This window comes from Delftia sp. Lp-1 (assembly GCF_020523835.1).
Classification (GTDB): Bacteria; Pseudomonadota; Gammaproteobacteria; order Burkholderiales; family Burkholderiaceae_C; genus Comamonas; species Comamonas acidovorans.
In genome coordinates, this window is the sequence record NZ_JAJALJ010000003.1 from 55715 (window position 1) to 499427 (window position 443713).

Genomic DNA, 443713 nt, shown 5'->3' on the forward strand with positions numbered 1-443713 from the left:
GCGCGGCGGCCAGCGTGCCGGGTGGCAAGGTGGTGTGGCCCAGCAGGGCTTCCAGCGCCAGGCGGGCATCGCCCAGGCTGCCGCTGACCCAGATGTCGTCGCCCGCGTGCGCGCCGCTGCGCAGCAGGGCCTGGCCGGGCGGCACCTCGCCGAAGACGGTGATGCAGATGTTCAAGGGCCCCTGGGTGGTGTCGCCGCCGACCAGCTCGCAGCCGTGGGCGTCGGCCAGGGCCAGCAGGCCGGCTGCAAACGCCTCGGTCCAGGCCGCATCGGCACGCGGCAGGGACAGGGCCAGGGTGAAGGCCAGCGGGCGCGCGCCGCAGGCCGCCAGGTCGGACAGGTTCACGGCCAGGGATTTGTGGCCCAGCAGGCGCGGGTCCACGTCGGCGAAGAAATGCCGGCCCTCGACCAGCATGTCGCTGGAGACGGCCAGCTGCATGCCCGGCGCCGGGGCGAGCAGGGCGCAGTCATCGCCCACGCCCAGGGCGGCGCGGCGCACGGGGCGCTGGAAGAAGCGGCGGATCAGGTCGAATTCACCCACGGTGGCGGCTTTCGGATGCGTTTGGCGATCGGGCTATTGTGCTGCGAGGTTCGTGCTGCCCCGCATCAGGTGGTCTCGCCCGCACCGGGCCGATGCTCCAGCGCCAGCGCGTGGAAGGCCTGGGCGGCAGGCGACAGGCTGCGCTGGCGCCTGCGCACCAGGTACAGGTCGCGCCGGCGATCGGCATCGGCCAGCGGGCGCGTCACCAGGCCAGGCTGCACGAAGTGGAACAGCGCCAGGGCCGGCACCACGCTGATGCCCAGGCCCGCGCGCACCATGCCCATCACGGTGGCCAGGTGCTCCACTTCCAGCAAGGTGTTGAGGGGCGGGGCCTGCTCCTGCGATTCCAGGTACTGGCGCACGCTGCTGTGGCGGGCGAGCTGGATGAAGGGTTGGTCCCGCAGGTCGGCCATTGTTGGCGCGGGCAGGGCCGCCAGCGCATGGTCGGCGCGGCAGACCAGGTGCAGCCGGTCGGCGCAGAACCATTCGGCCTGCAGCTCCTCGGTGTCGGCGCGGATGGCGGCCAGCGCCAGGTCGGCCTGACCCGAGGCCACCTGGGCGATGCAGGACTCGGACAGCAGGTCCGACACCTGCAGCTGTATGCCCGGATGGCGCGCATGGAACAGCGCCAGCACGGGCGGCAGCCAGGCCGCCGCCAGCGAAGGCAGCAGGGCGATGGACACGCGCCCGCGCTGCAGCGCTGCCGCCTCGCGCAGGCCGTGCACGGCATCGCCCAGGTCGGCGCGTATGCGCTGCGCGGCATCGAGGAACTGCGCCCCCTCCTGCGTCAGCGCCACATGGCGCGTGCTGCGGTCGAACAGCCGCACGCCCACGCCGTCTTCCAGGCCCTTGATCAGGGCGCTGAAGGCCGGCTGCGACAGATGGCAGCGCTGCGCGGCCAGGGTGAAGCTGCTGAGCTGGGCCAGGGCGATGAAGGCATCGAGCTGGCGGGAGGAGATATTCATCGGGTTTTTGGATGAGTTGATCCGAATAATCGATTTCACAGATTAGCAGCCCTTGCCTACATTGGCCTGCATGGACCACCTGGAAACCTTCTTTGCCCCGGACAAGCCCCCGCTGTGGGTGGGCTGCGCAGCCGGCTTCTCGGGCGACCGCACCGATGCCGCCGCGCCCGTGGTGCGCGCCCTGGCGGCCAGCGGCCAGAGCGCCTGCCTGATCTTCGAGACCCTGGCCGAGCGCACGCTGGCGCTGGCCCAGCTCGCGCGCCGCGAGCAGCCCGACGCGGGCTACGAACCCCTGCTGGAGGACCTGCTGGAGCCCGTGCTGGCCGACTGCCTGGCGCATGGCATACGCATCGTCAGCAACTTCGGTGCCGCCAACCCCAAAGGCGCGGCGCGCTGCATCCAGCGGCTGGCGCAGCGCCTGGGCCTGCGCGCGCCGCGCATCGCCGTGGTGCATGGCGACGATGTCAGCGGCCCGGCGTACCGCGGGGCGCTGCGGGCCGCGCTGGGCGCGGAGTTTCCCGAGGATTCGCTGGTCAGTGCCAACGCCTACATCGGCGCGCGCGCGATTGCCGAGGCCCTGCAGGCCGGCGCCGAGATCGTGGTGGCCGGCCGCGTGTCCGACCCCTCGCTGACTCTGGGGCCGGCCATGGCGCATTTCGGCTGGGCCTGGGACGACTGGGACCGCCTGGCGCGCGCCACCATGGCAGGCCACCTGCTGGAATGCGGCGCCCAGGTCACGGGCGGCTACTTCGCCGACCCGGGCTTCAAGGACGTGCAGGGCCTGGCGCGGCTGGGCTATCCCATTGCCATCATCGAGCCCTCGGGCGACTGCACCATCACCAAGCCCGAAGGCACGGGCGGCCTGGTCAGCGAACGCACGGTCAAGGAACAACTGCTGTACGAGGTGCACGACCCGGCCGCCTACCTGACGCCCGACGTGGTGGCCGACCTGTCCGAGGCCGAGGTGCACCAGGTGGGGCCTGACGTCGTGCGCCTGAGCGGCGTGCGCGGCCATCCGCACAACGGCCACTACAAGGTCAATGTCTGCCATGCCTCGGGCTGGCTGGCCGAGGGCGAGATCTCCTATGCCGGCCCGCGCGCCCTGGAGCGCGCCCGGCTGGCCGGCGAGGTGCTGCGCGAGCGCCTGGGCGGCGAGGCCGCAGGCGACCTGCGCCTGGACTGGATCGGCGTGGCCAGCGTGCTGGGCGACGACGCCGGCCGCTGGCGCGACGCACAGCCGGCCAGCGCAGCCGCCCCCCAGGACGTGCGCCTGCGCGCCGCCTGGCTGCGCCCCACGCAGGCCCAGGCGCGGCGCCTGCCGCGCGAGGTCAATGCGCTGTACACCTGCGGGCCGGCCGGCGGCGGCGGCGTGCGCACGGCGCTGCGCGCGCGGCTGGGCACGGTGTCCTGCCTGCTGGCGCAGCAGAGCATCGCCACCGGATGGAAGTGGGCCGAGGGAGTCGATAAAGGGGTCGAGAAAGAGGCCGGGAAAGAAGCCGGGGAGCACGCCGCATGAACACACTGTCAACCACGATGCCCGTCACCGTGCCGCTGTACCGCCTGGCGCACGGGCGCACGGGGGACAAGGGCAACCGCTCCAACATCAGCCTCATCGCCTGGAATGCCGCCTGCTGGCCCGTGCTGGTGGAGCAGATCACCGAAGTGCGCGTGGCCGCGCACTTCGCCGCCCGGCGCCCTGCGCGCGTGCAGCGCTTCGTGCTGCAGCGCCTGCAGGCCATGAACTGGGTGCTGGACGCGGTGCTGGACGGCGGCGTCAACGACGCGCTCAACCTCGACAGCCACGGCAAGGCGCTGTCGTACTGGCTGCTGCAGATGCAGGTCCACATACCGGCTTCGCTGCTGCCCCACCTGGCGCCGGAGTAGCAGGCAGCACCCGCCCGTCACACATTCATCACAACAAAGGAGACAGACATGCACCTTTCGCACAACTTCCCCCGCCGCCATGTGCTCGCGCTGGCCGCCTGCGCGCTGGCAGCCGCCGCAGCACCGGCGCTGGCACAGGACTATCCGTCCAAGCCCATCACCTTCGTCGTGCCGTTTGCGGCCGGCAGCGCCACCGACCAGCTGGCACGGGCGCTGGGCCAGGCCGTGGCCACGGCGACCAAGCAGGCCGTGGTGGTCGAGAACAAGGGCGGCGCCAGCGGCATGATCGCGGCCCAGCAGGTGGCGCGCTCGGCGGCCGATGGCTACACGGTGCTGATCACCACCAACACCACGCATGCGGCCAACCAGCATCTGTACAAGAAGCTGCCCTATGACGCGGTCAAGGACTTCGCGCCCGTGGCCGGGCTGGGCAAGGGCGGCCAGGTGCTGGTGGTGCGCGCCGATGCTCCGTACAGGAACGTGGGCGACCTGCTGGCGGCGGCGAAGAAGCAGCCGGGCAAGCTGTCGTTCGGCAGCGGCAGCTCCTCCAGCCGCGTGGCCGGTGAAATGCTCAAGCAGCTGGCCGGCGTGGACCTGATGCACGTGCCCTACAAGAGCAATCCGCTGGCCATCACCGACCTGCTGGGCGGCCAGATCGATCTGATGATCACCGACACCTCCACCGGCGTGCCCCAGGTCAAGTCGGGCAAGCTGCGCGCCCTGGGCTACTCCACCACCAAACGCAGCCCGCAGCTGCCCGAGGTGCCCACGCTGGAGGAAGCCGGCGTCAAGGGCTATGACATGGGCTACTGGTTCGCGGCCTACGCGCCCGCTGGCACGCCCGAGGCCGTGGTGGCCCGTCTGAACCGCCTGCTGTCCGACGCCGTGCACAGCGCGGGCGCCAAGTCCTTCTTCGAGATGTCCGGCTCCGAGGGCTGGACCGCCACGCCCCAGGAGCTGGCCGCCTTCCAGGCGGGCGAGACCCAGAAGTGGGGACAGGTGATCAAGGCCGCCGGCATCCAGCCCGAGTAGGCCGCTCCCCGCTCTCCCGTTCCCTTTTTTTCCGAACCGTCCTAGGCCGCCGCAATGCACGGCGGCCAGGGCGGAGCCTTGCCTGTGCCATGACCCCAAGGAGACAACATGCACATCAGATCCACCCATCCACTGGCCCTTGCCCTGGCCGCATCCGGTCTGCTGACCGCCTGCGGCGGCAGTGACTCGCCCGCCGGTTCGCAGGCGCCTCGCATGCAGCTGAGCATCAGCGCCACCGAGGACTTTGCCGGCAGCTACGGCAGTGTCGGCGCCTACGAAAAAGTGACCGGCGTGCTGCGCGGCGAGCTGGACCCGGCCGACCCGAAGAACGCCGTGATCCAGGACCTGGCGCTGGCGCCCGTCAATGCGCGCGGCATGGTCGAGTACAGCACCGACTTCGTCATGCTCAAGCCCAAGGACATGTCCAAGGCCAGCGGCGTGCTGCGCTATGACGCGCCCAATCGCGGCAACATCCTGACCATGCCCAACCCCACGGCCACGCCCGGCGATGCGGTCTACCTGGAGCGCGGCTATGTGCTGCTGTACTCGGCCTGGCAGGGCGATGTGCCCAAGTCCACGCCCGCGCGCCTGACGGTCACCGTGCCCGTGGCCCGCAACAAGGACGGCAGCAGCATCACGGGCAGCTACCGCACCGAGCTGGTCCCGGCCGCCGCCGTGCCCTCCATGACCCTGCCCGGCGGCGTGTTCAACGGGACCATGATCCCCTACGAGCCCGCCAGCCTGGACAACACGCAGGCCGGCTACTCGCTCACGCGCCGCATCAACGAAACCGATGCGCGCCAGACCGTGCCTGCGGGCGACTGGAAGTTCGCCAGCTGCGATGCCGCTGCCAATCCCTTCCCCGGCACGCCTGCGGCCACCAGCGTCTGCCTGAAGGGCGGGTTCGATCCGCAGTACCTCTACGAGCTGGTCTACGTGGCCAAGGACCCCAAGGTCATGGGCGTGGGCCTGGCGGCGCTGCGCGACACGGTGAGCTTCTTCCGCGCCAAGGCGGCCGACGCCGACGGCAAGGCCAACCCGCTGGCCGGGCGCATCACGCACACCATCGGCCAAGGCACCTCGCAGTCGGGCAATGCCATGAAGACCTTCCTGCACCTGGGCTTCAACCAGGCGCTCGATGGAGGCAAGGTCTTCGACGGCATGTATGCCCACGTGGCCGCGCGCCAGACCAACATCAACACACGCTTTGCCGTGCCCGGCGGCGGGGGCGGCCTGCGCAACGACCACACGGCCTTCGGCCAGACCGCGCCGCGCGGCCTGGACAAGGACTACAGCGACGAGGTCAGCGGCCGCCAGGGCGGCGTGATGAAGCGCTGCGAAGCCAGCAACACCTGCCCCAAGTTCTTCCTGGGCCTGTCGGGCACGGAGTTCTGGCAGTTGCAGGGCTCGCCCGTGCTGACCGATGCCAACGGCCTGCGCGACATCGCCCAGCCCGCCAATGCGCGCGTCTACTACTACGCCAGCACCCAGCACGGCGGCGCAGGCGGCACGGCCAGCATCGGCTATGCGCCCACGCGCAATGTCTATCCGGCCGGCACCGTGGTGCACTTCAACGACACGTTCCGCGCGCTGTTCATCGCGCTGGAGGACTGGGTGGTGCGCGGCACCGAGCCGCCAGCCAGCCAGGTGCCCAAGCTGGCCGACGGCACCCTGGTGCGGCCCGACAAGCTGGTCTTTCCCGCCATGAAGGGCCTGAGCTGGAGCGTGGGCGGCGTGCAGACCGCCATCCCCGAGTTCCGCTACCTGGCGCGCCACAACGGCTTTGCGCTGCTCGACTTCGGCCCGCAGTACGTGCCGCAGGACGAAAGCGGCATCGCCACGCTGCAGCCGCCGCGCGCCACGGGCAAGGACTACGCCATCCTCGTGCCCCAGGTCGATGCGGCCACCGGCCTCACGCGCGCAGGCATCCGCAGCGTGGAGGCGCGGGCACCGCTGGGCACCAGCATGGAGTTCAACTACGTGGCCACGCCGGGCATCGTGGACCTGTCCAACCTCACGGGCAGCTTCATCCCCTTCCACAAGACGCGCGCGGCGCGGCTGGCGGCCGGTGACGGGCGGCCCTCACTGGAGGAGCTGTATGTCGACCAGGCCGGCTACGTGAGCGCCGTCACGGCGGCGGCCCAGGACCTGGTGCGCCAGCGCCTGCTTTTGCAGCGCGACGCCGACGCGCAGATCACCGCCGCGCGTGCGGCGGCGGTGCTGCCTTGAGCCTGCGCTGAACGCAGGCCTCAGACGGCCTGGCCGCGAAAGCGCATGGCCGCCTGGCGCGAGACCTCGGCCAGCAGCTGCTCGCTGCGCTGGCGCTCGCGCAGCCAGCGGGCATCGTTGCTGCCGGCGGCCACGTCGCTGCGCAGCAGATGCAGGGCGGGCGCCGCGCCATGGCGGGCCGCGTAGTCGGCCACGGCATCCATGGTCTTGAGGATGTGGTCGGCCAGCGGCATGTGCTCGCCCGTGGCCGGGTCCACGTAGACGGCTTCCAGGCCGAAGCGGCAGGCCTGGAAGCGGTTGTAGGTGTAGACCAGGTAGTCGTCCTCCACGGGCGTGAAGGGCTGGGTGTCCATGAACCAGGCGGCCAGCGCCTGCACATAGCCGGACAGGGCGGCTGCCCGCTCGATCGTCAGCGGCGTGTCGAACACGCGGATCTCGATGGTGCCGAACTCGGGCTTGGGCCGGATGTCCCAGTAGAAGTCCTTCATGCTCTTGACCACGCCCGTGCGCGTCATCTTGTCGAAGTACTGCTCGAACTCGCTCCAGTGCAGCACGCAGGGCGCGCGGCCCGACAGCGGAAAGGCGAACACCGAGTTCAGCCGCGCCGAGTCGAAGGCCGTGTCATGGCCCTGCACATAGGGGCTGGAGGCCGACAGCGCAATGAAGTGCGGGATGTAGCGCGACATGCGGTGCAGCATGAGCAGGGCCGCGTCGGCGTCGGGGCAGCCGATGTGAACGTGCTGGCCGAAGATGGTGAACTGCTTGGACAGGTAGCCGTACAGCTGCGACAGCTCCTGGAAGCGCGGCTTGTCGTAGATACGCCGCTCATGCCACTGCTGGAAGGGGTGGGTGCCGCCGCCCACCACGGCGATGTTGAGCTTGTCGGCGCTTTTGACCAGCGCATCGCGGATCTGGCTGAGCTGGCCCAGCACCTCGGAGGCCGAATGGCAGACGCTGGTGGAGATCTCGATCATGCTGTTCGTCATCTCGGGCACCACGCTGCCGGGCAGCGGGTTCTTGAGCATGAGGCGCAGCATGTCCTCGGCGTAGGGGGCCAGGTCGTAGTCGTGGGTGTTGACCAGCTGCAGTTCCAGCTCCACGCCCAGGGTCAGCGGTTCGGACGAGTTGAAGGCTTCAAGACTCACGTTCATCTCCTGCAGTATTCGTGCGGCTCAGCGGCTTCCAGGGACGGGAGCTTTCGCCGGAGCGGTAGATGGCCACGGTGGCCAGGGCGGCGCCCAGCACCTCCATCACCAAAATGGTGGGCAGGGCCACGCCTGCGATCTGCGCGCCCAGCTCGGGCGCGGCGGCCACGAACTGCGAGGCGATCAAAAGCGCCACCGACGACATGGGCGCCATGGCGCAGCCCACCCAGAAGGCCTGACGCCAGTTGGCGCCCGTGCCCACATTGCCCACGGCCACGCCCATGGTCTTGGCGACCAGGCGTGCCAGGATCACGGCGCCCACCACGCCGGCCACCGGCGCGCTCCAGTCGGCCTGTGCGGCCACGGTGGAGACCAGCACGAACATCAGCATGGTCAGCAGCGAGGCCGCCGTGCCCAGCTGGCGGGGCCAGGCCCAGGGGCGCGGGTTGAACTGCTTGAGCAGGATGCCGCCCAGCAGCGCCGCCAGCGGCGCCGAGCCGCCCAGGTACGAGGCCACGGGCACGCTGGCCGAGATCAGGGTGAGAAAGAGGATGGAGGTGTTCTCGCTGGCCGGGCTCATGAAGCGCAGCGCCAGGCGCATCAGCACGGCCAGCACCAGGGCCACGGCCACCGAGACGCCCAGCACCACCAGCACCGGCATGATCGAGGCCACGAAGCCCGCCTTGGGCTGCGTCAGCATGCCCGCCTTGGCGCTGCCCAGGGCCAGCGCATACAGCGTGGACAGGGTGGCCAGCACCAGGCCGCGATCGGTCACGGCGCCTGCGGCACGCATGTCGGCCACCACGCGCGTCAGCACCAGGGGCGAGGCCGCCATGGCCACCAGGGCCAGCGGCCCGGCCACTTCGGGGGCCACGCCCAGCCAGCGCAGCACCAGGGAGACCAGCACATAGGTCAACGCGGATTCGGCCACGCTTTGCACCAGCACCATGGGGTTGTGGCGGAACCAGCGCAGCGTGATGCGCCCGCCGCATTCGAACAGCACGATGGCCACGCCCAGCTCCAGCAGGAACAATCCTGTGCCCTGCAGCGGCCAGGCGGTGTTGGCGCCAAAGCCGATCAGCCCGGCAATGCCGCCCACCAGCGAATAGCCGACCACCTTGGGCAGGGCCGCATGGCGCTGGCAGGCGTAACCCACCATGGTGGCCACGGCCAGCAGCAGGGACCATTGCACCGTGGCCAACCCGGCCGATGGCCGCAGCCACGGTTCCCAGAAGCTCAGCATGTCATTCATAAGCGAGGTCCTTTGCGCGAGCCAGTGGCCCGCAAGCGAAGCTCCGCAGGGCCTTCCCTGCGGCGCGGGCAAGCCCGCGTCCCGTGCGCTTGGCACGGGGACACTTCGTTGGCGATCCACTGGCGTGACTGCCGGGCTGCAAGGCCGGGCGGGCACGCCAGCACGTGGGTTCCGCGTGGTTCCCGAGGTCCCGCAGGCTCAGGGGCGGAAGAAACTCAGCGGCGCTGTGCGCAGACGGCGGCGGATGGCCGAATAGATGCGCGAGCGGTCGACTCCGCTGACATTGTGTGCCCTCATCGCAACGCGGAATGCCAGATAAAAGCTGACAGTGACATTCAACGCGCCATTGATCGGCAGTAGGGCAACCGCCCACCAGAACATGTCGGAGTGCAGCACCTGCCAGCCCAGGGCCGCCATGGCGGCACCGATCTGGCCTGCCGACAGCGTGACGTGGCGCACCTCCAGCCCCAGGCCGAAGAAGGCAGCGAATGCGGGCACCAGGCCCAGCATCATGCCCAGCGAGACGTTGGCGGCAAAGCCCGAAATGTTCTTGCGCCAGAAATGCGCCCAGCGGTCGGCGCGCTTGGCGCCCAGCCAGCGCGTGATGCCGGGGTTGTAGCGGATCACCGAGTCCAGCCGGCGCAGCACGAACCAGTTCTCCGCCCAGCCCGCGATCAGGCTGCTGGCGAACAGCAGCACGCCCGTGAAGGCCGCGAACAGCGGCGACAGGCCCAGCAGGCTCAACGAGTCGAGCACGGCAATCGCATGCGGCCCGTCGATGGGCGTGTGGCCGAACAGCTGGGCATAGCCCAGCGACAGCAGCAGCACCATGGGCAGCACCACCAGCACGTTGCCCAGCACGGCCGCCACCTGCGAGCGCACCAGGTGGGCGACCTCGTCCACGAACTCCTCGATGGCCTCGCTGGCGCGCAGGTCCTTGAGCTTGGCGGCCATGGCCGGTGCCGTCATGGCCGGCTGCTTGGTCGCCACCGTGAAGTGCAGCAGCTGGATCAGCACAAAGCTGATGGAGTAGTTGATGCCCGCCGCCAGCCCGCCCCAGAACGCCGACAGCCCCAGCGCGTAGAGCGCGAACTTCAGCAGCGTGGTGAAGGCCATCACAAAGCCGCCGCCAGCGGCCTTGGTCGCCATGGACAGGTATTCGCGGCCGGTGCGCGTGATGTAGTGCTCGCCCGTCTCGGCGCTGCGCTCGGCCACCTTGGCCGCCAGCAGCGAGGTGTTGGTGGACAGCAGCGCGCGCAGGCTGCGCCGCTCAATGCCCACGGACACCAGGTTGGCCAGCAGGTCGGCCGTCTCGGTGGCGCGGTTGTCGGCCACAAGGCAGTCCAGCAGGCGGCGCACGCGCAAAATGCGCGCGCGCAGCTGGCGCAGGCGGAACACCAGGCCCACCGAAATCCCTTCGGACTCGAAATGTGTGTAGACCGATGTCACGGCCGCGCGGCAGGCATCCAGGCGCTCGCGCAGCCGGGCCTCGGCCGCATCGCGCCGGTCATTGGTGCGCAGCGCGTGCATCACCTCCACGCGCAGGCTTTCGGCGTCGTGGATCAGGGCGTGGAAGGGCTGGTCGTCGCGCGCCTGCTCGTCCATGCGCAGGCGCAGTTCGGGCGAGAAGCCCGTGGACAGGATCTGCCCCGTGCAATAGGTGATGGAGCCCAGCAGGCTGTTCTGCCAGAAGCTGCTGCCCTGGCCCTCGCTGCCATCGGTCAGCAGCAGTGCGATGCGTTCGAGCAGCGGCGCCTCCAGCGCGTGCAGCCAGCGCGCGTCGAATTCGTCGGGCATGGCCAGCATGAACAGCTCGGAGGCATCCACCGTCTCGGGCGTGCTGGGCAGCAGCTTGTAGCGTGCGCGCTCGGACAGCTCGCTGAACATGTTGGTGCGCGGCGCAAAGCCGAAATCGGCCAGCAGCGCCGTGATGTCCACGGTGTCGATAAAGCGCAGCCACCAGGCATGCAGGCGCTGGCGCACGGCCGGGTCGGCCTCCACGGCCTCCACCAGCAACTGCACACGCTGCACGGCGCCGTCCACCGACGGCTTGGGCGCGCGCACCCACTCCAGCAGGTGGATCAGCCAGATATGGCGGTGCGCGAGGTCGGCCTCGGGGTCGAGTGCGGCCAGAAGGCCGGGCAGGTCTTGGGTGATTCGCTTCATGTAGGGGTCTTGCGGCAGGGCGGAAGACTAGCGCCTCCCCCGAGGAACGCGCTCAGTGCAGCACGCGGTTGTCAGGGTCTGGAAAGCTGTCGCCGCCGGCACCGGATATCAGCTGGAATCGCGGAATGCTGCACTCGAAGACCTCGCCCTCGTGGCTGATGCACAGATAGCTGCCCTGCATGCTGCCGTTGGGCGTGCGCAGCTGGCAGCCGCTGGTGTACTCGAAGGTCTCGCCAGGCTGCAGCAGCGGCTGGCGGCCGATCACCCCCAGGCCCTTGACCTCTTCGACATGGCCCAGTTCGTTGGTGATGATCCAGTGGCGCGCGATCAACTGGCCCGGCACCTGGCCGGTATTGGTCACGGTGATCGTGTAGGAGAAGGCGTATACGCCCGCCGCTGGAGCGGATTGCTCTGGCAAAAAGGCGGGGCGGACCTGGACCTGGAACTCGTTCATGGGCATGGCGGCAATGGTAACTGCCCGCAATGTACCGGCTTGCGAACGTCCCCACGCGCCGCCGCCCATGGCTTTGTGCCGTCGCTGGTGCCGGCATGGGCTAGCTGCGACAATCGCAGGCCATGAGCCCCACCTACCGCATCGCCCCCTCCATCCTGTCTGCCGACTTCGCCCGTCTGGGTGACGAGGTCAAGAATGTGATCGCCTCCGGCGCCGACTGGATCCACTTCGACGTGATGGACAACCACTACGTGCCCAACCTCACGTTCGGTCCCATGATCTGCGAGGCCCTGAAGCCCCATGCGAAGACGCCCGACGGCCAGCCCGTGCCCATCGACGTGCACCTGATGGTCTCGCCCGTGGACGAACTGGCCACGGCCTTCGCCAAGGCCGGCGCCGACTACATCAGCTTCCACCCCGATGCCACGGCCCACGTGCACCGCAGCATCCAGAACATCCGCGCCCAGGGCGCCAAGCCCGGCCTGGTGTTCAACCCCGCCGCCCCGCTGGACGTGCTGGACTGGGTCATCGACGACATCGACCTCATCTTGCTGATGAGCGTGAACCCCGGCTTCGGCGGCCAGAGCTTCATCGACAGCACGCTGCGCAAGATCGAGGCCGCGCGCAAGCGCATCGAGGCCAGCGGCCGCGACATCCGCCTGGAAGTGGACGGCGGCATCAAGGAAACCAACATCCGCCGCGTGGCCGATGCCGGTGCCGACACCTTCGTGGCGGGCAGCGCCATCTTCGGCAAGCCTGACTACAAGGCCGTGATCGACGCCATGCGCGGCGCCCTGGCGGCCTGAGCTTCGGCCTGCCTCCAGCAAAAAAATGGCCCGCGAATTGCGGGCCCTTTTTGTTGCCAACGGCGCTTTCAGCCGCCCAGCTCATGCTCTCCGGGCATGACGAAGATGCTCTTGCCCTGCGTGTCGAAACCGGGCGGCGCAAAGCGCGCCACCGGGACATGGTTGTGCTGGATGGAGCTGACCTTCCACGCGAATGTGCGGCCCTGGCTGGTGAAATTCACGGTTTCGCCGCAGGCGATATTGATGGGCGCTTTCTGCGATAGATCGACAGTACGGTAGACGCCCGCAGGCGCGGGCGATCCGTAATAGGATTTGCCGTTTGCAAAGCGTTCCGCATGGGCCGGCAATGCAGCCATGACGATTGCTGCGGTGCCCAATATGAATATGGATTTCATTGAATATGCCTCCGAAATAGGGCGGATACATGGGCGGATTCATGAAATCCGCCATGAACTGTATTCAGTCCATGGCGGAGACTGTAGAGTCATCGGCTTCTATATATCCGGGCAGCCGGATGACATCTCAGCCATATTGCCGCAAATGCGTGGCAATCTTCAGAAACTATGGCGCATGCCGAGTTCAGCGCCTGTGGAGCTGCCGCCCGCAGCCAATCCGGTGGTGCCGCCATTGAGGCTGAAATTGGCCCCGCCCTTGTTGGTCACGCGTGCAAGGGTTCCGTACAGCGCCGTGCGCCGCGACAGGTTGTGCACATAGCCGATCGCATACCTGTTGGCATCGCTGCCATTGAAGGCCAGCGGCCCACGGCGCGAATCGGTGCGCACATAGGAGGCGCGGATGTAGTTCGCCCCCACGGGCACGGTAAGGCCGACCTGCCAGCGGTCCTCGGAGCCCGCGATGCGGGTTCCATAGGTGCCATAGGGCAGGTCCTCGCGCTGGAAATACCCCATCAGCTTGGCAAAGCCGAAATCGTAGGAGGCGCCTGCGCCGTATTGCTTGAGCTTGGTGCCCGCAGCGTTCACATCGGTCGAGCCATAGGTGAGCGCCAGGTTCAGAGGGCCGTTGTCGTAGGTCAGGCGGCTGCCGAAATGGCGGCCGGCGCTGCTCACGGGGTCTTCGTCCAGGGCATACATCACTTCTGCCTGGAAGCCGCTCCATTTGGGAGTGAAGTACTGGATGGCGTTGTCGCTGCGGTAGTAGTTCGAGAAGGTGCCGGGCAGGCGGCTGATGATGTTGGAGTTTGCCAGGCCGATCACGTTGAACGGGTCGAACTTGGTGGGATTTTGCGCAGCCGGCGTGAAATCGCGGCCCAGGCGCAGCTCGCCGAAGCCGCCCGCCAAGCTCACCGTGGAGCGGCGCTGGAAGAACTTGCCATTGGCGTTTGTCGTGCCGGTGTCGGCATAGAGGTCTGACTCCAGCCAGAACTCGGCCCTCAATCCGCCGCCCAGATCCTCGGTGCCGCGAAAGCCAAACCGGCCCGATGACAGCCCGCTGTTGTTCATGGTCATGTTGCTGGGCAGATCGCTGTTCTTCACGTAGCGCCCATTGACGTCAACGATGCCGAACAGGGTGATGGATGACTGCGCGCTGGCCGCCAGCGAAATGACGGGCAGTGCGGCCGCCAATATACGATTGAATTTCATGCCTGGTCCTTGTATTGAATGTGGATTCCATGCGCATCCATTTCCAAACGGATGCTGTTGTAAATACTAGAATTCACAGGCCGGCACCAGGAGCCTTGAAAAGGAATTGACGGGGGGTGGCAAGCCAATCACAGGTTTTTTGGGCTCAACATGTTCCGTCCGGCCAACACCAATGGATTGCAATTCCATTCATGGCAGTTATCTTTCTTCAATATGTCTTGAATGTCACTTTTCTGTTGGGTAGATGGATTCTGGAGATTGATAGCATCCCGTGGGTTGAATCCGGTAAAGAAGAAAAAATCAATTCGTATCGGGTTGTTGATACGGCTGTGAGCGGGTATCGCAAGATAGGAGGGGATAGAAAAATGCGGCGCGAGGATGTCAAGCTGAGGATGCTGGCCAGGCGAGGGGACACGGGCGCCAGGCTTCAGCTCGGGGAGGCGTATCTGACCGGGGGCCCCGGCGTTTCCAGGAGCATCCCGGTGGGGTTGGAGTATCTGCAGGCCGCACTGCCTCAGGCCAGGCGCCAGGCCTCGGTCTGCATAGCCTTGCATCTGCCGCTCAGGGAGTTGCTGGAGCACGGGCTGCTGGAGACCCTGAGGATCGCGGCGGAGTATGAGGATGTCGGGCGCCAGAAGCTTGCCGCATGGCATCTCATCCGGGGGGAGCTCGATCTGGCTCTGGAGTGCCTTGGCAAGTGCAGCGCCGCCCTGCCAAGCCATCTGGCAAGCAGCGTGTCTGCGCATACATCCGGCGAGCTGCTGCAGGCGTTGCAGATCCTGCGCGCCATACAGCCGCTGGACATTGCCGAAGTCATGGCCTGCGAGGCCCGGCAGGCCATGGCCAAGGGCCAGTCGCACCGCGCCGTGCGGATGCTGGAGCTCCTGCGCGACCTGCCTCATGCCGCTCATGGCCCGGTCATGCAGCAGCTGATTGCCGACCTGGTCCACCAGGCGGAGGTGGCGGGCCATGGCCTGGGACGGCTGACCGTGGGCTGGATCGAAGCCAGCCTGGACCGGTGCGCCGCCAATGGAGACGTCCGCGCCTGCCACGTGCTTGGACGGGCGCTCTCGGGGCTGCCCTGTGCACACCTGGCTCCCGAAAACCTCGTGAATGCGCAGAACCTGCGCAAGGCCGCAGCCCTGCTGCTGCGCGCTGCCGATGGCGGCATCGTCACCGCCTGGCTGCACCTGTTCCGCATCTGCTCCGACTACCGCAGCTCGGTGGCCAATCCCACCCTGGCACGCTTTTGCCTGGAGAAGGCGGCACGTCACGGGCTGCCCGAGGCCGAGCGCCGCCTGGGTGCGCTGGTGCTGCGTGATGCCACGCACATCGAACCCATGGAACAGGGCGTGGCCCTGCTCCATGCTGCAGCGGCCAAGGGGGACGTGCTGGCCGGGCTGCTGCTGCGTTCCTTGCTGCTGCCTGTGGGCGGTGACAACGAGGAGGAGGCCCTCGCGGCCATCGAGGCCGTACAGCCAGATGCACCGCTGCTGGCCATGCGCCTGCGCCTGGCGCGCGTGTTCGGGCTCACCAAGCTGGAGGCGCTGTCGGTCAATCCCTCGACCGCCATGCGTCCCTGGGGGCTGGTGGTGGGCCACAACCCCCTGGTGGCGAAGGCCCGGCTGTGCGAGCCCCGTGCCGTGCCCGCGACCACGCCCGATGCCCAGCGCTGCCTGGAGCAGGCCGCTTCCATGTTCTCGGCACAGCAGGGGGAATCCCTGGCGCCGGAAGGCTCGCTGAGGGCCCGATCCCTGCAGATGCGGCGGCTGTTTCACCGCCTGCAGATCAGTGAAACGGTCTTCTTCGCTTCTGCCTCCTCACAGCAGCGCGATGCCATTCGCATTGGCACGAAATGGGCCAGGCGGCAGCAGCAGATCCTCCGCCAGGTGCTGGCCTGAGCCTCGCCTGTGCCCGCGTGCGAAGGAAAAGACATGAAGATCCTGATCGTGGATGCCCACCCGCCGTCGGCGCAGTACCTGTGCCAGGGCCTGTGCCAGGACGGATTCAACGTCGATGTCGTGCATGACGGTCTGCAGGGCCGCAACCTGGCACTGAGCCGCGCCTACAGCCTGCTCGTGCTGGATCTGGACCTGCCTGGCCAGAGCGGGCGTGCGGTCCTGCAGGACCTGCTCCAGGCGGGCGGCACGCCCACCATCGTGGTCACCGCAAACGACAGTCTGGAGGACCAGGTGTTCTGCCTGCAGAACGGGGCCGATGACTACCTGGTCAAACCCGTCAGGTTGCCGGTGTTCCTGGCCCGTGCACGGCTGCGGATGCGAGGCTCTGCCGGCCAGGAGGGTCTGCGCCTGACATTGGCGGACCTGGTGCTGGACCTGTCGAAAAAGCGGGTCGAGCGTGCCGGCCGGCGACTGGACCTCACTCGCCAGGAATTCGCCGTGCTGTGGCTGCTGCTGCAGCGCCAGGGCGATGTGGTCACGCGCGCCGAACTGGTGCAGCAGGTCTGGAGCCTGCCCGTCGATGCCCTCAACAACGTGGTGGATGTGGCGGTGTGCAGGCTGCGCAGCAAGCTCGATGATCCCTATGCGGTCAAGCTGCTGCACACGGTGCGCGGCATGGGCTACCTGCTGGCGTTGCGCGATGGGGATCCCGCCAAGTAGCCCTCATCTGCACTGCCCTGCTCTGCTCTGGAGCGCCCGCTGCCACAACGCCGGGCGTTCAGTCCAGCCACTGCCGGATGCGCCCCGCCAGCGCCTGGGCACTGATGCCGTAGCGCTCATGCAGCGTGGGCAGGGCGCCCGCGTCGAGGAAGGCGTCCGGCAGGCCCGCCAGCCGAAAGCGCGCGGGCCGCACATCGCGCTCCAGCAGGGCGCCGGCCACGGCCTCGCCCAGGCCGCCCACCACCGAATGGTTCTCCGCCACCACCACCAGGCGCGGCCCGCTGGCCACGGCTTGCACGATGGCCTGCACATCCAGCGGCTTGATGGTGGCGCAATGCAGCACGGCGGTGCCCACGTTGTCGGCGGCCAGCAACTGTGCGGCCTCCAGCGCGCGCATGGTCATGAAGCCGCTGGAGATGATGAGCACCTCGCGGCCCTCGCGCAGCATCTTCGCCTTGCCCAGCTCGAAACGGTAGTCGTACTCGTCCAGCACCAGCGGCACGTTGCCGCGCAGCAGCCGCATGTAGACGGGGCCGCGGTGCGCCGCGATCTGGGGCACGGCCTGGGTGATGTCCAGCGCATCGCAGGGATCGACGATGGTCAGCCCCGGCACGGCCCGCATCATGGCCAGATCGTCCGTGGCCTGGTGGCTGGGGCCGTAGCCCGTGGTCAGGCCGGGCAGGGCGCAGCAGATCTTGACGTCCAGGTTTTCCTCGGCAATCACCTGGTGGATGAAGTCATAGGCCCGGCGCGTGCCGAAGACGGCATAGGTGGTGGCAAAGGGCGTCAGCCCCTCCTTGGCCATGCCGCCGGCGGCGGCCATCAGCAGCTGCTCGGCCATGCCCATCTGGAAGAAGCGCTCGGGGTGGGCCTGGGCGAACAGGTGCAGGTCGGTGTACTTGGCCAGGTCGGCCGTCATGCCCACCACATCGGGCCGGCTGGCGGCCAGCTCCACCAGGGCCTTGCCGAAAGGCGCGGCCTGCACGCGCTGGCCCTCGGCCGCGATGGAGGCGATCATGGCCGAGGTGGTCGGCCGGGGCTTGGGGGTGGCAAGAGGCATGTTCATGGCAGGGCGGGCTCCAGGGGTTGCGATGCGTCCAGGATGGCGATGGCCTGCTGCCACTCGGGCGGATCGACGCGGATGAAATGGTTCTTCTCGCGCTGCTCCAGGAAGGGCACGCCCTTGCCCATCAGCGTGTCGCAGAGGATGACGCGGGGCCGGTCCTCGGCCAGCGCCCGCGCCGTGTCGAAGGCCTGGACCACCTGGACCAGATCGTTGCCGTCCACGCGCTGCACATGCCAGCCGAAGGCGGCCCATTTGTCGGCCAGCGGCTCGAAGCCCAGCATGCGCGTGGAGGGGCCATCGGCCTGCTGGTTGTTCACGTCCACCAGGCAGATCAGCCGGCCCAGCCCGTGGTGGGCGGCGGACAGCGCGGCTTCCCAGGTCGAGCCCTCGTCCAGCTCGCCGTCGGACATGGAGTTGTAGACAAAGGCATCGCTGCCCTTGTGGCGCAGTGCCAGCGCCATGCCCACGGCGATCGGCAGGCCCTGGCCCAGCGAGCCGCCCGAAATCTCCATGCCCGGCGTATAGCTGGCCATGCCCGACATGGGCAGGCGGCTGTCATCGCTGCCATAGGTCTGGAGCTCCTCGTCGGACAGGATGCCCGCCTCGGCCAGGGCCGCGTAGAAGGCGATGGCGTAGTGGCCGTGCGAGAGCAGAAAGCGGTCGCGGCCCTCCCACCCGGGCTCATCGGGCCGCAGCCGCAGCGCGTCGCCATAGGCCACGGCCAGCACATCGGCCCAGCCCAGGGCCTGGCCTATGTAGCCCTGGCCCTGCACCTCGCCCATTTGCAGGGCGCGGCGGCGTATGCGCCAGGCACAGGCCGCGAGCCGGTCCAGGCGCTGTTGCAGTGGTTCTTGGTTCATGCATCGTCTCCTCGGGATGGAAGGGCACGCGGCTCAGCGCAGGATGCTGGCCGGCACATAGGACACCAGCGCCAGCACCGCCAGCGCCACCAGGTAGAAGGGAATCAGCTCGCGCACGGTCTGGCCCACCTTGACCCGGGCCAGCGAGCTCGTGATGAACAGCGTCGTGCCCACGGGCGGCGTGTACAGACCCAGGGCCAGGTTCACGACCATCATGATTCCCAGCTGGGTCATGTCCATGCCGATGCTCTGGGCCAGCGGCACGAACACCGGCGTGAGCAGCAGCACGGCGGCCGGCAGGTCGATGAACATGCCGATGAAGAGCATCAGCAGGTTCATCAGCACGATCACCAGCCAGGCCGAATGCACATGCGACTGCACCCACTGCACGATGCCGTCGGGCATGCGGTCGAAGGTCAGCAGCCAGCCGATGGCCGACGAGGCCATGATCACCAGCAGCACCACGCCCGTGGCCAGGCCCGCATGCACCACCGCATCGTTGAGCCGGCGCCAGCCCAGGTCGCGGTAGATGGCGGCCGACACCAGGCCCGCATACAGCGTGGACAGCACGGCCACCTCGGTGGGCGTGGCGATGCCGAAGCGCAGGAACACGATGATCAGCACCGGCAGCAGCAGGGCCGGGCTGGCGTACAGCAGGTGGCGCCGGAAGGCGGGCCAGGCAAAGGGCGTGGTGTCGCGCGGAAAGCCGCGCCTGCGGCCCACCCACCAGCACACGCCCATGAAGCCCGCACACATCAGCAGCCCCGGCACGATGCCCGCCACGAACAGCGCCGCAATCGAGGCATTGGCGCTGAGCGCGAACAGGATCATGGGGATCGACGGCGGGATCAGGATGTCGATAGTGGCCGCCGCCGCCAGCGTGGCCGCCGAGAACGCGGGCGGATAGCCCAGCCGCCTGTGCCACGGGATCATCAGCGAGCCGATGGCCGAGGCATCGGCCACGGCCGAGCCCGACACCCCGCCGAACAGCGTGGACGACATCACCCCCACCTGGGCCGGCCCGCCGTGAAAGCGCCCTATCAGCGCCGACAGCACGCCCACCAGGGCCTCGCCCAGGCGCCCGCCCATCATCAGCGAGCCGGTGAGCATGAAGAACGGAATGGCGATCAGCGGAAAGCTCTGCACCTGGGCCACCATCTGCTGCACCAGCAGGTCCAGCGGCACGCGGTCCGAGGTGGCGGCCGCCGCCATGGCGCCCATGAGCAGCGCGTGGGCAATGGGCATGGCGATCACGGCGCCCGCCATGAAGACGAAAAGCATGATGAAGGACATGGACCTGCCCCCTTCACCAGTGCACGGCGGCCACGGGCCGCGCGGGTTCGGCATCGGCACTTGGGGCATCGGCCGCATCTGCAGCCCCTGCGGATGCCCGGTCCCCGCCCGCCACGCAGGCGCGCCAGGCCGACTGCAGGGCCAGCAAGGCCAGCAGCGCCATGCCCACCATCACGCAGCCATAGGTCAGCGAGCCGGGAATGCCCAGGATCTGGCTGCGCTCGTCATGCACGATCTCCAGCATGTTCAGCGTGGACCAAGCCAGCGTGGCGTACAGGGCGGCCACGGCCAGCCAGCCCATCACGGCCGTGGCGCGCTGCACGCGGGCCGGCAGCGCCTCGACCAGAAAGCTGGTGGTGATGTGGGCACCATGGGCGGCGGCCAGCACCACGCCCGACATCACCAGCCAGGGAAACAGCAGCTCGGGCACCTCGTTGGCCCATTGCAGGCTGGCGCCGCTGGCATAGCGCAGCGCGGTGTTGCACACCAGGATCACGAAGATCACCAGGGTGCTGGTCCACAGCACGGCGCGGCACAGGCCCGTGACCAGGCGTTCGATGAGGTTCATGGATGGCTCCCTGCGCTTCACTGCGCGCCTGCGGCCTTGACGACCTTGGCGATATAGGGGCCCGCAGGGCTGGCCAGCCACTTGTCCTGCACCTTGGCCGTGGCCTGGGCGAAGGCCCGCGCGTCGATGGTGCTGACCTCCACGCCCTTGGCGCGGATGTCGTCCAGCAGCTTGTCGTCGGCCTCGCGCGCCAGCTGGCGCTGGTAGGCCGTGGCCTCCTGCGCGGCCTCGGTCAGCAGCGTGCGGTCGGCGGCCGGCAGCCGGTCCCAGCTGCGCTTGCCCATGATCAGCGGCGTCATCTGGAACATGTGGCCCGTCAGCGTCAGGTGCTTTTGCACCTCGTACAGCTTGCTGGCGTGGAAGTTGGCCAGCGGGTTCTCCTGGCCGTCGACCACGCCCTGCTGAAGGGCCACGTACAGCTCGGCGAACTTGATCTGCTGGGCCTCGGCGCCCAGGGCCTGGACGATGTCCACCAGCACCGCGTCGGGCGGCGTGCGCATCTTCAGGCCCTTGAGATCGTCCACGCTGCGCAGGGGCCGCTTGCTGTTGGTCATGTGGCGTATGCCGTTGTCCCAGTAGCCCAGCACCACCATGCCCTTGGCGGCCGATTTGTCGGCCAGCTCCCGGCCCAGCGGCCCGTCCAGCACCTGGAAGGCACGGGCCGGCGTGGCGAACAGAAACGGCATGCCATAGGCCGCGTACTCGGGCACGGCCGCTGCCACCGCGCCCTGGGAATTGGCCGACAGGTCCAGCGCGCCCGTGCGCAGGGCCGTGACCATGGCCGCGTCGTCGCCCAACTGGGCCGAGGGGGCGACCTGCACCTCGATACGGCCCGCGCTGCGTGCCTTCACTAGTTCGGCGAACTTCAGCGAGGCCAGGTGGCGCGGATTGTCGGGCGCCGCGCCGTGGCCCAGCGTGAGCTTCACGGCCTGGGCGCCGGCCAGTGCCGGCAGCAGCAGGGCGCAGGCTGCCAAGGCCCTTGCGGCCAGGGCAGCGCGTTGGAAATGCTTGTTCTGCATGGTCTTGTCTCCTTTGCTTTTTGGGGGGCCATGCGCGCCATGGCCAGGCCGGTGGGGTGCGGGTGATGCAGTCAGTGGATGAGCATCCCGCCGTTCACATCGAGCGTGATGCCCGTGCAATAGCCAGCCAGGTCGCTGGCCAGGAACACGCAGGCGCCGGCCACATCGTCGGCGCGGCCCAGGCGTGCCAGCGGAATCGTGGCGGAGATCTCGCGCTTGCGTTCGGGGCCGAGCTTGCCCTGGGTGATATCGGTCTCGATCAGGCCCGGCGTGACGCAGTTGATGCGTATGCCATCGCCGCCGAACTCGCGCGCCATGGCGCGGGCCAGGCCCAGCACGCCGGCCTTGGCGGCCGAATAGTGCGGCCCGCCGAAGATGCCGCCGCCGCGCTGCGCCGAGACGGAGGAGATGCAGACGATGGCGCCCGCTTGCTGCCTGCGCATGGCCGGCAGCACGGCCTGGGACATGTACAGCGTGCCGCGCAGGCTCACGTCGAGCACGCGGTCGTAGTCGGCCCCGCCGATCTCCAGCGTGCCCACGGCCTGCGTGATGCCCGCGTTGTTGACCAGCGCGTCGATGCGGCCAAAGGCGCGCAGCACGGCGGCGGCCGCCGCCTCGCACGAGGGCTTGTCCGTCACGTCGGCCACCAGCCCCAGGTGCCCGTCGCCCAGCCGCGCGGCCGCGCCGGCCGGATCGGCCCGCTCCAGGTCGAGGATGGCCACGCGGGCCCCCTGGGCGGCCATCTGGCGCGCCGTGGCAAAACCGAGTCCGTTGATCCCTGCGCCGCCGGTGATGATGGCGACCCTGTCCTTGAGCAGCATGTGCCTGTCTCCGCTGTAGTGGTGGTGGATGCAGCCATCTTGGGCTGTCATGAGCATGAAGACAAACGATGTTTCATCAGCCTAAGATGACGGTTCTTCAGCTCACGTACGGGGTCTCCCGGGGTCTTCCGGGTGTCCCCCGGTGTCTGCCCGTGAGCTGCCCGCGTCTTCGAGGAACTTGCCATGGCATCCATTCCCAGCAGTGCCCACCTGCAGGCCTTCGAGGCCGTGGCGCGCCGGCGCAGCTTCGCGCTGGCCGCTTCCGAGCTGCACCTGACGGCCTCGGCCGTCAGCCACCAGGTGGCCAAGCTGGAGGCGCAGCTGGGCGTGCGCCTGTTCGAGCGCAGCGCGCATGGCGTGCGCCTGAGCCGCCCGGGGCAGGCCTACCTGGAGCGCGTCGGCGGCGCGCTGGCGGCCATCGTCTCGGCGACCGAGGACCTGCGCCACAGCATGAGCAACAGCCTGTACGTGCACTGCGCGCCCAGCATCGCCAGCCTCTGGCTCATGCCCCGGCTGCGGGACTTTGCGCGGGCCTGCCCGCACATTGCGCTGAACCTGTCGGCTGCGCATTCGCACAGCGACTTCGCGCTGGGCCAGGCCGATATCGACATCCGCTACGGCATTGCGCAGTGGCCGGAGCTGGAGGTGGAGCCCCTGTTCGAGGAGCACATCCTGCCGCTGGCCAGCCCCGCCTTCGTGGCCGAGCATGGGCTGCAGCGCGTGCAGCAGTTGCTGCATGTGCCGCTGATCCAGAGCAACGTCAGCATCGTCCAGTGGTCGGACTGGTTCCAGTCGTTCTCGCAGCTGCGCGCGCCAGAGCGCTTTGCCGTGCGTTTCGACCGCGCCCAGATGTCGCTGGACGCGGCCACGCAGGGCCTGGGTGTGGCGCTGGAAAGCGCCATGAATGCGGGCGGCCACATTGCCGACGGCCGGTTGGTGGCCCCCTTCGGCGTGGACCGGGCCCTGCGCGTCAAGGCCCACTTTGCCGTCTACCCCGCGCGCAACGCCCGGCGGCCCGCCGTGGCGGCCTTCCTGGCCTGGCTGCATGCCGAGGCTGCCCGCACCGAGCAGCAGCCCTGCCGCCAAAGCCCGGACTGAGTTGGCCGCCAGCCCTGAAAAAGGGCAGGACGGATATTCCTGCATCCATTGCGAAAAACCTGCGATGCAATTTCTCTATGAATGAGCCAGTGTGCGGTAAATGGTTTTATTGCCCCTGTTTTCGGTGAATGACGACGTGATTGCCAGCAGGGATTGGCAATAATTCGGGACAGCCATACACACAGGGAGTGCCACGCTGAAATGGCCAAATCAGCAAGACGCCGATTTATCGGACTGATCACGGTGAGCTACGGATTGTTCGCATTCGGCTGGATCCTTCTGTCCGACAAGCTGTTGTTCGCATTGGCAGGGAGTGCGGATATCGGCTGGCTTTCCGTCGTCAAAGGGCTGTTCTTTGTGCTGGCCACGGACTTCCTGCTGTTCTTCGCGCTGTGCTCGGTGCCGGCCGGGCAGAACATTGGCGCCTCCGCCATCGCACAGGAAATGGGGCCACGCCGTTTTCCGGTCTGGGCCTCCTATCTGTTTGCCCTGGCCATGAGCCTGGCCGTGCTGGCCGCCAGCAGCACGCTGGCCAGCCATTTCGGTGAACGCTCGCTGCTGCTGCTGTTCATGCTGCCCGTGCTGGTCAGTGCGCTGATCGGCGGCCTGGGGCCGGGCCTGCTGGCCACGGCCTTTGCGGCCTACAGCCTGGACCAGACCGACGGCGTCGCCGTGCGCGACTGGGCGCAGTGGGGCGTGGTGGCCGTCAACGGCCTGGCCGTGAGCGTGCTGGCCGAGACGCTGCAGCGCTCGCTGCGCAAGGCCAACATGCAGCGGCAATTGCTGGACTCGGTGATCTCGGGCACCTCGGACGCCGTCTTCGTGAAGGATCTGCGCGGGCGCTACCTGCTGGTCAACCGGGCCGCCGCCAGCCTGGTGGGCCGGCAGGCCGAGGACATCGTGGGCAAGGACGACTTCGCGCTCTTTCCCTTCGGCATCGCCAGCGCCATCCGCAGGAAGGACCGGGATGTGCTGCGCCAGGAGGTGGCCACGCATGAGGAGCAACTGACGGTGGAGCCGGGCAGGACGCTGGACCTCCTGGTCACCAAGGGCCCGGTGCGCAACACCGCAGGCCACATCGCGGGCCTGTTCGGCATCTCCCGGGACATTACCGAGCGCAAGCGCTTCGAGCGCGAGCTGGCCCAGGCCGCCGTGGTGTTCGACAGCAGCCACCAGGGCATCATGGTGGTCGATCCGGGGCGGCTCATCACGCGCGTCAACCCCGCCTTCACCCGCATCACCGGCTATGCGCCCGAGGACGTGATCGGCAAGACACCGCGCGTGCTGTCCTCGGGCCTGCACGGGCCGGAGTTCTACCGGCAGATCTGGGCCTGCATCGAGCGCGACGGCTTCTGGCACGGCGAGATCTGGAACCGCCGCAAGACGGGCGAGATCTTCGCCGAGATGCTGTCCATCTCCGCCGCGCAGGGCGCCGGTGGCGAGATCGAGCACTACATCGGCGTCTTCACCGACATCAGCCACATCAAGGCGCACGAGGCCGAGCTCGAGCGCGTCACCCACTACGACCTGCTCACCGGCCTGCCCAACCGCCGCCTGCTGATCGACCGGCTCAACCAGGCCATGCTGCGCACGGCGCGCGAGGGCCGCTCCCTGGCCGTGTGCTTCCTGGACCTGGACGGCTTCAAGGAAATCAACGACCTGCACGGCGCGGCCGCGGGCGATGCGCTGCTGGTGGGCGTGGCCGCCCACCTCAAGAGCGTGCTGCGCTCCGAGGACACGCTGGCCCGGCTCGGCGGCGACGAGTTCGTGCTGCTGCTGTCGCACATCGGCTCGGCCGAGCACTGCTCCACCATCCTCGACCGGGTGCTGGAGGCGGCCAGCCGTCCCGTGCCCGTGCAGGACCGGGTGCTGTCCGTGACCGCCAGCGTGGGTGTCAGCCTCTACCCCGACGACCAGGCCGACCCCGACCTGCTGCTGCGCCATGCCGACCAGGCCATGTGCGTGGCCAAGCAGGCCGGGCGCAACCGCTACCAGCTGTTCGATCCGGAAAACGACCGCAAGGCCCATGCGCGCCGCCTGCAGCTGGGCTGGCTGCGCCAGGCGCTGGAGAAGGGCGAATTCCTGCTGCACTACCAGCCCAAGGTGGAGCTGGGCGGCGGCAAGCTGGTGGGCGCCGAGGCCCTGCTGCGCTGGCACGACCCGCGCCAGGGCCTGCGCGCGCCGGGCGAGTTCCTGCCCTTCGTGGCGGGCAGCGACCTGGAGCGGCCGCTGGGCGACTGGGTCATCGGCGATGCCGTGGCCCAGGCGGCGCGCTGGTTCGGCCAGGGCCTGGACCTGTGCGTGAGCATCAACGTCAGCGCCAACCAGCTGCTGGACGGCGGTTTCCACGCCAAGATGGCCCAGGTGCTGGCCCGCCACCCGGACCTGCCGCCGCACCTGATCGAACTGGAAATCCTGGAAAGCGCCGCCATTGCCGACATGGAGCAGGCCATCCAGGTGATGAGCCAGTGCCGGCAGCTGGGCATACGCTTTGCGCTGGACGACTTCGGCACCGGCTACTCCTCGCTTACCTACCTGCGCAAGCTGCCCGTGCAGTCGCTCAAGATCGACCAGAGCTTTGTGCGCGACATGCTCGCCGACCCGGACGACCTGGGCATCGTCGAAGGCGTCATCCAGCTGGCCAGCACCTTCCAGCTCGAATCGGTGGCCGAAGGCGTGGAAACGCCCAAGCATGCGCGCCGCCTGCGCGACATGGGCTGCCACGTGGCCCAGGGCTATGGCATCGCCCGGCCCATGCCCGCCGACCAGCTGCCCGCCTGGGCCGCGCGCTGGCAGGCCGGGGACAACTGGCTGGCGCATGGGCGGCATATGCCGTCCGAGGCCTGAGCTTCGCGTCCCGGCGCCGGTGCCAGTGCCAGTGCCGGCTATGTCAACTCGGCTGGACGGGTTTCCATGGCATTGCGGGTGGGCAAGGTGATGCAGAACAGGGCCCCTCCCGCGGGGCCGTTGCTGGCGACGACGGTGCCGTCCATGGTGTCGATGATCTTGCGGCAGATGGCCAGGCCCAGGCCCGTGCCGCCCGAGCCGTCCTTGGTCTTGCTGGACTGCACGAAGGGCTGGAAGATCTTGTCCAGTTCCTGCGGCGGAATGCCCGGTCCCTGGTCGGAGACGGCAATGCAGATGTCGCCCTGTCCGTCGATGCGGCCCTGCACATCGATGCGCCCGCCGATGGGCGAGAACTTGATGGCATTGGCCAGCACATTGCGCACCACCTGCTGAAAGCGCACGGGGTCGGCCTTGGCGATCAGCGGCGTGTCGTCGAGCTCCAGCCGCAGGTCGATGAGCTTGTGCTGCTGCTGCGGCTCCAGCTCGCGGACCACGGGCCGGATCAGGCTTCTGAGGTCGGTGCGTTCCAGGTGGATGGTTCCCACGGCGCTTTCCAGCTTGGCGACATCCAGCAGGTCGTTGACCAGGGCCAGCATGCGCTGGCCGGCTGCATGGATGTCGTTGAACATGTCTGCCATCGCGGCATTGCCGAGAGAGCGCAGGCCGCCCAGCTCGGCAAAGCCCATGATGGACTGCAGCGGGGTGCGCAGCTCGTGACTCATGTTGGCCACGAATTCCGATTTCACGCGGAAGGCCTCTTCGGCCGCGTCGCGGGCTTCGTGGATGGCATGCTCGGCCGCGCGGAATTCGCTCACGTCCACAAAAATGCTGAGCACGCCGGTGATCTGGCCCTGGGCATCCTTGACTGCCGCCTTGGAGATCTGCACGTCGCGGTAGCTGCCGTCCACATGGGGCAGCCGGGCCTCCAGCACCATGGGCTGGCCTGAACGCATCACATCCTCATTGCCGTGCATCTGCAGCAGGTCATGGTCGCCAGAGTGCAGGCCCTCGACCTCATGGCCAAGCACGGCGTAGCGGCACCTACCAAAGAAGTCTTCCCAGGCCTTGTTCACCAGGGCCACGCGCTGGCCCGCGTTCGTGACCAGCATGGGCAGGGGCGTGGTCTCGAACAGCAGGTGCTGGAAGGCCAGCTGGGTCTGCAGCTCCTGCTGGGCCTTCCAGCGGGCGGTCACGTCCACGGCGCTGCCGGCAAAGCCCACCAGCCGGCCCTCGCGCAGCAGGGGAACCACGGCGATGTCGCAGAGTATTTCCCTTTCGTCGGGAAGGCGAAAGCGCGCCTGGCAGTTGCGCAGGGCCAGCTTGGCCTGGGGGTCGAGCAGTGCCTGGATCTGGGGCCTGCAGGCTTCATGCACGATGCCCTCCAGCGGCTGCCCTACCGCCTCGACGCTGGGCTGCCCGGTCCACTGCTCCCAGCGGGCGTTCACGAAGGTCAGCCGGCCGTGGCTGTCGGTCCGGAAGATCAGCTCCTGCACGCTGCGCATGAGCACGGCCATCTCATGCTCGCTGCGGGCTATGCGCGCCTGGGCCTTTTCCATGGCCTGCTGTGCCGACTTCTGCACCCTGCGGGTCTTGAGCACCGACGCGCTCAGGCCGAGCACCAGGGCAAGAAGTGCAAGTCCGGCAACGAAGAAGGCGAAGGCATCGTCACGCCAGCGCGCGATCACCGCCGCGTAGGGCTCCTCCACCACCAGCAGCAAGGGCCAGTTGCGGACCGTGCGAAAGGACACGATCTCATGGGGGCCGAGCAGGCCGGCGCCAATGTAGGAGCCGAATTCGCTGCCTGGCAGCCATTTCTGGAAGATGGGGGTCTTGCGTGCAGAGGCCGTTTGTACGCCCCCGCCTGCGTTCGTGCTGGCCAGCGGTTGGCCGTCGTAGCTCAGCAGCACCGCCTCGTAGCTGAGGGTTTCCAGCGTGGCCTGGTAGAAGTTGGCCACGGCATCGGGATTGATCAGGCCCACCAGCACGGCGGGTGCGCCGCTGTCGTTTTCGAAGGCCAGGATCTGGGGCAGGTAGTGGACGCCCCGCGGTATTGCATGTGGGGCCAATGTCAGGGAAGAGAGGCTGCGGCCGCTGACAAGGCGTCCCAGTTGCACCTTGCCCAGGACCGGAGCCGATGCATTGTCCGGCAGCAACTGCTGCACCTCGATCTGCAGGCCGGCTTCGCCCGCCTGCGTGCTCGCCAGGATGTGGCCCTGGCCATCGAGCAGCGCCATGCTACGCAGAACCGGCAGTTGGGCGACCACTTGCGCCATGGCCGCCTCGCGCGCGGCGCGCGGGCTGTCGGCGGACAGGATGACCGGATTGTGGGCCAGGCTCGCCAGGGCGACATCGCCGGTCTCGAAGGTCTTGCCGGTCTGATCTTCCAGTACACGGCTGAGCAATGCGGCCTGGGATCTGCTTTGCTCGGCCTGGGTGTGCAGTTGGCCCCAGATGAAGAGCACAAGCCCCGCCAGCACGCACAGCGCAAAGCTCAGGATCAAGGCTTTGATGTGGGCGCTGCGCCTGGCCCCCAGGAAGCGATGCATGGCGGCTCTGTGCGGCATGGTGATGGACTCCTGCGCAAGGAGGGTCAGGGGGCAACGATCGCGGTCAGGCCGTTGTTGCGGGCCGCCCGGGCCAGGCGGCCGTCGCGCCGGATGTCGGAGACGAACTGGTCCAGGCGAGCGAGCCACCGGGTGTCGGCCGGACTGGTCGCGTAGCCGTAGGGAAGCACATGGAACGGCTTGGGCGGCGCGATCAGCCGGGCCCAGTCGGAGCTGTCGAGCAGCCTGCGGCTGTAGGGGTAGTCGGTCATGAACACGTCCACGCGCCCCGCCATGAGTTCTTTTTCCCGGCTCTGGGGTGGCTCGATGGGCACGAGGCGCGCATGCCTGAGCGTCTCGCGCATCACGGGCTCCATGAAGGTGCCGCGCTGCACGGCGACCTGCACGCCAGGCTGGTCGATGTCCGCCCAGGATTGCACGGTCTGATTGCTCTTGGTGGTCACACCGTAGATGTCGCTGCTCAGATACGGCTGCGTGAAGCGCAGCTGCTTTTGGCGCTGGGCAAGAATGCCCACGGCGAACATGGCGACATCGCAGCGCGACTCCAGCAGGTCAGGTATCAGCCTGGGAAAGGAGGAGTCCACATACTGCAACCTCACACCCAGGTCCTTGGCCAGCTCCACCGAGAGCTCCGCATCGATGCCCGTCAGCCTGCCTGTGCGCGCGTCACGGAACGTGATGCCGTAGTAGTCTGGCCATATGCACACGCGCAGGGCATCCGTGGCGGCAATCCGGTCCAGCACCTCGCCTGCCTCGGCGCAACCGGACCATTGCACAAGACACAGCAGCAATCCGGCTGCGGCTGCCAGACGGGCCAGCACGCGCCGCTGAGGCGGTGCGCCGAAACAGGTCGATGATGGACGCATGGCGGGCTTTCAGGGTGTGTCGATCAGTTCGGTGAAGGACGGAGCCTGCCGGGTCAGCGCCAGGCGCAGCGCATCGAGCTCTTCGATGTTGTCCATGAAAGCGTCGACGATTCCGGGATCCAGGGCCTTGCCCCGTTCCGCCGCGATCATCTCCAGGGCCTGCTCCAGCCCGAACGCCGGCCGGTACACCCGGTCCATGGTGAGCGCGTCGAAGATATCGACGATGGACGTGATACGAGCCGACAGCGGGATTTCTTCGCCTGCCAATCCCTGCGGGTAGCCCTTGCCGTCGAAGCGTTCGTGGTGGCTTGCGGCGATCTCGGCGGCCATCTGGAACACGGGGATGCGTGACTGGCCCAGCAGGCGTGCGCCGATCTCGGCATGCCGGTTCATGACGAGGCGCTCCTCCGGTCCCAGCGGGCCCTCCTTCTTGAGGATGGTGTCCGGAATGCCGACCTTGCCTATGTCATGCATCGGGGCCGCCTTGCGCAGCAGGCTGGCGAATTCGATGCGGCAGCCCAGGCGCAGGGCCAGGGCCTCCGACAGGTAGCCGATGCGGACGATGTGCGAGCCGGTATCGTCATCCTTGAGCTCTGCGGCCATGGCCAGGCGCAGCAGGGTCTCGTGGTGGGCACGTGTCACTTCCTTGAGAAGATCGTTGCGCTCGCGGTACATGCGGCCGAAGTCCTGGATGAGCAGCTCCATCTGCTCCACGGCTGCAGGATCGAAACGTCGCGATGGCTCCCTCGGGGTGCCGGACTGGTACTGGGCCATCAGTCGATCCTCTGCAGGCTTTCGATCGTCTCCAGCAGCTTCAAGGTGCTGAAGGGCTTGACCAGGTATTCGTCGGCTCCGGCGAGGATGCCCGCCTTGCGGTCTTCGGCGCTGCCCCGGGCCGTCAGCAGGATGACCAGCGTATGCAGCAGCTCGTAGGAGCTCTTGATGCGGCTGCAAACCTCCAGGCCATTGATGGTGCCCGGCATCATGATGTCGAGCAGGACGATGTCGGGCCTGAGCCTCTGGGCCATCGTCCAGGCTTCATCGCCGTCACAAGCCTCTACGACTTCGAAGTCACGGAGTTCCAGCGTCATGCGCAGCAGCTTGCGGATGTCTGCATGGTCTTCGACGATGAGTATTTTTTGCATGGGGAGATCTTTCATGCCGAAACGGAAATTTGATCCGACATGTGAATCATAAATATCAATTTCATCAAATTTTATTGAAATTTTCTATCAGATCCACGCCGGGCAAGGTGCTCCGGTGGGCGCGACCCATGCACGATCGCGACAAGTCGCAGGCAGGCAAAACGCTTGGGGGGGCAGAAGGCGCAACTGAGCCGCCAGCCGGGCAGGTGGCAGCCCTGAGGCAGGTTCGTCCCAGACCTGCCGCTGCGCCTGTGCGCAGGGCCCGTTCCTAGGCCTCGTCCTTCCACAGTGCATCGAGATCGGTGAAGCCCCATTTCGCAGGGTCTTCCCGGCTGACGATCTTCTCCGTGCACCCAGGCCGGGCCAGGTCAACGGTCTCCGGTGCCATCCGCATGCCGCTGGCCGTGGAATAGAACACCTTGACCTGCGGACAGGTCAGGGACTGGCGGCCCGGGTCGATGACCACACCCAGCCTGCCCGTGGTCAGCCGCACCAGGGAGCCCACCGGATAGATGCCTATGCTTTTGACGAAGGCCTGGAAAACGGTCTTGTCGAAGTGGCCGGCACTCCATTCGGCCATCTTGTGCACCGCCTCCGCAGGATCCCAGCCGCGCTTGTAGGGGCGGTCCGAGGTGATGGCGTCGTAGACATCGCAGACCGCGCCCATCTTCGCGAACAGGCTGATGTCCTCGCCGCGCAGCCTGTGGGGGTAGCCCGTGCCATCCACCTTCTCGTGGTGGTGAAGGCAGACGTCCAGCACGACCGGGTCATCGACGCCACCGGCCTTGAGCAACTCCAGGCCTCGCGCCGGATGCTCACGCATCTCGATGAACTCCTGGTCCGTCAGGCGCCCCGGCTTGTTCAGGATGGAGGTGGCGACAGCCATCTTTCCGATATCGTGCAGCAGGCCCGCATAGCCCGCCTCGCGCACCTGCTGCGGTGGCAGGTCGAGTTGGCGTGCCAGCACGATCATCAGGGCGCAGACCGCCACCGAGTGCATGTAGGTGTAGTCGTCGCTGGTCTTGAGCCTGGCGATGCTGACCATGGCGCTCGGATTGCGGATGATCGAATCGGACACCTCGGCGACCACGTAGCGGGCCTCGTCCTGGTTGATCTCCCTGCCCATGCGCACCTCGCGGAACATGGCGGTGATCGCCTGCCTGGACTGGTGGCAGATGCGGGCGGCCCGCTTCACCTCCTCGTCGAAGGCAACGGGCCGCAGCTCGCACTCCAGCTCGGCCAGCTGCGAGATCTCGGACAGTTGGGCGTCGATCACGGTGTCCACCTGCTCGCGGGTGAAAGACGGCCCGCCTTGCGCAACATCCAGGCCCTTGGCGGTATCGATCCACACTTCCTGGATGGGGGACTGCAGGATCCTCGCCAGGTCGGCAGGGTCTTCCAGCTTGAAGCGGCTGCGCCAGAACGGGTGTTCCATCCAGCTGCCGCAGAGGCTTTCCAGAAACATGCCCAGCCGCAACTGGCGCACGCTGATGCGCTTGATCATGAACTCGGACCCCACAACGGCTCACATGTATGCACCATCTTGCCGCCTTTTGCCTGCTTCGGTACGAATCCAGGTCAGAAGGCTGCCCATTCCTCATCCTTGACCTGCGGCTGCGCACGGGCAGGCGACAGGCGTGGCGGCCTGGAGGGCTGCACTTGCCTGGGGGCCGTGGCCTGGGCCGTCGCGGCGCGCAGCCCGCCAGGCTGGCTTGCGCCATGCTCGGGATGCATCTTGAAGGTGGAGACGATCTGCGCCAAAGCTGCGGCCTGCTGCTCCAGGCTGCCTGCAGCGGCCGAGCTTTGCTCGACCAGCGCCGCATTCTGCTGCGTCATCTGGTCGAGCTGGCTCACCGCCTCGCCGACCTGACGGATGCCCACCGCCTGCTCGGCCGATGCGCTGGAGATCTCGCTGATCATGGTGTCCACGCTGCGTACCTGCTCCACGATGCGGCCCATCTGCTCGCCGGCCCGCGTGGCCACCTCGGTGCCCTGCTCGACCTTTTGCAGGTTGGCGCCGATCAGCTCCTTGATCTCTTTGGCCGCCGTGCCCGAGCGCTGGGCCAGCGCGCGCACCTCGCTGGCGACCACGGCGAAGCCCCGGCCCTGCTCGCCGGCCCGCGCGGCCTCCACGGCTGCGTTGAGCGCCAGGATATTGGTCTGGAAGGCAATGGAGTCGATGACGTTCGTGATCTCGGCAATCTTGCGTGAGGCCTCCGAGATGTCCTGCATGGTATGCACCACCAGGGCCACGGACTTGCCCCCTTCGACAGCGGAGGCCGAGGCGGCCGAGGCCACCTTGTTGGCCTGCTGGGCCGTGTCTGCATTCGTGCGCACCGTGGCCGTGAGTTCCTCCATCGAGGCAGCCGTTTCCTCAAGGTTGCTGGCCTGCTGCTCGGTGCGCTGGCTCAGGTCCAGGCTGCCAGAGGCGATCTCGCTCGATCCCGTGGCAATGGAGTCGCTGCTCTGGCGTACACGGCCCATGATTTCACGCAGCTTGTCGTTCATGCTGCTCATGGCGGAGAGCAACTGGGCTGGCTCGTCCCTGCCCTGTACCACGATGGTGGCCGTGAGGTCGCCGTGCGCCACGGTGTCCACCACCGAGACCGCCATGCGCAGGGGCTCGGTGATCGAGCGCGTGATCGCCCAGGCCAGCACGGCGCCCAAGACCACTGCCAGGGCGGCCAGGCCGCCGAGCAGGTACAGCGCCAGGTGGTAGTCCTTCTCGGCCTGCTCGGTGGCCTTGCGCCCGCCTTCCTGGTTCAGCGCAATGTCCTGGCCGATGACGTCCATGAGCTGGGCGAATGCCTGAGCGGTCGCTCCCGTGGCCAGGGCGCGCGCCTGGGCCGCCTGCTCGGGCCCCCCACTGGACAGCTCCACCATCTTGCGGTCAGCGGCGCGGGCCGCGTTCCACAGCACCAGCATCCTTTCATACAGCTGCCGCTCCTCGGGCGAGGACACCAGCTTTTCATAGACGGCCAGCTCCGACTCCAGGGTTTTTTGGGCCTGCAGCAGCAGGTCCTCCTGGGCGCGCTTCCTTTGCGCGTCCTCCTCGATCACGTGGCGAAGACCTGCGCGGCGGGCTTCGTTGGCCTTAGCCCGGATCGAGGCAAGCACATTGGTGGAGGGCAGCCAGTTGGTGCCCAGGTCGCTGGCATTGAACTGGACCCGGGCGATCTGCAGGGAGCCGATGGCCGCCACCGTGCTCAACAAGAGCAAAAGCAGGGTAAAGGCAACGATGAGCCGTGTGCGGATGGACAGAAGGCGGAGGAACATGGTGGGGGGGCTCCTGAGATGTGGTTGGTAATTTTGATCAATATGATTTATTTGATAATTTACCAAGCTTGCGCTCATCTTGAGTGATTGAATTTATCAATTTATTTTCACTGGGCCATTGCTCCGGGATGCGCTGCGCCCGAGCCACCCCGCAGTCCTCTACCTCTCTGGATGAGCCTTCGCCACAGTGCCGCAGCGCTTGGTGACGCGTTCCGGCTGGCTCGCGCGGCGAGGCATCAAACCCACCAAAAATGTAACAACCGGTTGTGCTGTTCTTTGCTCTCTGTTAAATTTTTATCAAATTCATCAAATAAATTTGATTGGAGTGATAAAGATGCCGCATGCACTGAAGACCGACACCACCAAGCAATGGCTCTCCTTCCGCGTGGACGATGAGGAGTTCGGCATCGACCTGCTGCAAGTGCAGGAGATCCGGTCCTACGAGTCGCCCATGCGCATTGCCAACGGCCCTGCCTACTTCAACGGCGTGCTGGAACTGCGCGGAGAGGTCATTCCCGTCATCGATCTGCGGCTCAGGCTGGGGCTTGCGCCCAAGCCGTACGACGCCTGCACCGTGACCATCATGCTGCGCCTGCCTGGCGGAGTGACGGGCATGGTGGTGGAGGGGGTCACCGACGTGGTGACGCTCATGCCGCAGGACCTGCGTGCCGTGCCCGCCATGGGCGGGGGTCTGGTCAATGACTGCCTGCTGGCCATGGGCGTGCTCGAGAAGCGTTCGCTGCTGCTCATCGATGCCGACAAGCTCCTGGCGACGGCCACGGCAGCCCTGCCGGACTGCGCTGCGAGCTGAGCAATGTGCTCCGACACGCCCCCTTTCCCCGCCCGTACACCGCAATTTGCCCATCCCACTGGAGACGCGTCATGAATCCTCGCTTCTGGACTGTCAAGACCAAACTTTCCGCGGCCTTCACTTGCCTGGCGCTTCTCACCATGGTGGTGTCCCTGCTGGCCCTTCAGGCGTTGAGCGAGGCAAATCTGAATCTTGTCCGCTTTGTCGAAGGCATCAACGCCCGTGCACACCTGGCAGAGAGGGTTCGCACAGCCGTGGACCGCCGGGCGATCGCGGCGCGCAACTTGGTGCTGGTGACCTCGCCTGCAGACCTGGCGGCGGAGAAGGATGCCGTGACCTCCGCGCACACCGACGTCAACACCTCGCTGGCCGAACTCCAGGCCAAAATGGCTTCAAAGGATGTTGCGGCCGATGCACGCGATCTGGTTGCCAAAATTGCGGGCGTGGAGCAACGGTATGGACCGGTCGCTACCGACATCGTGGCGCTGGCTCTGCAAAACCAGAAGGAGGCAGCGATCCGCAAGATGAACGAAGAGTGCCGGCCCTTGTTGGCGCAGCTGATCGAGGCCACCCGCCAGTACAGTGAACTGACCCGCCTGCGTTCACAGCAGATGATCGAGGAGGCCGCGCAGGCCTACGCGCACCGCAGAAACATACTGATCGCCGCCAGCGTCATGGCCTTTGTCCTGGCCGTGCTGATGGGGCAACTGATAGCACGCGGCCTGACGCGCGCCCTGGGTGCGGAGCCGGCACAACTGGGCGACGTTGCGCAACAGATTGCCCAGGGCAATCTCAGCCCTGAATTGCTTCGCCACCAAGCCCCTGAAGGCAGCGTCCAGGCATCGCTCAATGCCATGCTCAAGAGTCTGGTCTCTGTCGTCCATGAAGTTCGCAACAATGCCGACGGGGTCGCTGGAGGCAGCACGGAAATCGCCAATGGCAATGCCGACTTGAGCCAGCGCACCGAACAGCAGGCCAGTGCCTTGCAGGAGACCGCAGCGTCGATGGAGCAGCTGTCGACCACCGTCAAGCAAAACGCGGACAACGCCAGGCAGGTCAATCAACTCGCCTTGGGAGCAAGCCAGGTGGCCACCAAGGGCGGCGGCTCCGTGCAGGAGTTCGTCAATGCGATGCAGGACATCAGCGAAAGCTCGCGCCAGATCGGCGAAATCGTGGGCGTGATCGACGGCATCGCGTTCCAGACCAACATCCTGGCGCTCAACGCCGCGGTCGAGGCGGCCCGCGCAGGCGAGCAGGGCAAAGGCTTTGCCGTGGTGGCCGGTGAGGTGCGCAACCTGGCGCAGCGCAGCGCGCAGGCAGCCCGGGAAATCAAGCAGCTCATCGCCACCAGTGCCACACGCGTCAAACAGGGTACCGAGTTGGCTGACCAAGCCGGAGCCACCATGGCGGAAGTGCTGCATTCCATCCAGCGCGTGACAGATCTCATGGGTGAGATCAGCAGTGCCAGTGATGAGCAAAGCGCGGGGGTAGCGCAGGTCGGCAAGGCCGTCAGCCAGATGGACCAGGTAACGCAGCAAAATGCGGCGCTGGTGGAGGAAAGTGCGGCGGCAGCGGCCAGCCTCAGAACGCAGGCACAGCAGCTGGTGCAGGCCGTGTCGATCTTCCAGCTGGGAGGCCATGCGGCCCAGCTTTCCTCAACCCCGCCGCTCCCGCAACCGACGGTGCGGGCGCGCAAGCCGGCACCCGCGACAGCGGCACTCCCCGCACGCCAGGCTGCCCGCGCCGTGCAGCCCGTGCAGACCGTGCACAAGCAAGCGCAGGAGCAGGACGACTGGGTGTCGTTCTGATCAACCTCCCCCTTGCGTGCGGCCCTGGCACTCGTCAGACCGCATCGCGGCACACCGGGATACGGGGCCACGGCCATGCAGGGGCTGCCAGGAGACGCAAGGCCCAAGCCCCAGGGCCCGCGCAAGTTCTGATATTTTCAACGCTGTTCCTGCGCAGGCAGCCCCCGGCTTTCGACACCCCCATTTCATGATTTCAAACCTCATTCCGTTGAACCCACAGCAACTGGACGCCGCCATCGTTGATCTCGACGGCACCATGGTCAACACCCTGGGCGACTTCGCCGAAGCCCTCAACCGCATGCTGGCGGACCTGCAACTGCCGGCCATCGCCCCGCAGGCCATAGAGAACATGGTGGGCAAGGGCTCGGAGCACCTGATCCGATCGGTGCTGGCCCATGTGGGCGCGGCCGACGTGGACGCCGCCTATGACCAGGCCTGGACACGCTACGAACACCACTACCTGCAGCTCAACGGCCAGTTCGCCGAGGTCTATCCGGGCGTGCTCGAAGGCCTGCAGGCCCTGCGCGCGCGCGGCCTGCGGCTGGCCTGCCTGACCAACAAGCCGCTGTCCTTCGCCCGGCCGCTGCTCGAGCAAAAAGGCCTGGCACCGCTGTTCGAGCAGGTCTTCGGCGGCGATTCCTTCGAGCGCAAGAAGCCCGACCCGCTGCCCCTGCTCAAGACCTGCGAGGCCCTGGGCACATCCCCGGCACGCACACTGATGCTGGGCGACTCCAGCAACGACGCCCAGGCCGCGCGCGCCGCGGGCTGCCCCGTGGTGCTGGTCAGCTACGGCTACAACCATGGCCAGCCCGTGCGCCAGGTCGATGCCGACGGCTTTGTCGATGCGCTGACCGAACTGGCCTGATTCGCACAGTTCCAGGTTTTTTGGAAAAAGAATGGGATTTGGCGATGGTTAACGCACTTTGACGGTGCGATTTATGTTTTTGCTAGAGTCGTCTGCTTTGCCATCCTGGCCGCGATCCGGCCACAGACAAGGAGGAAGCACACCACATGCACGGACTGCACCTGACCGCTGATCTCTACCAATGCCAGGGCGACGCGCGCCACATGCTCGACGCCGACGCCATCGCCGCCCTGTGCCGCGCACAGACCGCGCAGGCCGGCCTGACCCTGGTGGAGGACCGCTGGGTCAAGTTCCCGGACTACCAGGGCCAGCCCGGCGGCGTCACCGGCACCGTGCTGCTGGCCGAATCGCATCTGGCCATACACACCTGGCCCGAGACCGGCTGCGTCACCGTCGATGTCTACGTCTGCAATTTCTCCGCCGACAACTCGGGCAAGGCCCGTGCGCTGATGGAGGGCGTGATCGCCGCCTACGCGCCGGGCCGCGTCGTGCGCCAGCACCTGATGCGCGGCGACATCGGCCTGGGCGCCCAGGCCACGGCGGCGGCCGATGAAGGCGATTGGGCGCTGGAGGCGCTCACGCCCCATGCGCGCTTTGGCTGGCGCGCCACGCGGCGCGAAACCGTGCAGACGCCCCATCAGGAACTGGAGCTGCTGCACACGCCGCAGTTCGGCAAGGTGCTGCGCCTGGACGGCCGCTTCATGACCTCCGAACGCGAGGAATTCTTCTACCACGAGGCCCTGGTCCACCCCGCGGCCCTGGCCCACCCGGCGCCGCGCAAGGCGCTGATCCTGGGCGGCGGCGATGGCGGCGCGGCCGAGGAGCTGCTCAAGCACCCGTCCATGGAGCAGGTGGTGGTGGCCGAGCTGGACGAGGCCGTGGTCCAGGCCGCACGCACGCACCTGCAGCAGGTGCACCGGGGCGTGTTCGATGACCCGCGCCTGCAGCTGCGCATAGGCGACGGCATGGCCATGGTGGAGCACACCGAGGAGCGCTTCGACCTCGCGCTCATGGACCTCACCGACCCCGACACGCCTGCCAGCGCGCTGTACTCCGACCAGGCCCTGGCGCGCATGAAGCGCGTGCTGGCGCCGGGCGGCGCACTGGTGCTGCACCTGGGCAGCCCCGTCTTCCATGGCGAGCAGGTGGCGCGGCTGGTGGCCAGCCTGCGCGAGCGCTTTGCCATCGTGCGCTGCTACGGCCTCTACATCCCCCTGTACGGCGCCTACTGGGGCCTGGCCGTGGCCTCCGACACGCTGGACGCGGCGGCGCTGCCCCCCGCCCAGCTGCGCCAGCGCCTGGCCGAGCGCCGCCTGCCCGACCTGCGCTACTACAACGCCGAAGTGCACCCCGCACTGTTCGCGCTGCCCAACTATTACCGCGACCTGGTGCAGCCCGCGCCCCTGGCGGCGCTGCCCCCGCGCGCGGTCCGCGTCGCCTGAGCCCGGCCCGTTCTGGCAACGGGCCGAGCCCGGCCCGCTGCGGGGGCAACTGCGCGCCCGGCAGGGCAAATTTGACACAGTGCTGCAATCTGGTGGCAAGTCTGCTGTAATGAAAAACGGCGGGAAGGCCCGTGCGCCCGCCATTTTTCCGGCTTCCTGGTAAGTATTCCGGGATATTGCGTGCTTGCAAAAACCATATCAACAGATAAAGCGCCAGACGCCCTGTATCAAAATGACTGCTTCCCTTTCAAAAACAAGAATATCCGCGTCCAAATACCACGATGATTCCTTGCTGCGGCTTTGGAATTGGGCTTTGTTGGCGGGGCTGGTATTGAGCTTTCCCTTGAGCTTCGTATTGCCGCAAAGCCTGAGCTGGGAAAATGGATTCCTGGAGAATATCCAGGCCGTGACCCTGCTGCTGGGCATGGTGGCGGCCCTGGTTGCGGCGCGGCGGCAAAAGGGCTCCTTTGCAGCGCCACTGTGGTGGATCGCCTCCCTGTTCTGGCTGGCCTTTCTGGGGCGTGAACTGGCCTGGGGCGCGGCTTTCCTGCCCAGCCTGGAGGCTGGCAAGTGGGGGCCGGTGATCAGCTCCCAGGTGCTGTGGTACCGGCCCGCCGTCAAATGGGTGGTGGGTGCCATGCTGCTGCTGTGCTGCTATTGGTTTGTGCGCCACGGTGTCTGGAACAAGGTCATCAAGCGCCTGGTGCGCGAGAAGGCGCTGCCGATATTCAGCCTGGCGATATTTGTCGCGGCCATGGTGATATCCACCAATGCGGAAGGTCATGGCTTCATTGTCCTGCAGCAATGGTTTGATTATCAGGTGATCGTGCTGGAGGAGCTGGTGGAGACCTTTGGCTATATGGCGCTGTGGCTGGCACAGTGGGCGCTGGTCAGGTATGTTGCTGGCTGGCAGGAAGATATTTGAGTCAATATTGATCAAACCGGCCGCCTGCATATTCCCGGTGTAATGGGGCAGATTCAGGGGCCGGTAAGTCGCCAGTAAGACGCAATCGGGGAGCATGGCCGTTTTCCCCGCAGGTTTGCCGCTCTCGCGGCGGACCGACGGAGCCTGAAACGACAGAACGTGCCATCGCAATGCAAGCCTCCATCTACCAGGACGTGATAGGTATCCAGGCGGCGGGCCAGGCGTATTCCCTGGGTTCGCGCTTCCAAGAATGCAGCCAGCACCGTGCAGTGCGGCTGGAGACGATCTTCGAGCTGGTCATCCTCAAGTTCCGCGAGGACCTGCTGCAGGCGCTGGCCGAGGAGCCGCCAGGCCCTGCGCGCCACCTGCGCGCCTACGTGCGCTGCGTCTGCGAGCATGCCCTGTCCCGCCAGCGCGGCCAGAAGACGGCCGCACAGTTGCTGACCCGCGCAAGATTCCAGAACATATGGTTTGATTTCGTGGACGCGGCCTGCGCCGACGATCTGGTGTCCGAGGACATTGCCCTGCAATGCCGCGCCATGGTCGAGGACCTGTGGGTCATCCATGTGCTGGTCGAGCCCATGGCGCCGCAGCGCATCACCGGGATCAGGGAGCATTTGCTGTCCCTGTGCGGCAACGACGGAAACCATGAATCGCATCGCATTAATTGAGGACCATGCCAGGCTGGCCACGCTGGTCAGCCGCTCGCTGGCCAACTCCGGCATAGAGACTGACGTCTTCCACCAGATCTCCACGGCCTGGCTGGCCCTGCAGGACATCGACTACGGCGTGATCGTCATCGACCGCGGCCTGCCCGATGGCGACGGCCTGCAACTGGTGCAGCGCCTGCGCGCCGCAGGCCGCTCCACGCCCTGCCTGATGCTCACGGCCCGTGACGCGCTCAGCGACCGCGTGGGCGGCCTGGAAGCCGGGGCCGACGACTACCTGACCAAGCCCTTTCCCATGGAAGAACTGATTGCCCGCGTGCGCGCCCTGCTGCGCCGCCCGGCCCTGGTGCAGGAGCTGGCGCCGCAGCTGGGCGACATCAGCATCAGCCCGCAGCAGGCCTGCATGCACTGCGCGGGCTCGGCCATCGCGCTGCCGCCGGCGGAGCTGCAGATCATGCTCAGCCTGGTGCGCAAGGCCGGCGCCACGGTGCGCCGCTCCACGCTGGAGGCGGCGGCCTGGGGCATGAGCAGCGTGGTCACGCCCAACGCCCTCGATGTGGCCCTGCACCGGCTGCGCCGCAAGCTGGCCGCGGCCGGCTCGTGCATGGAAATCGTCAACATCCGGGGTCAGGGCTATGCGCTTCGCGAACCTTTGCTGGCCCGGTAGCCTGCGCTCGCGGCTGCTGGCCGTCTATGGGTTGAGCATGGTGTTCAGCGCGCTGCTGGTCGGCGCGCTGGTGATCCTCGTCGCCAAGCCCTTCGACAGCTACGCGCTGCAGCGCGGCATGGGGCATGCGGCCGAGAAGCTGGCCGAGTGGGTGAGCTTCGATGCCAAGGGCGTGCCCCAGGGGTTCAGCGAGCGTGAACTCAAGGCCTGGATGCTGACCAGCCTGGGCGAGGAAATGCAGCTGCGCATCACCGACGCCCGTGGCCGCGTGGTCTTCGCCCCCAATGGCGAAATGCAGCCGCTGACGCAGACCGGCCAGGGCTTCGACCCCGAGCTCAAGGCCTTTGCCTACGAGCGCGGCGGCGTGGTCATGCGCGCGGGTACGGCCACGCTGGTCCACGACGGCACGACGTGGCACGTGCAGATAGCCGTCAGCGACCGCATGGTGGACTGGCTGCGCGAATCGGTGGGTCTGCCCGCGCTGTGGCGGGGCATGGTGGCCATCGGCGTGGTTTTCCTGGTGGTGTTCCTGTTCTCCACGCACCGCACGCTGCAGCGCATGCTCAGGCCGCTGGGCGTGGCCGCGCAGGATGCCCAGCGCATCACCCCGCAGACGCTGGGCACGCGCCTGCAGCCCAAGGATCTGCCGCGCGAGTTCGCGCCTCTGGTCGAGGCCTTCAACCACGTGCTGGACCGGCTGCAGGCCGGCTTCAGGAACCAGCAGGAATTCCTGTCCATGGCCGCGCATGAGCTCAAGACGCCGCTGGCCCTGATGCGCGTGCAAATCGAACTGGAGCCCGAGGACCGGCGCAGCCCCGAGCTGCTCAAGGACGTGGACCACATGGCGCGCCAGGTCCAGCAGCTGCTGCACCTGGCCGAGGTCTGCGAACACCAGCGCTACCGCATGGAAGACATTGCGCCGGCCGACATCATTGGCGAGGTCTGCGACTTCATGGCCCGCGCCTCCGAAAAATGCGGCGTGCACATCCACTGCGAGGTCAAGGACGGCTCGCCTGCCTGGCGTGCCGACCGGGGCGCGCTCTTCGTGCTGCTCAAGAACCTGATCGAGAACGCCGTGCAGCACAGCCCGCAGGGCGCCACCGTCACCGTGAAGGCCTGCGGGCTGGGCTTTTCGGTGCTGGACCAGGGCCGTGGCGTGCCGCCCGAGGACCTGCCGCGCATCTTCGAGCGCTTTTGGCGCAGCAGCGAGCGGCGCGACCTGGGCGCAGGCCTGGGCCTGCCCATCTGCCTGGAGATTGCGCGCGCCCATGGCTGGACGCTCACGGCCCTGCCCGGTGCCACGGGGCTGGAGATCCAGGCGCGCTTTGCCGGGCCCGTGCAGGAGCCCGCGCAGCCGTTCAACCGCCCAGCAATGCCTTCTTGAGCTGATCGTCGGCCGGGTGCGGGCCCAGCCAGATGCCCAGCAGCGCCTGGAAGAACTCGGGCTCCTGGAAGGGCGCGCCCTGGGCCTGGCCCTTGACGAAGACCTGGGCACCCTGGCCCGGCACCCAGTCCACCGAGAAGTTCTCGCCCGGCAGCAGCTTCTTGTGCTGCGTGAAGATGTCACTCATGCGCAGCACGCCGGGCACCAGGCGCGAGAAGCGCGCGCGCTCCATGTTGTCCTCGATGCCGCGCGCGAACAGCTTGCCCAGCTCGGCCGAATCGATCTCGCGCAGCATGGTCACGCTCACGCGCTTGGGGCCGGGCAGGGCCGCGATCTCCTGCAGGCTGGCGGCCGGCTTTTCCAGGTACAACCCCGCCGTGTAGACCTTGAAGATGGCCTTGTAGCGAATGCCCGCGCCATTGAGCTGCAGCGTCTGGCCACCCACCCCCGCCTGGGCGGGATAGGCCACGCCCGCTACGTTGCGCGGCGGCTCCTGGGCAGTGGCGGCCAGCGGCATCGCCAGCGCCATGGCCAGGGCGGCTGTCTTCATCCAGCGGGGCAAGGCGGTCATGGTGTCTCCTGCGGGGGGCGGGCTGTGGCCCGGTTGCGGTTTGTTACGTCCGGGCGAGATGTTGTGGGGATTGGAGAGGGGTGGCAACAGGGTTTTCGCGGGCCGGTGGATGGCGCTGCTTTGGCGGCGTTTCCGCGCTGGTTCTCTTTTGCAAGCCCCTGTCGGGGCGTTTCTTTTCGAGGCCGGGTTTCGGCCCGGCGGCCGACCTCCTTTTCTTTGATTCGTCAAAGAAAAGGAGGCAAAAGAAAGACGACCCGAATGTCCGCGACCCCTTCGCTTCGCTGCGGGGCAACCTGCGCCGTGGCGGTTGCGGGGTTCGCCGTGAAACTCACTTCGCGCTGCGCGCTACGTTCAAACAATCACGGCGAGTCAGATGACGAAGCAGTCCTGTCCTTCGGCAGGACTGCAACCCCGCAACCACCACGGCGCAGGCGCTGACATACGGGGAGTTGGCCCGGGCCTTCGCTGTGCTCGGCCTGGGGCTTCGGGGCATTTGCCGTCTTGAAAGCCTCTATCATTGCGGCGGCCCCCTGTTCAGGGGCTGGTGCGTAAGAACACCTGCGTGTAAAGCGGTGCGGCCTCCCCGTGAGCGAGGCCTTGTCACGTCTGAATTGTCGGATCGTGGGTGCATGCCCACGTCCCTGCGGTTACGGGCGGGATGGGGCTACCCGCAAGGGCGTCCGCACGGCTTTGCACGTGTTCTTAACATCCCGTCCACCTGTCTGTGCGTAAGAACACGGGCCGGTGGTTTTGTTCTCTCGCAAAGGAGTACGAAATCATGTACGGCATTTCCATTTCTGCCTTCCCCTCCTCCCATCAAGCGCCTCACTCTGGCGCGTCTGCCGTGGGAGGGGTTGCGCCATGAGTACCTCTTCCACAACCCTGACCCAGCCCACGCCGCAACAGTTGAGCCATGCCGTGACCGAGATCGGCCGGCTGACGCTGCAGGGCAGCAGCGAGGTGTACTCGCTGGGCCAGCTGGCGCTGGCCTGGCTGGAGCGGCCCGAGGGCCATCGCAATCTGGAGGTGGTGGCCAATGCGCTGCAGGCCATTTGCGGGGCCGCGCAGCGGATGGAGGAGCTGGTGGAGGACGAGGTGAGCTACGTGCATTGCCTGCAGGAGGATCCGGCGTATCTGCGGCGGATGGCTGCGGCTTCGGCGGCGTTTGAGCGCTGATTCTCTTTGCAAGCCCTGTCGGGCCTTCGCTTCGCCTGGCGTTTCAGCCCAGGACGTTCTTCAGCAGCGTCTTTTCCTGGTCCGTGAGGGCGGCGATGCATTCGTCGCCCAGGGCCTGCAGCAGCCGGGTGCTGTCGGCGTTGGCGATGTCCAGGCCCAGGCGCTTTTGCTGGGCTGGGGGCTGCGTGAAGTTCAGGCGCAGGTAGCTGCTGGTGCCCAGTTCCTGGCGGGCCGCCTTGACGGCCTGGACCTCCTGGGCGGCCATGACCAGGTCCAGCAGGGGCTTGACCAGGGTCAGCCCGCGCCGGGGCATGGCCACGGGGTCCTGGCCCTGCTGGGGGTTGGCGGTGCCTATGCTGATCATCACGATGTCGGCGGCCGGCCCCCAGAGCTGGCGGGCGGCTTGCAGGGCCAGCAGGTCGGGCGCGTTGGCGGCGAGTCCGCCGTCCACGAAGACATGGCCTGCTGCGGCGTGCGCGGGAAAGTAGGTGGGGGCGGCCGATGAGGCCAGCATGGCGTCCATCAGCGTCAGGCCAAGCCGGTCCCTGTCGGGCAGGGCGCCGCTGGCCAGCACGTGCAGCTGCGATGAATTCCAGTTCACGGCGGGCAGCAGCAGCGGCACCTGCAGTTGCCCCAGGGCGGACTGCTCCGCTTGCGGCATGGCCTCCTTGATCGCTGCGCGCAGCGGGGCGCTGTCATAGAGCGCCTTGCCCATGGCCTGGCGCAGGCCGGGCAGCCATTTGGAGGGAAAGATGGCGGGGCCGTGGTCCAGCAGCAGTTGCTTGATGCGCGCGGGCTGGCAGCCGCTGGCCAGGGCGGTGGCGATGATTGCGCCGATGGAGGTGCCGGCGAACAGGTCCACTTTCTCCAGCAGGTCGCCGTTGCCGAATTCGCGGTGGATGCGCTCCAGCACATGGGCGCTGAACAGGCCGCGATAGCCGCCGCCCGACAGGCTCAGGACGACCCGGCGCCTGCGCAGGCCCTGGCGCACCGCGCTGGACAGGGGCGGTACGTCGAAGTCCATCACAGCGCGTGCACGGCAACGCCCCGGGCGGCAGCCTGCGTCAGGTAGAGGTTGGCGGGTTCGGTGTAGCAGACCTTGAGCAGGTCGGCCGTGGCGATGAGCAGCCGCAGGTCCTGCGCCAGCGGCGCCGTGCCCTGCGGGCCCTGGCTGTCCAGCGGCGCGAAGTTGCGCCATTCGATGAAGCGCTCCAGCACCTTGTTGTCCACGCTGGTCAGCATGGAGGCGCCTTCGGCCCGCAGGTTGGCATACAGCGCGTCGAGCAGTGAGAACCATTCGTTGCGGTCACGCAGGTCATGGAATGCCTCGGCCACGGCCGCCTTGGCGATGGCCATGGACAGGTCGCTGACGATGCAGTCCAGCGGCCGGATGGTGGAGAACCATTGCAGGGTTGCGGGCTCCTGGTTCGCCATCCACAGCAGGCAGCGGGGGCCCAGCAGGTAGCGGCTCATGGCGCGCGCCGGGCGGGTACGTCGATATCGCCGCGCGCCCCGGACATCTGCGCAGCGGACAGATCCACGGCCTGGCGCGGCAGCGGCAGGGACCGGCAGATGTCGGCCACCGTGCGGGGGGCGCGCTCGTTGGCGGACAGGGCCACCATGTGCTCCTCGCTGACGATCACGTAGCGCTTGCGGCCCTGGGAGATGAGGGCCACCCCGTCGTGATCGGCCTGTTTGAGCACCGCGCCGTACTGCGCCTTGAAGACCGAGATCGGCATGGGCGTGGTGTTGCGCGGCATGGCCGATCCGACCTGGTGGCTCAGGTCCCGCAGGGCGCGGTTCAGCGGGTCGCGTTCGCCCTCGGGCAAGGCAGCGTCGGTGCGGGCGGAGAAATGGGACGGCATGATCGACCTTTCTGGTCAGGTTGTGCTGCCATTGTTGGTCAGGCTGACCAGGGTGTCAATTGTGGCCATGGCAGGCCCCTGCGGCGCCCCCGCAAGGCGCCGGCCCGCACTTGTACCCAGCCGCGTCTGCGCTACACTTGCCCGCTATGTTCATTCATCGCATGTTCATTGCAGGTTGTGGAGACCGGGGAGCCTGGCCCTGGCGCAAGCCTGTCCAACTGAACAGCTGAAGCACCCGGGGCGCGACCCGGCGTGCACCCGAGGCCCTACGGGCCAATCGAATGAATCGGCGCAATCCATACGCAGCCCGCACCCACACCAGGTCTGCCAGCGCCACGCAATCCGGAGCCTTCCCCCGTGATCACCGAACTCGAATTCAAGAGCCTTGCTGCGCAGGGCTACAACCGCATCCCTCTGATGGTCGAGGCGTTTGCGGACCTCGAAACCCCCCTGTCCCTCTACCTCAAGCTGGCCCATGCGGGCGGTGACGGCAAGCACAGCTTTTTGCTGGAGTCCGTGGTGGGCGGCGAGCGCTTCGGGCGCTACAGCTTCATCGGCCTGCCTGCACGCACGCTGCTGCGCGCCAGCGGCTTCGGCGAGGCGGCATGCACCGAGGTGGTGACCGATGGCCAGGTGGTGGAGACGGCCAAGGGCAATCCGCTGGATTTCATCGCTGCCTACCAAAAGCGCTTCAAGGTGGCGTTGCGCCCGGGGCTGCCGCGTTTTTGCGGCGGGCTGGCCGGCTATTTCGGCTACGACGCCGTGCGCTATATCGAGAAGAAGCTGGAAAATTCCTGCCCGCCCGATACGCTCAACTGCCCCGACATCCTGCTGCTGCAGTGCGAGGAGGTGGCGGTGATCGACAACCTGTCGGGCAAGCTGTACCTGATCGTCTATGCCAACCCCGGCGAGAGCGAGGCCTATACGCGCGCCAAGAAGCGGCTGCGGCAGTTGAAGGATTTGCTGCGCTACTCGGTCAGCGCGCCACAGATCAAGGCCGGCGAGAGCCACCCGGCCCAGCGCAGCTTTGCCAAGGAAGACTACCTGGCGGCCGTGGAGAAGGCCAAGGAGCTGATCGCCGCGGGCGACTTCATGCAGGTGCAGGTGGGCCAGCGCATCCACAAGCGCTTCACGGCCAGCCCCTTGAGCCTGTACCGCGCGCTGCGTTCGCTCAATCCCAGCCCCTACATGTACTACTACCACCTGGGCGATTTCCATGTGGTGGGCGCCAGCCCCGAGATCCTGGTGCGCCAGGAGAACACGGACGAGGGCCAGAAGGTCACCATCCGCCCGCTGGCCGGCACGCGTCCGCGCGGCGCCACACCCGAGGCCGACAAGGCCACCGAAAAGGAGCTGGTGGCCGACCCCAAGGAACGCGCCGAGCACGTGATGCTGATCGACCTGGCGCGCAACGACATCGGCCGCATCGCCAAGACGGGCAGCGTGAAGGTGACCGAGGCCTTTGCCGTGGAGCGCTACAGCCACGTGATGCACATCGTCAGCAACGTGGAGGGCATTCTGCGCGACGGCATGGACAACATGGACGTGTTCAAGGCCACCTTCCCGGCCGGCACGCTGACGGGCGCGCCCAAGGTGCATGCCATGGAGGTCATCGACCAGCTGGAGCCCACCAAGCGCGGCATCTACGGCGGCGCCTGCGGCTACCTGAGCTTTGCGGGCGACATGGACCTGGCCATTGCCATCCGCACGGGCGTGATCAAGGATGGCACGCTCTACGTGCAGGCGGCCGCCGGCGTGGTGGCCGATTCCGTGCCCGAGATGGAATGGAAAGAGACCGAGCACAAGGCGCGCGCACTGATGCGGGCGGCCGAGCTGGTGGAGGAAGGACTGGAATGAGCACGGACCGCGCCAAGCAGGCCATCGACCTGGTGCAGCACTGCACCGACATGCTGGATGTGCGCCGCAATGTGGATGCGCTGGACGATGTGCTGGTGCCGCTGCTGGTCACGCGCATGGGCTACATGCAGCAGGCCGCGCGCATCAAGGCCGATGCGGCCCAGGTGCGCGACGAGGGCCGCATCGAGGCCATCGTGCGCCGCGTGCGCGAGCGCACGGCCGCCGAGGGCGGCCAGCCCGACATGATGGAGGCGGTGTACCGCCACCTCATGGAGGAATGCATTGCCTACGAGCACCGCGAGTTCGCGCGGCTGCGCGAGGGCGGTGCGCAGGACGATCGTTCCTAGGGCCTGTTCACACTCATGCGGGGATCGCGTTGCCCGGCAGCCAGCGCAGCGCATGGCGCGCTGCCACCCATTCCTCGTTCGTGGGCTCCACGCCCACGGTGACGGCGCTGCCGGTGGCCGAGATCACGGTCGCATCGCGCGCATTGGCCTCGGCGTCCAGCCGCAGGCCCAGAAAACCCAGGCCCTCGCACACGCGCCGCCGTATCTCGGCGCTGTGCTCGCCCACGCCTGCGGTGAACACCAGCAGGTCCAGGCCGCCCAGCACGGCGACCAGGGCGCCGATCTCGCGCACGATGCGCCGCACGTACAGGGCCAGCGCATCGCGCGCACGCTCGGCCTGGGCATCGCCGCCTGACTCCAGCGGCAGCAGCACGCGCGGCTCGGACGAGGTGCCCGAGACGCCCAGCAGGCCGGACTCGTGGTACAGGATGCGGCCCACTTCCTGCAGGCTGAGCTTTTCGATTTCCATCAGGTAGATCACGGCGCCGGGGTCCAGCGCGCCGGTGCGCGTGCCCATCATCAGGCCGTCCAGCGCAGAGAAGCCCATGGTCGTGGCCACGCTTTGCAGGCCCTGCATGGCGCACAGGCTGGCGCCGCTGCCCAGGTGGGCCACCAGGGTGCGCCCGCGTGCCAGGTCGCCATGGCGCTCGGGCAGGGCGGTGGCCATGTATTCGTAGGACAGGCCGTGGAAGCCGTAGCGGCGCAGCCCGCGTTCCCAGGCCGCATGCGGCAGGGGCAGCAGTTGCTCGACCTTGGGCAGCGTGTGGTGGAAGGCGGTGTCGAAGCAGGCCACCTGCACCAGTTCGGGCCGCTCGCGCAGCAGGATGTCCATGGCCTCCAGCGCAAAGGGCTGGTGCAACGGCGCCAGCGGGATGAAGGCCTTGAGGTCGGCCAGCACGCCGGCATCGACGCGCACGGGCTCGAAGTAGCGGCTGCCGCCGTGCACCACGCGGTGGGCGACGGCGGCCACGCGGGCGCCGTCCAGCTGCGCCAGGCGCGCGGTGATGCGCTCGCGGATCAGCTGCAGCGCGGCGCGGTAGGGGTGGGCGGCATCCAGGGCAATGGCAAAGGGCGGCACGCCGCTCTCGCCGAAGTCGGGCGCGGGCCCGCCGATGCCCTGGACCTTGCCGTTCCACAGCGGCTTGCGCGGCAGCGGGCGCTGGGCACCGTCGAAGACGGCGAACTTGATGCTGGATGAGCCGCAGTTGAGCACCACGACCAGTTCGCGGGCGGGGGAGGATGCGGTGTGGGCAGGGATCATGGCGGCGAGTTCCGGTAGCGGTGGGCCAGCAGCAGGGCGATGGCGCAGGAGGCAATGCGCGAGGCGCGGCTGTCGGCGCGGCTGGTCAGGATCACGGGCACCTTGGCGCCCATGACGATGCCGGCGCTGGCCGCCTCGCCCATGTACATGAGCTGCTTGGCCAGCATGTTGCCGCTTTCCAGGTCGGGCACGACCAGGATGTCGGCCTGGCCCGCCACGGGCGAATCGATGCCCTTGGTGCGCGCGGCGGCCATGGACACGGCGTTGTCGAAGGCCAGCGGCCCGTCGAGCACGCCGCCTTCGATCTGGCCCCGGTCGGCCATCTTGCACAGCGCGGCGGCGTCCACCGTGGCCGGCATGTGCGGGCTCACGGTCTCCACGGCGGCCAGGATGGCGACCTTGGGCTCGGGCACGCCGATGGCATGGGCCAGGGCGATGGCGTTGCGCACGATGTCGGCCTTTTGCTGCAGGTCGGGCGCGAGGTTGATGGCCGCATCGGTGACGATGAAGGGGCGCGGGTAGTGCGGCGTCTGCAGCACGAAGCAGTGGCTGACGCGGCGCTTGGTGCGCAGGCCGGCGGCGGCGGCCACCACCTCGGCCATGAGTTCGTCCGTGTGCAGGCTGCCTTTCATGATGGCCTCGACCTCGCCGCAGGCGGCCAGCTCGGCGCCGCGCGTGGCGGCGGCGTGGCTGTGCGGCACGTCCTCGATGCGTAGGCCGCCCAGGTCCAGCCCATGCTCGGCCGCCACGGCCTCCAGCCGCGCGCGCGGGGCCACCAGAACGGGGTCGATCAGGCCTTCGCGGCGCGCGTCCAGCGCGGCCGAGAGGCTGGGCTCGTCGCAGGGATGGACCACGGCCACGCGGATGGGCGGCAGGCCGGCCACATGGGCCAGCAGGCGCTGCAGGCCGTCGCGTCCACCGGCTTCCAGCCGGATCTCGGGCAGGCTGGTGCGCTGGCGCTCGATGTGGCGCGCAGGCGCATGCACGGTGGCCTGGCCCTCGATCACGGCGGCGCCATGCTGGTTGGTGCAGGCCACGGCCAGCGTGACCTGGCGCTGCTCGGCCTGCTTGGCCAGCACCTCCACGCGCACGGTCAGCCGGTCGCCTGCGGCCAGCGGCGCCAGAAAGCGCAGCGTCTGGCCGACCAGGGTGGTGCCGGGGCCGGGCAGGCGCGTGCCCAGCACCGAGGCCAGCAGCATGCCGCCCCACATGCCGTGGGCGATCAGGGCGGTGTCGTCATCGTCGGCGCCGGCAACCGTGCCAGCACCGGCACCGGCACCAGTGCCGTCGGCCACGGCCGCGCCCGACAGGGCGGCGAACAGGCGCAGGTCCTGGGTGCTCAGCGTGCGTTCCAGGCTGGCGCTGTCGCCCACGTCCAGTTCGTCAAAGCTGTGGTTGCGCAGCAGGGCCAGGTCTTCGGGCGGCAGGGCCGCATAGGAATCGGGGGAGAGGTTCATCGCTTTTTCCGGGGGCTGGGGTGTGCGCGGCTGGCCTGGGCGCGTGCGGGGCGCTTGGCGGCAGGCGCGGAGTCGGGAACAGGTGCGGGCTCGGGTGCCGGTTCAGGAGCTGCAGCAGGAGCGGTCAGAGGCGCTACCGAAGGTGCCGTCAAAGGTGCGGGTTCAGGCTCGGCCACCGAGGCTGGCGCGATGGCCGGGTGCCGCTCGGCCTGCTCTTTCGCCTGCCTGGACTCGGCGGCCTCCAGCGCCTGCACGAAATGCCCCATGGCCTGCAGCAGGCGCTGGTGCTCGGCATCGCTGAGGTTGCCGCCCTGGTTGGCCAGTTCGTCCACCGTGGTCATGCCCCAGCGGATGTCGGCGGCGGGCGAGGCGGCCAGCAACCGGGGGATGGCGGCCATGGCGGCGTCGGGCTCGCGCTGCATCAGCAGGGCCTGGCGGCGCACGATGCGGCGGAACTGCGCCATGTCGGGCGGCACGCCGCCCAGGTGGTCCTGCAGCAGCCGCCAGGCGTGGCGGAAGTGGCGCTCATCGGCCTCGCCGCGTGCGCGCAGCACGTGGAACAGGGCGCGGATGACGGCCTCATACAGCCCGCCCTGGGCCACGCTTTCGTGCAGCCGCGCCAGCTCCTGGCGCATGTACTGGCAGTGCTCGGGCGATTCGCCGGGGTGCGGGCGCGGCGGGCCGTCGTCCTGCCGGCTCTGGCCGGCCAGGGCCTGGACCAGGGGCGAGCCATAGATGGCGTGGAACAGCCGCGCCTGCATGGCATCGCGCTGGTCCCGGTAGGTGTCGAGCAGATGCACCACGGCCTGCGACATGGCCTGCTGCGCCTTCAGGAAGGGGTTGTCGGGCTCGACGGGGTGGCGGTCCTCGCGCGCATGCTCGGCGGCCTGGGCCACGACGGGCGCCAGCGGGTGCGAGTCCGACCAGCACTCATAGCCCACGCGCAGCGGGTGCATGGCCTGCAGCCAGCGCGCAGACAGCGGCGTGGACAGCGCCTGCACCCAGGGCTGCACGGTGTTGCGGTACAGGGCCAGGTTGATTTCGGAGACGCGCGCGGCAGCGGCGAAATGGCGCTCGCTTTCGGGGTCTGGCCGGACGATGGCGCGCACCTCGGCCAGGTCGCTGCGGCGGATCTTCATCAGGTAGGCGTCGTCGGTCAGATCCTGTGCCGGCACACCGGCCGGGCGGTCGGCGATCTCGGCGCGGTAGATGCCGGCGGGCAGCAGGTCGATGATGTCGATGTGCGCCGCGAACTCGCGGTGCTCCTTGCGGCCCACGGCGCCCGAGACAAAGATGCCCAGGTGGCCGATGCTGTCATGCGTGGCGAAGACGATGGTCTGGTCGTGGGCGGCGATGTCCTCGTCGTCGCGGTACAGGTCGGTGATCCAGCCCAGGGCCTGGCCCGGTGGCGTGATGTTGTCGCCATGCGAGCAGAACACCACGATGGGCGAGCGGATGTTGCGCAGGTCGATGCGCACGCCGTCCGAGGTCGTCAGCTCGGCCGTGGCCAGCCGGTTGCCGATGAACAGGTTGTCCACGATGTACTGCATCTCGCGGCCTTCCAGGAAGACATAGCCGCCCCAGTACTTCTCGAAGCCCAGATAGCGCGGCCCCTCGGTGTCCACGTCGGCATAGACCTGGTACTGCTTTTCCCACAGCGTGTTGGCGGGGTTGAGGTTCTCGAAGTTCTGCACCAGCCATGCGCCGTCGAAGCGGCCCGCGCCCAGGTCGCTGGTCAGCGCCGTCATCCAGCTGCCGCCCATGAGGCCGCCGCCGTAGCGCATGGGGTTGTCGCCGGCCCAGTACGACAGCGGCGCGCCGGCCACGATGATGGGGCCGAACAGCTCGGGCCAGACGGCGGCCGTCATGAGGATCTGCCAGCCGGCCTGGCAGTTGCCGATGACGGCGGGCTTGCCCCGGCTCTCGGGGTGCAGCTCGGCGACCTTGCGCACGAATTGGGCCTCGGCGCGCATCACGTCCTCGACGGTCTGGCCGGGCACGGGGTCGGGCAGGAAGCCAACGAAGTAGCAGGGATGGCCGGCCTTGAGCGCGGCGCCGATCTCGCTGTCGGGCTTGAAGCCGCCGATGCCGGGGCCGTGGCCCGCGCGCGGATCGACGACGATGAAGGGGCGCTTGGCCGGGTCGATGACCGTGCCCTCCATGGGCGCGATGCGTGCCAGGCCGTAGTTGACGGGGCGCGGCAGGTCCAGGCCCGACATCACGATCTCTGCCCGGAAGCTCAGCACATTGGGCACTTCCTCGGCCAGATGCTCGCGGTACTGGTTGCCACGCTGGCGCCGGATGTCGGCATACAGCAGCGAGCGCTGCCAGGCATCGGTGGCGTATTGCGCGGCTGCCTGCGACAGCTTCATCGGATCGCCCCACATCCCTCCCACGTCCACGGTGCCGTGGCTCTGCAGGTTCTCGTTCATCTGGCCCACTCCTTTACCGGCATGTCATGCCCTGCTCGTAGATTGCGTGTGATTGCTTGTGGCTGGGTGCGGATGGCCGCCCCGCGCCCATGCGGCCCCGAACCTGCGGGACCGCGTGGCGGCTTCCTTGGGGCCCGTCAGCCCTGGGCTGTGGTGTCGCGGGCCGTTTCGGCGGCGGCTGCCGCAATGGGCTGCTGCGCCGCATGGGCGGGCTGGGCCACGGACTGCACGGCCGAGGTCCAGCGGGCGAGCAGGTCGCTCCACGGCACGGCGGTGTCGGCTGCGCCCTGGGTGCTGTTGCCCAGCGTGGCTGCTACCTGTTGCTGCCAGTCGTGCACGGCCTGCTGCACGCCCTGGGCCAGGGTCATCTGGCTGGCCATGGCGGTCTGGGCCAGGGCCTGGGCATGGCCCATGCGCAGGTGGGCGTGGCGCCAGAAGGCCTGGGCGGGCAGGGTGGCCAGCTCCTGCCAGCTGCTGGTCTGCTGCACGCCCTCGATCTCGCTGCCGGTCTCGGCGATGCGCTCGGGGCCGTTGCGTGCGGCATGCTCCAGCCACTGTTGGCCGCTTTCCTGCAGCAGCCGGCTCAGGTGCAGCTGCAGTTCAAGCTGTGCCTTGAGCAGATGGAGGGGAATGGTCTGTGCGCTCATATGAAACTCCTTGCTGGTTGAGATGGAAAGATGCCTTGGCGGCGGGAACGAAATCAGGCCATCTGGCTGATGGTCTTGCGAAAACGGGTGAGCGTGAGGGCGAACAGCACGGAGCCGATCGCGGCCAGCGCGAGGAAGGGCTTCCAGACCACGTCCAGCCCCGCTCCGCGGTAGAGGATGGCCTGCGACAGCTCGACAAAGTGGGTGGTCGGCGCGGCCAGCATGATGTTCTGCACCAGCTCGGGCATGCTTTCGCGCGGCGTCATGGCGCCCGACAGCAGCTGCAGCGGCAGCAGCACGAGCACCAGCAGCATGCCGAACTGTGGCATGTTGCGCGCCAGCGTGGCAAGGAAGATCCCCAGCGACGTTGTGGCGAACAGGCACAGCGCGGCCCCCGCCAGGAACAGCGGCAGCGAGCCTTCGATGGGAACGCCCAGGGCGCCGCGCACCACGAGGTTGAGCGAGGCAAAGGCGGTGACCAGCACGACCAGTCCCATGGACCATATCTTGGCCAGCATGATCTCGGTCGGTGTCACCGGCATGACCAGCAGGTGCTCCACCGTGCCGTGCTCGCGCTCGCGGATCAGGGCCGCGCCCGTGAGGATGATGGACAGCATGGTCACGTTGTTGATGATCTGCATCAGCCCGCCGAACCAGACCTTGTCCAGCGCCGGATTGAAGCGCGCGCGCACCACCAGGTCCACGGGCAGGGCAGTGGCGCCCCGAAAGCGCCACACGAACTCGCTGACCTCGGCCGTGACGATCTGCTGCACATAGCTGTTGCCCGTGAAGGCCTGGCTCATGCGCGTGGCGTCCACGTTCAGCTGCAGCTCGGGGGCGCGGCCCGCCAGCACGTCGCGCTGGAAGTTGGGCGGGATGTTGAGCACGAAGGTGTAGGTGCCCGAGTCCATGCCCGGGTCCATCTGCGTGCGGTCGATCATGGCCGGCGGCGCGAACTGCGGCGGATAGAAGGCGCCCGCGATGCGCTGCGACAGCGGCGAGCCGTCCTCGTCCACGATGGCGATGGGCGCGTTGTGCAGGCTCTCGGGCATGGCCGTGGCCGCCGTGTAGATGGAGACCGTGAACACATAGGCGATGAGCACCAGCAGCACGGGGTCGCGCCACAGGCTCCACAGCTCCTTGACGCCCAGCCGGTAGATGTTGGAGAAAAGGCGGGTGCGCATGTCAGCTCTCCTGCTTTCTGGTCAGTGCAATGGCCAGGCCCAGGATCACCGGCACGGACAGCAGCAGCGGCCCGAACGAGCCGGCCAGCTCCCGAAATCCCAGCGCCTTGCTGAACACGCCGCGGCTGATGGCGATCATGTGGCTGGCCGGATAGACCTCGCCGATGATGCGGCCCGCCCCCTCCAGCGAGGACACGGGATCGACCAGGCCCGCGAACTGCGTGGTGGGGATCAGCGTGCCGATCAGCACCAGGAACATCGAGGCGATCTGGCTGCGCGTCAGCGTGGAGGCCAGCAGGCCGAAGCCCGTGGAGGCGCCACTGAAGATCAGCGCCGCCAGGGCCAGCGTGGCAAAGCTGCCCGTCACGGGTACGCCGAACAGGGTGACGGCCATCAGGCACATCAGCAGGAAGTTCAGCATGGCCAGCACCACATAGGGCAGTTGCTTGCCCAGCAGGAATTCGGTGCGCGTGACCGGCGTGACGTAGAGGTTGGTGATGGAGCCGCTTTCCTTCTCGCGCACCACGGCCAGCGCCGTCAGCATGGCCGGCAAAAGCAGCAGCAGCAGGGGCATGACGGCCGGCACCATGGCCGGCAGGCTGCGCACGTCGGGGTTGTAGCGAAAGCGCGTCTGGATGTCGATCAGGCCGGCCGGCGCCATACCCAGGCGCTCGCGCGCCTGCTCGGTCAGCCAGTGCTGGTGGATGCCCTGCAGGTAGCCGCGCACGGTCTCGGCGCGCGTGGGCATGGCGCCGTCGAACCAGGCGCCCACCTGCACGGAGCCGCCGCGCAGCACATCGCGCGCAAAGCCCGGGGGGATCTCGATGGCCAGGGTCAGCTCGCCGCTGCGCATGCGGCGGTCCAGTGCGTCGTAGTCGGTCAGCGGCGGCTGCTCGATGAAGTAGCGCGAGCCCGACAGGCTCATCGCATAGCTGCGGCTGATGGTGGTCTGGTCGCGGTCCAGCACGGCAAAGCGCAGGTCCTCCACGTCCAGGCTGATGCCGTAGCCCATCACGAACATCAGGATCAGCGAGCCCACCAGGGCCAGCGTGGCGCGCACCGGGTCACGCTGCAGCTCCAGCGCTTCGCGCCAGACATAGCTGAGCATGCGCTGGGCGCTGAAATGGCGGCGGCGCGCAGCGTGCGTTTCCACGGCAGCGGGGGCGGCAGGCGCGGCCGGTTCCTCGGCGGCCGGCGCCTCGCCGCCACCGGCCTCGACCAGGTAGCCGATGAAGGCTTCCTCCAGCGTGGCCGCGCCGCGCTTGGCCACCAGGCGCGCGGGCGTGTCGCTGTCCAGCACCTTGCCCGCATGCATCATGGACATGCGGTCGCAGCGCTCGGCCTCGTTCATGAAGTGGGTGGAGATGAAGATGGTCACGCGGTCGCGCCGCGACAGCTCCACCAGCAGGCGCCAGAAGCCGTCGCGCGCCACGGGGTCCACGCCCGAGGTGGGCTCGTCCAGGATGAGCAGCTCGGGCTTGTGCACCATGGCCACGGCCAGCGACAGGCGCTGGCGCATGCCCAGCGGCAGGGCGGCCGGCAGGCTGTGCTGCGCGGCCTGCAGGTCAAAGCGCTGCAGCATCTCGGCCACGCGCGCGGGAATGTCCGCCTCGGGCACGCCGAACAGGCGCGCGTGCAGCACCAGGTTCTGGTGCACGGTCAGCTCGCCGTACAGCGAGAACGCCTGGGTCATGTAGCCCACGCGGCGGCGCGTGTCGATGTCGCGCGGGTCCACGGGCTGGCCGAACAGCCAGGCCTGGCCCTCGCTGGCCGGCAGCAGGCCGGTCAGCATCTTCATGGTGGTGCTCTTGCCGCAGCCATTGGAGCCCAGGAAGCCGAAGATCTCGCCGCGGCGGATGCGGAAGGACACATGGTCCACGGCGACGAAGTCGCCAAATCGCATGGTCAGGTCCCTGGCCTCGATGGCGATGTCGTCCTCGCCGCCCTCGGGCAGGGGGGCGATGGTGACGGGCGCATGGCCGCGCTTTTTCTCTTCGGGCAGCAGGGCGATGAAGGCCTCTTCCAGCGAGCGGCTGTCCGTGCGCTGCAGCAGCTCGGCCGGCGTGCCCGTGGCCAGCACGCGGCCCTCGTCCATGGCCACCAGCCAGTCGAAGCGCTGGGCCTCGTCCATGTAGGCCGTGGCCACCAGCACGCTCATGCCGGGGCGCTGGCGGCGGATGCGCGCGATCAGGTCCCAGAACTGGGCGCGCGCCAGCGGGTCCACGCCCGTGGTGGGCTCGTCCAGGATCAGCAGGTCGGGGTCGTGGATCAGCGCGCAGCACAGGCCCAGCTTCTGCTTCATGCCGCCCGACAGCTTGCCGGCCGGGCGCTCCAGGAATTTGCGCAGGCCCGTGGCCTGGGTGAGGTCGTCGATGCGCCGGCGCCGCTCGGCCGCGTCATGGCCGAACAGGCGCGCGAAGAACTGCAGGTTCTCCTCCACCGACAGCGTGGGATAGAGGTTGCGCCCCAGGCCCTGCGGCATGTAGGCCACGCGCGGGCAGACGGCCTCGCGGTGCCGGCGCTGGGCCATGTCGCCGCCCAGCACCTCGACACTGCCTTCCTGGATCTTGCGCGCCCCGGAGATCAGCGCCATGAGGCTGGACTTGCCCACGCCGTCCGGCCCGATCAGGCCGACCATGCGGCCTTCGGGAATGTCCAGGTCGATGCCCGCCAGGGCCTCGACCTGGCCATAGCGCTGGTGCACGCCCTTCAGGCGCACGACCCAGCCGCTGGCATGGGGCGTCGTGCTCTCGCTCATTGCGCGGGCTGGGCTGGCAGCTTGATGGCCAGGTTGGCGGGCCACTCATGGCTGGCATCGGTGCGCAGCCAGGCCATGCCGGGCACGCCGGTCTTGACTTGTTCCAGATGGCGGCGCAGCAGCTCCGGCGGGATCTGGGCGCGCACGCGGAACATCAGCTTCTGGCGCTCGCTGGCGGTCTCCACGGTCTTGGGCGTGAACTGGGCCTGGCTGGCGACGAAGGAGACGCGGGCCGGGATCACGTACTCGGGCGCGGCGTCCAGCACCAGGCGCACCTCGCTGCCCAGGGCAATGCGGCCGGCGGCGGTCTCGGGCACGAAGAAGGTCATGTAGACATCGGACAGGTCCAGCAGGTTGAGCACGCGCCCGCCTGCGCCCAGCACTTCGCCGGGCTGGGCCACGCGCAGCTGCACGCGGCCGTCGCGCGGGGCCTTGAGCACGCCGTCGTCGATGTCGGCCTGCACGCGCGCCACCGTGGCCGTGGCCGCCTGCACCTGGGAGCGCACGCCGACCACCTGGGCCTCGGCCGCCTTCACGGCGGCCTGGGCGGCGGCGGCCTGTGCGCGCGTGGCGGCCAGCGCCGCCTCGCTGCCGCGCACGCGGGCGCGGTCGTCATCGAGTTCCTGCACCGAAGAGGCGCCCTCGCGCGCCAGCGTTTCCGAGCGCTTGAAGCGGCGCTGCGCGGCGTCCACCTCGGTCTCGCGCTGCACGATCAGGGCCTGGGCGGCGGCCAGGTCGCTGCGGCGCAGGGTGACCTGGGCCTCGGCGGCGGCCACGCTGTGCTCGGCCTGCTGGCGCATGGCGTCGGCTTCCTGGCGCTGGGCGCGCAGGGTGTCGATCTGCATGCGCGCCACGGGCTGGCCGGCCTGCACGAAGTCGCCCTCGCGCACCAGGATTTCCTCCACGCGGCCGGGCAGCTTGGTGGAGATGTCGATCTCGGTGGCCTCGACACGGCCGTTGCTGCCGACGAAGCCCTCGCCCGGGCCCTTGGGCGTGAAGGTCTTCCAGGCCCACCAGGCCACGAGGGCCAGGACCGCCACGGCGGCGATCGGCACGATCTTGTTCTTCAGAGAGGTGTTCTTGTCCATGGGCGGGTCCGGAGGCTTCAGGAATTCGGGGGATCGGCAGGCGTGGCCGGCAGGGTGGCGGGCAGCGCGGCAGGTTCCGCGCCGCTGCCGCCGCCCAGGGCGGCATACAGGCCCACCTGGCTGGACAGCAGGGCGCGCCGCGCCTGCACCAGTTGCTGGCGTGCGGCCAGCAGGTCGCGCTGGGCGTCCAGCACCTCCAGGTAGGCGGCCGAGCCGTTGTCGTAGCGCAGCTGCGCCAGCCGCGCGCGCTCGGCCTGGGCCTGCACGGCGGTGCGCTGCACGGTGATCTGCTCGGACAGCCAGCGGCGTGCAGCCAGGCCATCGGCCACCTCGCGGAAGGCGGTCTGGATGGCTTTCTCGTACTGGGCCACGGCCATGTCGCTGCGGATTTCGCCCAGCTCCAGGTTGGCGCGGCGCCGGCCGCCGTCGAAGATGGGCAGGGACACCGTGGGCACGAAGGCCCAGGCGCGGCTGCCGCCGTCGAACAGGCCGTCGAGTTCGGCGCTGGCCGTGCCCCAGCGGGCCGTGAGCGCAATGCGCGGGAAGAAGGCGGCGCGCGCCGCGCCGATCTGTGCCCGGGCCGCGCGCAGCTGGTGCTCGGCGGCGGCAATGTCGGGCCGCGCCGTGAGCAGTTCCGAGGGCAGGCCCGGCCGCAGCTCGGCCAGCACCAGGGCGTCGTCAAAGGGGGCGGCGGCGGGCAGCGGGCCCGGGTGGGCGCCGACCAGCTGCGCCAGTGCGTGCAGCTGCTGCGCGCGTGCCAGCTCCAGCTGGGCCAGCAGGGCCTGGGCCTGGGTCAGCAGGGTCTGGACCTGGGCCAGCTGCAGGCGCGAGCTGGCGCCCACGGCCTCGCGGTGCGTGAAGATGCGAAAGGATTCCTGGCGCGTGGCCAGCGTCTCGCGCGCAATGGCCACGCGCTCGTCCAGCTCGCGCAGGCCCAGGTAGCCATCGGCCACCTGGGCGATCAGCGCGGTCTGCACGGCGTGGCGGCCCGCATCGCTGGCCAGCCAGGTCTGCAGGGCCGCGTCCTTGAGGCTGCGCACGCGGCCCCACAGGTCCAGCTCCCAGCTGCTGAAGCCGACCTCGGCGCGGTACTCGCCGCTGACCACGGAGCGGCCCGAGAGGTTGAGGTCGCCAGGCACGCGCGCCCGCGCGGCCTGGCCGCCCACGCCAATGGCCGGGAACAGCTCGGAGCGCTGGATCTGGAAGGCCGCGCGCGCCTCTTCGGCGCGCAGCGCAGCCACGCGCAGGTCGCGGTTGTGCTCCAGCGCGGTGGCGATCAGCTGGCGCAGCACGGGGTCGGTGAAGTAGTCGCGCCAGGGCAGGCCGGCGGCGGCGACACCCTGGGCGCCCGCCTGCAGATGGGCAGGCCAGGCCTCGGGCGTGGGCAGGGGCGGCGGCTCGTGCGGCGGCGCCAGGGAGGCACATCCCGCCAGTGCGGCGGCCAGTGCGGCGGCCAGCGCGGCGGCGGCGGTTCGGGGGAATGGGAGGGTCATCTGCAGTGCTGCGGGGTGCCGGTGCGGCAGCCGCTAGTTGAGGATGTGGTGGCCGCCATCGACATACAGCGTGCAGCCCGTGATGGCGCGCGCCCCGTCCGAGGCCAGGAAGGCGCACAGCGGCCCCACGTCGTCGGGCCGCAGCTCGCCGGCAATGGGCGAGCGGCGCACGCTGTCGGCCACGAGTTCATCGAAAGCGGCAATGCCCGAGGCCGCGCGCGTGGCGATGGGCCCGGGCGAGACGGCATTGACGCGGATGCGCGAGGGGCCGAGCTCGGCCGCCAGGTAGCGCGTGGTGGACTCCAGCGCGGCCTTGACCGGGCCCATGATTCCGTAGTGCGGCATGACCTCGCTGGCGCCCAGGTAGCTCAGCGTCATGAGGCTGCCGCCGCTGGCGGCCATCAGCGGCTCGGCCAGGTGCGCCATGCGGATGAAGGAGTGGCAGGAGATGTCCATGGCCAGCGCAAAGCCCTCGCGGGAGCTGTCCACCACACGGCCCTGCAGGTCCTTGCGCGGGGCGTAGGCCACGGCGTGCAGCACGAAGTCCAGCCGGCCCCAGCGCACGGCGGCGGCATCGAACAGTGCGCGCATCTGCTCGTCGTCGCCCACGTCCAGCGGCATGCGCAGCTCGGCACCGATCTCGTCGAGCAGGGGCTCCACATGCACACGGGCCTTGTCGTTCTGCCAGGTCGCGCCGATCTCGGCGCCCGCCGCATGCATGGCCCGGGCACAGGCCCAGGCAATGCTGTCGCGGTTGGCGATGCCGACGATCAGGCCTTTTTTGCCAGCCAATAGCGTCATCTCGAATGCTCCAGATCAGAAGGTCTGCCGGGAAACAGGCCGCCTTGGGGCGGCTTCGTCAGGAATCACGGGGCATGGCGCGGCATTGCCGACATATGCGCCACGGCGAATGTTTGTATTTCCTGTGACTACGAAGCTTTTGATAGCTTGTTTTGATGCATGCAAATCAAAGGTTTGCATGCCAATATCGTCTCCTGGTCTTTTTCATTCTATCTATGTTGCACTGCAGCGACCGATTTTGGCGATGCCGTTTCGTTATATCGATGCAGTTCACTCCATAGGCTTGACTCAGGTCAAAGAGGGCGGCCTCACTGAGAGGATGTCGCTTGCCGCCGGTCGCTGCGTCCAGTAGACCAATGGCGTCTTTTTTGCGCCAACAGCCGAACATTCCCTGTATTGGCCGGATTTCAATGAATACAAGGTTTTCACACCATATTGGTGCACGGGGGGTAAAGAAAATCGGAAATCTGCCGATGGTCCATGAACAGAGAAAATCCCCTGCCTGCAAAGGCCTGGGCCGCCACATTCAGTCAGGTCAAGACCGAAGGAAGACGATCAATCCATGACCAGCATTTCATCCACCGGCGCCAGCTTTGCCGCCAGCGCAGCGGGCATGCGGCCCACGGTGTCCGTGAGGTCGTCAGCGACCACGGCAGCTGCTGCACCCGCCGACCCGGGCACGCAGGTCACGCTGGGCCAGTCCGCAGGGTCCAGCGTCATCTATGCCAAACCGCAGCCCGTGGAACTGGGCCAGTTCAGGCTGACCCGGGCCTGGGCCTCGCAAGACAGGGACGACATCAGCACCCTGATGGCGCGCAACCTGGGCCTGGGCCCGTCGGCCAGCCTGGCCGACCGCTGGCGCGGCCTGGGCGGCGCCCTGCTGTCGCGCTTTGCGGCCACGCCGTCGGACTACCAGCAGACGGTGGCGGAGTACCAGGCGCCCACGGCGGCCGACTCCGTCGCAGGCAGCGCGGATGCGCAGGCCCTGGACAAGTCCGCACTGAGCGATGTGTCCGTGGGCGCTGCCACCGTGAGCCTGAAGATCCGCACGCAATCGGGCCAGACCGTGGAGCTGCGGATTGCCACGAACGACGGCAGCGAAGCGGGCAGCAGCAGCGGGCTGCGGGTCGAGGTCAAGAGTTCCGGCACCTTGAGCAAGGCCGAGAGCGCGGCCATTGCCCAGCTGGCCGACGGGCTGGACGAAGCGCTGGAAGGCCTGGGAAAGCCGGGCAAGCCCCAGCTGGAACTGGGCAAGCTGATGGACTTCGACCGCAGCGTGCTGTCCGGCCTGGACCTGGACATCAAGAACCCCAAGCCTTCGCAGCCCCTGTCCTCGTTCAGCCTGCATGTGGGCGCCGATGGCCGATCGGTGGCGATGAAGGGCGCGGCGGGCGAGCTGGCCGTCAACCTGGAGTCCGATGCCCCCGTGGGCGCCAGCGCTTCGCAGCGCCAGGCGGCGCTGGACCAGCATCTGAAGCGCTTTGATGCCGCCGCGCAGCGCGGCCGTGCGGATGCGGCGCTGGTGGACATGTTCAAGAGTGCCTTCAGTCAGTTGCACAACGCGCAGGCGCCGGCCGCGCCGGGCGCCATCGTCGCGCTCTCCGGGCTGGAGCGTTCCGTGCAGTCCCTGCAAAGCGGCCTGGCCGATTTCCAGGCCAGCTTCAGCGGTGATTTCGAGAACACCAATGAATTCGGCGCCGTGACCGAAATCGGCCACGCCGAATACCAGGTGGGCCAGAAGACCACCCGGCAGTCCCGCGGCAGGGAGGGCGAGTCGATCGCCCAGGTGGTGACCGAGTCCCTGAACGCCGAATCCAAAAAGGCGCGCAACCGCAGCATGCTGGATTTGCAGTCGGGCAACTATGACCTGACCAAGGTGCAGGACAGCCGCACCATCACCACGCTGATCGAGACAGCCGGCAAGCAGGTCACCGGCGCGCTGCGCAAGACGCAAGAGCGCCAGATGCAGACGTGGGACCAGCTGGTGGAGCACCGCACCCAGCAGCACCGCGAAACGCCCGGTGGGCGCAGCTTCACTGAGCAACTCGCGCTGAGGTAGTCGCGCTGAGATAGTCGCGTTGAGGTAGTCGCGGCGCGGGCCGGGCCGCGTGTCGTCGTTGTGTCACAAAACTTCCGTATAAGAAGTTTTTTTGAACAAAACATGACAACGGCCCGCGCGTTCATGACCGAATTTCATCTTGCCGTCATCCAGGGCGGAGCCTCTCAATGAACGCGCGCCGTGCTTTGGCGGCGGGGCTGGCGGCGCTGCTGCTGGCGGCCGTGGGCGGCGGCGTCTGGTACTCGCGCACGGCCCTGGTGCAGGACCGCCAGGCGCAGCTGACGCAGCAGCAGTCCGTGACGGCACGCGGCCTGATCGGCTCCGAGAAGGAAGCCTTCTTCCAGGACGAGCGCGTGCGCGACGTGCTGGCGCGCCACGGCGTGACGGTGACGGTGCAAAAGGCCGGCTCGCGCAGCATTGCCAACAGCTACGACCCCAAGCAGTACGACTTCGGCTTTCCCTCGGGGGCGCCGGCTGCGGCCCAGCTCAAGGCGGCGGCCAGGGCCGGCACGGTCTACACGCCGTTCTACACGCCCATCGTGTTCGCCAGCTGGCGGCCCATTGCCGAGATCCTGATCGCCAACGGCGTTGCGCAAAAGCAGGGTGACTTCTTTTACGTGACCGATCTTCCCTCCCTGCTGGCCATGGCCGGCAAGGGCACGCGCTGGCGTGACCTGAAGGCCTCCGGCGCCTTTGCCACTGGCAAGGCCGTGCTGCCCGCCAGCACCGATGTGCGCAGCTCCAACAGCGCGGCCATGTACCTGGCGCTGGCCAGCTATGTGCTCAACGGCCAGCAGGTGGTGCAAAGCCCGGCCGACCTGGAGCGCGTGATGCCCCAGGTGGCGCCGCTGTTTTTGCGCCAGGGCTTCCAGGAAAGCTCGTCGGCCGGGCCGTTCGAGGACTACCTGGCCCTGGGCATGGGCAAGGCGCCGCTGCTGGTGGCCTATGAATCGCAGCTGGTGGAGTTCCTGCTGCGCCACCCGCAGCGCAGGAGCGGCGAGATGGTGATGCTCTACCCGCAGCCCACGCTGTATTCCAAGCATGTGCTCGTGCCCTACACGCCTGCGGGCGACCGCGTGGGCCAGCTGCTCGAATCCGATCCGCAACTGCGCGCATTGGCGCAGGAATACGGCTTTCGCACCGGCGGCGACACGCACGGGCCCGAGCGCTGGGCCGGGCAGGGCGTGCAGGCGCCCGCGCAGCTGGTGGAGGTGATCGATCCGCCCAGCCAGGAGTGGCTGGAGCGAATGATCGTGGACATGGAGCAGCGCTTCAAATGACCGAACGTTCCAGGAGCAACCGATGAGCAACACCCCCCAGACCACCACTGCCAGCGCCGCCGTGGCCGTGCCTGCACAGGAGCAGGATTTCGTGCTGGAGCCGCCTGCGCCCGCCCTGCCCGTGCCCATCGAGTCGGCCAGCGGCAAGGTCCGCCTCAAGGCCGAGGAAGTGCAGCAGCTGGACGCACAGGTGGCGCAGTTCATCGACGACATCACCGCCAACGACAGCCAGTCGCCCGCCTTCAAGGGCGCGGTCGAGCGCATCCACGGCATGGGCAACAAGGAGGTGCAGGCCGCTGCCGCCGTCTCCAACCGCATGCTGGAGCGCCCCGTCAAGACGCTGAACAACGGCCTGTTCGACCAGGGCAGCCAGATCGGCCAGGGCCTGATCGACCTGCGCCGCCAGGTGGAGGCGCTGGACCCCTCGCGCCAGGACGACCTGTTCAAGCCGCGCAAGCTGCTGGGCCTGATCCCCATGGGCAACAGGCTGGTGGACTACTTCGACAAGTTCCAGTCCAGCCAGAGCCACCTGAACGCCATCATCGACAGCCTCAAGCGCGGCAAGGACGAGCTGCTGCGCGACAACGCCGCCATCGAGCAGGAAAAGGCCAACCTGTGGGGCCTGATGGAGCGGCTGGAGAAATACATCCACATCGGCAAGAAGCTGGACGCGGCGCTGGAGGCCAAGGCGGCGCAGCTGGACGCCAGCGACCCGGAAAAGGCGCGCGTGGTGCGCGAGGACATGCTGTTCTACGCACGCCAGAAGGTCACCGACCTGCTCACCCAGATGGCGGTGAACGTGCAGGGCTACCTGGCGCTGGACCTGGTGCGCAAGAACAACCTCGAACTGGCTAAGGGCGTGGACCGCGCGACCACCACCACGGTTTCTGCCCTGCGCACGGCCGTCATCGTGGCGCAGGCGCTGGCCAACCAGAAGCTGGTGCTGGACCAGATCACGGCGCTGAACACCACCACGGGCAACCTGATCGCCGGCACCAGCGAGCTGCTGCGCGAGCAAAGCGGCAAGATCCACGAGCAGGCGGCCGGCAGCACCATCGACATCGCCAGGCTGCAGCAGGCCTTCGGCAACATCTACCAGACCATGGACGCCATGGCCGACTTCAAGGTCAAGGCCCTGGCCTCCATGCAGACCACGGTGGACACGCTGTCGCAGGAGGTGGACAAGTCCCGCGCCTATCTGGAAAAGAGCCGCCGCGAGGACGTGCGCGAGGCGCTGCAGGCGCCTGCCGGCGAGGTGGTGCTGTGAGCATGTTCCGGCGCCTGGCGGCCTGGTGGCTGCTGGGCCTGGCGCTGGCCCTGGCCGGCTGCGGCAAGTCGCCCGAGCCCGCGCCGCAGGCCGCCGCCAAGTCCGATCCGCCCGCCGGTCCCCAGGGTGCATTCACCGTGCTGGCCGGCTCCGAACTCAAGGACGTGGCGCCCGCGCTGGAGCAGGCCGCCACGGCGGCGGGCGTGCTGCTCAAGCTCAGCTATGCGGGCACGCTGGAGATGGTCGAGCGCATCAATGCGGGCGAGCAGTACGACGCCATCCTGCCGCCCAATGGCGCCTATCCCGCGCTGGCGCTGGCGAACAAGCCGCTGGCGCGTGAAAAGCTTTTCTACTCGCGCGTGGCCCTGGGCGTGAAGGCCCCCGTGCTGCAAAAGCTGGGCTGGGACAAGGCCCCGCCCACCTGGGCCGACATCGCACGCGCTGCCGCCCAGGGCCGGCTGCGCTACGGCATGACCAATCCGGCCAGCTCCAACACCGGCATGAGCGCGCTGTTCGCTGTGGCCTCGGCCGTGGCCGGCAAGACCGAGGACCTGGACGCCAGGGAGGTCAATGCCAAGGTGCTCAAGGACTTCCTGTCGGGCCACAAGCTCACCGCCGGCAGCTCCGGCTGGCTGGCCGAGGCCTTCGAGCGCGAGCCCGGCGCCGTCGATGCGCTGGTCAACTACGAGGCCGTGATCCTGCGCCTGAACGAGAAGCTGCCCGCCGCCGACCGGCTCACCCTGGTCTACCCGCGCGACGGCGTGATCTCGGCCGACTATCCGCTGATGCTGCTCAACGCCGGCCGCCGCGCCGACTATGACAAGCTGGTCGCCCAGTTCAAGGCCCCCGCCTTCCAGGGCCAGCCGCTGCGCCAGGCCCAGCTGCGCCCCGCCAGCCCCGAGGCACAGGCCAGCCCGGCCCTGCCCACGGCGCCCGTGGTGGAGCTGAGCTTTCCGAACCGGCTGGAGGTGATCGATGCCGTGCTCTCGGCTTACCAGAGCGATCTGCGCCGCCCGGCCACCAGCATCTTCGTGCTGGACGTGAGCGGCTCCATGAAGGGTGCGCGGCTGGCGCAGATGAAGGAGGCGCTGAAGCTGCTGTCCGGCGCCGAGGCATCGGCCGCCAGCCAGCGCTATGCCGCCTTCCAGGCGCGCGAACGCGTGCTGCTGATTCCGTTCTCGGGCCTGGTCGGCCAGCCCGCGCGCGTGCAGTTCGCGGCGGGCGACCTGCAGGCCGCAAGCGCCCAGGTGCTGGCCTATGCCGACAGCCTGGTGGCCGACGGCGGCACGGCCATCTACGACGCGCTCACGCTGGCCCAGCAGCAGGCACGCCAGGAACTGCGGGCCGATCCCGAGCGCTTCGTCAGCATCGTGCTGCTGACCGATGGCGCCAACACGGCCGGCCGCGACTGGCCCGCGTTCGAGCGCGAGCAGCGCATGGCGCGCGACGGCGGCGCGCCGCTGGTGCGCGTCTTTCCCATCATCTTTGGCGAGGCGCAGTCCGGCGAAATGCAGGCCCTGGCCGCGCTGACGGGCGGGCGCGCCTTCGATGCGCGCAACACCGGCAAGAGCGGACTGCCGCTGGTGTTCAAGGAAATCCGGGGCTACCAGTGACAGCGCCGCCAGCGATCGGACCCGCCTGATGCGCCGCCTGCAGCTTTTCTTCTACGGCAATGGCAACCTCGCCGGCTTGGCGCTGGCCCTGCTGGGGCCGGTGCTGCTGTTTGCCGGCGTGATCGGCGCCGGCTGGGGCTGGATCACCCTGGGCCTGTACGTCGCGGGCCTGCTGCTGGGCTGGGCCCTGCAGCCCGCGGGCGCCAGCTTCGAGCGGGCGCTGCAGCAGCACTGGAGCGCCGAGGACATCCGCGAACGCATCGACGAGCTGGTGCAAAAGGCCCGCCCGATGCTCACGCCCGAGATGCAAAAGCACCTGGACAGCGTGCGCGGCTCGGTGCACGAGGTGCTGCCCTCGCTGGCCGAGGCCGGCCCGGTCTTCAACGACGGCCTGTTCACCGTGCGCGAGACGGTGCTGCAGTACCTGCCCGCCACGCTGTCGCACTATGCGGCGCTGCCGCCGCTGTTCCGTGTCACTCAGCCCGTGCAGGACGGCAAGACGCCCAGGCAATTGCTGACCGAGCAGCTGGCGCTGCTGGCCGGGCAGATGCAGCAGGTGGTGGCGCATGTGGCGGCGAGCGATGCGCAGGCGCTGCTGGCCAACGGGCGCTTTTTGAAGCAGAAGTTCGACCAGCCGGATTTCTTGAAATAGAGCACCCCCTGAGCGGCTGCGCCGCTTCCCCCTCTCGAGGGGGACGACACCTTCGGTGCGGGGCGGCGCGGCCGGCACAGGCCCTTCCTCGGTGTCCCTGAGTTGGGCAGCGCGTGTTCATGGATTGGGGCTGTGTTAGCATGCTTCGCCATGCAGCCTGCTGCATTCCCGTCTTCCAGACACTTGAACTCTCGATCCAAGACAGCCATGAACGGTACGCCCGTTTCTATCATCGTTGCACAGTGGTGGCGCTTCCAATAAGGAAGCGGCACGTCGTTGCGGTTGCGTACCGCGCCTTGCCGCCGTGACGGCAGCAAGGCTCACCCAGCAGATGGCTCCCCGGCACGGCGGCTCCCAGAACCCAGGAGATTGCCCAGATGCCCTCAGATTCCCCCTTCCAGACCCAGGCAGCATTGCGCGCATGCCCGCGCCAGCCTTCGCTGCGGCATGCCCGCGCCACCCGTTTTTCCCTTTGAGACCCAGGAGCCGGTATGACCAGACTGCTGATGATCGACAACTACGACAGCTTCACCTACAACATCGTCCAGTACTTCGGCGAGCTGGGTGCCGATGTCACCGTGGTGCGCAATGACGAGGCCACGCTGGACGAGGTGATCGCCCTGGTCGAGCGCGAGAAGATCGACCGCCTGGTGATCTCGCCCGGCCCCTGCTCGCCGGCCGAGGCCGGCATTTCCGTGGCGGCCATCCAGCACTTTGCAGGCCGCCTGCCCATCCTGGGCGTGTGCCTGGGCCACCAGAGCATTGGCGCGGCCTTCGGCGGCGACATCGTGCGCGCGGGCCAGCAGATGCATGGCAAGACCAGCGTCATCACCACCGACCGCAAGGGCGTGTTCGCCGACCTGCCCGAGCAGTTCACGGTCAACCGCTACCACTCGCTGGCCATTGCGCGCTCCAGCCTGCCCGAATGCCTGGAGATCACGGCCACCAGCGAGGACGGCGAGATCCAGGGCGTGCGCCACACCAGCCTGGCCATCGAGGGCGTGCAATTCCACCCCGAGAGCATCCTCACCGAGCATGGCCACGCCATGCTCAAGAATTTCCTGGAACAGAAGGCCTGAGCAGGCCGGCACCCAACCGAGACACCGCAATGACCCAGATCACCCCCCAGGAAGCGCTGCAGCGCACCATCGAGCACCGCGAAATCTTCCACGACGAGATGCTGCACCTGATGCGCCTGATCATGCGCGGCGAGCTGTCGCCCGTGATGACGGCGGCCATCGTCACCGGCCTGCGCGTGAAGAAGGAGACCATCGGCGAGATCACGGCTGCGGCCGAGGTCATGCGCGAGTTCTCCAACAAGGTCCATGTGGAGGACAAGCGCCACCTGGTGGACATCGTGGGCACAGGCGGCGACGGTGCCAACACCTTCAACATCTCCACCTGCTCCATCTTCGTGATCGCGGCGGCGGGCGGCAAGGTCAGCAAGCACGGCGGGCGCAGCGTCAGCAGCAAGAGCGGCAGCGCCGACGCCATGGAGGCGCTGGGCGTCAACATCCAGCTCAGCCCCGAGCAGATCGCGCGCAGCATCGCCGACGTGGGCATCGGCTTCATGTTCGCGCCCAACCACCACCCGGCCATGAAGAACGTGGCGCCCGTGCGCAAGGAGCTGGGCGTGCGCACCATCTTCAACATCCTGGGCCCGCTGACCAATCCGGCCAGCGCGCCCAACATCCTCATGGGCGTGTTCCACGAGGACCTGGTCGGCATCCAGGTGCGCGCGCTGCAGCGCCTGGGCGCCGAGCACGCCATCGTGGTCTATGGCCGCGACGGCCTGGACGAGATCAGCCTGGGCGCGGGCACCCTGGTGGGCGAGCTCAAGGACGGCGTGGTGCGCGAGTACGAGATCCATCCCGAGGACTTCGGCCTGCGCATGGTGGGCACGCGCGCCTTCAAGGTGGACAATCCCGAGGAATCCAAGGCCATGCTGCTGGGCGTGCTCCATGGCGAAAAGAGTGCCGCGCGCGACATCGTCTGCCTGAACGCGGGTGCCGCCCTGTATGCGGCCAACGTGGCCTCCAGCATCGAGGACGGCATGGCCCGCGCCCAGGCGGCGCTGGACAGCGGCGCTGCCCTGGCCAAGCTCAACGAACTCGTGGCCTACACGGCCCGGCTGACGGCCTGAGCCGCGCAGCCCCCATCGACCACCGAATACAAGAAACCAAGGAAAGCAACGTGTCCGACATCCTCAAGCAAATCTGCGACGTGAAAGTGCAGGAAGTGGCCGCCGCCCAAAAGCGCATGCCCTTCGCGGACATGCGCCGCGACGCCGAAAGCCGCGTGCTCACGCGCGACTTCGTGGGCGCGCTGCGCGCCAAGATCGCCGCCGGCCAGGCCGGCGTGATCGCCGAGATCAAGAAGGCCAGCCCCAGCAAGGGCGTGATCCGCGAGGACTTCATCCCCGCCGACATCGCGCAAAGCTATGCCGATGGCGACGGCAAGGGCGTCAGCGCCGCCTGCCTCTCGGTGCTGACCGACAAGCAGTTCTTCCAGGGCAGCGTGGACTATCTCAAGCAGGCGCGCGCCAGCTGCCACCTGCCCGTGCTGCGCAAGGACTTCATGGTCGATCCCTACCAGATCTACGAATCGCGGGCCATGGGTGCCGACTGCGTGCTGCTGATCGCCGCCTGCCTGGACGACGCGCAGATGGCCGAGATGGAACAGATCGCCCACAGCCTGGACATGGCCGTGCTGGTCGAGGTCCATGACGGCGCCGAGCTGGATCGCGCCCTGCGGCTCAAGACGCCGCTGGTGGGCATCAACAACCGAAACCTGCGCAGCTTCGAGGTCAGCATCCAGACCACGCTGGACCTGCAAAAGAACGTGCCGGCCGACCGCCTGCTGGTCACCGAGTCGGGCATCGGCAGCCGCGAGGACGTCAAGGCCATGCGCGATGCCGGCATCCACAGCTTCCTGGTGGGCGAGGCCTTCATGCGCGCCAAGGAGCCGGGAGAGGCGCTGGCCAAGCTGTTTGCCTGAAGCCGAGACCGGATCGGTCCCTCGGTGGTGCGCCACCGAAGCAGCCCGCCGCAGCCATGCGTGCGGGCTTTTTTTTGTGCAAATAGTGTTTCTAAAAGTTTTTCGTTTGCATGATAATTATTGACAATGCGCATGAAATGCCGCTCCGGCAACATGGCCGCAGCCCATCGCCTACGGAGATTCCGATGTCGTTCATGCCCCGTGCCCCTTTCCTGTCCAGCCGCGGCTGGGCTGCCCTCATCGTTTGCGCATCTGCCGCGCTGGCATCGTCCGGCGCCTGGGCACAGGCCACGCGCACCTGGGTCTCGGGCGTGGGCGATGACGCCAACCCCTGCAGCCGCACGGCTCCCTGCAAGACCTTTGCGGGGGCCATCGCCAAGACGGCCGCCAATGGCGAGATCAACGTGCTGGATCCTGCGGGCGTCGGTGGACTCACCATCACCAAGTCCATGCAGGTGGACGGCACAGGCGTGCTTGCCGGCGTGCTGGTCTCCGGTACCGCGGGCATCACCATCAACGCGGGTGTTTCTGACACCGTGGTGCTGCGGGATCTGGACATCGTCGGCAACGGCACAGGAACGTTCGGCGTCAGAATCGTCCAGGCAGGCAAAGTGGTGCTGGACAACGTCAGGATCCAGGGCTTCACGCAGGCGGCGGTGAAGGTCGATACGGGCGCTACTTCTGTGTCTGTTCTGGTGCAACGCTCGCAATTGCTGGGCAATGTAGTGCCAGCACAGGGCGAGCCGGAACGCGCCGCCATCAGTGTCCAGAGCACGGCCGCCCAGGTCTACCTGTCCAACACCACGGTGTTCGGCAATGACAAGGCGTTCAACGCTGTGGCTGGCGGGAGGATCACCTCGTTCAACAACAACCGGGTCATGGGCAACACCCAGGACAGCGCGCCCACCGACACCGTCTACGAACGCTGATCGGCGCAAGGCAGCATCATGCACAGCGTAAAAGGCGTTGCCCGCAATTCCTGTCTGGGGCTTGCGGTGTTTGCGGCCCTGGGCCCGGCGCAAGCCGCCGAACTGCTGGCCAACGGCAGTTTCGAGCAGAACTCCGGTCCGGGTTCCCTGGTTTTCACGGGCTGGCAATCCGTGTCCCAGGCCGGCTCCAAGGGCGGCTTCGCTGCCCAGCAAGGCACCAGGGGCGCCATCACACCCGTGGCCGTGCCTGCACCTCCCGACGGGGCCTTTGCCCTCATGAGCGACCAGCCGGGCCCCGGCAGCCATGTGCTCTACCAGGACGTCGCCATTCCGGCGGGCAACCCGGCCACGCTGAGCGCCCGCGTCCATGTCCAGAATGCGGCCAAGGTCGCTGCGGCGCCGGCCACGCTTGACTACACGGTGGCTGCACCCAACCAGCAGGTGCGCATCGACGTCATGAACCCTGCCGCCGCGCCCGGCAGCCTGGGCGCCGGTGTGCTGGCCAATGTCTTCCAGTGGCCGCCGGCCACGGCGCCCGGTCCTTCGGCCAGCGGCAGCGGCTACCAGTCGCTGCAGTTCGACCTGTCGGCCTACGCGGGCCAGACCGTGCGGCTGCGCATTGCCGAGGTGGACAACCGGCAAAGCCTGTTCTTCGGCGTGGATGCGATGAGCGTCTGGTCCGGCCCTGTGCCGCCCGCACTGGGCGCGCCCGCCGATGCCGGGTACTTTGCGCAGGGCGGCAGCGTGCAGCTCACCTTCACTCCCGTGTCGTCGATTCCGGGCAAGACGGTCACGGGCTATGAGGCGCAATGCGTGCCGCAAGGCGGTGGTGCGGTGTTGATGGCCACCTCCAGCAACCCGACCGTGACGGTCACGGGATTGACGCCCGGCGTGGCCTACAACTGCAGCGTGGCGGCACAGACCAGCAGCGGCCAAGGCCCCAGCTCGCAACCCACGGCCGTGACGGCGCCGGTTTCGGGCGCCACGATATCGACCCTGCAAGGCGGCATGGCCACGCTGAGCGTGGCTGACCCGGCCAGCGGCTGCAGCCTGCAATCGGCATCGCTGGTGCGTGCGCAAAGCCTGCCCACGGCGCCGCCCCAGGGTGCGGCGGCCTATCCGCTGGGTGTGCTGGACCTGCGCTCGTCGGGCTGCAACTCAGGCGCGACGCTGAAGCTCAGCGTCACCATGCCGCAGGCCCTGCCCGCGGGTGCCCAGTACTGGAAATACGGTCCCACGGCGGCCAACCCGGCACCGCACTGGTATGCCTTCAACGACGGCTTCAAGGTGATCTCGGCCAATACCTACACCCTGGAAGTCCAGGACGGTGGCCTGGGCGACGATGACCTGCAGGCCAATGGCGTGGTGGTCGATCCGGGCGGTCTGATGGTGATGGCGGCGACCTCTGCTGCAGCCATTCCCGTGTGGAACCTCGCGGGTCTGGCGGCCACATCGGCCTCGGTGCTGCTGGCCATGGCGGCAATGCGCCGGCGCCGCCGGACGCGCTGATGCGCTGACGTGCATGTCGCACACGCCGGGCGGCTGTGCGACTGCGGGTATCCTCAGGACATCAATGCACCGGCCACGCGCCGGTGCATTCCCGCTTCTTTCGCACCTTTGAGAAGACGCCATCGCGCGCCATGCGCGTGCTGGCGCCCCATCCGCCATGGCCCTTCAAGACGACGCAATCGCCCCGGCGCAAGCCGACCAACTCCAATCCGCCGATCCCGCCGACTGGCCCGTTGCGCCCGACTGGCAGCCCCTGGTCGAGGACTTCTTCGCGGGTGCCACGGGCCAGCAGCTGCTGACCTTTCTGCACCAGCGCCTGGAAGCCGGCGCGGTGATCTTTCCGCCCCAGCCGCTGCGCGCGCTGGAGCTGACCCCGCCCGAGGAGGTGCGCGTGGTCATCCTGGGGCAGGACCCCTACCACGGCCGGGGGCAGGCCGAAGGCCTGTCGTTCTCGGTGGCGCCGGGCGTGCGCATGCCGCCCTCGCTGCAGAACATCTTCAAGGAGATGCAGCGTGACCTGGGCGTGCCCTTTCCGCCGTTCCCCAACCCGGGCGGCAGCCTGGTCAAGTGGGCCAGGAACGGCGTGCTGCTGCTCAACACCTGTCTCACGGTGGAGGAAGGCCAGGCGGCCAGCCACTCGGGCAAGGGCTGGGAGCTGCTGACCGATGCGGTGATCCGGCACATCGCCCAGGGCGCGCGCCCCGTGGTCTTCATGCTGTGGGGCAGCCATGCGCAGTCCAAGCGCGCCTTCATTCCGTCCGACCGGGGCCATCTGGTGCTGACCAGCAACCATCCCTCGCCGCTGTCGGCGCTGCGCCCGCCCGTGCCCTTCATCGGCAACGGGCACTTCGGCAAGGCGCGCGACTTCCGCGCACAGCACGGTTACTGAGCGGCCCGCTCGGGGCGTGGCTCCACGATGGGGAACACGCTGTCGAAGCGGTCCAGCATGGACATGAGCGCCGTCACCTTGGAGGCGTCGCCCTCGATGCGCAGCTGGCCGCTCTTGATGGCCTCGGCCATCGTGGTCTCCTGGCCTGCAATGGCGTCCAGCGTGGCGCGCGTCAGGCGCAGGCTGGCATGGGCGGCGGGCGCAAGGCCCGGGCTCTGGGTGAGGGCGCTGTTCTCCAGGTTCAGGCTGCGCTGCTCGCCGGTGTCGGTGAAGGTCCAGTTGAGCACGATGCGCTGGCCTGCGGCCTTGCCGGCGTCCAGCCGCACGCCCAGGTAGTCGAAGAACATCTCCAGCGGCAGGCTGCGCACCAGGTCGCGCGCGGTGCTGCCGGGCCTGGGCAGCTGGGGCACGCCCTGGCGCAGTTCCGCCGCGCCCTGCAGGAAGGCGTTGCGGGCCGTGGCCGATTCCATCTGGTAGCCCAGCTGTTCATAGGCATTGGCGGCCAGGCGGCGCGCGGCCTGGTTGGCCGGGTCGGCGAAGACCAGCTGCGAGGCGATCTGCGCCACCCAGCGGTATTCGCCGCGCTCGTAGTCGGCCTGCGCACGGCGCAGCACGGCGTCGGCGCCACCCATGTATTCCACGGTCTTGCGTGCGGCGGGCACGGGTGGCAGCGCTTCCAGCTGGGCCGGGTTGCCTTCGTAGTAGCCCAGGTAGTGCTGGTAGATGGCGCGGATGTTGTGGCGCAGGTGGCCGTAGAAGGCATGTGTGGCGCCGTCGCGGGCCAGGGATTCGGGCATCTTCAGCATCTCGGCGATCTCCGAGCCCACGTAGCCGTGGTTCATGAGGCGCACGGTCTGGTCGTGCAGGTATTTGTAGGTGTCGCGCTGGCCGGCCAGCAGGTGCTGCAGCCGGGGCTGGCCCCAGACCGGCCAGTGGTGCTGGGCGATCAGGATCTCGGCCTGGCCGCCATAGGTGTGCAGGGCGTCGTTCAGGTGGCGCGACCAGCCCAGCGCGTCACGCACCTGGGCGCCGCGCAGCGGCAGCAGGTTGTGCTGGGTGTGCACGGCGATCTCGGCCATGTTCAGCACCTTGAGCTGGGGGTAGTACATGATCATCTCGGCCGGCGCCTCGGCGCCGGGCGTGAGCGCGAACTCGATGTCCACGCCGTCGATGCGCAGCGTCTCGCGCGGCTTGTCGATCACGCGCGTGGGGGCGATCAGCCCCATGGTGCCGGGCGCACCCGCCTTGCCCAGCCCTGCGTCCACCTGTCCCCTGGCATCGCGCGGCAGAAGCATGCCGAACTGGTAGAGCGCGCGCCGGCCCATGGCGTGGCCGGCGATCACGTTCTCGCCCACGGCCTCGGCCATGAAGCCCGCCGGGGCGATGACCTGCACGCGGCCCGCATCCACCTCTTCCTGGCGCACCACGCCGCGCACGCCGCCGAAATGGTCCACATGGCTGTGCGAGTAGATGACGGCCACCACGGGCTTGCGCGGGCGGTGCTGGAAGTACAGGTCCATGGCGGCCTGGGCGGTCTCGGTGTACATCAGCGGATCGACCACGATCAGGCCGGCCTCGCCCTCGATGATGCTCATGTTCGACAGGTCCAGGCCGCGCACCTGGTAGAGCCTGTCCGTCACCTGGAACAGGCCGCTGACGCGGTTGCGCTGGGCCTGGCGCCACAGCGCGGGGTGCACGGTGTCGGGCGCCTGGTCCTGCTCCAGGAAGGCATAGGCCTGCATGCTCCAGATGGGACGGCCCTGGGCATTGCGCACGACCAGGGTGTCCGCCGGTGCGATCAGGCCGCGCCGGGCGTCCTCCATGGCCTGCGCATCGTCCAGCGGCTGCTGTGCCAAGGCCGCCTGCTGGGCCGCGCGCGTGGCGGCGCTGGCCGGCTGGGGCCTGGCCATGTCGGAGACGGGCAGGGTGCTTTGGGCGCAGGCGCTCAGCAAAGCGGCTGTGGCCAGGCTGGCCAGCAGGCGGGAAGGGCGCGCCAGCGCGCGGGGCAGGGGGTGTGAGGCTTGCATGGGAAGGTCTCCTGGCATGTTCGATGTCAGCGGCGAAAATACGCAGGCCCGCCGGCTGTGTCTGTCAGCCACCCGACATCCCTTTCCATGCAAGCTTCCCTCGCCTCTTCCTACCTGCCCACGCTGCGCGCCGGCCGCTGGTTCAGCGCATTGGCGCCGCAGTTTGCCGATTTGCTGCTGGCGCTGGCCCAGCCGCGCAGCCTGGAGACGGGCGAGGCCCTGTTCCTGCGCGGCGATGCGCTGGAGGGTGGGCTGTTCGCCGTGGTCCGGGGCAGCATCGGTTTCTCCGGTGTGGGTGGCCAGAGCGAGCAGGCGCGCGAGGCCCTGCTCACTCGCATGGGACCGGCCACCTGGTTTGGCGAGATCGCGCTGTTCGACGGTTCGCCGCGCACCCACGATGCCCACGCCATGGAGCCCAGCGTGGTGCTGCAGGTGCCACGCCAGCCGCTGCTGGACTGGCTGCAGCAGCACCCCGCGCACTGGCATGACCTGGGCGTGCTGATGTCGGGGCGCATGCGGGCGGCCTTTGCGGCGCTGGAGGACCTGGCCCTGCTGCCCGCGCCCCAGCGCCTGGCGCGCCGCCTGGTGGCCATGGCGCGTGGCTACGGCGAGCGGCTGGACGATGTGCCGGCCCGGCCGCGCCTGGATATCACGCAGGAGCAGCTGGCGCGCATGCTGTCGATCTCACGCCAGACCACCAACGTGCTGCTGCAGGGCCTGCAGGCGCGCGGCCTCATCCGGGTGCAGCGCGGCGAGATCGAGATCCTGCAGTGGCAGGCGCTGTGTGCCGAGCGGTTCTGAGCGGCGCAGCCAGTCAAGGGCTGTTGTTCAGACCACCAGCGCATTCTCCACGTCCTGCACCTTGCGGCGCGCCAGCGCGAGATTGGCCTTGGTCTTGTCGAGCACCAAGTACAGGAACAGGCCCTCGTGGTGGGTGGAGGGGCGCAGGATGTGGTACTGCTTGCTCAGCGTGATGAGGATGTCCTCGATGGTGTCTTCCAGGCCCAGCGAGCGCATGGTTTTGAGTTTGGCGCGCACCAGTTCGGTGTTGCCGGCGGCAGCCAGCTCCAGGTCCACGCCCGATCCGTCCTGCCCCAGGATCATGCCGCTGTTGTAGTCCACCAGTGCAGCGCACATGGCGCCGTCACAGCGCATCAGTTCATCCATGGTTTGCTTGATATTGGCCATTGTTTTCCTAACTCCCTTGTGTTGCGAAAATGTTCTGCACCTTCGCGGTGCCTTCTTGCCGGATGCATATGAGCAGCCCTTGCCTGCCTTGCCATCACGCTTGTTCCAGCGTCCGCACGGCCTCGCGCGAGACATAGAGAACCTGGCCCAGAACGGCCTCGCGCGAGGCCACCACGCTGATGACCAGCGTCAGGCCCGGGCGCTGTGCCTGCAGCATGACGATGAAGCCCTCGGCCGCCTCGACCACCACGTTGGCGCAATGCCCGAGCTGGTTCTCCTCGCCGGCGATCATGCCCAGCGCCGCCATCGAGCTGGCCATTGCCGACAGCCGCGCCGTGCTGCCCTGGCCTTGCGCACGGGCGGCCACCTCGAAGCCGTCCTCGGTGCTGACCACGCAGCCACGCACGCCGTGCAACCTGCTCATCAGCGACTGCACCGCCGCCTGGGCTGCAGCCTTCAAGGCAGCGTCATTCTTCATGGGACTTCTCCTGGGCAAGGGCTTCAATCTGCAGCAGCAACAGCTCGATCAGGGCCACCACCTGCTGGGGGTTGCGCACATCGGCCGGCACCACGGGGCACAGCAGGCCGCGCGATTGCAGGTGCACGGCAAAGCTGTCCAGATCAGGCGCTGTGTACTCCTGCATGCGGCATACCGCCACCACGCATGCCGTGCTGCGCAAGACATCGGACAGGCCCTGGACATAGATATCCAGGTCGGCCAGCGGATCGGAGCGGCTGTTGTCGATCAGCAAGATCACGCCCAGCGCGCCGCGCGAGAGGATGCGCCACATGAAGTCAAAGCGCTCCTGCCCGGGCGTGCCGTAGAGGTACAGCTTCTCGCCGTTGTCCAGGGTCAGCTCGCCATAGTCCATGCCGGCCGTCGTCAGCGCCTTGTCCAGGGTGTCATCGGTGTTGCGCACGTCGGTGCTCACGGGGGCGATCTCGCTGACGCAGCGGATGGCCGTGGTCTTGCCTGCGCCTGGAGGGCCGGAAATCAGGATCTTGAGTTCGCTCATGGGCGCGCTCCTGCAAACCGGGCCAGGCGAAGGCGTATGCGTTCGAGCACGCCCCTGTCCGGCGCAGGGTTGCCGGGGGGCGGTGCGGCGGGCGGGCGGGCCGAGGCCCAGCGCAGCAGGCCGGCGGCGTCCAGCTCGTTCAGAAAACCGGCACAGATCTCGGGCGGCAGGCCCGAGCGCTGGCACAGGGTCTGCATCGTCGTGGGCTGGCCTGTCAGCAAGGTGGCCAGGCGGATATGGTGGGATCTCGTCAGCAGTTGCGGCGACGGCCAGCGCCGCAGCTGCAGCAGCATCAGCTGATGCTGCGTGTGCAGGCCGCTGGCGTGTGCCTTGGCGCTGGCCGGTTTGCCGTGCACCGACAGGATGCGTGCGCCCATGGTGTTGAGGCATTCCTCCAGCGCATCGGCGCGCAGGGGCATGCTCAGATGGCCGCCCGCAGGAAAGGCCCCCTTGGGCTGCCCGCCCACGCGCAGCGTCAACGCGGGCGGGGCGGCAGGCGCTTCGGCCAGTTCGCCATGCGCCACCGTCATGTCCGCCTGGGATTCGCGCCACGTCCAGCGGTGCCGTGTGCGGTGATTCACCATCAGCACATAGGAGCGGAACAGCTTGGCGTCGCGTTCCGACAGGCCATGCAGCATGAAGGTAAGTTCGGTTCGCTCATCCATGCTGTCCCTCCCGCTGCAATTGCCGCTTGCGCCCTCCGGTCTGGTTCGTGTACATGCCTTGCCTCTTGTTTGCAGGTCCGGCGATGGCCGGGTTGTCCGTGTATTCATTCAGGAGCGGGAGTCAAGGGGTTTCGTAAAGGAAGCCCGGCGACAGAGATGCGAATGATAGGAACGGCGCCGGCGGCTGGCTGTCCGGTCGCGCAGGAGAATCCGAATCGGCTGAGTCAGAATCAGAGTAGTCCTATCCGATTCATGCCCGATCCGCTCCCGTCTTCGGTGGACCGATCAGGGCGATGGATGAATCACGGGTCTGCAGGGCAGTAAAAACCGGAGATTTCCGAGTTTTGCCCCTCCGCCCATGTTCGGACTGTGGTCTCTTTTCTGGTCGGCCCTGTTTCCGTGGTGTCTGGCGGGCGCTGCCCGCGATGCCCTCCGGTTACCAGGGACCGGGCAACCGCAGCTGCAGCATTTCCAGGAAGGACTGCGCCGCATGCGGCAGCGTGCGGCCGGCCAGGGTCTGCACCTCGATGTCGCGCAGGTCCATGCCCCGGTCGCTGAGCGCCACGGCCACCAGTTCGCCTGTGGCCACCATGTGGCGCGCGGCGATCTCGCTGGCCACGGCCACGGCGGCGCCCTGGGCTGCAAAGTTCAGCAGGGTCTTGCCGTGGTTGCTCTCCATCACCGGCATCAGCATCAGGCCCTGGCGGCTGCAGGCCGCGTCCAGCAACTGGCGCACGGCAGTATCGGCCGGTGTGAGTGCCAGGGGGTGGCGTACCAATTGGGCCAGCGACAGGCGGCGCGCCTGGGCCAAGGCATGGCCGGGTGCGACCAGGGCGACCAGAGGCGCCGCCACGCGGCAGGCCACGGCAATGCCTTTTTCAGGCGCGCGGCTGAAGCACAGGCCGATGTCGGCCGTGCCGCTGCGCACGGCCTCTGGCACGGCAGGCGTGGGCAGCACCATCACCTCGAAGACGATGCCGGCATGCGCGCGCTGGAACGCTGCGCACAGGCGCGGCAGGAACTCGTTGGCAAAGGCGTCGGAGCTTGCGATGCGCACGCGGCCGCTGCGCAGCCCCTGCAGGGCCTCGATCTCGCCCAGCGCGCGCTCGGCATCCAGGCCGGCGCGGCGCACATGGTCGGCCAGGATCTCCCCGGCCGCATTGAGCACCATGCCGCGCGGGTGGCGTTCGAACAGCGGCGTGCCCAGCAGCCCCTCCAGCGCCGCGATCTGGCGGCTGATGGCCGAGGCCGCCACATGCAGCCGCGCCGAGGCCTCGGTCAGCGATCCGCATTGCGCCACTTCGTGGAAGTAGCGCAGCGCGGTGTCCTGCAAAAGAAGGTGGCGGGCGTCGGGCATGTCGCCCCGATTGTCATCAATTTGCCGCAGAGGCAACGCAGGTTTGCAAATTTGCTGATGGCGGCAAAGGGGAGAGGGTTCTACGATGGCCTGTTGCGGCGTTGCTGGGGAGCAGCGGCTGCAGCCGTCCAACCCCTGTCCAGGAGTGTGCCCATGAAGGCATTGCCCAGCGTTTTACTTCCACGCCGCGCCATCGTGGCTGCAGCCTGTGCCCTGGCTGGCGCCATCGCCCTGCCCGCCGTGGCACAGGGCCAGGCGTCCTGGCCCTCGCACCCGGTGCGCCTGGTCGTGCCCTTTCCGGCCAGCGGCGCCACCGACCTCGTGGCGCGCGTGGTGGCGCAGCGCATGTCCCAGGACCTGGGCCAGCAGCTGGTCATCGACAACCGCCCCGGCGCGGGCGGCACCATCGGCACGGGCGAGGCCGCCAAGGCCTCGCCGGACGGCTACACGCTGCTGTTCACCACCAGCAGCACGCATGCCATCTCGCCGCACCTGATGACCCGTCTGGCCTACAAGGCCGACAAGGATTTCACGCCCATTGCCGAGATCGGCGGCGCGGCCAGCATCCTGCTGGTCACGCCCTCGCTGCCCGTGCGCAACGTGCAGGAGCTGATCGCCTATGCCAAGGCCCATCCGGGCGCCCTCAACTACGCCAGCAGCGGCAACGGCACCATCGTCCACCTGAACGCGGCGGCCTTCGCGGCGCGCGCGGGCCTGCAGCTGACCCATGTGCCCTACAAGGGCACGGCCCAGTCCATCACCGACCTGGCCGCTGGCCAGGTGCACCTGCTGTTCGACTCCATTCCCACCGGCATGCCCCATGTGGCCAGCGGCCGCCTGCGCGCACTGGCCGTGACCGGCGACAAGCGCAGCGCGCTGGCGCCCGACCTGCCCACGGTGGCCGAGTCCGGCCTGCCTGGCTATTCTTCGGTCACCTGGTTCGGCGTCTATGGTCCGGCCGGCATGAAGCCCGAGCTGGTGGCGCGGATCAATCAGGCCTTCAACAAGGCCATCCAGAATCCCGAGGTGGTGGCCAGCCTGGCCAAGCAGGGCGTGGAGGCCGCATCGCCCCGCACGCCCGCGCAGTTCGCTGCCATGGTGCAGGCCGACAGCGTCCGCTGGGCGCAGGTCATCAAAGAAAACAAAATCACCCTTGACTAACCTTTTCCCCATCGAGACATGACAAGCACCATCAAGGACTGGACACTTCCCTACGCCTCGCACCGCTCTTCGGTGCTGGGTCGCAACATGGTCTCCACCTCGCAGCCGCTGGCCGCGCAGGCCGGCCTGTCCATGCTGCTGGCCGGCGGCAATGCCGTGGATGCGGCCATTGCCACGGCCATGGCGCTGACCGTGGTCGAGCCCACGGGCTGCGGCCTGGGCAGCGATGCCTTCTGCATCCTGTGGGATGGCAAGGAGCTGCACGGCCTCAATGCCTCGGGCCGCTCGCCCCAGGCCTGGACGCCCGAGTACTTCGCCGCGCTGGGCGGCATCCCCGAGAAGGGCTGGAACGCCGTCACCGTGCCCGGCGCCGTCTCGGCCTGGGTGGAGCTGTCGCGCCGCTTCGGCAAGCTGCCGTTCGAGCAACTGGCCCAGCCCGCCATCCGCTATGCGCGCGACGGCTTTGCGGTCTCGCCCACCATCGCCACGCTGTGGGCGCTGGGCGGTGCCAAGCTCGGCGACCAGCCCGGTTTTGCCGAATGCTTCCTGCCCGATGGCAAGGCCCCCAAGGCGGGCGAGGTGTTCCGCAGCGAAGCCCATGCGCGCACGCTGGAGGAGATCGCCGCCACCAAGGGCGAATCCTTCTACCGTGGCGCACTGGCGCGCTCGATGGCCGAGCACGCCAAGGCCTGCGGCGGCGCCATGACCGAGGCCGACCTGGCCGCCCACCAGGCCGAATGGGTCGGCACGGTGTCGCAGACCTTTGGCGACTCGGTGATCCACGAGATCCCGCCCAACGGCCAGGGCATTGCCGCGCTGATGGCGCTGGGCATGCTGGACGCACTGGGCGTGGGCGCCGAGCCGCTGGACGGCGTGGAGTCCGTGCACCTGCAGGTCGAGGCCATGAAGCTGGCCCTGGCCGACCTGCACGAATACAACGCCGACGGCGACCACATGCGCGTCGAATCCGCCCATCTGCTGGACGCCGGCTACCTGCGCGAACGCGCGGCGCTCATTGACCGCGAGCGCGCCAGCGCGCCCACCTACGGCGCACCGCGCCCCGGCGGCACGGTCTACCTGGCGGCGGCCGATGCCAGCGGCATGATGGTCTCGTTCATCCAGTCCAACTACATGGGCTTCGGTTCGGGCGTGGTCGTGCCGGGCACCGGCATCAGCCTGCAAAACCGCGGCCACGGCTTCACCACGCAAGCCGGCCATGCCAACGAGGTCGCGCCGCGCAAGCGCCCCTCGCACACCATCATCCCGGCCTTTGCGATGAACGCCGACGGCACGCCCCAGATGGCCTTCGGCGTCATGGGCGGCCCCATGCAGAGCCAGGGCCACCTGCAGATGGCCCTGCGTGTGCTGCGCTACGGCCAGAACCCCCAGGCCGCCGCCGACGCACCGCGCTGGCGCGTGACGGGCGGCAAGGGCGTGGCCGTGGAGCCCGCCTTCGACGCCGAGGTCGTCGCCGCCCTGCGCGCACGTGGCCATGAGGTCACGGTGGAGGAAGGCCATGGCGTCTTCGCCTTCGGCGGCGCACAACTGGTGCTGCGCGACGGCGACCACTACATCGGCGGATCGGACCCGCGCAAGGATGGGGGCGTGGTGGCGTTCTGAGCGGGGGCTGTGTTCGGCAGCCTCACCCCCAGCGCAACACCCAATCCGCCCGCCCCCGCGTTGCCGCAATGCGGCGCGCATTGGGCTCGTCCACCTGCGCCACCCAGTCGCGTGCGGCCTGGGGGCTGCGGCCGTGGAGTTCGTGGCGGCGGGTCAGGCGTTCGATGCGAAGGCGGTCGTCCATGTCCACGTACCAGACCTCGTCCAGCAGCGCGTGCACGGCATGCCAGTGCGTGCCTGGCGCATCCTGTTCATCCATCAGCAGGTAATTGCCTTCGGTGATGACCAGGGGCACGCCGGGCGCGATGGCGATGGCGCCTGCAATGGGCTCCTCGATGGCGCGCCGGAATTCGGGGGCGTAGACCGTTTCACCGGCCACGGGCGCGCGCAGGCGGCGCAGCAGGGCCACGTAGCCGGCCGAGTCGAAGGTGTCTGGCGCGCCCTTGCGCTGCGCGCGGCCCAGGCGCTCCAGCGCGGACTGCGCCAGGTGGAAGCCGTCTATGGGCACGGCCGCCGCCAGCGGACCCAGCGCCTGCAGCAGGGCGGCGCAGGCCGTGCTCTTGCCTGCGCCGGGTGGGCCAGCCAGGCCCAGCAGGCGGCGGGGGCCGGAGCGTGCCAGCGCAAACGCACGCGCCAGGGCTTCGGGCGGCAGGATGGCCGTCATGCGCGTGCCTGCTGCGCGCTGGCCAGCCCGTCTGCCATGAAGCCGCGTGCGTGCAGGGCCAGGTCCATGCCGTCTTCCCACATCGGGCGCCAGATGGCCAGCGCGTTCGACAGCTGCTCGTTGACGATGACCGACGAGAAACTCTCGAAGGTGACGGTGCCCTGGTAGCCGATCTGCGCGAGCGCACCGAAGAACTGCGCGAAGTCGATGTGGCCCGCGCCCAGGTAGCCGCGGTGGTTCTCGCCGATGTGCACATAGCCCAGCCGCTGTCCGCAGGCCAGCACGGGCGCGGCGAGGTCTGCCTCCTCGATGTTCATGTGGTAGGTGTCCAGGTGCACGCAGACATGGGGCTGGCCGACTTCGTCGATGAACTCCAGCGCTTGCGTGGCCGTGTTCAGCAGGTTGCTTTCGTAGCGGTTGACCACCTCCAGGCCCAGCGTGACGCCGCGCTCGCCCGCGAAGTCGGCAATGCGCCGCACGGCCTCGATCGCGTTGCGCCGGCCCTGTGGTGTGCACGGGTGGCCGTATTTCGCCATGGCGCCGTAGAGGATGCCGCCGAAATAGCGCCCGCCCAGGCGCGCCGTGATGTCCACGCCCTCTTGCAGCAGCGCCAGGCCGCGCGCGACCACGGTGGGGTCTTCGCTGGAGACATCGGCCTCGAAGGTCAGGCCCCGCGAGCAGCCCACGCCCAGGCCATGCTCCTGGAGCAGATCACGCGTGAGCGCCAGGTCCATGAGCCGGGGGCCGTGCAGGGACAGCTCGACCAAGTCGTAGCCGGCCTGGCGCGTCCGCTCGATCACATGGCGGGTGGAGGCCGGCGACAGGTCGCCGGCCCAGACAAGAGCGTGGATGCCGAGGGGGTTCATAGGGGCTCCGGGTGGACTATGCGAGAGCGTGAAGGGGAGGGTTCGGCGGGTGCCCGGGCACGGCCCCGCCAGCGCGCTAGCAAGTGGCGCGCCGCCACGGCGGCGATCATGGTGGCGCCCCACAGGGCCTGCGTGAGCTGGGCATTGGCGCCCAGCAGGTTCACCCCGCTGGACAGCACCTGCAGGATGAGCAGTGCGATGAACAGCCCCGACACCCGGCCGAAGCCGCCCATGGGATCGGTGCCGCCCAGGATGGCCGCAAGCACCGTGACCAGCAGGTAGGACTGGGCATAGCCCGCGCTGGCCGAGTTGAAGCGCGCCATCATCAGCACGGCCGCGATCCAGCACAGCAGCGTGGACAGGGTGTAGACGCCGATCAGCACGCGGCGCGTGTCGATGCCCGCATGGCGCGTGGCCTCGGCATTGGAGCCGACCATGCAGATGGCCAGCCCGTGGCGTGTGCTGCCCAGGTACAGGCCCACCAGCAGGCACACGGCCGCGAAGATCCAGAACGGCAGCGGCAGGCCCAGCCACTGGGCGGAGCCCAGGGCCTGGAAGGCCTCGGGAAAGCCTGCAATGGGCTTGCCGCGCGTGAGCCAGACGCACAGGCCGTTGATCAGCGACATGGTGCCCAGCGTGACGAGGATGGGATGGGCGTTGACGCGCGCCACCAGCCAGCCGCTGGCCAGTCCCACCAGCAGGCTGGCGAGGGCGCCCACGGTCAGTGCTGCGGCGATGAGCAGGCCCTCATGGCCCGACAGGTCCAGGCCCAGCGCCGACAGGCCTCCCACCAGCACCCAGGCCATGGCCAGGCCCGCCATGTTGGCGCTGGCGACCACGGCCAGGTTGATGCCGCCACTGACCAGCGGCAGCATCTGCGCCAGTGCCAGCAGGCCCAGCTCGGGGATTTGCAGCAGCACCGATTGCAGCGTGCCCAGGGTGGCGAAGCTGCCGGGCAGCAGCAGCGTGAACACGGCGCACAGCAGCGCCAGCAGCGCGATCAGGCCCAGCGGCGCGCCAGTGCTGCGGTTCATGGCGCAGCCCCCGCCAAAGGCGCTGCAGGAGTGGCGTCAGCGCTGCGCTGCCGGGTTCTTCGCTGCGTGCGCCGCAGTCCCGTTGCGGCGGCGCAGGCCAGCACCACGGCGCCCAGCAGCACCTGGAAGAAATACGGCGACACGCCCAGCAGGTTCAGTCCGTTGCGCAGCACGGCCAGCAGCAGCACGCCCATCAGCACGCCGCCCACGCTGCCCGTGCCGCCGAACAGGCTGGCGCCGCCCAGCACGGCGGCCGCGAGCACGAACAGCTCCGTGCCGACCAGGGCGTTGGGCACCGACTCGCCCACGCGGTGCGCCTGCACCAGGCCTGCGATGGCCGCCATCATGCCGAGCCAGCCATAGGCCACGCCCTGGATGGCGCCCAGCCCGATGCCCATGCGGTGCGCGGCCTCGGGGTTGCCGCCGAAGGCGTACAGGCGCCGCCCCAGCGCGCTGCGGCCCAGCAGCAGCGCGGTCAGCAGGGCGGCCGCAGCGGCCACGGCGATGGGCAGGGTCAGGCGCACGGGGTCTGCGCTGTCGGTGCCCGCGAAGCGGGCCAGCACCACGGAATCGCTCCACCACGACGGCAGGTCGTAGATGGACCGGCCGCCCGTGCCATGCATCAGCAGCGCGAAGTACAGGTTCAGCGTGGAGATGGTGATGATGATGGAGGTGGCGCGCAGGCGGTGGATGAGCAGGGCGTTGAATGCGCCCAGCGCCAGTCCCGTGGCCAGGCCCAGCGCGATGCTGGCCGCCGGTGCCCAGCCCAGGCGTGTGGCCGCGAGGGCCGCAAGGTACTGCGCCACCGTGGCCGTGGCGGCAAACGAGATGTCGATGCCGCCCGCGACCAGCACCACCAGCAGGCCCACGGCCATGATGGCGGTGACCGATGCGCCCTCGGCCACGTCCATCCAGTTGCCCAGCGTCCAGAAGCCCGGCGCCAGGGCGCCGAACAGCAGGGCCATGGCGGCAATGGCCAGGCCGAGCCGGGCCACGGGGTGGTGCAGCAGCGCGTGTGCGTGTGCGTGTGCGTGTTCAGGCATGGACGGCCTCCTCGATCTGGCTTTCGGAATGCACCCCCGGCACGAACTCGCCGGCCATGCGCCCGCCGCGCATGTGCAGCACGCGGTCGCAGTGGGCATGGACCTCGGCCACCTCGTCCGAGATGACGATCACCGCCATGCCCTGTGCGGCGAGCCCGTGCACGATCTCGAAGATGCCCTGGCGGTTGCCGATGTCCACGCCCACGGTGGGCGAGTCGAGGATCAGCAGGCGCGGCGTGGTCGCCAGCCAGCGGGCCAGCACCACGCGCTGGGCATTGCCGCCCGACAGCTGGTGCACGGGCGCGTCCAGCGCGGGCAGGCGCATGTGCAGGCGGTCGCGCCACTGGGCTGCGGTGGCGGCGCGGCGGCTGACGGGCAGCCAGCCCAGCGGGCCGGACAGGCGCGGCAGCATGGCCAGCACCAGGTTGTCCTGCACGGACTGGCGCAGGTTCAGGCCGATGGACTGGCGGTCCTCGGGCACATAGGCAATGCCCGCGGCCATGGCGTCGCGGTTGCTGCGCAGCGCCAGCGTGCGGCCGCCCAGGCGGATGCCGCCGCGTTCGGGCCGGCGCATGCCGAACAGGCCCAGGGCCAGCTCGGTGCGGCCCGCGCCCAGCAGCCCGGTCAGGCCCAGGATCTCGCCCTCGCGCACATCGAAGCTCACGTCCTCGTAGTCGCCGTCGCGGCCCAGGCCGCGCACTTCCAGCAGCGCGGGCGCGGCGGACATGTCGCGCGCATGCAGGCTTTCCTTCAGTTCCTGCCCGGTCATCAGCGCGGCCAGTTGCCGACCCGACAACTGTTCGGCGGGCCAGGTGCCGAGCTTGCGCCCGTCGCGCAGCACGGTGACGCGGTCGGCGATCTCCATGACCTCGTCCAGCTTGTGGCTCACGAAGACGATGGCCATGCCATCGGCCTGGAGCCGGCGCACCACGGCCAGCAGCGCATCGACCTCGGCGCGCGTGAGCGAGGCCGTGGGCTCATCCATGAACAGCAGCCTGGCCCGGGCCGCCATGCCCCGGCAGATGGCCACGAGCTGGCGGCCCGCAATGGGCAGGTCGCCCACCCGCGCATCCAGCGGCAGCGCAATGCCCAGGCGCCGCATCACGGCCTGGGCCGCCTCGCGCTGGCGCCTGCGGCGCACGGGCGCCCACCAGCGGCTCATGGCCTGGTCGAAGGCAATGTTCTCGGCCACGCTCAGATTGGGAAACAGCGACAGGTCCTGGTAGATCACCTGGATGCCCAGGGACTTGGCCAGCGCCGGGTCCAGCCGCTGCACCGTCTGTCCGCCGATGTCGATGCGCGCGCCCGGCTGCGGCGCGTGCACGCCGCTGAGCACCTTGATCGCCGTGCTCTTGCCGCTGCCGTTGCTGCCCATCAGGCAGTGCACCTCGCCGGGCATCACGTCCCAGTCCAGCGCATGCAGCGCGGTGGCGTCGCCAAAGCGCACGGTGATCGCCTGCATGCGGACCAGCGCCGTTGTGGTGGCATCCATGGCAGCGCGCGGCTCACAGGCCCAGGCTGACCAGCCGGTCTATGGTCTGCCGGTTGATCGGCTCCAGCTTCTGGCCCTGGATGTTGCGGCGCTCGCGGTCCACCTGGACCGTGCCCAGGCCCGGTATCTCCATGCCGTCCGTGGGCTCGCGGCCGTCGATCAGCATCTTGCCCACATGCACGATCACCTCGCCGGCCAGCGCGGGGTTCCAGATGAAGCCCTCGCGGATCACGCCGTCGCGCACCAGCTTCGCCCCCTGGCCCGGCGAGAACGAGCCCACCACGGCAATGCGCTCGGCTTTGCGCGCATCGGCCACCGCACGGCCCGCGCCAATGGGGCCCTGGCTGCCGAAGGCCAGAAAGCCCTTGAGATCGGGGTGGGCGCGCATCAGGTCCTGGGCGCTGCGGTAGGAGTCGTCCAGGCTCTCGGCCACGCCGAAGCGCTCGGACACCAGCTGCATCTTCGGCCACTGCTTTTTCTGGTGGGCGATGGCCGCATCGGCCCAGGCGTTGTGCAGCGGCACGGTCAGCGAGCCCACGAAGACCACGTACTTGCCTTCGCCACCCATGGCCTTGGCCAGGCTGTCCATGTGGCGCTCGCCAAAGCCCGCGACGCTGCTCAGCTCGATGTTCCAGTCGGCGCCCTTCTGGTCGGGCGACTCGTGCGTGAGCACCTTGATGCCCGCGCTGCGCGCACGCCGGAACACGGGCTCCAGCGCCCTGGCGTCATTGGGCACCACGGCGATGACCTTGCTGCGGCGTGCGATCAGGTCCTCGACCGCGCGCACCTGCTGGGCCGCATCGGCCTCGGTGGGGCCGACCATGCCGCTGGAGATGCCCAGCTCGCGGCCTGCCTTGCGGATGCCGGTCTCCATGGCGTTGAACCACGGAATGCCCCCGACCTTGGCCACCACCGACACATCCTCGGCGCTGGCCGCGCCTGCCAGCACCGCCAGGGTGCAGGCCAACAGTGCCCTCGAGAACCGGCTGAATCCATGGAACATGGCGCTCCTCCCTTTGTTTTGCACAATCGATTGCGCAAACTATAGACAGATGGACTTCCATTGCCGATGCGGGATTTCCCGGGCCGCTGCTGCGTGCCGGTGCCGGTCCGCCCGAATCGCCGCCGCAGCGGCTACGATGGCCGCCGAGCGCTCCCGTCCCAACCCCTGCAGAGCACCGTGAACCGCCCCCGAACCTCCACCATCTACGACCTGGCCGAACTGGCCGGCACCTCGGCCTCGACGGTCAGCGCCATCCTCAACGGCAGCTGGCAGTCGCGGCGCATCAGCGAGGAGACCGCGCGCCGCGTGCAGCAGCTCGCCCAGGAACACAGCTTTGCCGTGAACCGCCAGGCCAGCGGCCTGCGCCGCCAGCGCTCGGGGCTGATCGGCATGGTGATTCCCACGCATGAGGACCGCTTCTTCGGCGCACTGTCCCAGGCCTTCGAGCGCATGGCCCACGCGCGCGGCCTGTGCCCGCTGGTGGTCAGCACGCTGCGCGATGGCGCGCTGGAGGTGGAGACCGTGCGCTCGCTGATCGCCTTTCGCGTGGAGCACCTCATCGTCACGGGCGCCACCCGGCCCGACGCCGTCAGCGCCGAATGCCGCAAGGCCGGCGTGCGCCATGTCAACGTGGATCTGCCCGGGAAAAAGGCGCCCTCCGTCACCAGCGACAACCGCTGGGGTGCGGCCGAACTCACGCGCCTGCTGCTGGCGCGCTCCAGACCCCCGGCAGGTGCACCGCAGGACGCCATCTGCTTTCTGGGCGGCGTCCGCAAGGAGTACGCCACCGAGCAGCGCCTGGCCGGCTTTCGCGAAGCCCTGGCGCCCCACACGCCGGTGGCGGACGAGCACATCCTCTGCTGCGGCTACGACCCCGAAGCGGCCCGCCTTGCCATGGCAGCGCTCTACCAGCGCCTGGGCGGCCTGCCGCGCGCCCTGCTGTTCTCTTCGGGCATCACGCTGCAAGGCGCCATCCGCTTCCTGCGCGCACTGCCCGATGCGGAACTGGCGCAATGCAGCTTTGGCAGCTACGACTGGGACCCCTATGCCGAATGCCTGCGCTTTCCAGTGCACATGGTGCGCCAGAACGTCGAAGGGCTGATGGCCGAGGCCTTCCGCGCCATCGATGGCGAAGGCCTGCGCGCGGGGCAGGTGGTGCAGGTGCGGCCGCAGTTGGTGGAGTGGGGGGAGGGCGTGCATCCCACGCCATAGGCGCGAAACCTCGGCTGGCTCAGTGCGCGCCAGCAGTGTCTTGCTGCGCAATGTGGCTGACGTGGATCACGCCGCTGCTTTGCCTGTTGCGCTCACGGGTTGCCGCTGCGGGCTGGCCGCAGCAATTCCCATGGCTCCACTTCCAGGGCCCTTGCCAGCATTTCCACTTCGGTGAGCTTGGCGGAGCCGGCCTTGCCATCCTTGCCCGGCTTGCGCCGATCCGGGCTCAGATACAGGCTGATCGTTGTCTGGCCCACTCCGCATTTTTTGGCCAGCGCCATTTGCTTCAAGCCCTTTTTCTCCATGTGGAGGGCCAGGTTGTCGGCAAGGATCTGGTTGAGGGAGCTTTCAGGCATGGGGCGAGTGTGCAGAACTTTGCCCACAAAGTGTTGTTTGAAATTGCGGAGAACCGGTCGCGTCGATTCTTGATCCCAGGTCATACCGCAGGCATGCGGATAGTCCGCTGCCTTGCCTTCATCGCCCTGCACCCACCAACCCCGGCATCACCGTGAAATCCACCTGCGCCTGCGCCAGTTGCTGCATGGCCGGGATCAGGGCGCGGGCGTCGCCGCGCCGCCATTGGAAGGCGTAGTGCAGGGGCGCGAGAGCGGCCTTGGGATGGGCGCCCCCGACGGCGCGCAGGCCCAGGGCGGCGATCCAGCCGGTGGGCAGGAAGCCTACGCCCAGGCCGGCGCGCAGCATGCCGGCCACGGCGCCCCAGCTGTTGCACAGGATGCGCTCGCGCACGCTGGCGCCCTGGGCGAGCAGCCAGTCGTCCAGCAGGCGCGTGGTGCCGGCCTGCGGGGGCAGGGTGACCAGCGCATGGCGCTGCAGCAGGGCCGTGGCGCCCAGGCGGCCCGCGCCTGCCAGGCCGGGGGCCACGGCCCAGGCAAAGCGTGCGGCGCCCACGGGGCGGGACAGCAGGCTGCTGCGCGAGGAGCGGCCCGCGATGACGGCAAAGTCCAGCTCGCCGTCATCCAGGCGCTGCTCCAGCACGCCGCCCACGTCCACATGGGGCTCCAGCACCAGCTGCGGATGGGCCTGGCGCGCGGCGGCCACGAAGGCCGGCAGCCAGGTCAGCGCCGACAGGTCGCCCACGCCGAAGCGGCAATGCCCGGCCAGCGCCTCGCGCGTGTCCAGGGCTTGGCCCAGCGCGGCCATGGCGTTGAGCACCTCCAGCGCGGCGGGCAGCAGGCGCTGGCCGGCATCGGTGAGCACGGCGCGGTGGCCGCTGCGGTCGAACAGCGGCTGGCCCAGCGCGGATTCCAGTTCCGTGATGCGCTTGGACAGCGAGGACACGGACAGGTGCACGCGCTGCGCTGCCGTGGCGAAGTTGCTGCAGGTGGCGGCCCACCAGAAGGCTTCGAGCTGCTTGACCGAGGGTGTGGACATGGGTCTTTTATTGGAAAAAAGCGAACAAGTGCATTCTAAATAATCCACTTTCATTCAATGGATGCGCAGCCTACAGTGGCGCCGGTTCCTGAACATTCCGAGGTCCGCACCATGGCCGCCATCGCTTCCTCCTCTGCCTCCACGCCTTCGGCATCCGCGCTGCCTGCGCCGCGCGCCCCGGCCGTGCTGCGCCGCATGCTGTCGCTGCATGATTTCGAGGAGGCCGCGCGCCGCAGGCTGCCCCGGCCCATCTTCGGCTACATCGCCGGGGCGGCAGAGGACAACGCCTCGCTGCGCGACAACCGCGAGGTGTTCGGCGAATGGGGCCTGACCACGCGCGTGCTGGCCGATGTGTCGCAGCGCTCGCAGGCCGTGGAGCTGTTCGGCGAGCGCTATGCCAGCCCCTTCGGCATTGCGCCCATGGGCATCAATGCGCTGTCCACCTACCGGGGTGACCTGGTGCTGGCGCGCGCGGCCCAGCGCGCTGGCATTGTGTCGGTGATGAGCGGCACCTCGCTGATCCCCATGGAGGAGGTGGCGCGCGAGAGCCCGGCCACCTGGTTCCAGGCCTATATCCCTGGTGACCAGGCCCGCATCGACGCGCTGATCGACCGCGTGGAGCGCGCAGGCTTTCGCACCCTGGTGGTGACGGTGGACATACCGATCTCCGCCAACCGCGAGAACAACATCCGCACCGGCTTTTCCACGCCGCTCAAGCCCAGCCTGCGCCTGGCCTGGGACGGCATGGTGCGCCCGGGCTGGGTGGCCGGCACCTTCCTGCGCACGCTGCTGCGCCACGGCATGCCGCATTTCGAGAACTCGTTTGCCACGCGCGGCGCGCCCATCATGTCGTCCAGCGTGATGCGCGACTTTTCGGCACGCGACCACCTGAGCTGGCGCCACATCGAGGCCATCCGCCGCCGCTGGAAGGGGCCGCTGGTCATCAAGGGCGTGCTCAGCGTGGAGGACGCGCTGCAGGCCCGGCGCGTGGGGGCCGACGGCATCGTGCTGTCCAACCATGGCGGGCGGCAGCTCGACGGCGCGGTGTCGGCCATGCGCATTCTTGAGGACGTGGTGGCGGCCCTGGGACCGGACTATCCCGTGCTCATCGACGGGGGCTTTCGGCGCGGCTCCGATGTGCTCAAGGCCGTGGCGCTGGGCGCGCGCATGGTGCTGGTGGGCCGGCCCTTCAACTATGCCGCCGCCGTGGGCGGCGAGGCCGGCGTGCTGCACGCCATCGGCCTGCTGCGCGACGAGGTGGACCGCAACCTGGCCATGCTGGGCGCCTCCTCCTGCGGCGCGCTGGACCGCTCGCATATCGTGCGCCGCGCATCGGCCTGACAGAAACCTCCACCGTCCGTTCAAAACACAGCCATTCCCAGGAGACATTCCATGAACCACTTCACTTCACGCCGCAGCCTGTGCGCCCTGCTGCTGGCCGCTGGTGTCGCACCGGCCGCCATGGCGGCCGATGCCGGCGCCTATCCCACGCGCCCGGTGCGCCTGATTGTGCCGTTTGCGGCCGGCGGCACCACCGACATCGTGGCGCGAGCGATCGCGCCGCGCATGGCAGAGGCCCTGGGCCAGCCGCTGGTGGTGGACAACAAGGGCGGCGGCGGAGGCGCCATCGGCGCGCACGAGGCCGCACGCGCCCAGCCCGACGGCTACACGCTGGGCGTGGCCACCGTGTCCACCACGGCCACCAACCCGGCCATCAACCCGCGCCTGCCCTACAACCCGCTCACCGATTTCACGCCCATCACCAACATTGCGGCCACGCCCAATGTGCTGGCCGTGCATCCGGGCTTCAAGGCGCAGAGCTTTGCGGCCTTCGTGGACGAGGTGAAGAAGAACCCCGGCAAGCATGCCTACGGCACGGCGGGCACGGGCTCCATAGGCCACATGCTGATGGAGCTGATGTCCAGCCGCTCGGGGCTGTCGCTCACGCATGTGCCCTACCGGGGATCGGGCCCCGCGCTCAACGATGCGGTGGCGGGCCAGGTGCCCATCGTCTTCGACAACCTGCCCTCGGCACTGCCCTTCATCAAGGCGGGCCGGCTCACCGCGCTGGCGGTGGCCGCGCCAGAGCGCCTGGCCCAGCTGCCCCAGGTGCCCACCTTCAAGGAGCTGGGGCTGGAGCCTGTCAACCGCAGCGCCTTCTATGGCATCTACGGCCCCAAGGGGCTGTCGCCCGAGATCGTGGCGCGCCTGCATGCGGCCGCCCAGCGCGCGCTGGCCAGCCCCGAGGTGCGCCGCCAGATCGAGGACACGGGCTCGCGCGTGATCGGCAACCGCCCCGAGGAGTTCGCGCGCGAGATCGCGGCCGAGAACGCCCTGTACCGCAAGATCGCCACGGAGCGGCGCATCGTGGCGGACTGAGCGCCAGCCAGGGCGGGAATGGGGGAGGGGGCCGGGGCTGCGAAAAAATTTTCGCCAACGCTGTCACAACGCGCACGCCCCGCGCGTCTTGAAGGTATGGGCCAGCCATTCCGGCCGGCTGCTACATCCCTCAAGGAGTGTTTTCCATGACCGCTTCGTCTTCCGCTGCCACCGGCGCCCGTCCTCTTGCCGCCCCCACGCCGCGCCTGAACTTCCAGGCCGTCGCCCCCGAGCTGTACAAGGCCCAGGCCGGCATCAACGCGCTGCTCAACCAGTCCAGCCTGGGCATCCAGCTGCTGGAGCTGGTGTTCCTGCGCGTCTCGCAGATCAACGGCTGCGCCTTCTGCGTGGACATGCACACGCGCGAACTGCTGTCCCGGGGCGAGGACCTGCAGCGCATCAACAGCATCGTCACCTGGCCCGAGGTGGATTTCTACGACGGGCGCGAGCGCGCCGCCCTGAACTGGGCCGAGCGCTGCACGCGCCTGAGCCAGGCCCATCCCGAGCAGCAGGACTTCGAGGCGCTGCGCCCGCATTTCAGCGAGCGCGAGATGGTGGAGCTGACCTATGCCATCGGCAGCATCAATGTCTGGAACCGCCTGTGCGCGGGCTTTGCAGCGCCCGTGGCACGCAAGCCGATCAAGCTCTGAACGCCTGCAAGCAGCTCACTCCGCCGAGAGCTTTCGCTCCTTCACCAGCCTGCCCCACTGCTCGTACTCCTTCTTCATGAAGGCCGCGAACTCGGCGCGCGTGGTGGGCTGGGGGGTGAGGCCGTGCTTGTTCAGCGCCTCCTTGACGCCGGGGTCATTGAGTACCTTGACGATCTCGGTGTTCCAGCGGTCCAGCATCGGCTTGGGCGTCTTGCCCGGTGCCACGAAGGCATACCAGTTCAGTGCCTCGAAGCCGGGATAGCCGGCTTCGGCCACCGTGGGGGTGTCGGGCATGTACGCCGGGCGCGTGAGGCCCGTGGTGGCCAGCGGGATCAGCTTGCCGGCCTCGATGTGGGGCAGGGCCGTGGGCGGCGCGGCGAAGTAGCTGGTCACGCGCTCGCCCAGCAAGTCCTGCAGCGCGGGCGCGCCGCCCTTGTAGGGCACGTGCACCATGTCGATGCCCGCGCGCTGGTTGAACAGCTCGCCTGCCAGGTGGGAGGCCGAGCCCGCGCCCGTCGAGGCGTAGTCCACCGTGCCCGGGTTCTTCCTGGCCTTGGCCACGAACTCGGCCAGGGTCTTCACGCCCGCGCCCTTGTGCACCACCAGCACGTTGGGAAAGTTCACGCCGCCCGAGATGGGCGCCAGGTCCTTGAAGGGGTCGTAGGGCAGCTTCATCAGGTGCGGCGCAATGGTCAGCGGCCCCACCGAGCCGAACAGCAGCACCGAGCCGTCGGCCGCCGCGTTGGCCACCTGCTGGTGGGCGATGTTGCCGCCCGCGCCGCCCTTGTTCTCCACCACCACGCTCTGGCCGATGTTCTCGCCCAGCTTCTTGGCGATCAGGCGCGCGGCCGCATCGGCGGCGCCGCCAGCGGCGAAGCCCACGACCAGGGACACGGGCTTTTTGGGAGGAAAGTCCTGGGCCTGCGCGCTGGCGGCCAGTGCGAGCAGGGAGGCGGCCAGGGCGGTGGCGTGCAGGAAGTTGCGCTTGTTCATCATGGGGTTGTCTCCGTCATTGGCTGGGAATCGGGGCGGATGCGGCTAGTCGGCGCCCAGCCCGATGGGGCTGGGCTGGCGCTTTTCGGTGTTGTGGCGCAGCAGGGATGCCGTGCGGAACACGCCGTGCGCGAACTTGCCGTAGGGCAGGGTGGCGAACAGGGCGATCACCGCGCCCAGGTGCAGGCACAGCAGCAGGGCCAGCGCCGGCGTTCCGCGGCCCAGCCACAGCGCCATGCCGCTGGCGGCGACCAGGAACAGCAGGGCGATGAAGCCCAGGTCCATGGGTTTCTGGCGCGCGTCGCCATGCAGCGGGTGGCGCCTGCGGTTCAGGCGCCACAGGCCTGCGGTGCCCAGCATGAGGCTGGTGCCGCCCACCGCGCCCAGCAGCTTGGGCAGGCTGGGGAATTCGTAGGGCGCCGCCCAGCCGAACACGTAGTGGTAGACCGTGGCCAGCGCCGTGGCCGCAAAGCACAGCATGAATCCGTAGAAGGTCAGGTGGTGAAAGCGCCTGCGGCTCAGGGTGTAGGCATCGTCCTCGTTGTGGCAGCCCTCGCCGTGGCCGCCGTCCAGGTATTTGAGGCGCAGCACGTCGTGCGCGGCCTCGGCCGCCGCCGGCGTGCCCACGTCCACGCCGCCGGTGGCGGGCTTGACGTCCTTCCAGAAGCGGCGCACGCCCATGGCCAACGCCAGCACCACGAACAGGAACACGGGCGCGAAGATGCCCACCAGCAGGTTGTGCGGGAACAGGTTGTAGAAGTTGGCGCCCAGGTCGGCGCCCCACAGCCGGCCCAGGCCGCCCTGCAGGGCCACGGCCAGCACCAGGAACAGCGACAGGCCTGCGGCCAGGGCCAGCGACAGCGTGAGTCCGTTCCTCTGGTACAGGCGCCCCAGGGCGGGCGGCCAGGCGTAGTCGGCATAGGTCTGGCCGCGCACCTCGGCCATGGCCTTGGGGATGTTGATGGCGAATTCATGCGGCGGCGCGTACTGGCAGGCATGCAGGCAGGCGCCGCAGTTGTGGCACAGGTTGGCCAGGTAGTGCACATCGGCCTTGCCGAACTCCAGGCGCCGCGTCATGGCCGGGAAGACCGCGCAAAAGCCTTCGCAGTAGCGGCAGGCGTTGCAGATCTGCAGGGCGCGCGCCACCTCGCCTTCGGCGGCCGTTTCGGTGGAAACCGGCAGGATGGGAATGACCCGGCCGGCGGCCAGGTCCTGGGCTTCTTGGGCCAGGGCGTTCAGGGTCTGCATCTCGGTCAAGCCTTCTCTGTCACTGCGCCGCGCACGGCGGGGTGGCCCGTGGCGGCCAGGGCCGCGTTGCGGCCCGCGATGCGGCCGAAGGCCGTGCCGATCGACATGCCCACGCCGGCCGTATAGCCCTTGCCCAGCACGTTGCCGGCCATCATTTCGCCGGCCACGAACAGGCTGGTGCTGGGCCGGCCGGCAAAGCGCACGGCCGCCGTGTCGTCGGTCTCCAGGCCCAGGTAGGTGAAGGTCACGCCGGGGCGCAGCTGGTAGCCGTAGAAGGGCGCCGTGTCGATGGGGCGGGCCCAGTGGGTCTTGGCGGGCGCCAGGCCCTCGGTATGGCAGTCGTCCAGCGCCGTGTGGTCGAAGTGGCCGACGCGGCAGGCGCCGTTGTAGGCATCCAGGGTCTGCATGAAGCGTTCCTCGTCCAGGCCCAGCTTGCGTGCCAGCTCGGGCAGGGAGTCGGCGCGCACGCCCGGGAAGACCGGCGGCATGAAGCGGCCAATGGCCTTGGCGTCGATGACGGACCAGGCGGTCTGGCCCGGCTGCTGGGCCACCAGGCGGCCCCAGATGGCATAGCGCTTGGGCCAGAAGTCCTCGCCCTCGTCGTAGAAGCGCTCGGCCTCGCGGTTGACCACCACGCCCAGCGAGACGCAGTCGATGCGCGTGCAGATGCCGCCGTCGTACAGCGGCGCGCGCGCATCGATGGCCACCATGTGGGCCTGGGTGGGGTCGCCGATGCGGTCGGCGCCATGGTCTTCGAGCAGGTGGCGCAGCAGCACGCCGCGGTTGAAGGCCGTGCCGCGGATCAGGAAGTTGTCGGACGGCCACTCGCCGCGCGCGTTCTGCCCCCAGGCCTCGCGCAGCCACTCGCGGTTGGACTCGAAGCCGCCCGCCGCCAGCACGCAGGTCTTTGCGGTGATGCGCTGCTCGCCCACCCAGGCGGCCTTGAACTCGCCGCCCTCGATCTCCAGCCGGTCCACGGGCGACGCGTAGCGCACCTGCACGCCCAGCCGTTCGGCGCTGCGGTAGTAGGCATTGACCAGGGCCTTGCCGCCGCCCATGAAGAAGGCATTGGTGCGCGCCACGTGCAGGGCGCCCGACAGCGGCGGCTGGAAATGCACGCCGTGGCGGCGCATCCAGTCGCGGCAGGTGGAGGAGGCGCGGATCACCATGCGCGCCAGGTGCTCGTTGGTGATGCCGCCCGTGACCTTGAGCAGGTCCTGCCAGAACTCCTCTTCGGGGTAGGCCTCGACCAGCACGTCCTGGGGCGCGTCGTGCATGCAGCGCAGATTGCGCGTGTGGCCGGAATTGCCGCCGCGCCAGTCGCGCGGCGCCGCCTCCAGCAGCAGCACGCTGCGGCCTGCCTCGCGCGCCATCAGGGCCGCGCACAGGGCGGCATTGCCGCCGCCTATGACCAGGACATCGGGGTCCATGGAGTTCTCCTTGCATTCGCCATCGTGGGGATTGCGAATGTAGGGAGAACGCCGCGCGGCGGGCAGGGGCCCGCCGGCATGGGGGTATCAGTCTTCGTGATGGATGAGGGCCGTGCCAGCCCAGGCGCCGCCGCGCAGCAGCTGGCGCACGCAGTCGATCAGCACCACGCGCGCGGCCAGGGCGGCGGGCGACAGCTCATCCTCGGACAGGCTGCACAGCAGGTTGGTGCGCAGGGCATCTTTGTCCGTGATACGCGACCACTCGAAGCGCTGCGCGGCATCGGCATAGCGGCCCATGGAGGCCCAGGGCTGCACCGTGCTGCCCAGGCCTGCATCCACGGCCGCCATGACCATGGACAGCGAGTCCACCTCCAGCACCAGATGCGGCGTGAAGCGCGCCTGCGAGAAGGCCGTGTCCAGCGTGCTGCGCAGGCCGTGCAGGCCCGTGGGCAGGATCAGCGATTCGCCGGCCAGGTCGGCCAGCGCCATCTGCGGCGGCAGCGGCTCGGGGTGGTGGCCGCGCGCGCGGATCAGGAACAGCTCTTCCTCGATCAGCGGATGCACCTGCCAGCGCCGCCCGCCTGCGCGGGCCTGCCCGCCGTGCAGGCGGGCGTCGAACAGCACGGCCATGTCCAGCGCGCGCGCATTGAGCATGTCGGTCAGGTGGCCTGACATGCCCTCCACCATGTGCAGGCGCACATCGGGGTAGCGCGCGCGCATGGCCTGCATCATGGGCAGGCCCAGCATGGCCGAGGTGGTGGGCGCCAGGCCCACGCTGACCGAGCCCGACAGCCGCGCCTGCTGCGCGCTGCGCACGGCCTGCTCGGCATGGCGCAGCGTGAGCTGGGCCTCGCGGAAGAAGGCCACGCCCGCCTCGGTGGGCACCACGCCGCGCGGCGTGCGCTGCAGCAGCCGGGTGGACAGCTCGCTTTCCAGGCGGCTGACCTGCTGGCTCAGCGCGGACTGGACCATGTCCAGGTCCAGGGCGGCGCGGCTCATGGAGCCCAGTTCGACGATGCGGACGAAGTAGCGGAGTTGTCTCAGTTCCATGGGGGCGGCGCTCGTGGTGTGCAGCGCCGATTGTCGGTGCAGACCGGGGCTTGGCCTCAGATGCCGCGCGGCAGCAGGGTCGCCAGGGCCTCGCCTATCGAGCGCGCAATCAGCTTCTGGCGCTCGCCGGGCATGCGCTCCAGCGTGGAGGCCACGCTGACGGCGGCCACGGGCTCGCCTTCGGCATTGCGCACCGCCATGCCCACGGCCAGCACGCCGCGCGTGGCGTGGTTGCCGATGACGGACCAGCCGCGCTGGCGCGTGGCCTTCACCAGCAGGGCCATGCGCTCGGGCGTCATGCCGCCGTACTGCTCCAGCACGGGCGCGTTGGCCGCCATCGCGGCCTGCACCTCGGCATCGGGCAGGGCGGCCAGCAGGGCCAGTCCCGCCGCTCCCACGCCCAGCGGCTGGCGCGTGCCCACCTGGATCACCAGGATCTGCACCGGATGCGTGCCCACATGGCGGGCGATGCAGTGCGATGCCGCGCCTTCGCGCACGATGGCAAAGGCCGCGTCCGCGCAGCCCGCGCTCACGCGCTCCAGCACGGGCTGCAGCCGCACGGCCATGTTGGGCCGGCCTGCGCTGGCGGCCGTGGCCGCCAGCCGGTGGCCGGCCGCATAGCCGAAGCGCCCCCTGTGCGCCACATAGCCGCTGTCCACCAGGGTGGACAGCAGGCGGTACACCGTGGCGCGCTCCAGCCCCGTGGCGCGGCACAGGTCGGCGACGCGCAGGCCTTCGCGGCCAGCGGCCAGCACGGCGTCCAGCACCTGCAGGCCACGGCGCAGCGTGCGGCTGCCGGCATCGTCGGCGGAGACTGGAATGTCCGCTGGCCGGACGTTTGGATTGGTGCTGCGCGAAGGCATGGAAAAGAATTTCCCGGTGATTGCAGGCAGGGCAGAAAAGGGCCTGCGTGCAGCGCGCAGTGTGCCGCAGGCCGTCGAAAGCCCACACAGGCAGACATAAGCAGACATCAGAACGATCACCTGGAGACAAGACATGACCACCCCTGCCCGTTTCAATCCGTGGGCGCGCCGGCGCCTGCTGGCCTGCTCCTTCACCTGCGCACTGGCCGGCATGGCCGCCGCGACCGTGGCGTTGGCGCCCGCGCCCGTGCTGGCGCAGCCGGCGGCCTGGCCGGCCCGGCCCGTGCGGCTGGTGGTGGGCTATGCGGCCGGCGGCGCCACCGATGTGATCGCACGCCTGGTGGCCGCCAGGATGGGCGAGCAGCTGGGCCAGAGCGTGGTGGTGGACAACCGCACGGGCGCCAACAGCAATGTGGGGGCCGAGGCTGTGGCGCGGGCGCCTGCGGACGGCTACACGCTGTATGTCTACACCATTGCCAACACCATCAATGCCTCGCTCTACCCCCGGCTCGGCTATGACCCGGTCAAGGACTTCGAACCCATCGGCCTGATCGCCAAGATTCCCAACATCCTCGTGGTCAACCCGCGCCTGCCCATACAGAACGTGGCCGACTATGTGCGCCATGCCCGGCAGAGTGCGCAGGGCATCAGCTTCGCCTCGTCGGGCAGCGGCTCGTCGATCCACCTGTCGGGCGAGATGTTCCGTCAGCTGTCGGGCCTGCGCATGCTGCACGTGCCCTACCGGGGCAGCGCACCGGCCATCACCGACCTGCTGGGCGGGCAGGTGGATTCCATGTTCGACAACGCGCCCTCGGCCCTGCCCCATGTGCAGGCCGGCAAGCTGCGCGCGATCGCCATCACCAGCGGCCGGCGCTCGGCGCTGCTGCCCGATGTGCCCACGCTGGCGGAGTCGGGCTATGCGAGCCAGGCGGGCTTCGACGTGCAGTCGTGGTTCGGCCTGGCCGCCCCTGCGGGCACGCCGCCCGCCGTGATCGAGCGCCTGAACCATGCCCTGAATACCGCCCTGGCCGCACCCGAGCTGCGCCAGCGCCTGGGCGAGATGGCCGCCACGCCCGAGCCCGGCACCCCGGCGCAGATGCGCAGCTTTGCGGCGTCGGAGATCAGGCGCTGGCGCGAGGTGGTCAAGGCCTCAGGCGCCACCGCCCAGTAGTTCGACACACGTTCGGCAAAAGCTCGACACAACCGCCCCACAAGGAGACGACCCCCATGCAACCCATTGATTTTTTCTGGCGCGCGGCCGAACGCTGGCCGCAGCGCATCGCCATCGACGCACCGGGCGGCTGCATCCGCTATGACGCGCTGGCCCGCAAGGTGGCCGCGCTGGCGGCCGGCCTGCAGGCGCTGGAGCCCGCCGTGCAAAGCCGCGTGGGCATCTGCGCGGGCAACAGCGCAGACCATATCGCCGCCCTGCTGGCGGTGATGGCCAGCGGCAAGGTCTGGGTGCCGCTCAATCCCAAGAGCACGCAGTCCGAGGTGCGCCGCATCATCGATGCCACCGAGCCTTCCATCGTGCTGTGCGATGCCGGCGGCGCTGCACTGGTGCAGGGGGCGCCGGGCATCCACCTGGTGCTGGGCGAGGGCACGGCGGCGCTGGAGCAGGCGCACAGTGGCGCCGTTCCCGTGGTGCCCGACCTGCCCGCCGATGCCATCCAGGCCATCAAGTTCACGGGCGGCACCACGGGCCTGCCCAAGGGCGTGATGCAGCCCTGCCGCGCCTGGATGGCCGGCATTGCCAACCAGATCCAGGCCTGGGGGTTCGATGAGCATGACCGCTACGTCATGGCCGCGCCCATCACGCATGGCACGTCCACCTATCTGCTGCCCATCCTGGCGCAGGGCGGCTGCCATGTGCTGCTGGACGGCGTGGGTGCCGGGGCCGTGCGCAGCGCCTTTGCCCTGCGCGGCGGCACCGTGTGCTTCATGCCGCCCACCCTGATCTACATGCTGATGGCGCTGCCGGACGCCAGCCGTGCGGACTTCCCCGGCCTGCGCCGCCTCATCTACGGCGGCGCCGCCATGCCGCCCGAGAAAATCCGCCAGGTGCGCGCCTTCTTCGGCCCCGTGCTGGCCACCACCTATGGCCAGACCGAGGCACCGCAGATCCTCACGGCCATGCGGCCCGAGGACTTCGAGGACGAAGGCCTGTGGACCTCCGTGGGCCGGGCCACCTGGTTCAGCGACCTGGCCATCATGTCGCCCGACGGCCGCCTGCTGCCCCGGGGCGAGGTGGGCGAGGTCGTGGCGCGCGGCGATCTGCTGATGAGCGGCTACTGGCGCCTGCCCGGCAAGACGGCCGAGACCCTGGTGGACGGCTGGCTGCACACGGGGGACCGGGGCCTGATCGATGCGCAGGGCTACCTGCACCTCAAGGACCGCCTGAAGGACCTGGTCATCACGGGCGGCTTCAACGTCTATCCCGTGGATGTGGAAAACGCCCTGGGCCAGCACCCGGCCGTGCACGAGTGCGTGGTCTTCGGCATCCCCGATGACTATTGGGGCGAGGCCGTGCAGGCCGCCGTGCAATTGCGCGCCGAACTGCGCCCCGACCAGCGGCCGGACGAGGCCGAGCTGATCGCCTTCGTGCGCCAGCGCCTGGGTCCCGTGCAGACACCCAAGCGCATCCACTTTCACGCCAGCCTGCCGCGCTCGCCCGTGGGCAAGCTGCTCAAGACGGCCGTGCGCGAGCTTGCGCTGGCGCCCCGTTGATCCCGCACACCATCACAAGGAAACCCTGGCCATGGCAACCTCCCAACCTCCCGTCACCCGCCTGTGCACCCACACCCTCACCAGCCTGCATTACCGCGATGCCGACCTGGTCGAGGACCTGATGGGCAAGAAGACCTTCACCGAGGTGATGCTGATGCAGATCCTGGGCCGCACGCCGCGCCCCGTGGACCTGCGCATCGCCGATGTGGTGCTCATCGTGCTCATGGAGCATGGCCTCACGCCCAGCGCCATCGCCACGCGCCTCATCTACATGAGCGCGCCCGAAAACCTGCAGGGCGCCGTCTCGGCCGGCCTGCTGGCCGTGGGCAGCTCCTTCGTGGGCACCATGGAGAACTGCGCCGCGCTGCTCGACCGCATCGCCGCCGCCGCCGACCCCGAGGCCGAGGCCCGCGCCATCGCCCGGCACCACAAGGCGTTGAAAAGCCCCGTCCCCGGCTTTGGCCACCACCTGCACAAGCCCGTGGACCCGCGCGCCTACAAGCTGCTGGACATGGGCCGCGCCGAACCCGAACTGGCGGGCAGCAGAATCCGCGCGCTCGAAATCCTCTCTGCCGCCGTGGACGCCGCAGCGGGCCGGCCCATCACCATCAATGCCACGGGGGCCGTGGCCGCCCTGCTGGGCGAGATCGGCGTGCCCACAGCCGTGATGCGCGGCTTTGCCGTGATCTCGCGGGCGGCCGGGCTGGTGGCGCATGTGGTGGAGGAGCAGCAAAGCCCGTCGGGCCGGTTCATCTGGGAAACGGTGGAGGAGGCCATCCCCTACGCGGGGCATGCAGTTTCCGCGAACGCTGCGTGAAGCAATGACCGATGGACCACCGCGCGCCATGCCGCGAGCATGGAGTCCATGCAACAAACCCATGGATTGTCCGGCGCCCTCGACGGCCTGCGCGTGGTGGACCTGTCCCGCATCCTGGCGGGACCCTGGTGCACCCAGAACCTTGCCGACCTGGGCGCATCGGTACTCAAGATCGAGCGTCCCGGCACGGGCGACGACACGCGCGCCTGGGGCCCACCCTTCGTGCAGGCGCCCGGTGGCGAGGCCGTGTCGGCCTACTTCCTGTCCTGCAACCGCGGCAAGCAGTCGGTGGCGCTGGACTTCACCGAGCCGGCCTCGCATGCCTGGCTGCTGCGCCAGATCCGCGATGCCGACGTGCTGGTGGAAAACTACAAGGCCGGCGCGCTGGCGCGCCACGGCCTGGACTATGCGGCGCTGGCCGCCATCAACCCCGGGCTGATCTACCTGTCGATCACGGGCTTCGGCCAGAGCGGCCCGTTTGCGCACAAGCCCGGCTACGACTATGTGTTCCAGGGGCTGGGCGGCCTCATGGGCTACACGGGCGTGGCCGATGGCGAGGAGGGCGCGGGCCCGCTGCGCACGGGCGTGGCCGTGGTGGACCTGATGACGGGCATGTATGCCACCAGCGCCGTGCTGGCGGCCGTGGTGCAGCGCCAGCGCACGGGGCGCGGCCAGCACATCGACCTGGCGCTGCTGGACGTGGCCGTGGCCATGAATGCCAACCAGGCGGCCAACTACCTGGTCAGCGGCGAGAACCCGCGCCGCACGGGCAACGCCCATCCCAATTGCGCGCCCTACGAGGTGTTTGCCTGCGAAGACGGGCATTTCATCCTGGCCATCGGCAATGACGGGCAGTTCGCCGCCCTGTGCTCCGTGCTGGGCACGGACTGGCACCTGGACGCGCGCTTTGCCACCAATGCCGCGCGCCTGACCGGCATGCCGCAGCTGCGCCCGCTGCTGCGCGCGGCGCTGGGCCGCTGGCCGCTGCAGGCCCTGACCGATGTGCTGGACGCCGCCCAGGTGCCCTGGGGCTGCATCAACACCATGGAGCAGGTCTTCGCCCATCCGCAGGTCCGGCACCGCCAGATGCTGCAGACGGTGGAGCACCCGCAGCTGGGCACGCTGAAGCTGGTGCGCAACCCCATGGTGCCGGCCGGCAGCGGCGCCCAGGTGCCGCCGCCCGTGCTCGGTGCGGCGCCGCAGGACCTCTGAATCCATAGACATCGACAAGCCAAGAAGGAGACAAGGATGACGAAACGCATGAAAGCACTGAAGGCCGCCGTGGCAGCCGCCGCGCTGGCGGCGCTGCCGCTGGCATATGCAGCAGGGGCAGCAGGGTCAGGAAGCTATCCCGAGCGGCCCGTACGCCTGGTCGTGCCCTATGCGGTGGGCGGCGCCACCGATGTGATCGCGCGCGTGGCGGCCCGCTACCTGGGCGAGACGCTGGGCCAGCCCGTGGTGGTGGAAAACCGCCCCGGCGCGGGCGGCAGCACGGGCTCGGCCTATGCGGCCAAGCAGCCGGCCGACGGCTACACCCTGGTGATGATGGTGGAGAGCTCGCATGCCGTGAATCCCAACGTCTACGCCAAGCCCGCGTATGACCCGGTGAAGGACTTCACCCCCATCACCAACATCGCCAATGTGCCGGGCGTGATGGTGGTCAGCGCAGGCTCGGCCTACAAGAGCGCCAGGGATGTGAGCGACGCGGCGCGCGCCGCGCCGGGCCGGCTCAACTACGGCTCCTCGGGCAATGGCGGGCTCAGCCACCTGAGCGGTGCGCTGTTCGGCAGCACCACGGGCACCACCCTCACCCATGTGCCCTACAAGGGCCTGGGGCCGGCGCTCAACGACCTGATGGCGGGGCAGCTCGATGTGGTGTTCGACAACATGCCGTCCTCGGGCGCGCTGATCGCAGGCGGCCAGCTGCGTGCCCTGGCCGTGTCCAGCCCCGTGCGCCTGCCGGCCCTGCCCGGCGTGCCCACCTATGCCGAGGCCGGGCTCAAGCCCATGAACGACATGTCCTGGTACGGCCTGGGCGCGCCTGCCAGGCTCGATCCCGCCATTCTTGCCAGGCTCAGCGAAGCCATGCGCAAGACCTTGCAAAAGCCCGAGCTGATCAAGACCATCGAGCAGCAGGGCGCCGTCGTGGACTTCCAGGAGCCTGCGCAGTTCAGGCAGACGGTGGAGCGCTCCAACCGCGCCTGGTCCCAGCTGATCCGCGACATCGGATTCGAGAAACTTTGAGGAGATCTGCCGTGCATGCACAAGTGACCTTTCCCACCCCGCAGACCGCCGTGCTCACCATCACCGGCGGCGGGCCGCTGAACATCCTCGGCACGCCCGTGATCCGCGCGCTGACCGCGCAATTGGCCGAGCTGGCCGAGCGCCCCGATCTGCACTGCCTGGTGCTGCGCGGATCGGGCACGCGCGCCTTCGTGGCGGGGGCCGACATCCGCGAGATGGCGTCGCTCAACGCCGCCTCGGCACGCGCCTTCATCAGCGGGCTGCGCGACCTGTGCAACGCGGTGCGGCATTTCCCCGTGCCCGTGATCGCCAGGCTGCAGGGCCATACGCTGGGCGGCGGGCTGGAGCTGGCCATGGCGGCCGACCTGCGCATCGCGGCCGATGATGCCGTGGTGGGCATGCCCGAGGTCAAGGTCGGCATTCCCTCGGTGATCCACGCGGCCATGATGCCCGCGCAGATCGGCGGCACGCGCGCCAGCTGGCTGCTGCTCACGGGCGAGAACATCGGCGCCCTGCAGGCCGAGCGCTGGGGCCTGCTCAACGAATGCGTGCCCGGCGACCAGCTCGATGCGCGCATCGCGCAGATTGCCGAGGGGCTGGGCGAGATCGGCATCGAGGCGCTGCGCCAGCAAAAGCGCCTGCTGCGCCGCTGGGAGGGCATGGGCGTGGACTCGGCCATCACCGACAGCGTGGCCGAGTTCGGCGCGGCCTTCAACACGGGCGAGCCGCAGCATCACATGAATGCCTTCCTGGAGCGCAAGCAGGCCAAGGCCCAGGCCCAGCACTGAACCCAGGCCGGGCCGGGCTAGGCCTTGTCGGCCAGCCCTTTCAGAAAGCTGCGCAGCCGCTGCGCGGTGGGCGTCAGCGGCCGTTCGCTGGAGCGCACCAACTGCAGCGGGCGCCGTGCCCAGGTTTCCTCCAGCGACAGGCAGGCCACCGCATGCGCAGTGCCGAGCCTGCGGTAGATGCTGTGCGGAATGATGGCCAGGCCCACGCCCTGCGAGACCAGCCGCACGATGGAGGTGAAATCATCCACGTGGATGCGGCAGCGCAGCGGCCGGCCATGGCGCTTGGCCAGCTCGCGCAGAAAGGCATAGTTGCTGCTGGTCAGTGCCATGCCCACGAAGGCATGGGACAGGGTGTCGAAGAAGCGGCAGGAAGGGCCTTCGCCGTCGTCTGGCCTCTCGCCCGGCTGGGGCACCAGCGGATGGCCGGGCGGGGCGATCACCACCAGGCGGTCCAGCGCAAAGGTTTCGCAGGCCACGGCGCCCGCCATGGGCTCGCCCGCGTAGACGCCCAGGTCGGCCTCGCCCTCGGCCACGCTGGCGGCAATCGTCTCGCTGGTCTGCTCCACCAGGGTGAGGTTCACCTCGGGAAAGGCGGTCAGGAACTCGCCGATGTGCGGGCCGATGAAGCCGTGCAGCGAGGAGCTGTTGGCCGCCAGCGTTGCCTTGCCCTGCAGGCTGCTGCCCAGCAGGGCGGCCTCGGCCTCCATGCCGTCGATGGCAGCGAACACGCCGCGCGCATGCTCGAGCATGGCGTGGCCTTCCTCGGTCAGCCGCATGCCCTTGTGCTCGCGCGTGAACAGCTGGCAGCCCAGGGCCTGCTCCAGATTGCGCAGCCGCTGGCTGGCGGCCGAGGGCGTCAGGTGCCGCGCCTGGCTGGCACGCGAGAGATTGCCGGCCTGGGCGATGGCCATGAACAGCTTCAGATCGGTCAGGTCGTAGCGCATGCGGGCGTTTCCTAGGGGGCAAGAGGGCCATTATTCCTGCTGGCGCAGGGCTGCAAAGCCCGTGGCGCGCAGCCTTTGAAGGGCGCTGGGATAATCGCTGCCATGACTAAACACCGCGTCGTGGTGGGCCTGTCGGGCGGTGTGGACTCCGCTGTCACGGCCCATCTCCTCAAGCAACAGGGCCATGAAGTGGTCGGCATCTTCATGAAGAACTGGGAAGATGACGACGACAGCGAATACTGCTCGTCCAATGTCGATTTCGTCGATGCCGCCGCCGTGGCCGACGTGGTCGGCATCGAGATCGAGCATGTGAACTTCGCCTCCGAGTACAAGGGCCGCGTCTTCGCCGAGTTCCTGCGCGAGTACCAGGCCGGCCGCACGCCCAACCCCGACGTGCTGTGCAATGCCGAGATCAAGTTCAAGGCCTTCCTGGACCACGCCATGCGCCTGGGCGCCGAGAAGATCGCCACGGGCCACTACGCCCGCGTGCGCCAGAACCCCGACACGCAGCTGTTCGAGCTGCTCAAGGGGCTGGACCCGGCCAAGGACCAGAGCTACTTCCTGCACCGCCTCAACCAGGCACAGCTGTCCAAGTCCATGTTCCCCGTGGGCGAGCTGAAGAAGACCGAGGTGCGCCGCATTGCCGAGGAGATCGGCCTGCCCAACGCGAAGAAGAAGGACTCCACGGGCATCTGCTTCATCGGAGAGCGGCCGTTCCGCGACTTCCTGAACCGCTACATCAGCAAGGAGCCCGGCAACATCCTCGACGACCGCAACCGCAAGCTGGGCAAGCATGTGGGCCTGTCGTTCTACACGCTGGGCCAGCGCTCGGGCCTGGGCATCGGCGGCGTCAAGGAAAAGGGCGCGCCGCGCGGCGGCGGCGACCATGAGCCCTGGTTCGTGGCGCGCAAGGAGCTCGACACCAACACGCTGCGCGTGGTGCAGGGCCATGACCACCCCTGGCTGCTGTCGCAGTCGCTGCTGGCCGACCAGGTCAGCTGGGTGGCCGGCCACGCGCCCGCCGAGGGCAAGGCCTACGGCTCCAAGACGCGCTACCGCCAGCCCGACTCGCCGGCCCTGATCTCGGGCGCCACGCCCGAGGGCTTCCGGCTGGATTTCCCCGAGCCGCAATGGGCCGTCACGCCCGGCCAGTCGGCCGTGCTCTACGACGGCGACGTGTGCCTGGGCGGCGGCATCATCGCGGCGGTGGATCCGCACTGATGCAGCACTGACGCGGCACTGATGCGGATTGACGCCGGGCAGGATTCGGCCCGGCGCGTTTTGCTATCGTCACGGGGGGCGGCACAACCGCCCCTTTTTCTTTTTCCTTTTGTTCTTCACGACAGCACCACAGGAGACCCTATGGCTTCATCGATTCTTGCGCGCCGGCATTTTCTGGGAGCGGCCCTGGGCGCCGTGGCCACGGCCGGATGCAACGGCGAGGTGTCCTGGGGTGATCCCATCGATCCGCCCGTGACGGACCGCGTCAAGCGTGCGCTCGATCAACTCGACGGCCAGGTGCGCGCGCAGATGCGGCGCACGGGCGTGCCCGGCGTGGCCGTGGCCGTGGTGCATGAAGGCCGCCTGGTCTATGCCCAGGGCATGGGCGTGCGCCGTCTGGGCTCGTCGCTGGCCGTGGATGCGGACACGGTGTTCCAGCTCGCCTCGGTCTCCAAGTCCGTGGGCGCCACCGTGGTGGCGCAGCAGGTGGGCCAGCGCCGCGTGTCCTGGGACACGCGCGTGCAGCAGGGCCTGCCCTGGTGGACGCTGGAGGACGCCGACGCCGCCCAGCGCATCACCGTGGGCGACATGTATGCCCACCGCTCGGGCCTGCCCGGCCAGGCCGGCGATGCGCTGGAGGAGCTGGGCTACAGCCAGCGCCAGATTCTGGAGCGCCTGCGCTACCTGCCGCTGCGGCCCGTGGGCACCCAGTACGCCTACAGCAACTTCGGCCTGACCACGGGCGCCGAGGCGGTGGCCGCCATCGCGGGCCAGTCCTGGGCGGCGCTGTCGCAGCAGGCCGTCTACGGCCCGCTGGGCATGACGCAGACCAGTTCGCTGTTTGCCGATTTCGAGGCGCGCGCCAACCGCGCGGCCGGCCACCTGCGCGTCAACGGCGTGTGGCAGGCAGGGCCGGTGCGCCGGCCCGATGCGCAGTCGGCCGCCGGCGGCGTCAGCTCCACGGTGCGCGACATGGCGCGCTGGATGACCATGCTGTTGGACGAGGGCCGCTTCGAGGGCCGCCAGGTGGTCGATGCGCAGGCGCTGCGCACGGCGCTGTCGCCGCAGATGCTGCAGTCGCCGGCCGGCAGCGGCGAGCCCGCCCGCTACTACGGCTTCGGCTTCAACGTGGGCGTGTCCGAGGCGGGGCGCACCACCTACAGCCACTCGGGCGCCTTCGGCACGGGCAGCGCGACCAGCTTCACCGTCATGCCCGAGCTCAAGCTGGGCATCGTGGTGCTGACCAACGGCATGCCCATCGGCGTGCCCGAGATCGTGGTCTCGCAGTTCCTGGAGCAGGTCGAATGGGGCCGCCAGCGCCAGGACTGGGAGAGCATCTGGACCAAGCGGCTGGCACCCATCATGCAGCCGCATGGCGAATTGGTGGGCAAGACCCGGCCCAGCTTTCCCCGCCCGCCCCGGCCGCTGGGCGCCTATGTGGGCAGCTACGCCAACCGCTTCTACGGACCGGCCCAGGTCAGCCTGCAGACGGGTGGCGGGGGGCTGCAGGTCAGCCTGGGTTCGCAGCGCATGCTGCTCAGCCACTGGGATGGCGAAGTCTTCAGCTTCGTGCCCGAGGGCGATTCGCCGGGCAGCCTGTCCAAGGCCACGTTCGACGGCAACCAGCTCACGCTGGAGTATTTCGACGATGTGCTGACGCCGGCCGGCGTCAGTGCGGGGATAGGGCGCTTTTCCCGCTGAGGGTGGCCTGCTCCGCGCCGTTGTGCAGGTGATCGCCGGGCACGGGCAGCCAGGCGGCCAGCACGGTGGCGCCGGGTTCTGAATCCATGTCCAGATGGCCGCCCAGGCGCTGCAGCCGCGCCTGCATGCTGCGCAGGCCCACGCCCATGCCGGCCTGCTGCACGGCGGCCACGGCAAAGCCTGCGCCGTCGTCGGTGATGCGCAGCATCAGCCAATGCGGCTCGGGCCACTGCAGCTGCACCTGCACGCACTGGGCGCGGCTGTGCTTGATCACATTGGCCAGCGCTTCCTCCAGCACGCGCGTCAGCGCCAGGCACTGCAGCGCACCGGGCGGCTGCGGCCAGGCGGCCGGCACCTGCCAGTCGGACTGCATGTCCAGCGCGTCGAACAGGCTGGCAAAGCGGTGGCGCAGCGGCGCGATCCAGGCCTGGGGCGTGTCCGGCACGGTGACGGAGACGCTGGTGCCGCTGTCGATCATCTGGCGCAGGTCGTCGCGCAGCAGCTTGAGCACGGACAGGAACTGGCGGTTGTGCATGGGGGTGCCGGCCTGCTCCACCATGGCGATGGAGCGCACCAGGGAGCCGCCCAGGCTGTCGTGCAGGTCGTGCGCCAGCTGCATCCGTTCCTGCAGCCGCGAGTGGCTGAGCGCCAGCGCATGCTCGCGCGCCAGCGTGCCGCCGAGCTCGTCGCAGGCACGCGCCACGCTGTCGGTCAGCTCCTGGTTGAACTGTTCGATGCGGCGCATGCTGAGCACGAACTGGCGGCCCAGCACCATGGACAGGGCCAGCATGGTCAGCGGCGCGGTATAGGGCATCCAGGGCGTGGCGGGGCCAATCACCTTCTTGAGCGCCAGCATGTCGTGCAGGCCCGCGCACAGGAAGACCAGCAGGCAGGCCGCGTAGACCAGGTGGCCCGGCTCGCGCGTGCGCCAGGCGTGCAGCGGAAAGTGCAGCGACACGGCCACGCAGATGCCGAAGTACACCAGGCCGATGTGCAGCACGCCGTCCACCAGCCACCAGGGCGCGAAGATGGCGGCGGCCATGCCGGCCAGCGTCAGCGCCCACAGCAGCTTTTCCAGCCGGGGCAGGTGCAGCCTGCCGAAGCGCCAGGTGAACAGGCAAAAGCTCTGGCCGAACAGCAAAAAGACCAGCAGGTTGCCGCGTGCCACGGCCAGGGTGTCGGGGAAGGGCCAGGCCTCGGTGGCCAGGATATTGGCCAGGAACAGCGCCCAGCAGAAGGCATTGAGCGCGTACCAGCCAAAGGCCTTGCTGGCGCGCCGCTGCAGCCAGGCAAAGGCGAACAGCACGCCCAGCACCAGCGAGACCACGATGTTCATGGCAAACAGCGTGCGCTGGTCCCACCAGGTCTGCTCGTGCCACTGGCGCAGCGCCTCGGGCTCGCCCAGGCGCACCTCGCCCAGGCCCGGCGTCTGCTCGGCCAGGCCGTGCACGCGTATCCACACGCTGTTGGTGCCCGCATGCAGGGCGGATTCGGGCAGCAGCCAAAAGCGCGGCATGTTCCAGCTGCGCGACAGGGGCTCGGCCAGGTGCCGGTCGCGCCACAGCAGGTCGCCGTTCACGAAGACCTCGCCGGCCATGACCATGGAGTGCAGGGCCAGCGCCACGGAATCGGCGGCGGGAGCGGTGGCAGAAGCGGCAGCGGGGTGAGCGCAGCCGCGCTGCCAGTCGATGCGGTACCAGACGGCGCCGCTGTAGCCGGGCCAGCGGTCCAGCCAGTGGTCGGGCAGGGTCACGCTGTGCCAGTCGCGTACCGCGCTGGCGATGGGCGGCGGCCCCAGGCCTGCCGCCTTGGCGGACTGGATGGACAGGATCTGCGGCAGGCAGGCCTGGGCCAAGGCGCAGGTACTGCACAGGAGGACCGCCAGGCCCAGGGCCTGGCCCAGAGCGAAGTGCCGCACCGGGCCGAACCACCGGCGCCACCCGCCCACGGCCGTCAGCCCAGCAATCCGCGCACGCGTGCCGTGTTGACGGCGCGCGTGCGCGAGGACACGGCCAGCTTGCGGTAGATGTGCTTGATGTGGCATTCCACCGTGTAGCGCGACAGGTGCAGCTGCTCGGCGATCTCGCGGTTGGTCAGGCCATCGGCCACCAGGCGCAGGATCTGGCTTTCGCGCGCGCTCAGCGTGGACTCGGTGCCGCTGCTCTCCGGCGTGGCGGGTGCCGCGCCCTGCAGCTCGGCGATCACGCGGCGCGCGATGAAGGGGTCGATGGGGGCGCCGCCGCGCAGCACGCTGCGGATGGACAGCGACACTTCCAGGTCGTCGCGCTCCTTGAGCACATAGCCGGTGGCGCCTGCGCGCAGCGCCGCGAGGATGGCATCCTCCGTGCTCCAGGCCGAGATCACCAGGATGCCCACGGCCGGGTCTGCGCTGCGCATCTCGGCGATCAGGTCGATGCCGCTGCCGTCGGGCAGGCCCAGGTCCACCAGGGCCAGGGCCACGGGCTCGGCCAGGCAGGCGCGGGCCTGGGCCAGGGAGCCGGCGAACAGCAGGGCATCGGGCGTGTAGCCCAGCTGGCCCAGCACGGACTGCAGCCGCTGGCGGATCAGCGGCTCGTCCTCCACCACCAGCACCGGGGCCGGAAGCGTGGACTCTGGGACAAGCAGGTGGGCGGGCATGGAAAAGGCGTGCGCAGCGGCGGGCGTAAAAAGGGGCAGGATGGCCGCCCGACTGTGGGCGAAGCCCGCATCTTTGCATATCCCTGAAAACTGGTAATCGCGGGGGCGCGCGCCGCTGCGCCGTCCATAATTCCGGCCCGGGCCGCACGGGCGGACCCTGGCAACGACACCTACCGAAAGGACGCCGCCGCATGGCACGCGTACGTGACCCTGCTGGCTACGATGGCCAGCGTGAAATGATCCTCTCCCACGCCGCCCAGCTGTTCGCGCAGCGCGGCTATGCGGGCACCTCCATGAACGAGGTGGCTGCGGCCTGCGGCGTCTCCAAGGCCACGCTCTACCACTATGTGCTCGACAAGCACGACCTGGCCGTGCGCATTGCCGAAGAGCATGTGCTGCGTCTCGAAGCCCTGGTCAACGACACCCTGCAGGCCCATGCCGATCCCGAGCAGCGCCTGCATGCGCTGATCCGCGGCTTCGGCCAGGAGTACGCCCAGGCCCAGAATGCCCACCGCGTGCTGACCGAGGACGTGCGCTTTCTGCGCGAGGAAGACCAGCAGCGCATCCTGGACGTGGAGCGCCGCGTGGTCGCGGCCTTTGCGCAGACCATTGCCCAGGTGCGCGGCGAGCCCGCCGACAGCGCCCTGGGCAAGCCCCTGGCCATGCTGCTGTTCGGCATGATCAACTGGACCTTCACCTGGCTCAAGCCGGGTGGAACGCTGGACCATGACGCCATTGGCACCATGGTGTCCCAGCTGTTCTTCGGCGGCGTGCGCGCGGTCAGCGTGCCGGATGGCAAGAAGCCGCGCAAGGCCCGCCAGGCCTAGGCTCGGCCCGGTTCCTTACCACCTGCGCTGCACGACCACGAAGCGGTCTGCCACGAAGGCCAGCGTGGTGTAGCTGGCATTGGCCGCGGGGTTGCCGCCCGTGGCGTGGAAGTCCGAGAAGCCTGCCGACTGGTTGACCATCACGCCCTGCGTGAGGTTGATGGACAGGGCCACGCGCGAGCGCAGCGCCGAGGCCGCCACGGCATCGACGAAGGCCGCATCCGTGGAGTACAGGCCCAGCGTCATCGCGCCATGCGCGCGCACGCTGCGCTCGGCCAGCTCGCGCGCGGCCTGGGCCGAGGGCACGGCCACCAGGTAGGAGACGGGGCCGAAGCATTCGCGCTCGTAGATGGCAGCGTCCGCCACGTCCAGCGCGCGCAGCGCGGGCGTGCGCACCTCGGCCTGCGGGTACTCGGGATGGGTGAGCTTTTGCGAGGCGCGCACGGCGCGGCCCACGGTGGCGGCCTGTTCCACGCGCTCCACGGTCTGCGCAGAGCCTATGGCGCCCAGCACGGTGAAGGCCACCTTGGGATCGGCCAGCAACTGGTCTATGGCGGCGGCCAGATCGGCGCCGAACTGCTCGAAGCTCTTGTGGCCCTGGTCAGTCTCTATGCCGCCGGCCGGAATCAGCAGGTTCTGCGTGGTGGTGCACATCTGGCCGCTGTACAGCGACAGTGACAGGGCCAGATTGCGCAGCATGCCTGCGTAGGCATCGGTGGACTCGATCACCACCAGGTTCACGCCGGCCATCTCGGCATACAGGCGTGCCTGCGGCGCATGCGCCTGCAGCCACTGGCCGAAGGCATTGCCGCCCGTGAAGTCGATGGAGGCCACGGCCGCATGCGTGGCCAGGGCCTGGGTCAATTCGGGCTTGTCGCTCACGGCCAGGGTCACGAGGTTGGGGTCCAGGCCCTGCTCGGTCAGCACATCGCGCAGCACGCTCACGGTGAGCGCGGCCGGCAGCACGGCGTTGGGGTGGGGCTTGACGATCACGGGGTTGCCCGTGGCCAGCGCGGCGAACAGGCCCGGGTAGGTGTTCCAGGTCGGGAAGGTGGCGCAGCCGATGACCAGGGCCACGCCACGCCCCACGATCTCGAAGCGCTTGTGCAGCACGGCGGGCGCATGCTTGCCCTGGGGCTTTTCCCAGACGGCCTCGGCAGGCACGTCGGCCATGGCCTTCCAGGCCACGGCAATGGCTTCCAGGGCGCGGTCCTGGGCATGCGGGCTGCCGGCCTGGAAGGCCATCATCGCGCCCTGGCCCGTGGTCAGCATCACGGCATGCGCGATCTCGAAGCTGCGCTGGTGGATGCGCGTCAGCGCCTCCAGCAGCACGCCGGTGCGGCCCTGGGGTCCCAGCGCCTGCCACGCAGGCTCGGCCGCCTGGGCGGCATCCACCAGCGCCTGGGCATCGCACTCGGGGTAGCGGATGTCCAGGGCCACGCCATAGGGCGACTGCTCGGTGGCCACGCGGGCGCATTCACCGGGCTGGCGCAGCGGATAGTCCTGGCCGAACAGCGCCTGCACGGCGGCGTGGCCCTGGGCCTGGGCGGTTTCGCCATAGACCTTGGGCGAGGGCGCCTCGGGGAAGGGCGACCAGTGGCCCCGGCGGGACAGGGCCTGCAGCGCGTCGTCGAGCAGGGGGCGGTGGCGTTCGTAGAGGGCGTGGGCGGGCATGGGATGTCTCCTGGGTTGGAATGTGGCGTCGCTATCAGGGTTAGTACCGGACAACAAGCCTTGTTGCTCAAGAAAGCTGCATCTTATAATCCTACCGTCCGGTCGGTCAATTATTCTGAACCCCTTGCCTCACGACGCCAGAACCCCGATGAACAAAGACCTGCGCCCCGCCCCCGGCGAACTCGACCCCATCGAAACCGCCAGCCGCGACGAGATCGCCTCGCTGCAGCTGCAGCGCCTGCGCTGGTCGCTGCAGCACGCCTACGACAACGTGCCGCACTACCGCCGCGCCTTCGATGAAAAGGGCGTGCATCCGTCCGACCTGCGCACGCTGTCCGACCTGGCCCGCTTTCCCTTCACCACCAAGAAGGACCTGCGCGAGAACTACCCGTTCGGCATGTTCGCCGTGCCGCGCCAGAAGGTCGCGCGCGTACATGCCTCCTCGGGGACCACGGGCAAGCCCACGGTCGTGGGCTACACGTTGAATGACATCGACAACTGGGCGAACCTGGTGGCGCGCTCCATCCGCGCGGCGGGCGGGCGGCCCGGCGACATGGTGCATGTGGCCTACGGCTACGGCCTGTTCACGGGCGGCCTGGGTGCGCACTACGGTGCCGAGCGCGCGGGCTGCACCGTGGTGCCCATGTCGGGCGGGCAGACCGAAAAGCAGGTGCAGCTGATCCAGGACTTCCGGCCCGACATCATCATGGTCACGCCCAGCTACATGCAGGTGATCGTGGAGGAGATGCAGCGCCAGGGCCTGGACCCGCGCGAGAGCTCGCTCAAGATCGGCATCTTCGGCGCCGAGCCCTGGACCGAGGCCATGCGCCGCGAGATCGAGGGGAAGGCGGGGCTGGATGCCGTGGACATCTACGGCCTGTCCGAAGTCATGGGCCCGGGCGTGGCCAGCGAATGCGTGGAGAGCAAGGACGGGCCGGTGATCTGGGAAGACCATTTCTATCCCGAGATCATCGACCCCGACACGGGCGAGGTGCTGCCCGACGGAAGCGAGGGCGAGCTGGTCTTCACGTCGCTGTCCAAGGAAGCCATGCCCATCATTCGTTACCGCACGCGGGACCTGACGCGGCTGCTGGCGCCGACTTCGCGCAGCTTCCGGCGCATGGGCAAGATCGTTGGGCGCAGCGACGACATGATGATCATCCGCGGCGTCAACGTCTTTCCGACCCAGATCGAGGAAATCGTGCTGGCCAATGCCAGCCTCACGGGCCTGTACCAGATGCACATCAGCCGTGAAGGCCTGCTGGACACCGTCGAGGTGCACTGCGAGCTGCAGCCGCAGCGGCGCGGCCTGGGCGATGCCGAGCGCGGCGAGATCGCGCAGTGGGTGCAGCAGCGCATCAAGACCCTGGTGGGCATTTCCACGGCGGTGCGCGTCTTCGATCCCGACACCATCGAGCGCACGCAGACCGGCAAGGCCCGGCGCGTGTACGACAAGCGGCCGCGCTGAGGCACCGCCGGCCGTCGTCAACCATTTCATTCAAGGAGATCGCACATGTATACCCAGGCCATGGACACCATGGGCAAGGAAGCGGGCGATGGCGGCAAGGCCGTGCGCTCGGCCGACGAAATGCGCCTGCAGCAGCGCTTTGACGAGCGCATCGATGCCGGCGAATTCATCGAGGCCAAGGACTGGATGCCCGACAACTACCGCAAGACGCTGCTGCGCCAGATCAGCCAGCACGCGCACAGCGAGATCGTCGGCATGCTGCCCGAGGGCAACTGGATCAGCCGCGCGCCCACGCTCAAGCGCAAGGCCATCCTGCTGGCCAAGGTGCAGGACGAGGGCGGCCATGGCCTGTACCTCTACGCCGCCGCCGAGACGCTGGGCAGCAGCCGCGACCAGATGCTGCACGCGCTGCACACGGGCAAGGCCAAGTACAGCTCCATCTTCAACTACCCCACGCTGACCTGGGCCGACATGGGCACCATCGGCTGGCTGGTGGACGGCGCGGCCATCATGAACCAGGTGCCCATCTGCCGCTGCTCCTATGCGCCCTATGCGCGCGCCATGGTGCGCATCTGCCGCGAGGAGAGCTTTCACCAGCGCCAGGGCTACGAGGCGCTGCTGACCATGATGCAGCAGGGCACCGAGGCGCAGAAGGCCATGGTGCAGGACGCCGTCAACCGCTGGTGGTGGCCGTCCATCATGATGTTCGGCCCACCCGACGATCAGTCGCCCAACAGCGCGCAGTCCATGCGCTGGGGCATCAAGCGCATCTCCAACGACGCGCTGCGCCAGAAGTTCATCGACGCCACGGTGGACCAGGCCAAGGTGCTGGGCGTGACCCTGCCCGACCCCGACCTGAAATGGAACGAGGCGCGCCAGGCCCATGACCATGGCCCCATCGACTGGGACGAGTTCTGGCGCGTGATCGCCGGAGACGGCCCCTGCAACCGCGAGCGCCTGGGCGCCCGCGTCAAGGCCTGGGACGAAGGCGCCTGGGTGCGCGAGGCCGCCCTGGCCCATGCCCGCAAGCAGACACAGAGAAACCAGACCCGCAAGGAGGCCGCATGACCGCCGTCGAACAGAACATCACCAACGAATGGCCGCTGTGGGAAGTTTTCGTCCGCAGCAAGGCCGGCCTGGACCACAAGCACTGCGGCAGCCTGCATGCGGCCGACCCGCAGATGGCGCTGCAGATGGCGCGCGATGTCTACACGCGGCGCCAGGAGGGCGTGAGCGTCTGGGTGGTGCGCTCGGACCAGATCGTGGCCAGCGACCCCGGCGACAAGGACATGTTCTTCGACCCGGCCCAGGACAAGGTCTACCGCCATCCGACCTTCTACCAGTTGCCGCCCTCGGTGGACCACATGTGAGCGGGGAGCTGCCATGAACGCCTCCGCCTCCTCCATCGCCATCGACGCCCGGCCCGAGGTGCAGTACCTGCTGCGCCTGGGCGATACCTGCCTGATCCTGGCCCAGCGCCTGGGCCAGTGGTGCGGCCACGCGCCCATCCTCGAAGAGGACATCGCCATGACCAACATGGCGCTGGACCTCGTCGGCCAGGCGCGTGCGCTGCTCACGCGCGCCGGCCAGCTCGAAGGCCGCGCGCACGACGAGGACCAGCTCGCCTTTCTGCGCGACGAACGCGACTACTTCAACGCCACGCTGGCCGAGCTGCCGCGCGGCGACTTCGCCTTCACCGTGCTGCGCAACGCCATGGCCGCCACCTGGCTGCGCCTGATGTGGGAGCGCCTGGTGCACTCCAGCGATGCCGAGCTGGCCGCCATTGCCGGCAAGGCGCTCAAGGAGGCGCGCTACCACGAGCAGCACGCGGGCGACTGGGTGGTGCGCCTGGGCGACGGCACCGAGGAATCGCGCCAGCGCATGGAGGCGGCGCTGGCCCAGCTGTGGCGCTATGCGGCCGAGCTGTTCACCGACGACGCCACGGACGCTGCCGCGCGCGCCAGCGGCCTGGGCCCGGCCTGGTCCGAGCTGCGCGAGCCCTGGCAGGCCGAGATGGCCGCCCTGCTGCAGGAGGCCACGCTGGGCATGCCGGCCGAATCCGCCTTTCGCAGCACGGGCCGCAACGGCGTGCACAGCGAGCACATGGGCTTCATCCTGGCCGAGATGCAGCATCTGCAGCGCGCCTATCCGGGCGGGGTGTGGTGATGGCTGCCGCACGGCTTGTGGCCGTCACATCTGCCTTGGCCGAGCGCGAGCGCCTGGCCTGGGCCGCGCTGCAGGACGTGCCCGACCCCGAGGTGCCCGTGATCTCGGTCTGCGAACTGGGCATCGTGCGCGAGGTCCATGCCCTGCCCGAAGGCCAGGGCATGGAGATCGTGCTCACGCCCACCTACTCGGGCTGCCCCGCCACCGAGGTCATCGAGCGCAGCGTGCTCGAGGCCATCGAGGCCGCGGGCCTGGGCCCCGCGCGCGCCGTGCTGCGCCGCGCCCCCGCCTGGACCACGGACTGGATCAGCGACGACGGCCGGCGCAAGCTGCGCGAGTACGGCATCGCGCCGCCCGGGCGCTGCGGCGACGCCGGCCTGCCGGAAGGCACCTCGCCCATCCGCCTGGTGCGCCGCCGCCAGGGCATTGCCGTGCCCGAGCCCGTTGCCTGCCCGCACTGCGGCAGCGTGCACACCGAGCGGCTTTCGGCCTTTGGCGCCACGGCCTGCAAGGCCCTGCACCGCTGCCTGGACTGCCGCGAACCCTTCGAACACTTCAAGCCGATATGACCACGACCACGATGTTCCACCCGCTGCGCGTGCGCAGCATTGCGCCCGACACGGCCGAGGCCGTGGTCGTCTCCTTCGACGTGCCGCCCGCGCTGCGCGAGGTCTTCGGCTTCACCCAGGGCCAGTACCTGACCCTGCGCCACCAGATCGACGGCCAGGACCTGCGCCGCAGCTACTCCATCTGCGCAGGCGTGGATGACGGCGAGCTGCGCGTGGGCGTGCGCAAGGTGCGCGGCGGCCAGTTCTCCAACTGGATCAACGAGCATCTGCGCCCCGGCGACACGCTGCAGGTCATGGCGCCCCAGGGCCGCTTCTTCGTGCCCATCGAGCCCGGGGCCGCGCGCCACCATGTGGGCGTCGCCGGCGGCAGCGGCATCACGCCCATCCTGTCCATCATGAAGACCGTGCTGGCGCGCGAGCCCGCCAGCCGCTTCACGCTGATCTACGGCAACCGCCAGCTGCAGTCCACCATGTTCAAGGAGGAGATCGAGGACCTCAAGAACCGCTACATGTCGCGGCTGTCGCTGCAGCATGTGTTCTCGGACGAGCACACCGACCTGCCGCTGAACATGGGCGTGATGGACCGCAGCAAGATCGCCGAATTCCTGCAGGGCGTGGTGCCGGCCGCGCACATCGACCATGTCTACATCTGCGGACCCTTCCAGATGAACGACGAGGCCGAGGCCGCCCTGCTGGCCGCCGGCGTGCCCGAGGAGCGCATCCACATCGAGCGCTTCGGCGTGGCCCTGCCGGCCGCAGGCCAGGGCACGGTGGGCGCCGTGGTGCACGAGGCCCAGCCCGGCGACGCCGCCACCGCCCGCATCACCCTGGTGCGCGACGGCCTCTCGCGCGAGATCCCCTTCACGCGCGGCCAGGCCAGCATCCTGGACGCGGCCTCCTCGGCCGGGCTGGAAGTGCCCTATTCCTGCACCTCGGGCGTCTGCGGCACCTGCCGCGCCAAGGTGGTCGAGGGCGAAGTGCGCATGGAGCGCAACTTCGCCCTCGACAAGAACGAGGTCGCCTGCGGCTTCGTGCTGACCTGCCAGGCGCATCCGCTGACCGAGCGCGTGGTGCTGTCGTTCGATGAGCGGTGAGGGCGCCTGCGTTCTGGCGCAGGGCAGGAAGACTCAGGGAAACAGTGTCGAAAGCATGTGCTTTGGCACTGGCAGCCCATCAGATGCTTCGATGAAGTGCAGACCCTTGGATGCGGGCTGTATGGACTGAAACGCGGAAGGAAAGCGCGGCAGCTGCACATGGTGCTTGCTCTTGCATTCCTCGCAGGCGTGGAACTGCGGCTGGAAGACTTTGTTTTTATGGCTTCCCACGGGACCGTTGGCATCCCAGACGGCCAGCGATGCCTCGGTGGAAACCGGCTTGCACAGGTTCTTCCAGTCCAGTGCCCCGTGCACGACCATGTAGAAGCCAATCAGGTTGGAAACGAGGTCTTCCTGGCTGAATCCACTGTCTGTGAGGAGCGACATGGATGCCTGCAGGCTCTCGAAGCCCATGGAAACCTCCATGAATATGGCCAGGGCCACGGAGCGCTTCGCTGAAAGAGACAGGCCTTTCTTGACGAGATAGAACTTGGCAAATTCCTGGGTCAGGCCAAAGCGCCCCATGGATTGCTTGTATTGAATCAGATGGCTGTCGGAGTGACCGGGAATCCCGATGCCGCGCTCATGCAGTATGTCTTTCCAGAGATAGGCCGCACTGGCGTAGCGATTGCGATGGCTCTCGACCGATTGGAGGTGGCCCAGGTCAATCCATCCGCAGTTGCAGGTATAGATGAGTCTTCGGGGTATGTGGGATCTGCTGGACATGTTCAGTCGTAATGGGTGAGCGTGACCTTGCACAGGCCTGTTGCCATTGCCTGGGTGACCGCCAGTACGGCAACTTCGCCGGCCGATGACGCGTATTGCGCGTATTGGACAAGGCGATCTCCCTCGGGGACAAACGATGCGGCGGCATTTTCGGCATCGATGGATCTCTGGTGGAAATCCTTCTGGCGCAGGTAGCTGGTGATGGCCGCAGTGGCCTCGGTGATGTCCTTGGCGCTGGTCTCGAAGGTCATCTCGGACTGCGGGGGCTTGTTGCCATCACCGACGGAGCCGAAGTAGGCGGGCTGCGCCATCGTCCCTGTCGCTGGCGCATTGCGTATCAGGGAAGAGATGCCTACGTAATATCTGAGCGATCCCCGCTCAGGCGAGTAGTCCTCCTGGGAGATGAGAAACCCATACACGGCCAACCAGGATGCGGATGCGGCAAAGACCAGGAGGACAAGGCCCAAGATAACGGATCTGAGTCGCATGGAAGAGGTGGGACGGGTTTGGGGAGGTGACAGCGGTCCAGATCCTAAATGAGCGGGCTGAAATCTTTATTTCAAAAGAGTAACTTTTTGAAATAGAGAAATTTCTGAATGACCCATTCGATATTTGACGGATTTCTCTTTGCGAAAGAGCAGGCCGCGTCTGCCCCAGGAAAGCAAGCGGTCTGCCAGCGCTGGAAAACCATGCCCGGGGCAGGTTTCCTACTCGATGCCGATATCCAGCCGCGACACCAGTGCCCGGCCGTGTTCGTTCAGGCCCGTCACCTCGACCGTGCTGCCGTGCTTGCGCAGGCGCTGGCAGACCTTGTCCAGCGCATTGACGGCCGTGATGTCCCAGAAATGGGCGTTGTCGAGCGCGATGCGCACCGGCTGGCCTTCGATGTCCCGCACGTCGAAGGCATCGACCAGCAGGTCGGCTGAGGCGAAGAAGACCTGGCCCGAGACGCGGTAGGTCAGGCCTGCGCCGTCCTCCTTCTTCTCGACGGACAGCAGCCTTGAGACCTTGAAGGTGAAGAACACCCCGCTGAGCAGCACGCCGACGCCCACGCCGGCGGCCAGGTTGTCCGTGGCGACGGTGACCACCACGGTGGCCAGCATGACGGCGCTGGACAGCTTGGGATGCCTGAGCAGGGCGCGGGCCGATCCCCAGTCCAGCGTGGAGGCCGACACCATCACCATGATGGCCACCAGCGCCGCCACCGGCACCTGCGACACCCAGGGCTTGAGCAGCACCATCAGGATGAGCAGGAAGGCGCCCGCGAACAGCGTGGACAGCCGGCCCCGGCCGCCGTAGCGCACATTGCCCACGGTCTGGCCGATCATGGCGCAGCCGGCAATGCCGCCGAACAGGCTGGCCGCGATGTTGGCCACGCCGATGCCGCTGCACTCGCGGTTCTTGGAGCTGGGCGTGTCCGTGAGTTCATCGACCACGCTGGCCGTCATCATGGACTCCAGCAATCCCACCATGGCGATCGCCAGCGCGGGCAGGGCGATCAGGCGCAGCGTCTCCAGCGACCACGGCACCTGCGGCAGCCCGAAGCTGGGCAGGCCGTCCGGCAGCAGGCCCAGGTCGGCGACCGTCTTCAGGGGAAGGTCGAGCCATTGCGCCGCCACCGTCAGCACCACGATGCAGACCAGGGGCGAGGGCACGGCCGTGGTCAGCCGGGGCAGGCCGTAGATGATCAGCAGGCCGGCGCCCACCATGGCCCAGGTGGCGGCATTGGCGCCGATCAGGTGCGGCATCTGGGCCGAGAAGATCAGGATGGCCAGCGCATTGACGAAGCCCGTGCGCACCGAGCCCGACACATAGCGCATCAGCACGCCCAGGCGCAGCAGGCCGAACAGGATCTGCACGGCCCCCGCAAGAATGCCGGCCGCAAAAAGGTATTGCACGCCATGTGCATGCACCAGCGGAGCGGCCACCAGGGCGACCGAGCCCGCAGCCGCCGACACCATGGCCGGGCGCGCGCCCGTGAAGGCGATGACGATGCTGATGATGAAGGAGGCGAACAGCCCGACGGCGGGATCGACCCCGGCCACGAAGGAGAAGGCGATGACCTCGGGGATCAGCGCAAAGGTGGCCACCGCGCCGGCCATGAGCTCGCGCGGAATGCTGGGCGCCCACTCGGCGCGAAAGGGATGGGGGTGTTTCGACATGGAAATGGCCAGCCCCGCCGCGCTGGGTGTGGCAGGGCGGGGCAGGATTTTGTAGACGGGAATGAACATGCCGGGCGTCGGGCGATGCCCGAAACCTGGCGGCTTGTACGGTTCGGCCGTGCTACGGCGGCGCCAGGCGGGTGCAGCCCGAGCGCCGGCTCTGCGAGCCGCGCGCGATGCGGGCCAGCGTGAAGCTGTGAAGGCGTGCGGCATCGCGGCTGCGCGCTTGGCGAGCCCCTGGTTGACGGTGCCGTTGGACTGAAATCACGGGCGCGATTGTACGAGGGGGTGCTGCCTGCCGTGGGATGGACCCCTGGCCGCAATCAGTCGTAGTGCGCCATGGTGGCGCGGTAGCGCACAGGGCCTTGCTCGGCCGATGAGGCCTGCACCACTTCCACGTAGACGACTTGGTCCGAAGCCGCCGTGTACCTGGCATGGCGAACGCGCCGCCCCATGCCGTAGGAGGGGCCGGGCGTTTCGTCGTCCGCAGTTCGGGAATAGCCTTTGCCGAGCAGGTAGGCATCGAAGGCGTGCGTGGCGGGGCCAATGCTTGCGAACTCCACGTCATAGGACACCAGGCCGTGTGGCGGCTTGTTGCCGTCGCCTACGGTGCCGAAGTACTCCGCCTTGCCCAGCGCACCCACCAGCGGCGCATGGCGCACCAGTGACGAGATGCCGATGTAGTAGGTGAAGCTGCCGGGCTCGGGCATGTAGTCCTCCTGCGAGATCAGGCAGAGGGCTGCAGCCAGCCAGCCGAACACGGCCAGCGGCAGGCACAGGACAAGACTCCACAACAGGGTTCTGGCACGCGGCAGGGGCATGGGATTTGTCGTCGGGCGCCTGGAAAAACAAAAACCCGCTTTCCGGGGAAAGCGGGTCTGGATGCTCAAGAACCTTGATGGTCCGGATCAGAACGGAATGTCGTCATCCATATCGTCAAAGCCCGAGGCTGCGCGCTGCGGCGGGGGTGCCATGGGTGCGGGAGCGGGGCGCTGGGGAGGGGCCTGGCGCGGTGCGGGCGCTGCCATGGGGGCAGGGGCCGGGCGGCGCTGTTGTTGCTGCTGGGGAGGAGCGTCGTAGCCGCTGTCGCCGTAGCCTTCATCGCCGTAGCCGCCGCCTTGCTGGCCACCGCCGCCGCCCTGGCGGCTGCCCAGCATCTGCATGCTGTCGGCACGGATTTCGGTGGCGTAGCGTTCCTGGCCGGAGGCCTGGTCGGTCCACTTGCGGGTGCGCAGGCTGCCTTCGACATAGACCTGGCTGCCCTTGCGCAGGTACTGGCCCACGATTTCGGCCAAACGGCCGTTGAAGACCACGCGGTGCCACTCGGTGGCTTCCTTGTTCTCGCCGGTGTTCTTGTCGCGCCAGCGGTCGGTGGTGGCGATGGTCACGTTGGCCACCTGATCGCCACTCGGGAAGGTGCGCATTTCGGGGTCGCGTCCGAGGTTGCCGACGATGATGACTTTGTTGACGGATGCCATGAGTGAAATACCTTTACATAGGGAAGTGGCCCGGGCATAGAGGGATGGATCCCGGGCCAGACGCGCCATTGTGCCGCAAGCCGTCCGCCGATGGCAGGGGGCGGATATCCCGTGGCAACCGTCTGTGGCGGCGGCTTGTAACCGTCTGAAAATCCGCCGTTCAGCCGTGGCGGCCCACGGGGCGCAGCGGCCAGGTGACGACCAGCCACAGCACGGCCAGGACGCTCGTCAGGGTGAACAGGCCCGGCATGCCAGCCCATTTGGCGACGGCGCCGCCCAACGCGCCGCCTGCGAACAGGCCCAGCGATTGCAGGGTGTTGTAGGCGCCCAGCGCCGCGCCGCGCAGCGGGGCCGGGGCCATGCGCGATACCAGGCTGGGCTGGGTGGCCTCCAGCGCGTTGAAGCCGCAGAAGAACACGAACATCAGCACGGCCATGGCCCACAGTGGCGGCTGCGCGCCGCCGGCCGCCAGCAGGCCCAGGCCGATCTGCACGAGGGTGATCAGGGCGATGGCGCCCAGCAGGGCCGCGCGCAGGCGCCCGCGCCGCTCCATGGCGAACAGGCCGCCCATGGCGGCGAAGGACAGCACCACGGCCGGCAGGTAGACATGCCAGTGCGCCTGCTTGTCCAGGCCTGCCTGCACCAGCATGGCGGGCACGGCCACCCACATGGACATCTGTACGGTGTGCAGCACGAACACGCCCAGGTTCAGCCGCACCAGGTCGCCGTGGCGCCACAGATCGGCCATGCGGCCGCGCGGCTGGTCGGCGTGGCGCGCGGGCTCGGGCGGGACGACCCAGAGCACGACGGCAATGCCCGCCAGCGCCAGGGCGCAGGTCAGGCCGAAGATGCCGGGCAGCCCGCCCCAGGCCGCCAGCAGGGGACTGAGCACCAGGGCCAGCGCGAACATGAGGCCGATGCTGCCGCCCACCATGGCCATGGCCTTGGTGCGCACGCTGTCGCGCGTGAGGTCGGCCAGCAGCGCGGTCACGGCGGCCGAGACGGCGCCTGCGCCCTGCAGGCCCCGGCCCCACATCAGGCCCAGCAGCGAGTCGGCCGTGGCCGCCAGCAGGCTGCCCGCCGCAAAGACCAGCAGCCCGGCGACGATGACGCGCTTGCGCCCGAAACGGTCCGAAGCCAGGCCCAGGGGCAGCTGGAACACGGCCTGGGTGAGCCCGTACAGGCCCATGGCCAGGCCGATCATGGCCGGATCGTCACCGCCCGGGTACTTGCGGGCCTCCAGCGCGAACACCGGCAGCACCAGGAACAGGCCCAGCATGCGCAGCGCAAAGATCAGCGCCAGGCTGGCGCTGGATCGGCGTTCCTGCGAGGTCATGCGGCCCGATGCGGCCGAAGAGGGGGCTGGCGCCTGGGCGCCGTGGACGGGTGTGGGGGAATCGAGCACGGGGTGCACTGTTGTGGGGGCAAGCAATCCGCCATTCTCGCCCATAGGCCGGCGCTGCGGGGTGGCTGGGTTATGCAAGGCAGTGCAAGACAGTTTTGTGAATGGGCGTCGCAGAAGGCCCTGCCGCCCCGCAGACCGAGCCGCCATGCGGTGGCACGGGTTCTGACCTATCATGGCGGGTTCGCCTTCGCAGGGGTTTTCCCGATGCCTGGTTCCCACACGATTTCCGAAGACGGCGGCCTGGACCGGGCCGCCGACTCCCGCTCCCAGCCCGACGGCCGCTACCTTGGCCTGGCGCTGGCGCAGTCACGCATCGCCATCCGCGGTGCGCGCACGCACAACCTCAAGAACATCGACCTGGACATTCCGCGCAACCGGCTGGTGGTGATCACCGGGCTGTCGGGCTCGGGCAAGTCCAGCCTGGCTTTCGACACGTTGTATGCCGAGGGCCAGCGCCGCTATGTGGAGAGCCTGTCGGCCTATGCGCGCCAGTTCCTGGGGCGGCTGGACAAGCCCGATGTGGACCTGATCGAGGGCCTGTCGCCCGCCATCAGCATCGAGCAGAAGGCCACCAGCCACAACCCGCGCTCCACCGTGGGCACGGTGACCGAGATCAACGACTACCTGCGCCTGCTGTTCGCACGCGCCGGCACGCCCTACTGCCCCGACCACAACCTGCCGCTGCAGTCCCAGACCATCAGCCAGATGGTGGATGCGGCCCTGGCCCTGCCCGAGGACACGCGCCTCATGGTGCTGGGGCCGCTGGCGCGCAACAAGAAGGGCGAGTTCGCCGAGCTGTTCGCGCAGATGCAGGCCCAGGGCTATGTGCGCTTTCGCATCGACGGCAAGATCCACGAGTCCCATTCCCTGCCCGCGCTGGAGAAGAACGAGCGCCACGACATCGACGTGGTGATCGACCGCCTCAAGGTGCGCGCCGACGCCCAGCAGCGCCTGGCCGAGAGCTTCGAGGCCGCCCTGCGCGCGGGTGGCGCCGACGCCGGCAGCCGCGTGATCGCCCTGGAGATGGACAGCGGCAAGGAACACCTCTTCAGCGCCAAGTTCGCCTGCCCGCTGTGCAGCTATTCGCTGCCCGAGCTGGAGCCGCGCCTGTTCTCGTTCAACTCGCCCATGGGCGCCTGCCCGGGCTGCGACGGCCTGGGCTGCACGGAGTCCTTCGACCCCGAGCGCGTGGTCGCCTTCCCCACGCTGAGCCTGGCCAGCGGCGCCGTCAAGGGCTGGGACCGGCGCAACGGCTACTACTTCTCCATGCTGGAGAGCGTGGCGCGCCACTACGGCACCGATGTGGAGCTGCCCTTCGAGGAGCTGCCCGAGAAGGTGCGCCATGTGGTGCTCTGGGGCTCGGGCGAAGAGGAAATGCCCTTCAGCTACGTCTTCGACAGCGGCGCGCGCAAGGGCGAGTCCATGGTCAAGAGCCATCCCTTCGAGGGCATCATCCCCAACATCACGCGGCGCTGGCGCGAGACCGAATCCAGCGTGGTGCGCGACGACCTGGCGCGGCTGCGCAGCGTCGCCGTCTGCCCCGACTGCGGCGGCACGCGGCTGCGCCGTGAGGCGCGCTTCGTGCGCATCGGCGAGGGCGAGCAGGCCCGCGCCATCTACGAGGTGGGCCATGCCACGCTGGCCGAGGCCCATGCCTGGTGCGCGTCCCTGCAGCTGTCGGGCGCCAAGGCGGAGATCGCGGGCAAGGTGGTGCGCGAGATCGCCTCGCGCCTGCTGTTCCTCAACGACGTGGGCCTGAGCTACCTGAGCCTGGAGCGCGGGGCCGACACGCTGTCGGGCGGCGAGGCCCAGCGCATCCGCCTGGCTAGCCAGATCGGCAGCGGCCTGACGGGCGTGATGTATGTGCTGGACGAACCCAGCATCGGCCTGCACCAGCGCGACAACGACAAGCTCATCGGCACGCTGCAGCACCTGCGCGACATCGGCAACAGCGTCATCGTGGTCGAGCACGACGAGGACATGATGCGCGCGGCCGACCAGATCATCGACCTGGGGCCCGGCGCGGGCGTGCATGGCGGCCGCGTCATGGCCCAGGGCAGCTACGAAGAGGTGCGCGCCAACCCCGATTCACCCACGGGCCGCTACCTGGCGGGCACCCAGCGCATCGAAGTGCCTGCGCGGCGCACGCCCTGGCAACCCGTGCTGGAGGCAACGGCCGAGGGCGAGGCCCGGCCAGCGGCCAAGGGCTTCCCGGCCCGCGCCCAGCAGCCCCCCGCCAATCCCGACAACGCAACCGCCCCCGGCGCGCCGCAACTGCAGGCCCTGCGCGTGGTGGGCGCACGCGGCCACAACCTCAAGGGCGTGACGGCGGACTTTCCCGTGGGCCTGCTGACCTGCGTGACCGGCGTCTCGGGCTCGGGCAAGAGCACCCTGGTCAACGACACGCTCTATACCGAGGCGGCGCGCCAGATCCACCGTGCTGGCGGCGAGGCCGCGCCGCACGACGACATCATCGGCATGGGCCATTTCGACAAGGTCATCAATGTGGACCAGTCGCCCATAGGCCGCACGCCGCGCAGCAACCCGGCCACCTACACGGGCCTGTTCACGCCCATCCGCGACCTGATGGCCGAGACCAACACCGCCAAGGAGCGCGGCTACGGCCCCGGGCGCTTCTCGTTCAACGTGGCCGGCGGCCGCTGCGAGGCCTGCCAGGGCGATGGCGTGGTCAAGGTGGAGATGCACTTCCTGCCCGATGTCTACGTGCCCTGCGACATCTGCAACGGCCAGCGCTACAACCGCGAGACGCTGGAGGTGCAGTGGAAGGGCCGCAACATCTCCCAGATCCTGGAGATGACGGTGGAGGACGCCCATGCCTTCTTCAAGGACGTGCCCACCATCGCCCGCAAGCTGCAGACCCTGCTGGACGTGGGCCTGTCCTATATCCGCCTGGGCCAGAGCGCGACCACGCTGTCGGGCGGCGAGGCGCAGCGCGTCAAGCTGGCCCAGGAGCTGTCCAAGCGCGACACGGGGCGCACGCTCTACATCCTGGACGAGCCCACGACGGGCCTGCACTTCGCCGACATCGCCCTGCTGCTCAAAGTGCTGCAGCAGCTGCGCGATGCGGGCAACACCATCGTGGTCATCGAGCACAACCTGGACGTGATCAAGACGGCCGACTGGATCATCGACATGGGCCCCGAAGGCGGCTCGGGCGGCGGCCAGGTGGTGGCCACGGGCACGCCCGAGGACGTGGCGGCCAACCCGGCCAGCCACACGGGGCGCTACCTGCGGCCCTATCTGGAGGCAGCGTCGGTGGCGGCTCCTGCAGCGGCCAAGGCTGGTCGTCGGAAAGCACAGTGAGGCCGGCCATGGACAGCAGCATCCGTGATTTCGTGGTGGTGGGCGCGGGCATGGCCGGTGCCTCGGTAGCCTGGCAGCTGGCGCGCGACGGCCAGGCCTCGGTGCTGGTGCTGGAGCGCGAATCCCAGCCCGGCTACCACAGCACGGGCCGCTCGGCCGCTCTGTATGAGGAGCACTATGGCCCGCTGCAGGTCCAGGCGCTGACGCGCGCCAGCCGCGCCTTCTACGAGCAGCCGCCGCAAGGCTTTGTGCAGGCGCCCATCCTGGCGCCGCGCGGCGTGCTCTATGTGGGCACGGCCGCGCAGAAGGACCTGCTCGATGCCGCCCATGCCGAGGCGCTCCTGCACTCGCCCCAGGCGCGGCGCCTGGGGCCCGATGAACTCAAGGCCCTGGTGCCCTGCCTGAACACCACGCTGCTGGTCGATGGCTTTGCGGACGACGGCGCGCGCGACATCGACGTGCATGGCCTGCACCAGGGCTTCCTGCGCGGCCTGCGCCAGTGCGGCGGCGAGCTGCGCTGCAGCGCCGAGGTCCGTGCGCTGGCGCATGCCGCAGGTGTCTGGACCGTGGACCTGGCCGACGGCAGCCAGGTGCGTGCGCGCTGCGTGGTCAACGCCGCTGGCGCCTGGGCCGATGCGCTGGGTGCGCTGGCGGGCGCAGCGCCCATAGGCCTGGTGCCCAAGCGGCGCAGTGCCTTCACCTTTGCCGTGCCCGAAGGCATGGACGCCGCGCACTGGCCCGCCGTGATCAGCGCCGACGAGGGCTTTTACTTCAAGCCCGATGCGGGCCAACTGCTGGGATCGCCCGCCAACGCCGACCCCGTGGCGCCGCAGGACGTGGCGCCCGAGGAACTGGACGTGGCCACGGGCATCTGGCGCATCGAGGAAGTGACCACGCTGCAGATCCGTCGCCCCTCCCACACCTGGGCCGGGCTGCGCAGCTTTGTGGCCGACGGCGAGATGGCCATTGGCTGGGATGCCTCGCCTGCGCCGCTGCCGGGCTTTTTCTGGGTGGCCGCCCAGGGCGGCTACGGCATACAGAGCGCCTTCGGCTACAGCCTGCTGGCGCGCAACCTGCTGCGCGGCGAGCCGCTGGATGCGCGCCTGGCCGCGCAGGGCGTGGAGCCTGAACGGCTGTCGCCCGCGCGCTGCCAGCGCGGCTGAGGCTCAGAGCGGCGAGCGCCGCGCAAAGCGCACCACGGTCACGCCCGCGCGCGCCTGGCGCACCGAGGGCATGACCAGCACGCAGTCGCCATAGGGCGTGATCACCGGCTCGCCATCGTTGTCGCCGATCACCGTGCCGGCCTTCTCGAAGCGCTCCAGCCCCGTGAACGGCGCCGTGAAGCGAAAGCCGCTGCTCTTGGCCACCACGGGCGCCGTGACTTCCAGCGCCCACTGGGCCGGTGCGTCGGCCTGCTTCCAGCCGGGCAGGGCGGCGTGCAACGCGCCGTTGTCGAAGATGGCGGCCACTTGGAGGAAACGCAGGCATTGGTCGTGCGCCACATCGCGGCTGGCCAGATCGCCATGGAAGCCGCATTCGATCAGCAGCGAGCGCGAGTCGCCGGCCTCGGCGTCGGGCAGGCCGAAGCGCCCGTAGTCGCGCAGCCGCGTGCCGTCCTTGTGGCCGGCATCCACGACGATGTTCGCCGGCGCGCCCATCTGGCGTGCCAGATCGCGGTTGCGCGGCTGCATGCCGGTCAGCAGCAGCGGGGCCGAGGGCTCGTGCATGGAATGCAGGTCCAGCAGCCAGTCGGCCTGCTGCACGAAGGGGCGCAGCGCGGCGGCGCGGCGGCGTTCGCGGGTGCTGCCCTCGTCGATGCGTGCGTCTATCCACTGGCGGTTCATGTCCTCGTCCACAAAGCGCGAGGCATCGTGGCTGGCCGCGTCGAAGCGGTCGAAGGCATCGAGGTTGGCCAGCACCAGGGTCAGGCGGCCGTTGTCCAGCGCCAGGCCGTTGTTCAGGGCCTGAAGCAGCCCGGACACGGCCCAGGCGCCGCAGATCTCGTTGCCATGCACCAGCGCGGAAATCATCACGTGGCGGCCCGGGCGTCCCGAGTCGAATTGCCACACGCCATCGGTACCGGTATTGCCCGCGCGCCAGGCGCTCAGGTCGGGCAGGGGAAGGTCAAATTGCAAAGCGTCCATGGCTGGCTCAGTTCTCGATGTGGGCAAACTGGACGATTTTTGTGTACTTGGCGATCTCGGCGTTGATGTACTTGCCGGCATCCGTCTTGGGATCGGCCACCACCGAGCCTGACTCTTCCATCTTCTTGCGGAACTCTGGCGAGGCCATGGTCTCGTCCAGCGCCTTCTTGACCTTGGCGGCCACGGGTGCGGGCAGGCCCTTGGGCGCCATCAGCGCGAACCAGACGTTGATGTCCACGTTCTTGTACTGGGGCAGCTCGGACAGGGCCGGGATGTCGGGCGTGATGGCCGAGCGCTTGGCCTCCGTCGTGCCCAGGGCGATGACCTTGCCCGCGCGGATCTGGGGCAGGCCCGAGGACAGCACGAACATGCCGAACTCGATGTTGTTGCCCACCAGGTCCGTGGTCAGGGGCGCCACGCCCCGGTAGGGGATGTGGGTCATGTGCAGCTTGCCCTGCTCCTTGATCATTTCACCGGCCAGGTGCAGTGCCGTGCCCACGCCCGAGCTGCCGTAGCTGAACTTGCCCGGGTTCTTGGCCACCAGGGCGCTGAACTCGGCGGCTGTCTTGACGCCGGCCTTCTGCGAGGCCACCAGCACCATGGGCTGGGAGCCGATCATGCCGATGGGCGTGAAGTCGCCGATGGAGTACTTGATGCTCTTGTTGATCAGCCGTGCGATGGCCAGCTCGTTGTTGGCGCCCACGAACAGCGTGTAGCCGTCGGGCGTGGCCTTGACGGCCTTTTGCGCGCCGATGGCGCCGCCTGCGCCGCCCAGGTTCTCCACCACCACGGGCTGGCCCAGGCGCGAGGCCAGGCCATCGGCCACGAAGCGGCCCACCAAGTCGGTGCTGCCGCCGGCGGGGTAGCCCACGATCATGGTGATGGCGCGGTTGGGGTAGCTGGCGGCGTCGTCGGCCAAGGCGCTGCCGGTGGCAGCGATCAGCAGGCCGCAGGCCAGGGCGGTGCGGCGCAGGAGGGAGTTGCTGGGCATGGGGTTATTCCTGAAATGTATGAGATTGATTGTGCGAAGGACTACCCAGGCATTTGGTGCTGATTCGGCACGAGGCGGAGCCATTGCAGCACCAAAACCCGCTTGTTCCACAGCGCTGTGCGGGTTTGCACCAGGAGAGCGCATGCATGCACCCGTCAGGCGCCCGTGATGTCGCTCCAGAACTGCTCGGCTGCAGGACCCAGGTGGCGCTTGGGACGGTACAGGCGCACGTCGAAGTGCACTTCCAGGCCCGGGTCGCCGGCCACGGCCAGGCGGCCGGCCTGGCAGTCGCCGCGCACCATGGACCACGGCATCCAGGCCAGGCCCAGGCCGCGCAGCACGTATTCGTAGTGGGCGTCGGCCGAGTCGCAGTCCACGCAGCGGCGCAGACGCGGCGCCAGCGGATGCCGGGCCAGGTGGTCTTCCACCAGGCGGCCCAGGGCCATGCTGTGCGAGAAGGCCAGGTAGGGCACGGGAGCGACGGGCTGGTGGCTGGCCGACAGCTCGTACATCGGACGGCCCTGGGCATCGGCGCGGGCCACGGGCACCAGCCTGTCCTGCATCACCGTCAGGTAGCTGAACTGGCGGCCGTCCAGGCGCACGCCAATGGCGGCGTGGTGGTAGACCAGCGTGAAGCTGACTTCGCCGCGCTGCAGCATGGCCACGGTCTCGTCCAGCGTGCGCGTGACCACGCGCAGCTCGGCCGTCTGCAGCACGCTGCCGTTGCGCGTCAGCCAGTCGGCCACGATGGTGCGCGCCAGCGTGCGCCCCGTGGCCAGGGTGATCACGCGGGCCTGGCGCCCGGCCACGGCCTGCAGTTCATCGTGCGACTGGGCCAGCGTGCGCACCAGTTGCTCGGCCGTGTCGCGGAAGGCTTCGCCGGCCGGCGTCAGCCGCACGGGGCCGCCTCCGGGCTCGACCAGGGGCGTGCCGGCCCAGGCCTCCAGCGCACGGATGCGCCGCCCGAAGGCCGGATGGGTGACATGGCGCAGCTCGGCCGCGCGCGTGAAGCTGCGCTCCTGGGCCAGCAGCAGGAAGTCTTCCAGCCATTTGCCTTGCATGGCCGGGCTTCCCTGCCGTCTCAGGCGGCGGCTGCGTCTTGCAGCGTCTGGCGCGTGGCCTGGGCGGCTGTGCGCGCGGCGGCAGCGAAGTCGTCGCCCTGCGATGCATAGAGCACCGCACGCGAGGAATTGATGATGATGGGGCCGCCGCCGATGCGCGCCGCCTTGACCGTGGCCACGGCATCGCCCCCCTGGGCGCCCACGCCGGGAATCAGCAGCGGCAGCGAGGGCGCGAATTCACGCACGCGCTCGATCTCCTGCGGGCGCGTGGCGCCCACCACCAGGCCGAGCTGGCCGTTGGTGTTCCAGGGGCCCTGCGCCAGGCGCGCCACATGCTCGAACAGGTGGGGCTGGCCCGGCAGATCGGCCAGGCGCTGCGCCTGCAGGTCGTCGCCGCCGGGGTTGGAGGTGCGGCACAGCAGGAAGGCGCCCTTGCCCTCGTACTGCAGGTAGGGTGTGATGGAGTCGAAGCCCATGAAGGGCGACAGGGTCACGGCATCGGCGCCATAGCGCTCGAAGGCTTCCTTGGCGTACTGCTCGGCGGTGGAGCCGATGTCGCCTCGCTTGGCGTCCAGGATGATGGGCACATGGGGCGCGACGGCGCGCATGTGGGCCATGAGCTTTTCCAGCTGGTCTTCGGCGCGGTGGGCCGCGAAGTAGGCGATCTGGGGCTTGAAGGAGTTCACCAGATCGGCCGTGGCCTCGACGATGGCGGCGCAGAAGTCGTAGATTTTGCTTGCATCGCCGCGCATGGCCGCAGGAAAGCGGCTGGGTTCGGGGTCCAGGCCCACGCATAGCATGGATTGGTTCTGGGCGGTGGCATTGCGCAGCATGTCGAGAAAGGTCATGGGGCGCGATTTTAGCGATCGGCCCTTCCCGGGGCCTGTCGCCGGGCATCCAGCGGGCCTGGCGGCCCGCGGGCACAATCGGCGGCCTATGCCTGCCTTCACTGCCCGACAAATCCTTTTGCTGATCGCGCTGACCCTGATCTGGGGCATCAACTGGCCGGTGATGAAGCTGGGCGTGCAGCATTTCCCGCCGCTGAGTTTCCGCATGGCCTCGATGTGGGTGGGCCTGCCCATCCTGGCGGCCTTCGTGGTCTGGCGCCGCCTGCCACTGGCCGTGCCGCGTGCCTACTGGCCCCGGCTGGCGCAGCTGACGCTGTTCAACATGGTGCTGTGGAACAGCCTGATCATCATTGCCATCCCCATGCTGTCCAGCGGGCGGGCGGCCATCCTGGGCTACACCATGCCCATCTTCTCGGCCGTGCTGGGCAGCCTGTTCTTCCATGACCGGCTGGCGCCGCGTGCCTGGGCGGGTGTGGCGGCGGCCTTGGCGGGCGTGCTCCTGCTGCTGTGGCACGAGGTCGGCGCCCTGGGCAGCCGCCCCATCGGCGTGGGCCTGATGCTGGCCGCCGCGCTGAGCTGGGCCTTCGGCACGCAGAAGCTGCGCCGCGCCGAGGTGCCCGTGCCCCTGCTGACCATGACGCTGTGGATGGTGGCGCTGACCGCGCTGACGCTCACGGTGCTGGCCTTCGTCTTCGAGCGCCACCTGTGGCACTGGCCCGATGCCCAGGCCACGGGCGCCATCGTCTTCAACGGCGTGCTGGTGCTGGGCTTTGGCCAGACGGTCTGGTTCTTCCTGGCGCGCAGCCTGCCGCCCGTGGCGTCCACGCTGAGCGTGATGATGATCCCCGTGCTGGGCGTGTTCAGCGGCGCCTGGTGGCTGGGCGAGGTGCTGCACTGGCAGGACTGGACGGCCGTGGCGCTGATGGTGGTGGCCATCGCCTCGGTGCTGTGGCCTGCGCGCGGCCGCTGAGGGCAAGCAGGGGAAGGTCGGGAGAAGAAGACGCAGCCTGACTGCGCACACGGGCGCAGTCAGGCTGCAGGGCCTCAGCGTTGCGCCGTGGCCGGGGCGCCCAGCAGGCGCTGGATGTCGATGTTGTTGGGCAGCGCGTAGTCGTGGCTGCGCACGATGCGGCTGTCGTCGGTGCGAACCAGCTTCAGGCTCACATAGGTGTACTTGGCAGCCGCCGAGTACGTGCCCACCAGGACCAGGGCCGCATTGTGGTTGCGGGCGATGTCCTTGATCTCGCGCGACAGCAGCAGCTCGCCCGTGCCTTCCTTGACGTACACATCGCCGCGCAGCTTCAGCTCCTTGACGTTGTAGCCCTTGGCGGACAGCTGGGAGGCGTACAGCTCGCTGAGCGTGCGGCCCAGCGGGGCCGAGCGCGTCAGGTCGTTGACGTTGACCACGGTGGCCACGAGCACGGGCGCCTCGCCCAGTTCCTCGGTGTTCAGGCCCTTGACCAGCTCGTCCACGGCAGCGCGGCTGCTGGCGATGAAAGGGTTGGCTGCGGCCGACTGGTAGGTGGGCTCGCCGCGGCGCGCGGCCGACGATTCGGGCGTGGTCGCGGGAGCGGGCACGGCGCAGGCGGACAGCAGGGCCGCCGCAGCCAGCGCGGCCGGCAGGAAAGGCGTGCGCAGCGTCATTGGCCCACCACCTTCAGGTTCTTGGCGGGGAATTCGGGGCGCTCGTCCTCGGCCGTGAACAGCACGGCGTCGCTCTTTTCGAGGTAGTAGACGTCGGTCTTGCGCGCCAAGTACTGGTTGTTGCGCACCACCGTCGTCGTCAGCACGAGTTCGGGGTTGGGCAGGCGCTTGCCGTGGCGCACGACCTGGGCGCCATAGCTCACCTGCAGCTGGGCCTGGGCCGGCTGTTGCATGACGGTCACGCCGCTTTGCACGAGCTTGGTGATGATCAGCTCACGAAAACCCTTGTCGAACTGGCTGGGCTCAGCCGGCAGGGCCACGTGGACCGGAGTGGTGCGCTCGATGCCGGTCTTTTGCAGTGTTTCCAGCGTCTTGGCGACGACATCGTTGGCCACGGAGTCCCAGTGGCCGGCAGCGCCGATCTTGGGCTGGGCCGTGGCTTCGAAGTAGCTGGTCATCGGTGCATTGACGCAGCCCGCCAGGGCCAGGCAGAGGCCCGCCAGGGCCAGGCCGCCAGCGGATTTGAACGATCGCATGGATTTCTCCTCGGTGCGGGGGCGCGCTGCGGCGGATTGCTGCAGCTGCGCAAAGTGTCGATTGTGGCTTCGCCGCGAGGCACTGACAAGAAAGTGCCCCGTATCCGGATGTTGCCGTGCTCAGCCGTTGGCGCGCTTTTGCAGGATCTCGAAGGCGGGCAGGGTCTTGCCTTCCAGCACCTCCAGGAAGGCGCCGCCGCCCGTGGAGATGTAGCCGACCTTGTCCTCGATGCCGTACTTGGCGATGGCGGCCAGGGTGTCGCCGCCACCGGCGATGCTGAAGGCGTCGGACTCGGCAATCGCCTGGGCCACGACCTTGGTGCCGTTGGCGAACTGGTCGAACTCGAACACGCCCATGGGGCCGTTCCAGACGATGGTGCCGGCCTTGCGCAGTTGCTCGGCCAGGCGGGCGGCGGTCTCGGGGCCGATGTCCAGGATCATGTCGTCGTCAGCCACTTCGGTGGCCTTCTTGACGGTGGCGGGCGCGTCGGCCGCAAAGGTCTTGGAGACCACCACGTCGGTGGGAATCGGCACCTCGGCGCCGCGTGCGGCCATGGCGTCGATCACGGCACGGGCCTCGCCGACCAAGTCGGCCTCGGCCAGACTCTTGCCGATGTTCAGGCCCGCCGCCAGCATGAAGGTGTTGGCAATGCCGCCGCCCACGATGAGCTGGTCCACGTTCTTGGCCAGCGACTGCAGGATGGTCAGCTTGGTCGACACCTTGGAGCCAGCCACGATGGCGGCCAGCGGGCGGCGCGGGTTGGCCAGGGCCTTGGTGATGGCGTCGATCTCGGCCGACAGCAGGGGGCCCGCGCAGGCAATGGGCGCGAACTGGGCGATGCCGTAGGTCGTGCCTTCGGCACGGTGGGCAGTGCCGAAGGCGTCGTGCACGAAGATGTCGCACAGCGCGGCCAGCTTGCGGGCCAGTTCTTCCTTGTTCTTCTTCTCGCCCACGTTCACGCGGCAGTTCTCCAGCAGCACGACCTGGCCGGGCGCCACCTGCACGCCGTCCACCCAGTCGGCGACCAGGGGCACTTCGCGGCCCAGCAGCTCGCCCAGGCGGCGGGCCACGGGCGCCAGCGAATCGGCCGGCTTGAACTCGCCTTCGGTGGGGCGGCCCAGGTGGCTGGTCACCATCACGGCGGCGCCGGCCTTCAGTGCCATCTCGATGGCGGGCACGGAGGCGCGCACGCGCGTGTCCTCGGTGATCTCGCCGGCATCGTTCAGGGGCACGTTAAGGTCGGCGCGGATGAAGACGCGCTGGCCCTGGGCCTTGCCCTGGGCGCACAGATCGGAGAAACGGAGAATGTTCATGACGGCGGCGTTGCGATCGGTGGCGATCGCCATGGAATTGAAACGAAAAAGAGGTAAAGCGCGGCCATTGTAGGCGGCGTGCCCGCCCTGGCAGCGGGCGGGCGCACCGGCGATCCGGGGCATCGGGAGCGCCTGTAATCCGGTTTCAGCCGGGGAGCCGGGCGCTCTCGGCCGCTCTCGCCCGCGCTGCGCCTACCAGCCCAGGCCGATATGCAGTGGCAGATAGACCGCCATGCCAAGCGCGATCGTGCCCATGATGCTGCGCTTGTAAAAAAAATACATGACCGCGCAAGCCAGGGCCGGCAGGCGCGCATCGACCACGGTGGAGATCAGCCGGCCGTTGGTCATCACGATCTCGGGCGCAATCACGGCCGCCAGGGCCGCCAGCGGCGCGTACTTGAGGCCGCGCTTGAGCCATTGCGGCAGGGGCACCTCGCGCTCGGGAATCAGGAAGAAGGCGCGTGTGAACAGCGTGATGGCCGCCAGGCCCACGCAGGCCAGCCAGGGCCACAGCCAGGACAGATCCATCAGAGCGTTTCCTTTTCCTTGGTTTCCACGGGCCGGGCGTCTTCGTCCAGCGGCAGCCGGGCATGGCGCTCGCCGCGGGCTGTATCGGGCGGGAGAATCACCGGGCTTGGCTCCCCTTTTTCAGGCGCCTGCAGTGCGCGCAGGCGCTGCTGCAGCGTTTCTGCCAGCAGGCCTGCGGCCACGGCTGCAGCGATGGCCACGAGGATATTGAGCTTGAGCGGCAGCGCAAAGGCCGCCACGGCCGCGCTGGCCGCAACAACGCCTGCCACCCACGTGGCACGGTCGTTGAGCATGGACAGCAGCACGCCCATCAGGGCCAGCACGCCCGCAAAGCCCAGGCCCCAGGACAGGGGCACCTGGTCGGCCAGCAGGATGCCCAGCGTGGACGGGATCTGCCAGGCCAGCCAGTTGGTCGAGGCGGCACCCCAGAAATAGGGCAGCTGCTCGGGCTGGGGCCGGGCATCGGGGTAGCGTTTCATGAAGCCCACGAAGATCACGTCGCCGCTGAAATAGGCGATGGCCAGGCGGTGGCGCAGGCGCAGGTGGGCAAAGTAGCTGCGCCACATGCTGCTGAGGATGACGAAGCGCAGGTTCACGCAGATGGCCGTGAACCAGACCACCCACATGGGCGCGCCCACGGCCATCAGCGGCAGCACGGCCAGCTGGGCACTGCCTGCATAGACCAGCAGGCCCATGAACAGCGCCAGGGGCAGGGACATGCCGCTCTTGATCATGGCCACGCCCGTGACCAGGCCCCAGGCGCCGATGCCCAACGCCGTGCCCGACATGTCGCGCACGCCGGTCATGAAGGCGGGATCGCGCGCAATGCCGCGTGCGCGTTCCACCAGGGGCTGCAGGTTCATGGCGTGCCGCCGCTGGCAGCGCCGTCCAGAACGGCTCCTTCAGGCAGATCGAAACCGCGCAGGAAATCGCCAGCCGCCAGCCGCTTGCCGCCTGCGCGCTGCAGCAGCGTCATGCACAGCACGCCATGGCCGCAGGCCACGCGCACGCCGTCGGCGCCTGCGGACAGCACGGTGCCCGGGGCTGCCGTCGCCACGGCGATGGTGGGGTCGGCGTGAGCCTCCCAGACCTTGATGGCTTCATCGCCGTACTGCGTGGCGCCGCCCGGGAAGGGGTTGAAGGCGCGCAGGCGCCGGGCAATGGCCTCGGCATCCTGGCGCCAGTCGATCTGGCTTTCGGCCTTTTCGATCTTGTGCGCGTAGTTCACGCCCTCGGCGGGCTGGGGCGTGCGCGGCAGGCCGCCGCAGGCGCTCATCTCCAGCGCCTCGACGATGAGGCGCCCGCCCAGGTCGGCCAGCTTGTCGTGCAGGCTGGCCGTGGTGTCGTCGGCGGTGATGGGCAGGCGCTCGATCAGGCACATGTCGCCCGTGTCCAGGCCGGCGTCCATCTGCATGATGGTGACGCCGGTCTCGGCATCGCCGGCCTCGATGGCGCGGTGGATGGGGGCGGCGCCGCGCCAGCGCGGCAGCAGGCTGGCGTGGATGTTCAGGCAGCCGCGCAGGGGCGTATCGAGCACCCACTGCGGCAGGATCAGCCCATAGGCGGCCACGACCATGACATCGGCCTGGGCCGCTTCGATGGCGGCACGGGCGGCGGCGGCCTCTTCGGGGTATTTGCCGTCCAGGCGCAGGCTGCGCGGCTGGGCCACGGCAATGCCATGCTCCAGCGCGCACTGCTTGACGGGCGAGGCCTGCAGCTTCATGCCGCGCCCGGCGGGACGGTCGGGCTGGGTCAGCACCAGGGGGACGGTAAAGCCCGCGGCGAGCAGGCGTTCAAGGGCAACGCGCGCGAACTCGGGCGTGCCGGCAAAAATGACTCTCATGCAATCCAGTAGGGACAGTGGGACGGTGTGCAGGCTCAGCGACGGTCGTCGTCGTTGAACACTTCGTCGGTGAACATCACGCGGCGCACCACGCCGGCGGGGTCGATATGCACATGGGCCTGGCGGCGAATGCCATTTTCCAGAATACGGTAGGTCCAGATGTCGCCGTTGAAACTGTAGACCCTCTCGATCAGCGCAGGCGGGCCGAAGAGCTGACGCACGCTTTCGCGGGTGTCCTCGCCATTGCGCAGGGCGTGGAAGCGTTCGATGGTGAGCGCCTGCTCCACGCGCACCAGGCGCTGGCTGGCGTCGAAATCCATGTGGTAGACCTGCTGGCCCGCAGGCTGCCGGCTGTAGACCAGGCGCGTGCCGCCACCGTCCAGCGGCAGGCTCAGGGTCGGGCGGCCCATGGAGCGCTCGATCTCGGAGCGCGGCGTGCCGGGCTTTTGCCACTCGGGCACGGCGCAGCCGGCAAGCAGCAGGGACAAGGCCAGGGCAAGCAGCGCCCAGGCAACGAGGCCCGCGCCGTCCATCTTCCAGCGCGGCATGAAGCGAAGCGCTGGCAGGTGGGTCATGCGCGTTCTGCCTGTTTCTGCTGCTTGAGCAGCTTGGTCTTGATGCGGTTGCGCTTGAGCGGCGACAGGTACTCGACGAAGACCTTGCCCATCAGGTGGTCCATCTCGTGCTGGATGCAGATGGCCTTGAAGCCTTCGGCCTCGATGATGCGTTCGTTGCCGTTCTCGTCCAGCGCCTTGACCTTGATGGCGGTGGAGCGCTCGACGCCGTCGTAGATGCCGGGCACCGACAGGCAGCCTTCTTCGCCCAGCTGCGTTTCCTCGCTGGCCCAGAGCAGCTCCGGGTTGATCAGCGCAAAGGGCTCGTCACGGCCTTCGGAGACATCGACCACGACCACGCGCTCGTGCACGTTCACCTGGGTGGCTGCCAGGCCCACGCCCTGGGCGTCATACATGGTGGCGTACATATCCTGGACCAGCTGGCGAATGCGGTCATCGACCTTGGCAACCGGCTTGGCGACGGTGTGCAGGCGGGGGTCGGGATAGCAAAGAATGGGCAGAATGGACATGGCGTGGTCGGTGAATGTCGTTATTTTCGCCACTTTTCTGCCTGGGCGCAGCGGGACGACGCAATAAGCGTTGCCCTCTCATGGCCTTGCACGCAGAATCTTTGCTGATTTGTAAGACCTGTATGGCCGTTCATGACAAGATCGGCCGTGCCGCAGTGCCTAGGAGGGACGCTGCGTCAGCCACAAGAAGAGGAATTCCATGACTGCATTCGCCACAGCTCGTACCTGGACTGTCGCAACGGCCCTGATCGCTGCGTTCGCAGCGGCCCACGCGCAGCAGCTTCCGGTGACGGCATCGCAGCGCTCGGCCGCCCAGCAGGTGGCCCAGCAGGGCGTTCCCGTGGGCGAGCTGGCGCCCGATGCGCCCGACAGCTACACCGTCAAGCGCGGCGACACGCTGTGGGGCATCTCCGGCATGTACCTGCGCCGTCCCTGGCGCTGGCCCGAGCTGTGGGGCATGAACATGCAGGCCATCGCCAATCCACACCTCATCTATCCGGGCCAGGTGCTGTACCTGGACAAGCGTGATGGCTATGCCCGCCTGAGCACGGCGCGTCCCATGGGCGACGGTGGCGAGCCCGGTGTGGTGCGCGTGTCTCCGAGCACGCGCAGCGAGTCGCTGGCGCAGGCGGCCCTGCCCACGCTGCAGCCCCATCTGATCGAGCCCTTCCTGGCCGAGCCGCTGGTGGTGGATGCCGAAACGCTGCTGCGCGCACCCCGCCTCATCGCCACCACGGACGAGCGCGTGCTCATGGCCAGCGGTGACCGCGCCTATGCGCGTGGTACGGCCGAGGCGCCGCTGCGCAAGGGCGACGGCCTGCCGCGCCAGTACCGTGTCTTCCGCGATGCGGTGGCGCTCAAGGACCCCATCTCCGGCGAGGTGCTGGGCTACGAGGCCAAGTACCTGGGCCTGGCCGATCTCATCGAGGGAGAGACCTCGCTGGAGATCGTGGACAGCAAGGGCGAAAAGCACGAGCAGGCCTCCCCCGCCACGGTGGACCTGTCGCGCGCCAAGACCGAGATGCGTGCTGGCGACCGCCTGCTGCCCGCACCGGAACGAACCTACATGAACTATGCGCCGCATGCGCCGCAGGCTGCCGTGAAGGCCCACGTGGTGTCCCTGTACGGCGACCAGGCCGTGCGCTGGGCGGCCAACAACCAGGTCATTGCCATCAACAAGGGCACGCAGGACGGCATGGACGTGGGCACGGTGCTGGAGCTGATCCGCCGTGGCGTGCGCATCGTGGACAAGACGGGCGACAAGAAGGAAGAAGTGCAGCTGCCCGACGAACGCAATGGCCACGCCATGGTGTTCCGCACCTTCGATCGCGTCTCCTACGCGCTGATCCTGGAGGCACGGCGCGGCGTCGAGGTGGGCGACAGCCTGACCTCGCCGGCTCCCTGAGCCCCAGCGGCCTGCCGGCAACGCCATGGCGGCCGCCTTGCAGTCCACCGACCGGCTCGCTCCCGAGGAGCTGTCCGCCTGGCTTCGGCTGCTGCTGACGCCCGGCGTGGGCCGCACCACGGCGCGGCGCCTGCTGGCGGCCTGCGGTGGCGCGCAGAACATCTGGAGCGGCCCTCCAGCCGCCTGGCACGGCCTGGTGACGGCGGCACAGGCCCATTCGCTGCAGACCGTGCCCCAGCGCCTGGAGCAGCTTGTGGCGGCCACGGTGCAATGGCTGGACCAGCCCGCTTCCGGGCAGTTGCATGCCGTGCTTGCGCTGGGCCATCCCCAGTATCCGCAGGCGCTGCTGCAGACCGAAGATCCGCCGCTGCTGCTGCATGTGCAGGGCAGCGAGCGCTGCATGACAGGTTCTGGTCCCTGGTTCCCCTATCCACAGTCCCTGGCCATGGTCGGCAGCCGCGGGCCGACGGTCCAGGGCGCGGCCAATGCGCGCGCCATGGCGCAGGCGCTGGCCGAGGCCGGCCTGTGCATCGTCTCCGGACTGGCGCAGGGCGTGGATGGCGCTGCCCATGAGGGCGCACTACGCGCGGTGCTGCGCACGGGCGCCCAGGCGGCGCCCGTCACCATTGCCGTCGTGGGCACGGGCCTGGACCAGGTCTATCCACGGCGCCACATCGGCCTGGCCCGCGAAGTGGCCAGCCACGGGCTGATCGTCAGCGAATATCCGCTGGGCACCGGCCCCATGGCCGCACACTTTCCGCAGCGCAACCGCATCATCGCGGGCCTGTCGCAGGGCACGCTGGTGGTCGAGGCGGCCCTGCAATCGGGCTCGCTGATCACCGCAAGACTGGCCAGCGAACAGGGCCGCGAGGTCTTTGCCATCCCCGGCTCCATCCACGCGCCCCAGTCGCGCGGCTGCCATGCGCTGCTGCGCCAGGGCGCCAAGCTCGTGGAAACGGCGCAGGACGTGCTCGATGAGCTGCAGGGAACGGCCGTGCGCCTGCCGCTTGCCAAGCCCGTACCGGCAGCAGCGGCGGCAGCGGCAGCTGTTCAGCCCGCCCAGGACCATGAGAACGACGCCACCCTGCGCGCCCTGGCCCACGACCCGCTGTCGCTGGACGAGCTCATGGACCGCACAGGCATGGATGCCGCAGCCCTGCAGGCCCACTTGCTGGAGCTGGAACTGGAAGGCCGCGTGGAGCGCCTGCCCGGCGGCCTGTTCCAGCGCCTGGCCCAGGCCTGATCTCAAAAACTGGCGCGTCCCCAAGCGGGAGATGCCGAGCAAGAGCCGCCTCGCGGCGATGGCATCGTCCCCCTCCCCCGCGAAGCGGGTAGAGAGGGGGAAGGCGCGTAGCGCCTCAGGGGGAGCTTAGCCTTTCAGGGTTCGCCTGAATCTTCTCCAGTGCATCGCGCGTCGCGCGCACCGTGAGCGCCTCTTCGTCATGCACGGACAGCAGGCCGGACTGCAGGTAGGAGGCCATGCGCCGCAGCTGCAGCAGGTGGCAGGTGCCATCGAGCGCGGCGAACAGGTGAAGCTGCTTGCGGCGGCTGCGCCAGGTGTATTGCACCTGGATGCGCGCGCCGTTGTGGTCCAGCGTGAACCAGCGGCCCGGCTCCAGCGAGGTGGCCCACTCCAGCATCACCGGGTCCACGGGGGTGTTGGTGCTCGGGATGACGTTGAGCCCGGCCGTGTCCACGCCCAGGATCATCTCGATGTTCTCGGGCGACAGCGGCATGTCCTCGTCGAGCATGCCGTCTTCGCTGATGTACTGCTCCAGATGGGACAGCCGCTGGGCCATGGCCTCGATGCGGGCCGGTGCGATGGTCGCTGTCTTGGAGACGAAGGCTTCGGCCAGCGTGTCGGTGACCAGCTTGATGCGTGCGGACTGCCCCTCGCCCGTGACGCCGATCAGGGCCAGCCCTTCGCGCAGTGTCTGCAGCAGCGTCGGCAGCGTCTGGATCACGCGCGAGCGTTCCTGGCGCGTGGGCTTGGCGCTGGCGGCCCAGACCAGTTCGCTGGCGGCCTGCTTGAAGCGCATGGTGCGCGCGTCCTTGGCGCCGTGGCGCACGGCGGCCAGTGCCAGCACCTCGGTCCAGGTCTTGAACAGGAACTCGCGGATCTCTTCGCGCACCGGCATGTCGGTGAGCAGGTGGCGCAGCTCGATCGTGTACTGGATGGCCAGGGTTTCCTTTTGCTCCACCTGCTGGGCCACGCTCACGATCTTGGCCTTGTCCTGCGACTGGGTCAGGTAGCGCGCCAGGAAGTCCTCGAACTCGCGCAGCACCAGCACGAAGACCTTCTGGCCGGTCTCCGGGTACTGCTCGATGACCTGGACGATGCGCCGGATCTCCGACTCCAGCGCGCTGCCGCTGATGCTGGAGGCGTCGAACCCCATCACGCACGAACCCAGGCGGTCGATCAGCAGCCGGGCCGGGTGGCGCAGGTTGCTGAAGAATTCCGGCTCGGCCAGGGCCACGCGCAGCACGGGCACCTGCAGCCGGGCAAACCAGACGCGCACCGAGGGCGGGATGCGGTCCTCGGTCAGGATGGCCTGGAACATCAGGGCCACGATCTCGATGGTGGCCTTTTCACCCGAGGTGGTGGCCTTGCGCTTGAGCTCGGCCGAGCGCTCGCGCACCTGGCCCACCAATTGGCCGATGGCGGCCGGGCTGGCATCGATTTGCAGCGTGGTCAGTCCCCGGGCCAGCATCTGCTGGTACTGCGTCTGGGCCACGACGCGCTGCTCCAGCAGGGCCTGGGTCAGCGCGGCCGATGCGGGGGCCTGCTGCAGGCCACCGCCCACGCCGCCCACGCCGGGCACCAGGCCCGGCACGCCCACGCCCGGCTGCGTGAGCAGGCGGCGCAGTTGGCCCACGACTTCATGGGCGCGGTGGCGTGCGCGCGAAAGTGTTGTCAGGCCCACGGGCATCTGGCCCTGGGGCAGTGCTCCGTTGGGCGGATAGGAGGCGGCAGCGCCCGGCACGCCGCCCATCTGCGTGGGCGCATAGGCCGAGGAAGACTGCGAGGTCGAGGCAGGCGCCGTGGCCGGGCCCAGGCCCATGGCGCGCGTGGAGTGGCCGCCCTCGGTGCGCCGCACCCGCATGGCCACGTCCTGCGAACGGGTGACGCCCTGGCCGTCCAGCAGCTGGTGGGCCGCCTGGTATCCGGCCACCAGCAGCGGTGCCAGGGCTGTCTGCAGCAGATCGATCACGCGTTGCAGATCGCCGCGCTGCAGGCCGCTGGCGAGCCATTGCTCGACCAGATGGCGGCACACGGACTCGCTGCGCAGAATGTCGTCGGATGGCAGTTCCTGGTTTTCGATGGCCTGCATGCGCAGGCGCAGCGTATCGAAGACGGGTGCCGTGGTTTCCCCCATGGCCAGCGCCATGCGGGAGGCCAGGATCTTGTTCTCCACCACATCGTCGCTGAGCAGCTCGAACTGCAGCGCCCCGCGCTGTGGCACGGAGGCCGGTGTGGCCCTGCCCGGCTGCAGTGCGCCCTGCAGGGCCTGCATGCAGGCATTCAGCCAGGCCGCCTGGTGCTGGCGGTAGCTGGACCAGGCCTCGCGACGCTCCTGCATTTCACGTGCGGTGCCCACGGCCTGGGCCTGTTGTTCCATCTGGGCCAGCAGCTGCTGGGCCACGCCGGGCAGGCCCTTGCACAGTCCACGCACCCAATGCAAACGCGCCTGCTGGCCCAGTGAGGACTGGGTGCCAGCAGGCGCGTTGGAAGGGGTGGGCAGGGAGGGCATGCCCGCGAGTGTAAGCCGGTCTGGAGCTAGAACATTCGCTTACACAGTAGCGCCGGCGTTGGGATCGTTGGGGTCCGTGGAAGCCTTGGGCGCCTTGATCAGATCCTCGCGCTTGACGCCCAGCCACATGGCGATGGCGGCGGCCACGAAGACCGAGGAATAGATGCCGAACAGGATGCCGATGGTCAGCGCCAGCGCAAAGTAATGCAGGCTGGGACCGCCGAAGAAGAACATGGACAGCACCATGGCCTCGGTGGAGGCGTGGGTGATGATGGTGCGGCTCATCGTGCTGGTGATGGCGTGGTCGATCACCTCGGTGGTGCTGAGCTTGCGGAACTTGCGGAAGGCTTCGCGGATACGGTCGAAGATCACGACCGACTCGTTGACCGAGTAGCCCAGCACGGCCAGCACGCCGGCCAGCACGGACAGCGAGAACTCCCACTGGAAGAACGCGAAGAAGCCCAGGATGATGACCACGTCGTGCAGGTTGGCGATCACGGCGGCCACGCCGAACTTCCATTCGAAGCGCATGGCCAGGTAGATCACGATGCCCAGCACCACGAAGCCCAGTGCCATCAGGCCGTTGTGCATGAGCTCGTCACCCACCTGCGGGCCCACGAACTCGGTGCGGCGCAGCGTGACTTCGGCGTCTTCCTTCTTGAGCGCCGTGAGCACCTGCTCGCTTTGCTGCGCGGAGGACACGTCCTTTTGCACTGGCAGGCGGATCATCACGTCGCGCGACGTGCCGAAGTTCTGCACCGTGACGTCGCTGTAGCCCAGCTTGGAGACGGTATCGCGCACCTTGGCGATGTCGGCGGTCTGGGTATAGGCCACCTCCATCACGGTGCCGCCCGTGAACTCCACGGACAGGTGCAGGCCGCGCGTGAGCAGGAAGAACACGGCCAGCGCGAAGGTGATGAAGGAGATCGCGTTGAGGACCAACGCGTACTTCATGAAGGGGATGTCTTTGCGGATGCGGAAGAACTCCATGGTCTTCCCCCTTTCAGTTGTTGGCGCCGGAATCGGCGACGCTGGAACCCTTGGCAGCCACGGAGCGCAGCTGGCTGGTGTCTTCCGGTTTCCAGACCTGGCCGATGGAGATGCTCTTGAGCTTCTTGCGGCGGCCGTACCAGAGGTTGACCAGACCGCGCGAGAAGAACACGGCCGAGAACATGCTGGTCAGGATGCCGATGCAGTGCACCACGGCGAAGCCGCGCACCGGGCCGGAGCCGAAGGCCAGCAGCGCCAGGCCCGCGATCAGCGTGGTCACGTTCGAGTCCAGGATGGTGTGCCATGCGTTCTCGTAGCCCGCATGGATGGCGGCCTGCGGCGAGACGCCGCCGCGCAGCTCCTCGCGAATGCGCTCGTTGATCAGCACGTTGGAGTCGATGGCCACGCCCAGCGCCAGCGCCATGGCGGCGATGCCGGGCAGGGTCAGCGTGGCCTGCAGCATGGACAGGATGGCCAGCAGCAGCAGCACGTTGACCGACAGGGCCACCGTGGAGATCACGCCGAACAGCATGTAGTACACGCACATGAAGGCCGCGATGGCCACCAAGCCCCAGACCACGGAGTGGATGCCGCGGTTGATGTTGTCGGCGCCCAGGCTGGGGCCGATGGTGTATTCCTCGATGATCTCCATGGGCGCGGCCAGCGAGCCGGCACGCAGCAGCAGGGCCGTGTCGTTGGCTTCCGCCGTGGTCATGCGGCCCGAGATCTGCACGCGTCCGCCACCGATCTCGGTACGGATCACGGGAGCCGTCACGACCTCGCCCTTGCCCTTTTCGAACAGGATGATGGCCATGCGCTTGCCCACGTTCTCACGCGTGATGTCCTTGAAGATGCGCGCGCCCTTGGCATCGAGCACCAGGTTGACCGTGGGTTCCTGGGTCTGGCTGTCGAAGCCGGGCTGTGCGTCGGTGAGGTTCTCGCCGGTCAGCACGACCTGCTTTTGCACGATCACGGCCTGGGCGTTGCGGTCCAGGTAGCGCTCGGAGCCGAAGGGTACGGGGCCCGAGCCCAGCTCGGCGCCGCGCGCCTCGGAGGATTCGTCGACCAGGCGCACTTCCAGCGTGGCCGTGCGGCCCAGGATGTCCTTGGCCTTGGCCGTGTCCTGCACGCCGGGCAGCTGGACGATGATGCGGTCCAGACCCTGCTGCTGGATCACGGGCTCGGCCACGCCCAGCTCGTTGATCCGGTTGTGCAGGGTGACGATGTTCTGCTTGAGCGCCTGCTCCTGCACCTTGCGCAGGGCTTCGGGCTTGATGGAGGCCAGCAGCTTGAAGCCGGCGCCATCAGGCTCGGAGGTGGCTGCCAGATCGGGGAACTGGTCGGTGACCAGATTGCGTGCGGCCGTGAGCATGGCCTCGTCGCGCACGCGGATCTCGACGGTGTTGCCGTTGCGCGAGACGCCGCCGTGGCGGATGTTCTTGTCGCGCAGCGAGGTGCGCAGGTCGCCGGCAAAGGAGTCGGCCTTCTTGGTCAGGGCCGCAGCCATGTCCACCTGCAGCATGAAGTGCACGCCACCGCGCAGGTCCAGGCCCAGGTACATGGGCTTGGCGCCGACGGCCGTGAGCCATTGCGGCGAGCGCGACACCAGGTTCAGCGCCACGATGTAGGCCGGATCGTTGGCATCGGGGATCAGGGCCTTCTGGATCACGTCCTTGGCCTTGAGCTGCTCGTCGGGCGTGTTGAAGCGCGCCCGCACCGAGGTGCCCTCGATGGTCAGCACATCGGGCTTGACATCGGCAGCCTTCAAGGCCTCCTCGACCCTGTGCAGCACCGCGTTGTCCACCTTGACGGTGGCCTTGGCCGAGGAGACCTGGACCGCAGGCGCCTCACCGAAAAAATTGGGCAGGGTGTAGAGCACCCCCACCAGCAGCGCGATCACGATGATCGCGTACTTCCAGACCGGATATCGGTTCATGATCGCGCTCTTCGCTCTTTGTAGACAGCAACGCACAAAAGGGTGTGCTGCCGCCTGCGCGGTCCGCACACCCACAAGACAGGGACAGCGCTTACTTCAGCGTGTCCTTGGGCAGCACCTGTACGACGGCGCTGCGCTGGATCTGGACTTCCACACCCGAGGCGATCTCGATGTGCAGGAATTGCTCGGACATGCGTGTCACGCGGCCGATGATGCCGCCGGACGTTGCCACTTCGTCGCCCTTGGCCAGCGCCTCGATCATGGAGCGGTGCTCCTTCTGGCGCTTCATCTGGGGGCGGATCATCACGAAGTACAGCACCACGAACATCAGTGCCAGCGGTGCCATGCCGTACAGCTGCGACATGAAGTCGCCACCGGAGGCTGCTGCTGCGGGTGCGGTCTGGGCAAAAGCGGAAGAAATAAACACGGGCAAGACTCCAGGATTGGAAGGTCGAAAAAGGGTCGCTGCGCACGCCGTATGCACGGGCCCGCGCAGGAGAACGGAGCATTGTATGCGTCAGCCCTGACCCACATGGGCTGCCAGGATCTGGCGGCTGCGGGTTTTTCGGCGACGATGGCTGCAACTGGCTGCCATCTGCCGTTTTTAAAGGGGTGGAGCGCGGTTTTTCGTGATTTTTGCGCCCGGCTTGACGGTCCATGAAACGGACCCTGACGGAGCCGCGCCGCCCACACCTTGCGGTGCGGGCGGCGGCAGCGATCTTACAGGAGGCCCCTGGAGCGGGGCGGTCCGTGTGGTTTCAGGCGACGCCGACGGCGGGCTTGCCCGTGCTGCCCGCACCCCGTGAAGGTGCGCTCCAGCGTGCCATCAGCGCCTTCCACTTGATGCGGGCCGCTGCCAGATTGCGCTCCTTGACATGGCCGTAGCCACGGATGTCCTCGGGAATGCTGGCGATCTCCACGGCCAGCGCCAGGCGCTCGGGCGTGAGTTCGGCCAGCAGGCCTTCGATGCACTGGCGGTATTCCTGGATCAGGGCGCGCTCGGTGCGGCGTTCCTGCGTGCGGCCGAAGGGGTCCAGCGCCGTGCCGCGCAGGCCCTTCATCTTCGCCAGCACTTCCATGGCCTTGCGCATCCAGGGACCGTAGGACTTCTTGACCAGATGGCCGTGCTCATCCTTGCCGGCCGACGACGGTGGCGCCAGGTGGTGGACCACGCGGTAGTCGCCCTCGAACATGCCGGCGATGCGCTGGCTGAAGGCCGCATCGGTGTGCAGGCGCGCGACCTCGTACTCATCCTTGTAGGCCATGAGTTTGAACAGATAGCGGGCCACGGCCTCCGACAGGCGCGTGCCGGAGCCCGCCACGCCGCGCTCGGCGGCATGGATCTTGTCCACGAAGGCCTGGTACTCGGCCGCATAGGCGGCGTTCTGGTAGCCCGTGAGGAAGTCCACACGCTTGGCCACCATCTCGGTCAGCGAAGGCTTCTTGACGAACTGGATCACCTGGGCCGTCTGGAACAGGGCGCGCACGGCAGCCAGGTCATGGGCGCAGCGGCGGCCCCACTCGAATGCGGCCTTGTTGTTGTCGGCCTGCACGCCGTTGAGTTCGATGGCGCGCATCAGCGCCGCATGCGACAGCGGCACGCGGCCCTTTTGCCAGGCGTAGCCCAGGATCAGCGGATTGGTGTAGATGCTGTCGCCCAGCAGTTGCACGGCCACCTGCTCGGCGTCGAAGCTGCCCAGCAGCTCGGGGCCCACGGCCTGGGCCAGTGCGCTGGCGCAGCGGTCGTCCGGCGCCTGCCAGTCAGGGTTGGTGACGAAGGCTGCCGTGGGCGAGCCGTGGCTGTTGAGCGCCACGAAGGTGCGGCCCGGCTGCATCACGGACATGGTGGTCGGCGTGGCCGTGACGATGGGGTCGCAGCCGATCACCAGGTCGGCCTTGGCCATGTCCACCTTGGTGGTGTAGATGGCCTCGGGACGGTTGGCGATCTGGATGTGGCTCCAGGTGGAGCCGCCCTTTTGCGCCAGGCCGGCCGCGTCCTGGGTGATCACGCCCTTGCCCTCCAGGTGGGCCGCCATGCCCAGCAGCGAGCCGATGGTGATTACGCCCGTGCCGCCGACGCCGGCCACGACGATGCCCCAGGCCTGCTCGGCCACGGGGAGCACGGGCTCCGGGATGGCGGGCAGCATGGACAGATCGCCCTTTTTCTCCTTCTTGGGCTTCTTGAGCTGTCCGCCTTCGATGGTGACGAAGCTGGGGCAAAAGCCCTTCACGCAGGAGTAGTCCTTGTTGCAGGTGTTCTGGTTGATGCGGCGCTTGCGGCCGAACTCGGTCTCCACCGGCTCGACCGACAGGCAGTTGGACTGCACGGAGCAGTCGCCGCAGCCTTCGCAGACCAATTCGTTGATGACCACGGTCTTGTCGGGCGTGGCCAGCGTGCCGCGTTTGCGGCGGCGGCGCTTTTCGGTGGCGCAGGTCTGGTCGTAGATGATGGCCGTGCAGCCCTTGAGGGTGCGGAACTCGCGCTGGATGCGGTCCAGCTCGTCGCGGTGGTGCACGGTCACGCCCTCGGCCAGCGGCACGCCGTCGTACTTGGCGGGTTCGTCGGTGACGATGACCAGTTTGGCCACGCCCTCGGACTTGAGGCTGTTCATGATCTGCAGCACCGAGTGGCCCTCGGGCCGCTCGCCCACGCGCTGGCCGCCCGTCATGGCCACGGCGTCGTTGTACAGCAGCTTGTAGGTGATGTTCACGCCGGCCGCGATGCTCTGGCGTATCGCCAGCAGGCCGCTGTGGAAGTAGGTGCCGTCGCCCAGGTTGGCGAAGACATGGGCGTCCTTGGTGAAGGGCGCCTGGCCCACCCAGGTCACGCCCTCGCCACCCATCTGCGTGAAGGTGCTGGTGGAGCGGTCCATCCACACCGTCATGTAGTGGCAGCCGATGCCGGCCACGGCGCGGCTGCCCTCGGGCACGCGGGTGCTGGTGTTGTGCGGGCAGCCGCTGCAAAACCATGGCACGCGGTCGCCCGTGGGCTGGCTCTGGGCCACCTTGAGCGCGGCCTCGCGGGCGTCCAGCACGGCAATGCGCTCGTGCATGCGCTGGGCGATGTGTTCGGGCACGCCGATCTTGGTCAGACGCTGGACGATGGCGCGCGCGATGAGGGCCGGCGTCAGGTCCGCATTGGGGCGCAGCAGCCAGTCCTGGCTGGGATTGGGCACCGACCATTCGCCGCCGTGCTCATCGCTGAACTTGCCGACCACGTTGGGCCGCACGTCGGAGCGCCAGTTGTACAGCTCTTCCTTGATCTGGTATTCGATGACCTGGCGCTTTTCCTCCACCACCAGGATTTCCTGCAGGCCGCGCGCGAAGTCGCGCGTGATGGTGGCCTCCAGCGGCCAGACCACGTTGACCTTGTGCACGCGTATGCCCAGCTGGCGGCAGGTGTCGTCGTCCAGGCCCAGGTCGGCCAGGGCCTGGCGCATGTCGTTGTAGGCCTTTCCGCTGGCGATCAGGCCGAAGCGGTCGTTGGGACCGTCGATCACGTTGTGGTTGAGCCGGTTGGCGCGCACATAGGCCAGGGCCGCATACCACTTGTAGTTCATCAGCCGCTGCTCCTGCTCCAGCGGCGCATCGGGCCAGCGGATGTGCAGGCCACCGGGCGGCATCTGGAAGTCCTCGGGCAGGATGATGTTCACGCGGTCCGGCTCCACCGACACGCTGGCCGAGGACTCCACCACCTCCTGGATGGTCTTCATGCCCGACCACAGGCCGGAGAAGCGGCTCATGGCAAAGGCGTGCAGCCCCATGTCCAGGATGTCCTGCACATTGCTGGGAAAGAATACCGGCGTGCCGCAGGCCTTGAAGATGTGGTCGCTCTGGTGGGCGGCCGTGCTGCTCTTGCTGATGTGGTCGTCGCCGGCCAGCGCGATCACGCCGCCGTGCCTGGCCGTGCCCGCCATGTTGGCGTGCTTGAACACGTCGGAGCAGCGGTCCACGCCCGGGCCCTTGCCGTACCACAGGCCAAAGACGCCGTCGAACTTCTTGGTCTCGGGATAGAGATCCAGTTGCTGCGTGCCCCAGACGGCCGTGGCGCCCAGCTCTTCATTGACGCCGGGCTGGAAGACGATGTTGTTGGATTCGAGGTGCTTTTTCGCGGCCCATAGCGCCTGGTCATAGCCGCCCAGCGGGGAGCCCCGGTAGCCGCTGATGAAGCCTGCGGTGTTCAGGCCCGCTGCAGCGTCGCGCTGGCGCTGCAGCATGGGCAGGCGCACAAGGGCCTGTACTCCGCTCATGAACGCACGGCCGTGCTGCAGAGCGTATTTGTCGTCGAGAGTGACCGTCTCCAGGGCGCGGCGCACGTCTTCGGGCAGTGGGGCATTCATGGCTTGTCTCCATCGATGGTCGGCGCCCTGTCATGTCCTGCCCGGAACGGGAAAGAGGCATGCACGGCACTCGTTGTCTGAACCAAATCGCCTTTTTTCAGTGTATTCGTGCTCGTCTGATAGGTCTTTGCTTTCTTTGCGCTGTTTCAAGTATTCTTGGCAAGAATCTTTCTTGAAAACGGTGTTTTGTGCAAACTTTGGACAAATTCGACATTGCCATCCTCGGCCACCTGCAGGCCGATGCGCGGCTGACCAATGCCGAGCTGGCCCAGCGCGTGGGCCTGTCGGCCGCGCCCTGCTGGCGCCGTGTGCGGGCGCTGGAGGAGGCGGGCTTCATCCGCGGATACCACGCCGACATTGACCGCCACAAGATCGGCCTGGGCGTGCTGGCCTTCGTGCGGCTCGATGCCGTGCGCACGGCCGGCACGCTGACGCTGGAGATGGAGGACGCCATCCGCAAGCTGCCCGAGGTCGTGACCTGCCACTACATCAGCGGCACCGGCACCTTCGAGCTGCAGGTGGTGGCGCGCGACCTGGACAGCTTTGCGCAGTTCGCGCGCAACACGCTGCTGAACCTGCCCAATGTGAAGGACATGCAGACCAGTTTCTCGCTGGGCGAGATCAAGTCCAGCCATGCGCTGCCCCTGTCCCAGCTGGGGCCCATGGCGGGCAAGGGCCTGCCGGACCAGTAGCCGCACGCCGGCGGACTGGCCTATGAAGGTCGCGCCGAAGCGACAGTGTGCTCCTGCAAAAGGAGCAAAAAACACCTGCCGCGCAAGGCGGTGATCGTGGTTCTTAGTGCAACAACCATTTCTGGCGCCACCCCCGCGTTTGGGCCGAGAATCAGGGGCACATGGCCGCAGAACAAACAACACCAGTCCCCGCCCAGCCGCCTGCCTCTGAATCCGAGCCTTCCACCCCGCCCCCGGCCGAGCCTTCGGGCATGGGGGCGCCGGGCACCCTGATCGAAGACCCGTCAGGCATGACGGCCGCCGACAAGGCGGCTGCCGAGGCCGAAGGCCAGAAGACGGCCCAGGCCCAGCAGGGCGTCTGGGCGCCGCTGTCCGGCCCCACCTTCCGCATGCTCTGGCTGATCTGGATGGCGGCCAACACCTGCATGTGGATGAACGATGTGGCGGCGGCCTGGCTCATGACCTCGCTGACCACCTCGCCCGTGCTGGTGGCCCTGGTGCAATCGGCCTCCACGCTGCCCGTCTTCCTGCTGGGCCTGCCCAGCGGCGCGCTGGCCGACATCCTGGACCGGCGTCGCTACTTCATCGTCACCCAGTTCTGGGTGGCGGCCGTGGCCCTGGTGCTGTGCCTGTTCGTGCTGTCCGGCCAGATGACGGCGCACTGGCTGCTGGTGCTGACCTTTGCCAACGGCATCGGCCTGGCCATGCGCTGGCCCGTGTTCTCGGCGCTGATCCCCGAACTCGTACCCAAGCACCACCTGCCTTCGGCCATGGCGCTCAATGCCGTGGCCATGAACGCCTCGCGCATCATCGGCCCGCTGGTGGCCGGCGCCATCATCGCCAGCCTGGGCAGCGCATGGGTGTTCGTGCTGAACGCCGTGCTGTCCATCCTCTCGGGCATCGTGCTGATCCGCTGGAAGCGCCGCCACGTGGCCAACCCGCTGGGCCGCGAGCGCCTGCCCTCGGCCATGCGCGTGGGCCTGCAGTTCGTGCGCGAGTCGCCCCGCATGCATGCGGTGCTGGCGCGCACGGTGTGTTTCTTCCTGCAGTGCACGGCCGTGATGGCCTTGCTGCCCCTGGTGGCCCAGCGCCTGCACGGCCCCACCGAGGGCGGGGGCGGCGCCGAGACCTTCACGCTGCTGCTGGCCTCCATGGGTGCGGGCGCCATCGTGGGCGCCATGTTCCTGCCGCGCCTGCGCCAGGCCATGTCCAAGGAAAGTCTGATCCGGTCGGGCTCTGCCGTGCATGCGCTGGCCACGCTGGCCGTGGCCCTGTCGCCCAATGTCTACATGGCCGTGCCGGCCATGATGCTGGCCGGCATGGCGCTGATCTCCACCGCCAACGTGCTGGGCGTCTCGGCCCAGATGGCCTTGCCCAACTGGGTGCGGGCGCGCGGCATGTCCATCTACCAGATGTCCATCATGGGCGGTACGGCGACAGGCGCCGCGCTCTGGGGACAGGTGGCCAGCATGGTGGGCGTGCGGGGCAGCCTCATGGTGGCCGCTGCCAGCGGCGTGGTCTGCATGCTGCTGGTCCAGCGCCTGGTGCGCGACCGCCAGATTGAGGAGGATTTGAGTCCCTCCAAGGCCTTCCAGCGCCCCGAGGTCAACATCCCCGAAGCCGGCCGCGTGGTCGTCACCATCGAGTACCAGATCGACCCCACCCAGGCCGAGGCCTTCCGCGCCCTCATGCAGGAAAGCCGCCGCAGCCGCATGCGCCAGGGCGCGCTGGGCTGGAGCCTGCTGCACAGCATGAGCCATCCCGAGCGCTATGTGGAGCAGATCATCGACGAGTCCTGGACCGAGCACCTGCGCCGCTTCGACCGCGTCACCGCCGCCGACGTGGCCCTGCGCGACCGCAAGCTCGCCTATCACAAGGGCAAGGAACCGCCGCGCGTTACCAGGTATTTTGATACCCCCTGAGGCGCTGCGCGCCTTCCCCCTGAGGGGGACGGCGCCCTCGCCGCGAGGCGGCTCTTGCTTGGCGCCCCTGGCGTTGGGCCGCGCCAGAGCGAGGGACAGTGGATAGAGGTGTGTCTGCGCTGGTCTTGTGCCATGCGGGGCGAGCCTTGGCGCAAAGGATAAAGCCGGTGCACCCCAAAGCGGGGGGAAGCGGCGTAGCCGCTCAGGGGGTCACCTCAAGTGCGGTGCCTGGCTGGCAAGGCTCCGCGGCCAGAAGGCCCACAGGCGCAGGTTCTGCTTGATGCGGCCGGCCAGGTCGCCGGCTTCGGGGCCCCAGCCCATGAAGTAGTCGGCACGCACGGCGCCCACGATGGCGCTGCCCGTGTCCTGGGCAAAGACCAGGCGGTTCAGGGCCACGGTGGGCCCGGATGTGGACAGCCAGACCGGCGTGCCGTAGGGAATGCTCTGCTTGTCCACGGCGATGGAGCGGCCCGGGGTCAGGGCCACGCCCTGGGCGCCCTTGGGGCCGAATTGCAGGTCCAGGCCTTCCAGCGGCTCCTCGCGGAAGAAGACATAGCGCGGGTTGCTCCACAGCATTTCATTGACGCGGCCGGGGTTGGCGGCCACCCAGGCGCTGATGCCGGGCCAGGTGGCGTCGCGCACCAGTCCCTGGTCCAGCAGCCAGCGGCCCACGCTCTTGTAGGGCTGGTCATTGGTGCCCGCAAAGGCGACGCGGATCGTGCGTTGCGCGCCTGTAGGCTCGGTGATGTTCAGGCGCCCCGATCCCTGGATGTGCAGCACCATCGCATCGACGGGGTCGCGCATCCAGGCGATGGCACGGCCGGCCAGGGCCGCCTGGGCCTCGGGCATCGTCTCGATCTGCTGGCGCGAGAACCAGGGCTTGCGGCTGCCGAAGCCGGCGCCGGCCGGCGTCTTGTACAGCGGCACGTTGAAGCCGTCGCCCGGCAGGCGCCGTGCCTCGAACAGCGGCTCGTAGTAGGCGGTCAGCATGCCGTCCGGGCCACCGCCCAGCGCTTCGATGCGGTAGGGCTGCAGATTGGCCATGAGCCAGGCGCGCTGCTCGTCGCCCGTGGCAATGCTCAGCTGGCGCACGTCCCGGCACAGGCCCGCGAAGACCGAGCTGGGCCGTTCGCAGTTCTTGAGCCAGGCATTCCAGGCTTCGTGCAGGGCGTCTTCCTGCAGGCCGGGCAATTCGCTCCAGTCGGCTGCGATCCAGCGGCTCTTGGTGGGGGTGCTGGTGACCAGCGGGGGCCTGGGTGTCACGGTGACCGGGCCTCCCGGCTGCAGGTCGGGCACGGGCGAAGGGTCATAGACCGGCTTGGTGGTGGTCGTGCAGGCGACCAGCGTCCCTACAATCAGCGCCATCGCGGCATGGCGCAGGAGGTGGAAATTCATGGGGTTGATTTTGCTCGAAGCACTGCTGGCCTTGGTGATTCTGGTCGCTATTGTGTGGTGGACTATGTTCTCCGGGCGCCGCAAGGGCGAGTTGCCCGTGGACACGCCACGGGATTCGCATCCGTCTCCAGACAAACCCTCTCCCGGGCAGGATCGCAGCGGCCCGTGACGGCCGTGGAGGCAGCCTCGCGGAGCGGGCGCCGTCCTACGGGTATGCCCTGCCCGCACTGATAGGCTGTGCTCAGCCTGCTTTCCACAATGGGGACCCTGGCGCTACCGCACGGTGCGTTCCCAAGATTCAAAAAGGAGTTTCCCATGCGCAAGCACATCGTTCTGGCCGCCGCAACGGCTGCCGCACTGTTCATCTCCGGCTGCGCGAACATGAGCGACACCCAGCGCCGCACGGCCACGGGCGCTGGCGTGGGCGCTGCAGCCGGCGCCGTGCTGGGCGCGGTCACCGGCGGCAGGGCCGGCACGGGCGCCGTGATCGGTGCCGGCGTGGGTGCACTGGGCACCTACATCTGGTCGCAGAACATGGAAAAGCAAAAGCGCGAGATGGAGCAGGCCACCCAGGGCACGGGCGTGAACGTGAGCCAGACGGCCGACAACCAGCTCAAGCTCGACATTCCCAGCGACATCTCGTTCGATACCAACCGTTCCGACATCAAGGGCAACTTCGCCCCCATCCTGGACCGCTTCGCCGAAGGCCTGCGCAACAACCCCAATGCCGAGGTGCGCATCATCGGCCATACCGACAGCACCGGCTCGGACGCCATCAACAACCCGCTGTCGCTGGACCGCGCCAACAGCACGCGCAACTACCTGACCATGCGCGGCGTCTCGGGCGCTCGCATCGCCACCGAAGGCCGTGGGTCGCACCAGCCCGTGGCTTCCAACGACTCGGCCAGCGGCCGCGCCATGAACCGCCGCGTGGAAATCTTCGTGGGCGAGATCCCGCAGCAGCATCAACAGCAGCCCCAGTATCAACAGCAGCCGCAATACCAGCAGCCGCAATACCAGCCCCAGTACCAGCAGCCCCGCTGATCCCGGCTCTGGCCCGGATGCAACGCCCCGCAACGCGGGGCGTTTTTGCGTGGACGGCCACCTGCCTTGCCCTATGCTGGCACCCATCCATCAATGGGGAGTCGTATGAGTGAAGCAAGCACAGCAGGCATGGCCGACGTGGTCAGCCCGCTCGACAAGGGCCTGGGTGCGCTGTCGGCGCCCTGCGCGCCGCAGGACGCTGCAGCGCAGGGCTGGAACCTGCTGCGCGAGGATCTGGGCCTGCCGGCCGCCGTGCTCTCGCAGTCGCGCCTGGCGCACAACCTGGCCTGGATGCAGCGCTTTGTGAACGCCTACGGCGCCAAGCTCGCGCCCCACGGCAAGACGACCATGGCGCCCCGCCTGTTCCGCCAGCAGATCGATGCGGGCGCCTGGGGCATCACCTTGGCGACCGCCCAGCAGACACGCGTGGCCCATGCCCACGGCGTGCGCCGCGTGCTCATGGCCAACCAGCTGATCGGACGGCGCAATATGGCCGCCGTGGCCGAGCTGCTGGCCGATCCCGGTTTTGAGTTCTTCTGCCTGGTGGACTGCGCCGAGCAGGTCGAGCAACTGGCGGCCTTCTTTGGCGCGGCGGGCCAGTCCGTGCAGGTGCTGATCGAGCTGGGCCCGCCCGGCGGGCGCACGGGTGTGCGCTCTGATGCGCAGATGCAGCCGCTGCTGGATGCGCTGGCAAGGGCTGGCGCGGCCGTGCGGCTGGCCGGCATCGAGGTCTACGAGGGCGTGCTCAAGGAAGAGGATGCCATCCGCACCCTGCTGCGGCGCGCCGTTCACTGGCTTGAGCGGCTCGCAGGTGATGGACGATTGCAGCGCAGCCCGGTCGTGCTCACGGGAGCCGGCTCGGCCTGGTACGACGTGGTGGCCCAGGAATTCGGCAAGGCCGACATTGGCGGCCCCCTGGATCTGGTGCTGCGCCCCGGCTGCTATCTCACGCATGATGCGGGCATCTACCAGGCAGCGCAGCAGCGCATCGACCAGACCAACCCCGTGGCGCAGCAGATGCGTGCCAGCCTGCTGCCTGCGCTGCAGGTCTGGGCCTATGTGCAGTCACTGCCCGAGCCTGGCCGCGCCATCGTGGCGCTGGGCAAGCGCGATACCGCCTTCGAGGCCGTGCCGCCCCGGCCCGCGCTGCGCTACCGCCCCGGTGATGCCGCGCCGGTGGCCGCACCGCCCCATTGGGAGGTCACGGCCATGATGGACCAGCATGCTTTCCTGAAGGTGGCCGAGGACGATGGCCTGCGCGTCGGCGACATGCTGGCCTTCGATATCTCCCACCCCTGCCTGACCTTCGACAAATGGCGGCAGATGGCCGTCGTCAATGACCGCTATGACGTGGTGGACGTGATCGCCACGTATTTCTGAAGGAGTCAGCCGTGCGTGCGCAGCAGGTTGGCCAGTTCCACGGCCGACTTGACCTGCATCTTGTCGAAGACGCGCGCGCGGTGGACTTCGACTGTGCGCACGCTGATGTCCAGCTGGTCGGCGATGAGCTTGTTGGGAATGCCCTCCACCACCAGCCGCATCACGTCGCGCTCGCGCTCCGTCAGTTCGTTGAAGCGCGCACGCACGGCCTCGCGAGCGCGGGTCTCGGCCTGGTGCTGGGCTGACAGTTCCAGCGCCTGCTCGATGCGGTCCACGAGCGCGTTGTCCGAAAAGGGCTTTTCGCAGAAATCGAAGGCGCCGCGCTTGACCGTGTCCACGGCCGTGGGCACGTCGGCATGGCCGGTCAGGAAGATCACGGGCATGCCCGCGATCTGGTTGCGCTCCAGCATGAGGTTGAACAGCGCCAGCCCGCTCATGCCGCCCATGCGCATGTCCAGCAGCAGGCAGCAGGGATTGCGTGGCGGCGGGCGCGACTGCAGCATGGCGTCGAAGGCCTCTGCGCTGTCATAGCATTCGCTGAGCAGGCGGCGCGAGCGCAGCAGCCAGGCCAGCGCTTCGCGTACATCGGTGTCGTCATCGACGATGTAGACGGTGGCGTCGGGTACAGGTTCCATGGGCCTATTGTTCCATCTATGGTTCCACCTGTGCCGGGTTGTGGGTCGGCAGCGTGAAGGCGAAGACGGTTCCGCGCGGGCTGTGCGGGCTGTGCTGCAGGTGGCCGCCATGCTGTTCGACCACGGTGCGGCACAGGCTCAGGCCCAGGCCCATGCCCTCGTTGCGCGTGGTGAAGAAGGGCGTGAACAACTGCTCCGCCACATGCTTGGGGATGCCGCTGCCGCAGTCGATGACGGCGAATTCCACCCAGCTGCGGCGCGTGCTGGCGGCCGCACGCCGCACGCGCAACTGCAGTTCGCGGTCCACGGTCTCGGGCGAGTCCATGGCCTGCATGCCGTTGCGCGCCAGGTTGAGCAGCACCTGCTCGATCATGGTCGGATCGCAGAGCACGGGCGACAGGCCGGGCTCGATATCGGTGGTCACGCGCACGCCCAGGTTGCGCGCCTGCAGGCTGACCAGCGGCAGCACGGCGTCTATGAGTTCGGCGGCACCTATGACTTCGCGTGATTGGTCGCGACGCCGCACGAAGTCGCGCACGCTCTTGATCACGCGGCCTGCACGGTCGGCCTGGAAGCTGATGCGCTCCATGGCCATGCGCAAGTCCTGCAACTGCTGGCGCAGATGGGCTTCGTTGCCGGCGCTGCCTGCCGTACCGTCGTCGCTGCCCAGCATGTTCAGCGATCCTGTGGCGTAGCTGGAGATGGCCACCAGCGGCTGGGTGAGTTCATGGCTGAGCAGCGACGCCATTTCGCCCACGGTGGCCAAGCGGGCCGTGGCCTGCAGGCGCTCCTGCGAGGCGCGCGAGATCTCTTCCATGCGCTTTTGCTCGCTGATGTCGATGAAGGCGCTCATCCAGCCCGTGTGCTGGCCCTGGGCATTGATCAGTGGCGCCTCGAAGATCAGCACCGGAATGCGTGTGCCGTCCTTGCGCATGAAGATGCTTTCGTGGCCCTCGCGCGGCGGCGGTGCGTTGCCGGACAGGCGGTTGTCGCGCCGGCGCGCGTAGATTTCGGCGCGCTCGGGCGGCCAGTAGGGCGCGATGCTCAGGCCCAGCAGCTCCTCGGCCGTGAAGCCCACCATGTTGCAGAAGGCCGGATTCACATAGCTGATGCGGCCCTGCAGGTCGCGCGCGCGCAGGCCCGTGACCAGCGAGTCCTCCATGGCCTTGCGAAAGGCCAGCGCATCGCCCAGGTCACGCTCGGCACGCAGGCGGCGGCGGTTGTCGCGCACCAGCACGGCGACCACGGAGACCAGGGCGATGGACATCAGCGTCACCAGGGCCGTGAGCACGTTGGGGAACACGCTGGGCGCGCGGTGCCAGCTGTCCATGCGCAGCACCAGGGTGCTGCCGGGCAGGTCCAGCAGCTGCTGCGCCGTGAACATGCGCGTGCCGCGCCAGGAGGCGCCCAGCAGGGCCAGGCGCGTGCCGTCGGGCTCGGTAAAGGACACTTCCTGGGTGCGCGGCAGGTTCTTGCTGACCTGGGTGATCAGCAGGCTTTGCAGGCTGTAGGTGCCGATGACGAAGCCGATGATGTGGCCGCTTTGCGTCAGCGGCAGGCAGACCTCCATCATCTCCGTGCCCAGGCCCTCGGCCAGCAGCTGGAAGTAGCTGGGCGAGTAGGCGGGGCCGTTCAGGCGGCGCGCGTGCGTGCAGGTCAGCACGGCCTCGGGGTGGGTGTTGTTCGTGCGCAGCTGGTCTTCCCACTGCACGTTGCGATAGGGGGTCTCGGCATGGGAGCGGATCTGCAGGCCCGCGTCGCGCCACTCGATGCGCATCAGCTCGCGGCGCACCTGCAGCAGCTCGGCGGCGCGGGTCTTCCATTCGGCGGGCTCGTTGTCGGGCGCGTTCAGCGCCTGCAGGTCCTGCAGGTTGCGGTTGAGCGCGGCGCGTATGTCGGCCACGGCATTGGCCGTGTCGCGCTCCAGCTTGTCCTGGACCTGGGAGGCCTCGTAGCGCCCGGCCAGCCAGACCATGGTGACGAGCATGCTCAGGACCAGGGCGACCAGCAGGCTCCACAGCGACCAGCGGCGCCAGGCCGTGCGCCAGCGGCGCCAGGGCCAGCGGCCTTCGGGCATGGGCGACATCGGCGACATGGGCGGGTGCGTTGGATTCACAGGACGCGGTGCTCCAGGGCCGGCAGCTGGCGGCGCACATGCGCCAGGCGCTCGCGCTTGATCTCGCCCAGCACCACGCCGGCGCCCTCGGCCTGCTGGGCCAGCACCATGCCCCAGGGATCGGCCAGCAGGCTGTGGCCCCAGGTACGGCGGCCGTTTTCATGGTGGCCGCCCTGGGCGGGTGCCAGCAGGTAGGCCTGGTTTTCGATGGCGCGGGCGCGCAGCAGCACTTCCCAGTGCGCCAGCCCCGTGATGTGGGTGAATGCGGCGGGCACCAGCAGCAGGTCGGCGCCCTGCTCGGCAAGGCGGCGGTACAGCTCGGGAAAACGCAGGTCGTAGCACACGCTCAGACCCAGGCGCCAGGTCTCGCCCTCGCGCGAGGTGATGTCGCAGGTCACGGGCGTGTGGCCCGCCTGGACCACGGCGGCTTCCGTGTAGCGCTCGCGTCCGTTGTCGTAGTGGAACAGGTGGATCTTGTCGTAGCGCGCCACGCATTCGCCCTGGGGCGAGAACACCAGGGAGCTGTTGAGCACGTGGGCATCGTCATCGGCCACCAGGGGCAGGGTGCCGCCCACGATCCACAGCTGCAGCTCGCGCGCGGCGCGGCGCAGGAAGTCCTGGATGGGGCCTGCGCCGAAGCTCTCGCGGTAGGCCAGCTTGTCGGTGTCGCGCAGGCCCATGGCGCAGAAATACTCGGGCAGGGCCGCGAGTTCGGCCCCCTGGTCGCGCGCCTGGCGCAGCAGTGCCAGCCCCTGGTCGAGGTTGGCGCGCACATCGGGTTCCGACACCATTTGCAGGGCTGCGATTTTCATGGGTTCTCTCCTGAAGAAGCGGGCTCGGTGGCGCCGGAGGGCGTGCTGGCGGGGCTGTTGCCGGCAGGATCGGAGGGTGTCGTGGCCCGGCGCCGCGGCAGGGCCGTGACCTGGGGCTCGTCCCAGCTGCCGTCGATGCGGAATTCCTTGGTGGCCGCCGCGATCAGCGGGCCGCGCAGCAGCACCTGCGCCAGGAAGCTGCCCAGGCCGACCACGGGGTTGATGGCCGTGGCCACCAGGGAGGCCGTCATGGCATTGATCTCGGGCACCACCACCACATGCAGATTCTGCGTCTCCTGGACCAGGTCGGCCGTGCCCTCCATCAGCACGGCGGCGTTGACGCCCTTCATCTGCATGTTGTTGGTGCGCGCCACGCCGTCGGTGATCTGCACGTCGCCGCGCATGAAGTCGAAGGCGAAGCCGTTGCTGAACACATCGCGGAAATCCAGCGTCAGCCGGCGGGGCAGCGCCTGCAGGCTGAGCACGCTCAGCAGCTTGGCCAGGCCCGGCTCGGCCTTGAGGAACTGGCCGGTCTGCACATCCAGGTGCATGGAGCCAGAGAGGCTGCGAAAGTCGGGCGTGATGGGCGAGCCCGTCCAGCCCGCCGATCCCTGCAGCACGCCCTTGCCGTTGCCCACCACGCCGGGCATATCGAAGCGCGTGAGCAGCTTGCCCACGTCGCGCAGGTCCAGCTGGAACTGCAACTGGCTGCGCCCCGGGTGTTCGGATTGGCCCTGGGGCAGGCGCCACTGGCCGCTGGCCGTCAGTGTGGCCTCGGGCGTGGCGATGTTGAAGCGCGACAACTGCCATTCGCGCGCCGCCGCATTGCCGGGAACGGGGCGGTTGCGGGCCTCCACTTCCAGGCGGCCCAGGGCGTGGCCTGACAGGTGCATGTCGTCCACCACGATCTGCAGGGCCGGCAGCTGGCGCGGCCCCTCGCTGAACAGGGCGTCCACGCGGTCGGATTTGGCCTCGGGCACCGTCAGGCGCGACAGCCGGGCCACCAGCTGCCCTTCGGGCTGGGCATCCGTGCCTTCGCGAAAGCCCACGTAGCCGTCAAGCTCCTGGGAGGCGAGGTTGCTGTGCCACGAGCCGCCATCGCGCGAGATGCCCGCCACCACGTCGTGCAGCTGCCGCCCCTTGGCCTGCAGCTGCTTGACGCGCAGGGTCAGCCGGTCGGGGAGGTATTCGCGCGCAGGGTCTGCGGCATCGGCGGGCTCCGGCTTGGCGCCGCTGGACTGCGGCGCCAGTGCCAGCCAGTCGTCGAGATTGAAGAGCGGCAGCTGCACGTGGGCCTGCACGCCCTGGCCCGAAGTGGAAGCCGTGCCCGCTTCCTGGCCGATGAGGATGCTGCCGTGCAGCACACGGCTGTGCTTGCCACTGATGTCGCGCTCATAGAACACCGAGCCCGTATCGCCCAGTTGCACGCTGATCTGGTCGCGCAGCGGGGCATCGGGCGCGGTGAAGCTGGCGGGTGCGAGCTGGTGGCTCACGTTCAGTGGCTGGATGGACTCCGCTGCCTTGCCCAGCGGGGCGGGCAGGTTGATGCGCATGCCTTGCAGGCTGGACTGGACCTGGATTTCGGGTGTTCCGCGCCGCACCTTCAGCAGCAGGGAATAGGGCGACTGGCCTTCGGCATGGCGGGCCAGGTCGGCCACCCAGCCCAGTTCCCTGGCTTCGCGCAGCCCCTGTGCCGTGGCCGTGCCCTGCACACGCACCTTCACGGACGATTCGGTGGCCGGCGCATTGCGCGCCAGCGCCTGCATGCCGCCATCGGCGCGCAGCTCACCGCCCAGCGCGCGCGCCTGCAGGCCGGCCAGCGAGAAGCCGGTTTCGGAGAACTTGATGGCCCCGCGCAACTGGCTCAGATGGGGGGTCTGATCATCGAGCTGCAGGGAGTTGCCCGCCAGCGTGACCTGTCCAGACACCTTGCTGCGGTCCAGGTGGTCGATGGGCAATTGCAGCTGCAGGGCCAGTTGCGCGGCGCCCGTGGCCTCGCTGCCGTCCAGAACGTGCCCGGTCAGCGCCGACAGGGCCGAGGTCTTGACCACGCCCAGCATGTCGGCCAGCGGGCCCTGGCCCTTGGCGGTCACGGCCACCTCGGTGTGGCCCAGGTTGGGAATGCTGGCCTGGATGTCGCGCATCTGCAGTTGCGGGTAGCCCGCGAACTCGCCGCGTGCATTGCGCACGGCCATCGACGAGCGGTCGAAGACCAGCTCGCCCGACAGATCGACCAGGGCCGGCCAGGGCGCCTCGCCATGCGTGAGCAGATGGGGCGGCACATATTCATAGTGCACGTCATGCAGCTTGGCAGCGATATGGAACTCGCCCTGGCTGGGCTTTTCGGCCGGCACGTGGTCCAGGTGGCCGCGCACCTTGAAGTTCACCGTGCTTGCGCGCCCGGCGTGGATGGCCTCTCGCACGTAATGGCGCGCATCGGCGGGGATTTCCAGCGGCAGGTAGCGGTGCACGCGCGTGCCGTCTGCGTTGCGCAACTGGCCCTGCAGGTCCAGCACGCCCGGAAAGCGCGGGTGCTTGTCGCTGCCGTCGCCGGTGTGCCATTGCGCACGGGCTTCGCCCTCGGTGTCATCGTTGGCAAAGCGCAGGCTGGGCACCTGCACGCTGATGGCCTGCCCGCGCAACTGCCAGCGCAGGCTGGCCTGCAGGCGGTGCAGCGGGATCTCGGGTTCCTCGAAGACGCCAGGAAAGGACAGCGCAGCCGGCTGCTGCCCCGTGCCCTCCATCTCCAGCTGCGCCTGTCCGCCGTCCTGGTCCAGCGAGAAGCGCGCGTTCAGGCCCTTGATGCCGGGCATGCCCGGCTTCGTGGGGCCTTCGGACGATGCCACGCCGTCGATCGACAGCTGCTGCAGCTCGCCGCTGACCTTGTACTGCTGCACAGCCTGCAGCGGGCCGCGCCAGCTTGTCTGGAACTGGCGCAGCTGGCCGGCCGGGGCCATGTCGGCCAGATGGCGCTGCAGCTGCTCTGGCAGCGGCAGGCGCTGGCCCAGCTGAGCGAGGATGGCCAGGTCAATGCCATCGGCCTGGAACTCGCCCTGCTCGCCCAGCGCCCCCTGCGTGCTGGCGCCCGCAGGGTTGTAGCGCGCGCGCAGGTTGCCGGCAGGCCAGTGCAGGCCGTCACCCGTGGAGAACTCCAGGTTCTGCGCGGCGAAGCGCCAGCCGTCCTGGTGCTGCACGCTCAGCCTGCCCGTCAGCGCCTGCAGTTGCAGCGGCTCCAGGTTCTCGCGCCACTGCAGTTGCAGGGCATTCACCGCCACATCGGCCATGGCACCCACGGGCTGGCCCTGGCGCAGGTCGATCCAGGCGCGCAGTGCGCCCCGGCCCTGCTGCAGGCGCAGGTCGGACGTATCCATGTACTGCCCGAGCCGGGACAGGTCGATCTGCGTGAACATCGCATGGGCCTGTCCGCTCCAGCGCTGCCAGTTGCCCTCGTGCGTGGACAGCAGCGGCTCGCGGAACAGGCCGGCGAGCATGAAGCGCTCGCCCCAGCCTTCGGGGGGCGTGGCATCCAGGCGGATTCCGTGGCTCCAGCCCTTGTTGCGCAGCACCAGGTCCACATCGCGCAAGGCCAGCGGCGGTGCCTGGCGCATTTCGTCCACCCACAGCAGGCTGCCGCCGCGCAGGGCCAGCTCGGTCTGGGAAAACAGCCAGTCGGCGGCGGCATTGTCCCCGCCCGATGAAGGGCTGATCTCGATGCCGGCCACGAAGACACGGCCATCGGCCGCGCGGCGGACCACGAGTTCGGGGCGGTCGATATAGATCTGCTCCACGCCCAGGCGCATCAGCGAGCGGGCCGAAACGGCCACCACCACGCTGGGCAGGCGCAGGGCGTCCGCGGAGTGTTCTGGGTCTTCGATCACCACGTCGCCCAGCTCGAACCGGGGGACCAGTCCCTCGCTGCGGGCCGTGATGCTGCCTATGCGCACGGGTAGGCCCAGCGTGCGTGAGGCCAGGGATTCCAGCTGAGGACGCCATTCGCCGATTCGCGGCACAATCCAGCCATGGAGCACCCCCCACACGGAGCCCAGGACCAGCCAGAAGGCCAGGACCAGCCCCAGTGACCACCGCGCAAGGCCGGCCATCCAACGGGTCAGGCGTGTGGGGTGCGGTTTCGGTTCGATCATCGGCGGCATCAGCTATGACGGGAATTATGACCGGCACCCTCGGGGACCGGACGGTAACCAAGGGTTGCTGCGATCCCTCTGCGCGTGAGTGGCCGCTTCTTTCGCGTTCCGTATGCAATCCTCAGAGCACGCAATGGCAGACACGGCCTTGAATGTCCCCGCACAGGCCGCCTATTCCCGTTTCCACCAACGGCTGCATCGTCGCTATGGCGACGAGTTGAGCCTGTTGCCGCCGGGCCCACCCGAGCGCGCCTCCATGGAGCAGGCCCTGGCGGCGCTGCTGGAGCGCGGGCTGGACCTGTCGGCCGCGCTGCGCGTGCTGCGCCAGCTGGTCATGGAGCGCACCATGGTGCTCGACTGCGAGCAGCAGGCGCCGCTGGCCGTGGTCACGCGGGCCGTGACCGAGCTGGCCGAGCTGGCGCTGGAGCGCGCCTGCATCCAGGTGCGCGCCGAACTCGATGCGCGCCATGGCGCACCGCAAGGCCCCGAGGGCCGGCCCGTGCAGCTGTGGATCATCGGCATGGGCAAGCTGGGCGCGCGCGAGCTCAATGTCTCCAGCGACATCGACCTGATCTACGTCTACGAGCAGGACGGCGACACGGCCGGCCTGCCTGACGGGCGCGGCGTTCTCTCCAACCATGAGTACTTCGCGCGCGTTGTCAAAGGCATCTATGGCCTGATCGGCGACACCACCGAGCACGGATTCGTGTTCCGCGTGGACCTGGCGCTGCGGCCCAACGGCAACTCGGGGCCGTCGGCTGTCTCGCTGGCCTCGCTGGAAGAGTATCTGCAGACCCATGGCCGCGAGTGGGAGCGCTTCGCCTGGCTCAAGAGCCGGGTGGTGGCGCCCATGGACAGCGTGCGCTCCACGCAGGTGCAGGCGCTGCGCGCCGTGGTCCTGCCTTTCGTCTTTCGCCGCTATCTGGATTACGCGGTCTTCGATGCGCTGCGTTCGCTGCACCGCCAGATCCGCGAGCATGCGGCGCGGCGCAGCGCGGGCCATCCCGGCCGCTCCAATGACGTCAAGCTCTCGCGCGGCGGTATCCGCGAGATCGAATTCACCGTGCAATTGCTGCAGGTGGTGCGTGGCGGCCAGTTCCCCGAGCTGCGCTGCCGCCCCACGCTGGAGGCGCTGGGGCGCCTGGCGCGCGCCGGCCTCATGAGCCAGGAAGTGGCCGACGCCCTGGGCGCGGCCTATACCTTTTTGCGCCGTGTCGAGCACCGCATACAGTACCTGGACGACCAACAGACCCATGTGCTGCCCACGCGCGATGACGACCTCGAATGGATTGCGCGCACCATGGGCTTTGCCGATACCTGCGCCTTCCTGCACCAGTTCGACGCCCACCGCGAAAAGGTGGCCGAGGAGTTTGACACCCTGCTCGGCGGCTCGGCCCCCCCGCAATGCAGCGCGGGCCGCTGCAACGGCGCCCGCAGCCCTGCCCAGGGAGGAACGCCGCGCGAGATCGATGGACTCATGGAGCAGCTGCCGCCCGCCCTGGCCGCCCACGTGGCCGACTGGCGCGGCAACGCCCGCATCGCCAACCTGCGCGATGAGGCGCGCAGCCGGCTGTTCCGCCTTGTGCAGCGCACGGCGCAATGGGTGGCCGAGCGCAGCGTGCCCGAAGACGCCGCAGTGCGCTTTCTGAACTGGCTGGAGCCGCTGCTGCGTCGCGAAAGCTATCTGGCCCTGCTGCTGGAGCGCCCTGCCGTGCACGAGCGGCTGCTGGACCTGCTGGGCGCGGCGCGCTGGCCCGCGCGCTATCTGCAGCAGCACCCGGGCGTGATCGACGAGCTGGCCAACGACGCCATGCTGGGCGAGCGCTTCTCTCCCATGGATTTCGAGCATGAGCTGGCCCTGCGCCTGGCCGCGCTGCAGACCACGGGCGAGGACGACGACGAAACCCTGCTGAACCTGCTGCGCCGCGCCCACCATGCCGAGGTCTTCCGCACGCTGGCGCGTGATATCGAGGGCCGCATCACGGTCGAGCAGGTGGCGGACGACCTCAGTGCGCTGGCCGACTGCGTGCTGCGCGTGACGGCCAGCTGGTGCTGGAGCCGGCTCAAGAACCGCCACCGCGAGTCGCCGCAGTTCGCCATCATTGGCTACGGCAAGCTCGGCGGCAAGGAGCTGGGCTACGGCAGCGACCTGGACATCGTCTTCGTCTTCGATGACGACGACGAGCACGCCTCCGAGATCTATGCCGCCTTTGTGCGCAAGCTCATCAACTGGCTGGCCGTCAAGACGGGCGAGGGCGATCTGTTCGAGATCGACACCGCGCTGCGCCCCAACGGCAACTCCGGCCTGCTGGTGACCAGCTTTGCCTCCTATGCCAACTACCAGCAGCAGCGCGGCAGCAACACGGCATGGACCTGGGAGCACCAGGCCATGACGCGGGCGCGCTTCGTGCTGGGCAGCGACGATCTGCAGGCCCGCTTCGACGCCGTGCGCGAGGCCGTGATCACCGCGCCGCGCGACGCCGCGGCCCTGCGCGACGAGATCGTGGCCATGCGCGAACGCGTGCGCAGCGCGCATCCGGTGCGCGGCGGCCTCTTCGACGTCAAGCACAGCCCCGGTGGCATGGTCGATGTGGAGTTCGCCGTCCAGTACCTGGTTCTCTCGCAATCGGCCCTGCATCCGGGGCTGATGGCCAATCTGGGCAACATCGCGCTGCTGCAGCGTGCGGAAGAGGCGGGCCTGCTGCCTGCAGGCGTGGGCCAGCAGGCCGCCCGGGCCTACCGTGAACTGCGCCGCCTGCAGCACGTAGCGCGGCTGGACGAGCGGACGGCCCAATTGGTGCCCGGCCAGGCCGAACCGCTCAGCGCGCCGGTCAAGGCCCTGTGGGAAGCGGTTTTCACGGGGGGCGCTCTGGTGTGAGGATGCGGGGAGGGAAGGTGGTCGGCCCTGGCCGACGCCGTCCCGTCAGCATCCATCGAACACGGCCTACAGCAGAATGACGCTGCTCGTCAAAATGTTACATTTTTCCCGCCCCCGACCCCTGGAACTTCTGCAAAAGTAGCTCATCTATTGGACAGGTTGACGAGAGAGGGTATCCAGACCGAATTTCACGTTGCGAAGCCTCTGGGGCCACAGTCCTGAACTGTTCCGCCCGAAGCGCTTCTCCTCCCTCCCTCTCTTTATTCGTTTCGGGATGCTTCGCAACTTTTTTATGCCAGCAAAAAGGCCACCCATCGGGTGGCCTTTTTTGTTGCCGCGGCAGCTGCAGTTGTCGTTGCGGGGGGTGACCCGTTTTCAGGGCTGGGGCGGGCGTGTGGCCGCAAAGCTGGCGCGTTCCGCCAGCTTTGCCTGCAAGGTGGCCAGATTTGGGTGGTCGGCGCGCCAGTCCAGTTCGGGAAAGCGAAAGTCCAGCCAGCCCAGGGCACAGCCCACGCACACGTCGGCCAGGGTGAAGTGGATGCCGCAGCAATAGGGCTTGTCGCCCAGGCCCTGGGACATCACGTTCAGTGCGGCGCGCACCTTGGCCAACTGGCGGTCTATCCAGGCCTGGCAACGCTGCTCTTCGCTGCGGCCATCCCAGGTGGCCTCGAGGCGGGCAAGGGCTCCGGCGTCCAGCACGCCATCGGCCAGGGCTTCCCAGGTCTTGATCTCGGCACGCTCGCGGCCTGTGCCGGGGATCAGCTTGCCTACCGGGGAAAGTGTGTCCAGATATTCGACGATCACGCGCGAGTCGAACATGGCATCGCTGCCGTCCATGACCAAGCGCGGCACCTTGCCCAGCGGGTTGCCGGTGCCCGGCGACAGCTCGCGGCTCCAGGGGTTTTCCTCGACGAACTGATAGTCGAGCCTTTTCTCGGCCAGTACGACGCGTACCTTGCGTACGTAGGCGCTGGTGGAGGAACCTATCAGTTTCATGGCTGTTTTCCGTGGCGAAGAGGCGGCCCATGGGCGGGCAGCCGATTCTATGCGCTGCCCGGCGATCTCCCCCTACAGCCCCCGTTTTTGCCGCGCGCACCTACAATCACGGCCCATGAATCTGCCGCACATCTCCGCCCTGTCCCCGCTCGACGGCCGCTACGCCGCCAAACTGTCTCCTCTGCGCCCGATCATGAGCGAGATGGGATACATGCACCGCCGCGTGCAGGTGGAGGTGACCTGGTTCATCGCCCTGTCGGACGCCGGCTTTGCCGAGTTCAAGCCCCTGACCGAAGGCGCCCGCGTCTATCTGCAGGATCTGGTGAAGAACTTCTCCGAGGCCGATGCCGTGGCCATCAAGGACATCGAAAAGACCACCAACCACGACGTCAAGGCCGTGGAGTACTGGATCAAGGGCAAGTTCGACGGCCGTCCCGAGCTGCTCAAGGCCGCCGAATTCGTGCACTTCGCCTGCACCAGCGAAGACATCAACAACACCAGCCATGCGCTGCAACTGCGCGCCGGCCGTGACAGCGTGCTGCTGCCGGCCTTGACGGGCATCACCGCCAAGCTGCGCGAGATGGCCCACGCCTACGCGGCCGTTCCCATGCTCAGCCGCACGCACGGCCAGACCGCAAGCCCCACCACCGTGGGCAAGGAAATCGCCAACGTGCTGGTGCGTCTGGAAAAGGCCTCTGCCCGCATCGCCGAGGTCAAGCTCCTGGCCAAGATGAATGGCGCCGTCGGCAACTACAACGCCCATCTGTCGGCCTGGCCCGAGTTCGACTGGGAAGCCTTCAGCAAGAAGGTGATCGAGTCGCCCGAGCCCCAGGGCCTGGGCCTGAGCTTCCAGCCCTACTCGATCCAGATCGAGCCGCATGACTACATGGCCGAGCTGTTCGACGCCATCGCGCGCGCCAACACCATCCTCATCGACTTCTCGCGCGATGTCTGGGGCTATGTGTCCCTGGGCTACTTCAAGCAGCGCCTGAAGGCCGGCGAGATCGGCTCGTCCACCATGCCGCACAAGGTCAACCCCATCGACTTCGAGAACGCCGAAGGCAATCTGGGCCTGGCCAACGCCCTGCTCAAGCACCTGGCCGAAAAGCTGCCCATCTCGCGCTGGCAGCGCGACCTGACCGACTCCACCGTGCTGCGCAACATCGGCGTGGCCATGGGCTATGCCACGCTGGCCTACAGCTCGCTGATGACGGGTCTGAACAAGCTCGAACTCAACGAAGAGCGCCTGCAGGAAGACCTGGATCACGCTTGGGAAGTCCTGGCCGAGCCCATCCAGACCGTCATGCGCCGCTACGGCGTGCAGGGCGCCTACGAAAAGCTCAAGGAAGTCACGCGCGGCAAGACCGTGCAGGCCGACGACCTGCACCGCCTGATCAACGGCCTGGAAATCCCCCAGGCCGACAAGGACCGCCTGCTGGCCATGACGCCTGCCTCCTATGTGGGCAAGGCGGCCGAGCTGGCCCGCCGCGTCTAATCCATCCTTTGCCGCGCCATGAAGGGCGCGCTTCAACCATTCAGGGCTGCCGATGCAAGCACAGGCTTGCTGCGGCAGCTCTTGTTTTTGATAGGTTCTGTCTCATGGCCCTCAAATCCACCATCTTCAAGGCGAACCTGTCCATCGCCGACATCGACCACGGCTACTACGCCGACCATGCGCTGACCTTGGCGCGCCATCCCAGCGAGACGGACGAACGCATGATGGTGCGCTTGGTGGCCCTGGCCCTCAATGCACACCAGCTCAATGACATGTGCAAGGGCGACGGCACGCTGGCGTTTGGTGCAGGCCTGTCCGATCCCGAAGACCCCGATGTCTCGCTGACCGACTTCACAGGCGCCAAGCGCCTGTGGATCGAGGTCGGCCAGCCCGAGGAAAAGCCCATCGCCAAGGCCTGCAACAAATCCGATGCGGTGGTGCTCTACGCCTTCCACCATGCGGCCGAGGTCTGGTGGAAGGGCCTGGAGGGCAAGCTGGCGCGGCTGAACAAGCTGCAGGTCTGGCGCATTCCCTCCGAAACATCCCAATCCCTGGCGGAGCTGGCCGAGCGCAGCATGCAGCTGCAGGCCACCATCCAGGAAGGCGCACTGACGCTCAGCAGCAACCTGGGCACGGTCTTCATCGAGCCGCTGCGCTGGAAGTAAACGGGCTCCCGCTCAAGTCCCCGTTTCAACCTGGCAACTGCATCCGGACGGCCTGGGCGAAGGACTCCACGGTCCAGCCCGCGCCCAGCAGCATGCGGCGCGTGGACAGGCGGTCCATGACATCGTCCGGCACATTGCGGCCCAGATGGATGAGCGACTTGCTGTCCGCAATGCCCACATATCGGCCGTCATAGCTTCGCGCCAGATGGTTCCACAGGCCGTGGGCGCCCGGTGACTGGCGTGCGCCGCTGACCAGGCAGGTGCCTTTGTCCAGCACGCTGCGATACACGGCGCTGGCAATGCCGCGCCGCTGGTAATGCGGCGCAAAGCGCGAATGCGGCGAGCGCACGCGCCGGTCGGTGCGCTTGTCCACCTCGACCAGGCGATTGAACACCGTGTAGCCGGCCAGGCAGCGCCGCTCCATGTCCTCCACGTAGGCAAACCATTCGCCGTCGGCTTCACGCCAGTGCAGCTGGAACTGCGGGTCGTGCAACGGGCGGCGCTCCAGGCCATGGAGCTTGTTGCCGGGCTGGTACAGGCGCTCGTGAATGGCTTCGAGCTCGCCCTCCACCAGCGGCTGCATCACGTCGATGCGCAGTTCGGTGACGTGGCGTGGCGCGCAGCGGGGCAGGGCGCGATGCGCCACGGTATCGCTCAGATGGCGCAGATGGCGCAAGAGCGTGGAAAAAGAGGGGGCGGCAAAAGAGGGCCCGGCTGGGGCAAGGGCTAGACAGGTCACGGCAGGGCTCGCTTCGTCGGCTGGCCTTGAGGCCGGGCAGACGCGTGAAAATCCAACCGCCTTCAGCCTAGAGATGAAGGCGGCGCAAGAAGAGCGGATTCAGTGAAGCGACGCTGCCCGGTTCCGCGCAGGGCAGCGCATCAAGACCGTGCGGCCTGTCGGGGGCCGATGTTCAGCCGTGCTGCGTCACGCTCGCGCAGGCGCGTGGCCGTGGCGGGCCAGGCCTTGCCGGCCGGCACGCGCGTCTCGCCCGCATCACGTGCCGTGAGGCGCAAGCAAAGGCGGAGGTGGCTGTGGCGGTAAGCGGCGGTCTGCAGCATGGCGGCCGATGTTAGGCCGTCTGCAACATCGCACTGGTCCGGTGCGGTATCCGGCAGATCAGCCGGCAATCAACCAGCAATCAGCCAGAGTCACGCGATGTGTCCGTGCGCTCGGCCGCACGCTCTGCATAGCGGGTGAAACGCCAGGAGTCGCCCTCTGCCGTGATCCTGCGCCAGACCATCCGCTTTTGTGCCGGCTCCATCGCGGTCCACAGCTGCACTTCGTCAAAGCTGCGGCCGCAGCCCTTGCATCTTTCGTCGCCCTGGCTGGTGGAGCAGATGGCGATGCAGGGCGTATCGGGCGTGGTGTCGTACCAGGCCAGCCAGGCCGCCATGGCGTGCGAGGGAAAGCCCTCAACCTGTACTTCGCTCTCATGCCAGAAGATCATCAGCGCGTACACCTCGGCCAGGGCCCGTACTTCGGGCTGCAGCAGCACGCCGTCCGGGGACGGATGGCGCTCACGCCAGTAGTTGATGGCGGCTTCGATGTCGGTGATGTGCAGTGCGGTCATGGACGGTCAGGGGGAAGGGACAGCGATGATAAGACGCCTGCCCGCGCACGGCCGGGCATGGCTGCAACACTCCGTTGGTTCAAGGGTTGCTATGGATAGTGAAGCATTTGAGGTAGGCGAATAAATGGTCTGGGGGATGCGCGACTTGTGCTTTCCGTGGAAATGAAGGGTTTTTTCACTTGCGTGCCGTGGCGGCTTTGTGTTGCAATCCACAGGTTCGAAGGGGAGTAGCTCTCTGCCGGCGGGGGTGGTTTTTGCAAAGCCACCGTGCCGGCATCGGAATGGTCGTCAATACGAAGCGCAAGCTTCCGGCCTTCCGGGTTGCGGTGCATACCGCAGCCGAGCAAGACCTTTGATGGACCTGATGACGGTCGATCAATGTGTTCTCCCCTGAGCCAGGCATGTCCTTGCCCGGGTAGGCGCTGCGGCGTTGCATCGGTCTTTCTGTGCCGGTGGGTGTTTCTCCAGGAGGGAGGAGTTCTCGCCGGCCTTACTCAACAGCGAGGACCTTATGGACTTGGACTTTCTGACTCACGCCCCGTTCTGGGTGGCCCTGGGCCAAATCATCATCATCGACATCCTGCTGGGCGGCGACAACGCGGTCGTGATCGCGCTGGCCTGCCGCAAGCTGCCGCCCGAGCAACGCAAGAAGGGCATCATCTGGGGCACGGCGGGTGCCATCATCCTGCGCGTCATCCTGATCGCCTTCGCGATGACATTGCTGGCGCTGCCCTTCCTGAAGTTCGTCGGCGCACTGCTGCTGGTGTGGATCGGCATCAAGCTGATTGCCCCTGATGAAGACGGCCACGACAACATCCAGGGCAGCGACAAGCTGCTGGCCGCCATCAAGACCATCATCGTTGCCGACCTGGTGATGAGCGTGGACAACGTGATCGCCATCGCCGGCGCTGCCCAGAGCTCGGGCGAGCACCAGATGCTGCTGGTCGTGCTGGGCCTGTTGATCTCCATCCCCATCATCGTCTGGGGCTCGCAGCTCGTGATCAAGCTGATGGAGCGCTTCCCCATCATCATCGTGGCCGGCGGCATGCTGCTGGGCTGGATTGCCGGCGGCATGCTGGTCACCGACCCCGTCTTCGCCAATACGGAGAAGTGGGACTGGATGGTCAAGCTGCCCCAGACCGACATGCTCAAGTACGGTGCCAGCGTGTTCGGAGCCCTGCTGGTGCTGGCGCTGGGCAAGTACATCGCTTCGCGCCGTCCTGCTCCCAAGGCCGGCGCCCACGGAGCCTGATCCGCTGAAAAGTTGAGGTGGGCGCCGGGTTGGCCCGATGGGCCGCCCGCGCCGATTCGCGACAATCCATGGCAAGGGCGGCCCCGGCCGCCTGCCTCTCCCACTCCCGCAAACCCAGTTCGACAAGGACTTGCTTTGAACCCCATCATCGTCTACGTGGATGACGCTTCCTACGCTCTGCCTCTGGTACAGGCCCTGGCCGCCTCGCCGCAGGCCCAGGCCTCGCACTGGCTGCTGGTGGCCTGCGCGCCGCGCATTACCCACCGGGTCAGCAAATGGGTGAGCCACAGCGCGCGCGAAAGCTGGCGCGGCAAGTGGGCGGACAAGCTGTTCGCCCAATTGTTGCCGGTGTTCGGTGACAGCGCTGGCAGGATCACGCCGGTGCTGGCCAAGGGCCCGCTGGCCGAACTGGTGGCCCAGCTCCAGCAGGAGCACGGCACGGCCCAGATCGTCGATGCACGCCGCCCCAAGCAGGAAGCCACGGCTCCTGCCGTGGCGCCGGGCGCCCCGCTGGGCCGGCGCTGGAATCTTCCGGGAACGCTGGCGGCCATCGGCGCGCTGATGGGCCTGGTGTTCGAGGAAGCGATGATCTAAAGGCTGGCGTCTGCCTGGCCGCTCTGGTCAGGCGATCGCTTTCAGGACGGCATCCCGGAAAAAGGGATGCCGTTTTTCATGGGGTTCTCCGGTCCACGGTTTCCAGTGCGCCGCCTCAACCCGGATCTGCCGGCTGCTGCTATGCTGCCCGCATGAAAATCCTGATCAAATGGCTGCTCAGCGCCGGTGCCCTGCTGGTCGTGGCCTATCTTTATGGTGGCGTGCAGGTCAACAGCTTCAGCTCGGCCATGATCGCGGCGCTGGTCATCGGCCTGCTCAATGCGGTGCTGCGCCCCATCCTCGTGGTGCTGACGCTGCCCGTGACCATCGTGACGGTCGGGCTGTTTCTCTTCGTGGTCAACGGACTGATGTTCTGGGCAGCCTCGGGCCTGCTCAGCGGCTTTCACGTCGCGGGCTTCTGGGCGGCCATGCTGGGTGCGCTCATCTACTCGCTGCTGGGCCTGGCCATCGAATCACTTCTCGCGCGCCTGTTCCCTTAGCAGCTCCTCCACAGCACGCAGCCGCGTGTCCACGATGGAGGCTTCGATGAAATCCACCTTGGGCCCGCCCTTGCGGGCCAAATCCTGCGCGGCCTTGAAACGGTCGACTGCCGCCGCGTAGTCGTAGTGCGCGACCTGGGCCTCGGCCTCTGCGCGCAGCGCTCGCAGCTCCTGGTCCTGGGCGCGCTGCACCTGGGCCAGCAACTGCCAGGCGCTGGCATCACGCGGGTGGTCCGTCACCCAGGTCTGCAGCGGGCCCGCCATGCTGGCGGCGCCTTGCTCGCGCAGCAGGATCTGGGTGCGCATCAGCAATTCCGGCCTGCGCACGGCGCGGTTTTCGACCACATTGACGGTGGCCAGGCTGGGGCCGCTTTCCGTTGTCTTGGCGGGGATGGATTCCGTGGGATTGGCCTGGGCAGGCGCAGCTGCCGGCAGGTAGAGCGGTGGCAACGCCTGCAACGCGGCGCCGGGCTTGCCGGCCGTCAGCTCCAGTTCGGCCTGCAGCAGCTTGGCCTGCCGCTGGGCGCCGGCATCTGCGGCGGTTGCCTCTTGAAGCCGCCCGGACATTTCCCGAGCTTCGGCCCAATCGCGCAATTGCACGGCGCTCAGCGTGGCGGCATATAGCTGCGCCACCTGCTGGGTTTGGGTTTGGCTGCCAAAGCTGGTGGAGCGCGGCTGCTCGGCCCACTGGCGCAGCACATCCACGCCGGGGCGCGACAGCACGCGGGCCCGTGCGGCCATCATCACGTGTTCCAGGGATGGTGCTGGCGCAGGCGCAACGCCACGCGGCAGGCGCGAATGCATGTCGGCCATGCGCTCTGTGGTCAGCGGATGGCTGCGCAGATAGGGCCAGCTGCCGTTGTCATTCAGGCGGTTGGCCTGCTGCAGCTTGTCGAACATGGTCACAAAGCCCTGCGGCGCAAAGCCCGCAGGCGCCATCAGCCCGTATCCCATGCGGTCTGCCTCGCGCTCCATGTCGCGCGAAAAATTCAACTGGTTCTGCACGGCCAGCGCCTGGCCACCCATCATCATGGCCATGGCGGCATCGGGGCTGCGGCTGGCAGCCAGCGCGCCCAGAATCATCGAGCCGATCATCAGCGGCGTCTGCTTGCCCTGCTGGGCAATGAGTCGCGCGATATGACGCTGCGTGACGTGGCTCAGCTCGTGTGCCAGCACCGACGCCAGCTCGTCGCGTGTGCTGACCACGCCGATCAGGCCCAGGTGAACCCCCAGATAGCCGCCGGGCAGCGCAAAGGCGTTGACCGATCGGTCCCGCCCCAGCAGGATCTCCCAGGCAAAGCGCTCTTCCAGCTCATCCGAAAGCTCGCCGCGCGTGCGTGCCGCATCGACCAGGTGCTGCCAGATGCCTTCCACATATTCCTGCAGTACCGCATCGTCTATGTAGTCCGGATCGCGGTACAGCGAGCGGATGATGCGGTCACCCAGGCGCCGCTCGTCGCTGGTGGTCGTGGCCGCGCCGTCGCCCAGCGTGGGCAGGCGCAACTGGGCCTGTGCGGGGACATGCGTTGCGATGGTGAGAGCGGCCGCCAGCAACTGCAGGCCGACGGCGATATGTGTCTTCAGGCGTGATGGGCGCATGGGCAGGTAAGAACCAAGGGGCCGGGCCCGTGCATTGGCACGGGGCGGTGAAACACCCCACTATGATGCCTCGGTTCGCCGAACGTTCATGGCAGGACTGACCAGCGTGTCAGGACTGCCGTAGGCCGGCCCGTGCATTTTCAGGAGTTGCCATGTCTTCCCTCACCCATTTCGACGCCCAGGGCCAGGCCCACATGGTCGATGTTGGCTCCAAGCCCGCAACCCACCGCATCGCCATCGCCGAAGGCCGCATCGTCATGCAGCCCGCTACCCTTGCCATCATTCAGGGCGGCACCGCCAAGAAGGGTGACGTACTGGGCATTGCGCGCATTGCCGGCATCATGGCGGCCAAGAAGACCAGTGACCTGATTCCGCTGTGCCACCCGTTGGCGTTGACGCGGGTGGCGGTCGACTTTGATTTATTGCCAGATGTATCTGCTGTCCGTTGTGTGGCTACCGTGGAAACGGTGGGGCCTACAGGAGTCGAGATGGAAGCACTCACCGCTGTGCAGGTGGCGCTGCTCACGGTCTATGACATGTGTAAGGCGGTGGATAAGGCGATGGTGATGGAGGGGGTGCGGGTGGTGGAGAAGCGAGGGGGGAAGTCGGGGTAATTAAGAACCGCTAAAACCACCGATTCACGAAGCGCGCACAGATGAGACTGCCGCCGCTAATTTTAGCAGAGCCTCGTGGATGTCCAGCGGCCTCTCGAAACCTATGCGCATCTTGTCAAAACCTGCAAACAAGCCGTGTGTTTTCTCCACCACCCAGCGATGCTTGACTTAGGGAGATCATCTCAGGGAATACCAGCGTGTAGAACATACAGGATGCCATTGAGGGTGGTCTCGTTGCTCACAGCGAAATTGCGTGCACCACCTTTGGCGAAGGGTACGAATGCTGGGAAAAGAGGTTATAGCTGTAGCCACAGAAGGATAGTCTTACCGTGAGGATACGAAACATAACTGCTTAGCGCTGGTCTTTGACTAAAATGTGTTGGCGATTCTGAATTGGATTAATATTTAATCTTAATTGCATTTGTCTCGATTCATCTCTGCAATGGTGTCATTTTACTAGTAAATGAAGCACCGGGACCTTTTGTGTCTCAAATAATGACCTGGATGATTCGTTGTTAAATATTGGAGCATGATCTCCAACAATAACTACTTCTGTGCCAGTTAACGATGGATTTTGGAGGGCCTCCGATAGATTATCGAAGAACTGAGTGTGAAGATTTTGGTAGGTACAAAGCTGGGCTTCATAATCAATTTTAAAGACTGCTTTGCATAGATTCTCTCTGTAGTTATGAGTATCTCGTCGATCATAGGGTGTGTGGGAGTTTAATGTCATCCAATAAAGGAAAACTTTCTCAGTTGAACTGATTTTCTCTACTACTGTGGGAAATAAATATCTGTCACAATATCCTGGGAATGAGTAGCATTGGTATTCCTTTCCAAAAGGAAGTATCTCTTTAAATATCATCTCTTGGAAGCCAAGAACTGGATACCAGTTAACTCTGTCGTACATCGTGCCATGTGCGCCGTGTATCGATATGGTCTTGTATCCTTGTTCTGAAAATTTCTTAGGTCTGCAGGGGCCCAGGTCCGATTCTGCAATCTTGTTCAGGTTGAGCTTTGTCGGGATCTTCCCGCAAAGCTCTCTGAACTCTGCGAATGCGGTGGCACCGACAGCATGTATATTTGTTAGCTTGATAATTTCAAGTTTTTTATTATCCCGTAGTGACTGGATCTGTTGCTCCAGTATTTTTGGATCTGTTGGTAATCCCCAGGATTCTGCAATAATAAACAAAATTTTATCAGGCTGATTTTCTTTCTTTAGCGAATTGTCCACTGTTAGTTCGAATGCTGAAGGAGACTGAATTTGTACATAGTCAACATTATCGTGGCTTCTGAGATTGAATAATTTCCTGTTCAGCTCGAAAAGCTCTTGGATGAAATAAGAGGAGCTTCCAAATATCAGATTTTCCCTGCTTGCCAGAGACGGCTTATTAAAATTTCCTTCTTTGAAAGAAGCTGTAAGCTGGACTGCCGTAAGTGTAACCAAGATAAATAATACCCGTTGCCAACTGACTTTGCGAAGTAAATGCGAAGTTCCTATAAAAATTGTAGAAATTATTAATAGTGCAATGCCTAAGCTAAATATATATGAGGTTTTTGCTTCAAATATAAATCCTGCGATTGTTTTTATCTGAGAATAGTCGAATAAATACAATATAGACGCCATTCCAAGAAATATTTCTTGAAACACAGAAGCTATAAAGATGATGGTCGCAAACCATCTATACCCCATGGAAAATATTAAAAATGAGAGTATTGTTTCGAGATTGAATAAATAGCGCTTATATCCAAAATAAATAGAAGCACATTGAAATGCAATACTCGAAATTGATAGGATTAAGAAAAAAAGTGCCTGGCTTTTCCAGGCGGGTTTTGCAATATTTTTATTGCGCTCCTTGGCCGTGAGTGAAATTAAGAATCTAAGAGGCATAGTTTTAATTTATATCTCAAAATCCATCAATAGGAGCAAATGACATTACTTCAGCGGTCTGGTTGTTAATGAGGGCAATCCACTCATTTGTCTTGAAGCTGGTAACGGGGAGCCAGGATAGGGATTCTTTTGGGAGGCCACTGGCCTTGATTGCCTCATAGATTAAGGTCTCTTTGTCTTTGTGTTTTTCTAATAGCTCTTTGATGGGATGAGCGGCCGATATGATCTTTGAAGCACTTAAGGAAAGTGGTTCCCACCATTCTGGTCTGGATGAGGGAGCGACGCCGTTGAGGGATAGATCAAGGCTTTCCATTAGCTCTTTGTTATCTTTTGCATCACGTATCCCAATTACTATTGGTCCCAACCAGGGAAGCTCGTGCAGTCCACCTTGTTGTGGTCGCAGTTTTTCTTTTTGTATATCTGCGACAGTGATGACTCGAAATCTATCTACTTCAAATACAAGATAGACAGGTCTTGATTGGGCAATGGTGTGCACTCCGTAAGTAAGCGCTGTTAATTGTATTAAGACGATAAATCCCAAGTCTTGTATTAGTTCTTTTCTGGATTTTAAAGGTGAGTAAACTACTGCAGTAAGCAAAGGGCCGCAGATTGTGTCAACCGCTATTACAAGCAGAAATAGGTTTTTCCCACCTACAAGCTCTTGGTAAGGAGGAGGGAACCAGATCAAAAATACTAAGAATGCCGTCAATATGGTGACGATCAAGCTTGCGAGAAAATGTAATGCTGCCGCTTTTGTCTTTGGCATCACATGAACGAACCATCCCATGGAGGAACTCTTCTTTGAATATTAAATTATGAGATGTTGCCTGTTGCAAAGGAAATAAAAAAAAGGAGCGCAAGCGCTCCTTTTTTTATTTTGGCAATGGATTATCGGCACTCTGCGGGGACAAACTTTGCCATCACGCCCTTAGTAGTGTCAGGAGTGAAGGTGCCCATTTTGCGCGCATTGGCAGTTTTGGCTTCAGTGCTGGTGCAAGCCCAGTCGATAGAGCCTGATTCGCTTTTTCCCCAAGCCGTAGCCAGCGATACTGCATCCTTAGAGGATGTATCAACACGCACGCGGGGAAACAGACGCAGTTCAACATTATTATTCAAACCACCGACAGCAGCAGCGATGTATGTGATGAGAATATGTTCGCCGTCAGCACCTGTGGCACCGGATCCTGCCGCAGAAAACTGTACGGACTTGACATACTTGGAGTTCGCACCGGTCTTGTTGGCTTGGTCATTCCAAGATGCTGTGTAGCGTTGATAGTCAGCCACTCCTGCTGAACCATCAGTCGCCAAGCCAGAGCGAGCAGGTTGAGCAAGGCTAAGACCTTCGGTGATGCGCGCACGCACCGTGTAATCCTGATAAGCCGGCAGCGCAACGGCTGCCAAAATGCCGATGATCGCCACAACGATCATCAGTTCGATCAAGGTAAAACCTTGCTGGATGGAACGCTTCATGAACTTCTCCTCATAGGGGGTTGATTGCATGCTCTGTCGAGCAAGAGCCGTGCCAGTCGCGCCTTGAGACCAAGGTTCGCGCTTGTGTATTGTTTGGTTGCAAATTACACGGCTGGTCGACATTCTCTGACAAATCGATCCAATTTTGCGTGACATTTTTGTCAAGGATGATGCGCTTGCCAACGAAGCAACAGCGAACCTTGTCAGTGGATCAAGAGGGTCCCTCACGCCACCAGGAACTGCATCTGCGTACCTGCCAGTTCCACCGTGTCGCCATGTTGCAGCGGCATGGCGCGGCGGCCGATTTCCTGGCCGTTGAGCTTGAGGCTGAGGGCGTCACCTTCCAGCTGGGCGAGCACGAAGCCGTGGTGCTTTTGGGTGATGGAGGCGACGGCCACGCCGGGCTTGCCCAGGGTGGTGACGACTTTGACCAGTGGTACTTCGCGGCCGGCGGCGTTGCCGTTGAGCATGCGGATGGCGGCCTGGCGTGTGGCCAGTCCGGCCATGGAAGGGGGCAGGGTGTGGTCGAAGCCTGAGGGGGTCTGGGTGCTGAACTGCGATGGCAGGTCTTCCGCCAAGGGGGCTGGGCGGGTTGCCTCCACTGCTGCGGCAATGGCCGCCAGTGCCGAGCGCGAGGAGGCGCTGACTTGCTGCTGCACGAAGCGGATCTTGTACTTGCCGATGTCCAGCAGGTCGCCGTGGTTCAGGGTCTGCCGCAGTATGGGCTGGCCGTTGACATAGGTGCCGTTGGTGCTGCGCAGGTCTTCGATGGTGACGGTGCCGTCGACGATGCTGAGAACGGCGTGCTCGCCGCTGACGGCGAGGTTGTCGATCACGATGTCGTTGTAGGGGCGGCGTCCCAGCGTGGTGCGCTCCTTGGCCAGCTGCACTTCCTTGATGACGGCGCCGTCGATGGAGATGACCAGGGTCGGCATGCTCAAAGTTCCTTTGTTATGCCCGGCTTGCACCATCCACTGGGCGATCCGGAGCTGGGGTGTATCCAAATATTATGTCTGCGGCCTGCGCGCGCCGAGGTCTGCCATCGTATTTGATACAGACTATGGATTGTCTTTTCCTGATTGTTGGATTTGCAATCATTTTTAACAATTGGAACCTGCGAGGGCGGTGCAGGCAAGCGCGTCCATCGGTTGGGATCTGCCGTCGATCGCTGTGTGGGGCTCAATCGAGGGAAGTGCTGGCTGCAGGGGGCGGGCTGGCCTGTATCTCGATCAGCGCCGCGCTGATGTTGTCGTTTCCGCCGGCTTCATTGGCGGCGGCGAGCAGCGAGGTCAGCAAGACGGGCAGCGGGCTGGATTGGGTGAACAGGGTGGCGATGGCTTGGTCATCGAGCATGTCGGTGAGGCCGTCGGAGCACAGCAGGATGCGGTCGCCGGGTTGCAGCGGCCACTCATTGAAATCGGGCGTGACGTCCGGCGTGACGCCCAGGGCCTGGGTGAGCAGGTGGCCCAGGCCGGATTGCCGGGCTTCGTGGTCCTGGATGCGGCCTGCGTCGATTTCTTCCTGGAGCCAGGTGTGGTCTCGGGTCAGGCGCAGCAGTTGACCCTCGCGCCAGCCGTAGGCCCGCGAGTCGCCAAGGTGGGCGAGCATCAGCAGACCTGGCAGCAGGGCTGCGGCAATGATGGTGGTGCCCATGCCGCGGCAGCCCGGTGTTTCCCGGGCAGCCGTAAGAATGGCGGCGTTGGCCAGGTTCAAGGCATTGGCCAGTGACTGCTGCAATTCCTGGCGGGCTTGCGGAGTGTTGGCTGCCGGCGCCTCGGTGGCCACGCTTTGCAGTGCCACGGATACCAGGCTGATGGCCATGGCGCTGGCGACTTCGCCGGCGTTGTAGCCGCCCATGCCATCGGCCAGCACCGCAATGGGCCAGGGCTGGGCGCTGGGGTGGATAGTGACCGCATCCTCGTTGTTGTCACGGCGCCGGCCCACATCGGTGCGCGCAACCATGGCGCAGTGTTGCGCAGGGACTGCCTGTCGGCAGGGCTGGTCCGGGGTCTTGGGTGCGCTGGGCATGGTGGCGAAGGGCGGGCGCGGCGGTGTTGCCATCAGTCCCTGTGTGCAGATGCAATGGTGAAGCCGGTGCACAGCGTAAATGAAAACAGTGCCCCCAAGTGCCAAGAATGGGCCGGCGTAGCGGCTCGTCAGCTTGACGCCACATCAAGAACGGATCCTCACAAAGCAAAAACGCACTGCCGAGGCAGTGCGTTGTGGAGGTGGCGAGGGGCCGCCTGCGGCAGTATCAGGCCTGTGCCGCGTGCTTGGCGCCGGAGCGCGACTGCAGGAGCTTGCCAATGCCGACGACCAGCACAGCACCGGCGGCAGCCGCCACATAGTGCAGCCAGGGATGGCTGATGGCGTAGTCGTGCAGCAGGCGGTCGTTGACGATGGTTTCTCCGCCGACCCAGCCGATCAGGGCGGCGCCCAGCGTGATGATGACGGGGAAGCGCTCCATGAGCTTGATCATCAGCGTGGAGCCGAAGATCACCAGCGGGATGCTGATGGCCAGGCCCAGGATCAGCAGGACCATGTTGCCCTGCGCCGTGGCGGCCACGGCAATCACGTTGTCCAGGCTCATCACCAGGTCGGCGATCAGGATGGTGCGGATGGCGACCATCATGCTGCCGTGACCCTTGGATTCGCCTTCATCCTCTTCTTCGCCGGTCAGCAGTTGCAAGCCGATCCACAGCAGCAGGCAGCCGCCCACGATCTGCAGGAAGGACAGCTCCAGCAGCTTGGCCGCGACCACGGTCAGGATGATCCGCAGCACCACGGCGGCGCCGGAGCCGAACATGACGGCCTTCTTTTGCTGTGCGGGGGGCAGCGAGCGTGCTGCGAGGGCGATGACAACGGCGTTGTCGCCAGACAGGATGATGTTGATCCAGACGATCTTCAACAGGCCGATCCAGAAATCGGCGCTTTGCAGGTATTCCATGGTTTCTCCACTGTTATGAGTTGAAAAGCGCCAGGGCGGTGGCCTCTGGCGCTTTTTCTTTTTTGGAGTCGTCAGTGTAGGGCGGACTTGCCGCCTTACCGATTCGTAATTCTGCGTAATTTTTTCCTGGGGCGAACCCCAGGATGTCACGCAGAACCGGTGCCGCTTAGATAAGGCCCTTGAGCAGGCGACCCATTTCGGAAGGATTGCGGGTGATGACGAAACCGCACTCTTCCATGATGGCCAGCTTGGCGTCGGCCGTGTCGGCACCGCCGGAGATCAGCGCGCCGGCGTGGCCCATGCGCTTGCCGGGAGGGGCGGTGACACCAGCGATGAAGCCGACGATCGGCTTCTTCATGTTGTCCTTGCACCAGCGGGCAGCTTCGGCTTCGTCGGGACCGCCGATTTCGCCGATCATGATGACGGCGTCGGTGTCGGGATCGTCGTTGAAGGCCTTCATCACGTCGATGTGCTTGAGACCGTTGATCGGGTCACCGCCGATGCCCACGGCCGACGACTGGCCAATGCCCAGTTCGGTCAGCTGTGCCACGGCTTCATAGGTCAGCGTGCCGGAGCGGCTGACCACGCCGATGCGGCCCTTCTTGTGGATGTGGCCGGGCATGATGCCGATCTTGATCTCGTCGGGCGTGATCAGGCCGGGGCAGTTGGGGCCCAGCAGCAGGGTGCGCTTGCCGCCTGCGGCTTCCTTGGCGCGCATCTTGTTGCGCACTTCCAGCATGTCACGGACGGGGATGCCTTCGGTGATGCAGATGGCCAGGTCCAGGTCGGCTTCCACGGCTTCCCAGATCGCGGCGGCAGCGCCTGCGGGGGGAACGTAGATCACGGAGACCGTGGCGCCCGTGCCTTGCGCGGCTTCCTTGACGGAGGCGTAGATTGGCACGTCGAAGATCTTTTCGCCGGCCTTCTTGGGGTTCACACCGGCCACGAAGCAGTTCTTGCCGTTCGCGTATTCAATGCACTTTTCAGTGTGGAACTGGCCCGTCTTGCCCGTGATGCCTTGGGTGATGACCTTGGTGTCTTTGTTGATGTAGATCGACATGGTGTTTTCTCCGGGCCTGCTTACTTGACGGCTTCGACGATCTTGGTGGCCGCTTCGGCCATCGTGTCGGCGCTGATGATGGGCAGGCCGGACTCGGCCAGCATCTTCTTGCCCAGTTCTTCGTTCGTGCCCTTCATGCGCACGACCAGGGGCACTTGCAGGTTCACGGCCTTGCAGGCAGTGATCACGCCGGTGGCGATGGTGTCGCACTTCATGATGCCGCCGAAGATGTTGACCAGAATGCCTTCGACCTTGGGGTTCTTGAGCATGATCTTGAAGGCTTCGGTGACCTTCTCGGGGGTGGCACCGCCGCCCACGTCCAGGAAGTTGGCCGGCTCGCCGCCGAACAGCTTGATGGTGTCCATGGTGGCCATGGCCAGACCTGCACCGTTGACCAGGCAGCCGATGTTGCCGTCCAGCGAGATGTAGGCCAGATCGAACTTGGAGGCTTCGACTTCAGCGGGATCTTCTTCGTCCAGGTCGCGCAGGGCCACGATTTCGGGCAGGCGGAACAGGGCGTTGGCGTCGAAGTTGAACTTCGCGTCCAGGGCAACCACGTTGCCCTTGCTGTCACGGTTCAGCGGGTTGATCTCGACCAGCGAGGCATCCGTGTCCATGTAGCACTTGTAGAGCTTCTGGCAGATGTCGATGAACTGGGCGGTGGAGTCGGCAGGCATGCCGATGCCCTTGGCCAGTTCTTCGCCCTGGGCCTGTGTCAGGCCGACCAGGGGGTCAACGAAGATGGTGATGATCTTCTCGGGAGTGGAGTGGGCCACTTCCTCGATGTCCATGCCGCCTTCGCTGGAAGCGATGAAGGCCACCTTCTGCGTGCCGCGATCGGTCACGCACGACAGGTAGTATTCCTTCTGGATGTCGGCGCCGTCTTCGATGTACAGGCGGCGGACCTTCTGGCCTTCGGGGCCGGTCTGGTGCGTGACCAGCTGCATGCCCAGGATCTGGCCAGCCAGTGCCTTGACGTCGTCAATGGTCTTGGCGACCTTCACGCCGCCGCCCTTGCCGCGACCACCAGCGTGGATCTGGGCCTTCACGACCCACACGGGGCCGCCGAGCTTCTGGGCGGCCTCGACGGCCTCTTGCACTGTGAACGCAGGGATACCGCGAGGTACAGGCACACCAAACTGACGCAAGATGTCCTTGCCTTGGTATTCATGAATCTTCATGATGTCTCTCTCAAACAAATAGGGGGGGATTGACCCGGTAGCCCTGGGGTGCTGCCTCAAGGCGGAGTGACCTGGCAATCGCCGAATGTACCATGCTGCACTGCGCCATCCGACACGCCCCCATGCGCAGAATCCACAATTTCCTGCGGGCCAAGCAGCATGCCAGGAACTGTGCAATGCATTGATATGTCAGGGAAAAGACGGTTTCCCGACATTTCTTTCAGGCCCCACAGATCTTTTGTCTTATAGAGGATCTGCAGACGGCGCTGCCCGCTGTTTGTAACAGGCGCATGTCAGCGCGCCCTTGATCGCCACTGCCAACCGTTTTGCGACAACGGGCGCAGGGGGACCCGGTTTCGGTGAGAATCCGCAGCTGGAACGCGGCAATGGTGCCGCAGCGGCTCCAGGAGGGCCGCGCAGCAGGAGAAATACAGCGATGGCAAAAGTCTTTATCGATGGCGAAGCAGGCACGACAGGGCTGCAGATCCGTGAGCGTCTGGTCGATCTGTCCGGCGTGGAGCTGGTCAGCATTGCCCCCGAGCTGCGAAAGGATCCTGCCGCCAAGCGTGCGCTGATCGCCGGCGTGGACTTGGTCATCCTGTGCCTGCATGACGATGCCGCGCGCGAGACCGTGGCCATGGTCGATTCCATCGAGGCCGAGACCGGCCGCACCATCAAGATCATCGATGCATCCACGGCCCACCGCGTGGCGCCCGACTGGGTGTATGGCTTCCCGGAGCTGCGTGCCGGCCAGCTTGAGGCGGTCAAGACTGCCAAGCGCGTGTCCAACCCCGGCTGCTATGCGACGGGAGCCATCGCGCTGCTGCACCCGCTGGTTGCCGCGGGCCTCATCCCCGCCGACCATGGCCTGAGCCTGCCCTCGGTGTCCGGCTATTCGGGCGGCGGCCGCAGCATGATCGAAGCCTATGAGGCCGGCACGGCCGCGCCTTACGAGGCCTACGCGCTGGGCCTGACGCACAAGCACATTCCCGAGATCCTGCAATACACCGGCCTGACGCGCCGCCCGGTGTTCATTCCCGCCGTGGGCAATTTCCGCCAGGGCATGCTGGTGCAGCTGCCGCTGCATCTGGACCTGCTGCCGGGCGCGCCCAAGGCGGCCGACCTGCACGATGCGCTGGCCTCCCACTACGCGGCCACCAACACGCCGGAGCAATGGGTGTCGGTGCTGCCGCCCACCGAGGACATGAAGCTGGCCGCCGACACGCTGACCGACACCAACAAGCTGGAGCTGCGCGTGTTCGCCAATGAGCAGTACCGCCAGGCCGTGCTGATCGCCCGTCTGGACAACCTGGGCAAGGGCGCCAGCGGCGCCGCCGTGCAGAACCTGCAGATCATGCTGGGCCTGTGAGCCCGGCCACGCCTCCGTCCGCGTCCCTGCCGGGCCGGCGCAGTCCGGTCTGGGGCCATGTCCTGGCCCTGGCCGTGCTGTGCCTGCTGGTCGTTGTGTTTGCCTGGAAGCTGCGGCCTGCATTGCCGTCTTCATCGCGCCTGCTGCTCAGTCCGCTGCTGGGCAATATGGAAGCCTGTCTGGTGCAGGACGGGCTGCGCGAGGACTTTCCCAAGGAATTTCAGCAGATACCCGCCAGTTGCCTGGGTCCGCAGGGCTCGGCCGCAGAAATGGTGAAAGCCACGCTGCAGCGCCTGGGCCGGCCCCAGGGTGAACTGGACCTGGGCTATACGCTCAGCGTGCCGCTGCTGCGCTATGTGCAGTGGAATGGCCAGGCCTGGGAAGTCCGGGGCGAGGCGCTGGACCGCGTGGTGCGCACGGTGGCGCAGGCGCACCGGCCCGTGGTGCTGTATCTGTTCGCCACGCATTTCGAGGTGCACTCCAAGGCCGAGGAGCGCCTGGCCGCCGATCCCGCCAATCTTGCGTGGACACCCAAGGGGCCGCTGCCGCTGGACAGCTATCTGGGCGCGCGCATCTTCCCGTGGTCGGTCGCGCGGCAGGACAACGAAGTCACGCGCGTGCGCAAATTGGTCGTCGATGCCCTGGCCGAGCGGATGTGCGCCGCAGGCGATGCCGCCATGCACCAGCTGCGCGCCCTCACCGTGCTGGGCGAGACGCACCAGCTGTTCCCGGGGTTCGAGGCCGGCATGGGGTTCGCGGCCGAAGGCTATGCGGTAACCGACTACAGCCCGGCCTCCGTGGCGGGCTTCCATGCATTCCTGCGCCAGCGCTATGGCGACATCGCGCGGCTCAATGCCCATCTGAAGTCCGGCTTTGACAGCTTCGACGCGGTCGAGCCGCCATCGCGCAACATCCGCAGCGAGCCGCTGCAGAACTTCTTCCAGCACATCGACAGCTATGCAGCCGGCACCGTGCCCGTGTCCGGCTGGGTCCACTCGCCCGATGCGAAGCTGCAAAAGCAGTTGGCCGTGGCCGTCTTCGTGGACGGGCATCCTTACTCGCACGCCCCCGTGCACATGCACCGCCAGGACGTGGCACAGGCCAAGCCCGGGTTCCTCACGCCCGATGTGGGCTGGCGTGCCGACATCCGCTATCCGGCGCTGGGCGAGGGCCTGCACCGCATCGACGTGGTACTGCAGGCCGGTGGACGCAGCCTGGGCCTGCTGGCCACGCGCCAGATCGCCGTGATGGACCGCAACCAGGGCGAGCCCAGGCCTCATGCCGCCGAGGCCTTGCCCGACTTCGGCAAGCTGCCGGACGGCGTGGAATTCTGGGTGGACAGCCCGCAGGACCGGCTGGCGCTGTTCTACAACCCGCTGGTCACGGACTGGAACGATTTCCGCGAGCAGCAGGTGGCCGACTACATCCAGGGCTTTTCCGAGCACATCGGCCACGGCTGCCTGGGCCGGGTTCCTCGCTTTGCCCACCAGCTCAACCCCCATGCGAATCCGAGCTGGGATGCCAACCGCTATGCCGTGGAGCGCAGCCTGCAGCGCATGCCGGGGCTGTCCCTGGGCGTCAGCCTGTACGGCGAAGATACCTACGGCCCGCTGGTCGGCCAGATGCTGCGCCGCTATGGCCACACGGCCTATGGCGTGACGGAGTTCCATCCGCTGGTGGCCCTGTCGCCGCAGCGGCTGGAGAAAGTGCTGACCATGCACCGCCGCCAAGGCGCGCGCTTCCTGTCCTTCTTCATGGAAGCCCGGCCCGAGGATGCGACGGGCACGCAGTCCAGCAACGAGTTCTCGTTCGATGCGGACAACACCGCGCATGGCTCGGATGCGCTTTACCACTCGCTGCGCCAGCTGCTGCAACCGCACTGATCTGCCGCGCGCAGCCATCGACGTGTCTTCCCTGCAGAACAACTCCCCTGTGGCCGCCGGCCGGGCCACCGCCATCGGACTGCTGGCCGTGGTGTGCTGGAGCTGCACAGTGGGCCTGATGCGCTCGGTGGCCGAGCCGCTGGGCGCCGTGGGCGGCGCAGCCATGCTCTACACGGTCAGCGCACTGTGCGTGGCCGCCGTCCGCGGCTTGCCCAGGCCCTCGCAGTGGCGGGCCATGCATCCGGCCTACTTCTGGGGCTGCGGCCTGCTGTTTGCGGTCTACGAGATCTGTCTGTCGCTGGCGATTGGCCTGGCGCAGGACCGCGCCCAGGCGCTGGAGCTGGGGCTGATCAATTACCTGTGGCCCAGCCTGACCATCGTTTTGGCCGTGCTGCTGCGCCAGCAGCATGCGCGCTGGTGGCTGTGGCCCGGCGTGCTGCTGTGCCTGTGGGGGCTGACGCGCGTACTGGGCGGCGACTCCCTGCAACTGCGGGGCATGGCGGACCACATGCTGTCCAACCCGCTAGCGTATGGACTGGCTTTTGGCGCTGCCCTGCTGTGGCCCTGCTATTCGCTGGCTGCGCGGCGCTGGGGCGGCGGCCACAATGCCGTAGGCCTTTTCCTGATATGGACCGCGCTGGCATTGTGGATCAAATGGCTGTGGCTGGGCGGTGAAGGCGGCATGCAATGGTCGGGCACCGTGGTGCTGCAATTGCTGGCCGTGGGCGGGCTCACCGCCCTGGGCTACAGCTGCTGGGAGCACGGCATACAGCACGGGCATCTGGCCGTGATGGCTGCCGCCTCGTACTTCACGCCCGTGTTCTCTGCCTTGCTGGCCAGTGCCTGGCTGCAGGTGCAGCCGGGCTGGGGCTTTTGGCAGGGCGTGGTGCTGGTGACCGTGGGGTCGCTGGTGTGCTGGGGTGCGACCCGGCGCGCAGACTAGCCTTCGTCCTCTGCTCCTGCGTCCCAGTCTTCGCTGCGCCCCCGCAGCACCTTGCTCGCAATTTCTCCTCCAAAACCGCGAGCAGCCAGAAAGCGCATCTGCTTGAGTCGTTCCTGCGGTGTGGCCGGTGGTGCGCCGAAGCGCTGGCGCCATACGGCAAGGGCGCGCTGCAGTTCGGTGGCACGCAGTTGCTCTGCGGCGGCGCGCACCAGGCCGTCGTCCAGTCCCTTGTTGCGCAACTCCTGCACCACGCGTGCCGTGCCAAAGCGCGCGGCCTTGCGGTGCAGCACGGACTCGGCCACGCGCTGGGCACTGATGAAGCCGCGCTGCTCCAGCGCGTCGAGCATGGCGCCCAGGTCTTCGCCTTCCTCCACATGGGGGGCGAGCTTGCGTTCCAGCTCCAGCCGTGAATGTTCGCGCTGGCCCAGCAGCTTGAGCGCCCGGCCCTTGAGCGACAGCTTGGCGAATCCCATGCGGCAATGTCTCCTGAATCGTCCCGAATAAAAAAGGCCCCCACGCTCCCCTTGCTGCGCAAGGTCCGCTGCCCCCCAAGGGGGCAGCTTTTTTGCCTTGGGGCGTCCCGGCGATAAAAAAGGCGCAGACGTGAGCCTGCGCCAAGATGGCAAACACAGTGTGTGCAGGCGCGGCAGCGCCTGCAGTGAGGGGTCAGGCCGCTCAGGCTTCGATCACGCCGTCCTTGTCGGCCTTGGCCTTGCCCGCCTTGGCGGCCTTGGCTTCGGGGGCATCGCCACCGGCCGTGGGCAGCAGGGCGATGCCCAGGCTGTCGCGCACCTTGTTCTCGATCTCCACGGCCAGGCCGCTGTTCTCGCGCAGGAATTCGCGGGCGTTGTCGCGGCCCTGGCCGATCTTCTCGCCGTTGTAGGCATACCAGGCGCCCGACTTGTCGAGGATCTTGGCGTTGACACCCATGTCCAGGATTTCACCTTCGCGCGAGATGCCCTCGCCGAAGAGGATGTCGAACTCGGCGGTCTTGAACGGAGGCGAGACCTTGTTCTTGACGACCTTGACCTTGGTCTCGTTGCCGATGGCCTCGTCGCCCTTCTTGATGGTGCCGGTGCGGCGGATGTCCAGGCGGACCGAGGCGTAGAACTTCAGCGCATTGCCGCCCGTGGTGGTTTCGGGGCTGCCGAACATCACGCCGATCTTCATGCGGATCTGGTTGATGAAGATGACCATGCAGTTGGTCTTCTTGATGGTGGCTGTCAGCTTGCGCAGCGCCTGGCTCATCAGGCGGGCCTGCAGGCCGGGCAGCTGGTCGCCCATCTCGCCTTCGATTTCGGCCCGGGGTGTGAGGGCGGCCACCGAGTCCACGACGATCATGTCCACGGCGCCCGAGCGCACCAGGCTGTCCACGATTTCCAGGGCCTGCTCGCCGGTATCGGGCTGGCTGATCAGCACTTCGTTGAGGTTCACGCCCAGCTTCTGAGCGTAGCTGGTGTCCAGTGCGTGCTCGGCGTCGATGAAGGCGCAGGTGCCGCCCTGCTTTTGCATTTCGGCGATGACCTGCAGCGTCAGCGTGGTCTTGCCCGAGGATTCAGGGCCGTAGATCTCGATCACGCGGCCACGGGGCAGGCCGCCCACGCCCAGGGCGATGTCCAGGCCCAGCGAGCCAGTGGAGACGACCTGGATGTCCTGGATGGCTTCGCCTTCACCCAGGCGCATGATCGTGCCCTTGCCGAACTGCTTTTCGATCTGGGCGAGTGCGGCCTGCAGGGCCTTGGCTTTTTCACTGTTGGCGGTGGTGACGGCGGTGTTCATGCGGACTCCTGGGTTGGCTGGGGTTTCAGCTCTGTATTTGCATTCAGGCTGGATGCTTGAACAGTAGTTTATGGGCTTGTTGGTTTGTTTTGTTGGTGTTTTTAGTCAGTTTTCCTGACTTTTTGGATTTGCCTCCACAATGCATCCATGAGTGAGTTTTCCCCCGCCACGCCGCCCGCCGACGCCTGGCGCCAGACCCACCTGGGCCGCCTGCTCGGCCATGCCATGCGGCGGTTCGACGCGCGTGTGCTGCAGCTCATGGCGCGCGATGTGGAGGTGCCGCTGGCGCTGTCCAATCTTGCGGCGCGCGACAAGGTGGGTGCGGCCCACATCCACATCACGCGGCATCTGTCGCTGGCTGGCGACAGGCTCACCGACCTGGCCGAGCGCGCTGGCATGACCAAGCAGTCCATGGGCGACCTGGTGGCCCAGTGCGAGGCCTGGGGCCTGGTCACGCGCGAGAGCGACGAGCGCGATGCGCGCGCACGCCGCATCCGCTTCACGCCTGCGGGCCTGGCATGGCTGCAGGCCTTCCATGACGCCGTGTCCCAGGCCGAGGCAGAGTTCCGCGAGGAAGTCGGCGACGACATCGCCACCGTGGTGGCGCTGGGGCTGGAGGCCTATGCGGGCGGCGGCTCACTCGGGTAAGGTCCCTGCCCGTGGGGCGGGGCGCATCCTAGAATCCTGGGAATCAAAGACGCGCATTTCCAACATCCAGAGCGCGTCTGTATTTCAGGAGACAACCCCATGCGCATTCTGATTGCCGAAGACGACCAGGTCCTGGCCGATGGTCTGCTGCGCAGCCTGCGCGGCTCGGGCGCCGTGGTCAGCCATGTGGCCAACGGCAGCGAGGCCGATACCGCGCTGATGACCAGCAGCGAGTTCGACCTGCTCATCCTGGACCTGGGCCTGCCCAAGATGCACGGGCTCGAAGTGCTCAAGAAGCTGCGCGGCCGGGGCGATGCGCTGCCGGTGCTCATCCTCACGGCGGCCGACAGCGTGGAAGAGCGCGTGCAGGGGCTGGACTACGGCGCCGACGACTACATGGCCAAGCCGTTTGCGCTGTCCGAGCTGGAGGCGCGTGTGCGCGCGCTCACGCGGCGCGGCATGGGTGGCGCCAGCAGCACCATCAAGCACGGCCCCCTGGTCTACGACCAGGCTGGCCGCGTGGCCACCATCGACGGCAAGATGGTCGAGCTGTCGGCGCGCGAGCTGGGCCTGCTGGAAGTGCTGCTGCAGCGTGCGGGCCGGCTGGTCAGCAAGGACCAGTTGGTCGAGCGCCTGTGCGAATGGGGCGACGAGGTCAGCAACAACGCCATCGAGGTCTATATCCACCGCCTGCGCAAGAAGATAGAGCGCGGCCCCATCCGCATCGCCACCGTGCGCGGCCTGGGCTACTGCCTTGAGAAGATCGCTTCCTGAGGCCGCTGCCCTGGCTGTCAGGCCCGGGTTGGCTTGCCTGCGCATAGTGGCGGATGCCACGGGGCCGTGAACCCGTCGTGAGGGCTGCCCGCCGATGAAAATCTTCCAGCGTGAACAGCGCTCACTGTTCGGCGAGATCCTTGACTGGATGCTCACGCCGCTGCTGCTGCTGTGGCCCGTGAGCCTGGCGCTGACCTGGCTGGTGGCCCAGGGCCTGGCCAACAAGCCGTTCGATCGCGCGCTGGAGTACAACGCCCAGGCGCTGGCGCAGCTGGTGATGGTGCAGCAGGGCAAGGTGCTGTTCAACCTGCCGCAATCGGCCAGCGAGATCCTGCGCGCCGACGAGTCGGACACCGTGTATTTCCAGGTGCTGGGCGTCAAGGGCGAGTACCTGGCTGGCGAGCGCGATCTGCCGCTGCCGCCCGAGTCCGACGATCCGCCATCTGGCGATCTGTCGCCCGGCGGTGCACCGACCGGCGGGGCCGTGCAACTGCGCGATGCGGAGTTTCGCGGCATTGACCTGCGCGTGGCCCATGTCTGGGTGCGCATGCCCCTGCCCGACGAGCCCCAGGCCCTGGTCCAGGTGGCCGAGACGCGCGAAAAGCGCAGCGTGCTGGCCACGGAAATCATCAAGGGCGTGATGCTGCCGCAGTTCGTCATCCTGCCCCTGGCGGCCTTGCTGGTGTGGCTGGCGCTGGCGCGCGGCATCAAGCCGCTGCACCGGCTGGAGGAGCGCATCCGCGCGCGCCGGCCCGAGGACCTCTCGCCCATCAACCACAAGGACGTGCCGCTGGAAGTCGTGCCGCTGGTGGACTCGGTCAACGACCTGCTGGGTCGGCTCGGTGATTCGCTGGCCACGCAAAAGCGCTTTCTGGCCGACGCGGCCCACCAGCTCAAGACACCGCTGGCCGGGCTGCGCATGCAGGCCGAACTGGCCCAGCGCGAGGGCGTGAGCACGGAGGAGTTGCGGCAGTCCCTGGCACAGATTGCGCGCGCCAGCATCCGCGCCACGCACACGGTGAACCAGTTGCTGGCGCTGGCGCGCGCCGAGAGCGCCGGCGTGGGCCGCGGCCTGGCCATGCAGCCCTGCAACCTGGTGCGCATCGTCACCGACGTGGTGCGCGACTGCCTGCCGCGCGCCATGGACAAGCATGTGGACCTGGGATACGACGGCGCCGAGTCATCGGCCACCGGCGTCTGGCTGCAGGGCAACGCCACGCTGCTGACGGAGCTGGTTCGCAACCTCGTGGACAACGCCATCAACTACACGCCCTCCAGCAGCAGCCGGCCCGGCATGGTCACGGTGCGCGTGCTGGCCGACCCCTTCGGCCAGGTCCTGTTGCTGCAGGTGGAGGATTCGGGACCGGGCGTGCCCGAGGCCGAGCGCGAGCTGGTGTTCCAGCCGTTCTACCGCGTGCTGGGCTCGGAGGCCGATGGCTCGGGCCTGGGCCTGCCCATCGTGCTGGAGATCGCGCGCCAGCATGGCGCCCAGGTGGTGCTGGAAGATGCGCATCCTGGCCAGCAGCCGCCGGGTGCGCGTTTCAGTGTGCGCTTCACGGCGCTGCGCTCGCCGCCGCCCAAGCCTGCGGCATAGGTGGCGGGGCATCCCCGGCTGCCGCAGATTCCCCGGGAGCCACAGGCGCTACCGCGATCCGTCCCGGCGTCTGCGCGGCATGGTCCACCAGCCAGTTGCGGAAGATGCCCAGGGTGCCGTGGTTGGCGCGGTCGGCCGGATAGCACAGCCAGTAGCCCAGGGCGCTCTGGTAGCCGTGCTGGGGCAGGGGCTCGTTCACCAGGCCGGCCGCGATCTCGTCCTGCACCAGGCAGCGCGGCACCAGGGCGATGCCCATGCCGGCCATCACGGCGCGGATGATGGTCTGGAACTGGTCGAACTGCGGGCCCGCAAGGGGGCTGATGCCGTTGACGCCATGGGCCTCGCTCCAGCGCGCCCAGGCATCGGGAATGGTCACATGGCGCAGCCGGGTGCAGCGCGCCACGTCCTGGGGGGTGGTGATGCGTGCCTCGGGGCCCGCGCCGCGCGGCGGTGCGATCAGCGCCACCTGGCGGCCCACCAGATAGTGGGCATGCGCGCCATTCCAGTGCCCGTCGCCAAACAAAATTGCGCAGTCCAGCCCCGGGCTGTCAAATTGGTAGCTGTGTACGTAGGGTACAAAGTGCAGCGTGATCTGTGGATAGCGCTGCTGAAACTGGGGCAGCCTGGGGATCAGCCACTTGGCCGCGAAAGTCGGCAGCGATGACAGGTGCAGCGCGCCTCGGCTGTCATCGCTGGTGATGAGTTCGAGGGTGGCTGCCTCCAGCTGGCCCAGCAGGGCGCGCACTGCGCGCTCATAGCGCTCGCCCGCGGGCGTCAGCCTCAAGCGCTTGCGCTCGCGTTCGAACAGCGGCACGCCCACCCATTTCTCCAGCTCCTGGATCTGCTTGCTGACTGCGCTTTGCGTCAGGTGCAAGGCTTCGGCCGCGCGCGAGACGCCCCCGAAGCGCACCACGGTGGAGAAAGCGCGCAGCAGATGCGTGGGCGGGTTGAGGCGGCGCAAACTCATGACAGGGATATGATGAAAGTATTCCTGTTTGGAATATTAACAGGCACAGTATTTGCTTTTTTTGTGAGCAGATTTCTTTTAATCTGAACTTGTTTGTAAGAAAGATCCTATGCAACGACGTCATTTCCTTGCTTCCATCGCCGCTTCTTCTGTCGTTCCTGGAATGTCCTTCGCCCAGGACACCTCCCGTCCCCTGCGCATCGTCGTTCCGTTCCCTGCTGGTGGCTCCACCGACATGGTCCCGCGCAACATGCAGGACGTGCTACCCAAGCTGCTGGGCGGCCAGGCCGTGGTGATCGAGAACAAGGCCGGCGCTGGCGGCTCCATCGGCATGGCCGAAGTGGCGCGTGCCACCGACGGCGTGACCTTCGGCATCGCCACGCTGTCCACGCACGGCGTGAACCCCGCCGTGTTCAAGAAGCTGCCCTACGACGCCATCAACGACTTCGTCGGCGTGACCGAGATCGTCAAGGCGCCTGGCGTGATCGTGATCAACCCCAAGCTGGTGCCCGCCAACAACTTCGCCGAGTTCGTGAAGTACCTGAAGGCCAACCCCGGCAAGGTCAGCTTCGCAACACCCGGCAACGGCACCATCGGCCACATGTGGGGCGCCCAGTTCATGAAGAGCACGGGCACCGAGATGCAGCACATTCCCTACCGCGGTGCAGGCCCGGCCATCAACGACGTGCTCGGTGGCCAGGTTCCCGTGTACTTCGACCAGGTGGCTTCCTCGCTGCCCCACATCAAGGGCGGCAAGGTCAAGGCCCTGGCCGTGTCCTGGCATGAGCGTCTGGACGTGCTGCCCGACGTGCAGACCTACGCCGAAGCCGGCCATGCCGACCTGAACGACCCCTCCTGGTTCGGCCTGGTGGCCCCCAAGAGCACGCCGCCCGAGCAGATCGCCCGCGTGCAAAAGGCCATCGCGGCCGCGCTCAAGGACCCGGCCGTGCAAAAGCGCATGGCGGCCCAGGGCCTGTACATCTCCGGCACCAGCAGCGACGCTTTCACCAAGCAGATCGCCAGCGAAGTCGCCAAGATGAAGAAGATTGCCGCCACGGCCCAGATCCAGCTGGATTAAGGCTCCCACGGAGGCGCTTCGCGCCTTCCCCCTCTCTCGCTTCGCGGGAGGGGGACCACGCCCTCGCTGCGGGACGGCCCTTGCTGGGCGTGCCTGATATGAGGCTGCGCCCTGTTCATGGAGTGCGCCCGGCGAGTGGCGTCTGCACAACCGAGTAGACACATCTCATGCATCCCGTCCTGCGACTGATCAGTCAGAACTTCCTGCAATCCCTGCCCGGCGCGGCAGGCTCCGGCGCGGCCGATGCCGCGCCGCCCATGGTCACCAGCGTTGCCGGCGCCAGTGCCGTGGTGCTGGACTCGCCGCACAGCGGCACGGTCTACCCGGCGGACTTCGGCTCCTGCCTGCCGCTGGCCACGCTGCGCCAGGCCGAGGACACGCATGTGGAGAAGATCTACGCCTTTGCGCCGGGCCTGGGCGTGAGCTGGGTGGAGGCGCATTTCCCGCGCATCTATCTGGATGCCAACCGCGACACCACCGAGATCGACACCACCATGATCGAGGGCGAGTGGCCGCTGCCCGTCACCACCGACCAGGGCGTGCTGCAGAAGGTGCGCCTGGGCAAGGGCCTGATCTGGAAGTTCACCGATGAGGGCGTGCCCATCTATGACCGCCAACTGCCCGCCGCGGAACTGCTGCAGCGCATCGAGCGCTGCTGGAAGCCCTACCACGCCGCCGTGGAGCGCGCCATCGACGGCGCCCATGCGCGCCATGGCTACAGCATCCATATCAACTGCCACTCCATGCCTTCCGTCGCAGCCAGCCATGCCACGCTGCACCCGGGCCTGGTCCATGCCGACTTCGTCATCGGCGACCGCGACGGCAGCACGGCCAGCCCGGCGCTGTCCGAGCGCATCTGCGCCTTCCTGCGCGAGCGCGGCTACAGCGTGGACTACAACCATCCCTACAAGGGCGTGGAGCTGGTGCGCCGCTACGGCAAGCCCGCCGAGCACCGCCACAGCATCCAGATCGAGATCAACCGCAAGCTCTACATGAACGAGCAGACCCTGGATCTCGACCAGGCCGGCTACCTGCGCCTGACCACCGACCTGAAGGTGCTGGTGGAGCAGCTGATGGCCACCGATCCGCGTACGCTCTGAAGCCCCTGCGAGTGAAATGCAAAAGGCCCGCGATCCTGTGATCGCGGGCCTTTTTTCATCGTGCCCTGGCGGGGTTCAGCAGGGCCTGAACGGCTTGCCCTCGAAGGCCTTGCCGCCCATGGACTCGACCTGGCTGCGCAGCGCGGGCGTGGCCTGGGGCAGGCGCAGCGTGTAGAGGGTGATGTCGGGGCGCTCCTGCACCACGCGGGCCGTGCGCACGCCCTGGCGCGCAACGTTGGTCAGCTCGCGCGTGGCCGCTTCCTCGGAGGAGAAGCGACCCAGCGACAGGCCGGGCTCCAGCGCGCCGCCCGCGCGGTCAAAGTCGATCTTGCGTGCACGCAGTTCCGCCCGCTTGCGCTCCAGGAACTCTGCATCGGGGAATTTGCCCATGTAGACCATCCAGCGGCCCGGCTGGTGCGTGCTGCTCAGGTCCCACTGGTCGCTGGCGACCTGGGCGATGAGGCCGCGGCGCAGCGCCTCGGCATGGCGGTCTTCGATGCCCGTGGCCACCAGGCAGCTGGTGGGCTGGCCCGCGGCTTTCTCGGGGCGAGCCGGTGCGGCGGGTTCCTCGCCACTTGTAGGAGCCGCGGGTGCCGCGGGTGTTGTGGCGGGTGCGGCAGGGGACGCAGGAGCCGTGCCCGGGGTGGCCGAGGAGGGGGCTGGCGCGTTGTCCACACTCAGCAGGCTCAGCGCCTCCGGGCGCACCTGCTGGCCCAGGCGCTCGGGCTCGGTCTGGGATGGCGGTGCCAGGCCCAGGGCCTGGAGCTGGCCGTGGTTCCAGAGGTAGTAGCCGGCATTGGCCAGCACCAGCAGCAGGAAGGCGATTCGCAGCATGTCGTTTCTTGGGCCCTAGTGATGAGTCACCCGCCCTAGCCTACAGCAGCCGGGCGCACGCTGATTTCCGAGCTGGTGACGGCCTGCAGGCCGCGCGCCGTGCGCACCAGCAGCGCGCCATCGGGGCCCACGCCCTCGGCCGTGCCGCTTTCGCCATCGCTGAGATTGACGGCGCGGCCACGCAGCAGGTCGCGCTGGGCAAAGCGCTCCACCAGCGGCGCAAAGCCCTGGGCGGCAAAGGTCTGTATGTCGGAGACCAGGCCCGGCAGCACGCAGGCCAGGGCTGTGGGTGCGTCCAGGCGTTCGTCCAGCTCCAGCAGGCTGGCCGGGGGCGTGCGCATGCCGTCGCCGGGGCGTGGGCGCACATTCAGGCCGATGCCCACGACCACGTAGCGCGGTGTGCCGGGCTCATGCGCGGCGCTGCCGACAAAGCTGGCCGTCTCGATCAGGATGCCGCCGAGCTTGCGGTCGCCGTCGATCCACAGGTCGTTGGGCCATTTGAGGCCGATGCGCGGGCGCTGCGAGCCCGGGGCGGGCAATTGCGGCTGCAGGCTTTGCGCCACGCTCAGGCCCACGGCCAGCGACAGGCCGGACCAGTCGGCAGGCGCCAGCGGCATGCCCAGCGAGAAGGTCAGCGAATCGCCCACGCCGCTGGTCCACTGGCGGCCCAGCCGGCCCCGGCCGGCGGTCTGCACTTCGGTCACCAGCAGCACGGGTTCGTTGCGGCCATCGCGGGCGCGCGCCATCAGCTCGGTATTGGTCGAGCCGATGCTGGGCACGATTTCCACGGAAAAGCCCGGCAACTGCGGCTCGATGGCCTGCCACAGCGATTCCGCAGGCCAGTGAATGGGGGTCGATGCCATCATGCGCCGGCCTTTGTGGAGGATTTGCGGGATTTTTTCCTTGGCTTTTGGGGGGCCTTTTCCAAGGGCTTTTCCAAAGGCTTTTCCGCTTTGACCTGCTGCTTTTTGGCCCGCTTTGTCTTTTCAGATTGTTCCGATGCCGGCTTTGCGCTGGCCGGCAATGCATCGCCGGGCATGGGCGGGCGCCAGCCGCGCTTGGGCGCCAGCAGCGTGCCGCGGCAGGTGGCCGCGCCGCACCAGCATGGATACTCGGCCTTCAGCTTCCTGGTGTAGGGTTCGTCGATGATCAGGCCGTAGTCGTAGCTCAGCTCCTCGCCGGCGGCGATGTTGCGCAGCGCGACGATGAAAATCCGGCCATCGCGCTCATCGGTGTAGCAATTGGGAGCGCAGCTGTGGTTGATCCAGCGCGAGGAGTTGCCGCCGTAGTTGGCGTCGATCACGCGGTCTTCGTCCACGTGGAAGTAGAAGGTATGGTTGGGCTGGCTGGGGTCGTGCGGATGCCGGTCCTGGGCTTCCTGCCAGCTGACGATTTCCCCTACGTACTCGACAAGGACCTCGCCTTCGGCAAGATCCTGCGCGGCGAAGACGCCCTTGCCATGGACACCCGAGCGGCGGGTCTGGATACGGCGGCCGCCGGAAGGGGCCAAAGCTGTGCGGGGCATGTTTTCTCTGATAACTTGAATAGGCACACATGCGCGTGCGCGTACACGTACGTACACGCGTGAGCCATGGATTGTAGAAGCGCAGGCTGCGACATGCAGGTCCTGCGGGGAATGACGAGTACACACAATGACAAAGACCCTGGTGATTGCTGAGAAGCCTTCGGTCGCGCAGGACATCGTCCGCGCGTTGACTCCGGTGGCGGGCAAATTCGACAAGCACGATGAATACTTCGAGAGCGAGCACTACGTCGTGACCAGCGCCGTGGGCCACCTGGTGGAAATCCAGGCACCCGAGGAATTCGACGTCAAGCGCGGTAAATGGAGTTTTGCCAACCTGCCGGTGATTCCGCCGTATTTCGACCTCAAGCCCGTGGACAAGACCAAGAGCCGGCTCAATGCCGTGGTCAAGCTGGCCAAGCGCAAGGATGTCACCGAACTCATCAACGCCTGCGACGCGGGCCGCGAGGGTGAGCTGATCTTCCGCCTGATCGAGCAGTACGCCGCAGGCGCCAAGCCCGACGGCAAGGGCCTGGGCAAGCCGGTCAAGCGGCTGTGGCTGCAATCCATGACGCCGCAGGCCATCCGCGACGGCTTCCAGAACCTGCGCAGTGACGCGCAGATGCTGGGCCTGGCCAGCGCCGCGCGCAGCCGCTCCGAGGCCGACTGGCTGGTGGGCATCAACGGCACGCGCGCCATGACGGCCTTCAATTCGCGCGATGGCGGCTTCTTCCTGACCACCGTGGGCCGCGTGCAGACGCCCACGCTGTCCCTGGTGGTGGAGCGCGAGGAAAAGATCCGCAAGTTCGTGAGCCGCGACTACTGGGAAGTGCATGCCGCCTTCGATGCGCAGGCCGGCCAGTACCTGGGCAAGTGGTTCGATCCCCAATGGAAGAAGAGCGAGGATGCGGAAGCCCGCGCCGACCGCATCTGGAACCAGCGCGACGCCCAGGCCATTGCCGACGCCGTGCGCGGCAAGCCGGCCCAGGTCACCGAGGAGTCCAAGCCCACGTCCCAGGCCAGCCCGCTGCTGTTCGACCTGACCAGCCTGCAGCGCGAGGCCAACGGCAAGTTCGGCTTCTCGGCCAAGACCACGCTGTCGCTGGCGCAAAGCCTGTACGAGCGCCACAAGGCCCTGACCTACCCGCGTACCGACTCGCGTGCCCTGCCCGAGGACTACGTGCCCGTGGCGCACCAGACCTTCGCCATGCTGGCCGGCAGCGGCATGCGCCACCTGGCGCCCTTTGCCCAGCAGGCGCTGGACGAGAACTACGTGCGCCCCACCAAGCGCATCTTCGACAACAGCAAGGTGTCGGATCACTTTGCCATCATCCCGACCACGCAGGCGCCCAGCGGCCTGTCCGAGGCCGAGCAAAAGCTCTATGACCTCGTCGTGCGCCGCTTCATGGCCGTGTTCTTCCCCAGCGCCGAGCACCAGGTGACCACACGCATCAGCAAGGTCGAGCAGCACAGCTTCAAGACCGAGGGCAAGATCCTGGTCAAGCCCGGTTGGCTGGCCATCTACGGCAAGGAGGCCGCCAACGAGGTCGAAGGCGGCAAGGACGGCGACAAGGGCCAGCCCCTGGTCGCGGTGCAGCCCGGCGAGCAGCCGCGCGCCGGCCAGGTCGATCCCAAGGGCCTCAAGACCAAGCCGCCCGCGCGCTACTCCGAAGCCACGCTGCTGGGCGCCATGGAAAGCGCCGGCAAGCAGGTCGAGGACGACGAGCTGCGCGAGGCCATGCAGGAAAAGGGCCTGGGCACGCCTGCCACGCGCGCGGCCATCATCGAAGGCCTGCTGACCGAAAAGTACATGCTGCGCGAAGGCCGCGAGCTGATTCCCACGGCCAAGGCCTTCCAGCTCATGACGCTGCTGCGCGGCCTGGGCGTGGAAGAACTCTCGCGCGCCGACCTCACCGGCGAATGGGAGTACAAGCTGGCGCAGATGGAAAAGGGCCAGCTCTCGCGCGATGCCTTCATGCAGCAGATCCAGTCCATGACGGAAAAGCTGGTCAAGAAGGCCAAGGAATACGACCGGGACACCGTGCCCGGCGACTACGCCACCCTGTCCACCCCCTGCCCCAACTGCGGCGGCGTGGTCAAGGAGAACTACCGCCGCTACGGCTGCACGGGCAGCGACGGACAGGGCGCGGGCTGTGGCTTCTCGTTCACCAAGTCGCCGGCCGGCCGCACCTTCGAGACGGCCGAGGCCGAGCAACTGCTGCGCGACCGCCGCCTGGGCCCGCTGGATGGCTTTCGCTCCAAGGCCGGCTGGCCCTTCGTGGCCGAGGTCACCATCGTGCACGATGAGGAAGGCGGCAACTACAAGCTCGAGTTCGACTTCGGCGACGACGCCGCCTCCGAAGACACGGGCGAGCTGGTGGACTTTGCCAGCCAGCAATCGCTGGGCCCCTGCCCCAAGTGCGGCGCGCCGGTCTTCGAGCACGGCAGCAACTACGTCTGCGCCAAGGCCGTGCCCACGCTGGCCCAGGCCACGCCCAGCTGCGACTTCAAGAGCGGCCAGATCATCCTGCAGCAGCCCATAGAGCGCGAGCAGATGCAAAAGCTGCTGCAGACCGGCAAGACCGACCTGCTGGACAAGTTCGTCTCCAACCGCACGCGCCGCAGCTTCAAGGCCTTCCTGGTCTGGGATGGCGCGGCCGGCAAGGTCAACTTCGAGTTCGAGCAGCGCGACAGCAAATACCCGCCGCGCAAGACGGCGGCCGCCAAGAGCGCGCCGACCAAGAAGGCGCCTGCCAAGAAAGCCGCGGCCAAGACCACGGCAAAGACGGCCACCAAGACCGCGCGCAAGCCGGCTGCCGGCACGCTGCAGCCCAGCGCGGCCCTGGCCGCCGTCATCGGCGAAGGCACGGTGGCGCGTACCGAAGTGGTCAAGAAGCTGTGGGAATACGTCAAGGCCCAGAACCTGCAGGACCCCAAGGACAAGCGCGTCATCCGCGCCGACGACAAGCTGCGCCCCGTCTTCGGCAAGGACAGCGTGAACATGTTCGAGCTGGCCGGCATCGTGGGCAAGCATCTGGCGTAAGGCGCCTGCCTGACCTGATCCTGCGACCCGCTTCTGCACCTTGCCGGAGCGGGTCGCCGGCCTGACACGGGGACAACACATGCTTGGGCTAATCTAGCGGGCATGGATACCGAAATGCTCACCCCGGCAGCGGCTGCCGCCGCTGCTTCCTCCCCGGCGCCCTCGCGCTCCATCCGCCTGGACGGCGCCTCCAACTTCCGAGACCTCGGTGGCTACGCGGGCCTGGATGGCCGGCGCGTGCGCTGGCGCACGCTGTTCCGTGCCGACCACCTGGCTGGCCTCAGCGCGGCGGACCTGGACGTGCTGCAGGGCCTGAAGCTCGCGCGCAGCGCGGACTTCCGGGGCAAGATGGAAAGCGCCCACCTGGCCTACGAATGGCCGGGCATTGCCCGCCATGCGCTCATCGTCGAGCCCACCGTGGTGCAGCGCGCCAGCGCCCTGATCGCCGCAGGCAACGACCTCACGGCCGCCCATGCCGAGGAGCTGATGCAGGACACCTACCGCAGCTTCGTGCACGACTACGCGCCACGCTTTGCACAGCTGTTCCAACTGCTGCTGGACAGCCAGGACCCGCTGGTCTTCCACTGCACGGCCGGCAAGGACCGCACGGGCTGGGCCGCCGCCCTGCTGCTCACCGCGCTGGGCGTGGACGAGGACACCGTGATGCAGGACTACCTGCTGACCAACCAGCTCTACCAGCGCCCCGCCACCACCTTCGCCCCCATGCCTGCCGAGGTGATGGATGTGCTGTGGCGCGTGCAGGCCTCCTACCTGGCGGCGGCCACCGACATGGTGCGGGCCGACTTCGGTGGAATGCAGGGGTATCTGCGGGATGCGCTGGGCATCGACAGCGCTGCACGCGAGCGGCTGGCTGCGCTTTACCTGGAAGGGTGATTACCTTCGCTCACGGGGCGGCGGGTTGGCGCGGCTAACATGGGCTGTGCCGGTCGGTTGCGCCGGAGATGAAGGAGATTGCGATGAAGTACGGCATGCGTGAGCTGGCCGCGATGGTGCTGGTGGCCTTGAGTGTGGGGCTGGCTGGCTGTGCGGGCGGCGTGCCTGGGGATGTTTCGGGGAGCCAGGCGTCCAGTGGCAGTGGGGTGACGGTGTTTGGGACTGTGGATGCCAATGTGAGTCATACGCGGACTTCGCGGTGACTTGGTTTCTTGCCTGATCTGGGCTGATCTTCTGGACTGATTTTTGCTGCTTGCCTTTGCGGCGGGCAGGAGCCGGGTTTCGGCCCGGCGGCCGACTCCCTTTCTTATCGCGCGATAAGAAAGGAAGCAAAGAAGCGCGCCCCGCACTGCCCACGACCCTTCGCTTCGCTACGGGCGACCTGCGTTGGGCGGGATGCGGGGTGCGCCGTGAAACTCGTTGCGCGCTTCACTCAAACATCACGGCGAGCTAGACAACGAAGCAAGCCTGTCCTTCGGCAGGCTTGCCACCCCGCATCCCGCCCAACGCAGGCGTGGGCAGAAGGGGGGAGGCTGGGGAACAGCCAACAGCCAACAGCCAGCCGGGTCAGGGCTGGATCGGCGTGATCACCACGCCGGTGCCTGCGGGGGCGTCTTCGCCGCCGGGCAGGGCGGGTGTGGCGGGGGTGGCTTCCTGCACTGCGCGCTGGTCCGTGGGGCCCAGCGTGCCCTGGGTGAGGGGGATGCTGGGGGCGGGCAGGGCGGGAGTGCTTTCTATGATTTCCTCGCCGGGCGACAGGCCCGGGCCGGGTGGCTCCGTGGGCTCGGGTGCGGGTTCCGGGGTCGGTGCTGGCTCCGGGGTGGTGGGTTGGCCGGGCTGTGCGGGCGGCGGCTGGTCAGGCCACCAGTCCTGCATGCGTTCGCGCAGGCGGCCGACCATGTCGGACCACCAGTGGCTTTGTTCGGGCGGCTCGAAGCGGGCCTTGGCGTCGATGACGGGGCTGCGCAGGGCGCGGGACATGAAGTCTCCCACCATGGGCAGGGCGCTGCGCGAGCCCTGGCCCCAGCGGTCGCTGCGCAGGGTGATGCGCGGGTCGTTGAAGCCGGCCCAGGCGCCGGTGACGATTTCCGGGTGCATGAGGATGAACCAGCCGTCGGCATTTCCCTGGGTGGTGCCGGTCTTGCCGGCCACGTCGGCGTGGATGCCGTAGCGCTGGCGCACGGCCACGGCCGTGCCTTTGTCCACCACGGAGCGCAGCATGTCCACCAGGGCGTAGGCGTGGTCTTCGTCCAGCGCGCGCTCGGGTTTGGGCGGGGCGAATTCGGCGATGACCTTGCCGTCGGCGTCCTCGATGCGCGTGACCATCATGGGGGGCAGCCAGCGGCCACCGTGGGCCAGGCTGGCATAGGCGTTGACCATCTCCAGCAGTGACACCGGGCTGCTGCCCAGGGCCAGGGCGGGTACTTCGTCCAGCGGGCTCTGGCGCACGCCCAGGGCGCGCGCCAGGCGTGCCACGCGGGCGGGGCCCACGGACTGCATGACTTCGGCGGTGATGGTGTTCTTGGAGTAGGCCAGGGCGTCGCGCAGCGTCATCTCGCGGCCCGTGGGTGGCGTGGCGTCGGTGGGGCGCCAGACTTCGCCGCCGGGCAGCTTGATTTCCACGGGGCCGTCCACACGCTTGTCGTCGGGGGTGGCGCCCTGCTGCAGCGCGGCGCCATAGACAAAGGGCTTGAAGGTCGATCCGGGCTGGCGCCGTGCCTGCTGCACATGGTCGTAGGCGTCCTGCGTGAAGTCGCGGCTGCCCACCCAGGCCAGCACTTCGGAGGTGGCCGGGTTCAGCGCCACAAAGCCTGCCTGCACTCGGGTCTTGTCCTCGCGCAGCTGCTTCATGAAGGCCTTGTCGGCCAGCAGGGCCTTGAGGGTGTCTTCCTCGCTGTCCTTGTCCGTTACCTTGTCCTTGCCTTGGCCGTCCGCGCGTTTGCGCGCCGCGCGCCAGGCGGGGGTCTCCCGCACCAGCTGTTGCACCAGCGGGTTGGTGGCATTCCAGCCGTCGCGCTGGCTCCAGGCGCCGTTAGCCACGCCCTGCAGCGTGCGCGTCTGGCGCGCCACGGCCTGGTTGGCCCAGTTCTGCAGGCGCGAGTCGATGGTGGTGTGCACCACCAGGCCGTCGGTGTAGATGTTGTAGTCGTTGCGGTCGGCCCAGTCGATCAGCCACTTGCGCAGCTGCTGCGCGAAGTGGGGCGCCATGCCCAGGGGCTCTTCCTGGCGCTCGAAGTTGATGCGCATGGGGCGCTTCTTGAGCTGGGCGAACTCGGCCTCCTGCAGCACGCCGCGCTTGACCATTTGCGACAGCACCGTGTTGCGGCGGTACAGCGCGCGGTCTGGGTTGAGCACCGGGTTGTAGTAGCTCGTGCCCTTGAGCATGCCCACCAGCGTGGCGCTTTCCAGCACCGTCAGCCGCGCGGCCGGTTTGTCGAAATAGGTGCGCGCCGCCATCTCTATGCCGAAGGCGTTGTAGAGGAAGGGAACGGTGTTCAGATAGGTTTCGAGGATCTCGTCCTTGGTGTAGAGCGCCTCGATCTTGAAGGCCGTGATCGCCTCCTTGAGCTTGCGGTTGAGCGTGGGCGCGCGGCCGATCTCGGTCGGGTACAGGTTGCGTGCGAGTTGCTGGGTGAGTGTGGAGCCGCCCTGCGGATCGCCGCGCAGCGTGTGCACCACCGAGCCCAGCGTGCGCCGCCAGTCCATGCCGTGGTGCTCGTAGAAGCGGTGGTCCTCCGTGGCGATCAGCGCCTTGATCACCGAGGGCGACATCTCGTCGAGCTTCACCCACTGCCGGTTGCTGCGCTTGAACTGCGCGAGCTGCTTGCCATCCGCGCTCATGATCTGGGCGGGCTGCTCCAGCTTGGCCTTGCGTATGTCGCGGATGCCGGGCGTGAACGGGATCAGGGCCAGCACATACAGCGCGAACAGCAGCGGCAGCGCAGCGGCGAACAGCAACCATTCACGCCGCGTGGGCCAGCGGTGCCACCAGGGCAGGGCCGCCACGCGCTGGCCGATGCGGCTGGCCAGCAGCCTTTGCCAGGCTGCGAGCACAGCTTCGGGCAGCTTCAAGTCATTGAAAGAAAAGCGCATATTGCAAGACGGCCCTGATGACAGGACATCAGGGCCGATAGGGCGGGACCATTCCGCGAAGCCGAGAGAATGCCCAAAAAAACGGCACCCCGCTCGCGCGGGGTGCCTTGCCTATGGGCCAAGCCCCGGTATTGTCGGGCTGGCGGGTACTGGCGGGAAGTGCTTATTTCTCCAGCCAGTCGGACAGCTCGTCCGCATGCTCCTGCTCCTGCTCCAGAATGGATTCGATCAGCCGGCGCGTGGTCGGGTCCTTGTCGCCGATCAGGTCGATCATCTGGCTGTAGGCCTCGATGGCCACGCGCTCGGCGATCAGGTTGGTGCGGATCATGGCCTTCAGGTCCGTCTCGCCGTTGTAGTCGGCGTGGCTGCGCTGGGTCAGCGTCTGGGGATTGAAGTCGGGCTCGCCGCCCAGCTGCACGATGCGCTGGGCCAGCTTGTCGGCGTGGGCCATTTCCTCGTTGGCATGGACCAGGAACTCGTCGGCAATGGCGGGCGAAGCCAGGCCCACGGCCGTGAAGTGGTGGCGCTTGTAGCGCATCACGCACACCAGCTCGGTGGCCAGCGAGTCATTGAGCAGCTTGATGATGTCCTCGCGCCAGGGCCCGAAGTGCGGGGTCACGGCGCCATCGTCCAGGCTGTGCTTGGCGGCCTCCAGGGCCTTGGGGTCCAGCGCCAGGTGGCCGTTGCCGGCGTTGGATTTGGCTTGCTTCGTGGGGGTGCTGTTGGGGTTCATACGTGGTCTCTTCATCGTGGGACGAAAACTACGGCAGGCATGCGCCTATGCGGCTTGTAAACACCTGCCAGCGAAACGGGACCAGGCGGGCCGATGTGCCCGCCTGTTGCCTTCCAAGGTAAGTTTTTGGTCGCCTGCTGTCTGTGAGACAAGTCCGCATCCCCATGCCCGGCCAGCGCGCCCCTGGGTGTCCCGGCGCTACCATGGGCGCTCCACTCCAGGAGCACCCGCATGAACGACACCGCCGCCGCGCCCCGCTCGGCCTACGACTTCGAGGCCACCTCCATCACGGGCCAGGCCGTCCCCCTGTCGGACTACCGCGGCAAGGTGCTGCTCATCGTCAACACCGCCAGCGCCTGCGGCTTCACGCCGCAGTACGCGGGCCTGCAGGCGCTGCATGAGCAGTACGGCGAGCGCGGCCTGGTGGTGCTGGGCTTTCCGTGCAACCAGTTCGGTTCCCAGGAAAAGGGCAGCGAATCGGAAATCGCCAGCTTCTGCGACCTGAACTTTGGCGTGCGCTTTCCGCTCATGGGCAAGATCGACGTCAACGGCGCCAACGCCCACCCGCTGTACCGCTGGCTCACGGCCGAGGCGCCGGGCGTGCTCGGCACCAAGGCCATCAAGTGGAACTTCACCAAATTTCTCGTTGGCCGTGACGGCCAGGTCATCCGCCGCTATGCGCCCCAGGATGCGCCGGCCAAGCTGTCCACGGACATCGAGGCCGCGCTGGCGCCTTGACGCGTTGATGCGCGTTGAGGCGCGTTGATCGCGCCTGTCCATCGGGGTTTCACGCAGGGCCGGCAGCGCGGGCCGGCCGCACGCCATGGTTAGCATGCTCCTTGACATCACAACAAGGAGACAACACCCGTGAAAGCCTTCCGCCGCACCGCCCTCGCCCTGCTCACAGCCTGCACCTTGCCCATGATTGCTACCAGCGCCGCCGCCCAGGACAAGCCCGTGGTCCAGTTCATCGCCACGGGCGGCACCATCGCCATGAAGATCGACCCGGTCAAGAACGCGCCCGTGCCCGCGATCTCGGGCGACGACCTGCTGGCCACCGTGCCCGACGTGGGCAAGTACGCGCGCATCCAGGTCAACAACCTGTCCAACGTGCCCTCCGACTACATGGACCCGGCCCGCTGGGTGCAGCTCACCCAGGCCGTACAGGCCGCGCTGGCCCGCCCTGAGGTGGCCGGCGCCATCGTCTCGCACGGCACGGACACGCTGGAGGAAACCGCCTTCTGGCTGGACCTGACCGTGCAGTCGTCCAAGCCCGTCGTGCTCATCGGCGCGCAGCGCAATGCCTCGGTGTCCGACTTCGACGGGCCGCGCAACCTGCTCAACGCCGTGCGCATCGCCGTGGACCCCAAGGCGCGCGACAAGGGCGCCATGCTGGCCATGAACAACCAGATCAATGCCGCGCGCTACGTCACCAAGACACACACGGCCAACGTGGAGACCTTCCGCTCGGGTGAATTCGGCTTTCTGGGCGAGGTCTACCCGGACCGCGTGAACTTCGCCTCCGCCCCCGCGCGCCGCCAGCACCTGCCCATCCAGGCGCAGACCATGCCCGAGGTGGAAATCTTCCCCATGTACGGCGGCGCCAACGGCCAGGCCGTGCGCCAGGCGGTGGACCGGGGCGTCAAGGGCATCGTCATCGACGCCCTGGGCATGGGCAACATGAACGTCGCCATGCTCGATGCCGCCAAGTACGCCGTCGGCAAGAACGTGCCCGTGGTCGTCAGCACGCGCGTGCACAACGGCCGCGTCATGCCCAGCTACGGCTTCGAGGGCGGCGGCAAGACCTCGTTCGAGGCCGGCGCCGTCATGGCCGACGATCTGCGCGCGCCCAAGGCGCGGATCCTGCTGATGCTGGCGCTGCAGTCCGGCGTGACGGGGCAGAAGGACCTGCAGGCAGTATTCGATCGATAGTTCGACCGACAGGCCGCCGCAACCCTGCCGCGCAGGCCCGGCCTTGCGCGGCATTTCTGGTGGGCACCGAGGTGGCACACTGGCAGCCTCATATGCCAACCAGGGCGCACCATGCAGGATGACGATCTCGAATACGTAGGCTTCTGGGCCCGCACCGGCGCCGCGCTGATCGACACCGTGATCCTGCTCGTGCTCATGCTTCCGGCCCTGATCTCCATCTATGGCTGGGAATACCTGGAGTCCGAAAAACTGCTGCACGGCCCGGCCGATTTCGTCATCTCCTGGGTGCTGCCTGCCATTGCCGTCGTCATCTTCTGGATCAAGAAACAGGCGACGCCGGGCAAGATGCTCATCGCCGCCAGGATCGTGGACGCGCAGACCGGCGCGGACATGAGCACACGGCAGGCCATCATTCGCTACCTGGCCTATTTCGTGTCCATCATCCCGCTGTGCCTGGGGCTGATCTGGGTGGCCTTTGACCCGCGCAAGCAGGGCTGGCACGACAAGATTGCGGGCACCGTGGTGGTCAGGCCCAAGCACCGGGGGGTGCAGCCGGTGAAGTTCCGCTGACACGCACCTCAGGCGCGCCCGCATCGGGCGCTCTGTGCTATTTCAACGGCAGCTCGAATGTGGCATCGCGCAGCTGCGCGGCCCGCCCGAAGTTCAGTGCTGCAGCACAGGACAGGCGCCTGATCTCCGTCGCGTTGCCGGCTGCGCCGCCAGCCAGAGAAGCAAGCCAGCTGCATTGGGCATCGCGGTACTGCGTGAATTCCTTGCCGGAGGCGGACAGCCTGGCCTTGGCCTGGGCGGCATATTTGGCATCCTCATCCCATTGCCCCAGTGCGCTGGCTGCCTGTTCCTCGGCCTGCTTCAAGGCCTTGTGGCTGTCTGCGAGCCTGCGCGCCAGGCAGTCTCGCATTCCGGCCTGGGAGTGGACACTGCATTCCTCGCGCAAGGCGCGTTCATCGGGTTGAGGAATGATTTCCGTGGCGAGGCTCCACAGAGGGATGCAGGCTGCCAGTGCCAGGGTTGTCAGCTTTATTGTGCGCATGCGACCGCCTTTGCGCTGCGAACCAGCGATAGGGTGTGGTTGAGTTTACGGGCGTAGTTGGGATCGCCGCCGCCGTTGTAGCGTTGCGCCACCATGTTGGCGGAAATGGAGCGCCAGCCTGTAATGACGCGCTGGACGGACGCCTTCTGGTACCTCAAAACCTGCCCCGGCTGTAGCGTGGCCGCTTTGGGGTTGAGTCTCTTGAGTGTCTCTGGGGTGCTGCCCTGTGCCTTTGCAATCTTTTCCAGGCTGTCACCGCGTTTGACTGTGACTTCGTACATCTTCGGATCTGAAGCAGGCACAGTCTGGAACTCGAAATTGGCCATGCGCATGAGCAGATAGCCAATGCCTGCATGAATATTGTGCGTGGGTATGGAGCGAACAGATCCCGTGGTCAGACGGCCCTTCCAGGCGGGCGGCAGAATCAGGTCGCTGCCTTCGTCATTCGACAGAAATGATGACAGCCCAGGATCTCCCGTGACACCGATTTGCATGGGCTTGGAGTTCCATTGTGAGTTATTGGCACCAGTTTCAACCCATAGCATAGCCTTGATGAGTTGCCAGTCGAGGGACACGTATCCTGCTGTACTGGAAAGATGGCGGTTGTACTCGTTGACTGCCATTTGAATGTCACAGTCCCAGGCGTTCCACTTTGGGTCACCGACAGCTTTTGTAATGCCTTCTTTCCATTGCTCAAAGTCCATTTTTTGAGGTGCTTGAGTCGCCATATAAGTCCTGCCTGAGAGTTTCCCGGTTGGTGTCCGGCATTCTGGCATACAGGAGTTGAGGCCCTTCATTGCAATCCGCGGCGATATGCTGTGGGTGGAGCTATAGCTGCCCATGATCTGGTTGTTGTTTCAATTAAATACATATTGATCTGCTGGTTTTATTGATCCTTTGAGTCCGGCGGCAAGCAAAGGTCTTTCGAGTGAAGATGGACTTCCACCGTTGCATCGGTTGGTATACGAAGCACAGGCCGTGGCCGTCAACTGTGCTGTTGCTGCGGTCGTGCCAAGAGACCCGCATTCCAGCGTTCATACCTTGTTCTGCGGCTCGGTCGATGGGGGGGCTTTGGTGATGCCTGAAGACAGGCGCGGCACGAAGTGAGAGTCTGCGTGCAGACCTTGGACCAGGAGTACGGCCGCCCAGCAGAGTTCAGTTGGGTCAAGTCCAAGTCGCAGCGATGCTGATGGCTTTGGTGGAAGGCGCCGGGTGCTATTGAGGCTCAGATCAGCGAGCTGCTACTCAATCAGTTGACCATCGATGTGTGCATGCTGGCTGCCGCGCTATATCGAGTTGGTAGAGCCGGGCAGCACCCGTCCGCTCCCCGTGGCTCAATCCTCTTGCAGCCCCGGCTCGTCCACCACGAAGCCCGAGCCGTCCTCGTCGCAGAACACGCATTGCTGCACGAAGCTGTCCAGGCTGCTGGCGTGGAACCAGATCAGGCCCTGGTCTTCGTCGCAAAGCATGTCGGTCTGTTCGTCCACGCTGGCGGCGGCAAAGCCGCTCAGTTCCATTTCTTCGAGGAACTGCTCCAGGTCCTCGCAGCCCGCAAACAGCTCATGGTCCAGGCTGCCGATGCGGCCCTTGAAGGCGCCGTGCAGCACTTCCACGAAGGGGTTGCCGCCGGGGTCATGGCCAATGACCATGAAGTGCGCGGCAAACAGGTTCTCGCGCTGGTGGTCCTCCACGTCGCAGTGCTCCGAGCCTGCGCGGAAGTGGTGCAGGGTGCGCAGCCAGGCGTGGTTGTCGCCGGTCTCGTCGTCGGCCTGCAGGTAGTCCTCGCGGTCGGGCGCCGCTTCGAGCCGGTCGAAATCCAGGCCGTTCTGCGTGATCAGGAACTGCGCGTAGGCGTCGGAGAAGCCTTGCGCGGCCTGGTACTCGCGCACCGCCTGGGCGTCGGGCAGGGCCAGGCCGAAGGGATTGGGAAAGCGCACTTGCATGGAACGGTCCTTGAAAAGGAGTGAACGGCGGCCACGCAGGCCGTGCCCGCAGGATGGTGCAGGCGTTGGGAGGCAGTTTGGTGACAGTTCCGCATCACGACGAAACCACCAACCTCGAATGCCCCACGCCACCGCCTTTCTCCACCCGCACCTGCACGGCGATGCGCTCCTTGAGCGCCTCCACGTGGCTGATGATGCCGATCATCTTGCCGCTGTCGTTGAGCCGGTCGAGTGCGTCGAGCGCGATCTCCAGCGTGTCGGCATCGAGCGTGCCAAAGCCTTCGTCGAGGAACAGGGAGTCGATGGAGGTCTTGTGGCTGACCAGGTCGGACAGCGCCAGGGCCAGGGCCAGGCTGACGAGGAAGGCCTCGCCGCCCGATAGCGTGCGCGTGTCGCGCGGGGTGTCGCCCTGCCAGCTGTCGACGATGTCCAGTTCCAGCTCGACCTCGGGCTTGCGGCGCAGCAGGTAGCGGCCGTGCAGGCGCGCCAGGTGGAGGTTGGCCAGGTGCAGCAGGTGGTCCAGGGTGAGGCCCTGGGCAAAGCGCCGGTATTTGTCGCCCTTGGCCGAGCCGATGAGGCCATCCAGGTGCTGCCACAGGTCGCTGTCGCTCGCTTGGGCGGCGATGTGCTCGAACAGGTCCTGCTGACCCTGGCGGCGGCGCTGGTCGTCGGCCAGCTGGGCGCGGGCGCCGCCCAGTTGTTCGCTGAGTGCCGTATGGCGCTCCTGCAGTGTTTGCAGCAGCGCCTGGATGGCTTCGGGCGTCAGGTCGGTCAGGGCCTGGGCCTGCAGTTGCGCGTGCTCGCGCTGCGCGGCTTCCAGCAGGGTGGCCGCGCGCTGTTGTGCCGCCTGCAGTTGCTGGCGCAGCGCGACCAGGCGCTGGCGTTCGGGTGCGGGCAGCAGGGCCTGCAGGTAGGTGGGCTCGTCAGCAAAGGGGCTGGTGCCCAGGGCGGCCTGCCATGCGGATTCGGCCTGGGCCGCTTCCTCGCGCTGGCGGGCCAGCGTGGCCTGGGCCTGTTGCTGCTGGCCTTGCAGGGCATCCTGACGCCGCGTGAGAGCGGCGATGTCGCTGGCGCATTCGGCCAGGGCCTGCGGCAGCTGTTCCACGGGCGGCAAGGGCAGGGAAGGCGGCTCTGCCACAGCCGTATCGGCGGGATGGTGCTGCGCCGTTCTCTGCTCCTCCCACTGCGCCTCCCACTGTGTTTCCGACTGTTTGTTCCAGCGCTGCGCATCGGCCTCGGCAGCCTCGCATTCCTTGCGCTGCAAGGCCATGGATTGGGCCAGTTGCTGCAGGTCGTGCCGGGCCTGTTGCCAGTGCTGCCATTCGGCTTCGCGCGCTTCAAGCCAGGGCTGGGCGTCGTCGGGCACCGTGTGGCCGGCCTCGCCGAGTGAAGCCTGCAACTGCGCGTTCAGCGCCTGGGCTTCGGCCTGCAGGCCGGCGACGGATTGCTGCAGCTCTTCGCGGCGTGCGCTGTGGTCGGCCAGGGCCTGCTGCTGCAGCGCAAGCTGGCCTTGCGCGGTCTGCAGTGACTGGCGGCTGTGCTGGGCGGCGTCCTTGGCCTGTTGCACGGCCTGCTCGCCTTGCTCGGCGGCCTGCACGGCGCGCTTGAGTGTGTCCAACTGGCGGGCGCAGGCCTGGGCCGATGCGGCGAGGGTGTCGGCCTGTTGCCAACTGTCTGGCGCGAGCTGCAGGGGTTGCGTGAGGCCCTGCCATGTGTCGTTCCATGTGCCGTGCCAGCGTGCGATGTCCTGTACCAGTTCGTCGGCCTGGCGCTGGCGCGCCGCCTGCGCGGCCGTGGTGGCGGCCAGCGTGGCGCGGGCGGTTTCGCCCTGGGTTTGCAGGGCGTCGAGTTCATCCTGCTTGCGGCGCAGCGCGGCTTCGGTGGCCGAGGCGTCCAGCGCTTCGTAGGCGGCCACGGCCGGGTGCTCGTGCGCGCCGCACAGCGGGCAGGGCTGGCCGGGCTGCAGGGCGTGGCGGTGCTCGGACAGGCTTTGGATGCGCTGCTCCTGGAGGAGCAGGGTCTGCTTGTCCGCGACCTGTTCCTTGACGCTCTTGTACTGCTGCCGCAGGGCTTGCAGCGATGTGTCCTGCGCCCGCGCCTGTGCCTCTCCATCGCGCAATTCCTGCTCCAGCGCAGCTTGCTGGCGCGCAAGTTCGCGGCGCTGCGCGGCCTGGGTTTCTGCCTGGCGCCACAGGTGCAGGCGGTCCTGCTCTGCCTGCTCGCGAGCGCGCAGTTCGGCCATGCCGCCGCTGCCTTGAAGGCGCTGCGCCTGTTCGTCCTGCGCGTGCAGGAGTGCGGCGCTGGCGCGGGCCTGGGCGTCGGTGGCGGCCTGGACCTGGGCCGCGCCGGCTTCGGCGCTTTGCGCCATGCGGGCCTGTTCGGCATCCAGCTTGCGCAGGGCCTGCTGCTGGTTGGCCGCTTGCTGTTGCTGGCTGGCGCGCAGCTTGAACTGCTGGCGCCAACTGCCCAGGCGCTCGCCCAGCAGGGCATGGGCTGCATGGTGGGTGCAGAACTGTTCCAGCGTTTGGTGCTCGGTCTGCTGGCGGGCCAGGGTGTCTTGCGCAGCCTGGGCCAGGCGGGCGGACAGGGCCTGGGCATGGCGGTGCTGTAGCAGCAGCCGGGCCTGGGTCTGCTGTTCGTGCTCGCGCAGTTGCTGCAGTTGCTGGCGGCTGTCATCGCAGGCGGCGGTGCTGCGCTGCCAGGCCTGGTGCAGCGGCTGCAGCGCCTGCGCGGGCTCGTCATGGGCCAGGCTTTCCAGTTCGGGCGCGGCCTGCTCCAGTGCCTGAGCGGCGTCTGCGCAGCCGGTGCGGGCGGCCTGCAGTGTCTGGGTGGCCTGGGCCAGTTGCTGCTGCCATTGGTGCTGGGCCTGGGTGCGCAGGTAGTCGGCCTGCAGCGTGGCCTGCTCCGTCACCAGGCTGTCGGCCTGGGCCTGCAGGGCATCGCGCGCCTCGGGCGTCAGCAACTCCACGCCATCGGCCTGGGCCTTGAGCTGGTCCAGGCGCTGGCGCGCATCGCGGGCGCGTTCGAAGACTTTCTGCGAGATGAGGCCGTAGATCTCGGTGCCTGTCAGCTCTTCCAGCAGGCCGGCGCGCTCATTGGCATTGGCTTGCAGAAAAGCCGCAAAGCCGCCCTGGGCCAGCAGCATGGACTTGGTGAAGCGCTCGAAGTCCAGGCCGGTGATGGCGGCGGTCTGCTCCAGCTTGTCGCGCGTCTGGCTGCTGAGGATGCTGCCGTCGCCACGGGCCAGTTCCACCTTGGGCGCCTGCAGTGCGCCATCGAGCCTGTCGCGTGCGCGGCGCTGGCTCCAGAAGGCGCGGTAGACCTGCCCCTTGACCTCGAATTCGACCTCGGCCAGACAGTCGGCCGTGTGGCGCGTCATGAGGTCGTTGGCCGATGCCGAGATGTTGTTCAACCTGGGTGTCTGGTGGTACAGCGCCAGGCAGATGGCATCGAGCAGGGTGGACTTGCCCGCGCCCGTGGCCCCGGTGATGGCGAACAGGCCGTTGCCCGCGAACGGTGCCTGCGTGAAGTCGATGCGCCATTCGCCCTTGAGCGAGTTGAGGTTTTTGAGCCGCAGCGTAAGGATCTTCATGCGCGGGCCTCCTCGCCGTGTTCGCCGGCGCCTGGCTGGGGCGCATCAAGCCCGGCCACCACTTCCTGGTAGCGCCGGGTGAGGGCCTGGGCCAGGCCGGGCTCCAGTGTTTCCAGCGCCAGGCGGCGCTCGAAGACGTCGGCGGGGCTGATCTCGTGCAGCGACTCGCCGGCGGCGGCGGCCATGCCGGCCACCGCCCGGCCGCGCTGGCGCCGCACGCGCAGCAGTTCCACGGGCAGCTCGTCGGCCAGGGCCTGCACGCGGTCGGTGAGCTGGGGCAGGTAGTCGTCCTGCTCCACCACCACCTCCAACCACACGGGCCGTGCAGGGCTGCCGGCCTGGGCGGCGGCGCGCATCAGATCCGGCAAGGCGGTCAGGCTGCCTGCCACCGAGGCCATGGGCTGAAAGCAGGGAACGGGCAGCGGCGTGACGGCCTGCAGCCCTTCGGGGCCCAGGTCCACCAGCAGCATCTGCTTGGACTGGCGGGCCTCGTCAAAGCTCAGCGCAATGGGCGAGCCGCTGTAGCGGATGTGCTCCAGGCCGCCCACTTTCTGCGGCTGGTGGATGTGGCCCAGGGCCACGTAGTCGGCGGGCGGAAAGGCCGAGGTGGGGAAGGCATCCAGCGATCCCACGTAGATCTCGCGCACGGACTCGCTGCTGCTGGCGCCCACGGTGGTGAGATGGCCCGTGGCGATGATGGGCAGGCGCTGGCCGGATGCGGCAGCCAGCGCGTCACGGCGCGCCATGGCGGCGTCGTGCACGCTGCGGTAACAGGACTCGATGGCGGCTTGCAGCGTCTGCTGCTTTTGCTCGGCGCTTTGGCCCGGCTGGCTCAGCACCAGGTCGCGCGGGCGCATGAAGGGCAGGGCGCAGACGATGCAGCCGGGCGCGGCCGGCTGCCCCGGCCGGCGCCGCAGCGGCAGCTCGACCACGTGGCTGGCCGTCTCGCCCACGGCGGCAACCACGGTGGTGTCCAGGCAGGCCAGCAGCTCGCGGTTCTCTGCCAGCGTGGCCACGGAGTCGTGGTTGCCGCCCAGCAGCAGCAGGGCCACGCCTGCCGCATGCAAGCGCACCACCAGCTGGCTGTACAGCTCGCGCGCATAGCTGGGCGGCGCGCCGGTGTCGAAGATATCGCCCGCGATGAGCACGGCATCGACCGCCTGGGCATCGACCTGCTCCAGCAGCCAGTCGATGAGCGCAGCGTGCTCGGCCTGGCGGCTCTTGCCCATGAAGTGCTGGCCCAGGTGCCAGTCGGAAGTGTGAAGAAGGCGCATGGTTTCGGTATCGCGGTATCGGTGCAATGTCCGCCGGCTGTGGCGGGGGCGACAGTATGGTCGCTGGCGCGCATGGGTGACAGCAGGACGGCGTGCCGCAGCTAACATCCCGGTTCGCATCAACCAAGGAGACACAGGCATGTTCAGCCACGTCATGGTCGGGGTCAACGACCTCGAAAAATCCAAGCAGTTCTACGACGCATTCCTGGGCGCGCTCGGCATTGCGCCGGGCATGGCCAACAAGAACCGCTATTTCTACCGCAGCGCGGGCGGCACGTTTGCCATTTCCACACCGATCAACGGCGAGTCTGCCTGCCACGGCAATGGCGCGACCATCGGCTTTGCGACGCAGTCGCCCGAGCAGGCCGACGCGGCCCATGCCGCCGCCGTGGCAGCCGGGGGCGTGACCTGCGAGGATCCGCCCGGCTGGCGCGAGGCTTCGCCCGGTGGCCGGCTGTACCTGGCCTATGTGCGGGATCTGGATGGCAACAAGCTGTGCCTGTTGCATCGGCCGCCCAAGGCCTGAGCGAATACCGCATCCCGGCATATACAAACCCCTCTGCGCCATACTCCCGCCCGAACGCGCCCGCCGGGCGCTCACCCCCAAGGAGAATGCGTGCAATCAGCAAGTGACCAGTGGTTCGACGAGGCGTACTACCAGCGCTACTACTTCGACAAGAAGACCAGCGTGGTCGATACCGAGCATGTGAACCGTCTGGGCGCTTTCGTCTGTTCCTACCTGAGTTATGTGCGCGTGCCCGTGCGCCGCGTGCTGGATGTGGGCTGCGGCATCGGTCTGTGGCGCGAGGCGGTGCAGCGCCACTTCCCCGGCGCCAGCTACCACGGCGTGGAGTTCAGCGAGTACCTGTGCGGGCGCTTCGGTTGGGAGCGCGGCTCGGTGGTGGACTATGCGGCGCATGATCCTGCAGAGCCCTTCGATCTGGTGATCTGCCAGGGCGTGCTGCCCTATCTGAGCCCGCCGGATCTCAAGCGCGCGCTGGCCAATCTGGGGCGGTTGAGCCGAGGCGGTCTGTATGTGGAGGCGGTGGCGCGCGAGGATTACGAACGCGGCGTGATCGATGAGGATCTGACCGATCCGCGCCTGTTCCGCCACCGGGCCGATCTGTACCGGCGCGGGCTGGCCGAGCATTTCAAGGAGCTGGGCGGCGGCGTGTGGCTGAGCCGCCGCGCCGAGCTGCCGCTGTTCGAGCTGGAAAGCGTGGGATGAGCCTGGAAATGTCAGCTGTGCCTGCTGCGGCGCAGGATGCCTGCGTGCCTCTGTCCTATCTGCGCGGCGTGGACTCCGGCGTGGCGCCGCATGCGGTCTCGCGGCTGCGCACGCAGCGGCTGGCGCGCAGCACGCGGCCCTTTCTGTCACGCGGCGGGCCGCGCGGCGAGCGCTGCGAGGGTTGCCGGCTGCGGCCTTCGCACTGCCTTTGCGCGCTGCGGCCCATGCTGCCGACGCGGGCGGGCTTTTGCCTGCTGATGCACGATGCCGAGCCACTCAAGCCCAGCAACACGGGCTGGCTGATCGCCGATGTGGTGGATCAGACGCACGCCTTCGGCTGGGCGCGCACCGAGGCCGATGCGGGCCTGCTGGCCTTGCTCGATGACCCGCAGTGGCAGCCCTATGTGGTGTTTCCCGGCGAGTTCGTGGAGCCGCCGCAGCGCGTGGTGCATACGCTGCCGGTGCACGGGGCCGGAGTCCAGGCCGGGACCGAACCGGACCCGGGCCGGCGCCCGCTGTTCATCCTGCTGGACGCGACCTGGCCCGAGGCGCGCAAGATGTTCCGCAAGAGCCCTTACCTGGACCGCTTTCCGGTGCTGAGCCTGCACCCGGACCAGGTGTCGCAGTACCGTCTGCGCCGCTCGCAGCGCGAAGACCATTTCTGCACCAGCGAGGTGGCGGCCCTGTGCCTGGAGCTGACGGGCGACGGCGGCGACCGGCGCGCGGGCCGCGCGCTGGAGAGCTACCTGGCGCTGTTCACCGAGCACTATCTGCGGGCCAAGAACCAGCAGCCGGTGCAGCCAGACAGTGACGCGCGCCGTGGTCTGCAGGACGCGATCTCTTCCGTTTGTCCGCCTGCTTGTTAAAAACGATAGCGGAAGATGCTGGTGTTCATTGGGATTGGTGGCGTTTTGTTCCAAATTGTTGACGACGCATCCAACTCACCTTGCCCTGTGTTCGCCAGTGGCTCAACGGGGCGGCGCAGGGCGGCGTGAGGCCGGGCGCAGCAGCGTCGGCGAAAACTTCCTGTTACGTTCTGGCTGCGGTGCGCTGCCCATACTCGCGGCGTGCGATGAGAGGTGGACAGACGGCGGGGCGGGGTGACCCAGGACTCCAGGCCGAATGTCCATCGAACCTGGCCCGCAGGCGGTGATGGCTAAAATCGGATTTCGCTGAAATTCATCAGCCATTGCCCTGCACTGCAGGGCATGTTCGTGCACGCAGGGCCGCCCGTGGAGGCGGCCCGCATCCTCCAGGTGCGCCGCAGCCGCGGCTCGCGGATTGCTGGTCACAGCATCCGCCGGGAACCTTGGGGCGTGCCGTCTCTCTTATCGCGCTGGACCATGCGTTGCGACCCTCCCGGGGACGGCTGCGCCATGTCCGCGTGCTCCATTTTTCATGGGGTTTGTTCATGGCCCGGGGCCTATGCCCCGGCGTTGGAAAGGTGTCCGGTTTTGGTGGTCAAGGATTTCAAACTGCACTACAACCCCGCCCTTGACGGGCTGCGGGGCGTGGCGATCCTGTTGGTGATCTTGTCGCACTCCCATGCGCCTTTGTTCGATGGCGCATTCTTCGGGGTGGACCTGTTCTTCGTGCTCAGCGGCTATCTGATCACCTCGCTGCTGCTGATGGAGAACGAATCCGAAGGCCGCATCGGCTTCTGGCGCTTCTATCGCCGCCGCTTCTATCGCCTGATGCCGGCGCTGGCCCTGTTCCTGGGCGCGTACTGCATCTTCGCGCCCTTTCTGTGGCCGGACCTGAATGACATCTACACAGATGCGCTGGTCTCCATCCTCTATCTGGCCGACTACGGCATCGCCTTCTTCGACAGCCCGGACACGCTGCTGCACATGTGGTCGCTGTCGGTGGAGGAGCATTTCTACCTGATCTGGCCGCCGCTGCTGGTGCTGCTGCTGCGCTTTTCCAAGCCGGGCCGTCTGTGGCGCCCGATTGCCCTGCTGTGGGCGCTGAGCTGGCTGTGGCGCGTGTACTGGGTGGACCAGGGCCAGCACTTCTATGAGATCTTCTTTCGCTTCGACACCCGTGCCTCGGGCCTGTTCGCCGGTGCGCTGCTGGCGGCGGTGATGATCGAGCGGCCCGACTTCATCGCTGCACTGAAGGCGCGCATGCACCACGCCATGTGGGTGCCACTGGCCGTGCCGCTGTTGATGGCGCTGCAATGGGACAACCAGGACGCCATGGTCTGGGGCATCACCGTGGTGGAATGCGCCGCCGTGGTGCTGCTGGTGGCGGCAAGCCAGGGCTCGGGCCTGGTCTTCGACATGCTGTCGTCGCCCACGCTGGTGAAGCTGGGCCGCCTGTCCTATGGCGTCTACCTCTGGCACTACCCGGTGGTGCGCTATCTGCGCGCCGACTTCTCGTGGCCCGTGGTGGTGGCGCTGGGCCTGGCGATCTCGGTGGCGCTGTCGGCGCTGTCGTTCTACACGATCGAGCGCTGGGCGCTGCGCATGCGCGATGGCGAGCGCAAGGGCGGCGAGCGCCAGCCGCAGGCGCAGCCGGCCTGAATGCCGGCAGCGTGCCGAAAGCAAAAAAGGGAACGTTGGCACGTTCCCTTTTTTTGTGGGTGAAGGAGATCCGCTGTGCTCTCAGAACCCTGAGCCGGGCTGGGACAGGTACTGCAGTTCCTCGGCCGTGCTGGGGCGGCCCAGGATGGCATTGCGGTGCGGAAAGCGGCCGTAGCGCACGATGACGTCGCGGTGCCGGTGGGCGTAGTCCAGCGTGCCGGCCAGGAACTCGCGCACGCCCTCGCCGCCCGCGTCACCGGCCTGGTCGGCCAGGGCCTGGAAGGCGGCCACGCTGCGGTCCTGCAGGGCCAGGTCTTCGGCATGCTCCAGCGGCAGGTAGCAGAAGATGCGCGCCACGGCTGGCAGGTCGGCATGGCGGTCATGGCCCAGGGCGATGCCGTCCAGCGCCAGTTGCAGCGCCTGCGGGTCGCCTGCAAAGCTGCGTGCCGTGCCCCGGAACAGGTTGCGCGTGAACTGGTCCAGCAACACGATCAGCGCCAGCCGCCCCAGCGCCGTGCCGGCCCAGCCGTCCAGTTGGCCGGCCAGCGCATCTTCGACCAGGGCGCCGAAGCGCTCGCGGATCTGGTCGTCAGTGGCATCGGACTTGATGAACCACAGGTTCTTGCAGGCCAGGGCGCCCGCGTTGTCGGGATGCGCGGAGCCCAGCCAGTAGCTGAGCACGTCGGCGATGGGCGGGTCTGCGGCGTGAGAAGGGGCAATGCTTGTCATCGGTGGCCAGGCTCTTGTCGGATGAGGAAGCCTTCGATTGTGCAGGCGGTGGCGTACTGCCCTTGTGGATGGCGGTTTTGCGCAGACAAAGCACAGCTTGTGCAAATGTTTTTCAAGAGAATGTGCACAGATTTTTCAAGAGAAATTACCGGTGTTATCCACAGATTGGTGTTCGGATTTCATTGCTGGTGCCTGTCAATCAGGCACTCATGAAATCAAGATTTAGCGCAGCGATGCTGCGAAATTCCCCGGAAATGCGCGCATCCTGCGCCACGGCCTGCCAGAAGCGGTGTGCCAGCGCCTGGGCATGCGGCCATTCGGCCAGCGTGGCGGCCGTGGGGCGCTGGGGCTGGGCGCCGAAGTCGCGCTCCACGATCTCGCCGTTGATGGGCATGTAGAGCATGGGCAGCATGTCGTAGGTGGGCGACAGCGCCCAGTCGCCATGGGGATGAGGCAGCACGAAGGAGATGTTGCCGTAGTGCCGGTCGGTGTTGGCGATGAGCTGGCCGTAGGCTTCGAGCAGGCGCAGGCTGCGCGCGTCGGCCTCGGTGATGAGGCCGCGTGCGGCCAGTCGGTTGGCCGTGGCTGCCCAGTTGTCCACCTCGCCCACGTACTGGGCATTGAGCACCTGCAGGGACACCATGCCGATGCGTCCAGGGTTGCTGCCCGGGTGGGCCTGTGAGACTGGCACATCGCCCGGTACATCGCGTGGCGCCGGCTGGCTGCGGTCGAAGCGCTCCGATTCGAGGAAGGCGCGGCCGCCATCGAGGAACAGCCGCGTGCGCGCTGCGGGCAGGCCGTCTTCGGCCAGGGTCTGCAGTGCCAGGTGCTCGCAGACCAGCAGGTCGCGGATGCGCTGCTCGGCCGGCGCGTTGCCTGCCGGGGAGAACTTGACGATGACGCTGCGCCCGGCCGTGATGCAGCAGAACTTGGGCTGCTCGCCGCCCGCCGACGAGCCCGGATGCGTGCCCTGCATGGCCTGCATGGCCAGGCGCGGATAGTCGGCCGCCGAGGCGGCGCGCAGCGTGCGCGCGGGCAGGGAGTGGAAGCGCTCGAAGGCGGCTTCGCCCACGATGAGGTTGCCCGGCAGGTCTTCGCCAAAGCGGGCCAGGGCGCGCAGCACATCGTCCTCGCCCCACTGGCGCGGGTCGCCGCCCAGCTGCAGTTCGGGGTGGCTGTGCGCAAAGCTGCGGCCGATGAAGCCCTGGGGCCGCATGTCGTCCAGGAACCAGGGCAGGCCGTCGTGCTGCTCGCTGAGGCCGTCGGCCTCATCCACCCAGAAGCCGCCGCCGTGCAGGGCGATCATGCGGCCAAAGGGCGATGCATGGCCTTCGGTGTCCACGCGCATGATGGCCACCTCGGCGCCCACGCCCGCCACCTGGCGCGGCAGCACATAGCGCTGCGTGCGCGCCGCCCCCACCTTGCGCACCTGGCCCGACTGGATCAGCGGTGCCAGCGCGCGCGACACCGTGGGCTGGCTCACGCCCAGCATCTGCTGCAACTCGCGCGCCGCGAGCGCACCGCCCTGGCGGCGCAGTGCTGCCAGCACCTGCAGGGAGAGGTCTTCAGTGGCCATGGGGAATCAATTAATGAATGGATGAAACAAGGGGTTAATTTATTGAAAATCAAGGATTTATGCAAATCCATGAATAGATATATGAATAGATAAAAAAACCGCGCCCAAGGGCGCGGCAAAGCTGGATTTCGCGGCGGCTTGCAGGTCTGCGAATCACGATCACAGCCTGTGAAACTGGCGTGCTCCAACTCAGAGACGCCGAGCAAGAGCCGCCTCGCGGCGGGGGCGCCTAGCCGAGGGCGTCGTCCCCTGGGGGAAGCGGCGCCAGCCGCTCAGGGGGTCAGAAATTGTGCGTGATACCCAGGCTGATGCCGCTGGCGCGCGTCTTGTTGCCTGCGCCCTGGTAACCGTTCTTCCACTTGGTCGTGTCCAGTTCCAGGAACAGGCTGGTGCGCTTGGACAGCTGGTAGTCCACAAAGCCGATCAGGCGCTGGAAGCCGTCGTCGCCCTGGCCCGTGCGCTCGCGGTCCACCTTGTAGTAGCCGCCGTTCAGACCGATGACGGGCGTGACGGCGTAGCGCGCGCCCAGGGCCAGGATCTTGTTCGTGGTTTTCGCGGTGTCGCTGGTCTCGGCCTTGTTGCGGCCGTAGTTGAGCATCAGGCGCAGGTCGCCACGGCTCCAGGCGCCACCGATGTTGGCGGCGTCCAGCGTGCGGCCGCTGGCGTCGTGGAACTGGGTGTAGGCGCTGGTCAGCACCAGGTCGTCCTGGCGCCAGTCCAGGCCCAGGCCGCGCGTGTCCAGGCGCGAGGCCGACACGCCGGTCTCGCCGAAGCTGTACATGGCGCGCGCCGTGAGGCCTCCAAAGCTGCCCGAGTACTTGATGGAGTTGTTGACGCGGTTGGAGCCCACCTTGGTGTTGGTGGCGCCCCATTCGTTGTTGAGGCCGTGGCCCGTGAGGCTGGTGACCTGGATGTTGGGGTTCAGGCCCGCAAAGCGCAGGGCAATGGGATCGACCAGGCCCACGGAGTCGGAGATCAGCGTGTTCTGCCGGCCAGCCGTGACCGCGCCCCAGTGGCCGGCCAGGCCCACGATGGCCGCCCGGTCGAAGGTGCCGGCCACGCCGCCGATGCCGCCCACGTCGGCGCCCAGCGTGGATTCGAGGTTGAAGATGGCGCGCAGGCCGCCGCCCAGGTCCTCGCTGCCGCGTATGCCCCAGCGGCTGGTGGGACCCACGCCGCTGTTGACCGAGCCCATGCTGCCCGCAGCCGGCGCATTGGCGCCCGACAGGCCGCTTTGCGTGCGCACCGACACGTCGATGATGCCGTACAGGCTCACGCTGCTGGTGGACTGCGCCAGGGCGGGGCCGGCCGCGCAGCCTGTGGCCAGCAGGGCGAGGGCGATGTTCTTCTTCTTCATGGTGTCTCCTTGATTTCTTCTGGAAGGCGGGAACTTTGCGAGCGGCCGAGTTTCCGTATGGGAGCCGGCACTGCCTATGTCCGGCGGGCACTAGCTGCTATGTCGTTTCGTTCTCGAGGTGGCTGCGCGCAGGTGCCGGGCAACACCCACTGCAGGGACAGGGAATAGCCCCTGGCGGGACAATGTCGCTCTCAAAAAACATAGCGCCATGCGTATGGCATGCATGGCGCTTCAGGGTTTCGTGTCGGGCTTTCTGAGGCTTGTGCTGTCGTGATGAATCGCCGCTTTTTGTTGATGGTCGTGGCAGCGGGCTGGAGCCTGGCCGCGACCGGATGTTCGGGAAAGTCCGGACCTGGGAATGTCTCGGTTTCGCGGCAAAGGCTGCAGGAGGTGGTGGCCCAGCGCTTTCCCCGGCAGTTCCCCGTGGCCGGCATGCTGCAGCTCAAGCTGCATTCGCCGGTGCTGGGATTGCTGCCCGAGCGCAACGCGCTCAATGCGGTGCTGCAGGCCGATCTGTCGGGGCCCGTGCTCAAGCAGGGCTATGGCGGCCATCTGAACCTGGACTTCGCGCTGCGCTACGAGCCCACGGACCGCACGCTGCGCGCCCACCAGATCAAGGTCAACAGCCTGGTCATCAACGACCTGGCGCCCGCCATGAGCGACATGCTCACCACCTACGCCAGCGCGCTGGCCGAGCAGGCGCTGGGCCAGCTCGTGCTCTACCAGCTGCAGGACAAGGAACTGGCCCTGATGGACTCGCTGAACATGGAGCCCGGCGCCATCACGGTGACGCCGGACGGCCTGAGCGTGGCCCTGGTCCAGAAGCCCGTCGCGCCGCGCTGAGCGCAGCGGCGCACCTTCGTCCTTCCCTTCGCCTGCGCCTCAGTCCGCGCGGATATTGGCCGCGCGGATCACCTCGCCCAGCTCGGCACTCTCGGCCTGAATGAAGGCGCCGAACTCGGCCGGCGTGCCGCCCATGGGCGATGCGCCGATGTCGGCCAGCTTCTGCAGCACGGCGGGCTGGGCCAGGCTTTTGTTCAAAGCCTGGTTCAGCGCCTGCACCACGGCCGGCGGCGTGCCGGCCGGCGCCACCAGGCCCCACCACACGGTGGCCTGCACATTCACGCCCAGCGAACGTGCCGTGGGCACGCCCGGCAACAGGCGCGAACCATTGTGGTTGAGCACCGCCAGGGCGCGCAGCGCACCGCTGCCCACATGGCCTGCCACCTCCAGCGGGTTGATGGCCATGAAGTCCAGCCGCCCGCCCAGCAGGTCGGTCACGGCGGCCGAGCCGCCCTTGTAGGGGATGTGCACGGCCTGGAAGCCGCCTGCGCGCTCCAGCAGGGCGCTGGCCATGTGGCCCGAGCTGCCCACGCCAGCCGTGCCATAGGACAGGGCGCCGGCCTTGGCCTTCCCGGCGGCGATCAGCTCGGCCAAACTTTTGTGGGGTGACTTGGCGTTGACCACCACGACCAGCGGCGCCTCGCCGATGCGGCCCACCGGGATGAGGTCCTTGAGCGGATCGAAATTGAGCTTGGCGTACAGCGCCTTGTTGGTGGTCAGCGTGTTGGAGGCCGTCAGCAGCAGGTAGCCGTCGGCCGCGCCGCGTGCCACCGCGCCCATGCCGATGTTGGTGCCGCCGCCGGGCTTGTTGTCCACCACCAGGGACTGGCCCAGCAGCTCCGCCATGGGCGGCGTGACCAGGCGCGTGATGATGTCCACGCCGCCGCCGGGCGAGTAGGGCACGACCACGGTCACGGGGCGCTCGGGGTAGCCGGCCGCTGTGGCGACCAGGGGCAGGGCCGCCCAGGCGGCGGCGGTGGTGCCGAGCAGGGCCAGTGCGTGGCGGCGGGTGGAATGTCTTGTCATGCATGTCTCCGTTGATTGTTATGACCCGGCGGCAGGGCCGGGCCCGCCATTATTTAGCGTGCCAAGCATGGCTGGGCGCCGAACGTTACGATGCAGCGGCCATCGATTTCTTGGCGAACCCGTCCAGCCTTCAAGGTGCCCCATGACTTCACAGAATCCGCTTTCCGCCTTTTCCGTCACGCGCAAGTGGCCGGCCACGCAGCCGGACCGCATCCAGCTGTATTCCCTGCCCACGCCCAACGGCGTCAAGGTGTCGATCGCTCTGGAGGAGATGGGCCTGCCGTATGAGGCGCACCGCGTGGGCTTCGAGAGCAATGACCAGCTCTCGCCCGAGTTCGTGGACACCTTTCCCAACAACAAGATCCCGGCCATCCTGGACCCGCAAGGCCCGGGCGGGAAGCCGCTGGCGCTGTTCGAGTCGGGCGCCATCCTGGTCTACCTGGCCGAGAAGACCGGCAGCCCGCTGCTGCCCGCCGACCCGGCCGCGCACTATGAAACGCTGCAGTGGCTGATGTTCCAGATGGGTGGCGTCGGCCCCATGTTCGGCCAGCTGGGGTTCTTCCACAAATTCGCGGGCAAGGACTTCGAGGACAAGCGCCCGCGCGACCGCTACGTGAACGAGTCCGTGCGCCTGCTGGGTGTGCTGGAGCGCCGCCTCGCAGGCCGCGCCTGGGTGATGGGCGAGCAGTTCACCATTGCCGACATCGCCCTGTGGCCCTGGGTGCGCAACATGGTGGTGGAGCAGGGCTACAACGCGGCCGAACTGCTGGGCTGGGAGCGCTTTCCCGAGCTGCAGCGCGTGCTGGCCGCCTTCGTGGCGCGCCCGGCCGTGCAAAAGGGTCTGGTGACGCCGCCGCGCAACTGACCCGGCGGGCGTTGCATTCCTGGGCCGCACTGTCCCAGCCATGGTGGCTTTCAAAACGGGCGCGGGGGCCGCATCTGTCCGAGAATGCAGCGCCCCCTTTTTTCTTGCGGGCGCAGCCTCACAGGAGCCACGATGACCGCAGCCACCACCCCCGTCCTCCAGAGCCAGCCGCTGGGCCCGCTGTGGCCCACCATGGACCCTTTCCTGTTCTGTGCCCACCATGACGATGCCTATCCGCCCAGCGATGGCCGCCTGGGCGTGCAGGCCGTGGACCTGGAGGGCCGCCAGATGGGCAGCGACTTCAGCCGCAAGGACGGTTTTTCCATGTACCACGGCGATGGCGTGCCGGGCTTTCCCGGCCATCCGCACCGCGGCTTCGAGACCGTGACCCTGGTGCGCAAGGGCCTGATCGACCACTCCGATTCGCTGGGCGCGGCCGCGCGCTTTGGCGGCGGCGACGTGCAGTGGCTGACGGCCGGCAAGGGAATCCAGCATTCGGAGATGTTCCCGCTGCTCAACAGCGACGCGCCCAATCCGCTGGAGCTGTTCCAGATCTGGCTGAACCTGCCTGCGCGCTCCAAGATGGTGGAGCCGCACTTCACCATGTTCTGGAATGAGCGCATTCCGCGCCTGGAGCACGCAGACGCCGCAGGCCGCAGGACCGTGGTCACGGTGGTGGCAGGCAGCCTGCCCGGCACGGCGGCCGCCCTGCCGCCGCCGCCCGAATCCTGGGCCTCGCAACCCGAGGGCGACGTGGCCATCTGGACACTGCGCCTGGAGCCTGGTGCGCGCTGGACGCTGCCGCGCGCAGCCGGTGCGGACACGCAGCGCATGCTGTATTTCTTTGCGGGCCAGGCACTGCAGGTCGGGCCCACGGCGCTGGCCCAGCATGCGGCCCTGCATGTGGATGCCACGCAGGACTGGGAGCTGCACAACAGCGGCGCCGACGCCGTGGAATGCCTGGTGCTGCAGGGTCGCCCCATTGGCGAGAGCGTGGCGCAGTACGGCCCCTTCGTGATGAACACGCAGCAGGAAATCATGCAGGCCATGCAGGACTACCGGCGCACCCAGTTCGGCGGGTGGCCCTGGGCCGAGCAGGACCCGGTGCATGGCGCAGAGAACCGGCGCTTTGCGCGCTATCCGGGCGCTGCGGCCGAAGAGCAGCCTCCGGCCGCCTGAGTCCGTTCAGGCCGTGTCTGCGGGCGGATGAAAGCTGGCCGGCGCGGGCGTGCGCCCCAGCTCCTTGAGGATCTTCAGCGTGATGGCCATGCCGGTGTTGCCTGCGGGCACGCCGGCATAGACGGCGGTCTGCAGCAGCACTTCGCGGATGGTGTCCAGATCCAGCGGCGCGGCCTCGGCATCGGCCGGGTCGGCCAGAAGGCCCGTGCGGATGTGCAGCTCGAACTCTTCCCAGCGGCCCATGGAGGCCGTGATGGCCAGCACCATGATGCGGCGCGTGCGGCGCTCCAGGCCGGGGCGGCTCCAGATGCCGTCCCAGGCATAGGCCGTGATCATGCGCTGGAACTCCACATTCAGTTCGTTGGCGCGCGCCACGGATTGGTCCACCCATTCATCGCCCAGCACGCGGCGGCGGTTGGCAAGGCCGCGCTGCAGGGCGTCGGCGGAAGATTCGGTCATGGCGGGGGTTCCTGTGTCAAGCATGGGAATGGGCATTGGCATGGATCTGCGGCGCTGCCAGCAGCGCCAGGCATGCATCATGCGATGCTTGCACGGCGCGGGCCGGGTCGCAGGCCCGGGCCAGCGCATCTTGCAGCGCCTGCAGGGCCGCTGCGTCCAGCCGGGGCGCGGCCCATTCGGCCAGCAGCAGGCGCAGCTCGCGCCCCTGCTCCAGCGCCTGCGGGGCCAGCAGTTCCACGGCGGCCAGGGCCTCGGGCTTGCCTGTCCAGGGCGCCATGGCGTGCACGCAGGCCTCTGAAAACACCAGTCCGTGCAGGCCCCGCACATGGCCCAGCATGCGCTGCGGATGCACCTGCAGCGACTGCGCGGCCTGGCGCAATGCGGCGGCGGCGCCATGCACATGGCGCCACAGGTCGGGCCAGTGGGCGACCTCGGCCTGCCACTCGCCCAGCGCGCGCTCATGGGCCTGGGCCATGCAGCCCAGCAGCAGGGCCGCGAGCGGGGGCACGGCCTGGGCCTGTGCCACCGCCTGCATCAGGTGCACGGGATTGCGCTTGTGCGGCATGGCGCTCGAGGTGCTGCCGCGCGGCGCCTCGCTGACCTCGCCCACCTCGTACTGCGCCATCAGCGACCAGTCCTTGGCCAGCTTGGCCAGGCTGCCGCCGCATACGGCGGCCTCCATGGCCAGGCGCATCCAGTCGTCGCGCTGGGTATGCCAGCTGTGGCCGCAGGCCGACAGGCCCAGGCGCCGGGCCAGTGCCTGCTCTACCTCGGCACGGTGGCTTCCCAGCACGGCGCCATTGCCCACGGCGCCGCCCAATTGCACGCACAGCGCAGCGGTGGCAAGCCTTTCAAACTGTTCGATGCTGCGGCCCACGGCAGCAGCCGACTGCGCGCACTTGAAGCCGAAGCTGGTGATCTGCGCGGGCTGCAGCAGGCTGCGCGCCAGCATGGGCGTGGCCGCATGCGTGCGGGCCAGGGCCTGCAGTGCGGACTGCAGCGCGTCCAGCTCGGCCAGCAGCGCCTGCAGGGCCTGCTGCGTGAGCAGGGCCTGCGCTGTGTCCACGGCGTCCTGCGTGGTCGCGCCCCAGTGCAGCCAGGGCAGGCCTTCGGGGGCGTGGGCCTGCAGCCACTGCTGCAGCGGCCGCACCACAGCCAGACCCAGCGCGCCGCTGGCACGCGCCTGCTCCACCACGCCTTCGCACGTGAGCGGCGCCTGCGCGCAGGCGCGCGCAATGGCCTCGGCGGCCGGGCGGGGCACCAGGCCGCAGTCGGCCTGGGCCTGGGCCAGCGCGCTCTCGAAGCGCAGCAGCGCCTGCAGCCAGCGCGCGTCTGCAAACCAGTGGCCGCTGTCGGCGGGGCCCAGATAGTCCTTCACCAATGACATGCTGTCCTTGCCGGTCTCAGGCCGTGGCGCCCGAGGCCTTGATCACGGCGGCCCACTTGGCGCTCTCCACCTGGATGCGGGCCGCGTACTGTGCGCCATCGCCCAGCAGCGGCACGGCGCCCTCGATGCCCAGGCGCGACTGGAAGGACTCGGCAGACCCCACCTTGAGGATGTCGCGTCCCAGCGCGCGCACCGTCTCGGCAGGCGTGCCCCTGGGCGCGAGGATGCCGTAGGTCAGCGAGCTCTCGAAGTCGGCCAGCGCACGCACGCCGGACTCGGCCACCGTGGGCACGTCGGGCAGCTGGGGCTGGCGTTTGGCGCCGGTCACGGCCAGGGCGCGCAGCTTGCCGGCCTTCACCAGGGCCATGGCCGCGGGAATCACGCCAAAGCTGAAGTCCACATTGCCGCCCACCAGGTCGGTCAGCGACGGGGCCGTGCCTTTGTACGGCACGTGGATGGCCTTGGCGCCCAGCGCGTGGGCGAACATCTCGCCCGTCAGGTGGCCGCCCGTGCCCGAGCCGCTGGAGGCGTAGTTCATCTCGCCGCTGCGCTTGCGCATCTGCTCGGCCAGATCGGCCACGCTGCGCGCGGGCGAGGAAGCCGGCACGACCAGCAGCAGGGCCGACGAGGCGAACATGGCCACTGGCTGCAGATCGGTGGCTGCATTGAACTTGAGGCCCGGATACAGCGAGGGATTGATGGACACCGTGCCCGTGTGGCCCAGCAGCCAGGTGCTGCCGTCGCCCGCCGCACGCACCACGGCTTCCGTGCCCAGGTTGCCCCCCGCGCCGGCCTTGTTCTCCACGATCATCCCGTAGCCGAAGGACTCGTTGAGGCCATGCGCCATCTGCCGCGCGAACACATCGTTGCCGCCGCCCGGCGCAAACGGCACCACCAGGCGGCTGCCGCGCTTCTGGGCCCAGGCCGGCAGCGCACAGGCGGCCAGCGCGGCGGCGGCGGTGGACAGCCACATCCGGCGCGGCAAAGAGGTCTGAGCGGTTTGAGCGGTTTGAGAGGTGGGCCGGGAATCCATGCGTCTGTCTCCTGAAATAGTCGTTGTCACGCAGTGTGGTGCAGCGCAGCCTGGGAAAACAGCAGTTGCATCTGCGTTGTGATTCAAGAAAATGTGTGAAATGGACGTGAAATACATACACAATTTCTTGAGAGTGGTGGACGCCGGCTCCATGTCCGAAGCCGCTCGCCAGTTGGACCTGAGCCCCTCGGCCATTGCCCAGCAGATGCGCGTGCTGGAGGGCGAGCTGGGTGCGCCGCTGCTGGTGCGCCATGGCCGCAGCGTGCGCGCCACCGAGGCGGGCGAGCGGCTGTTCGAGCGCGGCCGCCAGTTGCTGCAGGACTTCGAGGGCCTGCGCGAATGGGTGGCCTCGGACGCGGACGGCGGCGAGCTGCGGCTGGGCACCGTGAACACGGCGCTGCACGGCTTTGTGCCCGCCGTGATGCGGGCCTTCGTGGCGCGCCACGCCGAGGTGCGCATCAGCGTGCGTGCCGGCCTTACGCCCGAGCTGTACACGGCCCTGGTCCAGTCCGAGCTGGACGTGCTGATCTGCCTGCAACCTTCGTTCGACCTGCCCAAGACCGTGTGCTGGGCCGAGTTGCGCCAGGAGCCTTTGGTCGTGCTGTGCCGCGCCCGCGACGCGCAGCAGGACCCGCTGGCCCTGCTGCGCACCCGGCCCCTGGTGCGCTACGACCGCTCCCTGGCCGGTGGCCGGCTGGCCGACCGCTATCTGCGCTCCCAGGGCATTGCGCCGCTGGAGCGCATGGAGCTGAACTCGGTGCTGGCCGTGGCCATGATGGTGGACCAGGGCCTGGGCGTGGGCCTGGTGCCCGACATCGGCCCCGTGCTCTCCCAGGGCCGTGACGTGCGCGTGCTGGCGCTGCCCGAGCACGGCGCCGCTGCGGACGGCGCCGGCTCCCGCCCCGCCGATGCGCGCAAGGTCGGCCTGCTGTGGCTCAACACCTCGGCCCGCGCGCGCTGGGCGCGCAGCCTGCTCGAATGCGCGCGCGAGTGCCTGGCTTGAGGTTGGGCGGCCGGTGAACCCACGGCCGCGACGCTGGAATGCCCCAGGTCGCCGACAATGGCAGCTTTGCGCGGCGCGCCTTCTGCGCTGCGGTTTTCCAAGGCCTTTGCCATGAACATCACCAAAGACACCGCCGTCACCATCAACTACAAGATCACCGACAAGCTGGGCAAACTGCTCGACAAGGGCGACGTGGCCTATCTGCACGGCGGCTACGACAACATCTTCGCCAAGGTGGAAGCCGCCCTGGACGGCAAGGCCGTGGGCGACACGCTGACCGTGGACCTGGCCGTGGAAGACGCCTTCGGCGCGCGCGACGAGAGCCTGACTCGCACCATTCCCAAGGGCGAGTTCCCGCCCGGCGTGAAGGTCGGCGGCCAGCTGCGCGGCACCGATGACCAGGGCCAGCCCCAGATCTACCACGTGGTCAAGATCAAGGGCCCCGTGGTGCTGCTGGACGGCAACCACCCGCTAGCCGGCATGGCGCTGCACTTTGCCTGCAAGGTCACCGAAGTGCGCGCGGCCAAGCCCGAGGAAATCGAGCACCGCCACGTGCACGGCGGCCACGGTCACCACCATTGAGAGGCAGGGCCGGGATACACCCGGTCCGCACGGCCCCGCAAAACACAAAGGCCGCCTGGCATGCCCGGCGGCCTTTGTGTTTTCCGACTAGACCGCCTCCAGCGCCAGCAGCGCCGTGGCGGTGTTGGAAATCGGTATGTGGTAGTTGCCGTGCACGCGGCGCACGCCGGGCGCAGCCGCGGACAGGGCGCCGCGCATGGCCAGCCACATCAGCAGTTCCACGCCCTGGGTGCCGGTCTTTTCCACCAGTTCATGCACGCTGAACTGCGTGGCCCATTCGGGATTGGTGGCCATGCTTTCAAGGAACTGCAGGTCGAAGGCCTTGTTGATGAAGCCCGCGCGCTCGCCATCGAGCTGGTGCGACAGGCCTCCTGAGGCAATGACGGCCACGCGCTGGTCGCTGTTCCAGCGCGCGATGGCCCGGCCCACGGCCTGGCCCAGCGCATAGCAGCGGCGCGCCGAGGGCAGCGGGAACTGCACGGTGTTGATGCACACCGGCACGACGGCCACAGGGCAGTCGCCCTCGGGCCAGAACAGCTTGAGCGGCAGCGTGCAGGCGTGGTCCACCAGCATTTCCTGGCAGCTGACCACGTCGAAATCCTCGCCCACCAGGGACTCGATCAGGTGCCATGACAGCTCCGCGTGGCCGCGCAGCGGTGCCAGCGTGGGAATGCCCCAGCCTTCGTCGGCGTTGCAGTAGCGCTCGGCCGCGCCCACGGCGAAGGTGGGCATCTTGTCGAGGAAGAAGTTCAGGCCGTGGTCGTTGTAGAACATCACCACCACGTCGGGGCGCTGGGCGGCCAGCCATTCGCGGATGGGCGGGAAGCCGTCGAAGAAGGGCTTCCAGTAGGGCTCGTTCTGCAGGCCCTTGTGGATGGCGTTGCCGATGGCGGGAATGTGCGAGGTGCCGAGGCCGCCGATGAGATGTGCCATGGTGGGTGTCTCCTGTGCTGTGTCTTGCGTGTGGTCGGCGGCGGGGCTCAGGCGTGCGAGCGCAGCAGGGCCTGGAATTCGGCCTTGGTCATGCCGGTCTGCTGGGCGCCTATGTCCTGCATGTCCAGGTGGAAGATGCCGGCCAGCTTGGCCAGGTAGTAGGCGTTGCCGCCGGCCGCGATCATCTGCAGCACGTTGCGCGCGCGCACGGCATCGGCCTGCTCCTGGTTCAGGCCGTAGCTGCGCATATAGGCCTCCTCGTCGGCCAGGAAGGCCTGGCGGTTGGCCAGCTCGTTGAAGGAAAAGCACATGCTGTTGAGCGCGTAGCCCTTGCGGGCCTGCCTGCCATCGAACAGGGTGGTGCCGGGAATCTGCGGCTGATCGGCCATGTTTTGTCTCCGGTATTTGCGTTGGATCAGCGGCAGTGTCCGGCCCGCGTTGCCAAAGATAAAGCGGCGGCCAATCATGGAATGCATGAGAAAAATCGATGGATCGCAGCTCGATGGCAGGCTGCTGCAACTGCTGTTGGCCGTGCTGGAGACCGGCAGCGTCACGGCGGCGGCGCAGCGCCTGGGCGTGACGCAATCGGCCGTCAGCCATCTGCTGGACAAGCTGCGCGCCATCACGGGCGACCGATTGTTCGTGCGGCAGGGGCGGGGCATTGCGCCCACGGCCCATGCACTGGCGCTGCAGGACCCGGCGCGCGAGCTGCTGCGGCAAATGCAGCAGTTCGGCCAGGGGCCCAGCTTTGACCCCGCGCACTGGCGTGCCGAGATCACCATTGCCGCCAACGACCTGCAGCGCGAGTTGCTGCTGCCCGCGCTGGCCCGGCGCCTGCGCACGCAAGCGCCCGCAGCCATGCTGCGCGTGATCGACAGCGGCGCGCCGGATGCCGAACTGCTGCGCTCGGACGCCTGCCTGCTGGCCATCAGCCCGCGCCCGCCCGATGCCACAGACATCGTGCAAAAGCGCTTGTTCAGCGATGAGTACGCAGTCTTCTATGACAGCGCCGTGCGACAGCCGCCGGTCAGCTTGGCCGACTATCTGCAGGGCGACCACGCCACCGTGGCCTATGCCGACCGCCAGGCGCTGGACCTGGACCTGCAACTGCAGGCGCGCGGGCTGGAGCGCCGCTTTGCTGTGCGCGTGCCGGGCTTTGCGGCGCTGGCCGCCTTTGTGCGCGGCACGCCGCTGCTGGCGACGGCGCCGTCGCTGCTGGGCCGCACGGCCCTGTCATCGCTGGCCAGCTTTGCCGTGCCCGTGGACTGTCCGCCGCTGCCCATGTTCATGATCTGGCACACGCGCCACCAGGCCGATCCCGCCCATGCGTGGCTGCGCGGGCAGTTGCAGCAGGTGGTGGCGCAGGCGCTTGGCGGCGCCGGGCCGTCAATGCCTGCGAAGCAAGGCGCGGCGCAGCAGGCGCGCGGCGCGGTTGCGGATCTGGAAGGGGCTGTGGCTCACGGCCGGGCTCACGCGGGCGCGTGAGCAGGCGGCCAGGAAGTCGCGCAGCAGCACGCTGTCATCCAGCGTGCTGGTGTCCGGGTTGCGGAACTGGAATTCGGGGTGCCACTGCGTGGCCGCGATATAGCTCTTGAGCGTGCCGGGCTTGCGGAAGATGGCCTCGGGAATGCGGTCTGGCAGGCTCCACGCCTCCACATCGAACTCGGGCGCCACGTCCTTGATGCCCTGGTGGTGGATGCTGTTCACGCGTGCGCGGTCCAGCGTGGGGTACAGCGCCTCCAGCCGGCTGCCGGGCACGATGGCGATGTCGTGGTAGTGGCGGTCGTACTCGGTGGGATTGCGGTGCAGCTGCGAGCCGGGCACCTGGGTCTCGATGTCCTGGTAGAGCGTTCCGCCGAAGGCCACGTTGATCAGCTGCAGACCGCGGCAGACGCCGAAGATGGGCTTGCCGGCCTGGGAAAACGCCTCGACCACGGCCAGGTCGTAGAGGTCGCGCACGCGGTCGCCCAGCCATTCAGGGCGCATGGGTTCCTCGCCATAGCTGCCGGGCCAGACATCGGCGCCGCCGTGCATGACCACGCCGTCCAGCCACTCGGCATAGTGCTCCAGCGTCACGTCGCCGCGCGCGGTCTCGCCTGTGGGGCAGGGCACCATCACCACCATGGCGCCGGCCGACATGATCCAGTGCGCTATCGATTGCTCCACGTACTGCAGCGTCTTGCCCGTGAAAAGCGGACGCTGCGGGTCCGCATGGGAGAAACAGGCCGAAAGGCCGATCTTGAGGCGGCGTGAGGCAAGTGGGCTCATGGGGTGGTGGGCAAGGGGAAAGTCCTGATGGTCACGTTGTAAGCCCAATCGTGCCTGCGACCTGTAGGAAGGGGTTGAACGCCAGCGACCGGCGCAGGGCCATCACTGCAAATAGGTGTAGGTGAATGCAAGAGTTGTCTTGAGGCATCTCAAGCTTTTTCGGTCCATTCGTGCAGGCGCCCCGCCTGCGGGTGTAGCCTGTAGGCAGGGGTTGGGGCTGCGGATGCTGCAGCGCGAAAAACCTGACGACGCAGGGTGCGACTTGCTGTGCAGGCAGCCCGCATGGCGTTACGATGGATTCGCCAGTTCATCAATGGCCCCGACAACCCCGCCGCGCCGGTGGTGCGGCTTTTGGCGACTAGGAGGATATGCATGCAAGTTCAGGTTCATGCCGACGATTCGATCCAGGGTGGCGAGTCCTTGGCGCAATGGGCGCAGGAAGAGATCAACGCCAAGCTGGCGAGATTCAAGGACTACGTGGTACGCGTGGAGGTTTTCCTCACCGGCGTCGATGCGCTCAAGACCTCCGGCGCTCCCGGCAAGCGCTGCGTTCTGGAGACCCGGGCCAATGGCCGCCCGCCGATCGCCGTGAACGCCGAGGCTGAAAAGGTCAAGGACGCCTTCAACGCGGCCATTGAAAAGCTGAAGCGGGCCGTGGAGACCGACCTGGGCAAGCTCAAGGACAAGAACGGCCGCGAGAGCGTTCGCGGAGTGGAAGACGGCACCGAGGTGGATGCGGCCAGTCCGGCCTGACCCTCGAAATCCCCGCAACACAAACGGCAAGGCGCCCCATTGGGGCGCCTTTTTGTTGGGCAGGGCCATGGCTGCAGGTTGATCGCCGCAGCAAGCGTGTTCAGCGCGAGGCGCGCAGCACCACGCCGTCCAGCGAAGGCGCATGCAGCGGCTTCAGTGGCGATGCCAGCGGCGGCCCGAAGCGGCGTGCCGCACCTGCGGGCAGGGCCTGCGCATCCTGACCGGCCTCCGCTTCCCATTGCGCGCGGGCCTCGGCGATCTCTTCGCTGGTGCGGGCCACGAAGTTCCACCACAGCAAGATGGCTTCATCCATGGGCTCGCCGCCAATGACCAGCAGGCGGCTGCCGGGCGTGGTCTCGATGGCGACCGAGGCCGTGCCCAGGGGCAGGTAGAGCAGTTCCTCCACCGGAAGGGGCTGGCCGTTCACGCTCACGCTGCCTTCCAGGCTGAGCACGGCATGCTCGAAATCGGCACGCAGCGGCAGCGTGGCGACGGCATTGCCATTGCCCGCGCTGTCCGCATGCAGGTCCACGCTCATCAGGGGCGTGTGCACCTCGGCCGGCGATGTCAGGCCCAGCGCTTCGCCGGCCAGCACCGTGGCCGTGAAGTCGCCCACCGTGGTCCTGGGCAGCTCGGGGTAGTGCTGGAAGCGCGGCGGACCGTTGCGGTGCGACTCGGGCAGCGCAATCCACAGCTGCGCGGCGTGGATGTGCGAGGGCGTCTGGCTTTCCTCGGAATGGGCGATGCCGTGGCCGGCCGTCATCAGGTTGACCTGGCCGGGGCGGATGATCTGGGTGTGGCCCAGGCTGTCGCGGTGCAGCACTTCGCCGCGGATCATCCAGGTGAAGGTCTGCAGGCCGATGTGCGGATGCGGGCCGACCTGCATGCCCGGTGGCGCGGGGTCGGCAGGACCGGCGTGGTCGAGAAAGCACCAGGCGCCGACCTTGCGCAGGGCGCGCTGGGGAATGGCGCGCTGGATGGGAATGCCGCCCACATCGGCGGTGCGGGTGGGCAGGTGCTGGGGTTGGGAGTGGGGCTGGGACGTGTCGGACATGGTCGGATCGGCCTGTTTCGTGGGGGAAGCCACCAGTGTCGTGCAGCGCGGCGCAGCAGGCAAACGCGGCTCGCATCGATTGGGCCTGTTCGCTGACAGCGCGTTCTCAGGAACATTGTTTACATTCGAAGAACGGACCGGCGCCCGCCATTTTGGCGGGCGCCGGCCTCACTCTTACAGGAGAAAACGCCATGAATACATCCGTACAGACGCAAGCCGAAGCCGCTGAAGAGGCGGTCCAGAGCGCCGTGGAAGTCCAGCGATTCCCCGAGAAGTTCGAAGCCACGGTCACCGGCAATGTGCAGCACCGGGTAGGCGACGGCCCCCTGGAAGACATTCCGCGTGGCACCCGTGTGCAGGTGGCCACGGCCATCGGAAGCTATGTGCTGTCCTGGACCCAGGACGAGCAGCCGATCACCGTGTCGCTGGCCAAGCGCGAGTTCGAGCTCTATGTCGATACCGGGGAGATCGAGGTCAGCCAAGCCTGACGCCGGCCATGTCCCCATCCATTCCCAAAAGCCCTGCGGCCTGACAGCTGCAGGGCTTTTTGCATGGTGGCCTGGCGCACGCTCAGGCCGGCAGCTGCAGCGCGGTCTGGATGTGTACCTCGCCGGCCAGCAGCTTGTGCACGGGGCAGGCCTCGGCCACCTGCAGCAGGCGCTGGCGCTGCTCGTCGTCCAGCGTGCCTTGCAGCGTGATCTGGCGTTCGATCAGGTTGCCGCTGGCGGGTGTGCCTTCGGGGTTCAGGCGCAGTTGCACGTCCACCTGCTCCAGCTTCCACTGCTTGCGCGCCGCGTACATCTGCAGCGTGACCGTGGTGCAGGCGCCCAGGGCCGACAGCAGCAGCTGCAGCGGGTTGGGCGCCGTGTCGCCGCCGCCCTTGTCCGCGGGCTCGTCCACATGCCAGCGGTGGCCTTGGGGGTCGCCGAGCGTGACGCGATAGGGGGTGTCCGTGCTGGTGGCGTGGGCGCTGTGGATCATGGAAAGTCCTTTGTCCTGGAAGTTGCCGCAAGAGGCGCGGGGGAGGCGGAGCGGATGACTCTACGCCTGCTTTGCGTCCGCTGCCCGGGGCCGGTGCTTCATGCGCAGCGGGATTTTGAGGTAGTGCACGCCATTGGCCTCGGCCGCAGGCCAATGGCCTGCGTGCATGTTGACCTGGATGGCGGGCAGCAGCAGGGCGGGCGCGGACAGCGTGGCGTCTCGCTGGTTGCGCATGGCCACGAAGCTGGCCTCGTCCACGCCCGTGTGCACATGCACATTGCCGGCGCGTTGCGCGTCCACCGTGGTTTCCCAGGCATGGCGGTCGCGGCCCGGTGCCTTGTAGTCATGGCACATGAACAATCGCGTTGCGGGCGGCAGGGCCAGCAGGCGCTGGATGGAGCGGAACAGCGTGCCCGCGTCGCCGCCGGGGAAGTCGGCGCGCGCCGTGCCGTAGTCGGGCATGAACAGCGTATCGCCCACGAAGACCGCGTCCGCGACGCGGTAGGACACGCACGCCGGCGTATGGCCGGGCGTGTGCATCACCTCGATGCGCAGCCCGCCCAGCGGCAGGCTGTCGCCGTCGGCCAGCAGCCGGTCGAAGGGCTGGTCGCCGCCGGACGCGGGCAGGTTGAAGACAGGGCGGAAGATGCGCTGCACCTCGCGGATGTGCTCGCCCACGGCAATCGGGGCGCCCGTGCGCTCGCGCAGGTACGGGGCTGCGCTGAGGTGATCGGCATGGGCATGGGTTTCCAGAATCCAGCGCACTCGCAGGCCCTGGGCCTGCGCAGCGTCCAGCACGGCGTCGGCCGAGCCGGTGTGGGCCTGGCCGCTGGCGTGGTCGTAGTCGAGCACGGGGTCGATGACGGCGGCCTCGGCCGTGTCCGCGTCCCAGGCCAGGTAGGTCACGGTGTGGGTGTTGGCGTCGAAGAACGGTGCAATGCGCAGCGGTGATGTCATGAAGGCACTCCTGGTTCGATGGCTCGTGTGCAGCCTGTCGGCAATTATATTAGAATTTGCTAAATTAGATTGTTCTTGATCAACCATGACCGAACCTACGCTCTCTCCCGAACAGGCCTTTTTGCAGCAGGGCGCTGCACGTGCCGCCGCGCTGCTGCGCGCCGTGGGCAACGAGAACCGCCTGCTGGTGCTGTGCCTGCTGATCGAGCATGGCGAGCTGTCCGTGGGCGAATTGCTGCAGCAGATCCCGCTGAGCCAGTCGGCCCTGTCCCAGCACCTGGCCCGCATGCGCGAAGAGGGTCTGGTCGCCTACCGCCGCGAGTCGCAGACGCTGTACTACCGCATCGCCAATCCCGATGTGCAAAAGCTGGTGGCCACGCTCAAGAGCATCTTCTGCGCCTGAAATCCTCTGTTCCCAAGGAGCTGATCCATGTCCCTTTCCTCCGTCTCCTCACAAGCCGCCCGCCAGATGCAGGAGCAGGGCGCCTGGCTCATCGACATCCGCGCGCCGGACGAACATGCGCGCGAACGCATAGGCGGCGCCCGCAGCTTGCCCATGGACCGCCTGGCGGCGGGAGCCCTGGCCGGCGCGCCCGCCGCCGTGGTGTTTCACTGCCGCTCCGGCCACCGCACGCGTCTCAACGCCCAGGCCCTGGCGGCAGCCTTGCCGCCCGGCTGTGCCGGCCATGTGCTCGATGGCGGCCTGGACGCCTGGAAGGCACAAGGCCTGCCCGTGCTGCGCGACAGCCGCCAGCCGCTGGAGCTGCAGCGCCAGGTGCAACTGGGTGCGGGCGGGCTGGCGCTGCTGGGCGCCGTGCTCGGCGCCACGGTGTCCCCGTGGTGGCACCTGCTGTCGGCCTTCGTGGGCTGCGGCCTGATCGTGGCCGGTGCCACGGGCTTTTGCGGATTGGCGCGCGTTCTGATGAAGGCGCCCTGGAACCGGCGCGCCCTGGGGCAGTGACGGCGCCTGCACTGAATCCAGCCTGACGTCTGCTGTCCGACCCCCAAGTTCCCCTGTTCAGGGGACTGTGGAGAACCCCGGACGGCAGTACGATAGCTGTATGACATCTGTTTACGCTCAACGCCGCGCACGCTTGGCCGCCCAGTTGGGCGCTGGCGGCATCGCCATCATTCCCACCGCTCCCGAGCGCCAGCGCAACCGGGACACCGGCTACCTGTACCGCCACGACAGCTACTTCTACTACCTGACCGGCTTTGCCGAGCCCAATGCCTGCCTGGTGCTGGCCGCCGACGGCACCAGCGTGCTGTTCTGCCAGCCCAAGGACCTGGAGCGCGAAATCTGGGACGGCATCCGCCTGGGCCCCGAGGCCGCCGTGGCCACGCTGGGCGTGAGCCAGGCGTTCTCCAGCGCCGAGATCGATACGCGCCTGCCCCGCCTGCTGGAGAACCGGGGCCGCCTCTGGTATCCGTTCGCCACGCATGAAGGCCTGGCCGTGCGCGTGGAAGGCTGGCTGGGCCAGGTGCGCGCGCGCGTGCGCTTCGGCGCGCTGTGCCCGGCCGAGCAGGGCGACCTGTGCACGCTGCTGGACGAGATGCGCCTGGTCAAGGACGCGCATGAGCAGGACATCATGCGCCGCGCCGCCGCCATCAGCGCCCAGGCCCATATCCGCGCCATGCAGCGCTCGGCACGCATGCTGCGCGCAGGCCAGGAGGTGCGCGAATACCACCTGGACGCCGAACTGCTGCATGAATTCCGCCAGCAGGGCTCGCAGTACGTGGCCTACGGCTCCATCGTGGCGGCCGGCGCCAACGCCTGCGTGCTGCACTACCAAGCCGACAAGGCGCCCGTGCACGCGGGCGAGCTTGTGCTGATCGACGCGGGCTGCGAGCTCGACGGCTACGCCAGCGACATCACGCGCACCTTCCCCGCCGATGGCCGCTTCACCGGCCCGCAGCGCGCGCTCTACGAGCTGGTGCTGGAAAGCCAGAAGGCCGCCGTGGCGGCCACGCGCGCCGGTGCGCGTTTCAACGATCCGCACGACGCCACCGTGGCCGTGCTGGCGCAGGGCATGCTGGACCTGGGCCTGCTGGACAGAAAGGTCTATGGCAACGCCCAGGACGTGATCGAGCAGCGCGCCTTCTTCCAGTTCTACATGCACCGCACGGGCCACTGGCTGGGCATGGACGTGCACGACTGCGGCAGCTATGTGGAGCCCTCGGAGCTGGGCCAGTCGCACGAGCGCAAGGACCCGCTGTCGGGCGAGACCATCACCAACCGCCCCAGCCGCATCCTGCGCCCGGGAATGTGCACCACCATCGAGCCGGGCATCTACGTGCGCCCTGCGGCCGGCGTGCCCGAGCAGTTCCACAACATCGGCATCCGCATCGAGGACGATGCCATCGTCACCGAGACGGGCTGCGAGCTGATCACGCGCGGCGTGCCCGTGGAGCCCGACGAGATAGAAGCCTTGATGCGTGACTGACAACGCCAGCCTGCCCACCACCGGCCCCGTGTCCACCTTCATGCCCGCCCCATCGGCCTATGTCCCGCCCGCGCTGCCACGGCTGAGCTGGCGCATCTTCACGGTGCTCTGGCTGCTGGGCCTGCCCGGCGTGGCGGCCATGGCCTGGTTCGTGCTGCCCGACTGGATGCGCCTGCTGGGCCTGCCCGTGGAGCCGCTGGCCACGCCTCTGGCCGGCATTGGCGTGATGGCCGCGCTGCTGGCCCTGCCCGTGGGCGTCGGGGTGTGGCTGGGGCCAAGGCTGGGCCTGTCCGCACCGCTGTTGACCACCTGGGTGGCCGGGCGTTCGCCCCAGCGCGCCGTGCGCTACCTCACGTTGCCAGGGCTGGCCGGCGGCGTGGTCGGCGCGGCCTGGCTGGTGACCCTGGCCCTGGCGTGGCCCGACGACCTGACCCTGATCGACCCCGTCTACGCCATGCCGCTGGGCGCCAAGATCCTGTACGCGGGCATCACGGCCGAGCTGGTGATGCGCCTGGGCGGCATGACGCTGGTGATGTGGCTGCTGTGGCGGCTGAGCGGGCGCACCGACCGCCGCCCGGGCTGGATGCTGGGCTGGTGGTCGGTGATGCTGTCGGCCCTGCTCTGGGGCTTGCTGCAGCTGGCGCTGGCCTGGGGTACCTGGGGCGGCCTGTCGGACGCGCTGGTGCTGCAGCTGCTGCTGTTCGAAATCGTCAACGGCGCCGTGGGCGGCTTCCTGTTCTGGCGCTATGGCCTGGAGGCGGCCATGGTGGCCCATGCGATCACCTATCTGCTCTCGCACGGGCTGGTGTGAATCTAACCAAACCTCAGCGAGCCGAACAAGCCTTCGGTCTCATCCTTGGGGCCGGCCGCGAAGTACAGGGCATTGCTGTCGCCCAGGGCCACGCCGTTGCCGAACTGCAGCGCCCACAGGCCGGGTATGGCGACCGGGCGATCCTGGCCATCGCGCAGTTCGTCCACGTAGCTGCCGCTGTCCAGGTCGAAGGCGCAGATGCGGCCCGCGCCGCCGAAGTTGCCCACCAGCAACCGGCCCGATAGCGGCCCGAAGTCGTGCGGTGCGATGGCCACGCCCCAGGGCGCGTTGAGCCTGCCATCGTCTGAATAGATCCGCTGCAGGCGGCCGTCCAGATCGAACTCGGCCAGCTTGCCGCGCGCGGGGCGGTTGCCGGTTGCGGCCTCGCGCTCTGCATCCATGGCATCTTCCTCACCCACGAAGAAGGCGCTGGCGTCCTCGGGGTCGGGCTGGCTCATGGCGTAGAGCACGAAGACGCGGTCTCTTGAGCCGTCGTTGACAACCTGGATGTTGAACGGCACGGGATCGCCAGGTCTGGCAACGCCGGCAGGGCCGCTGGCGAAAGGGTTGATGAAGCCCTGGGTGGGGGTGAGCTGCCATTGCGCGTCCAGTGTGCGGATCTGAGGCTGGTCGCCGAAATCGGCCAGCCACAGACGGTCCCAGCGGCCCGTATGCAGGGCCGCGCCGAAGAAGGCCATGCCCCGGCCCGTGCCATCGAAGACCTCGACGGCTGGGCCGTCCACGCGCACGATGGCGCCCGTCTCGGCGTCGCGCTCGGTCCAGGCGCTGACGCTGCCGCTGTCGGTCACGAAGACAAAGCGCGCCGCGCCGTCGAGCAGGCGCCCGCCTGCGGGCTGGCTGCGCACGCGGAACAGGTGGGATTCCAGGGGCGCGCCGTGGTAGACCACGCCAGTGACCTTGCCTGCGCTGCCGTCGTCGATCCGGGAGTCCGACTGGGGCACGGCCACCTTGCGAAGGCCGTCCTGGCGCAGTGTGCGCAGGCTTGGCTCGGACGAGCGCGAGACGTCACCCAGGTATTGCCAGGAAGTGCCACCGCCGCCAATCCAGAAATGGCCGCCTGCGCCGGCCGGGCGAATGGCAATGCCCCAGCCGTTGACGAAGTCGGGTTCCGTGAAGCGCGCGCCGTAGCCAGCATGGCTGGCGAGCAGGGGTGTCTGGAGGTAGCGGTTGGCGGGTGCGCCGCCGCCGCAGGCGGTCAGCGCCGAGGAAGCGAGGGCGCTCAGAACAAAATGTCTCCGGTCGAGCATGTTGGATTGTCTGGTGGCATGGCAAAGCGGTGGATGGGTTGGCTGAGCATGCGAAACCAAGGGGCACCGGATGTTCTGGCTGCTGTCTGCGAACCCGGGGGGCGCGCAGATATGAACAGGCGATGCTAGAGAGGGGCCGCCTGCCGGGTCAATGCGGCCCCGTCTGATTCTGCAGAGCGATGCAAGAGAACTCAGCGCAGCTGCCTGCGCAGAATCTTTCCGGTCACGGTCTTGGGCAGTTCCTCGCGCAGCTCGACGATGCGCGGCACCTTGTAGGCGGCCATGTGCGCCTTGCAATGGGCGATGAGTTCCTCGGGCGCGGCCTGCCGGCCCGCTTTCAGCGAGACCACGGCCTTGACGGTCTCGCCCCGGTAGTCGTCTGGCACGCCGATGACGGCGGCCTCGCGCACGGCGGGGTGGGTGTAGAGCACGTCCTCGACCTCGCGCGGCCAGACCTTGTAGCCGGCGGCGTTGATCATGTCCTTCTTGCGGTCCACCAGGTAGAACCAGCCGCGCTCGTCCATGAAGCCCACGTCGCCCGTGCGCAGCCCGCCCTCGAACATGGCGTCGGCCGTGGCTTCGGGCAGGTTCCAGTAGCCGGACATGATCTGCGGGCCGGCCGAGACGATCTCGCCGATCTCGCCCGGCGCGGCCTCGCGGTGCTGGTCGTCGATGATGCGCACCACCGTGCCATAGACCGGCACGCCGATGGACAGCGCACCCGATGCCGGGTCCACCGGCGCCCGCGCGCCCAGCGGCACGAAGTGCGTGGGCGAGCAGGTCTCGGTCATGCCGAAGGCGTTGTGGATGACCAGGCCCGACAGCTGCTCGAAGGCCTGGATCACGGCCGGCGCAATGGGCGCGCCGCCCGAGTACAAGGCCTTGAAGCTGCGGAAATCCTCGCGCGAGACGCCCGGGTGGTTCATCAGCGCCACGAAGGCGGTGATGGCGCCGATGGTGAAGCTGGGTCGGTGCTCGCGCATGGATTCGAGCATGGTCTCGGGATGGAAGCGGTGGCTGAGCACCAGCGGGCAGGGCACCAGCAGGGCCAGGGCCACATGGCCGACCAGGCCGGTGATGTGGAACAGCGGCGCCAGGCCCAGCACGCTGTCGTCCGCCGTGATGCCTATCCAGTCGCGGTAGGTCTGGGCATTGAAGGCCAGGTTGCCATGCGTGTTCATGGCGCCCTTGGGCTGGCCCGTGGTGCCCGAGGTGTAGGTGATCACGGCCGTGTCGCCCGCCGTGGGCCGGCGCGCCAGCGGCGCGGGCTGGCCGCCGGCCTGCACCAGCGCAAGCAGGTCCAGCGTGCCATCGGCCACGGGCAGGCGCGGACCGTCGCCGAGCACGCGCGCATCGCCGCGCGTCTGCCAGTCCAGCGCCGATGTGGTGACCACGGTGGCCAGCGGCAGGCCGCCGGCCGCATGCACCTCGCGGGCCACGTCCAGGTACAGCTGGTCCAGGCACAGCAGGGCCTGGGCGCCCGCGTTCTGCAGGATGTAGTGCAGCTCGCGCTGCCGGTTCATGGGATTGACCGGCACGGCGATACCGCCCAGCTTCCAGGCCGCCACCAGGCCGATGACGAAGGCCGGATTGTTCTGCGTATAGAGGGCCAGCCGGTCGCCGGCCGCAAAGCCCCGCGCCTGCAGCGCATGGGCCAGCGCGCTGGCGGCATGGTCGAGTTCGCGCAGGTTCAGTCCGCCGTCGAAGTAGCGCACGATGGCGCAGCCGGGTGCCGCAGCCAGCGAGGCTTCGAACAGGTCGAGCATGCTGCTGAACTGCGGCCGCATCTCGGCCGGCTGGCCCGGCGCGTAAAGGCCCAGCCAGGGCCTGTCGTGCGATGGGGCTGCGCTCATTTGATCACCACGGGATTGACGGGCGAGCCCGTGGCGCGGTGGATCTTCAGCGGCGCGGCCACGTACAGAAAGGTGTAGCGGCCGTCGCGCGCGCAGCTGTCGGCCAGGGCCTCCAGGTCGCAGATCTCGGTCAGCGTCACGCCCAGGTTGCGCATCAGCGCGCAGTGCAGCGGCAGGGCCACGCCGTGCACGGGGTCCATGGTGACTTCGTTGGCGATGGTGTCGGTGACCAGGTTGGGGATCTCCATCGCATGGAACCAGTCCACGAGTTCGGGCGAGTAGGTCAGGCCGGGCTCGCAGAAGTCGTTGTAGAAGCTTGCCTGGTCTTCGTAGAAGCCCGATAGGAAATTGGTGCGCACGATCAGGATGTCGTGCTTTTCTATGGTGTGTCCCTGGGCCTTGGCGCAGGCCATCAGGTCTTCGTGCGTGAAGGTCTCGGCACGCTCCAGCGCCACTTTGCCGCGGTGGCGCGCCATGTCCAGCAGCACGCCGCGCCCCACGATGCCGCGCGCGCCCAGCGCCTCCACGCTGGCTTTGTCCAGCCCGCCGATGGTGGTGCGTGCGTCATAGCCATTCCAGATGCGCCCGCCGTACCAGACATGGCCTAGCGCGTCGTACTGGGTCGATCCCTGCAGGAAGGCGTCCAGCTTGTCATCGGCATAGTGCAGGCCGCCGGGGAACCGGGGCGCATCGGGGCCGTCCCAGCTGGACTCGTCAAACACCATGGTGCGCTCGGCCGGCGTGCGGCCCGGCCAGACCGGATCGCCGCGCGGGTCGCCGATCAGGCGCTGCAGCGTGAAGGTCTCGCCCGAGCGGATGTGGGACACGCCGCGCAGCACCTCGGCGGGCGTGAGGAAGTTCAGCGCCCCGACCTCGTCGTCGGGTCCCCAGCGGCCCCAGTTGCTGGGGGCGTTCCTGAGCAGATCCTCCATCAGCGGGGCGTCGTCGTGCGTGTGTCCATGGTCGTGAGCATGTCCCATGTCTGTCTCCTGTCGTTGGTTTGTCGAACAAGGCGCGCAGGGCATTCAAACGCCAGGAGGGGCGCGAGGCTGTCGCGGGTTCGACACGCGGGCGGCAGGCATTGCGAACGTCCCGGGCAAAACTGCTTTCACAGGCGGCAGGCATGGCGGCGTGCCTGCGCCGGCGATGCTGCGCTGCAGCATCAAAACCCATAGCGGCAAAGGCCAGGCGCCACGGTGCTTTGCGATGCGCTGCGTGCCGCGCCTGCGCGATCTGCAGGATGCCTGGGGCCTGGCTTTCAGCCCCTTGCCACATGCCGGAATGTTGCCTTCATGTAACCGCATTCGTGTGAGAATTGAAACCCGATTACAAACCCTGAGCGAGAGACATTCCATGCAAGTCCGCCGTGCCACCAAGATCGTCGCCACCCTGGGCCCCGCTTCCAGCGACCCGCAACTGCTGGAACAGATGGTGCGTGAAGGCGTCAACGTGGTGCGCCTGAATTTCAGCCACGGCAAGGCGCAGGACCACATCGACCGCGCCACCATGGTGCGCGAGGCGGCCCAGCGCGCAGGCCGCGAGGTGGCCATCATGGCCGACCTGCAGGGCCCCAAGATCCGCGTCGGCAAGTTCGCCGAAGGCAAGGTCATGCTGGAGCCCGGCGCGCGCTTCGTGCTCGACGCATCGCGCACAGCGCCCGGCGACCTGGGCGGCGTGGGCCTTGACTACAAGGAGCTGCCGCGCGACGTGAAGCCCGGCGATGTGCTGCTGCTCAACGACGGCCTGATCGTGCTCACCGTGGACCATGTGCGCGGCGACGAGGTGCACACCACCGTCAAGCTGGGTGGCGAGCTGTCCAACAACAAGGGCATCAACAAGCAGGGCGGCGGCCTGACGGCCCCGGCGCTGACGGCCAAGGATATGGAGGACATCAAGACCGCCATGAGCTTCCAGGCCGACTACGTGGCCGTGAGCTTTCCCAAGAACGCCACAGACATGGAGATGGCGCGCCAGCTGTGCAACGTGGCTGCGGCCCAGTACGGCCACAAGCCCGGCCTGATCGCCAAGATCGAGCGCGCCGAGGCCATTCCGCGCCTGGAAGAGATCCTGCATGTCTCCGACGGCATCATGGTCGCCCGTGGCGACCTGGCTGTGGAAGTGGGCAACGCAGCCGTGCCCGCGCTGCAAAAGAAGATGATCCGCATGGCGCGCGACATGGACAAGTTCGTGATCACCGCCACGCAGATGATGGAAAGCATGATCACCAACCCCGTGCCCACGCGCGCCGAGGTCAGCGACGTGGCCAACGCTGTGCTGGACGGCACGGACGCCGTCATGCTCAGCGCCGAGACCGCCGCCGGCAAGTACCCGCTGGAGACCGTGCAGGAAATGGCCAAGATCTGCGCCGCTGCAGAAGCCGCCGAAGACCCGGACAGCGATGCCGAGTTCACCGGCCGCCAGTTCTCGCGCATCGACCAGTCGATCGCCATCGGCGCGCTGTTCACGGCCCACCACCTGGGTGCCAAGGCCATCGTCGCCATGACGGACAGCGGCTCCACCGCGCTGTGGATGAGCCGCCACCGCATCCACATCCCCATCTACGCGCTCACGCCCAAGATCTCCACGCAGCGCAAGATGGCCATGTACCGCAACGTGCGCCCCCTGCTCATGGACACCAGCGCCGACCGCGACACCGCGCTGGACCAGGCCGAAGGCCATCTGCGCGCGCGCAACATCGTGCAAAGCGGCGATGTCTATGCCATCACCTGCGGCGAGCCCATGGGCCAGCCCGGTGGCACCAACATGCTCAAGATATGTCGTGTGAACTGATGCACACGCATCCGCTGCGCGTCAGTGATTGAACCCACCCGGGACAGGCCCACAGGCCTTCCCGGGTTTTTTGTTTCAGAGCGTGCCTGAGCCCAGGCGTGCCAGCAGCGGCCCGCCTGCACGGCGGCGCCACAGCGCGGCATGCCAGACCAGGGTGGCGCTGCAGATGCCCACGATGGCACCGCCGACCACATCGGACGGGAAGTGCACGCCCAGGTGCACGCGGCTCCAGGCCATGCCCAGGGCCAGCGACCAGGCTGACACCATGACCCAGCGGCGGTGGCGCGTGCAGCCCAGGGTCAGCGCCTGGGCCAGGGCAAAGGCGCCCGTGGCATGCATGCTCGGAAAGCTGGACCGCAGCGCGTGTTCCACCCATTGCACGCCCATGCCCAGCTGGGCAGGACGCGGCGCCGGGAAGCCCCAGCGGATCAGCCGCGCCACGGCCCAGGCGGCCAGCATGGACAGCAGGGCCAGCACCAGGGTGCGGCGCAGGGCGGGCGAGCCGCGCAGCAGCCCGGCCATCACGGGAACGGCGCACAGCGAGGGAAGCCAGGAGGAGATGGCGCGCGCCGCCCCGATCGAGATGGCGGGCGTTTGCGCGTTGGCGTTCAGCAGCGTGAACAGGGCGGGGTCCAGGGGCAGCATGGCAACGCTCGATCAGGGTGCGGAAGGCGGAAGGCTGGCGGCGGGCCACAGGGAGTCAGGCGCGCTGTCCCGGGGGCGCAACGCACGCGTGACCGCCAGGTCGAAGAGCCAGCCAGCCGTCCAGCACAGCCAGCCGGTCCACAGCGTGTGGCTCATGAAATGGGCGCCGCGCATCTGCTGGGCCAGGCCCATCGACAGGCCTGCGGCCAGCGAGACGGCCAGCCAGATCCAGGCTGCGCGCGGTGCATGGCGGCGCAGCGCGAAATAGCCGGCCAAAAAGGCAAAGCCCGCCGAGGCATGGCCGGCGGGAAAGCAGCGGCCCGGCCCCCCATCGGCCAGGCCCAGCGACCAGTGCGAGACGTGGCGCGCCACGCCGCCGAACTCGGCCAGGTCCCAGGGGCAGCTGGTCGCGCTGGTGTACTTGAGCAGCGAGATCAGGGCCAGCGACAGCAAGATGCCCGCCACCAGCTGCACGCGCCGCCCATGGGGCAGCAGGCGCAGCGGGCCCACGGGCCGCCAGACGCACAGCGTCAGGCCCAGCACCACCAGCCAGGCCAAGCGGCGTACGCCTTCGTGGGCGATGTTCACGAAGAACCAGTCCGAACGCAGCGCAAAGCCATCGGCGTCGCCAAACCAGCGGGCCATGGCCAGGTCCAGGGCGCTGGCATCCCAGGCCAGGACCACGACCAGGGCCGCCAGGGTCCACAGCAGGGTGCGTTTGAAGGAGGGGCCCTGCGCGGGGGCGGCGGAGAAATCTCGGGGTTCAGGTGTCGGCATGGCCGGCAGCATGAGAAGCGCGGCTTAAACCCGTCTTAACGCATGCCCCGGCGTGCGGCCATCGTCTGGCGCCGCAGCCGGCAGCGGGCATTGCACAATGCGCGCATGCGAATACTGGTCGTCGAAGACAACGCGGGCATTGCCGCAGGCCTGCAGGCCAATCTGCAACAGCGCCGCTATGCGGTCGATGTCTGCACCACCGTGGCCGAGGCCTGGCATGCGCTGGAGATGGAGCGCTTCGACGCCGTGCTGCTGGACCTGGGCCTGCCCGATGGCGACGGCAGCGAAATCCTGCGCCGCCTGCGGGGCCCGCGCCGCCCGGGTGGCGACAGCCAGGCCCTGCCGGACCCCAACACGCCCGTGCTCATCCTGACCGCGCGCGACCAGGTGCGCGAGCGCATCGCCGGGCTGGACCTGGGTGCCGATGATTACCTGGTCAAGCCCTTCGACATCGACGAGCTGGAGGCGCGGCTGCGCGCCATGCTGCGCCGCGCAGGCGGGCAGGCGGCACCCGTGATCCGCCATGGCGAGCTGGAGGTCGACCCGGCCGCGCGCACCGTGCGCCGCGACGGAAAGCTGGTGGAGATGTCGCCGCGCGAGTTCTCCGTGCTCTGGGTGCTGCTGCAGGCGCGCGGGCGCGTACTCTCGCGCCAGCAGATCGAAGAGCACCTCTACAGCTGGGGCACGGCCGTGGAAAGCAATGCCGTCGAAGTCCACATCCACCACCTGCGCAAGAAGCTGGGCAATGCCAGCATCGTCACCATGCGTGGCGTGGGCTACTTCCTGCCCGTGGAGAACACATGAGCACCGCGCCGAACCGCCGCCCCTCGCTGATCTGGCATCTGATGGCCTGGATGCTGGGCGCGCTGGTCGTGGTCTGGGCCAGCTTCGTGGCACTGGGCTACCAGACCGGCGTGCACGAGGCCGACGAGCTCACCGACGGCCACCTGGCCGGCGTGGCTGCGCTGGTGCTCAACCTGGAAGTCGCAGGCGCCGTAGGCCAGGGAGCAGCCACGCCCGTGCATGAGCCCCCCGGCCTCATGGCCCACGACTACCAGCAGTCGCTGAGCGTGGCCCTGTGGGATGGCTCGGGGCGGCTGATCTCGCGCACGGGCGATGCCCCCGAACCCGCCTTCGACACCGAGCAGGGCTTTGCCACCCTGCGCCTGGGTCCCGAGCATCGGGCCTGGCGCAGCTTCACCCAATGGAGCCGCGACCACGCACGCAAGGTCAGCGTGATGATCGAGCTGCAGGAGCGCGACGAACTGGCCGACGACATTGCGGGCCAGATGGTCGAGCCCGGCCTGTGGCTGCTGCCCGTGGTGGCGCTGGCGCTGGGGCTGGCGATTCGCCGGGGCATGCGGCCGCTCAACGAACTCTCGCGCGAGGTGGAGCGCCTGGACCTGGCCCAGGCCGAGCGCGTCTCGCACCGCCACGCGCTGCGGGAATTCATGCCCGTGGTGAACTCCATCAACACCTTGCTGGACCGCCAGCAGGAGGCGCTGGAGCGAGAGCGCAGCCTGGCCAACGAAGTGGCCCATGAACTGCGCACGCCGCTGGCCTCCATCGCCTTGCAGGCGCGGGCCCTGGGCGATGCGCCGGCCGGTGCCATGGACGCGCCGGCCCAGCGCCAGGCGCTGGCGCAGATAGGCCAGGACGCGCTGCATGCCGGCCATGTGCTCAGCCAGCTGCTGGCACTGGCGCGCGCAGGCCGCGCCATGCTGGCCGAGCCGCCCGTGCCCGTGGACCTGGCCGCGCTGGCCCGGCAGGTGGGGGCCGCCCATGCGCAGGCGGCCTGGCAGCGCGACTGCAGCCTGTCCGTGCAGGCGCCTGAGGCACTGGGCGTGATGGGCAATGCCGTGCTGCTGGAGCTGGCGCTGCGCAACCTGGTGGAAAACGCCCTCAAGCACACGCCGCACGGCACGCAGATCGAAGTCCAGGCCGGGCAGGGGCCGGATGGCGAGGTCTGGCTGCAGGTCTGCGACGACGGCCGCCGCGATGGCGCAGAGCGCGCGGCAGCGCCCGTGGACAGCCTGCACCTGGGCCACGAGATCGTGGCGCGCGTGCTGCGCGCCCACCAGGGAAGCTTTGGCGAGGCCGCGCCGCCCGAAGGCTTCACGACCTGCTACCGCATGGGAATGCCCGGGACAGGGTTGGCGGCAGCTGGTTAAAATCGCCAGTTACCAAGCGGTTACTGCCGCGATCCCCCGGCCGTGGCCCCGCAGCGCACCCATGACGTAGCGGAGGCTGCCATGCGGCAGGGGCATCCCCCTCTCATCAACTTGATACGGACCCTACACATGCCTCTCGTTTCGATGCGCGAACTGCTGGACCACGCTGCCGAAAACGGCTACGGTCTTCCCGCCTTCAACGTCAACAACCTGGAGCAGGTGCAAGCCGTGATGTCGGCCGCCGACGAAGTGGGCGCGCCCGTCATCCTGCAGGCCAGCGCAGGCGCCCGCAAGTACGCCGGCGAGCCCTTCATCAAGCACCTGATCCAGGCCGCCGCCGAGCAGTATCCCCACATCCCCCTGGTCATGCACCAGGACCACGGCACCTCGCCCGCCATCTGCCAGGGCGCGCTGAACCTGGGCTTCGGCTCGGTGATGATGGACGGCTCGCTGATGGAAGACGGCAAGACGCCTTCCTCCTTCGAATACAACGTGGACGTGACCCGCAAGGTCGTGGAAATGGCCCACAAGCTGGGCGCCACCGTCGAAGGTGAGCTCGGCTGCCTGGGTTCGCTGGAAACCGGCATGGCCGGCGAGGAAGACGGCGTGGGCGCCGAAGGCGTGCTCGACCACTCGGCCCTGCTGACCGACCCCGAGGAAGCGGCCCAGTTCGTCAAGGCCACGCAGCTGGACGCGCTGGCCATTGCCATCGGCACCAGCCACGGCGCCTACAAGTTCACGCGCAAGCCCACGGGCGACATCCTGTCCATCCAGCGCGTCAAGGAAATCCACGCGCGCCTGCCCAACACCCACCTGGTCATGCACGGCTCCTCCTCCGTGCCCCAGGAACTGCTGGAAATCATCCGCCAGTACGGCGGCGCCATGAAGGAAACCTACGGCGTGCCCGTCGAGGAAATCCAGGAAGCCATCAAGCACGGCGTGCGCAAGATCAACATCGACACCGACATCCGCCTGGCGATGACCGGCGCCGTGCGCAAGTTCCTGGCCGAGAACCCCGAGAAGTTCGACGCCCGCGAATGGCTCAAGCCCGCCCGCGAAGCCGCCAAGCAGATCTGCAAGGCCCGCTACATCGAGTTCGGCTGCGAAGGCCAGGGCGCCAAGATCAAGGGCTACACGCTGGAGCAGATGGCCGCCAAGTACGCTGCCGGTTCGCTGCAGCAGGTCGTGAACTGATCGGTTCCTTCCCCTTCAAAAAAAGCCCGCCGGTCCGCCCGGCGGGCTTTTTTGTTGTCAGCGCGGCGCGGGGGCCGCAGCCTGGGACCGCTGGGGTACGGCCATGGCCATCTCGTCATCGGGCACCACGGGCTGGGGGTGGCTGGCGTTCCAGCCCGACACCAGCAGGCTGGTGCCCGACAGCACCAGCAGCAGGCAGACCATCCATTCGACCAGCCGCTTGGGCAGGGTGGGCGGATGGCGCATGTGCAGCCAGGTCACCACCGTCACCACGGGAAAGGCCAGGGCCGCCGCCAGCAGCACGCTGGCGGTGATCTCGCCCTCCCAGGCCACCATCACCAGGCGCAGCAGTGCGCAGGTGAGGAACATGGCAAACAGGCACTGGCGCACCACCAGGCGGTCCAGCGGCTGGCGGTACAGGTGGTAGACCATGGGCGGACCCGGCGTGGCAAACAGCCCGCCCAGCACCCCCGATGCCACACCGGCCACCCACAGCGACACCGGCCCCGACACCTGCGCGTTGACCTGCTTTTGCAGCAACAGCAACAGCGCGCAGGCCACGATGGCCAGGCCCAGCAGCATGCGCAGCCCGCTCAGCGCATTGCCGCTGAGCCACTGCAGCAGCAGCACGCCGCCGATCACGCCGATGACGCTGCTGATCAGCATGGGCTTGAGCAGGGACCACTGCGGCACCTGGCGGTGGGCGCGCAGGTAGGCCACGCCGTTGACCACGGACAGCAGGCAGGCCACGTTGGCCGCATCGCCAATGCCCATCAGGTGCGTGGCACCGGCCACGCCCACGAAGATCAGCCCGAAGGCAAAGCCCGTCAGGTTCTGGCAAAACGTCGCCAGGCCCACCAGGGCCAGGAACATCACATACTGGATCACGCTCATCGAAAGGCTTTCTGGCGCGCCGCTGCGCCGAACCGGCGACGCTATCACGAAGCGCCCGCCGCTGCCTGCAGGCGCAGCGGGCAGGGGGCCAAGCCGCCGATCGCCAGGCCGCACTCACCGACGCGCGGTGTCTCAGCCCGGCGCGTTGAGGCGTTCCAGCCGCTCGGGCGTGCCCACGTCGGTCCAGCGGCCCGTGTACAGGCTGGCCCCCACCTGGCCGGCCGCCATGGCGCGGCGCAGCAGCAATACCAGCGGCACGCGCCATCCCTCGGGGTTGCCGGGCGGGATGTCGCACCAGGGCGCGGCAAACAGCTCGGCGCGCAGCAGCGCAATGGTGCCGTAGGTCTGGCGCGGGCGGGCATCGCCCTCGGGCCAGTCGCAGGCCAGGCCCAGTTCGTCCACGCCGAAGTCGCCACGCGGGTGGTGCTCGGGGTTGGGCACCAGCCACAGATGGGCCAGGCGGCCGCTGGCGGCAAATTCGCGGGCCGCCTCGAACGGAAAATCGAAGTCGGGCGCGTAGACGTCGCCGGCCGCCAGCCAGAACACCGTGTCCAGCAGCGGCAGCGCGCGCGCAATGCCGCCGGCGGTCTCCAGCGCCTGCTCGGGCTCGGGGGAATAGGCCAGTTGCAGCGGCTCGCCACCGGCGTCCGGCACGAATTGGGGGCCAAATCGCGCCGGAATCTGCTCGCCCAGCCAGCCCGTGTTGACCACCGCGCGGCGCACGCCCGCCCGTGCCAGCGCCTGCATGTGGTGCTGCAGCAGCGGCTGGCCCTGCACCTGCAGCAGGGGCTTGGGTGTGGTGTCGGTCAGCGGCCGCATGCGCTCGCCACGGCCTGCGGCCAGCAGCATGGCAGGCGGCTGTTCGGTGAGGGAAAGCGCCTTGGCGGCGGGGAACGGCGGGATGGGCTGGGCGGTCATGGAGGGCAACTGTAGACCATTGCCAGCGGCCATTGCCCCGCGCCCGGGAGCCGAAAACCCCAGTCCTTTAAAATGGCCGGCTTATTCTGATTACCCCCTCCTTCACGGAGCGCCCTGATGGCCAACACTCAACAAATGGCGAATGCGATCCGCGCACTCGCAATGGATGCCGTTCAACAAGCCAACTCCGGCCACCCCGGCGCCCCCATGGGCATGGCCGACATGGCCGTGGCACTGTGGAGCCGTCACCTCAAGCACAACCCCGTCAACCCGCAATGGGCTGACCGTGACCGCTTCATCCTGTCCAACGGCCACGGCTCCATGCTGATCTACGCGCTGCTGCACCTCACGGGCTACGCGCTGCCGATCGACGAGCTCAAGAACTTCCGCCAGCTGCACAGCAAGACGGCCGGCCACCCCGAAGTGGGCATCACCCCCGGCGTGGAAACCACCACCGGCCCGCTGGGCCAGGGCATCACCAATGCCGTGGGCTTCGCGCTGGCAGAAAAGCTGCTGGCTGCCGAATTCAACCGTCCCGGCCACGCCATCGTCGACCACCACACCTACGTGTTCCTGGGTGACGGCTGCCTGATGGAAGGCATCAGCCACGAGGCCGCGGCCCTGGCCGGGGCCTGGAAGCTGGGCAAGCTGGTGGCGCTGTACGACGACAACGGCATCTCCATCGACGGCAAGGTCGCCCCCTGGTTCATCGACAACACGCCCGCCCGCTTTGAAGCCTATGGCTGGAACGTGATCCGCGACGTGGACGGCCACAACGTCCAGGCCCTCGATGCCGCCATCGCCGCTGCCAAGAAGAACAGCTCCAAGCCCACCCTGATCTGCTGCAAGACCAGCATCGGCAAGGGCTCGCCCAACCGCCAGGACACGGCCAAGGCCCACGGCGAGCCCCTGGGCGCCGAGGAAATCGCGCTGACCCGCGCGGCCCTGGGCTGGGAGCACGGCCCCTTCGACATCCCCGCCAGCGTCTACGGCGACTGGGATGCCAAGGCCGCCGGCGCCAAGGCCGAAGCGGCCTGGAACAAGAAGTTCGCCGCCTACGCCAAGGCCTTCCCCGAACTGGCTGCCGACTTCACGCGCCGCATGGCCGGCGACCTGCCTGCCAACTTCGGCGAGATCGCCGCGCAGATCGCCTCCGACGCGCATGACGCAGGCGCCACCGTGGCCAGCCGCAAGGCCAGCCAGCTGGCCCTGGAGGGCCTGACCGCAGCCCTGCCCGAACTGCTGGGCGGCTCGGCCGACCTGACCGGCTCCAACCTGACCAACACCAAGAGCACGCCTTCGCTGCGCGTGGACGACAAGGGTGCCGTGGTCCTGACCGAAGACGGCAAGATCGGCCGCCACATCAACTACGGTGTGCGCGAGTTCGGCATGGCCGCCATCATGAACGGCATCGCCCTGCATGGCGGCTACATCCCCTACGCAGGCACCTTCCTGACCTTCAGCGACTACAGCCGCAACGCCATCCGCATGGCCGCGCTGATGAAGCAGCGCGTGGTCCACGTCTTCACGCACGACTCCATCGGCCTGGGCGAAGACGGCCCCACCCACCAGTCCATCGAGCACGCCGCCTCGCTGCGTCTGATCCCGGGCCTGGATGTCTGGCGCCCTGCCGACACCACGGAAACCGCCGTCGCCTGGACCGTGGCCCTGAGCCAGAAGAACAAGCCCACGGCCCTGCTGCTGTCGCGCCAGAACCTGGCCTACGCAGCCAAGACCGAAGACGCGCTGGACGACATCGCCTGCGGCGCCTACGTGCTGTCCGAGCCCAAGGCCGTCGGCCTGAACAAGAAGGCCCAGGCCGTCATCATCGCCACCGGCTCCGAAGTGCAGCTGGCCCTGGCAGCCCAGAAGCTGCTGGCCGAGCGCAAGGTCGCCGTGCGCGTGGTCTCCATGCCCAGCACCACCACCTTCGACAAGCAGGACGCCAAGTACAAGAGCCAGGTGCTGCCGGCCAACCTGCCGCGCATCGCCGTGGAAATGGGCGTGACCGACTTCTGGTGGAAGTACGGCTGCGCCGCCGTCGTCGGCATCGACACCTACGGCGAATCGGCCCCAGCGCCCGTGCTGTTCAAGCACTTCGGCTTCACGGCCGAGAACGTGGCCGACACCGTGCAGGCTGCGCTGCAGCGCGCCGGCAAGTAAAGCTGCGAGAAGGGGCCTGTGGCCCCTTTTTGCCGCCCGCCAGGCCCGGCCTGGCCCTCACCGTTTCAGTTTTTCCGTTTTTCGCAATCCGTCAATCCAAGAGGCAAATATGACGATCAAGATCGGTATCAACGGCTTCGGCCGCATCGGCCGCATGGTGTTCCGCGCTGCCGTGCAGAACTTCAGCGACATCGAAGTCGTGGGCATCAACGACCTGCTCGAGCCCGACTACCTGGCCTACATGCTCAAGTACGACAGCGTGCACGGCCGCTTCAAGGGCGAGGTCTCGGTGGAGGGCTCCAACCTGATCGTCAACGGCAAGACCATCCGCCTGACGCAGGAGCGCGACCCCGCCAACCTGAAGTGGAACGAAGTCGGCGCCGACATCGTGATCGAGGCCACCGGCCTGTTCCTGACCGACGAGACCGCACGCAAGCACCTGGCTGCCGGCGCCAAGAAGGTCATCATGTCCGCGCCTTCCAAGGACAGCACCCCGATGTTCGTCTTCGGCGTGAACTGCAAGACCTACGCCGGCCAGGACGTGATCTCCAACGCCTCCTGCACCACCAACTGCCTGGCTCCCGTGGCCAAGGTGCTCAACGACAAGTGGGGCATCAAGCGCGGCCTGATGACCACCGTGCACGCTGCCACCGCCACGCAAAAGACCGTGGACGGCCCCAGCAACAAGGACTGGCGCGGCGGACGCGGCATCCTGGAAAACATCATTCCCTCCAGCACGGGCGCAGCCAAGGCCGTGGGCGTGGTGATTCCCGAGCTCAACAAGAAGCTGACCGGCATGTCCTTCCGCGTGCCCACCTCCGACGTGTCGGTGGTGGACCTGACGGTGGAGCTGAACAGCGAAGCCAGCTACGAAGAGATCTGCGCCGAAATGAAGGCCCAGTCGCAAGGCGCGCTCAAGGGCGTGCTGGGCTACACCGAAGACAAGGTCGTGGCCACGGACTTCCGCGGCGAGTCCTGCACCTCCGTGTTCGATGCCGAAGCCGGCATCGCCCTGGACAAGACCTTCGTGAAGGTCGTGTCCTGGTACGACAACGAGTGGGGCTACTCGAACAAGTGCCTGGAAATGGTGCGCGTGGTCGCCGCCAAGTAATCCTGGCGCGAACCGCTGCGGGGCCTGTCGAGGGCCTCGCACCAGGCCGGCATCGGACGCGATGCCGGCCTTTTTCATGGCGGACAGTCTGCCCTGGCACTGCAAGCGTTGCTCGACAAAGCCGGCCCCGGCGGCGCGGCATCATGGCCGCATGACTACTTCATCCGCATTGCACGAGACCATTGGCTTTGACGACTTCCTCAAGGTGGAACTGCGCGTGGGCCGCATCGTGGACGCCCAGGTGTTCAAGGAGGCGCGCCGCCCCGCCTATGTGCTGCAGGTCGACTTCGGCCCGGAGCTGGGCCTGCGCAAGTCCAGCGCCCAGATCACGGCGCTGTACCGGCCCGAGGAACTGATCGGCCGCCAGGTGGTGGCCGTGCTGAACTTTCCCAGCAAGCAGATCGGTCCCATGCGCTCGGAATGCCTGGTCACGGGATTCCACAACGAGAACGGCGAGGTGGCGCTGTGCGTGCCCGACCGCGAGGTGCCGCTGGGCACCAAGCTGCTGTGACGGCCTGGGTGACTATTGGCCTGGGTGACTATTCGATGCGCACGTCGGCCGCCTTGACGATGCGCCCGGACGCTTCCCAGTCGTCCTTGAGCAGGCGTTGGAATTCGGCGGCCGGCAGGGTGGCCGCTTCCACGCCCACGCGGGCCAGGCGCTCCTGGACCACGGGCTCGGCCAGCACCTTGCGCACGGCGGCGTTGATGCGCTCCACTTCGGCGGGCGGCGTGCCGGCCGGTGCCAGCAGGCCCAGCCAGGAGTCGAAGGCATAGCCTGGCACGCCGGACTCGGCCACCGTGGGCAGATCGGGCAGGAAGCGCGACCGTTGCTGGCCCGAGTAGGCCAGCAGCTTCACGCGCGGATCCTTCTGGAAGGCCAGCATGCCGATGGTGGCGCCCGTGACCAGTTGCACGCGGCCGGCCAGCAGCTCGGTGGTGGCATCGCCCGTGGATTTCATGGGGATGTGCTGCAGCTTGATGCCCGCCTGCGCGGCCAGCGAGGCCGAGGCCAGGTGCGAGGCGCTGCCATTGCCGGCCGACGCATAGTTGAGCTGGCCCGGCTGGGCCCGGGCGCGCTGCAGCAGCTCGCCCAGGGTCTGCACGCCCGAGGCGGCCGGCACGCCCACCACATAGCCCGTGCGGCCCAGGAAGGACACGCCCACGAAGTCCTTGAGCGGGTCATAGGGCAGCTTCGCGTACAGATGGCCGGCCAGGTTGTGGCTGGCCGCAGCCAGCACCAGGGTGTTGCCGTCCGGTGCGGACTTGGCCACCTGGGCCGTGCCCACGCTGCCACCCGCGCCCGCCCGGTTTTCCACCACCACGGTGGCACCCAGGGCCTGGCCCAGTTCATTGCTGAAAGTGCGTGCCACCGTGTCCTGCGTGGCGCCTGCGCCGAAGGGTACGACGATGCGGATCACGCGTTCGGCATGCGCGGCCGGTGCCAGTCCCAGGGCCAGGGCTGCTGCCAGCAGAACGCGGCGGGTGACGGGAGAAGGATGAGAGGTTTTCATGGGGAAGTTTCCTGGGTGACGGCAAGCCACCGCTCCACCAGCCGCACGAAGTAGCTGGCACCGATGGCAAGGATGTCGTCGTTGAAGTCGTAGGAGCGGTTGTGGATCAGGCAGGGGCCGTCGCCATGGCCGGGCAGTCGGTGATCGCCCTGGCCGTTGCCGATGAAGGCGTAGCAGCCGGGCCGCGCCTGCAGCATGTGGGCGAAGTCCTCGGCCGCCAGCACGCCGGGGAACTGCGTGTCCACGGCGTCGTCGCCCGCGATCTCGCGCATCACGGCGGCGGCGAAGGCGGCCTCGGCCGCGTGGTTGACCAGCGGCGGCGAGGCGCGCCGGAAATGGATCTCGGCTCGGCAGCCATGGGCCAGGGCCGTGTGCTCGGCCTGGCGGCGCAAGGCGGCTTCGAGGATGTCCAGCGCCGCCACGGAGAAGGTGCGCACCGTGCCGCCCACCCAGGCGCTGTCGGGAATCACGTTGGGCGCGTCCGAGCCCTGGATCTGCGTGACCGCCAGCAGCGCGCGTTCGCGCGAATCCACATGGCGCGCGACCAGGGTCTGCAGCTGCTGGGCCAGGTCAATGGTGGCGGCCACCGGGTCGATGCCCGTGTGCGGCAGCGAGGCATGCGTGCCCTGCCCATGCAGCACGATGCGGAAGGTGTTGCTGGAGGCCATGAGCGCGCCCGGGTTGAGCGCGAAGCTGCCCACGCGGTCCAGCGCGAAGTTGTGCAGTGCGAAGACCGCATCGCAGGGAAAGCGCTCGAACAGGCCTTCGTCGATCATCCTGCGTGCGCCGGCCTTGCCCATCTCTTCGGCCGGCTGAAAGATCAGGTGCACCGTGCCCGCGAAGTCGCGCGTGCGCGCCAGATGCCAGGCCGCGGCCAGCAGCATGGTGGTGTGGCCGTCATGGCCGCAGGCATGCATGCGGCCTGCATGCTGCGAGCGGTGGGCAAACCGGTTTTCTTCCTGCAGCGGCAGCGCATCCAGGTCGGCGCGCAGGCCGATGGTGCGCGTGCCGTGGCGTGCGTCCGTATGCCTGCCGCGCACCACGCCCACCACGCCCGTGCCGGCCAGGCCGGTGTTCACCTCCACGCCCCAGGCGGCCAGGCGTTCGGCCACGATGGCCGAGGTGCGGTGTTCCTCAAAGCCCAGCTCGGGGTGGGCATGCAGGTCGCGCCGCAGGGCCACGAAGGGCGCCATGTCGGCAAAGCTTTCGATCAGGTGGGGCAAGGCGGTCTTCTCCGTCCCCGGCCGGCGGCGTGTGTGTCCGGCTTCGGGGATGAGCCGGCCATTCTGGGCAGCGGCCTGCTTTGCGGCAACGAAGCAAAGCGCATAAGCATGCGCCACGGATGCGCAAGCGCACGTGCTAGCCCTGTAGCGCGGTAGCGCCTGCCCGCGCGCGGTGTCAGCCCGCCGCCATGCGCTGCGCGAGAAAGTCCAGGAATGCCGTGATGCGCGCGGCCAGCGCCGTGTTGCGGTAGTAGACGGCGTGGATGGGCTGGCGCTGCTGCACGGTCTCGCGCGCCAGCACCTGCACCAGCTCGCCCTGGGCGCGATCGCGCACGGTCATGAAGTCGGCCAGGCAGACCACGCCCTGGTCTGCCAGGGCCAGCTGGCGCATGGTCTCGCCGCTGGAGGCCGTGAGCTGGGGCGCGGCATCCCAGCGGTCGCCGCCCTCGGGCGTGCGCAGTGGCCAGTGGTTCAGGCCGGGCACCTGGCTGTTGCCAATGCGCTGGTGGCGCGCCAGCGCAGCCACGCTCGCCACGGGACCATGGGCCTGCAGGTAGGCGGGGCTGGCCAGCACGCGCAGCACGCTGTGGCACAGCAGCCGCGCATGCAGCGTGGAGTCGCGCAGCTCGCCGATGCGGATGGCGATGTCGGTGCGCTGGGCCAGCAGGTCGATGTGCAGGTCATCGGTGTTCAGCTCCAGCGTGATCAGCGGATAGAGCGCGCGGAACTCGCCGACCAGCGGCACGATGGCATGCAGCATGAAGGGCGAGGCCGCGTTGACGCGCAGCAGCCCGGCCGGCGCCTGGCGCCGCGCGGCCAGTTCCTCCTCGGCCGCGTCCAGGGCCTGCAGCACCTCGCGCGCGCGGGCCAGGAAGCGCGCGCCCTCCTCGGTCAGCTCCAGGCTGCGCGTGGTGCGCCGCACCAGGGTGGTGGCCAGCTTTTTCTCCAGGCGCGACAGGCTGCGGCTGATGCCCGAGGTGGTCTGTCCCAACTGCTCGGCCGCCGCCGTGATGCTGCCGCAATCGATCACGGCGCGAAAGGCCTGCAACTCGTCCAGGGTGGTTTTCATGGGGCGCCAGCTTGGCGCAATTGTTGCTGCAGCGTCAAATATTTTCTGCTGATACCAGGCTTTATCTGCAAGCGTTAACCCGCCAGACTGCAGTCTTCGGGGCGTGGTTCCGCGCCTTGTTTGCTTTTTTGAAAGACCTGCATGACATCGACTGCCTCTCTCGCTTCCGTGGTGCCCGCGTTCGGCCTGGGCACCTTCCGTCTCAAGGATGAGGTGGTGCGCCACTCCGTGGGCCAGGCCCTGGAGGTGGGCTACCGCGCCATCGACACCGCCCAGATCTACGGCAACGAGGCCGATGTGGGTGCCGCCATCGCCGCCAGCGCCGTGCCGCGCGATCAGCTCTTCCTCACCACCAAGATCTGGACCGAGAACCTGTCCGCCGACGCACTGATCCCCAGCCTGGAGCGCAGCCTTGAAGCCCTGCGCACCGACCATGTGGAGCTGACGCTGATCCACTGGCCTTCGCGCAGCGTGCCGCTGGAGGACAGCCTGGGCGCGCTCATGCGTGCCAGGGAGCAGGGGCTGACGCGCCACATCGGCGTGTCCAACTTCAACATCGCGCTGCTGCAGCAATCCATCGCCGCCGTGGGCGCCGCGAACATCGCCACCAACCAGATCGAACTGAGCCCCTATCTGCAAAACCGCGCCGTCACCGACTTCGCACGCCAGCAGGGCATTCACACCACCTCGTACATGACGCTGGGCTACGGCAAGCTGCTGGCCGATCCCGTGCTGGCCGACATCGCCGCCGCCCACGGCGCCACGCCCGCCCAGGTGGCGCTGGCCTGGGCCATGGCCATGGGCTATGCCGTCATTCCCTCGTCCACCCAGCGCGCCCACCTGCAGGCCAACCTGGACAGCTGCCAGCTGGTGCTGGGCGCCGAAGACATGCAGCGCATCGCCGCGCTGGAACGCGGCGACCGCCAGGTCAGCCCTGACGGCCTGGCTCCCGCCTGGGATTGAGCGGGGCTGGGATCGGGGGCCTGCGCGGCCCGGCGGGCTTTGACCTGGAGCAACGCAATGCGGACCCTAGGGGTAGTACTAGGGTTATCACAGTATCGAACGACCGTGCTTTTTATGAGAATGCACGATTAGTCGAGACAACCAGGAGACAAGCAGCATGAGTGACCGCCCATGGCTGGGTGCCTATCCGGCAGGTGTGCCCGCCGACATCGATCCCTCCCAATACCCCTCGCTGGTGGCCCTGATGGAGGAGGCCTTCAGCCGCTACGCGGACCGTGTGGCCTATTCCTTCATGGGCAAGGAGCTGACCTACTCCCAGGTCGATGCGCAAAGCCGCGCCTTCGCCGCCTATCTGCAAAGCCTGGGCCTGGCGCGCGGCGACCGCGTGGCGCTGATGATGCCCAACGTGCCCCAGTACCCCGTGGCCGTGGCCGCCGTGCTGCGTGCGGGCTTCGTCGTGGTCAACGTCAACCCGCTGTACACGGCGCGCGAGCTGGAGCACCAGCTCAAGGACTCGGGCGCCAAGGCCATCGTCATCATCGAGAACTTCGCCCACACGCTGCAGGCCTGCAAGGCTGCCACTCCGGTGCAGCACATGGTGTTGTGCACCATGGGCGACCAGCTGGGCATGCTCAAGGGCGCCATCGTCAATTACGTGGTGCGCAAGGTCAAGAAGCTGGTGCCGCCGTTTTCGCTGCCTGGTGCAGTGCGCTTCAATGACGCGCTGGCCAAGGGCATGCGCTCGCCCTTCCAGGCGCCGCAGCTGCAGGCCTCCGACATGGCCCTGCTGCAGTACACGGGCGGCACCACGGGCGTGAGCAAGGGCGCGGTGCTGCTGCACAGCAACATCATCGCCAACGTGCTGCAGTCTGAGGCCTGGAACCAGCCCGCCATGAGCAAGGTGCCGGCCGGCGAGCAGCCCACCAGCATCTGCGCGCTGCCGCTGTACCACATCTTCGCCTTCACGGTGAACATGATGCTGTCCATGCGCACGGGCGGCAAAACCATCCTGATTCCCAATCCGCGCGACCTCAAGGCCACGCTCAAGGAACTGTCCACGCAGCGCTTTCACAGCTTCCCGGCCGTGAGCACGCTGTTCAACGGCCTGGCCAACCACCCGGACTTCAACACCGTGGACTGGTCGCACCTGAAGGTATCGGTCGGCGGCGGCATGGCCGTGCAAAGCGCCGTGGCCCAGCTGTGGCTGCAAAAGACCGGCTGCCCCATCTGCGAGGGCTATGGCCTGTCGGAGACCAGTCCCTCGGTCAGCTGCAACCCCGTCAACTCCACCGAGTTCTCGGGCACCATCGGCGTGCCCCTGCCCAGCACCTGGATGAAGCTCGTCGATGACGAAGGAAACGACGTGACCACCATCGGCGAGCGCGGCGAGGTCGCCATCAAGGGCCCGCAGGTCATGGCCGCCTACTGGCAGCGCCCCGACGAAACCGCCAAGGTCTTCACTGCCGACGGCTACTTTCGCACCGGCGACATTGGCACCATGGACGAGCGCGGCTACTTCAAGATCGTGGACCGCAAGAAGGACATGGTCCTGGTCAGCGGCTTCAACGTCTATCCCAACGAAGTGGAGGACGTGGTCTCCAACTGCCCCGGCGTGCTCGAATGCGCTGTGGTCGGCGTGCCCGACGAGAAGACCGGCGAGGCCGTCAAGCTGGTCATCGTGCGCAGGGACGACAGCCTTACCGAGCAGGCCGTGCGCGATTTCTGCCACGACAACCTCACGGGCTACAAGCGGCCCCGCGTGATCGAGTTCCGCACCGAACTGCCCAAGACCCCGGTCGGCAAGATCCTGCGCCGGGAGCTGCGCGACAGCAAGTAACGCGGGCGGCTTGCCGTGTTTGAAAAGAGGCGCTTCGGCGCCTCTTTTCATTGGGAGGGAACACGTCTTCAGAACACGCCCAGACCCGCCAGGACCAGCGCCGCCAGCGCCACGGCCGCCGCATTGAGGCAGGCCAGCGCAAAGCCGAAGCGCACCAGCTCGCCCTCTTCCTGCGCGGTGGTCCGTGCCAGGCCCAGCACCAGCATCACGATGGACAGGGAGCCCAGCGCCGCATGCCCGGCGGCGCTGTTGTGCACGGCGGCCAGCAGCAGGCGCGAGGACTCGGGCAGCAGGGCGATGGCGGGCATGAAGATCGCGTTGCCGCCCACATTGGAGCCCGTCATGTAGCCGGCCAGCGCACCGAAGGCCGCCACGATGGGCGCCAGGGCCGCAGGCGCCAGCTCGGCCAGCAGCTGCACCAGGTCGGACAGGAAACCAGCCTTGACCATCATCTGGGACATGGCCAGAAAGAAGAAGATGGTCAGCAGCGGGCGCTTGGCGCGGGCGGCCAGAGCACCAGCCAGGGCAACGCCATGGCCGGCCCCGCGCGCCAGCAGCAGTGCCAGCACCAGGGTCAGCGCCACGCCCGGGGAGGCCAGCGGCTTCCAGGCCACCTGGGCGCCCTGCACGATCCAGCGCTGGTCCCACTGCGTGGCCAGGGCCAGCAGCTTGAGCAGCACGATGGCAAGGGCGAGCGCCAGATACGGCCAGGCCTGTCGCGGCCAGCCGGGTGCCGCCTGGGCCGTGCCGCGCAGCAGCAGCGCGCGCACCAGCATGCCCAGCGCCACGGCAAAGCCCGCGCCCACGCCCGCCACCTCGGGGCCCAGCCAGCGGCTGATGCCATGCAGCACCCCCACGAACAGCAGGCCAAAGCCGCCCAGCAGCAGCCAGGCCCGCGCACCGCGCTCGCCGGCCAGGTGCAGGGACAGAGCGCCCAGCACCAGGAATACCGGCGCGCTGGTCAGCGAGGACACAGCGGCCAGCGCGGCCGCGTCCACATGGGCCAGCGAGGCACCGATCACCGTGGCCAGGCCCAGCGTGCCCCAGGGCATGATGGCCATGCCCGCCAGCGCCATGCGCAGCGCGGCGCGCCGCTCGAACAGGCTCAGCAGCAGCGGCACGGTGGCGATCAGCGACACGCCAAAGCCCGTCATTGCCTCCAGCAGCGGTGCCAGGCCCAGCACGATGAACACCACCTGATCGGCCGGCCCCAGGCCCAGCGAGCGCACCCACTGGCTCAGCGCCTGGTTCACGCCCATGCGTTCGATGAGGATCACAAAGCCCAGGCCCGGCACGATCACGAAGGCCGTGCTCAGGAACAGCACGCCCGTGTCGCGCGCTGCGGCCAGGGCGGCGCCGGAAGCGGCGGTGCCCGTCGCCATCCAGGCATCGACCAGCCACAGCAGGGCGACCAGCGCCGCCCCGGCCATGGCCGCCTGCACAGGCGGGCGGCGCAAGACCATGAGCATGGACATCACAAGAAACACGGGAGACAGGTGGAGCAGGGTGGCCATGGGATGGGCTTTCTCGGCAGGCAGGTCCGCATGCGTTGGATGCGGAAAACGACGAAATACTATTTCGCGGCCCCTGTTTTTTGGTCTCTGAATTGGGGGTGTTTGCGAGAAAATTTCTCACCCTCCAAAAGTCCTCGCTTCCCATGACCAAGCACACCGCCCACCCTGCTCACCTGGCCGACCTGGACGGCTTCGACCGCGCCATCCTGGCCATCGTCCAGCGCGACAGCACGGTGCCGCTGCGCCTGCTGGCCGAGCAGGTCAACCTGTCCACGGCCGCCGTGCAGCGCCGCCTCAAGCGCATGCAGGCCGAAGGCGTGATCACCGGCCAGGCCGCCACCGTGGACCCCACGCGCGTGGGCCGGCCCATCACCATCATCGTGGAGGTCATGACCGAGCGCACCAGCATTGACGCGCTCAACGCCATGAAGTCGCACTTCGCCGTGCCCGAGGTCCAGCAGTGCTACTACGTCACGGGCGAGGTGGACTTCGTGCTCGTGCTCACCGTGGCCACCATGCAGGAGTACGAGGCCCTGGCGCGGCGCCTGTTCGCCGAGAACCCCAACGTCAAATGGTTCAAGACCATCGTGGCGCTGGACCGCGTGAAGGTGGGGCTGGAAATTCCCTGCGAGTGAAGGCCCTTTGGCGCAATCTTGACAGCCGTGAAACGGCCGCCTACATTGAGTGGAATGATCGTTCCAATTCAATGAACCACCATGCGCACCAAGGACTTCGACCCCGATGACATCGCAGACGCCGCCATGCAGGTGTTCTGGCAGCGCGGCTACGCGGCCACCTCGGTGCAGGACCTGGTGGACGGCACGGGCCTGTCGCGCAGCAGCCTGTACGGCACCTTCGAGAACAAGCAGGGGCTGTTCCAGCATGCGCTGCGCCGCTATGAGGCCGTGACCACCTCCAACATGGAACTGCTGTCCGGCCCGGGACGCGCCCGGGACCTGGTACGGCAGCTGCTGCTGCGCATCGTGCAGGACGAATTGAGCGATGCCGGGCGCCGTGGCTGCCTGGTCGCCAATGCCGCGCTGGAGCTGGCCGGCCATGACGAGGCCGTCGCCGAGAGGGTGGCCGACAACTTCCAGCGCCTGCAAAAGGCGCTGGAAAAGCTCATCCTGCGCGGCCAGCAGGAAGGCGACATCACCGACAGCAAAAAGCCGCGCGCCCTGGCGCGCTTCGTCCTGAACACCGTGCAGGGCCTGCGCGTGCTGGGCAAGGGCAGCAGCGCGCCGCAGCGCCGCCAGTGCCTGATGGACGTGGTCGACGTGGTCGACATGGCGCTGCAGGCGCAATAGCCGGCCACCCGCCACCCGTCACCCGCCGCGCGCATGTCGTGCCGTTGCGGGTTTTTATTTTCCTCAAATTGGAATGATCGTTCCAGTAATCCGGATTTCAGTTTTCCTTGTCTGTTTCACTCTCTCATCACCCTGGAGTTCCCATGCATTCAAACCTTCAAACCACCATTGCCGTGCTCGGCACGGGCCTGATCGGTGCGCCCGTCGCGCGCAACCTGCAACGCAAGGGCTTCACCGTCCGCGCCTGGAACCGGACGGCCGCCAAGGCCCAGGCCCTTGCGGCCGACGGCGTTCAGGCCTGCGGCGATGCGGCCGACGCCGTGCGTGGCGCCCGCATCGTCGTCACTGTGCTCAAGGACGGGCCGGCCGTGCTGCAGGCCATGCAGGCTGCAGCGCCCGCATTGCAGCCGGGCACACTGTGGCTGCAACTGAGCACGGTGGGTGTGGACGCCATCGCGCCGCTGGCGCAGTTCGCCGATCGGCATGGCCTGGTGTTCTACGACTGCCCCGTGCAGGGCACGCGCCAGCCGGCCGAGCAGGGTCAGCTGGTCATCCTGGCCGCAGGCCCGCTGGCGCAGCGCGGCCAGGCGCAGCCGGTGTTCGATGCCATTGGCAAACGCAGCCTGTGGATTGCGCAGCAGGCAGGCGCCGCCAGCCGGCTCAAGCTGGCGCTCAACCACTGGGCCTTCGCACTCACGCATGGCCTGGCCGAAAGCCTGGCGCTGGCCAAGGGGCTGGACATAGAACCGGCCCTGGTGGTCGATGCCGTCACGGGCGGGCCCATGGACAGCGGCTTCTTCCAGGCCAAGGCTGCTGCCATGCTGTCAGGCCGCTACGACGCCAGCTTCACCGTGGCCAATGCCGTCAAGGACGCGCAACTGGTGGCCGATGCCGCAGCCGGCGCAGGCCTGCTGCTGGATGGCGCCCAGGCCGGGCTGCGCCGCTTCGAGCGCGCGCTGGCCGCCGGGCATGGCGACAAGGACATGGCGGCATCCCACCTGGCATCCCATCCAGCCTCCCATGCCTGAGATGCGCAGCGAGGAAAAGGCAATGAACCAGCCCATGGACACCTCCGGCGACACGGGCCTGCCGCTGGGCAGGCTGCTGGCCCTGGCGATGGCAGGCTTTCTGGCCATCATGACCGAGACCCTGCCGGCCGGCCTGCTGCCGCAGATCGGCGCGGGACTGGCAGTGTCCGAAGCCATGGCCGGCCAGATGGTCACGCTGTACGCGCTGGGTTCGGTACTGGCCGCCATTCCCGTCGTGGCCGCCACGCGCGGCCTCAGGCGCCGGCCGCTGTTCATGGCGGCGGTGGGCGGGCTGCTGCTTTTCAACAGCCTCACCGCGCTGTCCGGCCACTACGGCCTGACCCTGGCCGCCCGCTTTGCCGCAGGCATGGCTGCCGGCGTGATCTGGGGGCTGGTGGCCGGCTATGCGCGGCGCATGGTGCCGCCGCATCTGCAGGGGCGCGCACTGGCCGTGGCTGGCGTGGGCCAGCCGTTGGCCCTGGCGGCCGGCGTGCCGCTGGGCGCCTGGCTGGGCAGCCTGTTCGACTGGCGCGGCGTGTTCTGGGCGCTGTCGGCGCTGTGCCTGCTGCTGCTGGCCTGGGTGCGGCTGGGTGTGCCGGATTACGCCGGGCAGACGGCACACCAACGCCAGCCCGTGGCGCGCATCCTGCTCGTGCCCGGCGTGCGCCCCGTGCTGCTGGCGCTGTTCGGCTGGATGCTGGCCCACAACATGCTCTACACCTTCATCGCGCCCTTCCTGGCTTCGGCGGGTCTGGGGCAAAGGGTGGATGGGGTGCTGCTGCTGTTCGGCCTTGCAGCCATTGCCGGCATCTGGCTCACGGGCCTGCTGGTGGACCGCTGGCTGCGCGCGCTCACCGTGCTGAGCCTGACCTTGTTTGCCGTGTCTGCGCTGGTGCTGGGGCTGGCCGGGCAGTCGGCCGTGGCCGTTCTGATCGGGGTTGCGGCCTGGGGCCTGAGCTTCGGCGGTGCGCCCACGCTGCTGCAGACCGCGCTGGCCGACGCGGCAGGCGAGGGCGCCGACGTGGCCCAGTCCATGCTGGTGACGGTCTTCAACCTGGCCGTGGCGAGCGGCGGCGTGGCCGGCGGACTGCTGCTGGGCTGGCTGGGTGCCCGTGCCTTGCCCTGGGCGCTGGCGGTGTTGGCACTGGCCTGCCTGTCCGTGGTCTGGCCTGCCAGCCATGCGGGCTTTCGGCCTGGGCGGCGCAGCATGGCTGCCTGAGGCACCCGCATCGCTGTTGCACCCGCATCGCTGTTCCCTCAACAGACGGGCAGCAAAGGGGCCACATGCCGCTGCGCATGTGGCCCTTGTTGCGTGCGATCAATCTTCCTATAATTGTTTTACCCCATGAACTGTGATTCATGGATAAAACAAATGGCGCCTTCCCCGCCATGATCCACCGACGTTGATGGAGAGACACATGTCCGAATCCGCTCAGAACACGCCCCGCACCTGGGACCAGCCCGAAGGCTCCAGCTTCGAACAATGGATGGAGTCGCGCGTGGCGCGGTTTTCCACGCGCAAGTACGACTTCGACGCGCTGAAGTTCCAGGCCGACTTCGACCCCAAGTACCGCCGTGGCCAGATGCGCTACATCGGCACGGGCGGCACGGGCGTGGCTGCGGACAGCAACACCATCCCGTCCGAGAACTTCACCTTTTCCACCATGGTCATCCCGGCCGGTAATGAAGGCCCCTCGCACCTGCACACCGATGTGGAGGAAGTCTTCTTCCTGATCCGCGGCAAGCTCAAGCTCGTGCTGGAGAAGGACGGCCAGCGCTTCGAGACCATCCTCACTGACCGCGACGTGGTCTCCGTGCCGCCCGGCGTGTACCGCGAGGAAATCAACATCGGCGACGAAGACGCGCTGATGTGCGTGATGCTGGGCGCCAAGAAGCCCATCACGCCCACATACCCGCCCGAGCACCCTCTGGCAAAAATCAAACGCTAGAAATGGAGCACCCCCTGAGGCGCTTCGCGCCTTCCCCCTTGAAAGGGGGACGACAGCCTCGCGGCGGGGCGGCCCTTGCTTGCTGTCCCTGGCTTGGATCGTGCCAGTCTCATGGCTGAAGGGCCATGCCATCGCCATGGATAACTGAAATGACCCCCTCGGTAACCGCATGCATGGAGCAGCGCCTTCAGGCGCAGTTCCCCGAACATCTCATCGCCCTGCCCGGTGGCGCCCAGATCGCCTGGCGTGAGGCCGGCGACACGGCCTCGGACTTTGCTGTGGTGATGCTGCACGGCATCAGCTCGGGCGCCGCCTCCTGGCTGGACGTGGCCCTGGAGCTGGCGCCGCGCACGCGTGTGCTGGCCTGGGACGCGCCCGGCTATGGCCGCTCCACGCCGCTGGCACCCGACGCGCCCACGGGCGCCGACTACGCCCGCGTGCTGGAGCAGTCGCTGCAGGCGCTGGGCGTGCGCCGCTGCCTGCTGGTAGGCCACTCGCTGGGTGCGCTCATGGGCACGCCCTGGGCGGTGCAGGCCGGTGCCGGGCGCGTGCAGCAACTGGTGCTGATCAGCCCCGCTGGCGGCTATGGCGCACCCGGCATGGGCGAGCAGCAGGCCAAGGTACGCCAGGGTCGTCTTGCGGCCCTGCAGGAAAAAGGCATCGAAGGCCTGGCCGCCGCCATCGACCAGCGCCTGGTCTCGCCCGCCGCGCCCGAGCCCGTGCGCCAATGGGTGCGCTGGAACACGGCGCGCCTGCATGCTGCCGGCTACGCCCAGGCCGTGGAGCTGCTGTGCGGCAGCGACCTGGGGCAGGCAGCGGGGCAACTGGACATGCCTGTCGAGGTCTGGGTGGGCGAGCACGACGTGGTCACGCCGCCTGCCGCCTGCGCGGCCTGGGCCGCAAGGCTGGGCGCCCGGTACGTTACGCTTGCGGCAGCCGGCCATGCCTCTGTCGTCGAACAACCTGCGGATGTCGCACAGAGGCTGGCCACCCTGCTGACCTGATGGCCTACCGGCCCGAATTGCGATGAGCGACACCTCCGAAACCCTCTCGAACGACAACGACCGCTACACCGTCCCCGCGCTGGAGCGCGGCCTGCGCCTGCTGGCCTGCTTCACGCCTTCGCAGCCCGTGTGGAGCGCGCCCGACCTGGCGCGCACCCTGGCGCTGCCGCGTTCCACGGTGTTCCGGATGCTGACGACGCTGGAGAACATGGGGTATCTGCAACGCTCGGGCACCGAGTACCGGCTGGGCCTGTCCGTGCTGCGCCTGGGCTACGACTACCTGTCCACCCAGCCGCTGGCACAGCTGGCCGAGCCCGTGCTGCAGGCGCTGTGCGAGCGCCTGGGCTTCACCACCAACCTGGCGCTGCTGGACGGCACCTCCGTGGTCTACGTGGCGCGCATTGCGCCGGCCGGCGCCTTCCAGGGCGCCGTGCGCGTGGGCTCGCGCCTGCCGGCCCATGCCACCGTGCTGGGCCGCGCCCTGCTGCAGGACATGGACGCAGACCAGCTGCGCGAACTCTTCGGCGGCAGCGAACTGCCGCAATTCTCGGAAAGCACCCCGCGCGACGTGCAGCAACTGCAGCAGCTGCTGCTGCAGGACCGCGAGCGCGGCTACGCCATGGGCGAGGGCTTCTACGAGCCCGGCGTCTCCAGCATTGCCGCACCCGTGCGCGATGCGCAGGGCCGCATCATCGCGGGCCTGGGCATGGCCGTGGCCTTTACCGAAATCGCACCCGGGCGCATGGCGCACTGGGTGGAACAGGTGCGCGAGGCCGCCGTCGAACTGACGGGCCACCTGCGCACCCAGCATCCTGGTTTTCTGCGCTGAGGAACTGGTGCCCCCACCGGCCTTCAGCGCGTTCTTGCTCAGAAAGAAATGACGATGAATATTGCTGTGATTGGCTGCGGTGCGATTGGCGCCAGCGTGCTCGAACTGCTCAAGGGCCATGCCGCGGTGCAGGTGGGCTGGGTGCTTGTGCCCGAAGTGACGGACGCCGTGCGCGCCACCCTGGCCCGGCATGCGCCCCAGGCCCGCGCGCTGCCTGCGCTGACGACTGAGGACCGGCCCGACCTCATCGTCGAATGCGCAGGCCATACCGCTATTGAAGAGCATGTGCTGCCCGCCCTGCAGCGCGGCATTCCTGCCGTCGTGGCCTCCATCGGCGCACTCAGCGCACCCGGCATGGCCGAGGCCGTGCAGGCCGCGGCCGAGGCCGGAGGCACCCAGGTGCAATTGCTGTCGGGCGCCATCGGCGGCGTGGATGCGCTGGCCGCAGCCCGCATCGGCGGCCTGGACGAAGTGGTCTACACCGGCCGCAAGCCGCCCCTGGCCTGGACCGGCACGCCCGCAGAACAGCGCTGCGACCTCGCCAGCCTCAAGGAAGCCTTCTGCATCTTCGAAGGCAGCGCACGCGAGGCCGCCCAGCTCTACCCCAAGAACGCCAACGTGGCCGCCACCCTGTCGCTGGCCGGCATGGGCCTGGACCGCACCACGGTGCGCCTGTACGCCGACCCGGCCGTGGACGAGAACGTGCACCATGTGGCCGCGCGCGGCGCCTTCGGTTCCATGGAATTGACCATGCGCGGCAAGCCGCTGGAGGCCAACCCCAAGACCTCGGCCCTCACCGTCTACAGCGTGGTGCGCGCCGTGCTCAACCAGGCCACGGCCATCGCCATCTGAGCCGCACCGGGCACAGGCTCGCGGCACAATGGGCACTTTCGCCCCGCAGGCGGCCCCCGGGCCGCCTTTGCTTTTTGCCTGTGCCGTTGAAACGTTGAAAGAGAAGCCACCATGACCATCGCCATCCTCAGTGCCCTGCCGCAGGAACAGGAAGGCCTGGTCCATGCCATGTCCGACGCCCAGGGCACGGCCCACGCCGGCCGCATGTTCTGGCGCGGGCGCCTGCATGGGCACGACGTGGTCTGCGCGCTGTCGGGCATAGGCAAGGTGGCGGCGGCCACCACGGCCACGGCGCTGATCGAGCGCTTCGGCGTGCGCCGCATCGCCTTCACCGGCGTGGCCGGTGGCCTGGGCGAAGGCGTGCGCGTGGGCGATGTCGTCGTGGCCGACGAATACCTGCAGCACGACCTGGACGCCTCGCCCATCTTCCCGCGCTGGGAAATGCCCGGCTACGGCCGCACGCGCCTGCCCTGCGACCCCGAAATGACCGCCGCGCTGCTGGCGGCTGCCCAGGCCTGCGTGGCCGAGGCGGGCGAAGACCTGCGCGCCGCCCACGCCACCACGGCGCCGCGCGCACACCAGGGGCTGATTGCCAGCGGTGACCAGTTCGTGGGCACGGCGGGCGCTTCTTCCGCGCTGGCGCAGGGCCTGCGTGCTGCAGGGCATGAGGTGCTGGCGGTGGAGATGGAAGGCGCCGCCGTGGCGCAGGCCTGCCTGGACTATGGCGTGCCGTTTGCTGCGATGCGGACTGTTTCCGATCGGGCGGATGACAGTGCGCATGTGGACTTTGCGGAGTTTGTGAGGGTGGTGGCGAGTCGGTATGCGTTGCGGGTTGTTGATGGGTTTTTGCGGCGGCTTGCTGTTTGATTTTTGACGCTGGTGGGGGCGTTTTTTGACCCTGCCGGGGGGTGTTTTTCGAGGCCGGGTTTCGGCCCGGCGGCCGACCTACTTTCTTGTCTTGCTACAAGAAAGTAGGCAAAGAAAAGCACCCCGAATGTCCGCGACCCCTTCGCTGCGCTACGGGGCAACCTGCGTCGGGCCACCTGCGGGGTTCGCCGTGAAACTCACTTCGCGCTGCGCGCTACGTTCAGACAATCACGGCGAGTCAGATGACGAAGCAAGCCTGTCCTTCGGCAGGCTTGCAACCCCGCAGGCGGCCCGACGCAGGCGCTGACATACGGGGAGTTTGCTCGGGCCTTCGCTGCGCTTGGCCGGATGTGGCCGCACTCGTGGCTATGGGCTTTGAGTGTTGTCGCAACCTACGCTTCTGGCTTCGCCTTGCACATAGTCGGCCAGTGACTCAGCGCCGTCGCGGATGGCGCGCAGTGCGTGAGCCATGGCTTGCGGACGTCGCAAGTCTTCTGGTGCATTGAGGCTGGCCAACACAAGTTGGGCCAGGGCCCATATTTCGTTGCAGCCTTCCTGTACCCATCCATTGGTGTCGGTGATGGTGCGAGCCAGTTGCTCGAAGCTGGCGCGCGTGGGAAGAGCGGTGCGCTGATCGTTCATGTTTTCGTACTCCTGTGCGAGACGGAAACACCCGACCTGCGTTTTCAAGCGCAGGAAGGGTGGATGGGATGTTGAAAACACGCACACAGACGTGCGGGCAGCCTTGCGGGTAGCCCCATCCCATCCAAAACCGTGTGGACGTGCGGGTGCGATGCCCACTGTCCAAGTGTTCAGACGTGACGAGGCCTCTCTTTCGGGGAGGCTTTGCCGCTGTGTGTTGATGGTGTTTTCAAGCACCAGCCCCGGAACAGGGGGCCACCGAAATCATAGAGGCATTCCACAACCCTGCCTCAAACCCCAGGCCGAGCGAAGCGACGGCCCGCATCCACTCCCCGTATGAACGCGCCACGACGCAGGTTGCCCCGGAGCGAAGCGCAGGGGTCGCGGGCATTTGGGCGCGTTTCTTTGCCGACTTTCTTGCCGCGCGGCAAGAAAGTCGGTCGGCCGCCGGGCCGAAACCCGGCTCTCGCCCGCAGGGCGGGCATGCCCTCACAAGCCACAAAAAGCCCCCCATCCAAAACACACCCAGACACACCTCTGTCATCCATTTCCCACACGCCTCCGTGTTTTCCCCAATCCCACCCCGAACCATCAGTCCTAAACTCATGCTTGTTTCAAGAAAAAAGTGTCATTTCAAATTTGAAACAGACACAAACCCCCTTCGATTGAGGTACGCCATGAACACCACGCCCTCCACAGGCCAGCTTGCCGGCCGCCGCATCCTCGTCACAGGCTCGGCGCGCGGCCTGGGCTTTGCGTTCGCCAAGGCCTTTTGCGAGCAGGGCGCGCGTGTCGCCATGGCCGATCTGCGCGAGGAGCTGCTGGCCGAGTCCGTGGCCCGGCTGCGTGCGCAGGGCTTCGAGGCCCATGGCTTCGGGCTGGATGCCGGCAATCCGGAGTCGATAGAGCGCTGCGCGCAGCAGGCCGTGCAGGCGCTGGGCGGGCTGGACGGCCTGGTGAACAACGCGGCCGTGACCGATTCGGGCGGCAAGGGCATGGACGACATCGATCTGGACAAGTGGGACCAGGTGATGAACGTGAACGTGCGCGGCGTTTGGCTGATGACGCGGGCCTGCCGCGCCGCGCTGCGCGACAGCGGCCGGGGCGCCATCGTCAACCTGGCGTCCGACACCGCGATGTGGGGCGCCCCCAACCTGATGGCCTATGTGGCCAGCAAGGGCGCGGTGATGGCCATGACGCGCTCCATGGCGCGCGAGCTGGGGGCCGACGGCATCACCATCAACGCCGTGGCGCCGGGCCTGGTGCTGGTGGAGGCCACGGAGTACGTGCCCGAGCACCGCCACCGCCTGTACATCGACCAGCGCGCGCTGCAGCGCGAGCAGCGGCCCGAGGATGTGTCGGGCGCCGTGGCCTATGCGCTGTCCGATGGCGCGCGCTTCGTGACGGGGCAGGTGCTGCCCGTCAACGGCGGCTTCGTCATGAATTGAAGGGGTTTCGCCATGAACGACACCCCCTCTTCCGGGAATGCCGAGAGCGCTGAAAGCGCGGACAACGGCGCCGACAAGTACATGGTGCCCGCGCTGGAGCGCGGCCTGCGCCTGCTGCAGGAGTTCGGGCGCGGCAATGCCACGCTGGGCGCGCCCGAGCTGGCCCGCCGCCTGCAGCTGCCGCGCGCCACGATTTTCCGCATGCTCAACACGCTGGAGGCCATGGGCTTTCTGCAGCGTGCCGAGGGCAGCAATGACTACCGGCTGGGCCTGTCCGTGCTGCGCCTGGGCTTCGAGTTCCTGTCGTCCATGGACCTGACCGAGCTGGGCCAGCCCGTGATCGCGCGGCTGTGCGGCGAGATCCGCTATCCCTGCAACATCGTGGTGCGCGACGGCCGCTCCATCGTCTACGTGGCCAAGGTCACGCCGCCCACGCCGCTGACCAGTTCGGTACGCGTGGGCACGCGCCTGCCTGCCCATGCCACGGCCCTGGGCCGCGTGCTGCTGGCCGACCTGTCCCTGCCCGAGCTGCGCGCGCTCTATCCCGAAGAGCACCTGGAAGCGCACACGCCCAAGACGCCGCGCACGGTGCTGGACCTGTTCAACCTGGTCGAGGCCGACCGCGAGCGCGGCCATGTGTTCAGCGAAGGCTTCTACGAAAGCTCCATCTGCACCATCGCCGCTCCCGTGCGCGACCACAGCGGCCGCGTGGTGGCGGCGCTGGGCACGACGGTCCCCGCGCCCCATGTGGAGGAGGGCCGTGCCGAGACCCTGATCGCCGGCGTCTGCGACGCGGCGGCCGAGCTGTCCGAGCTGCTGAACTACCGCCCGCAAACGCAAACGCAAACGCAAACGCAGACGGCACAGCTTCTTTCCCTCAATTCCCGGCGCGCAGGAGGCGGCCATGTTTGATTCCCAACTCAAGGACACCACGGCCGTCGTCACCGGCGGCTCTTCGGGCATTGGCCTGGCCACGGTCGATCTGCTGCTGTCGCAGGGCGCGCGTGTCGCCCTGTGCGGGCGCAGCGCCGAACGCCTGGAGCAGGCCGTGCAGCAACTGCGCGGACGCCATCCCGAGGCCCGCCTGTTCGCCCAGGCCTGCGACGTGCTCGACGCCGCCCAGGTGCAGCAGTTCGCGCGCGACAGCGAGGCTGCGCTGGGTCCCGCCTCCATCCTCGTGAACAACGCGGGCCAGGGCCGGGTCTCGACGTTTGCCAGCACCGACGATGCGGCCTGGACCGAGGAGCTGCACCTGAAGTTCTTCTCGGTGCTGCACCCCACGCGCGCCTTTTTGCCGCAGCTCGAGCGCACGGCTGAGCCGGCCATCGTCTGCGTCAATTCGCTGCTGGCCTCGCAGCCCGAGCCGCACATGGTGGCCACCTCGGCCGCGCGCGCCGGCCTCAAGAACCTGGTGCGCTCCATGGCCACCGAGTTCGCACCCAAGGGCGTGCGCGTCAACGGCATCCTGGTCGGCCTGATCGAGTCCGGCCAGTGGCGCCGCCGCTTCGAGGCGCGCGAGGACCGCAGCCAGGACTGGAACGCCTGGAGCGCCGACCTCGCCCGCAAGAAGTCCATTCCGCTGGGCCGCCTGGGCTCGCCCGACGAGGCCGCACGCGCCATCTTCTATCTCGCCACGCCCCTGTCCTCCTACACGACCGGCAGCCACATCGACGTCTCCGGTGGTCTTGCACGGCAAGCGTAGTGCTTCAGCCCCTTCACCCGATTCAAAGCAGAACATGACTTCTTCCGCATCCAAAATCACCGTCGGCGCCGTTGTGGCCCAGTTCCTCGAACACTGCGGCGTGCAGGCCGCGTTCGGGGTGATCTCCATCCACAACATGCCCATCCTGGACGCGATGAATGCGCGCGGCCATGTCCGCTTCGTGATGGCGCGCGGCGAGGCCGGCGCCGGCAACATGGCCGATGCCTGCGCGCGTTCCACCTCCAGCCTGGGCGTGTGCATCACCAGCACCGGCCCGGCCGCAGGCAACATTGCGGGCAGCCTGGTGGAGGCCTATACGGCCGGCACGCCGCTGCTGCACATCACGGGCCAGATCGAGACGCAGTACCTGGACCAGAAGCTGTCGTACATCCACGAGGCGCCCGACCAGCTGACCATGCTGGGCGCCGTGTCCAAGGCGGCGTTCCGCGTGCGCAGCGCCGAGACCTGCCTGTCCACCCTGAAGGCCGCCGTGCAGGCCGCCATGACCGCGCCGACCGGCCCGGTGAGCGTGGAGATTCCCATCGACATCCAGCAGACCGTGATCGACATGCCGGCCGACCTGTCGCCGCTGCCGGTGGCCGTGCTGGCCCCCAGCGAGGCATCGCTGGATGCGCTGGCCGACACGCTGGCCAAGGCACGCCGCCCGCTGCTGTGGCTGGGTGGCGGCGCACGCCACGCAGTCGCTGCCGTGCAGCGCCTGAAGGCGCTGGGCTTCGGCATCGTCAGCACGGGCCAGGGCCGCGGCATCGTGGCCGAGGACGATCCGGCCTCGCTGGGCGCCTACAACATCCAAAAGCCCGTGGAGGCCTTCTACCAGCGCTGCGACGCCATGCTGGCCGTGGGCACGCGCCTGCGCAGCAATGAGACGCTGAAGTACGAGCTGAAGCTGCCGCGCCCGCTGCTGCGCATCGATGTGGACGCCGCCCAGCAGGGCCGCTGCTATGCAGATGACGGCTTTGTCTGCGGCGACTCGGCCCTGGCGCTGACAGGCCTGGCCGACCGGCTGGAGGCGCGCGGCTACAAGGCCGACCCCGAGCTGCTGGCCGACCTGCGCCAGGTGCACGACGAGGCCGTGGCCACCATGCGCGACGGCCTGGGCCCGTACAGCGTGCTGGTGCAGGAGCTGCAAAAGGCCGTGGGCCGCAACTTCAACTGGGTGCGCGACGTGACCGTCTCCAACAGCACCTGGGGCAACCGCGAGCTGCGCTTTTTCGAACCCAACGCGGGCGTGCACGCCACGGGCGGCGGCATCGGCATGGGCATGCCCATGGCCATCGGCGCGGCCGTGGGCGCGGCGGTCAGCGGCTCGGGCCGCAAGACGCTGGGCCTGGCGGGCGATGGCGGCTTCATCCTGAACCTGGGAGAGCTGGCCACGCTGGTGCAGGAGGAGTGCGACACCCTGATCGTGCTGATGAACGACCAGCGCTACGGCGTGATCCAGAACATCCAGGACGCCTCCTACGGCGGCCGCCGCTGCTATGTGGAGCTGCACACGCCCGACTACGCGCAGCTGTGCGCCTCCATCCAGCTGCCCCATGCCCGCGTGCAGAACCTTGACGAGCTGCCGGCCGTGCTGGCCTCGGCCTGGCCGAAGAAAGGCCCCTTCCTGCTGGAGATCGACATGCGCGCCATCGGCAATTTCAAGGCCACGTTCTCGGGCCCGCCCGTGAACAAGCTGGACCAGATCCCGGCCACCACCACGGCGTCCAAGGCCGCCTGAGGCGGCTGGATTCGAACGAACGAGAGAGGCTCACCATGTCGAACCTGGAACTGCTCCCAATCAACATCGCCGGCGAATGGCGCCTGGGCGGCGGTGGCGAATCCACCACGCTTTATCCCGCCACCGGCGAAGTGGTGGGCCGCCTGCGCGCGCCCAGCCTGGAGGATGTGGAGGAGGCCATCCAGAAGGCCGACCACGCCTTCCGCACCAGTGGCTGGGCTCAGAAAAAGCCCCATGAGCGCGCGGCCGTGCTGCATCGCGTGGCCCAGCTGATCCGCGAGCGCGCCGAGCCCCTGGCCCAGCTGCAGCGCCTGGACAACGGCAAGCCCATCAAGGAAACACGCATGCTGGTGGCCAGCGCCGCCGCCACCTTCCAGTTCTTTGCAGCCGCCTGCGAGACCATGGAGGAAACCATCACGCCCTCGCGCGGCGACTTCATGACCATGAGCGTGTACGAGCCCATGGGCGTGGTGGCGGCCATCACGCCGTGGAACTCGCCGATCGCCAGCGAGGCGCAAAAGCTGGCGCCCGCGCTGGCCGCCGGCAACGCCGTGGTCGTCAAGCCCGCCGAGGCCACGCCGCTGCTGGCTCTGGAGCTGGCCAGGATCTGCGAAGAGGCCGGCGTGCCCAAGGGCCTGGTCAGCGTGCTGCCGGGCCGGGGCTCGGTGATTGGCGATGCCATCACCAAGCATCCGCTGGTCAAGCGCGTGTCGTTCACCGGCGGCACGTCCACGGGCAAGCACATCGCCCACATCGCGGCCGACAAGATGATGCCGGTCTCGCTGGAGCTGGGCGGCAAGTCGGCCACCATGGTGCTGGCCGATGCCGACATCGACCATGCCGTCAACGGCGTGCTCTACGGCATCTTCAGCTCCTCGGGCGAGTCGTGCATCGCGGGCTCGCGCCTGTTCGTGGCGCGCAGCCTGCATGCCGAATTCATGGAGTGCCTCACGGCCAAGGCCGCCGCGCTGCAGGTGGGCGACCCGGCCGACGAGCGCACGCAGATGGGGCCGCTGATCACCGCCAAGCACCGCGAATCCATAGAGAGTTATGTGGCCCTGGGCCTGTCCGAAGGCGGCCGGCTGCTCACGGGCGGCCAGCGGCCCGAGGGTGCGCAGTTCGAGCGCGGCTACTACTACCGTCCCACCATCATCGACGGCGTGAAGAACGACTGGCAGATCTGCCAGCAGGAGATCTTCGGCCCCGTGCTCGTGGCCATGCCCTTCGACAACGAGGACGACCTGCTCGCCCAGGCCAACGACAGCGTCTATGCGCTGGCCGCCGGCATCTGGACGCGCGACTACAAGAGCGCCTGGCGCATAGGCCGCGCCGTGCAGGCCGGCACGGTCTGGATCAACACCTACAAGCAGTTCTCCATCTCCACACCCTTCGGCGGCTGGCGCGACAGCGGCCTGGGCCGCGAGAAGGGACGGCTGGGCATACAGCAGTACATGGAGCAAAAGAGCATGTACTGGGGCTTGAACGACCAGCCTTTGGCCTGGGCGAACTGAAAGGGAATCGACATGAGCGTACTGGGCATAGACGAAATCACCTACGGCGCGGACGACCTGGCTACCTGCCGCCGCTTCTTCCTGGACTGGGGCCTGGCGCTGGTGCAGGAAGCGGACGACCGGCTGGTGTTCGAGACCCTCAACGGCTGCCGCGTGATCGTGGCCGCCGTGGACCATCCCGATCTGCCGCCCGCCATCGAGGCCGGCCCGACGCTGCGCGAGGTGGTCTGGGGTGTGGAAAGCGAGGCCGATCTGGCGCTGTACGCCGGTCGCATCGCCGCGCTGCCGGGCTTCACACAGGGCCAGGGGCGCATAGGCTGCACCGACCCCAACGGCCTGTCCGTGCGCCTGCAGGTCACGCAAAAGCGTGATGTGGATGTGCAAGGCGCCGCCTACAACACCTGGAACCGCAAGGACCGCGTCAACCAGGCCAGCCCGGCCTACGAACGCGCCCAGCCCATCGAGGTCGGCCATGTGGTGTTCTTCGTCAAGGATGTGCAGGCCTGCGAGCGCTTCTACGTGGACCACTTCGGCTTCGCAGCCTCGGACCGCTACCCCGAGCGCGGCGCCTTCCTGCGCTGCGCACCCGACGGCGGCCACCACGACATCTTCCTGCTGCAGCGCCCTGCCAAGGACGCGGGCCTGAACCACGTGGCCTTCACGGTGCGCGACATCCACGAGGTCTTCGGCGGCGGCATGCACATCTCGCGCTGCGGCTGGGATACCCAGCTGGGCCCGGGCCGCCATCCCGTGTCCTCGGCCTATTTCTGGTACTTCCGCAATCCGGCCGGCGCCCTGGTCGAGTACTACGCCGACGAGGACCAGCTCACCGCCGACTGGCAGCCGCGCGAGTTCGAGCCCGGCCCCACGGTGTTTGCCGAATGGGCCATCGACGGCGGCATCGACGGCAACACCCGGCGCCAAAAGGGCGTGGGTACCAGCGACGGGAAATTCATCACCGACAAGCGGCATTGAGACCGCGCCTGACGGCCTACCCCCACAACCCAACCACCCCACGGCCCCCACCATGAACAAGACACGTCGCCAGGTTTCTCTTGCCGCTGCATTCCTGGCTGCAGCCACGCTGTCCGGCACCGCGATGGCCCAGGCCTATCCGGCCAAGCCCATCACCATCATCGTGGCCTATCCGGCCGGTGGCGACACCGATGCCATGGCGCGCCTGTATGCCGAGAAGCTGTCCACGCGCCTGGGCCAGCCCGTGCTGGTGGACAACCGCCCCGGCGCCAGCGGCACCATCGGCAGCGTGCATGTGGCCAAGGCCGCGCCGGACGGCTACACCCTGCTGCTGGCGCCCAATACCTTCGCCATCGCGCAGTTCGTGCTCAAGACGGCCTCGGGCTCCAGCTACGACGTGCTGCACGGCTTCACGCCCATCGTGCAGACCAGCGTGCAGCCCATGTTCGTGGCCACCAACCAGGCCTCGGGCATCAAGGACATGAAGACCCTGATCGCCCAGGGCAAGCGCGACGGCCTGACCTACGCCAGCCCCGGCAGCGGCTCGCCCATGCACATCCTGGGCGAGATGTTCAACCGCGCCGCCGGCACGCGCATCGCCCACATCCCCTACAAGGGCGTGGCACCCGCCGTCAACGACCTGATCGGCGGCCATGTGCCCACGACCTTCATGACCTGGGGACCGATCGCGCCCTACGTCGGCGGCAAGGTCACCGCCCTGGCCGTGGCCGACAGCCAGCGCAGCGCGCTGGCCCCCAATGTGCCCACCCTGGCCGAGCTGGGCGTCAAGGACGTGGAAGTGTCCGCATGGCAGGGCCTGTTCGGCCCCAAGGGCATGTCGCCCGAGACCGTGAAGCTGCTGAACACGCACCTCAACGAGATCCTGAAGATGCCCGACGTGGTCTCCAAGATGGCCACCTTCGGCGCGCTGCCCGCAGGCGGCGAGCCCGCGCGCCTGGAAAAGACGAATGCCGCCGATTTCAATCGCTTCGGCAAGCTCATCAAAGACCTGGATATCAGGGCTGATTGAGCCCCCCCACACAAGACAGTTTTCGAAGGAGAGAACCATGGCCGCTGATCGCTATCTCGAGCCGCACCAGGCGCGCGAACGTGCCCCCACCCTGATGGAAGACCTGCTGGGCGATTCCATCGAACGCGCCTTCGGCGAAGGCGTGCAGACCCTGCCCGAACTGGTGGCCTATCTCAACCGCAGCGGCCCCGCCGGCGAGAACGGCGAGGCCTGGACCGAAGACAGCTTCCAGGCGCTGATGGCGCGGCTGGGCTATTGATACCGAGCAGGACTGGAGAGCCCCATGAACGTACAAACCATCACCATCGATCCGGTGGACGGCCTGCTCAACAAAGGCCTGAAGAACCTCTGGTACGCGGTCTGCCCCTCGGACTTCGTGAAGACCCAGCCCGTGTCGGTGCGCCGCTTCGGCCGCAAGATCGCGCTGTGGCGCGATGCGGCCGGCCAGGTCCACGCGCTGGAAGACCATTGCCCGCACCGCGGTGCGCCGCTGTCGCAGGGCGTGATCCTGGGCGACCGCCTGGCCTGCCCCTACCACGGCGTGGAAGTGCGCGGCGACGGCACGGTGACCAAGGTCCCCGGCAGCCCCGGCTGCAAGCTCGAAGGCTCGCGCGCGGCGCTGGCCTTCCATGCGCGCGAGGCCCATGGCGCCATCTTTCTCTACAACAGCGACAAGGCCGTTGACGAGGCGCCCGAGTTCACGCTGCCCGAGGAGCTGACCTCGCCCGAGTACTCCAACTTCCTGTGCTATGCCGAGTGGCGCAGCGACTACCGCTATGCGCTGGACAACGTCATGGACCCCATGCACGGCACCTTCCTGCACAAGCAGTCGCACTCCATGGCCGAGGGCGACAGCAAGGCCACGTTCCAGGTGCGCGAGACCGATGACGGCTTCGTCTTCGAGAAGGTGGGCCAGCGCGGCGTGAACTTCGACTGGACCGAGTGGGGCAGCACGGGCGTGCACTGGATGCGCCTGGAGATCCCCTATCCCAAGACCGGCGGCCCCGGCGGCAACTTCGCCATCGTGGCCTGCGTCACGCCCATCAGCGCCGACCTGTGCGCCGTGTTCTTCTGGCGCTGCCGCAAGGTGCAGGGCTGGATGCGCGACACCTGGCGCTTCCTGTACCGCAACCGCCTGGAGGCGCGCCACTGGGCCGTGCTGGAGCAGGACCGGATCATGATGGAGCAGATGGAGCTGGACGCCAACGAGCGCGAGAACCTCTACCAGCACGACATCGGCCTGGTGCGCCTGCGCCGCCACCTGCGCCGCCTGGCCCAGGAGCAGATCGACGAAGGCGCCGCATCATGAGCACCAACCTCCAGGCCTTCGTGCACACGCTGCGCTTCGAGGCCCAGGACACCATCAGCGTGGACCTGCGGCCCGTGGCGGGCGGGGAGCTTCCCGCCTTCACGCCGGGCTCGCACATCGATCTGCACCTGCCCAACGGCCTGGTGCGCAGCTACTCGCTGAGCAACCCCAGCGAGGAGCGCCACCGCTACGTGGTCGGCGTGCTGCGCGACCGCGCCAGCCGCGGCGGCTCGCGCTGCGTGCACGAGTCGCTGCGTGTGGGCATGCCCATCACCATCTCCGAGCCGCGCAACCATTTCGCGCTGGACGAAAGCGCCGCGCACACCGTGCTGGTGGCCGGCGGCATCGGCATCACGCCGCTGCTGTGCATGGCGCGCCGGCTCAAGGGCCAGGGCCGCTCGTTCGAGATGCTGTACTTCGCCCGCGAGCGCAAGGGCGCGGCCTTCCTGGAAGAGCTGCAGGCGCTGGGCATGCCGCTGCACCTGCACTTCGACAGCGAGGCCGGCGGCCCGCCCGACCTGCGCGCGCTGCTGGCCCAACGGCAGCCCGACGCGGGCACGCACCACTACGCCTGCGGCCCCACGCCCATGCTGGACGCCTTCGAGAAGTTCTGCGCCGAGCTGGGCCACGCCAACGCCCACGTCGAGCGCTTCACGCCCGTGGAGGTCAAGGCCGCCGACGATGCGCGCAGCAACTACACGGTGGAGCTCAAGCGCAGCGGCCGCTTCATCGAGATCACACCCGAGAAGTCGCTGCTCGACACCCTGCTGGATGCCGGCATCCAGATGGACCACAGCTGCTGCGAAGGCGTCTGCGGCTCCTGCGAGACGCGTGTGCTCGAAGGCATTCCGGACCACCGCGACTCGGTGCTCAGCCCCAAGGAAAAGGCCAGCAACAAAGTGATGATGGTCTGCGTTTCCGGCTGCAAGAGCGAGCGACTGGTCCTGGATATCTGAGCAGGCAATCAGACCTGCAAGGCAACAACCCACCACCCCCAAGCCACCCCCCAAGCCACCACCCCCAGAGGAGACAACCCCATGAAAACCATCCATACGCCCATGCTGGGCGTGGCGCTAGCCTGCCTGGCGTCCTTGCCCGGTGCCGCTTCGGCGCAGTCCAAGGTCGAGATCTTCGGCGTCGTCGATGTCGGCGTCACGCACCTGAACGGCTCCGGCCCCTCCAAGACCGGTCTGTCCACGGGCGGCGCCAACATCAGCCGCCTCGGCTTTCGCGGCACGGAAGAGCTGGGCGGCGGCCTGCGCGCGGGCTTCTGGCTGGAGGCGGGCATGGACGTGGACAGCGGCTCGGGCAAGGCCAGCGGTGGCGGCCTGAGCTTCAACCGCCGCTCCACCGTGAGCCTGTCGGGCGACTTCGGCGAAGTGCGCCTGGGCCGCGATGACTCGGCCACCTTCCTGAGCACGCTGATCTTCGACCCCTTCCTCACCAACGGCGTGGGCGGCACCATGGGCTTCACCATGCTGGGCATTCCCGGCACGGGCACGGCCACGGGCGGCGCGCCCATCCAGATCAGCAACGCGGTCAGCTACTTCCTGCCGCAGAACCTGGGCGGCTTCTACGGCCAGGTGCAGGTGGCCATGGGCGAGCAGGCGCGCAGCGCACCCAACAAGAACCAGGGCGACTACCGCGGCCTGCGCTTCGGCTACCGCCAGGGCCCCTTCAACGGCGCGCTGGCCACGGGCAAGTTCTATGGCGACAGCGATGCGACCAACCTCACGGCCAGCAACGTGGGCCTGAGCTGGGACTTCGGCGTGGCCAAGCCCATGCTGCTGTGGGCCAGCGAAAAGCGCGGCGCCCTCAAGGTCACCGCCCTGCAGCTGGGCGTGACCGCGCCCGTGGGCATGGGCGAGTTCAAGGCCTCCTACGGCCACTACAACACCGACGGCAGCAATGCCGACTGGAACAAGATCAGCGTGGGCTACGGGCACAACCTGTCCAAGCGCACCCAGGTCTACGGCACGGTGGCCTTCCTCAAGAACAAGGACGGCGCGGCCAAGTCCATCGGCGTGCAGGGCCTGTCGGCCCCGGGCACCACGCTGGGCGGCCGCTCCTCCGGCTTCGAGGTGGGCGTGCGCCACTTCTTCTGATACAGCCCATCGGGCGATAGAGACTTGCCATGAAAGATATGCGTGCGGCCCGCTGGTGGGGGGTGATCAGCCTCTTCATCATCGTCGCCATTTCCTATGTGGACCGGATCAACCTTTCGATCCTCATCCTCGACCAGGGATTCCTGGACCACATCGGGCTGACGCACGACGACCGCACGCGCCAGGGCCTGCTGGCCACGGCCTTCATGGTGGGCTACGGCGTTTCTTCCTTCGTGTTGACGCCGTTTTGCGCGGCGCTCTTCGGCGTGCGCCGAAGCCTGGTGGTCGGCCTGCTGCTGTGGGGCGCCGTGTCCTTTCTGTCCCCGGCCATGAACAGCTATGGCCTGCTGCTGGCCTCGCGCATCCTGCTGGGCATCTCCGAAGGGCCGCTGTACTCGCTGGCGGGCAGCTACATCAAGGCGCATTTCCAGAGCCACGAGAACGGCCTGCCCAACTCCTTCGTGAACATGGGCACGGGCCTGGGGCTGGCGGTGGGCTATCCGCTGATCGGCTACCTGGTGGCAGGCCATGACTGGCAGACCTCGTTCCACGTGCTGGGCCTGATCAATGTGGCCATCGGCATCCCGCTGGTGCTGGCCTTCATCCGCATGCCCCGCGTGGACACCGGCATGCCGCGCCCGCGCTCGCTGGGCGAGGCGGTGGGCCAGGTCGGCCAGATCGTGCGCGGCGCCATGCACACGCGCTATCTGGTGCTGGTGGCCGTGCTGTCGGCGGCCTTCTTCTCCTACCTCTGGGGCAGCAGCAACTGGCTGCCGGCCTATCTGGAGTCGCGCGGCTTTTCGCTGCGCGAGATGGGCTGGCTGGCCTCGCTGCCCCAATACGCCACGGTGCTGGCCGTACTGGTCGGCGGCATCGTCATCGACCGCCTGCCGCGCCGCCAGGTGCCGCTGATCTTCGTCGGCGGCAGCCTGGGCCTGGCGCTGGCCATCTGGCTGGCCATCCACATGGAAGACCGCTACGCGGCGGCCTACTGCCTGATCGCCGCCAACTTCTGCTGGGGCCTGATGAGCCCCGCCATTCCCAGCACCGTGCAGTACTGCGCGCGGCCCGAGCATGTGGCCAGCGCCTATGGCGTCGTCAACGGCACGGCGACCCTGGTGGCGGGCTTCATGCCTGCGCTCATGGGGGCCGTCATCGGCTGGACCTCGCATTCGGCCGGTGGCGGGTTCGTCGCAGGCTTCAGCCTGCTGGTGGGCACGCAGCTGGTGGTCATGGTCTGCGGTCTGGTGCTGTGGCTGCGCGAGCGCGGCCAGGGCGCCGACGGTGCCAGCGATGCCCGGGACAGGTCCGCGCGCACGGCCTGACCTGCACTACAGCGCGCCCGCTGCGGCGCACTGCTCCAGAAACTTCACCAGGGCCTGCACGCGCGCCGTGCGTCCCTTGCGCGTGGGCACCAGCAGGGTGACGGGCGCGCTGCCGAAATGCCAGTCGGGCAGCACGCGCACCAGCCGGCCCTCGGCAACGGCCTGCTCCATGTCCCATTGCGAACGCAGCACCAGGCCCAGGCCCTGCTCGGCCCAGTGGCGGGCCACGCCGCCATCGTTGGTGACGTAGGACGGCGTCACGCGCAGGGTCTGGCCGTCCGCGGCACGCCGGCTGGCGGCGGGGCGCAGGTGCCACAGCGTCACGTCCTCCTCGTTCTCGCGGATGCAGATGCAGGCGTGCTGCAGCAGCTCGCGCGGCGTGGCGGGCGTGCCGTGGCGGCGCAGGTAGTCGGGGCTGGCGCACAGCCAGCGGTCGTTGGCGGCCAGCTCGCGCGCCACCCAGGAGGAGTCGCGCACCGCGCCGATGTGGACCACGGCGTCGGCATCGTGGCGGTCGGGGAAGGGCGTTTCGCGCAGGTCCAGCTGCAGTTTCAGTTGCGGGTGCTGGCGCGTGAAGGGCACCAGGGCCGGGGCCAGCCGGCTGCGCCCGTAGCCAAAGGGCGCGGCAATGCGCAGCGTGCCGCCCAGCTGGCGGGCATCGCCGTGCAGCGAGTCGCGCAGCTCCTCGATCTGGCCCAGCAGCCGCACGGCCTCGCGGGCGAAGCGCTCGCCCTCGGGCGTCAGCGCCAGGCGCCGCGCGCTGCGGTTGGCCAGGGACAGGCCCAGTTCGGCCTCCAGCCGGCGCAGCCGCATGGACAGGGCGGGCGGCGTCACATCGAGCGCACGGGCTGCGGCGCTCAGCGAGCTTTCGCGCAGCAGGGCGGCGGCAAGCTGCAGGTCTTCGATGGCAATCATTCAATTTGCCTTAACGATTGATGACGGCGGATTTAACCACGAGCACAGGTTCCATCCGTACAGTTCCAGGCCATGAACACCCCAGCCCCACTGACGGAACCGACCGCCGCCGCCTGGCCCCGTGCCGTGCTTTTCGACCTGCTGACCGCCTTGCTCGACTCCTGGACGGTTTGGAACAGCGCTGCCGGCAGCGAGGCCGCAGGGCGCGACTGGCGCGCCGAGTACCTGCGCCTGACCTATGGCTGCGGCGCCTACCAGCCCTATGAAGACCTGGTGCGCGACGCGGCCCGCAACCGGGGCCTGCCCGCCTCGGCCGCCGACCGGCTGGAGGCGCAATGGGACCAGCTGCAGCCCTGGGACGGCGCGCGCGAGTTGCTGGCCGCCCTGCGCCCGCACTGCCGCCTGGCCGTGGTGACCAATTGCTCCGAACGCCTGGGTCAGCGTGCCGCCGCGCTGCTGGGCGTGGATTGGGACGTGGTGGTCACCTCCGAAGCAGCAGGCTTCTACAAGCCCGACCCCCGGCCCTACCAGCTGGCGCTGGACCGGCTGGGGCTGCCTGCGGACCAGGCCGCCTTCGTGGCCGGTTCGGGCTATGACCTGTTCGGCACCTCGGCCGTGGGCCTGCGCACCTTCTGGCACAACCGCGTGGGTCTGTCACGGCCCGATGGAGCGCCTGCCGCCGAAGCTGAAGCTTCCACGCTGGCCCCCGCCTTGCCCTGGCTGCGCGGCTTTGCCGCAGGCCGCTGACTGTGCCAAGTCTTTTTCAGGAGCCGCCATGCAAGACACCCTTTTGACGCTGGACACGCCCGCTGCCGTGATCGACCTCGACCGCATGCAGCGCAACATCGCCCGCATGCAGCAGCGCATGGACGCGCAGGGCGTGCGCCTGCGCCCCCATGTGAAGACCAGCAAGAGCGTGCCCGTGGCCGCCGCGCAGCGTGCGGCCGGGGCCTCGGGCATCACGGTCTCCACCTTGAAGGAAGCCGAGCAGTTCTTTGCGGCAGGCACCACAGACATCCTCTATGCAGTCAGCATGGCGCCGCACCGCCTGCCGCAGGCCCTGCAACTGCGCCGGCGCGGCTGCGATCTCAAGCTCATCGTGGACAGCGTGGCGGCGGCCCAGGCCATTGCCGCGTTCGGCCGCGAGCAGGGCGAGGCCTTCGAGGTGTGGATAGAGATCGACACCGACGGCCACCGCTCCGGCGTGGGCGCAGACGATACGCCGCTGCTGCTGGCCATTGGTCGCACGCTGCACGACGGCGGCATGCGCCTGGGCGGCGTGCTCACGCATGCGGGCTCCAGCTACGAGCTGGACACGCCCGAGGCGCTGCAGGCCCTGGCCGAGCGCGAGCGAGCCGGCTGCGTGCAGGCTGCCGAGGCCCTGCGCGCGGCCGGCCTGCCCTGCCCCGTGGTCAGCGTGGGCTCCACGCCCACGGCGCTGGCGGCCAGCCGGCTGGACGGCGTGACCGAGGTGCGCGCAGGCGTCTACGTGTTCTTCGACCTGGTGATGCGCAACATCGGCGTGTGCACGGCCGAGGACGTGGCGCTGTCGGTGCTGGCCACCGTGATCGGCCACCAGGCCGACAAGGGCTGGGCCATCGTGGATGCGGGCTGGATGGCCATGAGCCGCGACCGCGGAACGGCCCGGCAGAAACAGGATTTCGGCTACGGCCAGGTCTGCGACCTGCAGGGGCGGGTGATGCCGGGCTTCGTGCTCACGGGCGCCAACCAGGAGCACGGCATCCTGGCGCGCGCCGACGGCAGTGCCGAGGCCGACATCGCCACGCGCTTTCCCCTGGGCACGCGGCTGCGCATCCTGCCCAACCATGCCTGCGCCACGGGCGCGCAATTCCCTGCCTACCAGGCGCTGGCGGCAGATGGCTCGGTGCAAACCTGGGAGCGGCTCCATGGCTGGTGAAAGCGGGATCGATCTGCGCCATGCATCGCCGAACCTGCCTGCGCCGGGCGGCCACTACAGCCACACGGCCACGGGCCAGGGGCTGGTCTTCGTGTCAGGGCAACTGCCCATACGGCCCGACGGCACGCGCCTGGTGGATGCCGGTTTCGAGGACCAGGCCCGGCAGGCGCTGGCCAACCTGGCAGCGGCGCTGGAGCTGGCCGGCAGCGGCGTGCCGCGGCTGCTGCAGGTGCGCGTGTACCTGGACGACATGGCGCACTGGCCGGCCTTTGACCGCATCTACGCGGACTGGGCCGGCACGCACCGGCCCGCGCGCGCCGTGGTACCCACGGGGGCGCTGCATTTCGGGTTGAAGGTGGAGATCGAGGCCGTGGCGCTGGCCTGAGAAGGCGTTCCGGCCGGGGGGGGCCGGCTGCCGCTACTTCAGCCAGCCGCGCTTGCGGAAGTAGAGCATGGGCCCCACGGCGCTGAGCACCATGAGCCCGATGACGTAGACGTAGCCGAACTCCCACTCCAGCTCGGGCATGAAGCGGAAGTTCATGCCGTAGACGCTGGCGATCAGCGTGGGGGGCAGCAGGGCCACGCTGGCCACCGAGAAGATCTTGATGATCTTGTTCTGGTTGATGTTGATGAAGCCGACCGTGGCATCCATCAGGAAGTTGATCTTGTCGAAGAGGAAGGCCGTGTGGCTGTCCAGCGATTCGATGTCGCGCAGGATCTGGCGCGCTTCCTCGAACTGCTCGGCATTGAGCATCTTGGAACGCATCATGAAGCTGACGGCGCGGCGCGTGTCCATGACGTTGCGGCGGATGCGGCCGTTCAAGTCTTCCTGGCGCGCAATGGCGCCCAGCACCTCGCGGGCCACGTCGTCGGTCACGTCGCCGGACAGCACCATCTGGCTGGCTTTTTCGAGGTCGTCGTAGATGCGCTCCAGCGTGTCGGCCGAGTATTCGGCGTCGGCGTCGAAGAGCTTGAGCAGCACGTCCTTGGCCTCGTCGATCAGGCCCGGCGCGCGGCGTGCGCGCATGCGCAGCAGGCGAAAGACGGGCACGTCCTCGTCGTGGATGGAGAAAAGTACGCCGCAGCTGCGCAGGTTCTTGTTGTGCTCGTTGACGATGAAGGCCACGCGCACCGAACGCGGGTCCTCGTCATCGTCGATCAGGAAGTCGCTGCGGATGTGCAGCTCGCCGTTGTCTTCTTCGTAGAAGCGGGCCGATTCCTCGATGTCGTCGTCCATCGCATCCTCGGGGATGGACAGCTCGTAGTGCTGCTTGATCCAGCGCTTTTCCTCGACTGTGGGCGATTCCAGGTCCACCCAGATCGGCTTGAAGCGGGACAGCTCCTCCAGCGACTCGATCTCTTCTTGAACCAGGCGGCCATTGGCCAGCGTAAAGATGTTGAGCATAGGCTCACTCCAGGTGTTCTTCTCAGGCGTGCGGGGTATCGGAGGTGCTTTCAACCCCACAGGCCAACCGGGAGTTGAAAGCTACCAACTGGGGTAGGTTTCCACGGAGCTTTCTCCAAGATGCAAAGCGTTGGATTATGCAGCGTTGCGCTGCAACATGCGGGCCGGCTGCGCTATTCGGAAGCGGCTCCAGGGGGCATCTGGCGGCCTGTCACAAAAGCCTGCGCATGGCACAGGTCGGCCCAGGCGCCGGCCTTGGCCTGGGGGGCGCGCAGCAGGTAGTTGGGGTCGTAGCTGACCACGGCCGGCACGCCCGCAATGCGGTGCGGCTCGGCACGCAGGCGGCCCAGCGCCTCCTGGCGCTGCAGCACGGCGCGCGCCGTGGCCAGGCCCAGCACCAGCACGCAGGCCGGACGCAGATCGCGCAGCAGCGCCTCCAGCGATGGCTGCAGCGCCGGGACCTCGGGCGCCTCCTGTCCTTCGGCGGCAGGCTGCACGCGGTGCAGGGCGGCGCTGTACAGGCGCGGATGGTCCTGCAGGTTCAGCGCGCGCAGCATGTTGTCCAGCAGCCGGGCCGCGTCGCCTTCCAGCGCAGTGCGCGCGCAGTCGGGGCCGGGACGCTGGGCGGGTGGCAGGGGCAGGGAGTTGGCGGGCGGCTCCAGCAGGATCAGCCAGCCGCCTTCGCCGCCATCACCGGCAGGCGGGGTTGCCGCATACACGGGCCGCACGGGGCCCAGCCGCCAGCCCAGGCCCGGGGCGCCGGCCACGGGCTGCTGCACGTAGCGGCGCGGCGGGCGTTCGCGTTCGGGGATGACGGGTGCTGGAGAGGCGTGCACGGGTGCGGGAGGCGGTGGCGCCTGGACAGGCGCCGGTGCAGCAGGCGTCGGGGGGGGCGCCTCCTGCACGGGCGGCGGCACGGGGCGGGCCACCGGCGGATCTGCCAGGGGCGCCGCTGCAGGCGCATCGGCGGGCGCAGCCAGGGCCTCGGACAGCACGGCGGGTGCGGTCTCGGGCTCGGGCAGCCAGACGGTGATGCCCATGGCGTACAGCATGGCCCGCTGGCGGGTGTCTAGATTCAGGGCCATAGCTTGAGGCTCATGAGCACGGCATGCTCGCGCGGGCCGTCGTGCATGGGGTAGTAGTTCTTGCGCAGGCCCACCTCCTGGTAGCCATGCGCGGCGTAGATGCTGCGTGCGCGGACATTGCTCTCGCGCACTTCCAGCCAGATCCATTGGGCCTTGCGCTGGCGCGCCCACAGGGCCAGCGCGTCCAGCAGGATGCGGGCCCAGCCCTGGCGCTGGCGCGACGGGGCCACGGTGATGTTGAGCAGGTGGACCTCGTCGAGCACGATCATGGCGACGAAGTAGCCCACCAGTTCGCCCCGGGCATCGACCAGCAGCTGCGCTTCATTGCCGGCCGCCATGGCATCGATGAAGTTGCCACGGGACCAGGGATGCGAGTAGGCCTGCTGCTCCACGGGCAGCAGCATGTCGAGCGACAGCACGTTCAGCGGCTCGAAGCGCACGCTGTCCCGCTCCGGCGCCGGCGCCGGAGCCGGAGCCGGGGCGTCGGTCAGGGGCGGCTGCGGCCGCGAGGGCTGTGGCGTGTGCGTGCTCATGGTGAGGGTGGGGTGGCCTCTGGAGTGGGCGTGGCCAGGGCCAGCGCGGCGGCCGCCTTGGCAGCCTCCCGCTCGGCCGTGGTCTGCGCGACTTTATCGCGGATGTAGCGCGGCAGGGCCTGGTCGGCCGGCAAGGCGCGGTCGGCCGCCAGCAGGGCCGGGGCCAGGCGCAGCATGGCGGCGGCGGTGGGCAGGGCGGCCAGGTGGCTGGCCTGGGGCGCCAGGCGCTCGCCGTAGGCGGCCAGGGCGTTGCCGGCCACCACGGTGCCGGGCGGCAGTTGCAGGGCCTCGGGCGCGCACAGGCCGAAGTCGCCGCTTTGCTCGCCAATGTCGTTCCAGCGGCCGTCGCTCCAGTGATAGGCGGCGTGATAGACCTCGTTCATGCGCGCATCGATCACGGCGATGAGGTCGGTGCAGCCGTATTGCATGCGGGCCTGCTCGGCCACGGCCAGCAGGCTGTCCATGGGCAGCACGGGCACGCGGGCGGCAAAGGCCAGCCCCTGGGCCACGGAGCAGGCCGTGCGCAGGCCCGTGAACGAGCCCGGACCCCGGCCGAAGACGATGGCCTGCAGCTCGGCGAATTCCAGGCCGGCCTGGGCCATCAGCGCCAGGATGGCGGGGATCAGCTCGGTCGAGGTCTGCGGGCCGCCGGGGCCGCTGTGCTCCCAGACGGCATCGCCGCGCTGCACGGCGATGGAGAGGGTGTCGGTACTGGTGTCTAGGGCAAGAAGATTCATGGCTTGGGGCAGGCGGCGGTGCCGCAGCAAGTGCAGGATTATCGGTGCCCCGCCCGTCCCGCGCCCGGCAGGGCTGCAATGACCGGCGTAGACTTGCCGGCCATGTTGCATCTTTCGCCGTCTTCTTCCCTTATTTCCTCGATTTCCTCCGCCTTCTCACTCGGAACGCCGCGTTCACGCCGGGGCCTGGCGGCCGCGCTGCTGGCGGCGTCTGTCCTGCCCGGCGTGGCAAGCGCCCAGGCAGATGCGCCCACCTCGCCGGCCTCGCTGTCCACCAAGACTGCACGCGAAAGCCGGCTGCCCCCGGCCGTGGAGGCGGCGCTTGCGCGCGCCAAGCTGCCGCGCGAGGCGGTCTCGGCCCTGGTGGTCGAGGTCGATGGCCGGGCTGCCCCGCGCCTGGACTGGCAAAGCCACGTGGCCATGAACCCCGCCTCGGTCATGAAGCTGGTCACCACCTATGCGGCGCTGGACCAGCTGGGTCCCGCACATGTCTGGCGCACGCCCGTCTTCCTGGGCGGGCCGGTGCAGGACGGCGTGCTGCGCGGGCCGCTGTACATCCAGGGCCAGGGCGATCCCAAGCTCGTGATGGAGCGGCTGTGGCTGATGCTGCGTCGCCTGCAGGGCATGGGCATCAAGGTCATCGTGGGCGACATCGTGCTGGACCGCAGCGCGTTTTCCGTGAGCGGCCATGACGCGGCCACCTTCGACAACGAACCCTGGCGCCCCTACAACGTGGCGCCCGACGCGTTGCTGGTCAACTACAAGGCCGTGACCGTGGGCTTCACGCCCGACGCGGCGGCGGGCGTGGCGCGGCTGCAATACGATCCGCCGCTGGCCGGCATCCAGCAGCAGGAGACCGTGCCGCTGGCGCCGGCCGGCAGCGAGTGCGGCGACTGGCGCGCCCGGCTGCAGCTGGACATGGCCGACCCGCTGCGCATCGCCTTTGCCGGCCCGTTCCCGGCCAGTTGCGGCGACAAGAGCTGGTCGCTGGCGCCGGCCCAGCCCGAGGCCTTCGCGGCCCGCGCCATCGAGGGCATGTGGCGCGAGCTGGGCGGCAAGCTCACCGGCACCGTGCACGACGGCCGCGTGCCGGCCGGGCTGCAGCCAGCATTCCAGAACGAATCCCCTTCGCTGGCCGAGGTGGTGCGCGACATCAACAAGTACAGCAACAACGTCATGGCCCAGCAGGTGTTCCTGACCATGGGCATGCAGCGCACGGGCGTGGCCAGCTTCGAGTCCTCGCGCCAGGCCCTGGGCCAGTGGTGGCAGGCGCGCTGGGGCGCGGCCGAGCAGCCCGTGGCCGACAACGGCGCCGGCCTGAGCCGCGAGGCGCGCATCACCGCCTCGGGCCTGGGCCGCATGCTGCAGCAGGCCTGGGCCTCGCCGGTGATGCCGGAGTTCGTGGCCTCCATGCCCATCGTCGGCGTGGATGGCACGCTGCGCCGCAGCCTCAGCCGGGCCCAGGGCATGGCGCATCTGAAGACCGGCACGCTGCGCGATGCCTCGGCCCTGGCCGGCTATGTGGACGGGGCCAGCGGCCGCCGCTACGTGCTGGTGGCCATGGCCAACCACACCAACGCCCCGGCCGCGCGCGCGGCCTGGGATGCGCTGGTGGACTGGACGGCGCGCGACCGCTGATCGGGCGCCTTCGCGTCTTGTGCAGGGCCTGCTTTCGCAGGCCCTTTTTCATTGTTTTTCCAGCAAGGACGTTGTCCTACCCACGGGCCATGCGGCGATCCTTATCGTCTGTTCGCCCGCGTGCGAATTGCCTTGTCGGCGTGCGATTTCTATCCGTAGTTGCCCGGTGTCGCCAATGCGCAAGTGTCGTTACGATGGCTTTAGCAAAAAAGCACGGTCGTGCTATTCATAACACTTCACGGAGATTCCATCTTGGCAAATCGTTATCGAATCCTCGCGGCCGCTCTGGCCACGGCCGGCCTGCTGGCCGCTTGCGGCGGCGGCAGCGGCGCCGACACCACTCCCCGCGCCAAGATCACTTCCGTCAAGGTGATGGGCGACAGCCTCTCCGACAGCGGCACCTTCGGCTACAAGTTCACCGTCCAGAACGCCACGCTGACGGGCGCAGGCTCCAACCAGGTCTGGGCCGAGCGCGTGGCGGGCCTGTACAACATCTCCCTGTGCCCGCGTTTCAACGGCACGGCCTTCACGCCCAACACCTCGTGCAACAACTACGCCGTGGGCGGCGGCCGCATCAACTACACCAGCGCGCCCACGGCGCCCATCTCCATCACGCAGCAGATCCTGCTGGCCGGCGCGGCAGGCTTCACGGCCGATGACCTGGCCGTGATCGACGGTGGCGCCAATGACGCGGCCGATGTGATCGGCGCCTTCCTGGCCGCCTCCAGGGACCAGGGCGCCAACTTCAAGGCGCTGCTGTCCACCAAGATCGACGCGGCCACGCTGGGCGCGCTGCTGCAGCAGGGCCAGACCGGCATGGCCCAGGCCGGTGGCCTGTACATGCAGAACCTGGCCAAGGGCTTTGTCTCCAGCATCCAGACCAATGTGCTGGGCAAGGGCGCCACGCGCGTGGCCATCCTCAACGTGCCCGCCATCACGCTGACGCCGCGCTTCCAGCTGGTGCTGCAGTCCGTGGCCCAGCAGCAGGGCTCGGCCGCCGCCGCGCAGCTGGAGACCGTGTTCGACGGCTGGGTCAAGGCCTTCAACCAGCAGGTTGCCACCGGCTTCGCGGGCGAGAGCCGCGTGGCCATCATCGATTTCTACAGCGAGTTCCGCCAGCAGATGGCCGACCCCGCCCAGTACGCCTACACCAACGTGAAAAAGGCGGCCTGCCCTGCCACCGGCGTGGGCGCTGACGGCCTGCCCACCTACAGCTTCCCGACCTGCACCGAGGCCGCGCTGTCCGCCTCCATTCCCGTGGGCGAGACCAGCGCCAACTGGTGGAAGAGCTATGCCTTTGCCGACAGCTTCCACCCCACGCCCTATGGCCACCAGCAGATGAGCCAGCTGGCCTCCCGCACCCTGGCCCGTGCCGGCTGGCTGTGATCGCAGACACGCAGCACGAGGAGACACATCCATGAAGACATTCCTGCGTATCACCGCCGCCGTGGCCATGGCCACGGCCTGCATGGCCGCCACCGCCCAGTCCGCCGGCACCTGGAGCGTGCGCCTGGGCGCCACGCGCATCGATCCCCAGACCAGCAGCGGCTGGCTGAGCACGCCCAGCTTCCCAGACACCCGCGTGGACGTGAAGGCCAACAGCCAGCTCACGGGCGGCGTGACCTACATGGTCACCAACAACTGGGCCATCGACGTGCCCATGGGCCTGCCGTTCAAGCATGACTTCGTGGGCAATGGCGCCATCTCCGGCACGGGCAATCTCGGCCGCACCAAGGTGCTGCCCGCCACCGTGTTCGCGCAGTACCGCTTTGGCGAGGCCAATTCCGCCTTCCGCCCCTACCTGGGCCTGGGCGTGACCTATGCCAAGTTCTTCGGCGAGCGCACCACGGCCTCCCTCAACGGCCTGACCGGTGGCACGCTGGCCAACCCCACCACGGCCTCGGTGGACAGCAAATGGGGCCTGACGCCGCAGATCGGCTTCGTCTACAACTTCAACGAACGCTGGTTCCTGGACGTGGCCTACTACAAGAGCTTCCTGAAGACCACGGCGCACCTGTCCTCGGGCCAGAGCGTCTCGCTCAAGCTCAATCCGAATGTCTACGCCATCGGCATCGGATACCGCTTCTGACAGGTCGCAGTCCCCAAAGAAAAACCAGCCCGCGGGCTGGTTTTTTCATGGAGCGGGCCTGCGCCTACTTGGCCGTGGGCATCACGAATTCCGCGCCCTTGGGCGTGCTCTCGGGCCAGCGCTGCATGATGCTCTTTTGGCGGGTATAGAAGCGCACGCCTTCCTCGCCGTAGGCGTGCATGTCGCCGAACAGGCTGCGCTTCCAGCCGCCGAAGCCGTGCCAGGCCATGGGAACGGGAATCGGCACGTTGATGCCGACCATGCCGACCTCGATGCGGCGGCCGAACTCGCGCGCCACGTTGCCGTCGCGCGTGAAGCAGGCCACGCCGTTGCCGAACTCATGGTCGTTGACCAGCTGCACGGCCTCGGCGAAGTCCTTGGCGCGCACCACGGCCAGCACGGGGCCGAAGATCTCTTCCTTGTAGATGCGCATGTCGGGCGTGACATGGTCGAACAGCGTGCCGCCCAGCCAGAAGCCGCCCGAGGTGTCGGTGCCCGTGGCGGCGCCGGCCGCCTTGCCGTCGAAGCCCCGGCCATCGACCAGCAACTGCGCGCCTTCCTTGACGCCCAGGTCGATGTAGCCGCTGATGCGCTCGTGCGCGGCGCGGGTCACGATGGGGCCCATTTCCGCGGCCAGGTCCTCGCCGTCCAGCACCTTCAGGGCCTTGGTGCGCTCGATCAGGCGCGGCAGCAGCTGGTCGGCCACGTCGCCCACCAGCACGGCCACGCTGATGGCCATGCAGCGCTCGCCGGCCGAGCCGTAGCCGGCGCCGATCAGTGCGTCCACGGCCTGCTCGATATCGGCGTCGGGCATGACCACCATGTGGTTCTTGGCGCCGCCCAGGGCCTGCACGCGCTTGCCGTGGCGGGCCCCCGTCTCATAGATGTAGTTGGCAATCGGCGTGGAGCCGACAAAGCTCACGGCCTTCACCTGGGGATGCTCGATCAGCGCATCCACGGCTTCCTTGTCGCCCTGGACCACGTTGAACACGCCGTCGGGCAGGCCGGCCTGCTTGAGCAGGTCGGCGATCAGCAGCGAGGGCGTGGGATCGATGGGGCTGGGCTTGAGCACGAAGGTGTTGCCCGCCGCAATGGCCACCGGGAACATCCACATCGGCACCATCACGGGGAAGTTGAACGGCGTCACGCCCGCCACCACGCCCAGCGGCTGGCGCAGCGTCCAGTTGTCGATGCCGGTGGAGACCTGGTCGGTGAAATCGCCCTTGAGCAGTTGCGGAATGCCGCAGGCGAACTCCACGATGTCGATGCCGCGGCTGACCTCGCCCTGCGCATCGGTGAAGACCTTGCCGTGCTCGGCCGTGATGGCGTGGGCCAGTTCGTCCTTGTGCTGGTTGAGCAGTTCGAGGAAGCGGAACATCACGCGCGCCCGGCGCAGCGGCGGCGTGTCGGCCCACTTGGGGAAGGCCGCCTGGGCGGCCGCCACGGCGGCATCGACATCGGCGCGCGAGGCCAGGGCCACGCGGCCCGTGACCTGGCCAGTGGCCGGGTTGGTCACGTCCTGCTCGCGGCCGCTGGCACCTGCCGTGCGCTGGCCGTTGACGTAGTGGACGATGGAAGCGAAGGAGGTGTTTGCGGTGTTCATGCCGGCCAGTCTAGGAGTGCGCCTTCGGCCTGCCTAGGCGCTGCGCTTGAATTGATTGTTCATTTTGCTGAACAATCCCTGCATGGCAAATGAAAAACCCGATACCAAGGCCGAGGCCTTGTGGAGCCACCTGCACTGGCTGGTCGTGCTGGAGCAGCAAGGCAGCTTCACCTCGGCCGCCGCGCGCCTGGGCGTGAGCAAGGCGGCCATGAGCCAGCGCGTGGCCGAGCTGGAGCGCGCGGCCGGCGTGGCCCTGGTCACACGCACCACGCGCAGCGTGCGCCTGACCGAAGCGGGGCAGCGCCTGGTGGACGAGACGCGCGGCGCCTTCGAGCACATCGCCGACAGCTTTGCGGGCGTGCGCGACCTGGCGGCCGAGCCGCGCGGCCTGCTGCGCGTGACCGCGCCCGTGGCCTTCTCGCGTCAGCAGCTCATGCCCCGGCTGCCGGCCTTCCTGCGTGCCCATCCGCAGATCCGGCTGGAGCTGGACCTGTCTGACCACCTGCGCTCGCTGGCGATGGAGGGCTTCGACATCGCCGTGCGCCATGCCTCCACCCCGCCCGAAACCCATGTGGCCTGGGCGCTGGCGCCCACGCGCTCGCTGCTGGTGGCCAGCACGGACTACCTGGCCGCGCACGGCACCCCGGCCACCCCGCAGGACCTGGCCGCGCACCACTGCCTGCACTACCCGCGCACCCAGGGCGCCATGGCCTGGAGCTTCGTGCCCGCCGATGCCGGTGCGGACGCCGGTGCAGACGCCAGTGCAGACGCAGTACGCACCGTCGTGCCCGTGGCCGGCGGCTTTGCCGCCAACAACAGCGAAATGCTGCGCGACGCCGCCATGGCAGGCCTGGGCATCGCCCTGGTGCCCGACTTCAGCGCCCAGTCGGGCCTGGCCTCCGGCCACCTGCGCGAGGTCCTGCCCGGCTGGCGGCCTGTCGATGCCTTCGGCGAACACCTGTTCGCGATACGCCCCTACGCCAGCCACGTGCCGCGCGCGGTGGCGGTGTTCGTGGAGTTCCTGCGGGCGTCGTTTGCGGCGGGGTTCATTCGGTGAAGGCTGCTGCCCCTCAGGCCTTGATCCCCAGCTTGTCCACCAATTGCTTGAACACCGCGTTGTCGCGGTCGATCACGGCCTTGAATTCGGGCTGGTCAAGGTAGCCCTCTCCCATGTTCTGCTTGGCCATGGTTTCGCGCAGGGCGGGGTCCTTGAGGGTCAGGGCCATGGCCTTGCGCAGGGTCTGGACCACGGCGTCGGGCGTGTTGCGGGGCACGGCCAGGCCGCGCCAGCCGCCGATGAGCAGGTCGATGCCGCGCTCCTTGAGCGTGGGCACGGCTTCCCAGCCGGCCTGTATGCGCTGCTCGGCCATGATGGCCAGCGGGCGGATCTTGCCGGCCGCCACATAGGTGGCCACCTCCACGGGCGTGACGGCCACGGCCTCGATGTGGCCGCCCAGCAGGTCGAGCACGGCAGGGTTGGCGCCGCGGTAGGGCGCGTGGTTGAACTTCACGCCCACCTTGTCCTGCAGCGCGGCGGCGGCCAGGTGGCCCAGCGAGCCCGGGCCGGCATTGCCGATGCGCACGGCGGCCTCGTCCTTGCGCGCGGCGGCGATCAGTTCCTCGATGCTGCGATAGGGCGAGTCGGCACGCACGGCGATGGTGGCGGGGTCGGCATTCAGGCGGGCCACGGGCAGCACGGCGTCGGAGCTGATCTTGGTCAGCCCCATGTGCGGGATCATGGTCAGCTCGACGGTGATGATGCCGATCTTGTAGCCATCCGGCCGGGCATTGGCCAGTTCGGTCCAGCCCACGGCGCCGCTGGCGCCCGCGCGGTTGAGCACGATCAGGTCCTGCGGCAGGTGCTTGCGCGCCACCTCGGCCAGCGCGCGCGCCAGCACGTCGGTGCCGCCGCCAGCGGCAAAGGGCACGATGAGTTCAATGGGGCGCTGGGGCCAGGCGCCGGCCGGTGCCTGCGCCATGGCGGGCAGGACCGGCGTTGTGGCCAGGGCGGCCAGCGAGTGGATGAATTGGCGGCGGGATGCGAGGGTCATGGCTTGTCTCCGGGATCTTTTTTATGTGGCGATGTCTGCGCTTCAATCCATTTTGATGTTGGCGGCCTTGATCACGCCGCTCCACAGCGCCTGTTCCGAGCGCACGAAGCCTGCGAACTGCTGCGGCGTCATCTCCATGGGCTGTATGCCGATCTCTTCGAGCTTGGCACGCGTTTCGGGGTGGCGCAGGGCGGTGGCCAGGCTTTTGTTCAGGCGCTCGGTGAGCGCGGGGCTCAGGTGGGCGGGGCCGACGAAGCCCTGCCAGGCATAGGCTTCGAAGCCGGGCACGCCGGCTTCGGCCATGGTGGGTAGGTCGGGCAGGATGGGCAGGCGCTGGGGCGTGGCCACGGCCAGCACGCGCAGCTTGCCCGCGCGGATGGCCGAGATGCTGGGCGGCAGGTCCACGAACATGGACTGGATCTGGCCGGCCATGAGGTCCTGCAGCGCCGGGGCCGAGCCCTTGTAGGCCACGTGCAGGATCTGGGTGCCCGTGCGCTGCTTGAACAGCTCCAGCGCCACGTGCAGCGGCGAGCCCGGGCCCGACGAGGCCGAGGAGATGCCGCCCGGCTCCTTGCGCGCCATCGCCAGGAATTCCTGCACGTTCTTCGCAGGGAAGGACGGATGCACGGCCAGCACCAGCGGCATGCGGCCCAGGCCGCCGATGTAGCTGAAGTCCTTGCCCGCGTCATAGCTCAGGCGCGCATACATGGCGGGGTTGAAGGCCAGCGTGCCCGAGTCGGCCGTGCCCAGCGTGTAGCCATCGGCCGGGGCGCGTGCGATCAGCGTGGCGCCGATGATGCTGGCCGCGCCGGGACGGTTGTCCACCACCACGGGCTGACCCAGGTCCTTGCCCATCTGCACGGCCAGCTGGCGCGCGATCACGTCGGTGGTGCCGCCCGGTGCGTAGGGCACCACCCATTTGACGGGCTGGGTGGGCCAGGCTGGCGCACTCTGGGAGGACGGGGCTGGGGTGGATTGCGCCTGGGCGGTGCCCATGCCCAGCGTCAGCAGGGCGCAGGAAAGCCAGGCCTGGCGGTGCAGGGCCATTGAGTTGAACAGCATTTTTTGTCTCCGGTGGTTTTTATGGGTGTCTGTTGCGCCGTGCGTCAGCGCGGCCGCAGCATCCATTCGTGCGCGGGGTCGTTGCGGAAGGCCCAGCGCCGCTCGGGCCCGGCCATGGTGTTGAGGTAGTAGAGGTCGTAGCCGTGCGGGGCCACGCAGGGGTGGTAGCCGCGCGGCACCATCACGGTGTCGCGGTGCTCCACCGCCATGGCTTCGTCGATGCTGCGGTCATCGGTGTAGACGCGCTGGAAGGCAAAGCCCTGGCTGGGGTTGAGCAGGTGGAAGTAGGTCTCCTCCAGCACGGTCTCGGCGTCCGGCGCAGCGGGGTCGGCGCTGTCGTGCTTGTGCGGCGGATAGCTGGACGAGTTGCCTGCGGGCGTGATGACCTCGACCACCAGCAGGGACTCGGCCGCCTCGGTCTCGGGCAGGATGTCGCAGACATGGCGCGTGTTGCTGCCCTGGCCGCGCACGCTGCGCCGCATGCTTTCGGGCGCGATCACGCGCGTGGCGTGGCGGCCCGTGGCGGGTGCGGCGCTCAAGGCAATGTCGGCCGGGCCACGCGCCGTGATGCGCAGGCTTTGGCCGGGCGGCACGTAGACGGCCGTGGGCGCACTCTCCTCGAACACGCTGGCGCGGCTGCCCAGGGCGCTGAACGCCTGGCTGCCGACCTGCACATCCACCTGGCCGGTGAGCACGGTGATGCAGTATTCGAGCGGGCCGGTGGACAGCGCCTCCTGCTCGCCTGCCTGCAGCCTCAGGGCCTTGAAGTGGATGTGCTTCCAGCCCGCGCTGGCGGGCGTGATGTCGGTGACGATGCGGCCGGGCGCGGCCTTGACGAGAAGGCTCATGCCGCGGCTCCTTCGGTGATGTCCTGGCGCGCGGCCACGCGGCTGGCATCCCAGCCCGCGATCAGCGCGCGGAAGTTGGCGGCGACGGCATCGCGCAGCGCGGCGTCGTCCAGCTCGTTGCGCAGCCACTGCAGCGCGGGTCCGGCCCAGACGCTGCGGCCGATCATGAAACCCTTGACCACGGGCGCCCGCGCCTGGGCAAAGCCCTGCACCAGTTGCTCCACGGGCTGGGACAGGCCCAGGATCACGGCGCCCCGGCACCAGGGATCGCGTTCGTTCACCAGGGCGTCCAGCGCCTCCCAGCTCTCGCGCGCCATGGTGCCGACCTTCCACCATTCGGGCTTGAGGCCCAGGTCGTAGAAGTGGCGTATGGCGCGCAGCACGGCCTCGCCCCGGTCGTCGGGCGCCAGCGTGTCCTTTGGCGGGATCACTTCCAGCAGCAGCTCATGGCCGCTGGCGCGCGTGGCGGTCCAGACCTGCTGCAGCCAGGCATCCTGCTCGGCGCGCAGTGCGGGCGTGTCGTCGGGGTGGTAGAAGACCAGGCATTTGACGGTATGGCTTTGCGGCCAGTGCAGCAGCTCGGAAGCCAGCGAGTCCATGCCGTCAAAGCGCAGCGGGCGCGAGCCCGGCAGCTCGATGGGCCGGCCTATCCACCAGCCGCGCCCCGTGGCGTCGTGCAGCGCGGCCTCGCCCAGGTGATGGCGGCCGTCGATCAGCACGCCCATGCGGCCCGCATTGCCCGGATCGCGCTCGACCTGGGCGACCACCTCGTTGATCAGCCGCTTGAGCGGGCGCAGCCGCGCGGGCGCTGCGCCGGCCTCGCGCGCCAGATCGTCGAACTGGCTGCGGTGGTCATAGGCCAGCACGCACAGCGCGGGCCACTGCGGCCGCGCGCGGCTGACGCGGTGCAGGTGGGACAGCTCGGGGTCCTGGTCGGGACGCGGATGGCGGTGGCCCGAGAACCAGTGCGCCAGCTCGGCCTGCGTGGGCATGGCCGGCGCGCAGCCATGGCGCGAGACCACGATGGCGCCGCAGGCGTTGGCAATCGCCGCAGATTCCTCCAGGCTCTTGCCGCGCAGCAGACCCGACAGCAGGCCCGAGGCAAAGGCATCGCCCGCGCCCAGCACATTGAGCACTTCCACGCGCTCGCCCAGCACCGTGGGCGCATCGGCGATCGCATCGGGCACCTCGCCCTCGATCAGCGAGCAGCCCAGCGGCCCGCGCTTGACCACGAAGACGGCGCGGCTGCATTCGCGCACGCGGCGCAGGCTGGCGATCAGGTCGCCCTCCACGCCGCCGGCGATCAGCCATTCCTCTTCGGTGCCGATGATGAGTTCGAACTGGCCCAGCTCGGCCTGCAGCCTGCGGCTGACCTCGGCGCTGGCCACATAGCGTATCTCGCCGTCGCCGCGCGAGGCCAGGCCCCACAGCACGGGCCGGTAGTCGATGTCCAGCACGCGCACCAGGCCGTGGCGGCCTGCCATCTCCAGTGCCTTGCGGCTGGCGGCCAGCACGCCGGGTGCGCTCAGGTGGGTGCCCGTGATGGCCAGGCAGCGGCAGCGGGCCAGGAACGCCTCGCTGATGGCCTCGGCGTCCAGGGCCATGTCGGCGCAGTTCTCGCGGGCGAAGAGCAGGGGGAAGGTCTCCTGGTCCTTGATGCCCAGCAGCACCATGCCGGTCAGGCGCTGGGCATCGACCTGCACCTGGCTGGTGTCGCAGCCCTCGCGGCGCAGCGTCTCGACCAGGAAGCGGCCATTTTGTTCATCGCCCACGCGCGAAATCATGGCCGAGCGCAGCCCCAGGCGCGCCGTGCCGAAAGCCATGTTGCCGGAGGAGCCGCCCAGGTACTTGGCAAAGCTGCTGGCCTCCTCCAGGCTGCAGCCGATCTGCTGCGCGTAAAGGTCCACGGCCAGTCGGCCCAGGCAGGCCACGTCCAGCGGCCGGTCGGAGGGAAAGTTCAGCATGCTCATCGTCATAGGCCTGTGCGTTGCGGACACCCGCGTGCGGGCCTGTCCATAATCGTTGCGTGCATCCGATCATAGATCGAAATAGAAAAAGTTTTCCATATATATGAAAAATAGAAAAACCCTTGGCGATGCAGGCGCCCCCTCGCTGGCCGGCCCCTACGCCGACCGCGCCGCCTTCCTCACCGTGCTGCGCGAAGGCTTCGAGGCCCTGAGTCGCCAGCTCAAGGCCATCGGCCGCCATGTGGAAATGCAGGGCGATCGCCTGGCCTTCGACGGCATCCAGGCCACGGCCGAGCAATGTGGCGTGCAGCCTTCGGCCGTGGTGCGCTTTGCCAAGCATTTCGGGTTCTCGGGGTACTCGGAACTGCAGGCGCTGTTCCGCGCCGATGCGGCGCGCCAGCTCTCGGCCCAGCATGACTACCAGGACCGCATCCGGGGCCTGATCGCCTCGGGCAACGAGCCACGCAGCAGCGCGCGCCTGGCGCACGAGGTCATCGAAGGCAGCATCGAAAGCCTGCAGGCCCTGCAGCGCGGCCTGCCGCCCGAGCAGTTCGAGGCGGCGGTGGACCTCATGCTGGATGCCCCCTCGCTGTGGCTGGCCGCCTCGCGCCGGGCCTTCCCCGTGGGCGCCTACCTGGCATATGCACTGCAGCACACCGAAAAGCCCGTGCACTGGCTGCACGGCCTGGGCGCCATGCAAAAGGGCGAGCTGCGCGCGCTGGCGCCCGGCGACGTGATGCTGGCCGTCTCCTTCGAGCCCTATGCGCCCGAAACGCTGGAGGTGGTGGACGCAGCGCTGGCACGCGGCGCGCGCCTGCTGGCGCTGACCGACAGCCAGCTCAGCCCCCTGGCATCCCGCGCCACCGTCACCCTGCTGGCCCAGGACGCAGCCACCTTCGGCTTTCGCTCCCTGACCAGCACGCTGACCCTGGCGCAGTCGCTGTTCCTGGCGCTGGCCTACCGGATGGAGCTGGCGTACGAGCCGTCCCGCAAGCCTTAGAAGAGGGTGTTGGTGTCAGCCGGCCGCCGCCGCGCGCAGCAGCCGGTCGCGCACGCCTTCCCAGTCCGGCGTGTCGGGCGGGGTCTCGATCCAGATCAGCCTGGCGCCGACTTCATCGAAGTCGCGCAGGGCGCCGAACAGCTCGCGCGCGGTGGCGGCGGCGTCGGCGGGCATGGCGCGCAGCGTGACGGCGCGCGATGCAGTGCGCAGCGGTGTGCGGTGGTAGACGGCCAGGTTCCTGGCGTCGGCGCCCAGCACGTCCAGCCCGGCCTGCAGCTGCTTTGCGTCCATGAGGCGCACCTGGGCGTTGGGCGCGTAGTGGGCCAGCAGGGTGCCGGAGGCGCGTGGCGTGTTTTCCTGCAGCTCTTCCTTGGACAGGGGGCGCTGGCCGCAGGCGCGCTCGATATCGTCGCGCGTGATGGCGCCGGGGCGCAGCAGCACGGGCACGCCGCGCGTGCAGTCCACGATGGTCGATTCAATCCCCACTTCGCAGGCGCCGCCGTCCAGCACCAGCAGCGTGTCGCCGAACTCGCCGGCCACATGGGCCGCCGTGGTGGGGCTGACGCGGCCGAACTTGTTGGCGCTGGGCGCCGACACGCCCCAGACGGGCGGCTGCAGCTGCTGGCAGGCGGCCAGCACGGCATGGGCGACGGGATGGGAGGGGCAGCGCAGGCCCACGCTGTCCTGGCCGCCGGTCGAGGCCCGGGCGGCCTGGGGCAGGCGCGGCAGGATCAGGGTCAGCGGGCCGGGCCAGAAGGCGTCGATCAGCTGCTGCGCGAACAGCGGCACTTCACGTGCGTAGCGCGTGATGGCGCCGCTGTCGGCCACATGCACGATGAGCGGATGGTTGGGTGGCCGGCCCTTGGCGGTGAAGATCTGCGCGACGGCCGCGTCGTTGTCGGCATCGGCCGCCAGGCCGTAGACGGTTTCCGTGGGCAGGCCCAGCAGTTCGCCGCGCTGCAGCGCCTGTGCGGCGGCCTGGACAGAGGCCGCCAGCGTTCCATCAAGAATCATCGCGCGGGCCTTCAGAACGGCTCTATACCCAGGATGGCAGCGGCCTGCAGGGCGGTGGAGCGCACGGCCTCGGGCGAGGGTCCGGTGACGTTCAGGTGGCCCATCTTGCGGCCGCGCTTGGCGTCGTGCTTGCCGTACAGGTGCAGGTGGCAGCCGGGCAGGGCCAGGACCTGGTCCCAGGCCGGCGCCTTGGCCTGTTCGCCGTCCTTGAACCACAGGTCGCCCAGCAGGTTCAGCATGATGGACGGGCTGTGCTGGCGCGGCTGCGTCAGCGGCAGGCCGGTCATGCAGCGCACCTGCAGCTCGAACTGCGAGACATCGCAGGCGTTCTGGCTGTAGTGGCCGCTGTTGTGCGGGCGCGGCGCGATCTCGTTGACCACGAGCATGCCGTCCTGCAGCACGAAGAATTCGACGCAGAGCACGCCCACGTAGTCCAGGCCGTCGGCCACGGAGCGTGCGGCGGCCAGCGCCTGCTCGACCTGAGCCTGCGGCAGGTTGCCTTCGTAGACTTCGGTGACGGAGAGGATGCCTTCGCGATGCAGGTTGCGCTGCACGGGCAGGTTGACCATGGAGCCGTCACGGCCGCGCGCCACGATGACCGAGCATTCATGGGCCAGCGGCAGCATTTTTTCCAGCACGCAGGCCACGCGGCCCAGTTGCTCCCAGGCGGTGGCCAGCTCGGCGGCGTTCTTCACGCGCACCTGGCCCTTGCCGTCGTAGCCCATGCGCGCGGTCTTGAGGATGCCGGGCAGCAGGCTGGCGTGCACGGCCGCCAGCTGGGCGGGCGTCTCGATCACCGCATAGGGCGCGCAGGGCACGCCGCAGCGCACGAAGTGGGCCTTCTCCTGGGCGCGGTCCTGGGCAATGGCCACGGAGGAGCCGGCCGGCGAGACCGGCCGCTGGGCGGCCAGCAGGTTCAGCGCCGCGGCGGGCACGTTCTCGAATTCGGTGGTGACGGCGGCCGACAGGCGCGCCAGTTCGGCCAGGCCCTGCGGGTCTTCGTAGCCGGTACGGATGTGGTGGTGGCTGACCAGGCCGGCAGGGCTGGTCGGGTCGGCGTCGAGCACGGCCGTGAAATAGCCCATGGCCTGGGCCGATTGCACGAACATGCGGCCCAGTTGGCCGCCACCCAGCACGCCCAGCGTGGCGCCCGGCAGGATCACATCTGCGCTCATACGGCCACCGGGGGAAGCGTCATCGCGCGCGCTGCGGCGGTCTGCTCGGCGCGGAAGGCTTCGAGCCTGGAGCGCAGGGCCGGGTCCTCATTGGCCAGCAGGGCTACGGCGAAGAGGGCCGCATTGGCCGCACCGGCCGCGCCGATGGCAAAGGTGGCCACGGGCACGCCCTTGGGCATCTGCACGATGGAGTGCAGCGAGTCCACGCCCTGCAGGTGGCGGCTGGCCACGGGCACGCCGAGCACGGGCACCACGGTCTTGGCGGCAATCATGCCGGGCAGGTGGGCAGCGCCCCCCGCACCCGCGATGATGGCCTTCAGGCCACGGCCGGCAGCGGCCTCGGCGTAGGCGAACATGTCGTCGGGCATGCGGTGGGCCGAGACGACCTGGGCTTCATGGGCGATGCCAAATTGCTGAAGAATGGCAACTGCGTGCTGCATGGTCTCCCAGTCGCTGCTGGAGCCCATGACCACACCGATCTGGATGGAGTTCATGTCGTGAGGGCGCCTGCGGCCCGGCCTAGTGGAACCCGCGATTTTACTTTTTTAGTCCTAATTCGCGTAATCCATGCGCCAAATCACCGCACAGCCGTGTGCTGCTCGCGCGCAAAACCCAGAACGCGCTGGCGAAACACATGGGCCAGCCAGGCCAGGGCCAGCCCCACCTGCACGGCCAGCGACAGCCACATTCCGCTGGTGACGGGCTTTGTCAGGCCGGCTGCCAGCGGCTGGGCCAGCACGGCGGCATCGGCCCCGGCCAGGCCAAAGGCCAGCAGCGGCAGCACGATGTTGACCAGCAGCCAGGTGACGGCAAACGCGGCCAGCGGCGACTTGATGCGCCCGGCCAGCAGGGAAAAGCCCGTGGCCAGCGCGGCATCGCGCAGCAACTGCGCCGCGGCCAGCGCCGCCAGTTGGGCCGCGCCCGGCACGAGGGGCTGGCCGCCCGCGGGCCACAGCAGCCACAGCGCGCAGGCCAGCACGGCCAGCAGCCAGCTCACGGGCCACAGCGGCAGCGCTTCGAGCGCGCCACGCCAGCGCCCCTGCAGCACGCACCACTGCACCTGGCGCCAGCTGCGCAGGCCCTCGTCCATGCCGTGCAGGCAGACATAGGCCGTGCCCGCCAGCGCCAGCCCGGTGGTCCAAGCGAAGAAGGAGGCCGGGCCGGGGCCCTGCAACTGCATTGCATCGAGGTGCATGCCTCCGAAGGCCAGGCCCGCCACGCACAGGCCCAGCGGCCAGGCCCAGGGCAGGGTGCGCACATCCAGCCGCGTGCACAGCAGCCGCCACAGGGCCAGCAGGCCCAGCCCCAGCGCGATGGCGCCGAACAGGTAGATGGCGCCGCGCCCGTGCAGCGGCACGGACCACCACAGCACAGGGCGGCCTTCTTCGCGGCCCAGCTGCTCGGTCAACCGGCCCAGGATAGGTCCGGGCAGCACCATCACGAACAGCAGCGGCACCAGCACGAAGCGGATGCGGCGCGCGGGCTGCTCCTTCGGCCCCCAGCCCATGAGCACGGAGTGCATGCTCCAGGCCTGCAGGGCCAGGCCCCACAGCACGGCCTGCAGCACGGCGTGCACGCCCCAGGCCAGCCCACCCGGCTGGCCCGCCGAGGTGGCCAGCACGGCCAGCGCGCACCACAGCATGTACAGCCAGGCCGCCAGCGGGGCGCCCAGCAGCTTGCCCCAGGCCATCTGCCAGGGCGTCAGGGCCGACAGGCGCTGCCAGTCCCAGGTGTGCTGGTGCGCTTCTTCGTTGAGGCCGCGCCCGGCCAGCACGCTGCCCAGGCCGGCCGCGGCGATCCACATGCCGATCAGGGCGGCGACCAGCAGGGCATGCAGGCGGTCTTCGGGCTGGACCAGAACCATTGGCGTGGCCAGCAGCAAGGCGGTGAGCAGCAGGCTCCAGCCCAGTTGGGCGGGCCGCCAGTTGAGCCAGAGCTGGCGCTGGAATTCCGGGTTGTGCGTCATGGCTGCTCCGCAGGGGTGAGGGGGGCTGCGGCCTGCAGGCCGCGTGCGTAGCGGTCCTGCAGGCGCTCGCGCACAGGCGCCAGGCTGGCCACGGGCAGGCCGGCGCCAACCAGGCGTGCCAGCAGGTCGGCGCGTTCGCGCGGCAGGGTGGGCAGCCACAGCTGCAGATGCACCAGGCCCTGGTCATCGGGCGGCGGCACAGGGGTGTCGGGAAGGACCAGATGCAGTTGCCGTGCCAGCGACCCGGCCGAGGCACCCGGGGGCGGTGCCAGCTCCAGCGCGTACAGCGCCAGCGGCACATCGCCGCCGGCGGCCGGCGCCTGAATGCCGCCGTGCAGGGCCTCGTGGCTTTCCACGCGGCCGCCGCGCAGGCTCAGGATGTGGGTGCAGTACTCGTCCAGTTCGCTGAGGATGTGGCTGGAGACGATCAGGGTCATGCCCTGGGCCTGCAGCGCCCGCATCAGCTGCGACAGGCTGGCGCGGGCCTCGGGGTCCAGGCCGCTGGCCGGCTCGTCCAGCAGCAGCACGCGCGGCTGGTGGACGATGGCCTGGCCAATGGCCACGCGCTGGCGCTGGCCGCGAGACAGCTCGGTGGGCAGGCGCTCCAGCAGATCGGCCAGGCCCAGCTGCCCGGCCACGTGCGCCACGCGCTGGGGCGCCTCGGACGGGGGCACGCCCATGGACAGGGCCGCGTACTGCAGGCAGCGCCGCACGCTCAGGCGGTCATAGAGGCCGAAGAAATCCGACAGATAGCCCAGGTGCCGGTGCACTTCGCGGGGCTGCTCCTGCACCGCAATGCCATGCACCTCGACCTGGCCCGACAGCGGCTGGTCCAGCCCGGCGATGCAGCGCATCAGCGTGGATTTGCCGGCGCCGTTGGGCCCCACCAGGGCCGTGACGGTGCCTGCGGCGATATGGACGCTGACGCCATCGAGCGCGCGGTGGCCGGGGTACTCGAACACCAGCTGCGAAACCTTGATCAAGGCGAGCCCTCCCTCATTGCGTTGATGGCAGGCCGCAATGGCGGCACAGCGCGCCAATATAGCCCAGCGCTGCCGCGCCGTGCCCTCGGCCGGGCGGCTTGAAATGCGCGCAGCCTGCTCCCATCTGGGGTGGCTGCCGCCCATGGCGTTCACGCCCTGGGCCTTGGAATTGCTGGAGAATCACACGGTCCGCATCGGAGGCATTCGGCCGCCGAGCTCCGAACCGCCACAGTCCGCGCGCCCTGGCCGCGCGCCTTGCCACAGGGTCTGATCACATGATTGATGTCACCATTGAGAATTTCGAAGCCGAAGTCGTCGCCGCCTCCATGCAGGTGCCGGTGCTCGTCGACTTCTGGGCGCCCTGGTGCGGCCCGTGCAAGACGCTGGGCCCCATCCTGGAAAAGCTCGAAGTGGCCTACGAAGGCCGCTTCAAGCTGGTCAAGATCGACTCCGACCAGGAGCAGCAACTGGCCGGCATGTTCGGCATCCGCTCCATCCCGACCTGCATTCTGATGATGGGCGGCCGCCCCGTGGACGGCTTCATGGGCGCGCAGCCCGAAGGCAAGCTGCGCGAGTTCCTCGACAAGCACCTGCCCTCGGAAGGCGAGCTGGCCGCCGAGGCCGAAGCCGACGAGGCCCACCAGTTGCTGGAAGCCGGCGACACCCAGGCCGCCCTGCAAAAGCTGGCCGACGCCCTGGCCGCCGACCCGGCCAACGACGATGCGCGCTTCGACTACGTGCGCCTGCTGATCGCCACGGGCGGCTACGAAGAGGCCGGCGCCCTGCTGGCCGAGCCGCTCAAGCGCATTCCCCAGGCCACGCGCTTCGAGGCGCTCAACCAGTGGCTGCAGTGCATGCTGTTCGTGCACAACGACGAGCGTGGCAACTGGGAGTTTGCGCAGTTCGACGCCGTCATCGCGCAGAACAAGCGCGACTTCGACACCCGCTTCGGCAAGGCCCGGGCCCTGGCCGCCGAAGGCCAATGGGCAGCCAGCATGGACGAACTGCTGGAAATCATCATGCGCGACAAGGATTGGAACGGCCAGGCCGCGCGCAAGCTCTACGTGGGCATCCTGGAGCTGCTCACGCCCCCGAAGCCCAAGAAGCAGGACGCCATCCCCGGCAAGAGCAGCGGCGGCATCGAGCTGCTGGGCAAGGCTGGCGCCGAACAGGACGAAGCCACGCAACTGGTCAACAGCTACCGCCGCAAGCTCAGCATGGCGCTGAACTGAGACCGGCGCTGCACGGGTGACGAGACGGGGGAGCCTTGCGGCTCCCTTTTTTCATGGCGAGGGCTCAGGGTGCAACCGGTTCCTCGGCCGCATGCGCGCGGTGCAGCAACTGCACGAAGCCGGGCGCATCGGGCAGATGCACATCGGCCAGGCGCCTGACTGGAATGCCCGGGGACCATGAATTCATCACCACGGCGCCGGCCAGGGATGGCAGGTCGGCCCGGGTCAGCACGGCCTGGCGCTGCGCCACGCCCAGGCGCTGCAACTGGCGCCGCAGCATGGACTCGGTCGTGCCCGGCAGCACCTGGGCGCGCGGCCAGACCACGGCATCTCCATCCCAGAAGGCCAGGTTCCAGATGGTGGCCTCGCCAATGCGGCCGTGGCGGTCGGCAAAGGCGGCGTCGTCAAAGCCCTGGGCCACGGCGCGGCGCAGCAGATGCGTCTTGGCCACCTCGCCCACATGCTTGAGGTGGGGCAGCATGCGCTCATGCTCGAACAGCGCCAGGCTCAAGGGCCCGGCGGGGCCCGAGGCGGGTGCCGAGGTGCGCACCAGCATGCGCGGCCGCGCATCGGCGGCCGTGAATTCCCCGGCAGGCGAGTACACCGTGGCGGTCAGCGACACATCCTGCGGGCCGTTGGCAAGCGCCGCCCGCAGCTGCGCCTGGACATGGTCATCGGACAAGGCCTGGCCGTACAGCTCCAGCGAGGCTTGGCGCAGGCGCTGCAGATGCAGGTCCAGCCCGCGCAGCCTGCCGCCGCGCACCTGCATGGCCGTGAAATGGGCATGGCCGGCAAAGGCCAGGGCGGCGAGCTCGGCCGCCGTAGCGGGCTGCCCATCGATAAAGCTGGTGAAGAAAGAGGCGGTTTCCATGGGTTCATCCATCAAGTTTTCTTGATTGTTCGATGGCGGTCCCAAAAGAGGAAGCAAGTAATATTCCGCGATTCATCAAGAAGAATTTGAAGATCCATGCGCCAGCTTCCACCCGGCACGCGCGCCCTGCGCAGCTTCGAGGCTGCAGGGCGCCACCTGAACTTCACGCGCGCGGCCGACGAACTGGGGCTGACCCCGGCGGCGGTCAGCCACCAGATCAAGGAGATGGAGGAACAGCTGGGCCTCGTCCTCTTCACGCGCAACAGCCGCAGCATGCAGCTCACGCCCGCAGGCAGCGTGCTGCTGGAGGCCACGGCCGAGGCGCTGGGCCTGCTGCGGCGCGCCACCGGCCGGGCGCGCCAGCTGGCCCGGGGCGAGACGCGGCTGCGCCTGTCGCTGGGCGCGCGCTTTGCCACGCAGTGGCTGCTGCCCCGGCTGCCGCGCTTTCGCGCCGCGCATCCGCAGATCGAACTGAGCTTCGACATCTGCGACGAGGTGCGCGACTTCGACGCCGATGACATCGACGCCGCCATCCGCTTCGGCACCGGCCGTGATCCGCACACCCTGGCGGTGCGCCTGTTCGATGCCAGGGTGATCCCCGTCTGCAGCCCGGCCCTGCTGCAGTCCGACCCGCCGCTGGCCCGGCCCGTTGACCTGCTGGCGCACACGCTATGCCATGTCGATTGCAGGGTGGACGGCCAGGTCTGGCCGAACTGGCCGATGTGGATGGCGGCGGCCGGCGTGGAGGGCCTGGACGCAGGCCGTTGCATCGCCTTCACCGACTCCAGCCATGTCGTGCAGGCCGTGATGGACGGTGGCGCCGTGGGCCTGGTCGAGCAGGACCTGGTGGCCGAAGACCTGGCCCGTGGCCGCCTGGTGCGCCTGTTCGACATCGCCGTGGGCCTGGGCCCGGCCTACGCCTACCACCTGCTTTACCCCCGGCGCAGCCAGGGCCAGCCGGCCATCGAGGCGCTGCGTGCGTGGGTGCTGCAGGAGGCCGGGCTGTAGCGCCTACTGCCGTACGGGATCGGCAAATCGCATCAACCCGCGCACCACGGCCTGCACGGCCGGGTCTTGTTGCGCGGCGCTGCGGCAGGCCAGTCCCAGCGGGCGTGTCAGGGCGGGGCTGAGTCCGCGCTGCTGCAGCGTGCGGCTGACGGCGTCCATGGGCTCCTCGCGCGGCAGGACCGTGGGGCCGTGGCCTGCGGCGACCAGGGCGCGTATGCCTTCGGGAAAGCTCATTTCCATGCGCGGCTGGGGCAGCAGGCCGGCCTGGGCGAACCATTGGGACAGCAGGCGGTGCATCTGGGTGCCGGCGGCAAAGCCTATCCAGGACTGGGCGTTGAGCCATTCGGGCGTGATCTGGTCGGGCAGCGGCATCTGCGGCGGGGCAAACAGCTCCATGGGGTCGTTGCGCCAGGCGCGCATTTCCAGGCCGGAAGGCACGGGCTGGGGCAGCCCGACCAGGGCCAGGTCCAGGTGGCCAGTCGCCAGGCGCTGCATGGCCTGGGCGGAGCTCACGACTTCCAGGCGCAGTTCCACGCCGGGCGCGTGCTCGGCCAGCCATTGCAGCAGTTCGGGCAAAAGCAGGGGGCTGACGCCGGCCGAGGCGCCTATGCGCACGCTGGCGCCAAAGCCCTCGGCACGCTTGCGCACCTGGCGCAGCAGGGCCTCGCTGTCGGCCAGCAGGCGGCGTCCGCCTTCGGCCAGCAGAGCGCCTGCGGGCGTCAGCTGCGCCTGGCGCTTGCCGCGCACCAGCAGGGGGGTGTCCAGGCGCGCTTCCAGTTCCTGGATGTGCAGGCTGACGGCGGGCGGCGACAGGTGAAGGGCCTGGGCGGCGGCAGCCAGCGTGCCCAGGTCGGCCACGGCCACCAGGGTCTGGAGCTGGTCAAGGTTCAGGCGTCGCATCAGGTTTCCTGAAGATGATGTTCTGAAGATTCGACTTTATCTAATCTGGGTGCGAATCCATCATCCCGTCCCGTATCAAGAACGAGGCCATGGAATGGAATTGAGCAATGCGGTGCTGGCCGCGGCCCTGGGGGCCGCGCTGATGAATGCGGGATGGAACAGCGCCATCAAGCTGGGCGGCGACAAGATGGTCGCCATGGCGCTGACCACGGGGCTGGCCAGCCTGTGGTCGCTGCTGGTGCTGCCCTGGCTGGACTGGCGCGCGGCGGGGTTGTGGGACGCATCGGTGTGGTGGTGGCTGGCGGCCTCGGTGGCCGTGCACACCGTCTATCACTTCGTGCTGCCGCGCGCCTACCAGCATGGCGAGTTCGGCGTGGTCTACCCGGTGGCACGCGGCAGTGCGCCGCTGTTCGTCACGCTGGGCGCGGCGCTGCTGGCCGGAGAGTGGCCGGGCGCGACCGGGCTGGCCGGCGTGCTGTGCCTGTCGCTGGGCGTGCTGGCGCTGTCGTTGCGCAGCGGCGCGGCCAGCGGTTATGGCGGCAGCGGCTATGCGCTGGCCACCGGCGCCATGATTGCCTGCTATACGGTCATCGACGGGCTGGGAGCGCGCGCATCCGGCTCCGCGCTGCTCTATGCGGCCCTGCTCACGCTGGGCGATGGCCTGGCCACGGTGCTGATCGTCGCCTGGCGGCGCGGCCCCGCCGTGCTGCGTGCCGATGCACGCACCTGGCGCCTGTGCGCCCTGGCCGCCGCCATGCAGCTGAGTGCCAGCTGGATGGCGACCTGGGCGCTGTCGCAGGCGCCCATGGGGCTGGTGTCTGCACTGCGTGAAAGCAGCGTGCTGTTTGCGGGCTGGATTGCCGCCTGGCTGATGCGCGAGCGCCTGGGCCGCGTGCGCATGCTGGCCTCGGCCCTGGTGTTCGGCGGCATCGTGCTGGTGCGCTGGGGCGGTTGAGCCGCCTGGCGCCAACGGCTGCTGCGTGCTCAGCCGTGGCTGATGCGCGTGCCCAGGAGTGTCAGGAACTGGGCGATCCAGGCCGGATGGGCCGGCCAGGCGGGGGCGCTGACCAGGTTGCCTTCGGTATGCGCCTGGTCCACGCCGATGTCGGCATAGGTGCCGCCGGCCAGCTCGACCTCGGCACGGCAGGCCGGGTAGGCCGAGCAGGTGCGGCCCTTGAGCACGCCGGCGCCGGCCAGCAGCTGGGCGCCATGGCAGACGGCGGCCACGGGCTTGTTGTTGTCGAAGAAGTGGCGCACGGCGGCGCGCACGGCGTCGTAGTTGCGCAGGTACTCGGGGCCGCGTCCACCGGGGATCACCAGGGCGTCGTACTGCTCGGGCTTGATGTCGGCGAAGCTGGCGTTGAGCGTGAAGTTGTGGCCGGGCTTTTCGCTGTAGGTCTGCGCGCCCTCGAAATCATGGATGGCCGTCTTGATGTGTTCCCCGGCCTTCTTGTCGGGGCAGACCGCATGCACCGTGTGTCCCACGGCCTGCAGGGCCTGGAAGGGAACCATGGTTTCGTAGTCCTCGCAGTAGTCGCCACAGATCATCAGAATCTTCTTGCCAGCCATGTGCTTGCTCCTTCAGAAAAAGTCAGAGGAAGCGAACATTGTGGCAGCCTCGGTGACGCAGGCATGACCGGCTGCAAAAACGCAGGCCCGCAACGAAAAAGAGAGCCGAAGCTCTCTTTTGCGGGGAAGGCGCGCGGGGCCAGACTATGGCGGGCCGTCAGGCCGTCAGGCCGTCAGGCGCTGCAGGGCTTCGCGGTACTTGGCGGCCGTCTTCTCGGTCACTTCCTGGGGCAGGCGCGGGGCCGGGGCGCTCTTGTCCCAGGGCTTGCCGTTGACCTGGGCCTGCTCCAGCCAGTCGCGCACGAACTGCTTGTCGTAGCTGGGCGGGTTCTCGCCCTTGGCCAGCGCTTCGGCATAGCCTTCCACGGGCCAGTAGCGCGAGCTGTCGGGCGTGAGCACCTCGTCCATCAGCACCAGTTCGCCGTTTTCGTCCAGGCCGAATTCGAACTTGGTGTCGGCAATGATCATGCCCTTTTCGAGGGCGATGGCCGCAGCCTCCTTGTAGATGCGGATGGCTGTGTCGCGGATCTGGGAGGCCAGCTTCTCGCCGACCATCTCCACCGTGCGCTCGTAGGTGATGTTCTCGTCATGGTCGCCCATCTCGGCCTTGGCGGCCGGGGTGTAGATGGGCTCGGGCAGCTTGGCGGCGTTGGTCAGGCCTTCGGGCAGGGGCACGCCGCAGACCGAGCGCGATTCCTGGTATTCCTTCCAGCCGCTGCCGGCCAGGTAGCCGCGCACCACGGCCTCGATCAGCACGGGCTTGAGGCGCTTGACCAGCATGGAGCGGCCCGTGACCTGGGGCACTTCGGCGGGCGTGACCACGGACTCGGGTGCTTCGCCGGTCAGGTGGTTGGGGCAGATGTGGCCGAGCTTGTCGAACCAGAACAGCGCCATTTGCGTCAGCAGCTCGCCCTTGCCGGGGATGGGCTCGCCCATGATCACGTCGAAGGCCGACAGGCGGTCCGAGGCCACCATCAGGATGCGGTCATCGCCCACGGCATAGTTGTCGCGCACCTTGCCGCGCGCGAGCAGCGGCAGCGAGGCAATGTTGGAAGTGTGCAGGGCGGAGGGGCGGGACTGGGTGGTCATGTGAGGCAAGGGGCAATCTGGCAAAGAGGCTGCAGCGGCCGGATGGCTGCAAGCGGCACGCGCAGGAGCGCGATTCTAACCAACGGCGCCTCGCGGTGACGGGCGGCCCGTGGCAAGCCCCACCCCAGGGGCGCAGCCTGGCAAACCCGCCGATTGTGCGCCCAATTGCATGGCGCGCAAAACCCGCCTCCAAGGCCCTGCACCGTCCTGCGCTATCGGCGTGCGGCGTTGCTTTTGGGCAGACCCCGGCGCATAGTGGATTCGCAAGCAAACGAATGCGCATTCCGGCCTGCAAGCACCTGTCCCTGCGGATCGTCTCCCGGTGGACCGGGCTGTTTTCATCCAGAGCAAGGAGTGTTTAGATATGAATCTGACGATTAGTGGGCATCACCTGGAGGTCACTCCCTCGCTGCGCAGTTACGTCATGGCCAAGCTCGAACGCATTCTTCGACACTTTGACCAGGTGGTGGATGTAAAGGTCTTGCTGACCGTTCATAACCAAAAGGAGAAGGAAAAGCGCCAACGTGCCGGTTGCACGCTGCGCGTCAAGGGCCAGGATCTTTTTGTCGAGACCTCTCACTTCGATCTCTACGCCGCCGTCGATGCGCTGGCTGACAAGCTGGACCGCGTGGTGGTGCGCTACAAGACCCGCCAGCAGGGCAGCCGCTATGGTTCGGCCAAGCGACTCGATGATGCTGGGCTGACCTTGGCGTCAGTCGGGTGACAGGTAAGGCGCCAGCCCTGTGCGGGCGCTTACAATACCTGCGCTTATGTGGCTGATGAGCCACGCACGACCACCGCCCTTCGGGGCGGTTTTTGATGGGGGTCAGGGTTTCCCCACGGTTTCCGGCACTGCGGTGCATAATTGTTTCCCGAACCATGAACCGTCTTGCCTCCATCCTGCCCGCCGCTCAAGTGCTCGTGAGCGTCGACGTCACCAGCAAAAAGCGCGCTTTCGAAGAAGCAGGTCTGCTCTTCGAGAGCCTGCATGGCCTGTCCCGCGCACTCATCACCGACAGCCTGTTTGCACGCGAACGCCTGGGCTCGACGGGGCTTGGCCACGGCGTGGCCATTCCCCATGGACGCATCAAGGGCCTGACCGCTCCCATGGCGGCCGTGTTCCAACTGGACAATCCCATTGGTTTCGATGCCCCCGATGAGCAGCCCGTGGGCCTGCTGATCTTTCTGCTGGTGCCCGAAGCGGCCACACAGAAGCATCTGGAAATCCTGTCCGAAATCGCCGAGCTTCTTAGCGACAGCCAGCTGCGCGAGCGCCTGAAGTCCTGCGCCGATGCCGCCCGGCTGCATGGAATGATTGCCGGCTGGCAGTCCTCCGCTGCGCCCCTGGTCTAGTCTTCCAGACTTTTTCCTTCCCCTTTTCACGGGCCTTGCCATGAGACCCAGTGCCATCAGCGCCGATGTCCTGTTCGAGGAGTTCCGCTCCAGCCTGCGCTGGGAGTGGGTGGCGGGCCTGGGAGCCTCGGAGCGCCGTTTCGACGAGATGGCCGTGCGCTCGGCGCGCTCCGGCGCGGACCTCGTCGGCTACCTGAACTACATCCATCCCTACCGGCTGCAGGTGCTGGGCGAGCGCGAGATCGCCTATCTGAGCAATGCCACGCCGCAGGACTGCCAGCGCCGCGTGGCACGCATCGTCACGCTGGAGCCGCCCGTGCTGGTGCTGGCCGACGGGCAGACGGCGCCCGATGCGCTGCTGTCCATGTGCGAGCGCGCCCACATTCCCATGTTCTCCACGCGCGAGCAGTCGGCCTTCGTGATCGATGTGCTGCGCGCCTACCTGGCCAAGCATTTCGCCGACCGCACCACCATGCACGGCGTGTTCATGGACATCCTGGGCATGGGTGTGCTGATCACGGGCGAGTCGGGCCTGGGCAAGAGCGAGCTGGGACTGGAACTGGTGACGCGCGGCAACGGCCTGGTGGCCGATGACGCGGTGGACCTGTACCGCATCAACCAGACGACGATCGAGGGCAAGTGCCCCGAGCTGCTGCAGAACCTGCTGGAGGTGCGCGGCATCGGGCTGCTGGACATCCGCGCCATCTTTGGCGAGACGGCCGTGCGCCGCAAGATGCGCCTCAAGCTCATCGTTCACCTGGTGCGCAAGGAAACCATGGAGCGCGAGTACGAGCGCCTGCCGGCCGAGCCGCTGACGCAGGATGTGCTCGGCGTGCCCGTGCGCAAGGTGGTGATCCAGGTGGTGGCGGGCCGCAACATCGCCGTGCTGGTCGAGGCCGCCGTGCGCAATGCCATCTTGCAGCTGCGCGGCATCGACACCTACCAGGAATTCGTGCAGCGCCACCGCCGCGCCATGGAGCGCGGCGACACCTTCTAGCGACCTCTGGCGTCGCCGAGGCCGGGCCGCCTGTTGCCTGGCCCCCACTGTTTTCAACGCGATTGTTTGCTGGCCGTGCGCCCATGTTTGCGCGCGGTGCGTTGTTGCTGCTTTCTTAATAAGAATAATTCTCATTTTCTATAATTCGGGCAGATGCCGTATCCGGCCTGTGTCCGAGTGTGTCCGAGTGGCTCCGGGCTGGATGCGGCGCATTTCCTTCCGTCTCGAAAGCCCTCCCGGATGTCTTCCCGTACCCGCATCGGCCTGCCGCGCACAGGCGCCGTCAGCCCCTTCACCCCTGTTTGCACCCCTGTTTGCACGCTCCACCGCCTGGGCACCATCGCCCGTGTCTGCGCCATGGTGGCTGCCGCGGCGCTGCCCGCGGGCGCCTGGGCCGCTGACGCCGAGCTGGGCGAGGTCACGGTGCGCGGCACCACCGATCCCCAGACCCTTCCCACGGTGGCCCCGGGCGGCCAGGTGGCCAAGGGTGCGGGCCTGGGCGTGCTGGGCCAGCGCGATGTGATGGACACGCCGTTCAACATCACCTCCTACACGGCCGAAGGCATTGCCAACCAGAACGCGGCCACGCTGATGTCGGTGCTGGAAAACGATCCTTCGGTGCGATTCACCACCAACACCGGCCATGCCTATGAGAACTTCACCATCCGCGGCCTGGGGGTGAATGCCTCGGAGCTGGGCTTCAACGGCCTGTATGGCCTGGCGCCCGACGGCCACGTGCCCGTCGAGATGATCGAGCGCGTGGAGGTGCTCAAGGGCCCCGGTGCGCTGATGAGCGGCATGACGCCCGGCGGTGCCGTGGGCGGCACCATCAACCTGGTGACCAAACGCCCGCTGGCCCAGGATCTCACGCGCGTGACCACCATGTTCAGCAGCGGCTCGCAGCTGGGCCTGCAGGCCGATGTCTCGCGCCGCTTCGGCCCCGAGCGCCGCCTGGGTATACGCGTCAACGGCAGCACCTCGAGCGGCGACACCGAGATCGACGGCCAGAACCGCCGCCACGGCCTGGGCGCGCTGGCGCTGGACTACCAGGGCGACGGATTCACGCTGGGGCTGGATGCCTACAGCTACCGCTCCACCATCCGCGATGGCAGCCCGATGATGGTCAGCATGCAGAACCTCAAGCAGGTCATCGCGGCGCCCGACGCCACGACCAACCTGTTCCCCGGCATACACGCCAAGCAGCAAAGCGATGCGCTGATGCTGCGCGGCTCGGTGGACCTGGGCGCGGACTGGACGCTGTTCGGCTCCGCAGGCACGGCGCAGCATGCCTACGACGGCATGCTCAACGGCACGCGCGTGGTGCTGCGCGCCCAGGGCGACGGCTCGGCCGTGGGCCAGACCTACAACCAGTACGGCTATACCGACAGCACGGCGGCCGAGTTCGGCGTGCGCGGGCGCCTGCGCACGGGCGGCGTGAACCACCTGCTGGTAGCCTCCCTGAACTGGATGAACCAGAAGGGCGGGCGCGCGGCCGTGGCCACCAGCGCCAGCTACATCACCAACATCTACAACCCCGCGCCCATCACGCTGGCCGGCCCCTACGGCGCCATCAAGCAGGAGCGCGACGATGTGCTCAGCAGCCTGGCCCTGGCCGACACGCTGAGCTGGGGAGGCGATGCCGTGCAACTGACCGTGGGCGCACGCCTGCAGCGCGTGAACCAGAAGATGGCGGGCTACAACGAGCAGGCCGTCTCGCCCGCGCTGGGCCTGGTGGTCAAGCCCTGGGGCGATGCGGTCTCGCTGTACGCCAACCATGTGCAGGGCCTGAGCGCGGGCTCCATCGTCGGCGCCACCTATGCCAATGCCGGCGAAGTGTTCGCGCCTTACAAGACCAAACAGTTCGAGATCGGCGCCAAGTGGCGCACGGGTGATTTCACGCAGACGGTCTCGCTGTTCCAGATCGAGCGGCCCTCGTCCGTGGTGGAGACAGCGACCAACCGCCTGCTGATGGATGGCGAGCAGCGCAACCGGGGCCTGGAGTGGAATGTGTTCGGCGAGCCGCTGCGCGGCACGCGCGTGCTGGGCGGCCTGGCCTACACCCAGGCCATCCAGAGCAAGACCCAGGGCGGCGCGCGCAATGGCTTCGGCGTCTACGGCGTGCCGCGCTGGACGGCCAACCTGGGCGGCGAATGGGACGTGCCCGCGCTCCCGGGCGCCACGCTCACCGGTCGCCTGATCTACACGGGCGCCCAGTGGGTGAATTCGGCCAACACGCTGAAGATGCCCAGCTGGACCCGCGTGGACGTGGGCGCGCGCTATGCCACCCGCATCGCGGCCAAACCCGTCACCTTCCGCGCCACGGTGGAGAACCTGTTCGACAAGTCCTACTGGGCCGGCAGCTTCAACGACAACTTCGCCACCACGGGCGGCCCGCGCACGGTACGTGTCTCGGCCACGGTGGACTTCTGACGCCATGGCGCAAGCTGCACGACAAGGCCTGTGCCTGGCCGCCTCGCTGCTGTGCCTGCTGGGCGCAGCCGTCCATGCCGGTGAAGACATGACGGCAGCCGCATCGCGGCAGGCCCTGGCCGCACGGCCGGGCACGCTGGCGCCGGGCCAGGGGGCCACAGGGGTCCTGGCTGCCGGTGGGTGCGAGTCCTGGCGCGTCGATCTGCCCGCCGGCCACGTGGTCCAGGGTGAATTCGAAGGGCAGGGCGTGGCCCTGGACCTGGAGGATGCCCAGGGCCGGCACCTGCGCCGCCTGGCGCGGCCCGATGGCGGCGCGCAGTCGCTGATGTGGGTCACGGAGGGGGCCGGCAGGCAAAGGCTGGTGGCGCGCTACATCGCAACGGACGCGCTGATGGCCGGCGAGGTGAAATCCGCAGCCGGTCGCTTTGCGCTGCGGTTGACCTCCAGTTTTGCGCCGTTGGGCGCCAAGGCTGTGCAGGCCTCGGAGCGGCCTGCGCTGGAAAGCCCACGCCTGCAGGCCCTGGCGCAGGCCATCCAGCGCGGCGCGGGTTCGGGCGTGGCGGCAGACGCCTTCTGGCGGCGCGTGCAGGAGGAGGGCGCGCCGATGGTGGAGCCGCTGCCCGGCGGCCAGTCCCTGGTCACCTTCCTGTGGCGTGGCCAGCCGCGCGCCGGCATGCAGGGGGTTCGCCTGTTCGGCAGCCCGGCCGGCAACCATGATCCGCTGCAGCATTTGGCCGGCAGCGATGTCTGGTGGGCCAGCTTCCGCATGGCCGACAACGCGCGGCTCAGTTACCGCCTGGCGCCCGATGTGCCGTTGATCGCAGGCTCGGCCATGGAGCAGCGCCGCGCCCTGCTGGCCACGGCGCAGCGCGATCCGCTCAATCCCAAGGTGTTTCCGCAGCCGCCAAAGTCGCCTCAGGGCGGCTTCATCGACGCCTTCCAGGGCGCCTCCGTGCTGGAGCTGCCCAAGGCGCCGCCCCAGCCCTGGGTGGCGCCGCGCGCGGGCGTGGCCCAGGGGGCGCTGGTGCAGCACCGCCTGTCCAGCCGCGTGCTGGGCAACAGCCGCGATGTCTGGACCTACCGCCCGGCGGGCGGCCAGGCGCCCGAGGCCCTGCTGGTGCTGTTCGACGGCAACGCCTATGCGAAGCAGGTGTCCACGCCCACCCTTATCGACAACCTCATGGCCGACGGCCTGATCCCGCCCACGGCCGTGGTGCTGGTGGACAACGCCAGCCCGCAGGCGCGCGGCAGGGAGTTGCCGCCCAACACTGCTTTCGCACGCTTTCTGGATGAGGAGCTGATGCCCTGGGTGGGTGAACAGGGCCTGGGCCAGCCGGCGGCGCGCACGGTGATCGGTGGCTCCAGCTTTGGCGGCCTGGCCTCGGCCTACGCGGGTCTGGTCAATGCGCGCTGGTTCGGCAACGTGCTGAGCATGTCGGGATCGTTCTGGTGGTCGCCGGCCGGCGAGGTGCCGGGCTGGGTGCAGCGCCGCTATGCCCAGGAGCCGCGCCAGCCCGTGCGCTTTTATCTGGATGCGGGCCGCTACGAGCGCGCACGCGGCGGGCAGGACGGCATCCTGGAAACCAACCGCCACCTGGCCGACGTGCTGCGCGCCAAGGGCTACGAGGTCACCCAGGCCGAGCACGAGACCAGCCATGACTACCTGCAGTGGCAGGGCTCGCTGGCCTGCGGCCTGGTGGCCCTGCTCAACCCCGGGCGCTTTGCCCAGGGCCTGCCGGCCTGCGAGCGCATGCCGGACGGCACGCCGGCACTTCCCTGATGCCGCAAAGGCCAATGTTTGAACTTCCTGGCAATACAGCAATCACTGTAAAGATGAACACCATGAATGCAAATCATTCCCGTCGCCAGATCCTGGCGAAGATGGGCCAGGGCCTGGGCGTGCTGGTCACGCTGCCGCTGGCGGCGCAGATGTCCCATGCCCAGACGGCAGCGGCTGGCAAGACCGTGACCGTGCCGCATGCCAAGGGCGAGATCCAGGTGCCCTTCAAGCCCGTGCGCGTGCTGGTGTTCGAGCTGGCGGCGCTGGACACGCTGCAGGCGCTGGGCGGCGAGGTGCGGGGTGTGCCCGAGTTCAAGATGCCGCCGCTGCTGGCACGCTATGCCGATGCGAAATACGCGCGCATCGGCAGCCTGTTCGAGCCTGACTACGAATCCATCAAGGCGCTGTCGCCCGACCTCATCATCGTGGGCGGCCGCTCCGAGGCCAAGTACAAGGAGCTGTCGCGCTTCGCCCCCGTGCTGGACCTGAGCGTCAGCGACCAGCACCAGATGGCCGACATCTACCGCAACATCCGCACGCTGGGCGCCGTCTACGGCCTGCAGGACAAGGCCGAGGCCGAGGTCCGGTCGGTGGAGCAGGCCATCACCGCACTGCATGGGAAGGCGCAGGACGCCGGCAAGGGGCTGGTGCTGCTGACCTCGGGCGGCAAGCTCAGTGCCTATGGGCCGGGTTCGCGCTTCGGCATGCTGCACGATGTGTTCGGCGTGAAGCCGGCCATCGACAACCTCACGGTGGCGCGCCATGGGCAGGTGGTCTCCTTCGAGTTCCTGCTCAAGACCAATCCCGACTGGCTGTTCGTCATCGACCGCGACGTGGCCATCGGCCAGGATGGCAAGACCGCCCAGCAACTGCTGGACAACCCGCTGGTGCGTGCCACCAAGGCATGGCGCGGCAAGCAGGTGGTCTATCTGAATGCGGCCAACTGGTACACCCTGTCCAACGCCGGGCCGGGCGCGCTGAAGGCCAATATCCAGCAACTGTCGGATGCCTTTGCCCGCACATGACCTCAAAGCGTTGAGCCCGCCTGTCACCACCGCGCACGCCGCGCCCATGTCACGCCCCTCTCGCCAGGCCCTTGCCTGGCTTTTCGCGCTGGGCCTGTTGCTGGCGCTGTCGCTGGCCAGCCTGATGGTGGGTGCGGGCGACATGCACTGGAGCGTGCTGTGGTCGCGCAGCGAGGACGACCTGGCCAGCCAGGTGCTGGTCTACAGCCGCGTGCCGCGCACGCTGGCCCTGGTGCTGGCCGGCGCATCGATGGCGGTCTGCGGCCTGCTCATGCAGATGCTGGCGCGCAACCATTTCGTGGAGCCCTCCACCGTGGGCACGGTGGAGTCGGCCAGCCTGGGCATGCTGGCCGCGTTCCTCTGGGTGCCGCATTGGCCGGTGATGGCCAAGATGGGCATCTCGGCCGTGGCGGCACTGCTGGGCACGGCGCTGTTCCTGGCCGTGCTCTCGCGCATCCGACTGCGTTCGTCGTGGATGGTGCCCCTGGTCGGCCTGGTGCTGGCCGGCGTGCTGGAGGCAGCCGCCAGCTTTCTGGCCCTGCAGTTCGACATGATGCAGGCGCTCAAGTCCTGGTCCAACGGCGATTTCTCGCTGGTGGTTCAGGGCCGCTACGAGTTGCTGTGGCTGTCGCTGGGCGTCACGGCCCTGGCCTGCCTGGCGGCCGACCGTTTCACCGTGGCGGGCCTGGGCGAGAGCTTTGCCACCAACCTGGGCCTGAACTACCGGCGCCTGGTCTGGCAGGGGCTGGTGGTGGTGGCCGTGGCCACTTCCGCCGTGGTGGTCACGGCCGGCAGCCTGCCCTTTGTGGGCTTGATCGTGCCCAATTTGGTGCGCCTGGTCCTGGGCGACAACGTGCGCCGCAGCGTGCTGTGGGTGGCGCTGATCGGCGCGGGCCTGACCGTGCTGTGCGACCTGGTCGGGCGGCTGCTGATCGCTCCCTATGAAATCCCCGTGGGCACCGTGCTGGGCGTGCTGGGCAGTGCCCTGTTCCTGGCGCTGATCCTGCGCCGCCGCAAGGACCGTGCATGAGCAGCCTGCCGCAATCCGTTGCTTCCGATGAGCCTGCAGCGCGCAGCTGGGGCCATGGCGCGCGCCTGGCGCTGCTGGGCGCGCTGGCCCTGCTGTGCCTGCTGGCCTTCATGACCGTGGGCGTCAAGACCGACTGGGCCTTCGTGCTGGAGCACCGGGGCGCCAAGGTGCTGACCATGACGCTGGTGGCCTGTGCCATCGGCCTGTCCACCGTGGTGTTCCAGACCGTGTCGCACAACACCATCCTCACGCCTTCCGTCATGGGGCTGGATGCGCTGTACCTGTTCGTGCAGGCGTCCATGGTGCTGATGCTGGGCGCGGCGGGCGTGTCCGCCATGGGCGAGGTCGGGCGCTATGCGCTCAACATCGTGCTGATGATGGGCTTCAGCGTGCTGCTGATGCGCTGGCTGTTCGTGGGCCATGCCAGCAGCCTGCACCTGATGCTGCTGGTGGGCATGGTGGGCGGCATCTTCTTTCGCAGCCTGGCCGGGCTGGCCATGCGCGTGCTCGATCCCAATGAGTTCACGGCGCTGCAGGACCGCATGTTCGCCAACTTCAACGCGGTGAACCTGCAGCTGCTGCTGCCGTCGCTGCTGCTGATCGCCCTGGGCAGCGCCTGGATCTGGCGCCAGCGCCGCGTGCTGGACGTGATCTCGCTGGGGCGCGATGCCGCCGTCAGCCTGGGCCTGGACTACGAGGGCCGCGTGCTGCGGCTGCTCGCCGTGGTGGCCTGCATGGTGGCCGTGTCCACGGCCCTGGTCGGCCCGGTGATCTTCTTCGGCCTGCTGGTCAGCAACATGGCCTATCACGCCATGGGCACGCGCCGCCATGCCTGGGTGCTGCCTGCGGCCGTGCTCTGGGGCTGCGTGCTGCTCATGGGCGGGCAGGTACTGCTTGAGCAGCTTTTTCAATTCAATACCGTGCTGAGCATCGTGGTGGAGTTCCTGGGTGGAATCGTCTTCATCGTGCTGCTCATGCGCAAGGGGACCCAATGATCGAGGTGCGTGATCTGCTCAAGCGCCATGGCGGCACGGCAGTGCTGCAGGAGCTCAATTTCGATGTGCCCGAGCGGGCGCTGACGGCCATCATCGGGCCCAACGGTGCGGGCAAGTCCACGCTGCTGTCCCTGGTCAGCCGCCTCATGCCCATCACGGCGGGCAAGGTGCGGGTGGCCGGCCTCGACGTGGCCACCACGCCCACCGAGGCGCTGGCGCGCATCATGGCCATCCTGCGCCAGGACAACCAGAGCACGCTGCGCCTGACGGTGCGCGACCTGGTGGGCTTTGGCCGCTTTCCGCACAGCAAGGGCCGGCTGGGCCCCGAAGACCTGCGCCATGTGGACGAGGCGCTGGAATACCTGCAGCTCACGCCGCTGGCCGAGCGCTTTCTCGACGAACTCTCAGGCGGCCAGCGCCAGCGCGCCTACATCGCCATGGTGCTGTGCCAGGACACGCCCTTCATCCTGCTGGACGAGCCGCTGAACAACCTGGACATGGCCCACGCCGTCAGCATGATGGGCCTGCTGCGCCGCGCCGTCACCGAGCGTGGCAAGACCGTGGTCATGGTGCTGCACGACATCAACTTCGCCTCCTGCTACGCCGACCACATCATCGCGCTCAAGGACGGCCGTCTGGCCGTGGCGGGCTCGCCGGCCGAGGTCGTGCAGGACGAGGTCCTCAGCCGCCTCTACGGCATCCCCGTCAGCGTGCACGAGGTCAAGGGCCGCAGGCTTTGCCATTACTTTGGTTGAACATGCGGCGTTTCGGGCTTGGCGCTTGAACTTGGCGCGGCCTAGGCGAGGGACACCAAGCAAGGGCCTAAGCTGGCCGCGCCGCCCCGCACCGAGGGTGTCGCCGGCTGCCCGTATGCCCCCTCCCTCGCGAAGCGAGTAGAGAGGCGCCGTGCAACGGGGGGAAGGCGCGAAGCGACTCAGGGGGTGCTTTTCTTCTTCAACAGCATGGAGTCGCCATAGCTGAAGAAACGGTACTCCTGCGCAATCGCATGGCGGTACAGCGCCATCACCTGCTCATAGCCAGCGAAGGCGCTGACCAGCATCATCAGCGTGCTCTTGGGCAGGTGGAAGTTGGTGATCAGCAGATCGACCACCTGGTACTCGAAGCCGGGCGTGATGAAGATGCGCGTGTCGCCGGAGAACTGGCCTGTCTGGGCCCAGGACTCCAGCGTGCGCACCGTGGTCGTGCCCACGGCGACGACGCGGCCACCGCGCTGGCGGCAACGTTCCAGCGCAGCCAGCGTGGCCAGCGGGATCTCGTACCACTCGCTGTGCATCTGGTGGTCGGCCAGGTTCTCGGTCTTCACGGGCTGGAAGGTGCCGGCGCCCACGTGCAGCGTGACGCTGGCGCGCTCGATGCCGCGCTCGGCCAGACGGGCCAGCACGGCGTCGTCAAAGTGCAGGGCGGCCGTGGGCGCGGCCACGGCGCCGGGGCGGGCCGCGAAGACGGTCTGGTAGCGCTCGCTGTCTTCGGCGGCGTCGGGGTCGTTGCCTGTGTCCTGGTGGCGCTCGATATAGGGCGGCAGCGGCAGGTGGCCGAAGCGCTCCATCAGCTCGTGCGGCGTCTCGCCGCGCGGGCCTTCGAAGCTCAGGTGGAACAGCGGGCCGTTCTCGTCGGGCCAGCGGCCGCGCAGCACGGCGTCGAAGCCGCCGCGGTTCTTGCCGCCGCACAGGTGGATGCGCGAGCCGGGCAGGGGCTTCTTGCTGACGCGCATGTGAGCCACGACATCGTTGCCTTCGAGCACGCGCTCGACCAGCAGCTCCAGCCGGCCGCCGCTGGCCTTCTCGCCGAAGATGCGCGCCTTGAGCACGCGCGTGTCGTTGAACACCAGCAGGTCGCCGGGCTGCAGCAGGTCGGGCAGCTCGTGGAAGATGCGGTCGGTGGGCGGGGTGGCATCGTCGCGGCCGTCGAGCAGGCGAGAGGCGCTGCGCTGGGCGGCAGGATGCTGGGCGATCAGGTTCTCAGGAAGCTCGAAGTCGAAATCGCTGAGCGAAAACACACGGGACAGGGAGGACATGCAGTGCTTGAGGGCCGGACATGGCCCGTTCCAAGTTCGTTGAACGGAAGTCCGCCATTGTCGCAAACCCTGGGGTCATCCCCGGAATTTCGCGGCGGTCACTTGGCCATCTGGGCCTGTGTCTGGGGCTGGCGCTCGAACTCCAGCCACAGCGTCTCCAGATCCGGGAAGTCCCAGTTCACCGGGTCTTCGCGCGCGATGATGCGGTCGTTGCCCTGGCTCTCGGACAGGTCCTCGATCTCGGGCGTGATGCGGCAGGCCTGGCGCAGCGAATAGAACACCTTGACGCGCGGCGCCAGCAGGCTGCCCGGCGAGGCATCGACCACGACGGCCAGGCGCTGCGAATGCAGGCGCACCAGCGAGCCCAGCGGATAGATGCCCACGGTCTGCACGAACTGCTCGAACAGCCGCTTGTCGAAATGGCGGGGGCTCCACTCGGCCATGCGCCGCAGCGCCTCCGAGGGCGGCCAGCCCTTCTTGTAGGGCCGGTCTGAGGTGATGGCGTCGTACACATCGCAGATCGCCGTCATGCGCGCCAGCAGGCCGATGTCGCCCTGCTGCAGTCCGTCGGGGTAGCCGCTGCCGTCCACCTTTTCGTGGTGGTGCAGGCAGGCATCGATGACCTCGTCGTCCAGGCCCAGCGGGCGCAGCAGCTGCTCGCCATGGCGTGGGTGGGCACGCATCAGCGCCCATTCCGCATCGTCCAGCGGCCCGGGCTTGTTGAGCACGGCGACCGGGATCGCGGTCTTGCCAAGGTCGTGCATGAGGCCGGCCATGCCGGCCTTGCGCAGGCTGTGGTCGTCCAGGCCCATGCGCTTGGCCAGGGCCACCATCAGCGCGCACACGGCCAGGCTGTGCATGTAGGTGTAGTCGTCGGCCGTCTTCAGCCGTGCCAGGCCGATCAGGGCGTGGGGATTGCGCGCCACGGAGGCCGTCACATCGTCCACCAGCTGCCCGGCGGCCGTGGCGTCCACGGGCCGGCCCAGCCGCGCGTCGCTGAACAGGCGGCTGAGCAATTGCTTGGCCTGCACGCAGGTCTGCGCGGCGCGGCGCAGCTCGGTGGCGGTGGAAATGGGGGCCGTGCTCTGCTCGGAGACAGGGCGGGCGCTGTCCGGGATCTGGTGGCGAAGCTCGTCCTGCGGGTCAAAGCGCAGGCAAGGCACCTGGACACCTACGTCCAGGCCCTTGCGCACGTCGATCCAGACCTCCTGGATGGAGGTGGAGCGCAGGCGCTGGAGGTCGGCCTCGGAGCGGAGCAGGAAACGGGTTCGCCAAAAAGGATGCTCCATCCAGGAGCCGCAGAACTCGTGCAGGAACATGCCCAGAGTGACATGCTGGACATTGATACGCTTCAACATGGCATTCGGTGGCGGGGTAACACTACGTAACGTCAGCGTGCATGGTAGCGGCTTCCCCAGAGACCCGGGGCCTCAAGGGTGCTTTGGGCAAGGGCATCCGGCATGAACGTGGCGTGTTGCCTACACCTGTATATTCATACACTATGCTGCATGCCCGCCCATGCCCATGCGCATGCTCTGAAACAGGATAGCCCATGCCCTTGAACGTCTCCTCTGCCTTCCCAGATCTGGGGCGCGACGCCCCCGGCGGCAAGGCCGCGCGTGCCGGCAAGGGAAAGGCCGCAGGCAAGGGCGGCAAGGCAGCGGACAAAGCAGGAGACAAGCCCGCAGCCAGCGCCGCGCAGAAGGCGCTGCAGAAGATGGGCCTGGTGCGCGACATCGATCTGGCACTGCACCTGCCGCTGCGCTATGAGGACGAGACGCGCATCACCGCGCTGCGCAATGCCCGCGAGGGCGACACGGTGCAGATCGAGGCCACGGTGACCCACAGCGAGGTGCAACTGCGCCCGCGCCGCATGCTCAAGGTCACGGTGGACGATGGCACGGCCGAATGCGTGCTGACCTTCTTCAGCTTCTACCCCTCGCACCAGAAGACCCTGTCCGTTGGCGCGCGGCTGCGCATCCGCGGCGAGGTCAAGGGCGGCTTCTGGGGCCGGCAGATGCTGCACCCGGCGTTTCGCGCGGCGGGCGGCGACCTGCCCACTGCGCTCACGCCCGTCTATCCCACGGTGGCGGGTCTGCCCCAGGCCTACATCCGCCGCGCGGCGGTCACGGCCATGCTGCGCGCCGATCTCTCCGATACCCTGCCCCAGGGCGAGCATCCGCCCGTGGCGCAGTTCCATGGCAATGGCGGGCTGCCGCCACTGTTCAGCCTGCGCGATGCGCTGCAGTTCCTGCACCACCCCACGCCCGATGTGGCCCTGGCCACGCTGGAAGACCATTCGCACCCGGCCTGGCAGCGCCTGAAGGCCGAGGAGCTGCTGGCCCAGCAACTGTCCCAATACGAGGCCAAGCGCGAACGCGCGCGGCTCAGGGCGCCCGTGCTGCGCGCCCTGCCCATGGACAGCGCCCAGGGCCTGGCGCGCCAGTTCCTGGACCAATTGCCCTTTGGCCTGACCGGCGCCCAGCAGCGCGTGGTGGCCGAGATCCTTGCCGACATGGAGCGCCGCATGCCCATGCACCGGCTGCTGCAGGGCGATGTGGGATCGGGCAAGACCGTGGTGGCGGCGCTGTCGGCCGTGGCCTGCATCGAGGCCGGCTGGCAGTGCGCGCTGATGGCGCCCACCGAAATCCTGGCCGAGCAGCATTTCGGCAAGCTGGTCGGCTGGCTGGAGCCGCTGCTGGCCCCGCTGGGCAAGCGCGTGGCCTGGCTGGCCGGCGCGCAGAAGAAGAAGGAACGCACCGCCATGCTGGAGCTGGTCCACAGCGGCGAGGCGGCCCTGGTCGTGGGCACGCATGCCGTCATCCAGGACCAGGTGCAGTTCAAGAACCTGGCGCTGGCCGTCATCGACGAGCAGCACCGCTTCGGCGTGGCCCAGCGGCTGGCGCTGCGCCAGAAGCTCGCGGCCTCGGGCATGGAGCCCCATCTGCTGATGATGAGCGCCACCCCGATACCGCGCACCCTGGCCATGAGCTACTACGCCGACCTGGATGTGTCCACCATCGACGAACTGCCGCCGGGCCGCACGCCCATCGTCACCAAGCTCATTGCCGACAGCCGCAAGGACGAGGTCATCGAGCGCATAGGCGCCCAGGTCGCGGAAGGACGCCAAGTCTACTGGGTCTGCCCGCTGATCGAGGAAAGCGAGGCGCTGGACCTGTCCAACGCCACGGCCACCCATGCCTATCTGAGCGAGATGCTGCCCGACGTCATGGTCGGCCTGCTGCACTCGCGCATGCCCACGGCCGAGAAGAAGGCCGTGATGGAGCTGTTCTCCGCCGGGGTCATGGGCGTGCTGGTCTCCACCACGGTGATCGAAGTGGGCGTTGATGTGCCCAACGCCTCGCTTATGGTCATCGAGCATGCGGAGCGCTTCGGCCTGTCGCAGTTGCACCAGCTGCGCGGGCGCGTGGGGCGGGGGGCGGCGGCCTCGGCCTGCGTGCTGCTGTATTCGGTGGGAGACAGCGGGCGCCTGGGCGAGACGGCCAAGGACCGGCTGCGCGCCATGGCCGAGACCAACGACGGCTTCGAGATCGCGCGGCGCGACCTGGAGATCCGCGGCCCCGGGGAATTCCTGGGCGCGCGCCAGTCCGGCGCTCCCATGCTGCGTTTCGCCGACCTGGAGCAGGACCTCATGCTGCTCGACTGGGCACGCGAACTGGCGCCGCGCATGCTGGAGCAGCACCCGCAACTGGCCCAGCGCCATGTGGGCCGCTGGCTGGGCGGCAAGGCCGAATTCCTCAAGGCCTGATCGGCCCGTTCCATTCCTGTCGGGTGGCTGTGTTACGTATTTTTACGTGTCCGGGCGCTGCCTGGCGGCTGCATCTTCCGCAGGCCTGCAGCCCGCGCCAGACATGGTTTCCACACGCGTTGTAGCCATCGAAATGGAGCGCTTCATGCCGTCCTGGCGGTGACAGCGTCGTCCCGTTACGGCATTGAATATTTGTGACCTTTTGGTACATTGAGTCACAAAAAACAGGGTAGCTCCATCCGGGAGGGGATGGCCTGCCAAGCCTCCCCCACGGGAGGACGGCCGCGATCACTCTTGTGTTGTCCCATTTTTCTGCGAATGAGGAGCTGCCAACATGAATGAAGCCGTTCAAGCGAATGAGATCGTCGAGACCTCCTGGCGCATGGGCCTGGTGGTCCTGTCCTATGGCATTGCCGTATTGGGCTCCTTCGTGGCCCTGACTGCGGCGCAGCGCATCCGGGGACGCGAGGGCATCAGCTGGCTGAACCTGCTGGCGGCGGGCACGGCGCTGGGCGGCATCGGCGTGTGGTCCATGCATTTCACGGGCATGCTGGCGCTGAACCTGGGCATGGGTTCGGGCTACTCCATGGTCGAAACCCTGCTGTCCCTGTGCGCCGCCGTTGCCGCCACCTCGGTGGCGCTGGCCTTTGTCGCGCGGCGGCCCGAAAGCGGGGCGCGCGTGCTGGCCGCTGGCACCCTGCTGGGCCTGGGCGTGGCCTTCATGCATTACCTGGGCATGTATGGCATGCGCTTTCCGGGCTTCATCGTCTGGTCCGTTCCCACCGTGCTGCTGTCCGTAGGCATCGCCGTGGCCGCGGCCAGCGCCGCGCTGTGGCTGTCGTTTCGCACCAGCTCGCCGGGCATGCGTGCGCTGGCCGCCGCCGTCATGGGCGCGGCGGTCTGTTCCATGCACTACACCGGCATGGCCGCAGCGGACTTCGTATGCATTTCAGAGGCACAGCGTTATGCTAGGCCGCAAGGCTTTGCCGTGATCAGCGCCCTGGACCTTCCGGTCTTTACCGTGATCGTGGCCATAGGCCTGGCTGCATTGATAGGCATGGACCAGCTCATGCAGCAACGCGACCGGATGCGCCGGCCGTTGCACTAGGTGGATAAATACAAAAAGCCGGCGGGTCGGGGAGCGCGCAGTGGTCATGCGCGGACGAGGACTGGCACAATCGAATTAGGACAAATCCTAGAACCTGTGCAGGAACTTTTTAGGGGAGCACCCCGGCAAGCGGGCCGCAAGGCCTGATTGCACAAAGGTTCCGGCACAGGTTCTTGGTGTAAGACCATCGTATTTTCCGAGGCTCCCTCCCAGACACAGCTCGCCAATGACACTTACCGAACTCAAATACATCGTGGCCGTGGCACGTGAAAAGCATTTTGGCCGCGCCGCCGAAGCCTGTTATGTGTCCCAGCCCACGTTGTCCGTGGCGATCAAGAAGCTGGAGGAGGAGCTCGATGTCAAGCTCTTCGAGCGCAGTGCCGGCGAAGTGTCGGTCACGTCGCTGGGCGAGGAGATCATCCGTCAGGCGCAAAGCGTGCTGGAGCAGGCCGCCGAGATCAAGGAAATCGCCAAGCGCGGCAAGGACCCGCTGTCCGGCGTGCTCACCCTGGGTGTGATCTACACCATCGGCCCCTACCTGCTGCCGGACCTGGTGCGCAACTCCATCATGCGCACGCCGCAGATGCCGCTGATGCTGCAGGAGAACTACACCATCAAGCTGCTGGAGATGCTGCGCACCGGCGAGATCGACTGCGCCATCGTCGCCGAGCCCTTCCCCGACACCGGCCTGGCGCTGGCGCCGCTGTACGACGAGCCCTTCATGGCCGCCGTTCCCAGCACCCATGCGCTGGCCCAGAAGGACCACGTCTCCACCAGCGATCTCAAGAACGAGACCATGCTGCTGCTGGGCTCGGGCCACTGCTTCCGCGACCATGTGCTCCAGGTCTGCCCCGAGTTCGCACGCTATGCCAGCAATGCCGAAGGCATTCGCCGCACCTTCGAAGGCTCGTCGCTGGAGACCATCAAGCACATGGTGGCCGCCGGCATGGGCGTGACCCTGGTGCCGCGCCTGTCCGTGCCCGCCGATGCGCTGGAGACCACGGCGCGCCGCCGCAAGACCGACGAGCCGCACATCCGCTACCTGCCCATCCTCGAGGACGACGGCTCGGCCCCGCCGACACGCCGCGTGGTCCTGGCCTGGCGCCGCAGCTTCACGCGCTACGAGGCCATCGCCGCCCTGCGCAACGCCGTCTACGCCTGCGCCTTGCCCGGCGTCAAACGCCTGTCCTGATGACCGCACCGGCGCGCGCGCCGGGCCTGTGGGGCCGCTGCGCTTGCGTTATCGTTGCAACTGGCTCCCGGGCGACCTGCCGGGAGCATCTTCCGTTTGTACGAAGCTGAAAGGGATCCCATGGCCAAAAATGCCAGCAAAGACAAGTCCGGTGCAAAGAAGCCAGAGGCCGTGCAGGCCGACAAGGCGGACAAGGCAGTGCAGCCTGCAAAGGCCGCGCTGGCCGACGTGGCACCGGCGTCCGTGCGCTCCTCCGCCATCCATATCGGCATCAGCGACAAGGACCGCGCGGCCATCGCCAAGGGCCTGTCGGCCCTGCTGGCCGACACCTACACGCTGTATCTGACCACGCACAATTTCCACTGGAACGTCACCGGCCCGATGTTCAACACGCTGCACACCATGTTCATGGGGCAGTACACGGAGCTGTGGAACGCCGTCGACCCCATCGCCGAGCGCATCCGTGCGCTGGGCCATTTCGCGCCGGGCTCCTATGCCGACTTCGGCAAGCTCACCAGCCTGGCCGACGTGCCCCACGACCCGCCCAAGGCCCTGGAGATGGTGCGCATCCTGGTCGCCGGCCACGAGGCCGTGGCCCGCACGGCGCGCAGCCTGTTCCCCCTGGCCGACAAGGCCAGCGACGAACCCACGGCCGACCTGCTGACCCAGCGCCTGACCGTGCACGAGCAGACCGCCTGGATGCTGCGCGCCCTGCTCGAAGACTGATGCTGCGCAAACCCCAGTCTTCCCGCGTACCCACCCTGGCCCGGGAGTGATGCCACCGCATGCTCTGGACCTGGATTGACGCACACGCCGCCACGGGCGGCCTGTGCCTGGTACTGGCCGCCCTGGGCGGCCTTTTTTTCTATCTGCGCCTGCCTGCCACGGCCCGGCTGCGCCACGCAGGCCTGCCCATGCCGCGGGCCGCATGGCTGGGCCTGGCTGCCGCCGGCGTGCTGGCCTTGCTGGCACTGGCCGTGATGGTGCGCGACATGCTGGGCCTGGCCCAGCCCGCAGGCTGCGCCACCTGCACCGACTGGCCGGTGCTCGACGAGGCCCTGCACCTGTGGCTGGCCGGCCATGCCACCGATGCCTGGGTGCGCCCCGTGGTCGCCTTCACCCAACTGGGCAATGTGGCCTGGATGGTGTCGCTGTCGGCCGCCGTGCTGGCGCTGCTGCTGTGGCGGCGCGACTGGCTGCATGCGGCCGCCTGGGTGGTGGCCACGGCTGGCGTGGGCCTGTGGATACGCGCCATCAAGACCAGCGTGGGCCGTCCGCGCCCCGTGGGTGGCTGGGTGCCTGAAGGCGGCTTCAGTTTCCCCAGCGGCCACAGCGCGGGCACCTTCGTGCTCTACCTGATGCTGGCCTGGCTGCTGCTGCCGTACCTGCGCCCGGCCTGGCGCTGGCCCGTGGGCCTGGCGGCCCTGGCTGTCGCCCTGGGCGTGGGCACCAGCCGCGTGGTGCTGCGCGTGCACTATGCCAGCGATGTGCTGGCCGGCTGGCTGCTGGGCCTGGCCTGGATGGCGCTGGTGATCTGTGCCGTGGAGTGGGCGCAAACCCGCGTTGCCGGCAGGCGCTGCTGAGGCGCGCCGCCGAGCCTGCCCGCCCAGCGGCGACAATGCGGGCATTTTCGAATGTGATGCGTGCGATGGTCGGCCCACGGCCGCCATCGGCGCCCAGACGCCATGCCCACCACCTCCTCTACGCCCATGCCTGCGCCCCGGCGCAGCAAACTGTCGCTCTACCTGGACCTGGTCCGCTTCAACCGGCCGGCCGGCTGGCTGGTCCTGGTCTGGCCCACGCTGGCCGCACTGTGGGTGGCAGCGGGCGGGTTTCCGGGCTGGCATCTGCTGGTGGTCTTCGTGCTGGGCACGGTGCTGATGCGCAGCGCCGGCTGCTGCATCAACGACATCGCCGACCGCGACTTCGACCGCCACGTCAAGCGCACCACGCAGCGGCCCATCACCTCGGGGCAGGTCTCGGTCAAGGAGGCCGCGCTGCTGGGCGCAGCCCTGGCCCTGGTCTCGCTGGGCCTGGTGCTGACCACGCGCTGGGAGGCCGTGGCCTGGTCCGTGCCCGCCGTGCTGTTCACCATCCTCTATCCGTTCACCAAGCGCTTCTTCGCCATGCCCCAGGCCTTCCTGGGCATTGCCTTCAACTTCGGCATCGTCATCGCCTTCGCCGCCGTGCAGGGCCAGGTGCCGGCCACGGCCTGGATTCTGTGGCTCGCCAACATGTTCCTGGTGCTGGCCTATGACACCGAATACGCCATGGTGGACCGCGACGACGACCTCAGGATCGGCATGAAGACCTCGGCCATCACCCTGGGCCGCTTCGACGTGGTGGCCGTCATGGGCTTTTTCGTGCTCTGCGGCCTGCTCACCGTCTGGGCGCTGGCGCCCTATGGCCTGGCCTGGCCTTTCTGGCTGGGCCTGGCCGTGGCCGCGGCCCAGGTGATCTGGCACTTCACCCTGATCCGCCACCGCACGCGCGAGGGCTGCTTCGTCGCCTTCAGCAAGAGCCACTGGATCGGTGCCAGCCTGTTCGCGGGCGTGGCGCTGGGGTTCGCCTTGCGCTGAAGGCGCCACGCCGCCGCAGTGCGTGCGCTCCGCAGCCTGCCGCCATGGCACCCAGCAGTGCCAGCTGCCAGGCGCCGAGTGCGGGAATGGGCGCCGGAGCGGGCGGTGGCACGGGTGGAGTCACAGGTGGGTCTACAGGTGGGTCTACAGGTGGATCCACAGGAGGATCTACGGGTGGATCTACAGGAGGATCTACGGGGAGCGGCAGGGTAGGCGGCACCACCGCAGTCAGCGCGATGTCCTGCGCCACCTCGGTGGCCGGCATCCACCGTGCATCGCCGGGCTGGCTGGCGGTCACCGTGCAGATGCCTTCGCCTGCCATCGTGACCCTGTTGCCCGAGACCGTGCAGATGCCTGGGGTCGTGCTGGCGTATTCCACCGGCAGGCCGGAGCTGGCCGTGGCGGGCGGGTCGATGGCAAAGACCGTTCCCGCCTCGAAGGACCGGCTGGCCTGTGCCGGGAAGCGGATGGCCTGGGCTCTGCGGATGCGGACATCGGCGCTTGCGTCGGCGGGCAGCCAGTGGGCATTGCCCGCCTGGCGGGCCACCAGGGTGCAGATGCCGCTATCGATCATCGTGACCGTGGTGCCCGAGACGGTGCAGACGGCCGGGGTGGCGCTGCCGTAGTCCACCGGCAGGCCGGAGCTGGCCGTGGCGGGAGGGTCTATGGTGAAGGTGGAGCCAGGGCTGCCGAGGACCTGGCTGGCCTGTGGCCCAAAGGTGATGGTCTGGGGGGAGAGGGCGCGCAGGTCCACGGTCAGGAGTGAGACAAAGGCATCAGGGTTCGTGAACTGTGCTCCGGAGTAGCCCCCGGCCAGAAGCTCGCCAGAAGCAGTGATGTGCAGCGCGGTGACACCATCCAGGCCGCTTGCGCCCAGGTAGGTGCTTTGCTCCAAGGTGCGCAGATCGTCCGACAGGCGTGCCACGTAGCCGGTTTGAAATCCACCACCGTAGACAGGCTCAATGGCGCCCGCCATGCCGGGAAAATTGTCGGATGAGGTGTTGCCGGCCACCAGGATCTCGCCCGAAGGAGCGATGGCCAGGGCAGCGATCCAGTCTGGGTTTGCGCCGCCCAGATAGGTGCTCTGCAACAGGGTGCGCAGATCGGCGGACAGCCTTGTGATGTAGCCGGGGTAGTTGCCATTGCTGGCAGGCTGCGCACCACCGCTCGTGCCAGGAAAGGCAGAGGACGATGTTTGCCCGGCTGCCACGATCTCTCCCGAGGGGTGGAAGGCCAATGCCGAGAGTGTCTCCCAGCCGTTCCCCCCCAGGTAGGAGCTGCGCACCAGGGTGCGCAGATCGCCTGAAAGCAATGCGATGAAGCCGTCGGCATCGCCGCTGATGTCTGGCTGGGCTGCGTGCGCCGTGGCAGGCAGATCGGGGGATTGGGTCTGCCCGCCGGCGAGTATCTCTCCTGAAGGTCCGATGGCGATATTGGAGATACTCTCCGCTCCCGTCCCGCCCAGATAGGTGCTTTGCACCACGGTGCGCAGGTCGGCGGACAGGCGCATGACGAAGCCGTCACGATCGGCGCTGAGGGCGGGCTGGGCTCCGTTGGCCGCGCGGGGCAGGTCCTTGGCAAGGGTGTCCCCGGCCACCACGACCTCCCCCGAGGCAGGAAGGGCCAGGGCAGTGGCGACCACCCAGCCGTCTCCGGTCAGATAGGTGCTCTGCTCCAGGGTGCGCAGGTCGCCGGAAAGCCGGGCGACGAAGCCCGCAGGAACGCTGAGCGACACAGGCTGTGCTCCCCCGGCCGTGCCGGGAAAATCGCTGGTCATCGTCTCGCCGCTTACCACCACGTCACCCGACGCCGTGACGGCCAGTGCGTGGATCTGGCTGCCCCACGACCCGCTCAGGTAGGTGCTCTGTATCAGGCGGCTCAGATCACTGGACAGCCGGGCGACGAAGCCATGCAATGCAAATATGCCAGGGGGGCTCGCAGGCTGCGCTCCACCCGCAGTGCCGGGGAATCGGTTGGAAAGGGTAGTGCCGGCCAGCAGCACGTCGCCTGAAGGGGCGGCTGTGGCTATGGCCTCTATCCAGGAACTCTCGGGGCTGCCCAGATAGATGCTCTGCAGCAGTGGATCGATCACCAGCGGCAGCGCCCGGTCATACGCTCCCAGTGCGAACCCGTAGCCATCGCCCTGGCTGTTGAGCGCGTACTGCACGGGCACCTCCACGCGCTGCCCAGCAACTTCCTGGAAGGCCACGGGCGCGGTATAGGCCACATCGCCATGGCCTGTGGCGGCCACCAGTTCGCCGCCTTCGCCCAGGCGCAGGGACAGCGCGCCGTCCACGCGCACCTGGATCTGCCCGGGGTCAGCCTGCGGCGCCACGTGAAAGAGCTTTTCCACATTGGTGCCGCGCACGGCCAGCTCCACCTGCACGCCGGGCCAGGCCTGGCCCAGGTGGAGGTTGCGGTAGGTGGCCGGCTGGTAGCGGTGCGGGCCGCTGAAGCGGGTGATCTGGGTGCCGGCTGCCTCGCCGCCCGAGGGCGACAGCGGCAGCGCGCCGACCAGGGTTTCCGTGAGACTCCAGCCGGGCCGCAGGATGGGGGCGCTCTTGGGCGCACCGCCGGCCGCTTTGCTTCTTGCCCAGTCCGCCAGCCGTCCCGTGTCGGGCCCGGGCAGGCCGTACACGATCTGCCCCTGGTGCGTGACATGGACGGCGCCCGCGAAGGTCCGGCCCATGAAGGCCACGGCCGGGTCGAACTGGCCGCTGTTGGCTTCGAAGGGCATGGACAAGCCCTGCAGGGCCTGCTTCGCATGCTGCAACTGCGCCGCACCGGGTCTCTCACCCGGCGCTGCATGGGCGGTGCTGGCGGCCATGCATGCGGCTGCTGCCATGGCGAGCCAGAGGAGGGCTGGGCGACTTGTGCTGCGCCACCGGAGCCAGGGCGCAGGCTGAAGAAAGAGGCTCATGGGGTCTCCCTGAATGCGGCCGCCCCGAGGCAAGCCTGCCTCCGGGCGTGAGCCCCGCAGGCGGAGGCCTGGCGGGGCCGGGTTCCTGGGGCGTGACCGGCACGGGGGCTATCCCCTCCTGCCCGGCCACGCGTGCGTTGCTAGCGAGCGCTGCTATGGCGCGCCCGGCGGCGCAGCGAGATGGCGCCAAGGCCTGCCGCCAGCGTGCCCAGCCAGACCAGGGCCCAGGGGCCCAGGGTGGGCACGGGCACGGGGGACGCAGCGCCGGGTCCCGGGCCGGGTGCGGGAGGAGGAGGTGGCGGGAGTGGCGACGGAGGTGAAACGGTGCTGGCCACCAGTTCGATGTCCTGCGACACGTCAGTGGCCGCCAGCCACAGCGTGTTGCCCGGCTGGCTGGCTGTGAGCCTGCAGGTGCCTGCGCTGACCATGGTCACCGTGGCGCCCGAGACCGTGCAAACGCCGGGCGTGGTGCTGGCGTAGTCCACCGGCAGGTTCGAACTGGCCGTGGCGGGCGGGCCGAGGTCGAAGCTGGCGCCGGCCGTGAAGGGCTGGTCGGCCTGGGCCGGGAAGGAGATCACCTGCGGCCTGCGGATCTGCAGGGTCACGAAGATGCCGTTGGCTGCCAGCCACTGGCCGGGCACGCTGGGCAGCCAGGCCTCCAGCATGCAGGGGCCCGCATCCACCATGGTGACCGTGGTGCCCGAGACGGTGCACACGGCCGGCGTATGGGCGGTGTAGTTCACGGCCAGGCCGGAATTGGCCGTGGCGATCGGGCTGATCTGGAAGGTGTCGCCGGTCGCGGTAAGCACCTGATCGGCCTGGGGCGGGAAGGTGATGGCCTGGGGGGAGACGGCGCGCAGGTCGGCGGACAGGCGTGTGATGAAGCCGTCTGCAGTGCCTGCATTGGTCTCCTGTGCGCCACCGGCCATGCCCGGCAGGTTGCGGGATTGGGTATAGCCGCCCACCACCACTTCCCCGGAGGGCGTGGTGGCCAATGCGGTGATGTGATCATCGGACTCGCCGCTCAGGAAGGTGCTTTGCTCCAGCGTGCGCAGGTCGGCGGACAGGCGTGTGACAAAGCCGCTCTGGAAGCCGAAGCTGACGCGAACCGGCTGTGCACCGCCTTCTGTGCCCGGAAAGCCGGAGAATCGGGTATGGCCGCCCACCACCACCTCCCCGGAGGGCGTGATGGCCAATGCGGTGATGTCGTCAGAGTCCGCGGCACCCAGGTAGGTGCTCTGCCCCAGCGTGCGCAGGTCCCCGGACAGAAGTGTGACGAAGCCGTCGCTGGGGTTGCCGCGGATGAAGTAGTAATCCGGCTGTGCGCCGCCTGCCGTGCCCGGCAGGTCGTTTGAACCGGTAGATCCGCCCACCACCACTTCCCCGGAGGGCGTGATGGCCAATGCTGTGATGGCGTCATTGGCCGCTCCACCCAGGTAGGTGCTCTGTTTCAGCGTGCGCAGATCGGCGGACAGGCGTGTGATGAAGCCGTCCTCCCGTCCGAGGAGGACGTTGTCCGACCCAGGCTTGGGCTGGGCGCTGCCGGTGGTGGCAGGCAGGTTGGGGGAAGTTGTGGAGCCGGCGACCAGCACGTCCCCCGAAGGCGTGAGGGCCAGCGCCGTAGGCGAGTCTGCTCCGGTGATATAGGTGCTGCGCACCAGCGTGCGCAGGTCTGCCGATAGCAGGGCCGCAAAGCCGTTGCGGGTATTTGGCGCTACGTCCGCAATGGCGCCCTGTGCCGTACCGGGGAAATCGGAGGACTCCGTAGATCCGCCCACCACGATGTCGCCCGAGGGGGTGATGGCCAGGGCTGTCAGGCTGTCCCCACCGCTTCCCCCCAGATAGGTGCTCTGCACCAGGGTGCGCAGATCGGCCGACAGGCGTGTGACAAAGCCGCTGCGTGCGCCTGGATTTGCCGGTTGCGCTCCGTTCACCGCGCCAGGAAGATTTCCGCTCGAGGTGTCGCCCGCCACCACCACATCGCCCGAGGGCAAGATGGCCATGCTGGGGAAGTGGAAGTCTCCTCCATCGTTCATGCCCAGATAGGAGCTTTGCTCCAGGGTGCGCAGGTCGCCGGACAGGCGTGCCACAAAGAGGTGAACGTTGGTCGCTGAGGGGGCCAGAGCCCCGCCGGCCGTGCCGGGGAAATCGCTGGAGCGGGTTATGCCGGCCACCAGCACCTGCCCCGCAGGGGCCAGGGCCAGGGCGGTGATGGCATCGTTGCCAGACCCGCCAAGGTGGGTGCTCTGTAGGAAGGGGTCGATCACCAGCGGCAGCGCCTGATCATAGGCCCCCAGCGCAAAGCCGTAGCCATCGCCCCGGCTGTTGAGAGCGTACTGCACGGGCACGTGTACGCGCCGCCCCGCAACTTCCTGGAACGCCACGGGCGCCGTATAGGCCACATCGCCATGACCTGTGGCGGCCACCAGTTCGCCGCCTTCGCCCAGGCGCAGGGACAGCGCGCCGTCCACGCGCACCTGGATCTGCCCGGGGTCGGCCTGCGGGGCCACGTGAAAGAGCTTTTCCACATTGGCGCCGCGCACGGCCAGTTCCACCTGCACGCCGGGCCAGGCTTGGCCCAGGTGCAGGTTGCGGTAGGTGGCCGGCTGATAGCTGTGGGGGCCGCTGAAGCGGGTGATCTGGGTGGCGGCGGCCTCGCCGCCCGTGGGCGACAGCGGCAGCGCGCCGGCCAGGGTTTCGGTGAGGCTCCAGCCGGACAGGGGCTGGGTGGCTGGCGGGGTCTGGGACGGTGCCTGGGGTTGGGTGCCTGCGGGCGCCTTGGGCGGTTTCTTGGGGGGTGCTTGGGGGGGGGCCTGGGGAGGCATCTCGGGCGGGGGGGCCGAGGTCACGCCCTGCTGCTGCGCGGGCGCGGCCAGGCTGTAGACGATCTGGCCCTGGCGGGTGACGTGGATCGCGCCCGCGAAGGTGCGGCCCGTGAAGGCCACGGCAGGGTCGAACTGGCCGCTGTTGGCCTCGAACGGCACGGACAGGCCCTGCAGGGCCTGCTGCGCGTGCGGTATCTGCCGGGCCTGGGCGGAGCCATGTGCTGGGGCATGGGCTGGTGAGTGCGCTGGTGTGTGCGCGCGGTGGTGGGCAGGACTTTGGGAGGGGCCGGGTACTGCGTGGGCCAGGCCGGTCGATGCCCAGAGCAGGCATGCCGCCAGGGCCGGCTTGCTGCGGCGCCGCCTGGGCACGGAAGGGGGATGGAAACGCATGCTTTCTCCTTGAATGCAGCGAATCCAAGGCAAGCCATGGACAGGGGCGGGCAGGCGATGCACGTCCCGCCGAGGCGGATGCTTGGTGGAAACTGCGGTGGCAGGTCATGACCGGCGCGGGGCTTTCCGCGCTGCCGGTCAATTGCCGATTTCTACCGAGTGCCGCTTGCTTCCACCATCAGAACTATCTGGTTTTTGCAGGAATCTGGCGCACCGTCCCCTTGCCACCACAAAGAGGGGCGCGCGCGGGCGTGTCCTACCTGCCGAATTCGGCGGCCAGCTCCTTGGCCCGTGTTTCCGCTGCCCGCATGGCGGCCACGAAATGCTCGGGCACCTGTTGCGCCTGCATGTGGGTGATGGCGGCGTGGGTGGTGCCGCCCTTGCTGGTCACGCGCTGGCGCAGCACGTCGGCGCTTTCGGTGGAGCGGGCGGCCAGTTCCGATGCGCCCTGGAAGGTGGCCACGCCCAGGCGGTAGGACTGCTCGGCCGTGAGGCCCATGTCAACGCCGGCCTGTGTCATGGCTTCGAGGAACAGGAAGACATAGGCCGGGCCCGAGCCCGATAGGGCGGTCACGGCGTCCAGGTGCGCTTCCTGGTCGACCCAGACGAACTGGCCCGTGGTGGCAACGACCTGCTCGATGGCGCTCTTGCCTGCGGCATCGACCTGGGCGCGGGCGAACAGGCCCGTCATGCCCTTGCCCACCAGGGCCGGCGTATTGGGCATGGCGCGCACGATGCGGCCCGTGCCCAGCCACTGGGCGATGGAGTCCGTGGGAATGCCGGCGGCCACGCTCAGGTGCAGGGCCTGGGCGGTATGCGGCGCCACGGCCTGGGCGGCTTCCTTGAAGGTCTGGGGCTTGACGGCCCAGACCACGATGCCGGCACCGTCCAGCGCGCTGGCGGCGGCCGCGGCATCGGCATGCGCCGTGATGCCGAAGTTCGTGCGCAGCGCGTCGCGCGCAGCCTCGAAGGGTTCGACGACGACGATGCGGTCTGCGGATTGGCCCTGGCCGATCAGTCCGCCGATGATGGCGCTGGCCATGTTGCCGCCACCGATGAAGGCGATGACAGGGGAGGCTGTGGAAACGGTGTTCATGCTGGTGGCGGTGGAGAAGGAAAACGAAGAGTTTAGAGCGTGTTCCCACCGTGCCAGCGCATGTCCACGCCATGGCTGGTGGCCAGGTCCAGGGGCTGTGCCGGGGCGCCGGGCCGCTGGCGCAGGGTGAGCGCGCAAGGGCCCTCTCCGCGCGTGGCAAGGCGCTGGCGCAGTGCGTCGGAGGCCGCCAGTGCCTGCGCGCCTTGCAGCAGCAGGTCGAACCCCGGCAATGCCAGCCGCGCGCCCTGGTTGTCCAGCCTCTCCAGCTGCAGGCCCGGGCCCAGCAGCGCCCGGTAGCGGTCCAGGCTGGCGTCCAGATCGTGCACAGCGACGGTCAGCGAGGCCACGCCCAGCGCGCCGTTGGGATGCTCGCGCACGCTGCCCTCGGGCACGCGCAGGGCGCGCGGCGTGACGTCGCCGCACAGGAAGGGCAAGTCGGGCGTGGCGTGGCGCGCCGTCTGCCACAGCAGTTGCGCGCCGTCGGGGCGCACGCGGCCTCCGTCCACGGGGCCGACCAGGGTATCCAGCCCCCGCCCGCGTGCCTCGGCCAGCGCCTGGGCGGTGCTTTGGGGCAGCAGGGCGAAGTCCACCAGCCCCTCGCCATGGTCGCGCAGCGTGCGGTACCAGCGCTCTTCGGGCGCCGGGGCGGTCCAGGCAATGATCTCCAGGTAGGCGCCGTCGGCAAACACGACCAGCGCGTTGTGCGAGGTGCGGCCCGGATGGCGGCCGCCGATGGCGACCTGGAAGCCCAGCGCGCGGTAGTCCGCCACGGCGGCCTCGAGGTCCTGCACGGCGATGACGATGTGGTCCAGCGGAAGTGCCATGAAAGCTCCTGTGTGGTGTAAGGGGGTGCCGTCCGGATTCTCAGTCTTCGAGCTGGACCTTGTTGTCGCGCACGAAGCGGCCCCAGCGCTCATATTCCTGGCGCACCCAGCGGTCGAGGGCGGGTCCGTCCGTGGCCATGACTTCAAAGCCCGACTGCATGAGCTTGCTGCGGATGTCGGGCGTGTTCAGCGTGGCCTGGAAGTCTTCGGTGAGCTTGTGCACCGTGGCTGCCGGCGTGGCGGAAGGTGCGAAAACGCCGATCCACGAGTAGGCCTCGAAGCCCGGGAAGCCGGACTCGGCCACGGTGGGCACGTCGGGCAGCTCGGGCAGGCGCTTGAGGCCGGTCACTGCCAGCGGCTTGATCTTGCCCGCCGAAATCTGGCCGCGCAGCGCCGCGTAGCTGAGCAGGGTGAGGTCGGACACATTGCCGAGCACGGCCTGCACTGCCGGGCCGCCGCCGCCGTAGGGCACGTGCAGCACGTAGGTGCCCGAGCGGCGCTTGATGTCCTCCATCACCAGGTGGTTCATGGACCCCAGGCCGGTCGATGCGTAGCTGTATTTGCCCGGGTTGCGGCGCGCCAGCTCCAGGAAGCCGGCCAGGTCCCTGGCGGGCACCGAGGCCGAGGCACCGATCACCAGCGGGAAGCGCAGCGCCAGCGACACGCCCGTGAAGTCCTTGAAGGTGTCGTAGGGCAGCCGGGACTTGGCGATGGGATTGATGGCATGGGTGTCGAAGCTGAACAGCAGGGTGTTGCCGTCCGGGGCCGACTTGGCCACGTACTGGGTGGCGATCTGGCTGGCGGCGCCGGGGCGGTTCTCCACGATCACCGGGCGCCCGGCCACCTCGCCCAGGCGCGGCTGCAGTATGCGGGCGGCGATGTCGGTGCTGCCCCCCGGCGGGAAGGTGATGACCAGCTTGAGCGGGGCGGCGCCCTGCGCGGATGCCGTGCCGGCCGGCCCCAGCAGGCATGCGGCGGCCGTGGCCAGCAGCAACTGGCGGCGTGAGGGTGGATGGGGCATGGGAAGGCTCCTTTTCAAGCGCATTGGCGGGCAGGAAATCGGGAATCTGTGCGTGGGGCCTGGCGTTAACCCATCCACTGGCTCACCGGCACGGCCGTGTCCTGGAGCTCTTGCGAGATCACATCCACCAGCGCCGGGCCGTCGTGCATCAGCGCGGCCTTGAGCGCGGCTTCGAGGTCTGCCGGGTCCTCCACGCGCCATGCCTTGACGCCGAAGGCCTCGGCCACGCGGGCATGGTGGGTGCGGTTGAAGTCGACTGAAAAGTAGCGTTCATCGTAGCCGGACTTCTGGCTGGCCTTGATCCAGCCGAACACGCTGTTGGAGAACACGATCATCTTCAGCGGCACGTTGCGGCGCACGATGGTTTCCAGCTCGCCGCAGGTGAAGCCGAAGCTGCCGTCGCCCATGACCGCGACCACCACGGAATCAGGCTGGCCGATGGCGGCGCCAAAGCCGGCGGACATGGCAAAGCCCAGCGCCCCGTGCGCGCGGTTGGTGATGAAGTGCCGGCCGGCCTGGGGCGCGTCGAAATAGGCCGTGAAGTAGGGGCAGGGCGTGCCGGGGTCGGCCACCACGATGGCGCGCGCGGGCAGCAGGCGGTTGAGCGTGTCCACCACGCGCTCGGGCTTGATGGGGCGCTCCAGCGAGGCCGCCAGTGGTGCGAAGAAGGCCTGCTTGGTGGCGCGCGCGGTGGCCGCCAGCGCGGCGCCGTCCGCGGCATCAGCGGGGCGGCGGGCGATGCGCTGCTGCACGGCCGCGTGCAGCGCCTGCAGGCCCAGCAGGGCGTCGCCCACCAGGGCCACGTCGGTGCGGTAGTTGGTGCCTATGGTCATGGCGTCCACGTCCAGGTGGACGATGGTGACCTTGCGCGAGGGCATCTGCCAGTGCTCGGTGGTGGTGGAGCCGGCACGGGCGCCGATGAACATCACCAGGTCCGCCTGCGCCACCACGGCGCGCGTGGCCTCGACGCCGCCATTGGTGCCCACCACGCCGGCATTGAGCGGATGGCTGCCCGCCAGGCTGCCCTGGCCGCTGACGCTGGAGCACACGGGCGCGTTGAGCAGGGTGGCCAGCGCATCCAGTGCGGCGCTGGCGCCTGCGATCAGCACGCCGCCGCCGCAGATCAGCACGGGGCAGCGGGCCGCCACCAGGCGGTCGGCAGCCTCGGCCACGGCCGCCGGATCGGGCGCGGACCGGTAGGCCGGATAGCGGTCATGCCCTGGCTGAGCCCAGACATCGGCCGGATCCAGCGTGTGCTTTTGCACGTCATAGGGCAGGCAGATATGGGTGGCGCCGGGCCGGCCCGTGGTCATGGCGCGGAAGGCGCTGCGCACGGCGTGCGGAATCTGGTCCACGCGGTCAATGGTGGTATTCCACTTGGTCAGCGGCCTGTACAGCGCCTGCTGGTCCAGTTCGGTCAGCGGGAACTTGCCGCGCGCGCCCACGGAAACGTCCGAGGTGATGCCCAGCACGGGCACCGAGGATTCGTTGGCCTCGGCCAGGCCGGGCAGCAGGTAGGTGGCGCCGCCGCCGCTGGGGCCTTCGCACACGCCTACCTTGCCTGTGACGCGCGCATAGGCGTCGGCCATGTAGCCGGCGCTGCGCTCGTCCCGCGTGAGGATGTGGTCCATGCCGTGGTCCAGCCGCGCCATGGCGTCGTAGAAGGGCAGGCTGGTGTCGCCGCACAGGCCGAAGATGTGCTTGACGCCATTGAGCTGCAGCATGCGGACCATGGCGTCGGCACCATTGAAAGCGGTGGTCATGTCGGGAGTCTCCAGGCAGGTTGGGTGATGGGGTTTTTAAGAATCCATTTCAGTATACTTAAAAGAATGCGCAGCGCCAAAGGGCACAATGGCGCCATGAAAATCTCCAACATCCGCCATGAACGGGGCTCCAGCGTCTACAGCACGCTGCGTGACATGGCCATCTCCTACGAGTTCAAGCCAGGCGAGCGCCTGAGCGAGAGCGAACTGGCCCTGCGCCTGGGCGTGAGCCGCACGCCCGTGCGCGAGGCACTGACGCGGCTGGTGGCCGATGGCTTTTTGCTGCCGGCCAGCCGCGGCTACATGCGGCGCGAACTGGACGTGAAGGAGTCACTGGACCTGTACGAGGCCCGCGTGGCCGTGGAGCGCGAATGCGTGCGGCTGGCCGTGGAGCGCGCCTCCGATGCCCAGCTCGACGAGGCCCTGGCCTACCTGGAGCAGAGCCAGCGCGTGGCCTCCGATACGCCGATCCGGCAACTGGTGGACCTGGACGAGGGATTCCACCTGCGCATTGCCGACATGGCCGGCAACGCCGAGCTGCGGCGCATGCTGGCGAGCCTGAACGAGCGCATCCGCTTCATCCGGTGGATCGACATGGAGAACGTGGGGCGCGCCTCCACCCAGCACGAGCACCTGGAAATCCTGCAGGCCCTGCGCGCGCGCGACGCCCAGGCCAGCGAGCGCCTGATGGCCGAGCACATCGGCCTGCGGCGCGAGCAGATCGTGGAGGCGATTGCGCGCGGGCTGACGCGCATCTACCTGCCGCAGGAGCAGGTGCAGGCCACGCCCTGAAGCGCCTTCAGGGGGCGCAGGGCGGCGAGGGCCGGTAGGCGGTGATCAGGATCTGGTTGGCCTGCGCCGGGTTGAAGTTGTCGTCGCTGGCGAACACCAGCACGCGGGTGCCATCGGGCAGCGGCGGGCCCCAGGACATGGCTTCCATGTTGTCCAGCCGGCCGGGCTGCACGGTGGACAGATCGGCCACCAGTTGCTTGACCGCCACCTGTGGCGGCGTTTGAGTGAAGCTGGCCAGGGCCAGCGTGTCAGGTGCCTCCAGGCCGATGCGGTACAGCCGCGCGCCAAAGCCGTGGCCCGGGCTGTAGGAGCGCTCCAGCACCAGCAGATGGTCGGGACCGTCCGGCAGGATTTCGCTGATGCCGTTGACCTCGCGCTGGGGAAGGGCCCAGCTGGCGGCCGGCACGGCATCGGGCTGGTAGGCGATCTGGCGCAGCAGCCGGCCATCGTCCAGGCTGACGAGGCTGATGCGCACGGGCGCGCCTGCCGTGGCGGCGCTGGCGCGCGGGCCGTCCTGGCGCAGCGGCGCCTCCAGGGCCAGCCAGGCCTGTTGGCCGTCCGGCGTCACGGCCAGCCCCTCGAAGCCGAAGTTCGAGCGCAGGCCCGGCCTGCCGTCCTCGTCCTTGAATGCGTAGAACCACCGCGCAATCTGGCGGCCCGTGGCGTCGGTCCTCACCAGCGAGGTGCCAAAGCCCCGGCCCGGGTCGCCTTCATCGGTCCACAGCAGGCCGCCGTCCGGCAGCAGGCGGATGGCTTCGGGGTCGGGCACGGGCTGGGTGGCGGGCGCGGCATGGCGCGGGCGCAGCCAGCGGCCCTCGGCATCCAGTAGCGGATGCACTTCGGTGACCTGCGCCTGCCAGGGGTTGGGGCCGGCACGCTGGCCCGCGTCCAGCGGCTCTATGCGCAGGCGCATCCAGCGCGCGGGGCCGCGCGCCGAGCGGTCATCGCTGATGGCCACGTAGTCGCCGCGCCGGGCGTCGTAGTCCAGGCCCGAGATGCCGCCGGTGGTGGCGCCATGGATGGGCTCATCGCGCGCAATCGTGGTGCTGCCCAGCCACTGCAGGCGCGTGCATGCCGTGGGCTGCGGGGACGGCAGGGCCTGGGGCGGCGCGGCGCAGCCGGCCAGCAGCAGGCCCGCAAGCACCAGGCTGGCCGCCTTGAACAAGGCCGTGAGCCCGTTGTCAGGCCGCCAGCGCGGTCTGGGCCACCGCATGCTCCCAGCGCGCCATCAGCTCGTCGGCGCGGTGCTTGTCCAGTGTGGGCACGAAGCGGCGCTCGGCCTTCCACAGTGCCGACAGTTCCTCGGTGCTCTGGTACACGCCCGAGGACAGGCCCGCCAGGTAGGCAGCGCCCAGGGCCGTGGTCTCCACGCAGGCCGGGCGCACGACGGGAATGCCCAGCAGGTCGGCCTGGAACTGCATGAGCAGGTTGTTGACGCAGGCGCCGCCGTCCACGCGCAGTTCGCTGACCGGCGCGCCGCCGCTGGCCACCGCGTCGCGGCTCATGGCCAGCAGCAGGGCGGCGCTCTGGAAAGCGATGGATTCAAGCGCAGCCCGCGCGATGTGGGCAATGGTGGTGCCGCGCGTCAGGCCCGTGATGGTGCCGCGGGCATCGGGCTTCCAGTAGGGGGCGCCCAGTCCTGTGAAGGCCGGCACCATCATCACGCCGCCCGAGTCGGGCACGCTCTCGGCCAGTTGCTGCACCTGGCCGCTGTGCTCGATGGCGCGCAGTCCGTCGCGCAGCCACTGGACCACGGCGCCGCCCACGAAGACGCTGCCTTCCAGCGCATAGGCCGGCGCAGCGGTGGGCTGTGCCGCAGCGGTGGTCAGCAGGCCGTTGGCGGAGGTCTGGAACACGCCGCCCGTGTGCATGAGCATGAAGCAGCCCGTGCCATAGGTGTTCTTGGCCATGCCGGCCGAAAAGCAGGCCTGGCCGAAGAGGGCGCTTTGCTGGTCGCCGGCCACGCCGCCGATGGCGATCTCGCCGCCCAGCACCTCGGCTGCCGTGCGGCCGAAATCGGCGGCGGAAGGCAGCACCTCGGGCATCAGCGCGCGCGGAATCTCCAGCAGCGCCAGCAGATCGTCGTCCCACTGGTTGGTGTGGACGTTGAACAGCATGGTGCGGCTGGCGTTGGAGACATCGGTCACATGGCGGCGCCCGCCCGTGAGCTGCCAGATCAGCCAGCTGTCCACGGTGCCGAAGGCCAGTTCGCCGCGCTCGGCGGCGGCGCGCGCGCCATTGACGTTGTCCAGGATCCAGCGCAGCTTGGTCCCCGAGAAATAGGCGTCGATCAGCAGGCCGGTCTTGCGCTGGATGGTGTCGGCATGGCCGGCCTCGCGCAGCTGGGCGCACAGCGGCTCGGCGCGGCGGTCCTGCCAGACGATGGCGTGGTGTATGGGCTGGCCCGTGGCGCGGTTCCAGACCACGGTGGTCTCGCGCTGGTTGGTGATGCCCAGGGCGCGGATGTCGGCCGCCGCCAGCCCGGCCTTGGCCAGGGCCTCGCGCGCCGTGGCCAGCTGGGTGCGCCAGATCTCGCGCGGATCGTGCTCGACCCAGCCGGGGCGCGGATAGATCTGCGGCAGCTCCAGCTGGGCCGAGGCCACGATGCGGCCCTGGGTGTCGAAGACGATGCTGCGCGAGCTGGAGGTGCCCTGGTCCAGGGCAAGCAGATAGGTCATGGTGCGGTATCCAGGAAAAGCAGGGCCGGTGCGCGTGTCCTGTGCGGGCGGTGGCGCAGCGGCTGCGGAAAACTTACTGCGCCACCACGCATTGCACTTCTGCTTCGCGCAGAAGGGCATCGAACGGGGCGGGGGGCGCGGTATCGGTGAACAGGCGGTCGATCTGGTCCAGGCGTGCCAGCTCCACCATGGCCTGGCGGTGGAACTTGCTGTGGTCGGCGGCCAGCCAGACTTCGCGCGACTGGGCAATGATGGTCTGGGCCACCTTGACCTCGCGCATGTCGAAGTCGCGCAGGCTGCCATCGGGCTCGATGGCCGAGATGCCGATCAGGGCGATGTCCACCTTGAACTGGCGGATGAAGTCCACGGCCGCCTCGCCCACGATGCCCCGGTCGCGCGTGCGCACCACGCCGCCGGCCACGATGACTTCGCAGTCCGCGTTGGAGCTGAGGATGGCCGCCACGTTGAGGTTGTTGGTGATCACGCGCAGGCCCCGGTGCTTGAGCAGGGCCTGGGCCACGGCCTCGGTGGTGGTGCCGATGTTCAGGATCAGCGAGCAGCCGTTGGGAATGGCCTCGGCCACGGCGCGCGCAATGCGCGACTTGCCTTCGGCATGCAGCACCTGGCGCTGGGTGTGGCCCAGGTTCTCCACCGTGGCGCTGGGCACGCGCACGCCGCCGTGAAAGCGCACCATCAGGCCCGCATCGGCCAGCTTCTGTATGTCGCGGCGCACGGTCTGCAGGGTCACGCCCAGGATCTCGGCCAGCTGCTCCACCGAAGTGGACTGGCGGCTGCGCACTTCGTCGAGCAGCTGTAGTTGTCGGGGATTGGTGTTCACGGCGGCGATTCCAGATCTGGTGCGTTCTCAGGCAAACAAGGCGGGGCGACCGGTTTATAGCGCATTTGCCCCTGGCCGGCCGTGGGTTGGGGAACTTTAAAACGAAGAAAAAAGAACAGCACCTAGGGTATGTGTTGATGGGCTGCGATCTGGAAAGAACAAAAATGATCACGTTCTTGCTTTCGGATGGCGCGCAATCGCCGCCTTGAGCGAGATGTTTCTCCTTGTTCAATCGCTGCCCCCGAGGCGGCCTCGTCAGTGAGGGCGGTCGTGGAACTGGTGTTGGAGAGAATCAGCAAACGCGTGGGCGGCCAGACCTGGCTGCACCCCATGCACCTTGAACTGGAAAGCGGCGCGGTGACCGTGCTGCTGGGTGCCACGCAGGCCGGCAAGACCAGCCTGATGCGCATCATGGCCGGCCTGGACGTGCCCACCGAAGGCCGTGTGCGCGCCGATGGCGTCGATGTGACCGGCATGCCCGTGCGCGAGCGCAACGTGGCCATGGTCTACCAGCAATTCATCAACTATCCCTCGCTCACGGTGGCGGACAACATCGCCTCGCCGCTCAAGCTGCGCGGCGACCGCGACGTGGCGCAGCGCGTGCGCGCCCTGGCCGAGCGGCTGCACATCGACATGTTCCTGGACCGCTACCCGGCCGAGCTGTCGGGCGGCCAGCAGCAGCGCGTGGCGCTGGCGCGCGCCCTGGCCAAGGGCGCTCCGCTGATGCTGCTGGACGAGCCCCTGGTCAACCTCGACTACAAGCTGCGCGAGGAACTGCGCGAGGAACTGACCCAGCTGTTCGCCACAGGCGACTCCACCGTGGTCTATGCCACCACCGAGCCCGGCGAGGCCCTGCTGCTGGGTGGCTACACGGCTGTGCTGCATGAGGGCGAACTGCTGCAGTACGGCCCCACGGCCGAGGTCTTCCATCAGCCGAATTCGCTGCGCGTGGCGCGCGCCTTCAGCGATCCGCCCATGAACCTGATCGTGGCCAGTGCCGTGGAGGGCGGGCTGCAACTGCCGGGCGGCGCGCGGCTGCCCGTGGCGCTGCCTGCGGACCTGGCCGTGTCCGGCCCACTGACCCTGGGCCTGCGCGCCAGCGCCCTGCGCCTGCAGTCCCGGCCCGGCGATCTGGCACTGCAGGGCGTGGTGGAACTGGCCGAGATTTCGGGCTCCGACACCTTCGTGCATGCCACCACGCCCTGGGGCGAGCTGGTGGCCCAGGTCACGGGCGTGCACCACCTGGATCTAGGCAGCGCGGTCACGCTGCACCTGGACCCGGCCCATGCCTACGTGTTCGGCACGGACGGCGCGCTGCTGCTGGCGCCGGCGCGGCCCGGAGGACGATGAGATGGCCCGCATAGAACTCGATCTGGCCCACTCCTACAAGCCGAACCCGCAGCAGGACAGCGACTATGCGCTGCTGCCGCTGAGCATGGTCTTCGAGGACGGCGGCGCCTATGCGCTGCTCGGCCCCTCGGGCTGCGGCAAGACCACCATGCTCAACATCATGTCGGGCCTGCTGGTCCCCTCGCAGGGCAAGGTGCTGTTCGACGGCCGCGACATGACGCGCGCCACGCCCCAGGAACGCAACATCGCCCAGGTGTTCCAGTTCCCGGTGATCTACGACACCATGACCGTGGCCGAGAACCTGGCCTTTCCGCTGAAGAACCGCCGCATGCCCGAGGAGCGCATCCGCGCGCGGGTCGGCCAGATCGCCGAGATGCTGGAGATGAGCGGCCAGCTCGACCAGCGCGCGGCCGGCCTGTCGGCCGATGCCAAGCAGAAGATCTCGCTGGGCCGGGGCCTGGTGCGGCCCGATGTGTCGGCCGTGCTGTTCGACGAGCCGCTCACGGTGATCGACCCCCAGCTCAAGTGGCAGCTGCGCCGCAAGCTCAAGCAGATCCACCATGAACTGCGGCTCACGCTGATCTATGTGACGCACGACCAGGTGGAGGCCCTGACCTTTGCCGAGCAGGTCGTGGTCATGACACGCGGGCGCGCCGTGCAGGTGGGCACGCCCGCCCAGCTTTTCGAACGGCCCAGCCACGCCTTCGTCGGCCACTTCATCGGCTCGCCGGGCATGAACTTCGTGCCGCTGCAGCAGGACGGCGGCCGGCTGCTGGCCGAGGGCCAGTACCTGTCCCTGCCCGCCGCACTGGCCAGTGTGGCGCCTGGTCTGCCCCTGAGCCTGGGCATACGCCCCGAGTACCTGGCACTGGCCTCGGCCGACGCGCCCGGCGCCGTGGCCTGCACGGTGGAGCGCGTGCAGGACGTGGGCACGCACCAGTTGCTGGTGGCGCGCCTGGGCGAGCGGCTGCTCAAGCTGCGCTGCGGCGCCGATGCCTTCCTGCCCGCCGCAGGGCAGACCGTCTGGGTGCAATTGCAGGGCCCCCACACCTGCTACTACGTCAACGAGGAGCTGCAGGCATGAGCCAGACCGTCAAGCCCGTCAACCAGAAGGCCTGGCTGCTGATCCTGCCGGTCATCATCTGCGTGGCCTTCTCGGCCATCATCCCGCTGATGACGGTGGTGAATTACTCGGTGCAGGACATCATCAGTCCCGACCGGCGCGTGTTCGTGGGCACTGAGTGGTTTGCCCAGGTCATGCGCGACGAGGAACTGCACTCGGCCCTGCTGCGCCAGATCGGTTTTTCGCTGGCCGTGCTGCTGGTGGAGATCCCGCTGGGCATCGCGCTGGCCCTGTCCATGCCGGCCCAGGGCTGGAAGGCCTCGGCCGTGCTGGTCGTGGTCTCGCTGTCGCTGCTGATTCCGTGGAACGTGGTCGGCACCATCTGGCAGATCTACGGCCGCGCCGATATCGGACTGCTGGGCGCGGCGCTCAACGCGCTGGGCGTGGACTACAACTACACGGGCAATGCCACCCATGCCTGGCTCACCGTGCTGGTCATGGATGTCTGGCACTGGACGCCGCTGGTGGCCCTGCTGTGCTACGCGGGCCTGCGCTCCATTCCCGACGCCTACTACCAGGCCGCGCGCATCGACGGCGCCAGCAAGTTCGCGGTGTTCCGCTACATCCAGCTGCCCAAGATGCGCGGCGTGCTGATGATCGCGGTGCTGCTGCGTTTCATGGACAGCTTCATGATCTACACCGAGCCCTTCGTGCTCACGGGCGGAGGCCCTGGCAATGCGACCACCTTCCTGTCGCAGTACCTGACGCAAAAGGCCGTGGGCCAGTTCGACCTGGGGCCGGCGGCTGCCTTCTCGCTGATCTATTTCCTCATCATCCTGCTGCTGTGCTTCATCCTCTACAACTGGATGCAGCGCGTGGGCACGGCAGACAAAGAAGGGGCAAGAGAATGACCCCCACGCTCCCTTCGTTCACTGCCCCCCGAGGGGGCTCGGCCTCCCTTGGGGTGGCCCTGCGGGAGGCCGGACATGACTGAAGATCGCCGTTTCCACAAGCGCACGCTGTTCCTCGTCGCCTACCTGCTGTTCGCCGTGCTGCCCATCTACTGGATGGTCAACATGAGCTTCAAGACCAACGAAGAGATCCTGTCGAGCTTCTCGCTGTGGCCCCAGCATTTCACCTGGGCCAACTACCAAACCATCTTCACCGATGCCTCCTGGTACTCGGGCTACATCAACAGCCTGATCTACGTGGCCATCAACACCGTGATCTCGCTCACGGTGGCCCTGCCCGCGGCCTATGCGTTCTCGCGCTACCAGTTCCTGGGCGACAAGCATGTGTTCTTCTGGCTGCTGACCAACCGCATGACGCCGCCGGCCGTCTTCCTGCTGCCCTTCTTCCAGCTCTACACCACGGTGGGCCTGATGGACACGCACATCGCCGTGGCCCTGGCCCACCTGCTGTTCAACGTGCCGCTGGCCGTCTGGATCCTGGAGGGCTTCATGAGCGGCATCCCGCGCGAGATCGACGAAACGGCCTATATCGACGGCTACTCCTTCCCGCGCTTTTTCCTCACCATCTTCCTGCCGCTGATCAAGGCCGGCGTGGGCGTGGCGGCCTTCTTCTGCTTCATGTTCAGCTGGGTGGAGCTGCTGCTGGCGCGCACGCTGACCAGCGTGAACGCCAAGCCCATCGTGGCGACCATGACGCGCACCGTCTCGGCCTCGGGCATGGACTGGGCGACGCTGGCGGCGGCCGGCGTGCTGACCATCGTGCCGGGCGCCATCGTGATCTGGTTTGTGCGGCATTACATCGCCAAGGGTTTCGCCATGGGAAGAGTGTGAGGCACCCCCTGAGGCGCTTGCGCGCCTTCCCCCTCTCTACCCGCTTCCGTGGGGGAGGGGGACGACACCCTCGGGGCGGGGCGGCCCTTCCTCGGTGTCCCTGGGCTGGGCTCTGCCGGTTTCGAGAAGCTGCGGTATTGATGCTGGATTTCTGAAAGGACTCGTCAATGTTTTCCTGGATGGCCTGGACGCTGCCGGTGGCGGTGTTCTTCAGTTGCATCGTGCTGATGCTGGTGGGCATGACGCTGTGGGAGTTGCGCAGCCCGACCGTGATGCGCAAGGGCTGGCTGCCGATGGCGACGACGCGCGGGGACCGGCTGTTCATCGGGCTGCTGCTGGCGGCCTATGTCAATCTGGCCTGGGTGGGCCTGGGCGAGAGGATGGCGCAGTGGTTCTCGCTGGAGGCCGAGCCTTCGGTGTGGATCAGCCTGGTGCTGTCCATGCTCGTGCTGGCCGTGGTCATGCGCAAAGGCTGATCACTTCATTCCATTTATCGACAGCCGGGTCCGAAGCTCCCCCGGGGCCCGCTGGTGCATGTGCATGTCGGGGAGACAGCAAGAATCTAGGAGACGGCAGATGAAACAACGACTTCATACCATCGCCCTCGCGGCGGCCCTGCTGGCGGCGGGGCAGGCGTCCTGGGCCGGAGAGGCGGAAGCCAAGAAGTGGATCGACGCGGAGTTCCAGCCCAGCACGCTGTCCAAGGACCAGCAGATGGCCGAGATGAAGTGGTTCATCGAGGCGGCCAAGAAGCTGCAGGCCAAGGGCGTCAAGGAGATCGCCGTGGTGTCCGAGACCATCACCACGCACGAGTACGAGAGCAAGACGCTGGCCAAGGCCTTCACCGAGATCACGGGCATCACCGTCAAGCACGACCTGATCCAGGAAGGCGACGTGGTCGAGAAGCTGCAGACCTCGATGCAGTCGGGCAAGTCCATCTATGACGGCTGGATCTCCGACTCCGACCTGATCGGCACGCACTACCGCTACGGCCGCATCATGAGCCTGACCGACTACATGGCCGGCGCGGGCAAGGACTTCACCAATCCGGGCCTGGATATCAAGGACTTCATCGGCACCAGCTTCACCACCGCGCCCGACGGCAAGCTCTACCAGCTGCCCGACCAGCAGTTCGCCAACCTCTACTGGTTCCGCGCCGACCTCTTCGAGCGCAAGGACCTCAAGGACAAGTTCAAGGCCAAGTACGGCTACGAGCTGGGCGTGCCGCTGAACTGGAGCGCCTACGAGGACATCGCCGAGTTCTTCACCAACGACGTCAAGCAGATCGACGGCAAGCCCATCTACGGCCACATGGACTACGGCAAGAAGGATCCGTCGCTGGGCTGGCGCTTCACCGATGCCTGGCTGTCCATGGCCGGCGCGGCCGACAAGGGCATTCCCAACGGCATGCCCGTCGATGAATGGGGTATCCGCGTGGCCGACGACAAGTGCACGCCCGTGGGCGCCTCGGTCTCGCGGGGGGGCGCCACCAACTCGCCGGCCGCCGTGTTCGCGCTCACCAAGTACGTGGACTGGATGAAGAAATACGCGCCCAAGGAAGCCATGGGCATGACCTTCGGCGAGTCCGGCCCCGTGCCAGCCCAGGGCCATATCGCGCAGCAGATCTTCTGGTACACCGCCTTCACGGCCGACATGACCAAGCCCGGCCTGCCCGTGGTCAATGCCGACGGCACGCCCAAATGGCGCATGGCGCCCGGCCCCAACGGCCCCTACTGGAAGGACGGCATGCAAAACGGCTACCAGGACGTGGGCAGCTGGACCTTCTTCAAGGACCATGACGCCAACCGCACGGCCGCCGCCTGGCTCTACGCGCAGTTCGTCACCGCCAAGACCACCAGCCTCAAGAAGACCATCGTCGGCCTGACGCCCATCCGCGAGAGCGACATCCGCTCCAAGGCCATGACCGACATGGCGCCCAAGCTCGGCGGCCTGGTCGAGTTCTACCGCAGCCCCGCCCGCGTGGCCTGGACGCCCACCGGCAACAACGTGCCCGACTACCCCAAGCTGGCCCAGCTGTGGTGGAAGAACGTGGCCCAGGCCGTCACCGGCGAGAAGACGCCCCAGGGCGCCATGGACAACCTGGCCGAGGAAATGGACCAGGTCATGTCCCGCCTGCAGCGTGCCGGCATGGCGCACTGCGCGCCCAAGCTCAACCCCAAGGGCGACCCGGCCAAGTGGCTCAGCGACAAGCAGGCGCCGTGGAAGAAGCTGGCCAATGAAAAGCCCAAGGGCGAGACGATTGCGTATGACACGCTGCTCAATGCCTGGAAAAACGGCAAGGTGAGGTGACACCCCCTGAGCCGCTGCGCGGCTTCCCCCTCTCTACCCGCTTCGCGGGGGAGGGGGACGACGCCCTCGCTGCGGGGCGGCCCTTGCTTGGCGTCCCTGAGTTGGGTCGCGCCGGTTTTGGACGGCATGCGCTGTGCTGGCATCGCAGTCCATCGTTGGGGCTTCCTGGGTCGCCAAAAACACGAAACGAAAGATAGCGAAGAAAAAAATACAAAAACGAGCGAAAATAGCGGAAAACCCGATTCCGTCCCCTTCGCATTGGGCGCAGGCGTGGCGTCCCGGGTGCTGACATGGCGGCTACATGGCGCCCTGTTAACTTGCCCCACATTCCTTCGTCGAAGATCCATGTCCCTCGCTGCTTCCCCTCTGCCCACCGGCCGCGCCGCCCTGCTGGAACGCCTGGCCCAGCCTGAAACCTACGATCTGGCCATCATCGGCGGCGGTGCCACCGGCCTGGGCGTGGCCCTGGACGCGGCGGCGCGCGGGTTCAAGGTCGTGCTGGTGGAGTCGCATGACTTCGCCAAGGGCACGTCCTCGCGCGCAACCAAGCTGGTCCATGGTGGCGTGCGTTACCTGGCCCAGGGCAACATCGCCCTGGTGCGCGAAGCGCTGCATGAGCGCACCACGCTGCTGCACAACGCGCCCCACCTGGCGCAGCCGCTGGCCTTTGTCATGCCGTCCTACAAGCTGCTGGACACGCCGTTCTACGGCATCGGCCTCAAGATGTATGACGCGCTGGCCGGCAAGGCAGGCCTGGGCGCCACCGAATTCCTCTCGCGCTCCAGCACCGTCAAGTGTTTGCCCACCGTGCGCCAGCAAGGCCTCAAGGGCGGCGTCAAATACTGGGACGGCCAGTTCGACGATGCCCGCCTGGCGCTGGCGCTGGCACGCACGGCCGCCGCCAAGGGCGCGCTGCTGGTCAACTACTGCCCCGCGCTTGAACTGCTGCATGAAGGCGGCAAGGTCGCCGGCCTGGTCTGCGAAGACACGGAATCGGGCCGGCGCTTCACGCTGCGCGCCAAGTGCGTGGTCAACGCCACCGGCCCCTGGGTGGACCTGTTCCGCCAGCAGGATGCCGAGGCCCAGGGCCGTCCCGTCAAGCCTATGGTCGCGCCCAGCCAGGGCGTGCACGTGGTGGTGGACCGCGACTTCCTGCCCAGCGATCACGCCCTGCTCGTGCCCAAGACGGCCGATGGCCGCGTGCTCTTTGCCGTGCCCTGGCTGGGCAAGGTCATCCTGGGCACCACCGACACGCCGCGCAACGACCTGGCGCGCGAGCCCCTGCCGTTCCCCGAGGAGCTGGACTTCATCCTCACCGAGGCCGGACGCTATCTCACGCGCCAGCCCACGCTGGCCGACGTGCGCAGCATGTGGGTCGGCCTGCGCCCGCTGGTCAAGCCCCAGGACGACGACGGCGAGAACACCAAGAAGATCAGCCGCGAGCACACGGTCATGTCCAGCCGCACCGGCCTGGTCACCGTCACGGGCGGCAAATGGACCACCTACCGCGCCATGGCCGAAGACGTGCTCTCCGAGTGCTTTGCCATCGGCCGCCTGCCGCACCGCCCCGGCGGCGTCACGGCCCGCCTGCCGCTGGCCGGCGCCCCGGCCGAATCCGCCGTGCACCACCGCATGAACCAGGTCCAGGGCCTGCATTCCTATGGCACGGAAGCCTCGGCGGTGGAGGCGTTGCCGGGCAACGACGAATGGCTGGCAGACGGCCTGAACGAAGCCATGGTGCGCTTTGCCGCGCGCTTCGAATACGCGCGCACCGTGGAAGACGTGCTGGCGCGCCGCAGCCGCCTGCTGTTCCTCGATGCGCGCAAGGCCGCCGAGGTGGCGCCGCGCGTGGCAGCCATCCTCCAGGAGGAGCTGGGGCAGGACGCCGGTCTGGCGGACTTCATGCCGCTGGCGGCCCAGTACCTGCCGGCCTGATTGCGGCTGAAGTCCCTCTCAAGCAAAACGCCCTGCACTGCAGGGCGTTTTGCTTTTGGAGGCAGATGCAAGCCAAGGAAAGATTGTCAAAATTGATGGATATCTATCTTTGATTGTTTTTATGAATCAGAATGCTGCCCATGGCATCTCGTGACGGTGCCGGCGAACAGCAGCCAGCACAAGGCTGACGAGGGAGGGGGAATGATGAAGAAAGCGCTTGAAAGTCCGTTTTCCGCAGGGCCAGGGCCGTGCCCGAACCCAACGCGGTGGCCCCAAGCCGCTGCGATGTCTGCGCCGCCGTAGTACGCGCGGCCAGCCCGCAGCAGACGATTGCGTTGAGTCTGCCACCCTTTGCCGAGCCCGCCAGGCTCGGCTTTTTTATGGGCGTTTCCGATGGGGTGCGGCCATCGGCAGGCCCAGCTTGCTCCTGGGTTGATAGCGCTCTTGTGGGGGTTGCGCAACGCTGCCGGCCAGGGGTGGAAAAGGCAGCTAAGGGTTTGACGCGCAAAGGAATTTCTGGGACAATCCCATGCTTCACGTGAAAATCGTGAAGTTATCTGCCCAGTGGAAGCGCCGAGAAATGGTTTTCGGCGTGGACGACGGGCCCAAGACTGACTGGCTGCTCGCGGCCCTTGAGAAGACTCTGGGGCTGTCGAGTGTTTGCTGGAGCAAGTTGGGAATATTGAAATGATCCAAACAGAATCTCGGTTAGAGGTTGCCGACAACACCGGCGCGAAGTCTGTTCAGTGCATCAAAGTGCTGGGCGGTTCTCATCGTCGCTATGCGAGTGTTGGTGACATCATCAAGGTGACCATCAAGGAAGCTGCACCGCGTGGACGCGTCAAAAAAGGCGAGGTCTACAGCGCGGTCGTGGTGCGTACGGCGAAGGGTATTCGCCGTGCTGATGGCTCGCTCGTCAAGTTCGACGGCAACGCCGCCGTTCTGCTGAACGCCAAGCTGGAGCCTATCGGCACCCGCATCTTTGGCCCCGTGACTCGTGAACTGCGCAACGAAAAGTTCATGAAGATCGTGTCCCTGGCACCTGAAGTTCTCTAAAGGAAGCACCATGAACAAGATTCGCAAGGGCGACCAAATCATCGTGCTGACCGGCCGTGACAAGGGCAAGCAAGGCGTGGTCTCGGCTCGCAAGGACGACTCCCACCTGTTGATCGATGGCATCAACATGGTGAAGAAGCACGTCAAGCCGAACCCCATGAAGGGCACCACCGGCGGTATCGTGGAAAAGGCCATGCCTATCCACCAATCCAACGTGGCCATCTTCAATGCAGCGACCGGCAAGGCTGATCGCGTGGGCATCAAGGTGCAGGCCGACGGCACACGCGTTCGCGTGTTCAAGTCCAGCGGCGCCGAAATCAAGGCGGCCTAAGGGGTAACACATGGCACGACTGCAAAAACTGTATCGCGAAAAGATCGCGGCTGAACTCAAGGAAAAGTTCGGCTACACCTCCTCCATGGAAGTGCCCCGTCTGACCAAGATCACCCTGAACATGGGTGTGAGCGAAGCCGTGGCCGACAAGAAGGTGATGGACAACGCCGTGGCTGACCTGACCAAGATTGCTGGTCAGAAGCCCGTGGTGACCAAGGCCAAGAAGGCTATCGCCGGCTTCAAGATCCGTGAAGGCCAGGCCATTGGCTGCATGGTGACCCTGCGTGGCGTTCAGATGTATGAATTCCTGGACCGTTTCGTCACCGTGGCTCTGCCCCGCGTGCGTGACTTCCGTGGTATCTCCGGCCGTTCTTTCGACGGTCGCGGCAACTACAACGTCGGCGTCAAGGAACAGATCATCTTCCCCGAAATCGAGTACGACAAGGTGGACGCTCTGCGTGGTCTGAACATCAGCATCACGACGACAGCTCGGACCGACGATGAGTGCAAGGCACTGCTCGCCGCTTTCCGTTTCCCCTTCAAGAACTGAGGTGGCGCATGGCTAAAGTTGCATTGATCCAGCGCGAACTCAAGCGCGAAAAGCTGGCAGCCAAGTACGCTGCCAAATACGCAGAACTGAAGGCAATCGCCGCTGACGCAAAGCGCAGCGACGAAGAGCGCGACGCCGCTCGCCTGGGCCTGCAGAAGCTGCCCCGTAACGCGAACCCCACTCGCCAGCGCAACCGCTGCGAGATCACGGGTCGTCCCCGTGGCACCTTCCGTCAATTCGGTCTGGGCCGCGCCAAGATCCGTGAACTGGCCTTCGCTGGCGACATCCCCGGTGTCACCAAGGCCAGCTGGTAAGCAAGCAGGAGAGATTAAACATGAGCATGAGTGATCCCATCGCTGACTTGCTGACCCGCATCCGCAATGCACAAATGGTCTCCAAGACCACCGTGACGGCTCCTTCCTCCAAGGTCAAGGTTGCCATCGCCCAGGTGCTGAAGGATGAAGGCTACATCGACGGCTTCCAAGTGAAGACCGACGCTGGCAAGTCCGAACTCGAAATTACCCTGAAGTACTACGCCGGCCGTCCGGTGATCGAGCGCATCGAGCGCGTGAGCCGTCCCGGCCTGCGCGTGTACAAGGGCCGTGACGCAATCCCCCAGGTCATGAACGGTATGGGCGTTGCCATCGTCACCACTCCCAAGGGCGTGATGACGGATCGCAAGGCACGCGCCACTGGCGTGGGCGGCGAAGTGCTGTGCTACGTGGCCTAACGGACATTAAGGAGAAATACTGAAATGTCTCGCGTAGCAAAGACTCCCGTGGCCATCCCCGCAGGCGTGGATGTGTCCATCAAAGACGACCAGATCAATGTGAAGGGCACCGGCGGCACGCTGTCGCAAGCCCAGAACGTTCTGGTGAAGATCTCCAACAACGAAGGCAAGCTGTCTTTCGAGCCCGTCAATGACTCGCGCGAAGCCAACGCCATGAGCGGCACCATGCGTCAGCTGGTGAACAACATGGTGGTGGGCGTGAGCAAGGGCTTCGAGAAGAAGCTGTCGCTGGTTGGCGTGGGTTTCAAGGCTTCGGCCTCGGGCTCCAAGCTGAACCTGGCGATCGGCTTTTCGCACCCGGTGAACTTCGAAATGCCGGCCGGCATCACTGTCACCACCCCCACACCGACCGAAATCTTGGTCAAGGGTGCTGACCGCCAGGCCGTTGGCCAAATGGCTGCTGAGATCCGTGCCGTTCGTCCTCCCGAGCCCTACAAGGGCAAGGGCATCCGTTACTCGGATGAGAAGGTCGTGATCAAAGAGACCAAGAAGAAGTAAGGAGCTGCATTATGTTGACCAAGAAAGAGCAGCGTCTCCGTCGTGCCCGCCAGACCCGCATCCGCATTGCACAGCAAGGCGTGGCACGTCTGAGCGTGAACCGTACGAACCTCCACATCTACGCAAGCGTGGTGTCGGAAGACGGCACCAAGGTGCTGGCTTCGGCCTCCACCGCCGAAGCCGAAGTGCGCACCCAACTGGGCGCCATCGGCAAGGGTGGCAACGTGGCTGCCGCTACGCTGATTGGCAAGCGCATTGCCGAGAAGGCGAAGGCTGCCGGCGTGGAGAAAGTGGCTTTCGATCGCGCTGGTTTCGCATACCACGGCCGCGTGAAGGCTTTGGCAGAAGCCGCTCGTGAAGCCGGCCTGCAGTTCTAAGCGGAGCGGATAGAAATGGCAAAGTTTTCTCCCAAGGTGCAAGACGAAGGTCGTGACGACGGTCTGCGCGAAAAAATGATCGCGGTGAACCGCGTCACCAAGGTTGTGAAGGGCGGTCGTATCCTCGGCTTCGCTGCACTGACCGTGGTTGGCGATGGTGATGGCCGCGTTGGCATGGGCAAGGGCAAGTCGAAGGAAGTGCCTGCAGCCGTGCAAAAGGCGATGGAAGAATCCCGTCGCAACATGATCAAGGTGTCTTTGAAGCACGGCACGATCCATCACACCGTGATGGGTCAGCATGGCGCAGCATCCGTGATGCTGAACCCTGCTCCCAAGGGTACCGGCATCATCGCCGGCGGCCCGATGCGCGCCGTTTTCGAAGTGCTGGGCATCACCGACATCGTGGCCAAGAGCCATGGTTCGTCGAATCCCTACAACATGGTCCGCGCGACTTTTGACGCTCTGAAGCACTCCACGACCCCTTCGGAAGTGGCAGCCAAGCGCGGCAAGTCGGTTGAAGACATCTTCACCGCCTGATCGGAGTCAATCACATGACAACGCAACAAACCGTGAAGGTGCAACTGGTGCGCAGCCCCATTGGCACCAAGGAATCGCACCGCGCCACCGTCCGTGGCCTGGGCCTGCGCAAGCTGAACAGCATCAGCGAACTGCAGGACACGCCTGCCGTGCGCGGCATGATCAACAAGATCAGCTACCTGGTCAAAGTTCTCTGAAAGGATTGATGATGGAACTCAATAGCATCAAGCCTGCAGAGGGCTCCAAGCACGCCAAGCGCCGTGTCGGTCGCGGCATCGGCTCCGGCCTGGGCAAGACTGCCGGCCGTGGTCACAAGGGTCAGAAGTCGCGTTCGGGTGGCTACCACAAGGTGGGCTTCGAAGGCGGTCAAATGCCTCTGCAGCGCCGTCTGCCCAAGCGTGGCTTCAAGTCGCATCTGCTGAAGTTCAATGCAGAAGTGACCCTGTCCGCTCTGGAACAGCTGGGCCTGGCCGAAGTCGATCTGGCAGCTCTGAAGCAAGCCGGTCTGGTTGGTGAAATCGCAAAGGTGGTCAAGATCATCAAGAGCGGTGAAATCAGCAAGGCTGTCAAGCTCAACGGCATCGGCGCTACCGCCGGCGCCAAGGCTGCCATCGAAGCTGCCGGTGGCAGCATCGCCTGATTAATGATCTGAAAGAAGACATCCGTGGCTACTAGCGCAGCTCAAATTGCAAAAACCGGAAAATTCGGCGATCTTCGCCGCCGTCTGGTTTTTCTGTTGCTCGCGCTGGTCGTTTACCGGATCGGGGCTCATATCCCCGTGCCGGGCATCGATCCAGCGCAGCTGCAGCAGCTGTTCAATGGCCAGCAGGGCGGCATTCTCAATCTGTTCAACATGTTCTCGGGTGGGGCGCTCTCGCGCTTCACGGTGTTCGCACTGGGGATCATGCCGTACATCTCGGCATCGATCATCATGCAGCTCATGACCTACGTGGTCCCTACATTCGAGCAGCTGAAAAAGGAAGGTGAATCGGGTCGTCGCAAGATCACCCAGTACACCCGCTACGGCACATTGGGCCTGGCGATTTTTCAGTCCCTGGGAATTGCCGTGGCTCTGGAAAGCTCCGCAGGTCTGGTTCTGAGCCCTGGCTTCGGCTTCCGCCTCACGGCGGTGGTCAGCCTGACGGCCGGCACCATGTTCCTGATGTGGCTCGGTGAACAGATCACGGAACGTGGTCTGGGCAACGGCATCTCGATCCTCATCTTTGGAGGTATCGCCGCAGGTCTGCCGAGCTCCATCGGTGGTCTGCTGGAGCTGGTGCGCACCGGTGCCATGAGCATCCTGGCCGCGATCTTCATCGTTCTCGTGGTGGCAGCCGTGACGTACTTCGTCGTGTTTGTCGAGCGGGGACAACGCAAGATCCTGGTGAACTATGCGCGTCGTCAGGTGGGTAACAAGGTGTATGGTGGCCAGTCTTCGCACTTGCCGCTGAAGCTGAACATGGCGGGGGTCATTCCTCCCATCTTCGCTTCCTCGATCATCTTGCTGCCGGCGACCGTTGTGAACTGGTTCAGTGCAGGGGAATCCATGCGCTGGCTGAAGGACATTGCTAGCACGCTGACCCCCGGTCAGCCGATCTATGTGATGCTCTACGCCACTGCCATCATCTTCTTCTGCTTCTTCTACACGGCCCTGGTGTTCAACAGCCGGGAAACCGCCGACAACCTGAAGAAGAGTGGTGCCTTCATCCCCGGGATCCGTCCCGGTGACCAGACGGCCCGCTACATTGACAAGATCCTGGTTCGCCTGACCCTGGCTGGCGCGGTGTACATCACATTCGTGTGCTTGTTGCCCGAGTTCCTGATCCTGAAGTACAACGTTCCGTTCTACTTCGGTGGCACATCACTGCTGATTATTGTGGTGGTGACCATGGACTTCATGGCCCAGGTGCAGAACTACATGATGTCGCAACAGTACGAATCGCTCCTCAAAAAGGCGAACTTCAAAGCGACACTTGGCAATTGAACTAAGTGATGGGCCTGGCCGGCGGTGCCGGCGGGTCCAGTAAGAGTTAGTAGACGCCCACTCGATCTATCCATCGCGGGCATGTTTCCCGGTCGATAGGCCGTAACGGATGTAGAGTTTTAGGAGAATGAAATGAGAGTTTCGGCTTCGGTCAAAAAAATCTGCCGTAACTGCAAGATCATCCGCCGCAAAGGTGTGGTGCGAGTGATCTGCACGGACCAGCGCCACAAGCAGCGCCAGGGTTGATAGGAAAGTTTGAGGACGAATAATGGCACGTATCGCTGGCATTAACATCCCGCCGCATCAGCACGCTGAAATCGGCCTGACCGCTATCTATGGGATCGGTCGCACCACTGCACGCAAGATCTGCGAAGCCGCTGGCATCGCATATTCCAAGAAAATCAAGGAACTGACTGACGGTGATCTGGAAAAGATCCGTGATCAGCTGACTTCCCTGACTCTGGAAGGTGATCTGCGTCGCGAAACAACGATGAACATCAAGCGTTTGATGGACATCGGTTGCTATCGCGGTTTCCGTCATCGTCGTGGCCTGCCCATGCGTGGTCAACGTACCCGCACGAATGCACGTACCCGCAAGGGTCCGCGCAAGGGTGCCGCGGCTTTGAAGAAATAAAGAGATTGAAAGATCACTATGGCTAAGTCTCCCGCAAACAACGCTGCACAGCGCGTTCGCAAGAAAGTCCGTAAGAACATTTCGGACGGCATTGCCCACGTGCACGCTTCGTTCAACAACACGATCATCACCATCACCGACCGCCAAGGCAACGCTCTGTCGTGGGCCTCGTCGGGTGGCCAGGGCTTCAAGGGTTCGCGCAAGTCGACTCCCTTCGCTGCCCAGGTGGCTTCGGAAGTGGCTGGTCGTGCTGCCATCGAACAGGGCATCAAGAACCTGGACGTCGAAATCAAGGGTCCCGGTCCTGGCCGTGAATCCTCGGTTCGCGCCCTGGGCGCCCTGGGCATCCGCATCACTTCCATCGCGGACGTGACGCCGGTTCCCCACAACGGCTGCCGCCCTCAAAAGCGCCGTCGTATCTAAGCTTTTTCACCAAGCCCACCGCCGCCCAGATGTGTAACATCGCGGGCGGCTCCCGTGCTTGTGCACGGCAGATGACACAAAGGAAATCAAGTGGCACGCTATATCGGCCCCAAGGCCAAACTCTCCCGCCGTGAAGGCACTGACCTGTTTCTGAAGAGCGCACGTCGCTCGATCGCCGACAAGTCCAAGTTCGACACCAAGCCCGGCCAGCATGGCCGCACTTCCGGTCAGCGTACTTCCGACTTCGGCCTGCAGCTGCGTGAAAAGCAGAAGGTCAAGCGCATGTACGGCGTGCTGGAAAAGCAATTCCGCCGCTACTTCGAAGCCGCCGACAAGAAGAAGGGCAACACCGGTGCCAATCTGCTGTCGCTGCTGGAGTCGCGTCTGGACAACGTGGTGTACCGCATGGGCTTCGGCTCGACCCGCTCGGAAGCGCGTCAGCTGGTGTCGCACAAGGCCATCACGGTCAACGGCCAATCCGTCAACATCCCTTCCTACATGGTGAAGGTGGGTGACGTGGTCGCCGTGCGTGAAAAGTCCAAGAAGCAGGCCCGCATCGTCGAAGCCCTGCAACTGGCTGGTCAAGTCGGTTTCCCTGCATGGGTGGAAGTGTCTGCCGACAAGGCTGAAGGCACGTTCAAGAAGTCGCCTGACCGCGACGAGTTCGGTGCAGACATCAACGAATCCCTGATCGTTGAGTTGTACTCGCGTTAATTCCGCGCAGCGACATTTCTGTAAAACCGTCCCCCAGCCGCGAGGCATCGCGCTGGGGTGCTTCACCAGCCTTACCGGTGTAACGAGCCGGGGGTATTGAGAGGAAGTCTGCATGCAAACCAATTTGCTGAAGCCCAAGACGATCAATGTCGAGCAGCTTGGCCACAATCGCGCCAAAGTTGTTCTGGAGCCGTTTGAGCGTGGCTACGGCCATACGCTGGGCAACGCCCTGCGCCGTGTCCTGCTCTCGTCCATGGTGGGTTACGCAGCGACGGAAGTGACGATTGCTGGTGTGCTGCACGAGTACTCGTCCATCGACGGTGTCCAGGAAGATGTGGTCAACATCCTGCTGAACCTCAAGGGTGTGGTGTTCAAGCTGCACAACCGCGATGAGGTCACGCTCTCGCTGCGCAAGGATGGCGAAGGCGTCGTGACGGCGCGCGACATCCAGACGCCCCACGACGTGGAAATCATCAACCCTGATCATGTCATCGCCAACCTGTCGCAAGGCGGCAAGCTGGACATGCAGATCAAGGTGGAGAAGGGCCGCGGCTATGTGCCCGGCAACGTGCGCCGCTATGGCGACGAGTCCACGAAGTCGATCGGCCGCATTGTGCTGGACGCTTCGTTCTCGCCCGTCAAGCGCGTGAGCTACGCCGTCGAATCGGCCCGCGTTGAACAACGCACCGACCTCGACAAGCTGGTGGTGGAGATCGAAACCAATGGTGCGATCACTGCCGAGGACGCCGTGCGCGCATCCGCCAAGATCCTGGTGGAACAGCTCGCCGTGTTCGCTCAGCTGGACGGCGGCGATATCGCCAGCGTCTTCGATGCTCCGGCCGGTGGCCGTGGTGCCGCAACCGCCTTTGATCCCATCTTGCTGCGTCCCGTGGACGAGCTGGAGCTCACCGTGCGTTCGGCCAACTGCCTCAAGGCAGAGAACATCTACTACATCGGCGACCTGATCCAGCGTACCGAAAACGAGCTGCTCAAGACCCCCAACCTGGGTCGCAAGTCGCTCAACGAGATCAAGGAAGTCCTGGCTTCCCGCGGTCTGACGCTGGGCATGAAGCTCGAGAACTGGCCGCCTGCTGGCCTGGAAAAGCGCTAAGCACTATAATTGCGGGCTCTCCTTTTTTGGAGAGCCTCAGTGCCTCGGGCAGTACCTGATACGGCTGCACGAATTAATCAACAACTTGCGCAAATTCGGTTGAGGCAAGCTGCAGATCCGGTAACGGGTCCAGGCTTGCATCCTTGTTTGCGCAAGCCCTAATTACATATTTTAGGAATAAAGCACCATGCGTCACGGTCACGGCCTCCGCAAACTCAATCGCACCTCTTCGCACCGCCTGGCGATGCTGAAGAACATGATGAATTCGCTCATCGAGCACGAAGCCATCAAGACCACCGTTCCCAAGGCCAAGGAACTGCGCCGCGTGATCGAGCCCATGATCACCCTGGCCAAGGTCGACACCGTTGCCAACCGCCGCCTGGCATTCGACCGCCTGCGCGACCGCGACAGCGTGACCAAGCTCTTCAACGAGCTGGGCCCCCGCTTCGCAAAGCGTCCTGGTGGCTACACCCGTATCCTGAAGATGGGCTTCCGCGTGGGCGACAACGCCCCCATGGCCTTCGTGGAACTGGTCGAGCGCGCTGAAGAAGGCGCCGCCGAAGCCAAGGCAGCTGAATAATCTGCTATAATTTTGGAATACCGCGCGATGGAGCAGTCTGGTAGCTCGTTGGGCTCATAACCCAAAGGTCGGAGGTTCAAATCCTTCTCGCGCAACCAAATTGAAAAGGGCTACGACAACTGTCGTAGCCCTTTTTTCATGCCCTCGCGCCAGGGCAAAGGCCAGGCGGACAGCCCGGCATCAGCCGCCCAGCTGGTTGCCGATGCGCTGGCCCAGCCGCAGGCGCACGCGGTGGGCGATTTCCTGGGCGACCTCGGGGCTGAGCACTTCGCTGATGTGCAGCAGCTCGGTGTAGTGCATGTACAAGAGGCCGCGCAGGGTCTTGAAAGCGGCCTCGTGGTCGCCGCCGCAGACGCTGGCGTCATCGGCCAGCACGCGCTCCACCACGCCGGCCTGCAGCAGCGGGATCTTGCAGATGACGGCGTGGCGGGCGATCTCCAGGTCGATCTCCTGGAGCCGGCATTCCCATTCCTCGGGCAAGAATCGGTTGGCTGGCATGTCGGCTTTTCTCCTTTTTTCACTGCATGGGTACACCGGGGCGAAAGGCACCCGGTCTGGGGATGCTGTCATGTGAGCGGGGCTCGGTGGCCTGGGTCGCCAGGTTTACTGGCCCGGCCTTGATGCCTGTCAAACTTCGGTGGCGCAGGCGCCCGCTGGAAGCCGGGCTCATGCTGCACTGCATCATGATGTCAGTCATGCGGCGCGGCCGCCAGTGCCCGTGCAGGCTGGTGGGCTTTTGCTCCCGGCAGGCCATGCTCTCTCGGCGCCGCTCCGGCAACGCAAAGGATCCACATGCTCGAGAAGATCGCCTCGCTGTTCCGCTATTTCAAGGCGGCCGTGCCGTTCCGGCTGGTGCCGGCACTGATTGCCACCGCCGTGCTGTTCGGCCTGCTGCTGATGCCCGTGCCCGAGGGGCTGACGCCCAAGGGCTGGCAGCTGGTCGCCATTTTCCTGACCACCATCGTGGCCATCATCCTCAAGGTCATGCCCATTGGCGTGATGGCCTTGATGGCCATCGTCATCGTCTCGCTGTCCCAGGTCACCTCCGGCTCGTCCAAGGGTGCCATCACCGATGCGCTGAGCAGCTTTTCCAGCCCGCTGATCTGGCTGATCGTGGTGGCCATCCTGATCTCGCGCGGCCTCAAGAAGACGGGGCTGGGCAGCCGCATCGGCCTGATGTTCATCGCCCTGCTGGGCAAGCGCACCATCGGCATCGGCTACGGCCTGGCGATCTGCGAGCTGGTGCTGGCACCGTTCACGCCCAGCAACACGGCGCGCGGCGGCGGCATCGTGCACCCGATCATGAAGTCCATCGCCAATGCCTTCGAGTCGGACCCGGCCAAGGGCACGCAAGGCAAGGTGGGCACCTACCTGGCCCTGGTCAACTACCACGCCAATCCCATCACCTCGGCCATGTTCCTGACCGCCACCGCGCCCAACCCGCTGGTGGTGGATTTCGTGGCCAAGGCCACGGGCCAGGCCCTGCACCTGAGCTGGACCACCTGGGCGCTGTACATGCTGCTGCCGGGCCTGCTGTGCCTGCTGCTGATGCCGCTGGTGATCTACCTGCTGTCGCCGCCCGAGCTCAAGGCCACGCCCAATGCCGTGGAGTATGCGCGCAGCGAGATGGCGCGCATGGGGCCGCTGTCGGGCAAGGAGCGCGTGATGCTGGGCACCTTCGGCCTGATGCTGCTGCTGTGGGCCAACGTGCCGCAGATGCTGTTCGGCCCGGCCTTCGTGCTGGACCCCACCGTGGTCGCCTTCCTGGGCCTGTTCGTGCTGATCATCACGGGCACCATCGACTGGGATGACGTGCTGTCCGAGAAAAGCGCATGGGACACGCTGGTCTGGTTCGGCGCCCTGGTCATGCTGGCCGAGCAGCTCAACAAGCTCGGCGTGGTGTCCTGGTTTGCCGTGGGCATGAAGAACGCCATCGTCGCCAGCGGCCTGGACTGGCTGCCGGTGGCGGCCATCCTGGTGGGCGTGTTCGTGTTCTCGCACTACCTGTTCGCCAGCACCACGGCCCACATCAGCGCGATGATGCTGGCCTTCCTGACCGTGGGTGCGCAGCTGATTCCGGCCGACTATGTCGTGCCCTTCATGCTGATGATGACGGCCGGCTCGGCCATCATGATGACGCTCACGCACTACGCCACCGGCACTTCGCCCATCATCTTCGGCAGCGGCTACGTCACGCTGGGCAACTGGTGGCGCGTGGGTGCGGCCATGTGCGTGATCGAGCTGCTGATCTTTGCCGTGGTCGGCAGTGTCTGGTGGAAGCTGCTGGGCCTGTGGTGAGGGCGGGCGCCCTCAAGCCGTGGTCCGTGGCTCGCCCAGCGACAGCATGAGCCGGTTGGCCCAGTTGAAGAAGGCCGTGCCGTGCAGCACATCGGAGATGGCGGCATCGTCCAGGCCTGCGGTGCGCAGCGCATCGATGTGGGCGGGCTCCAGCGCAGGCGGCGTCTGGGTCAGCGCCACGGCCGCCGTGACGATGGCATTCCAGCGCGGCCCCAGGTCCGTGCCCGGGCCTTCGTCGAGCAGGCGCTGCACGTCGCCGCCCCTGCGCGAGAAGTGCGTGGCAAAGCGCGCATGGACCGAGGCGCAGTAGATGCAGCCATTGGCGCGTGAGGTGGCCGCAGCGGCCAGCTCGCGCTCGGCGCGCGGCAGGCCGGCGTCGGGGTTGTAGAAGATGTCCTTGTCGGTGCGCGTGCGCGCGCCCAGCGTGTCGGGGTCGCGCGCCAGCAGGCGGAAGTAGGGCGACTGCGCGCGTGAGGCATCGACCAGGCCTGCATGGTGGCGTTCGGTCAGCTCGCTTTCGTCCAGCGGTTCGATCCATGGCAGCCAGTCGAGCTGTTCCTGGGTGAAGACCTGGGGAGCGGCGGAGTTCGTTGAGTTCATGGCTGGGCTTGCAGGGTGGTGGGTTGATGGGCTGCCGGGGGCGCGGGGCGTGCAGCCAGCACGCGCAACCCCGCCACCACGCGGATCTGGAAGGACAGGAAGGACGCCAGCTGGGACAGGATGACGATGTCCGTCTCGCTCCAGCCCGCCTGTTGCAGCGCCTGCAGGGCCCCGGCGCTGGCGTCGCGCGGGTGGTAGGCCAGCAGGTGGGCATGGGCCAGCGCCGCGGCCAGGCGCGGGCCCAGCAGTGCGGCGTGGGCCGGGTCCACGGCATAGGCGGGGCCGGGCTGGTCCTCGCGGCTCAGCGGGCCTGCCGGGTAGCTGCCGTAGGGGCCGTGCGGGCCGCTGCCGGCCTGCAGGCTCTGGGCGCGGCCACGCACCACTTCGGACGCCACCACGGCGGCCAGTTCGGCATCCTCGGTGGCCAGCGCGCGTGTATAGAAGACGGCGCTGCGCGGCTCGCCATGCAGTCCGGCCGTGAAGGCGGCCAGGGCCAGCCGCTCGCGCAGCGAGACCGTGCCGGGCACGGGCTCGGCGGGCGTGAACAGGGCTGCAAAGCTTTGCTGGGCCTGCGTGCGTGCCTCGGTGCGGTGGCGGCGCACGCGGTCCAGGGCGCTGCCGGGGGTGATGTCGGCGAGGTGGTCGATCACGTCGCCGGGAAAGCGGGGCGTTGCGGTGGTGTTCATGGTCATGCGGCTTGCAGCAGTCCGGCCCGAACTGCGGGGAGGGAAGAGGGCGCTGGGGTGGACGTGGATGTGGACTCATCGGCACGGCGCCAGCCCAGGGCTGGGGCCACATGGGCGGCCGTCAGTTCGATGGAGCGCAGGATGGCGGCGTGCGGCGGGTCGATGGAATGCACCTGGAAGACGATGTCGCTCACGCGCGCCAGCGCCGTGTCGGCGCGCAGCGAGGCGATGACCTCGTCGGGCGTGCCCACATGCACGTCGTAGGCGGCGATGAGATCGGCCAGCGGCGCCTGCGGATCGACGCGGGCCGCCCACTGCGAGGGCTGGGCGGCATGGCGCAGGGCCACGCGGCGCAGGCCGGCCTCGGCCCAGCGCAGTGCCTCGTCGCGGCGGTCGGCCACGAACAGCGTGCGCGAGCCCAGGATGCGCGGCGCCCGCCCTGCGGGCAGGCGGGCGAGGTAGGCGTCGATGATGGGGTTCTGGATCTCGGACAGCGTGGCCTGCGGCGCGCCTTCGGGCCGTGGCTGGGTGCGCGACAGCATCAGGCCGTCGCCGTTGGCACCGGCCCGCGCGCCGCCCTCGGCCGAGAACGTGGCCTGCCAGACGCGCTCCAGCAGCTGCGGCGCGGCCGGGTACAGGCGCACGCCGCCGGCCAGCGCGCGCCCGGCCCAGGCGTCCTGCAGCACGCCGAAGTTGCGTGCGAAGACGGCGCCGCGCTCGGCGCCCTGCACGCCAAAGGCCTCGAAGGATTCGGCCGTGCCGCCCGTGCCCAGGCCCACCTCCAGGCGGCCGCCGGTCAGCAGGTCCAGCACGGCCGCGTCCTCGGCCACGCGCAGCGCGTTTTCCAGCGGCAGCGTGATCACGCCCGTGCCGATGCGGATGCGCCGCGTGCGCGCCGCCACATGGGCCAGAAAGACGAAGGGCGAGGGCAGGCCGCCCTCGCTTTCATGGAAATGGTGCTGGGCCACCCAGGCCGAGTCGAAGCCCTGGGCCTCGGCATGGGCGATCTGCTCGGCCACCAGGCAGTAGCGCTCGCCGGCCGGCGCATCGTCGAGCAGGCGGCTGAAGAAGCCCAGGCGCGGGCCGCTGCGGTGGGCGGCGCCAGCGTGTGTATCAGGCGGTATGAGGGACAAAATCAATGCTCCTTTTGCCGGGAATGGCGTCCATGAGTTCTCGTGTGTAGTCGCTGGTGGGGCGCTGGAACACTTCCTCCACGCTGCCCGCGTCCACCACCCGGCCCGCGCGCAGCACCGACACCGTGTCGGCGATCTGGCGCACCACGGCAAGGTCGTGCGAGATGAAGAGATAGGTCAGCCCCAGGTCCTGCTGCAGCTGGGCGAGCAGGGCGAGGATCTGCGCCTGCACGGTCACGTCCAGGGCCGATACGGCCTCGTCCAGCACCAGCACCTGCGGCTGCAGCACCAGGGCGCGCGCAATCGCCACGCGCTGGCGCTGGCCGCCCGACAGCGCATGCGGGCGCCGCGGCAGCACGGCGGCCGGCAGGCCCACGCGCTCCAGCATGTCGTGCACGCGCCGGCGGCGCTCACTGGCCGGCAGCGGGTCGAAGTTCAGCAGGGGCTCCTCGATGATGTCGAACACGCTCTGGCGCGGGTCCAGCGAACTGAACGGGTTCTGGTAGACCAGCTGCACGCGGCGGCGCAGCTGGCGCAGGGCCTCGCCGCGCAGGCCCGTGACCTCGGTGCCTTCGATGCGGATGCGGCCCGCCGTGGGCCGGCCCAGGCCCACGATGGCGCGGATGGTGGTGGTCTTGCCCGAGCCCGACTCGCCCACGATGGCATGCGTGCTGCCCCGGCGCACGCGCAGCGACACGCCGTCCACGGCACGGAAGATGCCGCGCCCGTGGGCCGAGGCATGGCCGGGCGCCGCGAACTCGTGCACCAGGTCCTCGACCTCGATGGCCCAGTCATCGGCCGTGGCGGGCCTGGGCGTGCGGCGCGGCGCGGGCGCCAGCGAAGGCGCATCGGCCAGCAGCCGCCGCGTATAGGCGCTTTGCGGATTGCGCAGCAGCTCCAGCGTGGGGCCCTGCTCCTGGATGCGGCCGCCCTGCATGACGACCAGGCGGTGCGAACGGTCGGCCGCCACGCCCAGGTCATGCGTGACCAGCAGCACGGCCGTGCCGGTCTCGCGGCGCAGCGCGTCGATCAGGTCCAGGATGCGCCGCTGCACGGTCACGTCCAGCGCGCTGGTGGGCTCATCGGCAATGATGAGGGCGGGCCGCAGCGCGATGGCGATGGCGATCAGCACGCGCTGGCGCATGCCGCCCGACAGCTCGTGCGGATACTGGCGTGCGCGCAGCGCGGGCTGGGACAGCCCCACGCGGGCCAGCAGCTCCAGCACGCGCGCCTCCACGGCCGTGCGGTCGCGCAGGCCGTGGATGCGCAGGATCTCGCCCACCTGGTCGCCCACCGTGCGCACGGGATTCAGCGACATGGTGGGGTCCTGCGGCACCAGGCTGACCACGCGGCCGCGGATGGCGTTCCAGCGTGCGGCCGGCCAGCCCGAGACCTCGGTGCCCTGCAGGCGGATGCTGCCGTGCTCGCGGTGGCCGTTGTCGGCCAAAAGGCCGATCACGGCCTGGGCCGTGGTGGTCTTGCCCGAGCCCGATTCGCCGACCAGGGCCACCACCTCGCCCGGCGCCACGGAAAACGACACGCCGTGCACCACACGCTGCGCCTGGCCTGCGGCATCGCGGTAGGCCACGGCCAGATCCTGCACTTCGAGCACGGGGGCGGTGGTTGCCACCGCTGGTGCGGCGTGGATGCGTTCCTCGATGGCGGCGCTCATGCAGGCCTCCGTGCGAAGGCCGTGGCGATGCGGTTGGCCGCCAGCACCACGGCCACCACGATCAGGCCCGGCGCCGTGGTCAGCCACCAGGCGGTGGCGATGTAGTTGCGGCCTTCGGCGATCAGCAGCCCCCATTCGGGCGTGGGCGGCGGCGCGCCGTAGCCCAGAAAACCCAGCGTGGAAATCGCAAGGATCGCCGAGCCGAACTGCAGCGCCGCCATGGCGATGACCGACGTCAGCGAGTTGGGCAGCACATGGCGCCACAGCACGGCGGCAAAGCGCCCGCCGCTGCCAAAGGCGGCCTCCACATAGTCGGAACGGCGCACGCGCACCACCTCCGAGCGAACCAGGCGCGCGAAGCTGGCCACCGAGACCACGCCCACGGCAATGGCCGCGTTGATGGTGCCAAAGCCCAGCACGATGATGATGGTCAGCGACAGCAGCAGCGAAGGCACGGCCAGCAGCACATCGACCAGGCGCATCAGCGCATCTTCCGTGCGCCCGCCCGTGGCCCCGGCCAGCAGGCCGATCAGCGTGCCCACGGCCAAGCCCACGCCCACGGCCACGAAGGCGCCCGACAGCGAATGCACGGCGCCATGCACCACGCGCGCCCACAGGTCGCGCCCCAGCGCGTCCGTGCCCAGCCAGTGCGCGGCGCTGGGCGCCAGCAACTGCTGGCCGGCCTGGCCCGCGATCGGGTTCTGGTGGGCAAACCAGCCGGGCGCCAGCGCCCACAGCGCGGCCACGGCAATCACCAGCCAGGCCAGGGCCAGCGTGGGCGGCAGGCGTTTCAGGGATTGCAGGCGGGCCGGCAAGGCGAAGCTGCGGCGCGGGGCAGCTGGCGCAGGGGCCAGGGACGACGCTGGCAGCGCCGTGGGAATGGGAGTAGGAGTGGCGGGCGCGGCCTGGGCATCCAGGGCCGGGGAAAGAGCGCTTGAGACGGCAGTGTTCATGGCCGGTTCTCCACGGAATGGCGCAGGCGCGGATCAAGCAGCGGGTACAGCAGATCCACGGCGAGGTTGATGAGTACGAAGGCGGCGGCCGAGACGACCACCACGGCCTGGAGCACGGCTGTGTCCTGGTTGCCCACGGCCTGCTGGGTCAGCGTGCCCAGGCCGTTGAGGCCGAACACGGCCTCCGTCACCACGGCGCCGGCCAGCAGCTCGCCGAACAGCACGCCGGCAATGGTCAGCGTGGGCAGCAGGGCATTGCGTGCCACATGGCGCAGCAGCACCCAGCGGCGCGAGGCGCCCTTGGCCCGTGCCACGGCCGCGAAGGGCTGGGCCAGCACGGCGTCGATATTGCGCAGCAGCACCTGGGCCAGCGGCGCCGAGATCGGTACGGCCAGGGTCAGCGTGGGCAGCACCAGTCCTTCCCAGGGGCCGGGATTGATCACGGCGATCCAGCCCAGGCGGAACGACACCACTTGGATCAGCATGATCCCCAGCCAGAACACGGGCACCGAGACAAAGACCGAAGGCAGCGAATACAGCGCGTTGCGCAGCCAGGCAAAGGGCGCCAGGCTGGCAGCCGCCGCCAGCGCCACGGCCAGCAGCGCGGCTGCGGCAAAGCCCAGGGCCGCGAGTTTGAGCGTGGGCGGCAGGCTGGTGGCCAGGCCCTGGCTCACCGGCACGCCGGCCTGCAGCGAATAGCCGAAATGGCCCGTGAGGAACTGGCCCAGCGTGTGCAGGTACTGCTGCCACACGGGCTGGTCCGAGCCGTAGGCGGCGCGGATGTCGGCGATCTCCTGTGGGCCCAGGCCCAGCTCGGGGTTCAGGAACTTGATCAGCACGGCGTCGCCCGGCAGCAGCTGCAGCAGGATGAACGAGACCGTGAAGGCCGCCCACAGCACCAGGGCGGCCTGGGCGATGCGGCTGAGCAGATAGCGGCGCGGCATGGGAGTGGTTCCTCAGTGAGCGATCCGGTCAGCGCCTAGCCAGCCAGGTGCTGTAGAAGCTGGGCCGGCCCACGGCCTCGAAGCCCACGTCACGCACCCAGCCTGCGCCCGCAAAGGCCTGGGGTTCCTCGAAGATGGGGATCACATAGGCCTGGTCGATCAGGTAGTTCTGCACCTCGCCGGCCAGCGCCAGGCGCCTGGCGGCATCGGTCTCTGCCGCGATGGCGTCGAACAGGCCGTTGAGCTTGGTGTCCTCGAAGGACTTGACCTTCTGGCTCACGCCGCCCTTTTGCAGCAGCACGTTGCGGTTGGTCGGGTAGTAGTTGCTCTTGATCACGTCGGGATCGGCGCGGCCCACCATGCCGGGCAGCACGCCGGTCTTGTCGGGGTCCAGCGTGTCCACCGCGCGGCTGCCCGCATCGCCCGACAGCACGTTGAGCTTGACGCCGATGCGCGCCCACTGCTGGGCCACGAGCTGCAGCGTCTCCTTGTTCTGCGGCTGGGGCAGGGACTCGTAGGTGGACAGCACGAAATCGCGGCCGTCCTTCTGGCGCAGGCCGTTGGCGCCCAGCGTCCAGCCGGCCTCGTCCAGCAGCTGTTTCGCCTTGGCCTCGTCATAGGCCAGCTTGGCCGACAGGTCCACGAAGCCGGCCGCCGTGGAGGCAATCACCGAGCGCGCCTGCGGATAGCGCGGCGAGAACAGCGTCTCCACGATCTCCTTGGCATTGGTGCCGTGCAGCAGGGCCTGGCGCACCTTGAGATCGGCCACCAGGGCGTTGTCCGGGCGGATGGCCACGCTGTTGTTCACGCCGCGTGTGGGCGGTGCGTAGATGCTGAACTTCTGGTCCTCGACGCGCTTTTCGTCATAGGCCTGGATCTGGCGGATCAGCCCGGCCTGCCCGGCCAGCAGCGCGCCGATGCGCACGCTGTCCTCGGGCGTGACGATGAACTTCACCTCGTCCAGCCGCGCGCGGCCCTGGTGGGCCAGCTTGGCGGGACCCCAGGCGTAGTCCTTGCGCACCTTGAGCACCAGCTCCTTGCCCAGCGTCTCGCTGGCCACCACGAAGGGGCCGGAGCCGATGATGCGCGTGGCGTCGCCCAGCTCCTCGAAGGGGCGGTCCAGCGTGGCCGGCGAGACCAGGCCCGAGCCGATCACCGAAGTGCCCTGCAGAAAGCCCGGCGAAGGCTTTCTGAAGAAGAACTTCACCGTCAGCGGGTCGACCACCTCGCTGCGCTCGTAGTTGTTGATCACCTCGGACACCGGCTGCTTGAGCGCCTTGTTGCCCAGGCCATAGGTGTCGAAGTTGCGCGCCACGGCCGCCGCGTCCAGCGGCGTGCCGTCGGAGAAGGTGACGCCGGGCCGCAGCTTGAAGCTGTACTCGGTGGCGTCGGCATTCACGGTCCAGGATTCGGCGATCCAGGGCTGGATCTCCAGCGTCTTCGGGTCCTGGTAGGTCAGCTTGTCGGTGATCTGGTTGAGCACGCCGCCGTTGGGATAGAAGCCCCCGGCCGGCGGATAGAGGTTGGTGTGGGCCTGCTGCTCCAGGTAGACCAGGGTGCCGCCTTCCACGGGTCCAGCAGCCGCGCCCGCCTGGGCCGTATCGGCCTGCTTGGAGCACGCCGCCAGCAGCAGGCTGCTGCCCGCCAATACCGCTATCGCGGCCTTCCATGCCACCTGACCCGCCTTCGATTGGGAAAACACGTTCGTACCTCGCCGCCGCTGGGGCGCTGAAAAACAAGACTGCCGGCCACAGGACCGGCTCCATGTTTTTCATGCTATCGATGCCAAATATTTGCGCTCATATATCGAGTTGCATCGTTATTTGGAAAACGACTAAGGGATTGGGCCCCTGCATATCTGCCCAGTGCATAAGCGCAGACGGATTCGTTTGTTTGCCGCGCATGCGGCGGTCCCAACAATGGGCTGGTACTTCCTTCACCGAAAGCCCGTCCATGAGCCATCTCAACGAATACCTCGCCGAAAAGCGCGCCGCCGTGCTCGCCCGCAGCGCCGCCGTCGCGGCCGGCACGGCCCAGCCCGCCCACCTCAAGGCCCATGTGCGCGCCGAGGGCCGCAGCGGCGTGCGCCGCCTGCGCATCCGCGAGCACCAGGTCATCAGCGACAGCCCGCCCGACTTCGCGGGCTACAACCTCGGCCCCAGCTCGCCCGAGCTGCAGCTGGGCGTGCTGGGCACCTGCGTGACCCACATCTTTCTGATCCAGGCGGCCGAGCGCCAGGTGCCCGTGGAGAGCCTGGAGGTCGAGGTCACGGGCATCATCGATCCGCGCGGCGGCAAGCCCGGCCACGAGGCCACGCCCATCTGGCCGCATGAGATCGGCTACACCGTGCACATCGACTCGCCCGCCAGCCGCGCCGAGATCGATGCGCTGTTCGAGGCCGTGGAGCGCACCTGCCCCATCCTCAACCTGCTGCGCAATCCGCAGAACATCCGCGCCGAAGTGCGCCACACCGACTCCAGCGCCGCCGCGCGCCTGGCAGCCTGAACACCGTGCGGAAAGCACCCCTGCCATGACCCTGCCACTCGACCACATCGTCATCGCGGTCCAGGACCTGGAACGCACCATTGCCGACTACACCGCGCTGGGCTTCAACGTGCTGCGCGGCGGCGAGCATCCGGGCCGCTCCACGCACAACGCCCTGGTGGTGTTTGCCGACGGCGCCTATTTCGAACTCATCGCCTGGCGAGCGCCCGCGCCCGAGGAGCGCTGGTGGCAGCAGCTGCAGCGCCATGGCGAGGGCATTGTCGATTTCGCGCTGCTGCCGTCGGAGACCGGCGCCGTGGTCGCCGCCGCCCAGGCGCGCGGCCTGGACTACGAGGCGCCCTACGAAGGCGGCCGCCTGCGCCCCGACGGCGCGCAGCTGCGCTGGCGCAATGCACGCGCCCGCAGCCAGGACCTGCCCTTTCTCTGCGGCGACCTCACGCCGCGCGCCCTGCGCGTGCCCGAAGGAGAGGCGCGCGTGCACCCCAACGGCGCCACCGGCGTGGCCCGGCTGTACGTGGCCGTGCATGACCTGCGCGCCAGCCTGGCACGCTGGCGCGCGCTGCTGGGCGAGGGCGCCGACATTGGCGAGGCCCAGCTGTCGGACGACGGCAGCGCCTACCGCGCATCGCTGAGGCTGGGCGCCACTGCGCTGGGCGCCACCGCGCTGGTGCTGGCTGCGCCCGCCCAGGGCGTTGCCACGGGCGCCCTGGGCCACCGTCTGGCCACGCGCGGTGAAGGCCCTTATGCCATCGAGCTGCAGGTACGCCAGCCCGCGTCTGCGCTGGCGCTGGACGAGACCGCCACGCATGGCGCGCGCATCGTGCTGGCCCAGGTTTCCCCGGCCAGGGAAACCGCCGCCGCCTAGGCGAAATGCGTGGGCGCTAGAATGGCGCCCCGCTGACACCCATGCCCACCCCGGTGGGCGTTTTCGTTGCAGCCGCGGCCTCCCTTGAGGGGCGCCGCGGCGCGGCGCTGCTTGCCATGACGACTGCTTCCACTCCTGCCACGCTGGGCATAGATTTCGGTACCTCCAACTCCGCCATGGCCTGGCGCGCCCCCGGCCAGACCGCACGCCTGCTTCCGCTGGAGGGCGATGCCTGCGGCATGCCCACGGCGCTGTTCTTCCATACGGACGAGCACAGCACCCATTTCGGGCGCGACGCCATGGCCCAGTACCTGGACGGCGAGCCGGGCCGGCTCATGCGCTCCCTCAAAAGCCTGCTGGGCAGTGCGCTGCTGCAGGAAAAGACAGCGGTGCACGACCAGTTCGTGAGCTACCAGGACATCATCGGCCTGTTCCTGCGCCGCGTGGCCGACCGGGCGCGTGCCTCGCTGGACGGCCGCCTGCCCGAGCGCGTGGTGCTGGGCCGGCCCGTGCATTTCGTGGACGACCACCCCGAGCGCGACCGCCAGGCGCAGCAGGCCCTGGCCGATGCCGCGCGCGCCGCAGGCCTGGGCGATGTGGATTTCCAGATGGAGCCCATTGCCGCAGCGCTGGACTACGAGCAGCGCCTCACGCAGGAATCCGTGGTGCTGGTGGTGGACATCGGCGGCGGTACCTCCGACTTCACCGTCGTGCGCCTGGGTCCCGAGCAGGCCGGCCGCAGCGACCGCCGCGACGACATCCTGGCCACCAGCGGCGTGCACATCGGCGGCACGGACTTCGACCACCGGCTCAACCTGGCCCAGCTCATGCCGCTGCTGGGCTACCGGCACATCGGCCCCAGCGGCCGCGAAGTGCCCAGCCGCGTGTTCTTCGATCTCTCGACCTGGCACCTGATCCAGTGGCTGTACTCGCCCAAGGCCCTGGCCGAGGCGCGCAACCTGCGCACCGACTACAGCGACCAGCGCCTGCACAAGCGCCTGATGGAAGTGCTGGAACTGCGCGAAGGCCACCGCCTGGCCGCCGTGGTGGAGCAGGCCAAGATCGAGGCCTCCACGCGCCATGCAGAAGCGGCCATCGAGCTGGGCTGGCTGGAATCGGGCCTGTCCGCCGCCATCTCGCCCGAGGTGCTGCACGAGCAGCTGCAAGGCCCGCTGCAACAGGTCGTGGCCTGCGCCCAGGACTGCCTGCGCCTGGCCGGCGTGGCGCCCCAGGCGCTGGACGCCATCTACCTCACGGGCGGCTCATCGGCCCTGCGCACGCTGCGCGATGCGCTGCGCGAGGCCTTCCCCGGCGTGCCGCAGGTCGAAGGCGACCTGTTCGGTGGCGTGGCCACAGGTCTGGCGTATGCATAAGTCCCCCTGAGCGGCTGCGCCGCTTCCCGTTGCACGGCGCCCCCTCTCGCTACGCGGGGGGACGACACCATCGCTGCGGGGCGGCGCGGCCGGCGTAGGCCCTTGCTCGGTGTCCCTGAGGGTGAAGGCCACTGTGGTGCTGCCGCCTTGGGCTTAATCCTCTATCGGGTCCTCCTCGGCGGCCTGCTTGATCGCCAGCGCGGCGTCATAGAGGCGGTTGCGCGGTGCGCCCGTGATCTCGGCGGCCAGGCGCACGGCGGTCTTGGTGGGCAGCTCGGCCAGCAGCAGGCGCAGCACGCGCAGGGCGTCGGCGTCGGCCTCATCGCCACCCAGGGCCACCGGGTGCAGCACCACGGCGAATTCGCCCTTGCTGCGCTGGGGTACGGCCTGCAGCCAGGCAGGCAGCGCGCTGGCGGGCATGGTGGCAATGTCCTCGAACTGCTTGGTGATCTCGCGTGCCAGCGTCACCGGGCGCTCGCCCAGCGTGGCCAGTGCGGCGGCCAGGTCGGCAATGCGGTGGGGCGCCTCCAGCAGCACGGTGCAGCGCGGCTGCAGGGCCAGTTGCTGCACGGCAGCCAGGCGCTCGGCCGACTTGGTGGGCAGAAAGCCTGCGAAGACGAAACCTCCCTCGCCCTGCGAAGGCGTGACCGCGCCGGCCACGCTGATGGCGGCCGTGATGCTGCTGGCGCCGGGCAGCGGAATGCAGCGCAGGCCCGCGGCCTGCACGGCTGCGCACAGGCGTGCGCCGGGGTCGCTGACGCCGGGCGTGCCCGCATCGCTGACATAGGCGATGCGCTGGCCCTGCTGCAGCCGCGCCACGATCTGCTGGGCCGCCTCGGCCTCGTTGTGCTGGTGCACGGCCAGCAGCTGGCTGCCGGGCCGGTCCAGTCCATAGGAGCGCAGCAGGCCCTGCGTGTGGCGCGTGTCCTCGCAGGCCACGCAGTCCACCAGCTGCAGCACATGCAGGGCGCGCAGGCTGATGTCGGCCAGGTTGCCGATGGGAGTGGCCACCACGTAGAGGGCGCCCTGCGGATAATGCTGGGATGCCGCAGCATCCTTGGCTGCGCCCAGCGCGGTGGCGAAAGAGGTAGTCAATGGGTTTCCTTGCGAAAAAGCCGGCAGGCGCGGGGCCGTCTGCCCTCACGACCCGGCATCGGGGCCAGCAGGCCGAGGATGCGGCGCTGGCCCATCTGCAGGCGGCCGGCCTGCGTCTGGTCGAGCGCAATTATCGGACGCCGGGCCGCGGCGGCGGCGAGATCGACCTCATCGTGCAGGCGCGCGACGGCACCGTGGTCTTCGTCGAGGTGCGCAGCCGCGGCACGCGCGCCTTCGGCGGTGCTGGCGCCAGCATCGGTGCCACCAAGCAGCGGCGCATCGTATTTGCGGCGCGCCACTACCTGATGCGCTGGTCCGCGCCGCCGCCGTGCCGCTTCGACGTGGTGCTGGTCGAGCCCGGCGCCGGGCCCTCTGTGCAGTGGCTCCAGGCCGCCTTTGACGCCGAAGGCGCCTGATCCGTTACCGCTGCAGCACAAATAACGCCTGGCTACGAAAGACTTCAAGGGCGGCAGTTATCATCGGGCCTCCATGCTTGAGCAACGTATCCAACAGCATTTCATCGACAGCGCCGACCTGAAATACCAGGCCGCCCAGGCGCTGAGCCAGCCCATTGCGGCGGCAGTGCAGGCCATGCTGGCCTGCGTGACCAGTGGCGGCAAGGTTCTGGCCTGCGGCGCGGGCGCCTCTGCCAGCGATGCCCAACTCTTCGCCGCCCTGTGCGTGGCCGGCTTCGAACGCGACCGGCCCGAGCTGGCTGCCGTGGCCCTGGTCTCCGACGGCGGCCTGCTGGGCACCGTGGGCGCCACGGGCTCGGGCGGCAACGCCACCCAGTACCTGGCGCGCCAGATACGCGCCCTGGGCCAGCCCGGCGACCTGCTGCTGGTGCTGTCCGCCACGGGCAACGACGTGGCCGTGCTGGAGGCGCTGGATGCCGCCCATGAGCGCGACATGATGGCCGTGGTGCTGACCGGCCGCACGGGCGGCTCCCTGGCCGGCCGCGTGCGCGAGACCGATGTTCTGATCTGCGTGCCGCACGACCGTGCGGCGCGCGTGCGCGAAACCCATACGCTGGTGCTGCACTGCCTGTGCGACGGCGTGGATGCCCAGTTACTTGGTGAACAGGAGATGCCTCTATGAAGTTCCGTTGGTCCCGCGCCGCCTGCGGTGTGCTCGCCGTCGCGTCCCTGGGCGCCGCCCTGTCGGGCTGCGTCGCCCTGGTGGGCGGCAGCGCCGTGATGGCCGGCATGTCGGTGGCGGACCGCCGCACCACCGGCACCCAGGTGGAAGACCAGGGCATCGAGCTGCGCGCCAACAACCGCATCGCCGAAGTGCTGGGCGACAAGGCCCATGTCAACGTCACCAGCTACAACCGCCAGGTGCTGCTGACCGGCGAGGCCGGCAATGAGGCTGACCGCCAGACCATCGAGAAGCTCGTGCGCGAGCAGCCGACGGTGCGCAATGTCTTCAACGAAGTGGTGGTGGCTCCCTTCACCTCCACGCTGAGCCAGCGCTCCAAGGACACGCTGATCACCACCCAGGTCAAGGCCAGTCTGCTGGACGCCAAGGACATCCAGGCCTCGGCCTTCAAGGTCGTGACCGAGAACAAGGTCGTCTTCCTGATGGGCATCGTCACCCCGCGCGAAGCCAAGCGCGGCGCCGAGATCGCACGCGGCATCAACGACGTGACCAAGGTCGTGCGCGTGGTGGAAGTCATCTCCGAGGACGAACTGGCCCGCATGCAGCCCCAGCCCGCCCCCGTGGTCACCGACGACTCCGGCAAGGCCACCGCAGCCAGCGCTCCCACCAGCCTCTCGGAAAGCAGCCTGTCCACCCCCGCAGGCGCCACCGCCACCCCGGTGAAGTGATCACCGCCGCCTGAAAGCAAAAGCCGGAACATGTTCCGGCTTTTTGTTTTGGGCATAGGAAGATCTCGTTCCTCAGGGCATAGCACTTGAATCTGGCAGGGCCTAAAGCCAGGGACACCAAGCAAGGGCCGCCCCGCAGCGATGGTGTCGTCCCCCTCCCTTGCGAAGCAAGTAGAGAGGGGGAAGCGGCGTAAGCCGCTCAGGGGGTGAGCCTCTTAATGAGGCTCGATGTATCCCAGCGCCTGCCGCCCATCTGCTGCACATCGGCATAGAACTGGTCCACCAGGGCCGTGACGGGCAAACGGGCGCCATTGCGCTGGGCTTCGGCCAGCACCAGGCCCAGGTCCTTGCGCATCCAGTCCACGGCAAAGCCGAAGTCGAACTTGCCTTCGGCCATGGTGCGGCCACGGTTGTCCATCTGCCAGCTCTGGGCGGCGCCCTTGCCGATGACATCGAGCACGCTGGGAATGTCCAGCCCCGCGCGCTGGCCGAAGGCGATGGCCTCGGACAGGCCCTGGACCAGGCCCGCGATGCAGATCTGGTTGACCATCTTGGTGAGCTGGCCGGCGCCGCTGTCGCCCATCAGCGTGCAGGCGCGCGAGAAGGCCATGGCCACGGGCTGCATGGTGGCGAAGGCGGCCTCGTCGCCGCCGCACATCACGGTGAGCTGGCCGTTCTGGGCGCCGGCCTGGCCGCCCGAGACGGGGGCGTCGATGAACTGAAGGCCCAGCTCCAGCCCGGCCGCATGCAGCTCGCGCGCGACTTCGGCCGATGCCGTCGTGTGGTCGGCGAAGATGGCGCCGCGGCGCATGCCCGCAAAGGCGCCGTCCGGCCCCAGCACGACCGAGCGCAGGTCATCGTCATTGCCCACGCAGCTGAACACGATGTCGGCGCCGGCCACGGCCTCGCGCGGCGTGGCCGCATGGCCGCCGTTGAACTCCTCGCACCAGGCGCGGGCCTTGGCCGGCGTGCGGTTGTAGACCGTGACGCGGTGGCCCGCCGTGGCCAGGTGGCCGGCCATGGGGTAGCCCATGACGCCCAGCCCGAGGAAGGCCACGGAAAGAGGGGCGGTGTCCGCATAGCTGCGGGCGGCGATGGAGGAGTCGGACATGGAAGCAATCCTGAGAGGTGGTGGGAGGCGGGTGGCGCAGGGCCGCGTCCGGCGCGGCCCTGGAAGGAGCCGGCATGCCGGCTCAGCGCACTGAAGGCGCGGTCAGGGCGTGCATGGCACGCCCCTCAGACGATGGCGAAATGCTCGGTGCCCGCCGCCAGGTCCAGCGACTTGGCGCGCTGGCTGCCCAGCTTGATCTGCAGCCGCAGGTCGTTGACCGAGTCGGCATTGCGCAGTGCATCCTCGTAGGTGACCAGGTTGGACTCGAACAGGTCGAACAGCGCCTGGTCGAAGGTCTGCATGCCCAGGTTGCGGCTTTTCTTCATGATCTCCTTGATCTCGGTGACCTCGCCCTTGAAGATCAGGTCGGAGATCAGCGGCGAGTTGAGCATCACCTCGATGGCGGCCACGCGGCCCTTGCTGTCCTGCTTGGGCAGCAGGCGCTGGGAGACCATGGCGCGCAGGTTCAGCGACAGGTCCATCAACAGCTGCGGGCGGCGGTCCTCGGGGAAGAAGTTGACGATGCGGTCCAGCGCCTGGTTGGCGCTGTTGGCGTGCAGCGTGGCCAGGCACAGGTGGCCGGTTTCCGAGAAGGCGATGGCGTGCTCCATGGTCTCGCGGTCGCGGATTTCGCCCATCAGGATCACGTCCGGCGCCTGGCGCAGGGAGTTCTTGAGCGCCGCGTCCCAGCTGTCCGTGTCCAGGCCCACTTCGCGCTGCGTGACCACGCAGTTCTTGTGCGGGTGCACGAATTCGATGGGGTCCTCGATGGTCACGATGTGGCCGTAGGAGCTCTCGTTGCGCCAGTCAACCATGGCGGCCAGCGTGGTGGATTTGCCCGAGCCCGTGGCGCCGACCAGGATGCACAGGCCGCGCTTGGTCATGGCCACCTCCTTGAGCACCTGGGGCACGCCCAGGCTGTCGATGGTGGGCAGGGCCAGCGGAATCGTCCGCATCACCATGCCCACGCGGCCTTGCTGGATGAAGGCGTTGACGCGAAAGCGCCCTATGCCCGGCGGCGAGATGGCGAAGTTGCACTCCTTGGTGCGCTCGAAATCGGCGATCTGCTTGTCGCTCATGACCGAGCGCGCCAGCGTCAGCGTGTGCACGGGCGACAGCGGCTGCGGCGACACCTTGGTGATGCGCCCGTCGATCTTGATCGCCGGCGGGAATTCCGCCGTGATGAACAAGTCGCTGCCGTTGCGGCTGACCATGAGCTTGAGCAGGTCGTTGATGAACTTGGTGGCCTGATCTCTTTCCATTGCCGTATTCCCCCGGGCATTGCGCGCCGTTGTGGCGCACAGGTTGTTTTGTTATTTGCAGGTAGGCCGGTCCGGCCCGCAGGGGCCAGGCGTCCTCATATTCAACTCACTCACTCACTGTCTATGTGTGCTGCTCTTCGCCCAGGCGCACGCTGATGGCGCGCAGCCGGAACGAGAGCTTGCGCGCCAGCAGCGCCATCAGCTTGGCGGCCAGCGCGGCGTCCTTGGCCATCATCTCGTCCAGCGCCTCGGCGCTGAGCACGCCGATCTCGCAGTCGGTCAGCGTGGTGCAGCTGGAAAAGCGCGGCCCGCCGTCCAGCAGGGACATTTCGCCCAGGATGTCGCCGGGCCGCGTCTGCGCCAGGCGCATGCGCTCGCCCCAGGGCTGCTGGCGCTCCACGGCGATCTGGCCGGACAGCACCACGGCCATGAAGCTGCCGTTCTCCTCCTGGCGGATCACGTCGCGTTGCGGTGCCACGGCCGCGTAGATGAAGTATTCACTGAGCCGCTGCAGGCTGGCCGCATCCAGCTGGCCCAGGTAGCGGTCGCGCGACCACAGCTGCTCCAGCTGACCACCGCCGCCGCGCGGCAGCCGCGTGGCCCCGACCTCGATGGCGCGTGCCTCCCAGGGAACGGGAGGAGTGTGCGGGTCCATGAAGCCATGCGCCGCCAGCGTGGTCGTGAAGAAGGCCGACTCGGAGGCCGGGGCCGAAGGCTCCTGGCCGCTTCGCAGCTTGCGGAAAATGCTTTTCATGGCGCGTGGCGAGAGGCTGGGCGGGTGGCGGTCAGCCCGGGAAGTTGTCCGGTATCTTGGCCTTGGCGCGGGCTTCCGCGGGGCTGATCAGGTTGCGCCGCACCAGATCGGTCAGGTTCTGGTCCAGCGTCTGCATGCCCACATTCTGACTCGTCTGGATGGTGGAGTACATCTGGGCCACCTTGGCCTCGCGGATCAGGTTGCGGATGGCGCTGGTGCCCAGCATGATTTCGTGGGCCGCGATGCGGCCCTGGCCGTCCTTGGTCTTGCACAGCGTCTGCGAGATCACGGCCTGCAGCGATTCGGAGAGCATGGCGCGCACCATCTCCTTTTCCTCGGCGGGGAAGACGTCGATGATGCGGTCGATGGTCTTGGCGGCGCTGGAGGTGTGCAGGGTGCCGAAGACCAGGTGGCCCGTCTCGGCCGCGGTCATGGCCAGGCGGATGGTTTCGAGGTCACGCATTTCGCCCACCAGGATGGCGTCCGGGTCCTCGCGCAGCGCCGAGCGCAGGGCGGCCGAGAACGACTGCGTCATCGGCCCGACTTCGCGCTGGTTGATCAGGCACTTCTTGGAGTCGTGCACGAATTCGATGGGGTCCTCCACCGTCAGGATGTGCCCGTACTCGGTCTCGTTGAGGTGGTTGACCATGCCGGCCAGCGTGGTGGACTTGCCCGAGCCCGTGGGGCCGGTCACCAGCACCAGGCCGCGCGGCTTCAGGGCCAGGTCGCCGAAGATGCGCGGCGCGTTGAGCTGCTCCAGCGTCAGGATCTTGCTGGGAATGGTCCGGAAGACGGCGGCCGCGCCCCGGTACTGGTTGAAGGCGTTGACACGGAAGCGCGCCAGCCCCTCGATCTCGAACGAGAAGTCCACCTCCAGGAACTCCTCGTAGGCCTTGCGCTGGGAGTCGCTCATGATGTCGTAGACCATGGCGTGGACCGTCTTGTGGTCCAGCGGATCGACATTGATGCGGCGCACATCGCCGTGCACACGGATCATCGGCGGCAGCCCCGCGGACAGGTGCAGGTCGGAGGCCTTGTTCTTGACGCTGAATGCCAGCAATTGGGTGATGTCCACGGAGTTCGCTCCCTCGTTTGGTACGCTGGCGGCAATTATGACGACGATTGAAAACAAGCTTCAACAGATTCACGAACGGATTGCCTCGGCCTGCGCGCAGGCGGGCAGGGCGTCCGGCTCGGTGCAATTGCTGTCCGTCTCCAAGACCTTCGGCGCCGACGCCGTGCGCGAGGCCGTGCTGGCCGGCGAGCGCAGCTTCGGCGAGAACTACATCCAGGAGGGCGTGGAAAAGATCGCCGCCGTGCGCGCCATGGGCCTGCTGGGCGGCGAGGCCCTGCAATGGCATTGCATAGGCCCCATCCAGAGCAACAAGACGCGCCTGGTGGCCGAGCATTTCGACTGGGCCCAGACCGTGGACCGCCTGAAGATCGCCGAGCGCCTGTCGGCCCAGCGTCCCGAGGGCCTGGCGCCGCTGCAGGTCTGTATCCAGCTGAACGTGGATGGCGGCGAGACCAAGGCCGGCGTGGCGCCGCAGCAGGCGCTGGAGCTGGCCGCCGCCATCGTGCAGCTGCCGCGCCTGGCGCTGCGCGGCGTGATGAGCATTCCCGACGATGCGCCGGGCTTCGAGGCCCAGCGCGAGGTGCATGCCCGCGCCACAGCCGTCTTCGAACAGATCCGCGCCAGCGGCCTGCCGGGGCTGGAGCGCTTCGACACGGTTTCCATGGGAATGACCGGCGACCTGGAAGCGGCCGTGGCCGCCGGATCGACCATGGTGCGCGTGGGCAGCGGTATCTTCGGCCAGAGAAACTACGCCCCGCGTTGAGCGGGGCGTAGCTGGCTTGGCTGGCGGGGCAGGCCGCCTCAGCGCCCGCCAGGCCGCTTCATCTGGCAGTCCGTGGGCAATTCCACCTGCTCGGGCGTGTAGACGGCATCGGTGCGAAAGCCGTAGTTCGTGCCTTCCCAACCGGCCTTGACCAGCTTGCTGTCCACGGGCGCGATGGTGTTGACCACCTGGGGCAGCAGCAGCTGGTGGTCCTTGCCGCGCATGCGCACGGGGCCGACCACGGTGTCCATCTGCAAATCCTCCATGGCCAGCGCGATCTTCACGGGTTCGGTGGACTGTGCCTTGGCCATGGCTGCGGCCAGCATGCGCGGCACCAGGTCCATGCGCGGGGCCAGGAAGTCCTTGCCCATGCGGGCCTTGTATTCCTGGGCGCGGGCGTCGGCCAGCGGGCGGCCGGCCTGGCCCGGGTGCCATTCGGCCACCCAGGTCAGCTGGCCGATGCGGGTCTGGGCGAAGGATGTCACCGTGCCCGGCATGCCGCCCGCGCTGTGGTTGAAGTAGCGCAGGTCATAGCCCGAGTCGGCGGCTGACTTGAGCAGCAGGGTCAGGTCCTGGCCCCAGTTGCCCGTGATCACCGAGTCCGCACCCGTTTCCTTGATCTTGGCCACATAGGGCGCGAAGTCCTTGACCCGGCCTATGGGGTGGAGCATCTCGCCCGTGAACTGGATGTCGGGCCGGGCCGCGCTCACCATCTGGCGCCCGTAGGCCGCCCACTGCTTGCCGTGGGCGTAGTCCTGGTTGAGCAGGTAGACCTTGCGGATGCCGGGCTGGGTCTTGATGTAGCTGGCAATCGCCTGCATGCGCATGGCGGTGTTGGCATCGAACATGAAGTGCCAGAAGCTGCAGGCCTTGCCCGTCAGCTCGGGGTCGATGGAGGAGTGGTTGAGCACCAGCACCTCCTTGCCCGGATTGCGCTGGTTGTGGCGCGATGCCGCCTGCACCAGGGCTGCCACCACCGACGAGCCCGATCCCCCGGTCACCACCACGCGCGCGCCCTGGTCTATGGCCGCCTGCAGCGCGGCCTGGCTTTCCTGGGCCGAGAGCTTGCTGTCGAACTGCAGCAGCTGCAGCTTCGCGCCGTTGAACAGCCCGCCCTTGGCGTTCACGTCCTCGACCGCGTACTGCACGTGGTCGCGCATCAGCTCGCCCGTGCTGACGAAGGGGCCGGACAGCGGGTCGATGAAGGCGATCTTGAAGGTCTCTCCGCCCTGGGCGTGGGCGGCCGTGGCGCACAGCAGGGCGGCGGCGAGAACGATGGATGGTTGGGAATATCGTCGGATGCAATGGCGGCGGATCGGCATGTCTTGTCTCCTCGAAGGAATGGTCGTCAGTCCTTGCCGGGCGGCTCGGCTCGGGGCCGGCTGCGCCGTGCAGGCGTTTTTTTCGCGGGGGGTGTGGCAATGGCTTCGGGCGCGGTGGCTGGCGCCGCCCGCAGGCCCAGCACGCGGCTGGCCAGCTCGGTCAGCTCGGCCACCATCTCGGCCGTGCCCAGGCGGCCGCCGGGGCGGTACCAGTTGTAGAGAAAGCCCGGCAGGCTGCAGGCGGCCTGGGCGGTGATGCGTGTCTCGCGGAAATCGAGATGGCCGCTGGCGCGGCCTTCTTCGAGCAGCGCGCAGAACTGGCGGTAGAACTGGCGCGCCAGCGTGCGCGAGGCCTTCATGTACGCAGGGCTGAAGGCCTGGGGCTCGCGGTACGGAAAGAAGGCCGCCGGATAGTGGGCAATGGTGGCCGCGATCAGGCGCTGCAGGCCGTCCACGGCCTTCTCGTGCGCGGCGCGCGGATCGTCGGCCGCGAAGTCCAGCACCGTGAAGCAGGCCTCGGTGGGCGCCCAGCACAGGGTCTCGAAGATCTCCTGCTTGTTGCGGAAGTAGTAGTAGACGAAGGGCTTGGTCACGCCCAGGGCCTGGACGATCTGCTCCATCGTGGTGTTGGCGTAGCCGTTGCGGTCGAACAGGGCCTCGGCCGCCTTGAGGATGCGTTCGCGCTTTTCATCGGAGCCGGCCGTGGGAAGGCGCTGGCGGCCGCGCGGGGTGACAGGGGGCTTGGGCATGCGGGAAATCTCGTGTCGCGTCGGTGGCTGCGATGGTTATACCGATGGGTAGCAATGTTCTACCAGCGGGTATATATTGGCAAGCCGCTGGACCCCAAAACAAATCAAGGCTATCCCTTAGGACTGGTTCCGGGATGGCCAGACACCCAGGAGACAAGCATGGCGGATTCCGAGACCCTCATTCCCCTGCATGAGGCCCTGCGCCGCAATGCGCGCAACCACCCCGGCCGCGACGCCTACATCTGGTATGGCCGCCACATCAGCTGGGCCGAGGTGGATGCGGCCAGCGACGCCTTTGCCGCGCGGCTGCAGGCGCTGGGCGTGGGCCGGGGAGAGCCCGTGGCGCTGTTCATGAACAACTGCCCGCAGTACATCGTGGCGCACTACGGCATCCAGAAGATCGGCGCCATCGTCTGCCCCTGCGGGCCGCTGAACAAGGAGCATGAGCTGCAGTACCAGCTCGATGACCTCAAGGCCCGCGTGATCGTCGCGGCCGATGTGCTGCTGCCCGTGGTGGACAAGGTGCGCGCCAGCACGGCGCTCAGGCATGTGCTGGCCGTGCGCTATGGCGACTGGCTTCCTGAATCGGCCACGCTGGCGCTGCCGCCCGAACTGCAGGCCCCCGTGCAGCCGCTGCCCGAGGGCGTGGAATCGTTCTGGGATGTCATGCACAGCGGCGCCAAGCCCGTGCCCGTCGATGTCGCCATGGACGATGTATCGCTGATGACCTATACCTCGGGCACCACGGGCCTGCCCAAGGGCGCCATGCTCAGCTACGGCAACGCGGCCAGCAAGACGGCCGGCGCCTCCAGCGCCACGGGCGTGAACGCCGGGGACATGCTGCTGGCCGTGGCGCCGCTCTATCACATTGCCGGCATGTCCATGGGCGTGAACATGCCCGTGCACAGCGGCGCCACCTGCGTGCTGCTGCACCGCTTCGACCCGCTGGCCGTGGCCCAGGCCCTGGAGCGCTACCGCGTGACCTGGTGGTACAGCATCGCGCCCATGAACGTGGCCCTGATGCAGCTGCCGGGCGTGGAGGCCATGGACTTTTCCGCGCTGCGCCGCAACACGGTGACCAGCTTCGGCATTGCCTACACCGAGGAGCTGGCGCGGCAGTGGAAGCGCTTCACCCCGAACTGCATCTCCAGCGAGGCGGCCTATGGCCTGAGCGAGACCCACACCATGGACACCAGCATGCCGGGCGACGCCATCCGCTGGGGCACGCACGGCAAGCCGCTGCCTGGCAACGAGGTGCGCATCATCGACCCCGAGACGGGCGAGCCGCTGCCGGCCGGCGAAGTGGGCGAGATCACCATCCGCGGCCCCGGCAACTTCAAGGGCTACTGGAACAAGCCCGAGGCCACGGCCAGGACCCTGAAGAACGGCTGGGTGCACACGGGCGACATGGGCCGCATCGACGCCGATGGCTACCTGACCTTCATCGGCCGCTTCAAGGAGATGATCAAGGTCTCGGGCTACAGCGTCTTCCCCGAGGAGGTGGAGGCCATCCTCATCAAGCACCCGGCCGTGGCCCAGGCCGCCGTGATCGGCGTGCCCGACCCGCAAAAGGGCGAGGTCGTGCGCGCCTTCATCGTCACGCGGCCGGGCCAGCAGATCGCGGCCGAGGACCTGGTGCAGTGGTCGCGCGAGAACATGGCCAGCTACAAGGCGCCGCGCGAGGTGCGTTTCATCGAGGCGCTGCCCGCCACCGGCGCGGGCAAGGTGCTGCGTCGCTTGCTGCGCGATCAATGAGAAAGACCGAAGTCCCATGTTCCAGAAGATCCTGATTGCCAACCGCGGCGAGATCGCGCTGCGCATCGTGCGCGCGCTGCGCGAGCTGGGTGTGCCGAGCCTGGCCGTCTTTGCTGCAGACGATGCGCAGGCGCCCCATGTATCCGCTGCCGATGCAGCCGTGCCCCTGGGCGCCAGCGGCCCCTCGGCCTACCTGGACGGCGCCCACCTGCTGCGCATTGCGCGCGAGCACGGCTGCGACGGCATCCATCCAGGCTATGGCTTTCTCAGCGAGAACGCCGGCTTTGCCCAGGCCTGTGCCGATGCGGGCCTGCGCTTCATCGGCCCCGCGCCGGAGCACCTGGCGCTGCTGGGCGACAAGGCCCGCGCACGCGATCTGGCGCGCCGCTGCGGCGTGCCGCTGATGCCGGGCAGCAGCGAGGCTGTCACGCTGGAACAGGCCCAGGCCTTCTTCGAGGCGCAGCAGGCCGGGGGTGCCAGCGGCATCATGGTCAAGGCCATCGGCGGCGGCGGCGGGCGCGGCATGCGCGCCGTGGCGCGCGCCGAGGACCTGCCTGCCGCCTATGAGCGCTGCCGCAGCGAGGCGCGCGCCGCCTTCGGCGTGGACGGCGTCTATGTGGAGCGGCTGATGACGGGCGCACGCCATATCGAGGTGCAGATCCTGGGCGACGGCGGTGCAGGCCCCATCGCGCTGGGGGAGCGCGAATGCACGCTGCAGCGGCGCTTCCAGAAGCTCGTCGAGATCGCGCCCAGCCCCAGCCTGGCGCAGCCGCTGCGCGAGCGCATCAGGCGCGACGCGCTGCGCATGGCCGCCGAGATCGGCTACGAGAGCCTGGGCACCTTCGAATTCCTGGTCGATGCCGCCTCCGACTCCCTGCCCTATGTCTTCATCGAGGCCAACCCGCGCCTGCAGGTCGAGCACACCATCACCGAGGAAGTCTTCGGCATCGACCTGGTGCAGGCCCAGATCCGCGTGGCGGCGGGCGATCACCTGGGCGAGCTGGGCCTGGACCCCAAGGCACCGCCCGCGCCGCGCGGCTATGCCATGCAGTGGCGCATCAATGCCGAGACGCTGGATGCCGCAGGCCAGTCGCGCCCCGGCAGCGGACGCATAGGCGCACTGCAGTGGCCGGCCGGCCCCGGCATCCGCATCGACACGCATGCGGTGGCGGGCGCCAGCCCCTCGCCGCACTACGACACGCTGCTGGCCAAGCTCATCGTGCACAGCAGCGGGCCGCGCTTTGAAGACGTGCTTCGCCGCGCACGTCGCGCGCTGGACGAATGCCGCATCGACGGGCTGGCCACCAATCTGCCGCTGCTGCAGGCGCTGGCCCGGCGGCCCGAGATGGCGTCGCAGGCCGTGCACACACGCTGGCTTGAAGAGGCCCTTCCAGAATTGGTGGCGGACGCCCAGGCGCTGGCCGAAGGCGCGCGCCGCACGGATGCGGCCGCCGATGTGCCGATGGCGGCCGAGGCTGCTGGCGCGCCCGTCCCCGAAGGCGCCCTCACGGCCCCCATGCCCGCGCGCATCGTGCAGTGGAGCGTGGCCGTGGGCGATGCCGTGGTCGCAGGCGCCGAGCTGGGCGTGCTCGAAGCCATGAAGATGGAGCATGTGCTGCTGGCGCCGCAGGCCGGCACCATCACCCAACTGCTGGCCGAGGCCGGTGCCTATGTGGCCCAGGACCAGCCCCTGCTGGTGCTGGCCGCCGCCGAAGGCGTGCAGGCCGATGCACGCGCGCAGCAGTCCGCACAGGACCCGGACCACATCCGCGCCGACCTGCAGCGCGTCATCGACCGCCATGCCTTCACGCGCGATGCTGCCCGGCCCGAGGCCATGGCCAAACGCCATGCCCAGGGGAGCCGCAGCGCGCGCGAGAACATCGCCGACCTCTGCGACGCAGGCAGCTTCATCGAATACGGTGCGCTGGCCATTGCCGCGCAGACGCGCCGGCGCAGCATGGACGACCTGATCGCCAACACGCCGGCCGACGGCATGGTCACGGGCATGGGCTCCATCAACGGCGCGCAGTTCGGCCAGGAGCGCTCGCGCGCCGTCGTCATGGCCTATGACGCCACCGTGCTGGCCGGCACCCAGGGCGCGCGCAACCATGCCAAGACCGATCGCATGCTGGGCATCGCGCTGGCCCAGAAGCTGCCCGTGGTGCTGTTCGCCGAAGGCGGCGGCGGGCGGCCCGGTGACACCGACACGCCCGTGGTCGCCGGCCTGCATGTGCACACCTTTGCGGCCTATGCGGCCCTGTCGGGCCAGGTGCCCGTGATCGGCATCACCCATGGCCGCTGCTTTGCGGGCAACGCGGCCCTGCTGGGCTGCAGCGACGTGATCATCGCCACGCGCGCCAGCTGCATCGGCATGGGCGGGCCGGCCATGATCGAGGGCGGCGGGCTGGGCGTCTTCCGGCCCGAGCAGATCGGTCCCAGCAGCGTGCAGCATGCCAATGGCGTGATCGACGTGCTGGTCGAGGACGAGGCCGAAGCCGTGGCCGCCGCGCGCCACTACCTGTCCTTCTTCCAAGGCCGCACCACGGAGTGGACCGCGCCCGACACGCGCGCCCTGCGCCATGTGGTGCCCGAGAACCGGCTGCGTGCCTATGACACCCGTGCGGCCATGGCGCATCTGGTGGACGAAGGCAGCCTGCTGATGCTGCGCACGGGCTTTGGCGCAGGCATCCACACGGCGCTGGCGCGAATCGAAGGCCGGCCCGTGGGGCTCATGGCCAACAACCCCTCCCACCTGGGCGGCGCGATCGACGCCGATGCGGCCGACAAGGCCGCGCGCTTCATGCAGCTGTGCAATGCCCATGGCCTGCCCATCGTGAGCCTGGTGGACACGCCCGGCTTCATGGTCGGCCCCGAGATCGAGAAGACGGCCCAGGTGCGCCATGTCAGCCGCCTGTTCGTCACGGCGGCCAAGCTGCGCGTGCCGTATTTCAGCGTGGTGCTGCGCAAGGGCTACGGCCTGGGGGCCATGGGCATGACGGCCGGCAGCTTCCATGCGCCGGTGTTCAACGTGGCCTGGCCCACGGGCGAGTTCGGTGCCATGGGTCTGGAAGGCGCCGTGCGCCTGGGCTTTCGCAAGGAACTGGAGGCCCTGCCCGAGGGCGCCGAACGCAACGCCCTGTTCGACCGGCTGCTGGCCCAGCAGTACGCCCACGGCGAGGCCATGCACATGGCCGGCACGCTGGAGATCGACGCCGTCATCGACCCCGCCGACACGCGCGCCTGGCTGTCGCGCGGCCTGGCAGGGGCGCGCGTTGCGCCTGCCCAAGCCGGCTTCGTGGACACCTGGTAGGCCCTGAAAACGCCACGGACGGCATGCTAAGCTGGCCGCCTTTCCGACGAACATGATGGCGGGCCTGCAGTGCAGGCCCCGCTGCCTCTGGAGACTCCCCATGCCCGGACTTCTGCCCGATATCGATCCCGACGGCCTGCTCGAATTCTCGGTGGTCTACACCGACCGCGCGCTCAACCACATGTCCAAGCGCTTCGCGGGCGTGATGCAGGACATCCTCACCACGCTGCAGGAGGTTTACCACGCCCACACGGCCGTGCTGGTGCCGGGCAGCGGCACCTTCGGCATGGAGGCCGTGGCGCGCCAGTTCGCCAACCGCGAAAAGGTGCTCATCGTGCGCAACGGCTGGTTCAGCTACCGCTGGACCCAGATCTTCGAGGAAGGTGGCCTGGGCGGTGGAGCCGTGGTCTGCAAGGCGCGCCGCCAGGGACCGGGCAGCCAGGACCCCTGGGCGCCCTGCGCGGCCGAGGACGTGGCCGCCGCCATCCGCACTGAAAAACCCAAGGTCGTGTTCGCCCCCCATGTGGAGACGGCCAGCGGCATCCTGCTGAGCGACAGCTACCTGCGCGCCGTCGCCGATGCCGCGCACGAGGTGGGCGCGCTCTTCGTGCTGGACTGCGTGGCCTCGGGCGCCATGTGGGTGGACATGGAAAAGACCGGCGTGGACGTGCTGATCAGCGCGCCGCAAAAGGGCTGGAGCAGCTCGCCGTGCTGCGCCATGGTCATGCTCTCGCAGCGTGCGCGCGAAGCCATCGAGCACACGCAAAGCTCCAGCTTCTCCTGTGACCTCAAGAAGTGGATGCAGATCGCCGAGGGCTACGAAAAAGGCCAGCACGCCTACCACACCACCATGCCCACCGACGCCCTGGTCCGCCTGCGCGACGTGATGCTGGAGACGCGTGCCTACGGCTTCGCCAAGGTGCGCGACGAGCAGATCGCCCTGGGCGCCAAGGTGCGCGCCCTGCTGGAGTCGCGCGGCTTTCCCAGCGTGGCGGCCGAAGGCTGGAAGGCCCCCGGCGTCGTCGTCAGCTACACCACCGACCCTGGCATCCAGAGCGGCAAGAAGTTCATGGAAGCCGGCCTGCAGACTGCCTCGGGCGTGCCCCTGCAGTGCGACGAAGGCCCGGACTTCAAGACCTTCCGCATCGGCCTGTTCGGCCTGGAAAAATGGCACAACGTGGACCGCACCGTCGGCCACATCGCCAAGGCGCTGGACGATATCGGTGTCCCCGCCAAGGCGTGAACCCGCTGCAAACATTGCATTGAAAGAACCCTGATGAACAAGACCCTCACCACCCTTGCCGCCTCCTGCGGCCTGATGCTCGCCGCACTGACCGGCGTGGCAGCCCATGCGGCCCAGCCCGTCACTACGGCCAGCGGCCTGGTCTATGAAAGCCTCAAGGAAGGCACGGGCGCCAGCCCCAAGGCCAGCGACACGGTGCGCGTGCACTACCGCGGCTACTTCCCCGACACGGGCAAGGACTTCGACAGCTCCATCACGCGCGGCCAGCCCATCGAATTCCCTCTGACCGGCGTGATTCCCTGCTGGACCGAAGGCGTGCAGAAGATGAAGGTCGGCGGCAAGGCCAAGCTGACCTGCCCTCCCTCCATCGCCTACGGCAGCCGTGGCGCGGGCAGCGTGATCCCGCCCAACGCCACGCTGAACTTCGAGGTGGAACTGCTGGGCATCAAGTGATGGCCGGCCCGCTGGCCGGGCCAGCCCCCGCCTGATGCAAAGCCGGCCTGCGGGCCGGCTTTTTTACGGTCGTTGAAAGGGATATGCCGTGGACTCACGCAAACCGCTGGACGCGCGCGCCGCCGCGCTGATGCTCATGCTGTGCCTGATCTGGAGCCTGCAGCAGATCCTGCTCAAGGCCACGGCCGATGCCATTGCGCCCACGCTGCAGATCGCGCTGCGCTCGGGCGTGGGCGCTGTGCTGGTGTGGCTGTTCATGCGCTGGCGCGGCATGCGCGTGCAGTGGGGCGACGGCAGCTGGCGCCCGGGCCTGGCCGTGGGCACGCTGTTTGCGCTGGAATTCCTGCTGGTGGGCGAGAGCATCAACCACACCTCGGCCGCCCATGTGGTGGTCTTTCTGTATTCCGCCCCCGTGTTCGCGGCGCTGGGCCTGCACTGGAAGCTGCCATCGGAGCGCCTGGTGCCGCTGCAATGGCTGGGCATCGCACTGGCCTTTGCCGGCATAGCGCTGGCCTTCCTGGGCGGCGGCAAGCCTTCGAAGGCAGCCGGCGCCGCCATGCTGCTGGGCGACCTGCTGGCACTGGCTGCCGGCGTGGCCTGGGGCGCCACCACGGTGGCCATCCGCACCATGCGGCTGGCATCGCTGCCCGCCGCGCAGACCCTGCTCTACCAACTGGCCACCGGCTTTGCGCTGCTGCTGCCCGCCGCCTTCCTGCTGGGCCAGACCCGCTTCGAGCCCACGCCGCTGGCCTGGGCCGGCCTGGCCTTCCAGTCCGTGCTGGTCTGCTTCGTGAGCTTCCTGGTCTGGTTCTGGCTGCTCACGCAATACCTTGCCTCGCGCCTGGGTGTGTTCTCTTTCATGACGCCCATCTTCGGCGTGGTCTTCGGGGCCTGGCTGCTCAGCGAGCCCATCGAGCCCAACTTCCTGGCCGGGGCACTGATGGTGCTGGCCGGGGTGCTGCTGGTGAGCGGGTATGGGTGGCTGAAGTCGCTCAGGCGTCCTGCCTGACCAGTCCCAGCCGCCGCGCCAGCCGCTGCAGGTTGGCGCGGTCCATCTGCAGCTCGCGTGCGGCGGCGGCCCAGCTGCCGTGGTGGCGCTGCAGGCTGGCGTCGATCAGGTGGCGCTCGTAGCTCTCCACGGCTTCGCGCAGGCCTTGGGGGTTGGCGCCGGGCGATGCGGCCTGTGGGACGGGCAGGGACGGGGTGGCCGTCGCCGGGGGCTGCGCGTCATCCCAGAGATCGGCCTGGCCCAGCGTGACCATGCGAGCCCGGCCACTGGCTGGGGCGGTGGAGGGCGCGCGGCTCAGCGCCCGCAGCACGCCGCGGCTGATGAGGTGCTCCAGCTCCCGGACATTGCCGGGCCAGTCCTGGGCGAGCAAGGCCGATTGCGCGGCGGGATGCAGGCGCAGTCCGCCCAGTCCCAGGCGCGAGCGGTTTTCCTCGAGGAAGAAGCCGGCCAGCATCAGCACGTCGCTGTCGCGCTCGCGCAGCGCGGGCACGCGCAGCGGGTAGACGCTCAGGCGGTGGAAGAAATCGGCGCGCATGCGGCCTGCCGCCACCTCGGCGGCCAGGTCGCGGTTGGTGGCGGCGATCACGCGCACGTCCACATGGTGTTCGCGGTCCGAGCCCAGGCGCTGCAGCTGGCCGCTTTGCAGCACGCGCAGCAGCTTGGCCTGCACGGGCAGGGACAGCTCGCCCACTTCGTCCAGGAACAGCGTGCCCTGGTCGGCCTGCTCGAACTTGCCGCTGCGCTCGGACAGTGCACCCGTGAAGGCGCCGCGCACATGGCCGAACAGCTCGCTTTCGACCAGGTTGTCGGGCAGGGCCGCGCAATTGATGCTGACCAGCGCCCGGCCTGCACGCGCCGACTGCGCATGCACGGCCTGGGCCACCAGTTCCTTGCCCGTGCCGGTCTCGCCCGTGATCAGCACATTGAGGTCGCTGGCCGCGACCAGGGCGATGTCCTTTTGCAGCGCGCGCATGGCCGGGCTCTGGCCGATCAGCGGACGCGATGACTCGCCCCCCGGGGCGGCGCCGGGCGCGGGCAGGGCGCGCGCACTGCGCGCCAACCTGCGCAGCCGCTCGGCCGTGGTCACGGTGGCCGCCGCCAGGTTGCTGAAGGCCTGCAGCGCCGCCAGCGCGGCCGGGTCGGCAAAGCGCCCCGGGTCCAGCGCGTCCAGCGTGAGAAGGCCCCAGGGCAGGCCGCCCGTCTGCAGCACGCAGCCCATGCAGTCGTGCACCTCCAGCGGCCCGTGGCCCTGGGCCACCAGGCCGTCATAGGGGTCGGGCAGCGGGCTGTCGGGCGCAAAGCGCATGGCCTGGCCAGCCGCCAGCAGCTGGGCAAAGCGCGGGTGCTCGGCAATGCGAAAGCGCCGGCCCAGCGCATCGGGCACCAGGCCATCGATGGCCACGGGCCGCAGCCACTCGCCCTCCAGCCGCAGCAGGGCGGCGGCATCGGCCGGCAGCACGGCGCGCAGCGCTGCCAGCAGGCGGCGAAAGCGCTCGCGCTCGGGCAGGTCCTGGGCCAGGTCGGCCACCAGAGGGGTCAGGGCATGCAGGGCGGTGGATGTGGTCATAAAGACTGCGGTCGCTGTCAAAAAGACTCGTTTTGACGAAAGTCATATTGACGCATGAAACGCCAAACCCTTGTTCTGCAAGGGCTGCAGTCCTGGCACGGCACTTGCCTTTGTCAAGGCATGCCCGGCATCGCACCGGGCATGTCCGTCCCCGTACCCAAGGAGTTTCCCGTGCTGACCGACCGCCAACGTGCCATCGTCCAATCCACCGTCCCGCTGCTTGAAACCGGCGGCGAGGCGCTGATCACCCACTTCTACCAGACCATGCTGGGCGAGTACCCCGAGGTGCGCGCCCTGTTCAACATGGCCCACCAGCAAAGCGGTGCCCAGCCGCGTGCCCTGGCCTATAGCGTGCTCATGTACGCCAAGCACATCGACCGGCTCGAAGCCCTGGGCGATCTGCCCGCGCAGATCATCAACAAGCACGTTGCGCTGCAGGTGCAGCCCGAGCACTACCCCATCGTCGGCACCTGCCTGCTGCGCGCCATCCGCGAAGTGCTGGGCGCCGAGATCGCCACCGACGAGGTCATCGATGCCTGGGGCGCCGCCTACCAGCAGCTGGCCGATATCCTGATCGGCGCCGAACGCCAGGCCTATGACCGCACGGCGGCGGCCGAGGGCGGCTGGCGCGGCGAGCGCGCCTTCGTGGTCGAGGACAAGGTGGCGGAAAGCGCCGAGATCACCTCGTTCTACCTGGTGCCGGCCGATGGCGGCCCCGTCATCGCCCACCAGCCCGGCCAGTACATCGGCCTGCGCCTGGTGGTGGACGGGCAGGAGCAGCGGCGCAACTACTCGCTGTCCGCGCCCGCCGATGGCCGCAGCCTGCGCATCAGCGTCAAGCGCGAGGCCGGTGGCAAGGTCTCCAACTTCCTGCACGACCGGGTCCAGGTCGGCGACACGCTGCAACTGTTCCCGCCCGCAGGCCACTTCACGCTGCAGCCCGGCGAGCGTCCGCTGGTGCTGATCAGCGGCGGCGTGGGCATCACGCCGACCCTGCCCATGCTGGATGCGGCCTTGCCCAGCAAGCGTCCCGTGGTCTTCATCCACTGCGCGCGTGAGCGCGGTGTTCATGCCTTCCGTGAACGTGTGGATGCGCTGGCCGCAGTGCATCCGCAGCTCAGCCGGTACTACTGCTATGACCGGGTGGAGGAGGGCGATGAGGTCGATGCACAGGGACTGCTGACCGCCCGGCAGTTGGGTCAGTGGCTGCCTTCAGTGGATGCCGATGTGTATTTCCTGGGACCCCGGCCGTTCATGCGGTCGGTGAAGGAGTCGTTGCGGGTGTTGGGGGTGCCGGACGGGCAGGTCCGTTATGAATTCTTTGGGCCGGCGGAGGCGTTGGCCTGATTTGCCGTCGATTCGCTCGGGTCCCCTGGCCTGAGTGGTAGAGCAGGGGCCGGGCCTCGGCCCGCCGTGCATCGGGCGATCAGCCCTGCACGGCCCACATGCCCTGGTTGTCCGACACCCACTCCCCAAACGCCTGTGCGGGCAAGGGCTTGCTGCACAGATAGCCCTGGAAGAAGTCGCACCCCTTGCCGCGCAGGAATGCCAGTTGCTCGGCCGTCTCCACGCCCTCGGCCAGAACCTTGAGCCCCATGGCATGCCCCAGCGCGATCACCGACCCGCTGATGGCCATGTCGTCCGCGCTGTGCGGGATATCGCGGATGAAGCCTTGGTCGATCTTGAGCAGGTCCAGCGGAAAGCGCTTGAGGTGGGCGAGCGAGGAGTAGCCGGTGCCGAAGTCGTCGATGGCCAGCCGCAGGCCCTGGGCGCGCAGGCGGCGCATGACGGCCAGGGCCTCCTCGGGGCGCTCGGCCAGGGCGCTTTCGGTGATTTCCAGCTCCAGGCAGTGCGGAGCGAAGCCCGTGGCGGCCAGCGCGTCGGCGGTGGCGCCGGCGATGTCGGTCAGCAGGAACTGGTGCAGCGAGACATTGACCGCGATGGTCATCTCGGGCAGGCCCAGATCGCGCCAGCGCCGGCCCTGGGCGCAGGCCTCGCGCAGCACCCACAGGCCCAGCGCGCCGATGACGCCCGAGCTTTCGGCCACGGGAATGAAGCGTGCCGGGGAGATGAGGCCCTCGTCCGGGTCCAGCCAGCGCACCAGGGCCTCGGCGCCCACCAGGCGGCCCGTGGCCAGGTCGATCTGGGGCTGGAAGTACAGGCGCAGGTGGCCCAGGTCTATGGCCTGCCGCAGCCGTGCCTCCATGGCCAGCCGCTCGCGCGCGGCCGAGGTCATGTCTTCCTCGAAGAAGCACCAGGCACGGCCGCTGCGCGACTTGGCGCCGTAGACGGCGGCATGCGCGCCCTGCAGCAGGTCCTGGGCATTGCCGGCGTGGGAGGGATACATGCAGATGCCCACGCTGACGCCGGCCATGACGGACAGGCCGTCCGGCGAACTCCAGGGCTGTCCGGCCGCAGCGATCAGTTGCCGTGCGCGGGCGATGGCGTCGCCGCGCTCGCTCATGCCCTTGCACAGCACGGCCAGTTCGTCACCGGCCATGCGACCTATGAGGTCCTGGGGTCCCAGGGAGTCGTGCACACGGGCGGCGATGTGGCGCAGCACCTGGTCGCCAATGGCGTGGCCGTAGCTGTCGTTGACGTCCTTGAAGCGATCGATGTTCAGCAGCATCACGGCCAGCGTGCCCTGCTCGGCGGCCGCCTCGGCCACGGCGTCTTCCAGCAGCGCTGTGAAGCGCACGCTGTTGGGCAGGCCGGTGAGCATGTCGCGGTGGGCCAGGAATTCGAGCTGGGCCTCGCGCGCCTTCTCGGCCGAGATGTCGGTGAACATGCACACGTAGTGCGTGACCTTGCCCTGTGCGTCCTTGACGGCGCTGAGCGACATGCGCTCGGGGAAGACCTCGCCGTTCTTGCGGCGGTTCCAGATCTCGCCCTGCCAGTGGCCTGTGGCCTGCATGCTGTCCCACATGGCCTCGTAGAAGGCATTGTCATGGCGGCCGGACTTGAACATGCGCGGGGTCTTGCCCAGCATCTCCTGCTCGGTATAGCCCAGCAGCCGCGTGAAGGCGCTGTTGACCGAGAGGATGCGGCTGCGCGCGTCGGTGACGACCACGCCCTCCATGGTGTTGTCCACCACGGCGGCGGCCAGGCGCTGGCGTTCGTCGGCCTCCCGCCCGGCGGCCATCGCGGCATGGGCAGTGCGCTCTCCACGGCGCATGCGCCACAGCAGCCAGCCGCCGCCCACGGCCGTGACCAGCACCAGGGTCACCGAGGACAGCATGCGCCGCTGCGCCGCCGCCTCGGGCGGAATCTGCAGGTGCGCCAGCAGCCATTCCACGCCCCAGAGCCACAGCAGACCTGCGCACACGTACAGGGTCATTGCGCCCCAGAGCGGTATTCGGGGCTGCTCTCCCTGATCTTGCATGTGGTTCCTCAGAACGTTCCCAGAACGTGTGACTTGCGCAGGGTCGTGTCCATGCTGCGACAATTGCGCCGCTATGACCCAAGCCTATATTCTTACCCTTTCGTGCCCCGACCGGCTCGGTCTGGTACATGCCGTCTCGGGCTTTCTGCTCGAGCAAGGCGGCAACATCGAAGAGGCCGCGCAGTATAACGACCCGGCCACCGGACTGTTCTTCATGCGCGTGCAATTTGCCTGCAACGGCTGCGATCCCGCGGCTCTGAGGGCGGCCCTGGCCGACCTGGGCGGCCAGTACCAGATGAAGTGGCGCCTGCACACCAAGGCAGAAGCCATGAAGACCGTGCTCATGGTCAGCAAGGAAGGCCACTGCCTCAACGACCTGCTGTTTCGCTGGAAGAGCGGCCTGCTGCCGGTGGACATCCGCGCCATCATCAGCAACCACCGCGAGTTCTACCAGCTGGCGGCCAGCTACAACATCCCCTTCCACCACATCCCCGTCACGGCTGCCACCAAGGCCCAGGCCGAGGCAAAGCAGTTCGAGATCATCGAGGCCGAGGGTGCCGAACTCGTGGTGCTGGCGCGCTACATGCAGGTGCTGTCCAACGACCTGTGCACCAAGCTGGCGGGCCGCGCGATCAATATCCACCACAGCTTCCTGCCCAGCTTCAAGGGCGCCAAGCCCTACTACCAGGCCCATGACCGCGGCGTGAAGCTGATCGGCGCCACGGCCCACTATGTGACGGCCGACCTGGACGAAGGCCCGATCATCGAGCAGGACGTGGCCCGCGCCGACCACACCGACACCGTGGAGGACCTCACGGCCCGCGGCCGCGACACCGAGAGCCAGGTGCTGGCCCGCGCCGTCAAGTGGCACAGCGAGCACCGCGTCATCCTCAACGGCCACAAGACCGTGGTCTTCCGCTGAACCCGGCTCCCGGCCGCCCATGGCGAACGTGACCCTTGCCGCCGGCAGCGGCTTTGCCCCGCCCGGCAGCGGCGCCCGCCGCATCCCGCCCATACAGTGCCTGCTCACTTTCGAGGCGCTGGCGCGGCTGCGCAGCGTGACGCAGACGGCCGAGGAGCTGTGCGTCACGCCCAGCGCCGTCAGCCACCGCGTGCGCCAGCTCGAGCAGATCCTGGGCACGCGGCTGTTCGGCCGCTCGGACTTTTCGCTCACCACCGAAGGCAGCGCCTACCTGTCCCACGTGCGCGAGGGCCTGGGCGCGCTGCAGCGCTTTCCGGGCGAGGTGACGGCACCGGGCCGCCGCAGGCTCAAGCTCGCCGTCACGCCCACCTTTGCGCGCGTGATCCTGATCCCGCGCCTGCGCCAGTTCACGGAAACCTATCCCGAGATCGACATCGCCCTGCAGGTCTCCATCCCGCTGCTGGACGTGGTGGCCGAGGATGCCGACCTGATGGTGCGCTTCGGCCCCGGCCACTATGCCGATGTGGAGCACATCGAGCTGGCGCGCGACGTGGTCACGCCGCTGGCCTCGCCGGCCTTCATCCGCGAGCACGGCCCCTTCGAGCAGCCCCAGGACCTGGAAGGCATGCCCCTGCTGCGCAGCCCGCTGGAGCCCTGGCGCACCTGGTTCGGCGCCACCGGCTTGGACTGGCCCGAGCCGCACGAGGGCTCGCAGTTCAACGACATCGGCCTGATGTGCGACGCGGCCTCGGCCGGCATGGGCATCGCCCTGGTGCGCCACAAGCTGGGCGCGCCCTGGCTGGACAACGGCACCCTGGTGCGCCTGTTCGACGTGGACACGGCCAGCCCCCATGCCCACTACCTTTGCTGGCGCACCGGCACCATGGACCGCTGGGAATGCGCGGCCTTTGCTGAATGGTTGAAGAGGGCGATGGCCTGCTGAGGCGCCCATAACTGATTTCACGGATTTCACGGATTTCACGCACCGTTGCAATAAACATCAGCGCAGCCCCGCTGCACAAAGACGGCGGCATCGCCTAAAGTCAGGCTCCATGACTTCCGCCAGCTCCCCAGCCAGCCCCGCTCCCGGCGCCGTGGCGTCGGCCGCCGCCGATGCCGCCCATCGACAGCCTGCAACCTCAGAGCGCGCACGGCGCCAGGCCGAGGTCGTGGCCGCGCTGGCCCGCCATGTGCCCGCCCACGCCCTGCTGTGGAATGCCGAGGACACCACGCCCTATGAATGCGACGGTCTCACCGCCTACCGCCAGCGCCCGCTGGTGGTCTGCCTGCCCGAGACCGAGGCCCAGGTCCAGGCCGTGCTCCGAGCCTGCCACGCCATCCAGGTGCCCGTGATCGCGCGTGGCGCGGGCACCGGGCTGTCGGGCGGTGCCTTGCCCCATCCCATGGGCGTGACGCTGTCGCTGGCCAAGTTCAACAAGATCCTGCAGGTCGATGCGGCCAGCCGCACGGCCGTGGTGCAGTGCGGCGTGCGCAACCTGGCCATCAGCGAGGCCGCCGCGCCCTTCGGCCTGTACTACGCGCCCGATCCCAGCAGCCAGATCGCCTGCACCATCGGCGGCAACGTGGCCGAGAACTCGGGCGGCGTGCACTGCCTCAAGTACGGGCTGACCGTGCACAACGTGCTCAAGGTGCGCGGCTTCACCGTGGAGGGCGAGCCGGTGGAGTTCGGCTCCACGGCGCTGGACACGCCGGGCTTCGACCTGCTGGCCATCCTGGTCGGCAGCGAAGGCATGCTGGCCGTTACCACCGAAGTCACCGTGCGCCTGATCCCCAAGCCCCAGCTGGCGCGCTGCATCATGGCCAGCTTCGACGACGTGCGCAAGGCCGGCGACGCCGTGGCCGCCGTGATCGCGGCCGGCATCATCCCGGCCGGGCTGGAGATGATGGACAAGCCCATGACGGCCGCCGTCGAGGACTTCGTCAAGGCCGGCTACGACCTCACGGCCGAGGCCATCTTGCTGTGCGAGAGCGACGGCACGCCCGAGGAAGTCGAGGAAGAGATCGCCCACATGATCGAAGTGCTGCGCAGCGCGGGCGCCACGGCCATCACGGTGAGCGAAAGCGAGGCCGAACGCCTGCGCTTCTGGAGCGGGCGCAAGAACGCCTTTCCCGCCAGCGGGCGCATCAGCCCCGACTACATGTGCATGGACTCCACCATCCCGCGCAAGCGTCTGGCCGACATCCTGCTGGCCATCCAGGAGATGGAAAAGAAATACGGCCTGCGCTGCGCCAACGTCTTCCACGCGGGCGACGGCAACCTGCACCCGCTGATCCTGTTCGATGCCAACGACCCCGACGAGCTGCACCGCTGCGAGCTGTTCGGCGCCGACATCCTGGAAACCAGCGTGGCCATGGGCGGCACGGTCACGGGCGAGCATGGCGTGGGCGTGGAAAAGCTCAACTCCATGTGCACCCAGTTCACCACGGCCGAGAACGACCAGATGTTCGCGCTCAAGGCCGCCTTCGACCCGCAGGCCCTGCTCAACCCCGGCAAGGTGATTCCCACGCTCAACCGCTGCGCCGAGTACGGAAAGATGCTGGTGCGCGGCGGCCAGATCTCACACCCGGACCTGCCGAGATTCTGAGGCGTGGTGCAACCGGCGACGTGCAACGGGCGCCGTGCAACCGGCGACGTGCAACGAGCACTGTGCAACGACCACCATGCAACCCGCTGGTCACGGCTGCTGCAGGCAGCGCAGCCACAGCCCATCGAGCGCGCGGGCCAGCGCAGCTTCCTGCCGGGGCACGGCCAGGTCTGCCGCGAGGTCTTCGATCATGGCCTCCAGTGGTACGGCATGGGACAGGGTGCGCATGCCGCATTCCATCGCCAAGGCGGTGTCCAGGTAGACCACGCGCGCACCGGCCACGCCCCAGCGCGTGAGTTCGCGCACACGGCCGACCTGGTTCAGCCGCAGGCGCATCGCCTCCAGCCGCTCGGCCAGGGATCTGCGGATGCGCTCCCCTGTCTCGGGCCGGTCCTCCTCCAGTCTGCGCAGCGCCGCCTCCTGCTGCTCTAGCGTGCGCTCCAGCGCCCGCAGAGCCGCCTCGCGCCCCAGCCGGGCCTCGTCGTAGCGCGGCAGGGCTGCACGCATGCGCTCCAGCGTCTGCTTGCGTTCACGTGCGTAGACCGGCTCGGCGGGGCGCCCGGAGCGCACGCAAGCGTCGGCGGCCAGCACCAGCCGCTGCGGAGCTGCTTCGGCGCCCAGCCCTTGCGGACGGAAGCTGCGGCAGTCTGTCATTTCCTCCAGCATGCGCAGGTCTTCCAGGTGCACGCGCATGCGTTCCGTGTCCTTCTGCGCCTCAAGCCGATGGCGACCCAGCATCTCCTGGCGCTGGCGCTCCAGCATCAGCAATTCGCGCCAGCCGCCGCGCAGCCGGGCCTCGAACCGCGCCTGCTCGCCATCGGCCGCTTGCTGCAGCTGCTCGGCATCCTGGCGCAGACGCAGCTGCAGGTATCCATGCGTGCCTGATCTCTCGCAGGTGTACTCGACGATGCGCCCGCCGCTTCCATCGCCCACGCTGCGCCATGCACTGCGCGCGCATGCGTTCCTCTCCTGGAGCACCTGGCCTATCGAAACCCCCGATGCACCGCCCCAGGATGCGGCCTGGACCGCGAGGACATCACCGTCGTCACCGCCGCAACCGCCCAGCACCAGTACAAGGCTCGAGGGCAGCAGCCACACTCGTTGCCAACGCATTTGCTCCCCCGTGCATGTGATTTCCAGATCGATGGTTGATATTAACTATCAATCAAAAAGAGATGTGATTTTTATCAATACTCACATCTCAATCAGACCAATCCCATAGCGTTCGCGCATGCAGGATGCAAAGCAGCGGTTTTCTCAAAAATTACGTGATTCAATGCAGGCCCAGGGCTATGAAGCCAGGCCTGCCGTGCTGGAGCACGAGTTCAATTCCCGTTTCTGGGGCAAGCCCATGTCCCAGCACGGCGTGCGCCTCTGGCTGGTCGGCAAGACCATGCCCAACGCCAAGAAACTCGCTGCGCTGGCCGACTGGCTGCAGGTGCCGCTGGAGGAGTTCCTGCGCTCGCCGCAGCAGGTTCGCGAGGTGCGCGAGCCCAAGAGCGCCTGGTCCGCAGGCCTGGGCTACGAGGACAACGAGCTGTTCAAGATCTACCTGCGCCTTCCCGTGCCCAAGCGCCGGCTGGCGCGCGACGTGATCCTGGCCATTGCGCGCGCCCATGATGCCGAGGAAGCGGAACGCGCCGCAGGCTCGTAGCCAGGCGGCGCGTCGGGTTTGCATTGATCCGGCACCTGCGGGGTACCGGCCCCGCCTGCGCATCAGCCACCCATGGCACGCTGGCGTGCATCGCGCTGGGCGGGCGTTTCGTTGATCAGTTCATTGATCACTTCCTGGCGTGTCTTGCCCGCGCCGGTCTGCGGTGCGGGAGCCGGATAGACGCTGGCATTGAAGCGCGAAGTGCCGCCCTGGCGCACGGCCGCCTCGGCCTCGGCCGTCACCTGGGCGCGTGTCTTGCTGCTCTTGAAATGCTCGGGGTGGACGACGGCGCCCGCCTCGTTGTTGGCCGGGTGGATGTATCCGGCCGCCGATGCCATGCCGGGCAGCAGCAGCGCTGCCGATGCGGCCAGGCCGGCAATGAGGGTGGCGGGGGTGAAGCGGCGTTGCGACATGATGTGATTCCTTTCAGGCACGTTGGTAATTCGTTCTCCCCACGCCCCGCGATGCGGAACGCCGAGGAGAGGACTCCAATGTAGAAATCACGTGCCCACACCAGCCCCACAGGATGGTGACATTGCTGTCATACAACCGACATACGCCAAAAGCATCCCAAAAAAAAAGGCCACGGGCATTCCGTGGCCTTCGTGGAGCGGCTTGGCCGTCAGGCGGCCACGGCGCCCTTGCCCTCGCTGTCGGGCTGTCCCTCCTGCCCTTGCATCCCCTCCGACGGATCGTTGCGATGCACCAGCCGGTACAGCAGCGGCAGCACCAGCAAGGTCAGCAGCGTGGACGACAGGATGCCGCCGATCACCACCGTGGCCAGCGGCCGCTGCACCTCGGCGCCCGTGCCCGTGGCAATGGCCATGGGCACGAAGCCCAGCGAGGCGACAAGGGCCGTCATCAGCACGGGGCGCAGCCGGGTGAGCGCGCCCTCGGTCACGGCGTCGGGCACGCTGGCGCCCTGTTCGCGCAAGGTTCTGATCCAGGAGATCATGACCAGGCCGTTGAGCACGGCCACGCCCGACAGCGCGATGAAGCCCACCGCCGCCGAGATGGACAGCGGTATGTCGCGCAGCCACAGCGCCAGGATGCCGCCCGTGAGCGCGAACGGAATGCCCGTGAAGACCACCAGCCCGTCGCGCACATTGCCGAACATGGCGAACAGCAGCACGAAGACCATGAGCAGGGCCACGGGCACGACGATCTGCAGGCGGCGCGTGGCCGACTCCAGGTTCTCGAAGGTGCCGCCCCAGCGCGTCCAGTAGCCGGGCGGCAGCGACAGGCCTTGCAGCTTTTGCTGTGCCTCGCCCACGAAGGAGCCCATGTCGCGCCCGCGCACATTGGCGCTGACCACGATGCGGCGCTTGCCGTCTTCGCGGCTGACCTGGTTGGGGCCGGGCGCGGTCTCGAACGTGGCCACGGCCGACAGCGGCACGAAGCCGATGCGCCCGTCCGCCCCGCGCGGCAGGGCGATGGGCAGGCGGCTCAGGACCTGCAGGTCGTTGCGCACGGCGTCCGGCAGGCGCACCTGGATGTCGAAGCGCCGGTCGCCCTGGAATACCGTGCCGGCCTCGGTGCCGCCCATCGCGGTGCTGATGGCGTCCTGCACATCGCCCATGTTCAGGCCATAGCGCGAGGCCTTTTCGCGGTCGATCTGCACGGTGAGCATGGGCAGGCCCGTGGTCTGCTCGACCTTGACCTCGGAGGCGCCCGCAATCTGCTGCAGCATGCCGGCCACGGTCTGCGCGCTTTTCTCCAGCACGGCCATGTCGTCGCCGAAGATCTTCACGGCCACGTCGCTGCGCACGCCCGAGATCAGCTCGTTGAAGCGCAACTGGATCGGCTGGGAGAACTCGTAGTTGTTGCCGGGGATGCTGTCCACCAGCGCCTGCACGGCGGCCAGCAGGTCCTCGCGCGGACGCGCCGGGTCAGGCCACTCGCTGCGGGCTTTCAGCATGATGTAGCCGTCCGAGATGTTGGGCGGCATGGGGTCGGAGGCGATCTCGGCCGTGCCGGTGCGCGCGAACACGCGGTCGATCTCGGGGAACTCCTTCTTGAGCGCCGTCTCGATCTGCATCTGCATTTGCAGCGACTGCGTGAGGCTGGTTCCCGGGATGCGCAGCGCCTGGATGGCGAAGTCGCCCTCGTTGAGGTTAGGGGCGAACTCGCTGCCCAGGCGCGTGGCCAGCAGCAGGCTCAGCGCCACGGCCACGGCGGCGGCCGTGAGCACCACGGCGGGCGCGGCCATGACGCGCGCCAGCACGGGCGCATAGGCGCGGCGCGCCCAGCCCATGAGGCGGTTTTCCTTCTCGGCCACCTTGTCGCCCATGAACAGCGCAATCGCCGCCGGGATGAAGGTGATGGACAGCAGCATGGCGCCGGCCAGCGCGATGACCACCGTGAGCGCCATGGGATGGAACATCTTCCCCTCCACGCCCGTGAGCGCGAAGATGGGCAGGTAGACCACCATGATGATGAGCTGGCCGAACAGCAGCGGGCGGCGCGCTTCCTTCGCGGCGGCGAAGACTTCATGGAAGCGTTCGCTGCGCGTCAGCGACCGTCCTCGCGCCTCCTGCGCATGCGCCAGGCGGCGCACGCAGTTCTCCACGATGACCACGGCGCCGTCGATGATGATGCCGAAGTCCAGCGCCCCCAGGCTCATGAGGTTGGCGCTGACCTTGTAGTGCACCATGCCCGTGAAGGTGAACAGCATGGACAGCGGGATGATCAGCGCCGTGATCAGCGCCGCGCGCAGGTTGCCCAGGAACAGGAAGAGGATGACCACCACCAGGGCCGCGCCCTCCACCAGGTTCTTCTTGACCGTGGCGATGGCCTTGTCCACCAGGTTCGTGCGGTCGTAGACGGTGATGGCCTTGACGCCCGGGGGCAGGCCCCGGTTGATCTCGGCCATGCGCTGGTCCACGGCGCGCGAGACGGTGCGGCTGTTCTCGCCGATCAGCATGAACACCGTGCCCAGCACCACCTCGCGGCCGTTGTCGGTGGCCGCGCCCGTGCGCAGCTCCTGGCCCAGCCCTACCTCGGCCAGGTCGCGGATGCGGATGGGCTGGCCCTGGGCCGAGCCCACGATGACCTCGCGGATGTCGGCGATGCCGCCGACCTGGCCCGGCGCGCGGATCAGGTACTGCTCGCCCTGGCGCTCGATATAGCCCGCACCCACGTTGCTGTTGTTGCGCTGCAGGGCGGTGACGATGTCGGCCAGCGTGAAGCCGTAGGCCGCCAGCTTCTCGGGCGCGGGCGCCACCAGGTACTCCTTGGCGTAGCCGCCGATGGAGTTGATCTCGGTGACGCCGGGCACGTTGCGCAGCTGCGGCTTGATGACCCAGTCCTGGATCTCGCGCAGGTCCATGGGCGTGTAGGGCGTGCCGTCGGGCTTTTTCGCATCGTCCTCGGCCTCCACGGTCCACAGGTAGATCTCGCCCAGGCCCGTGGAGATGGGGCCCAGCGTGGGCGTGATGCCCGCAGGCAGGCTGTCGCGCGCCTGCTGTATGCGCTCGCCCACCAGTTGCCGTGCAAAGTAGATGTCCGTGCCGTCCTTGAACACCACGGTGACCTGGGACAGGCCGTAGCGCGACAGCGAGCGCGTCTGCTCCAGATACGGCAGGCCAGCCATCACCGTCTCTATGGGATAGGTGATGCGCTGCTCGGTCTCCAGCGGCGAGTAGCCGCTGGCCTGGGTGTTGATCTGCACCTGGACATTGGTGATGTCGGGCACGGCGTCGATGGGCAGGCGCTGGTAGTTGTAGATGCCCAGCCCCGCCATGGCCAGCACGGCCAGCAGGACCAGCCAGCGCTGCTCTATGGCGAATCGGATGATGCGTTCAAACATGGAGTTCTCCGTTCATGCCCGCATCAATGGGAGTGCTCGGCCGTGGCCTTGCCCAGCTCGGCCTTGAGCATGAAGCTGCCCTCGGCCACGTAGGATTGGCCGGGTTTCAGGCCTTCCAGCACCTCGGTGATCTTGCCGTCGGCGCGGCCCACGCGCACGGGCTGGGCGCGAAAGCCCCCCTGCACGGGCACGAAGACCACGGTCTGCTGCTCCATCTTCTGCAGTGCCTGCGTGGCCACGGCCAGAGGCGCCTGCCGGGACGATGCCGTCAGCTCCACGTTCACGAACAGGCCCGGGCGCCACACGCCGTCGGGGTTGGGCAGGGTGATGCGCGCGGGGGCCGTGCGCGTGTCCTGGCCGATCAGGGCGCCCACATAGGCCACTTCGCCCGTGGCCGAGGAGTCGAAGGCCGTGGCGCGCACCGTGGCCTTCTCGCCCACACGCACGGCGGGCAGGTCGGGCGCGGCCACGCGCATCTCGGCCCAGACGCTGCGCAGGTCGGAGATGGTGAAGACCTGGGTGCTGTCCTGCACGGCCTCGCCCACGGACAGGTGCTTTTCCACGATCACGCCGTCAAACGGCGCACGCAGCTCGAAGCGGTTGAGCCCGCCCGCACCACCGCCGGCACCGGCGCCCGTGGCGGCCAGCTTCTGCTGGGCGTTGGAGACGGCGATCTCGGCCTCGCGCAGCGCCTGGCGCGCCTGCAGGTAGTCCTGCTCGGCCGAGACCTTCTCCTCCCACAGCTGCTTTTCACGTGCGTAGGTGGTGCGGGCCAGCTCCAGGCGCTTGCTGGCGGCCAGCAGTTCGCTGCGCTGCTCGGACACGGCGGCGCTGCTGAGCACGGCCAGCAGCTGGCCCTTCTTCACGTTCTGGCCCAGGTTGGCGGGAACGCTCTCGGCAATGCCGGCCACGCGCGGCACGACGTGGGCCGTGCGGTCTTCGTTGAAGCGGATCTCCCCGGGCAGCTGCAGCACGGAGCGCACGGTGGCCGGGCCGGCCTCGGCCAGGCGCACGCCGGCTGCCTGCATGCGCTGGGCGTCCATGGCGATCAGGCCTTCTTCGTCGCCATGGCCGGCTTCGGCGGCGGCTGCGGGTTTGGCGGAGGGCTTGGCCTCGGCTTTTTCCGCCTTGGAATCTTCATGGTGTTCATCGTCGGCATGGCCTTCATCGTGTTTGTGGCCATCTCCGGCTGCTGCGCCGTGGTGCTCGCCATCGGCGTGGCCTGCGGCCTCGCTGTGGCCGTGGCCATGGCTGTCGGCTTTGGCTGCGCCCGGCGTGCCGCTGCGCAGGATCAGCGTGGCGGCCAGCGCGCCCAGGGCCAGGATGACGGCAATGGCCACGAGGGTGCGGCGCGGTCCGAGGGGGGAGGAGGAGGGCTTGGTGTTCATGGTCTGGATGCAATCAGGTTGCTATCGGAATCAGAGGCCGGATTCGGTGCCCAGCAGGCGGTCGATGTCGGCGGCGGCGCGGTGGGTGGCCAGCAACTGGTCCAGGTACTGGCTGCGCGCCTCGGACCAGGTGCGTTGTGCGTCCAGCACGTCGAGGTAGCCGAACTTGCCCAGCGCAAACCCGCGCGAGGCCAGCTCGTAGGCCGTGCGTGCCGTGGGCAGCACCTCCTCGGCCAGCTGGCGCGCCTGCTCGCGGCTGGCCTGCAGCAGCTCGCGCGCCTCGAACAGCTGGGCCTGCAGCTGAACGCGCGTGGCCAGCAACTGCTCCTCGGCCTGGTCGGCCAGGCGCAGGGCCTGCAGCTGGTTGCCCCGGTTGCTGTCGAGCACGGGCAGGGGCACGGAGACGCCGACCACGAGCTGGTTGCGCCCGACCTCGGTGGCGCGCTTGACGCCCAGGCTGACGGTGGGATCGGGCAGGCGCCGCGCACGCTCCAGGTCGGCCGTGGCGCGGCTTTGCTCCAGCGCCTGGCGCGCACGCAGCACGGCGGGAGCCTGTTCGATGCGTTGCTGCAGGGCTGCCAGCTCAGGCAGCTGGGGCAGGGCGTCCACCGCGCCCTCGGCCTGGCCGAATGGGCGCACTCGCTCGCCCCATAGCGCCTGCAGCTGGCCGCGCGCCACGCGCAGGCCCGAGCGGGCCTGGGCCTGCTCCAGGCGGGCGCCGGATTCGGCCACGCGGGCCCGGGTTTCCTCCAGCGGCGCCACCTTGCCGGCCGCCACGCGCCGGGCTGCGGCCTCGCGCGCACTGCTGGCGATCTCCAGCGTCTGCCCGGCCAGGACCACGCGCTGCTGCGCAGCCAGCACGCCGAAGAAGGCCGTGCCCACGTCGGCGCGCAGCGCAGCCTCGGCCCCCGCCAGCTCGGCCTGCGCCAGGTCGCGCCCGCGCTCGGCCACGCGCATGCGGGCCTCGCGCTTGCCGCCCACTTCCAGGGTCTGGTTCAGCTGCACGGTCAGTGTGCGGGTGCTGCGGCGCGTGTCCTCCTGCGACCAGGCCAGCTCGGGGTTGGGCCGGGCACGGCTTTGCAGCACGGCGCCATCGCTGGCCTCCAGCGCACGGCGGGCCGCACGCAGGCCGGGGTTGCCGTCCAGCGCCAGGGCCAGGGCCTGCTGCAGATCCAGCGGCGGGCCGGCCGGTGTGGACTCGGAAACAGGGGCTGCAGATGGCGCAGCCGCATCGGCAGGCTCGCCCGCCTGCACGGCGGCGCAAGCGGTCAGCACGGCCATCACCAGCAGGGCGCGCGGCCCGGGCCAGGCGCTCCATGGGGCGTGGGAAGCCGTCCTCGACGGAAAGGACGAAGGGAAAGACATACACGGACTCCTTGCCCGCGCGCAGGTCAGGCCTGATCGTTCATCAGCCGGTCAGGCCGCTGCGGCGGGCGCGCACGGCCCATGGCCGCTGAGCGCGAGGGGATTTCAGGGGAATGCCGGTCCGGGGCAGAAACAGGGCCATGCCCGGCCGGCGGCTGCAGGGGGCGTCAGCCCTGCCAGCGGGGCCGATCGGGGCGCAGCAGCACGGCCGAGGCATGGCGGCGCAGCGGCTCGGCGAATGGCATGGGGGGAGGCGCCACCGGCGCGGCCTTGGCGTAGTGGGTGGCGACGGCCACCCAGGCATGGCACATGGAGCAATCGGCGCTGAGCGACGACGGCTGGCCCTGGTCCGCCTTCTTTGCCGGTTGCCCCGGTTCGGCGCCAGCGCCCGGATCTGCGTTGGCATGGCGCTCGGCGCCCATGCCATGCAGGCTCACGCCGTGGACATGGTGGCCGAAGTGCCGGGTCTCATGCCCGTCGTGCCGGCACAGTGCAGCGGCCGCCATCCAGCTCCACTGGAACAGCAGCGCGATCACGAGGACGGCGAGGGCAGCGAGACGGGGCCGGGTCATGGAGGAGGGCATGGGGCAGGTGGGGATTGTCGTGCATGGCGTTTGCCCACAACCACGACTCCCCCAAGCCGGCGAGTCTAGGGCCGTGCGGCGACCTGTGGCTGTCGGGCACATGACAAATTTGTCATCTTGGCAAACCATGCCCTTCCCCGACAATGCTCGGCATGAAAGTCCTGGTCATCGAAGACGAAATCAAGCTGGCCGACTACCTCCGCAAGGGCCTGACCGAGGAGGGGTTCGTGGTCGATGTCGTGCACGACGGCATCGACGGCCTGCACCTGGCCACCGAGCTGGCCTACGACCTCATCGTGCTCGACGGCATGCTGCCCGGCATTGACGGCCTGGCCGTGCTGGCGGCGCTGCGCCAGTCGCGCCAGACGCCGGTGCTGATGCTGACGGCGCGCGGCCAGGTGGAGGACCGCGTGCGCGGCCTGCAGGGCGGCGCCGACGACTACCTGGTCAAGCCCTTTGCCTTCTCCGAACTGGTGGCGCGCATGCATGTGCTGCTGCGCCGCAGTGTCGGCACGGCGCATCCGGCGGCCGAGGCCACCATGCTGCGCATGGCCGACCTGGAGCTGGACCTGATCCGCCGACGCGCCACGCGCGCCGGCCAGCGCCTGGACCTCACGGCCAAGGAATTCAACCTGCTGAGCCTGCTGCTGCGCCGCCAGGGCGAGGTGCTGTCGCGCACCGAGCTGGCCTCCCAGGTCTGGGACATGAACTTCGACAGCGAGACCAACGTGGTCGAGGTCGCCGTGCGCCGCCTGCGCCTGAAGCTGGACCAGCCCTTCGAGCAGCCGCTGCTGCACACGGTGCGCGGCATGGGCTATGTGCTGGAGTCGCGCGCACCGTGAACGCCAAGGCCCCCGCCGACATTCCCCACCTGGGCCGGCGCCTGTCGCGCTGGCTGGCGCTGCAGACCATGCTGGGCCTGGGCCTGGTGTGCGCGGCCGTCTACGGGGTGGCATCGATGACGCTGGAGCAGCACCAGCACGAGACGCTGGACCTCAAGCAGCAGGCCGTGCTGCACCTGATGACGGAAAGCCGCAGCGCCCACAACGAGGCCGGTCTGGCCCACATGCTGGACGACTTTCTCACGGGCCTGGACGAGATGTCGCTGCGCATCACCGACCTGCAGGGCCGCGTGATCTACGAGCGCCTGCGCATTCCCAAGACGCCGGGCCGCACGCTGCAGCGCAGCTTCGAGGTGGTGCTGGCCGACAGCGGCCAGCATGCACAGGCCCAGCTCACCCTGGACCGCGCCGACGATGACCGGCAGCTGTCCCTGCTGGCCTGGACGCTGGCCCTGGCCGCCGTGGGCGGCGCACTGCTGGTGTCGTTGACCGGCATCTGGCTGGTGCGCCTGGGCCTGGCGCCGCTGCGCGAACTGACCGAGCAGACGCGCCAGCTGTCGGCCCAGGACCTGCAGCGGCGCCTGGACGACAGCGGCCAGCCGCAGGAACTGCGCCCGCTGATCGCGCAATTCAACGCCTTGCTGGAACGGCTGGCCGTGGCCTACCGGCAGATGGAGGCCTTCAATGCCGACGTGGCCCATGAGCTGAACACGCCGCTGACCACGCTGATCAGCAGCTGCGAGCTGGCCCTGCGCAAGCCGCGCAGCGAGGCCGAGCTGCGCGAGGTGCTGGCCTCCAACCTCGAAGACCTGCGGCGCATGGCCGGCATCGTGGCCGACATGCTGTTTCTCTCCCAGGCCGACCGGGGCCAGGGCGCGCGCCTGGCGCCCTGGGCCAGCCTGGCCGCGCTGGCCCATGAGGTCATCGACTTCCACGAGGCCGCGCTGCAGGAGGCCGACCTGCAGGTCGTCGTCCAGGGCGACGCGGCCGCCGAGGTCGATGCGCGGCTGCTGCGCCGGGCGCTGTCCAACCTGCTGGGCAATGCCACACGCTATGCACAGCGCGGCTCCACCATCACCGTGCAGATAGGCGCACGGCCCTGTGCCCACCACGGCGGCGCCGGTGATGTGGCGCTGGCGGTGCTCAACCGGGGCCCGACCATAGCCCCCGCCGACCTGCCGCGCCTGTTCGACCGCTTCTACCGCGCCGACGCCGCGCGCAGCCAGGCCGACCGCAACCATGGCCTGGGCCTGGCCATCGTGGCCGCCATCGCGCGCATGCACGGCGGGCGCTGCTTTGCCGAGTCCGAAGGCGGCTTCACGCGCATCGGCCTGGAGCTGCCCGACAGCCCGAGCCCGCCGCGCGATTCCCCGGCCTGAACACAGGCACCGGAGCGGCGGCACAATGGCGCCCCATGACGCAAGATGCCCCCTCCTCCTACGCAACGCTGCTGGCCGAAGGCAATGCCCTGGTGGCCCAGGCACAGCGGGCCGCCACCCAGGATTTCGCCCAGGCCCGGGCGCTGTGGCAGCAGGCCGGCAAGCAGTTCTACCTGGCCCACAAGGCCGACCCCGACCAGGCCGAGGGCGCGTTTCGCCTGGCCCAGGCCTGGATGGCCGAAGCCCATGCGCTGCAAAAGGAAGAATCGCCAGACGCCGTGGTGATGTGGCGCAACGCCGCCGCGCAATGCGAGCTGGCGTTCGACCTGGAACCCGAAAACGGCCGCCTGGCCATGACGGCCGCCAGCTGCCACATGTTCGGCGGCCAGCATGACGCGGCCAAGGCCTGGCAGCAGATCGGCCAGCACCTGCTGCCGCCGGCGCCCGAAGGCGACGGCGCCTGAAGCCAGGCTACAGCGCGATCAGCTTGAACACGGCCCGCGCCGTGCACACGGCCTGGCCCGCGCTGTCCAGCACATTGCCCTCGCAGAACACGGTGCGCGCGCCTGCGCGCAGCACGCGGGCCTCGATCAGCAGGTCGGTGGTAGCCGAGGCGAGGAAATGCGTGCTCATCTCGATGGTCACCACGCCCAATCCCAGCGGGTTGGACGAGCGCGCGGCCGCGCTCAGCGTGAAGTCCAGCGCGCTCATCAGCGCGCCGCCATGGCCATGCCCCCGGCTGTTGGCCAGGTGCGGGCGCATGGGCAGGCGCGTGCGGGCCAGGCCGGGCGCCAGGCTCACGGGCTCCAGGCCGATATGGGACATGAAGGGCACGTCGATGCCGAAGTAGCCGCGCGCCAGCGCGGCGGCCTCCAGGTCCGGGGCGGTGGAGATTCCAACGGCGTTCATCCGATCTCCGCAATCGCCTGGCCTTCGGCCACCGGCTCGCCCACGGCCACGAGCATGCGGCGCACGACGCCTGCCACCTCGCTTTCCACGGGAATCTCCATCTTCATGGACTCCACGATGATGAGGGTGTCGCCCAGGGCGACGGTGCCGCCTTCGGCGGCTTCCACAGCGGCCACGAGGCCGGCGATGGGGCTTGTGATCATGTTCGGGGTGGTGGTCATGGGTAGGGCTTTCAAAGGTGGGCCAGCACGCGCTGGGCGATGCCGGTGTCGATGCGCAGGTCCAGGAAATCGGCGTGACCCAGGATGCGTTCGATGAAGGGGATGTTGGTCTTCACGCCCTCGATGCGGGTCTGCGCCAGTGCCTGGCGCAGCCGTGCGATGGCCTGTGCGCGGTCGCTGCCATGGGCTACGAGCTTGGCGACCATGGGGTCATAGAAGGGCGTGACGCTGCAGCCCTGGGCATAGCCGGTCTCCACGCGCAGGCCTTCGCCCTGGGGCATCTCGAAGCGGTCCAGGCGCCCTGGCGAGGGCAGGAAGCGCACGGGGTCTTCGGCATAGATGCGCGCCTCGATGGCATGGCCGCGGGCCACGGGTTCGGCGGGCAGCACATCCCGCATGCGCTCGCCGGCGGCCAGGCGGATCTGGGCCTCGACGATGTCGATGCCCGTGATCTCCTCGGTCACCGCATGCTCGACCTGCAGCCGCGTGTTCATCTCCAGGAAGACAAAGCCGTGCTGCGGCGTGTAGAGCATCTCCACGGTGCCGATCACGTCATAGCCCGTGCGCGCCAGCAGGCCGGCCAGCAGTTGCCGCATGTCGGCCAGGGCCTGCGCGGGAATGCCTGCGGGGCGGGCCTCCTCCACCACCTTCTGGTGGCGGCGCTGCACCGAGCAGTCGCGCTCGAACAGCACGCGCACCTCGCCATGGCGGTCGGCCAGCACCTGGAACTCGATGTGGCGCGGCGCCTCGATCAGCTTTTCCAGGTACAGCTCGGCCGTGCCGAAGTACTTGGCGGCAATGCCGCTGGCCTTGGACCAGGCTGCCTCCAGCTGCGGTGCATCGTGCGCGGGCAGCATGCCGATGCCGCCGCCCCCGCCTGCGGGCTTGACCAGCACGGGAAAGCCGATGCGCGCCGCCTCCGCCTGCGCCTCCTGCACGCTGTGCAGCACGGCCGAGCTGGCCGCCTGCGGCATGCCCTGGGCGGCCATGAAGGCCCGCGCCTGGGTCTTGTGGCCCAGCGTGCGTATCCAGTGCGGCGAGGGGCCGATGAAGCACAGGCCCTGGCGCTGCACGGCCTCGGCGAAGTCCGCGTTCTCGGAGAGAAAGCCGTAGCCCGGGTGCACGGCATCGGCGCCGGTCTCGCGCGCCACCTGCAGCAGCCGCGCCTGGTCCAGATAGCTTTGCGCGGCGGGCGCAGGGCCTATGCACACGGACTGGTCGGCCGCGCGCACATAGGGCAGGCCGGCATCGGCCTCGGAGTACACGGCCACGGATTCAAGGCCCATGCGCCGCAGCGTGCGGATCACGCGCGCGGCCACGGCGCCCCGGTTGGCGACCAGCACGCGGCGGATGGGGTGCGGGGCGCCGCTCATGCCGCCTCCGAGGACACAGCTGGCGCGGCGGCCACGGCCACCACAGCATCGACGATGACCGGCGCCTGCGCGCCGCGCGCCACGAGCACGGGATTGGCATCGACCGACTGCACGCGCCCGCCCTGGGCCAGCATCCAGTCGCCCAGCCGCACCATCATGGCGGCCACGGCGTCCAGCTCCACGGCCGGCATGCCGCGCACGGCGGCAAAGGCCGGGGCGATGGACAGGCGCGCAAGGGCATCCAGCGCCTGCCGCGCACTGAAGGGGGCGACAAGGAACTGCACGTCCCTGAGCGCCTCCACCAGCACGCCGCCCTGGCCGACCATGACCACCACGCCGAACTCGGCATCGACATGGGCACCCAGCGCCAGCTCGAAGTCGGCCTTGTGCTGGGCGCCCAGCAGCAGGCCGCCATCGGCCGCGCCCAGGCGGGCCAGCGTGGCGGCGAAGTCGCCAAAGGCCTGCAGCGCCTGCTCCGCCTCGCGGATGTTCAGCCGCACCAGGCCATGCTCGGACTTGTGCGAGAGATCGGCGGACACGCCCTTGGCCACCAGGGGCCGTGGCAGGGACTCGATGGCGGCACGCACCTCGTCCTCGCTACTGCAGACCAGATGGCGCATCACCGGCAGGCCTGCGCGGGCGAGTTCGGACAGGCTGGAGGGCTCGTCCAGCGTAACCAGCGTGATGGAGCGGGATGCCGCCACCGGCACCGATGCCTCGGCAGACGGCACCTGTGCCTGCCTGCCACCGGCCTGCTCGGCCAGCAGCGCCAGGCCGCGCATGGCGGCGCGTTCGCTCCAGAAGGTGGGCACGCCCTGGTCCTGGAAGGCCTGGGCCACCCAGTCCTGGTTGACGCTGACCGCAATGGGCACGCCGGTATCGCGCGCAAAGCGGCTGGCCTGGCCCGCGAAGTCGGCGAAGTCATAGCCCTCGCCGCCGATCGGGAAGCCCACGTGAACGAGGTCCGCCGCACCGCTGCCCGACAAGGCCCGCAGCGTGTCGCCAAAGGTCTGCGGCCTGCCCAGCAGGGCCGTGGTCATGTCGATGGGATTGCGCGCCGTGACATAGGACGGCAGGGCCTGGGACAGGCCGTCCAGCGTGGCGGCATCGAACGGCTCCAGGGCCAGGCCGTATTCCTCGGCCGCGTCGGCCGACAGCACGCAGGTGGCGCCCGAATTGCTGATGCTGACCACGCGGCGACCGCGCGGCGCAGGCTGGGACAGGAACAGCGGCGCGTAGTCGATCAGCTCGCGGAAGTCGGCCAGGCGCGGTATGCCGTGCTGGCGCAGGAAGGCATCGGCCAGCGCGTCCTCGGCCGCCAGCGCGCCCGTGTGCGAGCTGGCCGTGGCCTGGCCTGCGCGCGTGCGGCCGGCCTTCACGGCCAGGATGGTGACGCCGCGCGCATGGGCCAGGCGCGCGGCCTCGGCCAGCCAGGCGCTTTGCCGCAGCGTCTCGATGTAGAGCACGACCAGGCGGATGCCTTCGTCCTCGACCACGGCGCGCACGGCTTCGGCTGCGCAGACATCGGCCTCGTTGCCCGTGGACAGCATGTAGCGCACGCCGATGCCCGCGCGGCGCAGGCCGCCGTAGAGAATGGCCGCACCCGCGCCGCTCTGGCTGACGATGGCCACGGGGCCGTCGGCCGGCGCGTTCTCGTTGATCATGGTCGAGAAGTTGAGGATGGCGCCCGTGGCGAAGTTGGCCACGCCCTGGCAATTGGGGCCGAACAGGCGCAGCCCGCCGCCTGGCGCCCTGCGCGCCCGCGCCACCAGGTCGGCCTGCTGCCGGCGACCCTCCTCGCCCAGTTCGGCAAAGCCGGACGAATAGATCACGGCCAGGCGCGCGCCCACGGCCACGCAGTCGTCGATGGCGGCGGCCACGTCCTCGCCGGGCAGGCTGATGACCACGGCATCGGGCGCCTCGGGCAGCGCGCGCAGCGAGGGGTAGGCAGCCAGGCCCTGGACCTCGGAGCGCTTGGGATTGACGGGCAGGATGCGGCCCGCGAAACCGTGGCGCCGCAGGTAATCGATGGGCCGGCCACCGGCCTTGATGGGATTGTCGGAGGCGCCGAGGATGGCGACGGAGCGGGGGTTCAGTGCTTGCAACAGTGACATGCAGACGGTTCTTTCAGGAAATCAGGGCGCCAGACAGGGCTGCGGCACGTGCAACTGGCGCGGCCCAGCCCAGGGACACCGAGGAAGGGCCTAGGCCGGCCGCGCCGCCCCGCACCGAGGGTGTCGTCCCCCCGCGAAGCGAGATGGGGCGCCGTGCAACGGGAAGGCGCGAAGCGACTCAGGGGGCCTTCAATCCAGTGACAAGGCTTCGCGCTGGATCACTTGCCCCCAATCCGAGACCTCCTTGGCGATGCGCTGGCCGAACGGCGCGGGCGGCATCATCACGGGCTCGCCCTGGCTGCTGAGCACGGCGCGGATGCGGGCGTCCTGCAGCACGCCCCTGGAGGCCTCGTAGAGCCGGTTGACGATGGCCGGCGGCGTGCCCGCGGGCGCCAGCAGGCCGGCCCAGAAGGTGACGTCGAAATCGGCATAGCCGGCCTCGGCCATGGTGGGCACCTCGGGCAGCTGCTGCATGCGCCGGGGCGCGGTGACGGCCAGCGCCACGAGCTTGCCGCTGGCGATGTGGGGCAGCGCGCTCCAGGTGTCGAACTGCGTGTCCAGCTCGCCGCTGAGCACGGCCATCTGCGCCTGCGATGCGCTCTTGTAGGGCACATGCGTGGTCTTCACGCCCGTGCGGTTGCTCCAGGCCGCATAGGCCAGGTGGGCGATGTTGCCGGGGCCGGCAGAGCCGTAGCTGAGCTTGTCGGGATGGCCCTTGGCGAAGGCGATCACATCCTTGGCCGAGCGGATCTGGTGCTTCTGCGCCCACTCGGGGTTGACGGTGAGGATGAAGGGCGCATCCAGCACCATGGTGATGGGCGCGAAGTCCTTGGCGCGGTAGGTGATCTTCTTGTAGATCTGGGGGTTGATGGTGATGCTGCTGGAGTTGGTGACCAACAGGGTGTAGCCGTCGGGCGCGGCGCGCGCCACCTCGCCCACGCCGATGGCGCCGTTGGCGCCGGGCTTGTTCTCCACCACCACGGGCTGGCCCAGCGACTTGCTCAGCGGCTCTGACAGCGCACGTGCAATGGTGTCGGTGAACGAGCCTGCAGGGAAGCCGACCACGATGCGCACGGGGCGCGTGGGCCACTTGTCCTCCTGGGGGGTCTGGGCCTGGGCCGCCGTCGCGGCGCACAGGGTCAGGCACGGCGCCAGGCACAGGGCCAGGGCGGTGCGGCGCGAGGGCGCGCGCGGTTGTCTGGTTGCCATTGCTTTGTCTCCTTGGGTTTTTATGCGTTCAGGGCCGCAGGCCGAACTGCGGCGCTCCGGCCTCGCGCAGCGGCGCGGCCAGTTCCACGAATTCGCTGAGCAGGGCGCGCGTGTCGCGCGGATCGATCACTTCGTCGATGCCGAAGGCCTCGGCCGTGCGGAAGGGCGAGGTCAGGCTGCGCACGCGCTGCTCGATCTCGGCGCGCTTTTGCACGGGGTCGTCGGCGCCTTCGATCTCGGCCTTGTAGGCCACCTCCAGCCCGCCCTCGATGGGCAGCGAGCCCCAGTTGGCCGAGGGCCAGGCATAGCGGAAGTTGAAGCGGCCCATGTGCTGGTGGCCGGCCGCCGCCACGCCGTAGGCGCGGCGGATGAGGATGCTGCACCAGGGAACGGTGGCCTGGTAGACGGCGGCCAGGGCGCGCACGCCGTAGCGCATGACGCCGGCCTTCTCGGCCTCCACGCCGATCTGGAAGCCCGCGATGTCCACCAGGTTGACCACGGGCAGGTGGAAGGTCTGGGCCATGTCCACGAAGCGCGTGAACTTCTCGGCCGAGGGGCCATCCCAGCCGCCGCCGTAGAAGTACGGGTCGCTGGCCACCACGGCCACGGGCCAGCCGTCGATGCGTGCCAGCCCCGTGACGATGGCCCGGCCCCAGTGGCGGCCCGTCTCCAGGAAGGAGCCCTCATCGACCAGGCATTCGACGATGGGCCGGATCTTGTAGACCTTGCGGCCATCACGCGGAATGGCCGACAGCAGCCATTCGTCGCGCCGCCGCGGATCGTCCTGCGGCGCGGTGCGCGCAGGCAGCTCGTACACCGACGATGGCAGGTAGGACAGGAAGCGGCGCACGCGCTCGAAGGCCTCCTGCTCGGTGGCCACCTCGTCATCGACCACGCCGTTGCGCGTGTGCACCTGGCTGCCGCCCAGCTCGTTCTTGGTCACGTTCTGGCCGATGCGCGCCACCACGGGCGGGCCGGCATTGAACAGCTGGGCGGTCTCCTTGACCATCACCGAGTAATGGCTGGAGGCCACGCGCGCCGCGCCCATGCCGGCCACCGAGCCCAGGGCCAGCGAGACCACGGGCACGGTGGACAGGTTCTGCACCACCTGGCTCCAGACCTTCATGGTGGGCACGCTGGTGTAGCCCTTGGTCTCGATATTGCGCACCGAGCCGCCGCCGCCCGTGCCGTCCACCAGGCGCACCATGGGCAGGCGCAGGTCGTGCGCCATCTTCTCGGCAAAGATCAGCTTGTCGCCCACGGCGCCGTCGTTGGCGCCGCCGCGCACCGTGAAATCGTCGCCCACCACGACCACGGGCCGCCCGCCCACGCGCGCCCGCCCCATGATGAGGTTGGAGGGCGTGAAGTCCGTCAGCCTGCCCAGGCCGTCGTACTGGCCCGAGCCGGTGAGCGAGCCCACCTCCACGAAGGACTGCGCGTCCGTGCAGGCATCGATGCGCTCGCGCACCGTGAGCTTGCCGGCGGCCTTGTGCCGCGCCACCTTGTCCTCTCCGCCCAGTTTGGCCGCCAGTGCGCGGCGGTATGCGATCTCGTCCACTTCGGGTTGCCAGCTCATGTCGTCGTGTCTCCTTGTGCCAGCACAGATGCACAAGGCGTGCCAGAACGCAGTGCGTTGAATTCAAAGGATTTTTTCCACAGTCGACCTGCGCGTGTCCACATCAAGGACAACCTCGAAGACACGGGTTGGGCACTGTCTTTAATGGAGACACCACGGGGACAGACCCGTGGCCTGCGCGCCGCTAGAGTGCGTTCACCCCCAGCCACTGCCCGCCATGTCCATGCCCAGCTCCCCCGACCACCGATTCGGCGTTCTCGTCTGGCGACGCGACTCGCCCGAGCCCGTGGCGCGGCTGGGCCTGGCGCAGGAGCCGCTGCTGCATGCAGCCGTCACCGAGGCCCTGGCCCGCGCGCACGGCGACGAGCACAACCCCATCGGCCATGGCCAGTTGCTGCACGTGGAAACACCGGGCCCGCGCGGCACGGTGGCCCGCCATGTGGCCGTGGTGCTGGCCGATGCCGAGGGCGAGGTCGCCCTGCTGCGCCCGGCCGACGAGGCGGCGGCGCTGTTCGACATGGTGGCCAGCGTGCCCTTCGCCTTCGCCATCCTCAACATGTTCCTGACCAACCCGTACCAGGCGATCACGGTGGCCGACCATGAAGGGCTGATGCGCTACATCAGCCCCGTGCACGAGAAGTTCTTCGGCCTGGCGCCCGGCACGGCCGCAGGCCGGCGCGCGGAGGACGTGATCCCCAACTCGCGCCTGCCCCACGTGGTGCGCAGCGGCCGGGCCGAGATCGGCGACCTGCAGCAGCTGGGGCCGGGCGTGAGCCGCATCGTCAACCGCATGCCGGTCTACGAGGGCGGCGCCGTGGTGGGCGCCGTGGGCCAGGTCAGCTTCAGCGGCGTGGAGGCGCTCAACCGCATGCAGCAGCGGCTGAACCAGCTGCATGACGAGGTGCAGCACTACAAGCGCGAACTGAGCCAGTTGCGCGGCGGCACGCCCACGGCGCAGATGGTGGGCGCCAGCGCCCCCATGCAAAGGCTGGCACGCGAGATCGACGCCGTGGCGCGGCTCGATGTGCCTGTGCTCATCCTGGGCGAGAGCGGCAGCGGCAAGGAACTGGTGGCCCAGGCCCTGCATGCGCGCGGGCGCGATGCCGACGCGCCCCTGGTCAGCCTCAACCTCGCGGCCCTGCCGGCCACGCTGATCGAGTCCGAGCTGTTCGGCTACGAGGCCGGCGCCTTCACGGGCGGGCGCAGGCAGGGCCAGCCCGGCAAGCTGGAGCAGGCCGAGGGCGGCACGCTCTTCCTCGACGAAGTGGCCGACATTCCCATGGAGATCCAGGTCAAGCTGCTGCGCGTGCTGGAGGACCGCCAGGTGCAGCGCCTGGGCGCACACAGCGGCCGGCAGGTGAACTTCCGCATCGTGGCCGCCACGCACCGCGACCTGCGCGGCCTCATCGACAGCGGGCGCTTCCGGCTGGACCTGTTCTACCGCCTCAGCGGCGTGGTGCTGCATGTGCCGGCCCTGCGCCAGCGCCTGGAGGACATCCCGGCCCTGGTTCAGCGCTTTGCCCAGTCGTTCTGCGAGCGCAACGGCATTGCGCTGCCGCGCATTGCGCCTGGTGTCATGCCTTACCTCGCCCGCCAGGCCTGGCCCGGCAATGTGCGCCAGCTGCGCCAGCGCGTGGAAGAGGCCCTGGTGTTCTGCGACGGCCACCTGCTGGGCGTGGACAACTTCGCGCGCCACGAGGACCCGCTGGCCGGCGCACGACCTTTGCCTGTTGCCGAGGCCGACATGCCCTCCACCGGCGCCGTGGCCCCGCTCAAGGACCAGGAGCGCAACGCCATCCTCGACGCCATCGCACGCTGCGGCGGCAACAAGAAGCTGGCCGCGCAGGAGCTGGGCATCTCGCGCTCCTACCTCTACAAGGTGCTGGGCGCGGCATCGCCCGGCTGAGCCTGTCGGGCCGAGGGCAGGGAATTCGAGACAGCGGCTGGCCGCACCGTTGCCATACTAGGCACCCCGTACCCCCTGCCGTCCCTGCCGCCCCTGCCGCACCCGGCGCCCCGAATGCAAGACACCCGAGACGCGCTCGAACAGCGCCAGATCCCCATCTACTTCGCCGCCGTGGCCCTGGCCGCGGCCGCCGCCTGGGCGCTGCCCGGCACGGGCGTGCTGGAGCGCGCCATCAACCCCGCGCTGGCGCTGATGCTCTATGTGACCTTTTTGCAGGTGCCCGTGGCCGAGCTGCGGCGCGCCTTTGGCCAGGTGCGCTTCCTGGCCGCGCTGATGACGGCCAACTTCATCATGGTGCCGGTGCTGGTCTGGGCCCTGCTGCAGTTCCTGCCTGCCGACCCCCTGCTGCGCCTGGGCGCGCTGCTGGTGCTGCTGGCGCCCTGCATCGACTACGTGGTCACCTTCTCCCACCTGGGACGTGCCGACGCGCGCCTGCTGCTGGCGGCCACGCCGGCCCTGCTGATCGCGCAGATGCTGGCCCTGCCCGGCTACCTGGGCCTTTTCCTGGGAGACGATGCGGCGCGGCTGGTGCAGGCGGGGCCTTTCCTGCATGCGTTCGTGTGGCTGATCGCCGTGCCGCTGGCCCTGGCCGCTGCCACCCAGTGGTGGGCGGCCCGCAGTCGGCGCGGCGCCAGCGCCTCGGCATGGCTGGGCCTGCTGCCCGTGCCGGCCACCGCCCTGGTGCTGTTCGTGGTGATCGCCTCCGTGCTGCCCCAGCTGGGCCCGGCCACGCACGCGGCCTGGAGCGTGGTGCCCGTCTATGCGGCCTTCGCGGTGGCAGCGCCCGCGCTGGGCTGGCTGGTGGCGCGCGCCTTCCGGCTTCCAGCGCCCGCAGGCCGAGCGGTCGCGTTCAGCGCGGGCACGCGCAATTCGCTGGTCGTGTTGCCGCTGGCCCTGGCCGTGCCCGGCGCCATTCCCGTGCTGCCGGCCGTCATCGTCACGCAGACGCTGGTGGAGCTGCTGGCCGAGCTGGCCTATGTGCGCGTGATTGCGCTGTGGGGCCGGGACCGGGAGCCGGCCCTGGCCCGCGGTCAACGCGATGACGCCGCGCCATAGGCCTGGCGCAGCTGCGCCATGTTGTCCAGCAGCGCCGTCGGCCCGGCGCTGCCCATCAGGTACCAGCCCTTGGGATCGAGGAAGACGACCTGCCCCTTGCGGCCGGCCGCCGTGGCGTGGATCCGCGCGTTGTCGAACACCTTGCGCGAAGCCATGATCTCGCCGCCGCCTGCCGCCTGGCCCGTGGCCGTGTTGCGGTCGATGACGTAGATCCACTCGGGGTCCAGCCGCGCCACATCATCGAAGCCGTAGGCGGTGCCGCGGGCTGGCAGTTGCGCAGCCGATAGCGCCGAGCGCGCGCCGAACACATCGAACAGAAAGCCGAAACGCGATCCCGGCGCCTGCGGCAGGAGCTTGTCGTTCACGGCCATGAGCAGCAGGCCCGGCGCGGCCTGCGAGGCCTGGGCACGCAGGCCCTGCAGTTCGGCGTGGATGCGCTGCACCAGCGCACGGCCCTGCGCCTGGCGGCCGAACAGCAGCGCCAGCGTGGCGATGTTGCGTTCGATATCGGCCAGCATGTGCTTGCCGCTGACGCTCAGGTCCAGCGTGGGCGCGATGCGTCCCAGCACCTCGGCCTTGCCGGCCGAGCGCCCGCCCACGATGATCAGGTCGGGCGCCAGCCGGCTCAGCGCCTCGTAGTCGGGCTCGAACAGCCCGCCCGCCGCAGGCCGCTGCGCGAAGCTGTCCAGATACCGGGGCAGCTGCGCCCGGGGCACGCCTGCGACCGCCGACGCGGGCACGCCCAGCGCATGCAGTGCATCCAGCGCCCCAAGGTCATAAACCACCGCGCGCCGGGGTGCGCCGGGCAGGCTGGTCATTCCCCCGGCATGCCGCACGGACAGCGGGGCCGCCACCGCAGTCCCCAGGAACAAGGCCGGCAAGGCCAGCGCCGCCGCGCGGCGCGTGATATCGAAGGTCATGGCAAAGAATCCCAGGAAAAAATGAAAGGAGTTCCGGCCTCCGGAAGCGGGTGCCGCGCCGGGAAGCGGCGCGGCCCGATCCGCAGGCCACGGGCAGCGGCCGCCCTTGCGGCCGGGATGCCTAGAACTTCACGTTCATGCCGATCCAGTAGCGCCGGCCGTCCTGCACCGTGGCGTAGTCCTCGTAGTACACGTCCTTGTCGAACAGGTTGTAGATGCCTGCGTAGAAGGTCACGTCCTTGCTGTAGTTGTAGGAGCCGCCCATGTCGAACATGGCATAGCTGCCGGCCACCCAGGTGCGCGCCGAACGGCCGCCCGTGGGCTGGCTTTCCTTGCCCCGGTAGGACAGCTTGGCCCAGCCCGCCCATTGCTGCGAAGGCTTCCAGTTCAGCGCCAGGTTGAGCATGTGGCGCGGCAGCTGGCTCAGCGGCTGCCCCGCGAACTCGCCGCTCTTTTGCTCGGACTTGGTGAAGGTGTAGCTGCTGCTCAGGTCCAGCGTGCGCGCCAGCGGGGCCTTGAACGTGGCTTCGATGCCGCGCGTGATGGCCTTGTCGATATTGACGTTGGTGGTGGGCGTGTTGCCCGAGGAATTGGCCGGTCCGCACTCGGGACAGGCGATGCGCGTGATCTTGTCGTTGAACTCGTTGTCGAACACCGTCAGGCCTGCCGAGAGGCCGGCGCCGCTGTTGTAGAGCACGCCCAGTTCCTTGCTCAGCGAGGTTTCGGGCTTCAGGTCGGGGTTGCCGTAGATGTTGCCGCCGCGGCTGGACTGGCCCCAGTCGCCCAGGGTCTGGCGCAACGAGGGCGCGCGAAAGCCGGTGGACACGCCGCCCTTGACGGTCCATTGCGTGGCGAGGTTCCACACGCCATACAGGCGCGGGCTCCATTGCGACCCGCCCTTGCTGTCGTGGTCGTAGCGCAGGCCGCCGGTCAGGGCGAAGTTCTCGCGCAGGCGCCACTCGTCCTCGGCGAACCAGGCGTACTGCGTGCGATCGGCCGTGGTGCGCGCCGAGCCCGGCAGCGTATTGGTCGTCGTGTCGCGCAGGTCCTGCTGGTTGTAGTACACGCCCGTGGTCAGCAGGTGCTGGCGGCCCAGCGGCGCCACCCAGCTGCTGTTGAACACCGTGTTCCTGATGGTCATGTCGCGCGACAGGTTGCGCGTTTCCTCGCGCTGCAGATAGGTGTCGGAGGAAGCCCAGCCCCAGCGGCCCTTGTGCTGCAGCGAGTAGTTCTCGCGCTCGAACTTGCGGTCGCTGGGCGCATCGGTGGGCAGCAGGGTCATGCCAGGCGACGAAACGAAGTGCTGGCGCGAAGTGCCGATCTCGGCGATCAGGTCGTGGTCCTTGCTGGGGGTCAGCGCCAGGCGCAGGTTCAGCGAACGGTTGTCGCTCTTGTTGTAGCCCTGGTAGATGCGGTCCTGGTCGCGCTTGCTGTAGTTGCCGTACAGGCTCAGGCCCAGCAGGTCGGTCTTGATCGGGCCTGACAGGTAGAAGTTGGTCTGGTAGGCATCGCCCGAGGTGGAGCGCTCCTGCAGCGTGGCGTCGGCACGCACCGAGCCATGCCAGTTTTTCGCCACCTTGCGCGTGATGACGTTGATCACGCCGCCCATGGCGTCCGAGCCGTACAGCGAGGACATGGGGCCGCGCACCACCTCGATGCGCTCGATGGCCTCCAGCGGCGGAATCCAGCTCTGGTCCGTGCCGGTGCTGCCGTTGGTCTGGGTCTCGCGCGTGCTCATCCGCTTGCCGTCCACCAGGATCAGGGTGTAGTTGGCGCCCATGCCGCGCAACGAGATGTCGTTGGAGTTGTTGTCCGAGGGCGTGAGGATCACGCCGGGCACATCGCGCAGGGCATCGTGCAGGTTGCGGTAGGCGCCCTGCTCCAGTTCCTGGCGCGTGATCACCGAGATCGAGGCCGGCGCCTGGCTGATCTCCTGCTCGAAGCCGCTGGCCGTCACGACCAGGGTTTCCAGCGTGGCCCCGCCTGCTGCCTGGGCCAGCGCGCTGCCCGAGGCCAGCAGGCCCAGGCAGGCGCCCAGCGCGGTGCGGCGCAGGGGAACGGCGGTGGAGGGAAACGAAGCACGCAGGGAGGTGCAAAGGGCGGACAGGGCAAAGCCACGGCCCGCCGCGGGGGCTGTGCAGTTGTGCATGGGAAAGCTCGCAAGAAGAATCACGGACGGTCGAACGACCGGGGTGCGCATCCGCTCTGTTGTTTTTGATGAGTGCGAATCGTTCTTATTTTATTTTCCCGTCGACAACGGCCTGGCCGACGGCAGCGCAGCTGCTGTTTTTCTTTACAAGCGGACCGATCTGTGAGCAATTCATTCAGGATGCTGAATGTTGCCTTGTTCATCAATGACATGCAGGGCCGCCAGTGCCCGGGCGCGTGCAGCGCCCGGCCCGATTCACGGCGTTCCGGCGAACACGGCAGCTTTGTAAAGTTAGCCCGATGTGGCCCTCAGGCAACATCCTGATACGAAGATCAGGCCCACAGCCGCCCCGCATTGGAGACCAGGAACAGCACCAGCCCCACGGCACCGCCGACCACGGTGCCGTTGATGCGGATGTACTGCAGATCCTTGCCGATGTGCAGCTCGATCAGCTCGGACAGCTCGCGCGCATCCCAGCGCCGCACGGTATCGGCGATGTGCTGGGCCAGGAACTGCGAGACATCGGGCGCCAGCGCCTGGGCCCAGCGCTTGAGGCGCTCGTTCATGGAGCTGCGCAGCGCCTCGTCGTGCGCCAGCGACTGGCCCAGCCAGCGGCCCATGGCGGCGGTCTTGCGCGCCACCTGCGAATGCTCGTTGGCCAGGTCCGCCTGCAGCTTGGCGCGCAGGCCCAGCCACAGCGCCCGCAGGTAGCCGGCCAGCTTTTCGTCGTGCAGCAGGTAGTGGCGCAGCCGCTCGGCGCGCTCGGACATGGCGGGGTCGGACTGCAGCCGCGTGACCAGCCGGTCCACGGAGGCGTCGAAGGCCTTGCGCATGTGGTGCTCGGGATTGCTGGCAATGTCCTGCAGCAGGCTGTCGAGCGCGCCCGCAATGGCGCTGGCGCCCTTGTCGCTGAGCCAGTCCGTGGGCAGCATCTTTTCCTTGAGCGGATGCTCGCGCTTGAGCCACAGCACGATGGTCTGGGCGATCAGCACATGGGTCTCGGCCTCGCGCAGCACGCCGCTGACGCGGGCCAGCACATCGTCCAGCACGGCCTGGTGGCGGCCGTCCTTGGTCAGGCCCGACAACAGATCCGCCGCCGCGCGTGGCAGGTCCACCTGGGCCAGCAAGGCCTTGAATGCCTGTGTCAGAAAGCGCTCCACCTGCCGGTCCTGCACCATCTCCAGCGCCGCCAGCGCCAGCCGCGCCACCTGCCGCCCCAGCAGGGTGCTGTTGGCCGGCGTGGTCAGCCAGCCGGCCAGCACGCGCGCAGGATCATGGCGCTCGATCAGTGCCACCAGCGAAGGGCCGTCCAGGAACTTGTCGCGCACGAAGTTCGCCAGGTTCTCGCCGATGCGGTCCTTGTTGCGCGGGATGATGGCCGTATGGCGCCCGACCAGGGGCAGCGGAATGCGCCGGAACAGCGCCGACACCGCAAACCAGTCGGCCAGCGCGCCGACCAGCGAGGCCTCGGTCACGGCCTTGATGCAGGCCAGCCACAGCGGCACCTGCTGCCAGTGCCCCGCCGCCACGGACGAGGCCACGAAGCCCAGCGCCACGAACAGCAGCAGCGCCAGCGGCAGGCGCTTGGCCGACTTCAGTGTTTGACGTTGCTCTGGCGACAGCATGGAGCGCAGCATACGACGCCCGTCCGCCATCCGCATGGCGATGCCTGCCGCCAAAGCCTGTCAGCCAGCGCCTGCCTGCGAATTGCGCGGACAATACCGGCTTTCTTCAGAACCCTCTTGCGAGAACAAGACCATGACCGACGCCAACGCACCCGCCGA

The 443713-nt window shown here is 68.1% G+C and carries 403 protein-coding genes, 1 tRNA gene and 2 pseudogenes (2 of these 406 cut by a window edge); 206 read left to right on the forward strand and 200 right to left on the reverse strand.

Annotated features, from left to right (window positions below; genetic code table 11):
- Together thiL and LGR64_RS21270 are read right to left on the reverse strand one after the other, a co-directional pair.
- Window positions 1–541 carry the 5' portion of a thiamine-phosphate kinase gene (thiL, locus tag LGR64_RS21265; protein WP_230356895.1) on the reverse strand. The gene continues 425 nt to the left of window position 1, outside the view, so 541 of the gene's 966 nt are visible here — the first part of the coding sequence; the start codon lies at window positions 539–541; its stop codon lies beyond the left edge, outside the window.
- A gap of 65 nt (window positions 542–606) precedes the next feature.
- A complete protein-coding gene (locus LGR64_RS21270) occupies window positions 607–1506 on the reverse strand; it encodes a LysR family transcriptional regulator (RefSeq protein WP_013804722.1) in 900 nt (299 codons plus the stop codon).
- A 70-nt stretch (window positions 1507–1576) separates the two neighbouring features.
- Between LGR64_RS21270 and LGR64_RS21275 the strand changes: the two genes are divergently transcribed.
- From LGR64_RS21275 to LGR64_RS21290, 4 genes are all read left to right on the forward strand, one after another.
- Window positions 1577–3022 carry an acyclic terpene utilization AtuA family protein gene (locus LGR64_RS21275; protein WP_230356897.1) on the forward strand — a complete coding sequence of 482 codons (1446 nt, stop codon included), beginning with the start codon at window positions 1577–1579 and terminating at the stop codon, window positions 3020–3022.
- Window positions 3019–3390 carry an AtuA-related protein gene (locus LGR64_RS21280; RefSeq protein ID WP_141831011.1) on the forward strand — a complete coding sequence of 124 codons (372 nt, stop codon included), beginning with the start codon at window positions 3019–3021 and terminating at the stop codon, window positions 3388–3390. The genes LGR64_RS21275 and LGR64_RS21280 overlap by 4 nt, the downstream gene beginning before the upstream one ends.
- A gap of 48 nt (window positions 3391–3438) precedes the next feature.
- Window positions 3439–4422, forward strand: coding sequence for a Bug family tripartite tricarboxylate transporter substrate binding protein (locus LGR64_RS21285; protein WP_141831009.1), 984 nt, complete (start codon window positions 3439–3441; stop codon window positions 4420–4422).
- Between the two features lie 108 nt (window positions 4423–4530).
- Window positions 4531–6651, forward strand: coding sequence for an alpha/beta hydrolase domain-containing protein (locus tag LGR64_RS21290; RefSeq protein WP_230356899.1), 2121 nt, complete (start codon window positions 4531–4533; stop codon window positions 6649–6651).
- A gap of 20 nt (window positions 6652–6671) precedes the next feature.
- On the opposite strand, the gene LGR64_RS21295 is transcribed toward LGR64_RS21290, so the two are convergent.
- From LGR64_RS21295 to apaG, 4 genes are all read right to left on the reverse strand, one after another.
- Complete coding sequence (locus tag LGR64_RS21295) at window positions 6672–7796, reverse strand: YbdK family carboxylate-amine ligase (RefSeq protein WP_013804717.1); 1125 nt, start codon at window positions 7794–7796, stop codon at window positions 6672–6674.
- Window positions 7786–9048, reverse strand: a complete 1263-nt coding sequence (locus LGR64_RS21300; protein WP_034389577.1) for a cation:proton antiporter — start codon at window positions 9046–9048, stop codon at window positions 7786–7788. Before LGR64_RS21300 ends, LGR64_RS21295 begins: the two co-directional genes overlap by 11 nt.
- Window positions 9049–9246: 198 nt before the next feature.
- Window positions 9247–11214, reverse strand: coding sequence for a site-specific recombinase (locus tag LGR64_RS21305; protein WP_230356901.1), 1968 nt, complete (start codon window positions 11212–11214; stop codon window positions 9247–9249).
- A gap of 52 nt (window positions 11215–11266) precedes the next feature.
- Window positions 11267–11674 (reverse strand): Co2+/Mg2+ efflux protein ApaG, encoded by a 408-nt coding sequence (apaG, locus tag LGR64_RS21310; protein WP_034389582.1) that lies wholly within the window; start codon window positions 11672–11674, stop codon window positions 11267–11269.
- 116 nt (window positions 11675–11790) lie between these two features.
- On the opposite strand from apaG, the gene rpe reads away from it, so the two are divergent.
- Entirely contained in the window at window positions 11791–12474 is a 684-nt protein-coding gene (gene rpe / locus LGR64_RS21315) for a ribulose-phosphate 3-epimerase (RefSeq protein WP_012202654.1), read from the forward strand.
- A gap of 68 nt (window positions 12475–12542) precedes the next feature.
- Here the strand turns inward: rpe and LGR64_RS21320 are convergent, their stop codons facing one another.
- A complete protein-coding gene (locus LGR64_RS21320; RefSeq protein WP_224986389.1) occupies window positions 12543–12830 on the reverse strand; it encodes a CzcE family metal-binding protein in 288 nt (95 codons plus the stop codon).
- Between the two features lie 198 nt (window positions 12831–13028).
- A complete protein-coding gene (locus LGR64_RS21325) occupies window positions 13029–14075 on the reverse strand; it encodes a porin (RefSeq protein ID WP_230356902.1) in 1047 nt (348 codons plus the stop codon).
- A 191-nt stretch (window positions 14076–14266) separates the two neighbouring features.
- Here LGR64_RS21325 and LGR64_RS21330 point away from each other — a divergent pair, with 191 nt between their 5' ends.
- Both LGR64_RS21330 and LGR64_RS21335 read left to right on the forward strand, forming a co-directional pair.
- Window positions 14267–15976, forward strand: a complete 1710-nt coding sequence (locus LGR64_RS21330) for a hypothetical protein (protein ID WP_230356905.1) — start codon at window positions 14267–14269, stop codon at window positions 15974–15976.
- A gap of 33 nt (window positions 15977–16009) precedes the next feature.
- Window positions 16010–16696, forward strand: coding sequence for a winged helix-turn-helix domain-containing protein (locus LGR64_RS21335; RefSeq protein WP_230356907.1), 687 nt, complete (start codon window positions 16010–16012; stop codon window positions 16694–16696).
- Window positions 16697–16754: 58 nt separating this feature from the next.
- Here the strand turns inward: LGR64_RS21335 and LGR64_RS21340 are convergent, their stop codons facing one another.
- From LGR64_RS21340 to LGR64_RS21365, 6 genes are all read right to left on the reverse strand, one after another.
- A complete protein-coding gene (locus LGR64_RS21340) occupies window positions 16755–17762 on the reverse strand; it encodes a transketolase family protein (protein ID WP_123694638.1) in 1008 nt (335 codons plus the stop codon).
- Window positions 17759–18622: a transketolase gene (locus LGR64_RS21345; RefSeq protein ID WP_230356909.1), complete on the reverse strand. Its 864-nt coding sequence runs from the start codon at window positions 18620–18622 to the stop codon at window positions 17759–17761. Before LGR64_RS21345 ends, LGR64_RS21340 begins: the two co-directional genes overlap by 4 nt.
- Window positions 18623–18655: 33 nt before the next feature.
- The gene (locus LGR64_RS21350) at window positions 18656–19915 is read right to left on the reverse strand and encodes a TRAP transporter large permease (protein WP_017406354.1); all 1260 of its coding nucleotides are present in this window, start codon (window positions 19913–19915) and stop codon (window positions 18656–18658) included.
- A 13-nt stretch (window positions 19916–19928) separates the two neighbouring features.
- The gene (locus LGR64_RS21355) at window positions 19929–20483 is read right to left on the reverse strand and encodes a TRAP transporter small permease (RefSeq protein ID WP_230356910.1); all 555 of its coding nucleotides are present in this window, start codon (window positions 20481–20483) and stop codon (window positions 19929–19931) included.
- Window positions 20484–20500: 17 nt separating this feature from the next.
- Complete coding sequence (locus LGR64_RS21360; protein ID WP_096914584.1) at window positions 20501–21502, reverse strand: TRAP transporter substrate-binding protein; 1002 nt, start codon at window positions 21500–21502, stop codon at window positions 20501–20503.
- Window positions 21503–21573: 71 nt separating this feature from the next.
- The gene (locus tag LGR64_RS21365; RefSeq protein WP_013804706.1) at window positions 21574–22323 is read right to left on the reverse strand and encodes an SDR family NAD(P)-dependent oxidoreductase; all 750 of its coding nucleotides are present in this window, start codon (window positions 22321–22323) and stop codon (window positions 21574–21576) included.
- 183 nt (window positions 22324–22506) lie between these two features.
- Here LGR64_RS21365 and LGR64_RS21370 point away from each other — a divergent pair, with 183 nt between their 5' ends.
- Together LGR64_RS21370 and LGR64_RS21375 are read left to right on the forward strand one after the other, a co-directional pair.
- Entirely contained in the window at window positions 22507–23421 is a 915-nt protein-coding gene (locus LGR64_RS21370; protein WP_034389598.1) for a LysR substrate-binding domain-containing protein, read from the forward strand.
- A 243-nt stretch (window positions 23422–23664) separates the two neighbouring features.
- Entirely contained in the window at window positions 23665–26268 is a 2604-nt protein-coding gene (locus LGR64_RS21375) for a putative bifunctional diguanylate cyclase/phosphodiesterase (RefSeq protein ID WP_230356912.1), read from the forward strand.
- A gap of 38 nt (window positions 26269–26306) precedes the next feature.
- Here LGR64_RS21375 and LGR64_RS21380 read toward each other — a convergent pair whose 3' ends face one another.
- The 6 genes from LGR64_RS21380 to LGR64_RS21405 form a co-directional block, all read right to left on the reverse strand.
- A complete protein-coding gene (locus tag LGR64_RS21380) occupies window positions 26307–28832 on the reverse strand; it encodes a sensor histidine kinase (protein WP_141830986.1) in 2526 nt (841 codons plus the stop codon).
- A gap of 26 nt (window positions 28833–28858) precedes the next feature.
- Entirely contained in the window at window positions 28859–29698 is an 840-nt protein-coding gene (locus LGR64_RS21385; protein ID WP_141830984.1) for a substrate-binding periplasmic protein, read from the reverse strand.
- Between the two features lie 9 nt (window positions 29699–29707).
- A complete protein-coding gene (locus LGR64_RS21390) occupies window positions 29708–30472 on the reverse strand; it encodes an HD-GYP domain-containing protein (protein WP_230356914.1) in 765 nt (254 codons plus the stop codon).
- Window positions 30472–30843, reverse strand: coding sequence for a response regulator transcription factor (locus tag LGR64_RS21395; protein WP_034389607.1), 372 nt, complete (start codon window positions 30841–30843; stop codon window positions 30472–30474). Before LGR64_RS21395 ends, LGR64_RS21390 begins: the two co-directional genes overlap by 1 nt.
- Window positions 30844–31111: 268 nt before the next feature.
- Window positions 31112–32347, reverse strand: a complete 1236-nt coding sequence (locus LGR64_RS21400; protein ID WP_230356916.1) for an HD-GYP domain-containing protein — start codon at window positions 32345–32347, stop codon at window positions 31112–31114.
- A 74-nt stretch (window positions 32348–32421) separates the two neighbouring features.
- Window positions 32422–34119, reverse strand: coding sequence for a methyl-accepting chemotaxis protein (locus tag LGR64_RS21405; protein ID WP_230356918.1), 1698 nt, complete (start codon window positions 34117–34119; stop codon window positions 32422–32424).
- A 334-nt stretch (window positions 34120–34453) separates the two neighbouring features.
- Between LGR64_RS21405 and LGR64_RS21410 the strand changes: the two genes are divergently transcribed.
- From LGR64_RS21410 to LGR64_RS21445, 8 genes are all read left to right on the forward strand, one after another.
- Entirely contained in the window at window positions 34454–34930 is a 477-nt protein-coding gene (locus tag LGR64_RS21410) for a chemotaxis protein CheW (protein ID WP_034389613.1), read from the forward strand.
- 71 nt (window positions 34931–35001) lie between these two features.
- The gene (locus LGR64_RS21415; RefSeq protein ID WP_230356920.1) at window positions 35002–36738 is read left to right on the forward strand and encodes a methyl-accepting chemotaxis protein; all 1737 of its coding nucleotides are present in this window, start codon (window positions 35002–35004) and stop codon (window positions 36736–36738) included.
- A 187-nt stretch (window positions 36739–36925) separates the two neighbouring features.
- Complete coding sequence (locus LGR64_RS21420) at window positions 36926–37603, forward strand: phosphoglycolate phosphatase (protein ID WP_088165721.1); 678 nt, start codon at window positions 36926–36928, stop codon at window positions 37601–37603.
- A gap of 146 nt (window positions 37604–37749) precedes the next feature.
- Window positions 37750–39045: a polyamine aminopropyltransferase gene (gene speE, locus LGR64_RS21425; protein WP_230356922.1), complete on the forward strand. Its 1296-nt coding sequence runs from the start codon at window positions 37750–37752 to the stop codon at window positions 39043–39045.
- 232 nt (window positions 39046–39277) lie between these two features.
- Complete coding sequence (locus LGR64_RS21430; RefSeq protein ID WP_047219816.1) at window positions 39278–39970, forward strand: hypothetical protein; 693 nt, start codon at window positions 39278–39280, stop codon at window positions 39968–39970.
- Between the two features lie 170 nt (window positions 39971–40140).
- Complete coding sequence (locus LGR64_RS21435; RefSeq protein ID WP_043820125.1) at window positions 40141–40641, forward strand: hypothetical protein; 501 nt, start codon at window positions 40141–40143, stop codon at window positions 40639–40641.
- Complete coding sequence (locus LGR64_RS21440; protein ID WP_013804692.1) at window positions 40619–41305, forward strand: response regulator transcription factor; 687 nt, start codon at window positions 40619–40621, stop codon at window positions 41303–41305. The genes LGR64_RS21435 and LGR64_RS21440 overlap by 23 nt, the downstream gene beginning before the upstream one ends.
- A complete protein-coding gene (locus LGR64_RS21445) occupies window positions 41274–42689 on the forward strand; it encodes a sensor histidine kinase (RefSeq protein WP_013804691.1) in 1416 nt (471 codons plus the stop codon). The genes LGR64_RS21440 and LGR64_RS21445 overlap by 32 nt, the downstream gene beginning before the upstream one ends.
- On the opposite strand, the gene LGR64_RS21450 is transcribed toward LGR64_RS21445, so the two are convergent.
- Window positions 42664–43260, reverse strand: a complete 597-nt coding sequence (locus LGR64_RS21450) for a chalcone isomerase family protein (protein WP_230356924.1) — start codon at window positions 43258–43260, stop codon at window positions 42664–42666. The genes LGR64_RS21445 and LGR64_RS21450 overlap by 26 nt on opposite strands.
- A gap of 861 nt (window positions 43261–44121) precedes the next feature.
- Here LGR64_RS21450 and LGR64_RS21455 point away from each other — a divergent pair.
- The gene (locus LGR64_RS21455; RefSeq protein WP_099734956.1) at window positions 44122–44436 is read left to right on the forward strand and encodes a hypothetical protein; all 315 of its coding nucleotides are present in this window, start codon (window positions 44122–44124) and stop codon (window positions 44434–44436) included.
- 43 nt (window positions 44437–44479) lie between these two features.
- On the opposite strand, the gene LGR64_RS21460 is transcribed toward LGR64_RS21455, so the two are convergent.
- From LGR64_RS21460 to LGR64_RS21470, 3 genes are read right to left on the reverse strand one after another with little or no spacing between them, the layout of a single operon-like run.
- Window positions 44480–45460, reverse strand: coding sequence for a CBASS cGAMP-activated phospholipase (locus tag LGR64_RS21460; RefSeq protein WP_230356926.1), 981 nt, complete (start codon window positions 45458–45460; stop codon window positions 44480–44482).
- On the reverse strand, window positions 45460–45909 hold the full coding sequence (locus LGR64_RS21465; RefSeq protein ID WP_016449524.1) for a hypothetical protein: 450 nt from the start codon (window positions 45907–45909) through the stop codon (window positions 45460–45462). The genes LGR64_RS21460 and LGR64_RS21465 overlap by 1 nt, the downstream gene beginning before the upstream one ends.
- Entirely contained in the window at window positions 45906–46301 is a 396-nt protein-coding gene (locus tag LGR64_RS21470; RefSeq protein WP_013804688.1) for a hypothetical protein, read from the reverse strand. Before LGR64_RS21470 ends, LGR64_RS21465 begins: the two co-directional genes overlap by 4 nt.
- Before the next feature lie 357 nt (window positions 46302–46658).
- Between LGR64_RS21470 and trpE the strand changes: the two genes are divergently transcribed.
- Complete coding sequence (gene trpE, locus LGR64_RS21475) at window positions 46659–48158, forward strand: anthranilate synthase component I (RefSeq protein WP_230356928.1); 1500 nt, start codon at window positions 46659–46661, stop codon at window positions 48156–48158.
- Complete coding sequence (locus tag LGR64_RS21480) at window positions 48155–48505, forward strand: chorismate mutase (RefSeq protein WP_016449526.1); 351 nt, start codon at window positions 48155–48157, stop codon at window positions 48503–48505. Before trpE ends, LGR64_RS21480 begins: the two co-directional genes overlap by 4 nt.
- Window positions 48506–48518: 13 nt before the next feature.
- Here the strand turns inward: LGR64_RS21480 and LGR64_RS21485 are convergent, their stop codons facing one another.
- The 10 genes from LGR64_RS21485 to LGR64_RS21530 all read right to left on the reverse strand — a co-directional run bounded on the left by LGR64_RS21485 (window position 48519) and on the right by LGR64_RS21530 (window position 61806).
- Window positions 48519–49766 (reverse strand): acetate/propionate family kinase, encoded by a 1248-nt coding sequence (locus LGR64_RS21485; protein ID WP_207442999.1) that lies wholly within the window; start codon window positions 49764–49766, stop codon window positions 48519–48521.
- Window positions 49763–51223, reverse strand: a complete 1461-nt coding sequence (locus LGR64_RS21490) for a bifunctional enoyl-CoA hydratase/phosphate acetyltransferase (RefSeq protein ID WP_230356930.1) — start codon at window positions 51221–51223, stop codon at window positions 49763–49765. Before LGR64_RS21490 ends, LGR64_RS21485 begins: the two co-directional genes overlap by 4 nt.
- Window positions 51220–53655 carry a DUF3141 domain-containing protein gene (locus tag LGR64_RS21495; RefSeq protein WP_230356932.1) on the reverse strand — a complete coding sequence of 812 codons (2436 nt, stop codon included), beginning with the start codon at window positions 53653–53655 and terminating at the stop codon, window positions 51220–51222. The genes LGR64_RS21490 and LGR64_RS21495 overlap by 4 nt, the downstream gene beginning before the upstream one ends.
- A gap of 137 nt (window positions 53656–53792) precedes the next feature.
- The gene (locus LGR64_RS21500) at window positions 53793–54302 is read right to left on the reverse strand and encodes a hypothetical protein (protein ID WP_034389636.1); all 510 of its coding nucleotides are present in this window, start codon (window positions 54300–54302) and stop codon (window positions 53793–53795) included.
- Window positions 54303–54355: 53 nt separating this feature from the next.
- Window positions 54356–55486, reverse strand: coding sequence for an ABC transporter permease (locus tag LGR64_RS21505; protein WP_230356935.1), 1131 nt, complete (start codon window positions 55484–55486; stop codon window positions 54356–54358).
- A 1-nt stretch (window position 55487) separates the two neighbouring features.
- Window positions 55488–58244: a ribosome-associated ATPase/putative transporter RbbA gene (gene rbbA / locus LGR64_RS21510; RefSeq protein ID WP_230356937.1), complete on the reverse strand. Its 2757-nt coding sequence runs from the start codon at window positions 58242–58244 to the stop codon at window positions 55488–55490.
- The gene (locus LGR64_RS21515; protein WP_012202692.1) at window positions 58241–59332 is read right to left on the reverse strand and encodes an HlyD family secretion protein; all 1092 of its coding nucleotides are present in this window, start codon (window positions 59330–59332) and stop codon (window positions 58241–58243) included. The genes rbbA and LGR64_RS21515 overlap by 4 nt, the downstream gene beginning before the upstream one ends.
- Before the next feature lie 17 nt (window positions 59333–59349).
- Window positions 59350–60825, reverse strand: a complete 1476-nt coding sequence (locus tag LGR64_RS21520; RefSeq protein WP_230356939.1) for an efflux transporter outer membrane subunit — start codon at window positions 60823–60825, stop codon at window positions 59350–59352.
- A 33-nt stretch (window positions 60826–60858) separates the two neighbouring features.
- Window positions 60859–61626 (reverse strand): enoyl-ACP reductase FabI, encoded by a 768-nt coding sequence (gene fabI, locus LGR64_RS21525; RefSeq protein WP_012202694.1) that lies wholly within the window; start codon window positions 61624–61626, stop codon window positions 60859–60861.
- A gap of 15 nt (window positions 61627–61641) precedes the next feature.
- On the reverse strand, window positions 61642–61806 hold the full coding sequence (locus LGR64_RS21530) for a hypothetical protein (protein WP_155294163.1): 165 nt from the start codon (window positions 61804–61806) through the stop codon (window positions 61642–61644).
- 382 nt (window positions 61807–62188) lie between these two features.
- On the opposite strand from LGR64_RS21530, the gene LGR64_RS21535 reads away from it, so the two are divergent.
- The 11 genes from LGR64_RS21535 to LGR64_RS21585 all read left to right on the forward strand — a co-directional run bounded on the left by LGR64_RS21535 (window position 62189) and on the right by LGR64_RS21585 (window position 74821).
- The gene (locus LGR64_RS21535) at window positions 62189–63685 is read left to right on the forward strand and encodes a hypothetical protein (protein WP_141830957.1); all 1497 of its coding nucleotides are present in this window, start codon (window positions 62189–62191) and stop codon (window positions 63683–63685) included.
- 167 nt (window positions 63686–63852) lie between these two features.
- Window positions 63853–64965, forward strand: coding sequence for a hypothetical protein (locus LGR64_RS21540; RefSeq protein WP_141830955.1), 1113 nt, complete (start codon window positions 63853–63855; stop codon window positions 64963–64965).
- A gap of 22 nt (window positions 64966–64987) precedes the next feature.
- Complete coding sequence (locus tag LGR64_RS21545; protein WP_047328002.1) at window positions 64988–66232, forward strand: toxic anion resistance protein; 1245 nt, start codon at window positions 64988–64990, stop codon at window positions 66230–66232.
- A 2-nt stretch (window positions 66233–66234) separates the two neighbouring features.
- Window positions 66235–67845 carry a vWA domain-containing protein gene (locus LGR64_RS21550; RefSeq protein ID WP_230356940.1) on the forward strand — a complete coding sequence of 537 codons (1611 nt, stop codon included), beginning with the start codon at window positions 66235–66237 and terminating at the stop codon, window positions 67843–67845.
- 28 nt (window positions 67846–67873) lie between these two features.
- Entirely contained in the window at window positions 67874–68497 is a 624-nt protein-coding gene (locus LGR64_RS21555) for a hypothetical protein (protein WP_034366387.1), read from the forward strand.
- Between the two features lie 491 nt (window positions 68498–68988).
- Entirely contained in the window at window positions 68989–69576 is a 588-nt protein-coding gene (locus LGR64_RS21560) for an anthranilate synthase component II (protein ID WP_012202700.1), read from the forward strand.
- Between the two features lie 29 nt (window positions 69577–69605).
- A complete protein-coding gene (gene trpD / locus LGR64_RS21565; protein WP_013804671.1) occupies window positions 69606–70640 on the forward strand; it encodes an anthranilate phosphoribosyltransferase in 1035 nt (344 codons plus the stop codon).
- Between the two features lie 50 nt (window positions 70641–70690).
- A complete protein-coding gene (gene trpC, locus LGR64_RS21570; protein ID WP_012202702.1) occupies window positions 70691–71494 on the forward strand; it encodes an indole-3-glycerol phosphate synthase TrpC in 804 nt (267 codons plus the stop codon).
- Between the two features lie 185 nt (window positions 71495–71679).
- Window positions 71680–72423, forward strand: a complete 744-nt coding sequence (locus tag LGR64_RS21575; RefSeq protein WP_230356942.1) for a hypothetical protein — start codon at window positions 71680–71682, stop codon at window positions 72421–72423.
- A gap of 18 nt (window positions 72424–72441) precedes the next feature.
- A complete protein-coding gene (locus LGR64_RS21580) occupies window positions 72442–73932 on the forward strand; it encodes a choice-of-anchor U domain-containing protein (protein WP_230356944.1) in 1491 nt (496 codons plus the stop codon).
- A 157-nt stretch (window positions 73933–74089) separates the two neighbouring features.
- Window positions 74090–74821 (forward strand): uracil-DNA glycosylase, encoded by a 732-nt coding sequence (locus LGR64_RS21585; protein ID WP_096914613.1) that lies wholly within the window; start codon window positions 74090–74092, stop codon window positions 74819–74821.
- On the opposite strand, the gene LGR64_RS21590 is transcribed toward LGR64_RS21585, so the two are convergent.
- Window positions 74815–76848, reverse strand: coding sequence for an alkyl/aryl-sulfatase (locus tag LGR64_RS21590; RefSeq protein ID WP_230356946.1), 2034 nt, complete (start codon window positions 76846–76848; stop codon window positions 74815–74817). The genes LGR64_RS21585 and LGR64_RS21590 overlap by 7 nt on opposite strands.
- Window positions 76849–76935: 87 nt before the next feature.
- On the opposite strand from LGR64_RS21590, the gene LGR64_RS21595 reads away from it, so the two are divergent.
- Entirely contained in the window at window positions 76936–77649 is a 714-nt protein-coding gene (locus LGR64_RS21595) for a Crp/Fnr family transcriptional regulator (protein ID WP_012202707.1), read from the forward strand.
- Window positions 77650–77676: 27 nt separating this feature from the next.
- On the opposite strand, the gene LGR64_RS21600 is transcribed toward LGR64_RS21595, so the two are convergent.
- The 5 genes from LGR64_RS21600 to LGR64_RS21620 form a co-directional block, all read right to left on the reverse strand.
- Window positions 77677–78036 (reverse strand): hypothetical protein, encoded by a 360-nt coding sequence (locus tag LGR64_RS21600; RefSeq protein ID WP_047219048.1) that lies wholly within the window; start codon window positions 78034–78036, stop codon window positions 77677–77679.
- 94 nt (window positions 78037–78130) lie between these two features.
- Window positions 78131–78514: a roadblock/LC7 domain-containing protein gene (locus tag LGR64_RS21605; RefSeq protein WP_016449547.1), complete on the reverse strand. Its 384-nt coding sequence runs from the start codon at window positions 78512–78514 to the stop codon at window positions 78131–78133.
- The gene (locus tag LGR64_RS21610; RefSeq protein ID WP_043820163.1) at window positions 78504–79052 is read right to left on the reverse strand and encodes a GTP-binding protein; all 549 of its coding nucleotides are present in this window, start codon (window positions 79050–79052) and stop codon (window positions 78504–78506) included. The genes LGR64_RS21605 and LGR64_RS21610 overlap by 11 nt, the downstream gene beginning before the upstream one ends.
- Window positions 79049–79717 (reverse strand): hypothetical protein, encoded by a 669-nt coding sequence (locus LGR64_RS21615; protein ID WP_088165745.1) that lies wholly within the window; start codon window positions 79715–79717, stop codon window positions 79049–79051. The genes LGR64_RS21610 and LGR64_RS21615 overlap by 4 nt, the downstream gene beginning before the upstream one ends.
- A 436-nt stretch (window positions 79718–80153) precedes the next feature.
- Complete coding sequence (locus LGR64_RS21620) at window positions 80154–81074, reverse strand: LysR family transcriptional regulator (protein WP_230356948.1); 921 nt, start codon at window positions 81072–81074, stop codon at window positions 80154–80156.
- Between the two features lie 153 nt (window positions 81075–81227).
- Between LGR64_RS21620 and LGR64_RS21625 the strand changes: the two genes are divergently transcribed.
- Together LGR64_RS21625 and LGR64_RS21630 are read left to right on the forward strand one after the other, a co-directional pair.
- Window positions 81228–82235, forward strand: coding sequence for a Bug family tripartite tricarboxylate transporter substrate binding protein (locus LGR64_RS21625; RefSeq protein WP_197944708.1), 1008 nt, complete (start codon window positions 81228–81230; stop codon window positions 82233–82235).
- 18 nt (window positions 82236–82253) lie between these two features.
- Window positions 82254–83855 (forward strand): gamma-glutamyltransferase family protein, encoded by a 1602-nt coding sequence (locus tag LGR64_RS21630; RefSeq protein ID WP_230356950.1) that lies wholly within the window; start codon window positions 82254–82256, stop codon window positions 83853–83855.
- 22 nt (window positions 83856–83877) lie between these two features.
- Here LGR64_RS21630 and LGR64_RS21635 read toward each other — a convergent pair whose 3' ends face one another.
- Genes LGR64_RS21635 through LGR64_RS21660 form a run of 6 tightly spaced genes read right to left on the reverse strand, consistent with a single transcriptional unit; the run spans window position 83878 to window position 89957 of the window.
- Entirely contained in the window at window positions 83878–84519 is a 642-nt protein-coding gene (locus LGR64_RS21635; RefSeq protein ID WP_230356952.1) for a nucleoside/nucleotide kinase family protein, read from the reverse strand.
- Window positions 84516–85385: a sugar phosphate isomerase/epimerase family protein gene (locus tag LGR64_RS21640; protein ID WP_230356955.1), complete on the reverse strand. Its 870-nt coding sequence runs from the start codon at window positions 85383–85385 to the stop codon at window positions 84516–84518. Before LGR64_RS21640 ends, LGR64_RS21635 begins: the two co-directional genes overlap by 4 nt.
- Window positions 85382–86419 carry an ABC transporter permease gene (locus LGR64_RS21645; protein WP_230356957.1) on the reverse strand — a complete coding sequence of 346 codons (1038 nt, stop codon included), beginning with the start codon at window positions 86417–86419 and terminating at the stop codon, window positions 85382–85384. The genes LGR64_RS21640 and LGR64_RS21645 overlap by 4 nt, the downstream gene beginning before the upstream one ends.
- Window positions 86416–87462, reverse strand: coding sequence for an ABC transporter permease (locus tag LGR64_RS21650; RefSeq protein ID WP_230356958.1), 1047 nt, complete (start codon window positions 87460–87462; stop codon window positions 86416–86418). The genes LGR64_RS21645 and LGR64_RS21650 overlap by 4 nt, the downstream gene beginning before the upstream one ends.
- Complete coding sequence (locus tag LGR64_RS21655; protein ID WP_230356960.1) at window positions 87455–88954, reverse strand: sugar ABC transporter ATP-binding protein; 1500 nt, start codon at window positions 88952–88954, stop codon at window positions 87455–87457. The genes LGR64_RS21650 and LGR64_RS21655 overlap by 8 nt, the downstream gene beginning before the upstream one ends.
- A 13-nt stretch (window positions 88955–88967) precedes the next feature.
- Window positions 88968–89957, reverse strand: coding sequence for a substrate-binding domain-containing protein (locus LGR64_RS21660; protein WP_230356961.1), 990 nt, complete (start codon window positions 89955–89957; stop codon window positions 88968–88970).
- Window positions 89958–90134: 177 nt separating this feature from the next.
- Here LGR64_RS21660 and LGR64_RS21665 point away from each other — a divergent pair, with 177 nt between their 5' ends.
- A complete protein-coding gene (locus LGR64_RS21665; RefSeq protein WP_230356963.1) occupies window positions 90135–91169 on the forward strand; it encodes a LacI family DNA-binding transcriptional regulator in 1035 nt (344 codons plus the stop codon).
- A gap of 92 nt (window positions 91170–91261) precedes the next feature.
- On the opposite strand, the gene LGR64_RS21670 is transcribed toward LGR64_RS21665, so the two are convergent.
- Window positions 91262–91525, reverse strand: coding sequence for a helix-turn-helix domain-containing protein (locus LGR64_RS21670; protein WP_034389688.1), 264 nt, complete (start codon window positions 91523–91525; stop codon window positions 91262–91264).
- A gap of 118 nt (window positions 91526–91643) precedes the next feature.
- The gene (locus LGR64_RS21675; protein ID WP_013804650.1) at window positions 91644–92561 is read right to left on the reverse strand and encodes a LysR family transcriptional regulator; all 918 of its coding nucleotides are present in this window, start codon (window positions 92559–92561) and stop codon (window positions 91644–91646) included.
- 111 nt (window positions 92562–92672) lie between these two features.
- Between LGR64_RS21675 and LGR64_RS21680 the strand changes: the two genes are divergently transcribed.
- From LGR64_RS21680 to LGR64_RS21690, 3 genes are all read left to right on the forward strand, one after another.
- Window positions 92673–93902, forward strand: coding sequence for an alpha-hydroxy acid oxidase (locus tag LGR64_RS21680; RefSeq protein WP_013804649.1), 1230 nt, complete (start codon window positions 92673–92675; stop codon window positions 93900–93902).
- A 51-nt stretch (window positions 93903–93953) separates the two neighbouring features.
- A complete protein-coding gene (locus tag LGR64_RS21685; protein ID WP_230356965.1) occupies window positions 93954–94940 on the forward strand; it encodes a tripartite tricarboxylate transporter substrate binding protein BugE in 987 nt (328 codons plus the stop codon).
- A 146-nt stretch (window positions 94941–95086) separates the two neighbouring features.
- Window positions 95087–95590, forward strand: coding sequence for a carboxymuconolactone decarboxylase family protein (locus LGR64_RS21690; protein WP_012202723.1), 504 nt, complete (start codon window positions 95087–95089; stop codon window positions 95588–95590).
- Window positions 95591–95605: 15 nt separating this feature from the next.
- Here LGR64_RS21690 and LGR64_RS21695 read toward each other — a convergent pair whose 3' ends face one another.
- The 5 genes from LGR64_RS21695 to LGR64_RS21715 all read right to left on the reverse strand — a co-directional run bounded on the left by LGR64_RS21695 (window position 95606) and on the right by LGR64_RS21715 (window position 101174).
- The gene (locus tag LGR64_RS21695; RefSeq protein WP_230356967.1) at window positions 95606–96586 is read right to left on the reverse strand and encodes a Bug family tripartite tricarboxylate transporter substrate binding protein; all 981 of its coding nucleotides are present in this window, start codon (window positions 96584–96586) and stop codon (window positions 95606–95608) included.
- 42 nt (window positions 96587–96628) lie between these two features.
- A complete protein-coding gene (tcuB, locus tag LGR64_RS21700) occupies window positions 96629–97831 on the reverse strand; it encodes a tricarballylate utilization 4Fe-4S protein TcuB (RefSeq protein WP_047328023.1) in 1203 nt (400 codons plus the stop codon).
- A gap of 5 nt (window positions 97832–97836) precedes the next feature.
- Window positions 97837–99261, reverse strand: a complete 1425-nt coding sequence (tcuA, locus tag LGR64_RS21705; RefSeq protein ID WP_230356969.1) for an FAD-dependent tricarballylate dehydrogenase TcuA — start codon at window positions 99259–99261, stop codon at window positions 97837–97839.
- Between the two features lie 87 nt (window positions 99262–99348).
- The gene (locus tag LGR64_RS21710) at window positions 99349–100311 is read right to left on the reverse strand and encodes a LysR substrate-binding domain-containing protein (RefSeq protein ID WP_012202727.1); all 963 of its coding nucleotides are present in this window, start codon (window positions 100309–100311) and stop codon (window positions 99349–99351) included.
- Between the two features lie 56 nt (window positions 100312–100367).
- On the reverse strand, window positions 100368–101174 hold the full coding sequence (locus LGR64_RS21715; protein WP_230356971.1) for an IclR family transcriptional regulator: 807 nt from the start codon (window positions 101172–101174) through the stop codon (window positions 100368–100370).
- A gap of 133 nt (window positions 101175–101307) precedes the next feature.
- Here LGR64_RS21715 and LGR64_RS21720 point away from each other — a divergent pair, with 133 nt between their 5' ends.
- From LGR64_RS21720 to LGR64_RS21745, 6 genes are read left to right on the forward strand one after another with little or no spacing between them, the layout of a single operon-like run.
- Window positions 101308–102345: a tripartite tricarboxylate transporter substrate binding protein gene (locus tag LGR64_RS21720; RefSeq protein ID WP_230356973.1), complete on the forward strand. Its 1038-nt coding sequence runs from the start codon at window positions 101308–101310 to the stop codon at window positions 102343–102345.
- A 56-nt stretch (window positions 102346–102401) separates the two neighbouring features.
- Window positions 102402–103901: a class I adenylate-forming enzyme family protein gene (locus LGR64_RS21725; RefSeq protein WP_230356975.1), complete on the forward strand. Its 1500-nt coding sequence runs from the start codon at window positions 102402–102404 to the stop codon at window positions 103899–103901.
- A 31-nt stretch (window positions 103902–103932) separates the two neighbouring features.
- Window positions 103933–104718, forward strand: coding sequence for a citryl-CoA lyase (locus LGR64_RS21730; protein WP_096916827.1), 786 nt, complete (start codon window positions 103933–103935; stop codon window positions 104716–104718).
- 48 nt (window positions 104719–104766) lie between these two features.
- Window positions 104767–105930, forward strand: a complete 1164-nt coding sequence (locus LGR64_RS21735; RefSeq protein WP_230356977.1) for a CaiB/BaiF CoA transferase family protein — start codon at window positions 104767–104769, stop codon at window positions 105928–105930.
- A 36-nt stretch (window positions 105931–105966) separates the two neighbouring features.
- Window positions 105967–106962 (forward strand): Bug family tripartite tricarboxylate transporter substrate binding protein, encoded by a 996-nt coding sequence (locus LGR64_RS21740; RefSeq protein WP_230356979.1) that lies wholly within the window; start codon window positions 105967–105969, stop codon window positions 106960–106962.
- Between the two features lie 11 nt (window positions 106963–106973).
- A complete protein-coding gene (locus LGR64_RS21745) occupies window positions 106974–107750 on the forward strand; it encodes an enoyl-CoA hydratase (RefSeq protein ID WP_230356981.1) in 777 nt (258 codons plus the stop codon).
- Between the two features lie 17 nt (window positions 107751–107767).
- On the opposite strand, the gene LGR64_RS21750 is transcribed toward LGR64_RS21745, so the two are convergent.
- Window positions 107768–108694: a LysR substrate-binding domain-containing protein gene (locus LGR64_RS21750; protein ID WP_061289044.1), complete on the reverse strand. Its 927-nt coding sequence runs from the start codon at window positions 108692–108694 to the stop codon at window positions 107768–107770.
- Between the two features lie 102 nt (window positions 108695–108796).
- On the opposite strand from LGR64_RS21750, the gene mnmA reads away from it, so the two are divergent.
- Together mnmA and LGR64_RS21760 are read left to right on the forward strand one after the other, a co-directional pair.
- Complete coding sequence (gene mnmA, locus LGR64_RS21755; RefSeq protein WP_230356982.1) at window positions 108797–109915, forward strand: tRNA 2-thiouridine(34) synthase MnmA; 1119 nt, start codon at window positions 108797–108799, stop codon at window positions 109913–109915.
- 141 nt (window positions 109916–110056) lie between these two features.
- Entirely contained in the window at window positions 110057–111616 is a 1560-nt protein-coding gene (locus LGR64_RS21760) for a serine hydrolase (protein WP_230356984.1), read from the forward strand.
- Here the strand turns inward: LGR64_RS21760 and LGR64_RS21765 are convergent.
- Both LGR64_RS21765 and LGR64_RS21770 read right to left on the reverse strand, forming a co-directional pair.
- Window positions 111585–113564, reverse strand: a complete 1980-nt coding sequence (locus LGR64_RS21765) for a sensor histidine kinase (protein ID WP_230356986.1) — start codon at window positions 113562–113564, stop codon at window positions 111585–111587. The genes LGR64_RS21760 and LGR64_RS21765 overlap by 32 nt on opposite strands.
- Window positions 113565–113569: 5 nt before the next feature.
- Window positions 113570–114253 carry a LuxR C-terminal-related transcriptional regulator gene (locus LGR64_RS21770; RefSeq protein WP_013804635.1) on the reverse strand — a complete coding sequence of 228 codons (684 nt, stop codon included), beginning with the start codon at window positions 114251–114253 and terminating at the stop codon, window positions 113570–113572.
- A gap of 191 nt (window positions 114254–114444) precedes the next feature.
- On the opposite strand from LGR64_RS21770, the gene LGR64_RS21775 reads away from it, so the two are divergent.
- Entirely contained in the window at window positions 114445–115080 is a 636-nt protein-coding gene (locus LGR64_RS21775; RefSeq protein ID WP_012202739.1) for a TetR/AcrR family transcriptional regulator, read from the forward strand.
- Window positions 115081–115095: 15 nt separating this feature from the next.
- Here LGR64_RS21775 and paaN read toward each other — a convergent pair whose 3' ends face one another.
- Window positions 115096–116754 (reverse strand): phenylacetic acid degradation protein PaaN, encoded by a 1659-nt coding sequence (paaN, locus tag LGR64_RS21780; protein ID WP_230356988.1) that lies wholly within the window; start codon window positions 116752–116754, stop codon window positions 115096–115098.
- Window positions 116755–116902: 148 nt separating this feature from the next.
- Here paaN and paaK point away from each other — a divergent pair, with 148 nt between their 5' ends.
- From paaK to paaE, 6 genes are read left to right on the forward strand one after another with little or no spacing between them, the layout of a single operon-like run.
- Complete coding sequence (gene paaK / locus LGR64_RS21785; protein ID WP_230356990.1) at window positions 116903–118222, forward strand: phenylacetate--CoA ligase PaaK; 1320 nt, start codon at window positions 116903–116905, stop codon at window positions 118220–118222.
- A 45-nt stretch (window positions 118223–118267) separates the two neighbouring features.
- Entirely contained in the window at window positions 118268–119290 is a 1023-nt protein-coding gene (gene paaA / locus LGR64_RS21790; protein WP_012202742.1) for a 1,2-phenylacetyl-CoA epoxidase subunit PaaA, read from the forward strand.
- A complete protein-coding gene (gene paaB / locus LGR64_RS21795) occupies window positions 119287–119592 on the forward strand; it encodes a 1,2-phenylacetyl-CoA epoxidase subunit PaaB (RefSeq protein WP_012202743.1) in 306 nt (101 codons plus the stop codon). Before paaA ends, paaB begins: the two co-directional genes overlap by 4 nt.
- Window positions 119593–119605: 13 nt before the next feature.
- Window positions 119606–120388: a 1,2-phenylacetyl-CoA epoxidase subunit PaaC gene (paaC, locus tag LGR64_RS21800; RefSeq protein ID WP_141830906.1), complete on the forward strand. Its 783-nt coding sequence runs from the start codon at window positions 119606–119608 to the stop codon at window positions 120386–120388.
- Window positions 120388–120957, forward strand: coding sequence for a 1,2-phenylacetyl-CoA epoxidase subunit PaaD (gene paaD / locus LGR64_RS21805; RefSeq protein ID WP_141830904.1), 570 nt, complete (start codon window positions 120388–120390; stop codon window positions 120955–120957). The genes paaC and paaD overlap by 1 nt, the downstream gene beginning before the upstream one ends.
- Window positions 120954–122051 (forward strand): 1,2-phenylacetyl-CoA epoxidase subunit PaaE, encoded by a 1098-nt coding sequence (gene paaE, locus LGR64_RS21810; protein ID WP_141830902.1) that lies wholly within the window; start codon window positions 120954–120956, stop codon window positions 122049–122051. Before paaD ends, paaE begins: the two co-directional genes overlap by 4 nt.
- Before the next feature lie 33 nt (window positions 122052–122084).
- On the opposite strand, the gene LGR64_RS21815 is transcribed toward paaE, so the two are convergent.
- From LGR64_RS21815 to LGR64_RS21840, 6 genes are all read right to left on the reverse strand, one after another.
- Window positions 122085–122777, reverse strand: coding sequence for a hypothetical protein (locus LGR64_RS21815; protein ID WP_016449342.1), 693 nt, complete (start codon window positions 122775–122777; stop codon window positions 122085–122087).
- Between the two features lie 2 nt (window positions 122778–122779).
- Window positions 122780–123088: a hypothetical protein gene (locus LGR64_RS21820; protein WP_230356993.1), complete on the reverse strand. Its 309-nt coding sequence runs from the start codon at window positions 123086–123088 to the stop codon at window positions 122780–122782.
- 396 nt (window positions 123089–123484) lie between these two features.
- A complete protein-coding gene (locus tag LGR64_RS21825) occupies window positions 123485–124939 on the reverse strand; it encodes a SulP family inorganic anion transporter (protein WP_230356995.1) in 1455 nt (484 codons plus the stop codon).
- 323 nt (window positions 124940–125262) lie between these two features.
- Complete coding sequence (locus LGR64_RS21830) at window positions 125263–125760, reverse strand: hypothetical protein (RefSeq protein ID WP_141830894.1); 498 nt, start codon at window positions 125758–125760, stop codon at window positions 125263–125265.
- A gap of 87 nt (window positions 125761–125847) precedes the next feature.
- Window positions 125848–126417, reverse strand: a complete 570-nt coding sequence (ssb, locus tag LGR64_RS21835; RefSeq protein WP_013804622.1) for a single-stranded DNA-binding protein — start codon at window positions 126415–126417, stop codon at window positions 125848–125850.
- 160 nt (window positions 126418–126577) lie between these two features.
- Window positions 126578–127753 carry an MFS transporter gene (locus tag LGR64_RS21840; protein WP_141831140.1) on the reverse strand — a complete coding sequence of 392 codons (1176 nt, stop codon included), beginning with the start codon at window positions 127751–127753 and terminating at the stop codon, window positions 126578–126580.
- A gap of 273 nt (window positions 127754–128026) precedes the next feature.
- Between LGR64_RS21840 and uvrA the strand changes: the two genes are divergently transcribed.
- On the forward strand, window positions 128027–131146 hold the full coding sequence (uvrA, locus tag LGR64_RS21845; RefSeq protein ID WP_230356997.1) for an excinuclease ABC subunit UvrA: 3120 nt from the start codon (window positions 128027–128029) through the stop codon (window positions 131144–131146).
- 8 nt (window positions 131147–131154) lie between these two features.
- Window positions 131155–132309: an NAD(P)/FAD-dependent oxidoreductase gene (locus tag LGR64_RS21850; protein ID WP_141830890.1), complete on the forward strand. Its 1155-nt coding sequence runs from the start codon at window positions 131155–131157 to the stop codon at window positions 132307–132309.
- A gap of 3 nt (window positions 132310–132312) precedes the next feature.
- On the opposite strand, the gene LGR64_RS21855 is transcribed toward LGR64_RS21850, so the two are convergent.
- The 4 genes from LGR64_RS21855 to pyrF all read right to left on the reverse strand — a co-directional run bounded on the left by LGR64_RS21855 (window position 132313) and on the right by pyrF (window position 136190).
- The gene (locus LGR64_RS21855) at window positions 132313–133290 is read right to left on the reverse strand and encodes a succinylglutamate desuccinylase/aspartoacylase domain-containing protein (protein WP_141830888.1); all 978 of its coding nucleotides are present in this window, start codon (window positions 133288–133290) and stop codon (window positions 132313–132315) included.
- A gap of 7 nt (window positions 133291–133297) precedes the next feature.
- A complete protein-coding gene (locus LGR64_RS21860; RefSeq protein ID WP_141830887.1) occupies window positions 133298–134281 on the reverse strand; it encodes a Bug family tripartite tricarboxylate transporter substrate binding protein in 984 nt (327 codons plus the stop codon).
- A gap of 155 nt (window positions 134282–134436) precedes the next feature.
- Complete coding sequence (locus LGR64_RS21865) at window positions 134437–135342, reverse strand: LysR family transcriptional regulator (protein WP_141830886.1); 906 nt, start codon at window positions 135340–135342, stop codon at window positions 134437–134439.
- A 20-nt stretch (window positions 135343–135362) separates the two neighbouring features.
- A complete protein-coding gene (gene pyrF / locus LGR64_RS21870; RefSeq protein WP_141830884.1) occupies window positions 135363–136190 on the reverse strand; it encodes an orotidine-5'-phosphate decarboxylase in 828 nt (275 codons plus the stop codon).
- A gap of 88 nt (window positions 136191–136278) precedes the next feature.
- Here pyrF and LGR64_RS21875 point away from each other — a divergent pair, with 88 nt between their 5' ends.
- The gene (locus tag LGR64_RS21875) at window positions 136279–137160 is read left to right on the forward strand and encodes a DMT family transporter (RefSeq protein WP_034389732.1); all 882 of its coding nucleotides are present in this window, start codon (window positions 136279–136281) and stop codon (window positions 137158–137160) included.
- A gap of 74 nt (window positions 137161–137234) precedes the next feature.
- On the opposite strand, the gene LGR64_RS21880 is transcribed toward LGR64_RS21875, so the two are convergent.
- The 8 genes from LGR64_RS21880 to def form a co-directional block, all read right to left on the reverse strand.
- Window positions 137235–137834, reverse strand: a complete 600-nt coding sequence (locus tag LGR64_RS21880) for a FlgO family outer membrane protein (RefSeq protein WP_043825323.1) — start codon at window positions 137832–137834, stop codon at window positions 137235–137237.
- Complete coding sequence (locus LGR64_RS21885; RefSeq protein WP_012202759.1) at window positions 137831–138370, reverse strand: hypothetical protein; 540 nt, start codon at window positions 138368–138370, stop codon at window positions 137831–137833. The genes LGR64_RS21880 and LGR64_RS21885 overlap by 4 nt, the downstream gene beginning before the upstream one ends.
- Before the next feature lie 120 nt (window positions 138371–138490).
- Window positions 138491–139684, reverse strand: coding sequence for a phosphoglycerate kinase (locus tag LGR64_RS21890; protein ID WP_043783159.1), 1194 nt, complete (start codon window positions 139682–139684; stop codon window positions 138491–138493).
- 192 nt (window positions 139685–139876) lie between these two features.
- Complete coding sequence (locus tag LGR64_RS21895) at window positions 139877–140212, reverse strand: AzlD domain-containing protein (protein ID WP_012202761.1); 336 nt, start codon at window positions 140210–140212, stop codon at window positions 139877–139879.
- A complete protein-coding gene (locus tag LGR64_RS21900) occupies window positions 140212–141075 on the reverse strand; it encodes an AzlC family ABC transporter permease (RefSeq protein ID WP_141830883.1) in 864 nt (287 codons plus the stop codon). The genes LGR64_RS21895 and LGR64_RS21900 overlap by 1 nt, the downstream gene beginning before the upstream one ends.
- Window positions 141072–142055: a methionyl-tRNA formyltransferase gene (gene fmt, locus LGR64_RS21905; protein WP_141830881.1), complete on the reverse strand. Its 984-nt coding sequence runs from the start codon at window positions 142053–142055 to the stop codon at window positions 141072–141074. The genes LGR64_RS21900 and fmt overlap by 4 nt, the downstream gene beginning before the upstream one ends.
- A gap of 35 nt (window positions 142056–142090) precedes the next feature.
- Window positions 142091–142630, reverse strand: coding sequence for a hypothetical protein (locus LGR64_RS21910; RefSeq protein WP_063327534.1), 540 nt, complete (start codon window positions 142628–142630; stop codon window positions 142091–142093).
- Window positions 142627–143139 carry a peptide deformylase gene (gene def / locus LGR64_RS21915; RefSeq protein WP_012202765.1) on the reverse strand — a complete coding sequence of 171 codons (513 nt, stop codon included), beginning with the start codon at window positions 143137–143139 and terminating at the stop codon, window positions 142627–142629. The genes LGR64_RS21910 and def overlap by 4 nt, the downstream gene beginning before the upstream one ends.
- A gap of 199 nt (window positions 143140–143338) precedes the next feature.
- Between def and LGR64_RS21920 the strand changes: the two genes are divergently transcribed.
- Window positions 143339–144544, forward strand: coding sequence for a LysM peptidoglycan-binding domain-containing protein (locus LGR64_RS21920; RefSeq protein ID WP_034389740.1), 1206 nt, complete (start codon window positions 143339–143341; stop codon window positions 144542–144544).
- Between the two features lie 25 nt (window positions 144545–144569).
- Window positions 144570–145787 carry a DNA-processing protein DprA gene (dprA, locus tag LGR64_RS21925; protein WP_034389742.1) on the forward strand — a complete coding sequence of 406 codons (1218 nt, stop codon included), beginning with the start codon at window positions 144570–144572 and terminating at the stop codon, window positions 145785–145787.
- Between the two features lie 115 nt (window positions 145788–145902).
- On the opposite strand, the gene LGR64_RS21930 is transcribed toward dprA, so the two are convergent.
- From LGR64_RS21930 to LGR64_RS21950, 5 genes are all read right to left on the reverse strand, one after another.
- Window positions 145903–148296 carry a DUF1631 family protein gene (locus LGR64_RS21930; RefSeq protein ID WP_141830879.1) on the reverse strand — a complete coding sequence of 798 codons (2394 nt, stop codon included), beginning with the start codon at window positions 148294–148296 and terminating at the stop codon, window positions 145903–145905.
- A gap of 39 nt (window positions 148297–148335) precedes the next feature.
- Window positions 148336–149286, reverse strand: a complete 951-nt coding sequence (gene secF, locus LGR64_RS21935) for a protein translocase subunit SecF (protein ID WP_012202769.1) — start codon at window positions 149284–149286, stop codon at window positions 148336–148338.
- Between the two features lie 13 nt (window positions 149287–149299).
- Window positions 149300–151222: a protein translocase subunit SecD gene (gene secD, locus LGR64_RS21940; protein WP_013804608.1), complete on the reverse strand. Its 1923-nt coding sequence runs from the start codon at window positions 151220–151222 to the stop codon at window positions 149300–149302.
- Window positions 151223–151313: 91 nt separating this feature from the next.
- Window positions 151314–151649, reverse strand: coding sequence for a preprotein translocase subunit YajC (gene yajC / locus LGR64_RS21945; RefSeq protein WP_012202771.1), 336 nt, complete (start codon window positions 151647–151649; stop codon window positions 151314–151316).
- A gap of 331 nt (window positions 151650–151980) precedes the next feature.
- Window positions 151981–155562 carry an indolepyruvate ferredoxin oxidoreductase family protein gene (locus tag LGR64_RS21950; RefSeq protein WP_088165783.1) on the reverse strand — a complete coding sequence of 1194 codons (3582 nt, stop codon included), beginning with the start codon at window positions 155560–155562 and terminating at the stop codon, window positions 151981–151983.
- 188 nt (window positions 155563–155750) lie between these two features.
- Between LGR64_RS21950 and LGR64_RS21955 the strand changes: the two genes are divergently transcribed.
- Window positions 155751–156254 (forward strand): Lrp/AsnC family transcriptional regulator, encoded by a 504-nt coding sequence (locus LGR64_RS21955; RefSeq protein ID WP_012202773.1) that lies wholly within the window; start codon window positions 155751–155753, stop codon window positions 156252–156254.
- A 161-nt stretch (window positions 156255–156415) separates the two neighbouring features.
- Complete coding sequence (locus tag LGR64_RS21960; RefSeq protein WP_012202774.1) at window positions 156416–158176, forward strand: MFS transporter; 1761 nt, start codon at window positions 156416–156418, stop codon at window positions 158174–158176.
- Between the two features lie 210 nt (window positions 158177–158386).
- On the opposite strand, the gene mltA is transcribed toward LGR64_RS21960, so the two are convergent.
- Complete coding sequence (gene mltA, locus LGR64_RS21965) at window positions 158387–159571, reverse strand: murein transglycosylase A (protein ID WP_185750897.1); 1185 nt, start codon at window positions 159569–159571, stop codon at window positions 158387–158389.
- A gap of 315 nt (window positions 159572–159886) precedes the next feature.
- On the opposite strand from mltA, the gene LGR64_RS21970 reads away from it, so the two are divergent.
- Window positions 159887–160615, forward strand: coding sequence for an OmpA family protein (locus LGR64_RS21970; RefSeq protein WP_016449372.1), 729 nt, complete (start codon window positions 159887–159889; stop codon window positions 160613–160615).
- A gap of 105 nt (window positions 160616–160720) precedes the next feature.
- The gene (locus LGR64_RS21975; RefSeq protein ID WP_230357000.1) at window positions 160721–161995 is read left to right on the forward strand and encodes an amino acid deaminase; all 1275 of its coding nucleotides are present in this window, start codon (window positions 160721–160723) and stop codon (window positions 161993–161995) included.
- A 5-nt stretch (window positions 161996–162000) separates the two neighbouring features.
- On the opposite strand, the gene LGR64_RS21980 is transcribed toward LGR64_RS21975, so the two are convergent.
- Genes LGR64_RS21980 through LGR64_RS21995 form a run of 4 tightly spaced genes read right to left on the reverse strand, consistent with a single transcriptional unit; the run spans window position 162001 to window position 169700 of the window.
- Entirely contained in the window at window positions 162001–162630 is a 630-nt protein-coding gene (locus LGR64_RS21980) for a response regulator transcription factor (RefSeq protein WP_012202778.1), read from the reverse strand.
- A gap of 16 nt (window positions 162631–162646) precedes the next feature.
- A complete protein-coding gene (locus LGR64_RS21985) occupies window positions 162647–164716 on the reverse strand; it encodes a two-component system sensor histidine kinase NtrB (RefSeq protein WP_230357255.1) in 2070 nt (689 codons plus the stop codon).
- A gap of 26 nt (window positions 164717–164742) precedes the next feature.
- Window positions 164743–165558, reverse strand: coding sequence for a carbon-nitrogen hydrolase family protein (locus LGR64_RS21990; protein ID WP_230357002.1), 816 nt, complete (start codon window positions 165556–165558; stop codon window positions 164743–164745).
- On the reverse strand, window positions 165555–169700 hold the full coding sequence (locus tag LGR64_RS21995; protein ID WP_230357004.1) for a YhdP family protein: 4146 nt from the start codon (window positions 169698–169700) through the stop codon (window positions 165555–165557). Before LGR64_RS21995 ends, LGR64_RS21990 begins: the two co-directional genes overlap by 4 nt.
- A gap of 133 nt (window positions 169701–169833) precedes the next feature.
- Here LGR64_RS21995 and glnE point away from each other — a divergent pair, with 133 nt between their 5' ends.
- Window positions 169834–172578, forward strand: a complete 2745-nt coding sequence (gene glnE, locus LGR64_RS22000; RefSeq protein ID WP_230357006.1) for a bifunctional [glutamate--ammonia ligase]-adenylyl-L-tyrosine phosphorylase/[glutamate--ammonia-ligase] adenylyltransferase — start codon at window positions 169834–169836, stop codon at window positions 172576–172578.
- A 375-nt stretch (window positions 172579–172953) separates the two neighbouring features.
- Here the strand turns inward: glnE and LGR64_RS22005 are convergent, their stop codons facing one another.
- Window positions 172954–173574 (reverse strand): glutathione S-transferase family protein, encoded by a 621-nt coding sequence (locus LGR64_RS22005; RefSeq protein ID WP_013804599.1) that lies wholly within the window; start codon window positions 173572–173574, stop codon window positions 172954–172956.
- Window positions 173575–173689: 115 nt separating this feature from the next.
- Here LGR64_RS22005 and purB point away from each other — a divergent pair, with 115 nt between their 5' ends.
- Window positions 173690–175069 carry an adenylosuccinate lyase gene (purB, locus tag LGR64_RS22010; protein ID WP_230357008.1) on the forward strand — a complete coding sequence of 460 codons (1380 nt, stop codon included), beginning with the start codon at window positions 173690–173692 and terminating at the stop codon, window positions 175067–175069.
- A gap of 104 nt (window positions 175070–175173) precedes the next feature.
- Window positions 175174–175734, forward strand: coding sequence for a YaeQ family protein (locus LGR64_RS22015; protein ID WP_012202786.1), 561 nt, complete (start codon window positions 175174–175176; stop codon window positions 175732–175734).
- Between the two features lie 25 nt (window positions 175735–175759).
- On the opposite strand, the gene LGR64_RS22020 is transcribed toward LGR64_RS22015, so the two are convergent.
- The 3 genes from LGR64_RS22020 to LGR64_RS22030 form a co-directional block, all read right to left on the reverse strand.
- Complete coding sequence (locus tag LGR64_RS22020) at window positions 175760–176473, reverse strand: N-acetyltransferase (protein WP_199961293.1); 714 nt, start codon at window positions 176471–176473, stop codon at window positions 175760–175762.
- 140 nt (window positions 176474–176613) lie between these two features.
- Window positions 176614–176793, reverse strand: coding sequence for a hypothetical protein (locus LGR64_RS22025; RefSeq protein WP_013804595.1), 180 nt, complete (start codon window positions 176791–176793; stop codon window positions 176614–176616).
- A gap of 80 nt (window positions 176794–176873) precedes the next feature.
- The gene (locus tag LGR64_RS22030) at window positions 176874–177305 is read right to left on the reverse strand and encodes a DUF3717 domain-containing protein (protein WP_012202788.1); all 432 of its coding nucleotides are present in this window, start codon (window positions 177303–177305) and stop codon (window positions 176874–176876) included.
- A 511-nt stretch (window positions 177306–177816) separates the two neighbouring features.
- Here LGR64_RS22030 and LGR64_RS22035 point away from each other — a divergent pair.
- From LGR64_RS22035 to LGR64_RS22045, 3 genes are all read left to right on the forward strand, one after another.
- Window positions 177817–178557 (forward strand): TerC family protein, encoded by a 741-nt coding sequence (locus tag LGR64_RS22035; protein WP_012202789.1) that lies wholly within the window; start codon window positions 177817–177819, stop codon window positions 178555–178557.
- Window positions 178558–178692: 135 nt separating this feature from the next.
- Window positions 178693–179151, forward strand: coding sequence for a hypothetical protein (locus LGR64_RS22040; protein WP_230357010.1), 459 nt, complete (start codon window positions 178693–178695; stop codon window positions 179149–179151).
- 152 nt (window positions 179152–179303) lie between these two features.
- Window positions 179304–179651, forward strand: coding sequence for a phage holin family protein (locus tag LGR64_RS22045; protein WP_012202791.1), 348 nt, complete (start codon window positions 179304–179306; stop codon window positions 179649–179651).
- Here the strand turns inward: LGR64_RS22045 and LGR64_RS22050 are convergent.
- Window positions 179625–181250, reverse strand: coding sequence for a M48 family metalloprotease (locus LGR64_RS22050; protein WP_230357012.1), 1626 nt, complete (start codon window positions 181248–181250; stop codon window positions 179625–179627). The genes LGR64_RS22045 and LGR64_RS22050 overlap by 27 nt on opposite strands.
- Window positions 181251–181402: 152 nt before the next feature.
- Here LGR64_RS22050 and moaC point away from each other — a divergent pair, with 152 nt between their 5' ends.
- Window positions 181403–181864: a cyclic pyranopterin monophosphate synthase MoaC gene (gene moaC, locus LGR64_RS22055; protein WP_141830862.1), complete on the forward strand. Its 462-nt coding sequence runs from the start codon at window positions 181403–181405 to the stop codon at window positions 181862–181864.
- Between the two features lie 10 nt (window positions 181865–181874).
- On the opposite strand, the pseudogene LGR64_RS22060 reads toward moaC, so the two are convergent.
- The 10 genes and pseudogenes from LGR64_RS22060 to sucC form a co-directional block, all read right to left on the reverse strand.
- Window positions 181875–182029 (reverse strand): annotated as a pseudogene (locus LGR64_RS22060) (IS5/IS1182 family transposase); the annotation flags it as partial.
- 23 nt (window positions 182030–182052) lie between these two features.
- Window positions 182053–182160: pseudogene (locus LGR64_RS28680) on the reverse strand (IS5/IS1182 family transposase); the annotation flags it as partial.
- A gap of 152 nt (window positions 182161–182312) precedes the next feature.
- Window positions 182313–183755: a sulfatase-like hydrolase/transferase gene (locus LGR64_RS22065; protein WP_230357014.1), complete on the reverse strand. Its 1443-nt coding sequence runs from the start codon at window positions 183753–183755 to the stop codon at window positions 182313–182315.
- A gap of 16 nt (window positions 183756–183771) precedes the next feature.
- Window positions 183772–184542, reverse strand: coding sequence for a TfpX/TfpZ family type IV pilin accessory protein (gene tfpZ / locus LGR64_RS22070; protein WP_141830858.1), 771 nt, complete (start codon window positions 184540–184542; stop codon window positions 183772–183774).
- A gap of 101 nt (window positions 184543–184643) precedes the next feature.
- Window positions 184644–185225 carry a pilin gene (locus LGR64_RS22075; protein WP_185750896.1) on the reverse strand — a complete coding sequence of 194 codons (582 nt, stop codon included), beginning with the start codon at window positions 185223–185225 and terminating at the stop codon, window positions 184644–184646.
- 224 nt (window positions 185226–185449) lie between these two features.
- Window positions 185450–186160 carry an FHA domain-containing protein gene (locus LGR64_RS22080; RefSeq protein ID WP_141830853.1) on the reverse strand — a complete coding sequence of 237 codons (711 nt, stop codon included), beginning with the start codon at window positions 186158–186160 and terminating at the stop codon, window positions 185450–185452.
- A gap of 244 nt (window positions 186161–186404) precedes the next feature.
- Window positions 186405–187187 (reverse strand): PP2C family protein-serine/threonine phosphatase, encoded by a 783-nt coding sequence (locus LGR64_RS22085; RefSeq protein ID WP_230357017.1) that lies wholly within the window; start codon window positions 187185–187187, stop codon window positions 186405–186407.
- Between the two features lie 292 nt (window positions 187188–187479).
- On the reverse strand, window positions 187480–188172 hold the full coding sequence (locus tag LGR64_RS22090; protein ID WP_230357019.1) for a TerC family protein: 693 nt from the start codon (window positions 188170–188172) through the stop codon (window positions 187480–187482).
- Window positions 188173–188338: 166 nt separating this feature from the next.
- On the reverse strand, window positions 188339–189232 hold the full coding sequence (gene sucD, locus LGR64_RS22095) for a succinate--CoA ligase subunit alpha (protein ID WP_012202800.1): 894 nt from the start codon (window positions 189230–189232) through the stop codon (window positions 188339–188341).
- A gap of 20 nt (window positions 189233–189252) precedes the next feature.
- Entirely contained in the window at window positions 189253–190413 is a 1161-nt protein-coding gene (sucC, locus tag LGR64_RS22100) for an ADP-forming succinate--CoA ligase subunit beta (protein WP_071954120.1), read from the reverse strand.
- Between the two features lie 436 nt (window positions 190414–190849).
- Between sucC and argC the strand changes: the two genes are divergently transcribed.
- Genes argC through yddG form a run of 3 tightly spaced genes read left to right on the forward strand, consistent with a single transcriptional unit; the run spans window position 190850 to window position 194608 of the window.
- Window positions 190850–191782, forward strand: a complete 933-nt coding sequence (gene argC, locus LGR64_RS22105; protein WP_034389794.1) for an N-acetyl-gamma-glutamyl-phosphate reductase — start codon at window positions 190850–190852, stop codon at window positions 191780–191782.
- Window positions 191779–193665: a hypothetical protein gene (locus tag LGR64_RS22110; protein ID WP_141830849.1), complete on the forward strand. Its 1887-nt coding sequence runs from the start codon at window positions 191779–191781 to the stop codon at window positions 193663–193665. The genes argC and LGR64_RS22110 overlap by 4 nt, the downstream gene beginning before the upstream one ends.
- Before the next feature lie 22 nt (window positions 193666–193687).
- Window positions 193688–194608, forward strand: coding sequence for an aromatic amino acid DMT transporter YddG (yddG, locus tag LGR64_RS22115; protein WP_012202804.1), 921 nt, complete (start codon window positions 193688–193690; stop codon window positions 194606–194608).
- On the opposite strand, the gene recX is transcribed toward yddG, so the two are convergent.
- Both recX and recA read right to left on the reverse strand, forming a co-directional pair.
- Window positions 194605–195081, reverse strand: a complete 477-nt coding sequence (gene recX / locus LGR64_RS22120) for a recombination regulator RecX (protein ID WP_063327512.1) — start codon at window positions 195079–195081, stop codon at window positions 194605–194607. The two genes, yddG and recX, sit on opposite strands and share 4 nt — an antisense overlap.
- A gap of 202 nt (window positions 195082–195283) precedes the next feature.
- Window positions 195284–196387 carry a recombinase RecA gene (gene recA, locus LGR64_RS22125; RefSeq protein WP_012202806.1) on the reverse strand — a complete coding sequence of 368 codons (1104 nt, stop codon included), beginning with the start codon at window positions 196385–196387 and terminating at the stop codon, window positions 195284–195286.
- A gap of 147 nt (window positions 196388–196534) precedes the next feature.
- Between recA and LGR64_RS22130 the strand changes: the two genes are divergently transcribed.
- From LGR64_RS22130 to LGR64_RS22140, 3 genes are all read left to right on the forward strand, one after another.
- Window positions 196535–197035, forward strand: coding sequence for a MarR family winged helix-turn-helix transcriptional regulator (locus LGR64_RS22130; protein ID WP_141830847.1), 501 nt, complete (start codon window positions 196535–196537; stop codon window positions 197033–197035).
- Between the two features lie 99 nt (window positions 197036–197134).
- Window positions 197135–197809, forward strand: a complete 675-nt coding sequence (locus LGR64_RS22135; RefSeq protein WP_012202808.1) for a response regulator — start codon at window positions 197135–197137, stop codon at window positions 197807–197809.
- A gap of 94 nt (window positions 197810–197903) precedes the next feature.
- A complete protein-coding gene (locus tag LGR64_RS22140; protein ID WP_141830845.1) occupies window positions 197904–199403 on the forward strand; it encodes a sensor histidine kinase in 1500 nt (499 codons plus the stop codon).
- Here the strand turns inward: LGR64_RS22140 and LGR64_RS22145 are convergent.
- On the reverse strand, window positions 199363–200370 hold the full coding sequence (locus tag LGR64_RS22145; protein ID WP_141830843.1) for a LysR substrate-binding domain-containing protein: 1008 nt from the start codon (window positions 200368–200370) through the stop codon (window positions 199363–199365). The genes LGR64_RS22140 and LGR64_RS22145 overlap by 41 nt on opposite strands.
- Before the next feature lie 109 nt (window positions 200371–200479).
- Here LGR64_RS22145 and LGR64_RS22150 point away from each other — a divergent pair, with 109 nt between their 5' ends.
- Window positions 200480–201448: a Bug family tripartite tricarboxylate transporter substrate binding protein gene (locus LGR64_RS22150; protein WP_012202811.1), complete on the forward strand. Its 969-nt coding sequence runs from the start codon at window positions 200480–200482 to the stop codon at window positions 201446–201448.
- Window positions 201449–201615: 167 nt separating this feature from the next.
- Window positions 201616–202548, forward strand: a complete 933-nt coding sequence (locus LGR64_RS22155) for an N-formylglutamate amidohydrolase (protein WP_141830841.1) — start codon at window positions 201616–201618, stop codon at window positions 202546–202548.
- A gap of 75 nt (window positions 202549–202623) precedes the next feature.
- Here LGR64_RS22155 and LGR64_RS22160 read toward each other — a convergent pair whose 3' ends face one another.
- From LGR64_RS22160 to LGR64_RS22170, 3 genes are read right to left on the reverse strand one after another with little or no spacing between them, the layout of a single operon-like run.
- Window positions 202624–203382 (reverse strand): SPOR domain-containing protein, encoded by a 759-nt coding sequence (locus LGR64_RS22160; RefSeq protein WP_141830839.1) that lies wholly within the window; start codon window positions 203380–203382, stop codon window positions 202624–202626.
- Between the two features lie 35 nt (window positions 203383–203417).
- On the reverse strand, window positions 203418–204248 hold the full coding sequence (locus LGR64_RS22165) for a biotin--[acetyl-CoA-carboxylase] ligase (protein WP_141830837.1): 831 nt from the start codon (window positions 204246–204248) through the stop codon (window positions 203418–203420).
- Entirely contained in the window at window positions 204245–204907 is a 663-nt protein-coding gene (locus LGR64_RS22170) for an SET domain-containing protein (protein ID WP_013804571.1), read from the reverse strand. The genes LGR64_RS22165 and LGR64_RS22170 overlap by 4 nt, the downstream gene beginning before the upstream one ends.
- A 127-nt stretch (window positions 204908–205034) precedes the next feature.
- Between LGR64_RS22170 and LGR64_RS22175 the strand changes: the two genes are divergently transcribed.
- Both LGR64_RS22175 and LGR64_RS22180 read left to right on the forward strand, forming a co-directional pair.
- Window positions 205035–207947, forward strand: a complete 2913-nt coding sequence (locus tag LGR64_RS22175; protein WP_141830835.1) for a DNA topoisomerase III — start codon at window positions 205035–205037, stop codon at window positions 207945–207947.
- 114 nt (window positions 207948–208061) lie between these two features.
- Complete coding sequence (locus tag LGR64_RS22180; RefSeq protein WP_034398074.1) at window positions 208062–208841, forward strand: tyrosine-protein phosphatase; 780 nt, start codon at window positions 208062–208064, stop codon at window positions 208839–208841.
- Window positions 208842–209468: 627 nt separating this feature from the next.
- On the opposite strand, the gene LGR64_RS22185 is transcribed toward LGR64_RS22180, so the two are convergent.
- Together LGR64_RS22185 and LGR64_RS22190 are read right to left on the reverse strand one after the other, a co-directional pair.
- On the reverse strand, window positions 209469–211994 hold the full coding sequence (locus LGR64_RS22185; RefSeq protein ID WP_141830831.1) for a penicillin-binding protein 1A: 2526 nt from the start codon (window positions 211992–211994) through the stop codon (window positions 209469–209471).
- A gap of 163 nt (window positions 211995–212157) precedes the next feature.
- Window positions 212158–212727: a ferritin-like domain-containing protein gene (locus LGR64_RS22190; RefSeq protein ID WP_034389809.1), complete on the reverse strand. Its 570-nt coding sequence runs from the start codon at window positions 212725–212727 to the stop codon at window positions 212158–212160.
- A gap of 231 nt (window positions 212728–212958) precedes the next feature.
- On the opposite strand from LGR64_RS22190, the gene LGR64_RS22195 reads away from it, so the two are divergent.
- From LGR64_RS22195 to LGR64_RS22205, 3 genes are all read left to right on the forward strand, one after another.
- Complete coding sequence (locus LGR64_RS22195) at window positions 212959–213465, forward strand: glutathione peroxidase (RefSeq protein WP_096914692.1); 507 nt, start codon at window positions 212959–212961, stop codon at window positions 213463–213465.
- A gap of 129 nt (window positions 213466–213594) precedes the next feature.
- On the forward strand, window positions 213595–214659 hold the full coding sequence (locus tag LGR64_RS22200; protein WP_141830829.1) for an asparaginase: 1065 nt from the start codon (window positions 213595–213597) through the stop codon (window positions 214657–214659).
- A 111-nt stretch (window positions 214660–214770) separates the two neighbouring features.
- On the forward strand, window positions 214771–215229 hold the full coding sequence (locus LGR64_RS22205; RefSeq protein WP_012202823.1) for an RDD family protein: 459 nt from the start codon (window positions 214771–214773) through the stop codon (window positions 215227–215229).
- 37 nt (window positions 215230–215266) lie between these two features.
- Here LGR64_RS22205 and LGR64_RS22210 read toward each other — a convergent pair whose 3' ends face one another.
- The 5 genes from LGR64_RS22210 to sbcD all read right to left on the reverse strand — a co-directional run bounded on the left by LGR64_RS22210 (window position 215267) and on the right by sbcD (window position 222519).
- Complete coding sequence (locus tag LGR64_RS22210; protein ID WP_141830827.1) at window positions 215267–215710, reverse strand: lysozyme inhibitor LprI family protein; 444 nt, start codon at window positions 215708–215710, stop codon at window positions 215267–215269.
- Entirely contained in the window at window positions 215698–216438 is a 741-nt protein-coding gene (locus tag LGR64_RS22215; RefSeq protein WP_047326375.1) for a LysM peptidoglycan-binding domain-containing protein, read from the reverse strand. The genes LGR64_RS22210 and LGR64_RS22215 overlap by 13 nt, the downstream gene beginning before the upstream one ends.
- 606 nt (window positions 216439–217044) lie before the next feature.
- Window positions 217045–217653: a hypothetical protein gene (locus LGR64_RS22220; RefSeq protein ID WP_141830825.1), complete on the reverse strand. Its 609-nt coding sequence runs from the start codon at window positions 217651–217653 to the stop codon at window positions 217045–217047.
- Between the two features lie 94 nt (window positions 217654–217747).
- Window positions 217748–221245, reverse strand: a complete 3498-nt coding sequence (locus tag LGR64_RS28585) for an AAA family ATPase (RefSeq protein ID WP_141830823.1) — start codon at window positions 221243–221245, stop codon at window positions 217748–217750.
- Window positions 221242–222519: an exonuclease subunit SbcD gene (gene sbcD, locus LGR64_RS22235; protein WP_141830821.1), complete on the reverse strand. Its 1278-nt coding sequence runs from the start codon at window positions 222517–222519 to the stop codon at window positions 221242–221244. The genes LGR64_RS28585 and sbcD overlap by 4 nt, the downstream gene beginning before the upstream one ends.
- A gap of 139 nt (window positions 222520–222658) precedes the next feature.
- Here sbcD and LGR64_RS22240 point away from each other — a divergent pair, with 139 nt between their 5' ends.
- The 4 genes from LGR64_RS22240 (at window position 222659) to LGR64_RS22255 (ending at window position 226272) form a co-directional block, all read left to right on the forward strand.
- On the forward strand, window positions 222659–223045 hold the full coding sequence (locus LGR64_RS22240) for a VOC family protein (protein ID WP_047326371.1): 387 nt from the start codon (window positions 222659–222661) through the stop codon (window positions 223043–223045).
- A gap of 90 nt (window positions 223046–223135) precedes the next feature.
- On the forward strand, window positions 223136–223747 hold the full coding sequence (locus LGR64_RS22245) for a class I SAM-dependent DNA methyltransferase (RefSeq protein WP_013804555.1): 612 nt from the start codon (window positions 223136–223138) through the stop codon (window positions 223745–223747).
- Between the two features lie 8 nt (window positions 223748–223755).
- Window positions 223756–224613 carry a tRNA-uridine aminocarboxypropyltransferase gene (locus tag LGR64_RS22250; protein ID WP_141830819.1) on the forward strand — a complete coding sequence of 286 codons (858 nt, stop codon included), beginning with the start codon at window positions 223756–223758 and terminating at the stop codon, window positions 224611–224613.
- A 510-nt stretch (window positions 224614–225123) separates the two neighbouring features.
- Window positions 225124–226272 (forward strand): acyltransferase family protein, encoded by a 1149-nt coding sequence (locus LGR64_RS22255; RefSeq protein WP_012202833.1) that lies wholly within the window; start codon window positions 225124–225126, stop codon window positions 226270–226272.
- Window positions 226273–226353: 81 nt separating this feature from the next.
- Here LGR64_RS22255 and LGR64_RS22260 read toward each other — a convergent pair whose 3' ends face one another.
- The 3 genes from LGR64_RS22260 to LGR64_RS22270 form a co-directional block, all read right to left on the reverse strand.
- Entirely contained in the window at window positions 226354–227001 is a 648-nt protein-coding gene (locus tag LGR64_RS22260; RefSeq protein WP_230357021.1) for a DUF924 family protein, read from the reverse strand.
- 199 nt (window positions 227002–227200) lie between these two features.
- Entirely contained in the window at window positions 227201–228577 is a 1377-nt protein-coding gene (gene yjjJ, locus LGR64_RS22265; RefSeq protein ID WP_230357023.1) for a type II toxin-antitoxin system HipA family toxin YjjJ, read from the reverse strand.
- 280 nt (window positions 228578–228857) lie between these two features.
- Window positions 228858–229934: a porin gene (locus LGR64_RS22270; RefSeq protein ID WP_230357025.1), complete on the reverse strand. Its 1077-nt coding sequence runs from the start codon at window positions 229932–229934 to the stop codon at window positions 228858–228860.
- Window positions 229935–230207: 273 nt separating this feature from the next.
- Here LGR64_RS22270 and LGR64_RS22275 point away from each other — a divergent pair, with 273 nt between their 5' ends.
- Window positions 230208–230777: a DUF1439 domain-containing protein gene (locus LGR64_RS22275; protein WP_065346849.1), complete on the forward strand. Its 570-nt coding sequence runs from the start codon at window positions 230208–230210 to the stop codon at window positions 230775–230777.
- A gap of 39 nt (window positions 230778–230816) precedes the next feature.
- Here the strand turns inward: LGR64_RS22275 and LGR64_RS22280 are convergent, their stop codons facing one another.
- The gene (locus tag LGR64_RS22280; RefSeq protein ID WP_099750958.1) at window positions 230817–231803 is read right to left on the reverse strand and encodes a Bug family tripartite tricarboxylate transporter substrate binding protein; all 987 of its coding nucleotides are present in this window, start codon (window positions 231801–231803) and stop codon (window positions 230817–230819) included.
- 142 nt (window positions 231804–231945) lie between these two features.
- On the opposite strand from LGR64_RS22280, the gene LGR64_RS22285 reads away from it, so the two are divergent.
- Both LGR64_RS22285 and LGR64_RS22290 read left to right on the forward strand, forming a co-directional pair.
- Entirely contained in the window at window positions 231946–232668 is a 723-nt protein-coding gene (locus LGR64_RS22285) for a glutathione S-transferase C-terminal domain-containing protein (RefSeq protein WP_230357028.1), read from the forward strand.
- A 132-nt stretch (window positions 232669–232800) separates the two neighbouring features.
- Window positions 232801–233847, forward strand: coding sequence for a pirin family protein (locus LGR64_RS22290; protein WP_012202840.1), 1047 nt, complete (start codon window positions 232801–232803; stop codon window positions 233845–233847).
- Window positions 233848–233853: 6 nt separating this feature from the next.
- On the opposite strand, the gene LGR64_RS22295 is transcribed toward LGR64_RS22290, so the two are convergent.
- Genes LGR64_RS22295 through LGR64_RS22305 form a run of 3 tightly spaced genes read right to left on the reverse strand, consistent with a single transcriptional unit; the run spans window position 233854 to window position 236726 of the window.
- Complete coding sequence (locus LGR64_RS22295) at window positions 233854–234306, reverse strand: carboxymuconolactone decarboxylase family protein (protein WP_088165816.1); 453 nt, start codon at window positions 234304–234306, stop codon at window positions 233854–233856.
- A 16-nt stretch (window positions 234307–234322) separates the two neighbouring features.
- Window positions 234323–235693 (reverse strand): lyase family protein, encoded by a 1371-nt coding sequence (locus LGR64_RS22300; protein WP_141830806.1) that lies wholly within the window; start codon window positions 235691–235693, stop codon window positions 234323–234325.
- Between the two features lie 16 nt (window positions 235694–235709).
- The gene (locus LGR64_RS22305) at window positions 235710–236726 is read right to left on the reverse strand and encodes a Bug family tripartite tricarboxylate transporter substrate binding protein (RefSeq protein ID WP_141830804.1); all 1017 of its coding nucleotides are present in this window, start codon (window positions 236724–236726) and stop codon (window positions 235710–235712) included.
- A gap of 100 nt (window positions 236727–236826) precedes the next feature.
- Between LGR64_RS22305 and LGR64_RS22310 the strand changes: the two genes are divergently transcribed.
- Both LGR64_RS22310 and LGR64_RS22315 read left to right on the forward strand, forming a co-directional pair.
- Window positions 236827–237729, forward strand: a complete 903-nt coding sequence (locus LGR64_RS22310) for a LysR family transcriptional regulator (protein ID WP_141830801.1) — start codon at window positions 236827–236829, stop codon at window positions 237727–237729.
- A gap of 111 nt (window positions 237730–237840) precedes the next feature.
- Complete coding sequence (locus tag LGR64_RS22315; RefSeq protein ID WP_034399899.1) at window positions 237841–238311, forward strand: FKBP-type peptidyl-prolyl cis-trans isomerase; 471 nt, start codon at window positions 237841–237843, stop codon at window positions 238309–238311.
- Window positions 238312–238398: 87 nt separating this feature from the next.
- Here the strand turns inward: LGR64_RS22315 and LGR64_RS22320 are convergent, their stop codons facing one another.
- Both LGR64_RS22320 and LGR64_RS22325 read right to left on the reverse strand, forming a co-directional pair.
- A complete protein-coding gene (locus LGR64_RS22320) occupies window positions 238399–239244 on the reverse strand; it encodes a class III extradiol dioxygenase family protein (protein ID WP_047474107.1) in 846 nt (281 codons plus the stop codon).
- Between the two features lie 47 nt (window positions 239245–239291).
- On the reverse strand, window positions 239292–239633 hold the full coding sequence (locus tag LGR64_RS22325) for a protocatechuate 4,5-dioxygenase subunit alpha (protein WP_012202847.1): 342 nt from the start codon (window positions 239631–239633) through the stop codon (window positions 239292–239294).
- Between the two features lie 76 nt (window positions 239634–239709).
- On the opposite strand from LGR64_RS22325, the gene LGR64_RS22330 reads away from it, so the two are divergent.
- Window positions 239710–240729: a LysR family transcriptional regulator gene (locus tag LGR64_RS22330; protein ID WP_141830797.1), complete on the forward strand. Its 1020-nt coding sequence runs from the start codon at window positions 239710–239712 to the stop codon at window positions 240727–240729.
- Here LGR64_RS22330 and LGR64_RS22335 read toward each other — a convergent pair.
- A complete protein-coding gene (locus tag LGR64_RS22335) occupies window positions 240631–241512 on the reverse strand; it encodes a gamma-glutamyl-gamma-aminobutyrate hydrolase family protein (RefSeq protein WP_012202849.1) in 882 nt (293 codons plus the stop codon). The two genes, LGR64_RS22330 and LGR64_RS22335, sit on opposite strands and share 99 nt — an antisense overlap.
- A gap of 372 nt (window positions 241513–241884) precedes the next feature.
- Between LGR64_RS22335 and LGR64_RS22340 the strand changes: the two genes are divergently transcribed.
- Window positions 241885–242265 (forward strand): HPF/RaiA family ribosome-associated protein, encoded by a 381-nt coding sequence (locus LGR64_RS22340; RefSeq protein ID WP_012202850.1) that lies wholly within the window; start codon window positions 241885–241887, stop codon window positions 242263–242265.
- A gap of 100 nt (window positions 242266–242365) precedes the next feature.
- Here LGR64_RS22340 and LGR64_RS22345 read toward each other — a convergent pair whose 3' ends face one another.
- A complete protein-coding gene (locus LGR64_RS22345; protein WP_097204096.1) occupies window positions 242366–243319 on the reverse strand; it encodes a pirin family protein in 954 nt (317 codons plus the stop codon).
- 191 nt (window positions 243320–243510) lie between these two features.
- Here LGR64_RS22345 and LGR64_RS22350 point away from each other — a divergent pair, with 191 nt between their 5' ends.
- Entirely contained in the window at window positions 243511–243807 is a 297-nt protein-coding gene (locus tag LGR64_RS22350; protein ID WP_012202852.1) for a hypothetical protein, read from the forward strand.
- An 82-nt stretch (window positions 243808–243889) separates the two neighbouring features.
- Here the strand turns inward: LGR64_RS22350 and LGR64_RS22355 are convergent, their stop codons facing one another.
- Together LGR64_RS22355 and LGR64_RS22360 are read right to left on the reverse strand one after the other, a co-directional pair.
- Entirely contained in the window at window positions 243890–244300 is a 411-nt protein-coding gene (locus LGR64_RS22355) for an OsmC family protein (RefSeq protein WP_141830795.1), read from the reverse strand.
- Window positions 244301–244360: 60 nt separating this feature from the next.
- A complete protein-coding gene (locus tag LGR64_RS22360) occupies window positions 244361–245257 on the reverse strand; it encodes an MBL fold metallo-hydrolase (RefSeq protein ID WP_043825410.1) in 897 nt (298 codons plus the stop codon).
- A gap of 85 nt (window positions 245258–245342) precedes the next feature.
- Between LGR64_RS22360 and LGR64_RS22365 the strand changes: the two genes are divergently transcribed.
- The 4 genes from LGR64_RS22365 (at window position 245343) to LGR64_RS22380 (ending at window position 248512) form a co-directional block, all read left to right on the forward strand.
- On the forward strand, window positions 245343–245660 hold the full coding sequence (locus tag LGR64_RS22365; RefSeq protein ID WP_071954143.1) for an ArsR/SmtB family transcription factor: 318 nt from the start codon (window positions 245343–245345) through the stop codon (window positions 245658–245660).
- A gap of 27 nt (window positions 245661–245687) precedes the next feature.
- On the forward strand, window positions 245688–246218 hold the full coding sequence (locus LGR64_RS22370) for a rhodanese family protein (RefSeq protein WP_088165822.1): 531 nt from the start codon (window positions 245688–245690) through the stop codon (window positions 246216–246218).
- Window positions 246219–246318: 100 nt separating this feature from the next.
- A complete protein-coding gene (locus tag LGR64_RS22375; RefSeq protein ID WP_043825414.1) occupies window positions 246319–247701 on the forward strand; it encodes an aminopeptidase P N-terminal domain-containing protein in 1383 nt (460 codons plus the stop codon).
- Entirely contained in the window at window positions 247694–248512 is an 819-nt protein-coding gene (locus tag LGR64_RS22380; RefSeq protein ID WP_230357030.1) for an abortive infection protein, read from the forward strand. The genes LGR64_RS22375 and LGR64_RS22380 overlap by 8 nt, the downstream gene beginning before the upstream one ends.
- 2 nt (window positions 248513–248514) lie before the next feature.
- Here the strand turns inward: LGR64_RS22380 and LGR64_RS22385 are convergent, their stop codons facing one another.
- From LGR64_RS22385 to LGR64_RS22395, 3 genes are all read right to left on the reverse strand, one after another.
- The gene (locus tag LGR64_RS22385) at window positions 248515–249780 is read right to left on the reverse strand and encodes a TIGR03118 family protein (protein WP_230357031.1); all 1266 of its coding nucleotides are present in this window, start codon (window positions 249778–249780) and stop codon (window positions 248515–248517) included.
- A 191-nt stretch (window positions 249781–249971) separates the two neighbouring features.
- Entirely contained in the window at window positions 249972–251633 is a 1662-nt protein-coding gene (locus tag LGR64_RS22390) for an AMP-binding protein (protein ID WP_141830786.1), read from the reverse strand.
- The gene (locus tag LGR64_RS22395) at window positions 251630–252613 is read right to left on the reverse strand and encodes a cyclase family protein (RefSeq protein ID WP_051940496.1); all 984 of its coding nucleotides are present in this window, start codon (window positions 252611–252613) and stop codon (window positions 251630–251632) included. The genes LGR64_RS22390 and LGR64_RS22395 overlap by 4 nt, the downstream gene beginning before the upstream one ends.
- A 373-nt stretch (window positions 252614–252986) precedes the next feature.
- Between LGR64_RS22395 and pyk the strand changes: the two genes are divergently transcribed.
- Window positions 252987–254423, forward strand: coding sequence for a pyruvate kinase (pyk, locus tag LGR64_RS22400; protein WP_012202862.1), 1437 nt, complete (start codon window positions 252987–252989; stop codon window positions 254421–254423).
- A 75-nt stretch (window positions 254424–254498) separates the two neighbouring features.
- Here the strand turns inward: pyk and LGR64_RS22405 are convergent, their stop codons facing one another.
- Entirely contained in the window at window positions 254499–255068 is a 570-nt protein-coding gene (locus LGR64_RS22405) for a phosphatase PAP2 family protein (RefSeq protein WP_141830784.1), read from the reverse strand.
- Between the two features lie 12 nt (window positions 255069–255080).
- Complete coding sequence (locus LGR64_RS22410) at window positions 255081–255857, reverse strand: phosphatase PAP2 family protein (protein WP_141830782.1); 777 nt, start codon at window positions 255855–255857, stop codon at window positions 255081–255083.
- Between the two features lie 93 nt (window positions 255858–255950).
- Here LGR64_RS22410 and LGR64_RS22415 point away from each other — a divergent pair, with 93 nt between their 5' ends.
- The 3 genes from LGR64_RS22415 (at window position 255951) to fba (ending at window position 259210) form a co-directional block, all read left to right on the forward strand.
- On the forward strand, window positions 255951–256649 hold the full coding sequence (locus LGR64_RS22415; RefSeq protein WP_013804530.1) for a response regulator transcription factor: 699 nt from the start codon (window positions 255951–255953) through the stop codon (window positions 256647–256649).
- Window positions 256646–258016 (forward strand): sensor histidine kinase, encoded by a 1371-nt coding sequence (locus LGR64_RS22420; protein WP_141830780.1) that lies wholly within the window; start codon window positions 256646–256648, stop codon window positions 258014–258016. The genes LGR64_RS22415 and LGR64_RS22420 overlap by 4 nt, the downstream gene beginning before the upstream one ends.
- Window positions 258017–258145: 129 nt before the next feature.
- Entirely contained in the window at window positions 258146–259210 is a 1065-nt protein-coding gene (gene fba, locus LGR64_RS22425) for a class II fructose-bisphosphate aldolase (RefSeq protein WP_013804528.1), read from the forward strand.
- A 57-nt stretch (window positions 259211–259267) separates the two neighbouring features.
- Here the strand turns inward: fba and LGR64_RS22430 are convergent, their stop codons facing one another.
- On the reverse strand, window positions 259268–260104 hold the full coding sequence (locus tag LGR64_RS22430) for a sulfite exporter TauE/SafE family protein (protein WP_141830778.1): 837 nt from the start codon (window positions 260102–260104) through the stop codon (window positions 259268–259270).
- 132 nt (window positions 260105–260236) lie between these two features.
- Window positions 260237–261022: a nucleotidyltransferase family protein gene (locus LGR64_RS22435; protein WP_141830776.1), complete on the reverse strand. Its 786-nt coding sequence runs from the start codon at window positions 261020–261022 to the stop codon at window positions 260237–260239.
- Window positions 261023–261139: 117 nt separating this feature from the next.
- Here LGR64_RS22435 and tkt point away from each other — a divergent pair, with 117 nt between their 5' ends.
- From tkt to LGR64_RS22450, 3 genes are all read left to right on the forward strand, one after another.
- Window positions 261140–263185, forward strand: coding sequence for a transketolase (gene tkt, locus LGR64_RS22440; RefSeq protein WP_012202870.1), 2046 nt, complete (start codon window positions 261140–261142; stop codon window positions 263183–263185).
- 109 nt (window positions 263186–263294) lie between these two features.
- A complete protein-coding gene (gene gap / locus LGR64_RS22445) occupies window positions 263295–264296 on the forward strand; it encodes a type I glyceraldehyde-3-phosphate dehydrogenase (protein ID WP_012202871.1) in 1002 nt (333 codons plus the stop codon).
- A 151-nt stretch (window positions 264297–264447) separates the two neighbouring features.
- Window positions 264448–264807 carry a tRNA-binding protein gene (locus LGR64_RS22450; protein WP_026062619.1) on the forward strand — a complete coding sequence of 120 codons (360 nt, stop codon included), beginning with the start codon at window positions 264448–264450 and terminating at the stop codon, window positions 264805–264807.
- A gap of 28 nt (window positions 264808–264835) precedes the next feature.
- Here the strand turns inward: LGR64_RS22450 and LGR64_RS22455 are convergent, their stop codons facing one another.
- From LGR64_RS22455 to LGR64_RS22465, 3 genes are all read right to left on the reverse strand, one after another.
- Entirely contained in the window at window positions 264836–265810 is a 975-nt protein-coding gene (locus tag LGR64_RS22455) for a tripartite tricarboxylate transporter substrate binding protein (protein ID WP_141830774.1), read from the reverse strand.
- Complete coding sequence (locus LGR64_RS22460) at window positions 265807–267003, reverse strand: M20 aminoacylase family protein (RefSeq protein WP_141831134.1); 1197 nt, start codon at window positions 267001–267003, stop codon at window positions 265807–265809. Before LGR64_RS22460 ends, LGR64_RS22455 begins: the two co-directional genes overlap by 4 nt.
- 205 nt (window positions 267004–267208) lie before the next feature.
- Window positions 267209–268102 (reverse strand): LysR family transcriptional regulator, encoded by an 894-nt coding sequence (locus tag LGR64_RS22465; protein WP_141830772.1) that lies wholly within the window; start codon window positions 268100–268102, stop codon window positions 267209–267211.
- Between the two features lie 141 nt (window positions 268103–268243).
- On the opposite strand from LGR64_RS22465, the gene dkgB reads away from it, so the two are divergent.
- Window positions 268244–269065, forward strand: coding sequence for a 2,5-didehydrogluconate reductase DkgB (dkgB, locus tag LGR64_RS22470; protein WP_141830770.1), 822 nt, complete (start codon window positions 268244–268246; stop codon window positions 269063–269065).
- A 157-nt stretch (window positions 269066–269222) separates the two neighbouring features.
- Window positions 269223–270902, forward strand: a complete 1680-nt coding sequence (locus LGR64_RS22475; RefSeq protein ID WP_141830769.1) for a long-chain-fatty-acid--CoA ligase — start codon at window positions 269223–269225, stop codon at window positions 270900–270902.
- A 68-nt stretch (window positions 270903–270970) separates the two neighbouring features.
- Here LGR64_RS22475 and LGR64_RS22480 read toward each other — a convergent pair whose 3' ends face one another.
- Window positions 270971–272416: an L-lactate permease gene (locus tag LGR64_RS22480; protein WP_141830767.1), complete on the reverse strand. Its 1446-nt coding sequence runs from the start codon at window positions 272414–272416 to the stop codon at window positions 270971–270973.
- 143 nt (window positions 272417–272559) lie between these two features.
- Between LGR64_RS22480 and LGR64_RS22485 the strand changes: the two genes are divergently transcribed.
- The 9 genes from LGR64_RS22485 (at window position 272560) to LGR64_RS22525 (ending at window position 280252) form a co-directional block, all read left to right on the forward strand.
- Window positions 272560–273051 (forward strand): Lrp/AsnC family transcriptional regulator, encoded by a 492-nt coding sequence (locus LGR64_RS22485; RefSeq protein ID WP_016449824.1) that lies wholly within the window; start codon window positions 272560–272562, stop codon window positions 273049–273051.
- Between the two features lie 81 nt (window positions 273052–273132).
- Window positions 273133–273723 carry a TetR/AcrR family transcriptional regulator gene (locus LGR64_RS22490; RefSeq protein WP_141830765.1) on the forward strand — a complete coding sequence of 197 codons (591 nt, stop codon included), beginning with the start codon at window positions 273133–273135 and terminating at the stop codon, window positions 273721–273723.
- A gap of 143 nt (window positions 273724–273866) precedes the next feature.
- Window positions 273867–274751: an NAD(P)-dependent oxidoreductase gene (locus LGR64_RS22495; protein ID WP_141830764.1), complete on the forward strand. Its 885-nt coding sequence runs from the start codon at window positions 273867–273869 to the stop codon at window positions 274749–274751.
- Window positions 274752–274773: 22 nt separating this feature from the next.
- On the forward strand, window positions 274774–275970 hold the full coding sequence (locus tag LGR64_RS22500) for an MFS transporter (protein WP_141831132.1): 1197 nt from the start codon (window positions 274774–274776) through the stop codon (window positions 275968–275970).
- Window positions 275971–276169: 199 nt separating this feature from the next.
- Entirely contained in the window at window positions 276170–276700 is a 531-nt protein-coding gene (locus tag LGR64_RS22505; RefSeq protein WP_012202881.1) for a cupin domain-containing protein, read from the forward strand.
- Between the two features lie 149 nt (window positions 276701–276849).
- Window positions 276850–277704: an alpha/beta fold hydrolase gene (locus LGR64_RS22510; RefSeq protein ID WP_141830763.1), complete on the forward strand. Its 855-nt coding sequence runs from the start codon at window positions 276850–276852 to the stop codon at window positions 277702–277704.
- Between the two features lie 22 nt (window positions 277705–277726).
- Window positions 277727–278533, forward strand: a complete 807-nt coding sequence (locus LGR64_RS22515) for an IclR family transcriptional regulator (protein ID WP_012202883.1) — start codon at window positions 277727–277729, stop codon at window positions 278531–278533.
- Between the two features lie 54 nt (window positions 278534–278587).
- The gene (locus LGR64_RS22520; RefSeq protein ID WP_043825460.1) at window positions 278588–279385 is read left to right on the forward strand and encodes an aspartate dehydrogenase; all 798 of its coding nucleotides are present in this window, start codon (window positions 278588–278590) and stop codon (window positions 279383–279385) included.
- Window positions 279386–279496: 111 nt separating this feature from the next.
- Window positions 279497–280252, forward strand: a complete 756-nt coding sequence (locus LGR64_RS22525; protein WP_088165838.1) for a 5'-methylthioadenosine/adenosylhomocysteine nucleosidase — start codon at window positions 279497–279499, stop codon at window positions 280250–280252.
- Between the two features lie 366 nt (window positions 280253–280618).
- On the opposite strand, the gene LGR64_RS22530 is transcribed toward LGR64_RS22525, so the two are convergent.
- Window positions 280619–280894, reverse strand: coding sequence for a hypothetical protein (locus tag LGR64_RS22530; RefSeq protein WP_141830761.1), 276 nt, complete (start codon window positions 280892–280894; stop codon window positions 280619–280621).
- A gap of 677 nt (window positions 280895–281571) precedes the next feature.
- On the opposite strand from LGR64_RS22530, the gene LGR64_RS22535 reads away from it, so the two are divergent.
- From LGR64_RS22535 to LGR64_RS22590, 12 genes are all read left to right on the forward strand, one after another.
- On the forward strand, window positions 281572–282342 hold the full coding sequence (locus LGR64_RS22535; protein WP_012202888.1) for an SDR family oxidoreductase: 771 nt from the start codon (window positions 281572–281574) through the stop codon (window positions 282340–282342).
- Window positions 282343–282354: 12 nt separating this feature from the next.
- On the forward strand, window positions 282355–283254 hold the full coding sequence (locus tag LGR64_RS22540) for an IclR family transcriptional regulator (protein WP_141830759.1): 900 nt from the start codon (window positions 282355–282357) through the stop codon (window positions 283252–283254).
- The gene (locus LGR64_RS22545; RefSeq protein WP_047217882.1) at window positions 283247–284044 is read left to right on the forward strand and encodes an SDR family oxidoreductase; all 798 of its coding nucleotides are present in this window, start codon (window positions 283247–283249) and stop codon (window positions 284042–284044) included. The genes LGR64_RS22540 and LGR64_RS22545 overlap by 8 nt, the downstream gene beginning before the upstream one ends.
- A 34-nt stretch (window positions 284045–284078) precedes the next feature.
- On the forward strand, window positions 284079–285785 hold the full coding sequence (locus LGR64_RS22550) for a thiamine pyrophosphate-binding protein (RefSeq protein ID WP_043825870.1): 1707 nt from the start codon (window positions 284079–284081) through the stop codon (window positions 285783–285785).
- 35 nt (window positions 285786–285820) lie between these two features.
- Complete coding sequence (locus LGR64_RS22555) at window positions 285821–287296, forward strand: aldehyde dehydrogenase (RefSeq protein WP_141830757.1); 1476 nt, start codon at window positions 285821–285823, stop codon at window positions 287294–287296.
- A gap of 12 nt (window positions 287297–287308) precedes the next feature.
- Window positions 287309–288271, forward strand: coding sequence for a VOC family protein (locus LGR64_RS22560; protein WP_141830755.1), 963 nt, complete (start codon window positions 287309–287311; stop codon window positions 288269–288271).
- 52 nt (window positions 288272–288323) lie between these two features.
- Window positions 288324–289301, forward strand: a complete 978-nt coding sequence (locus LGR64_RS22565; RefSeq protein ID WP_034389881.1) for a Bug family tripartite tricarboxylate transporter substrate binding protein — start codon at window positions 288324–288326, stop codon at window positions 289299–289301.
- A gap of 37 nt (window positions 289302–289338) precedes the next feature.
- Window positions 289339–289560, forward strand: a complete 222-nt coding sequence (locus LGR64_RS22570) for a recombinase-like helix-turn-helix domain-containing protein (protein WP_141830753.1) — start codon at window positions 289339–289341, stop codon at window positions 289558–289560.
- A 24-nt stretch (window positions 289561–289584) separates the two neighbouring features.
- Window positions 289585–290610: an aromatic ring-hydroxylating oxygenase subunit alpha gene (locus LGR64_RS22575; protein ID WP_012202896.1), complete on the forward strand. Its 1026-nt coding sequence runs from the start codon at window positions 289585–289587 to the stop codon at window positions 290608–290610.
- Window positions 290607–291566, forward strand: a complete 960-nt coding sequence (locus tag LGR64_RS22580; RefSeq protein ID WP_012202897.1) for a PDR/VanB family oxidoreductase — start codon at window positions 290607–290609, stop codon at window positions 291564–291566. Before LGR64_RS22575 ends, LGR64_RS22580 begins: the two co-directional genes overlap by 4 nt.
- 81 nt (window positions 291567–291647) lie before the next feature.
- Window positions 291648–292715, forward strand: a complete 1068-nt coding sequence (locus LGR64_RS22585) for a porin (protein WP_013804504.1) — start codon at window positions 291648–291650, stop codon at window positions 292713–292715.
- Between the two features lie 29 nt (window positions 292716–292744).
- The gene (locus tag LGR64_RS22590) at window positions 292745–294040 is read left to right on the forward strand and encodes an MFS transporter (RefSeq protein ID WP_071954170.1); all 1296 of its coding nucleotides are present in this window, start codon (window positions 292745–292747) and stop codon (window positions 294038–294040) included.
- A gap of 6 nt (window positions 294041–294046) precedes the next feature.
- Here LGR64_RS22590 and LGR64_RS22595 read toward each other — a convergent pair whose 3' ends face one another.
- Window positions 294047–294955, reverse strand: coding sequence for a LysR family transcriptional regulator (locus LGR64_RS22595; protein ID WP_071954171.1), 909 nt, complete (start codon window positions 294953–294955; stop codon window positions 294047–294049).
- A gap of 72 nt (window positions 294956–295027) precedes the next feature.
- Between LGR64_RS22595 and LGR64_RS22600 the strand changes: the two genes are divergently transcribed.
- The 3 genes from LGR64_RS22600 to LGR64_RS22610 are packed head-to-tail and all read left to right on the forward strand — an operon-like array spanning window position 295028 to window position 297258.
- Window positions 295028–295702, forward strand: a complete 675-nt coding sequence (locus LGR64_RS22600) for an HAD family hydrolase (RefSeq protein WP_065348032.1) — start codon at window positions 295028–295030, stop codon at window positions 295700–295702.
- A gap of 28 nt (window positions 295703–295730) precedes the next feature.
- Complete coding sequence (locus LGR64_RS22605) at window positions 295731–296873, forward strand: DSD1 family PLP-dependent enzyme (RefSeq protein WP_141830751.1); 1143 nt, start codon at window positions 295731–295733, stop codon at window positions 296871–296873.
- On the forward strand, window positions 296863–297258 hold the full coding sequence (locus tag LGR64_RS22610) for a RidA family protein (protein ID WP_141830749.1): 396 nt from the start codon (window positions 296863–296865) through the stop codon (window positions 297256–297258). The genes LGR64_RS22605 and LGR64_RS22610 overlap by 11 nt, the downstream gene beginning before the upstream one ends.
- 33 nt (window positions 297259–297291) lie before the next feature.
- Here LGR64_RS22610 and corA read toward each other — a convergent pair whose 3' ends face one another.
- From corA to tsaB, 4 genes are all read right to left on the reverse strand, one after another.
- Window positions 297292–298278, reverse strand: a complete 987-nt coding sequence (gene corA / locus LGR64_RS22615; RefSeq protein ID WP_141830746.1) for a magnesium/cobalt transporter CorA — start codon at window positions 298276–298278, stop codon at window positions 297292–297294.
- 173 nt (window positions 298279–298451) lie between these two features.
- On the reverse strand, window positions 298452–299363 hold the full coding sequence (locus tag LGR64_RS22620) for a uracil-DNA glycosylase family protein (protein ID WP_230357034.1): 912 nt from the start codon (window positions 299361–299363) through the stop codon (window positions 298452–298454).
- Window positions 299354–299896, reverse strand: a complete 543-nt coding sequence (gene rimI, locus LGR64_RS22625) for a ribosomal protein S18-alanine N-acetyltransferase (RefSeq protein ID WP_230357036.1) — start codon at window positions 299894–299896, stop codon at window positions 299354–299356. The genes LGR64_RS22620 and rimI overlap by 10 nt, the downstream gene beginning before the upstream one ends.
- Window positions 299893–300633 carry a tRNA (adenosine(37)-N6)-threonylcarbamoyltransferase complex dimerization subunit type 1 TsaB gene (tsaB, locus tag LGR64_RS22630; protein ID WP_043822547.1) on the reverse strand — a complete coding sequence of 247 codons (741 nt, stop codon included), beginning with the start codon at window positions 300631–300633 and terminating at the stop codon, window positions 299893–299895. Before tsaB ends, rimI begins: the two co-directional genes overlap by 4 nt.
- Before the next feature lie 102 nt (window positions 300634–300735).
- On the opposite strand from tsaB, the gene dacB reads away from it, so the two are divergent.
- From dacB to LGR64_RS22645, 3 genes are all read left to right on the forward strand, one after another.
- On the forward strand, window positions 300736–302271 hold the full coding sequence (dacB, locus tag LGR64_RS22635; protein ID WP_230357038.1) for a D-alanyl-D-alanine carboxypeptidase/D-alanyl-D-alanine endopeptidase: 1536 nt from the start codon (window positions 300736–300738) through the stop codon (window positions 302269–302271).
- Window positions 302272–302523: 252 nt separating this feature from the next.
- Window positions 302524–303657 carry an SGNH/GDSL hydrolase family protein gene (locus tag LGR64_RS22640; RefSeq protein WP_096914735.1) on the forward strand — a complete coding sequence of 378 codons (1134 nt, stop codon included), beginning with the start codon at window positions 302524–302526 and terminating at the stop codon, window positions 303655–303657.
- Window positions 303658–303688: 31 nt separating this feature from the next.
- Window positions 303689–304360, forward strand: a complete 672-nt coding sequence (locus LGR64_RS22645; protein WP_141830738.1) for an OmpW/AlkL family protein — start codon at window positions 303689–303691, stop codon at window positions 304358–304360.
- A gap of 64 nt (window positions 304361–304424) precedes the next feature.
- Here LGR64_RS22645 and LGR64_RS22650 read toward each other — a convergent pair whose 3' ends face one another.
- Complete coding sequence (locus LGR64_RS22650) at window positions 304425–305963, reverse strand: CoA-acylating methylmalonate-semialdehyde dehydrogenase (protein ID WP_034389893.1); 1539 nt, start codon at window positions 305961–305963, stop codon at window positions 304425–304427.
- A gap of 82 nt (window positions 305964–306045) precedes the next feature.
- Between LGR64_RS22650 and LGR64_RS22655 the strand changes: the two genes are divergently transcribed.
- A complete protein-coding gene (locus LGR64_RS22655; RefSeq protein ID WP_230357039.1) occupies window positions 306046–307020 on the forward strand; it encodes a LysR family transcriptional regulator in 975 nt (324 codons plus the stop codon).
- Between the two features lie 13 nt (window positions 307021–307033).
- Here LGR64_RS22655 and LGR64_RS22660 read toward each other — a convergent pair whose 3' ends face one another.
- From LGR64_RS22660 to LGR64_RS22675, 4 genes are read right to left on the reverse strand one after another with little or no spacing between them, the layout of a single operon-like run.
- Complete coding sequence (locus LGR64_RS22660) at window positions 307034–308014, reverse strand: Bug family tripartite tricarboxylate transporter substrate binding protein (protein ID WP_230357041.1); 981 nt, start codon at window positions 308012–308014, stop codon at window positions 307034–307036.
- Between the two features lie 42 nt (window positions 308015–308056).
- Window positions 308057–309076, reverse strand: coding sequence for a Bug family tripartite tricarboxylate transporter substrate binding protein (locus tag LGR64_RS22665; RefSeq protein WP_230357043.1), 1020 nt, complete (start codon window positions 309074–309076; stop codon window positions 308057–308059).
- A 44-nt stretch (window positions 309077–309120) separates the two neighbouring features.
- Window positions 309121–309924 carry a 5-deoxy-glucuronate isomerase gene (gene iolB / locus LGR64_RS22670; protein ID WP_141830732.1) on the reverse strand — a complete coding sequence of 268 codons (804 nt, stop codon included), beginning with the start codon at window positions 309922–309924 and terminating at the stop codon, window positions 309121–309123.
- Complete coding sequence (locus tag LGR64_RS22675; RefSeq protein ID WP_141830730.1) at window positions 309921–311894, reverse strand: bifunctional 5-dehydro-2-deoxygluconokinase/5-dehydro-2-deoxyphosphogluconate aldolase; 1974 nt, start codon at window positions 311892–311894, stop codon at window positions 309921–309923. The genes iolB and LGR64_RS22675 overlap by 4 nt, the downstream gene beginning before the upstream one ends.
- A 100-nt stretch (window positions 311895–311994) precedes the next feature.
- On the opposite strand from LGR64_RS22675, the gene LGR64_RS22680 reads away from it, so the two are divergent.
- Entirely contained in the window at window positions 311995–312891 is an 897-nt protein-coding gene (locus LGR64_RS22680; RefSeq protein WP_063327452.1) for a MurR/RpiR family transcriptional regulator, read from the forward strand.
- Between the two features lie 15 nt (window positions 312892–312906).
- Here LGR64_RS22680 and LGR64_RS22685 read toward each other — a convergent pair whose 3' ends face one another.
- From LGR64_RS22685 to LGR64_RS22705, 5 genes are all read right to left on the reverse strand, one after another.
- Entirely contained in the window at window positions 312907–313905 is a 999-nt protein-coding gene (locus LGR64_RS22685) for an L-threonylcarbamoyladenylate synthase (RefSeq protein ID WP_034389903.1), read from the reverse strand.
- An 11-nt stretch (window positions 313906–313916) separates the two neighbouring features.
- Window positions 313917–315080: a 5-(carboxyamino)imidazole ribonucleotide synthase gene (locus LGR64_RS22690; protein WP_013804484.1), complete on the reverse strand. Its 1164-nt coding sequence runs from the start codon at window positions 315078–315080 to the stop codon at window positions 313917–313919.
- Window positions 315077–315574, reverse strand: a complete 498-nt coding sequence (gene purE, locus LGR64_RS22695) for a 5-(carboxyamino)imidazole ribonucleotide mutase (RefSeq protein WP_013804483.1) — start codon at window positions 315572–315574, stop codon at window positions 315077–315079. The genes LGR64_RS22690 and purE overlap by 4 nt, the downstream gene beginning before the upstream one ends.
- An 83-nt stretch (window positions 315575–315657) precedes the next feature.
- On the reverse strand, window positions 315658–317046 hold the full coding sequence (locus tag LGR64_RS22700; RefSeq protein ID WP_230357045.1) for a hypothetical protein: 1389 nt from the start codon (window positions 317044–317046) through the stop codon (window positions 315658–315660).
- Window positions 317043–318029 (reverse strand): ABC transporter ATP-binding protein, encoded by a 987-nt coding sequence (locus LGR64_RS22705; RefSeq protein ID WP_230357047.1) that lies wholly within the window; start codon window positions 318027–318029, stop codon window positions 317043–317045. The genes LGR64_RS22700 and LGR64_RS22705 overlap by 4 nt, the downstream gene beginning before the upstream one ends.
- Window positions 318030–318304: 275 nt before the next feature.
- Between LGR64_RS22705 and trxA the strand changes: the two genes are divergently transcribed.
- Window positions 318305–319261, forward strand: a complete 957-nt coding sequence (gene trxA, locus LGR64_RS22710; protein ID WP_012202925.1) for a thioredoxin — start codon at window positions 318305–318307, stop codon at window positions 319259–319261.
- A gap of 64 nt (window positions 319262–319325) precedes the next feature.
- Here the strand turns inward: trxA and LGR64_RS22715 are convergent, their stop codons facing one another.
- A complete protein-coding gene (locus tag LGR64_RS22715) occupies window positions 319326–320132 on the reverse strand; it encodes an aminotransferase class IV family protein (protein ID WP_230357049.1) in 807 nt (268 codons plus the stop codon).
- A 96-nt stretch (window positions 320133–320228) separates the two neighbouring features.
- Between LGR64_RS22715 and LGR64_RS22720 the strand changes: the two genes are divergently transcribed.
- Complete coding sequence (locus tag LGR64_RS22720; RefSeq protein WP_141830713.1) at window positions 320229–321140, forward strand: LysR substrate-binding domain-containing protein; 912 nt, start codon at window positions 320229–320231, stop codon at window positions 321138–321140.
- Window positions 321141–321143: 3 nt separating this feature from the next.
- On the opposite strand, the gene LGR64_RS22725 is transcribed toward LGR64_RS22720, so the two are convergent.
- Window positions 321144–322040, reverse strand: coding sequence for a LysR family transcriptional regulator (locus LGR64_RS22725; RefSeq protein WP_141830711.1), 897 nt, complete (start codon window positions 322038–322040; stop codon window positions 321144–321146).
- Window positions 322041–322134: 94 nt separating this feature from the next.
- Between LGR64_RS22725 and LGR64_RS22730 the strand changes: the two genes are divergently transcribed.
- A complete protein-coding gene (locus tag LGR64_RS22730) occupies window positions 322135–322995 on the forward strand; it encodes a DMT family transporter (RefSeq protein WP_141830709.1) in 861 nt (286 codons plus the stop codon).
- A gap of 29 nt (window positions 322996–323024) precedes the next feature.
- Here LGR64_RS22730 and LGR64_RS22735 read toward each other — a convergent pair whose 3' ends face one another.
- Together LGR64_RS22735 and LGR64_RS22740 are read right to left on the reverse strand one after the other, a co-directional pair.
- On the reverse strand, window positions 323025–323609 hold the full coding sequence (locus LGR64_RS22735; RefSeq protein ID WP_012202930.1) for a DJ-1/PfpI family protein: 585 nt from the start codon (window positions 323607–323609) through the stop codon (window positions 323025–323027).
- A gap of 165 nt (window positions 323610–323774) precedes the next feature.
- A complete protein-coding gene (locus tag LGR64_RS22740; RefSeq protein WP_034389917.1) occupies window positions 323775–324698 on the reverse strand; it encodes a phosphoribosylaminoimidazolesuccinocarboxamide synthase in 924 nt (307 codons plus the stop codon).
- Between the two features lie 364 nt (window positions 324699–325062).
- Here LGR64_RS22740 and hpf point away from each other — a divergent pair, with 364 nt between their 5' ends.
- From hpf to LGR64_RS22785, 9 genes are all read left to right on the forward strand, one after another.
- The gene (hpf, locus tag LGR64_RS22745) at window positions 325063–325422 is read left to right on the forward strand and encodes a ribosome hibernation-promoting factor, HPF/YfiA family (protein WP_012202932.1); all 360 of its coding nucleotides are present in this window, start codon (window positions 325063–325065) and stop codon (window positions 325420–325422) included.
- Window positions 325423–325577: 155 nt separating this feature from the next.
- Window positions 325578–326051, forward strand: a complete 474-nt coding sequence (locus LGR64_RS22750) for a PTS sugar transporter subunit IIA (protein WP_013804474.1) — start codon at window positions 325578–325580, stop codon at window positions 326049–326051.
- A gap of 40 nt (window positions 326052–326091) precedes the next feature.
- Window positions 326092–327048 (forward strand): HPr(Ser) kinase/phosphatase, encoded by a 957-nt coding sequence (gene hprK / locus LGR64_RS22755; protein WP_013804473.1) that lies wholly within the window; start codon window positions 326092–326094, stop codon window positions 327046–327048.
- A gap of 240 nt (window positions 327049–327288) precedes the next feature.
- Window positions 327289–329478 carry a TonB-dependent receptor gene (locus LGR64_RS22760; RefSeq protein ID WP_034389919.1) on the forward strand — a complete coding sequence of 730 codons (2190 nt, stop codon included), beginning with the start codon at window positions 327289–327291 and terminating at the stop codon, window positions 329476–329478.
- Window positions 329479–329482: 4 nt separating this feature from the next.
- Entirely contained in the window at window positions 329483–331258 is a 1776-nt protein-coding gene (locus tag LGR64_RS22765) for an enterochelin esterase domain-containing protein (protein ID WP_141830707.1), read from the forward strand.
- Between the two features lie 14 nt (window positions 331259–331272).
- Window positions 331273–332283, forward strand: coding sequence for a siderophore ABC transporter substrate-binding protein (locus LGR64_RS22770; RefSeq protein ID WP_141830705.1), 1011 nt, complete (start codon window positions 331273–331275; stop codon window positions 332281–332283).
- Between the two features lie 46 nt (window positions 332284–332329).
- Window positions 332330–333313, forward strand: coding sequence for an ABC transporter permease (locus LGR64_RS22775; protein ID WP_141830703.1), 984 nt, complete (start codon window positions 332330–332332; stop codon window positions 333311–333313).
- The gene (locus tag LGR64_RS22780; protein ID WP_034389924.1) at window positions 333310–334308 is read left to right on the forward strand and encodes an iron chelate uptake ABC transporter family permease subunit; all 999 of its coding nucleotides are present in this window, start codon (window positions 333310–333312) and stop codon (window positions 334306–334308) included. The genes LGR64_RS22775 and LGR64_RS22780 overlap by 4 nt, the downstream gene beginning before the upstream one ends.
- Complete coding sequence (locus tag LGR64_RS22785) at window positions 334305–335063, forward strand: iron ABC transporter ATP-binding protein (protein ID WP_141830701.1); 759 nt, start codon at window positions 334305–334307, stop codon at window positions 335061–335063. The genes LGR64_RS22780 and LGR64_RS22785 overlap by 4 nt, the downstream gene beginning before the upstream one ends.
- 179 nt (window positions 335064–335242) lie before the next feature.
- On the opposite strand, the gene queA is transcribed toward LGR64_RS22785, so the two are convergent.
- Both queA and LGR64_RS22795 read right to left on the reverse strand, forming a co-directional pair.
- Window positions 335243–336343 (reverse strand): tRNA preQ1(34) S-adenosylmethionine ribosyltransferase-isomerase QueA, encoded by a 1101-nt coding sequence (gene queA / locus LGR64_RS22790; protein WP_034389929.1) that lies wholly within the window; start codon window positions 336341–336343, stop codon window positions 335243–335245.
- 98 nt (window positions 336344–336441) lie between these two features.
- Window positions 336442–337701 (reverse strand): HD-GYP domain-containing protein, encoded by a 1260-nt coding sequence (locus LGR64_RS22795; RefSeq protein WP_013804466.1) that lies wholly within the window; start codon window positions 337699–337701, stop codon window positions 336442–336444.
- Window positions 337702–337895: 194 nt separating this feature from the next.
- Here LGR64_RS22795 and recG point away from each other — a divergent pair, with 194 nt between their 5' ends.
- The 6 genes from recG (at window position 337896) to ubiA (ending at window position 344991) form a co-directional block, all read left to right on the forward strand.
- Complete coding sequence (gene recG / locus LGR64_RS22800) at window positions 337896–340112, forward strand: ATP-dependent DNA helicase RecG (RefSeq protein WP_141830699.1); 2217 nt, start codon at window positions 337896–337898, stop codon at window positions 340110–340112.
- A gap of 334 nt (window positions 340113–340446) precedes the next feature.
- Entirely contained in the window at window positions 340447–341220 is a 774-nt protein-coding gene (locus LGR64_RS22805; RefSeq protein WP_141830697.1) for an MHYT domain-containing protein, read from the forward strand.
- A gap of 226 nt (window positions 341221–341446) precedes the next feature.
- On the forward strand, window positions 341447–342412 hold the full coding sequence (locus LGR64_RS22810) for a LysR substrate-binding domain-containing protein (RefSeq protein ID WP_013804463.1): 966 nt from the start codon (window positions 341447–341449) through the stop codon (window positions 342410–342412).
- Between the two features lie 120 nt (window positions 342413–342532).
- The gene (locus tag LGR64_RS22815) at window positions 342533–343138 is read left to right on the forward strand and encodes a Dps family protein (protein ID WP_043822499.1); all 606 of its coding nucleotides are present in this window, start codon (window positions 342533–342535) and stop codon (window positions 343136–343138) included.
- 59 nt (window positions 343139–343197) lie between these two features.
- Window positions 343198–343995, forward strand: coding sequence for a phosphatase PAP2 family protein (locus tag LGR64_RS22820; protein WP_141830695.1), 798 nt, complete (start codon window positions 343198–343200; stop codon window positions 343993–343995).
- A 126-nt stretch (window positions 343996–344121) separates the two neighbouring features.
- The gene (gene ubiA / locus LGR64_RS22825; RefSeq protein ID WP_043783182.1) at window positions 344122–344991 is read left to right on the forward strand and encodes a 4-hydroxybenzoate octaprenyltransferase; all 870 of its coding nucleotides are present in this window, start codon (window positions 344122–344124) and stop codon (window positions 344989–344991) included.
- Here the strand turns inward: ubiA and LGR64_RS22830 are convergent.
- From LGR64_RS22830 to LGR64_RS22855, 6 genes are all read right to left on the reverse strand, one after another.
- On the reverse strand, window positions 344924–347818 hold the full coding sequence (locus LGR64_RS22830; RefSeq protein ID WP_141830693.1) for a DUF7948 domain-containing protein: 2895 nt from the start codon (window positions 347816–347818) through the stop codon (window positions 344924–344926). The two genes, ubiA and LGR64_RS22830, sit on opposite strands and share 68 nt — an antisense overlap.
- 233 nt (window positions 347819–348051) lie before the next feature.
- Window positions 348052–351126, reverse strand: coding sequence for an IPTL-CTERM sorting domain-containing protein (locus LGR64_RS22835; protein ID WP_230357054.1), 3075 nt, complete (start codon window positions 351124–351126; stop codon window positions 348052–348054).
- A 256-nt stretch (window positions 351127–351382) separates the two neighbouring features.
- On the reverse strand, window positions 351383–352222 hold the full coding sequence (proC, locus tag LGR64_RS22840; protein WP_034389940.1) for a pyrroline-5-carboxylate reductase: 840 nt from the start codon (window positions 352220–352222) through the stop codon (window positions 351383–351385).
- A gap of 32 nt (window positions 352223–352254) precedes the next feature.
- Window positions 352255–353046 (reverse strand): VOC family protein, encoded by a 792-nt coding sequence (locus LGR64_RS22845; RefSeq protein WP_034389942.1) that lies wholly within the window; start codon window positions 353044–353046, stop codon window positions 352255–352257.
- Between the two features lie 40 nt (window positions 353047–353086).
- A complete protein-coding gene (locus LGR64_RS22850) occupies window positions 353087–354067 on the reverse strand; it encodes a tripartite tricarboxylate transporter substrate binding protein (RefSeq protein ID WP_034389944.1) in 981 nt (326 codons plus the stop codon).
- 65 nt (window positions 354068–354132) lie between these two features.
- Window positions 354133–355830 carry a thiamine pyrophosphate-binding protein gene (locus LGR64_RS22855; protein WP_034389946.1) on the reverse strand — a complete coding sequence of 566 codons (1698 nt, stop codon included), beginning with the start codon at window positions 355828–355830 and terminating at the stop codon, window positions 354133–354135.
- A gap of 96 nt (window positions 355831–355926) precedes the next feature.
- Between LGR64_RS22855 and LGR64_RS22860 the strand changes: the two genes are divergently transcribed.
- Complete coding sequence (locus tag LGR64_RS22860) at window positions 355927–356622, forward strand: GntR family transcriptional regulator (RefSeq protein WP_034398102.1); 696 nt, start codon at window positions 355927–355929, stop codon at window positions 356620–356622.
- Window positions 356623–356629: 7 nt separating this feature from the next.
- Here the strand turns inward: LGR64_RS22860 and LGR64_RS22865 are convergent, their stop codons facing one another.
- The 3 genes from LGR64_RS22865 to LGR64_RS22875 form a co-directional block, all read right to left on the reverse strand.
- The gene (locus LGR64_RS22865; protein ID WP_174549359.1) at window positions 356630–357835 is read right to left on the reverse strand and encodes an esterase-like activity of phytase family protein; all 1206 of its coding nucleotides are present in this window, start codon (window positions 357833–357835) and stop codon (window positions 356630–356632) included.
- Window positions 357804–359300 (reverse strand): glycerol kinase GlpK, encoded by a 1497-nt coding sequence (glpK, locus tag LGR64_RS22870; RefSeq protein WP_012202955.1) that lies wholly within the window; start codon window positions 359298–359300, stop codon window positions 357804–357806. Before glpK ends, LGR64_RS22865 begins: the two co-directional genes overlap by 32 nt.
- Window positions 359301–359373: 73 nt before the next feature.
- The gene (locus tag LGR64_RS22875; protein ID WP_012202956.1) at window positions 359374–360138 is read right to left on the reverse strand and encodes a DeoR/GlpR family DNA-binding transcription regulator; all 765 of its coding nucleotides are present in this window, start codon (window positions 360136–360138) and stop codon (window positions 359374–359376) included.
- A 270-nt stretch (window positions 360139–360408) separates the two neighbouring features.
- Here LGR64_RS22875 and LGR64_RS22880 point away from each other — a divergent pair, with 270 nt between their 5' ends.
- The 26 genes from LGR64_RS22880 to LGR64_RS23005 all read left to right on the forward strand — a co-directional run bounded on the left by LGR64_RS22880 (window position 360409) and on the right by LGR64_RS23005 (window position 378281).
- Window positions 360409–361488: an ABC transporter ATP-binding protein gene (locus LGR64_RS22880; RefSeq protein WP_034389948.1), complete on the forward strand. Its 1080-nt coding sequence runs from the start codon at window positions 360409–360411 to the stop codon at window positions 361486–361488.
- A gap of 1 nt (window position 361489) precedes the next feature.
- Window positions 361490–362572: an ABC transporter ATP-binding protein gene (locus LGR64_RS22885; RefSeq protein WP_141830689.1), complete on the forward strand. Its 1083-nt coding sequence runs from the start codon at window positions 361490–361492 to the stop codon at window positions 362570–362572.
- Complete coding sequence (locus LGR64_RS22890) at window positions 362569–363462, forward strand: carbohydrate ABC transporter permease (RefSeq protein ID WP_012202959.1); 894 nt, start codon at window positions 362569–362571, stop codon at window positions 363460–363462. Before LGR64_RS22885 ends, LGR64_RS22890 begins: the two co-directional genes overlap by 4 nt.
- A gap of 75 nt (window positions 363463–363537) precedes the next feature.
- On the forward strand, window positions 363538–364353 hold the full coding sequence (locus LGR64_RS22895) for a carbohydrate ABC transporter permease (RefSeq protein ID WP_013804448.1): 816 nt from the start codon (window positions 363538–363540) through the stop codon (window positions 364351–364353).
- A 167-nt stretch (window positions 364354–364520) separates the two neighbouring features.
- Window positions 364521–364829 carry a DUF2160 domain-containing protein gene (locus LGR64_RS22900; RefSeq protein ID WP_012202961.1) on the forward strand — a complete coding sequence of 103 codons (309 nt, stop codon included), beginning with the start codon at window positions 364521–364523 and terminating at the stop codon, window positions 364827–364829.
- 100 nt (window positions 364830–364929) lie between these two features.
- Window positions 364930–366663: an ABC transporter substrate-binding protein gene (locus tag LGR64_RS22905; RefSeq protein WP_012202962.1), complete on the forward strand. Its 1734-nt coding sequence runs from the start codon at window positions 364930–364932 to the stop codon at window positions 366661–366663.
- Window positions 366664–367008: 345 nt separating this feature from the next.
- Window positions 367009–368598 (forward strand): glycerol-3-phosphate dehydrogenase/oxidase, encoded by a 1590-nt coding sequence (locus LGR64_RS22910; RefSeq protein ID WP_012202963.1) that lies wholly within the window; start codon window positions 367009–367011, stop codon window positions 368596–368598.
- A gap of 529 nt (window positions 368599–369127) precedes the next feature.
- Entirely contained in the window at window positions 369128–369289 is a 162-nt protein-coding gene (locus tag LGR64_RS22915; protein ID WP_013804445.1) for a hypothetical protein, read from the forward strand.
- Window positions 369286–369654, forward strand: coding sequence for a 50S ribosomal protein L14 (gene rplN, locus LGR64_RS22920; protein WP_012202964.1), 369 nt, complete (start codon window positions 369286–369288; stop codon window positions 369652–369654). The genes LGR64_RS22915 and rplN overlap by 4 nt, the downstream gene beginning before the upstream one ends.
- Before the next feature lie 10 nt (window positions 369655–369664).
- Complete coding sequence (gene rplX, locus LGR64_RS22925; protein ID WP_012202965.1) at window positions 369665–369985, forward strand: 50S ribosomal protein L24; 321 nt, start codon at window positions 369665–369667, stop codon at window positions 369983–369985.
- Between the two features lie 10 nt (window positions 369986–369995).
- Window positions 369996–370535, forward strand: coding sequence for a 50S ribosomal protein L5 (gene rplE / locus LGR64_RS22930; protein ID WP_012202966.1), 540 nt, complete (start codon window positions 369996–369998; stop codon window positions 370533–370535).
- An 8-nt stretch (window positions 370536–370543) separates the two neighbouring features.
- Window positions 370544–370849, forward strand: coding sequence for a 30S ribosomal protein S14 (gene rpsN, locus LGR64_RS22935; RefSeq protein ID WP_012202967.1), 306 nt, complete (start codon window positions 370544–370546; stop codon window positions 370847–370849).
- 20 nt (window positions 370850–370869) lie between these two features.
- Window positions 370870–371265, forward strand: a complete 396-nt coding sequence (rpsH, locus tag LGR64_RS22940; RefSeq protein ID WP_012202968.1) for a 30S ribosomal protein S8 — start codon at window positions 370870–370872, stop codon at window positions 371263–371265.
- Between the two features lie 24 nt (window positions 371266–371289).
- Window positions 371290–371823, forward strand: coding sequence for a 50S ribosomal protein L6 (gene rplF, locus LGR64_RS22945; RefSeq protein WP_013804444.1), 534 nt, complete (start codon window positions 371290–371292; stop codon window positions 371821–371823).
- 11 nt (window positions 371824–371834) lie between these two features.
- Window positions 371835–372200, forward strand: coding sequence for a 50S ribosomal protein L18 (gene rplR, locus LGR64_RS22950; protein ID WP_012202970.1), 366 nt, complete (start codon window positions 371835–371837; stop codon window positions 372198–372200).
- A 15-nt stretch (window positions 372201–372215) separates the two neighbouring features.
- The gene (gene rpsE / locus LGR64_RS22955) at window positions 372216–372737 is read left to right on the forward strand and encodes a 30S ribosomal protein S5 (RefSeq protein ID WP_012202971.1); all 522 of its coding nucleotides are present in this window, start codon (window positions 372216–372218) and stop codon (window positions 372735–372737) included.
- Window positions 372738–372751: 14 nt separating this feature from the next.
- Window positions 372752–372934, forward strand: a complete 183-nt coding sequence (rpmD, locus tag LGR64_RS22960; RefSeq protein WP_012202972.1) for a 50S ribosomal protein L30 — start codon at window positions 372752–372754, stop codon at window positions 372932–372934.
- Between the two features lie 11 nt (window positions 372935–372945).
- The gene (rplO, locus tag LGR64_RS22965; protein ID WP_012202973.1) at window positions 372946–373377 is read left to right on the forward strand and encodes a 50S ribosomal protein L15; all 432 of its coding nucleotides are present in this window, start codon (window positions 372946–372948) and stop codon (window positions 373375–373377) included.
- Window positions 373378–373401: 24 nt separating this feature from the next.
- On the forward strand, window positions 373402–374721 hold the full coding sequence (gene secY / locus LGR64_RS22970) for a preprotein translocase subunit SecY (RefSeq protein ID WP_012202974.1): 1320 nt from the start codon (window positions 373402–373404) through the stop codon (window positions 374719–374721).
- A 132-nt stretch (window positions 374722–374853) separates the two neighbouring features.
- On the forward strand, window positions 374854–374967 hold the full coding sequence (gene rpmJ, locus LGR64_RS22975) for a 50S ribosomal protein L36 (protein ID WP_003050535.1): 114 nt from the start codon (window positions 374854–374856) through the stop codon (window positions 374965–374967).
- Window positions 374968–374989: 22 nt separating this feature from the next.
- Window positions 374990–375355, forward strand: a complete 366-nt coding sequence (rpsM, locus tag LGR64_RS22980) for a 30S ribosomal protein S13 (RefSeq protein ID WP_012202975.1) — start codon at window positions 374990–374992, stop codon at window positions 375353–375355.
- Window positions 375356–375373: 18 nt separating this feature from the next.
- Window positions 375374–375778 carry a 30S ribosomal protein S11 gene (gene rpsK, locus LGR64_RS22985; protein ID WP_012202976.1) on the forward strand — a complete coding sequence of 135 codons (405 nt, stop codon included), beginning with the start codon at window positions 375374–375376 and terminating at the stop codon, window positions 375776–375778.
- A 90-nt stretch (window positions 375779–375868) separates the two neighbouring features.
- Window positions 375869–376492 (forward strand): 30S ribosomal protein S4, encoded by a 624-nt coding sequence (gene rpsD, locus LGR64_RS22990; protein WP_012202977.1) that lies wholly within the window; start codon window positions 375869–375871, stop codon window positions 376490–376492.
- A gap of 112 nt (window positions 376493–376604) precedes the next feature.
- Window positions 376605–377603 carry a DNA-directed RNA polymerase subunit alpha gene (locus LGR64_RS22995; RefSeq protein ID WP_012202978.1) on the forward strand — a complete coding sequence of 333 codons (999 nt, stop codon included), beginning with the start codon at window positions 376605–376607 and terminating at the stop codon, window positions 377601–377603.
- A 187-nt stretch (window positions 377604–377790) separates the two neighbouring features.
- The gene (rplQ, locus tag LGR64_RS23000) at window positions 377791–378183 is read left to right on the forward strand and encodes a 50S ribosomal protein L17 (RefSeq protein ID WP_012202979.1); all 393 of its coding nucleotides are present in this window, start codon (window positions 377791–377793) and stop codon (window positions 378181–378183) included.
- 21 nt (window positions 378184–378204) lie between these two features.
- A tRNA-Met gene (locus tag LGR64_RS23005) sits at window positions 378205–378281 on the forward strand.
- Between the two features lie 82 nt (window positions 378282–378363).
- Here LGR64_RS23005 and LGR64_RS23010 read toward each other — a convergent pair.
- Window positions 378364–378681, reverse strand: a complete 318-nt coding sequence (locus LGR64_RS23010) for a hypothetical protein (protein WP_034389957.1) — start codon at window positions 378679–378681, stop codon at window positions 378364–378366.
- 294 nt (window positions 378682–378975) lie between these two features.
- Here LGR64_RS23010 and LGR64_RS23015 point away from each other — a divergent pair, with 294 nt between their 5' ends.
- Entirely contained in the window at window positions 378976–380481 is a 1506-nt protein-coding gene (locus LGR64_RS23015) for a DASS family sodium-coupled anion symporter (protein ID WP_034389959.1), read from the forward strand.
- Window positions 380482–380493: 12 nt separating this feature from the next.
- On the opposite strand, the gene LGR64_RS23020 is transcribed toward LGR64_RS23015, so the two are convergent.
- Genes LGR64_RS23020 through LGR64_RS23050 form a run of 7 tightly spaced genes read right to left on the reverse strand, consistent with a single transcriptional unit; the run spans window position 380494 to window position 388171 of the window.
- Window positions 380494–381081, reverse strand: a complete 588-nt coding sequence (locus LGR64_RS23020) for an alkylhydroperoxidase domain protein (protein WP_230357056.1) — start codon at window positions 381079–381081, stop codon at window positions 380494–380496.
- Window positions 381078–381773, reverse strand: coding sequence for a CMD domain protein (locus LGR64_RS23025; protein ID WP_088165881.1), 696 nt, complete (start codon window positions 381771–381773; stop codon window positions 381078–381080). The genes LGR64_RS23020 and LGR64_RS23025 overlap by 4 nt, the downstream gene beginning before the upstream one ends.
- A complete protein-coding gene (locus LGR64_RS23030) occupies window positions 381770–382900 on the reverse strand; it encodes a putative FMN-dependent luciferase-like monooxygenase (RefSeq protein ID WP_230357058.1) in 1131 nt (376 codons plus the stop codon). Before LGR64_RS23030 ends, LGR64_RS23025 begins: the two co-directional genes overlap by 4 nt.
- A complete protein-coding gene (locus LGR64_RS23035) occupies window positions 382881–384572 on the reverse strand; it encodes a dipeptide ABC transporter ATP-binding protein (protein ID WP_230357060.1) in 1692 nt (563 codons plus the stop codon). Before LGR64_RS23035 ends, LGR64_RS23030 begins: the two co-directional genes overlap by 20 nt.
- Window positions 384569–385525: an ABC transporter permease gene (locus LGR64_RS23040; RefSeq protein ID WP_126311193.1), complete on the reverse strand. Its 957-nt coding sequence runs from the start codon at window positions 385523–385525 to the stop codon at window positions 384569–384571. The genes LGR64_RS23035 and LGR64_RS23040 overlap by 4 nt, the downstream gene beginning before the upstream one ends.
- Window positions 385522–386469: an ABC transporter permease gene (locus LGR64_RS23045; RefSeq protein ID WP_230357062.1), complete on the reverse strand. Its 948-nt coding sequence runs from the start codon at window positions 386467–386469 to the stop codon at window positions 385522–385524. The genes LGR64_RS23040 and LGR64_RS23045 overlap by 4 nt, the downstream gene beginning before the upstream one ends.
- Window positions 386470–386497: 28 nt before the next feature.
- A complete protein-coding gene (locus LGR64_RS23050; protein WP_230357065.1) occupies window positions 386498–388171 on the reverse strand; it encodes a TIGR04028 family ABC transporter substrate-binding protein in 1674 nt (557 codons plus the stop codon).
- 251 nt (window positions 388172–388422) lie between these two features.
- Here LGR64_RS23050 and LGR64_RS23055 point away from each other — a divergent pair, with 251 nt between their 5' ends.
- The 3 genes from LGR64_RS23055 to LGR64_RS23065 all read left to right on the forward strand — a co-directional run bounded on the left by LGR64_RS23055 (window position 388423) and on the right by LGR64_RS23065 (window position 391212).
- A complete protein-coding gene (locus LGR64_RS23055; RefSeq protein WP_013804436.1) occupies window positions 388423–388974 on the forward strand; it encodes an OsmC family protein in 552 nt (183 codons plus the stop codon).
- A 25-nt stretch (window positions 388975–388999) separates the two neighbouring features.
- Entirely contained in the window at window positions 389000–389839 is an 840-nt protein-coding gene (locus tag LGR64_RS23060) for a VOC family protein (RefSeq protein ID WP_141830672.1), read from the forward strand.
- 116 nt (window positions 389840–389955) lie between these two features.
- Entirely contained in the window at window positions 389956–391212 is a 1257-nt protein-coding gene (locus LGR64_RS23065) for an Hsp70 family protein (protein WP_141830670.1), read from the forward strand.
- Between the two features lie 153 nt (window positions 391213–391365).
- On the opposite strand, the gene rsmI is transcribed toward LGR64_RS23065, so the two are convergent.
- Window positions 391366–392307 (reverse strand): 16S rRNA (cytidine(1402)-2'-O)-methyltransferase, encoded by a 942-nt coding sequence (gene rsmI, locus LGR64_RS23070; protein WP_012202992.1) that lies wholly within the window; start codon window positions 392305–392307, stop codon window positions 391366–391368.
- Between rsmI and LGR64_RS23075 the strand changes: the two genes are divergently transcribed.
- The 3 genes from LGR64_RS23075 (at window position 392307) to LGR64_RS23085 (ending at window position 394133) form a co-directional block, all read left to right on the forward strand.
- Entirely contained in the window at window positions 392307–392723 is a 417-nt protein-coding gene (locus LGR64_RS23075; protein ID WP_043820402.1) for a YraN family protein, read from the forward strand. The two genes, rsmI and LGR64_RS23075, sit on opposite strands and share 1 nt — an antisense overlap.
- Window positions 392724–392796: 73 nt before the next feature.
- Window positions 392797–393405, forward strand: coding sequence for an SIS domain-containing protein (locus LGR64_RS23080; RefSeq protein ID WP_012202994.1), 609 nt, complete (start codon window positions 392797–392799; stop codon window positions 393403–393405).
- Window positions 393402–394133 (forward strand): BON domain-containing protein, encoded by a 732-nt coding sequence (locus LGR64_RS23085; protein WP_230357067.1) that lies wholly within the window; start codon window positions 393402–393404, stop codon window positions 394131–394133. The genes LGR64_RS23080 and LGR64_RS23085 overlap by 4 nt, the downstream gene beginning before the upstream one ends.
- A 199-nt stretch (window positions 394134–394332) precedes the next feature.
- Here the strand turns inward: LGR64_RS23085 and LGR64_RS23090 are convergent, their stop codons facing one another.
- The 4 genes from LGR64_RS23090 to LGR64_RS23105 form a co-directional block, all read right to left on the reverse strand.
- On the reverse strand, window positions 394333–395244 hold the full coding sequence (locus LGR64_RS23090) for an NAD(P)-dependent oxidoreductase (protein ID WP_012202996.1): 912 nt from the start codon (window positions 395242–395244) through the stop codon (window positions 394333–394335).
- A gap of 125 nt (window positions 395245–395369) precedes the next feature.
- Complete coding sequence (locus tag LGR64_RS23095) at window positions 395370–396506, reverse strand: PilT/PilU family type 4a pilus ATPase (protein WP_012202997.1); 1137 nt, start codon at window positions 396504–396506, stop codon at window positions 395370–395372.
- 121 nt (window positions 396507–396627) lie between these two features.
- The gene (locus LGR64_RS23100; protein ID WP_012202998.1) at window positions 396628–397260 is read right to left on the reverse strand and encodes a cyclic nucleotide-binding domain-containing protein; all 633 of its coding nucleotides are present in this window, start codon (window positions 397258–397260) and stop codon (window positions 396628–396630) included.
- 31 nt (window positions 397261–397291) lie between these two features.
- Entirely contained in the window at window positions 397292–398335 is a 1044-nt protein-coding gene (locus tag LGR64_RS23105; protein WP_012202999.1) for a type IV pilus twitching motility protein PilT, read from the reverse strand.
- Window positions 398336–398372: 37 nt separating this feature from the next.
- Here LGR64_RS23105 and LGR64_RS23110 point away from each other — a divergent pair, with 37 nt between their 5' ends.
- Window positions 398373–399098: a YggS family pyridoxal phosphate-dependent enzyme gene (locus tag LGR64_RS23110; protein WP_088165892.1), complete on the forward strand. Its 726-nt coding sequence runs from the start codon at window positions 398373–398375 to the stop codon at window positions 399096–399098.
- Between the two features lie 38 nt (window positions 399099–399136).
- On the opposite strand, the gene LGR64_RS23115 is transcribed toward LGR64_RS23110, so the two are convergent.
- Window positions 399137–400420 carry a branched-chain amino acid ABC transporter substrate-binding protein gene (locus LGR64_RS23115; RefSeq protein WP_141830664.1) on the reverse strand — a complete coding sequence of 428 codons (1284 nt, stop codon included), beginning with the start codon at window positions 400418–400420 and terminating at the stop codon, window positions 399137–399139.
- Between the two features lie 26 nt (window positions 400421–400446).
- Complete coding sequence (locus LGR64_RS23120; RefSeq protein WP_141830662.1) at window positions 400447–401169, reverse strand: TetR/AcrR family transcriptional regulator; 723 nt, start codon at window positions 401167–401169, stop codon at window positions 400447–400449.
- 159 nt (window positions 401170–401328) lie between these two features.
- On the opposite strand from LGR64_RS23120, the gene LGR64_RS23125 reads away from it, so the two are divergent.
- The 5 genes from LGR64_RS23125 (at window position 401329) to LGR64_RS23145 (ending at window position 408939) form a co-directional block, all read left to right on the forward strand.
- Window positions 401329–402924, forward strand: a complete 1596-nt coding sequence (locus tag LGR64_RS23125) for an AMP-binding protein (RefSeq protein WP_141830660.1) — start codon at window positions 401329–401331, stop codon at window positions 402922–402924.
- Window positions 402925–402940: 16 nt separating this feature from the next.
- Window positions 402941–406234, forward strand: a complete 3294-nt coding sequence (locus LGR64_RS23130) for a carboxyl transferase domain-containing protein (protein WP_141830658.1) — start codon at window positions 402941–402943, stop codon at window positions 406232–406234.
- Between the two features lie 100 nt (window positions 406235–406334).
- Complete coding sequence (locus LGR64_RS23135) at window positions 406335–407477, forward strand: pyridoxal-phosphate-dependent aminotransferase family protein (protein ID WP_141830656.1); 1143 nt, start codon at window positions 406335–406337, stop codon at window positions 407475–407477.
- Between the two features lie 33 nt (window positions 407478–407510).
- Window positions 407511–407930, forward strand: coding sequence for an FKBP-type peptidyl-prolyl cis-trans isomerase (locus LGR64_RS23140; protein WP_047219586.1), 420 nt, complete (start codon window positions 407511–407513; stop codon window positions 407928–407930).
- Between the two features lie 88 nt (window positions 407931–408018).
- Window positions 408019–408939 carry a DMT family transporter gene (locus LGR64_RS23145; protein ID WP_230357069.1) on the forward strand — a complete coding sequence of 307 codons (921 nt, stop codon included), beginning with the start codon at window positions 408019–408021 and terminating at the stop codon, window positions 408937–408939.
- Here the strand turns inward: LGR64_RS23145 and norR are convergent.
- The gene (gene norR / locus LGR64_RS23150) at window positions 408923–410506 is read right to left on the reverse strand and encodes a nitric oxide reductase transcriptional regulator NorR (protein ID WP_034389993.1); all 1584 of its coding nucleotides are present in this window, start codon (window positions 410504–410506) and stop codon (window positions 408923–408925) included. The genes LGR64_RS23145 and norR overlap by 17 nt on opposite strands.
- A 120-nt stretch (window positions 410507–410626) precedes the next feature.
- Between norR and hmpA the strand changes: the two genes are divergently transcribed.
- Window positions 410627–411853, forward strand: a complete 1227-nt coding sequence (gene hmpA / locus LGR64_RS23155; RefSeq protein ID WP_141830651.1) for an NO-inducible flavohemoprotein — start codon at window positions 410627–410629, stop codon at window positions 411851–411853.
- Between the two features lie 79 nt (window positions 411854–411932).
- Here the strand turns inward: hmpA and LGR64_RS23160 are convergent, their stop codons facing one another.
- Entirely contained in the window at window positions 411933–413888 is a 1956-nt protein-coding gene (locus LGR64_RS23160) for a putative bifunctional diguanylate cyclase/phosphodiesterase (protein ID WP_185750895.1), read from the reverse strand.
- A gap of 73 nt (window positions 413889–413961) precedes the next feature.
- Here LGR64_RS23160 and purU point away from each other — a divergent pair, with 73 nt between their 5' ends.
- From purU to LGR64_RS23175, 3 genes are all read left to right on the forward strand, one after another.
- On the forward strand, window positions 413962–414810 hold the full coding sequence (gene purU / locus LGR64_RS23165) for a formyltetrahydrofolate deformylase (protein ID WP_013804418.1): 849 nt from the start codon (window positions 413962–413964) through the stop codon (window positions 414808–414810).
- 19 nt (window positions 414811–414829) lie between these two features.
- A complete protein-coding gene (locus LGR64_RS23170; protein ID WP_012203013.1) occupies window positions 414830–415753 on the forward strand; it encodes a LysR substrate-binding domain-containing protein in 924 nt (307 codons plus the stop codon).
- A gap of 109 nt (window positions 415754–415862) precedes the next feature.
- The gene (locus LGR64_RS23175) at window positions 415863–417416 is read left to right on the forward strand and encodes an FAD-linked oxidase C-terminal domain-containing protein (RefSeq protein WP_230357071.1); all 1554 of its coding nucleotides are present in this window, start codon (window positions 415863–415865) and stop codon (window positions 417414–417416) included.
- 90 nt (window positions 417417–417506) lie between these two features.
- On the opposite strand, the gene LGR64_RS23180 is transcribed toward LGR64_RS23175, so the two are convergent.
- Complete coding sequence (locus tag LGR64_RS23180) at window positions 417507–418529, reverse strand: hypothetical protein (RefSeq protein ID WP_230357073.1); 1023 nt, start codon at window positions 418527–418529, stop codon at window positions 417507–417509.
- A gap of 118 nt (window positions 418530–418647) precedes the next feature.
- On the opposite strand from LGR64_RS23180, the gene LGR64_RS23185 reads away from it, so the two are divergent.
- Window positions 418648–419070: an XRE family transcriptional regulator gene (locus tag LGR64_RS23185; RefSeq protein WP_230357075.1), complete on the forward strand. Its 423-nt coding sequence runs from the start codon at window positions 418648–418650 to the stop codon at window positions 419068–419070.
- A 62-nt stretch (window positions 419071–419132) separates the two neighbouring features.
- Here the strand turns inward: LGR64_RS23185 and LGR64_RS23190 are convergent, their stop codons facing one another.
- From LGR64_RS23190 to LGR64_RS23210, 5 genes are all read right to left on the reverse strand, one after another.
- A complete protein-coding gene (locus LGR64_RS23190; RefSeq protein ID WP_034390000.1) occupies window positions 419133–419483 on the reverse strand; it encodes a DUF4148 domain-containing protein in 351 nt (116 codons plus the stop codon).
- 209 nt (window positions 419484–419692) lie between these two features.
- Complete coding sequence (locus tag LGR64_RS23195) at window positions 419693–422878, reverse strand: CusA/CzcA family heavy metal efflux RND transporter (protein ID WP_141830645.1); 3186 nt, start codon at window positions 422876–422878, stop codon at window positions 419693–419695.
- 23 nt (window positions 422879–422901) lie between these two features.
- Window positions 422902–424266 carry an efflux RND transporter periplasmic adaptor subunit gene (locus LGR64_RS23200; protein ID WP_141830643.1) on the reverse strand — a complete coding sequence of 455 codons (1365 nt, stop codon included), beginning with the start codon at window positions 424264–424266 and terminating at the stop codon, window positions 422902–422904.
- A 30-nt stretch (window positions 424267–424296) separates the two neighbouring features.
- Window positions 424297–425631, reverse strand: a complete 1335-nt coding sequence (locus tag LGR64_RS23205; RefSeq protein ID WP_230357078.1) for a TolC family protein — start codon at window positions 425629–425631, stop codon at window positions 424297–424299.
- 167 nt (window positions 425632–425798) lie between these two features.
- Window positions 425799–426203 carry a hypothetical protein gene (locus LGR64_RS23210; RefSeq protein ID WP_230357079.1) on the reverse strand — a complete coding sequence of 135 codons (405 nt, stop codon included), beginning with the start codon at window positions 426201–426203 and terminating at the stop codon, window positions 425799–425801.
- A gap of 164 nt (window positions 426204–426367) precedes the next feature.
- Between LGR64_RS23210 and LGR64_RS23215 the strand changes: the two genes are divergently transcribed.
- The 3 genes from LGR64_RS23215 to LGR64_RS23225 are packed head-to-tail and all read left to right on the forward strand — an operon-like array spanning window position 426368 to window position 428900.
- The gene (locus LGR64_RS23215) at window positions 426368–427057 is read left to right on the forward strand and encodes a heavy metal response regulator transcription factor (protein ID WP_179217941.1); all 690 of its coding nucleotides are present in this window, start codon (window positions 426368–426370) and stop codon (window positions 427055–427057) included.
- Window positions 427054–428436, forward strand: a complete 1383-nt coding sequence (locus LGR64_RS23220) for a heavy metal sensor histidine kinase (RefSeq protein WP_034390011.1) — start codon at window positions 427054–427056, stop codon at window positions 428434–428436. The genes LGR64_RS23215 and LGR64_RS23220 overlap by 4 nt, the downstream gene beginning before the upstream one ends.
- 35 nt (window positions 428437–428471) lie before the next feature.
- A complete protein-coding gene (locus tag LGR64_RS23225; protein WP_013804407.1) occupies window positions 428472–428900 on the forward strand; it encodes a hypothetical protein in 429 nt (142 codons plus the stop codon).
- A gap of 7 nt (window positions 428901–428907) precedes the next feature.
- On the opposite strand, the gene LGR64_RS23230 is transcribed toward LGR64_RS23225, so the two are convergent.
- The 6 genes from LGR64_RS23230 to LGR64_RS23255 form a co-directional block, all read right to left on the reverse strand.
- On the reverse strand, window positions 428908–429345 hold the full coding sequence (locus tag LGR64_RS23230; RefSeq protein ID WP_012203025.1) for a PaaI family thioesterase: 438 nt from the start codon (window positions 429343–429345) through the stop codon (window positions 428908–428910).
- Window positions 429342–429566, reverse strand: coding sequence for an acetyl-CoA carboxylase biotin carboxyl carrier protein subunit (locus LGR64_RS23235; RefSeq protein ID WP_012203026.1), 225 nt, complete (start codon window positions 429564–429566; stop codon window positions 429342–429344). Before LGR64_RS23235 ends, LGR64_RS23230 begins: the two co-directional genes overlap by 4 nt.
- 11 nt (window positions 429567–429577) lie before the next feature.
- Window positions 429578–430939 carry an acetyl-CoA carboxylase biotin carboxylase subunit gene (locus LGR64_RS23240; protein WP_230357081.1) on the reverse strand — a complete coding sequence of 454 codons (1362 nt, stop codon included), beginning with the start codon at window positions 430937–430939 and terminating at the stop codon, window positions 429578–429580.
- On the reverse strand, window positions 430936–433053 hold the full coding sequence (locus LGR64_RS23245) for an acetate--CoA ligase family protein (protein WP_230357083.1): 2118 nt from the start codon (window positions 433051–433053) through the stop codon (window positions 430936–430938). The genes LGR64_RS23240 and LGR64_RS23245 overlap by 4 nt, the downstream gene beginning before the upstream one ends.
- Before the next feature lie 189 nt (window positions 433054–433242).
- Window positions 433243–434262, reverse strand: coding sequence for a tripartite tricarboxylate transporter substrate binding protein (locus LGR64_RS23250; protein WP_230357085.1), 1020 nt, complete (start codon window positions 434260–434262; stop codon window positions 433243–433245).
- 28 nt (window positions 434263–434290) lie between these two features.
- Entirely contained in the window at window positions 434291–435838 is a 1548-nt protein-coding gene (locus LGR64_RS23255; RefSeq protein ID WP_012203030.1) for an acyl-CoA carboxylase subunit beta, read from the reverse strand.
- 223 nt (window positions 435839–436061) lie between these two features.
- Between LGR64_RS23255 and LGR64_RS23260 the strand changes: the two genes are divergently transcribed.
- Both LGR64_RS23260 and LGR64_RS23265 read left to right on the forward strand, forming a co-directional pair.
- Complete coding sequence (locus tag LGR64_RS23260) at window positions 436062–437744, forward strand: sigma-54 interaction domain-containing protein (protein WP_230357259.1); 1683 nt, start codon at window positions 436062–436064, stop codon at window positions 437742–437744.
- 114 nt (window positions 437745–437858) lie between these two features.
- Window positions 437859–438860, forward strand: a complete 1002-nt coding sequence (locus LGR64_RS23265; protein ID WP_230357087.1) for an arsenic resistance protein — start codon at window positions 437859–437861, stop codon at window positions 438858–438860.
- Here the strand turns inward: LGR64_RS23265 and LGR64_RS23270 are convergent.
- The gene (locus LGR64_RS23270) at window positions 438836–439780 is read right to left on the reverse strand and encodes a siderophore ABC transporter substrate-binding protein (RefSeq protein WP_230357089.1); all 945 of its coding nucleotides are present in this window, start codon (window positions 439778–439780) and stop codon (window positions 438836–438838) included. The genes LGR64_RS23265 and LGR64_RS23270 overlap by 25 nt on opposite strands.
- Before the next feature lie 121 nt (window positions 439781–439901).
- The gene (locus tag LGR64_RS23275) at window positions 439902–441929 is read right to left on the reverse strand and encodes a ligand-gated channel protein (protein WP_230357090.1); all 2028 of its coding nucleotides are present in this window, start codon (window positions 441927–441929) and stop codon (window positions 439902–439904) included.
- Here LGR64_RS23275 and LGR64_RS23280 point away from each other — a divergent pair.
- On the forward strand, window positions 441928–442095 hold the full coding sequence (locus LGR64_RS23280; protein WP_185750894.1) for a hypothetical protein: 168 nt from the start codon (window positions 441928–441930) through the stop codon (window positions 442093–442095). The two genes, LGR64_RS23275 and LGR64_RS23280, sit on opposite strands and share 2 nt — an antisense overlap.
- 166 nt (window positions 442096–442261) lie before the next feature.
- Here the strand turns inward: LGR64_RS23280 and LGR64_RS23285 are convergent, their stop codons facing one another.
- Window positions 442262–443566 (reverse strand): DUF445 domain-containing protein, encoded by a 1305-nt coding sequence (locus LGR64_RS23285; RefSeq protein ID WP_080736788.1) that lies wholly within the window; start codon window positions 443564–443566, stop codon window positions 442262–442264.
- 121 nt (window positions 443567–443687) lie between these two features.
- Here LGR64_RS23285 and LGR64_RS23290 point away from each other — a divergent pair, with 121 nt between their 5' ends.
- On the forward strand, window positions 443688–443713 hold the 5' portion of the coding sequence (locus tag LGR64_RS23290; RefSeq protein ID WP_013804396.1) for a DUF3297 family protein. It continues 232 nt past the right edge of the window; only the first 26 of its 258 coding nucleotides appear in the window; the start codon lies at window positions 443688–443690; its stop codon lies beyond the right edge, outside the window.

What these genes read in the sequence shown, in the direction of transcription:
- LGR64_RS21270 (WP_013804722.1), bottom strand. Translation starts at nt 1,506, where the DNA reads ATGAATATCTCCTCCCGCCAGCTCGATGCCTTCATCGCCCTGGCCCAG.
- LGR64_RS21275 (WP_230356897.1), top strand. Translation starts at nt 1,577, where the DNA reads ATGGACCACCTGGAAACCTTCTTTGCCCCGGACAAGCCCCCGCTGTGG.
- LGR64_RS21280 (WP_141831011.1), top strand. Translation starts at nt 3,019, where the DNA reads ATGAACACACTGTCAACCACGATGCCCGTCACCGTGCCGCTGTACCGC.
- LGR64_RS21285 (WP_141831009.1), top strand. Translation starts at nt 3,439, where the DNA reads ATGCACCTTTCGCACAACTTCCCCCGCCGCCATGTGCTCGCGCTGGCC.
- LGR64_RS21290 (WP_230356899.1), top strand. Translation starts at nt 4,531, where the DNA reads ATGCACATCAGATCCACCCATCCACTGGCCCTTGCCCTGGCCGCATCC.
- LGR64_RS21300 (WP_034389577.1), bottom strand. Translation starts at nt 9,048, where the DNA reads ATGAATGACATGCTGAGCTTCTGGGAACCGTGGCTGCGGCCATCGGCC.
- LGR64_RS21305 (WP_230356901.1), bottom strand. Translation starts at nt 11,214, where the DNA reads ATGAAGCGAATCACCCAAGACCTGCCCGGCCTTCTGGCCGCACTCGAC.
- apaG (WP_034389582.1), bottom strand. Translation starts at nt 11,674, where the DNA reads ATGCCCATGAACGAGTTCCAGGTCCAGGTCCGCCCCGCCTTTTTGCCA.
- rpe (WP_012202654.1), top strand. Translation starts at nt 11,791, where the DNA reads ATGAGCCCCACCTACCGCATCGCCCCCTCCATCCTGTCTGCCGACTTC.
- LGR64_RS21320 (WP_224986389.1), bottom strand. Translation starts at nt 12,830, where the DNA reads ATGGCTGCATTGCCGGCCCATGCGGAACGCTTTGCAAACGGCAAATCC.
- LGR64_RS21325 (WP_230356902.1), bottom strand. Translation starts at nt 14,075, where the DNA reads ATGAAATTCAATCGTATATTGGCGGCCGCACTGCCCGTCATTTCGCTG.
- LGR64_RS21330 (WP_230356905.1), top strand. Translation starts at nt 14,267, where the DNA reads ATGGCAGTTATCTTTCTTCAATATGTCTTGAATGTCACTTTTCTGTTG.
- LGR64_RS21335 (WP_230356907.1), top strand. Translation starts at nt 16,010, where the DNA reads ATGAAGATCCTGATCGTGGATGCCCACCCGCCGTCGGCGCAGTACCTG.
- LGR64_RS21340 (WP_123694638.1), bottom strand. Translation starts at nt 17,762, where the DNA reads ATGAACATGCCTCTTGCCACCCCCAAGCCCCGGCCGACCACCTCGGCC.
- LGR64_RS21345 (WP_230356909.1), bottom strand. Translation starts at nt 18,622, where the DNA reads ATGAACCAAGAACCACTGCAACAGCGCCTGGACCGGCTCGCGGCCTGT.
- LGR64_RS21350 (WP_017406354.1), bottom strand. Translation starts at nt 19,915, where the DNA reads ATGTCCTTCATCATGCTTTTCGTCTTCATGGCGGGCGCCGTGATCGCC.
- LGR64_RS21355 (WP_230356910.1), bottom strand. Translation starts at nt 20,483, where the DNA reads ATGAACCTCATCGAACGCCTGGTCACGGGCCTGTGCCGCGCCGTGCTG.
- LGR64_RS21360 (WP_096914584.1), bottom strand. Translation starts at nt 21,502, where the DNA reads ATGCAGAACAAGCATTTCCAACGCGCTGCCCTGGCCGCAAGGGCCTTG.
- LGR64_RS21365 (WP_013804706.1), bottom strand. Translation starts at nt 22,323, where the DNA reads ATGCTGCTCAAGGACAGGGTCGCCATCATCACCGGCGGCGCAGGGATC.
- LGR64_RS21370 (WP_034389598.1), top strand. Translation starts at nt 22,507, where the DNA reads ATGGCATCCATTCCCAGCAGTGCCCACCTGCAGGCCTTCGAGGCCGTG.
- LGR64_RS21380 (WP_141830986.1), bottom strand. Translation starts at nt 28,832, where the DNA reads ATGCCGCACAGAGCCGCCATGCATCGCTTCCTGGGGGCCAGGCGCAGC.
- LGR64_RS21385 (WP_141830984.1), bottom strand. Translation starts at nt 29,698, where the DNA reads ATGCGTCCATCATCGACCTGTTTCGGCGCACCGCCTCAGCGGCGCGTG.
- LGR64_RS21390 (WP_230356914.1), bottom strand. Translation starts at nt 30,472, where the DNA reads ATGGCCCAGTACCAGTCCGGCACCCCGAGGGAGCCATCGCGACGTTTC.
- LGR64_RS21395 (WP_034389607.1), bottom strand. Translation starts at nt 30,843, where the DNA reads ATGCAAAAAATACTCATCGTCGAAGACCATGCAGACATCCGCAAGCTG.
- LGR64_RS21400 (WP_230356916.1), bottom strand. Translation starts at nt 32,347, where the DNA reads ATGATCAAGCGCATCAGCGTGCGCCAGTTGCGGCTGGGCATGTTTCTG.
- LGR64_RS21405 (WP_230356918.1), bottom strand. Translation starts at nt 34,119, where the DNA reads ATGTTCCTCCGCCTTCTGTCCATCCGCACACGGCTCATCGTTGCCTTT.
- LGR64_RS21410 (WP_034389613.1), top strand. Translation starts at nt 34,454, where the DNA reads ATGCCGCATGCACTGAAGACCGACACCACCAAGCAATGGCTCTCCTTC.
- LGR64_RS21415 (WP_230356920.1), top strand. Translation starts at nt 35,002, where the DNA reads ATGAATCCTCGCTTCTGGACTGTCAAGACCAAACTTTCCGCGGCCTTC.
- LGR64_RS21420 (WP_088165721.1), top strand. Translation starts at nt 36,926, where the DNA reads ATGATTTCAAACCTCATTCCGTTGAACCCACAGCAACTGGACGCCGCC.
- speE (WP_230356922.1), top strand. Translation starts at nt 37,750, where the DNA reads ATGCACGGACTGCACCTGACCGCTGATCTCTACCAATGCCAGGGCGAC.
- LGR64_RS21430 (WP_047219816.1), top strand. Translation starts at nt 39,278, where the DNA reads ATGACTGCTTCCCTTTCAAAAACAAGAATATCCGCGTCCAAATACCAC.
- LGR64_RS21435 (WP_043820125.1), top strand. Translation starts at nt 40,141, where the DNA reads ATGCAAGCCTCCATCTACCAGGACGTGATAGGTATCCAGGCGGCGGGC.
- LGR64_RS21440 (WP_013804692.1), top strand. Translation starts at nt 40,619, where the DNA reads ATGAATCGCATCGCATTAATTGAGGACCATGCCAGGCTGGCCACGCTG.
- LGR64_RS21445 (WP_013804691.1), top strand. Translation starts at nt 41,274, where the DNA reads ATGCGCTTCGCGAACCTTTGCTGGCCCGGTAGCCTGCGCTCGCGGCTG.
- LGR64_RS21450 (WP_230356924.1), bottom strand. Translation starts at nt 43,260, where the DNA reads ATGACCGCCTTGCCCCGCTGGATGAAGACAGCCGCCCTGGCCATGGCG.
- LGR64_RS21455 (WP_099734956.1), top strand. Translation starts at nt 44,122, where the DNA reads ATGAGTACCTCTTCCACAACCCTGACCCAGCCCACGCCGCAACAGTTG.
- LGR64_RS21460 (WP_230356926.1), bottom strand. Translation starts at nt 45,460, where the DNA reads ATGGACTTCGACGTACCGCCCCTGTCCAGCGCGGTGCGCCAGGGCCTG.
- LGR64_RS21465 (WP_016449524.1), bottom strand. Translation starts at nt 45,909, where the DNA reads ATGAGCCGCTACCTGCTGGGCCCCCGCTGCCTGCTGTGGATGGCGAAC.
- LGR64_RS21470 (WP_013804688.1), bottom strand. Translation starts at nt 46,301, where the DNA reads ATGCCGTCCCATTTCTCCGCCCGCACCGACGCTGCCTTGCCCGAGGGC.
- LGR64_RS21480 (WP_016449526.1), top strand. Translation starts at nt 48,155, where the DNA reads ATGAGCACGGACCGCGCCAAGCAGGCCATCGACCTGGTGCAGCACTGC.
- LGR64_RS21485 (WP_207442999.1), bottom strand. Translation starts at nt 49,766, where the DNA reads ATGATCCCTGCCCACACCGCATCCTCCCCCGCCCGCGAACTGGTCGTG.
- LGR64_RS21490 (WP_230356930.1), bottom strand. Translation starts at nt 51,223, where the DNA reads ATGAACCTCTCCCCCGATTCCTATGCGGCCCTGCCGCCCGAAGACCTG.
- LGR64_RS21495 (WP_230356932.1), bottom strand. Translation starts at nt 53,655, where the DNA reads ATGAACGAGAACCTGCAGAGCCACGGCACCGTGGACGTGGGAGGGATG.
- LGR64_RS21500 (WP_034389636.1), bottom strand. Translation starts at nt 54,302, where the DNA reads ATGAGCGCACAGACCATTCCCCTCCATCTGCTCAAGGCACAGCTTGAA.
- LGR64_RS21505 (WP_230356935.1), bottom strand. Translation starts at nt 55,486, where the DNA reads ATGCGCACCCGCCTTTTCTCCAACATCTACCGGCTGGGCGTCAAGGAG.
- rbbA (WP_230356937.1), bottom strand. Translation starts at nt 58,244, where the DNA reads ATGAGCGAGAGCACGACGCCCCATGCCAGCGGCTGGGTCGTGCGCCTG.
- LGR64_RS21515 (WP_012202692.1), bottom strand. Translation starts at nt 59,332, where the DNA reads ATGGACAAGAACACCTCTCTGAAGAACAAGATCGTGCCGATCGCCGCC.
- LGR64_RS21520 (WP_230356939.1), bottom strand. Translation starts at nt 60,825, where the DNA reads ATGACCCTCCCATTCCCCCGAACCGCCGCCGCCGCGCTGGCCGCCGCA.
- fabI (WP_012202694.1), bottom strand. Translation starts at nt 61,626, where the DNA reads ATGACGCTATTGGCTGGCAAAAAAGGCCTGATCGTCGGCATCGCCAAC.
- LGR64_RS21530 (WP_155294163.1), bottom strand. Translation starts at nt 61,806, where the DNA reads ATGCAAACCTTTGATTTGCATGCATCAAAACAAGCTATCAAAAGCTTC.
- LGR64_RS21535 (WP_141830957.1), top strand. Translation starts at nt 62,189, where the DNA reads ATGACCAGCATTTCATCCACCGGCGCCAGCTTTGCCGCCAGCGCAGCG.
- LGR64_RS21540 (WP_141830955.1), top strand. Translation starts at nt 63,853, where the DNA reads ATGAACGCGCGCCGTGCTTTGGCGGCGGGGCTGGCGGCGCTGCTGCTG.
- LGR64_RS21545 (WP_047328002.1), top strand. Translation starts at nt 64,988, where the DNA reads ATGAGCAACACCCCCCAGACCACCACTGCCAGCGCCGCCGTGGCCGTG.
- LGR64_RS21550 (WP_230356940.1), top strand. Translation starts at nt 66,235, where the DNA reads ATGTTCCGGCGCCTGGCGGCCTGGTGGCTGCTGGGCCTGGCGCTGGCC.
- LGR64_RS21555 (WP_034366387.1), top strand. Translation starts at nt 67,874, where the DNA reads ATGCGCCGCCTGCAGCTTTTCTTCTACGGCAATGGCAACCTCGCCGGC.
- LGR64_RS21560 (WP_012202700.1), top strand. Translation starts at nt 68,989, where the DNA reads ATGACCAGACTGCTGATGATCGACAACTACGACAGCTTCACCTACAAC.
- trpD (WP_013804671.1), top strand. Translation starts at nt 69,606, where the DNA reads ATGACCCAGATCACCCCCCAGGAAGCGCTGCAGCGCACCATCGAGCAC.
- LGR64_RS21575 (WP_230356942.1), top strand. Translation starts at nt 71,680, where the DNA reads ATGTCGTTCATGCCCCGTGCCCCTTTCCTGTCCAGCCGCGGCTGGGCT.
- LGR64_RS21580 (WP_230356944.1), top strand. Translation starts at nt 72,442, where the DNA reads ATGCACAGCGTAAAAGGCGTTGCCCGCAATTCCTGTCTGGGGCTTGCG.
- LGR64_RS21585 (WP_096914613.1), top strand. Translation starts at nt 74,090, where the DNA reads ATGGCCCTTCAAGACGACGCAATCGCCCCGGCGCAAGCCGACCAACTC.
- LGR64_RS21590 (WP_230356946.1), bottom strand. Translation starts at nt 76,848, where the DNA reads ATGCAAGCCTCACACCCCCTGCCCCGCGCGCTGGCGCGCCCTTCCCGC.
- LGR64_RS21595 (WP_012202707.1), top strand. Translation starts at nt 76,936, where the DNA reads ATGCAAGCTTCCCTCGCCTCTTCCTACCTGCCCACGCTGCGCGCCGGC.
- LGR64_RS21600 (WP_047219048.1), bottom strand. Translation starts at nt 78,036, where the DNA reads ATGGCCAATATCAAGCAAACCATGGATGAACTGATGCGCTGTGACGGC.
- LGR64_RS21605 (WP_016449547.1), bottom strand. Translation starts at nt 78,514, where the DNA reads ATGAAGAATGACGCTGCCTTGAAGGCTGCAGCCCAGGCGGCGGTGCAG.
- LGR64_RS21610 (WP_043820163.1), bottom strand. Translation starts at nt 79,052, where the DNA reads ATGAGCGAACTCAAGATCCTGATTTCCGGCCCTCCAGGCGCAGGCAAG.
- LGR64_RS21615 (WP_088165745.1), bottom strand. Translation starts at nt 79,717, where the DNA reads ATGGATGAGCGAACCGAACTTACCTTCATGCTGCATGGCCTGTCGGAA.
- LGR64_RS21620 (WP_230356948.1), bottom strand. Translation starts at nt 81,074, where the DNA reads ATGCCCGACGCCCGCCACCTTCTTTTGCAGGACACCGCGCTGCGCTAC.
- LGR64_RS21625 (WP_197944708.1), top strand. Translation starts at nt 81,228, where the DNA reads ATGAAGGCATTGCCCAGCGTTTTACTTCCACGCCGCGCCATCGTGGCT.
- LGR64_RS21630 (WP_230356950.1), top strand. Translation starts at nt 82,254, where the DNA reads ATGACAAGCACCATCAAGGACTGGACACTTCCCTACGCCTCGCACCGC.
- LGR64_RS21635 (WP_230356952.1), bottom strand. Translation starts at nt 84,519, where the DNA reads ATGACGGCCATCCTGCCGCCCGAAGCCCTGGCGCGTGCGTTTGCGCTG.
- LGR64_RS21640 (WP_230356955.1), bottom strand. Translation starts at nt 85,385, where the DNA reads ATGAACCCCCTCGGCATCCACGCTCTTGTCTGGGCCGGCGACCTGTCG.
- LGR64_RS21645 (WP_230356957.1), bottom strand. Translation starts at nt 86,419, where the DNA reads ATGAACCGCAGCACTGGCGCGCCGCTGGGCCTGATCGCGCTGCTGGCG.
- LGR64_RS21650 (WP_230356958.1), bottom strand. Translation starts at nt 87,462, where the DNA reads ATGCCTGAACACGCACACGCACACGCACACGCGCTGCTGCACCACCCC.
- LGR64_RS21655 (WP_230356960.1), bottom strand. Translation starts at nt 88,954, where the DNA reads ATGGATGCCACCACAACGGCGCTGGTCCGCATGCAGGCGATCACCGTG.
- LGR64_RS21660 (WP_230356961.1), bottom strand. Translation starts at nt 89,957, where the DNA reads ATGTTCCATGGATTCAGCCGGTTCTCGAGGGCACTGTTGGCCTGCACC.
- LGR64_RS21670 (WP_034389688.1), bottom strand. Translation starts at nt 91,525, where the DNA reads ATGCCTGAAAGCTCCCTCAACCAGATCCTTGCCGACAACCTGGCCCTC.
- LGR64_RS21675 (WP_013804650.1), bottom strand. Translation starts at nt 92,561, where the DNA reads ATGTCCACACCCTCGGTCAAGCAGCTCGAAGCCTTCTGGTGGGCCGCC.
- LGR64_RS21680 (WP_013804649.1), top strand. Translation starts at nt 92,673, where the DNA reads ATGGCCGCCATCGCTTCCTCCTCTGCCTCCACGCCTTCGGCATCCGCG.
- LGR64_RS21685 (WP_230356965.1), top strand. Translation starts at nt 93,954, where the DNA reads ATGAACCACTTCACTTCACGCCGCAGCCTGTGCGCCCTGCTGCTGGCC.
- LGR64_RS21690 (WP_012202723.1), top strand. Translation starts at nt 95,087, where the DNA reads ATGACCGCTTCGTCTTCCGCTGCCACCGGCGCCCGTCCTCTTGCCGCC.
- LGR64_RS21695 (WP_230356967.1), bottom strand. Translation starts at nt 96,586, where the DNA reads ATGATGAACAAGCGCAACTTCCTGCACGCCACCGCCCTGGCCGCCTCC.
- tcuB (WP_047328023.1), bottom strand. Translation starts at nt 97,831, where the DNA reads ATGCAGACCCTGAACGCCCTGGCCCAAGAAGCCCAGGACCTGGCCGCC.
- tcuA (WP_230356969.1), bottom strand. Translation starts at nt 99,261, where the DNA reads ATGGACCCCGATGTCCTGGTCATAGGCGGCGGCAATGCCGCCCTGTGC.
- LGR64_RS21710 (WP_012202727.1), bottom strand. Translation starts at nt 100,311, where the DNA reads ATGGAACTGAGACAACTCCGCTACTTCGTCCGCATCGTCGAACTGGGC.
- LGR64_RS21715 (WP_230356971.1), bottom strand. Translation starts at nt 101,174, where the DNA reads ATGCCTTCGCGCAGCACCAATCCAAACGTCCGGCCAGCGGACATTCCA.
- LGR64_RS21720 (WP_230356973.1), top strand. Translation starts at nt 101,308, where the DNA reads ATGACCACCCCTGCCCGTTTCAATCCGTGGGCGCGCCGGCGCCTGCTG.
- LGR64_RS21725 (WP_230356975.1), top strand. Translation starts at nt 102,402, where the DNA reads ATGCAACCCATTGATTTTTTCTGGCGCGCGGCCGAACGCTGGCCGCAG.
- LGR64_RS21730 (WP_096916827.1), top strand. Translation starts at nt 103,933, where the DNA reads ATGGCAACCTCCCAACCTCCCGTCACCCGCCTGTGCACCCACACCCTC.
- LGR64_RS21735 (WP_230356977.1), top strand. Translation starts at nt 104,767, where the DNA reads ATGCAACAAACCCATGGATTGTCCGGCGCCCTCGACGGCCTGCGCGTG.
- LGR64_RS21740 (WP_230356979.1), top strand. Translation starts at nt 105,967, where the DNA reads ATGACGAAACGCATGAAAGCACTGAAGGCCGCCGTGGCAGCCGCCGCG.
- LGR64_RS21750 (WP_061289044.1), bottom strand. Translation starts at nt 108,694, where the DNA reads ATGCGCTACGACCTGACCGATCTGAAGCTGTTCATGGCCATCGCCCAG.
- mnmA (WP_230356982.1), top strand. Translation starts at nt 108,797, where the DNA reads ATGACTAAACACCGCGTCGTGGTGGGCCTGTCGGGCGGTGTGGACTCC.
- LGR64_RS21760 (WP_230356984.1), top strand. Translation starts at nt 110,057, where the DNA reads ATGGCTTCATCGATTCTTGCGCGCCGGCATTTTCTGGGAGCGGCCCTG.
- LGR64_RS21770 (WP_013804635.1), bottom strand. Translation starts at nt 114,253, where the DNA reads ATGCCCGCCCACCTGCTTGTCCCAGAGTCCACGCTTCCGGCCCCGGTG.
- LGR64_RS21775 (WP_012202739.1), top strand. Translation starts at nt 114,445, where the DNA reads ATGGCACGCGTACGTGACCCTGCTGGCTACGATGGCCAGCGTGAAATG.
- paaN (WP_230356988.1), bottom strand. Translation starts at nt 116,754, where the DNA reads ATGCCCGCCCACGCCCTCTACGAACGCCACCGCCCCCTGCTCGACGAC.
- paaK (WP_230356990.1), top strand. Translation starts at nt 116,903, where the DNA reads ATGAACAAAGACCTGCGCCCCGCCCCCGGCGAACTCGACCCCATCGAA.
- paaA (WP_012202742.1), top strand. Translation starts at nt 118,268, where the DNA reads ATGTATACCCAGGCCATGGACACCATGGGCAAGGAAGCGGGCGATGGC.
- paaB (WP_012202743.1), top strand. Translation starts at nt 119,287, where the DNA reads ATGACCGCCGTCGAACAGAACATCACCAACGAATGGCCGCTGTGGGAA.
- paaC (WP_141830906.1), top strand. Translation starts at nt 119,606, where the DNA reads ATGAACGCCTCCGCCTCCTCCATCGCCATCGACGCCCGGCCCGAGGTG.
- paaD (WP_141830904.1), top strand. Translation starts at nt 120,388, where the DNA reads ATGGCTGCCGCACGGCTTGTGGCCGTCACATCTGCCTTGGCCGAGCGC.
- paaE (WP_141830902.1), top strand. Translation starts at nt 120,954, where the DNA reads ATGACCACGACCACGATGTTCCACCCGCTGCGCGTGCGCAGCATTGCG.
- LGR64_RS21815 (WP_016449342.1), bottom strand. Translation starts at nt 122,777, where the DNA reads ATGTCCAGCAGATCCCACATACCCCGAAGACTCATCTATACCTGCAAC.
- LGR64_RS21820 (WP_230356993.1), bottom strand. Translation starts at nt 123,088, where the DNA reads ATGGCGCAGCCCGCCTACTTCGGCTCCGTCGGTGATGGCAACAAGCCC.
- LGR64_RS21825 (WP_230356995.1), bottom strand. Translation starts at nt 124,939, where the DNA reads ATGTCGAAACACCCCCATCCCTTTCGCGCCGAGTGGGCGCCCAGCATT.
- LGR64_RS21830 (WP_141830894.1), bottom strand. Translation starts at nt 125,760, where the DNA reads ATGCCCCTGCCGCGTGCCAGAACCCTGTTGTGGAGTCTTGTCCTGTGC.
- ssb (WP_013804622.1), bottom strand. Translation starts at nt 126,417, where the DNA reads ATGGCATCCGTCAACAAAGTCATCATCGTCGGCAACCTCGGACGCGAC.
- LGR64_RS21840 (WP_141831140.1), bottom strand. Translation starts at nt 127,753, where the DNA reads ATGACCTCGCAGGAACGCCGATCCAGCGCCAGCCTGGCGCTGATCTTT.
- uvrA (WP_230356997.1), top strand. Translation starts at nt 128,027, where the DNA reads ATGCCTGGTTCCCACACGATTTCCGAAGACGGCGGCCTGGACCGGGCC.
- LGR64_RS21850 (WP_141830890.1), top strand. Translation starts at nt 131,155, where the DNA reads ATGGACAGCAGCATCCGTGATTTCGTGGTGGTGGGCGCGGGCATGGCC.
- LGR64_RS21855 (WP_141830888.1), bottom strand. Translation starts at nt 133,290, where the DNA reads ATGGACGCTTTGCAATTTGACCTTCCCCTGCCCGACCTGAGCGCCTGG.
- LGR64_RS21860 (WP_141830887.1), bottom strand. Translation starts at nt 134,281, where the DNA reads ATGCCCAGCAACTCCCTCCTGCGCCGCACCGCCCTGGCCTGCGGCCTG.
- LGR64_RS21865 (WP_141830886.1), bottom strand. Translation starts at nt 135,342, where the DNA reads ATGCAAGGCAAATGGCTGGAAGACTTCCTGCTGCTGGCCCAGGAGCGC.
- pyrF (WP_141830884.1), bottom strand. Translation starts at nt 136,190, where the DNA reads ATGACCTTTCTCGACATGCTGCGCAATGCCACCGCCCAGAACCAATCC.
- LGR64_RS21875 (WP_034389732.1), top strand. Translation starts at nt 136,279, where the DNA reads ATGCCTGCCTTCACTGCCCGACAAATCCTTTTGCTGATCGCGCTGACC.
- LGR64_RS21880 (WP_043825323.1), bottom strand. Translation starts at nt 137,834, where the DNA reads ATGACGCTGCGCACGCCTTTCCTGCCGGCCGCGCTGGCTGCGGCGGCC.
- LGR64_RS21885 (WP_012202759.1), bottom strand. Translation starts at nt 138,370, where the DNA reads ATGCGATCGTTCAAATCCGCTGGCGGCCTGGCCCTGGCGGGCCTCTGC.
- LGR64_RS21890 (WP_043783159.1), bottom strand. Translation starts at nt 139,684, where the DNA reads ATGAACATTCTCCGTTTCTCCGATCTGTGCGCCCAGGGCAAGGCCCAG.
- LGR64_RS21895 (WP_012202761.1), bottom strand. Translation starts at nt 140,212, where the DNA reads ATGGATCTGTCCTGGCTGTGGCCCTGGCTGGCCTGCGTGGGCCTGGCG.
- LGR64_RS21900 (WP_141830883.1), bottom strand. Translation starts at nt 141,075, where the DNA reads ATGAACCTGCAGCCCCTGGTGGAACGCGCACGCGGCATTGCGCGCGAT.
- fmt (WP_141830881.1), bottom strand. Translation starts at nt 142,055, where the DNA reads ATGAGAGTCATTTTTGCCGGCACGCCCGAGTTCGCGCGCGTTGCCCTT.
- LGR64_RS21910 (WP_063327534.1), bottom strand. Translation starts at nt 142,630, where the DNA reads ATGACCCACCTGCCAGCGCTTCGCTTCATGCCGCGCTGGAAGATGGAC.
- def (WP_012202765.1), bottom strand. Translation starts at nt 143,139, where the DNA reads ATGTCCATTCTGCCCATTCTTTGCTATCCCGACCCCCGCCTGCACACC.
- LGR64_RS21920 (WP_034389740.1), top strand. Translation starts at nt 143,339, where the DNA reads ATGACTGCATTCGCCACAGCTCGTACCTGGACTGTCGCAACGGCCCTG.
- dprA (WP_034389742.1), top strand. Translation starts at nt 144,570, where the DNA reads ATGGCGGCCGCCTTGCAGTCCACCGACCGGCTCGCTCCCGAGGAGCTG.
- LGR64_RS21930 (WP_141830879.1), bottom strand. Translation starts at nt 148,296, where the DNA reads ATGCCCTCCCTGCCCACCCCTTCCAACGCGCCTGCTGGCACCCAGTCC.
- secF (WP_012202769.1), bottom strand. Translation starts at nt 149,286, where the DNA reads ATGGAGTTCTTCCGCATCCGCAAAGACATCCCCTTCATGAAGTACGCG.
- secD (WP_013804608.1), bottom strand. Translation starts at nt 151,222, where the DNA reads ATGAACCGATATCCGGTCTGGAAGTACGCGATCATCGTGATCGCGCTG.
- LGR64_RS21950 (WP_088165783.1), bottom strand. Translation starts at nt 155,562, where the DNA reads ATGAATGCCCCACTGCCCGAAGACGTGCGCCGCGCCCTGGAGACGGTC.
- LGR64_RS21960 (WP_012202774.1), top strand. Translation starts at nt 156,416, where the DNA reads ATGGCCGCAGAACAAACAACACCAGTCCCCGCCCAGCCGCCTGCCTCT.
- mltA (WP_185750897.1), bottom strand. Translation starts at nt 159,571, where the DNA reads ATGAATTTCCACCTCCTGCGCCATGCCGCGATGGCGCTGATTGTAGGG.
- LGR64_RS21970 (WP_016449372.1), top strand. Translation starts at nt 159,887, where the DNA reads ATGCGCAAGCACATCGTTCTGGCCGCCGCAACGGCTGCCGCACTGTTC.
- LGR64_RS21975 (WP_230357000.1), top strand. Translation starts at nt 160,721, where the DNA reads ATGAGTGAAGCAAGCACAGCAGGCATGGCCGACGTGGTCAGCCCGCTC.
- LGR64_RS21980 (WP_012202778.1), bottom strand. Translation starts at nt 162,630, where the DNA reads ATGGAACCTGTACCCGACGCCACCGTCTACATCGTCGATGACGACACC.
- LGR64_RS21985 (WP_230357255.1), bottom strand. Translation starts at nt 164,716, where the DNA reads ATGTCGCCCATGCCCGAAGGCCGCTGGCCCTGGCGCCGCTGGCGCACG.
- LGR64_RS21990 (WP_230357002.1), bottom strand. Translation starts at nt 165,558, where the DNA reads ATGAAAATCGCAGCCCTGCAAATGGTGTCGGAACCCGATGTGCGCGCC.
- LGR64_RS21995 (WP_230357004.1), bottom strand. Translation starts at nt 169,700, where the DNA reads ATGATCGAACCGAAACCGCACCCCACACGCCTGACCCGTTGGATGGCC.
- glnE (WP_230357006.1), top strand. Translation starts at nt 169,834, where the DNA reads ATGGCAGACACGGCCTTGAATGTCCCCGCACAGGCCGCCTATTCCCGT.
- LGR64_RS22005 (WP_013804599.1), bottom strand. Translation starts at nt 173,574, where the DNA reads ATGAAACTGATAGGTTCCTCCACCAGCGCCTACGTACGCAAGGTACGC.
- purB (WP_230357008.1), top strand. Translation starts at nt 173,690, where the DNA reads ATGAATCTGCCGCACATCTCCGCCCTGTCCCCGCTCGACGGCCGCTAC.
- LGR64_RS22015 (WP_012202786.1), top strand. Translation starts at nt 175,174, where the DNA reads ATGGCCCTCAAATCCACCATCTTCAAGGCGAACCTGTCCATCGCCGAC.
- LGR64_RS22025 (WP_013804595.1), bottom strand. Translation starts at nt 176,793, where the DNA reads ATGCTGCAGACCGCCGCTTACCGCCACAGCCACCTCCGCCTTTGCTTG.
- LGR64_RS22030 (WP_012202788.1), bottom strand. Translation starts at nt 177,305, where the DNA reads ATGACCGCACTGCACATCACCGACATCGAAGCCGCCATCAACTACTGG.
- LGR64_RS22035 (WP_012202789.1), top strand. Translation starts at nt 177,817, where the DNA reads ATGGACTTGGACTTTCTGACTCACGCCCCGTTCTGGGTGGCCCTGGGC.
- LGR64_RS22045 (WP_012202791.1), top strand. Translation starts at nt 179,304, where the DNA reads ATGAAAATCCTGATCAAATGGCTGCTCAGCGCCGGTGCCCTGCTGGTC.
- LGR64_RS22050 (WP_230357012.1), bottom strand. Translation starts at nt 181,250, where the DNA reads ATGCGCCCATCACGCCTGAAGACACATATCGCCGTCGGCCTGCAGTTG.
- moaC (WP_141830862.1), top strand. Translation starts at nt 181,403, where the DNA reads ATGTCTTCCCTCACCCATTTCGACGCCCAGGGCCAGGCCCACATGGTC.
- LGR64_RS22065 (WP_230357014.1), bottom strand. Translation starts at nt 183,755, where the DNA reads ATGCCTCTTAGATTCTTAATTTCACTCACGGCCAAGGAGCGCAATAAA.
- tfpZ (WP_141830858.1), bottom strand. Translation starts at nt 184,542, where the DNA reads ATGGGATGGTTCGTTCATGTGATGCCAAAGACAAAAGCGGCAGCATTA.
- LGR64_RS22075 (WP_185750896.1), bottom strand. Translation starts at nt 185,225, where the DNA reads ATGAAGCGTTCCATCCAGCAAGGTTTTACCTTGATCGAACTGATGATC.
- LGR64_RS22080 (WP_141830853.1), bottom strand. Translation starts at nt 186,160, where the DNA reads ATGCCGACCCTGGTCATCTCCATCGACGGCGCCGTCATCAAGGAAGTG.
- LGR64_RS22085 (WP_230357017.1), bottom strand. Translation starts at nt 187,187, where the DNA reads ATGGTTGCGCGCACCGATGTGGGCCGGCGCCGTGACAACAACGAGGAT.
- LGR64_RS22090 (WP_230357019.1), bottom strand. Translation starts at nt 188,172, where the DNA reads ATGGAATACCTGCAAAGCGCCGATTTCTGGATCGGCCTGTTGAAGATC.
- sucD (WP_012202800.1), bottom strand. Translation starts at nt 189,232, where the DNA reads ATGTCGATCTACATCAACAAAGACACCAAGGTCATCACCCAAGGCATC.
- sucC (WP_071954120.1), bottom strand. Translation starts at nt 190,413, where the DNA reads ATGAAGATTCATGAATACCAAGGCAAGGACATCTTGCGTCAGTTTGGT.
- argC (WP_034389794.1), top strand. Translation starts at nt 190,850, where the DNA reads ATGGCAAAAGTCTTTATCGATGGCGAAGCAGGCACGACAGGGCTGCAG.
- recX (WP_063327512.1), bottom strand. Translation starts at nt 195,081, where the DNA reads ATGGGATTCGCCAAGCTGTCGCTCAAGGGCCGGGCGCTCAAGCTGCTG.
- recA (WP_012202806.1), bottom strand. Translation starts at nt 196,387, where the DNA reads ATGAACACCGCCGTCACCACCGCCAACAGTGAAAAAGCCAAGGCCCTG.
- LGR64_RS22130 (WP_141830847.1), top strand. Translation starts at nt 196,535, where the DNA reads ATGAGTGAGTTTTCCCCCGCCACGCCGCCCGCCGACGCCTGGCGCCAG.
- LGR64_RS22135 (WP_012202808.1), top strand. Translation starts at nt 197,135, where the DNA reads ATGCGCATTCTGATTGCCGAAGACGACCAGGTCCTGGCCGATGGTCTG.
- LGR64_RS22140 (WP_141830845.1), top strand. Translation starts at nt 197,904, where the DNA reads ATGAAAATCTTCCAGCGTGAACAGCGCTCACTGTTCGGCGAGATCCTT.
- LGR64_RS22145 (WP_141830843.1), bottom strand. Translation starts at nt 200,370, where the DNA reads ATGAGTTTGCGCCGCCTCAACCCGCCCACGCATCTGCTGCGCGCTTTC.
- LGR64_RS22150 (WP_012202811.1), top strand. Translation starts at nt 200,480, where the DNA reads ATGCAACGACGTCATTTCCTTGCTTCCATCGCCGCTTCTTCTGTCGTT.
- LGR64_RS22155 (WP_141830841.1), top strand. Translation starts at nt 201,616, where the DNA reads ATGCATCCCGTCCTGCGACTGATCAGTCAGAACTTCCTGCAATCCCTG.
- LGR64_RS22160 (WP_141830839.1), bottom strand. Translation starts at nt 203,382, where the DNA reads ATGCTGCGAATCGCCTTCCTGCTGCTGGTGCTGGCCAATGCCGGCTAC.
- LGR64_RS22165 (WP_141830837.1), bottom strand. Translation starts at nt 204,248, where the DNA reads ATGATGGCATCGACCCCCATTCACTGGCCTGCGGAATCGCTGTGGCAG.
- LGR64_RS22170 (WP_013804571.1), bottom strand. Translation starts at nt 204,907, where the DNA reads ATGCCCCGCACAGCTTTGGCCCCTTCCGGCGGCCGCCGTATCCAGACC.
- LGR64_RS22175 (WP_141830835.1), top strand. Translation starts at nt 205,035, where the DNA reads ATGACAAAGACCCTGGTGATTGCTGAGAAGCCTTCGGTCGCGCAGGAC.
- LGR64_RS22180 (WP_034398074.1), top strand. Translation starts at nt 208,062, where the DNA reads ATGCTCACCCCGGCAGCGGCTGCCGCCGCTGCTTCCTCCCCGGCGCCC.
- LGR64_RS22185 (WP_141830831.1), bottom strand. Translation starts at nt 211,994, where the DNA reads ATGCGCTTTTCTTTCAATGACTTGAAGCTGCCCGAAGCTGTGCTCGCA.
- LGR64_RS22190 (WP_034389809.1), bottom strand. Translation starts at nt 212,727, where the DNA reads ATGAACCCCAACAGCACCCCCACGAAGCAAGCCAAATCCAACGCCGGC.
- LGR64_RS22195 (WP_096914692.1), top strand. Translation starts at nt 212,959, where the DNA reads ATGAACGACACCGCCGCCGCGCCCCGCTCGGCCTACGACTTCGAGGCC.
- LGR64_RS22205 (WP_012202823.1), top strand. Translation starts at nt 214,771, where the DNA reads ATGCAGGATGACGATCTCGAATACGTAGGCTTCTGGGCCCGCACCGGC.
- LGR64_RS22210 (WP_141830827.1), bottom strand. Translation starts at nt 215,710, where the DNA reads ATGCGCACAATAAAGCTGACAACCCTGGCACTGGCAGCCTGCATCCCT.
- LGR64_RS22215 (WP_047326375.1), bottom strand. Translation starts at nt 216,438, where the DNA reads ATGGCGACTCAAGCACCTCAAAAAATGGACTTTGAGCAATGGAAAGAA.
- LGR64_RS22220 (WP_141830825.1), bottom strand. Translation starts at nt 217,653, where the DNA reads ATGCAAGTGCGCTTTCCCAATCCCTTCGGCCTGGCCCTGCCCGACGCC.
- LGR64_RS28585 (WP_141830823.1), bottom strand. Translation starts at nt 221,245, where the DNA reads ATGAAGATCCTTACGCTGCGGCTCAAAAACCTCAACTCGCTCAAGGGC.
- sbcD (WP_141830821.1), bottom strand. Translation starts at nt 222,519, where the DNA reads ATGCGCCTTCTTCACACTTCCGACTGGCACCTGGGCCAGCACTTCATG.
- LGR64_RS22240 (WP_047326371.1), top strand. Translation starts at nt 222,659, where the DNA reads ATGTTCAGCCACGTCATGGTCGGGGTCAACGACCTCGAAAAATCCAAG.
- LGR64_RS22250 (WP_141830819.1), top strand. Translation starts at nt 223,756, where the DNA reads ATGTCAGCTGTGCCTGCTGCGGCGCAGGATGCCTGCGTGCCTCTGTCC.
- LGR64_RS22255 (WP_012202833.1), top strand. Translation starts at nt 225,124, where the DNA reads ATGTCCGCGTGCTCCATTTTTCATGGGGTTTGTTCATGGCCCGGGGCC.
- LGR64_RS22260 (WP_230357021.1), bottom strand. Translation starts at nt 227,001, where the DNA reads ATGACAAGCATTGCCCCTTCTCACGCCGCAGACCCGCCCATCGCCGAC.
- yjjJ (WP_230357023.1), bottom strand. Translation starts at nt 228,577, where the DNA reads ATGGCCACTGAAGACCTCTCCCTGCAGGTGCTGGCAGCACTGCGCCGC.
- LGR64_RS22270 (WP_230357025.1), bottom strand. Translation starts at nt 229,934, where the DNA reads ATGAAGAAGAAGAACATCGCCCTCGCCCTGCTGGCCACAGGCTGCGCG.
- LGR64_RS22275 (WP_065346849.1), top strand. Translation starts at nt 230,208, where the DNA reads ATGAATCGCCGCTTTTTGTTGATGGTCGTGGCAGCGGGCTGGAGCCTG.
- LGR64_RS22280 (WP_099750958.1), bottom strand. Translation starts at nt 231,803, where the DNA reads ATGACAAGACATTCCACCCGCCGCCACGCACTGGCCCTGCTCGGCACC.
- LGR64_RS22285 (WP_230357028.1), top strand. Translation starts at nt 231,946, where the DNA reads ATGACTTCACAGAATCCGCTTTCCGCCTTTTCCGTCACGCGCAAGTGG.
- LGR64_RS22290 (WP_012202840.1), top strand. Translation starts at nt 232,801, where the DNA reads ATGACCGCAGCCACCACCCCCGTCCTCCAGAGCCAGCCGCTGGGCCCG.
- LGR64_RS22295 (WP_088165816.1), bottom strand. Translation starts at nt 234,306, where the DNA reads ATGACCGAATCTTCCGCCGACGCCCTGCAGCGCGGCCTTGCCAACCGC.
- LGR64_RS22300 (WP_141830806.1), bottom strand. Translation starts at nt 235,693, where the DNA reads ATGTCATTGGTGAAGGACTATCTGGGCCCCGCCGACAGCGGCCACTGG.
- LGR64_RS22305 (WP_141830804.1), bottom strand. Translation starts at nt 236,726, where the DNA reads ATGGATTCCCGGCCCACCTCTCAAACCGCTCAAACCGCTCAGACCTCT.
- LGR64_RS22310 (WP_141830801.1), top strand. Translation starts at nt 236,827, where the DNA reads ATGGACGTGAAATACATACACAATTTCTTGAGAGTGGTGGACGCCGGC.
- LGR64_RS22315 (WP_034399899.1), top strand. Translation starts at nt 237,841, where the DNA reads ATGAACATCACCAAAGACACCGCCGTCACCATCAACTACAAGATCACC.
- LGR64_RS22320 (WP_047474107.1), bottom strand. Translation starts at nt 239,244, where the DNA reads ATGGCACATCTCATCGGCGGCCTCGGCACCTCGCACATTCCCGCCATC.
- LGR64_RS22325 (WP_012202847.1), bottom strand. Translation starts at nt 239,633, where the DNA reads ATGGCCGATCAGCCGCAGATTCCCGGCACCACCCTGTTCGATGGCAGG.
- LGR64_RS22330 (WP_141830797.1), top strand. Translation starts at nt 239,710, where the DNA reads ATGGAATGCATGAGAAAAATCGATGGATCGCAGCTCGATGGCAGGCTG.
- LGR64_RS22335 (WP_012202849.1), bottom strand. Translation starts at nt 241,512, where the DNA reads ATGAGCCCACTTGCCTCACGCCGCCTCAAGATCGGCCTTTCGGCCTGT.
- LGR64_RS22340 (WP_012202850.1), top strand. Translation starts at nt 241,885, where the DNA reads ATGCAAGTTCAGGTTCATGCCGACGATTCGATCCAGGGTGGCGAGTCC.
- LGR64_RS22345 (WP_097204096.1), bottom strand. Translation starts at nt 243,319, where the DNA reads ATGTCCGACACGTCCCAGCCCCACTCCCAACCCCAGCACCTGCCCACC.
- LGR64_RS22350 (WP_012202852.1), top strand. Translation starts at nt 243,511, where the DNA reads ATGAATACATCCGTACAGACGCAAGCCGAAGCCGCTGAAGAGGCGGTC.
- LGR64_RS22355 (WP_141830795.1), bottom strand. Translation starts at nt 244,300, where the DNA reads ATGATCCACAGCGCCCACGCCACCAGCACGGACACCCCCTATCGCGTC.
- LGR64_RS22360 (WP_043825410.1), bottom strand. Translation starts at nt 245,257, where the DNA reads ATGACATCACCGCTGCGCATTGCACCGTTCTTCGACGCCAACACCCAC.
- LGR64_RS22365 (WP_071954143.1), top strand. Translation starts at nt 245,343, where the DNA reads ATGACCGAACCTACGCTCTCTCCCGAACAGGCCTTTTTGCAGCAGGGC.
- LGR64_RS22370 (WP_088165822.1), top strand. Translation starts at nt 245,688, where the DNA reads ATGTCCCTTTCCTCCGTCTCCTCACAAGCCGCCCGCCAGATGCAGGAG.
- LGR64_RS22375 (WP_043825414.1), top strand. Translation starts at nt 246,319, where the DNA reads ATGACATCTGTTTACGCTCAACGCCGCGCACGCTTGGCCGCCCAGTTG.
- LGR64_RS22385 (WP_230357031.1), bottom strand. Translation starts at nt 249,780, where the DNA reads ATGCTCGACCGGAGACATTTTGTTCTGAGCGCCCTCGCTTCCTCGGCG.
- LGR64_RS22390 (WP_141830786.1), bottom strand. Translation starts at nt 251,633, where the DNA reads ATGAGCGCAGCCCCATCGCACGACAGGCCCTGGCTGGGCCTTTACGCG.
- LGR64_RS22395 (WP_051940496.1), bottom strand. Translation starts at nt 252,613, where the DNA reads ATGGGACATGCTCACGACCATGGACACACGCACGACGACGCCCCGCTG.
- pyk (WP_012202862.1), top strand. Translation starts at nt 252,987, where the DNA reads ATGCAAGTCCGCCGTGCCACCAAGATCGTCGCCACCCTGGGCCCCGCT.
- LGR64_RS22405 (WP_141830784.1), bottom strand. Translation starts at nt 255,068, where the DNA reads ATGCTGCCCCTGGACCCCGCCCTGTTCACGCTGCTGAACGCCAACGCG.
- LGR64_RS22410 (WP_141830782.1), bottom strand. Translation starts at nt 255,857, where the DNA reads ATGCTGCCGGCCATGCCGACACCTGAACCCCGAGATTTCTCCGCCGCC.
- LGR64_RS22415 (WP_013804530.1), top strand. Translation starts at nt 255,951, where the DNA reads ATGCGAATACTGGTCGTCGAAGACAACGCGGGCATTGCCGCAGGCCTG.
- LGR64_RS22420 (WP_141830780.1), top strand. Translation starts at nt 256,646, where the DNA reads ATGAGCACCGCGCCGAACCGCCGCCCCTCGCTGATCTGGCATCTGATG.
- fba (WP_013804528.1), top strand. Translation starts at nt 258,146, where the DNA reads ATGCCTCTCGTTTCGATGCGCGAACTGCTGGACCACGCTGCCGAAAAC.
- LGR64_RS22430 (WP_141830778.1), bottom strand. Translation starts at nt 260,104, where the DNA reads ATGAGCGTGATCCAGTATGTGATGTTCCTGGCCCTGGTGGGCCTGGCG.
- LGR64_RS22435 (WP_141830776.1), bottom strand. Translation starts at nt 261,022, where the DNA reads ATGACCGCCCAGCCCATCCCGCCGTTCCCCGCCGCCAAGGCGCTTTCC.
- tkt (WP_012202870.1), top strand. Translation starts at nt 261,140, where the DNA reads ATGGCCAACACTCAACAAATGGCGAATGCGATCCGCGCACTCGCAATG.
- gap (WP_012202871.1), top strand. Translation starts at nt 263,295, where the DNA reads ATGACGATCAAGATCGGTATCAACGGCTTCGGCCGCATCGGCCGCATG.
- LGR64_RS22450 (WP_026062619.1), top strand. Translation starts at nt 264,448, where the DNA reads ATGACTACTTCATCCGCATTGCACGAGACCATTGGCTTTGACGACTTC.
- LGR64_RS22455 (WP_141830774.1), bottom strand. Translation starts at nt 265,810, where the DNA reads ATGAAAACCTCTCATCCTTCTCCCGTCACCCGCCGCGTTCTGCTGGCA.
- LGR64_RS22460 (WP_141831134.1), bottom strand. Translation starts at nt 267,003, where the DNA reads ATGGCGCCCTTCGTGGCCCTGCGGCGCGACCTGCATGCCCACCCCGAG.
- LGR64_RS22465 (WP_141830772.1), bottom strand. Translation starts at nt 268,102, where the DNA reads ATGAAAACCACCCTGGACGAGTTGCAGGCCTTTCGCGCCGTGATCGAT.
- dkgB (WP_141830770.1), top strand. Translation starts at nt 268,244, where the DNA reads ATGACATCGACTGCCTCTCTCGCTTCCGTGGTGCCCGCGTTCGGCCTG.
- LGR64_RS22475 (WP_141830769.1), top strand. Translation starts at nt 269,223, where the DNA reads ATGAGTGACCGCCCATGGCTGGGTGCCTATCCGGCAGGTGTGCCCGCC.
- LGR64_RS22480 (WP_141830767.1), bottom strand. Translation starts at nt 272,416, where the DNA reads ATGGCCACCCTGCTCCACCTGTCTCCCGTGTTTCTTGTGATGTCCATG.
- LGR64_RS22485 (WP_016449824.1), top strand. Translation starts at nt 272,560, where the DNA reads ATGACCAAGCACACCGCCCACCCTGCTCACCTGGCCGACCTGGACGGC.
- LGR64_RS22490 (WP_141830765.1), top strand. Translation starts at nt 273,133, where the DNA reads ATGCGCACCAAGGACTTCGACCCCGATGACATCGCAGACGCCGCCATG.
- LGR64_RS22495 (WP_141830764.1), top strand. Translation starts at nt 273,867, where the DNA reads ATGCATTCAAACCTTCAAACCACCATTGCCGTGCTCGGCACGGGCCTG.
- LGR64_RS22500 (WP_141831132.1), top strand. Translation starts at nt 274,774, where the DNA reads ATGAACCAGCCCATGGACACCTCCGGCGACACGGGCCTGCCGCTGGGC.
- LGR64_RS22505 (WP_012202881.1), top strand. Translation starts at nt 276,170, where the DNA reads ATGTCCGAATCCGCTCAGAACACGCCCCGCACCTGGGACCAGCCCGAA.
- LGR64_RS22510 (WP_141830763.1), top strand. Translation starts at nt 276,850, where the DNA reads ATGACCCCCTCGGTAACCGCATGCATGGAGCAGCGCCTTCAGGCGCAG.
- LGR64_RS22515 (WP_012202883.1), top strand. Translation starts at nt 277,727, where the DNA reads ATGAGCGACACCTCCGAAACCCTCTCGAACGACAACGACCGCTACACC.
- LGR64_RS22520 (WP_043825460.1), top strand. Translation starts at nt 278,588, where the DNA reads ATGAATATTGCTGTGATTGGCTGCGGTGCGATTGGCGCCAGCGTGCTC.
- LGR64_RS22525 (WP_088165838.1), top strand. Translation starts at nt 279,497, where the DNA reads ATGACCATCGCCATCCTCAGTGCCCTGCCGCAGGAACAGGAAGGCCTG.
- LGR64_RS22530 (WP_141830761.1), bottom strand. Translation starts at nt 280,894, where the DNA reads ATGAACGATCAGCGCACCGCTCTTCCCACGCGCGCCAGCTTCGAGCAA.
- LGR64_RS22535 (WP_012202888.1), top strand. Translation starts at nt 281,572, where the DNA reads ATGAACACCACGCCCTCCACAGGCCAGCTTGCCGGCCGCCGCATCCTC.
- LGR64_RS22540 (WP_141830759.1), top strand. Translation starts at nt 282,355, where the DNA reads ATGAACGACACCCCCTCTTCCGGGAATGCCGAGAGCGCTGAAAGCGCG.
- LGR64_RS22545 (WP_047217882.1), top strand. Translation starts at nt 283,247, where the DNA reads ATGTTTGATTCCCAACTCAAGGACACCACGGCCGTCGTCACCGGCGGC.
- LGR64_RS22550 (WP_043825870.1), top strand. Translation starts at nt 284,079, where the DNA reads ATGACTTCTTCCGCATCCAAAATCACCGTCGGCGCCGTTGTGGCCCAG.
- LGR64_RS22555 (WP_141830757.1), top strand. Translation starts at nt 285,821, where the DNA reads ATGTCGAACCTGGAACTGCTCCCAATCAACATCGCCGGCGAATGGCGC.
- LGR64_RS22560 (WP_141830755.1), top strand. Translation starts at nt 287,309, where the DNA reads ATGAGCGTACTGGGCATAGACGAAATCACCTACGGCGCGGACGACCTG.
- LGR64_RS22565 (WP_034389881.1), top strand. Translation starts at nt 288,324, where the DNA reads ATGAACAAGACACGTCGCCAGGTTTCTCTTGCCGCTGCATTCCTGGCT.
- LGR64_RS22570 (WP_141830753.1), top strand. Translation starts at nt 289,339, where the DNA reads ATGGCCGCTGATCGCTATCTCGAGCCGCACCAGGCGCGCGAACGTGCC.
- LGR64_RS22575 (WP_012202896.1), top strand. Translation starts at nt 289,585, where the DNA reads ATGAACGTACAAACCATCACCATCGATCCGGTGGACGGCCTGCTCAAC.
- LGR64_RS22580 (WP_012202897.1), top strand. Translation starts at nt 290,607, where the DNA reads ATGAGCACCAACCTCCAGGCCTTCGTGCACACGCTGCGCTTCGAGGCC.
- LGR64_RS22585 (WP_013804504.1), top strand. Translation starts at nt 291,648, where the DNA reads ATGAAAACCATCCATACGCCCATGCTGGGCGTGGCGCTAGCCTGCCTG.
- LGR64_RS22590 (WP_071954170.1), top strand. Translation starts at nt 292,745, where the DNA reads ATGAAAGATATGCGTGCGGCCCGCTGGTGGGGGGTGATCAGCCTCTTC.
- LGR64_RS22595 (WP_071954171.1), bottom strand. Translation starts at nt 294,955, where the DNA reads ATGATTGCCATCGAAGACCTGCAGCTTGCCGCCGCCCTGCTGCGCGAA.
- LGR64_RS22600 (WP_065348032.1), top strand. Translation starts at nt 295,028, where the DNA reads ATGAACACCCCAGCCCCACTGACGGAACCGACCGCCGCCGCCTGGCCC.
- LGR64_RS22605 (WP_141830751.1), top strand. Translation starts at nt 295,731, where the DNA reads ATGCAAGACACCCTTTTGACGCTGGACACGCCCGCTGCCGTGATCGAC.
- LGR64_RS22610 (WP_141830749.1), top strand. Translation starts at nt 296,863, where the DNA reads ATGGCTGGTGAAAGCGGGATCGATCTGCGCCATGCATCGCCGAACCTG.
- corA (WP_141830746.1), bottom strand. Translation starts at nt 298,278, where the DNA reads ATGCTCAACATCTTTACGCTGGCCAATGGCCGCCTGGTTCAAGAAGAG.
- LGR64_RS22620 (WP_230357034.1), bottom strand. Translation starts at nt 299,363, where the DNA reads ATGGCCCTGAATCTAGACACCCGCCAGCGGGCCATGCTGTACGCCATG.
- rimI (WP_230357036.1), bottom strand. Translation starts at nt 299,896, where the DNA reads ATGAGCACGCACACGCCACAGCCCTCGCGGCCGCAGCCGCCCCTGACC.
- tsaB (WP_043822547.1), bottom strand. Translation starts at nt 300,633, where the DNA reads ATGAATCTTCTTGCCCTAGACACCAGTACCGACACCCTCTCCATCGCC.
- dacB (WP_230357038.1), top strand. Translation starts at nt 300,736, where the DNA reads ATGTTGCATCTTTCGCCGTCTTCTTCCCTTATTTCCTCGATTTCCTCC.
- LGR64_RS22645 (WP_141830738.1), top strand. Translation starts at nt 303,689, where the DNA reads ATGAAGACATTCCTGCGTATCACCGCCGCCGTGGCCATGGCCACGGCC.
- LGR64_RS22650 (WP_034389893.1), bottom strand. Translation starts at nt 305,963, where the DNA reads ATGAACACCGCAAACACCTCCTTCGCTTCCATCGTCCACTACGTCAAC.
- LGR64_RS22655 (WP_230357039.1), top strand. Translation starts at nt 306,046, where the DNA reads ATGGCAAATGAAAAACCCGATACCAAGGCCGAGGCCTTGTGGAGCCAC.
- LGR64_RS22660 (WP_230357041.1), bottom strand. Translation starts at nt 308,014, where the DNA reads ATGACCCTCGCATCCCGCCGCCAATTCATCCACTCGCTGGCCGCCCTG.
- LGR64_RS22665 (WP_230357043.1), bottom strand. Translation starts at nt 309,076, where the DNA reads ATGCTGTTCAACTCAATGGCCCTGCACCGCCAGGCCTGGCTTTCCTGC.
- iolB (WP_141830732.1), bottom strand. Translation starts at nt 309,924, where the DNA reads ATGAGCCTTCTCGTCAAGGCCGCGCCCGGCCGCATCGTCACCGACATC.
- LGR64_RS22675 (WP_141830730.1), bottom strand. Translation starts at nt 311,894, where the DNA reads ATGAGCATGCTGAACTTTCCCTCCGACCGGCCGCTGGACGTGGCCTGC.
- LGR64_RS22680 (WP_063327452.1), top strand. Translation starts at nt 311,995, where the DNA reads ATGAAAAATAGAAAAACCCTTGGCGATGCAGGCGCCCCCTCGCTGGCC.
- LGR64_RS22685 (WP_034389903.1), bottom strand. Translation starts at nt 313,905, where the DNA reads ATGATTCTTGATGGAACGCTGGCGGCCTCTGTCCAGGCCGCCGCACAG.
- LGR64_RS22690 (WP_013804484.1), bottom strand. Translation starts at nt 315,080, where the DNA reads ATGAGCGCAGATGTGATCCTGCCGGGCGCCACGCTGGGCGTGCTGGGT.
- purE (WP_013804483.1), bottom strand. Translation starts at nt 315,574, where the DNA reads ATGAACTCCATCCAGATCGGTGTGGTCATGGGCTCCAGCAGCGACTGG.
- LGR64_RS22700 (WP_230357045.1), bottom strand. Translation starts at nt 317,046, where the DNA reads ATGACGCACAACCCGGAATTCCAGCGCCAGCTCTGGCTCAACTGGCGG.
- trxA (WP_012202925.1), top strand. Translation starts at nt 318,305, where the DNA reads ATGATTGATGTCACCATTGAGAATTTCGAAGCCGAAGTCGTCGCCGCC.
- LGR64_RS22715 (WP_230357049.1), bottom strand. Translation starts at nt 320,132, where the DNA reads ATGGAAACCGCCTCTTTCTTCACCAGCTTTATCGATGGGCAGCCCGCT.
- LGR64_RS22720 (WP_141830713.1), top strand. Translation starts at nt 320,229, where the DNA reads ATGCGCCAGCTTCCACCCGGCACGCGCGCCCTGCGCAGCTTCGAGGCT.
- LGR64_RS22725 (WP_141830711.1), bottom strand. Translation starts at nt 322,040, where the DNA reads ATGCGACGCCTGAACCTTGACCAGCTCCAGACCCTGGTGGCCGTGGCC.
- LGR64_RS22730 (WP_141830709.1), top strand. Translation starts at nt 322,135, where the DNA reads ATGGAATTGAGCAATGCGGTGCTGGCCGCGGCCCTGGGGGCCGCGCTG.
- LGR64_RS22735 (WP_012202930.1), bottom strand. Translation starts at nt 323,609, where the DNA reads ATGGCTGGCAAGAAGATTCTGATGATCTGTGGCGACTACTGCGAGGAC.
- LGR64_RS22740 (WP_034389917.1), bottom strand. Translation starts at nt 324,698, where the DNA reads ATGACCACCCAGTCCCGCCCCTCCGCCCTGCACACTTCCAACATTGCC.
- hpf (WP_012202932.1), top strand. Translation starts at nt 325,063, where the DNA reads ATGAATCTGACGATTAGTGGGCATCACCTGGAGGTCACTCCCTCGCTG.
- LGR64_RS22750 (WP_013804474.1), top strand. Translation starts at nt 325,578, where the DNA reads ATGAACCGTCTTGCCTCCATCCTGCCCGCCGCTCAAGTGCTCGTGAGC.
- hprK (WP_013804473.1), top strand. Translation starts at nt 326,092, where the DNA reads ATGAGACCCAGTGCCATCAGCGCCGATGTCCTGTTCGAGGAGTTCCGC.
- LGR64_RS22760 (WP_034389919.1), top strand. Translation starts at nt 327,289, where the DNA reads ATGTCTTCCCGTACCCGCATCGGCCTGCCGCGCACAGGCGCCGTCAGC.
- LGR64_RS22765 (WP_141830707.1), top strand. Translation starts at nt 329,483, where the DNA reads ATGGCGCAAGCTGCACGACAAGGCCTGTGCCTGGCCGCCTCGCTGCTG.
- LGR64_RS22770 (WP_141830705.1), top strand. Translation starts at nt 331,273, where the DNA reads ATGTTTGAACTTCCTGGCAATACAGCAATCACTGTAAAGATGAACACC.
- LGR64_RS22775 (WP_141830703.1), top strand. Translation starts at nt 332,330, where the DNA reads ATGTCACGCCCCTCTCGCCAGGCCCTTGCCTGGCTTTTCGCGCTGGGC.
- LGR64_RS22780 (WP_034389924.1), top strand. Translation starts at nt 333,310, where the DNA reads ATGAGCAGCCTGCCGCAATCCGTTGCTTCCGATGAGCCTGCAGCGCGC.
- LGR64_RS22785 (WP_141830701.1), top strand. Translation starts at nt 334,305, where the DNA reads ATGATCGAGGTGCGTGATCTGCTCAAGCGCCATGGCGGCACGGCAGTG.
- queA (WP_034389929.1), bottom strand. Translation starts at nt 336,343, where the DNA reads ATGTCCTCCCTGTCCCGTGTGTTTTCGCTCAGCGATTTCGACTTCGAG.
- LGR64_RS22795 (WP_013804466.1), bottom strand. Translation starts at nt 337,701, where the DNA reads ATGTTGAAGCGTATCAATGTCCAGCATGTCACTCTGGGCATGTTCCTG.
- recG (WP_141830699.1), top strand. Translation starts at nt 337,896, where the DNA reads ATGCCCTTGAACGTCTCCTCTGCCTTCCCAGATCTGGGGCGCGACGCC.
- LGR64_RS22805 (WP_141830697.1), top strand. Translation starts at nt 340,447, where the DNA reads ATGAATGAAGCCGTTCAAGCGAATGAGATCGTCGAGACCTCCTGGCGC.
- LGR64_RS22810 (WP_013804463.1), top strand. Translation starts at nt 341,447, where the DNA reads ATGACACTTACCGAACTCAAATACATCGTGGCCGTGGCACGTGAAAAG.
- LGR64_RS22815 (WP_043822499.1), top strand. Translation starts at nt 342,533, where the DNA reads ATGGCCAAAAATGCCAGCAAAGACAAGTCCGGTGCAAAGAAGCCAGAG.
- LGR64_RS22820 (WP_141830695.1), top strand. Translation starts at nt 343,198, where the DNA reads ATGCTCTGGACCTGGATTGACGCACACGCCGCCACGGGCGGCCTGTGC.
- ubiA (WP_043783182.1), top strand. Translation starts at nt 344,122, where the DNA reads ATGCCTGCGCCCCGGCGCAGCAAACTGTCGCTCTACCTGGACCTGGTC.
- LGR64_RS22830 (WP_141830693.1), bottom strand. Translation starts at nt 347,818, where the DNA reads ATGGCCGCCAGCACCGCCCATGCAGCGCCGGGTGAGAGACCCGGTGCG.
- LGR64_RS22835 (WP_230357054.1), bottom strand. Translation starts at nt 351,126, where the DNA reads ATGCGTTTCCATCCCCCTTCCGTGCCCAGGCGGCGCCGCAGCAAGCCG.
- proC (WP_034389940.1), bottom strand. Translation starts at nt 352,222, where the DNA reads ATGAACACCGTTTCCACAGCCTCCCCTGTCATCGCCTTCATCGGTGGC.
- LGR64_RS22845 (WP_034389942.1), bottom strand. Translation starts at nt 353,046, where the DNA reads ATGGCACTTCCGCTGGACCACATCGTCATCGCCGTGCAGGACCTCGAG.
- LGR64_RS22850 (WP_034389944.1), bottom strand. Translation starts at nt 354,067, where the DNA reads ATGCCCCATCCACCCTCACGCCGCCAGTTGCTGCTGGCCACGGCCGCC.
- LGR64_RS22855 (WP_034389946.1), bottom strand. Translation starts at nt 355,830, where the DNA reads ATGACCACCGCTTTCAATGGTGCCGACGCCATGGTCCGCATGCTGCAG.
- LGR64_RS22860 (WP_034398102.1), top strand. Translation starts at nt 355,927, where the DNA reads ATGAAAATCTCCAACATCCGCCATGAACGGGGCTCCAGCGTCTACAGC.
- LGR64_RS22865 (WP_174549359.1), bottom strand. Translation starts at nt 357,835, where the DNA reads ATGCGGTGGCCCAGACCGCGCTGGCGGCCTGACAACGGGCTCACGGCC.
- glpK (WP_012202955.1), bottom strand. Translation starts at nt 359,300, where the DNA reads ATGACCTATCTGCTTGCCCTGGACCAGGGCACCTCCAGCTCGCGCAGC.
- LGR64_RS22885 (WP_141830689.1), top strand. Translation starts at nt 361,490, where the DNA reads ATGGCCCGCATAGAACTCGATCTGGCCCACTCCTACAAGCCGAACCCG.
- LGR64_RS22890 (WP_012202959.1), top strand. Translation starts at nt 362,569, where the DNA reads ATGAGCCAGACCGTCAAGCCCGTCAACCAGAAGGCCTGGCTGCTGATC.
- LGR64_RS22895 (WP_013804448.1), top strand. Translation starts at nt 363,538, where the DNA reads ATGACTGAAGATCGCCGTTTCCACAAGCGCACGCTGTTCCTCGTCGCC.
- LGR64_RS22900 (WP_012202961.1), top strand. Translation starts at nt 364,521, where the DNA reads ATGTTTTCCTGGATGGCCTGGACGCTGCCGGTGGCGGTGTTCTTCAGT.
- LGR64_RS22905 (WP_012202962.1), top strand. Translation starts at nt 364,930, where the DNA reads ATGAAACAACGACTTCATACCATCGCCCTCGCGGCGGCCCTGCTGGCG.
- LGR64_RS22910 (WP_012202963.1), top strand. Translation starts at nt 367,009, where the DNA reads ATGTCCCTCGCTGCTTCCCCTCTGCCCACCGGCCGCGCCGCCCTGCTG.
- LGR64_RS22915 (WP_013804445.1), top strand. Translation starts at nt 369,128, where the DNA reads ATGCTTCACGTGAAAATCGTGAAGTTATCTGCCCAGTGGAAGCGCCGA.
- rplN (WP_012202964.1), top strand. Translation starts at nt 369,286, where the DNA reads ATGATCCAAACAGAATCTCGGTTAGAGGTTGCCGACAACACCGGCGCG.
- rplX (WP_012202965.1), top strand. Translation starts at nt 369,665, where the DNA reads ATGAACAAGATTCGCAAGGGCGACCAAATCATCGTGCTGACCGGCCGT.
- rplE (WP_012202966.1), top strand. Translation starts at nt 369,996, where the DNA reads ATGGCACGACTGCAAAAACTGTATCGCGAAAAGATCGCGGCTGAACTC.
- rpsN (WP_012202967.1), top strand. Translation starts at nt 370,544, where the DNA reads ATGGCTAAAGTTGCATTGATCCAGCGCGAACTCAAGCGCGAAAAGCTG.
- rpsH (WP_012202968.1), top strand. Translation starts at nt 370,870, where the DNA reads ATGAGCATGAGTGATCCCATCGCTGACTTGCTGACCCGCATCCGCAAT.
- rplF (WP_013804444.1), top strand. Translation starts at nt 371,290, where the DNA reads ATGTCTCGCGTAGCAAAGACTCCCGTGGCCATCCCCGCAGGCGTGGAT.
- rplR (WP_012202970.1), top strand. Translation starts at nt 371,835, where the DNA reads ATGTTGACCAAGAAAGAGCAGCGTCTCCGTCGTGCCCGCCAGACCCGC.
- rpsE (WP_012202971.1), top strand. Translation starts at nt 372,216, where the DNA reads ATGGCAAAGTTTTCTCCCAAGGTGCAAGACGAAGGTCGTGACGACGGT.
- rpmD (WP_012202972.1), top strand. Translation starts at nt 372,752, where the DNA reads ATGACAACGCAACAAACCGTGAAGGTGCAACTGGTGCGCAGCCCCATT.
- rplO (WP_012202973.1), top strand. Translation starts at nt 372,946, where the DNA reads ATGGAACTCAATAGCATCAAGCCTGCAGAGGGCTCCAAGCACGCCAAG.
- rpmJ (WP_003050535.1), top strand. Translation starts at nt 374,854, where the DNA reads ATGAGAGTTTCGGCTTCGGTCAAAAAAATCTGCCGTAACTGCAAGATC.
- rpsM (WP_012202975.1), top strand. Translation starts at nt 374,990, where the DNA reads ATGGCACGTATCGCTGGCATTAACATCCCGCCGCATCAGCACGCTGAA.
- rpsK (WP_012202976.1), top strand. Translation starts at nt 375,374, where the DNA reads ATGGCTAAGTCTCCCGCAAACAACGCTGCACAGCGCGTTCGCAAGAAA.
- LGR64_RS22995 (WP_012202978.1), top strand. Translation starts at nt 376,605, where the DNA reads ATGCAAACCAATTTGCTGAAGCCCAAGACGATCAATGTCGAGCAGCTT.
- rplQ (WP_012202979.1), top strand. Translation starts at nt 377,791, where the DNA reads ATGCGTCACGGTCACGGCCTCCGCAAACTCAATCGCACCTCTTCGCAC.
- LGR64_RS23010 (WP_034389957.1), bottom strand. Translation starts at nt 378,681, where the DNA reads ATGCCAGCCAACCGATTCTTGCCCGAGGAATGGGAATGCCGGCTCCAG.
- LGR64_RS23015 (WP_034389959.1), top strand. Translation starts at nt 378,976, where the DNA reads ATGCTCGAGAAGATCGCCTCGCTGTTCCGCTATTTCAAGGCGGCCGTG.
- LGR64_RS23020 (WP_230357056.1), bottom strand. Translation starts at nt 381,081, where the DNA reads ATGAACTCAACGAACTCCGCCGCTCCCCAGGTCTTCACCCAGGAACAG.
- LGR64_RS23025 (WP_088165881.1), bottom strand. Translation starts at nt 381,773, where the DNA reads ATGACCATGAACACCACCGCAACGCCCCGCTTTCCCGGCGACGTGATC.
- LGR64_RS23035 (WP_230357060.1), bottom strand. Translation starts at nt 384,572, where the DNA reads ATGAGCGCCGCCATCGAGGAACGCATCCACGCCGCACCAGCGGTGGCA.
- LGR64_RS23040 (WP_126311193.1), bottom strand. Translation starts at nt 385,525, where the DNA reads ATGAACACTGCCGTCTCAAGCGCTCTTTCCCCGGCCCTGGATGCCCAG.
- LGR64_RS23045 (WP_230357062.1), bottom strand. Translation starts at nt 386,469, where the DNA reads ATGCCGCGCCGCTATCTGCTCAGCCGCATCGCCCAGGCCGCCCTGGTG.
- LGR64_RS23055 (WP_013804436.1), top strand. Translation starts at nt 388,423, where the DNA reads ATGAGCCATCTCAACGAATACCTCGCCGAAAAGCGCGCCGCCGTGCTC.
- LGR64_RS23060 (WP_141830672.1), top strand. Translation starts at nt 389,000, where the DNA reads ATGACCCTGCCACTCGACCACATCGTCATCGCGGTCCAGGACCTGGAA.
- LGR64_RS23065 (WP_141830670.1), top strand. Translation starts at nt 389,956, where the DNA reads ATGACGACTGCTTCCACTCCTGCCACGCTGGGCATAGATTTCGGTACC.
- LGR64_RS23075 (WP_043820402.1), top strand. Translation starts at nt 392,307, where the DNA reads ATGGGTTTCCTTGCGAAAAAGCCGGCAGGCGCGGGGCCGTCTGCCCTC.
- LGR64_RS23080 (WP_012202994.1), top strand. Translation starts at nt 392,797, where the DNA reads ATGCTTGAGCAACGTATCCAACAGCATTTCATCGACAGCGCCGACCTG.
- LGR64_RS23085 (WP_230357067.1), top strand. Translation starts at nt 393,402, where the DNA reads ATGAAGTTCCGTTGGTCCCGCGCCGCCTGCGGTGTGCTCGCCGTCGCG.
- LGR64_RS23090 (WP_012202996.1), bottom strand. Translation starts at nt 395,244, where the DNA reads ATGTCCGACTCCTCCATCGCCGCCCGCAGCTATGCGGACACCGCCCCT.
- LGR64_RS23095 (WP_012202997.1), bottom strand. Translation starts at nt 396,506, where the DNA reads ATGGAAAGAGATCAGGCCACCAAGTTCATCAACGACCTGCTCAAGCTC.
- LGR64_RS23100 (WP_012202998.1), bottom strand. Translation starts at nt 397,260, where the DNA reads ATGAAAAGCATTTTCCGCAAGCTGCGAAGCGGCCAGGAGCCTTCGGCC.
- LGR64_RS23110 (WP_088165892.1), top strand. Translation starts at nt 398,373, where the DNA reads ATGACGACGATTGAAAACAAGCTTCAACAGATTCACGAACGGATTGCC.
- LGR64_RS23115 (WP_141830664.1), bottom strand. Translation starts at nt 400,420, where the DNA reads ATGCCGATCCGCCGCCATTGCATCCGACGATATTCCCAACCATCCATC.
- LGR64_RS23120 (WP_141830662.1), bottom strand. Translation starts at nt 401,169, where the DNA reads ATGCCCAAGCCCCCTGTCACCCCGCGCGGCCGCCAGCGCCTTCCCACG.
- LGR64_RS23125 (WP_141830660.1), top strand. Translation starts at nt 401,329, where the DNA reads ATGGCGGATTCCGAGACCCTCATTCCCCTGCATGAGGCCCTGCGCCGC.
- LGR64_RS23130 (WP_141830658.1), top strand. Translation starts at nt 402,941, where the DNA reads ATGTTCCAGAAGATCCTGATTGCCAACCGCGGCGAGATCGCGCTGCGC.
- LGR64_RS23135 (WP_141830656.1), top strand. Translation starts at nt 406,335, where the DNA reads ATGCCCGGACTTCTGCCCGATATCGATCCCGACGGCCTGCTCGAATTC.
- LGR64_RS23140 (WP_047219586.1), top strand. Translation starts at nt 407,511, where the DNA reads ATGAACAAGACCCTCACCACCCTTGCCGCCTCCTGCGGCCTGATGCTC.
- norR (WP_034389993.1), bottom strand. Translation starts at nt 410,506, where the DNA reads ATGACCACATCCACCGCCCTGCATGCCCTGACCCCTCTGGTGGCCGAC.
- hmpA (WP_141830651.1), top strand. Translation starts at nt 410,627, where the DNA reads ATGCCCGGCATCGCACCGGGCATGTCCGTCCCCGTACCCAAGGAGTTT.
- LGR64_RS23160 (WP_185750895.1), bottom strand. Translation starts at nt 413,888, where the DNA reads ATGCAAGATCAGGGAGAGCAGCCCCGAATACCGCTCTGGGGCGCAATG.
- purU (WP_013804418.1), top strand. Translation starts at nt 413,962, where the DNA reads ATGACCCAAGCCTATATTCTTACCCTTTCGTGCCCCGACCGGCTCGGT.
- LGR64_RS23170 (WP_012203013.1), top strand. Translation starts at nt 414,830, where the DNA reads ATGGCGAACGTGACCCTTGCCGCCGGCAGCGGCTTTGCCCCGCCCGGC.
- LGR64_RS23175 (WP_230357071.1), top strand. Translation starts at nt 415,863, where the DNA reads ATGACTTCCGCCAGCTCCCCAGCCAGCCCCGCTCCCGGCGCCGTGGCG.
- LGR64_RS23180 (WP_230357073.1), bottom strand. Translation starts at nt 418,529, where the DNA reads ATGCGTTGGCAACGAGTGTGGCTGCTGCCCTCGAGCCTTGTACTGGTG.
- LGR64_RS23185 (WP_230357075.1), top strand. Translation starts at nt 418,648, where the DNA reads ATGCAGGATGCAAAGCAGCGGTTTTCTCAAAAATTACGTGATTCAATG.
- LGR64_RS23190 (WP_034390000.1), bottom strand. Translation starts at nt 419,483, where the DNA reads ATGTCGCAACGCCGCTTCACCCCCGCCACCCTCATTGCCGGCCTGGCC.
- LGR64_RS23195 (WP_141830645.1), bottom strand. Translation starts at nt 422,878, where the DNA reads ATGTTTGAACGCATCATCCGATTCGCCATAGAGCAGCGCTGGCTGGTC.
- LGR64_RS23200 (WP_141830643.1), bottom strand. Translation starts at nt 424,266, where the DNA reads ATGAACACCAAGCCCTCCTCCTCCCCCCTCGGACCGCGCCGCACCCTC.
- LGR64_RS23205 (WP_230357078.1), bottom strand. Translation starts at nt 425,631, where the DNA reads ATGTCTTTCCCTTCGTCCTTTCCGTCGAGGACGGCTTCCCACGCCCCA.
- LGR64_RS23210 (WP_230357079.1), bottom strand. Translation starts at nt 426,203, where the DNA reads ATGACCCGGCCCCGTCTCGCTGCCCTCGCCGTCCTCGTGATCGCGCTG.
- LGR64_RS23215 (WP_179217941.1), top strand. Translation starts at nt 426,368, where the DNA reads ATGAAAGTCCTGGTCATCGAAGACGAAATCAAGCTGGCCGACTACCTC.
- LGR64_RS23225 (WP_013804407.1), top strand. Translation starts at nt 428,472, where the DNA reads ATGACGCAAGATGCCCCCTCCTCCTACGCAACGCTGCTGGCCGAAGGC.
- LGR64_RS23230 (WP_012203025.1), bottom strand. Translation starts at nt 429,345, where the DNA reads ATGAACGCCGTTGGAATCTCCACCGCCCCGGACCTGGAGGCCGCCGCG.
- LGR64_RS23235 (WP_012203026.1), bottom strand. Translation starts at nt 429,566, where the DNA reads ATGACCACCACCCCGAACATGATCACAAGCCCCATCGCCGGCCTCGTG.
- LGR64_RS23240 (WP_230357081.1), bottom strand. Translation starts at nt 430,939, where the DNA reads ATGAGCGGCGCCCCGCACCCCATCCGCCGCGTGCTGGTCGCCAACCGG.
- LGR64_RS23245 (WP_230357083.1), bottom strand. Translation starts at nt 433,053, where the DNA reads ATGTCACTGTTGCAAGCACTGAACCCCCGCTCCGTCGCCATCCTCGGC.
- LGR64_RS23250 (WP_230357085.1), bottom strand. Translation starts at nt 434,262, where the DNA reads ATGGCAACCAGACAACCGCGCGCGCCCTCGCGCCGCACCGCCCTGGCC.
- LGR64_RS23255 (WP_012203030.1), bottom strand. Translation starts at nt 435,838, where the DNA reads ATGAGCTGGCAACCCGAAGTGGACGAGATCGCATACCGCCGCGCACTG.
- LGR64_RS23260 (WP_230357259.1), top strand. Translation starts at nt 436,062, where the DNA reads ATGCCCAGCTCCCCCGACCACCGATTCGGCGTTCTCGTCTGGCGACGC.
- LGR64_RS23265 (WP_230357087.1), top strand. Translation starts at nt 437,859, where the DNA reads ATGCAAGACACCCGAGACGCGCTCGAACAGCGCCAGATCCCCATCTAC.
- LGR64_RS23270 (WP_230357089.1), bottom strand. Translation starts at nt 439,780, where the DNA reads ATGACCTTCGATATCACGCGCCGCGCGGCGGCGCTGGCCTTGCCGGCC.
- LGR64_RS23280 (WP_185750894.1), top strand. Translation starts at nt 441,928, where the DNA reads ATGGGAAAGCTCGCAAGAAGAATCACGGACGGTCGAACGACCGGGGTG.
- LGR64_RS23275 (WP_230357090.1), bottom strand. Translation starts at nt 441,929, where the DNA reads ATGCACAACTGCACAGCCCCCGCGGCGGGCCGTGGCTTTGCCCTGTCC.
- LGR64_RS23285 (WP_080736788.1), bottom strand. Translation starts at nt 443,566, where the DNA reads ATGCTGCGCTCCATGCTGTCGCCAGAGCAACGTCAAACACTGAAGTCG.